General features: G+C 39.3%; 319 protein-coding genes, 7 tRNA genes and 1 other RNA gene. 169 read left to right on the forward strand and 158 right to left on the reverse strand.

Annotated elements, in window-relative coordinates; genetic code table 11:
* Window positions 1–231 precede the first annotated feature (231 nt).
* The 6 genes from V7S75_RS06320 to queA all read right to left on the reverse strand — a co-directional run bounded on the left by V7S75_RS06320 (window position 232) and on the right by queA (window position 7,467).
* A complete protein-coding gene (locus V7S75_RS06320) occupies window positions 232–1,854 on the reverse strand; it encodes an NADP-dependent glyceraldehyde-3-phosphate dehydrogenase (RefSeq protein ID WP_459512341.1) in 1,623 nt (540 codons plus the stop codon).
* A 119-nt stretch (window positions 1,855–1,973) separates the two neighbouring features.
* Window positions 1,974–2,159 (reverse strand): hypothetical protein, encoded by a 186-nt coding sequence (locus tag V7S75_RS06325; RefSeq protein WP_459512343.1) that lies wholly within the window; start codon window positions 2,157–2,159, stop codon window positions 1,974–1,976.
* Window positions 2,149–3,330, reverse strand: coding sequence for an MFS transporter (locus V7S75_RS06330; protein WP_459512345.1), 1,182 nt, complete (start codon window positions 3,328–3,330; stop codon window positions 2,149–2,151). Before V7S75_RS06330 ends, V7S75_RS06325 begins: the two co-directional genes overlap by 11 nt.
* On the reverse strand, window positions 3,330–5,699 hold the full coding sequence (locus tag V7S75_RS06335; protein WP_459512347.1) for an efflux RND transporter permease subunit: 2,370 nt from the start codon (window positions 5,697–5,699) through the stop codon (window positions 3,330–3,332). The genes V7S75_RS06330 and V7S75_RS06335 overlap by 1 nt, the downstream gene beginning before the upstream one ends.
* 3 nt (window positions 5,700–5,702) lie before the next feature.
* A complete protein-coding gene (locus V7S75_RS06340) occupies window positions 5,703–6,395 on the reverse strand; it encodes a 2-C-methyl-D-erythritol 4-phosphate cytidylyltransferase (protein WP_459512349.1) in 693 nt (230 codons plus the stop codon).
* Between the two features lie 19 nt (window positions 6,396–6,414).
* Window positions 6,415–7,467: a tRNA preQ1(34) S-adenosylmethionine ribosyltransferase-isomerase QueA gene (queA, locus tag V7S75_RS06345; RefSeq protein ID WP_377976317.1), complete on the reverse strand. Its 1,053-nt coding sequence runs from the start codon at window positions 7,465–7,467 to the stop codon at window positions 6,415–6,417.
* Window positions 7,468–7,619: 152 nt separating this feature from the next.
* Between queA and V7S75_RS06350 the strand changes: the two genes are divergently transcribed.
* Window positions 7,620–8,921 carry a cryptochrome/photolyase family protein gene (locus tag V7S75_RS06350; protein ID WP_459512352.1) on the forward strand — a complete coding sequence of 434 codons (1,302 nt, stop codon included), beginning with the start codon at window positions 7,620–7,622 and terminating at the stop codon, window positions 8,919–8,921.
* On the opposite strand, the gene V7S75_RS06355 is transcribed toward V7S75_RS06350, so the two are convergent.
* On the reverse strand, window positions 8,918–9,658 hold the full coding sequence (locus V7S75_RS06355) for a DUF3108 domain-containing protein (protein ID WP_459512354.1): 741 nt from the start codon (window positions 9,656–9,658) through the stop codon (window positions 8,918–8,920). The genes V7S75_RS06350 and V7S75_RS06355 overlap by 4 nt on opposite strands.
* Before the next feature lie 230 nt (window positions 9,659–9,888).
* Between V7S75_RS06355 and recA the strand changes: the two genes are divergently transcribed.
* Window positions 9,889–10,950: a recombinase RecA gene (gene recA / locus V7S75_RS06360; protein ID WP_459512356.1), complete on the forward strand. Its 1,062-nt coding sequence runs from the start codon at window positions 9,889–9,891 to the stop codon at window positions 10,948–10,950.
* A gap of 42 nt (window positions 10,951–10,992) precedes the next feature.
* On the opposite strand, the gene dnaA is transcribed toward recA, so the two are convergent.
* Window positions 10,993–12,435, reverse strand: coding sequence for a chromosomal replication initiator protein DnaA (gene dnaA / locus V7S75_RS06365; RefSeq protein ID WP_459512358.1), 1,443 nt, complete (start codon window positions 12,433–12,435; stop codon window positions 10,993–10,995).
* Between the two features lie 408 nt (window positions 12,436–12,843).
* Window positions 12,844–13,698 (reverse strand): diacylglycerol/lipid kinase family protein, encoded by an 855-nt coding sequence (locus tag V7S75_RS06370; RefSeq protein WP_459512360.1) that lies wholly within the window; start codon window positions 13,696–13,698, stop codon window positions 12,844–12,846.
* 46 nt (window positions 13,699–13,744) lie between these two features.
* Here V7S75_RS06370 and V7S75_RS06375 point away from each other — a divergent pair, with 46 nt between their 5' ends.
* Window positions 13,745–14,155, forward strand: coding sequence for a MaoC family dehydratase (locus tag V7S75_RS06375; RefSeq protein ID WP_459512362.1), 411 nt, complete (start codon window positions 13,745–13,747; stop codon window positions 14,153–14,155).
* 62 nt (window positions 14,156–14,217) lie between these two features.
* On the opposite strand, the gene V7S75_RS06380 is transcribed toward V7S75_RS06375, so the two are convergent.
* Both V7S75_RS06380 and V7S75_RS06385 read right to left on the reverse strand, forming a co-directional pair.
* Window positions 14,218–14,397 carry a histone H1 gene (locus tag V7S75_RS06380; RefSeq protein ID WP_459512364.1) on the reverse strand — a complete coding sequence of 60 codons (180 nt, stop codon included), beginning with the start codon at window positions 14,395–14,397 and terminating at the stop codon, window positions 14,218–14,220.
* A 174-nt stretch (window positions 14,398–14,571) separates the two neighbouring features.
* Complete coding sequence (locus tag V7S75_RS06385; RefSeq protein ID WP_459512366.1) at window positions 14,572–15,810, reverse strand: aminotransferase class I/II-fold pyridoxal phosphate-dependent enzyme; 1,239 nt, start codon at window positions 15,808–15,810, stop codon at window positions 14,572–14,574.
* A 160-nt stretch (window positions 15,811–15,970) separates the two neighbouring features.
* Between V7S75_RS06385 and ggt the strand changes: the two genes are divergently transcribed.
* Complete coding sequence (ggt, locus tag V7S75_RS06390; protein WP_459512368.1) at window positions 15,971–17,659, forward strand: gamma-glutamyltransferase; 1,689 nt, start codon at window positions 15,971–15,973, stop codon at window positions 17,657–17,659.
* On the opposite strand, the gene V7S75_RS06395 is transcribed toward ggt, so the two are convergent.
* Both V7S75_RS06395 and V7S75_RS06400 read right to left on the reverse strand, forming a co-directional pair.
* Window positions 17,653–18,354, reverse strand: a complete 702-nt coding sequence (locus V7S75_RS06395) for a VIT1/CCC1 transporter family protein (RefSeq protein WP_459512370.1) — start codon at window positions 18,352–18,354, stop codon at window positions 17,653–17,655. The two genes, ggt and V7S75_RS06395, sit on opposite strands and share 7 nt — an antisense overlap.
* Window positions 18,355–18,364: 10 nt before the next feature.
* On the reverse strand, window positions 18,365–19,948 hold the full coding sequence (locus V7S75_RS06400) for a peptide MFS transporter (protein WP_459512372.1): 1,584 nt from the start codon (window positions 19,946–19,948) through the stop codon (window positions 18,365–18,367).
* A gap of 171 nt (window positions 19,949–20,119) precedes the next feature.
* Here V7S75_RS06400 and V7S75_RS06405 point away from each other — a divergent pair, with 171 nt between their 5' ends.
* The 6 genes from V7S75_RS06405 to lepB are packed head-to-tail and all read left to right on the forward strand — an operon-like array spanning window position 20,120 to window position 25,106.
* Window positions 20,120–20,899 (forward strand): ParA family protein, encoded by a 780-nt coding sequence (locus V7S75_RS06405; RefSeq protein WP_459512373.1) that lies wholly within the window; start codon window positions 20,120–20,122, stop codon window positions 20,897–20,899.
* An 11-nt stretch (window positions 20,900–20,910) separates the two neighbouring features.
* Window positions 20,911–21,834 (forward strand): ParB/RepB/Spo0J family partition protein, encoded by a 924-nt coding sequence (locus tag V7S75_RS06410; protein WP_459512374.1) that lies wholly within the window; start codon window positions 20,911–20,913, stop codon window positions 21,832–21,834.
* Between the two features lie 3 nt (window positions 21,835–21,837).
* On the forward strand, window positions 21,838–22,455 hold the full coding sequence (locus V7S75_RS06415; RefSeq protein ID WP_459512376.1) for a DUF5683 domain-containing protein: 618 nt from the start codon (window positions 21,838–21,840) through the stop codon (window positions 22,453–22,455).
* 4 nt (window positions 22,456–22,459) lie between these two features.
* On the forward strand, window positions 22,460–23,173 hold the full coding sequence (gene dapB, locus V7S75_RS06420; RefSeq protein ID WP_459512377.1) for a 4-hydroxy-tetrahydrodipicolinate reductase: 714 nt from the start codon (window positions 22,460–22,462) through the stop codon (window positions 23,171–23,173).
* 5 nt (window positions 23,174–23,178) lie between these two features.
* Complete coding sequence (locus V7S75_RS06425; protein WP_459512378.1) at window positions 23,179–23,961, forward strand: phytanoyl-CoA dioxygenase family protein; 783 nt, start codon at window positions 23,179–23,181, stop codon at window positions 23,959–23,961.
* Window positions 23,958–25,106: a signal peptidase I gene (gene lepB, locus V7S75_RS06430; protein WP_459512380.1), complete on the forward strand. Its 1,149-nt coding sequence runs from the start codon at window positions 23,958–23,960 to the stop codon at window positions 25,104–25,106. The genes V7S75_RS06425 and lepB overlap by 4 nt, the downstream gene beginning before the upstream one ends.
* Window positions 25,107–25,142: 36 nt before the next feature.
* On the opposite strand, the gene V7S75_RS06435 is transcribed toward lepB, so the two are convergent.
* Together V7S75_RS06435 and V7S75_RS06440 are read right to left on the reverse strand one after the other, a co-directional pair.
* Window positions 25,143–26,324 (reverse strand): class I SAM-dependent rRNA methyltransferase, encoded by a 1,182-nt coding sequence (locus V7S75_RS06435; RefSeq protein ID WP_459512381.1) that lies wholly within the window; start codon window positions 26,322–26,324, stop codon window positions 25,143–25,145.
* Window positions 26,325–26,343: 19 nt separating this feature from the next.
* On the reverse strand, window positions 26,344–27,201 hold the full coding sequence (locus tag V7S75_RS06440; protein ID WP_459512382.1) for a zinc dependent phospholipase C family protein: 858 nt from the start codon (window positions 27,199–27,201) through the stop codon (window positions 26,344–26,346).
* A 90-nt stretch (window positions 27,202–27,291) separates the two neighbouring features.
* Between V7S75_RS06440 and rpsT the strand changes: the two genes are divergently transcribed.
* A complete protein-coding gene (gene rpsT / locus V7S75_RS06445; protein ID WP_315575331.1) occupies window positions 27,292–27,549 on the forward strand; it encodes a 30S ribosomal protein S20 in 258 nt (85 codons plus the stop codon).
* A gap of 73 nt (window positions 27,550–27,622) precedes the next feature.
* Window positions 27,623–28,312 (forward strand): RadC family protein, encoded by a 690-nt coding sequence (radC, locus tag V7S75_RS06450; RefSeq protein ID WP_459512384.1) that lies wholly within the window; start codon window positions 27,623–27,625, stop codon window positions 28,310–28,312.
* Window positions 28,313–28,461: 149 nt separating this feature from the next.
* On the opposite strand, the gene hisB is transcribed toward radC, so the two are convergent.
* Window positions 28,462–29,574: a bifunctional histidinol-phosphatase/imidazoleglycerol-phosphate dehydratase HisB gene (gene hisB / locus V7S75_RS06455; protein WP_459512386.1), complete on the reverse strand. Its 1,113-nt coding sequence runs from the start codon at window positions 29,572–29,574 to the stop codon at window positions 28,462–28,464.
* Window positions 29,575–29,666: 92 nt separating this feature from the next.
* Between hisB and V7S75_RS06460 the strand changes: the two genes are divergently transcribed.
* Both V7S75_RS06460 and V7S75_RS06465 read left to right on the forward strand, forming a co-directional pair.
* Complete coding sequence (locus V7S75_RS06460) at window positions 29,667–30,890, forward strand: hypothetical protein (protein WP_459512388.1); 1,224 nt, start codon at window positions 29,667–29,669, stop codon at window positions 30,888–30,890.
* Window positions 30,891–31,060: 170 nt separating this feature from the next.
* Window positions 31,061–32,854 carry a DEAD/DEAH box helicase gene (locus V7S75_RS06465; protein ID WP_459512390.1) on the forward strand — a complete coding sequence of 598 codons (1,794 nt, stop codon included), beginning with the start codon at window positions 31,061–31,063 and terminating at the stop codon, window positions 32,852–32,854.
* Between the two features lie 53 nt (window positions 32,855–32,907).
* Here V7S75_RS06465 and V7S75_RS06470 read toward each other — a convergent pair whose 3' ends face one another.
* Both V7S75_RS06470 and apaG read right to left on the reverse strand, forming a co-directional pair.
* Window positions 32,908–33,327 carry a hypothetical protein gene (locus V7S75_RS06470; protein ID WP_459512392.1) on the reverse strand — a complete coding sequence of 140 codons (420 nt, stop codon included), beginning with the start codon at window positions 33,325–33,327 and terminating at the stop codon, window positions 32,908–32,910.
* Window positions 33,327–33,713: a Co2+/Mg2+ efflux protein ApaG gene (gene apaG / locus V7S75_RS06475; protein WP_459512394.1), complete on the reverse strand. Its 387-nt coding sequence runs from the start codon at window positions 33,711–33,713 to the stop codon at window positions 33,327–33,329. The genes V7S75_RS06470 and apaG overlap by 1 nt, the downstream gene beginning before the upstream one ends.
* A 12-nt stretch (window positions 33,714–33,725) precedes the next feature.
* Here apaG and V7S75_RS06480 point away from each other — a divergent pair, with 12 nt between their 5' ends.
* On the forward strand, window positions 33,726–34,412 hold the full coding sequence (locus tag V7S75_RS06480) for a uracil-DNA glycosylase (protein ID WP_459512395.1): 687 nt from the start codon (window positions 33,726–33,728) through the stop codon (window positions 34,410–34,412).
* Here the strand turns inward: V7S75_RS06480 and V7S75_RS06485 are convergent.
* Together V7S75_RS06485 and V7S75_RS06490 are read right to left on the reverse strand one after the other, a co-directional pair.
* The gene (locus V7S75_RS06485) at window positions 34,409–34,705 is read right to left on the reverse strand and encodes a DUF4286 family protein (protein WP_459512396.1); all 297 of its coding nucleotides are present in this window, start codon (window positions 34,703–34,705) and stop codon (window positions 34,409–34,411) included. The genes V7S75_RS06480 and V7S75_RS06485 overlap by 4 nt on opposite strands.
* A complete protein-coding gene (locus tag V7S75_RS06490; protein ID WP_459512398.1) occupies window positions 34,702–37,659 on the reverse strand; it encodes an FAD-binding and (Fe-S)-binding domain-containing protein in 2,958 nt (985 codons plus the stop codon). Before V7S75_RS06490 ends, V7S75_RS06485 begins: the two co-directional genes overlap by 4 nt.
* A gap of 139 nt (window positions 37,660–37,798) precedes the next feature.
* Between V7S75_RS06490 and V7S75_RS06495 the strand changes: the two genes are divergently transcribed.
* Complete coding sequence (locus tag V7S75_RS06495) at window positions 37,799–39,043, forward strand: ABC transporter permease (RefSeq protein WP_459512399.1); 1,245 nt, start codon at window positions 37,799–37,801, stop codon at window positions 39,041–39,043.
* A gap of 55 nt (window positions 39,044–39,098) precedes the next feature.
* Here V7S75_RS06495 and mdh read toward each other — a convergent pair whose 3' ends face one another.
* Window positions 39,099–40,034, reverse strand: a complete 936-nt coding sequence (mdh, locus tag V7S75_RS06500; protein ID WP_459512401.1) for a malate dehydrogenase — start codon at window positions 40,032–40,034, stop codon at window positions 39,099–39,101.
* 155 nt (window positions 40,035–40,189) lie between these two features.
* Here mdh and V7S75_RS06505 point away from each other — a divergent pair, with 155 nt between their 5' ends.
* From V7S75_RS06505 to V7S75_RS06555, 11 genes are all read left to right on the forward strand, one after another.
* A complete protein-coding gene (locus V7S75_RS06505) occupies window positions 40,190–40,615 on the forward strand; it encodes a YkvA family protein (RefSeq protein ID WP_459512402.1) in 426 nt (141 codons plus the stop codon).
* Window positions 40,616–40,677: 62 nt separating this feature from the next.
* A complete protein-coding gene (locus V7S75_RS06510; RefSeq protein ID WP_315575355.1) occupies window positions 40,678–40,884 on the forward strand; it encodes a Sec-independent protein translocase subunit TatA/TatB in 207 nt (68 codons plus the stop codon).
* Between the two features lie 79 nt (window positions 40,885–40,963).
* Window positions 40,964–42,367, forward strand: a complete 1,404-nt coding sequence (gatA, locus tag V7S75_RS06515; RefSeq protein WP_459512404.1) for an Asp-tRNA(Asn)/Glu-tRNA(Gln) amidotransferase subunit GatA — start codon at window positions 40,964–40,966, stop codon at window positions 42,365–42,367.
* 3 nt (window positions 42,368–42,370) lie between these two features.
* Window positions 42,371–43,813: a lytic transglycosylase domain-containing protein gene (locus tag V7S75_RS06520; protein WP_459512406.1), complete on the forward strand. Its 1,443-nt coding sequence runs from the start codon at window positions 42,371–42,373 to the stop codon at window positions 43,811–43,813.
* A 1-nt stretch (window position 43,814) separates the two neighbouring features.
* On the forward strand, window positions 43,815–44,402 hold the full coding sequence (gene ruvA, locus V7S75_RS06525; RefSeq protein WP_377976256.1) for a Holliday junction branch migration protein RuvA: 588 nt from the start codon (window positions 43,815–43,817) through the stop codon (window positions 44,400–44,402).
* Window positions 44,403–44,423: 21 nt separating this feature from the next.
* Window positions 44,424–51,548, forward strand: a complete 7,125-nt coding sequence (gene sov, locus V7S75_RS06530) for a T9SS outer membrane translocon Sov/SprA (protein WP_459512409.1) — start codon at window positions 44,424–44,426, stop codon at window positions 51,546–51,548.
* 66 nt (window positions 51,549–51,614) lie between these two features.
* Window positions 51,615–51,995, forward strand: coding sequence for a glycine cleavage system protein GcvH (gcvH, locus tag V7S75_RS06535; RefSeq protein ID WP_459512411.1), 381 nt, complete (start codon window positions 51,615–51,617; stop codon window positions 51,993–51,995).
* A gap of 46 nt (window positions 51,996–52,041) precedes the next feature.
* Window positions 52,042–53,331, forward strand: a complete 1,290-nt coding sequence (locus V7S75_RS06540) for a dihydroorotase (RefSeq protein ID WP_459512412.1) — start codon at window positions 52,042–52,044, stop codon at window positions 53,329–53,331.
* Window positions 53,328–53,846: a hypothetical protein gene (locus V7S75_RS06545; RefSeq protein ID WP_459512414.1), complete on the forward strand. Its 519-nt coding sequence runs from the start codon at window positions 53,328–53,330 to the stop codon at window positions 53,844–53,846. Before V7S75_RS06540 ends, V7S75_RS06545 begins: the two co-directional genes overlap by 4 nt.
* 2 nt (window positions 53,847–53,848) lie before the next feature.
* Entirely contained in the window at window positions 53,849–54,388 is a 540-nt protein-coding gene (locus V7S75_RS06550; RefSeq protein WP_459512415.1) for a DUF4199 domain-containing protein, read from the forward strand.
* A 2-nt stretch (window positions 54,389–54,390) separates the two neighbouring features.
* Window positions 54,391–55,086: an ABC transporter permease gene (locus V7S75_RS06555; protein WP_459512417.1), complete on the forward strand. Its 696-nt coding sequence runs from the start codon at window positions 54,391–54,393 to the stop codon at window positions 55,084–55,086.
* Here V7S75_RS06555 and V7S75_RS06560 read toward each other — a convergent pair.
* From V7S75_RS06560 to V7S75_RS06580, 5 genes are read right to left on the reverse strand one after another with little or no spacing between them, the layout of a single operon-like run.
* A complete protein-coding gene (locus tag V7S75_RS06560) occupies window positions 55,083–55,685 on the reverse strand; it encodes an ABC transporter ATP-binding protein (RefSeq protein ID WP_459512419.1) in 603 nt (200 codons plus the stop codon). The genes V7S75_RS06555 and V7S75_RS06560 overlap by 4 nt on opposite strands.
* 9 nt (window positions 55,686–55,694) lie before the next feature.
* A complete protein-coding gene (lpxA, locus tag V7S75_RS06565) occupies window positions 55,695–56,465 on the reverse strand; it encodes an acyl-ACP--UDP-N-acetylglucosamine O-acyltransferase (RefSeq protein ID WP_459512421.1) in 771 nt (256 codons plus the stop codon).
* A gap of 10 nt (window positions 56,466–56,475) precedes the next feature.
* Window positions 56,476–57,870, reverse strand: a complete 1,395-nt coding sequence (locus tag V7S75_RS06570; RefSeq protein WP_459512423.1) for a bifunctional UDP-3-O-[3-hydroxymyristoyl] N-acetylglucosamine deacetylase/3-hydroxyacyl-ACP dehydratase — start codon at window positions 57,868–57,870, stop codon at window positions 56,476–56,478.
* A 14-nt stretch (window positions 57,871–57,884) separates the two neighbouring features.
* Window positions 57,885–58,898 (reverse strand): UDP-3-O-(3-hydroxymyristoyl)glucosamine N-acyltransferase, encoded by a 1,014-nt coding sequence (gene lpxD, locus V7S75_RS06575; protein WP_459512425.1) that lies wholly within the window; start codon window positions 58,896–58,898, stop codon window positions 57,885–57,887.
* 25 nt (window positions 58,899–58,923) lie between these two features.
* Window positions 58,924–60,171 (reverse strand): HD domain-containing protein, encoded by a 1,248-nt coding sequence (locus tag V7S75_RS06580; RefSeq protein WP_459512427.1) that lies wholly within the window; start codon window positions 60,169–60,171, stop codon window positions 58,924–58,926.
* A 109-nt stretch (window positions 60,172–60,280) separates the two neighbouring features.
* Between V7S75_RS06580 and V7S75_RS06585 the strand changes: the two genes are divergently transcribed.
* Window positions 60,281–60,354, forward strand: a tRNA-Ile gene (locus V7S75_RS06585).
* A 373-nt stretch (window positions 60,355–60,727) separates the two neighbouring features.
* Here the strand turns inward: V7S75_RS06585 and V7S75_RS06590 are convergent.
* Window positions 60,728–61,975: an NRAMP family divalent metal transporter gene (locus V7S75_RS06590; RefSeq protein WP_459512428.1), complete on the reverse strand. Its 1,248-nt coding sequence runs from the start codon at window positions 61,973–61,975 to the stop codon at window positions 60,728–60,730.
* 62 nt (window positions 61,976–62,037) lie between these two features.
* Between V7S75_RS06590 and serC the strand changes: the two genes are divergently transcribed.
* The 4 genes from serC to V7S75_RS06610 all read left to right on the forward strand — a co-directional run bounded on the left by serC (window position 62,038) and on the right by V7S75_RS06610 (window position 66,209).
* Complete coding sequence (gene serC / locus V7S75_RS06595; RefSeq protein WP_459512430.1) at window positions 62,038–63,108, forward strand: 3-phosphoserine/phosphohydroxythreonine transaminase; 1,071 nt, start codon at window positions 62,038–62,040, stop codon at window positions 63,106–63,108.
* Complete coding sequence (locus V7S75_RS06600; protein WP_459512432.1) at window positions 63,105–64,346, forward strand: flavin-dependent oxidoreductase; 1,242 nt, start codon at window positions 63,105–63,107, stop codon at window positions 64,344–64,346. Before serC ends, V7S75_RS06600 begins: the two co-directional genes overlap by 4 nt.
* Window positions 64,346–64,726 (forward strand): DUF3237 domain-containing protein, encoded by a 381-nt coding sequence (locus V7S75_RS06605; protein WP_459512433.1) that lies wholly within the window; start codon window positions 64,346–64,348, stop codon window positions 64,724–64,726. Before V7S75_RS06600 ends, V7S75_RS06605 begins: the two co-directional genes overlap by 1 nt.
* Window positions 64,727–64,880: 154 nt before the next feature.
* A complete protein-coding gene (locus V7S75_RS06610) occupies window positions 64,881–66,209 on the forward strand; it encodes an FAD-binding protein (RefSeq protein ID WP_459512434.1) in 1,329 nt (442 codons plus the stop codon).
* A gap of 394 nt (window positions 66,210–66,603) precedes the next feature.
* Here V7S75_RS06610 and V7S75_RS06615 read toward each other — a convergent pair whose 3' ends face one another.
* From V7S75_RS06615 to V7S75_RS06685, 15 genes are all read right to left on the reverse strand, one after another.
* Entirely contained in the window at window positions 66,604–67,647 is a 1,044-nt protein-coding gene (locus V7S75_RS06615; RefSeq protein WP_459512436.1) for a hypothetical protein, read from the reverse strand.
* Window positions 67,648–67,777: 130 nt separating this feature from the next.
* Entirely contained in the window at window positions 67,778–68,914 is a 1,137-nt protein-coding gene (locus V7S75_RS06620) for a hypothetical protein (RefSeq protein ID WP_459512437.1), read from the reverse strand.
* Window positions 68,915–69,207: 293 nt separating this feature from the next.
* Window positions 69,208–71,418, reverse strand: a complete 2,211-nt coding sequence (locus V7S75_RS06625) for a fibrinogen-like YCDxxxxGGGW domain-containing protein (protein WP_459512439.1) — start codon at window positions 71,416–71,418, stop codon at window positions 69,208–69,210.
* Window positions 71,418–72,005, reverse strand: coding sequence for a hypothetical protein (locus tag V7S75_RS06630; protein WP_459512440.1), 588 nt, complete (start codon window positions 72,003–72,005; stop codon window positions 71,418–71,420). The genes V7S75_RS06625 and V7S75_RS06630 overlap by 1 nt, the downstream gene beginning before the upstream one ends.
* 2 nt (window positions 72,006–72,007) lie before the next feature.
* On the reverse strand, window positions 72,008–73,615 hold the full coding sequence (locus V7S75_RS06635) for a tail fiber domain-containing protein (RefSeq protein WP_459512442.1): 1,608 nt from the start codon (window positions 73,613–73,615) through the stop codon (window positions 72,008–72,010).
* A gap of 270 nt (window positions 73,616–73,885) precedes the next feature.
* On the reverse strand, window positions 73,886–75,253 hold the full coding sequence (locus V7S75_RS06640) for a fibrinogen-like YCDxxxxGGGW domain-containing protein (RefSeq protein WP_459512444.1): 1,368 nt from the start codon (window positions 75,251–75,253) through the stop codon (window positions 73,886–73,888).
* Window positions 75,250–77,547, reverse strand: a complete 2,298-nt coding sequence (locus V7S75_RS06645; RefSeq protein ID WP_459512445.1) for a LamG-like jellyroll fold domain-containing protein — start codon at window positions 77,545–77,547, stop codon at window positions 75,250–75,252. The genes V7S75_RS06640 and V7S75_RS06645 overlap by 4 nt, the downstream gene beginning before the upstream one ends.
* Window position 77,548: 1 nt before the next feature.
* Window positions 77,549–78,517 carry a tail fiber domain-containing protein gene (locus V7S75_RS06650; RefSeq protein ID WP_459512447.1) on the reverse strand — a complete coding sequence of 323 codons (969 nt, stop codon included), beginning with the start codon at window positions 78,515–78,517 and terminating at the stop codon, window positions 77,549–77,551.
* Complete coding sequence (locus V7S75_RS06655) at window positions 78,507–79,937, reverse strand: LamG domain-containing protein (protein ID WP_459512449.1); 1,431 nt, start codon at window positions 79,935–79,937, stop codon at window positions 78,507–78,509. The genes V7S75_RS06650 and V7S75_RS06655 overlap by 11 nt, the downstream gene beginning before the upstream one ends.
* A gap of 2 nt (window positions 79,938–79,939) precedes the next feature.
* Complete coding sequence (locus tag V7S75_RS06660) at window positions 79,940–80,959, reverse strand: hypothetical protein (protein ID WP_459512451.1); 1,020 nt, start codon at window positions 80,957–80,959, stop codon at window positions 79,940–79,942.
* 1 nt (window position 80,960) lies between these two features.
* Window positions 80,961–82,406, reverse strand: coding sequence for a PA14 domain-containing protein (locus V7S75_RS06665; protein WP_459512453.1), 1,446 nt, complete (start codon window positions 82,404–82,406; stop codon window positions 80,961–80,963).
* 5 nt (window positions 82,407–82,411) lie between these two features.
* Window positions 82,412–83,392, reverse strand: a complete 981-nt coding sequence (locus V7S75_RS06670; RefSeq protein WP_459512455.1) for a hypothetical protein — start codon at window positions 83,390–83,392, stop codon at window positions 82,412–82,414.
* A 94-nt stretch (window positions 83,393–83,486) separates the two neighbouring features.
* Window positions 83,487–91,007: a hypothetical protein gene (locus V7S75_RS06675; RefSeq protein ID WP_459512457.1), complete on the reverse strand. Its 7,521-nt coding sequence runs from the start codon at window positions 91,005–91,007 to the stop codon at window positions 83,487–83,489.
* A gap of 53 nt (window positions 91,008–91,060) precedes the next feature.
* The gene (locus V7S75_RS06680) at window positions 91,061–91,765 is read right to left on the reverse strand and encodes a hypothetical protein (RefSeq protein ID WP_459512458.1); all 705 of its coding nucleotides are present in this window, start codon (window positions 91,763–91,765) and stop codon (window positions 91,061–91,063) included.
* Between the two features lie 662 nt (window positions 91,766–92,427).
* Window positions 92,428–94,506 (reverse strand): outer membrane protein assembly factor BamB family protein, encoded by a 2,079-nt coding sequence (locus V7S75_RS06685; protein ID WP_459512459.1) that lies wholly within the window; start codon window positions 94,504–94,506, stop codon window positions 92,428–92,430.
* A gap of 99 nt (window positions 94,507–94,605) precedes the next feature.
* Between V7S75_RS06685 and rhaT the strand changes: the two genes are divergently transcribed.
* The 7 genes from rhaT (at window position 94,606) to V7S75_RS06720 (ending at window position 103,594) form a co-directional block, all read left to right on the forward strand.
* Window positions 94,606–95,661 (forward strand): L-rhamnose/proton symporter RhaT, encoded by a 1,056-nt coding sequence (gene rhaT / locus V7S75_RS06690; RefSeq protein WP_459512461.1) that lies wholly within the window; start codon window positions 94,606–94,608, stop codon window positions 95,659–95,661.
* A 10-nt stretch (window positions 95,662–95,671) separates the two neighbouring features.
* Window positions 95,672–96,670: a GntR family transcriptional regulator gene (locus V7S75_RS06695; protein ID WP_459512462.1), complete on the forward strand. Its 999-nt coding sequence runs from the start codon at window positions 95,672–95,674 to the stop codon at window positions 96,668–96,670.
* 132 nt (window positions 96,671–96,802) lie between these two features.
* Window positions 96,803–98,206: a 3-isopropylmalate dehydratase large subunit gene (gene leuC, locus V7S75_RS06700; RefSeq protein WP_459512464.1), complete on the forward strand. Its 1,404-nt coding sequence runs from the start codon at window positions 96,803–96,805 to the stop codon at window positions 98,204–98,206.
* An 18-nt stretch (window positions 98,207–98,224) separates the two neighbouring features.
* On the forward strand, window positions 98,225–98,815 hold the full coding sequence (gene leuD / locus V7S75_RS06705; RefSeq protein ID WP_459512466.1) for a 3-isopropylmalate dehydratase small subunit: 591 nt from the start codon (window positions 98,225–98,227) through the stop codon (window positions 98,813–98,815).
* Window positions 98,816–98,820: 5 nt separating this feature from the next.
* Window positions 98,821–100,332, forward strand: coding sequence for an alpha-isopropylmalate synthase regulatory domain-containing protein (locus tag V7S75_RS06710; RefSeq protein WP_459512468.1), 1,512 nt, complete (start codon window positions 98,821–98,823; stop codon window positions 100,330–100,332).
* A gap of 10 nt (window positions 100,333–100,342) precedes the next feature.
* Window positions 100,343–101,416, forward strand: coding sequence for a 3-isopropylmalate dehydrogenase (gene leuB / locus V7S75_RS06715; RefSeq protein ID WP_459512470.1), 1,074 nt, complete (start codon window positions 100,343–100,345; stop codon window positions 101,414–101,416).
* A 63-nt stretch (window positions 101,417–101,479) separates the two neighbouring features.
* Window positions 101,480–103,594: a S9 family peptidase gene (locus tag V7S75_RS06720; RefSeq protein WP_459512472.1), complete on the forward strand. Its 2,115-nt coding sequence runs from the start codon at window positions 101,480–101,482 to the stop codon at window positions 103,592–103,594.
* Between the two features lie 309 nt (window positions 103,595–103,903).
* Here the strand turns inward: V7S75_RS06720 and V7S75_RS06725 are convergent, their stop codons facing one another.
* On the reverse strand, window positions 103,904–104,974 hold the full coding sequence (locus V7S75_RS06725; RefSeq protein WP_459512474.1) for a M42 family metallopeptidase: 1,071 nt from the start codon (window positions 104,972–104,974) through the stop codon (window positions 103,904–103,906).
* Window positions 104,975–105,126: 152 nt separating this feature from the next.
* On the opposite strand from V7S75_RS06725, the gene pfkA reads away from it, so the two are divergent.
* A complete protein-coding gene (pfkA, locus tag V7S75_RS06730; protein WP_459512476.1) occupies window positions 105,127–106,101 on the forward strand; it encodes a 6-phosphofructokinase in 975 nt (324 codons plus the stop codon).
* Here the strand turns inward: pfkA and V7S75_RS06735 are convergent.
* Entirely contained in the window at window positions 106,098–106,868 is a 771-nt protein-coding gene (locus V7S75_RS06735) for a YdcF family protein (RefSeq protein WP_459512478.1), read from the reverse strand. The genes pfkA and V7S75_RS06735 overlap by 4 nt on opposite strands.
* A 42-nt stretch (window positions 106,869–106,910) precedes the next feature.
* Between V7S75_RS06735 and V7S75_RS06740 the strand changes: the two genes are divergently transcribed.
* Window positions 106,911–108,296, forward strand: coding sequence for a DUF4369 domain-containing protein (locus tag V7S75_RS06740; protein ID WP_459512479.1), 1,386 nt, complete (start codon window positions 106,911–106,913; stop codon window positions 108,294–108,296).
* On the opposite strand, the gene V7S75_RS06745 is transcribed toward V7S75_RS06740, so the two are convergent.
* Window positions 108,297–108,851, reverse strand: coding sequence for a septal ring lytic transglycosylase RlpA family protein (locus V7S75_RS06745; RefSeq protein ID WP_459512481.1), 555 nt, complete (start codon window positions 108,849–108,851; stop codon window positions 108,297–108,299).
* 172 nt (window positions 108,852–109,023) lie between these two features.
* On the opposite strand from V7S75_RS06745, the gene V7S75_RS06750 reads away from it, so the two are divergent.
* Window positions 109,024–109,341, forward strand: coding sequence for a DUF3276 family protein (locus tag V7S75_RS06750; RefSeq protein WP_377976178.1), 318 nt, complete (start codon window positions 109,024–109,026; stop codon window positions 109,339–109,341).
* 87 nt (window positions 109,342–109,428) lie between these two features.
* Window positions 109,429–110,532: a redox-regulated ATPase YchF gene (gene ychF, locus V7S75_RS06755; RefSeq protein WP_459512483.1), complete on the forward strand. Its 1,104-nt coding sequence runs from the start codon at window positions 109,429–109,431 to the stop codon at window positions 110,530–110,532.
* On the opposite strand, the gene V7S75_RS06760 is transcribed toward ychF, so the two are convergent.
* From V7S75_RS06760 to V7S75_RS06770, 3 genes are read right to left on the reverse strand one after another with little or no spacing between them, the layout of a single operon-like run.
* The gene (locus tag V7S75_RS06760; RefSeq protein WP_459512484.1) at window positions 110,529–111,761 is read right to left on the reverse strand and encodes a type IX secretion system plug protein; all 1,233 of its coding nucleotides are present in this window, start codon (window positions 111,759–111,761) and stop codon (window positions 110,529–110,531) included. The two genes, ychF and V7S75_RS06760, sit on opposite strands and share 4 nt — an antisense overlap.
* A gap of 1 nt (window position 111,762) precedes the next feature.
* Window positions 111,763–113,637: an ABC-F family ATP-binding cassette domain-containing protein gene (locus V7S75_RS06765; RefSeq protein WP_459512486.1), complete on the reverse strand. Its 1,875-nt coding sequence runs from the start codon at window positions 113,635–113,637 to the stop codon at window positions 111,763–111,765.
* A gap of 40 nt (window positions 113,638–113,677) precedes the next feature.
* On the reverse strand, window positions 113,678–115,243 hold the full coding sequence (locus V7S75_RS06770; RefSeq protein WP_459512488.1) for an FMN-binding glutamate synthase family protein: 1,566 nt from the start codon (window positions 115,241–115,243) through the stop codon (window positions 113,678–113,680).
* A gap of 74 nt (window positions 115,244–115,317) precedes the next feature.
* On the opposite strand from V7S75_RS06770, the gene V7S75_RS06775 reads away from it, so the two are divergent.
* From V7S75_RS06775 to V7S75_RS06795, 5 genes are read left to right on the forward strand one after another with little or no spacing between them, the layout of a single operon-like run.
* Window positions 115,318–116,397, forward strand: coding sequence for an Ldh family oxidoreductase (locus V7S75_RS06775; RefSeq protein ID WP_459512490.1), 1,080 nt, complete (start codon window positions 115,318–115,320; stop codon window positions 116,395–116,397).
* Between the two features lies 1 nt (window position 116,398).
* Window positions 116,399–117,430, forward strand: coding sequence for an endolytic transglycosylase MltG (mltG, locus tag V7S75_RS06780; protein ID WP_459512492.1), 1,032 nt, complete (start codon window positions 116,399–116,401; stop codon window positions 117,428–117,430).
* A 1-nt stretch (window position 117,431) separates the two neighbouring features.
* Window positions 117,432–117,842 carry an acyl-CoA thioesterase gene (locus V7S75_RS06785; RefSeq protein ID WP_459512494.1) on the forward strand — a complete coding sequence of 137 codons (411 nt, stop codon included), beginning with the start codon at window positions 117,432–117,434 and terminating at the stop codon, window positions 117,840–117,842.
* Window positions 117,839–118,765, forward strand: coding sequence for a YihY/virulence factor BrkB family protein (locus V7S75_RS06790; protein ID WP_459512496.1), 927 nt, complete (start codon window positions 117,839–117,841; stop codon window positions 118,763–118,765). The genes V7S75_RS06785 and V7S75_RS06790 overlap by 4 nt, the downstream gene beginning before the upstream one ends.
* A gap of 1 nt (window position 118,766) precedes the next feature.
* Complete coding sequence (locus tag V7S75_RS06795; RefSeq protein WP_459512498.1) at window positions 118,767–119,393, forward strand: L-threonylcarbamoyladenylate synthase; 627 nt, start codon at window positions 118,767–118,769, stop codon at window positions 119,391–119,393.
* Here V7S75_RS06795 and V7S75_RS06800 read toward each other — a convergent pair whose 3' ends face one another.
* Window positions 119,394–120,263 (reverse strand): lysophospholipid acyltransferase family protein, encoded by an 870-nt coding sequence (locus V7S75_RS06800; RefSeq protein ID WP_459512500.1) that lies wholly within the window; start codon window positions 120,261–120,263, stop codon window positions 119,394–119,396.
* Between the two features lie 63 nt (window positions 120,264–120,326).
* On the opposite strand from V7S75_RS06800, the gene V7S75_RS06805 reads away from it, so the two are divergent.
* The 10 genes from V7S75_RS06805 to V7S75_RS06850 all read left to right on the forward strand — a co-directional run bounded on the left by V7S75_RS06805 (window position 120,327) and on the right by V7S75_RS06850 (window position 129,801).
* Window positions 120,327–120,938, forward strand: coding sequence for a WbqC family protein (locus V7S75_RS06805; RefSeq protein WP_459512503.1), 612 nt, complete (start codon window positions 120,327–120,329; stop codon window positions 120,936–120,938).
* A gap of 39 nt (window positions 120,939–120,977) precedes the next feature.
* Window positions 120,978–123,524 carry an ATP-dependent Clp protease ATP-binding subunit gene (locus V7S75_RS06810; RefSeq protein ID WP_459512505.1) on the forward strand — a complete coding sequence of 849 codons (2,547 nt, stop codon included), beginning with the start codon at window positions 120,978–120,980 and terminating at the stop codon, window positions 123,522–123,524.
* A gap of 21 nt (window positions 123,525–123,545) precedes the next feature.
* Window positions 123,546–124,292, forward strand: coding sequence for a 3-oxoacyl-[acyl-carrier-protein] reductase (fabG, locus tag V7S75_RS06815; RefSeq protein WP_377976152.1), 747 nt, complete (start codon window positions 123,546–123,548; stop codon window positions 124,290–124,292).
* A gap of 60 nt (window positions 124,293–124,352) precedes the next feature.
* On the forward strand, window positions 124,353–125,585 hold the full coding sequence (locus V7S75_RS06820) for a DUF4403 family protein (RefSeq protein ID WP_459512508.1): 1,233 nt from the start codon (window positions 124,353–124,355) through the stop codon (window positions 125,583–125,585).
* Between the two features lie 18 nt (window positions 125,586–125,603).
* An RNA gene (rnpB, locus tag V7S75_RS06825) (RNase P RNA component class A) lies at window positions 125,604–125,960 on the forward strand.
* A 90-nt stretch (window positions 125,961–126,050) separates the two neighbouring features.
* Window positions 126,051–126,719 (forward strand): 30S ribosomal protein S16, encoded by a 669-nt coding sequence (locus V7S75_RS06830; RefSeq protein ID WP_459512510.1) that lies wholly within the window; start codon window positions 126,051–126,053, stop codon window positions 126,717–126,719.
* A gap of 66 nt (window positions 126,720–126,785) precedes the next feature.
* Window positions 126,786–127,328, forward strand: coding sequence for a ribosome maturation factor RimM (rimM, locus tag V7S75_RS06835; RefSeq protein WP_459512512.1), 543 nt, complete (start codon window positions 126,786–126,788; stop codon window positions 127,326–127,328).
* Window positions 127,318–127,995: a tRNA (guanosine(37)-N1)-methyltransferase TrmD gene (gene trmD / locus V7S75_RS06840; protein ID WP_459512890.1), complete on the forward strand. Its 678-nt coding sequence runs from the start codon at window positions 127,318–127,320 to the stop codon at window positions 127,993–127,995. Before rimM ends, trmD begins: the two co-directional genes overlap by 11 nt.
* Window positions 127,988–128,902, forward strand: coding sequence for an EamA family transporter (locus tag V7S75_RS06845; RefSeq protein ID WP_459512514.1), 915 nt, complete (start codon window positions 127,988–127,990; stop codon window positions 128,900–128,902). Before trmD ends, V7S75_RS06845 begins: the two co-directional genes overlap by 8 nt.
* Window positions 128,903–128,904: 2 nt before the next feature.
* Complete coding sequence (locus tag V7S75_RS06850; protein ID WP_459512516.1) at window positions 128,905–129,801, forward strand: alpha/beta hydrolase; 897 nt, start codon at window positions 128,905–128,907, stop codon at window positions 129,799–129,801.
* Here V7S75_RS06850 and V7S75_RS06855 read toward each other — a convergent pair.
* A complete protein-coding gene (locus V7S75_RS06855) occupies window positions 129,798–131,195 on the reverse strand; it encodes an APC family permease (RefSeq protein WP_459512518.1) in 1,398 nt (465 codons plus the stop codon). The two genes, V7S75_RS06850 and V7S75_RS06855, sit on opposite strands and share 4 nt — an antisense overlap.
* Window positions 131,196–131,436: 241 nt before the next feature.
* On the opposite strand from V7S75_RS06855, the gene V7S75_RS06860 reads away from it, so the two are divergent.
* The 8 genes from V7S75_RS06860 (at window position 131,437) to V7S75_RS06895 (ending at window position 141,808) form a co-directional block, all read left to right on the forward strand.
* Window positions 131,437–132,018: an RNA polymerase sigma factor gene (locus V7S75_RS06860; protein WP_459512520.1), complete on the forward strand. Its 582-nt coding sequence runs from the start codon at window positions 131,437–131,439 to the stop codon at window positions 132,016–132,018.
* A gap of 328 nt (window positions 132,019–132,346) precedes the next feature.
* A complete protein-coding gene (locus V7S75_RS06865) occupies window positions 132,347–135,340 on the forward strand; it encodes a SusC/RagA family TonB-linked outer membrane protein (protein WP_459512891.1) in 2,994 nt (997 codons plus the stop codon).
* An 11-nt stretch (window positions 135,341–135,351) separates the two neighbouring features.
* Window positions 135,352–137,019, forward strand: a complete 1,668-nt coding sequence (locus V7S75_RS06870) for a RagB/SusD family nutrient uptake outer membrane protein (protein ID WP_459512522.1) — start codon at window positions 135,352–135,354, stop codon at window positions 137,017–137,019.
* A gap of 74 nt (window positions 137,020–137,093) precedes the next feature.
* Window positions 137,094–138,131, forward strand: coding sequence for a DUF6807 domain-containing protein (locus V7S75_RS06875; RefSeq protein WP_459512525.1), 1,038 nt, complete (start codon window positions 137,094–137,096; stop codon window positions 138,129–138,131).
* A 73-nt stretch (window positions 138,132–138,204) separates the two neighbouring features.
* Window positions 138,205–139,629, forward strand: a complete 1,425-nt coding sequence (locus V7S75_RS06880) for an MBL fold metallo-hydrolase RNA specificity domain-containing protein (RefSeq protein ID WP_459512527.1) — start codon at window positions 138,205–138,207, stop codon at window positions 139,627–139,629.
* A gap of 35 nt (window positions 139,630–139,664) precedes the next feature.
* Window positions 139,665–140,621 carry an acetyl-CoA carboxylase carboxyltransferase subunit alpha gene (locus tag V7S75_RS06885; RefSeq protein WP_459512530.1) on the forward strand — a complete coding sequence of 319 codons (957 nt, stop codon included), beginning with the start codon at window positions 139,665–139,667 and terminating at the stop codon, window positions 140,619–140,621.
* A 3-nt stretch (window positions 140,622–140,624) separates the two neighbouring features.
* Window positions 140,625–141,251 carry an HAD-IA family hydrolase gene (locus tag V7S75_RS06890; protein ID WP_459512532.1) on the forward strand — a complete coding sequence of 209 codons (627 nt, stop codon included), beginning with the start codon at window positions 140,625–140,627 and terminating at the stop codon, window positions 141,249–141,251.
* Window positions 141,245–141,808, forward strand: coding sequence for a 1-acyl-sn-glycerol-3-phosphate acyltransferase (locus V7S75_RS06895; RefSeq protein ID WP_459512534.1), 564 nt, complete (start codon window positions 141,245–141,247; stop codon window positions 141,806–141,808). The genes V7S75_RS06890 and V7S75_RS06895 overlap by 7 nt, the downstream gene beginning before the upstream one ends.
* Here the strand turns inward: V7S75_RS06895 and lpxB are convergent.
* Window positions 141,793–142,893 (reverse strand): lipid-A-disaccharide synthase, encoded by a 1,101-nt coding sequence (gene lpxB / locus V7S75_RS06900; RefSeq protein WP_459512536.1) that lies wholly within the window; start codon window positions 142,891–142,893, stop codon window positions 141,793–141,795. The two genes, V7S75_RS06895 and lpxB, sit on opposite strands and share 16 nt — an antisense overlap.
* The gene (locus V7S75_RS06905) at window positions 142,894–143,316 is read right to left on the reverse strand and encodes a 6-pyruvoyl trahydropterin synthase family protein (RefSeq protein WP_377976124.1); all 423 of its coding nucleotides are present in this window, start codon (window positions 143,314–143,316) and stop codon (window positions 142,894–142,896) included.
* Between the two features lie 117 nt (window positions 143,317–143,433).
* On the opposite strand from V7S75_RS06905, the gene rfaD reads away from it, so the two are divergent.
* A complete protein-coding gene (rfaD, locus tag V7S75_RS06910) occupies window positions 143,434–144,399 on the forward strand; it encodes an ADP-glyceromanno-heptose 6-epimerase (protein ID WP_459512539.1) in 966 nt (321 codons plus the stop codon).
* On the opposite strand, the gene V7S75_RS06915 is transcribed toward rfaD, so the two are convergent.
* From V7S75_RS06915 to V7S75_RS06930, 4 genes are read right to left on the reverse strand one after another with little or no spacing between them, the layout of a single operon-like run.
* On the reverse strand, window positions 144,386–145,351 hold the full coding sequence (locus V7S75_RS06915) for a glycosyltransferase family 2 protein (protein WP_459512541.1): 966 nt from the start codon (window positions 145,349–145,351) through the stop codon (window positions 144,386–144,388). The two genes, rfaD and V7S75_RS06915, sit on opposite strands and share 14 nt — an antisense overlap.
* A gap of 2 nt (window positions 145,352–145,353) precedes the next feature.
* Window positions 145,354–146,643: a glutamate-1-semialdehyde 2,1-aminomutase gene (gene hemL, locus V7S75_RS06920; RefSeq protein ID WP_459512543.1), complete on the reverse strand. Its 1,290-nt coding sequence runs from the start codon at window positions 146,641–146,643 to the stop codon at window positions 145,354–145,356.
* Entirely contained in the window at window positions 146,643–148,451 is a 1,809-nt protein-coding gene (yidC, locus tag V7S75_RS06925; RefSeq protein WP_459512545.1) for a membrane protein insertase YidC, read from the reverse strand. Before yidC ends, hemL begins: the two co-directional genes overlap by 1 nt.
* Window positions 148,452–148,465: 14 nt before the next feature.
* Window positions 148,466–150,112, reverse strand: a complete 1,647-nt coding sequence (locus tag V7S75_RS06930) for a CTP synthase (protein WP_459512893.1) — start codon at window positions 150,110–150,112, stop codon at window positions 148,466–148,468.
* A gap of 110 nt (window positions 150,113–150,222) precedes the next feature.
* Between V7S75_RS06930 and V7S75_RS06935 the strand changes: the two genes are divergently transcribed.
* The 4 genes from V7S75_RS06935 to nspC are packed head-to-tail and all read left to right on the forward strand — an operon-like array spanning window position 150,223 to window position 156,449.
* Window positions 150,223–153,534 carry a UvrD-helicase domain-containing protein gene (locus V7S75_RS06935; protein WP_459512547.1) on the forward strand — a complete coding sequence of 1,104 codons (3,312 nt, stop codon included), beginning with the start codon at window positions 150,223–150,225 and terminating at the stop codon, window positions 153,532–153,534.
* A 16-nt stretch (window positions 153,535–153,550) separates the two neighbouring features.
* Window positions 153,551–154,045, forward strand: a complete 495-nt coding sequence (locus V7S75_RS06940; protein ID WP_459512549.1) for a C40 family peptidase — start codon at window positions 153,551–153,553, stop codon at window positions 154,043–154,045.
* A 54-nt stretch (window positions 154,046–154,099) separates the two neighbouring features.
* Window positions 154,100–155,314, forward strand: coding sequence for a saccharopine dehydrogenase family protein (locus V7S75_RS06945; protein ID WP_459512551.1), 1,215 nt, complete (start codon window positions 154,100–154,102; stop codon window positions 155,312–155,314).
* A 1-nt stretch (window position 155,315) separates the two neighbouring features.
* On the forward strand, window positions 155,316–156,449 hold the full coding sequence (gene nspC, locus V7S75_RS06950; RefSeq protein WP_459512553.1) for a carboxynorspermidine decarboxylase: 1,134 nt from the start codon (window positions 155,316–155,318) through the stop codon (window positions 156,447–156,449).
* A 32-nt stretch (window positions 156,450–156,481) separates the two neighbouring features.
* Here nspC and V7S75_RS06955 read toward each other — a convergent pair.
* The 12 genes from V7S75_RS06955 to V7S75_RS07010 all read right to left on the reverse strand — a co-directional run bounded on the left by V7S75_RS06955 (window position 156,482) and on the right by V7S75_RS07010 (window position 168,117).
* Window positions 156,482–156,555 (reverse strand) — tRNA-Ala (locus tag V7S75_RS06955).
* Window positions 156,555–157,100: a hypothetical protein gene (locus tag V7S75_RS06960; protein WP_459512555.1), complete on the reverse strand. Its 546-nt coding sequence runs from the start codon at window positions 157,098–157,100 to the stop codon at window positions 156,555–156,557. Before V7S75_RS06960 ends, V7S75_RS06955 begins: the two co-directional genes overlap by 1 nt.
* Window positions 157,097–158,149: a histidinol-phosphate transaminase gene (hisC, locus tag V7S75_RS06965; protein ID WP_459512557.1), complete on the reverse strand. Its 1,053-nt coding sequence runs from the start codon at window positions 158,147–158,149 to the stop codon at window positions 157,097–157,099. Before hisC ends, V7S75_RS06960 begins: the two co-directional genes overlap by 4 nt.
* Window positions 158,149–159,411: a histidinol dehydrogenase gene (hisD, locus tag V7S75_RS06970; protein WP_459512559.1), complete on the reverse strand. Its 1,263-nt coding sequence runs from the start codon at window positions 159,409–159,411 to the stop codon at window positions 158,149–158,151. The genes hisC and hisD overlap by 1 nt, the downstream gene beginning before the upstream one ends.
* A 1-nt stretch (window position 159,412) precedes the next feature.
* Entirely contained in the window at window positions 159,413–160,276 is an 864-nt protein-coding gene (hisG, locus tag V7S75_RS06975; RefSeq protein WP_459512561.1) for an ATP phosphoribosyltransferase, read from the reverse strand.
* A gap of 61 nt (window positions 160,277–160,337) precedes the next feature.
* A complete protein-coding gene (locus tag V7S75_RS06980) occupies window positions 160,338–161,960 on the reverse strand; it encodes a 2-oxo acid dehydrogenase subunit E2 (RefSeq protein ID WP_459512563.1) in 1,623 nt (540 codons plus the stop codon).
* Window positions 161,961–162,032: 72 nt separating this feature from the next.
* Window positions 162,033–163,820, reverse strand: a complete 1,788-nt coding sequence (gene lepA, locus V7S75_RS06985) for a translation elongation factor 4 (protein ID WP_459512565.1) — start codon at window positions 163,818–163,820, stop codon at window positions 162,033–162,035.
* 15 nt (window positions 163,821–163,835) lie between these two features.
* On the reverse strand, window positions 163,836–165,029 hold the full coding sequence (locus tag V7S75_RS06990; protein ID WP_459512567.1) for a DUF819 family protein: 1,194 nt from the start codon (window positions 165,027–165,029) through the stop codon (window positions 163,836–163,838).
* Between the two features lie 2 nt (window positions 165,030–165,031).
* The gene (locus V7S75_RS06995; RefSeq protein WP_459512569.1) at window positions 165,032–166,318 is read right to left on the reverse strand and encodes an aminopeptidase P family protein; all 1,287 of its coding nucleotides are present in this window, start codon (window positions 166,316–166,318) and stop codon (window positions 165,032–165,034) included.
* Window position 166,319: 1 nt separating this feature from the next.
* Complete coding sequence (locus V7S75_RS07000; RefSeq protein WP_459512571.1) at window positions 166,320–167,084, reverse strand: class I SAM-dependent methyltransferase; 765 nt, start codon at window positions 167,082–167,084, stop codon at window positions 166,320–166,322.
* 61 nt (window positions 167,085–167,145) lie between these two features.
* Complete coding sequence (locus V7S75_RS07005; RefSeq protein ID WP_459512573.1) at window positions 167,146–167,901, reverse strand: 3-keto-disaccharide hydrolase; 756 nt, start codon at window positions 167,899–167,901, stop codon at window positions 167,146–167,148.
* 72 nt (window positions 167,902–167,973) lie between these two features.
* Window positions 167,974–168,117 (reverse strand): hypothetical protein, encoded by a 144-nt coding sequence (locus V7S75_RS07010; protein ID WP_377976088.1) that lies wholly within the window; start codon window positions 168,115–168,117, stop codon window positions 167,974–167,976.
* Between the two features lie 82 nt (window positions 168,118–168,199).
* Here V7S75_RS07010 and hisS point away from each other — a divergent pair, with 82 nt between their 5' ends.
* Complete coding sequence (hisS, locus tag V7S75_RS07015) at window positions 168,200–169,573, forward strand: histidine--tRNA ligase (protein ID WP_459512575.1); 1,374 nt, start codon at window positions 168,200–168,202, stop codon at window positions 169,571–169,573.
* Here hisS and pgi read toward each other — a convergent pair whose 3' ends face one another.
* Together pgi and V7S75_RS07025 are read right to left on the reverse strand one after the other, a co-directional pair.
* Window positions 169,574–171,223: a glucose-6-phosphate isomerase gene (pgi, locus tag V7S75_RS07020; protein ID WP_459512577.1), complete on the reverse strand. Its 1,650-nt coding sequence runs from the start codon at window positions 171,221–171,223 to the stop codon at window positions 169,574–169,576.
* 102 nt (window positions 171,224–171,325) lie between these two features.
* Window positions 171,326–171,961: a peroxiredoxin gene (locus V7S75_RS07025; protein WP_459512579.1), complete on the reverse strand. Its 636-nt coding sequence runs from the start codon at window positions 171,959–171,961 to the stop codon at window positions 171,326–171,328.
* A gap of 413 nt (window positions 171,962–172,374) precedes the next feature.
* Here V7S75_RS07025 and V7S75_RS07030 point away from each other — a divergent pair, with 413 nt between their 5' ends.
* A complete protein-coding gene (locus V7S75_RS07030) occupies window positions 172,375–172,839 on the forward strand; it encodes an Lrp/AsnC ligand binding domain-containing protein (RefSeq protein WP_459512581.1) in 465 nt (154 codons plus the stop codon).
* A gap of 79 nt (window positions 172,840–172,918) precedes the next feature.
* Window positions 172,919–174,373 (forward strand): Fe-S cluster assembly protein SufB, encoded by a 1,455-nt coding sequence (gene sufB / locus V7S75_RS07035; RefSeq protein WP_459512583.1) that lies wholly within the window; start codon window positions 172,919–172,921, stop codon window positions 174,371–174,373.
* On the opposite strand, the gene V7S75_RS07040 is transcribed toward sufB, so the two are convergent.
* Window positions 174,370–175,236: a 1-aminocyclopropane-1-carboxylate deaminase/D-cysteine desulfhydrase gene (locus V7S75_RS07040; RefSeq protein WP_459512585.1), complete on the reverse strand. Its 867-nt coding sequence runs from the start codon at window positions 175,234–175,236 to the stop codon at window positions 174,370–174,372. The genes sufB and V7S75_RS07040 overlap by 4 nt on opposite strands.
* Here V7S75_RS07040 and V7S75_RS07045 point away from each other — a divergent pair.
* Complete coding sequence (locus V7S75_RS07045; protein ID WP_459512587.1) at window positions 175,229–176,257, forward strand: RluA family pseudouridine synthase; 1,029 nt, start codon at window positions 175,229–175,231, stop codon at window positions 176,255–176,257. The two genes, V7S75_RS07040 and V7S75_RS07045, sit on opposite strands and share 8 nt — an antisense overlap.
* A 1-nt stretch (window position 176,258) precedes the next feature.
* The gene (locus tag V7S75_RS07050) at window positions 176,259–176,705 is read left to right on the forward strand and encodes an N-acetyltransferase family protein (protein WP_459512589.1); all 447 of its coding nucleotides are present in this window, start codon (window positions 176,259–176,261) and stop codon (window positions 176,703–176,705) included.
* On the opposite strand, the gene V7S75_RS07055 is transcribed toward V7S75_RS07050, so the two are convergent.
* The 13 genes from V7S75_RS07055 to V7S75_RS07115 all read right to left on the reverse strand — a co-directional run bounded on the left by V7S75_RS07055 (window position 176,700) and on the right by V7S75_RS07115 (window position 188,506).
* Complete coding sequence (locus V7S75_RS07055; RefSeq protein ID WP_459512591.1) at window positions 176,700–177,707, reverse strand: GntR family transcriptional regulator; 1,008 nt, start codon at window positions 177,705–177,707, stop codon at window positions 176,700–176,702. The two genes, V7S75_RS07050 and V7S75_RS07055, sit on opposite strands and share 6 nt — an antisense overlap.
* Window positions 177,708–177,720: 13 nt before the next feature.
* A complete protein-coding gene (locus V7S75_RS07060; protein WP_459512593.1) occupies window positions 177,721–179,031 on the reverse strand; it encodes a sugar porter family MFS transporter in 1,311 nt (436 codons plus the stop codon).
* Window positions 179,032–179,103: 72 nt separating this feature from the next.
* Window positions 179,104–179,961 carry a helix-turn-helix domain-containing protein gene (locus V7S75_RS07065; RefSeq protein WP_459512595.1) on the reverse strand — a complete coding sequence of 286 codons (858 nt, stop codon included), beginning with the start codon at window positions 179,959–179,961 and terminating at the stop codon, window positions 179,104–179,106.
* Between the two features lie 7 nt (window positions 179,962–179,968).
* Complete coding sequence (locus V7S75_RS07070; RefSeq protein WP_459512597.1) at window positions 179,969–181,108, reverse strand: MFS transporter; 1,140 nt, start codon at window positions 181,106–181,108, stop codon at window positions 179,969–179,971.
* A complete protein-coding gene (locus tag V7S75_RS07075; RefSeq protein ID WP_459512598.1) occupies window positions 181,105–181,635 on the reverse strand; it encodes a 5' nucleotidase, NT5C type in 531 nt (176 codons plus the stop codon). Before V7S75_RS07075 ends, V7S75_RS07070 begins: the two co-directional genes overlap by 4 nt.
* A gap of 63 nt (window positions 181,636–181,698) precedes the next feature.
* Window positions 181,699–183,327: a chaperonin GroEL gene (groL, locus tag V7S75_RS07080; protein ID WP_459512600.1), complete on the reverse strand. Its 1,629-nt coding sequence runs from the start codon at window positions 183,325–183,327 to the stop codon at window positions 181,699–181,701.
* A 31-nt stretch (window positions 183,328–183,358) separates the two neighbouring features.
* A complete protein-coding gene (locus V7S75_RS07085; protein WP_315575528.1) occupies window positions 183,359–183,637 on the reverse strand; it encodes a co-chaperone GroES in 279 nt (92 codons plus the stop codon).
* Window positions 183,638–183,749: 112 nt separating this feature from the next.
* Entirely contained in the window at window positions 183,750–184,079 is a 330-nt protein-coding gene (gene secG, locus V7S75_RS07090; RefSeq protein ID WP_459512602.1) for a preprotein translocase subunit SecG, read from the reverse strand.
* A 2-nt stretch (window positions 184,080–184,081) separates the two neighbouring features.
* Window positions 184,082–184,606 carry a hypothetical protein gene (locus V7S75_RS07095; RefSeq protein WP_459512604.1) on the reverse strand — a complete coding sequence of 175 codons (525 nt, stop codon included), beginning with the start codon at window positions 184,604–184,606 and terminating at the stop codon, window positions 184,082–184,084.
* Window positions 184,606–185,109 (reverse strand): LptE family protein, encoded by a 504-nt coding sequence (locus V7S75_RS07100; protein ID WP_459512606.1) that lies wholly within the window; start codon window positions 185,107–185,109, stop codon window positions 184,606–184,608. The genes V7S75_RS07095 and V7S75_RS07100 overlap by 1 nt, the downstream gene beginning before the upstream one ends.
* Window positions 185,087–186,376 (reverse strand): sigma 54-interacting transcriptional regulator, encoded by a 1,290-nt coding sequence (locus V7S75_RS07105; RefSeq protein WP_459512608.1) that lies wholly within the window; start codon window positions 186,374–186,376, stop codon window positions 185,087–185,089. The genes V7S75_RS07100 and V7S75_RS07105 overlap by 23 nt, the downstream gene beginning before the upstream one ends.
* Window positions 186,377–186,380: 4 nt before the next feature.
* On the reverse strand, window positions 186,381–187,802 hold the full coding sequence (gene miaB / locus V7S75_RS07110; RefSeq protein WP_459512610.1) for a tRNA (N6-isopentenyl adenosine(37)-C2)-methylthiotransferase MiaB: 1,422 nt from the start codon (window positions 187,800–187,802) through the stop codon (window positions 186,381–186,383).
* A 50-nt stretch (window positions 187,803–187,852) separates the two neighbouring features.
* On the reverse strand, window positions 187,853–188,506 hold the full coding sequence (locus V7S75_RS07115; protein WP_459512612.1) for an ABC transporter ATP-binding protein: 654 nt from the start codon (window positions 188,504–188,506) through the stop codon (window positions 187,853–187,855).
* 96 nt (window positions 188,507–188,602) lie between these two features.
* Between V7S75_RS07115 and sucC the strand changes: the two genes are divergently transcribed.
* Genes sucC through V7S75_RS07140 form a run of 5 tightly spaced genes read left to right on the forward strand, consistent with a single transcriptional unit; the run spans window position 188,603 to window position 192,687 of the window.
* A complete protein-coding gene (gene sucC, locus V7S75_RS07120; protein ID WP_459512614.1) occupies window positions 188,603–189,793 on the forward strand; it encodes an ADP-forming succinate--CoA ligase subunit beta in 1,191 nt (396 codons plus the stop codon).
* 6 nt (window positions 189,794–189,799) lie between these two features.
* Window positions 189,800–190,411 carry a fumarylacetoacetate hydrolase family protein gene (locus V7S75_RS07125; protein WP_459512616.1) on the forward strand — a complete coding sequence of 204 codons (612 nt, stop codon included), beginning with the start codon at window positions 189,800–189,802 and terminating at the stop codon, window positions 190,409–190,411.
* A 1-nt stretch (window position 190,412) separates the two neighbouring features.
* Window positions 190,413–190,850 carry a peroxiredoxin gene (locus V7S75_RS07130; RefSeq protein ID WP_459512618.1) on the forward strand — a complete coding sequence of 146 codons (438 nt, stop codon included), beginning with the start codon at window positions 190,413–190,415 and terminating at the stop codon, window positions 190,848–190,850.
* 10 nt (window positions 190,851–190,860) lie between these two features.
* A complete protein-coding gene (locus V7S75_RS07135) occupies window positions 190,861–191,718 on the forward strand; it encodes a transketolase (RefSeq protein WP_459512620.1) in 858 nt (285 codons plus the stop codon).
* A gap of 9 nt (window positions 191,719–191,727) precedes the next feature.
* Complete coding sequence (locus V7S75_RS07140; RefSeq protein ID WP_459512622.1) at window positions 191,728–192,687, forward strand: transketolase family protein; 960 nt, start codon at window positions 191,728–191,730, stop codon at window positions 192,685–192,687.
* On the opposite strand, the gene tamL is transcribed toward V7S75_RS07140, so the two are convergent.
* The gene (gene tamL / locus V7S75_RS07145) at window positions 192,688–194,976 is read right to left on the reverse strand and encodes a translocation and assembly module lipoprotein TamL (RefSeq protein ID WP_459512624.1); all 2,289 of its coding nucleotides are present in this window, start codon (window positions 194,974–194,976) and stop codon (window positions 192,688–192,690) included.
* A gap of 9 nt (window positions 194,977–194,985) precedes the next feature.
* On the opposite strand from tamL, the gene V7S75_RS07150 reads away from it, so the two are divergent.
* Window positions 194,986–195,723: a TrmH family RNA methyltransferase gene (locus V7S75_RS07150; protein ID WP_459512894.1), complete on the forward strand. Its 738-nt coding sequence runs from the start codon at window positions 194,986–194,988 to the stop codon at window positions 195,721–195,723.
* Here V7S75_RS07150 and V7S75_RS07155 read toward each other — a convergent pair.
* Window positions 195,720–196,457, reverse strand: coding sequence for a queuosine precursor transporter (locus tag V7S75_RS07155; RefSeq protein WP_459512626.1), 738 nt, complete (start codon window positions 196,455–196,457; stop codon window positions 195,720–195,722). The genes V7S75_RS07150 and V7S75_RS07155 overlap by 4 nt on opposite strands.
* Window positions 196,454–197,665, reverse strand: a complete 1,212-nt coding sequence (locus V7S75_RS07160) for a pyridoxal phosphate-dependent aminotransferase (protein ID WP_459512627.1) — start codon at window positions 197,663–197,665, stop codon at window positions 196,454–196,456. The genes V7S75_RS07155 and V7S75_RS07160 overlap by 4 nt, the downstream gene beginning before the upstream one ends.
* A gap of 60 nt (window positions 197,666–197,725) precedes the next feature.
* Between V7S75_RS07160 and V7S75_RS07165 the strand changes: the two genes are divergently transcribed.
* The 13 genes from V7S75_RS07165 (at window position 197,726) to pheA (ending at window position 211,099) form a co-directional block, all read left to right on the forward strand.
* Entirely contained in the window at window positions 197,726–198,403 is a 678-nt protein-coding gene (locus V7S75_RS07165; protein WP_459512629.1) for a hypothetical protein, read from the forward strand.
* Between the two features lie 89 nt (window positions 198,404–198,492).
* Window positions 198,493–198,927: a hypothetical protein gene (locus V7S75_RS07170; RefSeq protein WP_459512630.1), complete on the forward strand. Its 435-nt coding sequence runs from the start codon at window positions 198,493–198,495 to the stop codon at window positions 198,925–198,927.
* 10 nt (window positions 198,928–198,937) lie between these two features.
* A complete protein-coding gene (locus tag V7S75_RS07175; RefSeq protein ID WP_459512632.1) occupies window positions 198,938–199,864 on the forward strand; it encodes a phosphoribosylaminoimidazolesuccinocarboxamide synthase in 927 nt (308 codons plus the stop codon).
* Between the two features lies 1 nt (window position 199,865).
* Window positions 199,866–200,300, forward strand: a complete 435-nt coding sequence (locus V7S75_RS07180; protein ID WP_459512633.1) for an STAS domain-containing protein — start codon at window positions 199,866–199,868, stop codon at window positions 200,298–200,300.
* Window positions 200,301–200,506: 206 nt separating this feature from the next.
* Entirely contained in the window at window positions 200,507–205,078 is a 4,572-nt protein-coding gene (gene gltB, locus V7S75_RS07185) for a glutamate synthase large subunit (protein WP_459512635.1), read from the forward strand.
* Between the two features lie 4 nt (window positions 205,079–205,082).
* Window positions 205,083–206,573, forward strand: coding sequence for a glutamate synthase subunit beta (locus V7S75_RS07190; protein ID WP_459512636.1), 1,491 nt, complete (start codon window positions 205,083–205,085; stop codon window positions 206,571–206,573).
* A gap of 73 nt (window positions 206,574–206,646) precedes the next feature.
* Window positions 206,647–206,733: transfer RNA gene (locus tag V7S75_RS07195), tRNA-Ser, on the forward strand.
* Between the two features lie 10 nt (window positions 206,734–206,743).
* A tRNA-Pro gene (locus tag V7S75_RS07200) sits at window positions 206,744–206,817 on the forward strand.
* Between the two features lie 58 nt (window positions 206,818–206,875).
* A tRNA-Arg gene (locus V7S75_RS07205) sits at window positions 206,876–206,949 on the forward strand.
* 33 nt (window positions 206,950–206,982) lie between these two features.
* Complete coding sequence (locus V7S75_RS07210) at window positions 206,983–208,272, forward strand: hypothetical protein (protein WP_459512638.1); 1,290 nt, start codon at window positions 206,983–206,985, stop codon at window positions 208,270–208,272.
* A complete protein-coding gene (locus V7S75_RS07215) occupies window positions 208,265–208,822 on the forward strand; it encodes a WcaF family extracellular polysaccharide biosynthesis acetyltransferase (protein WP_459512640.1) in 558 nt (185 codons plus the stop codon). The genes V7S75_RS07210 and V7S75_RS07215 overlap by 8 nt, the downstream gene beginning before the upstream one ends.
* Before the next feature lie 4 nt (window positions 208,823–208,826).
* Window positions 208,827–209,999, forward strand: a complete 1,173-nt coding sequence (locus tag V7S75_RS07220; RefSeq protein WP_459512641.1) for a glycosyltransferase family 4 protein — start codon at window positions 208,827–208,829, stop codon at window positions 209,997–209,999.
* Between the two features lie 20 nt (window positions 210,000–210,019).
* Window positions 210,020–211,099 carry a chorismate mutase gene (pheA, locus tag V7S75_RS07225; protein WP_459512643.1) on the forward strand — a complete coding sequence of 360 codons (1,080 nt, stop codon included), beginning with the start codon at window positions 210,020–210,022 and terminating at the stop codon, window positions 211,097–211,099.
* On the opposite strand, the gene V7S75_RS07230 is transcribed toward pheA, so the two are convergent.
* The 8 genes from V7S75_RS07230 to V7S75_RS07265 are packed head-to-tail and all read right to left on the reverse strand — an operon-like array spanning window position 211,073 to window position 216,872.
* Window positions 211,073–212,050 carry a bifunctional riboflavin kinase/FAD synthetase gene (locus V7S75_RS07230; protein ID WP_459512645.1) on the reverse strand — a complete coding sequence of 326 codons (978 nt, stop codon included), beginning with the start codon at window positions 212,048–212,050 and terminating at the stop codon, window positions 211,073–211,075. The genes pheA and V7S75_RS07230 overlap by 27 nt on opposite strands.
* Window positions 211,998–212,696 (reverse strand): tRNA pseudouridine(55) synthase TruB, encoded by a 699-nt coding sequence (truB, locus tag V7S75_RS07235; protein ID WP_459512647.1) that lies wholly within the window; start codon window positions 212,694–212,696, stop codon window positions 211,998–212,000. Before truB ends, V7S75_RS07230 begins: the two co-directional genes overlap by 53 nt.
* Window positions 212,684–213,472 carry an undecaprenyl-diphosphate phosphatase gene (locus V7S75_RS07240; RefSeq protein ID WP_459512649.1) on the reverse strand — a complete coding sequence of 263 codons (789 nt, stop codon included), beginning with the start codon at window positions 213,470–213,472 and terminating at the stop codon, window positions 212,684–212,686. The genes truB and V7S75_RS07240 overlap by 13 nt, the downstream gene beginning before the upstream one ends.
* Window positions 213,472–213,687: a DUF3098 domain-containing protein gene (locus tag V7S75_RS07245; protein WP_459512651.1), complete on the reverse strand. Its 216-nt coding sequence runs from the start codon at window positions 213,685–213,687 to the stop codon at window positions 213,472–213,474. Before V7S75_RS07245 ends, V7S75_RS07240 begins: the two co-directional genes overlap by 1 nt.
* Window positions 213,688–213,689: 2 nt before the next feature.
* Window positions 213,690–214,562, reverse strand: a complete 873-nt coding sequence (locus V7S75_RS07250; protein ID WP_459512653.1) for a cell division protein FtsX — start codon at window positions 214,560–214,562, stop codon at window positions 213,690–213,692.
* A 1-nt stretch (window position 214,563) separates the two neighbouring features.
* Window positions 214,564–215,136: a bifunctional nuclease family protein gene (locus tag V7S75_RS07255; protein WP_459512655.1), complete on the reverse strand. Its 573-nt coding sequence runs from the start codon at window positions 215,134–215,136 to the stop codon at window positions 214,564–214,566.
* Between the two features lie 54 nt (window positions 215,137–215,190).
* Window positions 215,191–216,138, reverse strand: a complete 948-nt coding sequence (locus V7S75_RS07260) for an electron transfer flavoprotein subunit alpha/FixB family protein (protein ID WP_459512657.1) — start codon at window positions 216,136–216,138, stop codon at window positions 215,191–215,193.
* Window positions 216,135–216,872 carry an electron transfer flavoprotein subunit beta/FixA family protein gene (locus tag V7S75_RS07265; RefSeq protein WP_459512659.1) on the reverse strand — a complete coding sequence of 246 codons (738 nt, stop codon included), beginning with the start codon at window positions 216,870–216,872 and terminating at the stop codon, window positions 216,135–216,137. The genes V7S75_RS07260 and V7S75_RS07265 overlap by 4 nt, the downstream gene beginning before the upstream one ends.
* Window positions 216,873–216,920: 48 nt before the next feature.
* Between V7S75_RS07265 and V7S75_RS07270 the strand changes: the two genes are divergently transcribed.
* Entirely contained in the window at window positions 216,921–217,229 is a 309-nt protein-coding gene (locus V7S75_RS07270; protein ID WP_459512661.1) for a tetratricopeptide repeat protein, read from the forward strand.
* Here the strand turns inward: V7S75_RS07270 and V7S75_RS07275 are convergent.
* Window positions 217,226–219,094 (reverse strand): DNA topoisomerase IV subunit B, encoded by a 1,869-nt coding sequence (locus V7S75_RS07275; protein ID WP_459512663.1) that lies wholly within the window; start codon window positions 219,092–219,094, stop codon window positions 217,226–217,228. The two genes, V7S75_RS07270 and V7S75_RS07275, sit on opposite strands and share 4 nt — an antisense overlap.
* 125 nt (window positions 219,095–219,219) lie before the next feature.
* Between V7S75_RS07275 and V7S75_RS07280 the strand changes: the two genes are divergently transcribed.
* The 8 genes from V7S75_RS07280 to V7S75_RS07315 all read left to right on the forward strand — a co-directional run bounded on the left by V7S75_RS07280 (window position 219,220) and on the right by V7S75_RS07315 (window position 229,473).
* On the forward strand, window positions 219,220–221,787 hold the full coding sequence (locus V7S75_RS07280) for a polysaccharide biosynthesis/export family protein (RefSeq protein ID WP_459512665.1): 2,568 nt from the start codon (window positions 219,220–219,222) through the stop codon (window positions 221,785–221,787).
* An 8-nt stretch (window positions 221,788–221,795) separates the two neighbouring features.
* Window positions 221,796–222,854 (forward strand): hypothetical protein, encoded by a 1,059-nt coding sequence (locus V7S75_RS07285; RefSeq protein ID WP_459512666.1) that lies wholly within the window; start codon window positions 221,796–221,798, stop codon window positions 222,852–222,854.
* 4 nt (window positions 222,855–222,858) lie between these two features.
* Complete coding sequence (locus V7S75_RS07290; RefSeq protein WP_459512668.1) at window positions 222,859–223,662, forward strand: ABC transporter permease; 804 nt, start codon at window positions 222,859–222,861, stop codon at window positions 223,660–223,662.
* Window positions 223,663–223,669: 7 nt separating this feature from the next.
* Entirely contained in the window at window positions 223,670–224,893 is a 1,224-nt protein-coding gene (locus tag V7S75_RS07295) for an ABC transporter ATP-binding protein (protein WP_459512670.1), read from the forward strand.
* Between the two features lie 3 nt (window positions 224,894–224,896).
* Window positions 224,897–225,964: a DegT/DnrJ/EryC1/StrS family aminotransferase gene (locus V7S75_RS07300; protein ID WP_459512671.1), complete on the forward strand. Its 1,068-nt coding sequence runs from the start codon at window positions 224,897–224,899 to the stop codon at window positions 225,962–225,964.
* A gap of 9 nt (window positions 225,965–225,973) precedes the next feature.
* Complete coding sequence (locus V7S75_RS07305) at window positions 225,974–227,974, forward strand: hypothetical protein (protein ID WP_459512673.1); 2,001 nt, start codon at window positions 225,974–225,976, stop codon at window positions 227,972–227,974.
* An 89-nt stretch (window positions 227,975–228,063) separates the two neighbouring features.
* A complete protein-coding gene (locus V7S75_RS07310; protein WP_459512675.1) occupies window positions 228,064–229,302 on the forward strand; it encodes an ABC transporter permease in 1,239 nt (412 codons plus the stop codon).
* An 87-nt stretch (window positions 229,303–229,389) separates the two neighbouring features.
* Window positions 229,390–229,473, forward strand: a tRNA-Leu gene (locus tag V7S75_RS07315).
* A gap of 35 nt (window positions 229,474–229,508) precedes the next feature.
* Here V7S75_RS07315 and V7S75_RS07320 read toward each other — a convergent pair.
* Complete coding sequence (locus V7S75_RS07320; RefSeq protein WP_459512676.1) at window positions 229,509–230,987, reverse strand: xylulokinase; 1,479 nt, start codon at window positions 230,985–230,987, stop codon at window positions 229,509–229,511.
* A 14-nt stretch (window positions 230,988–231,001) separates the two neighbouring features.
* On the opposite strand from V7S75_RS07320, the gene V7S75_RS07325 reads away from it, so the two are divergent.
* Window positions 231,002–231,760: an ATP-binding cassette domain-containing protein gene (locus V7S75_RS07325; RefSeq protein ID WP_459512677.1), complete on the forward strand. Its 759-nt coding sequence runs from the start codon at window positions 231,002–231,004 to the stop codon at window positions 231,758–231,760.
* Here V7S75_RS07325 and V7S75_RS07330 read toward each other — a convergent pair.
* Both V7S75_RS07330 and V7S75_RS07335 read right to left on the reverse strand, forming a co-directional pair.
* Window positions 231,744–232,514 (reverse strand): TatD family hydrolase, encoded by a 771-nt coding sequence (locus V7S75_RS07330; RefSeq protein WP_459512678.1) that lies wholly within the window; start codon window positions 232,512–232,514, stop codon window positions 231,744–231,746. The two genes, V7S75_RS07325 and V7S75_RS07330, sit on opposite strands and share 17 nt — an antisense overlap.
* On the reverse strand, window positions 232,511–233,140 hold the full coding sequence (locus V7S75_RS07335) for a polysaccharide deacetylase family protein (RefSeq protein WP_459512680.1): 630 nt from the start codon (window positions 233,138–233,140) through the stop codon (window positions 232,511–232,513). Before V7S75_RS07335 ends, V7S75_RS07330 begins: the two co-directional genes overlap by 4 nt.
* A gap of 11 nt (window positions 233,141–233,151) precedes the next feature.
* On the opposite strand from V7S75_RS07335, the gene ruvC reads away from it, so the two are divergent.
* Window positions 233,152–233,727, forward strand: coding sequence for a crossover junction endodeoxyribonuclease RuvC (ruvC, locus tag V7S75_RS07340; RefSeq protein WP_459512681.1), 576 nt, complete (start codon window positions 233,152–233,154; stop codon window positions 233,725–233,727).
* On the opposite strand, the gene V7S75_RS07345 is transcribed toward ruvC, so the two are convergent.
* Window positions 233,720–235,636, reverse strand: coding sequence for a thioredoxin domain-containing protein (locus V7S75_RS07345; protein WP_459512683.1), 1,917 nt, complete (start codon window positions 235,634–235,636; stop codon window positions 233,720–233,722). The two genes, ruvC and V7S75_RS07345, sit on opposite strands and share 8 nt — an antisense overlap.
* Window positions 235,637–235,680: 44 nt before the next feature.
* Here V7S75_RS07345 and V7S75_RS07350 point away from each other — a divergent pair, with 44 nt between their 5' ends.
* From V7S75_RS07350 to V7S75_RS07365, 4 genes are read left to right on the forward strand one after another with little or no spacing between them, the layout of a single operon-like run.
* Window positions 235,681–237,252 (forward strand): NAD(P)/FAD-dependent oxidoreductase, encoded by a 1,572-nt coding sequence (locus tag V7S75_RS07350; RefSeq protein ID WP_459512685.1) that lies wholly within the window; start codon window positions 235,681–235,683, stop codon window positions 237,250–237,252.
* A 1-nt stretch (window position 237,253) separates the two neighbouring features.
* Entirely contained in the window at window positions 237,254–237,817 is a 564-nt protein-coding gene (locus V7S75_RS07355) for an NUDIX hydrolase (protein WP_459512687.1), read from the forward strand.
* 9 nt (window positions 237,818–237,826) lie between these two features.
* Window positions 237,827–240,598, forward strand: coding sequence for a DNA gyrase/topoisomerase IV subunit A (locus V7S75_RS07360; RefSeq protein WP_459512689.1), 2,772 nt, complete (start codon window positions 237,827–237,829; stop codon window positions 240,596–240,598).
* Between the two features lies 1 nt (window position 240,599).
* Window positions 240,600–241,907 carry an MFS transporter gene (locus tag V7S75_RS07365; protein ID WP_459512690.1) on the forward strand — a complete coding sequence of 436 codons (1,308 nt, stop codon included), beginning with the start codon at window positions 240,600–240,602 and terminating at the stop codon, window positions 241,905–241,907.
* Here the strand turns inward: V7S75_RS07365 and V7S75_RS07370 are convergent.
* Window positions 241,894–242,817, reverse strand: a complete 924-nt coding sequence (locus tag V7S75_RS07370; protein WP_459512691.1) for a LysR family transcriptional regulator — start codon at window positions 242,815–242,817, stop codon at window positions 241,894–241,896. The two genes, V7S75_RS07365 and V7S75_RS07370, sit on opposite strands and share 14 nt — an antisense overlap.
* Before the next feature lie 109 nt (window positions 242,818–242,926).
* Between V7S75_RS07370 and V7S75_RS07375 the strand changes: the two genes are divergently transcribed.
* Window positions 242,927–243,475 carry a peroxiredoxin gene (locus tag V7S75_RS07375; protein WP_459512693.1) on the forward strand — a complete coding sequence of 183 codons (549 nt, stop codon included), beginning with the start codon at window positions 242,927–242,929 and terminating at the stop codon, window positions 243,473–243,475.
* A 47-nt stretch (window positions 243,476–243,522) separates the two neighbouring features.
* Entirely contained in the window at window positions 243,523–244,095 is a 573-nt protein-coding gene (locus V7S75_RS07380) for a carboxymuconolactone decarboxylase family protein (RefSeq protein ID WP_459512695.1), read from the forward strand.
* A gap of 39 nt (window positions 244,096–244,134) precedes the next feature.
* Here V7S75_RS07380 and V7S75_RS07385 read toward each other — a convergent pair whose 3' ends face one another.
* The 4 genes from V7S75_RS07385 to rpe are packed head-to-tail and all read right to left on the reverse strand — an operon-like array spanning window position 244,135 to window position 248,687.
* Window positions 244,135–244,884 carry a glycosyltransferase family 2 protein gene (locus V7S75_RS07385; RefSeq protein ID WP_459512697.1) on the reverse strand — a complete coding sequence of 250 codons (750 nt, stop codon included), beginning with the start codon at window positions 244,882–244,884 and terminating at the stop codon, window positions 244,135–244,137.
* Window positions 244,884–246,008: an acyltransferase family protein gene (locus V7S75_RS07390; RefSeq protein ID WP_459512699.1), complete on the reverse strand. Its 1,125-nt coding sequence runs from the start codon at window positions 246,006–246,008 to the stop codon at window positions 244,884–244,886. The genes V7S75_RS07385 and V7S75_RS07390 overlap by 1 nt, the downstream gene beginning before the upstream one ends.
* Window positions 246,005–248,026, reverse strand: coding sequence for an OmpA family protein (locus tag V7S75_RS07395; protein WP_459512701.1), 2,022 nt, complete (start codon window positions 248,024–248,026; stop codon window positions 246,005–246,007). Before V7S75_RS07395 ends, V7S75_RS07390 begins: the two co-directional genes overlap by 4 nt.
* A 4-nt stretch (window positions 248,027–248,030) precedes the next feature.
* Entirely contained in the window at window positions 248,031–248,687 is a 657-nt protein-coding gene (rpe, locus tag V7S75_RS07400; RefSeq protein WP_459512703.1) for a ribulose-phosphate 3-epimerase, read from the reverse strand.
* Between the two features lie 79 nt (window positions 248,688–248,766).
* Here rpe and ligA point away from each other — a divergent pair, with 79 nt between their 5' ends.
* Genes ligA through V7S75_RS07420 form a run of 4 tightly spaced genes read left to right on the forward strand, consistent with a single transcriptional unit; the run spans window position 248,767 to window position 252,405 of the window.
* Entirely contained in the window at window positions 248,767–250,767 is a 2,001-nt protein-coding gene (gene ligA, locus V7S75_RS07405; RefSeq protein WP_459512704.1) for an NAD-dependent DNA ligase LigA, read from the forward strand.
* A gap of 3 nt (window positions 250,768–250,770) precedes the next feature.
* A complete protein-coding gene (dapA, locus tag V7S75_RS07410; RefSeq protein ID WP_459512706.1) occupies window positions 250,771–251,670 on the forward strand; it encodes a 4-hydroxy-tetrahydrodipicolinate synthase in 900 nt (299 codons plus the stop codon).
* Window positions 251,670–251,972: a Dabb family protein gene (locus V7S75_RS07415; RefSeq protein ID WP_459512708.1), complete on the forward strand. Its 303-nt coding sequence runs from the start codon at window positions 251,670–251,672 to the stop codon at window positions 251,970–251,972. The genes dapA and V7S75_RS07415 overlap by 1 nt, the downstream gene beginning before the upstream one ends.
* Window positions 251,953–252,405 (forward strand): hypothetical protein, encoded by a 453-nt coding sequence (locus tag V7S75_RS07420; RefSeq protein WP_459512710.1) that lies wholly within the window; start codon window positions 251,953–251,955, stop codon window positions 252,403–252,405. Before V7S75_RS07415 ends, V7S75_RS07420 begins: the two co-directional genes overlap by 20 nt.
* Here the strand turns inward: V7S75_RS07420 and V7S75_RS07425 are convergent.
* Both V7S75_RS07425 and V7S75_RS07430 read right to left on the reverse strand, forming a co-directional pair.
* Complete coding sequence (locus V7S75_RS07425) at window positions 252,371–253,816, reverse strand: alpha-L-fucosidase (protein ID WP_459512712.1); 1,446 nt, start codon at window positions 253,814–253,816, stop codon at window positions 252,371–252,373. The genes V7S75_RS07420 and V7S75_RS07425 overlap by 35 nt on opposite strands.
* Window positions 253,791–256,250 (reverse strand): M14 family zinc carboxypeptidase, encoded by a 2,460-nt coding sequence (locus tag V7S75_RS07430; RefSeq protein WP_459512714.1) that lies wholly within the window; start codon window positions 256,248–256,250, stop codon window positions 253,791–253,793. Before V7S75_RS07430 ends, V7S75_RS07425 begins: the two co-directional genes overlap by 26 nt.
* A 92-nt stretch (window positions 256,251–256,342) precedes the next feature.
* Here V7S75_RS07430 and fucP point away from each other — a divergent pair, with 92 nt between their 5' ends.
* The 10 genes from fucP (at window position 256,343) to V7S75_RS07480 (ending at window position 265,727) form a co-directional block, all read left to right on the forward strand.
* On the forward strand, window positions 256,343–257,680 hold the full coding sequence (gene fucP, locus V7S75_RS07435) for an L-fucose:H+ symporter permease (RefSeq protein WP_459512716.1): 1,338 nt from the start codon (window positions 256,343–256,345) through the stop codon (window positions 257,678–257,680).
* Window positions 257,670–258,008, forward strand: coding sequence for an L-rhamnose mutarotase (locus V7S75_RS07440; RefSeq protein ID WP_459512718.1), 339 nt, complete (start codon window positions 257,670–257,672; stop codon window positions 258,006–258,008). The genes fucP and V7S75_RS07440 overlap by 11 nt, the downstream gene beginning before the upstream one ends.
* A 1-nt stretch (window position 258,009) precedes the next feature.
* A complete protein-coding gene (locus V7S75_RS07445) occupies window positions 258,010–259,656 on the forward strand; it encodes a UxaA family hydrolase (RefSeq protein WP_459512720.1) in 1,647 nt (548 codons plus the stop codon).
* A 91-nt stretch (window positions 259,657–259,747) separates the two neighbouring features.
* Window positions 259,748–260,485 (forward strand): SDR family NAD(P)-dependent oxidoreductase, encoded by a 738-nt coding sequence (locus V7S75_RS07450; protein ID WP_459512896.1) that lies wholly within the window; start codon window positions 259,748–259,750, stop codon window positions 260,483–260,485.
* Between the two features lie 4 nt (window positions 260,486–260,489).
* Complete coding sequence (locus tag V7S75_RS07455; RefSeq protein ID WP_459512722.1) at window positions 260,490–261,167, forward strand: SGNH/GDSL hydrolase family protein; 678 nt, start codon at window positions 260,490–260,492, stop codon at window positions 261,165–261,167.
* A gap of 3 nt (window positions 261,168–261,170) precedes the next feature.
* Window positions 261,171–262,019 (forward strand): fumarylacetoacetate hydrolase family protein, encoded by an 849-nt coding sequence (locus tag V7S75_RS07460; RefSeq protein ID WP_459512724.1) that lies wholly within the window; start codon window positions 261,171–261,173, stop codon window positions 262,017–262,019.
* Window positions 262,016–262,834, forward strand: a complete 819-nt coding sequence (locus tag V7S75_RS07465) for an amidohydrolase family protein (RefSeq protein WP_459512726.1) — start codon at window positions 262,016–262,018, stop codon at window positions 262,832–262,834. Before V7S75_RS07460 ends, V7S75_RS07465 begins: the two co-directional genes overlap by 4 nt.
* Before the next feature lies 1 nt (window position 262,835).
* Window positions 262,836–263,615, forward strand: a complete 780-nt coding sequence (locus V7S75_RS07470; RefSeq protein ID WP_459512728.1) for an L-fucose dehydrogenase — start codon at window positions 262,836–262,838, stop codon at window positions 263,613–263,615.
* Window positions 263,612–264,667 carry an alanine racemase gene (locus V7S75_RS07475; RefSeq protein WP_459512730.1) on the forward strand — a complete coding sequence of 352 codons (1,056 nt, stop codon included), beginning with the start codon at window positions 263,612–263,614 and terminating at the stop codon, window positions 264,665–264,667. The genes V7S75_RS07470 and V7S75_RS07475 overlap by 4 nt, the downstream gene beginning before the upstream one ends.
* 1 nt (window position 264,668) lies before the next feature.
* On the forward strand, window positions 264,669–265,727 hold the full coding sequence (locus V7S75_RS07480) for a dipeptidase (protein ID WP_459512731.1): 1,059 nt from the start codon (window positions 264,669–264,671) through the stop codon (window positions 265,725–265,727).
* On the opposite strand, the gene V7S75_RS07485 is transcribed toward V7S75_RS07480, so the two are convergent.
* Genes V7S75_RS07485 through V7S75_RS07515 form a run of 7 tightly spaced genes read right to left on the reverse strand, consistent with a single transcriptional unit; the run spans window position 265,724 to window position 273,691 of the window.
* Window positions 265,724–266,476, reverse strand: coding sequence for an SDR family NAD(P)-dependent oxidoreductase (locus V7S75_RS07485; RefSeq protein ID WP_459512733.1), 753 nt, complete (start codon window positions 266,474–266,476; stop codon window positions 265,724–265,726). The two genes, V7S75_RS07480 and V7S75_RS07485, sit on opposite strands and share 4 nt — an antisense overlap.
* Window positions 266,476–268,188: an IlvD/Edd family dehydratase gene (locus V7S75_RS07490; RefSeq protein WP_459512735.1), complete on the reverse strand. Its 1,713-nt coding sequence runs from the start codon at window positions 268,186–268,188 to the stop codon at window positions 266,476–266,478. Before V7S75_RS07490 ends, V7S75_RS07485 begins: the two co-directional genes overlap by 1 nt.
* A 2-nt stretch (window positions 268,189–268,190) precedes the next feature.
* On the reverse strand, window positions 268,191–268,772 hold the full coding sequence (locus tag V7S75_RS07495; protein ID WP_459512737.1) for a hypothetical protein: 582 nt from the start codon (window positions 268,770–268,772) through the stop codon (window positions 268,191–268,193).
* A 31-nt stretch (window positions 268,773–268,803) separates the two neighbouring features.
* Window positions 268,804–269,934, reverse strand: a complete 1,131-nt coding sequence (locus V7S75_RS07500) for a MalY/PatB family protein (RefSeq protein WP_459512739.1) — start codon at window positions 269,932–269,934, stop codon at window positions 268,804–268,806.
* Entirely contained in the window at window positions 269,931–270,674 is a 744-nt protein-coding gene (locus tag V7S75_RS07505) for an N-acetylmuramoyl-L-alanine amidase-like domain-containing protein (protein WP_459512741.1), read from the reverse strand. Before V7S75_RS07505 ends, V7S75_RS07500 begins: the two co-directional genes overlap by 4 nt.
* On the reverse strand, window positions 270,656–271,978 hold the full coding sequence (locus V7S75_RS07510) for an MFS transporter (protein ID WP_459512743.1): 1,323 nt from the start codon (window positions 271,976–271,978) through the stop codon (window positions 270,656–270,658). The genes V7S75_RS07505 and V7S75_RS07510 overlap by 19 nt, the downstream gene beginning before the upstream one ends.
* 3 nt (window positions 271,979–271,981) lie before the next feature.
* A complete protein-coding gene (locus V7S75_RS07515) occupies window positions 271,982–273,691 on the reverse strand; it encodes an alpha-amylase family glycosyl hydrolase (RefSeq protein WP_459512745.1) in 1,710 nt (569 codons plus the stop codon).
* Window positions 273,692–273,875: 184 nt separating this feature from the next.
* Between V7S75_RS07515 and pgmB the strand changes: the two genes are divergently transcribed.
* Both pgmB and V7S75_RS07525 read left to right on the forward strand, forming a co-directional pair.
* Window positions 273,876–274,523: a beta-phosphoglucomutase gene (pgmB, locus tag V7S75_RS07520; RefSeq protein ID WP_459512747.1), complete on the forward strand. Its 648-nt coding sequence runs from the start codon at window positions 273,876–273,878 to the stop codon at window positions 274,521–274,523.
* An 80-nt stretch (window positions 274,524–274,603) separates the two neighbouring features.
* Complete coding sequence (locus V7S75_RS07525) at window positions 274,604–276,904, forward strand: family 65 glycosyl hydrolase domain-containing protein (RefSeq protein ID WP_459512749.1); 2,301 nt, start codon at window positions 274,604–274,606, stop codon at window positions 276,902–276,904.
* A gap of 34 nt (window positions 276,905–276,938) precedes the next feature.
* Here V7S75_RS07525 and V7S75_RS07530 read toward each other — a convergent pair whose 3' ends face one another.
* Window positions 276,939–277,934, reverse strand: coding sequence for a fatty acid desaturase (locus tag V7S75_RS07530; RefSeq protein WP_459512750.1), 996 nt, complete (start codon window positions 277,932–277,934; stop codon window positions 276,939–276,941).
* Between the two features lie 158 nt (window positions 277,935–278,092).
* On the opposite strand from V7S75_RS07530, the gene dnaK reads away from it, so the two are divergent.
* The gene (dnaK, locus tag V7S75_RS07535; RefSeq protein WP_459512752.1) at window positions 278,093–279,979 is read left to right on the forward strand and encodes a molecular chaperone DnaK; all 1,887 of its coding nucleotides are present in this window, start codon (window positions 278,093–278,095) and stop codon (window positions 279,977–279,979) included.
* Between the two features lie 173 nt (window positions 279,980–280,152).
* Here the strand turns inward: dnaK and V7S75_RS07540 are convergent, their stop codons facing one another.
* The 12 genes from V7S75_RS07540 to V7S75_RS07595 form a co-directional block, all read right to left on the reverse strand.
* Entirely contained in the window at window positions 280,153–280,914 is a 762-nt protein-coding gene (locus V7S75_RS07540; RefSeq protein WP_459512754.1) for a DUF3050 domain-containing protein, read from the reverse strand.
* Between the two features lies 1 nt (window position 280,915).
* Entirely contained in the window at window positions 280,916–281,878 is a 963-nt protein-coding gene (locus V7S75_RS07545) for an XdhC family protein (protein WP_459512756.1), read from the reverse strand.
* Window positions 281,875–282,990: a cysteine desulfurase family protein gene (locus V7S75_RS07550; protein ID WP_459512758.1), complete on the reverse strand. Its 1,116-nt coding sequence runs from the start codon at window positions 282,988–282,990 to the stop codon at window positions 281,875–281,877. Before V7S75_RS07550 ends, V7S75_RS07545 begins: the two co-directional genes overlap by 4 nt.
* Window positions 282,991–283,063: 73 nt before the next feature.
* Window positions 283,064–283,408 carry a 50S ribosomal protein L20 gene (gene rplT, locus V7S75_RS07555; RefSeq protein ID WP_377975893.1) on the reverse strand — a complete coding sequence of 115 codons (345 nt, stop codon included), beginning with the start codon at window positions 283,406–283,408 and terminating at the stop codon, window positions 283,064–283,066.
* Window positions 283,409–283,491: 83 nt separating this feature from the next.
* Window positions 283,492–283,686, reverse strand: coding sequence for a 50S ribosomal protein L35 (gene rpmI / locus V7S75_RS07560; RefSeq protein WP_315576202.1), 195 nt, complete (start codon window positions 283,684–283,686; stop codon window positions 283,492–283,494).
* A 76-nt stretch (window positions 283,687–283,762) separates the two neighbouring features.
* Entirely contained in the window at window positions 283,763–284,323 is a 561-nt protein-coding gene (infC, locus tag V7S75_RS07565) for a translation initiation factor IF-3 (RefSeq protein WP_315576203.1), read from the reverse strand.
* A 99-nt stretch (window positions 284,324–284,422) separates the two neighbouring features.
* Window positions 284,423–286,363 (reverse strand): threonine--tRNA ligase, encoded by a 1,941-nt coding sequence (gene thrS / locus V7S75_RS07570; RefSeq protein ID WP_377975890.1) that lies wholly within the window; start codon window positions 286,361–286,363, stop codon window positions 284,423–284,425.
* Window positions 286,364–286,424: 61 nt separating this feature from the next.
* Window positions 286,425–287,495: a tetratricopeptide repeat protein gene (locus V7S75_RS07575; protein WP_459512761.1), complete on the reverse strand. Its 1,071-nt coding sequence runs from the start codon at window positions 287,493–287,495 to the stop codon at window positions 286,425–286,427.
* Window positions 287,492–290,131, reverse strand: coding sequence for a hypothetical protein (locus V7S75_RS07580; protein ID WP_459512763.1), 2,640 nt, complete (start codon window positions 290,129–290,131; stop codon window positions 287,492–287,494). Before V7S75_RS07580 ends, V7S75_RS07575 begins: the two co-directional genes overlap by 4 nt.
* A gap of 104 nt (window positions 290,132–290,235) precedes the next feature.
* The gene (locus V7S75_RS07585) at window positions 290,236–291,651 is read right to left on the reverse strand and encodes an aldehyde dehydrogenase family protein (protein ID WP_459512765.1); all 1,416 of its coding nucleotides are present in this window, start codon (window positions 291,649–291,651) and stop codon (window positions 290,236–290,238) included.
* Between the two features lie 11 nt (window positions 291,652–291,662).
* Window positions 291,663–292,436: a hypothetical protein gene (locus tag V7S75_RS07590; RefSeq protein WP_459512767.1), complete on the reverse strand. Its 774-nt coding sequence runs from the start codon at window positions 292,434–292,436 to the stop codon at window positions 291,663–291,665.
* Window positions 292,437–293,477 carry an AMP-binding protein gene (locus tag V7S75_RS07595; protein ID WP_459512769.1) on the reverse strand — a complete coding sequence of 347 codons (1,041 nt, stop codon included), beginning with the start codon at window positions 293,475–293,477 and terminating at the stop codon, window positions 292,437–292,439.
* An 83-nt stretch (window positions 293,478–293,560) separates the two neighbouring features.
* Between V7S75_RS07595 and V7S75_RS07600 the strand changes: the two genes are divergently transcribed.
* The 5 genes from V7S75_RS07600 to V7S75_RS07620 are packed head-to-tail and all read left to right on the forward strand — an operon-like array spanning window position 293,561 to window position 297,777.
* Entirely contained in the window at window positions 293,561–294,010 is a 450-nt protein-coding gene (locus V7S75_RS07600) for a DUF2452 domain-containing protein (protein ID WP_459512771.1), read from the forward strand.
* Window positions 294,011–294,016: 6 nt separating this feature from the next.
* Window positions 294,017–294,841: a 1,4-dihydroxy-2-naphthoyl-CoA synthase gene (gene menB / locus V7S75_RS07605; protein ID WP_459512772.1), complete on the forward strand. Its 825-nt coding sequence runs from the start codon at window positions 294,017–294,019 to the stop codon at window positions 294,839–294,841.
* 2 nt (window positions 294,842–294,843) lie between these two features.
* Window positions 294,844–295,248, forward strand: coding sequence for an EVE domain-containing protein (locus V7S75_RS07610; RefSeq protein WP_459512774.1), 405 nt, complete (start codon window positions 294,844–294,846; stop codon window positions 295,246–295,248).
* Window position 295,249: 1 nt separating this feature from the next.
* Window positions 295,250–296,869 (forward strand): hypothetical protein, encoded by a 1,620-nt coding sequence (locus V7S75_RS07615; RefSeq protein ID WP_459512776.1) that lies wholly within the window; start codon window positions 295,250–295,252, stop codon window positions 296,867–296,869.
* A complete protein-coding gene (locus tag V7S75_RS07620; RefSeq protein WP_459512778.1) occupies window positions 296,869–297,777 on the forward strand; it encodes a class I SAM-dependent methyltransferase in 909 nt (302 codons plus the stop codon). The genes V7S75_RS07615 and V7S75_RS07620 overlap by 1 nt, the downstream gene beginning before the upstream one ends.
* Here the strand turns inward: V7S75_RS07620 and V7S75_RS07625 are convergent.
* The 3 genes from V7S75_RS07625 to V7S75_RS07635 all read right to left on the reverse strand — a co-directional run bounded on the left by V7S75_RS07625 (window position 297,774) and on the right by V7S75_RS07635 (window position 303,558).
* Window positions 297,774–298,664, reverse strand: coding sequence for a bifunctional 5,10-methylenetetrahydrofolate dehydrogenase/5,10-methenyltetrahydrofolate cyclohydrolase (locus tag V7S75_RS07625; protein WP_459512780.1), 891 nt, complete (start codon window positions 298,662–298,664; stop codon window positions 297,774–297,776). The two genes, V7S75_RS07620 and V7S75_RS07625, sit on opposite strands and share 4 nt — an antisense overlap.
* 3 nt (window positions 298,665–298,667) lie before the next feature.
* Window positions 298,668–301,160, reverse strand: a complete 2,493-nt coding sequence (gene topA, locus V7S75_RS07630; RefSeq protein WP_459512782.1) for a type I DNA topoisomerase — start codon at window positions 301,158–301,160, stop codon at window positions 298,668–298,670.
* Between the two features lie 109 nt (window positions 301,161–301,269).
* Window positions 301,270–303,558, reverse strand: coding sequence for a DUF5686 family protein (locus V7S75_RS07635; RefSeq protein WP_459512783.1), 2,289 nt, complete (start codon window positions 303,556–303,558; stop codon window positions 301,270–301,272).
* A gap of 171 nt (window positions 303,559–303,729) precedes the next feature.
* Here V7S75_RS07635 and V7S75_RS07640 point away from each other — a divergent pair, with 171 nt between their 5' ends.
* The 3 genes from V7S75_RS07640 to V7S75_RS07650 all read left to right on the forward strand — a co-directional run bounded on the left by V7S75_RS07640 (window position 303,730) and on the right by V7S75_RS07650 (window position 307,633).
* Complete coding sequence (locus tag V7S75_RS07640) at window positions 303,730–305,994, forward strand: aconitate hydratase (RefSeq protein ID WP_459512785.1); 2,265 nt, start codon at window positions 303,730–303,732, stop codon at window positions 305,992–305,994.
* 69 nt (window positions 305,995–306,063) lie between these two features.
* Window positions 306,064–307,005: a ribose-phosphate pyrophosphokinase gene (locus V7S75_RS07645; protein WP_377975862.1), complete on the forward strand. Its 942-nt coding sequence runs from the start codon at window positions 306,064–306,066 to the stop codon at window positions 307,003–307,005.
* 61 nt (window positions 307,006–307,066) lie between these two features.
* The gene (locus V7S75_RS07650) at window positions 307,067–307,633 is read left to right on the forward strand and encodes a 50S ribosomal protein L25/general stress protein Ctc (protein ID WP_459512787.1); all 567 of its coding nucleotides are present in this window, start codon (window positions 307,067–307,069) and stop codon (window positions 307,631–307,633) included.
* A gap of 104 nt (window positions 307,634–307,737) precedes the next feature.
* Here the strand turns inward: V7S75_RS07650 and V7S75_RS07655 are convergent, their stop codons facing one another.
* Both V7S75_RS07655 and V7S75_RS07660 read right to left on the reverse strand, forming a co-directional pair.
* Window positions 307,738–309,918, reverse strand: coding sequence for a sodium-translocating pyrophosphatase (locus V7S75_RS07655; protein WP_459512789.1), 2,181 nt, complete (start codon window positions 309,916–309,918; stop codon window positions 307,738–307,740).
* A 66-nt stretch (window positions 309,919–309,984) separates the two neighbouring features.
* Window positions 309,985–312,564: a DUF5686 and carboxypeptidase regulatory-like domain-containing protein gene (locus tag V7S75_RS07660; protein ID WP_459512791.1), complete on the reverse strand. Its 2,580-nt coding sequence runs from the start codon at window positions 312,562–312,564 to the stop codon at window positions 309,985–309,987.
* Window positions 312,565–312,643: 79 nt separating this feature from the next.
* Between V7S75_RS07660 and V7S75_RS07665 the strand changes: the two genes are divergently transcribed.
* The gene (locus V7S75_RS07665; RefSeq protein ID WP_459512793.1) at window positions 312,644–313,843 is read left to right on the forward strand and encodes an aspartate aminotransferase family protein; all 1,200 of its coding nucleotides are present in this window, start codon (window positions 312,644–312,646) and stop codon (window positions 313,841–313,843) included.
* On the opposite strand, the gene trxA is transcribed toward V7S75_RS07665, so the two are convergent.
* The 3 genes from trxA to V7S75_RS07680 all read right to left on the reverse strand — a co-directional run bounded on the left by trxA (window position 313,844) and on the right by V7S75_RS07680 (window position 318,484).
* Entirely contained in the window at window positions 313,844–314,167 is a 324-nt protein-coding gene (gene trxA, locus V7S75_RS07670) for a thioredoxin (RefSeq protein WP_315576240.1), read from the reverse strand.
* A gap of 68 nt (window positions 314,168–314,235) precedes the next feature.
* Complete coding sequence (dnaE, locus tag V7S75_RS07675; RefSeq protein WP_459512795.1) at window positions 314,236–317,796, reverse strand: DNA polymerase III subunit alpha; 3,561 nt, start codon at window positions 317,794–317,796, stop codon at window positions 314,236–314,238.
* Window positions 317,797–317,809: 13 nt separating this feature from the next.
* The gene (locus tag V7S75_RS07680) at window positions 317,810–318,484 is read right to left on the reverse strand and encodes a DUF2461 domain-containing protein (protein ID WP_459512797.1); all 675 of its coding nucleotides are present in this window, start codon (window positions 318,482–318,484) and stop codon (window positions 317,810–317,812) included.
* Window positions 318,485–318,626: 142 nt separating this feature from the next.
* Here V7S75_RS07680 and trpS point away from each other — a divergent pair, with 142 nt between their 5' ends.
* Together trpS and V7S75_RS07690 are read left to right on the forward strand one after the other, a co-directional pair.
* A complete protein-coding gene (gene trpS / locus V7S75_RS07685; RefSeq protein ID WP_459512799.1) occupies window positions 318,627–319,598 on the forward strand; it encodes a tryptophan--tRNA ligase in 972 nt (323 codons plus the stop codon).
* The gene (locus V7S75_RS07690; RefSeq protein WP_459512801.1) at window positions 319,599–320,150 is read left to right on the forward strand and encodes a phosphatase PAP2 family protein; all 552 of its coding nucleotides are present in this window, start codon (window positions 319,599–319,601) and stop codon (window positions 320,148–320,150) included.
* On the opposite strand, the gene V7S75_RS07695 is transcribed toward V7S75_RS07690, so the two are convergent.
* A complete protein-coding gene (locus V7S75_RS07695; RefSeq protein ID WP_459512802.1) occupies window positions 320,123–321,121 on the reverse strand; it encodes an aldehyde dehydrogenase family protein in 999 nt (332 codons plus the stop codon). The two genes, V7S75_RS07690 and V7S75_RS07695, sit on opposite strands and share 28 nt — an antisense overlap.
* 124 nt (window positions 321,122–321,245) lie before the next feature.
* On the opposite strand from V7S75_RS07695, the gene V7S75_RS07700 reads away from it, so the two are divergent.
* The 3 genes from V7S75_RS07700 (at window position 321,246) to V7S75_RS07710 (ending at window position 324,440) form a co-directional block, all read left to right on the forward strand.
* Window positions 321,246–321,596 carry a 4Fe-4S dicluster domain-containing protein gene (locus V7S75_RS07700; protein WP_377975844.1) on the forward strand — a complete coding sequence of 117 codons (351 nt, stop codon included), beginning with the start codon at window positions 321,246–321,248 and terminating at the stop codon, window positions 321,594–321,596.
* A 319-nt stretch (window positions 321,597–321,915) separates the two neighbouring features.
* Window positions 321,916–323,058: a porin gene (locus tag V7S75_RS07705; protein WP_459512805.1), complete on the forward strand. Its 1,143-nt coding sequence runs from the start codon at window positions 321,916–321,918 to the stop codon at window positions 323,056–323,058.
* 35 nt (window positions 323,059–323,093) lie between these two features.
* Window positions 323,094–324,440, forward strand: coding sequence for an ammonium transporter (locus V7S75_RS07710; protein WP_459512807.1), 1,347 nt, complete (start codon window positions 323,094–323,096; stop codon window positions 324,438–324,440).
* Between the two features lie 399 nt (window positions 324,441–324,839).
* On the opposite strand, the gene mtaB is transcribed toward V7S75_RS07710, so the two are convergent.
* Together mtaB and V7S75_RS07720 are read right to left on the reverse strand one after the other, a co-directional pair.
* On the reverse strand, window positions 324,840–326,162 hold the full coding sequence (mtaB, locus tag V7S75_RS07715; RefSeq protein ID WP_459512809.1) for a tRNA (N(6)-L-threonylcarbamoyladenosine(37)-C(2))-methylthiotransferase MtaB: 1,323 nt from the start codon (window positions 326,160–326,162) through the stop codon (window positions 324,840–324,842).
* A 91-nt stretch (window positions 326,163–326,253) separates the two neighbouring features.
* Complete coding sequence (locus V7S75_RS07720) at window positions 326,254–327,267, reverse strand: glutamine synthetase beta-grasp domain-containing protein (RefSeq protein ID WP_459512811.1); 1,014 nt, start codon at window positions 327,265–327,267, stop codon at window positions 326,254–326,256.
* A gap of 243 nt (window positions 327,268–327,510) precedes the next feature.
* Between V7S75_RS07720 and V7S75_RS07725 the strand changes: the two genes are divergently transcribed.
* From V7S75_RS07725 to V7S75_RS07740, 4 genes are all read left to right on the forward strand, one after another.
* A complete protein-coding gene (locus tag V7S75_RS07725) occupies window positions 327,511–329,718 on the forward strand; it encodes a glutamine synthetase III family protein (protein ID WP_459512813.1) in 2,208 nt (735 codons plus the stop codon).
* Between the two features lie 6 nt (window positions 329,719–329,724).
* The gene (locus V7S75_RS07730; protein WP_459512815.1) at window positions 329,725–330,285 is read left to right on the forward strand and encodes a hypothetical protein; all 561 of its coding nucleotides are present in this window, start codon (window positions 329,725–329,727) and stop codon (window positions 330,283–330,285) included.
* 3 nt (window positions 330,286–330,288) lie between these two features.
* Window positions 330,289–331,002, forward strand: coding sequence for an RsmE family RNA methyltransferase (locus tag V7S75_RS07735; protein ID WP_459512817.1), 714 nt, complete (start codon window positions 330,289–330,291; stop codon window positions 331,000–331,002).
* Between the two features lie 98 nt (window positions 331,003–331,100).
* Window positions 331,101–331,862, forward strand: coding sequence for an acyl-CoA desaturase (locus V7S75_RS07740; RefSeq protein ID WP_459512819.1), 762 nt, complete (start codon window positions 331,101–331,103; stop codon window positions 331,860–331,862).
* Between the two features lie 42 nt (window positions 331,863–331,904).
* On the opposite strand, the gene V7S75_RS07745 is transcribed toward V7S75_RS07740, so the two are convergent.
* Together V7S75_RS07745 and V7S75_RS07750 are read right to left on the reverse strand one after the other, a co-directional pair.
* Window positions 331,905–333,176, reverse strand: a complete 1,272-nt coding sequence (locus tag V7S75_RS07745; protein ID WP_459512821.1) for a dihydrolipoamide acetyltransferase family protein — start codon at window positions 333,174–333,176, stop codon at window positions 331,905–331,907.
* Between the two features lie 3 nt (window positions 333,177–333,179).
* A complete protein-coding gene (locus tag V7S75_RS07750) occupies window positions 333,180–334,433 on the reverse strand; it encodes a competence/damage-inducible protein A (RefSeq protein ID WP_459512823.1) in 1,254 nt (417 codons plus the stop codon).
* 80 nt (window positions 334,434–334,513) lie between these two features.
* Between V7S75_RS07750 and gldC the strand changes: the two genes are divergently transcribed.
* Window positions 334,514–334,864, forward strand: a complete 351-nt coding sequence (gene gldC, locus V7S75_RS07755) for a gliding motility protein GldC (protein ID WP_459512825.1) — start codon at window positions 334,514–334,516, stop codon at window positions 334,862–334,864.
* 9 nt (window positions 334,865–334,873) lie between these two features.
* Window positions 334,874–335,920 carry a thioredoxin family protein gene (locus tag V7S75_RS07760; protein WP_459512827.1) on the forward strand — a complete coding sequence of 349 codons (1,047 nt, stop codon included), beginning with the start codon at window positions 334,874–334,876 and terminating at the stop codon, window positions 335,918–335,920.
* On the opposite strand, the gene V7S75_RS07765 is transcribed toward V7S75_RS07760, so the two are convergent.
* From V7S75_RS07765 to V7S75_RS07780, 4 genes are all read right to left on the reverse strand, one after another.
* Complete coding sequence (locus V7S75_RS07765) at window positions 335,921–336,109, reverse strand: DUF6728 family protein (RefSeq protein WP_459512828.1); 189 nt, start codon at window positions 336,107–336,109, stop codon at window positions 335,921–335,923.
* A gap of 4 nt (window positions 336,110–336,113) precedes the next feature.
* Complete coding sequence (gene ispG, locus V7S75_RS07770; protein ID WP_459512830.1) at window positions 336,114–338,099, reverse strand: (E)-4-hydroxy-3-methylbut-2-enyl-diphosphate synthase; 1,986 nt, start codon at window positions 338,097–338,099, stop codon at window positions 336,114–336,116.
* Window positions 338,100–338,169: 70 nt separating this feature from the next.
* Entirely contained in the window at window positions 338,170–339,366 is a 1,197-nt protein-coding gene (locus V7S75_RS07775) for a sugar MFS transporter (RefSeq protein WP_459512831.1), read from the reverse strand.
* Window positions 339,367–339,370: 4 nt separating this feature from the next.
* A complete protein-coding gene (locus tag V7S75_RS07780) occupies window positions 339,371–340,723 on the reverse strand; it encodes a Gfo/Idh/MocA family protein (RefSeq protein WP_459512832.1) in 1,353 nt (450 codons plus the stop codon).
* Window positions 340,724–340,805: 82 nt separating this feature from the next.
* Between V7S75_RS07780 and V7S75_RS07785 the strand changes: the two genes are divergently transcribed.
* The 3 genes from V7S75_RS07785 to V7S75_RS07795 are packed head-to-tail and all read left to right on the forward strand — an operon-like array spanning window position 340,806 to window position 342,584.
* A complete protein-coding gene (locus V7S75_RS07785; protein WP_459512834.1) occupies window positions 340,806–341,228 on the forward strand; it encodes a 6-pyruvoyl trahydropterin synthase family protein in 423 nt (140 codons plus the stop codon).
* Entirely contained in the window at window positions 341,188–341,889 is a 702-nt protein-coding gene (folE, locus tag V7S75_RS07790; RefSeq protein ID WP_459512836.1) for a GTP cyclohydrolase I FolE, read from the forward strand. Before V7S75_RS07785 ends, folE begins: the two co-directional genes overlap by 41 nt.
* A 5-nt stretch (window positions 341,890–341,894) precedes the next feature.
* Window positions 341,895–342,584, forward strand: a complete 690-nt coding sequence (locus V7S75_RS07795) for an SDR family NAD(P)-dependent oxidoreductase (RefSeq protein WP_459512838.1) — start codon at window positions 341,895–341,897, stop codon at window positions 342,582–342,584.
* Here the strand turns inward: V7S75_RS07795 and V7S75_RS07800 are convergent.
* Entirely contained in the window at window positions 342,581–343,555 is a 975-nt protein-coding gene (locus tag V7S75_RS07800) for a cation diffusion facilitator family transporter (RefSeq protein WP_459512839.1), read from the reverse strand. The genes V7S75_RS07795 and V7S75_RS07800 overlap by 4 nt on opposite strands.
* A gap of 37 nt (window positions 343,556–343,592) precedes the next feature.
* Between V7S75_RS07800 and V7S75_RS07805 the strand changes: the two genes are divergently transcribed.
* Window positions 343,593–344,150: an NUDIX domain-containing protein gene (locus tag V7S75_RS07805; RefSeq protein ID WP_459512841.1), complete on the forward strand. Its 558-nt coding sequence runs from the start codon at window positions 343,593–343,595 to the stop codon at window positions 344,148–344,150.
* Here V7S75_RS07805 and surE read toward each other — a convergent pair.
* On the reverse strand, window positions 344,121–344,888 hold the full coding sequence (gene surE, locus V7S75_RS07810) for a 5'/3'-nucleotidase SurE (protein WP_459512843.1): 768 nt from the start codon (window positions 344,886–344,888) through the stop codon (window positions 344,121–344,123). The genes V7S75_RS07805 and surE overlap by 30 nt on opposite strands.
* A gap of 51 nt (window positions 344,889–344,939) precedes the next feature.
* On the opposite strand from surE, the gene V7S75_RS07815 reads away from it, so the two are divergent.
* The gene (locus V7S75_RS07815; RefSeq protein ID WP_459512844.1) at window positions 344,940–345,437 is read left to right on the forward strand and encodes a GNAT family N-acetyltransferase; all 498 of its coding nucleotides are present in this window, start codon (window positions 344,940–344,942) and stop codon (window positions 345,435–345,437) included.
* Here V7S75_RS07815 and V7S75_RS07820 read toward each other — a convergent pair.
* Window positions 345,406–346,269: a nucleoside phosphorylase gene (locus V7S75_RS07820; RefSeq protein ID WP_459512846.1), complete on the reverse strand. Its 864-nt coding sequence runs from the start codon at window positions 346,267–346,269 to the stop codon at window positions 345,406–345,408. The two genes, V7S75_RS07815 and V7S75_RS07820, sit on opposite strands and share 32 nt — an antisense overlap.
* A 40-nt stretch (window positions 346,270–346,309) precedes the next feature.
* Here V7S75_RS07820 and V7S75_RS07825 point away from each other — a divergent pair, with 40 nt between their 5' ends.
* From V7S75_RS07825 to V7S75_RS07835, 3 genes are read left to right on the forward strand one after another with little or no spacing between them, the layout of a single operon-like run.
* Window positions 346,310–346,762, forward strand: a complete 453-nt coding sequence (locus tag V7S75_RS07825) for a GreA/GreB family elongation factor (RefSeq protein WP_459512848.1) — start codon at window positions 346,310–346,312, stop codon at window positions 346,760–346,762.
* Window positions 346,759–347,085 carry a DUF2834 domain-containing protein gene (locus V7S75_RS07830; RefSeq protein WP_459512850.1) on the forward strand — a complete coding sequence of 109 codons (327 nt, stop codon included), beginning with the start codon at window positions 346,759–346,761 and terminating at the stop codon, window positions 347,083–347,085. Before V7S75_RS07825 ends, V7S75_RS07830 begins: the two co-directional genes overlap by 4 nt.
* Before the next feature lie 4 nt (window positions 347,086–347,089).
* Window positions 347,090–347,422, forward strand: a complete 333-nt coding sequence (locus tag V7S75_RS07835; RefSeq protein WP_459512851.1) for an iron chaperone — start codon at window positions 347,090–347,092, stop codon at window positions 347,420–347,422.
* 7 nt (window positions 347,423–347,429) lie between these two features.
* Here V7S75_RS07835 and trhO read toward each other — a convergent pair whose 3' ends face one another.
* Complete coding sequence (gene trhO, locus V7S75_RS07840) at window positions 347,430–348,419, reverse strand: oxygen-dependent tRNA uridine(34) hydroxylase TrhO (protein ID WP_459512898.1); 990 nt, start codon at window positions 348,417–348,419, stop codon at window positions 347,430–347,432.
* Window positions 348,420–348,455: 36 nt separating this feature from the next.
* Window positions 348,456–348,539 (reverse strand) — tRNA-Leu (locus tag V7S75_RS07845).
* 72 nt (window positions 348,540–348,611) lie between these two features.
* Between V7S75_RS07845 and V7S75_RS07850 the strand changes: the two genes are divergently transcribed.
* Entirely contained in the window at window positions 348,612–349,022 is a 411-nt protein-coding gene (locus V7S75_RS07850; RefSeq protein ID WP_459512853.1) for a DUF3127 domain-containing protein, read from the forward strand.
* A gap of 64 nt (window positions 349,023–349,086) precedes the next feature.
* Here the strand turns inward: V7S75_RS07850 and V7S75_RS07855 are convergent, their stop codons facing one another.
* Genes V7S75_RS07855 through V7S75_RS07865 form a run of 3 tightly spaced genes read right to left on the reverse strand, consistent with a single transcriptional unit; the run spans window position 349,087 to window position 351,352 of the window.
* Complete coding sequence (locus V7S75_RS07855) at window positions 349,087–349,959, reverse strand: pirin family protein (RefSeq protein WP_459512855.1); 873 nt, start codon at window positions 349,957–349,959, stop codon at window positions 349,087–349,089.
* A 6-nt stretch (window positions 349,960–349,965) separates the two neighbouring features.
* The gene (locus V7S75_RS07860; protein ID WP_459512857.1) at window positions 349,966–350,412 is read right to left on the reverse strand and encodes a GNAT family N-acetyltransferase; all 447 of its coding nucleotides are present in this window, start codon (window positions 350,410–350,412) and stop codon (window positions 349,966–349,968) included.
* A complete protein-coding gene (locus V7S75_RS07865) occupies window positions 350,393–351,352 on the reverse strand; it encodes a PhoH family protein (RefSeq protein WP_459512859.1) in 960 nt (319 codons plus the stop codon). Before V7S75_RS07865 ends, V7S75_RS07860 begins: the two co-directional genes overlap by 20 nt.
* A gap of 179 nt (window positions 351,353–351,531) precedes the next feature.
* Here V7S75_RS07865 and dnaB point away from each other — a divergent pair, with 179 nt between their 5' ends.
* Window positions 351,532–353,061 carry a replicative DNA helicase gene (gene dnaB, locus V7S75_RS07870; protein WP_459512860.1) on the forward strand — a complete coding sequence of 510 codons (1,530 nt, stop codon included), beginning with the start codon at window positions 351,532–351,534 and terminating at the stop codon, window positions 353,059–353,061.
* Between the two features lie 198 nt (window positions 353,062–353,259).
* Here the strand turns inward: dnaB and rlmD are convergent, their stop codons facing one another.
* Entirely contained in the window at window positions 353,260–354,678 is a 1,419-nt protein-coding gene (gene rlmD, locus V7S75_RS07875) for a 23S rRNA (uracil(1939)-C(5))-methyltransferase RlmD (protein ID WP_459512862.1), read from the reverse strand.
* 91 nt (window positions 354,679–354,769) lie between these two features.
* On the opposite strand from rlmD, the gene V7S75_RS07880 reads away from it, so the two are divergent.
* Complete coding sequence (locus tag V7S75_RS07880) at window positions 354,770–355,576, forward strand: SDR family oxidoreductase (RefSeq protein WP_459512864.1); 807 nt, start codon at window positions 354,770–354,772, stop codon at window positions 355,574–355,576.
* 60 nt (window positions 355,577–355,636) lie between these two features.
* Here V7S75_RS07880 and V7S75_RS07885 read toward each other — a convergent pair whose 3' ends face one another.
* Window positions 355,637–356,020, reverse strand: coding sequence for a cyclic nucleotide-binding domain-containing protein (locus V7S75_RS07885; protein WP_459512865.1), 384 nt, complete (start codon window positions 356,018–356,020; stop codon window positions 355,637–355,639).
* 139 nt (window positions 356,021–356,159) lie between these two features.
* Here V7S75_RS07885 and V7S75_RS07890 point away from each other — a divergent pair, with 139 nt between their 5' ends.
* Genes V7S75_RS07890 through V7S75_RS07930 form a run of 9 tightly spaced genes read left to right on the forward strand, consistent with a single transcriptional unit; the run spans window position 356,160 to window position 364,675 of the window.
* Entirely contained in the window at window positions 356,160–358,610 is a 2,451-nt protein-coding gene (locus V7S75_RS07890) for a heavy metal translocating P-type ATPase (RefSeq protein ID WP_459512866.1), read from the forward strand.
* Between the two features lie 56 nt (window positions 358,611–358,666).
* Window positions 358,667–358,825 (forward strand): cbb3-type cytochrome oxidase assembly protein CcoS, encoded by a 159-nt coding sequence (gene ccoS / locus V7S75_RS07895; RefSeq protein ID WP_459512867.1) that lies wholly within the window; start codon window positions 358,667–358,669, stop codon window positions 358,823–358,825.
* A gap of 6 nt (window positions 358,826–358,831) precedes the next feature.
* The gene (ccoN, locus tag V7S75_RS07900; RefSeq protein WP_459512869.1) at window positions 358,832–360,955 is read left to right on the forward strand and encodes a cytochrome-c oxidase, cbb3-type subunit I; all 2,124 of its coding nucleotides are present in this window, start codon (window positions 358,832–358,834) and stop codon (window positions 360,953–360,955) included.
* Between the two features lie 4 nt (window positions 360,956–360,959).
* Window positions 360,960–361,118, forward strand: a complete 159-nt coding sequence (locus V7S75_RS07905; protein ID WP_459512871.1) for a hypothetical protein — start codon at window positions 360,960–360,962, stop codon at window positions 361,116–361,118.
* 33 nt (window positions 361,119–361,151) lie between these two features.
* Complete coding sequence (locus V7S75_RS07910; RefSeq protein WP_459512873.1) at window positions 361,152–361,889, forward strand: cbb3-type cytochrome c oxidase N-terminal domain-containing protein; 738 nt, start codon at window positions 361,152–361,154, stop codon at window positions 361,887–361,889.
* Window positions 361,890–361,907: 18 nt separating this feature from the next.
* Entirely contained in the window at window positions 361,908–362,120 is a 213-nt protein-coding gene (locus V7S75_RS07915; protein WP_459512875.1) for a YgaP family membrane protein, read from the forward strand.
* 38 nt (window positions 362,121–362,158) lie between these two features.
* Window positions 362,159–363,553, forward strand: coding sequence for a cytochrome c oxidase accessory protein CcoG (gene ccoG / locus V7S75_RS07920; RefSeq protein WP_459512877.1), 1,395 nt, complete (start codon window positions 362,159–362,161; stop codon window positions 363,551–363,553).
* Window positions 363,546–364,010: a FixH family protein gene (locus V7S75_RS07925; RefSeq protein WP_459512879.1), complete on the forward strand. Its 465-nt coding sequence runs from the start codon at window positions 363,546–363,548 to the stop codon at window positions 364,008–364,010. Before ccoG ends, V7S75_RS07925 begins: the two co-directional genes overlap by 8 nt.
* Window positions 364,010–364,675, forward strand: coding sequence for a sulfite exporter TauE/SafE family protein (locus V7S75_RS07930; RefSeq protein ID WP_459512880.1), 666 nt, complete (start codon window positions 364,010–364,012; stop codon window positions 364,673–364,675). Before V7S75_RS07925 ends, V7S75_RS07930 begins: the two co-directional genes overlap by 1 nt.
* On the opposite strand, the gene V7S75_RS07935 is transcribed toward V7S75_RS07930, so the two are convergent.
* From V7S75_RS07935 to V7S75_RS07950, 4 genes are all read right to left on the reverse strand, one after another.
* Entirely contained in the window at window positions 364,672–365,733 is a 1,062-nt protein-coding gene (locus V7S75_RS07935) for a response regulator (protein WP_459512882.1), read from the reverse strand. The genes V7S75_RS07930 and V7S75_RS07935 overlap by 4 nt on opposite strands.
* The gene (locus V7S75_RS07940) at window positions 365,723–366,952 is read right to left on the reverse strand and encodes a PAS domain-containing sensor histidine kinase (protein WP_459512884.1); all 1,230 of its coding nucleotides are present in this window, start codon (window positions 366,950–366,952) and stop codon (window positions 365,723–365,725) included. The genes V7S75_RS07935 and V7S75_RS07940 overlap by 11 nt, the downstream gene beginning before the upstream one ends.
* Window positions 366,953–367,065: 113 nt before the next feature.
* Window positions 367,066–367,593 (reverse strand): T9SS type A sorting domain-containing protein, encoded by a 528-nt coding sequence (locus V7S75_RS07945; protein WP_459512886.1) that lies wholly within the window; start codon window positions 367,591–367,593, stop codon window positions 367,066–367,068.
* A gap of 1 nt (window position 367,594) precedes the next feature.
* On the reverse strand, window positions 367,595–374,418 hold a 6,824-nt coding region (locus V7S75_RS07950), incomplete at its 5' end, for a hypothetical protein (RefSeq protein ID WP_459512888.1).

Below are 374,418 nucleotides of genomic sequence, written 5' to 3' on the forward strand. Positions count from 1 at the left end.
GCGACTACCGATAATTTAAAGCCTAAATTGTAATCACGCTGATTGCGCTTTTGAGGTCTGACTTGATCCTCTGATGTATTCTTTTCCATAAGTCGATTTTATGTCAACTTATTTTAGGACGGGACATTGCATACAAAAAAGCCTCGATGAAAATCGAGGCTTTTTTGTTGATTAAAACATTGACTTTAGCAAATGTCTAACGTCCAACGTCCAACGTCTAAAGTCTAACGTCTAAAGGATAAACCTTGTCGAAAGGAAATTAGACTGTTGGTTTTCTACAATCTGATTCACCAAATCCTTGTTCAGTTGGTTAGCTTTTGTAGCAACCACCGTACGGATTGAGAATGAACGTAATGCGGCAGTTACCGACAAAGTTCCTTCAGCTGAATCTTTACGTCCTGTGAAGGGGAATGAATCCGGTCCTCGTTGGCATTGTGCATTAATATTCACACGCGAAACCTGGTTCACGGTTTCATCAATTAAAGCAGAGATTTGATTGACATCCGTTCCGAAAATGGCAACTTGTTGGCCATGTGACGATTCATGAATGTAATCAATCGGCGTTGCGATATCCTCAAACGGTACAACTGGAACCACAGGTCCAAATTGTTCTTCATGCCAAACCTTCATTTTATTGCTTACTGGGTACAATAATGCGGGGAAGAATAAGGACTTGAAGTTTTCGCCTCCATGCTTATTAATGACTTTGGCACCATGTAATTTGGCATCTTCAATTAATTCTTTCAAATAAGCTGGTTTATTCGGCTCTGGAAGTGGTGTGATTTGTACACCTGGTTCCCACATCATGCCAATTTTCAAGGCTTCGATTTTCTCAGCTAAGCCTTTGTTGAACGCTTCTGCCAACGATTTGTGAACGAAGATGATTTTAACCGCTGTACAACGTTGGCCGTTGAACGAAAGGGAACCTAATAAACATTCATTGATTGCCACATCCAATTGTGCGCTTTCTGTTACGATGGCAGCATTTTTGGCATCAAGACCTAAAATGGCACGTAAGCGATTCACTTTCGGGTGCATTTTTTTCAATTTATCGGCAACTTTGGAAGATCCGATCAATGTTAACACATCAATTTTACCTGACTCCATCAATTGTGGAATGATTGAATTTCCGCGCCCATACAAAGTATTAATAACACCCGCTGGGAACGAATCTTTGAATGCCTCCAATAATGGATAATGCAATAAAGTGCCGTGTTTCGGGGGTTTGAAAAGAACCGTATTACCCATGATTAACGCTGGAATCAAGGTAGTAAAGGTTTCATTCAACGGATAGTTGAAGGGTCCCATACATAACACGACTCCTAGTGGAGAACGACGTACTTGGCCGATAATTCCTTCTTCAATTAAAAATGTAGAGGAAGTACGATCTATGTCTTTTAATGCACCAATCGTATCATAAATGTATTGAACGGTACGATCAAATTCTTTTTGTGAATCTCCTAAAGACTTCCCGATTTCCCACATGAGAAGTTTGACAACTTCATCACGCTTTTGAATCATCTTTTGCGTGAATTTTTCCACGCACTCGATGCGTTGGCTTACCGACATCGATGGCCATTCGCCGCGACCATTGGAATATGCTTTTACACCTGCGTATAAAACTTCCATGGCATCTGTTGCATCTGTAATCGGGTAAGAACCAATGCGCTTTTGCTCAAAGCCATTCGCCGTTTGAACATAAATAGGGGACCAAACATCTTGTGTCTTACCAGCCCATTTACGCATTTCGCCATTGACTAAGTACTCACGTTGTTCAATGGGATGTGTTAAATCAAATTCTTTGGGGATATCTGCCGCCTTAGGAAACAGATTTTCTAAATCACTCGCTTGCATATCTTTTGTTAAAAAATTTCTGAATGCAAATTTCTGAGATTTGCATCTTTCAAATAAACCTATGTATTAATTATTTGAATATTACAGCGATAAATTAGAAAAGCACAATATTTAAACGCTTAAAATTCAGTTTTATAAGGGTATTTGCGGCGGATTTTATTCAGTTGGAATTTATATTGCTCAGTAAAACTATTCTCATGCATTTGCTTAAACGCGCTTTCCCAAGCAGTATATAAATTGCTTTCTGATGTATGAAAGGCAACAGGAGCTATGTTTTTACTGATTAAATATTGATCAAATTCCATTTTTTTGCCAGTTTTTGTGATAGTTCAATAATAGGAAAAAAGAGATAAGGGCGAATAGACCTGATATCGCAAAGGGAATAGGGATTCGTTCTTCCAGGCCTTTGTAGATCATTCCCGCAAAAAATGCGCCTAATCCAATACCCACTTCCAAGGCGATATACATGGTTGCCATGGCTCGACCCATATGGTTTTTGTTCGCCAAATCCGTTGTCCATGCCGCCAAGGTTGGGGTGTTAAATCCCCATGCAAAGCCAAATAATACGGCTGATAAGATTACTGTAAAGCTATTGAGCTGGATTAGCATCATGCCCATTGCAGCTGCTAAAACTGCCGATGATACTAACAAAACAGGAATTCGGCCATAGCGGTCAGATGTCTTCGAAAAGAAGATGCGAACAACGATGGATGAGATGGTGTAAATCGTGAAGTATAAGCCTTTGTTATGCCAACCAATGTTTTTGGATATATCTGGTAATAATGTGACCACTACACCTGAAGAAAAGGAAACCAATAACATAATCCAAAAAACAGGAAGGATATGCGGTTCGAATACATCCGACCAAGATATTTTAAATAGTTTGAGTGAGAATTTCGATTTCATGGCGGGAGCTAATGTCTCCTTCATGCGCATTAAAATCAAAATAGATAACAAGGCAAAGACCGAGGAAATCCAAAACATTTCCCGAAGTCCATAGGTTGCCGCTAAATAACTACCGATGGCAGGTCCCATCGACATACCTGTAGCTGTGAAGATTCCAAGCCCACCTTGTGCTTCGCCACGTCGGTTTTCAGGGATGATATCGGCTACATAGGCAGCAGTCGCCGTAGGTTTTGTGCCAGTCGACATGCCATGTAAAAATCGCAAAAATAGAAATCCTTGTACGGTATGAATTAAGGGGTAAAGTCCACCACAGATGAAACAAACAATCGATCCGAAGGCCATGACAGGCACTCGACCAATGTGGTCGGTGAGTTTCCCGGAAAACGGTCGGCTTAAGCCCGCTGTCAGCGTAAATAGTGCAATCGTATACCCGATGTATTCTTTCCCACCCATGCTTGCCAAATAATCCGGCAATTCTGGGATGATCATGGAGAAGCTAGCAGAGAACAAGAAATTACTGAGGCTTAAAAGCCAAAATTGAAGCGTGTATATGGATTTTTGTTCCTCCATTATACTTCTTCGATTAATTCCTCAACGGCTTTTTTATTCATTCCCATTAAAAAGGCTGGCAATAAAATCAAATTACAAATCATGGCCATGAGCAAGGTGATGGACACCAATACGCCCAGGGCTTGCGTTCCTTTGAAGGTAGATGCTGTGAAAATAAAGAAGCCAAAGAACAGAATCATCGCCGTGTAAAACATGGAGACTCCCGTTTTTTGAATGGTAATTTGAACAGCTAGCTTAACGTTTTTCGCATTCTTCAGCCATTCCTCTTTGTACCGTGTGAGGAAATAAATGGTTCCATCGCTCGAAATACCAAAGGCAATTGAGAAGATCAAAATCGTACTCGGTTTCAAGGCAATGTGGAAATAGCCCATTAATCCGGCTGTAATGATTAAAGGAATTAAGCTAGGTAGGGTGGAGATGATGATCATTTTCCAACTCCTAAATAGGAATCCCATCAATACGCAAATTAGGAAGATAGCTGTTAATGTACTCTCAATTAGATTCTTTTGCAGGTATTCCGTTTGGAAAGCATAAATTACCGAATTACCTGTCACTTTAGCGTCATAGACACGTTTGTCGGTTGCAGGTAATATTTCACCTGATTCTACATCTGTCCGGAAAATAGTATCAATCTTTGGTTGGATTTCATCAAATAGCTCTTTCGTTCGAACTGTTCCTACATCAGCCATTTGGAAGCTGATACGCGTATATCGTTTTTCAGCATCTAAAAAGCCATTGAATAGGTTGTTTTTGCCGTTTAAGCTACTGTTGAATTCTTTGAGTTTAGCTAATTCATCGATACCAGGCAAGGTGAAGTATTTCGAATCTCCGCCGCGATAAACTTGATATAAATACTTGGTTGCAGTAAGTAATGAGAGACCTTGTGTGAATTCAGGATATTTGGCAAGCAATTTCTCCGTACGTTTCATTTTAGCCAATATCTCAGGCGTTAAAGCTCTTCCGGGTTCATGGGCATCAATCGACACTTCAAACGGCATAACACCTTTGAAGTGCTTTTCAATAAACTTTAAGTCAGTATAGATGGCATTATCTTGCGGTAAATCATCTACGATGTAGCCCACGGCCTGTATTTTCGTTAGACCATATACCGAGATTCCCAAAATAATGAGAATAATACTGTAGATAAACTTACGGTGACCAAATACCCATGTTTCGATATTGGTTAAAAGTCGGTTTACCCTTTTGGATTCAAAATGGGCTAAATCCTTGGGTTTGGGAGGATTGAGGAAACTAAAGAAAATAGGGATTAGGAGCAATGAAAATAGAAATGTCAACATGACATTCAATGCTGCGACTATCCCAAATTCAACTAACAAGGCAGATCCCGTGAAAGCAAAAACACCGAAACCAATGGATGTAGTTAGGTTAGCCAAAAATAAGGTTCTCCCCACCGTACTCGCACTCTCAATTAATGAGGCCTCCTTATTATGCGTAATCAGGTAAGTCTCGTGGTATTTATTCAATAAAAAGATTGCGTTTGGTACTCCAATGACTACAATGAGCGGAGGAATCAAACCGGATAATAGTGTAATCTTAAATCCGAAAAGAACAATGGTAGCTATTGAGGCAACGATACCAATTAAGATAACGATGAGCGCAAAAAAGACAACTTGAATCGACCGGAAAAAATAGAAGAGAATCAATGAGGTGACCAAAATCGCTAAACCTAAAAACAAGACAAGTTCGTTCGTTACCTGTGCGGTTAATTCCGTTCGGATATAGGGCATCCCAGAAAAATGTAGGGGGTGTTTTGTTTTTTGAACATAGGCATCCCCTAATTTCTTGACATTTTTAACCAATTGAATCCGACCTTTATTGTTGATCGTTTTTTGGTCCAAGGTGATTAACATCATGTGAACCTTTAGGTCTTCCGTAAAAAGGAAATTGCGGTAAATAGGTAAATTCGATAAGGTCGATTTCAAGGAATCAAGCGCTATCTGAGTGCTTGTGGAATCCCCATCGTAAGCCTTTTTTGATTTGAATTGATGTGCTGCACTGTCTAAATATAGCACAGGAAGATTGGGTAAAGCTAAAATCGATTTTATTCCTGCTTGTTTTTTGACATCTCGGTAGAGTTTATTCCAAGCATCAAATTCTGCGGGTGTGAATAAATCGGGGTTTTTCAGGCCAATCACCATGATGTTACCATCTTCCCCATATTTCTTTTTGAACGATTCATACAATTGGAAACGTTCATCCGATTTGGGAAGAATTTTCGCTAGTTCATAGCTTAGTTGTATTTGGCTTGCTTCATAGGCTAAAACGACGGTCAAAGCACTTAAAGCAATTAAAATAGCAATTTTATAGGCCAAAATTTGATTCGCAATCCAATTCCAGGTCTTATTCATAGCTTACTTAGGTTGTTCTAATATCGATTCCGCCACCAGTAAATCTTCCGGTGTCGTAATTTTAATGTTGGTATATTCTCCTTCCATCAAATGAATGCTTTCGCCGTTCGACTCTACAACACTAGCGTCGTCAGTGAAATTGGGAGAATATGTTTGATTGAATGCCTTTTTGAGCGTATTCAATTCGAAAATCTGTGGTGTTTGGATGATTTTTACATCATCACGCAACACGGATTTGAATGCATTTTTCGACGCGTCCCACATCCGGATGGAATCCTTGCTTGACACAGAAACCACGCAATTACCTTTTTCTTGGGCTAATTGAAATGCCTGATTGATCGTTGAGGGAAGGATTAAGGGCCTTACTCCGTCGTGAATTGCGACCCAACAATCATCCTGATCGGCAATGGAATCTAAGCCGTTTTTACTGGAATGAAAACGCGTTTCTCCACCATTTTTTATTTCATGAGGAGTTACCTGATTTATTTCGGGGTATTTTTCACAGAGGGACTTCCAGTAATCAATTTGATTTTCAGGAAGAACGACGATTAGCTTTGTGCTTGGATCTGCAGCTTTGAAAGCCTGCAGCGTATGGAATAAAATGGGTTTGTTTTGAAGAAGCAAAAACTGTTTCGCGACGGCGCTGTTCATTCGCTGACCAGAACCTCCCGCTACAATGATTGCTATTTTTTTCAAAACAAACCCTTTAAAAATGTTAGATGATTAACATCACATCGCCATAACTAAAGAAACGGTATTTCTCTTTAATCGCTTGTTTATATGCCTCTTGAACTAATTCGTATCCGCCAAATGCCGAAGTCATCATCAATAAAATTGATTCTGGTAAATGGAAGTTCGTTAATAAGGCTGTAGGAATCTTGAATTCATACGGAGGGAAGATGAATTTATCTGTCCAGCTATTGATGGGCTTTAAGTGTCCACTCGCTGAAACGGATGATTCCAAGGCTTTCATTACCGTAGTACCAATCGCAAGGACTTGCTTTTTGTTATCGATGGCTGCATTGACAAAATCACATGTCTGTGGTTCAATCATGAAATGCTCCGAATCGGTTTTGTGTTTGGTTAAATCCTCCACGTCAACTTGGCGGAAGGTACCTAAACCTACGTGTAAAGTAATTGGAGAGAATTGTACCCCATTTAATTCCATGCGCTTCATCACAATTTTAGAAAAGTGAAGTCCCGCTGTAGGTGCCGCAACAGCTCCTACATGTTCTGCATATATGGTTTGGAAACGCTCACGGTCATCTTCCGTAGCTGCACGTTTGAAGCGAATTTCATCCGGTAGGGGAGTCTCGCCTAATTCGTGAATCGCTTGCATCAATGCATCATGATCTCCATCATAAAGGAAACGAATCGTCCGACCACGTGATGTGGTATTGTCGATAACCTCTGCAACAAGGTCAGAATCGCCAAAATATAATTTATTGCCCACACGAATTTTACGAGCTGGGTCAACTAAAACATCCCAAAGGCGGTGTTCGCGATTCAATTCACGAAGTAAGAATACTTCAATTTGAGCGCCTGTCTTCTCTTTATTTCCATAAAGACGCGCTGGAAATACTTTCGTATTGTTTGTAACTAATACATCACCATCGCCAAAATAATCGACGATATCAGTAAATTTCTTATGTTCAATGGTTTTTTCTTTACGATTCACAACCATCATTCGTGCATCTTCACGGTTTTCGGTTGGATTTAAAGCGATTAGGCTTTGAGGTAAATCAAATCTGAATTCAGATAATTTCATTCGGATGGGTTTATGTTAAAGGCTGCCAAAAGGTTTTTTGCCTAGGGCAGAAAAATTGGAATTACAAATATACACTTTTCAAGGGGGGCTTGTCAAGACATATTTTTTAAACAATTAAGTTTGTGGCTTGTTAGCATTTAAAAACAGGTAAAGTGAAGCAAAAAATATCAGTATTTTGGTTTAGAAGAGATTTGCGATTAGAAGATAATCATGGATTGCATGAGGCTTTAAAAGGTCCTTGGCCCGTTTTGCCTATTTTTATATTTGATCCTGCCATTTTAACGAAGTTAAATTCAAAGGCAGATGCACGCGTTGAATTTATTTTGAATGCTATTCAAGATTTACAAGTTAAATTCATTGCCAAAGGTTCTTCTATTCAAGTTTTTCATGCAAGTCCATCGGAGGCTTATGAGCAATTAGCCGACCAATATGACATACAAGCGATATTCTGCAACCATGATTATGAGAAATATGCAGGTCTACGCGATGGTTTGATTCAATCATGGGCTGTGCAAAAAGGTATTCAGTTTTCGGCATTTAAAGACCAGGTTATTTTTGAAAAGGATGAGGTTCTTAGTGGTCAAAATACCCCTTACACCGTTTTTACCCCTTATTCAAGGAAATGGAAAGAGAAGTTGGCTCAAAATCCCATTCAGGTTTATCCATCTGAAAGTTTGTCGAACTATCTTTCTATCGAAACACAATTACCTACTTTGGAAAGTATAGGTTTTCAAAAGGCAGGTTTATCGTTTCCGGGTAAAGAAGTTGCGAATCCATTAATTCAAGCCTATCAAGCACAGCGCGATTTTCCTGCTAAAAATGCGACTTCACGCTTGTCGGTGCATTTACGTTTCGGTACAATATCCATCCGATCCTTGGTTAATCAAGCTGTTGGGCTTTCGGAAACCTGGTTAAATGAATTGATTTGGCGTGATTTTTACTTTAATATTTTATTTCATTTTCCGCATGTTTCGGATGGTCATGCATTTCGCAAAGAATATGATCGTATGGAATGGCGAAATAATGAGGCAGAATTTGAAGCATGGTGTTCAGGCAAAACGGGCTATCCGATTGTGGATGCAGGCATGCGCGAATTAAACTCGACAGGTTTTATGCATAATCGGGTTCGGATGATTGTGGCGAGTTTTCTCGTGAAACATTTGTTGATCGATTGGCGCTGGGGGGAAGCTTATTTTGCTGCCAAATTGATGGATTTCGACTTTGCGGCCAATAATGGCGGTTGGCAATGGGCCGCAGGCTGTGGTTGTGATGCTGCGCCTTATTTTCGGGTTTTTAACCCCACTTTACAAACGCAAAAATTCGATAAGGAATTGGCCTACATCCGCAAATGGGTACCTGAATTTCAGGAATTGAACTACCCACAGCCGATTGTCAATCATGAATTTGCCCGTGCGAGAGTCTTGGAGGCCTATAAAAAGGCTTTGGATCGTTAATAAATCTTTTTACCCTGGATTTTGTACTCGGTCAAATCGATCGACAAAAATCCAATTTTGAGATTAACTTCCATTTTGAAGGGAATTTGGTATTTGTCTCTGCTGATCCAGAGGCGGATGGCATCTTCGTCCTTGAATAGATTGTTTTTAGGGAGAACAAGTGAGGTTCGGATACATTTGACAGGTCCCAAATCACTGTTGACCGTTTCAAATCCCTTAACTATAAACCAAATTTCATAAATACTTCCATCCACAAGTACTTTGGCGCTTAGTTTTTCGCCAATATTCATTGAAGCTAATTCTTTGTTACGCAAATAAAAATAGCCCCCGATAAGATCTAAGGTTGCGGGACTGATGGACATAATTTTGTCGACAGGCGTATTTTGGGGAGAATGTATTTTTGCTTGACCAGAATCTTGCGAAAAATATACCTGTTCTTGTTTGCGGTATCTGCCTTCTCTTTTGCGCATTTCGGTTTTAATAGGCATCAGGGTATTGATGTCTAAATATGCCGACCAATAATCTTCAACGGGCGCAAATAATTTTAGCCAAGTGACAGTTTGGCCTAAAATTTCCACTTTTCTACATGCGTGATTGTTAATGGTTGTAATTGAATTGCTTGTCTTGACACTGGCCATGGCAGCCTCAATAAAGCCCAAATGAATGCGATAGTTTAATTGCTCATTAGCTTGAAAGACGGGAATTTCCTGTGCTAGTATTTGAAAGTTCAGTGACAAAATTATCCCATAAAAAAACAAATTAATTGATAAGATTTTTTGATATGTTTTCAATGGGCTAGTAGACTAAGATTTTATAAATAAATGTATTAATTTTTAGTGTCAAATCTTATACGAGATTATCAACTAATTTGATTAAAGTTTAATGTCAATTAACTATTTTTGTTAGGATTTATCGAAGGGTAAATCTAGTGAAAATTAGATTATTCAAAATTATCAATAAATATAACATGGCAAAACAATCGGAAGGCGCTCAAGGCTTAGCAGCTGAGAAATTAAAAGCGCTTCAGACTACGTTGGAAAAATTAGATAAGGCATATGGTAAAGGTACTGTTATGCGCTTATCAGACAGTAAAGTGATGGATGTGCCGGTTATATCCACGGGTTCATTGGGATTGGATTTGGCGTTGGGAATTGGTGGTGTGCCACGTGGACGAGTCGTTGAGATTTATGGACCTGAATCTTCGGGTAAAACAACGTTGACGATGCATTGTATTGCGGAAGCACAAAAAGCAGGTGGAATTGCGGCATTTGTGGATGCGGAGCATGCGTTTGATCGTTCATATGCGGAGAAGTTAGGTATCGATACAGAGAATTTACTTATTTCTCAACCGGATAATGGTGAGCAAGCATTAGAAATTGCTGAGCATTTAATCAGTTCAGGTGCCATTGATATTATTGTTATTGACTCCGTTGCAGCCTTAGTTCCGAAAGCGGAGATTGAAGGTGAAATGGGGGATTCTAAAATGGGTTTACAAGCTCGTTTAATGTCACAGGCATTACGTAAATTGACAGGTACAATCAATAAAACGGGATGTTGCTGTATTTTCATCAACCAATTGCGTGATAAGATTGGGGTGATGTTTGGTAGCCCAGAAACAACTACGGGTGGTAATGCATTGAAGTTTTATGCGTCAGTTCGTTTAGATATTCGTAGAGCGGGTCAAATCAAAGAATCAGCTGATTCGATTACGGGTAACCGTACACGTGTTAAAGTGGTAAAAAACAAATTAGCACCTCCATTCAAGGTGGTAGAATTTGATATCATGTATGGTGAAGGAATCTCGAAGGCAGGCGAAATCTTGGATTTGGGTGTTGATTTAGGTGTGATTGATAAATCGGGTTCATGGTTCTCTTATAACGGCAATCGTTTAGGACAAGGCCGTGATGCGGTGAAAGATTTAATCAAGGATAATCCTGAATTGATGGAAGAGATTGAGGCAAAGATTAAAGAAAAGGTGAAAGGGGATGATTCTGCTTTATTGGATAAAGAAGCGATTGCTGCTGAATAATTATTTAGACTAGTAATAAAAAAAGAGGCTTCGGCCTCTTTTTTAGTTTAAAGCGATATTGAATCGATTAAATAATTTTCGAACTGTTTTTTCAACCGATTTGTCTGTCTCCATCGCTTCTGAGATGGATTGAACTGCGTGAATGACCGTACTATGATCACGTCCTCCAAAATGATAGCCTATCGATTTCAAGGGAAGGTTTGTGAGTTCTTTCAACATATACATGGCAACTTGGCGAGGGAATACCGTTTCTTTCTTGCGGCATTTACCCGTTAATAGTTCCATATCTACATCAAAGTGGGTTGTAATAGCCTCGAGGATATTGTCAACACTTAGTTCTTTCTCTTGATCATTTACGATGCTCTTCAGTGTCGATTTAGCAAGTTCTAAATCGATCTCTTTACGTGTTAGCGAGGCTTGGGCCATCAAAGAAATAATCACGCCTTCTAATTCACGCACATTGGTTTGAATCGAATGAGCTAAATACTCAAGGACATCAAAATTGATTTGAATGCCGTCGTCTTGTAACTTTTTCTGAATAATTGCAATCCGAGTTTCAAAATCCGGTTGTTGCAAATCTGCTGTTAAGCCCCATTTGAAACGGCTAAGCAGTCGATCTTCCATGCCTGCTAAATCCCGAGGAGCTCGGTCAGAAGACAAAATAATTTGTTTTCCAGATTGATGTAAATGATTGAAGATATTGAAAAACGTTTCTTGCGTTTTCTCTTTTCCAGAAAGGAATTGAACGTCATCAATGATTAATACGTCAACTTGCAAATAGAAATTTGTAAAAGTTTCAATCGAGTTATTGCGAATGGCATTTACAAATTGGTTGGTAAATTTCTCTGTAGATACATACAGGACAAATTTATCCGGGAATTGATTTTTAATCTCATTTCCAATGGCTTGAATTAAGTGTGTTTTACCTAATCCAACACCGCCATATATCATAAGCGGGTTAAATGAGGTTAAACCAGGCTTATTTGCGACTGCCATACCTGCAGCACGTCCAAGACGATTACAATCTCCTTCAATAAATTTATCAAAGGTATATTTGGGGATTAAATAGGAATCTAATTCCAATGAATCTAAATCCTTGAACTGAAATGGGCTATTGGGCGCTTGAGCTTGTTGTACAGTATCGTTCCTGTAAGGACTTGAGCTAGGACTAGCACTTTGTTGGTTAATAGTAGGTAGATTGAATGTCAAAGGTGGGTTTTTGCGATCACCTTTGTCTACGACAATCGAATACTCCAACATGCCTCGTTTCCCAACAGTCTGATCAATGGCTTTGCGTAATGTACTTACAAAGTTTTCTTCGAGCCATTCATAGAAGAATTGAGAAGGTACTTGAATCGTAAGGGTATTGTTGGCAAAACGAAGCGGTACAATCGGGCTAAACCAGGTCGAAAATTGTTGTTCAGAAATATCCCCCCGGATGATTTCTAAACATTTGTTCCACAATTCTTTTACCTCGTTATGCATCTAATTTGTACGCGTTATTATTTTTTTTGAGTCAACAGTTTCTTTTGGTTAAGCTATTCCATTATAGAATGGCTGGACCTTTTTTATAAATTTTCTTCGTAATGGTAGGGTACTACTAAAAACTAAAAAGTTTTTATTGAGCGGGGAGACAAAAATAGTAAAATTCAGGGGTGTTGCAAATTCGAAAAAATATATTTTTCTGAAAATAGGCAAGATAAAATTTGGACCTAAAAATTGTTCAACAATACTGCCGTTCTGAGGGCTTTGTGCTTGAAAAAATCAAATAAAAAAAAACGAAATATTTTTGAATAAAAATCGTATTTGAAAAAGCTAAAAATAGCTTTATATTTGATATTTTGATTGTAATCGATTGATATTGAGGTTTTTATGTTAATTGTTGTCTGTTTATTATGGATGGACGATCAATAATTTTTCTGGAAGTAGTTCAATGTTAATGACTTCCGACTCAGTTTGTAAACTTTCTCCATCTAAATGATAATAACTTCCAGGTTTACATGAAAATTGAAGTGATTTAGCTTGTAGAATCTCGACTAAAGCATGTCGATGAATTTGTTTAGAAAATAGGCTAATTCCAAGTTGGGCTTTTTGCCATAAATTGCCATTTTTTATTTTAACTATTTCAAAAAGAGCATCTTGTAAATTTGAAAGCGGTGAAATATATGCATTATTCCCAAACTGATTTGCATTAGCAATTGTAAATGAAAAGTAGTTTTGGGCAAGGTTTGAATCAAAGCGGATTTCGGTGGTATTGTAAGTGCTGATTGCTTTTAAGCTAGCTTTGATATAGTTAAATAGACCACGGCCATTGCCTTCGTGAAATATAGCTGCAACATAAGCATCAAAGCCTATGCCTGCCGTACAAAAAAATGCTCGATTGTTCCACCCTAATACATCTATAAAGTTTGCCTTCCCATGGAGAGCAATTTCTAATGCTTTTTCTGTATTCATGGGAATCTTGAGATGTCTCGCTATTCCATTGCCTGAGCCCAAAGGAATAATGCCCATGGGAATTTCTGTACCCTTTAATGCATTTCCTACTTCATTTACGGTCCCGTCGCCACCAATGGCAACGATTTTTTCAGGATGCTGGGGGATGAGTCGATTGATTAATTCTTCCGCATGATTAGGGTATTCTGTCAATAACAGGGTAGAATTCGGAATCTTTTGTAATGTATTTATCAACTTTTGTCGATATCTATTACTTTTGTTGCCGGCGTTCGGATTGTAAATAAAATAAATCATGCAGTGATTTTTATGCAATTTACCGCCATTTTAGCAAATAATGTATATGAATATGATCAAAGTAGGTGATAGTTATGAAATTGAATTTTCATTTACACAAGACCAAGTAAATGATTTCTGCAAAATATCAGGTGATTTCAATCCTTTACATTGGGATGAAGCTTTTGCGGCGACAACACCCTTCAAGAAGCCTATTATTCATGGAGCCTTGATCGCAAGTGTGTTTTCACGTGTCATGGGAATGGAATTCCCGGGTTCTGGGAGTGTTTACTTAAAACAAGTTTCTGAATTTAAACGCCCTTTGTACGTAGGGCAGACATATCAAGCAAAGTTCGAAGTGGAATCAGTAAATGAGATTAAGCACACGGCTGAGATAAAAACACAAGTTTTTGAAATGGAACGTGGCAAATTGATGGTCGATGGAATTGCTTCCGTCATGCATGCAGAACTTTTTTAATATGTATGGACATAAAAAAAAGCCCGATGTCGGGCTTTTTTTTATTGCTTAGAAATCTGCAATTATTTTGCTGCGTTCTTTTTGTTTTGAACTTCAGTACGGATTTCTTGAGCCAAAGTTTTCAATTGTTGAAGACCACCTCTAACGCGAGTACCAGCTGCTTGATTTCCTTTGTCGTAGAATTTTTCGAAATCACCTTCTAATGATAAAATTAGGTCTTTTACTTGTGCAAATCTGCTCATAATAATTTGAATTTTTAGGTTGTAAAAAAATTAGATTGTCTTTATTCGCTGTTTGAAGCGCTTATAAGACGAAATTTAGTAAAATTTGAATAGCCCGCAAATTATTTTGTATAAAAAAGCCAAAAAAAAGTTTAAAAAATGAAAAAAAAATCAAAATTGACCGTTTAATCAATATTAATCGCGATAATAGCCCGATTTTAAGCGTTTTTGAACTTCAGCAAAACAGTCACAAGTATATTCAATATCTGCAAGTGTATGTGAAGACGTTGGAATAATACGTAACATGATTTGCCCCTTCGGAACTACTGGGTAAACGACAATGCTGCAGAAGATTCCCATGTTCTCGCGTAAATCACGAACTAATTTAGTGACAGCATTGATATCATATTCTCCATGTAAGAAAACGGGAGTGACTGGTGATGTTGTTTCTCCAATATCAAATCCCTTCTCAATTAATCCTTTTTGTAAGGCACGGACATTTGACCACAATTGCTCACGTAATTCAGGATGTTTTTTGATTAATTCCAAACGCTTCATTCCTCCAATAACGAAAGGCATAGGCAATGCTTTTGCATACGTTTGTGAACGCATATTGTACTTCAAATACATGATGATGTCTTTCGGTGCCGCAACAAATGCGCCAATTGCTGCCATTGACTTCGCAAAAGTTGAGAAGTACAAATCAATTCCTTCTGTACAATTCAAGTGTTCTCCTACACCACGTCCATTAGCCCCCATCGTACCAAAACCGTGTGCATCGTCAACCAATAAGCGGAAATTGAAGTCTTTTTTCATTTCGACAATCTTGTCTAATGATCCAACTTTCCCCGACATGCCGAAGACACCTTCCGTAATGACTAAAATTCCTCCTCCTGTTTCTTGTGTTTTCTTCGTTGCGCGTTCTAGGTTCTTACGCAATGAGTCCATGTCATTGTGATTGAACTTATAATAATCACCCATTTTAGCTTTATGAAGACGAATACCGTCAATCAAACAAGCATGTGACTCTGCATCATATACGATAATGTCACGGTGATCTACCATACATTCGATGATAGACATGACACCTTGATACCCATAGTTTAATAAAAAGGCATCTTCCTTACCTACAAATTCAGCTAATTGTCTTTCAAATTCTTCGTGTTCGTCGGTATTACCCGACATCATTCGTGCTCCCATGGGATAAGCCAAGCCGTATTTAGCTGTTGCATCTGCGTCAGCTTTACGAACCTCTGGATGATTGGCTAATCCTAAATAGTTGTTCAATGACCAGTTTAACATTTCCTTACCCATGAAAGTCATGCGAGGGCCTAATTCGCCGGTCAACTTAGGAAATGAGAAATAATGGTGGGAATAATGTGCATGGGCTCCAATGGGTCCCATATTTTTGACAACTTTCTCGAAAATATCCACTTTAAATTGCGTTTTGGTTGGTAAATACTAAATACGTAAGACAAAGGTAATTTTAAATTTTTATTATCACAATGTAAATGAATTGAGGTTTTGAGGAAATAATTACTTTAATTCGCTTTGGCTTTCTTAAAATGCCTCTTCATCAATAATGCAATTTCTTATGAATCGAATATTCTCATTCTTTTTACTTGGCCTAACTATTTCAGCATTTGGACAGCAAACGATAAAACCGCTTGTTGAAGCAAAAAATGGAATGGTTGTTAGTACTCACCCCGCAGCTAGTCAAATTGGTCTTGATATATTGAAAAAAGGGGGGAATGCCATCGATGCAGCTGTGGCTGTGAATTTTGCATTAGCCGTTTGTCACCCAGCTGCAGGGAATATTGGTGGTGGAGGATTTTTGGTCTACCGATCTGCCAAAGGGAAAGCGTATACGTTAGATTATCGTGAAATGGCACCACTGGCTGGTTCACGCGACATGTATCTGGATTCTACGGGTCAAGTGATTCCTGGTAGAAGCTTTGTAGGAATTCATTCGGTTGGCGTGCCAGGAGCAGTAGCGGGAATGCAAGCGATGCATAAACGATTTGGAAAGCTTTCGTGGGCAGAATTAGTTCAACCTTCGATCGATTTAGCTCGAAATGGTGTTGTACTTACGGAGAAAGAAGCGCGCGGACTCAATCGCAATCGTGCTGATTTTATGCGTTATAATCCGGGTCGTGCCTACATGGTCAAAGCGGATAGTACGCAGTGGAATCCAGGTGAATTATTTATTCAAACAGATTTGGCGACAACTTTGGAACGGATTTTAGCTAAAAAGTCTCGCGGTTTTTATTCCGGTGAGACGGCTGATTTGATTGTCCAAGAAATGAAAAAACAAGGTGGTTTAATTACGCATAAGGATTTGAAATCTTATCGCGCCATTTGGCGTAAACCATTAATCAGTCAATACAAGCAATATTCGGTGATTGGCATGCCACCTCCATCGAGTGGGGGTGTCGCGATTAGTCAATTGTTATCATTGATTAACCCTTATCCATTTGCTCGATGGGGAGCCCAATCGGATTCGACGGTACAGGTGATGATTGAGGCAGAACGTCGTGTTTATGCAGATCGTGCCAAATGGCTAGGAGATCCTGATTTTGTTAAAGTACCACTCAAGGAGTTATTAGATGAAAAATATTTGTCTCAGCGTATGCAGTCAATGTCATTTGACCAAGCGACGAAAAGTTCAGCGATATCGGCTGGTGAATTTGCAGCTTATGAAAGTCCAGAGACAACACATTATTCAATCGTTGATCAAGAAGGGAATGCTGTTTCGATAACGACAACCTTAAATAATTCTTATGGAAGTAAAGTCTTTGTGGGTGGTGCTGGTTTCTTACTAAATGATGAAATGGATGATTTTAGTGCCAAAGCGGGTGTTCCTAATCTTTACGGTTTAGTGGGATCGAAGGCAAACGAAATACAACCACGGAAGCGCATGCTTTCGAGTATGACACCTACGATTGTGACAGAAAATGGACGCTTGAAATTGGTGGTTGGTACCCCAGGTGGATCTACGATTATTACGAGTGTATTCCAAGTGATGTTGAATAGCTTAGTCTTTGGGATGAATATGCAAGCGGCAGTAGAATATCCGCGTTTTCATCATCAATGGTTACCTGATTTGACACGTTATGAGGCAAAACGATTTGATGAGGCGCAAATAGGCCGATTGAAATCCAAAATGTATGAATTGACCCCTTCAGGGAATATTGGCTTGGTAGAAGGGATTTTAGTCCTCCCTGATGGGAAATACCAGGGAGGAGCAGATTCAAGGGGAGATGATACCGCCTTGGGTTATTGAAATAGTTTCGCAACTAAAAAGGCAGCGGTAGCCGCAGCAGCGCCAATGGAGGTAACCTTCAAGGATCCGATAATTGGATTTTGTCCGGTTACTTTGCTTTTGAAATATCCGAAAACTAACAGGGCTAAAATGGTAACTCCTGCGGAGTATTTCAAACCATCGACGGGATTCTCTACATAGAAGTAGGGTAGTAGAGGAATAAAACCGCCCACAACATAAGAAATACCGATTGTTAACGCGGAGTTTCTGGCACGATTCGGATTAGGTTTTTCAAGTCCTAATTCAAAACGCATCATAAAATCAACCCATTTGTCTTTGTCTTTGGCGATTGCTTCCACAACGATTTCTTGTGCCTCAGGGCTTAAGCCATAGTCTTCGAATACTTCACGGATCTCTTCTTTTTCTCTCTCAGGGACCCGTTCTACTTCATCGTATTCCCTTTTTAATTCAGCCTCATAATGTTCTTGTTCCGTTTGGCCTGCTAAATATCCGCCTAATCCCATCGCGATGGAACCGGCAACGATTTCAGCGATACCTGCTGTCGTAACGATGGCAGCTGATTCTACTGCACCCGATAAACCTGCAGCTAAAGCAAAGGGAACTGTTAAACCATCCGACATGCCTATTACCATGTCCGTGATAAAGTCTGAACTCTTTAAATGTTGTTCGTGTAAATGATAATCGGGACCGTGCATAGTTATCTATTTATTTGATGCCGTGCATCATGCGTTTTAAAGGGCCTGCTGCCAAAATATATAATAACACGGATGCTATTCCTGCTAAGGTAACAAAGACCATAAAGAATTCGTAAAGATTGTGAATTTCAAAACCTAAGAAACTTGGTAAAGCTGCGCCAGCAACAACTTCGGTGGGTGGTAATAAGGCTCCTAAAGTTCCCGCAAGTGCGTATCCAGCTGCATTGGCAATAAACCAAACGCCCATCAATAAAGATGAGAATCTTTTCGGAGCTAATTTTGAAACCAAAGATAGCCCAATCGGTGAGAGGCAAAGTTCCCCCATCGTATGAAATAAGTACATCACGAAAAACCATACCACACCTAATTTATTGGCGCCTAAATCCTTCACTTGATTAGCTATGATAAAATAACCAATGGCTAATAATAATAATCCGATCGCTTGTTTGGTTGGCGAATTAGGGTCAATACCTATTTTTTGTAGACGAACCCAAAGGAAACTGAAAGGTAGGGCTAGTAAAATAATAAATATGGAATTCGCGTTCTGAACTGAGCTTGGGGGTAATTCGATTCCCAAGAAATGTAAATCGGTTTGTTGGTCTGCAATGAATGTTAAAGACGAACCGGCTTGTTCGAAGGCCGACCAGAAAAACATGACAAAAAAAGCAATGATGTACATCACCCAGATCCGATCGCGTTCGATTTTGGTTAGGGTTTTATCGGTCATGATTAAGAATGCCAAACTGATGCCAGAGGAATATATAATTGGGTAAATCCAATCTTTGATGGGATTGGCTTCTTCAGTAACAATATAGAAATGAATACCCAGAACAAGGATAACGAATAGGGAAACCGCACTTAAAATAGACTGCGTGGTAAACACAGCTTTTTCCGATTCTTCATTCGCTTGAGTTTGATTATTAAACACAGGCTTTAATCCAACCGCCTCGCCAGTGGGGGAAACAATATATTTATCCTTAATGAAATAAAACAAAATCGTTCCAAAAAGCATCGCAGAACCTGCAGCGAAGAAGCCCCATTTAAATGCCTCCACATTGCGAATGCCGTCAACTTTTATGTCTCCAACCAACGGGCAAATCAACATGCCTAGGAATGCACCTGTGTTGATACCCATGTAAAAAATAGTGAATGCTGAGTCTAAACGATTATCCCCTTTAGGATACAGCGAACCGACCATCGATGAAATATTCGGTTTAAAGAATCCATTTCCTACGATAAGAAACAATAAACCAATCCACATGAGTGAATTGGCGAGCGAAAAGTTGTCAAGAAAAGTGCTTGCGGATCCAAAAAGGAACAATTGGCCTACAGACATGACCAATCCGCCTAAAATAATGCAATTACGGTTTCCCAAATAGCGGTCAGAAACATAGCCACCCAACATGGGCATTAAATAACTTAGTCCTAAGAAGCCCCCATAAAGAATGGATGCCTCATTTTGTTTGAATGCTAATGCATTAACTAAGAAAAGGGAAAGTATGGCGCGCATGCCATAGAAATTAAATCGTTCCCACATTTCCGTGGAGTAAAGTACATAAAGTCCTTTGGGATGTGCTGTAGAATTTTGTGTCATGAATAGGTTGTTGATAATCGGTGGGCAAGATAAAATATCTTTGTTTAAATCAAGCAAAACTTGATTGATAAAATTTCAGCTACCCTTGGTCAAATTTGAAAAAAGATGTGAAACCTTTTTCGTAATATTGTTGGTTCAATTCGTTAACGAAAAAATTAATTCAAATCATTCATGGGTAAGATTATCGCAATTGCAAATCAGAAGGGTGGTGTTGGAAAAACGACGACGGCTATTAATCTAGCTGCGAGTTTGGCTGCATTGGAATTTAAAACACTTTTGATTGATGCGGATCCTCAGGCGAATTCCACTTCTGGGCTTGGTTTTAATCCCAAAGAAGTTAGTCGGAGCATTTATGAGTGCATGGTTGGAATCGCTACGGTTGCAGAAAGTATATTAGCCACGGAAGTCCCATTTTTGGATATCATTCCATCGCATATTGATTTGGTTGGGGCGGAAATTGAGATGATTAATTTGACGAATCGGGAGGGGAAAATGAAGGAGGCTTTGTCAGGCATTAAAGATCAATATGATTTTATCATTATGGACTGCTCGCCTTCATTGGGATTGATTACAATCAACAGCTTAACAGCAGCCGATTCCGTGATTATCCCGGTACAATGTGAGTATTATGCCTTAGAAGGTTTGGGAAAACTATTGAATACGATTAAGATTATTCAATCGCGTTTGAACCCAGGTTTGGTGATTGAGGGTATCCTATTAACCATGTATGATCTGCGTTTACGTCTCTCGAATCAAGTGGTTAATGAAGTGAATTCCCATTTTAAAAACATGGTATTTGAGATAATCATTCCTAGGAATATTCGTTTGTCAGAATCCCCAAGTTATGGCATACCAGCCATTTTGCATGATGCAGATAGCAAAGGCGCGATAAGTTATTTGAATTTAGCCAAGGAGATAATCCTGAAAAATGGCCTATTACAAACCATTTGATTTAACATTACATGAGCAGCAAGCAAGAAGCAAATAAGAAGCGTATTGGTTTAGGTAGAGGTTTAGGCGCTTTGTTGGAGGATTCTGAGAATCTCCAAAGTTCTGCGCGTCAAGGGGCAGATAGCCTAGGTGGTTTGGATGGTGTCAATCTGATGGAAGAGATTCCCTTGGAATTTATTGAAACAAATCCATATCAGCCGCGGGAGCATTTTGAACAAGCTGCTTTACAAGATTTAGCGGAGTCAATTCGTGTTCAGGGTATCATTCAGCCGATTACCGTGCGGAAGATAGCACCACGTAAGTTTCAATTGATTTCTGGTGAGCGTCGTTTACAGGCTTCGAAAATAGCCGGTTTGACACGTATTCCGGCTTATGTTCGGACGGCGGATGATCAGCAAATGATTGAAATGGCGTTGATTGAAAACATTCAACGGGAAAATTTAAATGCGATTGAGATTGCACTTTCCTACAAGCGATTGATGGAAGAATGTGATTTGCGTCAAGAAGATTTAGGTGCACGTGTTGGAAAAAATCGTTCTACGGTTACCAATTACATGCGTTTGTTGAAATTGCCGCCTCACATTCAAGTGGCGATTCGTGATAATAAAATTTCGATGGGTCATGCGCGTTGTTTGATTTCCGTTGAGAATATTGAAGTCCAACAGCAATTATTTTTAAAGACGATTTCAGAAGAATGGTCGGTGCGCCGCTTAGAAGATGCGGTTCGTCAATCGGCTACCCCAGCGGCGGATGTTCCATCGTCAGGTACAACAAAAGTAGCTGTCAGTGAAATTACGCAATGGCAAAAGTCTTTGACGGATTTCTTTCATGCACCTGTTTCTTTGAAAATGAATGAGCAGGGAAAGGGTGAAATGAAAATTACATTTAAGTCGAAAGAAGAATTGTTGAAAGTGTTAGACGCTATTCGTTCGTAAGTTATGCATATTCGATTGATGTGCCTTTTGTGTTTGATTTTGTGCGCTAGAACAAGCTTGGGTGCATCACTGGATTCCTTAAAACAGGTTCAGAAAGATTCTGTGAAGGTGGTGAAAATGCCTTATAAAATTATTCCTAGACAAGCTACCTTGAAATCTTTGATGATTCCGGGATGGGGTCAGTTATACAATCGGCAATATTGGAAATTGCCTTTGGTGGCTGGTGCGTTTATTACGTTGGGGATGATCGCGAATTATAACCAAGTAAGGTATGCTAAATATCGGGAATACTATTATGTAGTGTCGGTTCATCCAGATGATCCGACATATACTCCGCCGGCAACTGTGGCTGTACCCTATGAAGATGGAGTTACGCGTGATTTGGATGTCAATCAGTTGAAACGGATCAATGACGGTTTTCGTCGGAATCGTGATTATACCTACATTGGGATGGCTCTGGCTTGGGCGTTAAATATTGTAGATGCAAATGTCAGTGCACATTTGAAAACTTTCGATGTGTCTGATGATTTAAGTATGCGCGTGAAGCCAATCATGGAAATCGACCCTTTATCACAAGGTATGGTGTCCGGATTGAGCTTATCGTTTAATTTTAAAAAATGATTTTATGAGAATAGTATTAATTGGTTACGGGAAAATGGGGAAGGAGATCGAACGTCTTGCAGTAGGACGAGGTCATCAAATCGTTGCACGCATCGATGTGGATAATCAAGCGGAATTGAGCCAATTAAGCAAACAAGATGTTGATGTAGCTATTGAGTTTTCAAATCCGGCCTCAGCGTTTGCTAATATCATGACTTGTATAGAAAAACAGATTCCAGTCGTTTGTGGCACTACGGGTTGGTTGGAACAAAAAGCAGCAGTGGAAGCTGCAACGGCCAAAAATCAATCGACTTTTTTCTATGCTTCAAATTATTCAATTGGTGTAAATCTATTCTTTAAATTGAATAAAACCTTGGCTGCATTGATGTCGGGGCATTCGGAATATGATATTTACACAAATGAAATCCACCATTTAGAGAAAAAGGATTCACCTTCCGGAACAGCTATCACGATTGCAGAAGGCATTATTGATGCTTATGCGTCGAAAACTAAATGGGTGAATAATGAAATTCCGGCTGCCAATGAAGTCGCGATTTGGTCGCAAAGGGAATCAATTATTCCAGGAACACATACGGTTAAGTATATCTCAAAAGTTGACCAAATTGAAATTACCCACGAAGCATTCAGTCGGGAAGGGTTTGCACTCGGAGCTGTGATTGCGGCTGAGTGGGTGAAGGATAAAAAGGGTGTGTTAGGTATGGATGATATGTTAAAATAAGGAATATGGATCGTATCGCATTAAAAAAACAATTGCAAGAGGAGGGATTAATCATTCTACCTGGTTTTTTTGATCCCTCGCTCATTGGTCAGATTCAAACAGCTGCCAAGGCTATTTTTGATATTCAGTTCAAACGTTTTGGGATCACTGGTGATTATTTGAGCCAAATGCAGAACTTATTCGAGAATCATTTGGAAGAGTTTATTTCCTGTGGAAAAATGATTCAAAGTGGTTTGATTGAACTCTATCAATTGGCTGTTAATCCGGACTTAATGAGCTTTTTGAAAGATGTAGGGCTGTCACATCCGTTGATGTGTACGCGTCCAGTATTATTCTTCAACCATCCATCCTTGGCTAAATCGGAACATTTTTACAAAACTCCTTTGCACCAAGATTGGACGTCTATGTTGGCCTCCGATGATTCCGTAGTTGTTTGGCTGCCCTTGATGGATTTAGATATCGCGCATGGGCCTGTTGTTTTTTATCCTGGATCACATAAGTTGGGACCATTAACCGATCGCATAGAAAACGGATTTGCAGAAGTAGATTTTGACCGAAATTCATATCCTCGTGTACAGAAAGCAATGAAATTAGGTGATGTTGCTATTTTTTCAACACTGCTAGTGCACGAATCGGGTGTTATAACAAATGAGGAAATTCGTTGGTCTTGCCATTTTCGCTATACCAATATGGAAGATCCTACGTTTATTGAAAATGGGTTTCCACATCCCTATATCTATAAACCTTCACAAGAATTAATTGATAAATATTTACATAAGAATTCATGAAACCAACCGAAAATCAAAAGCCTAAGCAAAAATCGCCATTTAGAGAATGGTTGGATTCCGTTGTATTCGCTGTCGTAGCTGCTACATTAATACGCTTTTTCTTATTTGAAGCTTATACCATTCCGACACCATCGATGGAGAGTTCTTTGATGGTAGGTGACTTTTTGTTTGTGAGCAAGATGCACTATGGTGTTCGTACGCCTAAAACACCTTTGCAATTGCCGTTGACTCACCAAAAGATTTGGTTTACGAATTTGCCTTCCTATTTATCTTGGTTGCAATTACCAACCTATCGTTTGCCAGGTTTTTCGAAAGTTAAGCAAGGTGATGCCGTTGTATTCAATGTGCCTAATTTTGAGGAAGATGGAGATGCACCGTTGGATTTACGAACATTTTACGTGAAGCGCTGTGTGGCGACTCCGGGGGATGTGTTGGAAGTAAGAGACCAACAAGTATTTGTCAATAATAAGGCGATGGAAAATCCGGAAAAGATGCAACATCCCGTATTTATGAAGACCAAAGAGAATTTAGATGAGGCATTTTTTGCGGAATATGGTATTCGTAATTCACCGGATGCGAGTTATGATTCAGCGGATTGGTTGCCTTTGGCAGATTCTACGAATCAATTAGCCGGTTATAAATTGAATACATCTAAAAAACATATGGATGAGATTAAGGCTTTGCCTTGGGCAAAATCATTCGATTTAGATGCATTCAAGGATCCGAAAGGATTGACATTCATTGATATGTTCCCGCATGATACGGTTGATTTTAAATGGAATCGTGATTTTTACGGACCGTTGAAAGTTCCAGCTAAAGGTTGGACCGTACAATTAGATCGTAAAAATGTGAAATTGTATCAAGAGGCTATTATCAACTATGAAGGTAATACAGATATTGTTTTGTCGGGTGATAAATTGTTGAAGAACGGTCAAGCCATGACTACATATACGTTTAAGCAAGATTATTTTTTCATGATGGGAGATAATCGCCATAATTCGGCGGATTCTCGTTTCTGGGGATTTGTTCCAGCCGATCACATTGTGGGTAAAGCTGTGTTTGTTTGGATGTCGATAGACCCGAATAAACCGTTATTCTCTTTAGATAAGATTCGTTGGAATCGAATCTTCCGATTCGTCGATTAATCGAAAAAGGCGCTGAATGTTTCAGCGCCTTTTTTGTTATAGAACCTTTAGTACAAACCCTTTCAAGTAATTGCTTTCTGGGTGGAATAGGTTAATCGGATGATCGGGTGATTGAGTCATTTGATGAATGACTTGAATCTCTCGGCCTACGGCTATTCCGGCAGCTACAAGCATGTTGTAGAATAGGTCTCTTGTAATGACTTGCGAACAAGAATAGGTGAAAAGAAGTCCGTTTTTCTTGATTTTGCGTAAAGCCAATTCGTTGATTTTTTGATAGCCTTGCAATGCTTTGTGTTTCGCATTCATCGATTTGGCAAATGCAGGCGGATCTAAAACAATGATGTCAAATTCGTCTTCATTGGCTTTCAAATAGGGGAGCGTTTCACCTACGATCGCCTGATGATTTAGTTCTTGCATCTTATTCAATTCAACATTAGCATTAACTAAGTCGATTGCTTTAGCTGAGGCATCCAAGGAAATGACGGTTGCAGCTCCAGCTTTCAAGGCATAAAGTGAGAATCCACCTGAATAACAGAACGTATTTAAAACTGATTTGCCTTGCGCATATTGTGCTAATAAAGCCCGGTTTTCTCTTTGGTCAATAAAGAAACCTGTTTTTTGTCCCGTAATCCAGTTGATCGAAAAGGAAATTCCATTTTCTTTTACCGTATAGGGAACTTTCACTTCACCAAAAACAAATGCGTTCGTGCACGTTTGGGCATATTCGGTAGGTAAGGTTTCTTTACTCTTGTCGTAAATCGCTTTGATTTTTTTACCTAATACATGTTTAACGGCCTCAACGATTTCATCTCGGTCGCGGTGCATACCGATGGTGTGTGCCTGAAATACGAGTACATCCTTGTATAAGTCCATGATCAGACCTGGGCATCCATCTCCCTCGCCATGAATCAAGCGAAAAGCATTTGTGTCCTTTAGCGGCAATAAACTGCGTAAGTCCCATGCATTTTGAATGCGCTTTTCCCAAAAAGTGGTTTTGGATTCGATTTCTTGAAACGAAAGTATTTTAACTGCGATACTTCCGTGATGAAAATGACCGGTACCTAGGAATTCTTCCCGACTGCTATATACATTAACCCAGTCCCCATCTTGCAGGTTAGGGCTTTGTTTTACAATAGCACCTGAGAATACCCAAGGGTGAAATCGTTTAACCGGGGCGTCCTTCCCGTGCTTTAATTGGACAAATTTTGATGCATTCATGTTGCAAAATTGCACAAATTTATTTGAAATCAGGCTCTCCCGCCTCAAGCCATGCAGAATACCATAAACTTCCGATGTGTTTGATGGACGCTAAGTAGCGTTTTTCTACCTGATTATCAAGTTGTTTGTGGTAAGCCTCGATGTAATGTTCTGTGTACATCTTTTCTAAACGCTTGCCTTTTTGGCTGAGCTTGTATTTATGGGAATCGGAAACTCGCGCGTTTATTATTTTTTCTCCTTTGAATAAATCTGTTAGCATGCCATGCGATTCTATCACCCAATCCCATGAGCTTCTCAATAGATTAGGTATATATTCTGCGGGACCTATCCAATCATCTAGTTTCTCTTGGAGTAGTTCAGGTATTTGGGATTCCCAAAAGCTATGAATGCCCACTTGGTTTGTTTGTTGGCCATCATAATTGGACGTTGTATGCAGCGGAACGTGGGCATCTGCCACATAATGTCCTAATTCAGCTGATATTTTGATGATTCGAATCGTGTCTCTTGCTATAAAAGCATATTTCAGTTGGCGGAAATAGGTTTGAATATTCCAAGGTACGATGCCATGTTTTTGAAGGGAATCTTCGGAATATTTTAATATGGCATTTTCCCAGCTCTCGTTTTGAATGTCCTTGATGTTGTAACGGTCTAGATCAATATAATGCCTCGCTGCTTCCTTATCAAGGCTATGGCGTCGCTGATCGGGTAAAACGGCATAGTTGATGATTTCATCTAGATGCCTCTTGTACAGATTTATGAGGGGTGGGGGTAACGTGAAAATAGCCAGTTTATTGATTTTTTTGTGTGCATAGAATCCCCAGTTGGCCATGAGTGAGGAATTTGCAAGTAGGAGAACTGCAAGGAACAAATATTTCATCAGGTATTTTTTTAGTGGTTGTATTGTAAATTCTAAACCTTTTGCTTACTTTTGCAATTCAATTTTACAGAAAAGAGAATTTTTTTAAAGATGGCAAATCATAAATCAGCACTAAAGCGTATTCGGGCAAATGAATCAAAGCGTTTGCGCAATCGTTACCAACACAAATCTACACGTACGTTAATCAAGAAATTGAGATTGACTACGGACAAGGCAATCGTTTCTGACTTGTTCAAGCAAGTGTCTTCTGCGTTGGATAAATTAGCAAAGAAAAACATCATTCATAAAAATAAGGCAGCTAATCAAAAATCAAAATTAGCGAAGTTGGCGAACAAAATCGCAGCTTAATCCCTTATTATCAGGTACTTGATAAACCTCGCTTCGTGCGGGGTTTTCTTGTTTATAGGCAGTACATTCGTACATGACCTATCAGAAAATTCAAGATTTATTGGAATCCGACCGACCGCGGGAGATATTATTTTCCAAAGGGCGCGAAACGCTTCGATTGGAAGAGATATTGGCTATATTGATTGGCTCAGGGATTCGAGATCATTCTGCCTTGGATGTAGCTCGGGAAATGTTGCGGCAAGTTGAAGGTGATTTAGCAATTCTCGGCCGCTGGGGTGTCCCTGAATTTAGCAAAATTAAAGGGATTGGTTCAGCCAAAGCGGCAGTTTTAGTTGCAGCGATGGAATTAGGGCGTAGGCGGATGGATTATACAGCTAATTCAACGGTTGATCGTGTTCGACAATCCGCTGATGCATATGATTTGCTTAAATCTCATTTAGCAGATTTAGTCCATGAAGAGTTTTGGGTGATTTACCTCAATCGTGCTGCTCGGATGATCAAGAAAGAATGTATCAGTCGGGGAGGAATTGCCGGAACGGTTGTCGATATTAAACTAATACTGAAGTCGGCAATTCATTTGCAAGCCAGTAGCTTAATCTTAGCTCACAATCATCCATCTGGGCATTTACAGCCTAGTGAAGCGGATAAACAATTAACGAATCGAATGATTGTTGCTGCAAAGAGTGTGGATATGCTCGTTGCTGACCATCTCATCATTAATACGAGTGCTTATCTAAGTTTCGCCGATGAGGGCTGGTTATAAAAAAAGAAAGAGGAATTATTTCCCTCTTTCTTTGTAGATCTTTTGAAGTTTTGCTCCAACAACGATTGAAATTGCGAACAAAATGATAAAGAATGCTGCTCCTGAATATCCCATAGTATTTAATTATTTATGCAAAATTAAGAATTTGTTTAGAGTAATCCTTTGGTACTCGGCAAAGAATTTAAATTTTTTATATCGCGTTCAACCGCCATACGAATTGTTTTAGCAAAGGCCTTGAAAATAGCTTCAATTTTGTGGTGCTCATTTTCGCCGCTTGCTTGAATGTTCAAGTTACATTTTGCAGCATCCGAGAATGACTTGAAGAAGTGAGAGAACATTTCGGTAGGCATTTCGCCGATCATCTCGCGTTTGAAACTTGCTTCCCATACCAACCAGTTACGTCCGGAAAAATCCAAGGCAACTTGTGCGAGGCATTCATCCATGGGTAATAAGAAACCATAGCGATTGATGCCGCGTTTGTCACCTAAAGCTAATGTGAATGCTTCTCCCAAAGCAATTCCCGTATCTTCGATCGTGTGGTGCTCATCGATATGTAAATCACCTTGTACAGTCACAGCTAAATCTACATTCGCGTGTTTGGCAATTTGATCTAACATGTGATCGAAAAAGCCTAATCCTGTTTGATTAGCTGCTTTTCCACTTCCATCGAGATTGAGTTCAATCTGGATTTGGGTTTCGTGAGTATTGCGTTGGTGACTTACTTTACGTGCAGGTAATTTTAGAAAGCGATAAATTTCATCCCAACCTGTGCAAGATAACGCAAGGCTGTCGCTAAGTTCAGTTGAAATAGTTTGTTCTCCAATGAAAATACCTTTGGCACCTAGGTTTTTGGCTAATTGTACATCCGTTTCACGGTCTCCTAGGACAAATGAATTTGCTAAATCGTACGATCCATTGAAATATTCCGAAAGCATCCCAATGCCCGGTTTGCGTGTGGGAAGATTATCTGCAGGGAAACTACGGTCAATATGAATAGCCGCGAATTCGATGCCCTCACTCGCTAGGATTTCAAGCATTTTATTGTGTGCAGGCCAAAAAGTATCCTCAGGAAATGATTGAGTACCCAATCCATCTTGGTTGGTCACCATCACCAATTCATAATCCAATTCTTGAGCAATTTTCTTCAAATTGGAAATGGCATTTGGGAGAAATGCTAATTTCTCGTAGCTGTCAACTTGTTGGTCTGTGATGGGTTCATGTATAATCGTCCCATCCCGGTCAATAAACAATACTTTTTTCATAAAACAAAGGTAATGAATGCATCGTTAATAATTAAAAAATAAGCCGATACTTATTGTATGAAATCCGTTCAGTCCTTGTAATTTTGTAGTCTATGAATCAATCGTTTTACGTAATTAGTGCAGAAGAAAAGTCGGTCATTTTAAATCGACTTTCTACCTACCTCAATGAGCCCGTTGAAAAAGTGGATGAGCTTTATCCTGTTTGGGAAGCCATTATTTTAGGCGGTTTGTTGAAGCTTGTTCGTAATCGTATTCGTTTCAATGCGCTCTACAACTTTATTTTGCAGAAGTCGGCGCCTATCACCGACATTGAAGCATTCCTATCCGCTGATAAGCAGAAATATGACGAAGATGTCATTTTGCGTTACGGTGAGGGGATGATGGGCATTTTAATTCCAGACAAAAAAAGTGCGATTGCGATGTTATTGTCCCGTGAGATGGGGGCGAAGAGTTCTGCTATCTTGAAGGGTTTAACCTTGTTTTTCGGTTTGTATGGCTATCGCTTAAAGCAAGAAGAATATGAGGCGCTGAAAGATTGGAAGGCTTATGGCGAGTATTTCCTGAGCTTGAAGCAGCAGTTTTACGTGTTATGTCCCGCTAGGATTCAATTAGGTGTTTCAGAGATTTTACTGCTTTCCGACATATTGCGAGTTGATACCGGGGCTTTATTAACTTACTCCGACGAGCAAGAGCCTTTGTCTGAAGGAGGAATGCTTCAGAATTTGACGATTAATACCTTTGTATACATGCTCATTATTTTGGTGTTGGGTGGAGGTGTTATTTGGTATACTGCATTCAGGTCAACTGATGAGGAGGAAACGATCGCAGAAACGGAGGAAATTATCCCAATAGATAGTTTAAGCAAATTGAATGATAGTTTAACTCGCGCTGTTTTGGATTCTACAAAATTGCGTGCCGATTCGTTAACAAGTTTAATTTGGCCTAAAGGGACCTCATTCGACGTGCCTAAAAATTCAGTCATTGTAGCCTTGCATCAATATTTATCGGATTCTACTCAAACGGAACCTGTTGAGCTATCTGCTAATGAGCTGGTTTTCAACGAGCAAACTGATTTGTTGGATAAACCTGTCGATTATGTCTTTAAGCGGATGGCGGAAGGGATGAATCGCTATAAAGAATCCTCTTTGAAAATTTTGGTGAATTCGGGCAAAGATGAGCGTGCCTCGTTAAAGCGTGGATTTGTGATCAAAAATCGATTGGTGGGAGAGGGTTTATCTCCAGCGCGGATTGAGGTCAAAGCATCCGAAGATAAGGTTGTTATCTTTTCGATTTCCAAGAAGCCTGTATTAAAATAATCCAATTCGTTTGCTTTCTGTTGTAAGTGTGCGTACTTTTGTGGCATATTAGTACAAATGCATCCGCATAAATCGATTACAAGTGATTGTAAATCCCTTCTGATTAACGACAAAGGGCTATTAGGTTTGATTACGGATGTGTTAGGGCATCATAATTAAACATAACAATCATGAGTGAAAAAATTCGCTTTGATAGTCTTCCTTTGTCGGAAGGTATCCAAGAAGCAGTAAAAGAAATGGGTTTTGAGTTTGCTTCCCCCATTCAATCAGAAGCAATTCCCTACGTTTTAGAGGGTCGCGATGTCATCGGACAAGCACAAACGGGTACCGGTAAAACGGCTGCGTTTGGTATTCCTATGATCGAACATATCGTTCCATTTGAGAAATTCGTACAAGCAATTATTTTATGTCCTACACGTGAGTTGGCCGTTCAAGTTTCGGAAGAAATGAAGAAGTTGGCTAAGTTCACGAAAGGTGTTTGGGTTACGACTGTTTACGGTGGTGATTCAATCGATCGTCAGATTAAGTCGTTGAAGGCAGGTGCCAACATTGTTGTGGGTACACCAGGTCGTGTCATCGATTTAATTGAGCGTCGTGCGTTGAAACTACAACAAGCATCTATGATCGTATTGGATGAGGCAGATGAGATGTTGGATATGGGATTCCGTGAGGATATCGAAAGTATCTTACAAGAAATGCCGAACGAGCGTCAAACCGTCTTGTTCTCGGCAACGATGTCGAAGCCGATTATGGCCTTGACAAGTCGTTATTTGACTGAGCCTAAATTGGTAAAAGTTGTTAAGAATGAAATCACAAACGTCAACATTGAGCAATTGTATTTCGATGTAAAAGGACGTGCGAAGATGGAAGTTACAACGCGTTTGATCGATTTTTATGCCTTGAAATTGATGTTGATCTTCTGTAATCAGAAGAAACGTGTGGATGAGGTGGTAGAAGAATTGGTTTCTCGTGGTTATGCCGCAGAAGGTTTGCATGGTGATTTGCGCCAAAGCCAACGTACACAAGTAATGAATCGTTTCCGTAATGGAAATGTGACAATCTTGGTTGCGACAGATGTGGCAGCACGTGGTTTGGACGTTGATAATGTAGACGCTGTTATTAATTACGATATTCCTTTAGATGAAGAATATTATGTACACCGTATTGGTCGTACAGGCCGTGCTGGTAAATTCGGTAAGGCATTTACCTTGGTTGTAGGTTCTGAGCGCAATCGTTTGCGTGAAATCATGAATTATACCAAAGTTAAAATTGACAAAGGTGTTATTCCATCGTTTACGGATGTTGTGGGTATTAAGAAAGGTATGTTCATTGAGCGTGTCGCTGCAACAATTAACGAAGGTGATTTAGAGGTATTCTCGGATTCATTAGAAAATTTACATCATGCTGGATTTACTACGGAGCAAATTGTTGCTGCCTTAGTGAAAATGAACATGGGTATTCAAAAGAATGAGTTTGGTGATGAAAATCTAGAAGGCGAGTTTGAGCGTCAATCGCGGAAGTATGGTCGGGAAGAGCGTGGCGGTGGGTATCGTGATCGTGATTCACGCGGTGGAGAGCGTCGCGGTGGCGGTCGCTTTGACCGTGATTCACGTGGTGGTGGAGATCGTGGTGGTCGTTTCGAAAGAGGTGGAGATCGTGACCGTGATCGGGGTCCTCGTGGACCGCGTATGGATCGTGAAGGAAAGCCTTACCGCAGTGATGAAAACATGGTTCGTATGTTTGTTAACATCGGATTTAATGAGAAAATTTCTCCATCCAATATCGTGGGTGCTTTTGCAGGTGAGACTGGAATTCCGGGTAATGTGTTAGGGCAAATTCAGATCGAAAACAAGCATACATATGTGGATGTACCGAAAGAATATGCCAAAGTTGTATTGGATAAAATGGCTGGAGCTGCCATCAAAGGCAAGCGGGTTTTAGTTGAAGTAGCTAAACCAGTTTAATCGTATTTTTTTTTTTTTTTTGAGGGAGATATCCGAAAGGTGTCTCCCTTTTTTTATGATTTCTTGAGAAAGAAATGCTGTTTGGGTGCAATGGGATTTAGCGAGATAATACCCATTTCAAACAATTCAATGCTGTGGATTGCTTGTGGCATTGCAGCTAACAATGACCATTTTTGCAAAGATTCATCTGAATCTCTAATATTTAAACAAAAAAGTAATTGGTCTTTTTCCTGCATGAATGCCTCTATACTAGGGATATCCTGTTCTCGTAATTTCTTAAAATCGATTACCTGAATTTTCCCAGCCGCTAATTTAAGATGTTTGCCGATGCCATGAATCATAGCCTCTTGAATATCGCTAGGATTTTGCTGATATACTGGATCAATCACCTGCGTGTATAGGTTAAAAACAAATGGAGAATGTAATCCATGTGCGGTTTGTGCTTTCCAGTTAAATGCGAATCGTTGGAACATTAGTTTTGAGCAAATATCGTTGTGAGTGAAAAGGCAGGGATTTCAACCTGAAATGTTTCCTGCGAATTTAAATTCAGAAAAGTGTAATAGCCGCTCATTTTACCAAATTCTGACATCAACGGACAGCCCGAAGTATAGGTAAATGAAGTATTTGGTTCCAAGATGGGTTGTTGACCTACCACTCCTAATCCTTTCACTGTTTCCTCGTGTAACCCCCCATCCATGATGAGCCAATAGCGACTTACGAGCTGTACAGGTTGTGTGGACCGATTTAAGATTGTAATTTGGTAGCTAAAGAAGTATTGATACGGTTTTTGGATTTCCATATCTGGGATGTGGTTTACAATGACCTCGATGGAAATTTCAGGTGTATTTAAGGGAGACATGGGTTTGATGCTATGGCAAATGAAGAGTTAAAATTACAGGATTTACTGCAGAATGATTGGAAATCGGTCTTGAAATCTACATTTCAATCCGAAAATTTTGAAAAGCTTTCAGCCAAAGTCCTGGATGCCTATCAAAATGAAACTGTTTACCCAACTGTATCTCACTTATTCGAAGCGTTTAATCTTAGTTCTTACCAAAATACGCGCGTGGTTATTTTGGGTCAAGATCCCTATCATGGGCCAGGGCAGGCACATGGCTTAAGTTTTTCGGTTCCGCGGGGTGTTTCACTTCCTCCATCGTTAAAGAATATATATAAGGAGTTGTTCCAAGATGTAGGCTTGATGCGTTCTTTCGGTGATTTGAGTGATTGGGCACGTCAGGGTGTATTACTTTTAAATACCTCATTAACCGTTCGAGCAGGAGAGGCTGGGTCACATGCAGTGTTGGGTTGGCCTATTTTCACAAAATCAGTGTTGAACGTGCTGAATGCGCATGAAAGTCCAATCGTCTTTTTGTTGTGGGGTAATCATGCCCAACAGTTTGCATCCTTGATTGATGAGCGGAAACACCATGTAATCAAGTCCGCGCATCCATCGCCTTTATCAGCCAATCGAGGCGGATGGTTTGGGTCAAAACCTTTTTCGCAAACGAATGAATTCTTGGTTTCGAAAGGAATAGAACCCATTATTTGGGCTTAAAGTCGATTTAATTGGCTAGGGAAATAGACAAATTGATTCGGGAATTCCGCTAAAAAGAAATTGGAAATTAAGTTTTCAATGGCCTCTTTTCTTCTTTCTTCCGATTGAGGAATCAAGCATTGTACCGAAAAGCCTTTCGAATCAGGCTCTTGATGGGAGCTAATTTCAAAAACATGCGCTTGTTCGATGAAATCCCAGGCATTTAATTCCGGTACGATATGTTTCGTTAGTGCCTTGATGGCTTGGTCTTCGATTTTGTTCTCAACAAATATGGAAATGTTGTATTGGATCATGGTTTTAGTGTCTTTTGAGCAAGTGCTTGGTACATAATTTCCGCTGTGTGGAAACCTTCTTTGTCGATGCCATCTTTGATTTGGTGCCGACAAGATGTCCCGTTCATGGCGATAATCGTTTTACTTTTAGTCGCTAATAGGCGAGGGTATAAGACTAATTTGGCAATTTGTTGGGATAATTTATAATGCTTTTTCTCATAGCCAAACGAGCCAGCCATACCACAGCAGCCCGTTGGCAAAAGTTCAACCTCATAATTGGCCGGAAAGTTCAAAACTTGTCGCGTACTGCTTATTCCCGCGATGGATTTCTGGTGACAATGCCCGTGTAGGATTACTTTTTCCGACTTATCAGTAAACTGTTCTTGCGTAATGCGTTTTGCTTTAATTTCTTGTAACAGAAATTCGTCGATCAAGAGGCAATTTGCCTTAAGTTTTAAGGATTTTTCGCGAAGCTCTTCATTAACCAATTTGGGTATTTCATCTCGAAAGCTCAAAATGGCGCTCGGTTCAATTCCGATGAAAGGATGTTCCGCCGAAACAATATCTGTTAATGCTTGGACATTGGTATTGGCTAATTGTTTGGCAAAGGCAAGCATTCCTTTGGAAATATAGGTTCTTCCGGAAATGATTTGATTAGGGATTTTGACACCGTAACCTAATTCATTTAGGAGTAAGACGGTCTTTTTGCCTAATTCAACCTCATTGTAATTGGTGAATTCATCTGCAAACAAATACACAAATCCGTTGTCGAATTGGTCTTGGTTAATCCGTTTGCTATATCGTTTATGCCATGTCTCTAAACTCGTGAAATGTACTTCAGGAAGGCTTCTGTTCCAAGAGAATCCCATCGCACTTTTTAATAGGATAGAACTGCCTGGGAAGTTGATCGCTAAGTTATAGAGGGGTGCAAAGTAACTAGCGATTTTTTGGAGACTTGGGAAGTGGCCGACCATTTTCGTTCTCCAAGGAATCCCTTGTTTGTCATAATGTTGTTGGAGTGTTTCAGCCTTTAATTTGGCCATATCCACTCCGGATGGACATTCGGTTTGACAACCTTTGCAGGAAAGGCATAGGTCTAATACCTCAAGTAATTCAGGATTTGAATAAGCCTCAGAACCGCTTTCTGTGATGAGTTGGCGTAAAACATTTGCTCTTCCTCGTGTACTATCTTTTTCTTTTTGGCTGGCCATGAAACTTGGACACATGGTTCCGCCGGTCAATGCTGTTTTTTTACAATCCCCTGAACCCGAACATTTTTCAGCGAGTCCTAATGGACTTTCTGTTTCTGGGTAATGGAAATAATAGTTTGCGGGTTCTTGTTTTTCCTTATTACGAAAAGCTTCGTCCATCGGAGGAGAATGAACAATTTTGCCCGGATTTAGGATGTTTTGTGGGTCAAACAATTGTTTGATCTCAACGAACAATTGGTAAATCTCATCGCCCATAATTTGCGGGATGAATTCGCCTCTTAGTCGGCCATCCCCATGTTCCCCACTAAGTGAACCTTTGTATTTTTTTAGAATCTCGACCGTTTCCGTAAGGAGTTTCCGGAACAATGTTTTCCCTTCCGGGCTATGAATATCTAAAAAGGGTTCAATGTGTAATTCTCCTGCACCCGCATGGGCATAATAGGCTGCCTGAACTTGGTTTTTCGCTAATAATGCTTGAATGTCTGCGACATACGCAGGTAGGTCGCTTGGCGCAACGGCGCAATCTTCAATGAGATTTACGGGTTGTTTGCTACCTGTTTGATTACGAATAAGCCCCAAACCTGCTTTTCGGATATCCCATCCTTTGCTGATTTCATCACCATACAAAACAGGGAAGGCATAAGCCAAATTAGCCTCTCGGATCGATGAGATGCAAGTGGCGATTTTCTTATCTAATTCATCCTGACTACCCGCCCGGAATTCTACCATTAAAATGGCGGCCGGTTTTCCTTCGATAAAGCTACGATCATCTTTGAAGTTGGGGTGATTCTCCGTAAACGACAGAATAAAATCATCCACTAATTCTGATGCGGTAGGATTGGATTGTAATGCTAAAATATTCGCGTGTAGCGAATCCTGTAGGCTGTTGCAGTGTAAACATAATAGCCCAACAAATGGCTCGGGTTTACTAAGGAGGTTTAATTTGGCTGAATGAACGACCGCTAAGGTACCTTCAGATCCCGCTAAAAGAGCGGAAAGATTGAATGGTTTACCTTCAGGGTTAAAGGGTTGCATCTCAATGAGTGCGTCGAGTGCATATCCTGTATTTCTCCGTTTGATTTCGGCTTTGGGAAATGCATTTCGGATCAAGGATTGAATCTCGGGATTATTGAGAATTCTGTGAAGCTCGCGGTAAATTGTGCCTTCTAAGTTGGTGAGTGTTGTTTTTTTATAAAACGCCTCTAAACTAAGTGGTTCTGTATGTATTTCAGTTCCATCGGATAACCAAGCTCTTATTTCCATTAAATGGTCACGGGTTGTACCCCAAACAATGGAATGCAAGCCACAGGAATTGTTTCCGATCATTCCGCCGATTAACGCGCGGTTTGCCGTGGACGTTTCAGGGCCAAAGAATAATTCCGCAGGAGCTAAATGTTTATTTAAATCGTCTCGAATGATGCCTGGTTCCACCCAAACACTCTTTTCTTTTTTATTCAATTGGATGATTTTAGCCATTTTGGCCGATATCTCCATGACAATACCATCGCCTACAACTTGTCCTGCAAGGGAAGTACCTGCGCCGCGTGGAATGATATTGGTTTTATGATTAGCTGCGAATTGTATGAGCCGTTTAATGTCTTTGGAATTGGACGGAATGGCAACGGCTGTTGGTTTTACTTCATAGACGGATGCGTCGGTCGCGTACAATCGTTTGGTCATCCGACTAGTTTGCGAGTCATTGATAAAGAGTTCTCCTTCAAAATGAATGCTTAATTGCTCGATGTCCCGCTTACTCCAATGCATGTATCTACGAATTGAATTTTAAAATTACGAAATCCAATCTTACCAACATATAACCACTCAAAGTTTCTGATGAGCAATTCATCCGAATGAACGAATTCCTTTCGTTATTAATTGTAAATTTGAATTCAAACTGAAATCTATGTTCTTTTTACGTCAAGTTTACGAGAGTTTTTTGTTTGCCTATCAGGCATTGCGGTCGAATGTGATGCGTACGACTTTGTCGCTTTTGGGCGTAAGTGTAGGTATTTTTGCTATTGTAGCGGTATTTACGGCGGTAGATTCTTTGAATAATAAGATTCGGAAAGAGATTGATTCCTTTGCGGGTTCTGGCGTTTTGTATGTAGGAAAATGGCCTTGGTTGATGCAGAATAATTATCCTTGGTGGAAATATTTGAATCGGCCGGAGATGAAATACACGGAATTTAAATACCTAAAAGAGCATTTAGAGAACGCGGAAGCTATCGCGATTATGGACGGCGGTCGGACGGCGAATGTCTCCCGAGGAAGTAATAGCATCGATGCCAATATGACTGGAGCTTCGTATGAATATAATCAAATCACGAGTACTCCGATTCAGGATGGGCGTTATTTTCTTCCAATAGAATCCGACAATGGTTTATTTGTTTGCATCATAGGAGCGCGTGTGGCAGAGACTTTGGTAGAAGGACGATCCGCAGTAGGAGAGATTATTAAGGTAAATGGAATTAAGTTTTTAGTGATTGGCGTGATTGAGAAGAAAGGGGAGGATATGTTGAATTTTGGTGGAACGCCGGATGAAAAGGTGATTATTCCATACACAACTTTTGCGGCTGTATTCCAAAAAGATAAACCCGCACCCGATATTGCGGTAAAAGCATTTAAGTCGGACGAGGGTCAAGCTGCTCTCGAAGGCGAGATTACAGGAATGATGCGTAGTCTACGATCTATTAAGCCGAAACAAGAAGATAATTTCTCTGTTAATCGCTTGGATGGATTGCAAGCCTTTTTTGATGGGATTTTTGTGGCATTGAATATCGCGGGAGCACTTATTGCCGGGTTTTCTTTGTTGGTAGGTGGCTTTGGAATCGCCAACATTATGTTTGTGTCCGTGAAGGAGCGAACCAATATCATTGGAATTCAAAAGTCCTTGGGTGCTAAGAATTACGTGATTTTGTATCAGTTCTTGTTTGAGGCGGTGTTTTTGAGTTTGATCGGTGGTGTCGTTGGGATAGGTTTGGTTGTACTTATTACGCTTATTCCACAGGAGGCCCTGCCTTTGACTTTATCCGCATCTAATATATTCAAAGGGCTGTTTATCTCGAGTTTTATTGGGGTGTTGTCGGGAATCATTCCCGCCTGGGTCGCCGCGAAGATGGATCCGGTAACGGCAATTCGATCGAAATAAAAAAAAGCCACCCGTTAGTTGACGGGTGGCTTTTTAAATGTTTGATAATCCGATATTAGATAGACAATGTCGCTAATACGGAATTCATATTACGAACAGCTTCCGCAGATTTGTTGAAAGCTGCTTGCTCGTCTTCTGTTAATTTGTAATCAACGATTTTCTCCCAACCATTCTTGCCTAAAACGACAGGAACGCCTAAGCAGATATCTGATTGACCGTATTCTCCGTCAAGTGATACACAGCAAGACATGATTTTTTTCTCGTCGCGAACGATTGCCTCAACTAAAGCAGCACCTGCAGCACCAGGAGCATACCAAGCAGAAGTACCTAATAAGCCTGTTAAAGTTGCACCACCCACCATCGTGTCAGCAGCTACCTTGTCTAATGTTTCAGCATCTAAGAATTGGCTAACAGGAACACCGTTATAAGTTGCCAAACGCTTCAAAGGAATCATTGTTGTATCTCCGTGACCACCGATTACCGTTCCGTGGATATCATTGATTGAAACATCCATCGCTTTTGCTAAATAGCATTTGAAACGAGCTGAATCCAATGTACCACCCATACCGATGATGCGGTGCTTATCTAAACCAGCTACTGATTTCGCTAAGTATGTCATTGTATCCATTGGGTTAGAAATGATTACAATGATTGGGTTTTTAGAGAATTTTAAGATGTTTTCTACAACACTCTTCACGATACCCGCATTGACACCGATTAACTCTTCGCGTGTCATACCTGGCTTACGAGGAAGACCTGAAGTAATAACTACGACGTCTGAATTGGCAGTTTTTGAATAGTCGTTTGTTGATCCTACTAATTTGGTATCAAAACCTAACAAAGAGGCCGTTTGAAACATATCAAGGGTTTTACCTTCAGCAATACCTTCTTTGATATCTAATAATACTAATTCATCAGCTAATTCTTTTCTAGCGATGTTGTCAGCACAAGTTGCACCTACGGCACCTGCTCCTACTACGGTGATTTTCATTGTTTTTATTTTTAGGAATGATTATACTAAAATCGCTGCAAAAATAAGACATAATCATCAAATTTCGACGTTCTTTTTAAAATCAATATTATTCAAGGATAGACCCGATTTGATTTTAGCAGCATTTTAGTATATTTAAGGATTAATTAGTGAATATGGGAACAGAGAAAAGTTTTATCGATCGGATTATTTCCTCGCATTATTTTCAGCAGGCCATGGAAAAAGCGGAAGCGGTTTTCATGAAGGATAAGTTAGGTTTATTGGGTTTACTCCAAAAAGCACTAGTAAAGGTTCAGGAAATAGCGGCAACAAGTAATATATCGGTTGTAAAGCTCCTTAATCATTATATTGTGTTGTTTAGTGAATTAATTAAAGCATATGTTGCAGGTACGTACAAGAAATTGCCTGCAATTACGTTAGTTAAAATAGTGGCAGTATTGATTTACTTTATATCGCCCTTTGATTTCATTCCCGACGTGTTGCCTTTTGTGGGATTTACAGATGATTTAGCCGTTGTTTTATGGGTAGGGAAGTCGATTAAAAATGAACTTGATGAATTTGAAAAACATGTGAATGTTTAACGCCTGAATAAGGATTATTAACGACTATTGAATATATTTACAAAATTAAAAATTAGACTACAATGAACATCTCAAGTATATTATTGTTTTTAAATGGTTTAGGTGGCGGTGAATTATTATTAATTGGCTTAGCGATCTTATTGTTTTTTGGAGGTAAGAAATTACCTGAATTGATGCGTGGACTTGGAAAAGGAATTCGTGAGTTCCAAGACGCGAAGAATGAAGTAAAAGATCAGATCAACAAAGAATTAGACGAAACGAAGAAATAGTCTTCCCGTTTATTGTTTTCAATGCATAGTTGGCATAAGCCAACTATGCTTTTGTGTTTAAAAAGAATCCCCTTATTTGATGAATTTAGTTCCTGTTGCCTACTCGGAAATACGTCGAGATTTATTGGCTGGCAAGCGTACATGCGTGGAAATTGTGCAAGGTCATTTAGATCGAATAGATGCTTATAATGCTAAATTGAACGCATTTTTGACGGTTTATGACCAAGAGGCATTAGCGCGTGCGGCAGAAATTGATGTTAAAATCAAACAGGGTACAGCAGGTTCTTTAGCGGGAATGGTTGTTGGGATTAAAGATTTACTCTGCTATGCAGATCACCCAAGTCAGGCGGGTAGTCAAATATTAAATGGCTTTCAATCTACATTTTCGGCTACAGCTGTTCAACGACTTTTAGATGCAGATGCGATTATTATTGGTCGGCAAAATTGTGATGAATTTGGGATGGGATCTACGAATGAGAATTCGTCATTTGGGCCCGTATTGAATTTTGCGAATACAGCTCACGTAGCAGGAGGTAGTTCTGGTGGTTCTGCTGTGGCAGTTCAAGCTGGAATGTGCCAGGTTTCCTTAGGGACTGATACAGGTGGTTCGATTCGTATGCCAGCTGCATTTTGTGGCGTAATGGGCTTAAAGCCGACTTATGGTCGCGTTTCTCGCTGGGGTTTAATTGCTTATGCCTCATCATTTGATACGATTGGACCCATGGCACATCATCTGGAAGATTTGGCCCTTGTGTTAAAGACCATTGAGGGGAAAGATGGATACGATAGTACCGTGGTGGATGATTTTGATACGTCATATGCATCCAAGAAAAAAGTTGCTTACATCAAAGAAATCGTTGAGCATCCAAGTTTGCAACCAGAGATCCGTGATGCATTTTTTGCGCATGTGGAGACATTGAAGTCGGCGGGTTATGAAGTTGTTTCGGTAGATTTTGCATATATCGAGCAATTATTGCCAACGTATTATGTATTGACGACTGCTGAAGCAAGTTCCAATTTGGCTCGATTTGATGGGGTCAAATTTGGTCATCGCACGGCAGATGCCAAAGATTTAATGGAGCTTTATAAAAAGACGCGGGATGAGGCATTTGGTGAGGAAGTGAAGCGAAGAATTATGTTAGGGACTTTTGTGTTGAGTGCCGACTATTACGATGCTTATTATACGAAAGCCCAACAAGTAAGACGCCTTATTCAGGAGCGTACGTTAGCGATTTTAGCAGATGTAGATTTTATTATTTCGCCGACTACTTCGTCTACAGCCTATAAAATGGGTGAAAAGACGTTGGATCCGCTTCAAATGTATTTAGGTGATTTGTTCACGGTTCAGGCAAATATTACGGGATTACCAGCTTTGTCCATTCCGATGGGTGAGGATACGCAAGGTTTGCCTATGGGATTTCAAGTTACGGGAAAGGCGTATGATGAGCAGGGCTTAATAGAATTTGCAAATTTATTTCAATAGAAGATGTACTATCGTTTGTGTTTTGTGCTAATGCTGCTTTTTGCTTTCCCTAGTTTGGGGCAGGTTACAGCTTCTATGCCGCCCACACAAGAAAATAGTGCTGGTAAGAATTACTTCCCTGCAGATGATTTAGCTGCGATTGATTCATTGGCTTTGGTCGAGCAAGGATTGCCTACGGCATTTATGATTGATCCTTCCATTGTTTCAAGCCGACTCAAAGAGCTTCAAAATCAAATCCCTTTAAATTATAATTTTCAAACACATCAGTTTGTTGAATATTTTGCTTTTCGGAAGGCAGAATTTACGCAACGGATGCTGGAGAAACGTGATTTGTATTTCCCATTATATGAGAAATATTTGAAGCAATATAATCTACCAGAAGAGCTTAAGTATTTATCATTAATTGAATCAGGTTTAGAACCTCGTGCCTTGAGTAATAAGGGAGCGGGAGGCTTATGGCAATTTATGCCCTACACGGCGAGAGGTGATTTTGGTCTACGTGTGGATGGAGTTGTGGATGAGCGATTTGATCCGGAAAAAGCAACTGAGGCTGCGTGTAAGTATTTGAAGCAATTATACCGTGTATTTGGCGATTGGCATTTAGCCTTAGCGGCTTATAATACAGGTCCTGGTAATGTGAAACGCGCGATTCGTAAATGTGGTAAGAGTGATTTCTGGGGTATTTATAATTGTTTACCCAAACAAACACGTGCTTATGTTCCGCAGTTTATTGCGATGGATTACATGATGAATTATCATTATGATCATGCCATTCATGCCGAAAAATGGGTTAAAAAGATTCCATTTGATACAATTCAAGTGAAAGGTTATTTGAATTTGAATCGATTGAAGCAATTTGCATCGATTCACGTAGATACCTTTCAATTTATAAATCCGCATCTAGTGGGAGCTACGATTCCTAATGATAATAAGACGGTTGTTGTACATATACCTCGTTCTCGTTTCACCTATTTCAATGCAAACCGACGTGCCATCTTAGATTCAGCTTCTTTTGTTAGTCAGAAGCAGTCGGATAGCTTGGCCGCATTATTTGTTGACAAATTAGTCAAGCGTCGGTATAAGGTTAAAAGAGGGCAATCACTTTATGATGTTGCTCGGATTTTGCAGGTAAGTGTTTTGGAATTAAAGCATCTGAATCGGCTAAAAACGAATCGAATCAAGCGAGGAAAACAATTGGTTTATTTTGCTCGAGTTCGAGAAAAGGTGATGCAAGCGGCTGTTGATTCAAGCGCAGATGTAGAAGAGCCCGTTGTTGTTAAAAAAGTAAAAAAGGCTAAAATACGTTACCATAAAGTACGGTCAGGAGATACGCTTTCGGACATTGCTGAACGCTATCAAGGTCTGACGGTTACGAAATTAAAGAAACTAAATCGAATGCGTGCCTCGACGACTTTACGTCCAGGTATGCGTTTACGAATATCATAACATGATCGCATATCTAAAAGGTAAATTAGCGCACAAAGATCGTACGCATGTCATCATCGATGTGCAAGGGGTAGGTTATGAGGTTAAAATCTCATTGCAAACCTACGATGCGCTGAAAGACGGCAACGAAAACGTCCAATTATTTACGCATCTTCAGATTAAAGAGGATTCACATACCTTGGTGGGTTTTCATTCCATGGATGAAAAATACCTGTTCTTGGATTTGGTGTCGGTATCGGGTGTCGGATTAAGTACGGCATTGGTTATGCTTTCTTCCTTTTCCTCGAGTGAGATTCGCTCGGCGATTATGAATGAAAACATCGGCTTGATTCAATCCATTAAAGGTATCGGATCTAAAACGGCCCAACGGGTTATCTTAGAATTAAAGGATAAATGTAAGAAAGATACCTTGTTTGTTGAGGCTGGTGCTGCATCGCATGATGCATCCTTTGGTGTTAAACAAGAAGCTTTAGCCGCATTAGTAACGCTAGGAATTCCGCGTGTTGCTGCGGAAAAGAATTTGGATCAATTGCTTAAAGCTAATCCTGATTCGAATGTTGAACAATTAATTAAACTCGCGTTACGTTAATTTATTTTTAACCCTTTTTGGATGTTTTTGCACCGTATTTTTCATAGAACCCTCCAGGTAGCTTTTACGAGCTTGATGGCGATTGGTGGTTCGTTGGAATTGTCGGCACAAGAAATAGATTCAACATTCAATGTTGAAAAAAGTGGTAGAAAACCACGTTATCAACTTAAGAAAACGAGTTCAATTACATCGAAGCAAAAATCACCTTTTGCGATTTATTCCATTCCGCAGGTTCAATCCACTACACGTATTTCCGGAGATAATGTTTTGCAGGAGCGTCGTTTAGGTGAATTTTCTTTGAGCCCTGTGCACAGCAAGAGTTTTGCGGATTATAGTCTCCAACAAAATAGTTTAGTGAATCGGAATTTTTGGAATGCTTATTCCAAAAGTTTGGATGGATCTAGCAGTGTTCAATCCCGTGGTTTATTCCCCAAAATAGAATTGCCCCCTGCCATCGATCGTATTTTTGGGGGTTCAGAAGTCACTTTTAAGCCGAATGGAAGTTTGTTATTGGATATTGGCTATCAAGGTCAATATGTGGATAATCCTGCAATACCGGTCCAATTGCGTTATGTGGGAAATTTGTTTTTCAATGAACAGGCGCAGATCAACTTTCAAGGAAAGATTGGGGATAAGTTGAATTTGAATGCCAACTTCGATACGAAGGCGAGTTTCAATTTCCAAAATCAATTAAAGTTGAATTGGAAGACGCAGGAAGAGGATATTTTACAAAATATTGAGGCGGGTAACACTTCATGGACCTTGAATTCGCAATTGATTCCCGGAGTTCAGAATTTATTTGGTTTAAAGACTTTATTGCGTTTTGGGAATTTGGATGTGACGGTTGTAGCAGCACAGCAGCGTTCTAAGCAAGATTGTATCACGATGAAAGGTGGTTCGCAAGGGCGTTCTTTCGAACTTCGGGCTGATCAATACGATGAAAACCGACATTTCTTTTTATCGACCTTTTTTCGAAACAATTACGAACGATCTTTACAAAATCTGCCTGTTATCACGAGTGGAATCACGATTACGCGTGTAGAGGTTTACGTAACGAATCGTACCCAAAGCACAGAAACTTTGCGTAATCTAGTTGCCTTGTCGGATTTAGGAGAATCCAACCCCTACAGTCGGGATAAGGCTGTAGTTCAACCTATTTTAGCAGGTCAAACGGTTGATAATAAAAACAATGGTTTGTACGCGAAATTAACAGCTGATGTGCAAATTCGTAAGTCGGATCAGGCCTCCTATCAATTGGAATCTGCTTATAATTTAGAACGCGGGACTGATTTTGATATGTTGAAAGGCGCCAAACGCCTGAACGAGCGTGAATTTAAATTCAATTCCCAGCTGGGTTATATATCCTTAGTTGCTCCACTTCGTAATGATGAGGTGCTAGCTGTTGCCTATGAATACACGTTTAACGGTCGGAAATATAAGGTAGGAGAGTTGACGGAAGATTACCAGGCCCGACAAGATAATGAGGTGTTGATTTTGAAGATGTTGAAGTCGTCCACGATTCGTAATCACCTGCAACATCCGATGTGGGATTTGATGATGAAGAACATCTATTCCTTGAATTCAAATGGATTGAATAAGCAGAATTTTCAATTGCGTTTGATCTACAAAGATGATGCGACGGGGATCGATAATTCGAATCTGATTGAAGGTGAGAAGGTAAAAGATATTCCTTTGGTGAAGGTTTTAGGATTAGATAAATTGAATTTTGCTGGGGATCCTCAGCCTGATGGAAATTTTGACTACATCGAGGATGTGACCATTGATTCAAAAAATGGTAAGATTATTTTTCCTGTCTTAGAGCCTTTTGGAGCGAGTTTAAAGAAACAATTTACGGCTTCGGAATCCAATTTAGTGGATAAGTATGTGTTTGATAAATTGTATCGTTTGACTCAGACAGATGCACTCCAACAAGCATCTAAGAATAAGTTTTTTATCAAGGGTAATTTTCAAGCGGGTGTAGGTGGGGACATTTCCTTGCCTTTTGGTGTTGAGCCGAAATCGGTGACAGTGTCAGCGGGTGGACAATCGTTGGTTGCTGGTTCAGATTACATTGTAGAGGGGCAATCAGGAAAAGTGAAGATTTTGAATGAGGGGGTATTCCAGTCGGGGAGAGAGCTCAAAGTTTGCTACGAAAAACCAGATTTGTTCACCAACCAGGTTCGTACCTTATTAGGTACGCGTTTGGATTATAATTTGGGTCAAGATGTGCATTTGGGGGCGACAATTCAAAGTATGAGCGAGACACCTCCTGCCTTTTTGCGTCGTGTGTCGATTGGGAATGAACCGGTCAATAATACCTTGATTGGTTTTGATGCCAGTGTTTTGAAGAAATCTAATGCATTGACTCGGATGATAGATGCATTGCCTATTATCTCGACGAAAGAAACTTCGGTGATTGATTTTCAGGGGGAGTTTGCCAAATTAATTCCGAATGTCAATGATCGTGTACAAGGGAATGCGTTTATCGATGATTTTGAGTCGGCACGTGTTGTATTTAACTTGAGTTCGCAACCCACTTTATGGCGTCCAGGCGCTACACCGAAAGATTATGTTGTTTCGAATCCTCGTGACTTAAGTTCAAACTTCCGTCGGGCGAAAATTTCTGCCTACAATGTAGATGCCAGTTTATATGGTACGGGAGGATTCGCCTTGGATGTTCCTGGATTAGATCCGGCGACAGTTAATACCTACGCTTATGAGCGTGTGGTTACCCCCAAGGGTTTATTTCCCAATAAGGATTTTGCGAATAACATAACCAATTTACCTGTGGGTGTTTTGGATGTGGCTTATTTTCCATCAGAACGTGGTATTTACAACTTTAATCCGAATCTGACGGCACAAGGATTATTACCTAATCCGAAAAATAATTTTGGTGCGATTACCCGAGCGATTACATCCGATACGGATTTTGATAATTCGAATGTAGAGCAAATTGAGTTTTGGTTGATGGATCCTTTTGTTTCGGGCGAATCAGGTAAAATTCGGGATGGGGTATTTAATAAGAACAATACAACGGGGGGTAAATTAATCTTTCATTTAGGGGATGTTTCGGAAGATTTTATTCCGGATGGCTTTTCTAATTTTGAAAATGGCATTCCAGCGGGTGAAAAAATTGTATCAGGCGTTTCACAAAACGTAGAGAAAACCCTTTGGGGTTTGGCACCCAAGCGTCAATTTGTCATCAATGCATTTGATAATCAGGGTGGTAGAAGCCAGCAAGATATTGGGTTGGATGGTTTGCCTAATCAGGTAAATGAAAATAGTTCGATTTCCGAATCGACCTATTTCGCTGAATATTTGGCTCAATCCAAGTCGCGTGTGACGGATGCGAAGGCGATTGCCTCGATTCAGGCTGACCCAGCCGCGGATGACTTTGTTCATTATTTGAGTAGTTCATTTAATTCAACGGGTAGTATCATCGAGCGATATAAGAATTACATGGGTATTGAAAATAATTCGCCTACGACGGATAATCCGAGTAATTCTAACGTCACCGAGGCCAATTCCATGATGCCGGATCGTGAGGATTTGAATAATGACAATACAGTGAATGAGGTGGAAGCCTATTTTCAATATGAGGTTGATTTGAAACCAGGAGGTTTAGCCGTAGGCCAAGGATTTGTGGTTGACAAGGTGAACGATGGGGGCGTGGATTGGTATTTATTCCGAATTCCGATTAAAGATAAACGTAATTATACGACTCCCGCGGGTGAAATTTCGAGTTTTAAATCCATACGTTTCTTCCGTATGTTGTTGAGTCAATTCCAAGATCCGGTTGTTTTGCGTTTTGCACAATTGCAGTTATCGGGATATTCATATCGGAAGTTTATTGGAAATTTAGATCAGCGAAATGGCCAAGAAATTCCGGAAACCTACGATGCGAAGTTCCGTATTTCATCGGTTAATATTGAGGAAAATGGACCTGCGAGCAAAGGAGCCAATACGATTCCGTATGTTGTGCCCCCTGGATTTGTCCGTGATCAGGATGTAACGACGATTAATAACGCACGTTTGAATGAGCAATCCATGAGTTTATGTGTGGATAATTTACGTCCAGGCGATGCGCGTGGGGTATTTAAGAATTCATCATTTGACTTTATCAATTACAAGCGTCTTCGCATGTTTGTTTCGATGCAAAGTCCTGATCAAGTAGATGGTCAGGTATCCGCATTCTTGAGAATCGGAACGGATTTAACGGATAATTATTACGAAGTAGAACAAACGGGTTTACGTCAAACGCAAAAAGGCCAAAGTCTAGATATCGAGATTTGGCCACAAGACAATGAATTTGATGTTGAATTCGAGTTATTGAAGCAGGCGAAAATTGAGCGTGACCGACAAGGGAAGTCATTGAATGAGCGATTTACGTTGAATATGGTTTCGTCAACGGGTAAGACTTATCGTGTGACGGTAATGGGCCGACCAGATCAAAGTGCTTCGATGGTCTTGATGATTGGTGTTCGGAATACAGCCAAAGATGGGCAAAACAAATCCTTCTGTGTTTGGGTAAATGAGTTAAGGGCGTCAGGTTTTGATCAAACTTCAGGTGCTGCAGCCTTAGGTAAGATGGGAATTAAGTTGGCCGATTTAGGTCAAATAACCATGAATGGTAGTTTCCGGAATTATGGATTTGGTGGTGTGCAATCCAAGATTTCCGATCGTTCGCGGGATAATACGAAGGAATATGGCATTACGGCCAACTTGAATTTAGATAAATTCTTACCTCAGAAATGGGGCTTTAAGATTCCGTTCTATGTGTCGTATGATCGTAGGAATGTGGCGCCGCAATTTGATCCATTGGATCCCGATATTTTCTTAGCGGATGCCATCAGTAAATTTTCGACCCAGGCGAAGCGTGCGGATTATTTAAAATTAGTGGAAGACAATACGGAGCGACAAGGCTTTAATTTTACCAATGTTCGTAAGATTCGTTCCTCTTTGGCAAAGCATGCCTATGTTTGGGACTTATCTAATTTTACGTTTAGTTATGCGTATTCGGAGATGATTCGGACGAATACGTTGACGGAGACATACCGACAATTAAGTCAGCGAGGAAGTATTTTGTATAGCTATACCTCCTCTGCGAGTTTCTGGGAGCCATTTGCGAAAATGTCCTCTACTACTCAGTGGCTTGCGCTTTTGCGTGATTTGAATTTGAATATTATTCCTTCTTCGATTACGGTTCGTGCGGAGATGGATCGGAGTTTTGTGAAGACTCAATTGCGGAATCAGCAATTGACAACGGAAGGTGTAGCACCACAATTTGAGAAATATTGGTTCTTTAATAGGCAGTATGCGTTGAACTGGAATCTGACGAAGAGCATGATTGTCAATTATTCAGCGAATGTGAAGTCGATTATCGATGAGCCTTTTGGTGATTTGGATACGCAAGCCAAACGTGATTCTGTCATGTTTAATATTCGAGCTTTGGGTAGGGCGAAGGAGTTCGACCAACAAGCCGGATTGGTTTGGCGATTGCCATTACAGAAATTGCCTTTAACGGATTGGATGAATGCGGATTATACGCATCGCATTGGGTATAATTATTTTGCTAATTCGTTTAATATCAAGGATTCCTTGGATATTCCTTTTGGTAACATTATTAAGAATACGCGGGAACGTTCAATCAATGGGAAGGTGGATTTTGTCTCTTTATATAATCGTATTCGTGCCTTGCGTTGGGTGAATTCAAGTAATCCAACAACGAAAGATGTGGCACGAAATCCTGGGGATGATGAGGATATTATTATTGCGCCAAAGAATGCGTTGAAGTCGGTCGCTCGTTTGTTGCTCACGCTTCGTGGTATTCAAGTGAATTATTCCATGAATGAATCAACGACTTTGCCAGGATTTAATCCTTCGCCAGGTCGATTGGGTATGAATGGAAATTGGGGGGCACCTGGATTGGATTTTGTGAGTGGTGGACAAAGTGATCAGATTCGTTTTACTGCCGCGGAGAATGGTTGGTTGTCTAAGAGTATCGTTCAAAATGTTCCATTTACGCAGTTGCGCCAACAAAAATTCAGTTATTCAACGCAGTTGGAGCCTACGAAAGATTTACGCATTCAGGTTGAGGGAAATTATAACAAAGGCGATAATTATCAAGAGTTTTTCCGTCCCACGGAAATAGGAGGGCCATTTAAGAGTCAGAGTCCATTGCGTTCGGGGAATTATTCGATGTCGTTTTTGTCCTTTATGACAGCGTTTAAGGATCCTGCGGTCGTATTTGAGGAATTCCGTTCGAATCGCGAGGTCTTGATGGCTAGATTAAATCGGACGAAGGTTGCGGAGGGGATGTATAATAAGAACTCGCAAGATGTGTTGATTCCTTCGTTCTTTGCCGCTTATTCAGGTGTTTCTGCGAATGATGTGAAGTATTCGCCTTTCTATGATATTCCGTTGCCCAACTGGAAAGTAGATTATAATGGCTTGAATTTATTCCCGGGTATTACGAAGAAATTCAGTTCGTTTACCATTACGCATATGTATTCGAGTACGTATAGTGTGGGGAATTTTGTGTCATCTTTGGAATATGGGCAGCTAGCGAATGACTTCCAAAACCTGACCTTGAATAGTCTTTTGTATCCTTTATCATCACGCTTTGATCCAGAAACACATACGTTGATACCGGTTTATGTGATGAGTACGATTTCGTTCACGGAGCGTTTCTCTCCGTTGATCGGTGTAAATGCGATTACGAAGAGTCGGGTTTCATTACGATTCGAATACAACCAGGATCGTTCGGTTGGTTTGAATTTAGCGAATTCGCAGGTAGCTGAGGTGGCCAATAAAGATTTAACCTTTGCGGTTGGGTTTACAAAAGCCAATATGTTGATTCCATTCAAGATCAATGGTCGGTCGGTACGTTTACCAAACGACTTACGCTTCAACATGAATTTAACGATTCGAGATACGCGAACATTACAGCGTAAATTAGATGCTGAGACCGTTGTGACGCAGGGCTTTGTGAATTTCCAATTTAGGCCACAGATTAGTTATTCGGTGAGTGATAAATTATCAGTTACCGCATATTTTGATAAAATGATGAATAACCCTTTGGTTTCCAATTCATTCTACCGTTCGACGGTGGCAGGTGGTTTTCAGATCCGATATAGTTTAGAATAATTCCGGTAAAATTTTTGCAATCAAGCCTGAATTTAATGACCTTTGCAAGCAAAAAAATACGAACATATGAATTTCCCAGCAGATTTAAAGTATACGAAAGAACACGAGTGGATTAAGATTGAGGGTGATGTAGCGATTGTAGGTATTACGGATTTCGCACAAAGTGAATTAGGTGATATTATCTTTGTTGAGGTGGAAACGGTAGGGAAGACCATCGCGCAAGATGCTGTGTTTGGAACAGTAGAGGCTGTGAAAACGGTATCGGATTTGTTCTTACCGGTAGCAGGAGAAATTATTGAATTTAATACGAATTTAAATAACAGCCCTGAGTTAGTTAACTCGGATCCATTTGGTGAAGGTTGGGTTGTGAAAATGAAACCAAGTGATTTGGGCGACATTGATCAATTGATGGATGTAACGACCTATCAAGCATTTGTTGGACATTGATTTTTAAAACCCTGATTTCAGGGTTTTTTTTTAGCTTATATCAAACATGCGGATTTTATTTAAATCAGTTTTAGTATCAGACTCTCGCTCAAGCTTTGCTGGGAAGACGATGGATTTGTTGGCAGAAAATGGTCTATGGATTCAGATCGCTTCATCCATTGAAGAAAATGCTGATGTCGTCATTGCGGGAAATCAATTGCATTTGAGTCCTTCTGTTGTCGATCTACGTGTACACAACACCTTACCTGGTGGTGAACATCGGGAAGATTGGGATAGTTTAGGAAAAGCGGCCCTGAAAGGAGGCGTGTTGGATATGTTGTTGTTGCCTACGGGTTCGCCGGTGCCCCAACAAGCTGATGCGATTCGGTTTATCAGCCAAAAATCAGATGCCATTTCTTTTTATCCCATGGCTCCTTTGAGTGTGGATAATAAAGGGGAGAATTTTACTGATTTATTTGATTTACATCGTGCTGGGGCGACATGGTTTGGCCATGGTGCGGGTTCTTTGCAAGCTGTGGATTTGATGTCTAAAAGCCTTCAATACATGCAAACCTTGCCTGTGACGATTGTTAGTCGGCCGGACACGGAGGCCTTATCCCTCTATGGTCAGATTCACGAAGGATTACAAAGCACCTTATTAGGCTTAAAAGGAATCCCCGTTTTAAGTGAAAGTATGAGCATCCAACGAGATTTGGATTTGTTACGTTATGTGCGTGCGAATGCCTTTGGTTTAGCGCATGCTGATTTTCGACTGCATTTTTCTTGTATCTCGACTGCTGCGGGAGTTGATTTGATTCAAGCCGCCAAGTCGGAAGGATTACCCGTAACGGCTGATGTGGCTGTACACCAACTGATTTATACAGAAGATGCCATAGCTGATTTTGATACGAATAAGAAGGTATTTCCTCCTTTCCGAGCGAACTCTGATTTGGAGGCTTTGTGGAAGGGCTTAGCTGCAGGTAGCATTGATGCGGTGGTTTCGGATCACCAGCCGGTAGAATTTGAATCAAAAGCCTTGGAATTTGATCATGCAGATTTTGGGACGATTGGACTTGAAACCTTGTTAGTCGCTTTTGTAGATGCAGCAGAAAAGCGTGGTTTGACGAATTACCTAGATTATGTTACACGTAAGCCGGCAACTTTATTAGGAATTCAATTGCCCGTTATCGAGGAGGGTTCTTCTGTGAAAGTAGTTCTGTTTGAGCGAGGAGTTCAGCATGTTTACCAAGAAAGCAATATTGTGGGAAAATCGAAGAATTCTTGTTTCCTTGGGGAGACATTTTCAACACAGATTAGCCATGTGATTAAAGGAGATCAAATTTTGTATCAACGATGAGTGAGTTAAAAGGTATTTGGCCCCGATTGATCGGTGTGAGTTTAGTATGCGTGTTATTGATGGGCGTTTATTGTTATGCATTAACTGTTAATGGCATTATTCCATTGGCTGGTAAAAAGGCGCCGTCTTTTGTTATCGTTTTATTGGCTCAAGTATATTTGGCTAAAAACTGGGTAGGGGCCAACCGTGGCGCTTCGGTTCACTTTTTGAAATTATTCCTGTATCAATATATTTTTGTAGTGATAACTGCATTGATTGGTGCCTTCGCTCTTTATTATTTTTATGAATCTGCGTCAGGTTTGGATGTACTTCAAGATTACATTCGAATTAGCGTGAATGAATTAGGTCAATATAAGGATGTGATCATTAAGCAGGAGGGGAAGGAGTATTATTTCCAACTGATGCAAGGTATTCAAGGTATCAATGCATTTAGCATTGCGCGTGATGAATTTAGCCAAAAGTTGTTTCTTGCATTTTTACCAAATTTGTTAATTTCACTTTATTACAAACAATAAATATGGAAACGAATACATCATCTAAAAGTTTGATTCTTATTAAATGGGGCATTATTGGTGGCTTGATTAGCTTTCTCGTATCCGTTGTTTCGCAGTATTCGGGTTTGGCAGAGGACTTTTCGGAAACATTAGGTTGGGTTTCTTTTTTGGTAACCTTTGTAGTGAATGTTACGGTGTTGTTTTTGGCTTTAAAAGAGGTAAGAGAGCAACAAGGCGGATATTTAACTTATGGAGAGGGCTTAGGAAGTTCAACTTTGTTGGGTGCTATCTGGGGACTTGTTGCAGGTGGATTTAACTACATTTACATCAATTTTATTGATAATGCTGTAATTCAAAAGCAAATGGATTTAGCGCGCCAGCGGCTGGAAGATCAAGGCATGTCGGAAAGTCAGATTCAAGATGCGGAAAAGATTACGAATATGATGCTAGGTCCAGGTGTTCAGTTTGTTATGGTTGTTGTAGCCACCACATTCTTTCTATTTGTTTTAGGTCTTATCGTTTCAGGAATTATGAAGCGTGAAAAACCGATGTTTGACGAATAAGCATGCTAGCAATCATCCGAAAAGAGTTAAGTCATTTCTTTAGTTCCTTTTTGGGATTAGGTATTATGACGGCTTTTTATGTCTTGATGGGGATTTATTTGTGGTGGTTGGATGGCAACATCCTCGATTATGGATTTGCTGAAATGCAGGTTTTCTTTGATTTAAGCCCCTGGTTTTTTCTGTTTTTTATTCCTACTATTTGCATGCGCTCTTTTGCGGAAGAGTTTGAAATGCGCACGTTTGATTTATTAAGAACCTTACCGGTTTCCATGAACTCTATCGTGTTCGGTAAATTATTGGGGACTTTTATGCTCGTAATGGTCATATTAATTCCCACAGGTATTTTCGTCTATTCGATTGGCCAACTCGGCAGTCCTGAGGGGAATTATGATGCTTCTTTGATAATTGGTGCTTACACGGCATTAATAATGCTTTGTGCGGTGTTTATCTGTTTGTCAACTTTAGCTTCTGTGCTAGTCTCTAAGCAATCCTTGGCCTTTGTCCTCGGTTTAGTCTTTAATTTCGCTTGTTGGCAAGGCCTACAGGAAATTCCTGCGATGGAAACCTGGTCGGTGTATGCACATTACCAACAAATGAGCAAGGGTGTCATCGATGGCAGTAGTGTCCTATATTTCGTGGGAATATGCTCTGTTTTAATCGGATTAATTCGCCTGCGATTGGATTTGAAATTCGCTTAAACCTTGTAGTCGGCAATGGCGAGTTGATCCGTACACAAATTAATTTCTGCTTGTTCATTGGAAGCGATAAGAATTAACTTATGCCTTTGGCTTTCTAAAGCCTTGTAAAACCAGTTTTTTGCTGTTTCATCCAAATTGGAAGTTGGCTCATCTAAACAAAGAATGGGACGATCAGCAGCTAAAGCAATTCCCAACTTAACTTTTTGGCGCATTCCGGACGAGAAGTTCTTAATGTATTTCGTTTCGGAGGGTTTGAGGTCGATGAAGGATGTGAAAGTATTAAAATCCCATCGAGTTGAAAGAAAATCAATTTGAATCAGGAAGTTTAATAATTCGGGAAGGGTAAATTCTTCGATTAGTTCGGAATAGGGGGCAGCAAAGCTGATTTGTTTGTTGACATCTTCCGTTATCCCTTCAAATTCAACCTTTCCTTTATTCGGTAGGCTATATTGGGCAAGGGTCTTTAGGAGGGTAGATTTCCCTGCACCATTTTGACCTATAATTGCATAGGATTTTCCGGATTCAAACGTGTAGTTTAACGCTTTGAAGACCCATTCTTGACGGAATTTCTTGTGAATACCTGTGGCAATGATCTTCATGGGAGCGTTTTATCCTTTCATGATTCCACGTTCCGAGTTGCGAATAAAATCAACGATTTCGTCGCGGTAAGCAGATTGAGGAATGTTGGATTCGATTTGATTCAAGGCCTCTTGGTTGTTCAAACCTTTTAGATATACGTAACGATAGATATCTTGAATTTCAGCAACTTGAGCATCATTAAATTCGCGACGGCGTAATCCTACAGAATTGATACCTGCATAGCTAAGCGGTTCCCGACCAGCCTTTGTGAAAGGAGGGACGTCCTTGCGAACTAATGAACCACCGGAAATCATGACGTGGCGGCCAATTGATGCAAATTGATGTATCGCAGATGAACCTCCGATAATCGCAAAATCGCCGACGGTCACGTGTCCAGCCATTTGAACGGAATTCGCTAAAATACAATTATCACCAATGATGCAATCGTGCGCCACATGGACATAAGCCATGATTAAGCAGTTTTTGCCAATAACCGTTTTTTGTTTGTCGGACGTACCCCGATTAATCGTAGCACATTCGCGAATGGTTGTGTTGTCACCAATTTCTGCAGTTGTGATTTCTCCACCGAATTTTAAATCTTGTGGAACAGCTGAGATAACTGCACCTGGGAAGATGCGTACATTTTTACCGATTCTTGCACCGGGAAAAATGGTTACATTGGAACCGATCCAGGTACCTTCGCCTATTTCTACATCTTCATGAATGACAGAGAAAGGGTCAATGCTGACATTGGCAGCAATTTTGGCATTAGGATGTATTACAGAAAGTGGTTGACTCATGATCAAATACCTAAGATTTTCTAACTAAACTAGCCGTCATTTCAGCTTCACAAACTACTTGTCCGGCTACATAGGCCTTTCCAATCATCTTGGCAATACCCCGACGAATTGGCGCAGTTAATTCACATTTAAAAATAACGGTATCCCCTGGAATGACACTTTTACGGAAGCGGCAGTTTTCGATGCCCACTAAGTACGGCCAATAATTCTCAGGATCAGGAACAGAACTTAAAACGAGAATACCACCCGTTTGAGCCATCGCTTCTACCTGCATAACGCCAGGCATAACGGGGTTGTTCGGGAAGTGGCCCATGAAATAATTCTCATTCATGGTTACGTTTTTAACCCCAACTACGCTGTTATCGTCCAGGTAAATGATTTTATCAATCATTTGGAACGGATAACGGTGTGGTAATAATTCGTAAATCCGTTCGTGTGAACAGATAGGAGGTTGTTTGGGGTCGTAAACTGGGACGTTATTTTTCTCTGTCTCCAACATCAATTTCTTGATTTTTTTAGCCAATTCCACATTCGAAGCATGACCTGGGCGAGATGCCAAAATCTGTGCTTTGATTGGTCGGCCAACTAATGCCAAATCCCCCATCACATCCAACAATTTATGGCGAGCCATTTCATTGTTGAAATGAAGATTCGTATTATTTAAGATACCTACTTCCTTGGAAATGGATACTTTCGGTTTACCTAATACTTCAGATAAATGTGCTAATTCCGTTTCAGAATAGTCTTTATCAGCAATCACGATGGCATTATTTAAATCACCCCCTTTGATCAATCCTGCTTTATATAAAGCTTCTAATTCATGTACGAAACAGAAAGTCCGACACATGGAGAAATCTTTCTCAAATTGAGACACATGACTTAAGTTGGCATGTTGGCTCGACAAGAATTTCGAGTTATAATCCACCATCACGGCGATACGGTAATCATTTAGCGGCAAAGCAGCTAATTCAATTCCTTTGTCTAAGTCCTTGAAACGAACCTCTTCGGTTAATTCAAAGAATTTACGATGCGCTTCTTGTTCGATAGGTTCAGCATCTTTCAAGGCTTCCACGAATTTGATAGAAGAACCATCCATGATAGGAGGCTCAGGTCCATCTAATTGGATAAGAATATTATCGATTTCAAGACCTACTAAAGCTGCTAAAACGTGTTCAACGGTATTGATTCGAGCCCCATTGTGCTCGATCGTTGTTCCGCGTGAGGTATCTACGACATAGTCAACGTCCGCATCTGCGATCGGTTGGCCCGGTAAATCTACACGCTGAAATTTAATTCCGTGATTGGCTGCAGCGGGTAAAAAAGTCATATTGGCTATAACGCCCGTGTGCAAACCGACTCCGGAAAGCGTGACAGATTTTGAAATCGTATGTTGCTTATTATTCATAAGAAAGGGTACGCTTATTTAATTTTATTAATTTTTTCAAATAGCTCCGGTAATTGTCGGATTAATGCGCTACGTTTTAAATTGTCAACATTATTTGTTGCAGGAAAACCACCCATGGTTTGGCCGGGAGTTTTGATTGATTTCGTGACGCCGGATTGTCCTGTAATGATGGTTTTGGGTGCAATGCTGAGGTGACCAGCAATGCCAACTTGTCCGCCGATGAGGCAGTTTTCACCTATTTTTGTAGAACCAGAAATCCCCGTTTGTGCTGCGATGGCGGTATTGGCGCCAATCTCTACATTGTGGGCAACTTGTACTAAATTATCTAATTTGACACCTTTGCGAATGAACGTAGAACCCATGGTTGCACGATCAATTGTGGCATTGGCACCAATACTTACATCATCTTCAATGACTACATTTCCTAGCTGAGGAATTGCTTTATAGGTTCCATCTGCTTGAGGAGCATGACCAAAACCATCTGCGCCAATGACCGCATTGGCATGAATAATCACATTGTTACCAATAATCGTGTCCTTATAAATGACTACACCTGGATAAATGATGCAATTGTCGCCAATATGTACATTTTTTCCGATGCTGACGTGGTTATGTATGCTCGTATAATTACCTATGCTTGATTGCGAGTCGATTAAGGATAAGTGGCCTACAAATGGCTCTTTTCCCATTTTAATTCCCCCAGCAATATGAGCTGTTAGGCGAATACCTGTTTCACGCTCCGACATCATTTCTTGGTACTTTTGTAACAAGATTGTAAAAGCCACATAAGGCTCTTTGACGCGGATAAGCGTTGATTTAACGGGGGATTTTAATACTAAATCAGCTGAAACGATGACAGCTGTAGCGTCAGTTTCGTATAAATAAGGTTCGTACTTTGGGTTGGATAGGAAAGAAATACTTCCTGATTTGCCTTCTTCGATTTTATCGAAACCCGTAATGAATTGTTTTCCGTCGCCTTCTACTGCTCCTTGAATCATGGTCGCTATTTGGTCAACGGTAAACTTCATATAGGGTATGTGGAATTAAGAATGATTATGCGTTCAATTCACCTTGCAAATATACGCTCTTTGGGCAACAAAAATAGTATTTTTTCACAATCTTGCTCAAGGCTTGTATCGTTGGGAGGTCAGATGCCTCAGTTAGCTCGACCACTTGACCTAGTTTATCGACGATTTTAATCGTGTTATCTCCTTGCACATAGGCTGAGTTACTGGTAGAACCTTCGATGACAAAGTAAGATAATTCTTCATCTGTAATTTGTAGCGTTGATTTGATCTCATCGGAGATCTCTGTGCGTTTTGACTTGGGAAGCGGTTGGCTCCCAAGTTTACAGGTAAACAATTTCCGACTCAAAAAGTGGGAGCATAATAGCGACAAGATTTTATCGTCAGAATCTTTCCAGGTTTTAATAGCAGCCCAAACGTCATGGTCATCTAAATCTGTGAAGGCGATTAATAGCTTAGGATCTGCGCTAAATTCTTCCCAGGTGTATTCTTTGCTTAGGAATTGCATCAAAGCTTTGGAGCAGCTCAAAGGTTTAGCTTGATTAATGAGGTATTTCGCCCGACGAAGAATTTGAATCAACATTGTTTCTGCGGCAATGGCAGTTTTGTGTAAATACACTTGCCAATACATCAAACGGCGCGCCATCAAAAAATTTTCAATGGAATAAATTCCTTTTTCCTCCATCACAAGATTCTCGTCTTGTAGGTCTAACATACTTAATAGACGTTCAGAGCCGATAAATCCTTCGCGCACACCTGTGTAAAACGAATCACGGGAAAGGTAATCTAAGCGGTCAACATCCAATTGACTTGAGATCAACTGATGAAAAAACTTTCGTGAATAGGAATCATCAAACATAGAGATTGCCAAACTTAATCGGCCATCAAAATGTTCGTTTAATTTCTCCATGATGAGATTTGAGATCTCCTCATGATGAACATGGTTTAGTAATGTATATTCCAATACATGGGAAAAGGGGCCATGTCCGATGTCATGTAATAAAATGGCAATTTCGGCCGCTTCCATTTCGGCGTCAGAGATGGCATAACCTTTGGCCTTTAAATTATTTAAAGCTTCGTCCATGAGGTGCATGGCACCTAAAGCATGGTGGAAACGTGTATGATGCGCACCTGGGTAAACAAATTCGGCTAGGCCTAATTGTTTGATTCGTTTCAAACGTTGAACGAAGGGATGATCGATCAGTTTGAGGATGAAAGGGTTATTGATTTTAATGAAGCCGTAAATCGGATCATTGATGATTTTAGTAGGAAACATGGTAACGAGCTAGCGTTTTTTCAAGCCTTAAATTTAGAAAATATTCGCTCCAAATTAGTTCGAAAGCAATAATTAATTAATTTTGCAGCACATTAGTTCAATCTAATGGGGACTTGTAGCTCAGTTGGTTAGAGCATCTGACTCATAATCAGGGGGTCCATGGTTCGAGCCCATGCTGGTCCACGAAGACACTCATCTGAAAAGGTGGGTGTTTTTTTTTGGACCTTAAACCTTAGACTTTAGACTGTAGAGACGCGAAACCTCGCGTCTAATCCCCAGGTTAAAACCTGGGGATATAAATATTGGTTATTAGACTTTGGACTGTAGAGATGCGATACGTCGCGTCTAATCTATAAAACTAATAACCCCAGACTTCAGTCTGGGGTCGTAGACGCGAAGTATCGCGTCTCTACAAATAAGGGATTCAGACGCGAAGTATCGCGTCTCTACAAAAAGGGATTCAGACGCGAGGTATAGCGGCTCTACAAAATGGGATTCAGACACGAGGTAATGCGTCTCTACAAATAGCCAACGTCCAACGTCCAACGTCTAATGTCTAATATAGTACCCCCAACGCCACCGCCGCCGCGGCCATCAAAAGCATCGCGATGGTCCCCATCACATTCAGGTAGCGGGTATTCGTATATTCACCCATGATGGATTTGTTATTGGAGATGTGTAGAATGATTCCGATCAACACAGGTGCCGTTACACCATATAAAATTGCTGTATAAATCAAGGCCTGAATAGGTGAGATGCCTATGTAATTCATCGACAAGCCCAATAAAAGGGAAATCATAATGATGACATAAAAGCCTTTGGCCTCATGAAATTTTTTATCGAGTCCTTGTTCCCATCCAAATGTCTCCGCATAAATATAAGAAAGCGCGCCACTCAGCACAGGAATTGCTATCAAACCAGTTCCAATCACGCCTGTTGCAAATAAGAAATAGGCCAAATCCCCAGCCAAGGGTTTTAAGGCCATCGCAGCTTCTTCCACCGTGTCGATTTGATGTATGCCAGCGCCGTATAAAACGGTTCCTGTTGTCAAAATGATGAAATACATCACAAATCCCGAAAAACCCATTCCGAAATCCACATCCTTTTCCATGGCATGAATCAATCGCTTATTCACCATCAAATGCTTCTTCTTATGTTGCATTTCTTCCACTTCCACGGATGCCTGCCAAAAGAATAAATAGGGGGAAATCGTCGTTCCCAATATCCCCACGATGATGGCCAAGTAGGCTTTGGAAAATTCAAATTTAGGGATAAACGTTGATGAAAGAATTTGGCCAAAATCTTGCTTGTAAAGAAAGGGGACCACAAAATAGACCAACATTACAATGCAAAGGTATTTGAGTGTTGAGGCAATTTTTTGGTAGGGTAAATAGATGATGAGTCCTAGCAAAATGATTGTGAACAATACACTAAAATAGGTCGCTTCAATTTGGGGAAATAACAAATTTCCCACAGCCCCCATTCCGGCAATATCCGCCCCAATATTCATGATGATTGCTGGTGTGCTAAACAACAACATGATGTATAATACAGGTTTCGAATAATGCTTTTTTAAAGTTCCTGTTAATCCTTGAGAAGTGACTAAGCCAATTCGCGCGCACATTTGCTGAATGGCCGCCATCAATGGAATTGTAATGATGGTCGTCCAAAGCGTCATAAGACCAAACTGCGCACCAGCTTGTGAATAGGTAGCAATGCCGGATGGATCATCATCACTTGCTCCCGTGACCAAACCGGGTCCCACTGATTTCCAAAACTGTTTAATTTTTACAAATTGGCTCATGCTTTTTTATTGATTTTTGTCAACTCCTACGCAGTTTAATGATATTTTCCTATTTTCGTGTTATGCGTAAACATAATTTTAGTCCGGGTCCCGCGACCTTACCTGCTGTCGTTTTCCAACAAGCCGCTGAGGCACTCGTCGATTACAATCAATCCGGTTTAAGTATCGCTGAAATTAGCCATCGGGCGCCTGAATTCATGCAAATTATCGAGGAAGCCAGCGCGCTTGTTCGTGAATTATATCAATTACCTGATTATTTTGAAGTGCTTTGGTTACCGGGCGGCGCGAGTTCGCAATTAGCTGTCGCACCCATGAATTTATTGGGACTAAACGATTCCATGGCCATCGTGGATACGGGTTTTTGGGCACTGCGGAGCATCGATGCCGCACGTGAATTAGCCCAGGTGCATGTATTGGCCTCTGCGTCAGAAACGCATTATGATCGTATTCCAAAGAATTGGTCATTACCTGCTGATGCCAAATACTTACATGTGGTCTCCAACGAAACCATCGAAGGAATTCAATACCATCAGTATCCGGATGTGGATATTCCCTTGGTGGCGGATATGACCTCCGACTTCCTGAGCAAACTTTTGGATGTAGATCGTTTTGGAATCATTTTTGCTTCCGCGCAGAAGAATTTTGGCATTGCTGGAATTACTTGTGTGTTGGTGAATACCAAAGTCCTCCCATCCATCAGAGATCGCAAAGTCCCTACGATTTTTGACTATCGTACACATATTCAAAATCAATCGCTTTATCATACGGTTCCTACTTTTCCTGTTTATGTTGCTTTATTGATGTTGCGCTGGATCAAAGCGGAAGGTGGATTACAGGAAATGCAACGCAGGTCGATTGCAAAATCAGCATTATTATATGCGGAAATTGATCGAAATCCTTTCTTTGAGGGAATTGCTGTCAAAGAAGACCGCTCGGTGTTGAACGCTTGTTTCCGTGCGATTAATCCGGAAATCGAAAGCCAATTTTTAGCACATTGTTCAAAAAATAATGTGGTGGGTATCAAAGGATTTCCGACAGTTGGGGGCTTTAGAGCCTCCATGTACAATGGCATGGACATCGAAAGTGTCGAATTGCTCGTTGATTTAATGAAAAATTTTAAACCTGAATTATGAAAATTATCATTGCTGGTGGAGGAATAGGTGGTTTGGTGACGGCAATGCGCTTGCACCAAGATGGCCATGATGTGCATGTGTTTGAATCGGTCAAAGAGGTGACTCCGCTCGGGGTGGGTATCAATTTATTACCGCATTGTGTTCGAGTTTTGACGAATTTGGGTTTGCAGGATAAGATTGCGCAGATTGCCGTCGGAACGGAGGAGTTGGTATATGCCAACCGACAAGGCCAATTTTTCTGGTCGGAGCCCCGCGGAAAGCATGCCGGTTATCGCTGGCCGCAGTTTTCGATACACCGTGGTAAGTTTCAGGTTTTGTTGTGGGAAGAAGCCATGTGTGTTTTGGGGCCAGATAAATTGCATGCCAATGCACATTTGCAAGATTATGAAGATTTGGGCGATCAGGTCAAAGTGACTTTCGTAGAGAAGGAATCAGGTGAACATTTAGCTGAGGTTGTTGGGGATATTTTAATCGGTGCCGATGGAATTCATTCCACGTTACGGAAGAAATTATATCCGGATGAAGGTGGTGTAGTATTTTTGGGGAATGTTTTGTACCGAGGAACGGCGCGTATGAAACCCTATTTGACGGGAGCTTCCATGGCGATGATTGGTTCGATGAAGCAGAAAATGGTAATTTATCCGATTTCAAAAGAATTGGATGAAGATGGAAACCAACTTATCAACTGGGTTGCCAATTTACGTCAGGCGTCTGGAAAGGAGATTACGGTGCGCGATTGGAATCGAACTGTAGGGAAGGAGCAATTATTGGAAATATATCAAGCTTGGCAATTTGATTGGATCAATGTGCCTAAAATGATTGAGAATACGAACGGAGGAATATTCGAATTTCCGATGTCGGACCGCGATCCATTGCCTCGTTGGTCTTTCGGTCGGGTGACTTTATTAGGTGATGCAGCGCATCCGATGTACCCGATAGGCTCAAATGGTGCTTCACAGGCGATTTTGGATGCGGATGCTTTGGCAATAGCCTTACAAAATCATGTTGATGCGATTGAAGCATTGAAGGCTTATGATGCGGAACGTGTGCCTGCGACGGCTCAGGTGGTGTTGCAGAACCGACAAAAGGGTCCCGATTTTATCATGGATTTGATGGAAGAACGTTTTCCAAAGGGATTTCAAGAAGGCGAGGTACCGCATGCCGAATTGGCCGAAGTGATGGCCCATTACAAGAAAGTTGCCGGATTTGATGTTGAAACCTTAAATGCCAAAGCCTGATGGAATTGAAATTATTTTTAGAAGCTGAGATTGTGTTAGGTGAAGTTCAAGACTTAGGAACTCGAAGAATCGTCCGTGTGATGGGTGGTAAGTTTTGGTCGGAGGACTTAAATGGAACTATCCTAGAAGGAGGCGGTGATTGGCAGCAGATTCGTGCAGATGGCGTGGTAGAAATTGATACGCGTTATACCTTGAAAACAGATGATGGAGCTTTGATCTACTTAACAAATCAAGGCTTGCGCGATGGGGGTTATATGCGGACTTTTTCGCGATTTGAAACCAATGATGAACGCTATACTTGGTTGAATAAGCGCCTATTTGTTTCCGATGGTGCCAAAGTGGTTGGGGTGGTGAAGCATAGCTTTTTTGAAGTCCTGTAGAGACGCGATACTTCGCGTCTTTTTCCCCAGGTTAAAACCTGGGGTTATAATAATTTTAAACTCAGGTTTTAGCTTGGGGATCCTTAAGCTAAAACCTTGGGGGGTACCTTTTAACTCTTAACTCTTACCTCTTAACTCTTAACTCTTTTTACCTATGAAACGAATTGAATTTATTAAATCCTCAGCCCTTTTGGCATTCAGCGGATCGCTATTGAGTTTTCAAAAGGCAGATACGGGTCTCACCAACTGGGCAGGCAATTTGCGCTACCATGCGAAGCAGGTAGTGTATCCAACAACCATTGAAGAATTGCGGAAAGCGGTGCTGGAAATTAAGCAAGGAAAGGCTTTGGGATCGAAGCACTCGTTTAATACGGTGGCGGATACGACGGAGACCTTGATTTCTACTTCCAAATTGAACAAGGTCATTTCATTGGATACTGCCAAAGGCCTTGTTTGGGCAGAAGGGGGGATTAAATACGGGGATTTAGGATTGTGGATTGACCAAAGAGGCTATGCCATTCATAATCTTGCATCTTTGCCCCATATTTCGGTGGCGGGTGCTTGTGCTACTGCAACGCACGGTTCGGGTGGTACGACAGGTAATTTATCTACGGCGGTTGAGGCCATCGAGATTATGAAGGCGGATGGGACTTTAGTTTTGTTTGATAAAACGAATCCCAAATTTTATGGCGCGGTGGTGAATATTGGCGCTTTGGGAATCGTGACCAAAGTTGCCCTGAAGGTATATCCTCGTTTTGAGGTGACACAGGAAGTATATGAAAACTTACCCATATCGGCATTGAAGGGAAATATTGATACGATTTTTGGCCTTGGTTATTCCGTTTCCATGTTCACGCATTGGTTGGACAATAACATCAACCAATTATGGGTCAAGAAAAAGGTAGAGGGTACTTTCAAACCAGGTCCGAAAACGATCTTGGGTGCGACGGCAGCTACGACCAATTTACACCCGATCAAAGTAAATTCTCCGATTAATTGTACGGACCAAATGGGCGTTCCCGGTCCATGGTATGAACGTTTACCGCATTTCAAGATGGGTTTCACGCCTAGTAATGGCGCTGAATTGCAGTCGGAGTTTTTTGTGCCGCGCAAACATGCCTATGATGCTTTGGTGGCTTTGGAAAAATTGCATCCAGAAGTCTCGCCCATCTTATTTGTGACAGAAATTCGCAGCATCGCGGCGGATGAATTATGGTTGAGCCCCGCCTATAAACAAGACGTCATCGCCTTCCACTTCACTTGGAAACCCGAAACGGAAAAGGTGATGGCTGTTTTACCTAAAGTGGAAGCGGCCTTAAAACCGTTCAATTACATGCCGCATTGGGGTAAAATCTTCACGATAGCGCCTGCAGATTTACATAGCCGATATCCGAAATTCAAAGATTTTGTGGCTTTAGCGAAGGAGATGGATCCGGCAGGGAAGTGGAAGAATGGGTTTTTGGAAAGGAATATATACTCCTAGACGTTGGACATTAGACGTTAGACTTTGGACTTTAGAGACACGATACCTCGCGTCTATTTCCCCAGGTTAAAACCTGGGGTTATAAAATATGGGTCGTTAGACATTATACTGTAGAGACGCGATACCTCGTGTCTATTCCTCAGGTTAAAACCTGGGGTTTTTTATTCTTAACCCCAGACTTTAGTCTGGGGAATCGATGCATTTTATGCGTCTCAAACTTTGGCAATCCTGAAAGGTTTGCCAAAGAGCAAACTTCCAACGTCTAATGTCTATAACGTCCAGTGTCTAAAGACGCGAAGTATCGCGTCTCTACAAAGGTTTGCGAAAGAGCAACCGTCCACTGACCAATGTCCAAAGTCCAACGTCTAAAGACGCGAAGTATCGCGTCTCTACATTAAATCAGTTTCTCAATCGAAATCATATTACTCGAATACCCCGGCCCAATCATCGCTGTTATTCGAAAAAACCGACCATTGGTATAATCTCGGATATAATAAATGGCAACATCACCTTCTTGTCCAAAACTCCAGGTCTGTCCTCCGGGATAGCTCCAAGTTGAATTCACTGTTTGGGATTTGTCTGAATAATAGGTAAATCCATTAGTCCCAGTGGCACCATTGTAGGTGGTATAGGCTGAAACTATGGCTGTAAAACTAGCTCCTGTGGTTCTAATGACAAGACTCCTAGAACCAGCTGTTGTAATCGTAGCTTGAAGATCTCCAAAGGAAACAGCGACTCCCGCATCCGCATATTTCGCTACCCGGTCAGGTTCAATGGGCAGATTGCCTGAAACCTGTTTCATGTATACACGATCATAATCTCCACCATCTCTACTTCCAATGATCGATACAAGTAAATTATACGTAGTTCCCGCCACGAGGTTCACTTCTACTTTTCCGTTATATTCGACATGCACATTGTTATTCGCACTGGTTTGTGAATCGGTTGCTAAATCTGTTGTGCCTTGCCTCACTTTGAACGTTATCGTGGCAGAGGCTTGATTATAATAAGCTGTACTTGAAAAATCAAACAAATATCTACCAGAAACGGGTACTGTAAAACTAAAGCCATTGGCATTACCGATGTCGCCAGCCGCTGTAGAATATGTTTTGCTATATAATTTGACCATATCTGATGCTTGTAGTCCTGCACCCGTTGCCGTAGCAATCGTCGCCCAGGCTGCACCATTCCAATAATAATATCCTGCTGGTACGTTTAAATTAGCCCCATTATTATACACTAATAAGCCTTCGGCTGGATTTGTGATGGGACTTGCCACCGTTAAACTGGTAAGCGTGACGCGAGGTGGTAAAAAACCTTTATTGGAGGCACTTACATCCAATTTTGCTGATGGATCTGGGCTCGTGGTGCCTATGCCCGTTTGAGCCATGGTTTTTATGGCTGAAAGAAGAGAAATTAAAATGAATAATTTTTTCATCGTTTTTGTTTTCGCGATTTCGCGTCTTTACAAAGGTTTTCCAAAGAGCAAACATTCCAACGTCCAACATCTACCGTCCAACGTCCAACGTCTAAAGTCCAACGTCTAAAGTCCAACGTCTAAAGTCTATTTATGTACTTAATCGTTCAATCGATATAAAGTTCTTCAAATAACCCGGCATAATAATCATCGTTACCCGATAAGTTCTACTGTTGGTCAAATCCGTAAAATGATAAATAACTGTATCTCCCCATGATCCAAAACTCCAGCCAAACATAGAGCCACTCATCGTTGTTGTATAAGTAACTGGCGTTGTCGTCCGATCGGTGTTAGCGGTCCCAGCTTGATTGGTATAAACACCTTGAACATATAAGCTCAAAGAGCCTGAAACTGTTCCTACACTTAATCCTCTGCTTCCACTCGTCGTTACTGTAACCTTTAAATTATCCAAAGAAACGGTTATACCGGCATCCACGAATTTTGAAACTTTATCAGGTTCAATGGCCTGATTCCCAGATATCACTTGAATATCAAACCAAGGGTATGATCCGGTTGTAAAATAGTCCGCACTTCCTCCCAGTTGGTTCGTATTGGATTGTTGGAGTACACGATAAGAAACAACTGTTGTTGCTGATGTGGTTATGATTGCTTCTGCCATTCCACCCGTCGCTCCATAGGATGCCCCACTGGTTGGTGGATATGCTGAGGTTGAACTTCCTATATACGAACTGGTTGATTCATTGTACCAACCAAGTTGTAATCTAGTTTCTGCCGATGACGTTTGAAAATTTGGAACCTGAGCCATTAGTCGATAAGTTCTACCGGCTGCCAAGGTAATTTGCCCCGTGGATGTATTTAAACTAATATCTTGTCCCGCCACATTATCTACTTGCGTAAAAACAACGTTATTACCTGAAGCTAGCCCCGTCGTTTGTGCTGCTGATCTTGACCCCCGCATGTAGGACGAATAAACCCCTGAACCGGTCGCCGTAGCGATGGTGGCCCAATTGCTCCCGTTCCAGTAGTAATAGCCCGCTACGAGGTTCGGATTATTGCCCGTATTATAGACCAAAAGACCCGTTGCTGGATTTGGAATCGTGCTATTATCTGTTTGAGAAGTCAGCGTGACGCGAGGAGGAAGGAAACCTTTGTTTGATGCATTTACCTCTAACTTCGCGGATGCATCTGGGCTCGTGGTGCCTATGCCCGTTTGGGCCATGGTTTTTATTGCTGAAAGGAGAAAAATGAGAAAGAATAAATGTTTCATCGTAATTAATTTTTTGAGGCGATTTCGCCTCGTTTTATGCTTGTAGAGACGCGATACCTCGCGTCTTTTTCCCCAGGTTAAAACCTGGGTTTTTATAATATGGGTCGTTAGACATTGGACTTTAGACTGTAGAGACGCGATACCTCGCGACTAATTCTTTAAAGTTATAAATTCTTCTAACGTCCAACGTCTAAGGTCTAATGTCTAATAGACGCGAAGTATCGCGTCTCTACAAAGATTTGCCAAAGAGCAAATGTCCAACGTCCAGCGTCTAAAGTCCACCGTCCAATTCCTTACCTCACCCAATACCATATAATCCCCGGATTCGCCGCATATCCCCCTAAAGTTCCAATCCACGGTGCCGGAGCATAGTATTGATTATTGGCAATCATAGTTCCCCACCAATTACCGGTACCACTGGCCAACGAATAAAAGCCGGTATTAGCACCCACATAACCATAATATGGCATGCGTTGGGAAATACCATCGTTATTTGTATTGTAAGCCCATCCACCCCAATTCGTATTATTAGTGATGTTCGTATTAGCATTGCTTGTACTGACAAAACTGTAGGCAGCGTTGGCAGTCCAAATGCCTCCGTAACTTCCCCGACTATAGGCATCGATCATGTATTGAAAGCCCGTTGAGCTTTTTTTAATGTAATCCGCCCACTTGATAATGGAATAATTGGATGTGGATGTACTGGTGATATCGGCATTTGTCTTGAAGGGCATCGAAGCATTTAAATCGATCGCATTGGCATAGGTCCAGCCGCCATACGACGAGTTTTTAAGAATCAAGGTCCATCCTCCGCCATCCGTCGTCATGTCGGCAAAAATTTCAATAGGCGTTCCCCCATTGATGTTGGCATTCTTAATCCAATAGAATCCATCCGGAGAGTTCGGATAATCCTGCTTGATTTGATAGGCACTCGATGAGGCCGTCTCCGGACTTAATCCCGAATTATCCGGGTAGAAGCGCTGTTTGGTTGAATTAAAATTGTTGGTAATCTCCGCCTGTGTCAATTCCCGGTTATAAACCTTGAAACTCGCGACGTTCATGTTCATGTACCAGTTGGCGTCAAAGGTCCAACTCGATATCCGACCGGCTCCGGAATTGAAGACGGAATTGACCGTACTAAACGTTCCAGCGATTTGACTCATCGTCTCACTCGTTCCGTTGATGTAGATTTTATTGCCAGCGTTTGAACCTGCATTCATCACACAAACAATATGTTTCCAGGCACCTTCTATTCCAAGTGTGGTAGCCCGCGCACTTGTTATTCCATATTGGTCACCTCCAGCCGTATTGTATCCGATATTTCCGCCGTAAGTCCAAAGGTCATATTTGCTGAAACCAAAATACATGGATCCTCCCGGTGCGTTCAAGGAATTCGTTTTCACCCACATTTCCACCGTCACGACATTGGTCGTTCCAATATTTGCGGTAAAATTCGCATAACTCGTTGTTCCATTAAAAACGATAGAACCGCCATTCGCCGCCTGGTATGTGGTATTTGCCAAGGTGACATTGGAACTAATGCCTGATAAATCAGTCCATGTCGTTCCTGAACCAGGATAACTACTTGGATTCGCCGCATCAAGATGCAAGACTAAACCCGAATTAGACAAACAGGTAATCGTCACGCTACCGTCGCCCGTCGTATTGGGAGTCCCAAAACTATTATGGCCATTCGTCGATTTGGAGGATCCGCCACCTCCACCGCCATTCGCCGCACCTCCTCCGGCACCCCCGCCGCCACCATAAAAACCGGCTCCACCACCACCTGCTCCTGACCAAACGGTACCTATTCCGCCTGCTCCTCCGTTTATATTGCTTCCATCGCCTCCGTTTTGTGCGGGTGCATTGTCATAGGCATAACCGCCTACGCCCACGGCTGCAGGCGTAGCTCCATAGCCATATTGGTAGCGGCTTGACGTTATATATCCCAAGTTACCAACCCCATTGGCCGCTGTCCCTGAAGTAGTATTTAAGGCAGCACCACCCGTATAGCCTGTCGTTCCGCCATTGCCTGCACCTCCTCCACCTCCGCCGGCTATGATGAGCGCATTGGTATTGCTGGGACTACTCGAAGTAAAAACACCTGATAATCCGCCACCTGCTGCTCCATTGGCGGTAGAGCTATTGGCTACACCACCAGCTCCCGCAAAGCCATATTTGGGTGTCGCGGATGTTCCCGGAAATCCACCTACCACAACATATAAAACCTGTCCAGGTGTTACATTTAACGTAGATGTAATATTAGCTCCTGCACCGCCTGTTTGGCCTCCGCCTCCCGTGCCTCCTTTAGCACCAACGGCATTGACTTGGATGGCGGTGACCCGATTAGGCACAACGAATTGTTGGATCGCTCCCGTGTATGGGAAGGTGTAGATATGCGTGATTTTAGGCTTGCGCATAGCCGCCTGCACGCCGGCGTGTTGGCCTAAAACCGCCATGCTCTGGAATAAAATCAGGGTCAATATGTAAGTGAAAACGCGCATTAATAAATCGTATCTCCAAAAACAAATCCGGTTGTGGTACTATTCATGACCAAACCCATGACACTATTTGTCGCTCTCGAAACCAAGCCATTCGCTGAATTGAGCGTTGTGCCGGATGCCGTCAAGGTTAAACTTCCTGTCCCTGTTTGAATGAATTGGCAGGTAAACCCAACGGGTAGGGTAGGTACCGTAATGGCGACATTTGAGGCTGAACTAATCGTGAAGATCTTATTATTATCGGACGAACTCAACGTAAATGCAGCTGTTTTGGAATTGTCGATGATCAATCCCCCAGCGATTTGTACCCATGCGGAACCATTGTAAAAATAATAACCCGGAACTACGTTGTTTGGGATGGAACCCGCTGTGGCCGTATTGTAAATCAATAATCCGGCTACAGGTGAGGCTATCGTTGAAACATCCGTCGCACCAGTTAAGGCCACACGAGGTGGGAGGAAACCTTTGTTGGTGGCATAGACCTCCAACTTCGCGGATGCGTTAGGCGTGGTGGTTCCGATGCCCGTTTGGCCTTTGACCCAAAATGTTCCCAAAAACAAAAGCAAGAAAAATACTTTTTTAAAGTTCATTTTTATTTCTTTTTCAAGCGTCTTAAGCGCTTCATTTGTAAACGTAATGCCTGAATATCTTTGGCCTGTTGGTCCACTTTTTCATTCAATACTTGCAATGCTTTTAAACTTAAGGCATGTAATGCTTGGTAATTTACAGATTTCGTTTGAAGGCTATCACTTCCCATGGAAACCATTTCAGGAAAAACTTTTTCAACATCCTGAGCAATAAGACCGTATTGTAAATGGCTTTCCGTTTTTCGGTTTTTCCAGTAATAGGAAACGGGATTTAAGGTGTATAAGCGCTTGATTTCTTCGTCGCTTATAGCCTTGATTTGTTCTTTTAATCTACGGTCAGAACGTTGTGTCAATACGTTGTAGTAGATTCCGCCTGCGGTTATGTCGTAGGTTGCTAATCCACCTCCCCAGCCCGTAGGAAAATCAGATAAATAACCGCCACTTGAATTAGGTATAATGACACGTGATGTACCTGTACGGTTCATGATCATTTGCTTGTTGGCTGCACTCGCATTAAAATCCCATGACGAGTTAATTACAAACTGAGTGTTCGCATTATCCAATCCCATGCTATATCCATATTTGCCAAATACATCCAACGCATAAAAGGGATTTCCCCCATTTGTCGTATTGGTTCGCACGGTAATCATGGCATTTGCATTCGCATTCGCACTGTTATTGTTGAATACGTAAATGGATGGGTGGGTGGTGGAAGCGGGGTTCCAACTGCTGGGCACATTTCCGTTTTCGATGTGAAGGCTTGTCCCTGGACTACTGGTTCCTATCCCTATGGCGCCAGCATTTTGAATTGTATTTCCATTCGCATTGATGGCTGTCGTAGCTGTATGATTCCCCAAATTATCCGCCGTGGTAGATGTAGTGATGGATGGGTTTAATTTGGTAATGATGAATGAAGCACCGTAGTATAAAACGCGATTTCCATCTGTATTAATTAATCGAAGCGTACGTGTAGAGGAACTGCAATCAATGATGTCAGTCATAAACGTGGTACCTCCCCAGTCGGTCCCACCACCATTGGCTACGACCGATAAATAATAATCACCGTTAAAATAATTCCATGCCCCACTAGTATATTCCTGCAAACTCATGGCGTTATAGGTATTTGCTTGTTGGTGTGGCAAACCCCATTGAATCTTGTAAATTCCATTCGATAGCGCAAAGGTGGTCCCTGCACTCACACTTAAATCTCCCGCAGCAATATTATTAAAACGCATGTTCCAGGTTGATACGGCTGCACCAGCATTCGTATTAGCAGTAGAGCGATAAATCGCCTGATTTTGCACATTACCTACCGTGGTCGATAAACTGACCCATTTAGCCCCAGTGCCATCCCAATAGTAATAGCCTGGAACGACTTGAAATGGACTAGAACCCGCTGTGACGGTATTAAATACCATAAGTCCATTGGCAGGATTGCTAATAGGGCTCGCGGAGTTTGTCGCCGTTAAAGCCACGCGCGGGGGTAGGAATCCTTTGTTAGAGGACGCAACTTCCAACTTAGCAGATGCATCCGGGCTTGTGGTGCCTATGCCTGTTTGAGCCATGGTTTTAATGGCTGAAAGGATAAAGATTAAAATGAATAAATTCTTCATCGAAATTAATTTATTGTCTCCGCGATTTCGCGAATTTCCCCAGGTTAAAACCTGGGGTTATAAAATATTGGTCTTTAGACTGTAGAGACGCGATACTTCGCGTCTTTTCCCCCAGGTTAAAACCTGGGGTTTCCTTATTTATATTAACCCCAGACTTTAGTCTAGGGAATCGACGCATTTCATGCGTCTCAAACTTTGGCAATCCTGAAAGGTTTGCCAAAGAGCAAACTTCCACCGTCCACCTTCTAACGTCCAATGTCTAACGTCCACTTATCTAATCCAAATTTGATGAAAAGTACTATTAGCTGAGTTAGCAGGATAATCGTCCACTTCCCAGCGGTTGGTAAGCCCACGTATTCCCCAATGGTATGCGGCCCCTTTGTAAAATGGGAATTCAGTCATGGCATTATTTCCTTGAGATGTAAAATAACCATCCAAATTCGCAGGAATATTAGCCGTATGGCCTGTCAGAGTAGTGAAATTTCCAGCCGTAGCTAATCCGGTCACACTGCCTGTTCCTGTGGTAAAATAGTTTATCGTACTCGCATGGGAAGTTTTAAAATGCACTATCCTTGAATGCGCGGAAGTTTTGCCATAGAAACGCAATTCACTGAAAGGAAAGACGCTCAGGTAGGCATTCGAAACATGCCCCCAAGTTGATGCTGAAGCAGATTCATCTGTCCCTAGGGTTGTTGAGTTTTGCAAGGGTAATGAATTGGTCTTAACAACCAAAGCTGGATTGGTATTGGCGGCATGTAAATAATTCAAGACCAAAGTCCATCCACCACCATCCGTGTCCATATCGCAATAACAAATCGCTGGGGCGGTAGCTCCTGCTGAACCATCCGGATCAATTTGGTAGTATCCCGTTGTGGCTTGAGGAAAATTCGTTTTAATCTCATTGCAAGTTTTGAAGAAATAGTCGCGCAACAAAATGCCCAAGCGCATGGATGGATGCCCATATACAGCCATGGGGGTTACACGTACATATCGCCCATACATGACATTGGGGAAATTGTTTGATACCTTCGTGTTTTGATCTGAGTTCATGGACATATTCGACGATACCAATACCCAATCATTGTTATTATTCATGCTTACTTCCACTTTGGCTGAAGTAACCCATTGGGCATAATCCCCCCGCCCTTGTGACATGATGCCTTGTATCCAGCGGGGACTTTTTAAATCATATTGTAGGTAATCGGTATAATTGAGGGCACTTCCAGCCGACCAGCTCGTACCCGAATCAATCCAGGGGATATTTAAACTTGTCCCAAATGCAGTGTTTCCCCAATTACTAGATGACGACCAGTTCGTCGAGAGATTAAAGGACTCCATGGAGGGAGACGCGTTCATAATTGTCGCTGCTATCCATTTACTGCTGGTTCCGGCTAAAGCTAACTTTCCAGTACCTGAAAAGATGATTTTATTGGAATAAACGGGATTGATATTATTCGGAATAGTTACGGTATGCCCATCCATAATGGTCGCCGTTCCCGTCAGGTTTTGCGGACTCGTCCATGTGCCCGTATTCGTAAACGTACCCGTCCCCACACTATTGGTTGTGCCTTGTGCAAACAATCCCCAAGGTAATAAACCACAAAGAAGACAATAGATATATCGTTTCCTATGCATCATAGACCATATTTTGCTTTTGTATTCAAATAATTTTGTAACACCTCTGCCGTACTTAATGCCCGATTATATATGAGGGTTGTCCCAATTTTTCCGTCCCAATAAAAGCCTTCAGGAGCAGTTGCGGTACCTGCCTCTACACCTATGAATATGCTATTCGTAGCATAGGTGATTGTGTATCCAGATGCCGCTAAATCGATGTTATCAACATTTTGCCCATCGACATACAAGCGTGCATAGCGGCCATCGAAAGTTGACACAAAATGATGCCAGCCGGTAAAGCCACTCACACTAGCTGATAAGATACGATATGCATTAGCCGCATAGATATAGCTCTTAAAGGTACTCGCCCAAATATTATGCGAATAGCCTCCTCCCGAGGTGCAGGATAGTGAACATTTGTAATTAGTACCACTAGTTCCTGCGGCCCAGTTGTTGGCGTTTAACCATTGCTCAAGCGTGATGGCCGCCGTTGGTTTTAAGGTATTGTTATGCGGAATACTCGCATATTGCGTCGTGCCATTAAAATTAAAAAATCCGGAAGCATCGTAGGTAGGGGAGTTCACGAGTGAAAAATTTTGCGTATTTCCACTGATGTCACTCCAGGTTGTTCCTGATCCACCATAGGAACTCGACTCGCTCGCATCCAATCGTAATTTAAGACCATCCGTGATGATATTGAAATCATAAGATTTGATGATTAATCCAAAGCGCATGGAGGTATGGTTATACCAATCCGTGGTCCGAGTTAATTTCACACGAACATATTTGGCATAAACTGGCAAATCAAATAAGAAATTGACTATCGTGGTTTGATCCGTATTTAATGTTGCGTTGATTTTCGCATTGGTCCAATTAGTCCCATCTAAACTTACATCAATATCAGCGTTCTTGACCCATTGGGCACTGTTTTGCCTGCCTTGGGTAGCTATACCAGCAATATAGGCTGGGATTGGGTAGATTAAGGTTAGGTATTGGGTGACATCATTAGCGCCGGCAGACCACCCTTGCGGAGAGCCTAACCAGGGAGTATAGTGGTTGGCATTAAGATTATTGTCAATGAAGGGGTCACTCACCCAAACGCTTTTTGCGTCCCAATTGACCGGATTGGAATTTTTCGCTGGGCTGTAAATAAGCGTATTATCTGTCGAGGCATTTTCAGGTGTCCATTTACTCGTTGAAGTATTTAAAAGAAGTTTGCCTGTTCCATTAAATGTGATCTTCTTGCTTTTGAAGGTATTGTTTGCATTGAGGGTTAAAGTATGTCCATCATTAATCGTTAAACCGCCCGATAAATTAACGACATTAGAGATTCCTGCGCTTGTAATACCGCTCGTTGAGGATTTGGTAAAGGCGACATCATTGTTATGTACGGCATAACTTGTATATACGCCCGTGTAAGCTGATCCCGCAGGGAAATCTTCACTAAATTCAATCAAATAACCACTTATTCCCGATGAATTTCCATCGGCTAAATCATTCCAACAAGTAGCCCCACCGGATTTAGCAACGGCACAATCTTCTCCATTTCGACTACCATCCGAGTTATTGGGTTCATTGGCACACCAATTAGCATATTGTCCCGAAACGGTATTCCCAGTAGCTGCATAGGAGGTGTACGTCGTATTCGTAATGCCAGCAACATTGGTATTCCAAATGTTCGTGTTAGCTTCCGGTCCCGCATCTAAGATCCATTGTCCTTCTGTGGCAGCATCGGATATGGCTACCCAAATGTTATTTTGTGATATGTTATTATTGATAAAGTCATTTTCAGCCTGCGAAGTAATGGTTGCTAAATAGGCTGATTTTCCTTTGAAAGCTGCCTGTCCTGTCGCTCCTGATTTGGCATTTGTATAAGTTACCGCTCCCGAAATAAATTTATAATAATGTTTATTGGTTGGATTGTAAATGTAAGATGCATCGTAGTTCGAGACTTCGATGTTAATTTTAACCGCTGTTTTGACACTTCCCATCGAGATGGTCATGGCCGCCAAGCCTGCATTGATGTTATCACGTGTACCGTAAAATACGATGCTGCTAACACTTGTCCAGGAGTTATAGCCATAGTTTTTCGTCAAGCCCGTCGTGGTAGGGAAACTCAAGGTAGCCCCGTTATGGTAGTCCAAACTTAAACTGACGAGTAGTTGATCCGTATTATTTGCCCAGTTAACCACAAAATCCCCCGCATCCACATTGCTGGCATTCGCCTCAATGGTCAAGGGCGCAGGCGCTGTGATCATTTGTCCCCAAACGCTCAGACTACAAAACCATAAACATATCCCAAAGAAATACTTCATCCTAGCGTGCTTGTTTCTTCAGTTTTTTGACTTCGCGTTTTAATTGTTGAATTTGTTTTTGTTGGGCCTTCACCGCCTCCACGAGTAAGGCAACTACCTTGTCGTATTGTACCGATTTATATCCCTCTGCTGTGTTTTCCGTCTGTATGATTTCCGGAACAACTTTTTCAACTTCTTGGGCTATGAATCCCATGGTGCGTTTTTCCGAGAACATGCGTTGTGGAAAGTCGGTCGTATTCCAGTTGAAGTTCACGCCGCGTAATTGCATCACTTTGGCCAACGGGTTTTCGATCGGAGCGATGTCTTTCTTGAAACGGATGTCGGAAGAACCTGCGATGGAATTCGCAATGATGTCACCAGCAACTTGTAAACGAACCGTAGGAGCCAATGTGCCCATCCCAACAAATCCATTTTCTTTGATCGTAATCCCATTCGTTTCACCTAATCCATTGAAAATACGTAGACGTGCGTCAGCTGAAGTTGTACCGTATTGATCCAAAGTCCAATCAACAGTTGACCCCGTTATGGATTTTTTGAAGGTGATTTGACCTCCTTCGTAATTTGCTGAAGATGGATTTAAGGTGATTTCTCCAGCGACTGAACCATCAGCTGCGCCTACGGTAAGCGTTGTCGCTGGGGTGCTTGTTCCTATACTCAATTTTCCATCCGCTGATAAAAACATCCGATTCGTGTTATTCGTACCCCAAGCAATATTCCCTGTTGTAAAATGGTTCATGAAGGTTAATTGCGTTGAACTCGCACCAGGAAAACCAAAATAGGCATAACGTGTCGTGGGCCCTTGTGGAAATAACTCCATGTACACATGATCCGTTCCTTCAATACGGAAGGTTTGTCCATTGGATTTTACATGTAGCTTCACGGCAGGGGACGTCGTGCCGATACCCGTTTGGGCTTTTGCTCCAAAGCTTAATCCTAAAATTGCGAAAATGAATATGCGTTTAAAGTCCATGTCTTGCTTTGTCTTTATTGAATTTTGCTGTTATTTCTGCTTGCGTTAATTCGCGATTGTACACTTTGAATTTGGTCATATACATCTGTTGGAGGTAAGAGGTATCCCATCGCCAACAACCTATACGCATAGAACCACTATTAAAAGTAGCATTACCTGGATAAATTGTTCCAAATTGTAACGCGAGTGATTGCTGTACTCCATTTACATAAATTTTATTAGAAGTGACTAATCCCGAATTCATCACGAATACATAATGTTTCCAGGTATTCGCAAAGCCACTTGTCTGCGTGGTGTTTAAACCATATGAGTCTCCTCCGGCGGTATTAAATCCCAATGTGCCATTTGCTGTGAATACATCGTAAAGATTAAAACCAAAAAACATACCTCCAGATAAACTAGTCGGATAAGCCCACATTTCAACCGTTAATGTCGTGGCTCCGTTTAAGTTGAAGGTAAAATCTGAATAACCATATCCATTAAAATACATACTCCCGCTCGCGGCAGCATTATACGCTACTGCCGTCGTTGTTCCATTATTGGATGCATTGGTAGCGGTGATTCCGGCACCCGAAATATCCTTCCAAGAGGTTCCCGTGCCGGGATACGAATTCGTGTTCCCTGCATCCAAAAAGAAAACAAGATTATAATTCGTTTTTTCTTGTTGGTATATGTTGTTGATTTCAGCTGAACCTAATGCCGAACTGTAAAATTTAAAATCGGCCAATAAAAAATGTCCCCAGCCGCCATGACCCATGTTGGTGACATTGTCATAGGCCCCTATGCCAAAATATTGTGGACTTGTTAAACTTCCCATCGCGGGTCCATCTCGTGTATAGCTTGCCGTTCCTACCAAAGCATTATCTAAATAGGCTTTGACTTGATTCCCCGTATATACGAGTACAACATGGTGCCATGCATTAAGTGTAACAGTGGATGCTGTGGATATCACGCTATTTTTAGGCCAAACTGAGAATTTCAAATAGCCAGCAACCATTTCTATGTCGGTGGTATGATAACCTCCGGCAACAACTGTCGAGTTTAAATCAGATACCACAACACCATTGGCAAGGGTTGGGTTAAACCAAAGGCTCATCGTAAATATACCTGATCTTGTGGTGGATGTAACTTGCGGATAATAGGTCCGTAAATCGCCTACCATCATGTAGTTCCCGTTGGCCGGTAAAAATTGAACATAACCCGGATCAGCAAAATAAGTAGGTGATCCAGCTAGTGTCGCTGGTATAGATTTGCCGGTTGTATTGTTGACGGTTGTACCAGTTCCTGGATAAGAACTAGAATTACTGAAATCATAAGCCGCAATGAGATTATTTCGCGTGACATTTCCCCCATAGCTCGGCGAATAGAATTGCGCCAGCATGACAGAAGGTATCAGTAAAAATAATATCAGTATCCGCATCTTTAATTTCCTAGTTCGCCTGAGATAACCACAATATTACTTCCCAAATGCAAGACCGTCGCAATCGCATATTGGCCTAATGTTTTCGTATACGAATTCCGATTGATAATCGTAACACCTACAGCACCCGTAAAGGTGATTTGTCCAGCACCATATTGCAAAACCATGCAGTTGAAACCCGTAGGCAAGCCCGTTGGTATCGTCACTGTGATGGCTGACGCCGCTGTGGATTGAATCACCTCCGCATTATCCGCAGCTGCAAGGGTATAGGATGCTGAAATAGAAGAAATATTAGCCCCAAAACCCGAAAGCGTATTCGTATTAGCTCCCGCCACATTCCCGCTAGCATCTATGCGCATACGTTCCGTGCCGGCGGTACGAAAGACGATGTTATTGCTCATTTCAGATACGGTAGAATAGCCAGATATATCGATGGATGCTTGCGTGTTTGTATTCGTACCTCCACCCGCCGATAAGCGCAGAAAGCCATCGTCCGCACCATCCGCTTGAACGGTGCCCGAGGAAGAACCCACCCCGCGTATTTCATAATTCCCGATACTACTCGTATTCAATGCGGGTCTAGTGCTAGCATTACTAAATCCATCGTGAATACGAATTCCACCACCCACCAAATTCAATTTCGCAGTAGGCGAGGAGGTACCTATCCCCACATTACCTCCCAATGGATTTAATACCAAATTGTAATTCGTTCCATAAGTCTTGTTCCGTGCCTGAATCCAAGCAAAGGTAGATGTGCTACTTAAACCAAAGTCCAGCACATGGGCGACCGACAAACCACTCAAGCGTAAGTTTCCATTCGCAGCAGAACCACTCGTGGCAGGATCTGCCGTAGCTGTTTCCACTTGGAATTTATTCACCGGCGCGGAGGTTCCTATACCTGTTTGTGCAAGTAATTTTCCATTTTGGAAAATAAGTAGTACAAAAAAGAAAATTACAGCCCATATGTTACAAGCTGGGCGATTAGCATACGATAACAATAAAAGCTTGAATATTTTTCTCATGTTATCTGACATATATTTCTACGCGTGCCGACCGATTTACCCCGGTTGTATTTTGACAACAGGAAATATAATCTCCTGCCGAATAATTGCCCCAGGCCATGCCTATGCCGCCTGAAACGTCATTGGATTGTTCGTCACCGGTAGGATATAATCCACCCCCGTTTTCATTCCAACCGAATCCCCAACGAACATTGGCACCTCCGCCGGCATTCGCATAATTGTATCCATAAAAGCGAACATCCGTTTGTGAGGAAAAAGCAGTCCCTTTTCCGGTAAAAGTGGATGCATCCTTAAAATAAAGTTTTGTCGAACTTGCGAAAAAGCCCACCGGTGTGATGCGAATTCCATTATTGAAATTGTTCTGTAACCAGCACCAGTTATTATACGAACTCAATAAATTCACAGACCCACCTGTTCCTGAATTATAAGTAGATCCTATGTCAGGAAAAAGGGCCATCATATCTTTAGCATAAAAATAATTCATGACATCAAATTTCGCATCGCCATCGTTCCGATTGTAAGCCGTGGGATTTAAGGTATTAATCGCCGTCCAATAGGTACTTCCATAATAAAAGGTTGTTCCTCGGGTCGCCTTCATCATCATCATCCAGCCACCACCATCAATGGTGTTACTCAATAAACAATATACTTGCGTAGGTCCCACAAAGGGTAGATTAATCCAATACACGTTGTCGGTATAATTACCAAAAGCCGATTGAAGATACTTCGCATTAGGCGCGGCCTTGGCAGCTGAACTACCGTCCAAATCCGGCGTGCTCACTAATTCCTGTAAGTTCTGCGTCCAGGATTGATAATAGGTATTGGCTGGTAATGAACTTTGATAGGCAGATGGGGCAGCGGCCTGGGTAGGCGATTTCCAATAAAATCGTAAGCCAAAGACACCGCCTCCTTGCTGCATTCGAATTTCATAGCTATACTTTTGGCCAGCGGTCAATGATATACTGCCTTGATGTGTTCCTAGGGCTCCAACGGCCTGACCAGCATAACTGGATATTATGGTAGATCCGTTGATTGTAAAATCATTCGCATCATCAGTCTCCAAAGTAAACGTGTACGTGCCAGTTTCTAAGGGAATAAACGTTCCCTGAATTTTGATAGCGAAATAGTTACCTGAATTGGGTAGCGTAATACCTAGGCCACTAAGTTCAGTACTTGTGGTCCAATCAAGTATTTTGGCGGAATTCGTCCGACCGGATTTTGTAAGGGTCGTATTGGAATTGTTCGTATTGAACATATTATCCATATCCGTTTTATTGGCAGGTGGAACCGGATATTGGGTCGTTGTCCCATTTCCCGCATTCGTACTATATACCCAATAATCAAACTGTAATTTTGGTTGGCGTTGCGTTCCCTGCAATGGCGCAAGCATCTGTGCGTTTCCGGAGAAATGCAGACAGGCCAAACAGAAAAATAACACCCTTTTCATATTCATTAATTATTCATGTCTCCAGAGGATACATAGACATTGGATGCGATGCAAACCAGTGTCAACATACTGTATTGTCCCGCGGTTTTGGTATATCCATAGCGGTTCGAGATGGTTACGGCCGAGGGAGACAAGGTCACCTGACCCGTTCCTTTTTGTAAAATCATGCAGTTGAATCCCACCGATATGGCTGGAACAGTCACCGTAATAGCACTCGCATTATTGAAGGTTATGATTTTTCCATTATCAGCCGCCGTTAAGGTATAGGTCGTTCCCGTTTGATCATTCATCACCGTGCCAAAGTTGGCCAATGTACTCGTCCCACTCGTCCCATTCAGATTGCCTGCCAAAGTCGTCGCACCCGCATTATCAATCCGCATACGCTCCGTACCCGCTGTCCGAAATATAATGTTATTACTCATCTCAGATACGGTAGAATAGCCGGATATATCGATGGAAGACTGGCTACTCGCCGTGGAACCACCACCTGCGGATAGACGAAGAAAACCATCATCGGTTGCATCATTCTGACTTGCGCCACCCACCCCGCGAATTTCATAGTTTCCAACGCTGCTGGTATTGACGGCTGGCCTCGTTCCCGTATTGCCAAAACCCGTAGCGATACGGATACCTCCACCCACTAAGTTTAATTTAGCCGTAGGAGCGGTGGTACCGATTCCGATATTTCCGCCGTTGGGATTTAAGATCAAATTGTAATTTGTTCCATAGCCACTTTCCGAGCGCGCTTGAATCCAACCATAAGTTGATGATGAGCTGACACCCATATCGATTACATGAATACCCGAGGTACCACTCAAACGTAAGATCCCATTCGCCGTAGCTCCGGATGTGGCAGGATCCGCGGAAACACCTTCTACTTGCAGTTTATTGACAGGGGAGGTGGTTCCTATGCCTGTTTGTGCAAATAATTTTCCATTTTGGAAAATTGCTAGTAAAATAAAGAAAATAGCAAATCGCTTTTTCATATAGATGCCTTCAGAAGACGATTAAATAGGGATTGTCGTATTTGGAAAATATTTCGATGTAAGAAAATGATTTTCCAAATACGACAATTTAGTTTTAGAACAATGCACGTAATATGATCCAGTTCGTACCATCCGAGATTGCCTTAATCCAGTTGTTGGATGGTTCAATACCGATATTCAAACTAGTTGCTGCAGTTGTCGTGCTATCGGAAATTAAGGTTCCCCCAGCCGATGCTACTCCCACTGAAACACTCGCGATGTTTTTAATGGTAATTTCCCGACCAGCTCCCACGGTAACCGCACTTGGTAAAGTAATGGTTTGTGATGCTGTAGAACCTGAGAAAACTAACACGTTGGCATTATCAGTCGTAGCAATGGTATAAGTAGCTGTTTTGCTTAGTACACCTGCTCCACCATTATTTGACCATGTAGCTAAACCATTGGCATCTGAAGTAAGGACTTTCCCTAAACCGGGTGTTCCACCAGTCACGGTTAAGGTCCCAGTTAATTTCGTGTCGCCTGTTACTTGTAATTTATATGCACCTCCATCGGTTGTACTTCCAACTAATACCTCACCCATGAGGGCGGTCATCGTTGTAGCTGAGTTACCGATTTTGGTTGTATTGCTACCCAAACCAATTGTTCCTGCAGACCCATCGTATCCTGAAATGACAATTTCATTGGTTTCTGCATCTGCCGCAGGTCGGGTGTCGTATCCTATGAAAATACTGTACTTACCAGCCGTGTTTGAACCACTTAATCCAGCTTGATATCCAGCACTTGCTCCAATCATAATATTGTTATCGTTTCCTGTTGTAGCTGCGGTACCTAAATTAGCTCCAGCACCATCCCCAATAGCCACATTATAATTACCTTTTACATATCTTAATGCTTGTTGGCCTATACCAACATTATAATTATATGTATTCATTCCATTCATTGCTGCATTACCAATTGAAATGTTATTACTTCCGGTAGTATTTGAATTTAAGCTACTGTATCCTAATGATACGTTTCCTGATCCTGTTGTATTTGAAACTCCACTATTTCCTCCCACCATGGTGTTGTAATTCCCCGTTGTATTTGCATTTAAAGTAGAAGTCCCCAAAGCTGTATTCCCAGTACCTGTTCCACTTCCTTTACCTACTTTTACTGTATTTACACTAATATCAGAACTAAAGGTTTTGCTACCTGCAAATGTTTGGTTTGTTGTATTAACCACCCCGCCATTGGTTGCATCGGCTGGTTGGAGCGTCAAGGTCGTTCCCGATATACTCGCACCATTTGCATTGGGTACAGAACCAATCGCCGCCATGGTTGTAACACCACCCGCTAAGGTTGTCCAAGACGGAGCTCCTGAAGCTAAGGTTAATACCTGACCATCGGTTCCTTTAGCTAAACGTGTACCCGTACCTGATGTTCCACCGTAGATGATATCACCAGCAGTTGTCATCGGAGATAAGGCATCAAATGCCGCTGCTTTGGTTGAGGCACCCGTACCACCGTTGGCTAATGGCAAAATACCTGTAACCCCCGTTGTCAACGGTAAGCCCGTAGCATTGGTCAAGGTTCCTGAGGCAGGTGTTCCCAATACCGGAGCTGTGAAGGTAGGTGAAGTTAAGGTCTTGTTTGTCAAGGTCTCTGTTCCTGCCAAGGTTGCCAAGGTTCCTGATGCAGCTGGTAAGGTAATCGCAGTACTTGTACCCGCTACTGCCGGAGCTGAAATCGTCGCCGTTCCTGAAGTGGATCCGGCAAAGGCAATCGATGTCGCCGAGGCAACTCCTAATACCGGCGTAACTAAAGTAGGAGAGGTCGCGAAAACTAAATCACCAGAACCTGTTTCACTTGTCATAGCAGCTGCTAGATTCGCACTGGATGGCGTTGCCAACCAAGTTGCAACCCCAGTTCCCAAACCTGTTACTTCCGTCACGGCTGGATTGGCATAAGTAAATGTACCCGTACCTGTGTTTTTCAAGAAACCAGCGCCATTGCTTAAGGAACCAATTGTCGTTAAGTTGGTATAAGCCGCTTGCTTACCATTGAATGTTGACCAATCAGCACTTGCTAAATAACCAGCTGCACTTGCACTCGCTGTAGGGATAGTTGACCATGAAGGTGCACCGGAAGCTAAGGTTAATATTTGCCCATCCGTTCCTTTGGCCAAACGTGTTCCTGTTCCAGATGTCCCTCCGTATATAATGTCACCTGCGGTGGTCATTGGTGATAAAGCATCAAATGCCGCGGCTTTGGTTGAAGAACCTGTTCCACCATTAGCTAAAGGTAAAATACCTGTTACACCCGTGGTTAAAGGCAAGCCCGTCGCATTGGTCAATGTACCCGATGCCGGTGTTCCCAATACCGGTGCAGTGAAAGTAGGAGAGGTCAAGGTTTTGTTGGTTAGCGTTTCTGTTCCTGCCAACGTTGCTAAAGTTCCAGATGCAGCTGGTAAAGTAATCGCAGTGCTTGTACCCGCTATTGCCGGAGCTGAAATCGTCGCCGTTCCTGACGTGGATCCAGCAAAGGCCACAGATGTCGCTGATGCTACACCTAATGTGGGTGTTACTAAAGTAGGAGAAGTCGCGAAAACCAAAGCACCTGAACCTGATTCATCTGAAATGACACCTGCTAATTCGGTTGATGTTGTCGCAGATAAAGCACTTAATTTATTTGTCGTATAAACACCATTCGTCACCGTTGCCGCATTTCCTGAAATAGAACCTACAATGGTTGATGAAAACGTTTTGGCACCGGCTATCGTTTGAGCGGTAGTTAAATCCACAAAGTTCTGGGTAGTCGAACCTGTACCCCCGGCACTAATTGGCAAAGTACCTGAAGTAATTGCCGTTGTGCTCGTCGTATATAATGCACCCCCACTTGTATAGCTTGTTAATCCCGTACCACCCGCACTCGTAGGTAAAGTACCTGTAGTTATAGCTGAGGTACTCGTTGCATACATGGCACCCCCACTATTAAAGGATGTCATACCCGTACCCCCTTGATCAGTTCCTAAAGTGCCTGTACTCGTCAAGCGCTTCGATGCATCGGTGAAGACTCCTTTGGAAGCCGTTAAAGCAGATAAGGTAGTAGCGCCTGTAATCGTAGCTGTACCACCAATGGTTGTATTTCCTGTTACAGCTAAGGTTGTACCAATGGTACCAGAACCACTGATATTGAAATCTGTGCTAGCTTGTTGTGTCGTTCCATTGATTACATAGTTCGTGGAACCAGAAGGTAAATCAGCTGCGACTAAACTTCGGAAACTTGGTGCAGAAGCGGTTGCACCAGAAGTAGGTCCGGCAAAGACTAGATTAGCAGCTACCGTTGTTACCCCCGTACCACCATTGGCAACGGGTAAAGTTCCTGTGATATCTGAAACGGCAACGCCTGACCAAACAGGAGCCGCAGCAGATGTTCCGTCACCCGTTTGGGTTAAGAATTTCTTTGTTGCGGATGAGTTACCAGCCAATAAAGTAGTTGTGTTCGCTGCGCTTTGGTAAGGCATTGAACCCACAGCACCGCCGTTTAGGTTGCTTGCTTTACTTGCTAAACCTGTTAGGTTGGCCGTAATAGTTCCAGCCGCAAAATTGCCACTTGCATCACGAGCAACAATGGCAGAGGCGGTATTCGCATCATCTGCAGTTGTTGCAGAATTACTTACCTTTCCTGCAGTTGAGATGGTTGCCAATTTCGTATCTGCAATCGCAGCAGAAGCGTTAATGTCGGCATTCACAATCGTTCCATCCGCAATCTTCGCAGAAGTAACGGCAGCGTCATTGATTTTGGCAGTTGTTACTGCACTAGCAGCAATGGCAGGGGAAGCAGCCGTTCCCGTTAGGTCGCCAGCTAATTGAATCTTACCTTTTGTTGTAGCATCAGCATCCGGTGCTCCGGCTGTTACACTAGCATCCACGTAATCTTTGATCGTTTTGACCGCGGGGTATTTCGTTAAGGAAGCCGCATCGGTTGTCATGTTTGTACTTAGGTTAGCCGTTGCTTGAGCGCCTAAGGCAGTCAAGGCATCCGCAGCCGTTGTTGAACCCGTACCACCATTCGCAATGGGCAAGGTTCCTGTTACCCCCGTTGTTAAAGGTAAACCTGTTGCATTCGTTAATACCCCGGAAGCAGGTGTTCCCAAGGCAGGTGCCGTGAATGTTTTATTTGATAATGTTTCTGTACCTGCTAAAGTGGCCAAAGTTCCTGAAGCGCTTGGTAATGTAATCGTAGTCGTTCCGGCTACCGCTGGTGCTGCTAAGGTTGCAGTACCCGAAGTAGAACCCGCGAAGCCTACGCTTGTTGCGGAAGCCACACCCAAAGTAGGTGTTACTAAGGTAGGAGAAGTCGCAAATACCAATGCACCAGAACCGGTTTCATTCGTTACGGCTGTGGCTAAGTTGGCACTTGTTGGCGTTCCTAAAAATCCACCTACGCCCGTTCCTAAATCCGATACATCCGCTATAACTACAGAACCCCAAGCGGGAGCGGCGGATACAGAACCTGTTCCGGTTTGGGTTAAGAATTGTTTGGTGGCTGAAGTGCTTCCTGTTAAAAGCGATGTGGTGTTGGCGGCTGATTGATAAGGAAGTGCTCCTAAGGTTCCGCCGTTAATATTACTTGCTTTACTTGCCAAACCTGTTAAGCTTGCGGTGATCGTACCCGCGGCAAAATCACCGTTGGCATCCCGCGCAACAATCGCAGATGCGGTGTTGGCATCGGTTGCTGTTGTCGCTGAATTGCTAACTTTTCCGGATGTAGAAATAGTTGCCAATTTCGTATCTGCGATCGCCGCGGATGCGTTGATGTCTGCATTGACAATCGTTCCATCGGCAATCTTCGCAGAAGTAACTGCTGCGTCGTTGATTTTGGCTGTTGTTACGGCACTCGCTGCAATGGCAGGAGATGCGGCAGTGCCGGTTAAATCGCCGGCTAATTGAATCTTACCTTTCGTGGTAGCATCCGCGTCTGGGGTTGCTGCCACCACGCTCGCGTCTACATAATCCTTCACCGTTTTCACGGCTGGGTATTTGGTTAATGATGCCGCATCCGTGGTCATGTTGGTGCTTAGGTTCGCTGTTGCTTGTGCACCTAAAGCGGTTAATGCAGCTGCTGCTGTCGTAGCACCCGTACCCCCGTTTGCAATACTAACCGCCTCACCAAATTTGGCATTTAAGATGGTTGCATCTGCAATTTTAGCATTTGTGATCGCTCCGTCAGCAACTTTAGCTGTTGTGATCGCATTAGGTGCTAATTTTGCTGTGGTTACATTGGCGTCAGTTATTTTAACCGTTGTCACTGCATCATCCGCTAATTTTGCTGTTGATACGTTCGCATCTGCAATTTTCGCTGTAGTTACATTTGCATCCGCAATTTTGGCAGTTGTTACATTGGCGTCTGTAATTTTTACCGTGGTGATTGCGTTGTCTGCTAATTTCGCTGTTGTTACATTGGCATCCGTAATTTTTGCAGTTGTTACGGCATTTGCAGCTAATTTCGCTGTAGTGACGTTGGCATCTGTAATTTTTACTGTGGTAATGGCATTGTCTGAAATCACCGGCGCAGCTGCTGTTGTTCCAGTGCCTGCCAAATCACCCCCTAATTGGATTTTACCTTTCAATGTTGTTGTGGCATCCGCGATGGTTGCTGCTGCTACCGTATTGTCCACGTAATCCTTGATGGTTTTAACGGCTGGATATTTTGTTGTTGAGGCGGCATCTGCAGAAACATCGGTACTCAAATTCGCTGTTGCTTGCGCGCCTAAATTCGTCAAGGCTGATGTTGCTGTTGTCGCCCCAGTACCTCCATTTAAGATGGCTACGATTCCAGTTACATTGGCCGCATTTCCTGTAATATTTCCAGTTATTTTTGATCCTGAAACTGTGGCAATTTTAGCATCCGTTACATTAGCATCTGTGATCTTAGCGGTTGTAATAGCATTATCGGCAATATCTGCCGTTGCGATGGTACCGTCAGCAATTTTAGTACTCGTCACCGCGCTTGTCGCGATGGCAGGCGCGGCTGCTGTACCCGTTAAATCACCGGCCAATTGAAGTTTACCTTTGATTAAGTTTGTTGCATCTGCAATGGTTGCTGCAGCAACTTGGTTGTCCACATATACCTTAACCGCATTTTGGGTTGGGTATAATTGGTCACTTGTTCCTAGGGCTGTGGCTGTAGATTTATTACTTACATTTTCTTTGTTCGCCAATGCGGGTACCGTAGGTGCACCTGCCGTTCCACCCAAATCACCCGCTAATTGAATCTTTCCTTTTGTTGTTGCATCCGCGTCAACGATGGTTGCCGAGGCAATGGCTCCCTGAACGAAAGCGGTTGTAGCTAAGGCCGTCGAGTTATTCGCCGGGCTTTGTGTTACCCCTGTTGTTCCGGATGGCAATGATGGCGTTCCGGTGAAGACAGGGGAATTTTTATCAGCTTTGGCATCTACTGCAGCTTGTAGGGCAATCCCTTGAGTCGCTTGGTCCACATAGGTTTTGATGGCGCGAACAGATGGGTATTTCGTATCTGAGCCCGCATCGGCTGATACGTTTGTAGATTTGTTTGAAAGGCTTTCTTTTGTCGCCAAACCGGGTACCGTTGGGTTCGTGGCCGTTCCGCCTAGATCACCTGATAATTGAATTTTACCCGAAGCTAAAGTCGTTGCATCAGGTGCACCAGTAGCTACTGCAATGTTAATCGCATTGTCCACGTAGCTTTTTGCTGCTCGTTGTGTTGGAAATAATACGTCCGATGGGTTACCACCCCCTAGATCAGTAGCCGTAGATTTATTGCCGGCTGATTCATAGGTAGTGCCCAAATTATTCACCGCATTGGCTGTTGCCTCCGTGATGTTTTGAACATATCCAATTTGAGAACTTAAAGTGTTTGCTGTGTTCGTTAATTGATTATTGGTGCTATTGATGCGATTATTGTGATCGTCTAATGTACTGTTGATGTTGGTAATATCTGCTTTTACTTTCTTATCTAAGGCCTCAATGGTTTGGTTGACAACGATGAATTTACCTTCATTGGTGGCTTGATTATCCGCAATTGCTTTAGAATTTAAGGCTATGTTGGTCTTTAATGGATCCAAATCTTTGGGTACCAAATAGCCTGTGTCATTGTTGAATTGACTCAAGTTTTTAGGCGTGTCACGCACGTTTTTGTAGTCCACGGATTCTGCATAAAGCGCGTATGGCGTGAAGTTCAGTTTTTGATTGCTGACAGTTGTGTATTTCGTACCACCGTCAAAGTTTACGGCTACGATGAGTGATTTCAATTCCGCATCCCAAACGATGGAATCAAAGGTGCTGTATTTGCTGATTCCCGTCGCATTACTGCTGTTGGAAGCCGTAGATGCACCCGTTCCCACGGTCAAGGAAATAAGACCGAATTCGTCCGTGGTCGTTTGTTGGATCTCTTCATAATCCACGCCGGCCGACGTTTTCAATGTGAATCGGACCCACACTTTTCCGTTGGAAAGGGGTTGACCTGTGACATTGACACCAGGAACCTCGATGGTTTTGGGGTCAAGGATGACGGCTTGGTAATTAAGGCCTTTCTTTTGTGCGAATGCGTTGAATAGGCTGACTGTGAGAACAATTAACAGGATTAATTTTTTCATCGTTTTAAAACCCTTTTTGGGGTGGTATTTAAAGAACTAATTGTTTAGTAACCTTAGAATTTGGAGATTTTAAGGCCGATACTTAAGCTTGTTGGTGCAAAATTTAAACTGGGTTTTCCTTCGGTCCATCCGTGTAGTGTACTATTTTTTTGGTAGGAAATGAACACGGATGTTTTGTCGGTGAGCAATTTGTGAATCTCCACGTTATAGCCGATCATCACGTGAATCGGGCTGAAATTTTCATTGTCGGCCAAATTGTAGGTGATGTTTTTGTTATTCATGATTTGTGTTTGAACACCGGTGAATAGTTTTTGTGCGCCTAGGTTTCCTTGTACGGCAATGGAAAAGCCTTTGTACAATTTTACCTCTGGGCCGAAGGCGGCATGGAGTCCAACGAAGTTGGTCTGATAGTTCAAAAGGATGTTTTGGAAATCTCCTGCTGCATTGAATTGGTTGATGTTGACGCCCAATTCATAGCGAAACATGCTGGCGATTTTGGCTAGTTTTTGGTGATTACCAAAGAAAATAGCCGTCTTAGAGAACTTGGAAATCAAGTCTGTGGTATCTACAAGTTCTTTGTTATATCGAAATGAAGCATGCATCCCACCCAACGGTTTAATGAAGTCGACAACGTCGCCCGTTGAGTTCTTGTATTGATAGTCGGTACTATTTAAACCCACCGTCCATTTCCAATGTTGTGCTTGAATTTGAATGCTTACACAGGCAAATATTGCAATGAAGTATAATTTTTTAACCATTTGATGTATTCTTAGAACTTGGGGAATTTCCCATCTTTCAAAATTAACATAGTATAGTCAAGCATTTGTGGAATTCAAGCGGTAGGTGTCCGACTTTTCGAAAATCGGACAACTTTATTAAGCGGTAAGTGCTATTAGACTTTAGACTTTAGACGTTGGACGTTAGTCGATGGATCGATTTTTTTGTAGAGACGCGATACTTCGCGTCTTCTAGATATTAGATTTTTGACGTTAGTCGTTGGAAGGCTTTCTCTTTGGCAAACCTAAAAGTATTGCGTCGATTGAAATCCCCAGACTGAAGTCTGGGGTTATAAATTTTCCTTTTAGAATGCGATTATCGCGTCTATTCCTTCAGGTTAATACCTGGGGTTTTTTATTCTTAACCCCAGACTTTAGTCTGGGGATCTCCCTAGGCTAAAGCCTAGGGTTCTAAAGCGCTTTAAGTCCAACGTCCAATGTCTAACGACCAATGTCTAACGTCTAACGTCCAATGTCCAACGTCCAATGTCTAACGTCCAACGACTAACGTCTAACGTCCAACGTCCAATGTCTAACGTCCAATGTCTAACGTCCAATGTCTAACGTCCAATGTCCAACGTCCAATGTCTAACGTCCAACGTCCAACGACTAACGTCTAACGTCTAACGTCCAATGTCCAATGTCTACAAACTAAACGCTAAAATGATATTCCCCTTCGGCGTCCCCAACTTCGTCCCACCACATGTCAAAACAATAAACTGTTTCCCATTGACCATGTAGGTGGTTGGTGTTGCAAAGGAGGCAAAAGGTAAGGGATAGCTTGCCAAAAGTTTTCCTGTTGCGGAAGCATATATACGAAGGGTGGCGTCTTTGGTAGCGGCGATGATGAGTAAACCACTTTTCGTAATGATCGGCCCTCCGTAATTTTCGCCGCCGGTATTATCATGTATTCCTTTGTTGGCGAGAGATGGTTCAGATCCGAATGGGATTTTCCATAAATAGTTACCTGTATTCATATCAATCGCATTCAAGGTTCCCCATGGGGTGCTTAAACCCGGTAAGCCATCGGAATCCAAGAATTTGTTGTAGCCACTCATTTGATAAGGAACGATTGCTGGTGAATTGGTGGATGCTACTTCTTTGGAAGCTAATCCTTGTATGTATGCGGCAATGGCGTTTTGCTTTTCTGGACTGATGTGGCCAAAACCTGGCATCATGCCTTTTCCATTTCGTATGATTTGTGCAATGTATTTGGCATCTTGCTTTTTTTCTATCCCTAATAAGCTCGGGTAGCCGGATGCTGGGTTTCCTTTGCGGTCCGTTCCATGGCAATTCGCGCAGCTTTGTTGGTATAAGCCTTCGCCACTCGTCGAGTTGCTTGCTTTGTTTTTAACCATTTTCTGTATCCAGCCCATTTCATTACTATTGATGTACAGAATTCCTTTTTCGGGATCAGCTCCCGCGCCGCCCCATTCGCCACCACCATCGAAGCCGGGAAGGATTAAGGTTCCTTGTTCGCTTGGGGTATCGTACCAACCTCTTTTTAATTTGCCCAACGTAGCGGAAAGTTCTTCCTTGTTTTTGGCATAAGGACTCAAATCACTCGGTTTGATCTCATTGGATAAGCGCGCATAGGGTTTGGGTAAAACTGGATAGGGTTGTGTTGGCCAAACATGTTCGCCCGGTAATCCTGTTCGTTCCACCGGGATTTCTTTAATATCAAATAAGGGTTTTCCCGACACGCGGTCGAAGAGAAATACAAATCCCTGTTTGGTGATTTGGGCTACAGCATCAATGCGTTTTCCATTGCGGGTCACGGTGATCAAATTCGGTGGCGCAGGTAAATCGCGATCCCATAAGTCATGGTGTGTCGTTTGAAAATGCCAAAGCCTTTTTCCTGTTTTTGCATCCAAAGCAAGCAGGCAATTGGCATATAAATTTTGGCCTTTCCGATTTCCTCCCCAAAAATCATATCCCGCGGATCCCGTTGGGACATAAATAATGCCGCGCTTACGGTCCACTGCCATGCCGGCCCAGTTGTTCGCCGCGCCTGTGTAGGTATTTTGGTAGGCATCTTTTGGAAAAGTTGCATAACCTTTCTCGCCCGGATAAGGGATGGTATGAAAGCTCCAAACTAATTTTCCAGTATAGATGTTGAATGCACGAATGTCGCCCGGAGCCGCATCAGCCCCCTCAGATAAGCGCAAAGGCATGACGATGACGTCGCCCACGATCGTTCCTGGCGTGTTTGAAATCATGAATTTATTTTGCGCAATCTTGGGTAAACCCGTATGCAAATCTACCTTCCCATGATCTCCAAAGGTTTCAATAGGCTTTCCCGTTTTGGCATCCAAGGCCCAAAGATTAGGTCCAGCCGTATATAATATGCGTCCATTCGCATAGCTCAAACCGCGGGATGTGCTAGCCCAATTTTTCAGCGGATCGCCAAAGCGCCAAATTTCCTTGCCCGTCGCCGCATCCAAGGCGAAGGCTTGCACGGATGCACTGACACTATAAAGTATACCATTCACCGTAATGGGATTCGCCTGCATTTGTCCCGAATCGGGTAGGGCGTATGTCCATGCGACTTGCAGGTCTTTGACATTGCTTTCGTTGATTTGTGTCAGCGGGGAATAATGGTTGCGGTCGGGGCCGCCTAAATACTCCGACCAGTCGACATCTTCATTTACTTGAAATCCGGTTATTCCATAGATTAGGGAAAAACCGAGGAATATTTTGACTTTCCTAGGGAGGCTAAGCATAGTTGGGCTATTTATTTAAACTACTTTCGATTCCAATTTATTACTATTTTGGGTAATATTGGAAACCTTTTGACTTTGAAAATTATAAACAATTAACACATGGGTGCTATTTTAGGCTTACTATTTCATTCGCTTGGGGGCTTTGCTTCGGGTTCATTTTACATTCCTTACCGTAAAATCCATGTGTGGTCTTGGGAAAGTGCTTGGTTAGTGGGAGGGGTATTTTCATGGTTGATCGTTCCGATTGTAGCGGCTTATTTGACGATTCCGGATTTCATGAGTATTATCCAACAAGTAGATTCAGATGTGTTTTTCTGGACTTTTACCTTTGGCGTTTTGTGGGGTATTGGTGGTTTGACTTTCGGATTAGCCATGCGTTTTTTGGGGATGTCTTTAGGGATGTCGATTGCACTAAGCTTGTGCAGTATTTTTGGTGCATTAGTTCCGCCGATTTACCGGGAATTCGCAGGAGTTTCGGGAGATACGATTTCGCATATTGCGGGTAGTACAGGAGGCCAAGTGGTATTGTTAGGGATTTTGGTCTGTGTTTTTGGTATTTATCTGTGTGGCAAGGCGGGGATGATGAAGGAAAATGAATTGTCGCAGGAGCAAAAACAAGAAACGATTAAGGAATTTAGTTTAACGAAAGGCTTGATCGTGGCAACCATTTCAGGTCTTTGCAGTGCTTGTTTTAATTTTGGTATTGAGGCCGGGAAAGATATGGCAGGGGCTGCGGTGGCCAAAGGCTGTGATCCTTTGTTTCAGAACAATGTTATTTTTATTGTGGTGCTTTGGGGTGGTTTTCTGACCAACTTCGTGTATTGCATGTATTTGAATTTCAAGAATAAGTCTTTTGGGGATTATGCAGATGCTGAAGCACCCTTGCGCATGAATTATACTTTTGCCGCTGTGGCAGGTACAACCTGGTTCTTGCAATTCTTCTTTTATGGGATGGGTGAGAGTAAATTAGGCAATGGGGCAAGTTCTTGGATTCTGCACATGGCTACGATTATTTTGACGTCTAATTTCTGGGGTATCTACTTCAAGGAATGGAAAGGGGTTTCAAAACAAACCATGCGGACGGTCATTACGGGTATTGTTGTAATTTTGGTTTCCGTATTAATCGTAGGTTTAGGTAATTCTATTAGCGAATAAGTTGATTTCATTGATTCATATAGACGAGTTTTCCTCCACGCCCAAATACCGGCAGTTGGCCAATTCCATTGTTGAGGGTATCCAAGCAGGTAAAATCAAGCAGGGAGATGTCTTGCCGTCGATCAATGAGTTAAGTTTTGAGCATTATATTTCGCGGATTACGGTTGAGAAGGGATATAATTATTTGAAGTCTTTGGGGATCGTGGAATCCGTGCGCGGGAAAGGATTTTTCATTAGCGCCGGCAGCGTCCCGGCTAATTTTCGGATATTCCTCTTATTCAATAAGTTATCGGTTCATAAAAAAATGATTTACGATTCCTTTGTGGCCTCTATGGGGCCTATGGCGGGTATCGACTTCTATATTTACAACAACGATTTTAACCTATTCAAGCGAATCATCACGAAACGCGAATTGGACTATTCGCATATCGTCATCATTCCGCATTTTATGGAGGGGGATTCCATCGCAGTTGATTTCATCAATTCGCTCCCGAAAGAAAAACTCATCCTCTTAGATAAATTATTGCCGGGTATCCAAGGATCCTATGGGGCCGTTTATGAGAATTTCGAAAAGGATATTTATCAAACATTGCTACAAGCGAAGGATGCCTTAGCGAAATATCATACGATTCAGTTGGTTTTTCCAGCATCCAGCTATTACCCTAAAGCCATCGTCAAAGGTTTCGAGCATTTTTGTCGGGACTATGCCTTCGATTTCAAAGTATCCGAAGAAGCCCAACCGGAAAAAGGGACGGCCTATATAACGGTCATGGAGGACGACCTGATTGATTTATTAGATCAGATTAAGCAGCAGGGTTTAAGCCTAGGAAAAGATATTGGCTTGATTTCATACAATGAAACCCCGATCAAGCGTTTGTTATTCGATGGGATTTCCACGATTTCAACGGATTTTGTCAAAATGGGGGAGTTGGCAGCAGATTTGGTCAAAACCAATGCACGCAATAAGATTGAAAACCCCTTTTCATTTATTCAGCGATCTTCCTTGTAATCTGTGGTATTTACCAAATTTTATTTGGTGTATTTCCAATTTGATGCCCTGAATCCTTTGCATTATTGCAAAAAAATCGGCATTTTTGTAGCTTAATTTTATTGAAAGCGCTTAAAAATTTAAATTATACGAATGAGCAATTCTCCAACAACCTTATTTGATAAAGTATGGGATTCCCACGTGGTTCGGAAAATCGAAGATGGTCCGGATGTTTTCTTTATCGATCGCCATTTTATCCATGAAGTAACGAGTCCAGTAGCCTTTTTAGGTTTGGAGCAACGTGGAATTGGGGTGATGTATCCAGAACGTACGTTTGCAACAGCGGATCATAACACGCCTACGATCAACCAACATTTACCGGTGGAAGATCCTTTGTCGGCCAATCAATTACAGCAATTAGCCACAAACTCTGCCAAATACGGTATTTCACACTGGGGATTAGGAGATCCTAAAAATGGTATCGTACACGTTGTAGGACCTGAAAATGGGATTACGTTGCCAGGTTTCACGATCGTTTGTGGTGATTCACATACGTCGACGCACGGGGCATTCGGTGCGATTGCTTTTGGTATCGGTACTTCAGAAGTGGAGATGGTTTTATCATCTCAATGCATCATGCAGCCGAAGCCTAAGAAAATGCGTATCAACGTAAATGGTCAATTAGGTAAAGGAGTTACGCCAAAAGACGTGGCTTTATATATCATTTCAAAGTTAACGACTTCAGGCGCAACGGGTTATTTCGTTGAGTATGCGGGTGATGTGTTTGTGAACATGAGCATGGAAGGCCGTATGACAGTTTGTAACTTGAGTATTGAGATGGGTGCTCGTGGAGGTATGATTGCTCCGGATCAAACGACATTTGATTATATTCAAGGCCGACCATTGGCTCCGAAAGGCGCTGATTGGGATACGCAATTAGCGTACTGGAAAACCTTAAAAACCGATGCAGGTGCTTCATTTGATGAAGAAATCAATTTCAATGCATCTGATATCGAGCCAATGATTACCTATGGAACAAATCCAGGTATGGGTATGGGTATCTCGAAACATATTCCAAAAGCGTCAGAAGTAGAAGGTGGTGTTGCAACTTATGAAAAGTCTTTAGACTACATGGGATTTGCTGAAAATGATTCGATGATTGGTAAGAAAGTAGACTACGTGTTTATCGGTTCTTGTACAAACGGTCGTATCGAAGATTTTAGAGCTTTTGCATCGATTGTGAAAGGACATAAAAAAGCGGATCATGTAACGGCTTGGGTAGTTCCAGGTTCTCATATCGTGGAAGCTCAAATTAAAGAAGAAGGTATTTTGGATATTTTGACGGAGGCGGGATTTGTGTTGCGCCAACCGGGATGTTCGGCATGTTTAGCGATGAACGATGATAAGATTCCTGCTGGTAAATATGCGGTGAGTACGTCGAATCGTAACTTTGAAGGACGTCAAGGTCCAGGTTCTCGTACTTTATTAGCGAGTCCATTAGTGGCTGCGGCTGCGGCAATTACCGGGGTTGTAACAGATCCAAGAGAGTTTTTATAAGATTTAAATTAGAGCAAGATGGCTTACGATAGTTTTAGTGTATTGAAAAGTTCAGCCGTTCCGATGCCTATCGAGAACGTAGATACAGACCAAATCATCCCAGCACGTTTCTTAAAAGCAACGGAGCGTAAGGGTTTTGGTGATAATTTATTTAGAGATTGGCGTTACGATAAGAACGACCAACCGAAACAAGATTTCGTATTAAATAACCCAACGTATTCAGGTAAGATTCTCGTAGGAGGAAAGAACTTTGGTTCAGGTTCTTCGCGTGAACACGCGGCTTGGGCGATTTATGATTACGGTTTCCGTTGTGTTGTTTCTTCCTTCTTTGCGGATATTTTCCGTGGGAATGCGATCAACGTAGGTATTTTACCGGTTCAGGTTTCTCCAGAATTCTTACATCAGATATTTACAGCGATTGAAAAAGATCCGAAAACGGAATTAGTTGTTGATTTGCCAGCGCAAACCATCACGATTTCAGCTACAGGTGCATCGGAATCTTTTGCGATCAATGGCTACAAGAAACACAATTTGTTAAACGGTTTCGACGACATCGATTACTTACAAGCGATGAAGTCGGAAATCGCGGATTTTGCCTCTAAGCGATAAGATTCATGCGCCACATTGAAATCATGGATACAACCCTCCGGGATGGTGAACAAACCAGCGGGGTATCTTTCTCGGCTTCTGAAAAGTTGACCATTGCTCAATTGCTATTAACTGAATTAAAGGTTGATCGCATTGAGATTGCGTCTGCGCGTGTTTCAGAGGGCGAATTTCAGGCTGTGAAGAAAATTACTTCTTGGGCTGCTCAGGCGGGCTTTTTAGACCGGGTGGAAGTCTTAACGTTTGTGGACGGTGGTACATCGGTGCAATGGATGTTGGATGCAGGGGCCAAAGTTATGAATTTGTTGACCAAAGGTTCCTTGAATCATTTGCAGCACCAACTGAAGAAAACGCCGGAACAACATTTTGCTGAAATTCAAGCCACGATTGAATTGGCGAATTCCAAAGGTTTATCGGTGAATGTCTACCTAGAAGATTGGAGTAATGGAATGCGTAATTCGAAAGAATACGTCTTACGTTACTTGGATTTTATTACGCTATTGCCTGTTAAGCGTGTGTTATTGCCAGATACCTTGGGCGTTTTGACGTATTGGGAAACGGGCGAATATATCAAAGAATTGGTTGCGCATTATCCGAATACACATTTCGATTTTCATGCGCACAATGATTATGATTTAGGTACAGCGAATGCGCTTGAGGCGGTTCGTAATGGTATTCATGGCTTACACTTGACGGTGAATGGAATGGGTGAACGAGCAGGGAATGCTCCTTTGGCATCTGTTATTGCCGTTTTGAACGACTACCAAAAAGATGTGAAAACATCCGTTTGCGAAAAGTCACTCTATTCGGTGAGTAAATTAGTGGAGACCTTCTCGGGTTTCCGTATTCCAGCAAATAAACCGGTTGTAGGGGAGAATGTATTTACCCAAACAGCAGGAATTCATGCGGATGGGGACAAGAAAAATAATCTGTATTTCAATGAGTTGATGCCGGAGCGTTTTGGCCGTGAGCGTAAATACGCCTTGGGTAAAACTTCGGGTAAAGCGAATATTGAGAATAATTTAGCGGCATTGGGCATTCAATTGTCGGATTCAGATTTGAAGAAAGTAACGCAACGTATCATTGAGTTGGGCGACCGCAAGGAGGTTGTTACGCAAAATGATTTGCCATACATCATTTCAGATGTCTTGGATTCAGATGCGATTGAGGAGCGTGTGCAGGTTTTGAATTATGTATTAACGCATTCCAAAGACTTACGTCCTTCAGTAACCCTGAAAATTTCGGTTGATGGGGAGATCTTCGAGGAACATGCGCAAGGCGATGGCCAATACGATGCATTCATGCATGCCTTGGCTATCATTTTTGAGAAAAACGGGCAGAAATTAGCTCAGTTGACGGATTATGCGGTGCGCATTCCGCCAGGAGGTGAGTCTGATGCACTTTGTGAGACCATTATTACGTGGAATCATGGTGGCAAAGAATTGATTACAAGAGGTTTGGATTGTGACCAAACGGTGTCTGCCATCAAGGCGACCCAAAAAATGTTGAATTTGATTTAATAAACATATCATGGCAAAAAAACATATCCTAATTGTTCCAGGTGATGGAATTGGACAAGAAGTAACCGAAGTAGGTAAAAAAGTATTGGAGAAAATTGCGGCGAAATTTGGCCATGATTTTACTTATGATGAGGCATTAATTGGCCACGTTGCGATTGAAGCGACAGGTGATGCGCTTCCTGAAGAGACTTTAGTAAAAATGAAAGCGTCTGACGCTGTGCTTTTCGGTGCAGTAGGACATCCTAAATATGACAATGATCCATCTGCGAAAGTTCGTCCAGAGCAAGGTTTGTTGAAAATGCGTAAGGAATTAGGTCTTTATGCGAATCTACGTCCAATCAAATTGTTCGATGAATTATTGTCGGCATCTAGCATCAAGCCTGAAATATTGAAAGGAGCAGACATTTTATTCTTCCGCGAATTAACGGGGGATATTTATTTTGGTGAAAAAGGCCGCAAAAACAATGGTGATACGGCTTATGACGTCGCTGAATACAGCCGTTATGAGGTTGAGCGTATCGGTCGCAAGGCTTTTGAAGCAGCTCGTACACGTAAGAAGCATTTAGTTTCCGTAGATAAGGCAAACGTATTGGAATCCTCACGTTTATGGCGTGAAGAAATTCAGAAATTGGCTTTGGAGTATCCAGATGTAACGGTTGAATACCAATTCGTAGATGCAACGGCGATGTTGTTAATCAAAGATCCAAAGCGTTTTGATGTGGTTGTTACGGCCAACTTATTTGGAGATATCTTAACGGATGAGGCTTCTCAAATTGCAGGTTCGATGGGGATGCTAGCTTCTGCTTCTATCGGTGATGGAACGGGTGTTTATGAGCCTATTCATGGGTCGGCGCATGATATTACGGGTAAAGGTTTAGCGAATCCGATGGCTTCTGTATTATCTGCAGCTTTATTGTTAGATATTTCATTTGGTATGAAAGCAGAGTCGGAAGCTGTGATTAATGCCGTAGATCAGGTGTTGAAGAAAGGATTCCGTACAGGGGATATTGCTGATGCGTCTACCGACAAATCGATGATTTTAGGAACAGATGCGATTGGTGAAGAAATTCTTAAATTGATTTAATCAATTCATCTTTTATTTTCTAATTTTAAGGCTTGCGACATATTTCGCAAGCCTTATTTTTTTATGATGCGGACACTATTATTCATTCTCTTTGTTTCTTTTGGCGCTTTAGCCCAAAATACCATTCAGGTTACAGATCTAATGAAGATCAAGTCGGTAGGTAAACCGAGTTTCTCCCCAGATGGACAAAAGTTTTTATATACGGTGACGTCCGTGGAAGATGATCCGGATACCAAAGGTGATTTTGTCTATCAAACGCATTTGTATGTAGGGGATGTCGCAACGAAAACTTCTCGTGCCATGACTTCGGGTCGCTATTCGATTAGCGGGGCCAATTGGTCGGCGGATGGCAAATCCATTCTGTTTACGCGGGATTTAGGGAATAAGTCGCAAGTATACCAACTGAGTTTAGCGGGAGGTGAGGCATTAGCGTTAACGAATTCAAAGGTTTCGGTACAAAATCCATCGATTTCAAAGCATGATGGTAAATTATATTATACATCGGGCATTTCATTGAAAGACTTCTATGTGGATTCGATTGCGAATCCTCGTCATTTGATTCCATCGTGGTCATTGGAAAAACCTCAAGTTTCGAATGCCGCATTTGTATCCAAAGCGAAAGCAAATCCGAATGGAAGCATCGAAGAAGTTCGTGCCTATTTAGCCCAAAATGAGAAAGATAAAAAGGCCAAAGTAATCAATCGACTACAATTTCAGGAGGAAATGACTACGTCGGGAGAGATTTCTTTGTCGACCATTTATGCGTTGAGTTTGGAAGCAGGAGCCAAACCCGTAGCAATTAATAATCCTTTGCATCGCTGGTCGGATTGGGAGCAATTGAACGCCAACAGCTTTTTGGTGATTTTGCCGGCGGATAGTTTGACGCATCCCGATAAGGTGCTTGAAAGTCAAATCGTTCGTTACGATGCTGTTTCTCGTGCCTACACGTCTTTATTAATCAAAGCTGGATATCGATATTCGAATTTAAGTATCAATAACAAAGGTGACCAAGTTGCTTTTTTTGAATCGAAATCAACAGGTGTTTCGAATCCTGTTTTAAAAGTGTTGAATTTGTCTTCGGGTTTGACTCAAGATGTGTCTTTAGATCGTGTGATTACACAAGTAAAATGGTCGGCGGATGATTCGAAATTATATTTAACGCCACAAGATCAAGGTGCTGTTCCCATGGTAGAATATACCTTGGCTACGAAGAAATTTAAAACCTTGACTTCGACGATGGAAGGTGTTTTGGGCTTCGATGTGGCAGGTGATCAATTTATTTATGCTAAGACGTCGATAGAAAACCCATCGGAATTGTATATGCTTTCTAATGGAAAAGAGTCACGTTTAACGGATTTCAATGCTGTTTGGTTAAAGGATAAGCAATTAGCTAAAGCGGTGAAACACCAGTTTATTAACAAATTAGGTCAAACGGTTGATTATTGGGTGATGAAGCCGATTGGATATCAGGAGGGGAAAAAGTATCCTTTGGTTGTGGAGATTCATGGAGGCCCTACTGCGATGTGGGGAACGGGCGAAGCAAGCATGTGGCATGAATTTCAATACTATGCTGCGAAAGGATATGGCATTGTTTATTGTAACCCACGCGGAAGCGGGGGATACGGAACACCTTTTATGGCTAGTAATGTAAAAGATTGGGGAGCAGGGCCGATGGCAGATGTGATGCGCGTAACAGATTTAGCGATCAAAGAAGGTTGGGCAGATACAACGAAATTAGGGGTTACGGGTGGTTCTTATGCGGGGTATTTGGTCGCATGGATTGTTGGCCATACAAACCGATTTAAAGTGGCTGCCGCCCAACGGGGAGTTTATGAATTGTCGACATTTTTTGGAGAAGGCAATGCTTGGCGTTTGGTTCCCAATTATTTTGGTGGTTATCCTTGGGAAAAAGCGACAAGAGCTGTGTTGGATCGTGAATCCCCATTAAGTTATGTAGCGAATATCAAGACACCATTGATTATTTTCCATGGCGAAAATGACCTTCGAACCGGTGTAATCCAAAGCGAAATGCTGTATAAGAGCTTGAAGCAATTGGGTCGTGAGGTAGAATACGTGCGTCATCCGGGTGCTTCACATGAGATTACACGTGCTGGTAACAATCGGCAGCGGATTGATCAGATGTTGAGGACGTGGGAGTTTTTTGCTAGATATCTGTAGAGACGCGATACCGCGCGTCTAGTAGACTTTAGACGTTAGACGTTGGATTTGGGACGTATTATTTATAACCCCAGGTTAATACCTGGGGTTATAAAGTTTCACTCCATTCTGGGGAATAGACACTATGTATCGCGTCTAGTAGACTTTGGACATTAGACTTTAGTCGTTGGATAGGGAACATTTTTTTATAACCCCAGACTTCAGTCTGGGGATTAGATGCGAAGTATCGCGTCTCTACAATGCAAACCATCGTCAAGCGTCCAACGACCAATGTCCAATGTCCATCGTCCAAAGTCTAACGTCTAACGTCTAACTAAAATACCTCCAATCTTCATTCCCCTTCACCTTCAACAACGATTGATAGATCAACTCAATCACTGCCTCCATGTCACTTTTGGCAATGGTTTCTACGGTTGTGTGCATGTATTTTAAAGGTAGTGATATCAAAGCAGACGCAACGCCTTCTGTTGCATAAGCGAATGAATCTGTATCCGTTCCTGTAGAACGTGAAACGGCTTGGCGCTGGAAATCGATGTTGTTTTCTTTGGCCACATCGATGATGAAATCACGCACATTGTTTTGCACGGCAGGGCCATAGCAAATAACAGGTCCTTTGCCACAAGACATATCACCTTGGGTTTTCTTGTTGTACATGGGCGATTGTGTATCATGGGTCACATCGGTAATGAATGCCAAATCCGGTTTTAATCGGCGAACAATCATTTCCGCACCACGTAATCCAATCTCTTCTTGAACTGAGTTTACCACATAAAGCGTAAAAGGTAATTGAATGTTATTCTCTTTCAATTTACGCGCCACTTGCGCGATCATATAACCTCCGATTCGGTTGTCTAAAGCACGACCCACTAAATACTTGTTATTTAATTCAGTAAGGCCATCTTCAAACGTAACAACCGTTCCCACGTGAATGCCCATTTCTTCTACTTCCTTCTTGTTCGCAGCACCGCAGTCGATGAAGATATCGTCAATCGAAGGAGCTTTGTCTTTGGCAAGATCACGCACGTGGATGGCTGGCCAACCGAAAATTCCCTTTACGACTTTTTCCTTGGTATGAATATTAGCTCGCATGGAAGGTGCGATTAAGGCATCTGATCCTCCGTTCCGACGAAGAAACAAATATCCATTGTCATCAATGTAATTGACGAACCAAGAAATTTCATCGGCATGCGCTTCAATGACTACTTTATAAGGCTGTCCAGGATTGATAACTCCCACGGCAGTACCATACGTATCGATAATTTTTTCTTCGATGTAAGGTTTAAGGTAGTCCAACCAAATTTGTTGGCCTGAAGATTCAAAGCCTGTAGGCGAAGCATTGTTTAAATAACTATATAAGAAATCGTTAGCTGTTTTAGACATAATCATCATTTTTTAATTCATGCAAATTACAAAACTTTATAGATGAATTTTATAAAAAATCGATTCAAAATCTAGGCTAATTTTGTGTATTAAACGATTAAAATCGTATTTTTGGTAGATATTCATGGTAACATGTATTTAAAAATAGATTGATGAAGAAAATAGCTGTATTTACCTCAGGTGGTGACGCTCCCGGAATGAATGCGTGTATTCGTGCGATTGTGCGGGGTGCTGCCTATCATGGAGTAGAAGTTTATGGAATTATTCGCGGATACAATGGTATGATCAAAGGGGATATTATCCCGTTAAATTCACAGTCCGTTAGCAATATTATTCAACGTGGTGGAACGATTTTAAAATCTGCTCGTTCAAAAGAATTTATGACAACAGAAGGCCGTCAAAAAGCCTATGATAAATTACAAGAGTTAGGAATTGAAGGCCTCGTAGCGATTGGGGGAAATGGAACTTTTACGGGTGCAGAGATCTTCTTTAATGAATTCAAAATACCTACGGTAGGAGCCCCAGGTACCATTGATAACGATTTATACGGAACTGATTATACGATCGGTTATGATACCGCGGTGAATACGGCTTTAGATGCGATCGATAAGATTCGTGATACGGCAGATTCGCATGATCGCGTATTTTTCATCGAGGTAATGGGCCGCGATTCAGGTTATATTGCCGTTCAGTGCGGTATTGCAGGTGGAGCGGAAGCCTTGATGATTCCTGAAAATTTAACTCCAGTAGATGAAATTGTTACGATTTTGAATAATGGTTTTGCGAAGCAAAAATCATCATCGATTGTCGTAGTTGCTGAAGGAGATGAAGAAGGGAATGCACAAATTGTTGCTAAAAAGATTCGTGAGAAAATGGGCAATAAAATTGATATTCGGGTGACAACTTTAGGGCACATCCAACGTGGAGGTATTCCTACTGCCTATGACCGTATTTTAGCGTCTCGATTAGGTTTAGGAGCTTTAGAAGGCTTGTTACGTGGCGAAAAAAATGTGATGGCGGGTGTAATTAATAACCAATTGGTATATACGCCTTTCCACGATACGATCACGAAGAAGAAACCTGTATCGGAAGATTTGATACGTATGGTTGAAATTTTGTCTACCTAGGCATATCCTACAATGCGGTAAATGATGAATCCAAACATTTCACGCAATAAATAAGATAGCTTATACAATTCTTTCTCGGAAGGAACGATACATTCAAGGACACCTAAATCGGTGTCCTTTTTTTTGCTGTCTACCACGTAAGGGATGCAATGTAATCCCTCTTTGGTAAAACATGCAGATGCTCTCCGCATGTGGAAGGCAGAGGTAACCAAAAGTATGGGGCCATGAATCTTTAATGAATGAACCATGCGTTTGCTAAACTTTGCATTTTCGTGTGTATTTCGAGCCTGGTTTTCTACCAAAATCTTTGCTTCGGGGATTCCTAATGCCATCAGAATCTTTTTCACCTGCATCGTTTCATTGCTTTGGTCTATTTTAAGGCTGCCGATGGACGTGTTGCCTCCCGTAATAAGAATTTGGTCCACTTTGCCTGCTTTGTAGAGTAGCGCAGGCTGCAGGAAACGATCCGCGCTCTCGCCTACATTAATCCGATTTTTATCTTCCTGATTGGCCCGAATCATCTCTCCGCCTAAAATAATGGCTAAGGAATAATGTCCTTTCGCTTCGCTTTGTGGTAATTCATAGGCTGAAAAGAGTCCGTTAACGACCCATGTATTGCTTCCCAATATCAAAATAACTAATAGACAAAATCCCGCCGTTCTTTTTAATTTGACCTTTTTGGCGAACAAACTGAGGCATGTCAACGCAATTAACCAAGATATTGGTAAAAGTATAAAATCAATAATTTTAGATAGCGTGAAAAACATTGTATTTTTGAAATTAAGAATATTAAAATTAGCCTAAAATTTATGAAAGTCCTCTCAATCTTATTGCTTCTTTTTACGGGATTTTATTGTATTCAAGCACAGGATTCTGCTTTTGAAATCAAAGGCAAAATCAAGGGTTTGCAAAATACAGAGGTGTATTTGGCGCATTACTTTGGCGCAAACCAACAAGTCATTAAAGATACGGCGCAAGTGGATCAGGATGGCAATTTTGTATTTCAAGGCAATGAGAAGTTGGATGAAGGATTATATTTGGTTTCGTTTAACAAGAATAAATATTTTGATTTAGTCATTGGCAATGCAAAATTTTCGTTTGAGACGGATACGGCTGATGTAGTGGGTCAAATGAAGGTGAATCAGAGTCCTGAGAATGAGGCTTTTTATGCCTTTCAACGAGATATGACGGCAGCTTATTTGAGTTTGCAATCGAAGCAAAAACCGGAGCAAATTCGGACAGAAATGGCTACGCTTCAAAAGAAGTGGATAAAGGATCACTCAAGTTTATTTGTATCTAAACTGATTAATGCAAGTTTAGAACCTGAAATCCCTGCTTACAACAAACCCGTGAAAAGTTCCAAGGATAGCAGTGACTTATTTAAATTTCAATTTACCTATTACAAAAAGCATTATTTCGACAATGTCGATTTGAATGACGAGCGATTTATCAGAACACCCTTCTTACAAAAGAAAATTGATAAGTATTTCGAAGATTTGGTTGTACAAGAATCGGATTCAATTGCTAAAGATGCAGATCGATTATTGCTTGGGATTAAGAATCCAGCCATGCGCAAATACGTGGTTTATAAAATTGCTAGTACTTATGAGAACCATAATGTGGTAGGGACGGATGGTGCCTTCGTTCATTTAGCTGAGAAATATTACATCGGGGAACCCCAATTGTGGGATACGACGACCATTCGAAAGATGAAAGAACGAATTGCGATTATCAAACCCTTGTTAATCGGTAAGCGTATTCCTGAAATGTTTTTAACAGATCCTTCGGGCAAATTGTTAACTACGTCATCGATACAGGCGAATTATACGATTCTTTTTATCTACGATCCCGATTGTAGCCATTGCAAAGAAGAAACGCCTAAGTTATTGAAACAAGACGCTTATTTCAAATCGAAAAATATTGCTGTATTAGCCGCTTGTTTGGTGCGTGATAAGGTTATGTGGAAAAAGTTTATCGAAGAGTTTAAGATTCAAAACTGGAAGAATGGTATCGATATACATATCAATGCGAAAACTGGCAAAGAAGAATATTACACGGATTTCCAAAAAACTTTTGATGCCTACGCAACTCCAGTGGTCTATATCTTAGATAAATCGAAAAACATCATTGGGAAAAGAATTCCTGTTGATAAGATTCAGGACTTCTTGAAGTTTTATGAAGGCAAGCGGAAATAATTAACGCTGAATACGCAGTTTGCTTTTCGGTTTTTTACCTTTTTTTAGGAAGCGCTTATGCTTGATTCGAGGTTTAATGCGATATTTCTTTTTGTATTTAAGGCGTGTTTTTTGATAGAATTTTTTACTGAATTTTGGTGTAGTTTCTAATTCCAATTGGTGGTAGGGGATGAGCATCAACTCATTTTCAAACCCAATGATTTTAATCTTCACCTTGGCTAAACCTACTTTCCGAAGATTGATTTTCTTAGCTGCCGCTTCTGTTAAATCAATAATACGTCCTCGTTTATAGGGGCCCCGATCATTAATACGAACAACCACACTTTTTTTATTGTAGATGTTGGTCACCTCGACTAGGGTATTAAACGGAAACAAGCGGTGAGCAGCCGTGTATTCTGTTTTACGTAATAATTCTTGGTTGGCCGTTCGCTTATTATAAAAGGATTTTGAATAGAAAGATGCGATGCCATAACTTTCATCACCGAGCTCCTGAGAATACCCGTCAAAGGGATTCAGGCAGCTGATTAAAAGGATTATGGGTACAAGGTAACGCATGTTTGAACTTCAATATTCCCTTCAAAGTTTGACTTTTATTGTGGGAATTAAAAATATTATCAAAATAATGCAAGAATTTCTTGAAGTAGGAATTGAAATTCCCTGCAATATTTTTGAGTGAATAAGAATTAATAGTAGATTTACACATTGTCAAACCTAATTTACTTTAACAGTGGAAGAAAGAGATAGAGAAGAATTGTTTTCCAAACGAATCCGAGCAGGTAAAAGAACTTATTTTTTTGATGTAAAATCTACACGTTCACAAGATTATTACATAACCATCACAGAAAGCCGTCGTCACCAAAAAGAAGATGGTTTTGTGTATGAAAAACATAAAATGTTCCTGTACAAAGAAGACTTTGACAAATTTGTAGAAGGCCTTAATGAAGCTGTTAATCATGTGAAAACCGAATTGATGCCCGATGTGGATTTTACTCAGTTTAATCGCGACGAAGACGAATTTGGTGGGACTGACCTGAAGTGGGAATAAGATATTCGATTATTTTTGAAAAGCCTCTGAGAAATCGGAGGCTTTTTTCATTTTTAGCCGTATTTTTGCAGCTTATTAAATTTATATATGGGATTAACTTGTGGAATTGTTGGCTTACCTAACGTAGGGAAATCAACTTTATTTAGTGCAATATCATCGAACAAAGCGGAAGCGGCCAATTACCCGTTCTGTACCATTGAACCTAATGTGGGTATCGTAACGGTTCCAGACGATCGGTTAAATGTATTAGCTGAATTCGTAAAGCCGAATCGTATTTTACCTACTGTGATTGAATTTACGGATATCGCTGGTTTGGTGAAAGGTGCTTCTCAAGGTGCAGGTCTTGGCAATAAATTCTTAGCGAATATTCGCGAAGTAGACGCAATCATTCACGTAGTTCGTTGTTTCGAGGATGAAAACATCATTCACGTGGAAGGCCGTGTGAATCCGATCTCCGATAAGGAGATTATCGACATGGAATTGCAATTAAAAGATTTGGAATCTGTCGATAAGAAAATACAAAAAACAGAACGTGCTGCGAAAAATGGAGATGCTAAAGCAAAACAAGAGTTTGCTGCTTTGCAACAGTTTAAAGCAACGTTGGAAGAAGGAAAATCGGCACGTACCGTTGTGATGGATGCAGATTTACGTGAGGTTGCTGTAGGCGATCTATGTTTGTTGACAGACAAGCCCGTAATCTACGTGGCCAATGTAGATGAAGCTTCTTTGACGAAAGGAGGTAATGAATTTGTAGATGCTTTACGTGCGAATGTCGCAGCGGAGCAAGCAGAAGTTATCGTTGTTTGTGCTGCATTAGAAGCTCAAATTTCTGAAATTGAAGATTTAGAGGAACGTCAAATGTTCCTAGATGAATATGGTTTAGCCGAATCAGGTTTAAGTAAATTGATTCGTAGCTCTTACGCCTTGCTTAATTTGATTACCTACTTTACGGCTGGTGTTCAAGAAGTTCGTGCTTGGACGATTCAAAAGGGCTGGAAAGCTCCACAAGCCGCTGGGGTAATTCATACCGACTTTGAGCGTGGTTTTATTCGTGCGGAGGTGATTAAATTTGCCGACTACCAAACCTATAAAAGTGAAGCGGCTTGTAAAGAAGCAGGTAAGCTAAGTGTAGAAGGAAAAGATTACATCGTTCATGATGGTGACATCATGCACTTCAGATTCAATGTTTAATTGATCGAACTGACTTTTTGGTAACCGATCAATTCATCGTATCGCTTGCCAGGTTTGCGTAGATATACAAAGATTTCATAACTATTTTCGGTTTGAGCATAATTCCCTTCTAAGTAATTGGAAGGGTTTTTTGTTTCAAATCGGTAATTATAGATTCCTTGTTTTAATTGAATACTAGTTTCATATATCCCTGCACTTTCATTGTAATGCATTTCATTTTCAGTTGTTTTTTGAAAATGATTAAATGCCCCGCAGACATAGATTTGCTCCGATTGTTTAGGTGCTTTTAAGCGAAAAGTACATGTGACATAATCCGCAAAAAGCTGATTACTTGAATTTTCATAGTTCTCAATCACATAAGCGCCATTGTTATCATTTCGCTGCACATAGGCATAATTCCCCTGTGGCGTTTCGAGAAGCGTAAACAATCGAGTTTCATTTTCTCTCACATCCCAATGATCGATATAACTTAATTTTTGTTGCGTACTTCGAAGGTCAACTAATCGATATTCGTTTCCTCCAGCGATGGCTTGCTCGTTTTCGTAGGTAGGAAAACTAATGCTTTGTTCCATCGGATTAATGATTCCCGTAGGCATTTTCGGCAGTTGATTTTGAATGATTTCATTCTGCTTTACGTAAATTTTTAGATCCTCGGCCGCATTGAGCATGAGTCCGCTTGGGTACTTTAATTTTATGTCTAGGTTTTGATGGGTGTTGCGTAAGGAATTGCTCCGACCAAATCGAACTTGGGTCGCAACGGTCAACTCCTGTGAAAATACACAATAGCGCTGCGTGAGGATTGTATCCCTTTTGGCTCTATTGTACAACATGACAACATAATTGCCTGCAAGCTTTACGCGTGGTATAGCGATTTGATAATGCCGATAAGGTACTTTGGTACCCATGGAGGCCTGCGAATCACGTACGGGGATATCATTGAAATCCTGAAGAAACTCGATGTCGGAAAGGGGGGAAGCCGTCCAGTCCGACTGGCAATGAATCACACGCAAATAGAGCGAATTACGATTCTGCAGGGATAAGTCATCAAAGGTTAGATAATTCCCTTGAGCGCTAATGTCAAAAGTCGGCTGTGCCTGAATGAGCTCATGCGGAACTAACTGACTTAGATAAACACTCTTAATTTGCGGATCAATAATTTGATTTTGTATTTGCCCTATTGCAGTTAATTGGAATGAAATTAATAAAACGATAAATAGGGCGCTTCGCATATTAGCCGATTAATAACTCCCATTCGGCAGTTGTTTCCTCTAATTTAACTTGTACAGCATGGCGTTTTGTTTCTAAGGCTTTTAGCTCATCAAATTTTGATTCTGCAGCTACGCTGGCCATCTCGTTTTCGATCTGCTCAATTTCCTGTTCCAATTCCATGATTAGATTCTCCAACTTCTCAATGGCCTTTGCTGTATTTTGATTAACTGGTTTATGCTCAACGGGAGCTAATTCAGGCTTTGGCTTAGTAACAACCGCTTTGACAGTCGTTTGATTCGTAGGTCTGCTCGCCATCCAAGTTTCATATTCATCAAATGAACCAGGATATTCTTTAATCTCATGATCCTCAATGTACCAAATCTTGTTGGCTATATTTGAAACGAAATAACGATCGTGGGAAACGACTACGTAAGTTCCTTCGTATTGTTGTAAGGCTTGGATTAAGATATTCACCGACTGCATGTCCAAGTGGTTGGTCGGCTCATCGAGTAAAAGGAAGTTGGCCTCTGAAATCAATACCTTCGCCAATGCCACACGGGATTTTTCACCTCCCGATAATACCTTGATTTTTTTGAAAACTTCTTCCCCAGAGAACAAGAAACAGCCCAAGACACTACGCAATTCCATTTCGGTTTTCGTGGTACCTGTCGCTTTTAGTTCATCGATTAAGGTATTTTCTACGTTCAAACTCTCTAATTGATGTTGTGCAAAGAAGGATTCAATCACATTGTGACCTGTTCTACGCTCTCCTTCTATTTCTTCCGTACCGGAAATGACACGTAATAAGGTCGATTTACCTTTTCCATTCGCACCAATCAAGGCAATTTTATCTCCTCGGTTAATTGTAGCGGAGGTTTTTTTCAAGATAACCTTCTCGCCATAAGCTTTTGAGATATCCTCTAAAAATAAGATAAAACGGCCAGGTTCAGTCCCAAAATTGAATTTGAAATTCACCTTTGCTTTTTCATCGATCACATCATCAATGATATCAATCTTCTCCAATGCCTTGACACGGGATTGTACTTGACGCGATTTGGAAGCCTTCGCTTTAAAACGCTCAATAAATCGCTCTGTTTGACGAATTTGAGCTTGTTGGTTTTCAAACGCTCCCTTTTGAATTTCGTTCCGCAAGGATTTTTCCTCCGTGTAATACGAATAATTTCCAGGATATAATGTGATTTTCGCACCGGAAACCTCGGCAATATGATCAATTGTACGATCTAAGAAATAACGGTCGTGGGAAACAACCACAATCGCACCTTCGTAATCATGTATGTAATTTTCTACCCATTCAATTGACGGTAAGTCCAAGTGGTTGGTAGGCTCATCAAGCAATAAAAGGGAAGGTTTTTGTAGAAGCAATTTGGCCAACATCACCCGCATACGCCATCCTCCAGAGAATAGTCGCAATGGCCGATTTAAATCATCCGTATTGAAACCCAATCCTTCCAGAATTTCTTCGGTTTTGGATTGAATCGTATAGCCATCTAATCGTTCGAATTCCTCTTGTAATTTGGCAAGTAAATCCACATCCTTGTCCTCATAATTTGTTTCCATCTTATGTAAGACTTGGTCAATCTCCTTCTGAAGTTCTAGTTGGCGGCCAAACGCCTGCATCGCCACCTCCAAAATACTATCATCCGTTTGATAGGAGAGTAGATCTTGATTTAAAAATCCGATGGTGCAATCGCCCGACTTCGAGATATTCCCTCCATCTGGCGTGTATTCACCTGAAATTAAGCGAAGCAAGGTTGATTTACCTGTACCATTCGCCCCAATGAGGCCAATTTTCGCTTTAGGTTTGATGTGAAGATTGGCTCCTTCGTATAGGGCCCGACTACCGAAATAGAAATTTAGATTGGATATTGATAACATGGGTGCAAAGATAATCGTTTATCTTCAATCCATAGGTCTATCAGGCCAAACGATTTCGTGCATTTGCTCCTCCTAAATGCGGGCAGGCAAGTAAGTCATTGAAATTATCATAAGCAATCGGAGTTTTGTGATATCCGTAAGCTTTGGATAAGGTCATTGTTCGGTTGTTGTCGCCCATCGAAAGTTCGATGTCATCCATGGTCATTTGGCAAGGATGTTCATAACCACAGGCATGTGTGATTTCAGCTATTTCTTTCACTAAGGTGTAATGATAGCGGTAATAGCGCTCACTTTTTAGTGTGATGTCGATTCCTGCTTGTAACCATTTATTCGATGTTGCAATCCCCGTAGGACAATGATTGGTATGGCATTTTTGAGCCTGAATACAACCGATGGACATCATGGCTTCGCGGGCGATATTGATGGAATCTGCACCCATGGCGAAGGCCAACAAGGCTTTTTCAGGGAAACCTAATTTTCCGGAAGCAATGAAATAGATCTTGTCGGTCAAATCATGGCGTTGAAAGATTTGATATACTTTAGCAAATGCAAATGTAAAAGGCATTGATACGTGATCCGCAAATGCATGAGGTGCGGCGCCTGTTCCTCCTTCGCCACCATCAATCGTGATGAAATCGGGTCCTTTGCCTGTTTTAGCCATATATGCGGCTAGTTCTTCCCATTGTTCTAATTTTCCAATGGCTGATTTTACACCTACAGGCAAGCCAGTTTCATTGGCCATGGATTCGATGAAATCCACCATTTCTGGGACATTGCTGAATTGCGCATGGAAAGCAGGAGAGATTGCGTCTTTGCCCATGGGAATATGGCGAATGTCCGCAATTTCTTGGTTGATTTTCGAAGCTGGCAGCATACCCCCTTTACCAGGTTTAGCCCCTTGAGACAATTTTAATTCGATGGCGCGAAGCTGTGGATTCTCCTCTACTTTTTGCTTCAATTTATCCATCGAGAAAGTTCCATCTAATTCTCTTACGCCAAAATAGGCCGTTCCGATATTCAATACTACATCAGCGCCAAACTGGTGATAAGGTGATAATGATCCTTCTCCCGTATTGTGGTAGCAACCAGCTAATTGGGCTCCTTTGTTTAAAGCTTCAACAGCTTTGGCCGAAAGGGAACCATAGCTCATTCCTGATATATTGACAACCGAGTAGGGGCGAAAAGGTCTTTTACGGTTGTGATACTGGCCGATTACCTTGGTAGCAGGCAAAACGCCAGGGTTTTTCTTGCTTGGATGATCCGCCGGAGGATTATAACCCATCATGGCATTCTTGATGAAGATATAGCCCGGTGAATTAAAGTCTTGATCGGTTCCAAATCCCTGTAAGTTATTCTCGTTTTTGGAAGATGCATAGATCCAAGAACGTTCTTGTCGGTTGAAAGGTAATTCTTCCCGGTTATTAGCAACGATATATTGTCGCAACTCAGGACCTATTTGCTCGAGCCAATAACGTATGTGCCCAACGATAGGAAAATTATGTGTGATGGTGTGACTCTTTTGAACGAATACGTCACGGATGATAACGGCTACTAAAACAATTCCGACCCAGAACCAAGCTGAGTTTACCCATTGATTGATTTCCATTTGTTGATGATTTTAGAACAAATTTGATAAATTTTTCCCAATTCTTATTTTTATCTTTGTTGTTAAATTTTGTTATGCAAGTAGACTACAAACAACTCAAGCAATTTGTCAGTTCCGTTTTTGAATCCATCGGTTGCCCCGAGCAGGATGCGGATTTAGCGGCGCATGTTTTGGTGTCAGCGGATGCCCGAGGAATTGATTCGCATGGCGTAGCGCGTTTGGCAGGATATGTGCGTTTATATGACAATGGACGCTTAAATCCGAAGCCACATATTCAAATCTTACACGAGAGTCCTTCCACTGCTTTAGTTGATGGAGATCGAGGTTTAGGACTTGTTGTAGCTCCAAAGGCGATGGAAATTGCCACGGAAAAAGCAGCGATTGCAGGAACGGGTTGGGTTGCGGTACAGAATTCCAATCACTTTGGCATTGCGGGTTATCATGCGATGAAGGCTGTGGAGAAAGATATGATCGGCTGGGCCATGACGCATGCGGCTCCTTTAGTGACGCCAACGTTTTCTCGGGAAAAATTATTGGGTACAAACCCGATTGCTGTAGGGATTCCTGCCAACGAAGAACCTGCTTTTTTAGCTGATTTTGCGTCTACGGCTGTGGCTTATGGAAAATTAGAGATATTGCAACGCAAAGGTTTAGATACCCCTTCAGGTTGGGTACAAGATAAAGACGGTAATCCCTGCCATGATGCTTTTGCGATAAAAAATGGAGGGGCTTTATTGCCTTTGGGCGGTGATCGAGAGCATGGATCTCACAAAGGATATGCCTTAGGTGCAATTGTGGATATTTTATCCGGAGTTCTTTCTGGGGCTAATTTTGGTCCTTGGGTTCCGCCATTTGCGACGGCTGGTTTTATGCAAGCAGGTGAAACGGTGGGAAATGGAACAGGTCATTTTTTAGGTGCAATGCGAATTGACGCATTTCGACCGGCAGAAGCGTTTAAAGACGATATGGATAAATGGATCAAACGTTTCCGTGCTGCTGATGCGGTTGAAGGACAAAAGGTTATTATTCCGGGTGACCCTGAACGCGAATTAGAAAAGATACGTCTGCAAGAAGGGATACTTTTATTGGATCCGGTAGTTGCCGACTTAAAAGGCTTAGCAAGCCGTTTTGCATTAGATTTTAATATAGCTTAAGATGGTATCAAATAAAAAAATCAAGATTTTTATCCTTGTGTTTTCGTTGGTGACAGCGATGTTTTCATATTACGTTTGGCAAATTTTCAAAACGCCTAATTTTAATGTGAAAGGGGATTCTTATGCCATTTTAATCCCCAAAGGAGCTGATTTTAAACAAGTCTTGGATAGCTTAGATAAACATGATGTTGTACGGGATAAATTAAGTTTCCGATTTTTGGCGAAGGTTTTGGGTGTTGCTGAAAAAGTGAAGCCAGGTCGCTATGTGGTAGGTCCAGAATCAGGTAACTGGGAATTGTTGCGTAAGATGCGTAATGGCCGACAAGATGCCTTACGAATTACCATTAATAACTTTCGTTTAAAGGAAGACATCGCGGGCAAGTTGGGGAAGCAATTACCTTATGATTCTACCTACATCATGAAAATGTTGGACTCAAGTGCCATTACTGAGCAATACGGTTACAGCCCTGAAACCATCGCATGTTTATTCATACCGGATACCTATGAGGTGTTTTGGACATCTTCTTTTGATGAATTCATGAAGAAAATGGAGAAGGCTAACAAACGTTTCTGGAATCAAAAGCGTGTTAACCAAGCGTCGGCTTTAGGTATGACGCCAATTCAAGTGGGTATTTTGGCATCGATTGTTTATGGAGAAAGTAAAGAATCGGCTGAGCAAGCTCGGATTGCGGGTGTTTATTGGAATCGTTTCCGAACAGGAATGCCACTTCAAGCGGACCCAACGATCGTTTTCGCATGGAAAGACTTCACGATTAAGCGTGTGACAGGGAAGTATACAGCTATTAATTCGCCGTATAATACGTATCGGAATGTAGGATTGCCTCCGGGACCCATTTCGATTCCTCCGGTGGATGTGATTGATAAAGTATTGAATTTAGAGAAACACGAGTATTTGTATTTCTGCGCGAAGGAGGATTTTTCAGGTTTCCATAATTTCGCCAAAACCTATCCAGAACACATGCAAAATGCGGCTAAATATCAGGCTGCCTTAGACGCTCGTAAAATTAAATAAGATGTATTCACACGCTGTTAAATACCGAGTTTGTTATGCGGATACCGACCAAATGGGCTATGTCTATTATGGGAATTATGCGCGTTTATATGAAATTGCTCGTGTGGAAACGCTGCGAAGTTTAGGCGTTAGTTATAAATCCTTGGAGGATAATGGCATAGGTCTTCCAGTGGCAGAACATTATACCAAATTTATTGCTCCAGGTTTATACGACGATGAGTTGACTGTTATTTGTCAGGTTGATATGTTGCCAACGGCTAAAATTGTGTTCTCATATCGGATCAAAAATGAGGCCGGTGATTTGATTAATGAAGGGAAGACAACCTTGGTTTTTATGGATTTAAAGACCAAAAAGGTCATTAAAGCACCTGATTTTATTATGAATGCATTAATGCCCTATTATTCAGTATGAGGAAAAATTTACTAAATGAAATAAAGCAGATTTGGCGTGAATACGAGGAGCATTATGTGCTTGTTCGCATCATCTCTATTTTATATCAAAAGGTTTTTCAATTTGATATTGATGTGCGTGCGGCTGCCGTAGCCTATAATTTTACCTTAGCGGTATTCCCTACGATTATCTTTCTATTTTCTTTATTGCCTTATTTGCCCGTAGAGCATCTGGATTATAAAATTATCAGTTTTATTAAGGCAACTGTGCCCAAAAACCTTCAAAGCGATTTGACTGAATTGATCACCGAAATCGTCAATAAGAAAAGGGGAGGAGTTCTTTCTTTTGGTTTCTTTTTTGCGCTTTATGCGAGTACTAGTGGTATTATGGCCTTAATGCGCTCATTTAATTTGACGTATAAAACCAGTGAGAACAGAGGCTTTATTAAGGAACGCCTTGTTGCGGTAGGCTTAAACTTCTTGTTGACCTTTGTGTTGATTACTTCCTTTATGGTCTTTATTCTAGGGAATTTTGTTGTTAAATATTTGGCCAAAGAAGGTATTCTAGAATACAATTTTACGTTTTACCTGACGAAGGTTTTGACCTATTTTGTTATTTTCTCGGTCTTCTTTTTTACGATATCATTGATTTATTATTATGCCCCAGCGATACATAAACGTTGGAAGTTTTTTAATGCTGGTTGCATCACGGCCTCTATTTTAACGATTTCTATTTCGAATTTATTCTCATATTATTTAGTGAATTTCGCGAGCTACCATAAAGTTTATGGTTCCATCGGTTCACTAATTGCCTTAATGGTTTGGTTGTATTTTGTTGCCTTGATTTTGATTGTCGGTTTTGAGATTAATGCGAGTATTGACCAGGTTAAAATTGAGGAGTTGGAGGACGAGCAACAAGGCTCTGATTTCTTTTTAAACTTTTAAGATGGCAGTGGAAATCAAAAAAATATACGACCGAAATAATTCACAAGAATTGATTGACCAGGTGGTCAAAGTGCTTGAAAAAGGCGGGGTCATAATTTACCCGACGGATACCATGTATGCGATGGGTTGTTCGATTCAGAGCCAACAAGCCGTTAATCGGATTTGTGAGATCAAGCAGATTAAACCGGCTAAAAATCGTTTTAGTTTTATTTGTGCTGATTTGAGTTCGATTGCGAATTTTGCCAAAGTAAGTGACTATGCTTTCAAATTGCTGAAACGCTATTTGCCAGGGCCATATACTTTTGTGTTGCCGGCAAGTTCGAAGGTTCCAGCCGTACTTGTACAGGGTAAGAAAACAGTGGGTATCCGTATTCCAGATTATCAACCCATATTAGACATCGTGAAACAATTGGGTCATCCCTTGTTGACGACGACATTGCCACAGGACGGTTTGGAAGTAGAAGAATATACAGATCCTAGTCTCATCTTTGAACGTTACGAAAATCAGGTGGATTTAGTCTTAGATGGTGGTTATGGTGGACACTTTCCTTCATCAGTCATCGAAATCTCTGAAGATACTGTCGAAATTATTCGAGAAGGTGCAGGTGATGTAATTGATTTTGACTAATTACCATTTAATTAGTGAGGCAGCTGGCTTTGTGTGTTTCCAGCGGCGATGCGACCATAAATATTGTTCTGGATATTGAACAATCGATTTCTCCAATCTACGCGCAAAGCGTTCAATAATTTCTCCTTTAGGTAAATCGGTGTAATCGGGATTTGCGATAGGTTCAAAACTCATAATATATTTACCACGCTCTTTGCGGATTAATTCCACAAAAACGACCGGGTAATTATAGTCCCTGGCAAAGCGTTCCATACCGGTAAAAAAGGCGGTATCTTGATTTAAAAAATTGGTCCAATACGCTGATTCAGGCTTTTGAGGAGCTTGATCTGCCGCTAAACAAATGCCTCTAGCGATGTCTTTTCGTTCACGCGTAGCCAAAATGGATTCGCGTTTTTCTAATAAAGTAACGCCTGGAAACCGACTCCGCACGTCCATCGTAAATTGATTGAAGGCCGGATTATTTAATTTTTGATAAACAACATCATACAGATTTTTCGATAAGGCGAGTCGGTGAATCGCCCATTCCCAGTTGCCTTGATGTCCAGCTACGAGTACCACTGGCGTTCCTGCTTGGAGGTAATCGGAAATATAGTGTTCGTTAACCATTTGAACGCGGTCTAGCATCTCTACTTGGCTGATGGAAACACCATAAAAGAATTCTACTAATTGGTCGGTTAGGTATGCATAAAAACGATAGCTTAATGCCTTGATTTCCTTGGGATTAAGGTTTGGAAATGCGTTTGAAATATTTTTAGTTATAACCTCTTTTCGATATCCGATGATGTAATAAAAGACCCATTTGACACCAGTAGCGAGTGTGTATAAAATGAAAAGCGGCATGCGGCCTAAAAGCTTGTAAAAAAACATCATGGCTAGTTTGTCGAGTTAATCGCTGATATCTGCTATTTTTGCAAATATCCACTTATTTTTTGAATGCACATTGATATTCAGTATTTACCTTCTTTAGAATATTGCGCAGTAATTTTTGCGGAACCTCAAATTGAATTTGAGGTTTATGAGCATTTTCCTAAGCAAACCTATCGGAATAGAAGTTATATTTTAGGGGCTAATGGGGTGGAATTGTTGAGCATTCCCATTATTCAAAGCGCTTCTGGCAAGCAACTAACGAAGGATGTTCAAATTGACTATTCACAAGATTGGATTCGAAAACATAAAGGTGCCATTCAAGCTGCTTATGGTAAGGCTCCATTTTTTGAACATGTTGAACCATTTATCGATCAGATATTTGCAAAAAAAAGTAAATTTTTAGTAGATTTAAATATTCAATTTTTAAATACAATTGCACGTTTTTTACAGAAAAAACCTCAGTTTAGCTTCACTGAAACATTTCATGAGGCACCTGTGAATTCTTTGTGGAATGTAATTGATTCAAAAAAGGAATATTCCACGCGAAATATTTATAATCCAGTAGCGTATAGACAGTGTTTTGGCACGGAATTTGTAGCGAATCTGTCCGTTCTAGATTTAATTATGAATTACGGAATTGAATCGCGTGAAATTTTACAAAAGAGTTTGAACAAATAAAGGCTTAGGTGCGTTTTGAATATTATTAATTAGGGAAATATGGAGGCTAAGTTTTCAAATAAGGTAAAAGAAGTAATTGCATTAGCACGTGAAGAGGCTTTGCGATTAGGGCATGATTACATTGGTACCGAACATTTGATGTTGGGAATCATTCGTGATGGTGAAGGACCAGGCATTGAATTATTACATAAATCTGGCGTCTCTTTAGATCAATTGCGCCAAAGCATTGAACATTCTACAGCATCGACAAGTCGTTCTAGTTTCGATAAACAAAGTTTGTTGAACATTCCTCTGACGAAGCAAGCAGAGAAAGTATTGCGTTTGACATATCTAGAAGCGAAATATTTCAAGACGAATTTAGTAGGAACCGAACATTTATTGATGGCGATTTTGCGCGATGAAGATAATGTGGCGACTCAGATTTTGGAGAAATACCAGGTCCACTATGATTTGATTAAAGAAATGGTAGAATTCCAATCGAGCAATTCGCAAGAAAATTCTCCGAAGGCAAGTTCAGATACAGATGATTCTGATGACGATAGTCGTTTGTTTGGTGGTTCAGGCTCAAGTTCTCAAGGTGGTTCGAGTAGCTCATCAACAGCCAAAGCAGGAGAAAAAAGTAAAACACCTGTGCTCGATAATTTCGGTCGTGATTTGACCAAAATTGCGGAGCAAGGAAAATTAGATGCCATTGTTGGACGTGAGAAAGAAATAGAGCGTGTTGCACAGATTCTTTCGCGTCGCAAAAAGAATAATCCTATATTAATCGGTGAGCCCGGCGTAGGTAAAACTGCCATCGCAGAGGGTTTGGCGCTCCGCATTATTCAAAAGAAAGTATCACGTGTGCTTTTCGGCAAGCGTGTTGTAACCTTGGATATCGCCTCTTTGGTTGCGGGTACAAAATACCGTGGTCAATTTGAGGAGCGTATGAAAGCCGTTATGAATGAGTTGGAGAAGTCAACGGATGTTATCTTGTTCATCGATGAATTACATACGATTGTGGGTGCGGGTGGTGCTTCCGGTTCTTTGGATGCTTCCAATATGTTCAAGCCTGCCTTAGCGCGTGGCGATATACAAGTTATTGGTGCAACGACTTTGGATGAATACCGTCAATACATCGAAAAAGATGGTGCTTTAGCACGTCGTTTTCAAACGGTGATGGTAGACGCCACAACGGTGGACGAGACGATTGAAATATTGAATAATATTAAAGACAAATACGAAGAGCATCATCATGTGATTTATACGCAAGATTCGATCGAATCAGCTGTTAAATTATCAGATCGCTATATTTCAGATCGTTTTTTGCCAGATAAGGCCATTGATGTGATGGATGAAGTAGGTGCTCGTGTACATATTTCTAATATTCAGGTTCCAGCTGATATTGTTGCCTTGGAGAATCAAATCGAGGTAGTGAAGAAGGAGAAGAACCAAGTGGTTAAGTCTCAGAAGTATGAAGAGGCTGCACAATTACGTGATCGCGAAAAGAAATTGATTGATCAATTGGAATTAGCGAAGACCAACTGGGAAGAGGAGTCGAAAAAACAGAAGTTTACCGTTACGGAAGAGCATGTTGCGGAAGTTATCGCACAAATGACAGGTATTCCTGTGAATCGTGTCGCTGCCAAAGAAGGGGAGAAGTTGCTCCAAATGGAGCAAGAATTGACCAAACATGTGATAGGTCAAGGCGATGCGGTGAAGAAATTGGTGAAAGCGATCCAACGTACTCGTGTAGGCTTGAAAGATCCGAATAAGCCAATTGGCTCATTTATTTTCTTGGGTCCTACAGGTGTGGGTAAAACGGAAATGGCGAAGGTTTTAGCGACTTATTTATTTGATAAAGAAGATTCATTGGTTCGTATCGATATGAGTGAGTACATGGAGAAATTTAGTGTATCTCGCTTAGTAGGAGCGCCTCCCGGCTACGTGGGTTACGAAGAAGGTGGCCAATTGACGGAAAAAGTTCGTCGGAAGCCTTATTCAGTAGTCCTATTAGATGAGATAGAAAAAGCACATCCAGATGTATTCAATTTATTGTTACAGGTTTTGGATGATGGAATTTTGACGGATGGTTTAGGCCGTCGTGTTGATTTCCGCAATACGATCATCATTATGACTTCGAATATCGGAGCTCGTGATTTGAAGGATTTTGGATCAGGAATTGGTTTTTCTACGAAGTCACGTGTGGACAACATGGAAGAACAGGCAAAATCAACAATTCAAAATGCCTTGAAGAAAGCTTTTGCTCCAGAATTTATCAACCGTTTGGATGATATCATCGTGTTCAATTCATTAGAGCGCGCAGATTTACACCAGATTATCGATTTGCTTTTGGTGAAATTGATGACGCGTTTGGCCAATTTAGGGTTTGCTGTGGAATTGACAGAAAAAGCGAAGGATTTTATTGCTGATAAAGGATATGACCCTCAGTATGGTGCGCGACCATTAAATCGAGCAATTCAGAAGTATTTGGAAGACCCATTAGCAGAGGAAATTTTAAAAGGTGAATTAGCGGAAGGTGAAGTAATAGAAGCTGATTTTATTGCCGAGAGTGAAACATTAACATTAGTAAGAAAGAAGAAATAATACACAATAACCATTTATTACATGCAATTAGTACAAGGAAAAGTCGTTTTAGTAACCGGAGCTTCACGGGGAATTGGTCGGGCAATCGCGAATCAATTTGCACAAGCTGGCGCAAATGTTGCGTTTACTTATCTTTCCTCTGTTGAGAAAGGAGAAGCTTTAGTTAAAGAATTAGAGGCTTACGGAATTAAAGCGAAAGGATATCGTTCAGACGCATCGTTGTTTGATGCGGCAGAAGAATTAGTTAACTCTGTTGTGGCTGATTTTGGACAAATTGATGTACTGATTAATAATGCTGGGATTACGCGTGATGGTTTATTGATGCGTATGACAGAAGAGCAATGGGATGAAGTGATTCGTGTTAATTTGAAATCTGTTTTTAATTTAACGAAGGCGGTTATTAAGCCGATGATGAAAGCTAAATCAGGTTCGATTGTGAACATGACTTCCATTGTAGGAGTAAAAGGAAATGCTGGTCAAGCGAATTATGCTGCGTCTAAGGCGGGTATTATCGGTTTTACGAAATCGGTGGCTTTGGAATTAGGATCGCGTAATATTCGTTGCAATGCGATCGCACCAGGTTTTATTGAAACGGAAATGACGGGTGAATTAAATGAGGCAACCGTAGAAGAATGGAAGAAATCAATTCCATTGAAGCGCGGAGGAGAAGCCTCTGAAGTAGCGAATGTTTGTTTGTTCTTAGGTTCTGATTTGTCATCTTATGTGACAGGACAGACAATTCAAGTTGACGGAGGACTTTTAACTTAGTAGTTTATCATTTTTTAGCGAGCCTCAATTTTGCTTTGGCATGATTGAGGCTTTTTATTTATGCGGAATTTTCTCTTTTTATTGCTTCTTACATTTTTTACAGCCTGTAAGCGTCAAGTGCTCGTTCAGGGTACACCTGCTCAATTTCAGTTGGCAACTCCCGCTGTCCGTTCTCAAACAGTGGCAATTAATTTCTCGATGCGCTATGATAGTTTGTTTCGTTATTTTCAATTAACACCTGGGAAGCTATTGTTTGATTCACAGAAGCAAAAAGGAATAGATTTTCCTTTACAAATTGCACTTTTACAGCCACCCCGATTACAAGTGGGTTCGCAGGGGAATGCAACTTTGGAGCTTCCTGTTAAAATAGATGCCCGCCCGAATATTGCGGGAATCAATACGGGACTAATTCAAGCGAAGAGTAATATTTCTTTGGCTTTCCAATGGAATTGGCAAGACATCAATCATCATCAACTTGATTTACGTAGCTTGAATTATCAATGGATTTCAAAGCCTGAAATGCGTGTGTTAGGCTTCCCTGTACAGGTTCAGGGAATTGTTGATCCTATGATTCAAAGGCAAATACCTGCGATGCAAGAAAAGGTTGCCGAGCGTTTGAATCAAGCATTAAGTCCGAGTGCACTGCGTAATCTGTTGAATCGCGTGGAGATGAATTTTGCAAGTCCTTTGGGCCAAGTTTCCTTGCGTTCTGCTGATGTGGATGTGCATGATTTAACCTTTAATTCATCAGGAATTGCTGGTAAGTTATTGGTACGGACTGCCTTGATACTCGGAGAATCTGTTGATAATCAGCCTAATCGTTGGCTTGAGATGAAAGACTTAAATCAGTCGCTACCTTTTCAGGTATCGTTAGGTTATGATAAAATATTGGGGCTTATCAGTCAAGCGCTGCATGCAAAACCTACGAATTTACAATTAAGTGCTGATTCAGTAGGGATTCATGTGCAAGTTAAAGGGTTAGCAACATCGAGAGCAATGGCCAATATAATTGTTGTTCCTGCGCTATTAGATTCGAGTAAAATAGGTTTGAATGTAAAAGGGTTTCAGGTGGAAGGGGTTCCTTTTTTCTTGCGTGGACATGTTAGGCGTAAGGTTTTAAAGGCGTTGATGGCTTATTCTTGGTCTTCTTCGGAAGCTTTAAGTCTACTCAAGCAAAATACCTGGGGCTTGGCTGTGTCAAATGGTGAGCTTCGAATTCAGCAGTTGACTTATTCGATTAAAGGTTTGGGAGTAGTGGGTGAAATACGAGGAAATTGGGAGCTAAGAAAATAGTCGTACTTTTGTGTTGAGAAAATAAACCATCTTATCGCTTTTTAAAGAGGAAAGTCCGAACAACATAGAGCGCCGTGCTTCTTAACAGGAAGGGGAATCGCAAGGTTCTACAGCTAGTGCCACAGAAAATTACCGCCTTTCGGGGTAAGGGTGAAAAGGAGGGGTAAGAGCCCACCGCTAATTTGGTGACAAATTAGGCATAGGTAAACCTCACGGGTTGCAAGATCAAATAGGCTGACTGTCGAAAGACAAAAGGGTTGCTCGTCCGATGTCAGTGGGTAGATTGCTCGAGCGAATGCGTGAGTATTCGTCAAGATAAATGATAAGAGGGCATGCAAATGCTTACAGAATTCGGCTTATCGGTTTATTTTCTCATTTTTCTTTTTTGTATTCTAGGTTTAAATCCTTATTTTTACAAACATTTTTATTAACCGAGGGACGAGATCCTTCACAAACCCATATATAATGGCCGTTAAAATTAGATTAGCGCGTCGTGGACGCAAGAAGTTAGCAATGTTCGATGTTGTTGTTGCAGATGCTCGTGCACCTCGTGACGGTAAATTCGTAGAGAAAATCGGAACATACAATCCTAACACCAATCCAGCAACAATCGTTTTGAATGAAAAACAAGCGATCCAATGGGTATTAAATGGTGCTCAACCAACTGATACAGCGCGTGCAGTACTTTCTTCAAAAGGTATTTTGTATGCAAAACACTTACAAGTAGGTGTGTTGAAAGGTGCGTTGACACAAGAGCAAGCTGATGCGAAATTTGAGGCTTGGAAAGTAGAAAAAGCGAAGCAAGTAGAAGCAAGCAACGCGAAATTAGCTCAATCAAAAGCTAAGTCGAAAGCGTCTCGTTTAGAGGCTGAAGCGAAAGTTTCATCTGCTCGTGCAGAGGTAATTGCTGCTAAAAACAAAGTAGCTGACGAGGCAATCGTTGCTAGCGTTGTGGAAGCAATCAATGCTGCTGACGAAGAGGCTACAGGTGTAGAAGTTGACGAAGTAGTAGCAGAAGCTCCTGCAGTTGAGGAAACTCCTGCGGTAGAAGAAGCGCCAGCTGCTGAGGAAGCTGCACCAGCTGCAGAAGAGGCTCCGGCTGCTGAAGCAAGCGAAGAAGCTGCTGCTGAATAATTTTTATTAATTTTAAAGAATCATACAGATTTGTTTATCAAGTTTGTATGATTTTTTTTTGTATCTATGGCAAAGACAGAATATTTTGAATTAGGCTATCTCGCGAAGCCACACGGATTAAAAGGCGCATTTCATGTGTTTATGGATGTTGACGATCCTTATGAATACGAAGATTTAGATGCAGTGTTTGTCCAACAAGGAAATGAGATGGTTCCTTATTTTATTGAAGATTTACAGATTCGCGATAATTTAAATTTGATGAATTTGGAAGGGATTGAATCCTTAGATGCTGCGAAAGAATTAGTAGGTTCTAAGTTATTTCTTCCCGTTGCCATGTTGCCCAAACTGAAAGATGATCAATTTTATTATCATGAAATTGTCGATTACCAAGTAAATGATCAGGTACTAGGTTCTTTAGGAACTGTCAAGGAAGTCTATTCAACTGGGGCGCAAGATGTGATTATTATGATTTATCAAGGGGTTGAAGTTCTCATTCCGCTTACTGATGAAATCGTACCTAAAGTGGATAAAAAAAATAAAGTGATTATCACCCATTTGCCTGATGGGCTTTTGGATGTTTATATGAATGAGTCTTATGATGCGGATTGATATCATTTCGGTGGTTCCCAACTTAATGTCGAGTTTCTTCGAATACTCAATTTGTAAACGCGCCGCAAATGCAGGGCTTGTGGAAGTTGTATTACATGATTTACATGATTTCTCAACCAAAAAGCATAAGCAAATTGATGATTATCCGTTTGGGGGTGGTGCAGGAATGGTAATTGCCATTGAACCATTAACGCGTTGCTTAGACCAATTGATGTCGGAGAGAACTTACGACGAAATTATTTTCTTTTCACCAGATGGTCTTGTGCTCAAGCAGGGCTTGGCGAATCAATTGAGCCTCTGCCAAAATATGATTTTCATCTGTGGACACTACAAAGGAATTGACGAACGGGTTCGAGAAAAATATGTAACCAAAGAAATCTCTATTGGGGATTATGTTTTATCTGGAGGTGAATTAGCGGCTGCTGTTACGGCCGATGCTATTATCCGATTGATACCGGGTGCGATAGGGGATGAGAGTTCAGCTTTGACGGATTCGTTTCAGGACGGATTATTGGCACCGCCCGTTTATACGCGTCCTGCTTCTTTTGAGGGTATGGATGTTCCCGAAATACTTCGTTCAGGTAATGATAAATTAATTGAAGCTTGGCGACATGAGCAAGCTGTAAAACGCACCATGGAACGCCGACCAGATTTGTTACATGACTAAGCAAGCGTCCATAACTCCACGCGTGATGATCGCCCTAGGGCTTTTGTACCTCATTTGGGGGTCCACTTTTTTGAGCGTGCGTATTTTATTGGATTATTTACCTCCTTTGGTCATTACCTTTTCTCGAAATTTTACAGCGGGATTTCTGCTATTATTTTGGTCCGTGCTCGGTGGACATTGGAAAAAGATGTCGGCCAAACATTGGCGCGTGCATTTACAAGCCGGTATTTTATTAATATCACTTGGCAATGGCTTTATGTCCTTAGCAGGTGGCATTGTTCCCTCGGGTTTTTCCTCGGTTTTTATGGCCTTAGGACCTTCGCTTTTAGTTCTATTTTTTTGGTTCGATGGTCGTAAGCCAAGTGTTCGAAAAGCGTTAGCAACAGGCTTAGGTCTCTTCGGTATTGTCGCATTGGCCTCACAGAAGTCATTAGCCATTCAGGGCAAAGAACAAGAATTTTTGTTGGGAATCGCCTATTTATCCGTAGCGGTGCTCGCTTGGAATATCGGTGTATTTCGAACCCAAGTGACGGGTGCAAATACCTATCATTTTACACAAGTTTGTGCGATTCAAATGCTTTTTGGAGCCTTCGTCGTTTCCATCATCAGTTATGCACATGGCGACTTTCAGGCAGTTAGCCTAACAGCATTGCCATGGAAAGCTTGGTCGGTATTTTTTTATTTAGCTTTGATTGGTAGTATGCTAGGCTTCTCCTTATTTGGTTATTTATCCAAAGCCTGCGATGCGACTTTGGTTGCAACATATACTTATGTAAATCCAGTCATCGCTTTAATTTTGGGTAATTTAATTCTAGATGAGTCTTTAAGTATTGGATTGCTTTTAGCTAGTTTCCTGATTCTATCTGCAGTTGTGTTAATTACGACTGAAAAAACCAAAACGAATTAAGTATGAAATACCTTTTGACTATTGGACTTATGATGACATTGATTTCTGCGCAAGCCCAAGTTCCTCAGCCTTTATATCCTGGAGAAATTCCGAATTATATTGCGGGACCCAATATGGAAAGTTCTGCGATTACGGGTGGAATTTTACGTATTTCCAATGTCACTGATCCTGTATATACACTCTACCTTGCTCCTGAAAATCAACAAGCCAAGAAACCCTTAGTGATTATTTTTCCTGGGGGTGGTTATCGGATTCTGGCAGCATCTCACGAAGGAAGTGATATCGCGCGAAAATTAAACGAAATTGGTGTGCATGCCATGGTAGTTCATTACCGATTACCTGATAGCACTCGGCAGGTGGAAAAACAATTTGCACCTTTGCAAGATGCCCAACAAGCGATTCGGGTAGCTCGACAATCAGCAAATTTATGGAATGTTGATTCTACTAAAATTGGAGTCATGGGCTTTTCTGCTGGTGGTCATTTAGCAGCGAGTGCAGCGACACATTACCAGACGGACTATACGAAAATTAATGATGGTCAAAACTTGCGGCCTGATTTCCAATTATTGATTTATCCAGTGGTAACATTCCGTTCTTATAGTCATCAAGGATCTGTGAATAGTTTATTAGGGAAAAACAAATCAGAGGAAATGCTTCATTTGTTCTCCAACGAGGAACAGGTTAATGCCACTACACCACGTGCATTTATTGTTCATGCGGCTGATGATGGAGCTGTTCCGGTAGCAAATGCACTTAATTATGCTGCAGCTTTGTCAAACTATAAGGTTCCTGTTGATTTACACATTATGGCCAAAGGCGGTCACGGGTTTGGATTAACTAATAAGACAACGGAAGAATATTGGTTTGACCGCTTGGCCACATGGTTTAAAACATTTTAGTTGATTTCTCTTTTTTTCATTAAGTAATAGAAAGGAATACCGGCTAATACAATTCCCAAACCAATAGAAGAAGGCACTGTTTTGGTGTAAAGTAGATTTACGGAGATGAAAAGCAGTAACCCTAAATAAACCGCAAACAATATCTGGTCTTTTAGTTTTAATTTTTCCTGCATGATTCGTTGGTTGAATACGGCTAATACCGTCAAAAAGTAGAACAGCAGAATCGCGAAGACTGTAAAATCTAGTAAGCTATTATACGAACCTGAAAAGCAGAGTAAAATGGCCCAAATACCTTGGATGATCAAGGAATAGGCTGGGGCATTATTCTTATTAACTTCAGCAGCTTTTTTGAAGAACAATTTGTCATGTGCCATTGCCTCGAACAGACGACCACCCGCTAAGATAATTCCATTGTTACATCCGAACGTGGAAATCATAATTAAGATAGCCATGACAAGCGCCCCCACATTCCCTAAAACAGTTTGAAGCGCAGCGGAACCTAAACGGTCCTGGCTTGCAAACATAATACCTCTTAAATAGCTTGTAGATCCATGTGGATCACCTTGCAAGGGTAATATGGCTAGATAGGCAATATTGGTCAATAAATACAAACCACACACCAATGCTGAACCATAAACAAGTCCTTTTGCGATTGTTTTTTTCGGATCCTCAAAGTCAGCACTAGCGAACGTAACATTATTCCAAGCTGAAGAAGAAAACAATGGCCCGATCATTGCTGCGCCAAATATGCTGATTAGCGTAGTCGTTGACACATATTCCACTTGATTCGTAACGGGATTCAGCGTATTTCCCTCGGCAAAGAAGTTGGAGAAATGTATCCATTCATTTTGTATCCCAACAAAAAGTCCGATAATGATAATGAGGATGATGGCTCCAATTTTGGTGATGGTAAATACATTTTGAATAATGGCTGCAAATGAAATCCCTTTGAGGTTAGCTCCTGTTAAGATAACAATAAGCAATGCGGCTAAAATTTGTTGGGTCGTGATAAATGAACCTACCAAAGGAATATCGTTGATGTAATCTGGCCAGATGAAACCGGTGTATTTGGCGAATGCAACCGCAACTGCGGCAATTGTTCCTGTTTGAATCACTAAAAAGGTAGTCCATCCAAACAGAAATCCGGTTAATGGATTGTAGGCTTCTTTTAAATAGATGTATTGTCCGCCCGTGGCAGGGAATTTACTTGAAAGTTTACCGTAAGCATAAGCACCGGTAACGGTTAGAAAGCTTGTTAGAATCCATGTGCCAATCCACCAAATAGGTGAGATTAGGGAACGGCCAACTTCCGAACTAACTAAAAATATACCAGATCCTATCATGGAACCCATTACGAGAAGGGTTGCGTCGGTCGTGTTTAATTTCTTACTCATATTGGGATAGTTCTAATAATACAATTGCTTGAATTCTTTTAATTTTTCAAAGTTGCACAAATTTTATCCGGATTTTAACCCACTTTTTAAATAATTATAAAATGTAATCGTTTCCGTAATCGTTTACGGAAAAAAATTAAATAAAATCATTGAATTTTAATATCTCGCTTGTTTATATTAGAGCATGTATGATTGTAGCAAATGAGCTCACTTTCATTAATTAAAAGAAAAGTACAAATCCATGATGATGAGTAAAAAAGTGATTATTGATGAAGTAGCTGTTTGGGATCAATTCCGTGCTGGAGACCAGCGTGCTTTCACTGAATTGTATCAACATTTTGTTCAGCCTTTATATTCTTATTCCATGGGCGTTACAGCTGACAAGGAATTGATTAAGGATTGCTTGCATGATTTGTTTGTAGAGCTTTGGAGAAATCATGCTACAATAGGGCCCACAACGAGTGTCAAATATTATTTGATGGCTTCTATTAAGCGGAAACTTATTCGTCACATGGAAACTCAGATGAAGAATCATGTTCACCATAGTAATTATATGATGGATTATATGGAGTCTGATCAATCGCAAGAGGCTATATTAATCAAATATGAAGAGGAAATTAAAAGTAACAAGCAATTAGCGCTTTGTTTAAATATGTTAAGTAAACGTCAAAGAGAAGCTATTTCGTTACGTTTTTTCCAGAATATGGACACGGATCAAATTTCTGTTTCGATGAAAATTAATCCGCAGTCTGTATATAATTTGATATTTGGCGCCCTTCGAGTGATGAAAGAAGGTTTGACTCGGGCCCGCGCTGTTGCATAAAAAATTGTACAATGTTTATTTAAATTTGAGTATATCGGAGTTGTGTGCTGCTTTATAGGGTTAACGAAAGCACAGCATTGATGTCAAAAAATATAAAAGACAGTTTATTACGACGGAATTACTACCGTAAACGTTTATGGAGGCTGTTTTTAAAGAAATTCGCTCAAAAGAACTGGTTGCTTAGGAGCGAAAAGATTACAAATGAAAACCAGCTTAGCCACAATGAATGCGAAGCGTTGTGGGCTAAGATTAACTTTACTTTGCAAACCATAAACTAAAATTTTTCTAACCTATGAGAAAACAATTACTTTCCAAGGTTCTTTTTAGCATGTTTTTTGTGCTAATGGGAATTCAAATGCTTGCTCAGGACCGAACGGTTACTGGACGAGTGACTGCCTCTGATGATGGATCAGGAATTCCAGGGGCTAGTATTTCGATTAAAGGTACTTCAAAAGGTACATCTTCAGACGCTGATGGTAATTACAAAATTACTGTTTCCGGTTCGTCTGTTTTGACTTTTTCATCTGTGGGTTTTAATTCACAAGATGTAAGTGTTGGGAATAAATCTCAAATCAATGTTGCATTGGCTGCTGATACAAAAGCGTTGACTGAGGTTGTTGTTGTAGGTTACGGTACGCAAAAGAAAAGCCAATTGACAGGTGCGATTTCTTCGGTAACATCTAAACAAATTACGGAGATGCCTATTACCAACTTAGGTCAAGCGATGCAAGGTCGTGTTGCGGGTGTTGACGTTGCGCAATCAGGTTCTAAGCCGGGTACTGTGCCTAAGGTTTTGATTCGTGGTCGTCGTTCTTTCAATGCGGGTAATGATCCTTTATATGTTGTGGATGGTATTCCATTATCAAGTGGTTATGAAGATATGAACCCGAATGATGTTGCTTCGATGGAAATCTTGAAAGATGCAACGGCAACAGCTATCTATGGTGCTCGTGGTGCGAATGGTGTTGTGTTAATCACAACAAAACGTGGTTCTAAAGACGGAAAGACAGTTATTTCCTACGATACTTATGTAGGTTCTACTCAAACATTGGATAAAATTAACTTGTTCAGTGGTGCGGAATATGCGGAAATGAAGCGTGAGTCTCGTCGTACAATTGGTACTTATAAAGATGCGAATGGTAATCTTGTTCCAACAGGTGTGATGGATGCTTATGCGGATTCGAAATTGTTTACTGCGATTGAATTAGATGGTATTGCAAAAGGTCGTACGACAGATTACCAAGATTTAATGGTTAAGAAAGGTTTTCAACAAAATCATGCTATCGGTGTACAAGGTGGAAATGAGAAAACACAATTCTCTATCAATGCAGGTTATTTCCAAGACAAAGGTATTATCGAAGGTTTAGATTTTACTCGTTATTCATTGCGTGTGAATGTTGATCACCAAGTAAATAAAGCTTTGAAAGTGGGTATTTCTTCTTATGGAATGTATGGTCTAACCAATGGTGCTAACTTAAATCCTTATGGTTTCTTGCTATCTCAAAACCCATTAGCTCGTGCATTTGATGATTCAGGAAATTTAATTTTCCAACAAACTGATGATGCTTTATTAACAAACCCATTGAATGAAATTGTTAAAGGTGCTAAAATTGATGAGACGAACAAATACCGTATTTTCAACTCGATATATGCAGAGTTGCAATTAGCGAAAGGTTTGAAATATCGTGTGAACTTTGGACCAGACTTTACCATTTCTCGTAATGGTCAATTTAATGGTGCATTGACAAATGCAATTAAAGGAGGTAATCCTACTGCAACAACGGATAATCGTTTTGGATTTAACTATACGTTGGAAAATATCTTAACGTATAACAAGCAAATCAAAGATCACAACTTTGCAATTACAGCTTTGCAGTCCATGCAACGTGATAATTTTGAACAATATACGCAAAGTGTAATGGGGGTTCCAGTTGAGACTCAAGCATTCTACAACTTAGCGAATGCTTCTTCTATTCAAGGGGTAGGTTCTAACTTGATTCAGTGGACAATTGCATCTTACATGGCTCGTGTGAACTATGACTACAAAGGTAAATACCTTTTGACAGTGACAGCTCGTCGTGATGGTTCTTCTCGTTTCGGTGAAAACACGAAATGGGGTAACTTCCCAGGGGTTGCAGTTGGTTGGAATTTACATCAAGAAAACTTCATGAAAGGTTTAACTTGGATTGATGAATTGAAACTTCGTGCTTCGATGGCGCAAGTAGGAAACCAAGGTCTTTCTCCTTATCAAACGCAAGGTTTAGAAGGTAGAACTTCTTATGCATGGAATAACAATGCAGCTTATGGTTACCGTCCAAACACTATTGGAAATGCAGATTTGAAGTGGGAAACTTCTACTTCGAAGAATATTGGTGCTGACTTTAGCTTATGGAGAGGTAAAGTTTCAGGTTCAATCGAATACTATCAAACAAATACAACGGATTTGTTATTGTCTGATCAATTACCTACATCAACTGGTTTTGCTGCCGTTACACGTAACGTAGGTGAGACAAAGAATACAGGTATTGAAATGTCTTTATCGACTGTAAACATTGATGCTGAAAATGGTTTCAAATGGAACACAGACTTCACTTTCTATAAAAATACAGAGGAAATTGTTTCTCTTTACAATGGAGCGAAGGATGACGTAGGTAACCGTTGGTTTATTGGCCAACCGTTGAACTCATACTATGATTATAAATATGCTGGAATCTGGCAATCAGCTGAAGCAGCTCAAGCGAAAGCGATGGGATTCTCAGTAGGTCAAATCAAAGTAGCTGATTCAAATGGTGATGGTAAAATTACTGCGGATGACCGTGTATTATTAGGATCTGATGTTCCAGCTTGGACAGGTGGTATGACAAACCGTTTCTCTTACAAAGGATTTGATTTATCATTCTTCATCTTTACTCGTCAAGGTCAAACAATCGTATCTAAGTTCCACCAAAATTCGAACTACTTACAAGGTCGTTATAACCAAATCAAAGTGGATTACTGGACTCCAAACAATCCAAATGCATACTATCCACGTCCTAACTTTAACCAAGAGTTCCCAGCATACAATACAGCTATTATGTATTTTGATGGTTCTTTCATTAAGGTTCGTAATATCAACGTGGGTTACACATTCCCAGCAAAAACAGCAAATAAATTAGGTTTGTCTTCGCTACGTGTATATGCAAGTATTCAACAACCATTCATCTTCTCGAAATACCGCAGCAAGGAAAATGGTGTTGACCCTGAAACGTCTAATGGTAACGTTAATAATGACGTGACTCCGGCAACACAGGTGACGACATTTGGTTTAAATCTTAAATTTTAATCTCCGAAATAATGAAAAGTTTATATATCAAAAATTCACTTAAAACGTTAGGTCTTGCCTCTGCGATTATGCTGGGTACTGCCTCTTGTAGTGATTTATTAAAGGAGACTGTAGTATCTTCCATTAGTAATGACTACATCGCTACGACTCCTGGCTTCATTGCTGCGACGAATGCGGCTTATACTCCATTACGTTCATTTTATGCAACGGAACGTGGGTTAACTATGTCTGAATACGGTACAGATATTTATTCTGCTGGAGCGGATGGTTCTTATAAAGGTTTTCATTTTTATGATTCACAATTAACTTCTTCGGTAGTTATATTAGCTGAATTATGGGATGAGACTTACAAAGGAATCAATACCATTAATGCGGTTATTGATCGTGCTCCTTCGGTAACAGGTATGTCAGATGCTGTAAAAGCTCAACGTGTAGCTGAAATGAAATATTTGCGTGCGCATTATTATTTCATCTTAGTTCAACAGTTTGGTCCTTTGGATTTACGTTTGAAAGAAACGACTGGCCCAACTAAGACAGCAACTCGTGCCACAGAGCAAGCTGTTTACAAGCAAATCGAAGCGGATTTATTAGCTGCGATTCCAGCTTTGGAAAACAAAAAAGCGTCGTCTGATTTCGGTCGTGCTACGAAGGCTGCCGCTGAAAACTTGTTAGCTAAAGTTTATTTGACGCGTGCGTCATCTAAATTTGCTGAATCGACAGATTATGCGAATGCAGCTACCTTGTGTAACAACGTGATAAACAACTACGGATTTAAATTGTTGGCTGATTTTGACCAAGTATTTGATCAAGCGAATCAAGTGAACGATGAGGTTATTTTCTCTGTTCAATACACGAATGATCCGTTGACAAATGGTTTTGTTGATAATCAGGGAAACAAGTTGCACTTGTATTTCGGTATGCAATATGATGTTCAACCGGGTATGATGCGTGATGTAGTGAACGGACGTCCATTTAAGCGTTTGAAGCCAACACCTTATTTGTTGAATACGGTATTTGCAGATCGTGTAAATGATACACGTTACAAGAAAACGTTCAAAGATACTTGGTTGTCTAACAAGCCTGGTACTTACAATACAACGTTTGATGGTTCTAAAGCTACGGTTACTTACAAAGCAGGGGATACGACTATTTATATCCCAGGTTATGAAATGACTTTAGCTGAGCGTGCTGCGAAGAAATATCAAGTATTAGTTCCAAGTTTGTACAATTATGCATTGTTCCCAACTTTGAAGAAATTCTTTGATCCACTTCGTCCGGATATGACATACGAAAATGGTAGCCGTGATTATTTTGTTCACCGTTTAGCAGATACGTATTTAATGTTAGCTGAAGCCTCTGTTAAATTAGGTAAACAAGCAGATGCGGTAGCAGCAATCAATGCGGTTCGTGTTCGTGCGGCGGCAGCTGGTAAAGCAGAAAACATGAAAGTAACTGCTGTGGACATGGATTTAATTATGGAAGAACGTGCTCGTGAGCTTGCTGGTGAGCAAACACGTTGGATGGATTTAAAACGTTGGGGTAATTTAGTTGAGCGTGTGAAGTTATATAACTCAGATGCCGCAGCTAACGTTGCTGACAAACATTATGTTCGCCCAATTCCACAAAAACAAGTAGATTTATCTGAAAATGGTGGTTTCCCACAAAACGCAGGTTACTAGTTTAAATTTGATTTCTTTATTTTGTAATAATTCCGGAGAATATTTCTCCGGAATTTTACTTTAAACCAAATTGTATGTTACGTATATTGTCGGTTTTTTGCCTATTCATTTCCTTAAGCGCTTTTTCGCAAGATCGCGTGTCTTTTGTTAAAAAAGCAGATAAAGTTGATGTTCTTGTAGGAGGGAAGTATTTTACATCCTATTGTTTTCCCGGTGAAAGCCAATTGAAAAAAGCGGTTCTGTTTCCTATCTTATCTGCACAAGGAACGACAATCACCCGTGGATTTCCGATGAGTCCACGAGCTGGTGAACGCGTAGATCATCCACATCATGTAGGTATGTGGTTAAATTATGAGGATGTGAATGGCTACGATTATTGGAACAATTCCAATAACATTGTTGAGTCGTTAAAATCGCATAAAATGGGTACTATTCGTCATGAAAGCATTACTAAAATGACCGAGGGTAATAAGGGGTCACTTCAAGTGACTGCAGCTTGGATTGACGAAGATGGTAAAGGAAAGCGTGTCTTAGATGAATCAACAACTTATGTATTTTCAGGTTCAGGTGATTTACGTATTATTGACCGTATCACGACGTTAAAAGCTGTTAGCGATGTTGTTACCTTTAAAGATGTGAAAGATGGCATGTTTGCGCTTCGTGTAGCTCGCCAATTAGAAATTCCATCTAATAAACCGGACGTATTTACGGATGCACATGGCGTTGAAACAAAAGTTCCTGTAATGGACAATACTGGCGTTACCGGAAATTACCATAGTAGCGAAGGCGTAGAAGGCGAAGCTGTTTGGAGTACCCGGGCTAAGTGGATGAATTTGACTGGCAAAATGGATAATCATAGTATCAATGTGGCTATTTTAGATCATCCATCTAATGTGACATATCCTAGTTACTGGCATGCCCGTGGTTATGGCTTGTTTGCCGTTAACCCATTGGGCCTTAGTGTTTTCAGTAATGGTAAAGCTACGTTGAATTATACTTTGACAAAAGGGGAGTCGATTACCTTCCGGTATCGGACTATTATTGCCGACCGTGATTTAACAAAATCAGAGTTAGACGCCGCGCAGGCTAAATTTGCACGGGAGGTTAAATAATTCGTAATTCAAGAAAATACTTGTATTTTTGTAATGCATTGGGGCCATTCGTGGCCCTATTTTCTTTTAAATTATGAAGTTACAATTTCTCGGAGCTGCCAAACAAGTTACAGGTTCAATGTATCTATTGGAGCTCGAAGATGGCTATAAAATTCTGATTGATTGTGGAACCGATATGGAGCGATCCATTGATTTCGAAGTTCCTTATGAACCCGCACCTTTTTTTCCGTTCGATCCGTCATTAATTAATTTGGTGGTGTTGACACATGCCCACATTGATCATTCTGGTAATATTCCGATGCTTTACCGGGAAGGATATGAAGGCCAAGTGCTTTGCACTCCTCCAACGGCTGAATTAGCCGCACTTTTGTTGATGGATTCTGCTAATCTTCATCTTCGCAAATTACGCGCAGCGCAAGGGGAGAGCAGAAAAAAGCATAAACAAATGGACCGTTTATTACGTCGAGGAGATTTGTATTTGCAAAAGGATGTGGAGGATTCGATGAGTAATTTTGTTACCCTTCAATTCAATAAAAAGTTTGTTATTAAGTCAGGTTTGGAATTGACTTTCATTCCAGCAGGGCATTTACTAGGTGCTGCACATTTGTATTTCTCCGTTACGGAAGGCGACCAAACTAAAACACTTGGATTTAGTGGTGATATAGGTCGCTATGATTATCCTTTGCACATTGATCCATTCCCAATGCCGGCATGTGATTATTTGGTATGTGAAAGTACCTATGGTAATCGTGTGCATGAAGACAAGGTTGAGCCGATTGATGCTTTGGCTAAAATCATCAAAGAAACTTGCTTAGATAAACCGGGTCGTTTAATTATTCCTGCTTTTTCAGTGGGTAGGACTCAGGCGGTACTCTACACGTTGAATCGCTTAATTGAAGAGCGAGGATTTCCCGCGATTCGTGTTTTTACGGATAGTCCTATGGGAAAAAGTTCTACACGCATCTATTCTAAATATTTAGCGTATCTGAACCCGGAAGCTCGTGCTTTTCAAAAGGAGTACGATGACTTATTCGATGTTGAAAACTTAGTATTTCTACAAAGCGAAAAAGAATCCCGTGCAATTCGTAATTACCATGAGCCTTGTATTATCATTTCATCTTCTGGAATGATTTCGGGTGGCCGTGTCGAACAGCATATTGCGGATAATATCTCCAATAGTTATGCGACGATTTTATTAATTGGATATGCGGCTGAGGGTACTTTAGGCCGACAATTAATGGAAGGTACGGATGTGATTCGGGTCAAAGATCGTGAATATCGCGTAAATGCGCAGATACGTAAAATTGATGTGTTTTCGGGGCATGCCGACCAAAAAGGATTATTGAAGTTTGTTGCTAATCAAAAACCAGAACACTTAAAAACGGTATTTTTATCGCATGGTGAAGAGGAAAGTATGCTAGAATTTAGAGATGAAATTAGACGTTTAGGATTTTCAGACGTTATTTTACCCGAGAAGTCTGAGACTTTCACACTTTAATCTTTAATTTTGCATTTGTAATTTGACATATCAGCATGAGAACATTATTAGAATTTGAAAAGCCTATCGCAGAGTTAGAGGATAAATTGATTGAAATGCGCAAATTGGCATTAGAAAATAATGTAGACGTTTCCGGTGCTGTTGCTTCCTTAACAGATAAAATTTTAGAATTGAAACAGGAAACTTTTGCTAATTTGACTCGTTGGCAACGTGTTCAATTATCACGTCATCCCGATCGCCCCTATACATTTGATTACATCGAGAAGATGTGTACGGAGTTCATTGAAATTCACGGTGACCGAAATGTGGCTGATGATAAAGCGATGGTTGGTGGATTTGGGAATATCGACGATGAATTTTCGGTGATGTTTATTGGCCAACAAAAAGGACGAAATACCAAACAGCGTCAATTACGTAATTTTGGTATGCCAAATCCCGAAGGTTATCGGAAGGCCTTACGCTTGATGAAAATGGCTGAGAAATTCAATAAGCCTATCGTTTGTTTAATTGATACGCCTGGTGCGTTTCCTGGTTTAGAAGCTGAAGAGCGTGGTCAAGGGGAAGCAATCGCTCGTAATATCCGTGACATGTTTATGTTAAAGGTTCCTGTGGTTTGTGTCATCATCGGTGAAGGTGCATCTGGGGGAGCTTTAGGTATTGCCGTAGGTGATAAGGTTCTCATGATGGAAAATACATGGTATTCCGTTATTTCTCCAGAATCTTGTTCTTCTATCTTATGGCGCAGTTGGAATTATAAAGAGCAAGCAGCCGAAGCCTTGAAATTAACGGCCGAAGATATGTTATCCAATGGTTTAATAGATGGAATCATTCCTGAACCTTTAGGAGGCGCTCACTTAGATCCTGATGCTGCTGCTGCTAAATTAAAAGCGGTAGTTAAAGAAGAGCTTGCTAAATTATCAAAAATGGATCCGCAAGAACGCATCATGGCTCGAATTGAAAAATTCGGACAAATGGGGGTTGTTGTAGAATAAGGTATGAAAAAGCCTCATGCGCTCGTCTTTGATTTAGGTAACGTCTTGTTGCCCATTGATTTAGATAAGACTTATGAGGCTTTTGCTTTACTTTCCTCTCAGTATTCAACTGCTGAAATAAAACACATTACGCAAGAAGAAGAACTTTGGTCTTCTTACGAATCAGGTCTACAAAGCGATGAAGAGTTTGAAGCGTTCTTAGTCGACCGACTACAATTAGTCTGTACCTCTCAGCAATTTCAAGAGGCCTTCAATGCGTTATTGTTGCAGTTTGATGCCTCTGTTTGTCAATATATTTCCAGTCTGAATACCTCATTTCCTATCTATTTATTAAGTAACACGAGCAGCATTCATTCTCGTTTGTTTCTAGATCGAGATTTTCCTAATTATAATTTATTTGATTCATTCACCCGCATTCATCTTTCGTTTGAGATGGGTATGGTTAAACCCAATGTTGGTATTTACGAGCAGCTGGTTACTCACAATAATTTACAAGACCATCAAATCGTTTTTTTTGACGACAATGTGCGAAATGTCGAATCAGCGCGCAATTATGGTTGGGATGCTATTTTGATTAATCCCATTACTTCATTACACCAAATTCAAGAACATATCAAAACCTTATGTTAGTTTCAAGTCCCATTTTTGATTTTTTATTTAAGGCTTCCGGATGGAAACTCGTAGGAAATATTCCAAGAGATTTAAAGAAAACAGTCGTTATTGTTTGTCCGCATGCTACTTGGAAGGATTTCCCCATTGGCTTAGGTGCTAGATCATTGTTGAAATTGCCTATTTTGTATTGGGGTAAGAAAGAGTTGTTTGAAGGACCCTTTGGTGGAATCTTTTCTTGGTTAGGTGGCTATCCGGTGGATCGATCGAAGAATACGAATTTAGTAGGTTCAATTGTTGATATCTACAATAGCAAAGAAACCTTTCATGCTGTATTGGCTCCCGAAGGTACTCGTAAAGATGTGGACAAATTAAAGACGGGTTTTTATCACATTGCGGTTCAAGCAAATGTTCCCATCATGATGATTGGATTCGATTATGTAAATAAGGAGATTAAGATTCGAGATCCTTTTTACCCAACGGGTGATTTTGAAGTAGATAAAATAGAAATCGCCAAGTATTATGCTACAATACCGGGTGTGCAAAAATCGTGGATCAAGAACTATTTAGCTGATTGAGCAGCCTGAACAATCAATTTAGCTGTTTTTTGTGAAGCCCCTGCAGGGCCAATTAACTGGGCTAATTCTTCGTATGCCGCGGATTGTGCCTTTCGCTCTATTGAATCATTTTTCATCAGCTTCTTCATGATTAGCTGTATATGTTGGCTAGTAAATTGAACTTGAATTAGTTCGGGTACCGCTAATTTATCAAGAATGATATTAACAAGCGAAATGAATTTGATTTTTACGAGCAATTTGGCTAGTGAGTAAAACAACCAATCAGTCTTATAAACAACAATTTGTGGTATCTTAAACAAAGCCGTTTCTAACGTAGCTGTTCCTGAAGTTACCACAGCAACCTGTGCATGGCCTAAAATGTCATAAGTTTGGTCGTATAATACGCGGATAGGGTAGTGGGCATACAATTCTTTCCACTCCGAAATTCCCGCAACAATAAAATTAGTTTCAGGATTTTCTTTCGCTAATTGAGCAAAAACGGGCAAAGCACTCTTAATTTCTTGTTTCCTACTGCCAGCTAGAAGCGCAACATAAGGTTGTATGATATCCTGCTCAGTAAGAAAACATGGAGATGGAGTGAATTCAGTAACAGCATCTTGCAATGGATTCCCAACATAATGGGTTCGAATTCCTTTTTCTTGAAACAAGGGTAATTCAAAGGGAAAGATTACATATAATTCATCAATCCATTTTTTGATATCTTCAATACGCCCTTTGTTCCAAGCCCATACCTTGGGAGCAATGTAAAATTGTGTGTGAAATCCTTTTAATTTAGCAATTCTAGCCGCTTTTAGATTAAAGCCCCCATAATCGATGAATATGATTGTATCGGGTTGGAATTCAGTGACTTGATTCCCAAATTTTGTAAATAAACCTTTGAGTCGTTGGATGTTTTGTAAAACACCTAATAGACCCATGATGGCTAATTCCTTGTGATGAATGAGGATTTCGGCTCCTTCAGCTCGCATGCCATCTCCTCCCCAAGCCTTTATTTCTGCTTTGGGGTCTATCTTCACGATTTCACGAATCAAATTAGATCCATGTAAGTCGCCTGATTTTTCCCCTGCTAGAATAAAGTATTTCATCTATTGTTCTCCGAAATATTCGACTGAATTCTTATTCGTTTCGATTAAATGCAATTTGTGTAAGGTAGCCGTTTTGGAATTCGCCAAAATTTGAGGAGCTAATATCTTCCAAAATTCCATGATGAGGATTTCGCAACTCGCTAATTTTCCTTCCATAAAATCAACATCCAAATTAAGGTTTTTGTGGTCAACTTTGTCAATAATTTCTCGTTTGATTAAATCACCTAATGTTTTTAAATCAAATACAAATCCTGTATCTGGATCTGGAATACCTTTTACAGTGACGATTAATTCAAAATTGTGCCCATGCCAATTGTTGTTTGCGCATAAGCCAAATACTTCTTGATTTTTTTCTTCTGACCAAGCTGGATTGAAGAGCCGGTGAGCGGCATTAAAATGTTCCTTGCGGATTACGTAGACCATTGTTTTCAGTTTGCGTGAAGGATGCCTGGGAAAACAGTAGCAGACTATCCAAATATTTAACAAAGGTACAAAAGCTATTCAGAATATGCGTAAATTTGTTGCCTAAATAGCTTTATTATGATTATTGTTACGGGTGCCGCGGGTTTTATTGGTAGTTGTTTGATCGCTCGATTGAATGAATTGAATTTTAATTATATCATTGCCGTGGATGATTTTTCTTTTCCGGAAAAGAATAAGAATTTAGAAGGTAAAAAAATCATGGAATGCGTAGAGCGTACCGCGCTTGATGTATGGCTTGATAAAAATTATCGTGAAGTTGAATTTTGTTTCCATATTGGTGCTCGAACAGATACAACAGAATTTAATAAAGTAATTTTTGATGAATTGAATGTTGAATATTCCAAAATGCTTTGGAATAAATGCATTGACTATCAAATTCCTTTGGTGTATGCTTCATCAGCTGCTACGTATGGTTTAGGTGAGTTGGGTTATGATGATAATGAGGCTCTGATTCCCCAATTAAAACCTTTGAATCCTTATGGTGATTCCAAAAATGATTTTGACATTTGGGCACTGTCGCAAAAGAAAAAGCCGTTCTTCTGGGCGGGATTAAAGTTCTTTAATGTTTATGGGCCAAATGAATACCATAAAAGTCGGATGGCATCCGTGATTTGGCATGCATTCCGACAAATTAACGAAACCGGGATTTTGCGATTGTTTAAATCACACCGTGCTGATTATGCGGATGGGCAACAAATGCGCGATTTTATCTATGTTAAAGATTTGGTGTCCGTTTGTATATTCTTGATGGAGCATCGTAAAAATTCGGGTATTTATAACCTAGGGACGGGAATTGCTCGTTCGTTTAATGATTTAGGGAAATCTACCTTCGTTGCAATGGGTAAAGAGGTGAACATCAATTACATCGATACGCCAGTTGATATTCGGGATAAATACCAATATTTCACGGAAGCGAATATGAATAAATTGAGATCCATCGGTTATGATAAACCGTTTTATACGTTAGAGGAAGGCGTGAAGGATTACGTTCAAAATTACCTTATTCCTGTTAAGTACTGGTAATTTTCTTAATGCCTTCTTCAATGAATCCTTGCCCATAAGCTAATAATTGAATATTAGCAGCTATAAGGCCTAAAAGACTCACTTTTAGGCTTTTTGTTTTTAATAGGGCATCCAAGAAAATGGCCATCCAATACATGAAAAGTCCCGCAAATAAAATATTCCCAATTGGGGGTATAAGAATGTTTAATAGAACGGTATTCCAAAAATAGATGAAATAGCAGGCTGGGAAGAAATGTACCCACTTTAGTTCAGCAGGGAAGAAGCGCGAAATGTTGATGCGTGCCCGACCGAAAAAATGAATTTGCTTATAAAATTGGCTAAAGCTTGTTCTACGCTTATGATAAATAAAGGCTTCCGGAATTAAGCCGGATTTAAATCCTAAGGAGATACACCGAATGCTGAATTCGATATCTTCGCCCATGCGGGTAATCTTAAAACCTTGTGTGGATTCCCATACTTTACGTGAGATCCCCATGTTAAAGCTACGTGGGTGAAATTGGCCCCCTACATTCTTTGCCTTTCCGCGTATACCTCCTGTAGTAAATAAGCTGGTCATGGCAAAGCTTATCGCCTTTTGAACTGGGGTAAAACTCGGGTGGTCTTGGTCAGGTCCGCCAAATAAATCGAGTTGGTCCTGATGAATACCATCATAAACAGCCTGTAAATAATTGGGTTCAATCAGTGCATCGGAATCTAATATCACAAAAAAGTCTCCCTTAGCTCGCTCAAATGCATAGTTGCGCGCAAATCCTTGACCTCCATTTTCTTTGACGAAATAGGAAATTGTTAAAGTCGATTGATATTTTTCTACGATGGATTTTGAATCTACTACTGAGCCATCTTCAATGATAACTATTTCGAAATTCAAATAATTTTGTAGAGTCAAACATGCCAATAATTCATCCAATTCTTGGGGACGATTGTAGACTGGAATGATGACGCTGAAAAACATACTTAGGAAAACATTTCAGTTAAAGTTGCTTCACTCGCAGCTAAAATTTTGTCAATTTCTTCATCACGGATGGCGTCAGAAATAAACCAAGATTCGAATTGAGAAGGAGGTAGGTATATTCCCCTACGGAGCATCCCTTGAAAATATTGACCAAATAAATTCAAATCCGCTGTTTTCGCATCATTAAAATTGTTTACCGCATTTTCAGTAAAGAAAAGTGTAAACATAGATCCTAATTGGTTGATCGTAAAACGCTTTCCTACTTTTTCCAATTGCGATTTAATTCCAGATGCCAATGCATTTCCCTTCTCAGCAAGTCGAATATATACATCAGGATCTGTTGTAATTAAGTTTAACATGGCTAAACCTGCTGTGGTAGCCAATGGATTTCCGCTCAATGTTCCTGCTTGATAAACCGGTCCGGCTGGAGCAATCATATCCATGATTTCAGCCTTGCCTCCATAAGCTCCTACAGGTAATCCTCCACCAATGATTTTACCTAATGTGGTTAAATCGGGCTGAACTCCACAAACGCCTTGATAGCCACTTGCCGACTGGCGGAATCCCGTCATAACTTCATCAAAGATTAACAAAGCGCCATGTTGGTCGCATAATGCACGTAAACCCGCTAAGTATCCTTCAGCAGGAATAACTAATCCCATATTACCAACAACCGGTTCTACAATGACTGCAGCGACAGCAGCAGGATTCGAATCAAAGAGATTACGTAGGGAATCTAAATCGTTATAAACAGCTGTTAAAGTATCACGCGCAGTAGATACCGTGACACCTGGACTATCGGGAGTGCCTAAGGTAGCAACGCCAGAACCTGCTGCAATTAAAAAGGAATCGCCATGGCCATGGTAACAGCCTTCAAACTTGATAATTTTATCTCTTTTGGTATAAGCACGTGCCAAGCGAATCGCTGCCATCGTTGCCTCTGTACCCGAATTAACTAATCGTACTTTTTCGATGGAAGGAATCATCGAAACGATCTTCTCCGCAATCAATACTTCTTTTAAACTAGGTGCACCAAAGGAAAAACCATCTGATAAAGCCTCGCGAACAGCAGATTCAATTGCTGGATGAGCTTGTCCAAATAACATGGGTCCCCAAGAACCAATTAAATCAATGTATTCGTTACCGTCAACATCTTTTAAATAGGCTCCATTGGCGGATTGAATAAATACAGGGTTTCCACCAACAGATTTGAATGCCCGAACAGGGGAATTAACTCCCCCCGGGATTAAAGTTTTAGCCTTCTCAAAATAAGTATTACTTAATGTACCCATTATTTTTTCTTACCTTTTTTTTGATCTGCAGCTGCTTTTTGTTGCTCTTCCATGGTCTTCAATTGTGTTTGAAGGTAAGTTGAGAAACGAGATTTCTTAGCTCCACCACCTGCTTTGATTTTCGCACGATTAGCTTCTAGTAATGCTTTGATTTTATCTTCATTCACAAATTTGCGAATCGCTAATTGTTGGCCAATAGTCACCAAATTTGAAATGAAATAATAGAAACTCAAACCAGCAGGGAAGGAGTTCATGACGAACATAAAAATGACTGGCGTTACATAAGCCATCATCTTCATGTTGATCGGTTGGCCTGGTTGATCTGGTGTAATTTGATTATTGTAATAGCCGTAGGCTAATTGAGATACAGTCATCAACAAACAGAATAAACTGATATGAGAACCATAGAATGGTATCTTAAATGGTAAATTCAAAATAGAATCATAGGTTGACAAATCTTCTGCCCAAAGGAATGATTCTTGACGAAGATTAATCAAATTTGGGAACAACATAAATACCGCCATAAGGACTGGCATCGTTGCTAATACGGGAATACAGCCACTTAATGGATTAACGCCAACTTCCCCATATAATTTCATGGTTTCTTGTTGGACGCGTGCAGGATCATCACCGATTTTTTCTTTGATTGCTGCGATTTCTGGAGCTAAAATTCGCGTTTTCGCCATGGAAACATAGGACTTGTAAGTCAGTGGCAAAAGTGCTGTCTTGATGATTAGGACTAATACAATGATTAATAGCCCATAATTGAAAATAATACTCTCTAAAAAACCGAATAAGGGAACGAAGATGTACTTTGTGATAGGCAATAAGAAATCGTAACTTAATTTGACATTCTTCCCAAATGCTGGGGCGATGTTTTTTACAATCGAGTAATCATTTGGCCCAAAATAAAACTTAAAAGCTGATTTTCCTGCGCTTAAATCACCCATAGGTGCTACGAGTTGTGCATCCAAGGTTTTAATCGCGACAGTATCCGTTGGGTTAGGTGTCGCAGTTAAATTCGCCTTGGTAAATAAGGTTCCTTGTGGAACTAATCCAGCTAAGAAATACTTCTTTTTAAAGGAAACCCATTGAACGGATTGTGTAAGGTTTTCATTGCTAACTGATGTAGGATTCTCACTTAAATAGTCAAATTCTTCATCCTCCGTCAATAAATAATTAATCGTAGCCTTACGCTCTTCTTGTGCATCCTTCTCCGTTTGAGTAACGTTTTCTTTCCAATGAATGAAGTATTCATTGCCTGTTAACTCGGGAGCAATTGCTTTAGCATCTATCGAATAAGCTAATTCATAACCTGATTCAGGTAATTGATAGGTCTGAATAATATTTTTCCCATTCGGAAGTGTACTTGTAAAACTTACTTGATTTTTTGATTCAACCGCTTGGTAAACCAATTTACCTAAAGATAATTTTTTACCATTTGTAGGGATTTCTACATCAAATAAGTCCTTTTGAGCATCAAATAAAATAATGCCATCTTTTTTGCCAAGCGTATAATTCTTGTAACTCTTGTAATTTTTCAATTGGACTGAAACCAATTTTCCGCCAAAGTTGGAAAGTGTAACACGTAAGTTTTCATTTTCCAATGTATACAACTGCTCTTTTACTTGAACACTCGAATCAGCAACAACAGCTAGGGCTGAGTCTGATTTAGGGGTAGCTGTCGCTGGTTTAGCTGCTACAACTTCTTTTTTTGTTTGTACAGGTTCTTTAGGTGCAAAGAAATATTGATAGCCAAGTAACATGGCCATAATAAGTACTATCCCTGAGATTGAATTTTTATCCATAATGAATTATAAGACTACTTTGAGTTTTTGATGAATGGTACAGCATGTTGGTATGCTGCTTTGATAAACTGAACAAATAGGGGCGAAGGTGCCTCTACGGTTGATTTGTATTCTGGGTGAAATTGAACACCCACAAAGAATGGATGATTCGGTAATTCAACGATTTCAACCAAATTCGTATCCGGGTTGATTCCCGAAGTAATCATACCTGCTTGGTGAAATTGATCTAAATAATCGTTGTTAAATTCATAACGATGTCTGTGACGCTCTTGAATCAATGATTTACCATAAATTTTAAAGGCATTGGTTCCTTTTTCAATTTTACAAGGATAAGCTCCTAATCGCATGGTGCCTCCTTTTTCGGAGACATCTTTTTGCGAATGCATTAGGTCAATTACTGGGAATGGCGTTTCTGGATTCATCTCAAATGAATGTGCGTCTTCTAAGCCAACTACATTACGAGCAAATTCAATAACCGCGCATTGCATCCCTAGGCAAATTCCCAAGAAAGGGATATTGTTTTCGCGGGCATATTTAACGGCATTAATTTTACCTTGAATTCCACGCTCTCCAAATCCAGGAGCAACGAGTATTCCATCTAAACCGGATAAGGATTCTTCAATATTTTCCTCAGCAGTTTCAGATGAAATCCATTTAACATTGACTTTGATTTCATTGGCAACCCCAGCATGGATAAATGCCTCGGCGATAGATTTGTACGAATCTTTTAATTCAACATATTTTCCTACTAACCCTACGGTGATTTCAAATTTTGGATTCTTTAATTTTCCCAAAAATTTAGTCCAGGCAGCTAAGTTAGAATCCTTATCGTTGTAAATATCTAATTTGTAGAGCACTCGGCTGTCTAAACGTTCCTCTTTCATTAACATAGGAACATCATAAATCGTCTCTGCATCGCGTGCTTCGATAACATCTTGCTCGGATACGTTACAAAATAAACCGATCTTACGTTTCATCTCCTGTGGAATCGGATGTTCTGTCCGACAAACCAATATATCGGGTTGAATTCCTGATTCAGATAATTGTTTCACAGAGTGCTGAGTCGGTTTTGTTTTTAACTCACCCGCTGATGCCAAATAAGGAATAAGTGTTAAATGAATAAATAAGGTGTTCTTTTCACCTAAATCCCATTTTAATTGTCGTGCTGCCTCAATAAAAGGTAATGACTCAATGTCACCTACGCAACCACCAATTTCAGTGATAACAATATCAAATTTCCCGGTTTCACCTAAGATTAAAATATTACGCTTGATTTCATCCGTAATATGAGGTACAACTTGAACAGTCTTACCTAAATAATCACCTTTTCGTTCTTTGGTAATGACATTATGATAAACTCGACCTGTCGTAATGTTATTTGCTTGACTTGTAGGGGTATTTAAGAAACGCTCATAATGGCCTAAGTCCAAATCAGTTTCAGCACCATCATTTGTCACATAACACTCTCCGTGCTCATATGGATTCAATGTGCCTGGGTCAATATTAATGTAAGGGTCAAATTTTTGTATGGTGCAAGTTAGCCCTCTTGCTTGTAATAATTTGGCTAATGAAGAGGCTATGATACCTTTTCCTAATGAACTTGTTACTCCGCCCGTAACAAAAATGTACTTCGCTTTTTTATTATTCCCCTTGCCAGACATTCTTTTGTTTTGTTTATTGGTTACGGGAAACAAAGATACGAATAATAACCACATCGAATTAATCCTATTTTTATTTTATCTTGCATTGTAGATAGTTTTTTTAAGTTTTTATGTCCCTCCAACTTTATTCTGCCTCTGCTGGTTCTGGCAAAACCTATACGCTGACCATTGAGTATATCAAGTTGGCTTTGCACGCTTACGAAAGTAGGGGCTATTTCCGTCGAATTTTGGCGGTAACTTTTACAACTAAAGCAGCAGAGGAGATGCGTTCACGCATCATCGAGTTTTTGTCTGGAATTGCTGCGGTAGAGACTTTGCCAACGGACGAACAGGCAAATTACCGAGATATCATCCGACGTATTCAGCAGGACTTCCGAAATGATCATATCAGTATTTCGGATGAAGAACTGATTAAGCGAGCGAAACAAACGCAACAACAAATTTTACAAGATTATGGTCTTTTTTCAGTTATGACCATTGATGCATTCGTGCAACGATTGAGTTCAAGTTTTATTGAAGAACTTAATTTGCCTAGTCAATTTGAAGTGCTTTTGGATTCTAATCAATTAATGGATCAATTGATTGATCAGTTATTAGATAAAGTCAATCAATCGGGGGATCCTATTATTACGAATTTAATTGTTGATTTTGCACGCTCAGAGGTAAGTGATGGCAGAAGCTGGAATTTATTGCGTAAAAATCTGCATGATTTTCTAAAGATTTGTTTGAATGAAGATTATTATAAAATCAAAAAGGACATGGATCCTTTGAGGATTTCTGATTTTCTTCAAATCGAAGAGCAAATTGTCGCTTCAATGGCTGAAATTAATCAAGCCTTGATTCAATTGGCGAAGCAATTCTTATATGTACTTGCGAATGCCCATGTAGATGGGGATATGTTGTTAAATGGTAAACGTTCATGTGCGTTTTATTTTATTAAAATTGTTCAAAATGAGAAATTTGAAAAGAATGATTTATCCTCATTAAGAAAATGCGTGGAGACAGGAGTTTGGACTGCAAAGTCTCAAAATGATGAAATTAAATTACGTGTTGAAGCCATTGCTGATGAATTAACTTTCATTGGTCAGCAATTTATCGATTTCTATGAAGTTGAAGCCCCACGTTTTTTCTTATTTAGGCTTATAAATAAAGATTTAAAGAAAATAGCATTATTGGCTTCGATTACCGAAGAATTACATCAATATCAGTCAGATAATTCGGCTGTTTCTATCTCTGAATTTTCGAAAAGACTTTATGATGTCATTGCGAATGATCCTGTTCCATTTATTTATGAAAAATTAGGGGATCGTTACAATCATATTTTGATTGATGAATTTCAAGATACCTCGATGTTACAATGGCAAAACTTTATGCCTTTAGTGGAACATGCTGTTGCTCAGGGTAAAAAGAACCTGATTGTAGGCGATGCTAAACAATCTATTTACAAATTTCGTGGTGGGGAAGTTGGCTTAATTTCGTCCTTTAAATCAGATGATAATACCTTTATTGAACAGAAGCTAGAAGAAAACTCTTTTGATCTTGAACGGTTTTATTACTTAAAAGAAAACCGAGAAACTAAAAACTTAGAATCAAACTACCGAAGTGCGCTTGAAATCGTCAATTTCAATAATGATTTTTTTGCTTGGATTGCCTCAAATCCTGCATTACAAGAATTATCTGGTCTAGTAAGTCCAACCTATGGGATTGATTTAGCGCAAATCCCTCAAGTAAGTTCGCAGAAGTTTTCTGGAAAGGTGGATGTGCAGGTTTATAACAAACCACTAGCTGAAAATCATACGGAATTAGAGTCTGAATGGATGTTAAATCGGATTTTGGAATTGATTGATCATGAATTGGAATTGGGATTTCAATACAAGGATATAGCTATTTTGACCCGGAAAAATAAACAGGCAAAATTTCTCGCTCTACAACTGAAGGAAAGAAATATTCCAGTTATTTCATCGGATTCTTTATTGGTTCATTATGCCAAAGTCGTTGGTTTTTTGATATCATTTATGCGCCTCAAGACGCAATCCAATGATGAGTTTAGGTATAAGGAATTACTATTTCAATTTACTGATTTATGTCAAGAACCCATGAATACCGAATTATTGGGTGTTAGACATTCCTTAAATACCAATTATTACAAGTTGGCTATTCAACATTTCACACATTTGGGTTATTCATTTCAGTCGGATGAATCACATGTAGTCGCATGGGTATATGGACTTGTATCAAGTTTTAATCTAACTCGTTTTACGGATGAAATTGAGTATTTGTTCAAATTGCTTGATATTTTGAATGACTATGTTTTACAAAAATCGGATGACTTTACTGCTTTTTTAACTTATTATGATGCGAATAAGTCAAGCATTAGTATCGCCAGTCCTGAAAGTGAAAATGCGATTACGATTACGAGTATTCACCGCTCCAAAGGTTTGGAATATCCAGTGGTCATTTGTCCTTTTGTCAGTTGGACGCATCAGCCGCAATCGGAGCAAATATGGTTCGATTTAAAGCCATTTGACTTTCCTTCTTTACGTTTAGCAGAGAATCAAGCATTAAATTATTATTATGGGAGAGTGACTCCATCCGAACTTCGGCCTTTTGATTCTTTGGCTCAACAACAGCATTCAGAATATGATGCTGTATTTTTAGATGCATTGAATATGTTATATGTGGCATTTACGCGCCCTAAACAACATTTGCATATTCTTACGGCTGTTCCTAATCCAGGATCTCATGCGATGACTAAAGGGATGTTTCAGAAATCCTTGGGCCAAATTCTGTTAGATTACTGTCAATCGAATCCTGAATTTAGTTCAGATATTCCCGCGTTTATTCAAGAAAAAGATTCGGTAGATTATTATGTACTCCAACAAGCAAATCAGTTCCGCAAGTTTGCTGATTCTGTCAATTCATTGAATACGAAATCTTTTGTTTTAGAAACTCAAATACGAAATGAAGTTGATTTTCGTATCCAAACGAGCAAGGATGACCTTTATACGAGTGCGCAATCAAAACGTGAGCGTGGAGATAGAGTTCATCAAATTCTCTCTAAGATTAAAGATTACGAATATTATACCCATAATAAACTGCATTTATTTCAACAACTTGATGATGAAACTCGAGATTTATTAGAAGGTTGTATGTCGAATGAGGATATAAGATCATATTTTGAGCCCAATGAATTATTATTTGCTGAGCGTGATATTCTTTGTCCGGATGGTACTATCATACGTCCTGACCGTGTGGTAAAAAAGCAAGAGGATGTTATTATTGTTGATTTCAAGACAGGAAAGGAAGAAGAAAAGCACAAGGCACAGTTAGAGAATTATAAAAAGTATTTGTTCGACCTAGGCTATCAATCTGTTAAAGCAGTTTTAATTTACATTGAATCCCAATCCATTGAGACTGTTTAAATTATTTTTTTTCTTAGTGAGCTTGTCGACATTCATGGTGTCGTGCCAATTGACGCGTCGGGTAAGTCACCTATTTTCAAATAATTCATCAAGCATCTCGAATTACTCTAATAAAGAAATTGATAATCTTATCGAAACCGCATTTGATTATCAAGGTGTTCCTTATCGAAACGGAGGAACAGATGAAAAGGGGATGGATTGTTCGGGTTTTTTATTTCGGGTTTATGCTGATAATAATTTGTTGATCCCAAGGCCTACGGTCCAACAGGTATTGTTTGGGATGCCAGTTACGCTGCAAGATACGCAAGTGGGTGATTGGGTATTTTTCAAAACGAATGGTGCTACTTCGATTAATCATGTTGGATTAGTTACAAAAATAAAATCAGCAGACGCCATCTATTTTATTCATGCAAGTACGAGTAAAGGAGTCAGGGAAGACTTATTGCAATCAAAGTATTGGATGAAGGCTTATGAAAAATCATTGAGGCCTTATAAAAATAATTCAAATTGAACGATTGTTTCTCCGTAGACTTAGCGTATTTTTGCATGCATTTTTAAATACATCATGGGAAAAAAAGTAATCATTATTGGAGCAGGTGGAGTTGGTAATGTCGTTGCGAAAAAGTGTGCAATGAATCCTGCCTTCTTTTCAGAAGTTGTTTTAGCATCGAGAACATTGAAAAAATGTGATGCCATTGCTGAAGAAGCTAAGAAAATTGGCCTGCCTACACAGATTCAAACGCGTCAAGTAGATGCGGATGATGTTCCTGCTTTGATCGCATTATTTAATGCTGAAAAACCTTTCATGGTGATTAATGTGGCTTTGCCGTATCAAGATTTAACCATTATGGATGCTTGTTTAGCTACGGGTGTTCATTATATGGATACGGCGAATTATGAGCCTAAAGATGAAGCGAAATTTGAATATTCATGGCAATGGGCTTATCAAGAACGCTTTAAGGAAGCAGGCTTGATGGCTTTGTTGGGCTGTGGTTTTGATCCAGGTGTGACGGGTGTTTATACGGCATATGCCAATAAGCATTATTTTGATGAAATGCATTATTTGGATATCATTGATTGCAATGCAGGAGATCATGGAAAAGCATTTGCGACCAATTTTAATCCGGAAATTAACATTCGTGAGATTACGCAGAAAGGGAAATATTGGGAAAATGGTCAGTGGGTTGAGATAGATGCGATGTCTATTCATAAGCCAATTAGCTATCCAAATATTGGACCGAAAGAATCTTATCTATTATACCATGAGGAATTAGAGTCCTTGACTAAAAACTTTCCTTCCATTAAGCGTGCGCGTTTTTGGATGACGTTTGGTCAAGCGTATTTGACTCACTTAGAAGTCTTGCAAAATGTAGGAATGACTTCCATTCAGCCAATTAAATTCAATGGAATGGATATCGTTCCATTAGAATTCTTGAAAGCTGTATTGCCAGAGCCGGGAACTTTGGGAGAAAATTATTCAGGTCAAACATCAATTGGTTGTCAAATCAAAGGTGTTAAAGACGGTAAAGAGGCGACATATTATGTATACAATAACTGTCATCACGCAGATTGTTATAAAGAAGTTCAAGCACAAGGTGTTTCTTATACCACAGGTGTACCTGCGATGATCGGTGCTGCATTGATGTGTGAGGGAACTTGGTTCCAAGCTGGAGTTTATAATGTGGAGGAATTCAATCCAGATCCATTTATGGAATTATTGAATGTGCATGGCTTACCTTGGAACGAGGAAGTTAATGGCGAATTACCACACGAATACTAGGATGCTGTTATACCCAGAAATTTCTTCGCCAGCTTATGTGTTGGAAGAAAGCTTATTAATCAACAATCTAAAGCTATTGCAACGCGTTCAGCAAGAAGCAGGCGTGGAGATTATTTGTGCATTGAAGGGTTTTTCGTTCTACCACGTTTTTCCAACAGTTAAACAGTATTTAGGTGGCGCTACGGCAAGTTCGCTACATGAAGCACGTTTAGCATTTGAAGAAATGGGTAAAAAGTGTCACGCGTATACTCCTGCCTATTTGCCTGCTGAATTCGTTGAATTTATGTCGTATGCAAGTCATATGACATTCAATTCCTTGAATCAGGTGAATCAGTTTGCTGCTCAAGCCAATCAAAAGGGTATTTCTTGCGGTATCCGGATTAATCCAGAATATGCTGAGGTGGAAACCGATATGTATAATCCTTGTATTGCGGGTTCTCGTTTAGGAATTAGAAGAAGTGATTTAGGTGATCTATTGCCTGAAGGAATCGAAGGATTACATTCACATACACTATGTGAGAATGACTCTTATGTATTAGAACGTACATTAGCTGTTATTGATGCCAAATTTGGTGATTTATTACTACAAGCCAAATGGTTGAATCTAGGTGGCGGACATTTAATTACTCGAGCGGATTACCAAGTGGATCATTTGATTCAGGTTTTAAAGAATTTTAAAACGAAATATCCGCATCTGCATATTATTTTAGAACCAGGTTCAGCTGTTGGTTGGCAAACTGGTTTCTTGAAGTCTACCGTATTAGATATTGTGCACTCGGCTGGAATAGATGTGGCCATCTTAGATGTTTCTTTTGCTGCTCACATGCCAGATACGCTAGAAATGCCTTATAAGCCTCGTATTCGCAATGCTTCATCGGATCCGGTAGCAGGGAAACCAACATACCGCTTTGGTGGTATGACATGCTTAGCCGGTGATTACTATGGGGATTATTCGTTTGATCAGCCTTTAGCAATAGGGGATAGCATCATTTTTGAAGATATGATTCATTATACGATGGTCAAAACGACGACGTTTAATGGCGTTAATTTGCCTGATATTGGCATGTTAAAATCGAATGGTGAATATCACCGATTTAAACATTTTGGTTACGAATCGTTTAAAGATCGTTTATAAAAAAAGGACTTCATTTCGAAGTCCTTTTTTTGTGGAGAAGATCGGGCTCGAACCGACGACCTCTTGCATGCCATGCAAGCGCTCTAGCCAACTGAGCTACATCCCCTAGAAATTTACGCGAACACCAATTCCCCCTTGCAAATTCATGAAAAATGGATTGGGGAAAATTTCGGAATAAAAACCAATTTCAGAGAAGAAACTTAAGTTGGGCGCATCAATTGGGAAATATTCTAAACCTCCAATGGCCGCAGCTCCCATGCCTGATACGCGGTTACGACCATCTGCTTGATTGATACTTGCCTTGTTGGGATACCAGTCTCTCGAATTAATTTGTGGACCAAATCCATAATAGGTATGTAGATCCGCATTGACCAAGGTAGGGTGATGCCACAAATACAAAACGTTAATTGAATAACCTATATTTTTAAAAGTACCATCTTGATAGGTGCGATCTGTACCCCAAAGTCCTCCGTACGTGCCGATATTCACTTCAATGGCATTTACTCCGTTTTCAGAATACTTTCTAGCCATAAAACCACCAGGTTCGCCAATTCTGAATCCTGCCGCCCAGTCCTTTAATTGACCGTATGTCAATTGACTCGAAAGCAATAAAACGAAACTCAGTGTAATTCGTATGATAAGGCTTTTCATAGGTAAAACGATTTAATCTTTTCCAAAAGGATCGAGTTTTCGGTAGGTAAACCAACCGTTATTCGAATGCTATCTTTACATAATGGTACACTTGAACGATTACGCGTGATTACTTTTTCACCGATAAGGCAATCAAATAATGCTTGAGCCGACTGCAATTTAACTAATAAAAAATTGGCATGACTCGGATATACTTGCTGAACTTGAGGTATTTTTTCCAATTCACTAATCAACCTTTTCTTTTCAGACAAGATGAGTTCAATGCCATTTTTGACAAATTCAGTATCTGCTAATGCTTGAGAAACAATTTGTTGGGTAGCCCCACCAATATTATAGGGTGGTTTGATTTTATTCAACAACGCAATAATTGTTGGGTTTGCATAAGCCATTCCCAAGCGTAATGAAGCTAAGCCATAAGCCTTGGATAAGGTTTGCATGACGATTAAATGCGGATATTGTGCCAACTCACCAATAAAACTAGGCTCATCCGAAAAGTCGATATAGGCTTCATCGATAACCACAAATCCTGTTTTAAAGCTGTTTAGTAATTGATAAATATCAGCTCGATTCAGTTTGTTACCCGTTGGATTATTGGGCGAACAGATAAATAGTAATCGTGTTTCTGAATTAATTGCAGACAAAATTGCAGGAACATCTAATTGATATTCAGCAGTTAAATTTATTCGTTGAATAGCGATATTATTAATCGAAGCACTGACCTCATACATGCCATACGTAGGAGGGCAAATAATGATGTTATGTTTATCTGATGCGCAGGTCATACGCATTAATAAATCAATGGCTTCATCGGAGCCATTACCTAAGAATATTTGATTCTCTTCGCAACCTTTAATCTTTGCTAATTGAGCCTTGATTTTGTTTTGCATGGGATCCGGATAGCGATTCCATGCAGCAATTTCAGTGCCCGAACCAATCGGATTTTCGTTCGCATCTAAGAATACGCCTTCATTCCCTTTAAACTCATCACGAGCTGAGGAATAGGGTTTTAAATTCCAAATATGAGGTAATATGTACGATTGGTAATCCATTAACTTAATCGAATTTTAACAGCATTCGCATGAGCTTGTAAAGATTCCGCCTCTGCCATTTGAATAATACTCGGTCCAATGTTCGCTAAGCCTGCTTGGCTGATTGCTTGCAAAGTAATCTTTTTAACAAAACTATCCAGATTAACGCCCGAATAAGCTTTTGCGAAACCATTGGTAGGTAAGGTGTGATTTGTGCCAGAGGCATAATCTCCCGCTGATTCAGGTGTGAAATGCCCCAAAAAGATAGACCCTGCATTGCTTATTGAATTTGCAAAATCTTCTGGATTTTCACATGCCAAGATCAAATGCTCTGCACCATATTCATTTAATAATTCAATGGCCTCTTCATTTGATTTTAGCAAAATGAACTTCGAATTATTTAATGCACTGGCCGCAAATTCTTTACGTGGTAATTCCGCTAATTGCTTTTCAATTTCAGCAATTGATTCATTTAAAATTTGTTCTGAGGTGCTGATGAGGACAACTTGAGAGTCATGGCCATGTTCCGCTTGTGAGAGTAAATCGGAAGCTATATAGGCAGGTTTAGCAGTTTCATCCGCAAATACCGCTACTTCCGAAGGACCCGCAGGCATATCAATGGCAATTCCCATTCGATTGGCATACATTTTCGCCGCAGTCACATATTGGTTACCTGGTCCAAAAATCTTAAAAACAGCCGGAACACTTTCCGTTCCTTGGGCCATCGCTGCTATGGCTTGAGAACCGCCTATCTTAAATATTTGGGTAACCCCACATAATTGAGCCGCGTAAAATAAGGCTGGATGGTCTCCAGGTGTACAAAGGACAATTTCTTTACATCCAGCAATCTTCGCTGGGATTGCCAACATCAATATCGTGGAAAATAACGGAGCCGTACCACCTGGAATATAGATTCCTACGCGTTCGATGGGAGAGGATTTCTGCCAACAAACCACACCCGGACTTGTTTCGATTCTTTTCTCAACGAGCTTTTGTGAGTCATGAAAGGCATAAATGTTTTTATATGCTACCTGAATGGCATCTTGAAGTTCTTGAGGAACTAAAGCTGCTTTTTCGGAAATCTCTTCTGACGTATAGGCAAGATCTGTAATGTTCTTCTTTTCAAATTTCAATGTAAAATCTCGTAGTGCTTGATCACCGCCCGATTTCACTTGCTCAAATACATCTTTAATTAAAGCATCTAAGGATTGACTATCTAAGGATGGTCGGGTCCCGATTTGCTTAAATGATGATTGAGCAGGAAATTTTAAAATAGAAAACATCTTATAAAATCATTTTTTCGATTGGCAATACTAAAATACCTTGAGCACCCGCTTCACGCAATGCTTCGATGATATCCCAAAAATCATTTTCCGAAATGACCGAATGAATTGAAACCCAACCCGTTTCTGCCAATGGCATAATAGATGGAGCTTTCATACCAGGAAGTAATGACTTGATTTTTTCTAAATCAGATTCTTTCGCATTCAAAACAACATATTTAGCATTTTGTCCACGTTGAACCGAATCAATTCGAAATAGTAGTTTGGCGAGTATCGCTTGCTTCTCTGTACTTAATTGTTGGTTAGCAATTAAGACCGCCTGACTTTGAAATACCGTAGCCACTTCTTTCAATCCATTGCTTAACAAGGTTCCACCCGTAGAGACGATATCGCAAATAGCTTCAGCTAATCCAATACTTGGGGCAATTTCTACAGAACCCGAAATCTCATGCGTTGTCACCTGAATTCCCTGTTTCGCTAAAAATGCATTCGTCAAATTAGGGTAGGAAGTAGCTATGTTTTTTCCCTGAAAATATTCAATTCCAGAATATTCTTCATTGCGCGGGATTGCTAGCGATAAACGACATTTCGAAAATCCTAATTCCTTCACGACGTCTACTTGACGAATATGTTCCATCAAAACATTTTCACCGATTACACCTAAGTCGGCAACACCATCTTCCACATACCCCGGAATATCATCATCACGAAGGAAGAGGAATTCAATAGGGAAATTGCTGGAAACTGTTTTTAATTTGGAGCCACCCGACTCAAATTTAATTCCACAGGCCTTGAATAACTTAAGCGATTCTTCACTTAGGCGACCTGATTTTTGTACTGCGATTCTAATATTTTGTGACTCCATCTGAATTATATGCTTAAAATAATCAAGCCCCGAACGAATTCGAGGCTTGACAAAATAAATGTTACAAGAACATTTTAAGTGGATCCTCGAGGTATTGCTTTAAGGTTAACAAGAATGCTGCTCCTGCTGCCCCATCTGCCACGCGATGGTCACATGTTAATGTTAATTTCATGATGTTGGTTGCATAAAACTGACCGTTTTTCACACCAACCGTTTCTTTAATACCACCCACTGCCAAAATACATGACTCAGGTGAATTAATGATCGAAGTGAATTGGTCAATACCAAACATACCTAAATTACTTACGGTAAATGTATTTCCTTCCCAATCCTTCGGCTGTAATTGTTTGCTTTTCGCTTTTCCACCTAATTCTTTCGCCTCAGATGAAATTTGAGCAATGGATTTTTCATTTGCAAAACGAATAACAGGGACTAATAATCCATCTTCAACAGCTACTGCCATACCGATGTGAACGTGTTTGTTCACACGAATACGATCTTCCATCCAATACGAATTGATCTTTGGATGCTTCGTTAAAGCCAAAGCAGTTGCTTTGATTACCATGTCGTTGAATGAAATCTTAACAGGTAAAACCTCATTCATGCTTACACGAGCCTCGATCGCTTTGTCCATATTGATTTCCATCGTTAGATAGAATTCAGGAGCACTGAATTTAGATTCAGATAAACGACGCGCAATTGTTTTACGCATTTGGCTGTTTGGAATATCTTCAAAGCTTTCAACACCTGATACAAATGTCGACATTGCGCCACCTGCACTTGGGTTGTAATCTTCAATATCATTCTTCGTAATACGACCACCTTCGCCTGTTCCTTGAATCCAGTTCAAATTATAGCCTTTTTCTTTTGCTAACGCACGAGCTAAAGGTGATGCTTTAATCGAATCTTCTGAAATGCGAGCTTTCGTTGGGGCAGGAGCTGCCGCTGCTTTAGGTTCAGCAGCCTTAGGTGCTTCTGCAACTTGTACAGGTGCTGGTGCTGCTACAGCAGCAACTGGAGCCGCTGCAGGTGCAGCTGATTCAGCTGCTAAAATTGGTTGGAAGTCTGTACCAGGCTCACCAACAATGGCAATAATGCCATCAACAATAACACCTTCGCCTTCTTTTGCACCAATGTATAATAATGTACCATCTTCGTAGTTTTCCAACTCCATGGTAGCCTTGTCAGTCTCAACTTCAGCAATAATATCGCCACTCTTGACAACATCACCTGTTTTCTTTAACCATTTAGCAATGACGCCTTCCACCATCGTATCGCTCATTTTAGGCATACGAACAGCTTTCGCTTTAATTCCACTTAAATCAATGGCAGTAGCTGCCGCAACAGGTGCAGGTGCTGCCGCTTGTGGGGCTGCTTCAACAGCAGCAGGCGCCGTAGCTGTGGCTGTAGCTACAGGAGCTTGCAATAAAGCTGAATAATCTTCACCAGGGGTTCCAACTACCGCAATAATGCCATCTACCGGTACAGCTTCACCGGCCTTAATGCCAATGTATAACAATGTACCATCTTCGTAATTCTCTAATTCCATCGTCGCCTTGTCAGTTTCCACTTCCGCGATGATATCTCCAGACTTGATTACGTCTCCTTCTTTTTTAAGCCAATTTGCAATAACACCTTCTACCATGGTGTCACTCATCTTGGGCATTCTTATTACTTCAGCCATGCTTTTATATTTGAATTTCAAAAATACGCTTTATACGCTTATTTTAAAAGATTTTATTGAAAATTATTTGTTTTAATCTAGTTTTAAAACGGCCATAAATGCTTCTTGTGGGATTTCTACATTACCTACTTGACGCATACGTTTCTTACCTTTCTTTTGTTTCTCTAATAATTTACGCTTTCTCGAAATATCCCCCCCATAACATTTTGCCAATACATCTTTACGTAATGCCTTTACTGTCTCTCTCGCGATAATTTTTTGGCCAATTGCCGCCTGAATCGCAATTTCAAACTGTTGGCGCGGCAATAACTCACGTAATTTCTCACACAAACGTTTACCCCAATCGTAAGCTTTATCTCGGTGAACAATCGCCGACAAGGCATCTACTTTTTCACCATTTAACATGATATCAAGTTTAACCATGTAGCCTGGTTCGTAACCTTTGTATTCGTAATCCAGTGACGCATATCCTCTCGAAATAGTCTTCAATCGGTCAAAGAAATCAAATACAACTTCAGATAATGGCATATCAAAGGTAAGCTCAACACGATCCGTTGTTAAATAGATTTGATTAACTAAAATTCCACGCTTATCCATACATAAGCTCATAATCACACCTGTGTATTCAGATTTAGTAATGATTTGCGCTTTGATATAAGGCTCTTCAATGATGTTAATCAAATTAGGTTCAGGCAACTCACTTGGAGCAGAAACCCATTGCGTTTCTCCTGCCGTCGTTAATACTTTGAACTTTACTGAAGGAACTGTGGTAATAACAGTCATGTCAAATTCACGTTCCAAACGCTCTTGCACAATTTCCATGTGCAACATCCCTAAGAATCCACATCGGAAACCAAAACCTAAGGCTGCTGAAGTTTCAGGCTCCCAAACTAAAGATGCATCATTCAATTGTAACTTCTCCATGGCATCCCGCAAGTCCTCAAACTCAGACGTTTCTACTGGATAAATACCCGCAAATACCATCGGTTTAACTTCTTCAAATCCTTGGATAGCTGCTTTACATGGATTCGCCACATGGGAAATAGTATCCCCAACCTTAACTTCTTTGGCTTCTTTGATACCCGAAATTAAGTAACCTACATCACCTGTTTTGATGATAGATTTAGGTTCCTGTTCTAATCCGAGGGTTCCAATTTCATCGGCAAAATATTCCTTGCCTGTATTCATGAACTTGACACGGTCTCCTTTTTTGATTTCTCCATTATAGACACGGAATATTACTTCAATCCCACGATATGAATTAAATGTCGAGTCAAAGATTAAAGCTTGTAAAGGTTCTGAAGGATTACCTTTTGGAGCTGGTACACGTGTTACCACGGCATCAAGAATATCTTGAATACCAATTCCCTCTTTTCCTGAGGCATGGATGATATCTTCTTTTTTACATCCGATTAGGTCAATGATTTGATCAGAAACCTCATCAGGCATAGCGCCAGGTAAATCGATTTTATTTAATACAGGAATGATTTCTAAATCGTGGTTGATCGCTAAATATAGATTAGAAATCGTTTGCGCTTCAATTCCTTGAGAGGCATCCACGATTAATAAAGCTCCTTCACAAGCTGCAATGGAACGCGAAACTTCGTAACTAAAATCGACGTGACCTGGAGTATCAATCAAATTGAAAGTATATACTTCGCTGTCTTTCGGATATTGCATTTGAATCGCATGTGATTTGATTGTGATACCACGCTCACGTTCTAAGTCCATGTCATCTAATAATTGATTCATCATATCGCGCTTCTGCACGGTATTGGTGAATTCAATTAATCGATCGGCCAAAGTACTCTTACCATGATCAATGTGTGCGATAATGCAAAAATTACGAATGTTTTTCATGTATGTTTTTTACTACTAATATGTTTGACTAACCCATTGCATGAGTATTGCCGATAAATATCCTCCATAGGTACCTATGGCATAACCTAATAATGCCAATATGACGCCCAATGGAGCTAAAATGGGACTAAACGCCGTTGCGATTACGGATGTAGAAGCAATCCCGCCTACATTAGCCTGCGATGCAATGGCCATGTAGTGGTATGGGGCTTTAATCCATTTTCCAACTACAAATATAACTAAGCCATGAATGCTTATCCATATAAATCCGGTAAATAGTAGGAGAGGAGTTGAAAATAAATGACTTAATGATATTTTTAATCCGATGGATGCAATGATAAAATAGAGAAATAGCGTTGCAATAACATCTCCTCCTGCTTCGTACAGGCGTTTCATAGGACTTAATCCTAATCCAATTCCCAAAACAGTGCAGATAAAGAATGTCCAAAAACTTTGATTAAGAAATGTTATGGCAATTAATTCACTCAAATACTTACCAGCATAATTGCTTAATACCGTTATGAAAAATCCTAAACCCAAAATATAAATGAGATTATTGAACGTAAATTTCTTGACGGATAAATCTTCCTCCCAATCAACTGAAATATCTTGATGATTAAATGACGCTTTTAAGTATTGATTTATCTTGTGTTGCAAGGGAATCATAAACAATAAGATGGCCAACCACGTTTCCCCGAAAAATACGTCAACGGTTACTGCTTTGGCTAATTCATCCGCATTAGGCAGAAATATTGCATTTAATGCCATTTGATTTGCAGTTCCACCTATCCACGACCCAGCAATCGTCGCTAAGCCTTTAAATGATTCAGCATTAAATTCAGTAGGGAAAAAGTAGTGACTAATCATTAAGGAAATAGGTCCACCAATGATGACACCCAATGCTCCAACGAGGAATAAGATAATCGGTTTCCGACCGATGGCTTTTAGTTTAGCTAATGGAAGTCCTAAGGTAAAATAAAAGATACAAAAAGGTAATAGCGTTTTAGCTAAGGTTCCATTTAGATCTGTGTTTCCTATTACAATGATTCCTTGTTCGACTAATAAAGAAGGTAGAAAATAGCAAAATAATAAAGGAGGTATGACACTAAATACGAGTTTGACGATTTGCGATTTTAATTTTGACAGGTAGAAAATACCTGCCAACATGATAATCAAACTGATAAATATGGAAAGCTCTCCCTGAATCATGCCTATGACATTAACGATTCAATCTCCTCGATATCGATAGGTATATTCGCCATTAAATTAATGGCAGGTCCATCGGTAATCAATAAATTATTCTCTAGTCGAATCCCAATGCCTTCTTCTCGAATGTATATTCCTGGTTCACAAGTCAATACCATGCCTGCTTCAAATGGCTTGTACTTATCCCACACATCATGAACATCTAATCCTAAATGATGCGCAACCCCATGCATAAAGTATTTTTTGAACAAAGGCTGGCTATGGTCTTGATTATCAACATCTTGTCTTGTGAATAATCCTAAGCCGATTAATTGCTCTTCCATGAACTTTTCAACTGATTTTTGATAATCTACCCAGTAAATACCTGGACGCATTAAATCAGTTGCATAGTTTAATACAGCTTGAACAGCCTTGTAGACTTCTTTTTGGCGTGGACTAAATTTTCCATTAACTGGAATAGTTCGAGTCATATCAGCATTATAATTGCCATAACAAGCGCCTACGTCTAATAAAAGTAAGTCCCCATCTTGACAAACCCGCTCGTTCTCGATGTAATGCAATACGCAAGCATTAGCGCCTGAAGCGATGATTGGTGTATAGGCAAAACCACCACTACGAGATTTAATGAATTCATGAATGAACTCTGCTTCGATCTCGTTTTCCCAAACACCTGGTTTTGTAAACCCTAAAACACGTCTAAATCCACTTTCTGTAATATCAATGGCTTTTTGCAATGCTGCTAATTCTGCAGGCTCTTTCTTCATACGTAAGGTATTCAGAATAGGGGCTAGTCGGCCAATACGATGAAGCGGATATTTATCTTTAATTTCTTGAACAAGTCGAGCGTTTTGTGTTTCAACTAACGAACTATTGCGCATATGTTCATTGTCGATCATGTAAACCGTATCAGCTGAATAGATCAAGGTTTTTAAAATTGCCTCGAAATTGCTTGTCCACTGAATGTTCTTAATTCCACTAATAGCCGTTGCTTCTTCTTTGGTGTATTTATGACCTTCCCAAATGGCAATTAATTCAGAGGTCTCTCGCACAAATGCAATTTCTCTCAAATGCGCCTCGGGTGCATCAGGGTAGATTAATAGGAGTGTTTCTTCTTGGTCTAGTCCCGACAAATAGAATAAATCAGTTTGTTGCTTAAATCCCATAGTTCCATCAGCATTGGTTGGCATGATGTCATTTGAACTAATTAACACCATGGATTTAGGCGGTAATTCAGCAATTAACTTATTGCGGTTCTTGATAAATAGTTCCGAAGGAAAAGGTTGATAGCGCATCTTATTTTTTACACTGATAAATGATTTCTTCTAACGGCAATGCCATTCTAATACTTTCGCTGGTTCCTAGTTTTTCAATCATATTAACAGGAATTACCGTAAAACCGGAATTCTCTAGTTGTTTACCAAAATCCCGACCATATATTCTTAGATGATCATCTTGTAAGAAATGAATCTCTCGTTCTTTTGGATCTGTAATACTAGCATCCTCATAGGTTGTTTCGAGATCATAACGCTGCGGACTTTGGCACAAAGCAAATCCTTCAGGTTTTAATACTCGACGAATTTCTTGCATACAACGTACATCATCTTTTACGTGCTCCAAAACATGGTTACAAAATACCACATCGAAAGAATTATCTGGAAATGGAATATCATGTAAATCCATTTTCACTTTCGCCAAAGGGGATTCGATATCAGCAGTTATATAATTGTCTCCCAAATAGTTTTCGAACCTTTCAATGAAGCAATATTCTGGTGCTACATGCAGAACGCGCGGTTTTGATGTGTAGAAATTGGTTTCATTTTTAAGAAACATATGCATTAATCGATGTCTTTCTAAACTTAAACAGGAAGGACAAAGTGCATTTTCCCTCGGCTGCAAACGCCCGTAAGGTAAAAATTTCGAAAAAGAATGATCGCATACAGGGCAATAAACCTTAGAGCCTTTTAAAAATAGGCTGTAAAATTTTAATAATCGATGAGCAAATAATTGGATAATTTTTCTTGGAATGTGACGAAGTACCCAGCTGATAATATGTTTCATAGAACAAAAAAAAGGAAGGTTCTTCAGATAAAAAACCTTCCTAATGAAAATTTTAATTGGATTACATTTCGCGCAACCAAATGTTGCGGAAACTTACAGCGTTACCATGGTCTTGTAAACTGATTGGACCAGCGCCATGTACCGGATTTAGCGGTTGGCCAATGTATTCCGTTGTTCCTTGAATCTTAGTGTGATTCTGAACAACAACTCCATTATGTATAACAGTAACGTATGCAGGTGTTTCAATTCCGCCATTTACCGTAAATACAGGTGCTGTATAAATGATATCATAAACATTCCATTCGCCCATCGGTGAAGTTGCATTAACCAATGGAGCAGTTTGTTTGTAGATACTTCCAGCTTGGCCGTTGCGATACGTACGATTCTTGTATGAGTTTAGTACCTGTACCTCATACATTCCTTGCATGAAAACACCACTATTCCCTTTCCCTTGACTTTTTAGGGTTTCTGGCTCGATAGGGGACTGCCATTCAATATGCAACTGATAATTTGTGAATTTTTGTTTTGTAGAAATATGACCTGCTCCGCGTACGACAGTCATTTTGCCATCTTCAACTTTCCATTGCGCTGGACCACCATCTTTAATGGATTCCCATTTATCTAAATTCTTACCATCAAATAGCACGATTGCATCCGAAGGAATAGCTCCCGGTGTTACAACACGTACTTCTGGATCCCAAAACTCAGTGGCATCAGGTTTGGTTGGATTTGTTACTACGTGTCGGTGATCTTGCGCTTGAGATGCGAAGCTAATGCTCAAGCCGAAAAGCATAGCGGCTAGTATGGATTGTTTCATAGTGTTTTGTATTGAATTTTGAACAAAAAAAAACCGGTATCAAATACCGGTTCTAATTTCAAGAAATATTTATTATTTAGCAAATGAAGCTTTGATAGCCTCAATGTCTACTAATTTAATAATAGGTCTTTGTTTTAAGATTTTGATAGCTTCAACTTTATTGTTAGCTACTGCTTTATTTCTTCTGTCTTTTCTTTTTAGTCTAGTTACGGCCATGTCGATAATAATTTTGGTCTGCAAAAATAGGAATTATTGGTTATATATCAAATAATATCCCTCGAATAATTAAATTTGTTTCATGAAAGTAATACAAAAGCCTACTAACGCTCGAGGCACGAGAGATTTTGGTCCCAAAGAAATGGCTATTCGTAGCTATGTGTTCTCAACCATTAAAAGACATTTTGAGGCATTTGGCTTTCAATCAATTGAAACTCCAGCGATGGAAAATCTTTCTGTTTTGACTGGAAAATATGGTGAGGAGGGCGATCAATTACTATTTAAAATTATCAATTCTGGTGATTATTTAAGTAAAGTTAATGGTGATCCGATGACATTAGGTTCCAAAGCTTTGCTTCCTCAAATTTCTGAAAAGGGCTTACGTTATGATTTAACGGTTCCTTTTGCGCGATTTGTAGCTATGAATCGCAATGATATCGCTTTCCCTTTTAGACGCTCACAAATCCAACCCGTTTGGCGTGCAGACCGACCGCAAAAGGGTAGATATCGTGAATTTTATCAATGTGATGCAGACATTATCGGTTCAGATTCATTAGTTAACGAAGCTGAATTAATTGCCCTGTTTCAAGCGATTTTCAAATCCTTGAATTTAAGAACGAATCTAATTATCAATTCGCGAAAAATTTTAGCTGGAATTGTGGATAAGCTTGGTGCAACAGACCTTTTTGTAGCCTTTGCTGTAGCAATCGATAAATTAGATAAAATTGGTTGGGATGCTGTTGCCTTAGAATTAGGTTCAAATGGTTTTCAAACGAATCAAATTGAGGCACTTCAAAAACTCTTCAATTTTGAAGGAACTAATTTAGATAAGATAGAATTGTTGAAGGTATTCTTTGCCGACAATGCTTTAGGAAATGAAGGTCTTTCAGAGATAGAATCGGTCTTACGTTTATCCGATTTAAATGGATACGATAATGCTAATTTAATCTTTGATTTTAAATTAGCTCGTGGTTTAAGCTATTACACGGGGCTAATCTACGAAGGTAAATCTATTGATGTGCCCTTTGGTTCTATTGTTGGCGGTGGACGTTATGATAACCTAACTGCTGCGTTTGGATTACCTAATATGAGTGGTGTAGGGATATCTTTTGGAATTGAAAGAATCATCGATGTTATGCGCGAATTAGATTTGTTTCCAGATATTCAGATCAGTGCAAGTCAAATATTATTTACTTATTTCGATGAAGCAGGTCAAGCATTAGCCATTAATATATCGAACCAATTGCGTAAAGCGAATATCCCAAGCGAAGTTTACCCCGATATTGTCAAAATTAAGAAGTCATTTGAATTTGCCGATAAGAAAGGCATTCCTTTTGTAGGTGTTATTGGTGAACAGGAGATAAAAGACCAAACAGTGTCAGTAAAAGATATGAAAAATGGAGAACAACGTGTGCTCTCCATCTCGCAATTAATTGAATACATGGCTACTATTTAATTAGCGCCAAGCTTTAAATTGATTAATTAATCCATTCGTAGAACTATCATGCGAATGGATTTTTTCATTATGTTCTAATTCAGGTAGGATGGAATTAGCTAGTTGTTTACCTAATTCTACTCCCCACTGATCGTAAGAGAATACATTCCAAATCACTCCTTGAACAAAAATTTTGTGCTCATACATGGCAATTAATGCCCCTAATGTCTTGGGATTAATTTCCTTAACAAGGATCGAGTTCGTAGGCTTATTGCCTTCAAATACTTTGAATGGGCTTAATCGAGCTATTTCAGCTTCAGGCATTCCCGCTTTGACTAATTCAGCTTCCACAACCTCCTTTGTCTTACCATTCATCAATGCTTCCGTTTGTGCAAAGAAATTTGACATTAATAAGGTATGGTGATTGCCGATTTTATTATGTGTAATTGCAGGTGCAATAAAATCTGCAGGAATCAATTGAGTTCCTTGGTGGATTAATTGATAAAATGCATGTTGGCCATTCGTCCCAGGCTCTCCCCAGATCACAGGCCCTGTTGCGTAAGTAACTCGGTTTCCATTGCGATCTACGGATTTACCATTCGATTCCATATCTCCCTGTTGGAAATACGCCGCAAATCGATGCATATATTGATCATAAGGTAAAATGGCATGTGTTGCTGCGTCAAAGAAATTTACATACCAAATACCTAGTAAGGCTAAAATAACGGGCATGTTTTTATCAAATGATGCTGATGCAAAATGCTCATCCATTTCGTTGGCGCCGGCAAGCAATAATTCGAAATTATCAAAGCCTATAGATAAAGAGATGGATAATCCGATTGCCGACCATAACGAGTAACGACCTCCAACCCAGTCCCAAAATTCAAACATGTTAGCGACATCAATGCCAAATTCGCCAACAGCTTTTGCATTTGTTGATAAAGCGACAAAGTGTTTTGAAACGGCCGCTTCATCTTTGGCGCTAGCTAAAAACCAATTACGTGCCGAAAATGCATTCGCCATGGTCTCTTGCGTCGTGAATGTTTTAGATGCAATTAAGAATAAGGTTGTTTCTGGATTAACCTTTTTTAGTGTTTCAGCGATATGTGTTCCATCTACGTTGCTGACAAAGTGGATGTTTAAATGATTCTTGTAAGGCTTTAATGCTTCTGTAACCATGACAGGACCCAAGTCAGATCCACCAATACCAATGTTTACTACATCTGTAATCGCCTTCCCAGTATAACCTTTCCAAGCACCCGATATGACTTGGTTAGAAAAATCTTTCATGTGAGCTTTTACAGCTTGAATGCCAGGAATAATATCAGCACCGTCTACGATGATTGATTTAGACGCTTTTGCACGTAAAGCTGTATGCAAAACAGCACGATTCTCATTTTGATTGATCTTTTGTCCAGAAAATTGAGCCTTGATAGCTTCCACTAATCCACATTCTTCCGCAAGCTTTAATAGATTTGCAAACGAAGCTTCATCGATGATATTTTTTGAATAATCTAGTAAGATATCTTGTTCAAGTAGACTGAATTTTTCCTGCCGACTAGCATCTTTTTCGAATAAACTTTTTAAGTGAATGGAAGATAAACGCTTGCGATCTTCAACTAATAATTGGAAGGCCTGCGTTTTAGAAAAATCAATGTTGGATAAGGTCATGTGTTATACTTTTGGCTTATTAATTTTCAAAAATACGATTTTATCAGGTATTAAAAAAGGGGCATAAGTTAGACCTATACCCCTTTAAATGAATTTCAACCCTTATAAATTAGGTTGAGGTGTTTTGCGTAAATAAGGTTTAATGGTTGTAAAACCTTTCGGGAATTTAGTTACCGCATCCTCGTTTGATACAGCAGGTGTTATAATGACATCCTCGCCATTTTTCCAATCTGCAGGCGTTGCAACTTGATAGTTAGCCGTTAATTGTAATGAATCAATGACACGTAATAATTCGGTGAAATTACGACCAGTTGACGCTGGATAAGTTAGCGTAAGTTTAATTTTCTTATCGGGTCCAATAATGAAAACAGAACGAACAGTTGCTTTTTCTGAAGCATTAGGGTGGATCATGTCATATAACAATGCTATTTTTTTCTCAGGATCAGCAATGATAGGGAAGTTTACTTTTACATTATTTACCTCTTCTATATCGGGTACCCATTGATTGTGAGAATCTAAATCGTCTACGGAAATAGCTATTGCTTTTACGCCACGTTTTGCAAAATCGCCCGCTAACAAAGCCGTTTTTCCAAGTTCTGTTGTGCAAACAGGAGTGAAATCTGCAGGGTGGCTAAATAACATAACCCATGAATTATTTATCCATTCATGGAAATTGATTGGACCTTGTGTTGTTTCAGCACTAAAATCCGGTGCGATATCGCCTAGATGTAATGACATAATAATAGGGGTTTAGGTTAATACAAATTCTACTAAATTTATAGACTATTTTCAAATAAAAAAAGCAATCCTAAAATAAGATTGCTTTTAACATTACACTTCATCAACAAACTAAAAACCAAATAATTAAAATGCTGTAGGAGAAGGATTCGAACCTCCAAGGTGCAGTTAGCCGCGACACAGAACTGATTTAGTGGTCAACCCATTATGCCGTGTTTATCCTGAACTCACCACCCCCGAGACAGGAGGGCACGTCTGCCAATTTCATCACCCTACAGTGAAAAAATAACTACCTTTGTAATTATCTTGAGACAAATATAAAAGATGTTTTTATATATTTCAAAATATTTAAAGAAAAATATCAATTTGTTGGATATTTTTTAAAAATTTGACCTAATTATTGAAAATTTCGAATGGACAAGAAATCAGATTTAGATCCTTTAGATTATAAAATCTTAGAAATACTCGTTGAGGACGCCAATTTACCCTATACTGAAATAGGTCAACGTTTAGATGTGTCGGGTGGAACAGTGCATGTTCGCATGAAAAAAATGGAATCCTTAGGAATTGTTAAAGGGGCCCAATTATTGATTGATTACTCAAAAATTGGCTGGGATATTACAGCTTTCTTAGGAATTTATTTAGATAAAAGTTCCTTGTATGAGGATGTAGCCAAGCAATTAGAAGCAATACCGGAAGTAGTTAACATTCATTACACGACGGGTATTTACAGCATATTTGCCAAAATAATTTGTCGGGATACGCAGCACCTACGTGAAGTTCTTCACGATAAAATTCAACGCGTTACGGGAATACAACGGACAGAAACTTTTATCTCTTTGGAAGAAAGTTTAATTCGAAATACACCATTATTTTAATTTATTTAGATTCGTTCTTAATAAATGCTTCTATTTTATAATTTGATTCGTAATTTTGTAATTCAAATTATTAAAAGAGATGGCAGAGCACCCAGATGATATTTTATTGGAGGTAACAAATTCAGATTATAAATATGGATTTGAGTCAAATTTTGAGACGGATGAAGCCCCTATGGGTTTGGACGAATCCATTATACGTTTCATATCAGATAAAAAGAATGAGCCTGAATGGATGTTTGAATGGCGTTTAGCTGCTTTTAATCATTGGAAGACGTTAAAAGAACCTGAGTGGGCTAATTTAACTTATACGCCAGCAGATTACCAAGCATTAAAATATTATTCAGCCCCTAAGCCAAAGAAAACGATTAATTCATTGGATGAAATTGATCCTGAATTGCGTCGTACTTTTGAAAAATTAGGGATTTCACTCGACGAACAAAAACGTATTTCTGGCGTAGCAGTAGCAGTTGATGCGGTTATTGACTCGGTTTCAGTAGCTACAACATATAAAGAAACCTTGGCAGAAAAGGGGATTATTTTTTGTTCCATCTCCGAGGCTATTAAAGAGCACCCAGAATTAGTAAAGAAATATTTGGGTAGCGTTGTTCCTGTGAAAGACAATTTCTTTTCCGCATTGAATGCAGCTGTTTTCTCGGATGGTTCTTTCTGTTACATTCCCAAAGGTGTTCGTTGTCCCATGGAACTTTCTACTTACTTCCGTATAAACGCGGCAGGTACGGGCCAATTCGAGCGAACATTAATTATAGCCGATGAAGATTCTTACGTGAGTTATTTAGAAGGATGTACAGCACCTCAGCGTGATGAAAACCAATTGCATGCTGCGGTAGTAGAGATATTTGTGCACAAAGGAGCTGAGGTTAAATATAGCACGGTTCAAAACTGGTATCCAGGTGATAAAGAAGGGAAAGGTGGTATCTTTAATTTCGTAACGAAACGTGGGATTTGTGATGGTGCTCATTCTAAATTATCTTGGACGCAGGTCGAAACGGGTTCAGCGGTAACTTGGAAATATCCTTCAGTTGTATTAAAAGGTGATTATTCGATTGGAGAGTTTTATTCGGTGGCTGTTACGAATAATTACCAACAAGCCGATACGGGAACCAAAATGATTCACTTAGGTAAACATTCTAAATCTCGAATTGTTTCCAAAGGTATTTCGGCTGGTTTTTCTCAAAACTCTTACCGTGGCTTAGTTCAAGTAGCACGCAAAGCAGATAAATCTAAGAATTTTTCGCAATGTGACTCTTTGTTATTAGGTGATAAGTGTGGTGCTCATACCTTCCCGTATTTAGAAGTAAAGAACAGTTCTTCTTCTGTGGAACACGAGGCAACTACTTCAAAAATAGGGGAGGATCAAATTTTTTATTGTAACCAACGTGGTTTGTCTTCTGAAACTGCCGTAGCATTAATTGTTAATGGGTATGCGAAAGAGGTATTGAATCAACTTCCTATGGAGTTTGCCGTTGAAGCCCAAAAATTATTAGCAATATCCCTAGAAGGATCTGTGGGTTAAGATTTAATCCCACCTGTATGCAGCGCTAATAGGTTGCTGCCAGGCTTGAATTTATCCTTTTGTATTAAATCATAGAGTCCATAAAACATCCTTCCGGTGTAAATGGGCTCTATTTTTATTTGATGTTTTTGTTCAAACAAATGGCAAAAATTGACTAATTCTTCGGGCTGCCTCGCATATTTACCAAAAACATAGGCATCATATATCTGTTGGGTTGGAATTCTCAATTCGATAGCGTTTGATTCAATTTCTTTTAAATTGTTTAAGGTAAGTATGCCATGAACCTCAATAGTATTAGTTGATTCACAAAGCCCAAGATAAGTTGTTCCTGTGCCAATTGGACATATTATATGTTCAAAATTACCTTGATTAATCTCTTTTTTAATGTACGAGACACCCTTTATTGCCATTTTCCCATAACCACCTTCGGCAATCACCATGGAATTGGTGGTATCAATTTCCTTAGGAATTAATTTTTGTTGGTAATTCGCTCTAGAAATAAATTTCAGGCTCATTCCCCAAGCTTCCATTTGGCTTAAATATACATTGCTCTGACTAGTTAATTCATCACCTCTTATGATCCCTGTTGATGCTATGCCCATTTCTTTTGCTGCAAAAGCAAGCGCATACAAATGATTTGAATAGGCGCCACCAAAACTAATCAGATGCTTATACCCTTTTAATTGCGCTATTTGAATATATTCCCGTAATTTGCGCCACTTATTCCCGCTGATGATGGGATGAATCAAATCATCTCGTTTGACAAAAACACGTATTCCTTTTTGATCAAAGAGTTCATCATGGATTTCATCGATTGCCGATGGTAAACGTAAGAATTGTTTTTCAAATTGTAAGATGTCCATAGATCCAGAAATAGACCCAATTGAATCAGAAGATGATTTATTTGAGCATTATAACTTTGTTGTTGACAAAGGTCAACAATTGTTAAGAATAGATAAATATTTATTACTTAAAATTGCGAATTCCAGTCGGTCTAAAATTCAAACAGGTATAGAAGCAGGAGCTGTCAAAGTAAATAAACAGCTGATAAAATCGAATTACAAGGTTAAGCCGTTTGATGAAATTTCAGTTTCGTTCTCCACACCGCCACGAGATAATGAAGTAATCCCGGAAAATATCCCTATAAACATTGTTTTTGAGGATGATGATTTAATGATTATCAATAAAGAACCCGGGATGGTTGTTCACCCTGCACATGGTAATTGGACCGGTACTTTGGTTAATGGATTATTATATTATTGCCAAAATTTACCTGGAAATAATAATATCAGACCAGGTTTAGTGCATCGAATCGATAAAGATACTTCGGGTTTATTGGTCATTGCAAAATCTGAATTTGCCATGACTTATTTGGCAAAGCAATTTTTCGATCATACAATCGAACGTACATATTATGCCATACTTTGGGGAGTTCCGAAAGAATCAAAAGGTACCTTGCGTGGTAATATAACGCGACATCCCAAAGATCGAAAGATTATGTTCATGCTTCCAGAAGATAGTGAGGAGGGTAAATTAGCCATTACGCATTATGAAGTTATTGAATCTTTTGGATTCTGCTCTTTTGTGAAATTTAATTTAGAAACAGGTCGGACGCACCAAATTCGGGCTCATGCACAATCAATGGGTCATCCATTGGTTTCAGATTCATCCTATGGGGGAGATAAGATTCGTTTCATGAGTACACGCACGAACTTTAAACAATTTGTTGATAATATGTTTAAGGTGTGTCCCCGACAAGCTTTGCACGCCTATTCTCTTGGATTTGAACATCCTACAACACATAAATGGATGCAATTTGAAAGTCAATTTCCTGAAGATTTTGATAACTTATTAACGAAACTTAGAAAATTCACCAACGATTAAAATGATTGAATTACGTAGAGCCAAGCAAGAGGATATTCCAAGCATATTAGAGCTTGTGAATTCCTTGGCACTTTTTGAGAAAGCACCGGATGAAGTTACCGCGACGGCTAAAGACTATATTGAGAATGGGTTTGGTGACAATCCGATATTCTTTTCCTTTTTGGCTTACGATGGAGGTCAATTAGCTGGATTTGCACTATGGTATTTTCGTTTCTCTACTTGGAAAGGAAAGCGCTTTTACTTAGAAGATCTCTACGTTAAAGATGAATTTCGAGGTAAAGGTATTGGTCAAAAATTAATTGAGGCGTGTATTGAAGAAGCCAAATTGACTAAATGCACAGGTATGATGTGGCAAGTATTGGATTGGAATACACCCGCCATTGAATTTTACAAAAAGTATAATGCACAATTCGATGGCGAGTGGATTAATGTTAATCTACAGTTATAAAGAATTTCGGTCGATAAAGTAATAGTCATTGGGGTAACGCCCCTTTGACTTTTCTAAGATCATTTGCGCAGCACGTTTGCCCATGAGTGCAAAATCATTTGAAATAACGGAAATCCCTTCTGAGATAATTTCTTTTAATGGAGTATCGTCATAGGAAATGACTCCGATATCAGTCCCAAATTTCCAGTTCCTTTTCGTACACCAATTGATCATTTTAATTAAATCAAATTCCCGAAAAACGATATATGCTTGTTTTTCAACAATATCGACATCTTCCTCTAAATCGGGAATTATGTCATGGCTTATGGAATGATCCGTGCAAAAACGAGTAAATCCATTAATTATACCATTGGGGGTATATTGAAAGCTTTTGCTACTTAAAACTAGATTCAGGGAATCATATTTTTTTAACTTCGTCAAGCATTCTGTCAAGCCTTGGTAAATATTGGATTCAAAATCTTGAAACAAGATGGCAGCGTCAGGACCGAATTCCTTCACATCAATATCTAAGATCAATAATTTGTCTTTCGGAATTTTTGAAAGAATTCCTGATACACTTTTATTAAAATGAGGGAGGATGATATAATGATTGTATTTCCCAACATTATCATTGATCAAGTTTTCAAATAATTGAATGTCATGATAATGAAAAAATAAGGTATGTGATACGCCTTCTCCAAGATTTTCTAGTATATTCTCTAGCAATATCTCCTTGTAAGGAGTTAAAGCATCCATCAAAATAAATACATTCAACGCACTTCGTGTGTCAGTTGAAGCTACATAAAAACCTTTTCCATGATGTGAGGTAATTAAACCTCTTTCTCGTAATTCATCATAAGCTTTGGTAACAGTCATTCTAGCCATACCAAATTCACTGGCAACGACATTGATAGAAGGTAATTGTTTCCCCCGGTCAAATTTACCACTATCAATAGCATCAACAATGCTATCGATTAGTTGTTGGTATTTAGGTTTATTGTTACTTGGATCAAATGTAATCATACGTTTTAGGAAATTAGTGCATAACAATATGACTTTCGATATCTTCCAAAGTTGCACCCTTCGTTTCAGGCATTAAAAATCTTACATAGGCTAATTGTGCCACCATCATCAAGGCAAAGAATGTGAAAATGGTAGATTCACCTAATATATTCGTAAAGATGGGGAAAAAGTTTGTTATCAGGGCCGCTAAAATCCAGTGGGTTAATGAACCCCAGGCCATGCCACTTGCGCGGACTGAATTAGGGAATATCTCGGATATGAACACCCAAATTACGGACCCTTGACCAATTGCATGCGCTGCAATAAATGCAAAGATGTACATCGGTACAAATTCAAAGGAATCCGATGAGAATGAATATGCAATCAAGGAAAGCGAAGCAATATAGCCAATACTTCCTATGTACATTAATACTTTTCTTCCTACCCGATCTATTAAATACCAGCCTAACAATGTGAATATTAGGTTTGCCACACCAATACCTGCGGACTGAAGCAATGCACTGGATTTATCTAAATGTGCCTTTTCAAATATTCGTGGAGCGTAATACAATACCGCATTGATTCCCGATAGCTGATTGAAAAAAGAGAACAAGAAAGCCAATAACAAAGGTTTAAAATACTTGCTCGTAAAGATTCGTTCTGTTGTCGTAATTTTTGCTTGGTTTGATAATATGCGATTAATTGTTCCCTTAGGATCTGGGTCCACAAGGTCTAGGACCTTTTTAGCTCCATCTTGATCCTTGCGATGAAGTAATAAAAACGTAGGGCTTTCTGGCGTAAATAAGATGAGAATTGAAAACAAGAGACTAGGTAAGCCCACGATTCCTAACATCCATCGCCAATCATTTTCACCTAAACCACTAATGAAATAATTCGATACATAGGCGATTAAAATACCTAATACAATGTTTAATTGAAAGGATATAACCAATTTTCCGCGATGTTTTGCTGGAGCTATTTCTGAAATATAAATCGGTGCCACAACAGATGATGCTCCAATTCCTAATCCACCTAAAAAGCGGAATACCATGAAACTATTCACATCGTTGGCTAAGGCTGCTCCAATCGAAGAAATTAGGAAACTTAAACCAATCCAAAATAAGGTTTTCTTCCGACCAAATTTATCCGCAGGAATTCCGCCAAATGCAGCGCCTAACACGGTTCCATAAAGCGCCGTTGCCATGGCAAAACCATGTGTCCAGTCATCCAATTGCCATAATTCTTTAATTGTTTTTTCTACGCCTGAAATAACTGTCATGTCCATACCGAAAAGCATTCCGCCTAGACCTACAGTGATAGACCAAAATATTACGTGTTTATTCATACAAAGCTAATTTGATAAACAAATTAGTAAATATTTAATGAAAACGAATTGTAATTATTGGACGATTCGAAATTATTGATGCTTTTTTGAAGAATAATAAAGTAAATGTTCCGGAGAAATATATTGTCTGAATTCTTCGATGAATTCATTGGGTTGCATTTGCTCAATTTCATTCACAAAACTTTGAGGTGTTTTACCTGTGAATTTTTTGAATGTGTGGTTAAAATGAGCTGTATCGTAGAAGCCTAACAACTCAGCCAATTCTTGATTTTTTGATGATTTGTTTTGGGCAAAATAGGCCAATGATTGATTAATTCGTTTAATCTGTAAATATTCTTTGGGTGTGATTCCCGCTAATTCGATAAACGAACGCGTTATCGTTTTATACAACGCGGCATTAATTTCTTGTTGGGATTCAAGTACCCCTACGAATTCTTGTAACCTTAACCATTTCTTTCCTCTAGCAGGAATAAATAATGGCTCTAAAAATTGGATAAACAAATCGATTCTTTCTTCAAAAGTAGCTAAACTTTGCAATGCAGGTAATAAATAATTTGATGCTAAACCAAAGTAATTTTCTAATGGGGCATTTATATTATTGAAATTTTTGAAGCTTTCTGAACTAAAGCAAGCTAATCCTCCTAGTTTAAATTTTATGCCAAATATATGATTCCCTACTTGATGTTTATAATAAGTCGTTTGCGTATGTAATGCCTCAATGATTGCGCCATGTATAGGAGTGAAGTCTTCTGGCTTCTGGACGGCACGGTAATATGGATTCCCCAGCGAAAATGTTATTACTAGCTGGTCTTCTGGAAATATCGTTTCTACCTCATAGGGAATATCATCTTGATCTTCCATCTTCTTTTCCCAAAAGTGGTCGATATATTCCGCTAATAAGCCCTCAGGTTTCTTATAATGAATTAACATTCTCTACCTATTTAATGAATTTATTAGCAACAAAGCTTGCTAATAAGCCAAGTAAAATCAATAATACCAATGCGTATTGCAAGTTTAAAAAATCTGCGAGATATCCAATTAATACGGGACCAATTAAAAAACCGATGTATGCAATTGTTGACACACCTGCAATGGCAATGGCGGGTTCTATATTTTTCTGGTTTCCTGCCTGTGAATAGATTAGGGGAACTATCGTAGAAATACCTAATCCAGTTAAAAAACACCCTAGTATTTTCACTTCAACTGTAGGAACAAATAAGGTAAGTAACATTCCTGTAGATATCAATAATCCATTGAGCGTTAAAATATTACGTACCCCAAAGTTTTGAGAAATATAATCTCCTGTGAATCTGCCTAATACCATGGCTAATGCAAATGAAGAAAATCCGATGGTTGTGGCATAGTTTGATATATCAACATCCTCTTTGAAATATAAAGTAATCCAATCTGCCATGGCACCTTCACACAGCATACCGCAAAAAGCTACTAGTGCTAAGATGGTTAAATAACGACCTAGATTTAATATGGAAGATTTTGGCTTTTCATCATCTTCTTTCTTCGTCTCGTCTTTTAATAAATTTGGATAAAATACGGGAATTGAGAGGAAGTTTATACCAGCTATCAGGTAGAAATGCGTTTGGAAGTCATAACCCTTCCTGGATAAATATCCCCCCAACAAAGCCCCTAGCATGAGCCCAATGGAAAATATAGCATGGAAGGAGGACATGATTATTTTATTCATTTTAGCTTCCAATGCCACCACCTGCGTATTCATCGCTATATTCAAAATATCCCCTGCCATTCCAAAAAAGAATAAACAGGCGAAAAGCATATATGAATTAATACTAAAACCGATGATGAGTATGATAAGTATATAAAGCAGTACTGCTACAATACAAATCATTCTAGAATTAAATTTAGACAATAACCATCCAGCCAAAGGTAATGACACGAGAGAACCAAAGGGAAGTCCCATGAGAACAGTGCCTAATTCAGCATCTGTTAAGTGTAATTGGTATTTGAAATCCGGAATACGAGTCGCCCAAGTGGCAAAGTTTAATCCACAAAGTAAAAATAATATGCCAATACTAAAGCGATTTTTAACTAGTTGGCTCATCCTAATAATCTCGTTTTTACGTCTAACCATGTATTTACGCGCTCGTAATCTTGAATGTGTAAATTATGAGGCGCAGTGAATAGGAGCGGGGTACCCGTGAAGGTCTTTAAGTTCTTTTCGTGATCGTCAATTAAGTAATCAGCTAATATCATGTGTTTGTGACCACAAAAAACAGTATGTTGCCAACCGATAAAAGGGAAATGTTTGGCCATCCAATTTAATTTTTCCTTCATGGAGTTTGGAAATTCGGTGGCCGCTGAAACGATGAATACCTCATATTTTTCCTGTAAGGCTTGAATTACCTCTACAGCGTCTGGTTTTACGGGAATGTCTTCAAAAAAGCCAGGCTCCCAAAGGAAATCGTTGTTAGCTATATAGCTTTCGTAAAAAGCTTTTTTTTCGTGGTCATTAGCTGTCATTAAGCCTTCATATGTGTAATCGCTCGAAATTCTTTCGTTGATATATTGTATAATTTTAAACGTGGTGTCGGCCATCACGTCGTCCATATCTATGGCTATTCTTTTCATAAGGCTATATAAATAAAAAACTCCCCAAAGATGGGGAGTTTTTAGAAGATATTCTAATTTGGATTACATCATGCCACCCATGCCACCACCTGGTGCATGTGCATGAGGGGCTTCATTAGCTGGTTTGTCTGCGATAACACATTCTGTTGTTAACAACAAGCCTGCAATCGATGCAGCATTTTCTAAAGCTAAACGAGTAACCTTAGTAGGGTCAATAATACCCGCTGCGATCATATTTTCATATTTATCTTCACGTGCATTGTAACCGAAGTCATCTTTTCCACCTTTAACGGCATTGATAACTACTGAACCTTCGCCGCCAGCATTGGCAACGATTGTGCGTAAAGGCGCCTCAACTGCTTGACGAATGATGTTAATTCCTGTTGTTTGATCTTCATTTTCACCTTTAAGGCCATCTAAAGAACTAATCGCACGAATTAAAGCAACACCACCACCTGCGATGATTCCTTCTTCTACTGCAGCACGCGTTGCGTGTAATGCATCGTCAACACGGTCTTTCTTTTCTTTCATTTCAACTTCCGTTGCAGCACCAATGTAAAGAATTGCAACACCACCTGATAATTTAGCCAAACGCTCTTGCAATTTCTCGCGATCGTAATCCGAAGTTGTATTCTCGATTTGAGCTTTAATTTGATTCACACGGTTTGTGATATCATCTGCTGAACCCGCACCGTTTACAACAGTGGTGTTGTCCTTGTCGATGATGATTTTTTCTGCTTGACCTAAGTATTCAATCGTAGCATTTTCTAATTTGAAACCACGCTCTTCAGAAATAACAGTTCCGCCAGTTAAAATTGCGATGTCTTCCAACATAGCCTTACGACGATCTCCAAAACCTGGAGCTTTTACAGCAGCTACTTTCAGCGCACCACGAATTTTGTTAACAACTAATGTCGCTAAAGCTTCACCGTCAACATCTTCAGAAATAATTAATAATGGACGGCCAGTTTGTGCTACACCTTCCAATACTGGCAATAATTCTTTCATAGAAGATACTTTCTTCTCTGAAATTAAAATGAATGGCTTTTCTAATTCAACCTCCATCTTTTCTGTGTTTGTCACAAAATAGGGAGATAAATATCCACGGTCAAATTGCATACCCTCTACTGTTTTTACTTCAGTTTCAGTACCACGAGCTTCTTCAACAGTGATTACACCCTCACGACCCACTTTATCCATGGCAGATGAAATCATCGTACCAATTTCAAAATCATTATTAGCAGAGATTGTCGCTACTTGTGCAATTTCATTGGAGGTTGTAATAGGACGAGATTGACCTTTTAAATTAGCAACGATCGCTTCAACAGCTTTTTCGATACCTTTTTTAAGATCCATTGGGTTTGCGCCAGCAGCCACGTTCTTAGAACCAATCGTATAGATGGCTTGCGTTAGTACAGTAGCAGTTGTTGTACCATCACCCGCTTGATCAGCTGTTTTAGAGGCAACTTCTTTAACTAATTGAGCACCCATGTTTTCAACAGCGTCCTCTAATTCAATTTCTTTTGCAACAGAAACACCATCTTTTGTAATAGAAGGTGAACCGAATTTTTTATCAATAATTACATTACGACCTTTGGGGCCTAACGTTACTTTAACAGCATTTGCAAGGGTATCGACCCCTCTTTTCATCTTTTCGCGCGCTTCGCTATCGAAATATAATTCCTTTGCCATGATATATTAATTGATTTTAGGTTTAAATAAATTACAATACTGCAAAAATGTCAGACTCACGCATGATTAAATAATCCTTTCCTTCAATTGTAATTTCAGTTCCAGAATATTTACCATACAATACTTCATCTCCGACCTTAACGGTGATAGGCTCATCTTTCTTGCCATTTCCTACAGCTACGATGATTCCTTTTTGTGGTTTTTCTTTTGCTGTGTCTGGAATAATGATTCCAAAAGCTGTTTTCTCTTCCGCAGCAGCAGGCTCTACGATAACGCGATCTGCTAAGGGTTTGATCGTTAATTTTGACATGTTATAATAAATTTAAGATTTGTAAATTTTTAATTTCCATTTAAAATAGAAATGCGTGACTACATACTCAATATGTATGCCACGCATTCAAAACTGAAAAAATGTCAGTTAATTATTTTGTTGCTGGTGCAGGAGCTAATGGAGCAGGTGCCGCAGGAACTGTTTTCGTTGCAGCCTTTTCTACGTTAACTGATTGTGACGCATCCGCAGTTCCATTCGAAATTGCGAAGTTAGTAACTAAGACTAACACTAAAATGGCAATAGAAAAGCCCCAAGTTAATTGCTCAACTAAATCACCTGTTTTTTGTACTCCAAACATCTGAGTTGCGCCTGATGTTCCGAATTCTCCACTAATTCCACCGCCTTTTGGATTTTGAACCAAAATAAGGATAATCAATAGTACTGAGAATAGAACAATAAGAGAGATTAATAGCGTAAACATATTTATTCGTTTATATTTTGTTTTAATTCTGAAATTCGAGTTGCAAAGTAAAGCCTTTTTTCAGGTTTTGCCAAGATTAATTGTTCATATATCTCAATTGCCTGTTGATATTTCTCTTGTCTGACCAAAATGATCGCAAATGTTTCTGAGATAGGTGGTGACCAGTTTGTAGCTGATAAATCTACTTCTATTTCCAATTCATCAAGAGAGCCTTGTTTTTTTTGTTTCGTTAAACTGGGCATATTTTGTAAAAACTCATCAATAATATCTTGTTGATTATTGACTTCAATAAGCGTTTGTCTAGAAACTGTAGGAGCGTCTACATGTGCCTGATAGAATTGTGACCGAATAGGAGATTGTAATGCTGTTTTTCTTAATACTTGTTTTCCTTGATCGAAATTCCAGTTTAATAAATAAAAGAATGGGAATTGGTCAAGATCTTTCAATAGGCTACTCGATGTTTCTGATTCCTCCCGGTCGAAACGATTTAATAAGTACCACAATTGTTGAGATTTATTGATTTTCATTACCAATCACCAGCTATTTTATTGAATAAGTCAAGAATGATTTGATCCGTTAATTTTGGAAGAAGTGATTTCTCAACTTGTGTTAATGTCTGATTTTGAGGGAAATCTTGATAAAAAGAAAATTCTTGTTCAAAGTTTTTTTCTTCATCAAGTCGATTCGTTACAATAAAATTAACCCGCAAGGTTAAACGATTTAAACCTGCTTTGTCATCTGTTGTGGGTGCTTGTGGAGTTAATTCATATCCAACTATCGTACCTTCTACTAACAAATCAGGGTTTTGGTTGGTTAATTTTAAGGTAGTATTTCGTTGGAAATACTCCTTCAATTTTTCATTAACGGTCAAACCTAAGTTTGTGGGTCCCCCTGCAGTTTCCATACGAATATTGTTGATTTGAATAGTTTTCAAATCAGCCGATAAACTAGCTCCCTTAAAGCTGTAGCAACCTTGTAGACCTAAAATGGCTGCAACAAGGATGAAATTATGCCAAATCTTCCAAATCATATTGCTTGATTTTTCGGTACAACGTTCGTTCAGAAATCCCTAAGTCTTTCGCGGCGTGTTTCCGTTTGTTTTTGTTTTTCTTAAGTGCACGAATGATGATTTCTTTTTCCTGTTTTTCGAGGGAAAGTGTGACATCTTGACTTGGACTGATTACCTCTTCATAATTTAAATCGATCGGTTCCTCATTGACATATTCCATTTGTTCATGCGTTTCTTCTGCACGTTGAACGGGTAATGCTAAACCTTTATGTAAATCTTCATTCGGTCTTAAGTCGGCAAACAGGGTTGGATTTTCGTGTAAGATATCATATCCTGCACTGTTTCCTGATTCGATGACCTTTAATAATATCTTTTTTAATTCAGTTACGTCTCTTTTTAAATCAAATAAGATTTTATACAAGATTTCCCGTTCATTCATCCCTTCAGGACTTTGGAAAAAATCCGTTTTAACCACACTTGATTTGAGCTTAGGTTCATTGAATGTCAAGTACTCTTGCAATTTTTCATCGTCAACGATCCTGTCTCCCATTTCCAACACAGATATCTGCTCAGCGAGGTTTTTCAATTGACGAATGTTACCAGGAAAATGTTGCTTTTGAAGCAATAATTTTGCCTCATTCGTTAATGTAATTGGTTTTACTCGGTGAAGTTCCGAAAAGTCCGTTGTGAATTTTCTGAACAACAATTCAATATCTTGTCCTCGTTCGCGAAGGGGTGGAACATAGATGGGTACAGTACATAAACGGTAGTATAAATCTTCTCTAAATTTACCTTTACTTATTGCATCTTGTAAATTAAGGTTGGTTGCCGCCACAACGCGGGTATTCGTTTTTTGTACTTTTGAAGAACCAACTCGATAGAACTCGCCATTTTCTAAAACGCGCAATAAACGAGCCTGCGTACCTAGAGGCATTTCGGCAATTTCATCCAAGAAGATGGTACCACCATCTGTTACTTCAAAATATCCTTTTCGTGCTTCAATAGCTCCGGTAAATGATCCTTTTTCATGACCAAATAATTCAGAATCAATGGTTCCCTCTGGAATTGCGCCACAGTTTACTGCAATAAATTGGCCGTGCTTCCGCTTGGATAAACTATGGATAATTTTAGAGAAGGATTCTTTTCCAGAACCACTTTCTCCAGTAATCAATACCGTCATATCTGTAGGTGCAACCTGTTCAGCTATAGAAATGGCATGTAATAGGGAAGGAGAATTTCCTATGATCCCAAATCTAGCTTTTAAGGCTGTTAAATGACTTGTTTCCATATTATTAAGCATTTACAAGTTCTCCAATTAAAGTTCCTGTTGTGCATGAAAGTATTTTGACATGCACATATTCACCTATTTTCTCAGATCCTTTAGGAAATACGACCACTTTGTTTGAATCCGTTTTCCCAAAGTGATGCTGATCCGATTTCTTTGAGTTCCCCTCTACAAGTATTTTTTCGATTCGGCCAATTAATCGTTCATTTCGGTAACCTGAATGCTTCCTTTGTAAGTCGATGATTTCACTTAAGCGTCTTGATTTAACTTCATCCGGAATATCGTCGGCATATTTTTTTGCCGCAGGAGTCCCAGGCCGCTCAGAATATGTAAACATATAGCCAAAATCATATTTTACTACTTCCAATAAGGAAAGTGTATCTTGATGTTCTTCTTCAGTCTCTGAGCAAAATCCCGCGATAATATCATGGGAAATTCCGCAATCTTCACCTAAGATAGTTCTAATCGATTTGATTCTATCCAAATACCATTCCCGCGTATAAGTGCGATTCATGAGCTCAAGGATTCGATTATTCCCACTTTGGGCAGGTAAATGAATGTTTTTACAGATGTTGTCATATTTAGCCATCGTGTAAAGCACTTCATCTGTAATATCTTTGGGATGAGAAGTAGAAAAGCGTATTCTCAGATCTGGATGGATTTGAGCGGTATGTTCCAGAAGGTTTGCAAAATTTACGGATTCATTAGTATCTGGGTTTTTCCAATGGTAGGAATCCACATTTTGACCTAATAAATTGATTTCTCGATAACCTTGATTGAACAAATTTGTGCACTCTTGTAATATTGAGGTTAAATCTCTAGAACGCTCACGGCCTCGTGTAAAGGGTACAACACAAAAAGAACACATGTTGTCGCAACCACGCATGATGCTGACAAATGCTCCTACGCCATTGGTGTGTAAACGAACGGGTTCAATATCTCCATAAGTTTCTTCTTTGGAGAGAAAGACATTGATTGCTTTTTGACCATTTTCGATTTGGTCTAATAAGTTAGGTAAATCCCGGTAGGAGTCAGGTCCTGCAACTAAATCCACTAACTTTTCTTCTTCAATTAATTTAGTTTTCAAGCGCTCTGCCATGCAACCTAAAATCCCAATTGTTACATCGGGCTTTTTTGCCTTGATGGCTTTAAATGCTTGTAATCGATGTCTTATTTTGTTTTCAGCATTGTCCCGAATGGCACAAGTATTGAGTAAAATCGTATCCGCTTCCGATATATTGGATGTTGTTCCGTATCCTTTGTCAATTAGAATTGATGTTACGACCTCTGAATCTGCGAAATTCATTTGACATCCGTAACTTTCAATATATACTTTCCCCAAAAAATCTGATTGTATGTAATCAGATGAAATTCGTGGAGAATCCAATGCTTCTTTTTCCTCTGTTGATAAAACCTTTAACGCTTGCATAGACGATAAACTAAATTGACCTGCAATTTATGACATTATGTCAGAGAAAACTATTGAATGACCCCGGAATTTAAATAGATAACCTGATCAGATTGTTTTGTTAATGTCTCATTATGTGTCACCATGATGATTTGCTGACCATAGGTTTCTTTTAATTTCAAAAACATATCATATAGAGATTCTGCATTTTTGTTGTCAAGATTTCCTGTAGGCTCATCAGCTAATAGCACAGACGGTTTGTTGATTAATGCTCGTGCAACTGCAACTCGTTGTTGTTCTCCACCCGATAATTGACTTGGATACTTATTCATTAGGTGAGTAATTCCTAAGTGCTTTATGATTTCTTCATAATAGTTTTCTTGCTCATCGGTCAATTTTGTTTCTCGAATAAACAAAGGCATTTTCACATTTTCAGCACAAGTGAATTCTCCTAGAAGATTATGAAATTGAAATACAAAGCCTAATTGCTTATTTCTAAATTGGGCCAATTCTTTTTCTTTTAGGCTACTATATAGTTGCCCATTTAATTCTATGCTACCCGAATCAGGGGTAAGGAGGAGTCCAATAATTTGCAACAAGGTACTTTTTCCCGAACCAGAAGGGCCTAAAATTGAGACTAATTGATTGTCTTGAACTTGTAGGTTGATGTTGTTTAGAATCAATTGAGCTCCGTAGGATTTGGAAATATTTTTTAATTCTAACATTTTATTGGCTTTTTCTGAGAATTTTAAAGAGATACTCGAAGTATTTAAAAGTTTGGCAAATAAATAGTAATTTCACGAAATTAAAATTTTTACTAAATGAATATTCACGAATACCAAGCAAAAGAAATTCTAAAAAGCTACGGGGTAAGAATTCAAGAAGGAATTGTTATCGACAAAATCGAGGATTCGATTTCGGCAGCTGAAGCATTAAAAGCACAAACAGGTACTGGTTGGTTTGTAGTAAAAGCACAAATTCACGCTGGTGGTCGCGGAAAAGGAGGAGGAGTGAAGTTGGCAAAGAATTTAGATGAAGTAAAAGAACGGGTATCCCAGATTCTTGGTATGCAGTTAATTACGCACCAAACGGGTCCTGAAGGAAAGAAGGTTAATAAGGTGTTAATTAGCGAGGATGTTTACTATCCTGGTGATTCAGAGCCGAAAGAATATTATATCTCTATTTTATTGGATCGTGGACGCGCATGCAATGTTATCATGGCTTCTACGGAAGGTGGTATGGACATTGAAGAAGTTGCGGAGCATTCTCCAGAGAAAATCATCAAGGAATGGATTGATCCACGTGTGGGATTACAAGATTTCCAAGCGCGTAAAGTTGCATTTTTACTTGGTTTGAGCGGTCAAGCGTTCAAAGAGATGGTTAAGTTTATTCAATCACTTTACCGTGCATATGTTGAAACAGATTCTTCGATGTTTGAAATCAACCCTGTGTTGAAAACATCTGATGATAAAATTTTGGCAGTAGATGCGAAGGTTAATTTAGATGATAACGCTTTATACCGTCATAAGGATTTAGCTGTGTTACGTGATATTGAGGAAGAAGATCCTTTAGAAGTAGAAGCATCTGAAAACGACTTAAATTATGTAAAACTTGACGGTAACGTAGGTTGCATGGTTAACGGTGCGGGATTGGCGATGGCAACGATGGATATCATTAAGTTATCTGGTGGAGATCCCGCTAACTTCTTAGACGTAGGGGGTGGAGCTAATGCAAAAACAGTTGAGGCTGGTTTCCGTATCATTCTTCAAGATCCCAATGTAAAAGCAATTTTAATTAACATTTTTGGTGGTATCGTTCGTTGTGATCGTGTTGCTAATGGTGTTGTTGAAGCTTACAAAAATATCGGTGAGATTAACATCCCGATTATCGTTCGTTTACAAGGAACAAACGCTGAAGAAGGAGCTGCAATTATTAATAACTCAGGTTTGAAAGTATTCTCAGCTGTGTTATTAAAGGATGCTGCGAAATTAGTTTCTGAAGTATTAAAATAAGTCCGGATGAAAATCATTTGTGTTGGTAGAAATTACGTGGATCATATAAAGGAACTGTCAAATGACAGGCCTACTGATCCTGTAATTTTTATCAAACCGGATACTGCCTTGCTCGATTCGTCTCAAGCTTTCTACTATCCTTCGTTTTCGAAAGATGTTCATTATGAGTTAGAGCTTGTTTATCGAATTGGAAAAGTAGGTAAGAACATCGAAGCTAAATTTGCGCATAAATACATTGATGCGATTGGTTTGGGTATTGACTTTACAGCTCGTGATGTACAAAGCCGTTTAAAAGAAAAAGGATTACCTTGGGAAAAGGCTAAAGCCTTTAATGGTTCTGCTTTTGTCTCAAGTATGCGCCCTATTACTGAAGCTGATTTTTCATCTTCAATTGATTTTGAGCTTCAAAAAAATGGAGCATCAGTCCAACAAGGAAATTCTGAGTTGATGATTTGGAATATTGAGGCATTAATAGCCGATATATCGCAATATTTTACGCTGAAAACTGGCGATTATATATTTACGGGTACACCTGCTGGTGTAGGTCCTTTAGCAATAGGGGATGTGTTAAGCGGCTTTTTACAAGGTGAAAAACTATTCGATTTAGCTATCAAATAATATGGAATTAACGATCGGGCAAGAATCACCCATTAAAAATTTTATAGATTCAACTGGTAACGGGTTCAATCTTATTGGTAAAAAGACAGTTTTGTATTTTTATCCAAAAGATAACACGCCAGGTTGTACTGCACAAGCATGTAATTTGAATGAAAATTTAGATTATCTAGCTTCGAAAGGATTTCAAGTTGCTGGAGTTAGTACTGACTCTGCTAAATCACACGATAAGTTTATTGCAAAGTATCAATTAAAATTTCCACTTATTGCCGATGAATCACATGAAATTGTGGAAGCATTTGGCGTATGGGTAGAAAAATCCATGTATGGAAAATCCTATATGGGTATAGCTCGAACAACTTTTGTGTTTGACGAAAAAGGAATAATTACTGACATTATCACGAAGGTGGACACCAAAAATCATACTGAGCAAATCCACTGATCGAATTATTATGCAAACAATAGAATTACAAAAAGTCGCTTCCCAGGTTCGCCGGGATATTTTACGTCAAGTTCATGGCTGCCAGTCGGGTCACCCAGGTGGATCATTAGGTTGTACAGATTTATTGGTTGAGTTATATTTTAACTCAATGAATCTTAAATCGGATGCTTCTGGCCAGGTTGAATTCCATATGGACGGATTGAATGAAGATGTATTCTTTTTATCCAATGGGCATATATCTCCTTTATTGTATAGTGTGTTAGCTCGTCGGGGATACTTCCCTGTGACTGAATTAGCTACCTTCCGTAAGTTAAATACCCGTTTACAAGGTCACCCTACTCCACATGAGCATTTAGAAGGTATTCGTATTGCTTCTGGTTCATTAGGACAAGGACTAAGTGTTGCTATTGGAGTTGCACAAGCAAAGAAATTAAATGGTGATCCTTCAACTGTCTATTGCCTAATGGGTGATGGAGAACAAAATGAAGGCCAAGTATGGGAAGCAGCTATGTATGCACCGCACCATAACGTGAATAATTTAATTGCGTTTATCGATGAGAACGGCCAACAAATTGATGGTCCTACAGAGAAGGTAATGAATAACCTTGACCTAGAAGCTAAATATAAGGCTTTCGGTTGGCAAGTACTTCGTGTTGATGGGAACGATATGGCTGCCATTACAGCAGTTATCCAACAAGCTAAAAGTCTATTTGTTAATAATAAACCTGTCATGGTTATTATGAAAACGGAGATGGGAGCTGGAGTGGATTTTATGATGCATAGTCACAAATGGCATGGTGTCGCACCTAATGATGAGCAATTAGCTTTAGCATTAGGTCAATTAGAAGAAACATTGGGAGATTATTAATACAGAGAAATGGCATTATTTACCTACGAGACAAAAAAAGATACACGTTCAGGCTTTGGAGCAGGAATGGAATATTTGAGTGTTAACAACCCCAAAGTTGTTGCTTTATGTGCAGACCTAATTGGATCTTTGAAATTAGAAGCATTTATTAAGAATTCACCTGAGCGTTTTTTCCAAACGGGTATTGCTGAGGCAAACATGATTGGTTTAGCTGCAGGTTTATCGATTGGAGGATATGTTCCCTTCGCAACGACATTTGCCAATTTTGGTACAGGTCGTGTATATGATCAAATTCGTCAATCAGTTGCTTATTCAGGAAAGAATGTGAAAATCGCATGTTCTCATGCTGGATTAACGTTAGGAGAGGATGGAGCGACGCATCAGATTTTGGAGGATATTGGTTTGATGAAGATGCTTCCAGGAATGGTTGTTATTAATCCATGTGATTATAATCAAACTAAAGCGGCTACCATTGCAGCTGCGGAATATGATGGTCCGGTTTATTTGCGTTTTGGACGTCCAGTTGTCCCTGTATTTACACCAGAGAATCAAAAATTTGAAATTGGAAAAGCCTTACATTTAATCGAAGGATCTGATGTAAGTATTTTTGCAACGGGTCATTTAGTATGGGAAGCAATTATTGCTGCTGAAATCTTATTAGAAAAAGGAATTCATGCGGAAGTAATTAACATTCACACGATAAAACCATTAGATACGCAAGCGATTCATGCATCTGTAGTTAAATCGGGTTGTGTCGTTTCAGCGGAAGAGCACCAAATCAATGGTGGTCTAGGAGATTCCATCGCACAATATTTAGCTTTAAATTTACCAACTCCACAAGAGTTTGTTGGTGTAAACGATTCATTCGGTGAATCAGGAAAACCAGCCGATTTGATGGAAAAATACGGTCTTAATGCGCAAGCAATTGTTGATAAAGCAATTAAAGCCATTGCTCGTAAAAAAGCTTAATTAGAAAGGATAACCAATTCCTATATTGAATTCAATTGGGTTCTCTCCACTACTCCAAGTAGTTTTGGAAAGAACCCATTTTTCGTTCTCCATGTTACCTGGATTTACTGCTTTGGTTGCTAAATCAAGTCTTAATAAGAAGTAGTCAAAGTTCCAACGAACACCAAAGCCGGTTCCCACGGCAATTTCATTTAAAAAGGTATTCGCGCTAAAGTTACCTACTGCATTATTTTGTCCATGGTCAATATTCCATATATTTCCAGCATCAATAAATACAGCGCCATTGATTTTGCCTAAAAACTGTACAATGGGAAATCTGTATTCCAAAGATGATTCTAAAATCATACTTCCCGGTTGTTCTATGAGATTATTCGTTGCATTATAAGCACCTGGACCTAATCTACGAGGTTTCCATGCACGAATGCTACTCGGTCCACCGATAAAGAAATTTTTCTCATAAGGAAGTTGATATCCATTTTCCGCCCCATAGGCATAAGCTAAACCTGCATTGATTTTAAAGGCTATTTGACTTTTATTTCGCTTACCCACTAATAAGTATTTACGATAATCTACATTCATACGTAAATAGCGATAAAACTGAATGCCTTGATTACTTTTTAAGATATCTTCAATAAAAGTTAACTTATTGTTAGCAATTAAATTTAGCGTTGTACCACCTGATTCTAAATTGATCAGTAATGATTTTCCATTGACTAAGGCATTAGAAGGCAGGAAAGAACGATAATTGTATTGAAAATTTATGCTCGATACAAAGCTTGGATTAAAGCTTCGGTATAAATTATTTCCCTTCAGTCTAAGTTCTTCTAAATAGGCAATAAATGCATCTGATGTAGGTGTTTGAGGATAATTGGTATTTAATAAATTAAGATCTACTAATGATAATTGGAAATATTGATTTGTCGATTTCTTCCAGTTATATCGTTGGAATAATTTAATATTTGTTCTCACATATTCAGGACGGTCAATGTAATCATAGCCTATCCCAATTTGAGTTTGTGATGCTGTGAGTGATTGCTTCCACGAATCAAACCTTTTAGGTATAAAAAGAGAAGGTAAATTCAACGTTGTACTAAGATTTAACTCTAAATTTTTTCGTGTAGTTTCTGTATTTATAAAACCTGTTTGCGCCTCAAATCCAATTCGACCTGAAAAGTCTAAGTAATCTAAATAAGAAAATACTTGCCGTACTTTAAATGTATTTGTAAGAAAGGGCCCTGGAATACCCCTGAAAATACTACCACCAAGTTCTGATGAAAATGTATACTTATTATTTTTTACTAATTCGATTTTAGGATAAACCTTATTGGCAGTTGTGTCAAATGTTAAATTGACCGTCTTAAATTGGTCTGTAGCATAGATATTTAATAAACTTTGATTTACTTTTTCCAAAGAATAAATATCACCCTCTTTGAAATTTATTATTCGTTTTAATTGAGATGAATTAATTGATCGTTTAACCCAAGTTTGTGATTCATCCATAGGATTCAATGTGGTCTCTTCAATTTTAAATGTTCCAAAACGGAAAATTCGATCATAACTTCTTGCTGAATTATTAATATACCCTGTAGCAGGAATTTTATAAATCAAGCCCACACGCTGTAAACTCGTATCTTTTAAATCATTCAGATATATTCCTATGGCGTCATTATTAAAATAGAAATAGCCTCGATTTTTTAAAAAAGTGGTTAATGCCAATTTTTGTTCGTTAATCGCTTCAATTGATAGAGCTTTACCGTTTGAAATGGCGCTCGTTTTTCCAAAGAAATTGCTTACCGTTTGTCCTAACTGAGGGTTATCTACAAGCAAGGAATCTTGCAAAGAAAATTGACTTTGAGGGCCTTCAATTATCGTGTAGGTAACGATAGATGAATTACCGTTACTTGTTGTAGTAGCGACTACACGATTCTTTAAAAATCCATTTTTTCTATAATAAGCTTGAAGCGAAGTTTTGTTGGCTTGTATAATAGCGGTATCCAATAAGGCTGGTGCGCGCTTGAAAAATTGAATACTAGCTTGTTTAATACCTAATGAATCTTTTTTATATCGCTTTTTTGCTAGGAAAGAATTTATCCGAATAAAAGTAAAAGACTTATTACTTTCTTTTAATCCCGCTATATTTGTCTTTATTTCTTCATTTGAGATAATTTTGTTCCCTTTTACTACAATGTTTTTTATTGTACTTGGAGGTAATTGATATGTTGCCAAGGATTGACAAGATTGGCAAATAAACCAAAGAAGAACAATAAAAACAGCAGATACCTTTTTCACAATTTCTTGATGCTAACGAATAGACAAATAAAGTTAATTAATTCCCTACATTCTAAAAAAGGTAGGATAGATAATCAATTATTTTTAGTGGAAGGGGAGAAGGCGGTATTGGAATTAATTCATTCCAACATTGCAATTGAATTTATCGTAACATCAGATGAATTTGCTACTCGTTATGCCAAGGAATTTCAGCATACAGAGCTCTATATTGAAGAAGAAACTTTGCTTCATAAATTATCTACACTCGTCAGTAATTCGTTTGGTTTTGCGATGGTATCTATGCAACAGTTTACTTATCAATTGAATTATCAGAATAATATTTCTGTTGTTCTTGATGGTATTCGCGATCCAGGTAATTTAGGTACTATAATTCGAATTTGTGATTGGTATGGAATTAAACAAATTGCCTTGTCAAAAGATTGTACAGATTTTTTTAACCCCAAGGTCATAGCAGCATCGATGGGCTCATTTAGTCGAATACATTTTGAATACGTTGACTTAAATGAATTGTTTACAAGGCATAAAAATGTACCTGTTTATGGCGCCTTGCTTAATGGAGAAGATATCCATGGGATACAATTTCCTGAAAATTGCTTTATACTTTTTGGTAATGAATCAAACGGGATAAGGCCAGAAAATCTCAATTTCATTACTAAGAAAGTAACGATACCTCGCTATGGGGCAGCTGAATCTTTAAATGTAGGTGTATCAACAGCTGTATTTTTGGATAATCTTAGAAGAAACTAATTTTCCTTCTTTAAATATTCTTCAATGTAATGATGCGCAACGTATAACAATGGAGTAAATAATATCGCTACAATAAATTTGTATAGATAATTATTCAGAGAAACATTAAACCATTGACCTATTGTCCAATTACCAAATAGATAGAAAGCTACTCCAATTACAAGGAAGCTATCAATCAATTGAGAAATTAATGTTGATCCTGTTGCTCGTAACCAAATCATCTTAGATCCCGTTTTCGCCTTTATTCGTTCGAATATTAATGCGTCAACAATTTGAGAAACTAAAAAGGCTAACAACGAACCAGTGATTATCCCTAAACCCTGTCTAAAAATTCGACTAAATGCTTCGTTGATATTAAAATTTGTTGTCCCACGATTTGTTGCTAACCAAAAGTCGGCCGGAACAAGTAAGGTTGCTATATAGATGATTATAAATGAATAGGCAATAAACCCTGCCGTTGTAAAAGAAATGAATCGGACCCCTTTTTTGCCAAAATAATCATTAATAATATCAGAAACGATGAATACGATTGGCCAATTTAATGCGCCTGCCGTTTGATTTAGATCCCAAAATGTTCCCCAAGATGTAGGAAAGTGTAAGGGATTAAACCCTAAACTTTTTTCTATACTGACGATCTTAACACCAATTATTTCAGCGATAATGGCATTAGTTAAGAATATCCCGAAAAGGAAAATAAATAACTTTTGTCTCCTGGAGAATTGTTGGAATATCATAAGCGATGATTATCAAAATGCAAAGCAATTTTATCCAATGCAACAGCAAGTTGTTCTACATGAGGTAAAAAAACGATTCTAAAATGATCTTTTTGTTTATAGTTAAACCCTTGTCCGCCAACAACAAGTATTTTTTGTTCTTCTAATAAGGACATAACAAAATGATTATCGTCCTTAAAATCAAACTGAGCTAGATCAAACTTAGGAAATAAGTACATTGCCCCCTTGGGTTTAACACAACTCACGCCTTTAATTGCATTTAATTTATCAGAAGCTAAATTCATTTGGCGTGCTAGTCGGCCTGTTGGCAATACAAGGTCATTTATTGATTGATAACCTCCTAATGCAGTTTGAATTCCTAATTGAGTAATCACATTGGCACATAACCGTGTACTAAAAAGAAAATTTAACCCTTCTATGTAACTTTTAGCTTTGTGTTTTGCACCTGTTAGGATCATCCAGCCACCACGAAAACCTGCAGCTCGGTAATTTTTTGATAATCCACCCATCGTGCAAATCAATATGTCCTCGCTTAAACCAGCAGCGGAATGATGAATTGCTCCATCATAGAGAATCTTATCGTAAATTTCATCAGCAAATAATAGCAGTTTATATTTCTCCGCGAGTTTAACGATATTATTTATCGTCTCTTTGGTGTAAACCGCACCCGTAGGATTATTGGGATTGATGATTACTAATGCTTTTGTTTTGCTCGTAATTTTTGATTCAATATCTTCTATGGAAGGATTCCAATCCGATTCTTCATCACAAGTATAGTGAACAGCTTTACCACCAGCTAAACCAACTACAGTCGTCCATAAAGGATAATCTGGCGAAGGAATAAGAACTTCATCATCAGCATTTAATAAGGCAGTTAAAACCAATGAAATTAACTCACTTACACCATTTCCGATGTAAATATCTTCGATCATAATGTTTTTAACCCCTTGATTCTGATAATATTGCATTACTGCTTTACGGGCAGCAAATAAGCCACGAGAATCAACATATCCTTGGGCTTGTCGGATATTCACAATGATATCGTGCACTATTTCATCGGGTGTTTCAAAACCAAATGCTGCAGGATTTCCTATGTTTAATGAGGTGATTTTATAGCCTTGATTTTGAAGAGCTATTGCTTTTTCGTAAACGGGACCTCTAATCTCATATTTAAGATTATCTAATCGAGAACTTTTGTATATATCCATCTATTTTTAATCGAAATGTAAAAATAGTAATTTACTTTTGATAGTTAATTTGCCTTTCAAATGATTTTTAGCAATTATCCTTTCTTGTTATCTGGGATTTTCATCGCACTTATTGCGCTGCAATATGTTCGTTACAGAAGAATCGGAGCTAAATATCTTAGTATTTCTGGCATGTTGCTAATTAAACTAATTGTTAGAATTTTGGCTTTTGCCCTCTTTTTAGTGGCTTCAAAATCATTTTTTATTAATTCGTTATCTGAGAAATCATCTTCAAAGCAAGCTTTATTGGTTATTAAAACAAGTAATCCGAAAGGCTTTACGCTTTCCGAAGATGATCAAATAAACATCATAACTAGGATTCCTTCGGCGAAATATGAATCGATTCAAATTTGTTTGTTTAACCCAAATACTAACCAATATTATCAATTTATTCCTCCAACATCTGAAAAGTCGTTTTTTCATTTAATTAGTATTGAAAGGCCATTAAACCGGACCTTACAATTAGTTAATAGCATTTACTTCAATACCCTAAAACCAGTTAATCGTGTTGAATATTATGAAAACGCGAATAATGTTTGGCAAATAAATGAATCGAATCAAGATAATTTTAACTTATTTGAATTTTTAAGTGAGGAAAATAGTTCGATGAGACCATTTTTGCTCCAATATTTATTAATTTTGATTATAGCTTTACTCTCGATAGACATTGGGATAAAGTATCGTATTCTTAAAGTTTAGGCGTGTTTTCAACTTTTTTTTATATCATAATACTTTTTATTCAGTCATTTTATGCTGAAAGTAATTACAGGTATAATCAACAAATTGAATTGGTCAACAAACTCGTTTCTGAGAAAAAATTTAAAGTAGCATACAAGCAAATTAAATCGATTGAAAGCCGTAGTATCTTTACTAATAACGATTTAAACCGGATGAAAAGGAATTTGGCTTTGAAAGTAGGGGTCAAAAATGAGGAGTTAGCTAGTAGATCAAAAGTTTTGAATGAGCATGTTATCAATATGTTGTCCTATTTTAAAAAAAAGGAGTTCAAACGATCTTTATCATTCTGTATGGATATTATTGTTCAAGATCCCATTTTGTCTGATACGATGATCAAAATGTATGAGATTGTTACTGTTCATGTTCCTGTTGATAAAAAGCAATCATCCATTATTAATCAAGCAAGAGCTAGTAGTAATCTGCGATTAAATGAAGCAATTAATTTGCTAGATTTAATGAAACGCAAAGAAAAAACTTTATTTTAACAAGTAGTCTATGTCAAATTCACCCATTAATTTTCCAGGCCAACAATCTTTTTACAAAGGAAAAGTTCGAGATGTATATTCTTTTGGAAAATATCTGCTTATGATAACATCGAATCGTATTTCTGCATTTGATGTTGTACTTCCAAGGGAAATTCCTTACAAAGGTCAGGTTTTGAATCAAATTGCAGCACATTTTTTGAAAGCTACTTTAGATATTGTTCCTAATTGGTTAATTAATTCTCCGGCTCCTAATGCTGCATTTGGACTGGCTTGTAATCCGATCCCAATTGAAATGGTTGTTCGTGGCTATTTAGTTGGCCACTTGTGGCGTGAATATAAATCGGGTAAACGCGAGGTTTGCGGTGTCACATTGCCTGATGGTCTAAAAGAAAATCAAAAACTACCACAACCCATTATAACCCCTACAACAAAAGCGAGCGAGGGTCATGATGAAGATATTTCGATTAAGGAAATTTTAAACCAGGGTATTGTCAGTCCTTCAGTGATGGCTGAACTTGAAGAGAAAACATTTGCATTGTTTAATAGGGGGCAACAAATGGCAAATGATAAGCATTTAATACTGGTAGATACAAAGTATGAGTTTGGTTTTTATGAAGGAAAAATCATGTTGATGGATGAAATTCATACGCCGGATTCATCGAGATACTTTTATAAAGACACATATCAAGAGTTATTTGAGTCAGGAGAGCCGCAAAAGCAGCTTTCAAAGGAATTTGTAAGAGAATGGTTGATATCAAATGGTTTTCAAGGTAAAGAGGGGCAAAGCGTACCTGAAATAAATGATGACTTTGTTAATCAAATTTCCGAACGATACATCCTACTTTATGAAGAGATTACGGGGAATAAGTTTATAAAAGAAGACTTGTCTGATAATTACGTACAAGATATTTACAATCAAATTTCATCTTTTCTTTAACATGTCAACAAAGGTTTATCAACTAGAACAAAACGAGAGTTATGCATTAATTGAGTGGTTAAGTGAAGGCTTAATTCAAGATAATTATGAAGAATTAGAATTAGCCGTTCGATTATTGTTTAAAAAAGAATATTCCAATATGATTTTAAACCTTTCAAAGGTTCAAATGATTGATGGTTTTGGCGTTTCAGCTATCAGAAAGGCTACTAAAATTTGTACGAATGAATTGGGTTTATTCGTGGTTGTATCTAAAAATGATGAAATAGTCGATCGGCTTGATCAAGCTAAAATTGAAAATTTAACGATCATGAACTCCAACCAAGAAGGAGTAGATGCGATTTATTTAAATGACTTAGAAAATGATTTTGAAGATGAATCAGATGCAAATACTGATGAATATGGTATCGACGGAAGTGATTATGGCGACGATTATTAATTAAATATAGGATTATTTTAAGAATAACTATATCGTAAAATTGATATTCATTGATTCAGTATATTATTTTGTAATTTTTGATTTTAGCCAAATATATTTTTAGTTAAATTTGAAATATGTGCTTATTCTATTGAATATTCATTTAGATTAAGATAATTCTCAATTACATTTATTTTATTTTTTTGTTAGAATAATTATATATTATTATGAATAACATATCCGGAGAGGGTCTTTACAGAAAAGAATTTGAACACGATGCATGTGGAATCGGTTTTGTGGCGAGTATGAAGGGCATAAAATCCCATCGTATCGTGCAAGATTCGATTACGATGCTGATTCGTATGGACCATCGAGGCGCTTGTGGCTGTGATCCAAATTCAGGTGATGGAGCAGGTGTATTATTGCAAATACCCCATGAATTCTTTTTGGAAGAGTCAAGAAAACTTGGGTTTTCGCTTCCAGCACCAGGCCAATACGGCGTAGGGATGATTTTTTTTCCTAATCAGGAGAATTTAATCAAAGAATGTAAAGAGGTTATCGAACGTAAGGCAAAAAAATTAGGACTGCGTTTAATTGGATATCGAATTGTTCCGGTTGATAATGGTGATATCCAGGGAGCTGATTCTGGAAAAGCAGAACCTTCCATTCAACAATTATTTATCGAGCGCCCTGAAACTTGCGCTACTGAAATCGATTTTGAACGCAAACTTTATGTTTTCCGTCAATATGTTACTCGTTTATTGAATGAAACAATTCCCGCTTTAGAGAGTAAGTTTTATTTCACATCGTTGTCATGTCGTACTATTATTTATAAAGGTATGTTAACGACGATGCAAGTACCTGGATATTTTAAGGATTTGCACGAAGAGAATTTTACTTCAGCGTTAGCAATTGTTCACTCTCGTTTTTCCACGAATACATTCCCTGAATGGAAATTAGCTCAGCCTTTCCGTTTTATCGCTCATAATGGAGAAATCAATACTGTTAAAGGTAATTCATCTTGGATGCAGGCGCAATCTGCCTTATTCTCAAGTAAATTCTTCACGCAAGAAGAACTAGATATGATTTTGCCTGTATGTAGCTTAGGGCAATCCGATTCTGCGATACTAGATAATGCGATTGAACTTCTTTATTTAAGTGGTCGTTCTTTGCCACATGTCATGATGATGTTAATTCCAGAAGCTTGGGATGGCAACGATAGTATGGCTGAATATAAGCGTGATTTTTATGAATATCATGCGGCAATGATGGAACCATGGGATGGTCCAGCTAGTATCTCATTTACTGATGGTAAAATGATTGGTGCAACGCTTGATCGTAACGGTTTGCGTCCGTCTCGTTATTGGGTAACCGAGGATGATCATGTTATTATGGCATCTGAAGCTGGTGTATTGGATTTAGATCCAGCTACCATTGTTTCGAAAGGTCGTTTACAGCCAGGAAAAATGTTCGTTGTAGACATGGAGCAAGGTCGTATTATTCCAGATGAGGAATTAAAGGAAAAAATATGCCAGCAACAACCCTATGGTCAATGGTTGCGTGAAAATAAAATTCGTGTCGAGGATTTACCTGAAGCAGGAAGTGAGTATCGTCAGCCTAAGGCTACGGAATTAATTTCACGCCAACAAATATTCGGGTTCTCAACAGAAGACATCCGCGTTGTTTTGACGCAAATGGCGGAGACAGGAAAAGAGGCTTTGGGTTCAATGGGTATTGATACTCCATTGGCAGTACTTTCTGATAAAGCCCAGCATTTATCATCCTATTTCAAACAATTATTTGCTCAGGTAACTAACCCGCCGATCGATCCAATTCGTGAGCGCATGGTTATGTCTTTGTTGACAGATATTGGAGGTTTATCTAATTTATTAGAGGAAAGTCCAAATCATTGCAAGCAAATTGAAATACAACAACCCGTTCTTCGTAACAAGGAAGTTGAAAAAATACGTTGGATTGATCACGAAAACTTTCAAACGAAATCAATTCACATGACCTTCCGTGCTTCAGAAGAGGCAGGTGTTTTAAAGAAAGCATTGGAACGAATCTGCCAATATGCAGAAGATGCAGTTGATGATGGGTATTCGATTATTTTATTAACTGATCGTGGTGTAGATTCATCGCACGCGCCTATTCCATCTTTATTAGCCTTAGGAGCAGTACATAATCACTTGATTCGTACGAAAAAACGGGCTAAGGTGGGTATCATTGTTGAAGCAGGAGATGTTTGGGAAACACATCATTTCGCAACCTTAATTGGTTACGGAGCATCAGCTGTTAATCCATACATGGCATTTGAAACCATTCGTGCCATGAAGGAAACGAATCTTGTGGATCAGTCACTTTCCTATGAAAAATTAGAATACAATTACATTAAGGCGGTTAATGGTGAGTTATTGAAGATATTCTCTAAAATGGGAATCTCGACTTTACAATCTTACCAAGGCGCACAAATTTTCGAAATTCTTGGTATAGGCAAAGAAGTTGTTGATCTGTATTTTACGGGTTCAATTAGTCGAATAAATGGTATTGATTTAGATACGATTGCCAAAGAAGCTTTAGTTAAGCATCATGCAGGTTATGAGTTGTTAAAATCAGAATATCCCAAATTAGAAGTTGGTGGTATTTATCAATGGAAGCAAAGAGGAGAGGAGCATTTATTTAATCCTGCGACCATTCACTTATTACAACAGGCAACAAAGTCGAATGACTATTCTGTTTACAAAAAGTATGCTAAAATCATAGATGATCAAACGAAGAAAGCGATTACACTTCGTGGATTATTGCGATTTAAATCTTCAAAATCAATTTCGATTGATGAAGTTGAACCTATAGAGAATATTTTGAAGCGTTTTGCTACAGGAGCGATGTCATTTGGATCAATTTCTTACGAAGCGCACACGACATTAGCAATCGCTATGAATCGTATAGGAGGAAAATCCAATACCGGTGAGGGAGGAGAAGATCCTATCCGTTTTGAGGCCATGGCTAATGGCGACTCAATGAATTCAGCTATTAAGCAAGTAGCTTCTGGACGTTTTGGGGTAACTGCGAATTACTTGACGAATGCCAAAGAGTTGCAGATTAAGATGGCCCAAGGTGCAAAACCAGGAGAAGGTGGCCAATTACCAGGTCATAAAGTGGATGATTGGATTGGAAAAACAAGACACTCGACTCCGGGTGTAGGTCTAATTTCACCTCCTCCACATCATGATATCTATTCAATTGAAGATTTAGCACAATTAATTTTTGACTTAAAAAATGCGAATCGTGCAGCACGTATTTCAGTAAAATTAGTTTCTGAAGCTGGTGTTGGTACTATTGCAGCCGGTGTTGCCAAAGCGCACGCAGATCATATTCTAATAGCGGGTTATGATGGAGGAACGGGTGCTTCACCACTTTCTTCGATACGTCATGCAGGTTTGCCATGGGAACTTGGTTTAGCTGAGACACATCAAACTTTAGTTAAAAATAAATTACGTGGCCGAGTAACTGTTCAGACAGATGGTCAAATTAAAACGGGTCGTGATATTGCAATTGCTGCTTTATTAGGTGCAGAAGAATTTGGAGTTGCAACTGCTGCCTTAGTTACTGCGGGTTGTATTATGATGCGCAAGTGTCATTTAAATACATGTCCAGTAGGTGTTGCAACACAAAATCCTGAATTACGTGCCTTGTATACCGGTAAACCTGAGGATGTAGTTAATTTATTCCATTTCCTAGCGCAAGATATGCGTGAAATTATGGCAGAGTTAGGATTCCGTACCTTGGAAGAAATGGTAGGTCGTGTAGATTTGTTGGAAATGACTGACTTGTCTAATCACTGGAAGTTTAAGCATGTAGATTTATCTCCAATTTTATCACCAGCACTACGTGAAGATGGTGTTGCTGTAGTTAAGTCTGAGGAACAAGATCATGGTTTAGAAGAACAACTGGATTGGAAAATCTTAGAAATCGCTCAAAAGGCAATTGATACAAAAGAATCTGTGTATGGTGAGTTACCAATTATAAATGTCAATCGTTCCGTAGGTACCATAATTTCGAATGAAATAACCAAGAAGTATGGGGAAAAGGCATTACCTGCCGATACGATTCATATTAAGTTTAATGGTACAGCTGGCCAGTCATTTGGTGCTTTCTCGGTAAAAGGATTAAAGCTTGAAATCGAAGGTGATGCCAATGATTATATTGGTAAAGGAATGTGTGGATCTACCATTATAGCTTATCCTTCACGTGTAGCTAAATTCAATGCTTCCGATAATAGTATTGTCGGTAACGTTAGTTTTTACGGAGCTACTTCTGGAGAAGCCTATTTAGCTGGTATGGCAGGTGAACGATTCTGTGTTCGTAACTCAGGTGCAAAAGTTGTCGTTGAGGGAATTGGAGATCATGGTTGTGAATACATGACTGGAGGTTTAGTGCTAATCTTAGGTGCTACTGGTCGTAATTTTGGAGCTGGAATGTCAGGTGGAGTAGCCTACATATTGGATGAAAAAAATGATTTCGAAGGGAAAGTTAATCGTGAAATGGTTGAGATTACGGATTTAACGCAAGAAGATCGTTCAATTGTTCGAATGTACATTGAGAGGCATGTTGAACTTACTAATTCAATTAAAGGTAAATCTATTCTTGATGCATTTGAAGCTTCAGTGAGTTTGTTTAAAAAAGTATTACCTATCGATTATCGCAATGCTTTAGCATCTAGACATTTGAGTATTTCAGATGTTTTAAATGACAAGGATCGTGTTTATCAAGATATTCAAATTGATTTAAAAAAATAGTAAAATGGGGAAGCCAACTGGATTTTTAGAAGTTGATCGGAAAACAGCCTTAAAACGTCCTGTTTCAGAACGTGTTCAGGATTATAAAGAAATTGAAATTTTAGCATCTCCTCAGGATACAGAATCTCAGGCAAGTCGTTGCATGGATTGTGGTACTCCGTTCTGCCATAATGGATGTCCGTTAGGAAATATTATCCCTGAGTTCAACGATGCAGTCTATGAGCAAAACTGGAAATATGCATTTGAGATATTAGTTTCAACGAATAATTTCCCAGAATTTACAGGTCGAATTTGTCCAGCACCTTGTGAATCTGCTTGTGTTTTAGGAATCAATAAACCACCTGTGGCTATAGAAATGATTGAAAAATCAATCATTGAAAAAGCATATGCTGAAGGTTGGGTTATTCCGCAAATACCTGCTAAACGTAGTGGGAAAAAAGTGGCGGTTGTAGGTTCTGGGCCTGCAGGTTTAGCTGCAGCAAGTCAATTGAATAAAGCGGGTCACTTAGTGACAGTATTTGAACGGGCTGATCGCATCGGCGGACTATTGCGTTTTGGTATACCCGATTTTAAATTAGATAAAACAACAATTGACCGTCGTGTTGCCGTAATGGAGCAGGAAGGTATTGTATTTCAAACGAATACAACCATTGGTCAAGATATCAAGTTAGGTAAACTTCAACAAGAATTTGATGCCATTGTATTAACGACGGGATCTACTACTCCACGCTTAATTCAAGCAAAAGGGAATGATGCTATCGGGATTTTCCCAGCGATGGAGTTTTTATCTCAACAAAATAAACGTGTTTCTGGAATTGAAGTAATTAAGAATCACAAAGGCGAAAGTTATAGCCAAGGTGAGATACTTGCAACCGGGAAGCATGTTGTGGTAATTGGTGGGGGAGATACAGGTTCTGACTGTGTTGGAACTTCTAATCGTCACAAGGCGAAGTCTATTACGCAGATTGAAGTTATGCCAAAACCTCCAGTTGACCGTGCACAAAATACACCATGGCCTAATTGGCCTAATATGTTGCGCACTTCAACGTCACATGAGGAGGGTGCAGATCGTCTTTGGTCAATTTCATTACAAGAATTTGTGAAAAATGAAAAAGGGGAATTGAAAGCCCTCGTAATTGGAGATATTTCTTACAAAAATGTCAATGGTAAGTTGGAACAAGAAATTTTGAACATTCGAGAAATTCCTTGTGATTTAGCTTTAATTGCTGCAGGATTTTTACATACTGATCATGCTAATTTAATCGATGAGTTAAAGAATCAAGGAGGAAGTTTAGATGAACGAGGTAACATCGCTGCTGATCCGAATTATAAAACATTGGTAGACAAGGTGTTCACTGCGGGTGATGCTAGAAGAGGCCAATCACTTGTTGTCTGGGCTATTTCGGAAGGAAGAGAGGCAGCAAGACAAGTGGATCTTAGTTTAATGGGTAAAACGAATTTGCCTGGGAAAACAATTTCTTCTTTTGACTTATAATTTTAAGTTTTTTTTAGCTGTTTGTTTGGCATCTTAAATAAATAATCTTATTTTTGTACTCTCTTAAATGCTAGGAGAGATGCCTGAGAGGCCGAAAGGACATGTTTGCTAAACATGCGAACTGGAAACGGTTCCGAGGGTTCGAATCCCTCTCTCTCCGCAGTGTTTTTCGGGGTGTAGCGTAGCCCGGTATCGCGCTTGGTTTGGGACCAAGAGGTCGTAGGTTCGAATCCTGCCACCCCGACACAGTCAATTTAGTTAAGAGTGCTTGCACATTTAGCTAAATTGACTTTTTAATTTTGGGTTCCGTAGCTCAGCTGGATAGAGCAACTGCCTTCTAAGCAGTAGGTCTTTGGTTCGAATCCAAACGGAATCACAAATCTTTTTCCATTATAATTCTATTTTTATTTTGCACGAGAATAAATTATTTAATTGGAAAGTATCTTTGGGCTTAATACTCATCTGGATTGCCCCTCCATTTATCTATTTTTTAAAGGAGTTACTAGGTATAGGACAGACATCGTTGTTTACCGGTGTCGTGTATAGCACGGGTTTAATTTTAATGATTAACCATATCCCATTAAAGTATTTCTACCGAGGAAATGAGACTTTAGCGTTTACCGGATTAAGCTTCTTCTTTCTGGGGTTTTTCTATTTTATTTTTTATAATAGTCAACGTTCCTCTATTGTTGTTGATGCGATCAATTTTACCATTCTTATAGGCTTTATTTACTGCATTTTTCGTGTAGATAATGATATACAATATTATTTACCGGTCATAATTTTGATTGTCACCTTAATAAATAATATAGCCTTAATTTATTCCATATCAACAAACCCAAATTATGTTTTGGGTGCACGTGCTACTGTTCAATATAATAAGGGCACAGGAGAGGATTTTTCAGGTAATCCGATTGTTTTTGGACGTAATGCTGTTGCTGGTTTGTTAATTTCCTTCTTAATCATTCAAAAAAAAGCCCATTATTTTATTGGCAATAAAAGTGCCACGCTTAATTTAATTGCGCACATCAACCTGTTAATTAGTTTTGTGGTTCTGATTTTAACTCAAACGCGAGGAAATTTCATTTCCGTCGGATTGTGTGTTGTATTCTATTTAATTTTCGGCAATTATAATTTTATAAAGGGTTTCCGGAGTCGGAAAATTACTATGCTCTATTATATCGTATTGATAGGCATTCTACAATATTTCAACAAAGCTTTTAAAATATTAGAAACTTTTAATCGATATTCAGATCAAGCCTATGAATTTCTTTTGAGAGCATTGAATACAGGCTTAGGAATTAATAGTGCAGGAACAACACAAGATGCATCTGCGTTAAATCGTGTGCAAAATATAAACTTTATAAAGAAAATTATTGCCCGAGATTGGTTTGACTTTGTGTTCGGAAAAGGATATAAGTTTTGGTACGTTGACATTCCAGCTTTAGAGGCTTTCGTGAATTTTGGTGTTCTTGGCGTACTATTATTTTGTGTTTTTAACTTATTTATTCTGTATTATATAATCTTAGGCATAAAGACTAATAATCTATTTCAGAACTTCATAAGCCTATTTTATATCAATTTATTCGTTTCCGTATTTACAGGAGGCAGGCCATTGGATTTTTCCTATTGGGTATTTTACATTATATTAATACGATTTTTGTTAATACTTCCTCAAAAAAGAGTTTCAAGTGAATAAAGCGGTTAGCGATTTGGCATCATTTAGACACCAACTACACGTATCCTTAGTTGATAAATTGAAGTATGCTTTTTGGCTATTCCTATCGAATATTTTCTTTTTAACTAATATTCCATATCCTAATAGCTTAAAGGTATTTATTCTACGAATTTTTGGAGCAAAAATTGGTAGGGACGTTGTCATCAAGCCATGGGTGAAAATCAAGTTACCTTGGAAACTTCGTATTGGAAATCATGTTTGGTTGGGAGAATCAAGTTGGATAGATAATATATCAGAGATTACTATAGATAATCATGTATGTATTTCGCAAGGAGCTTTACTTTTAACAGGAAACCATGATTATTCAAAAAGCAGCTTTGACCTAATGAGTAAACCCATTCATATCGAAGATGGTGTATGGATAGGAGCTAAGTCTACAATTGTAGGTGGAATTACAATAAAATCTCATTGTGTTATAGGGATTGGGGTAACTATATTACGAGACACAGAAGCATATCAAGTTTATCGCTTAAACAATGCACTTGAGATTAAAGAACGTGTGATAAAGTAGAAATATGAATAACATTGATATTTTAGAAAATAAAGATTTCCAACTACTCATTTCCTTTGTAGTGGCTTTATTTATAACGGTTACAGCTATTCCGGTAATCATAAATATTTCACGATTAAAAGATTTAATGGCTGAAATTAAATCTAGGAGTTCCCATAAAAAACTGACACCTACTTTGGGTGGGGTTGCTATTTTTGCTGCGACATTAATTACCTATTTCATTTGGGATAATCCAAAAGAAGGACATGATTTACATTTGACGATATCAGCCATCATCATTCTGTTTTTTTTGGGTATCAAAGATGACATTTTAATCCTCTCACCTAAAAAGAAACTATTAATTCAAATTGCTGCCTCAATACTTGTAATCAGCTTAGGTAATCTTCAAATTTCGAACTTATTTGGCCTCTTAGGACTCACACACTTATCCTATAACGTAGGTTTATTTATTACCATATTTATTTTTATATCGCTGATTAATGCGATTAATCTAATCGATGGAATAGATGGCTTAGCCGGTTCAGTTGGACTATTTGCTAGCATCATGTTTGCCTTCTTATTTTACTCATTAGGAATGTATGCCCAAGCTACATTAGCAATGGCATTATCAGGATCTTTGCTTGGTTTCTTACGTTATAATTGGTCCACAAAGAATAAGATATTTATGGGAGATACGGGATCGTTAATCGTAGGTTTCTTATTGTCTTATTTTGCCATTAAGTACGTAGTGGTTAATAATAATTACCTGGTAAATCCTTCTTTAACTAAAGACGCACCACTTTTTGCTTTATCCATCTTGATTTTACCTGTATTCGATACATTACGCATGTTTTTTATTCGAATTATCGAGGGGAAATCACCTTTCGAAGGAGACCGAAAGCATCTTCATCATGTATTAATTGATATAGGGTTTTCGCACAAGTCAGCAACTGCCGTTTTGCTATCTTTTAACATAAGCATCGTTTGTGTTTTTATTTATTTGAGTTCATATAGAAAAGAAAGTAACAATCAATTATTGTTGTATTTAGTAATTGTATTTGCCCTATATTGTATCATCAGTTATTTGTTGTCCAAAAAAATAGATAAAGCACTCGTCGATCGAGTTAAATTTCGTGATGTCAATAAAGTAGAAAGACTGCGAATTAATGAGACACATGAGTCTACCAATGAGCAATAAGAAATTTATAATGTATAAGAATGAAGAATTTAAGTGACCTACGTAAAGAAATTGATCTGATTGATGATGCTATTTTAAAGCTTCTTATCGAACGTATGGATGTCGTAGATCAAGTAGGGAATTTAAAACGTGCGAATAATAGCATCATTTATCACCCAGACCGTGAGAAGGAGATCATAGATCGTTTAGCTAATCAACCAACAGGTCGATTGGGTAAATCAGCTATTGAAGCAATTTTTCTTGAAATTTTTGGTGTATCTCGTAATTTGGAATTGCCTGAAATTATTAGTTTTTTAGGTCCCGAAGGTAGTTTTACACATCAAGCTGCTGAGTCTAGATTTGGAGCGGTAGCAGATTATATTTCTTTACCATCCATCAAGTCAATCTTTGACTCTGTAGATTCTGGAAGAGCCAAGTATGGTATTGTACCTATTGAGAATAATCAAGAAGGTATGGTCAAAGAAACTTTGGACTTATTAAATGAGCGTTCCTTATTTATTATTTCGGAAATCATTATTCCTGTGAATTTTTGTTTAGCTACAAAAGAACATGATCTTAATGCAATAACAAGAATATATTCAAAAGACATTGCTTTCAATCAATGCCAAGGTTTCACGCAAGACTATTTTGCTTCGAAATCAAGTGATTTCTTTATCCAAGTAGACTCTACTTCCAAAGCGGCAAAGTTAGCTTCTGAGAATCTAGGAACGGCTGCTCTTTGCTCTCATATTGCAGCAAAAATTTATCAAGTGCCTATTTTGTTTGACAATATCCAAGATAATGATAGCAATCAAACCCGTTTTATCATAATTTCTAAAGTTGAGAACCTTAAAAAAACGAACCGCGATAAAACAACTTTAGCAGTTAAATTAAAAGATGATGACAAGCCAGGTACTTTATTGAAGCTTCTGAAGGAGTTTGAAGAAAAGAATATAAATTTATTAAAAATTGAATCTCGCCCTCAAAAGGATACCAACGAATTTAAATTTTGGTTTTTTATTGATGTAGAGGGAAATAAATTAGATGAAGCGATTAATTCCTTGCTGATATCAAAAGCAGATGAAATAAAGTTTTTAGGAAGCTATATGAATTTGTGCTAATCTAACTTTCGCATTAATTCTGTCTACATTTAATTGATTTACGAGGGCAGGGAAGGAGTCAAACTTCTTTTCGTCTCGTAATCGGTCAATAAATTCCACGCAAATTTCTTCACCATAAATTTCCATATCAAAATCAAATAGGTGAGTTTCAATGCGTAACTCCTGGCTGTTTGTTACAGTAGGTCTTACACCTATATTCGTCATTCCATAATATTCATTTCCTAAAACTATTGTTTTAGTTAAATAGACTCCATGACTGGGAATTACTTTATCACGCGTTCCTGTATCCAAATTTGCCGTGGGGAAACCAATCGTTCTTCCAAGCTGATCTCCTTTAATTACACACCCCCTTATCGAATAGCCATATCCCAAAAGTAATGCTGCCGGCTTTACTTGGCCCGCTTGAATTTTACTCTTAATGAGCGAACTACTAACTACTTCTCCGTTAATTGTAGATTCAGTGATTCGATGCGTATGAATTTGTGGAAATTCAGTATCTATAAATGACTTAGAACCTTCACGATTGTGCCCAAAATGATTGTCATAACCAAAAACGATATGCTTCGCATGTAATTTTGTAATCAGTATATTCTTTGCGAAATCATATGCGCTTAAACTCGAAATGTATTCATCAAATGGAAGTGCAATTACGATATCAACACCCAATTGTTTTAAACGTAAAACTTTGTCAGGCATACTTGATAGTACATAATTTGCTACCTCAGGTCTGAAAAAAGTTTGAGGATGATTAGAAAAAGTTAACACAACAGATGGAATGTTATCGTTCTTACTAATATCAACTAACTTTTGTAATACACTTTTATGCCCAAGGTGTAAACCATCAAACATACCCACAGTTACCACACTGGCATCCAAGCTGAAATCGATTTCGTTTAAACTATGAAAGAGTCGCATAATTTTCTTTATTAAAAAAATCAATCGACTGCGCATTGTCTAAGGCAAAGTCACCAATTTTTGTTCTTACCAATTTTTTAAGATATGCCCCAGAATCAAGGAATTCCCCTAAATCCCGAACGATAGATCGAATATATGTACCTTTCGAACATTCAATTTCAAAATCTATTGATGGGAAATTTGAAGCATCGATATCGAAGCGATAAATTTCAGCTTCTCTAATTTTGATTTGCAATTCATCAGCTGTTATTCCTTGTCTTGCATGCGTATACAAGCGTTTTCCATCTAGTTTAATCGCTGAATATATGGGAGGAATTTGTTTAATGCTACCCAATAATCTTGCTTGAATAATATCCTTAATTTGATTAATGGAAATGTGTTCGATAGGGTAGGATTGATCGAATTCAGTTTCCAAATCAATCGAAGGGGTCGTTTTACCTAGAACTAAGGTACCCGTATAAGTCTTTCGAAGACTTTGAAAATAGTCAATCTTTTTCGTGTGTTTTCCTACACAGATAATTAATAAACCTGTAGCTAATGGATCTAGCGTACCAGCATGCCCGATTTTCTTAAATTTACCTAAGTTTTTAAGTTTTCGGACTACATCAAACGAAGTCCAAGTAATGGGCTTGTCAATTAAATAAAATTGATTTTCAATGCGTTCTTCTACTATTTCATCCATAATGTAATCACAAGTAGAATGCCAGCTAAAATACGGTAATAACCAAAATATTTAAATCCATATTTAGCGACAATTGAAACCATAAATCTAATAGTTAGAAGCGCTATGATAAAACTAACAAAAAACGAAATAAGTAAAATTGGCAAATGATCAGCATCAATAAATGTAGGTATATCTGTTTTATAATCTAATATTTTCTTCGCACAGGCTCCTAATATAGTAGGAATACCTAAGAGAAATGAATATTCGATTGCTGCTTGATGACTTAAGCCTGTTAATCGGCCACCAACTATCGTTGCGCCAGAACGAGATACACCAGGTATCATAGCAATACACTGATAGAATCCTATTTTTACAGATTGTACATATGTTAATTGCGATATGTCGGAACAAGTATCTGATTTATTTCGCAACCAATAATCAATATTGATCAATATGATACCTCCCAAAATCCATGAACAAGCAATGAAGTAATATCCTTGAAATAAAGCTTCTAATAAATCATCAAAAGCAAGCCCTAAAAATACGGCAGGAATAAATGAAATTGTAACAAATCGATAAATTTGAAATGAACTAGTTAATCGATTGAAATAAAGCAGTGGAACTGCCGAAATAGCCCCTAATTGAATAAATATTGTTAAAAAATTCAAAAAATTACTAGCTGGTATTTTCAATAAATATTCACCTATAATTAAGTGAGCCGTGGAAGAAACAGGTAAAAATTCAGTTAACCCTTCTATAATACCTAAAATCAAGGCGTCTAAATATTCTATCATTACTTACGAAGGCTAAATAATGCAAAGATTGGAATAATAACACCAAGCAATACAAGAATAGGTCCTAATGTTAAGCCAAGAAAACCAAAACCAAAAGGTTCTTTATCTAAAGTCATGACGAAAAAACCAATGATCATAATGATTATACCTAAAAGCAAGGTAGTAATACGTTTACTGTTTAATGGAAATGGCGATTTGTCAAATGATTTATGCATGATTAGTAGAGATTTGACGCTGAAATTTTCAAATACTTATTTAATGTTAATAGCGTACTTACGAAGCTGAATAACACGGCAATTATAAGCGTACCAATTAATATCGTTAGTTGATTTGAAACGTTAAATAAATAAACTGTTAATTCAGGAATTTGATTATTGATATAAAAGTAAAACAGGTTAGTGATTAAATAACCAAGTAAAGTACCGAACAAACCAAGAATAACAGATTTTAACAAATAGGGCTTCATAATAAAACCATTTGTAGAGCCCAATAATTGCATTGATTTAATGATTGTTCTATTTGCATGAATATGCAACTTCGTATTATTACTAATTTGAAAATATACAATTAGCCCAATAAGCGCCATAAAAATTAAAGCGGCACTTGAGATTAATTTAATCTTTGGAACAATTAGTTCCAAGTAGTTTACTGGATAAGAAACATCATAAATCCCACTAGAATTACGTAATTCTGTTGTGATTTTTTGAAAATTCACCTTATCTCGATACTCAGGTTTAATTTGTAGTACAAGTAAGTTTTTAAATGGATTCACATCACCTAAGAGTTCATCAAAATTTTCATGTGTGGTTGCAAGAAAATCTTTGGCAATCGATTGTTTATCAACTAATACAAGGGAAGAAGGAATTATCTCTTTTCTATTTTTCAACACTAAAATTGTTGAATCAATTTGACTAGTTTGAAGCGTATCGTCCAAATAAACATAAACCTTCATTTGTTCTTGTAAACTTTGCCCCCAAGAATATGCACCACTTAGCAACTGAAACAGTAATGAAACCACAACTGTAAGACATGCAATAGATAATACAATAAGTTGATTGGTAGTTTGAGCTTTCCCTTTCGAGTAACGCATATTATTTAGTTAATTGATTTAATTGATCTCTAAGTCGTGCTGCCTCTTCATAATTTTCATCTGCTAAGGCTTTTTCTAATGATAATTCCAATTCTGCAATAACCTCAGGAATAGATGCCTGAACAATTTCTATTTCATCATCCGAATCAGCATGAAATGTATCCATCGGAATGGCAATTTCCTCTAATAATGATTCTGATATTTGTATATCTATGTTTAGTCGAAGACCTAATGCAATTGAATCGGAGGGTCTAGCATCCAAAGTGAATTCACCATGCTGTCCACTTGCATGTATTTTTGCAAAAAATACACCATCTTGAAATGCAGAAATCTCAATTGATGAAATTTTCACTTCTGTTTTATTAATAAAACTTGCAAATAAATCATGCGTAAGCGGCCTAGCTGGCTTAATATCTTCCATATACATAGAAATGGCTTGAGCTTCAGTCAAGCCTATAACCATGGGAAAACCTAACTGACTTCGGTTAGCCGCCTGTAAAAATAAGATATAAGAAGTTGCTCCAGCTGCACTTGGGCTTAATGAAATAACTTGCAATTTTATAAGCTTCTCCAATTGAATTCTAATAAAATGCAAAGATAAACATTCTAATACCTATTAAAGCGCATTTTATATATTTTTTACGATTTCTGGGACAATGTCAAATACATCACCTACAATACCATAGTCAGCATATTTAAAAAATGGAGCCTCAGGATCGTTATTAATTACAATAATAGTTTTTGAGCCATTTACTCCCGCTAAATGCTGAATAGCCCCTGATATTCCACATGCTATATATAATTTAGGGGCAATTTTAATACCTGTTTGGCCAACATGTTCACTATGTGGTCTCCAATTTATGTCAGATACAGGTTTTGAGCATGCAGTTGCTGCACCTATTTTACTTGCCAATGCTTCAATCATGCCCCAATTAGAAGGATCCTTTAATCCACGTCCAGCCCCAACTACAAAACTAGCATCTGATAAATTCCCACCTTGTGTTAGCTTATCAACCGAAGTAACTGTAAAATTTGAACCGGCAATTAAATTGATCTTTTCGGCTTGAAGTTCAATTAAATCTCCTGGAATGGATGAAAATTCAAAAGCAGGGTTTAATTGTAAAACACTAGCATGACTAACATGCAAATGGGTGAGGGCCTTACCACTAAAAATACTTTGGTGAATGGTAAACTTATCTGATTCAACTTCAATGGAAAGAACTTGTGGCACTACTGCAAGATTATACTGTATGGCTGCGGCAGAAAGTAAAGCATCATTTAAATTAGATTTGGTACCTAAAATACAAACATCTGAACTGTCAGAGAGCTTAGTAATAATTTGATTAATTTGATCATCTGACAAAACCCCTGTTTCATTAATCCCACAAATTTGATACAATTTGACTTGTTTCATTTGAGGTACTATCGCATGCGCTACATCATCAAAAGTGAAAAGATTAATATTAACAGAAGTATAATGAATCTGTTGAATAACTTGTATAAAATGAAGCATCTGTAAAGAACGAGTACTTAGCTTCCCATTTTTTACGTCAATAAAAGCTGCAATATTTTTCATGATTTAACCTCTTTAATAATGATGTCAATTAACTCATTTAAATTTTCACGTTGGAATAGTTTACCCTTACGGTTTTGTTCCTTCACTTCATCCTTCTCATAAACGAGCGAAACAGGTATACTAGCTTGTCTAGTAACAATCGTTTTAGCCCTTGCAGCCATAATCCCTCTCATCGATGGAATTTTCCATTCAGCGATTGGTTCTTGACATCCAAGTACTAAGGGAAGTTGACTAGTTAACTGCACTGTTCCCATTGAACTCTCAACTTTTAATCTACAAATTGATTGATTATCAATATCCAATTGCATGACCGGACTAAAATGTGACCATGCTAATAATTTAGCTGTATAGTGGTGTACGAGACCAGCATTGTAATCGATGGACTCTTTACCCATTAATATTAGATCGACGGGATTTTCGTTTACATATTGAGCTATTTCTTTAGCTACTTGTAGTGAATCATTTGCCTTTACGTTAACACGCACAGCTGAATCTGCTCCTAAGGCTAAACATTTTCTTAATATCGGTTCAGAATCCTCCAAACCTACATGAAAGATGATAATTTCAACAGAATCCGGATTAGGTTCCTTGAGTTCAATGGCACGAGAGAGAGCGTAATCTTCATAAGGACCTGTGATAAACGTCAATCCTTCCTTATTGACGAAATTATTAGAACTTAAACTTATCTTTGAAGTCGTGTCTGGTACAGCAGAAATACAAACTAATATTTTCATAGGCGTTAAATTGTTATGCAAGCATACTAAATTCTTTTAATTAAGACAATGAATAGGCGAGAATTTATTTTAATAGAAATTGAACAAAATCCAAGTAACCCCTTGAACTACTATTTATTAGCCGTAGAAGAGCGGTCTACGGGAAATATTTCGGAAGCAATTAACATCTTAAAAAATCTTACAATTAACTTTCCGGACTACCATCCGACTTATTACACGTTGGCTGAACTATTATATCAAACTGATCGTGTAGATGAAGCCACAAGAATAGCAGAAGCAGGTATAATAAAAGCAAAAGACCTTCAATTACTGAAGGTCTCAAGGGAATTAGAACAACTTATTCTACTAAATGATTAGGTTAAAAGTACCTCTTCTAAATCCTTTTCAATGACTAAATTTTCAATGATGAATTTTTGTCTTTCTGGAGTATTTTTACCCATATAATAAGTCAAAAGTTGAGGAATTGTAAAATCTTTCTCTAAGATTACAGGCTCTATTTTGATATTCTCACCAATAAATTCACCGAATTCTTCAGGAGAAATTTCGCCAAGTCCCTTGAATCGAGTGATTTCTGGTTTGGGACCTAATTTTTCAATGGCATTTCTTCTTTCTTCATCTGAGTAACAATAAATAGTTTCCTTTTTATTTCTTACTCTAAATAGGGGAGTTTCCAAAATGTACAAATGACCATTTCGGACTAAATCAGGAAAAAATTGCAGAAAGAACGTTAAAATTAATAATCGAATATGCATACCATCCACATCAGCATCCGTTGCAATAACAATTTTATTATAACGCAAATTGTCTAAACTATCTTCAATATCTAATGCATGTTGTAATAGATTAAATTCCTCGTTTTCATAAACGATTTTTTTAGTTAAACCAAAACTGTTTAACGGTTTACCCCGAAGACTAAAGACAGCCTGTGTCTGCACATCCCGAGATTTAGTAATACTTCCACTCGCTGAGTCCCCTTCAGTAATAAATAAAATAGTCTCTTGGCGTACTTCCGACTTATCATCAGTTAAATGAACGCGACAATCACGCAATTTTTTATTGTGCAAGTTTGCTTTTTTAGCACGTTCATTAGCCAACTTTTTAATACCAGCAATATCTTTTCTCTCGCGTTCCGATTGAAGAATTCGCTTGAGCATGGCATCAGCAGCCGCAGGATTTTGATGAAGGTAATTATCTAATTCAGTTTTGATAAAATCTCCAACAAATGTTCGTATCGAAGGAGAAGACGAATCAGGTGAAATATTTGTTGATCCTAATTTCGTTTTTGTTTGCGATTCAAAAACGGGTTCTTGAACTCGAATGGCTATTGCGCCTACTATGCTGGCTCGAACATCTGATGGATCAAAATCTTTTTTAAAGAACTCACGTACCGTACGTACAATTGCCTCACGGAAAGCTGCTAAATGCGTACCCCCTTGCGTTGTATTTTGCCCATTTACGAAAGAGTAATATTCTTCACCATATTGATTGTTGTGCGTAATGGCTAATTCAATATCACTACCTTTAAGATGAATAATCGGGTATCGATTTTCTTCTGCATTCGTTTTTTTGGATAATAAATCCAATAATCCATTTTGCGAGAAATACTTCTCTCCGTTAAAATTAATTGTTAAACCAGCATTTAGAAAGGCATAATTCCAAAATAGATTATCTAAGAATTGCGGAATAAAATGATAGTTCTTAAAAATGGTGTTATCGGGTTCAAAACAAATAAACGTACCACTTTTACTCGAAGAGGCTTCTAAGCCTTTAGACTCATTAATAAGTTCACCTTTGCTAAATTCAGCCCATTTTGTTTGACTATCCCGATAGGATTGTACCTTAAAATAATTTGATAAAGCATTCGTAGCCTTTGTACCCACTCCATTTAAGCCAACTGATTTTTGGAAAGCACCAGAGTCGTATTTTCCACCGGTATTAATTTTGGATACACAATCTATGACTTTTCCTAAAGGTATACCCCGGCCATAATCACGTACCTCAACTTTTTGGTCAGAAATTTTAACATCAATTTGTTTACCATTTCCCATCATGTGCTCATCAATCGAGTTATCCATGATTTCTTTTACCAATACATAGATACCATCGTCGACAGATGAACCATCGCCTAATTTACCAATGTACATACCGGGACGCAAGCGAATGTGCTCTTTCCAGTCAAGGGACCGAATACTATCGTCGTTATAAATGGGTTCTGATGTCATATTGATTAATTTACTAACAAAATTACCAAAGAATTGATAAATTACCTTGATTTATCAAAATATAATAAAATAAGGAAATATGAGCTTTTTTAACTTATTTTGTATCCCTTAAAATGAATTTCTGTATGATCAAGAAAATTAATTTTGCTACGGTGTTAATGTTAATAGTTAATGCTAACATCGCATTGGCACAATTTCAGGTTCCGACAAATTACTTGCCTAATGCATCTATGAATCAGCCTAATGCTATCAATAAGCCGATAGGTAATGCTAAGGTAACTAAACGAGAGATCATCAATACACCAAGTCAAAAAAACGAGTTAGACAGCCTCGTAAATCAACGGAAATCGGAATCATTATCTAATCAAACACAAGAAGAAGATTCATTAAAAAAGGCTAAGATTGCTTTTCAAAATAAAATATTTGGTTTTTCAATATTCAATAAAAAGGCTGGCGTATTTGAAACTAATTTAAAAATGGCAACGCCTAAAAACTATATTTTAGGTCCTGATGATGAGCTAATTGTTGATATCAATGGATATTCGGAGGAACATTATAATTTAACAGTCAATGCAGATGGATATGTTAAAATAAACAAAATAGGGAATGTTTATGTAGCTGGATTAACAATCGATGAAGCGCGTAGTCGTTTAATCTATAAATTATCAAGTATTTATATTGGTTTAAAGAAATTCGCAGGTCATTCGGATATAAATGGTCTTTATGCTACCGTATCGTTAGGTAATATTCGGACCATACAAGTAGCAGTCGTAGGGGAGGTTCAATATCCAGGCACCTATTCAGTACCATCTTTAGCACGTGTCATGAATGTGTTATATCTAGCAGGTGGTCCTACAGAAAATGGTACTTTCCGTGATGTTCAATTAATCAGACATAACAAAGTAATCGCTCACCTCGACTTATATGATTTTATTACACAAGGTTTTACGAAAGGAGATATTAGCGTTCAAGATCAAGATATCATTAAAGTAGGTTTATATAAATCTAGAATTGAAGTAAAAGGTAGGGTTAAGCGTAGTGCCTATTTTGAGCCGTTACCGACAGAAAACTTAGCTTTTATTTTCGAAAATTTTGTTGGAGGGTTTACTGAAAATGCCTACAAAGACTTATTAAAAGTAGAACGTATTACGAAAACGGAGCGCAAACTTATTGATATCAATTATGCAATTGCTAATTCATTTTATCCAGCAGATGGAGATATTATTACTGCGGAATCCATCACAGAAAATCGTTATGAAAATCGAGTTACCCTAACAGGTGAAGTGTTTCGTCCAGGAACATTTTCGTTGGATAGCAAATTAACATTATCAAATTTAATTAAGCGTGCTGGTGGAGTAAAAGAGAATGCTTTTTTATCTCGTGTCAATATAAATCGGTTGAATAAAGATTTCACACCCGGAATTATTTCTGTAAACCTAGCTGATATTCTTGCAGGAAAGGCTGAAGATATCATGTTAGAAAGAGAAGATAAAATTACGGTATTTTCTATTCAAGATTTACGAGAAAGTTACACGGTAACGATTCACGGAGAAGTTAATGGTGTTAAAGAAAGTGCTATCAAAAAATCAGCTATCACAGAAGGAAACGCCAAGCAAAAAGGCGATACAGAAACTTCTCAAAATGAATCTTCAAGTGAAATTTCAGATAAATTAAAATCAGATAACATCAGTAACGTGTTATTAAACCGTCAAGTGAAAATTACGATTCCTTTCCAAACAAATATGACTGTTGAAGATCTAATTATTAAAGCTGGAGGATTAAGGGAATCTGCTTCAACTGGATTTGTGGAGGTTGTAAGACGTAAGAAAAATGAATTTATTGAAAACAGAGATTATTCAAGTTCCCAAATTGCTGAAGTTTTCAAATTTACTATTTCAAAAGATTTGATAGTTGATAATAGCGCTTCAACTTTTGTACTTAATCCATTTGATGAGGTTTTTGTACGTTCTTCTCCGAATTATGAATTACAGCAGTTTATCACCTTACAAGGTCAAGTATTATTCCCTGGTGTATATGGATTAGAGAAAAAGGATGACCGCTTATCAGATTTAATAAAACGTGCTGGAGGTTTGAATAAACAAGCTTATCCTGAAGGTGCTAAATTAATCCGTAAGACTGAATTATCAGAATCTGAATCGGAATTCAAAAAGAATCAAATTAAAGATTTCAATGATAACTATTCAGGTATTGAAATCAATAACAATACTACGGCTAGTATTTCAAGTCATGAAACAATTGGCATTAATTTAGTAGCTGCATTAGAAAATCCAGGTGGTCCTGATGACATTCAGATAATCAATGGTGATGTTATCAACATTCCACGTGAGCCTCAAACTGTTAAAATAACGGGAGAAGTTCTATATCCAAACAATGTAAAATTTACTGAATCGAAGTCATTAGGAAGTTATATTTCTAGTGCTGGTGGATTTACATCAAGCTCAGCTAGAAAAAGAGTGTATGTTATCTATTCAAACGGTTCAGTAAAACGTGCAAAGAACTTTTTGTTTATGCGATTCTATCCAAGAGTTGAAAGAGGTTCTGAAATTATAGTACCGAAAAAGTTAAAGTCAGTTAATACAAGCCAACAAATTGTATCGTTAGTTTCCGTGTTAACAGGAACAGTAACGAGTATTATCGGTATTATAACATTAATCAAAGCGACAGCTCAATAATTAGTACAATGAAAGAAGAAAGAAGCGATCAATTTTCGTTAGAAAATGTTTTAATAAGTCTGATTAGTTTTATTCCATTTGTTAAAAGGAATAAACGGGTAATAATAATATTTACTGCGCTAGGTTTATTAACGGGATTAGGCGTCGAGATTTACAAAAGTTCAAATAATTTCAAAAAGACTAAAATTGTTTTTGTCTTAGAAAATGAAAGTGCTGACAATGGCTTAGCAGGATTAGCTTCTTCGCTTGGATTGGGTGGAATGAGTTCTGGAAATTCAATATTTAGTGGGGAAAATTTCAAGGAACTTTTAAAGACCAAAAATATTTACAGAAAAGCAATTTTGACTAAAGTTAAAGTAGGAAACCGAGTTGACTTTTTTGGTAATTTCTTTTTGGAAAGATCAGATTTGCAAAATCATGAATGGAGCGATTTACCTGTGGATTTTGTTAAACACAAATTTAAAACTGGCAATTTAGATTCCATAAATGTTCAAGACAAAAATATTATCAATTCTATATCGGGATATTTAAATGATAATACTGACATTTTCTTAGATAATCCAAAGTCCACATTTCAAACATTAACTGTTGAAACGCGCAATGATACCTTAACCCACGTTTGGGCACAATTGTATTTGAAAACAATTACGGATTATTACATTGATACCAAAACCAAAAAATCAAAAGAGCTATTGATTATTATGGATAAACGTGTTGATTCGCTCCGTTCGGCTTTGTATTATACACAAGGTAAATTAGCGAATTATAACGATCAAAATCAGCAAATAATTTTTCAACGTGCTCGTGTAATTGCCGAAAGATTACAAATGAATTCAACTCAATTACAGTCGCTATATTTTGAAGCTTTACGTAATTATGATAATTTGAAATTCTCATTGGTTAAAGAAGCACCTTTGTTAACAATCATCGAAGATTCAGAATTACCAATAATTACTTTACCCTATAAATGGGGTAAAATCATTAGCATTGGCACTTTATTGGGCTTTCTAATAGGATGCTTTGCAGCCTATCTACATTTCTTGTATAAGGTGAATTATAACGAATAATTAAATGACATTCTATACAAAGTTGTTTTCTGAAATATATCAAGAAAGAGAGCTTTTATTCATTTTAGCAAAAAGGGATGTTTCTATACGTTATAAACAAACGTACTTAGGAATCATTTGGGCAATCATTCGCCCAGTGTTGACCATGTTGGTATTCTTATTTGCATTTAAAAATGTAGCCAAAATAAGTGATATATCTGGCTTCCCAATTCAGCTTATTATATTTTCAGGTGTAATTTTCTGGAATTTATTTTCGAATACTTTTCAAGCTGTTAGTAATTCCATTTTAGCCAATAACAATTTAGTTTCAAAGGTATACTTTCCCCGATTAATCATAGCATTTTCGTCCATCGCCGTTTCTTTGTTCGATTTTCTTATTGGTCTAATAGTGTACATTATTTTAAGCTTATATTTAGTTCATACGCTCCCAATTTTAATGTTATTATTACCTTTGGCGGTCATTTTAACGTTACTTTTTAGCATTGGATTAGGTTTAATCTTTTGTTCGTTTTCAGTAAAATATCGAGATTTTTTACAAATGATTCCGTTAATCGTTCAGTACGGTTTTTTCGTTAGTCCTATCGTATATACTGCTAAATCTCTTCAGATATCAAACTGGTTTAATTTGTACGCGACGGTAAATCCACTAGTAGGAATCGTTGAATATGCTCGAATATTACTAATTCCAGATTATCAAGTTGTGAACATGGATTTCATATACCTATCCATAATTACCTGTTTTGTCACTTTTTTATTTGGAATTTATGTGTTCACTAAAAAAGAGAGTTCATTTGTAGATTATTTATAAGAAAGACATGGCAATTGTAGAGGTAAATAATATTACAAAGAAATACAACCTAAATCGGTTATCTGAACCTATTTCAATTCGGAATGGACTTAAAACTTTATTCACTAAAAAAGAAAAATCAAAGGATTATTATGCATTAAATGATGTTTCGTTTAGTATCAATAAAGGAGATAAATTAGGTATCATTGGGAACAATGGTGCAGGCAAATCGACTTTGCTCAAAATATTAAGCAGGATTACAAATCCAAGCTCAGGAAATATAAGTGTAAAAGGAAAAGTAGCTAGTTTATTAGAAGTAGGAACAGGTTTTCATCCAGAATTATCGGGTCGTGAAAATATATATCTGAATGGGGCTATTTTGGGCATGAGTAAAAAAGAAATTACCGCTCAATTTGATGAAATTGTAGATTTTGCGGGACCTCAAATTTCGAATTTTCTAGACACCCCCGTTAAACGTTATTCATCAGGCATGTATGTTCGTTTGGGTTTTGCCATTTCTGCGCACTTGAATCCTGAAATACTTATTGTAGATGAAGTTCTAGCAGTAGGGGATGCCGACTTTCAAAAAAAATCCCTTGGAAAAATGAAAGAGGTGGCTGCTAATGAAAAAACCATATTATTCGTAAGTCATAATTTAACTGCTGTTTCAAATCTATGTAACAAAACATTGCATTTAGAAAAAGGAACAGTGAAACAGATGGGGGAAACGGCTATCGTTTTGAAGAACTATATGTCGGAGGTCCAATCTAAAAAAATGTACTATTCTGCTGATTCATTTAACGCAGGGTTAGGGAATGAATTAATCCGATTAAAATACGCTGAAATAAAGCCAGAGTTATCGAAAGATTTGGATTATTGGACGATTAACGATCCATTTAATTTGCATTTCGAATTTTGGAATACATTAGCTGATGTAGATTTAAACGTTAGTGTTCATCTATATGCAAGTACGGGTGAATGCATATTTAATATCGGTAATCAGCCTAGTCGATTTAATGTAGGAGTAGTTTCTACTGATATTTCAATTCCGGGTAATTTCTTAAATGATGGTTCTTATTTTTTATCCATTATGGTCGTAAAAAATTCGAGCATCGTATTAGTGAATTTTGAGGAGTTATTTGAGTTTGAAATTGCCGATTATCGTGAAAATACTACGTGGTATGGAAAATGGCCGGGATATGTTCGACCTAATTTTCCGATTCATATGAAACAGGTGTCAAGCGAAATATAAGATATGCTGCATGTAACGAAGTCGTTTTTGCCGGAATTGAAAGAATATGTTTCTTTATTGGAAGAAATATGGTCGAAAGGTCAATTAACTAATGATGGACCTTTGGTTCTAGAATTAGAACGAAAACTCGCGGAATACTTAGAAGTAGAACATTTTTTATATGTATCGAATGGTACAATTGCCCTACAATTAGCCATAAAGGCATTAGGTTTAACAGGCAATGTAATAACGACTCCGTTTTCATATTGCGCAACAACAACTTCATTAATTTGGGAAAAATGCAACCCGATTTTTGCTGATATTTCCCCTGATAGTTTAACCTGTGAACGAGCACAAATTGAACGTGTCATAGATTCCAATACACAAGGTATATTGACGACACATGTATATGGTAATTGCGCCGACTTATCAGATCAGGAATCATTAGCAGAATCACATCAGATTCCAATTATCTACGATGGGGCACACGCATTTGGTGTAAAACATAAAGGAAAGTCCATATTTAATTATGGGACGATTTCTACTTGCAGTTTTCATGCAACAAAAATATTTCATACCATTGAGGGGGGAGCTATCATTACAAAAGATGCCAAATTAGCTGAAGAATTAAGAGGTATCAGAAGTTTTGGCCATAAAGGTGATGATTATTTTGCAGCTGGAATTAATGGCAAGAATTCAGAATTTCATGCAGCAATGGGTTTAGTGAATCTTAATCACTTTGCTGAAATTAGAAGCCACCGAAGAGAATCATCGGAATTATATGAACAAAAATTACCGACTTCCGTTCAATTATTGAGTTGGAATCCAGATAATACAAGAAACTACAGTTATTTCCCCGTATTATTCTCATCAGAAGAAGTTCTCCTGAAAGTTCTTAAATCATTGAATTCAGCTGACATTTATCCTCGCAGGTATTTTTATCCTGCATTGAATGAATTGCCATATTTGAACTACCAATCGTGTCCGATTGCAGAGGATGTGGCACGTAGAATTGTATGTTTACCACTTTCGGCAGAAATTAGCAGTGAAGATATCGAACAGATTTGTTCTATTATCAGTTCAACATTATAGATCAATTATATGTTGCTCATCGTATTTCTTTCTTTTACATTATTTAATTATCGTATAGCGTCTAAAATTTCGAACAAAAATTTTGATGAAATACTAATTACTGGATTTACGATTCAATGTTTAAGTATAATTATAAGTGGCTATTTATTATCAGCTTTAAAATTATGGCATAATGCTTACTGTTGGTCTATTCTGCCATTTATTTTATCCTACCTTGTCTTTGGGTTCTTTAGAAATGTTATTCATTTACCTGCCAAATTACATTCTTCATCCTTTAAGTTAATCGGATCGAGTATACAGCAGTTGCATGAGTTATATAAACAGCAAAGAAAAACGGAGAAGTTATTATTCGCTTGTATTTTCCTAGGGGTGTTCTATATAGCGCTTAGTCAGATTTTTTTAATGTTCTACTTACCGCCCAATGAATGGGACAGTATGACGGGACATTTAAATCGTATATTATATTTTGTGCAAAACCACAGCACGGAACATTTTATTGGAACGAATTGGAATATAGATACTTATCCCAAGAGCTTTTCATCCATTCAATTCTATCCATTTTTAATGACTGGGTTCAATGAACATTTTTTCAAATTACCCAATTTAATAGCTTATTGGATGTTGTTTATTGGAAGTTATGCCATATTAAAACAACTATTGATACCCTTTAAAGTCCGTTTACTAAGTGCCACGCTAATTTTATTTATCCCCATCATATTGATTCAATCTACCACAACAGATACCGATATCGTATTAGGCGCGTATTTGGTTTGCGGAATTTACTTTCTTATTCGCTTCGCTCTGGTTAAGGAAATGTATTACCTGTATTTTACAAGTTTAACATTTGCCCTAGCATTAAGTCATAAAATTACGTTTGTTTTTGCGCTACCAAGTATTAGTGTATTGCTTATTTACATTTGGAAAAGCACTCCTAAGCCATTGTTTTTTCAATATGTAAAGCACTTAATATTTAATGCTTTACTATTTCTGGCTATTGCCTTGCCTACGGGTTATGTAGCTAATATTATTCACTACGGCCATCCCATAGGACCCGAAACGGCTACAAAGCATCAGTCCGTGGAAAGAGCTGGAAATTTTTCAAATCTAGTATTACATGGGTCAAAAAATGTAGCAAGATATTTCTTTGATTTATTGAATTTTGATGGCTTAAGAAATATTCAATGGGTAGAAAATTTCCAAGAACATCTAAATCAACAAGTACGAAATTTAGACCAATTGCTTAATTGGGGATTAGAAACTTCTAAGACATTTACAATCGTTCCATTTAATTACACGCGGAAATTTGAATTTTATAACGGAACACCCATTTTTGGTTCCATCTTTATTCTAATCATACTACCTTCCATAATCTTATTGTTAACAAAAAAGAGACCTATTATTTATTATCTCTTCTTCATTGCTTTCATCTTGCATTTTATGGCTCTGTCCTACACGGCTGCTTATGATCCATGGAAAGGGAGGTATATGATTAGTTCATTGGTGTTTCTTTTGCCCGTTTCTAGCCTGTTTTTTAATGCATTCGTTTCGAAAAATAAATTTAGCCTCGTATTAGTATTTTATCTTGTCATCATCGCCTCAGGTATTTCAACCCTGCTTTATCATGGCCGCAGTGCGTTTCTATCAACACATAATTTACCTACAATTTGGGGCAAATCAAGAATAGAATTATTAACTGTATCTAGACCCGATATAACAAAAGCCTACCTGAATTTTGACAAATTAGTTCCCCCTAACGCTACAGTTGCCTTAGGAACGATTAATGATGATTATGAATATCCATTATGGGGAAATAAATTCACGCGTAAATTAGTTCCCATAAATCCTTTTGAACAGGGTTTGCAAGCTATACCTGCAGAAGCCAACTATTTATTTTTCAGTAAAAATGTGATTAAGCCTTTACCTGGAGATATACACTTAGGAACCGATACAACGATTAAAGAACATATTATCGTTCGAGGGGAAGATTATTACTTGCGTAAATTGAAGTAACCAAATAATGACTAGTGGAAGAAATTCGAATACCACTGGTTTTATATCCTTACGATTTCATGATACCTTGCATCTAGCAATTACAGCATATGAATATCAAAGAAAACATCGCAGAAGGTTTACGTTCAATCAAAGGAAACCTATTGCGTACCATACTGACTGCACTAATAATTTCATTAGGAATTACCTCACTCGTGGGTATTTTAACAGCTATTGATGGAATTCAAAGCTCAGTTGATAACAGTTTCTCCGGTTTAGGGGCGAATTCATTTGATATTCGAAATAGGCCGGCCATGCAAATCAGAAGAGAGGGTCAACGAGAAAAACGATTTAAAAACATTGACTATCGACAAGCATCTCGTTATAAAAGCATGTTTAGTGTAAAAGGTAAAGTCTCCTTAAAAACGAATGTTACGAATAATGCGATTGCAAAATATGAAAGTAACAAGACCAATCCCAATGTTCGACTTTTAGGAATCGATGATAACTTTCTTGAATTAAAAGGATATAAAATTGCTGAAGGAAGAAACTTCTCCACCAACGAATTTACGAATGCCATTAATGTATGTTTTTTAGGGGTTGATGTTATCGATCAACTATTTCAAAAATCGAGTCCATTGAATCATGAAATCATTGTAAGTGGCATCAAATTGAAGGTGATAGGTGTTCTAGCTAAAAAAGGGAATATGATGGGAGGGGGAGATGACCGTGTCATCATGGTTCCGCTTGAAACGGGTAGAAAAATGGCCATAGGTAAAAATTTAACTTTTGATATCACGACATCATCTACTAAAGTTAACAATATCGATGATTTCATGGAAGAAGCCCGTGGAGTGATGAGAAAAGTTCGAATGGATCCTATTGGAATTGAAGATTCATTTTCAATAGATCGTTCCGATTCAATCGCAAAAAGCTTTGAAAGTATAACATCAAGCTTACAACTAGGTGGATTTGTCATTGGCTTTATTACTTTATTAGGAGCCGCCATTGCCTTGATGAATATCATGATGGTTTCGGTAACAGAAAGAACACGTGAAATTGGAATAAGAAAATCGTTAGGAGCTACACCTGCACGTATTCTCCAACAATTCTTAATTGAAGCCATCGTCATTTGTCTGTTAGGAGGAATAGGAGGGATTATGCTAGCTATACCTATTGGAAATTTAATCGCGCAAGGAATAAGTTCAGGAAATGCTAGTTTTATTATCCCCTGGTTATGGATGATGGTAGGGATAATAATATGTGTGCTAGTAGGCTTATTTTCAGGAATTTACCCTGCTTTCAAGGCTTCAAAAATGGATCCCGTTGAAGCATTACGCTACGAATAATCAATAAAATATTTTTTGATTACTTGCTAAATCATGAATAAAGGCCTACTTTTGCATTGCAATTGAGCCAATTGGTTTGATTCAATTGCCCAGATGGCGGAATTGGTAGACGCGCTGGTCTCAAACACCCGTGGGTGCAAGCCCGTGCCGGTTCGACTCCGGCTCTGGGTACAAGCCTCTCAAGCAATTGAGAGGCTTTACCTTTTTTAGAGCTTTTGGTTTACTAATTCTTTCCAACTTTCATAAGCCGTTTTCGTTTGTGACAATTCAGCTAAATTCGGGTTGATTGTTTTAATATGTTTAATATTGGCAACAGCTTCTTCTTCAGATTTATAATACGTTAGACCTAATCCTGCTCCCAAGGCCGCCCCAAATGCTCCATCTGAATCTAATAAATCTACCGAAACATTCGCGGCATTCACAATAGTTTGGGCAAAGACTTCACTCAGATACATATTAGCATATCCAGCTTTTAATTTTGAGGGTTTAATGCCTGCATCTGCCAACATTTCTATGCCATATGCCATAGAAAATGCAATTCCTTCTTGTGCAGAACGAATCATTTCTGCACGCTCATGCCGATTTAAATCTAAGTGTTCAAAACTGGCGCCAACCAATTTATTCTGGAAAATACGCTCAGCACCATTTCCAAATGGCACACATAATAATCCCTTAGAGCCAATCGTTGTAGTCGCAGCCAATTCATTCATTTGGACGTAAGTAAGATCAGAACATACCGTTTGTTTAACCCAACGATTTAATATCCCCGTACCATTGATGCACATTAATACACCAATACGTTTAGCAAGCGCTGTATAATTCACATGCGCAAATGAATTGACTCGATTATGCTTATCGTATTTAAGTTCTCCGCTAATTCCATACACGACACCTGAAGTTCCGGCTGTCGTCGCAATGTCTCCGGGTTGTAACACACCTAAAGAAAAAGCATTATTTGGCTGATCACCTGACTTGTAGGTCACCTGAACCTGTTTGTTTAAACCTAAAGCATCTGCTACTTCTGAAACTATCGTTCCATGACTAGAAAATACATCTTGAATATTCGGGAACAGTGATTTGTCAAACTTAAAGTAGTCCAATACGGCTGAAGATATCGTATCAGTTTGAAAATCATAAAAAATCCCTTCAGAAAGGGCAGAGGCCGTCGTGGTGAAATGTTTGGTTAATCGACCTGCTATGAAATCACCTGGCAACATAACTTGTTTTATCTGAGCATAAATTTCAGGTTGATTTTCTTTAACCCAAGCTAATTTTGATGCGGTGAAGTTTCCAGGAGAATTCAATAAATTTGTTTCACAATATGAACCTAAGCTTTCATACGCTTTTTGCCCAATAGAAACGGCTCTTGAATCACACCAAATGATAGAAGGCCTTACTACTCGTTCTTCTGCATCTAAGACCACTAATCCATGCATTTGATAGGAAATACCAATGGCTGAAATATCAAGTGGATTATAGGTGTTACTTGCATTCGCTTTTAATATAGCCTGTTGTACGCAATACCACCAATGTTCTGGATCCTGTTCAGCAAAACCCGGAGCAGGACTAGAAATTTCGTTTTCAATTTCGGGAAACGAGGTTGAGTAAATTAATTGTTGGTTTGCAGCGTCAACTACACTAACTTTAATCGACGATGTACCAACATCGACTCCACACAAAAGCATATTGATAGATTTAGATGTTAAAAATTTTCATACCAAGTTACCAAGTTAATCCTCATTTTAGTCTATCAAAAGTAAAAATTGAGATAAAAGCTGGTGAAATATATACGCTCGTTGGCAAAAGTGGTTCAGGAAAAAGTACGGTTGCTCATATTGTTGTAGGACTATCAAAAGCAGAAGGTTCATCCATATTAATAAATACTAAAGAACTGAATGAGGGAGCTTTGGATCGATTAATTCCCCAATTTAAGCAAGCTGGATATGTACCTCAAAACTTACATTTAAAACCGCATCATACGGTTGCAGCATATTTGGATATGTTATTCCAACGATTGACTGAAAAAGATAGAAAAAAAACGATTTCACACTATTTGCGTCTTTTTCATATCCAGCATTTGTTACATGCCAAAATTATTCAATTATCTGGAGGTGAGCGTCAGAAAATCGCATTGTTAGAAGCTGTCAGCCAACCTATCGAATATTTAGTATTAGATGAACCCTTTAGTCAATTAGATACGGAGCAAAAAATTGAATTTATTCAAATCATTCAAGATCTAGTTGCCTACAAACAAATACCCTGTTTGTTAATAAGCCATGATTTAGTTGACATAATTAAAATGAGCAACAAATTAGGCATCATTGAGAAAGGAAAAATTGCCTTTCAAGGTAACTGGGATAAATTTTGGGGATCTACAAATAAAATCGCTCTCCGACTAAAACAAGCCATGTTAAATTGGAAAAGAGAAACAGATTCGCTGCTTAATAACCTGAAATAAGCTTCAATTTATTTGCATTTGCATCAGTTATTTGAATAAGCTCATCCAATGTTACTTGATATAAATCAGCTAATTTTTGAGCAATTAACGGGATATATTTGGGTGAATTCGATTGACCTCGAAAAGGAACTGGAGTTAAATAAGGAGCATCTGTTTCCAAGACAATATTTGAAAGCGGGATATCTTTAATATCATCGAATAAAGTCGTGTTTTTATAGGTAATTACGCCACCAATTCCCAAAGTAAAGCCTAAATCCACTAAGGTTTTTGCTTCACGCGCATCACCTGAAAAACAATGGATAATTCCTTGAAGCGAATTATATTCTGATTTTTTTAGTATTCGAAGTAAGTCGGCATAAGCCTTTCTGCAATGCACATCAATCCATAAACCTTTCTCCATTGCCCAATGGCACTGCGTTTCAAAAGCATCAATTTGCTCTTGCTTAAAAGTGATATCCCAATAATAGTCCAATCCAATTTCACCAATCGCCAATACTTTTCTTGATGCAAGTATTTTAGCTAATGCATTTAATTCTCCCAAATAATTTTCTTTAACATAGGTTGGGTGTAAGCCTAACATTGGAAAAGTAAAATCAGGAAATTCATCGGCTAATTCAATTAATTGCCCCCAAGACGCTAAATCACAATTTGGCAACCATACTTCTGAAACTCCAGCAGCTTTGATATCTACCACATGTTGCGCGATATCAGCTTTAAAGATCGGATCATACAAGTGGGCATGGGTATCAATCATAGTACTTCAGGCTTATAATTTTGTTGAATACAATAATCTAATAAAGCAGGTAGGACAATTTTCAATCGCGGAAAGGCTTTAACACTATCATGAAATACCAAAATTGAACCTGGTTTAATATGTTTAATTCCCGCTTGAATAATAGAAGATGCAGATAAATCTTGGTTATAATCGCCACTTAGAAACGACCACATATAAATAGAGGTGTTCAGTGTCATATTTTGATAAATAAATGAATTAACGCGTCCATAAGGAGGTCTAAAACCAACCGACTTAACATTCATTTGATCAAATACCTCTTCACAAGCGAAGTAGTTTTTCTGATAATCTTCTCTGTTATATTTCCACGCATTTGCATGATTCATCGTGTGGTTACCCATTCGATGACCATTCGCTTGGATTTGGTACGCTATCTCAGGATTTGAAACTACATTCTTACCAATGCAAAAAAATGTTGCTTTCGCTTCATACTGAGCTAAACAATCCAACACAAAATTGGTAATTTCAGGAGTTGGTCCATCATCAAATGTAAAATAGACCGCATTATTTGTTTCCCCCTCAGGATTTGACCAGATAAGTTTGGGTAGCAGTTTGGGGACTATACGCGGGATTTGATGAATGAACATAATTGAATAATATGACGCAAATTACAAACCTTGGTGCAGAAAAAATAATTCTTGGGATTGATCCTGGAACACGATATTTGGGATATGGATTAATTCGAATTAATAGAGATAAAGTTCACGTTCTTCAATATGGGGTATTAAACCTGACAAAATACACGACTCAAGGTGCCAAATTCCTAAAAATTCATGAACGTGTTATGGGCATTGTGGAAGAATTTATGCCCGATGAAATTGCCATCGAATCACCTTTTTTTGGAAAAAACGTTCAATCGATGTTGAAACTTGGCCGCGTTCAAGGGATGGTGATGTCGATTTCTTTTTCCAAGGAAATACCCATTACTGAATATGAACCGAAGAAGGTAAAGCAATCTGTCACCGGAAATGGCAATGCATCCAAAGAACAAGTCGCCAAAATGGTTGAAATCATTAGTGGCATTAAACTTGATGCGAAACTACATGATGCGACAGATGCCCTAGGAATTGCCATCTGCCACCATTTTCATAATAAAAATATCACATCGTCAGTTAAAGGAACTCAAAAGGGGTGGGGCGCTTTTGTCAATGAAAATCCTGACCGAATTAAATAGAGGCCAATTGGCCTATTAATTCAGTTAAATCATCGCAAGGAGCGAGGCATCGATCACCGATACAAACCATAAACGTATATACCTGGCCTTTAACGGGAATACATAGCCCATCAATCGATTTTGCCACCTTCGAATCAATAAGTTCGGGATTGTATTTAATAATTGCACGCGGATTTTCCATCCATTCCGAATAAATGCGTAACCAATTCGCAAAATAAATAGGGTTGGCTTGCGCTTGTTCTAAAACTCCTGATAACATTTGTTTAGCTAGAATGGTCTTTGATGCATCATTCGTTAAGAAACCTAACCAAAAAAGAAATTCACATACCATCGAATTGGAAGAAGGACAAACTGAATCTATAATCTCAAATTTGGGGGCAATCAACGCATCATTTAAATCCGAATGGAAATTATACAAACTGTATTGCTGCTTGTGATTTTGCTCTATATACTGAAACAATTCCTCCGCCTTCACCAAATAAAACGTTTGACCAGTTACTTGATAAGCTTTCATATAGGCAAGTCCCAATGCCGCTAAATCGTCTAAAAATGCCATAATAGGTTTATTGGCAAAAAAAGACTGATGATAAATATTTCCATCTTGCGTGTAAACCTGAATAATCGAGTCCAATAGGGAGAGAGCCTCATGCTGTAAAGAAATATCAGGAAGCACTTGCGACGCATCGATTAAACCCACTGCCAACAATGCATTCCACGCTAATAACTGTTTGGTATCCGTTGCAGGTCGAATTCGATTTTTCCTTACATTTTTCAAAATTTGAATTTCATCAGCAAAATCATTATTCAGAAACCGATCTTTTTTGAAAAGAATATTAAATCCATGTTCCCAATTTCCCAGTTTGCTAATGCTGAATGCCTCATAAAAAGTTTGATGCTTCGCAAAGGGTAATAATTGATTAAGTTCTTCAAACGTCCAAACATAAAATAAACCCTCAACACCTTCGGAATCCGCATCCAATGCCGTGTAAAACAAACCATTGTCTGCTTTCAACTCGGATTTTAAAAAATCAATTGTTTGAAGCAAAACCTCTTTATATAAAGGAAATTGACTACGCTGATAGGCTAAAGCATATACCCTGATCAATTGGGCATTGTCATAAAGCATCTTTTCAAAATGTGGACAAAACCACTCAGAATCAACAGAATAACGAGAAAATCCACCTCCAATTTGATCAAAAATTCCTCCTTGCGCCATCTTGGCTAATTGTAAATCGGCCAATTCACCTATATTACCTAGTTCCCATAAATTGGCTGGAATCGATTCCAAAAGAAGCGAAAGTGATGGAATAGGGAATTTAGGAGCTTTATTGGTTCCACCAAAAATGGGATCTAAACCTTTAGTAATCAATTGAATAGCTTTGGGTATAATTGGCGTCAACGATTCTAAATTAATCGGATACATTCCAGTATTGGAATCGCGTAAATTCGAGGCAAAGCCATCGGCCGATTTTTGTAATTCAGGTTTATGTGAACGAAAAGCATTTTGAATAGAATTCAATAATGAGATCCAATTTGCCTTCGGGAAATAAGTACCCCCGTAAAAAGGCTTTTGGTCTGGCATCAGAAATACATTGAGCGGCCAACCTCCATGCAAGCCCATGGCATGTATGGCATCCATGTAGATTAAATCAATATCGGGTCTTTCTTCTCGATCCACTTTGATGCAAACAAAATGTGCATTCATCAAGTCTGCAACCTCTTGATTTTCAAAAGATTCATGCTCCATCACATGGCACCAATGGCATGCCGCATATCCAATACTCAAGATGATAGGCTTATCTTCCTCTTGAGCTTTATTTAATGCCATTTCGCCCCAAGGGTACCAGTTTACAGGATTGTTCTTGTGTTGTAATAAATAAGGACTTACCTGGTTTTGAAGATGATTCATCGAATAGTTAAAAATAGATTAGTAAATTTGTACAAATTATCGATATGCCCGAATTTAAATCCTTTGTACTTGATCCAGCCGTTGCGAATTCTCCAGAATTGCTACATGAATTTCTGACAGCAGAATTAGGTGCAAAGCTATTAAATTCATGTCAGTATCGCATCGAAAAAAAATCGATCGACGCGCGAAGTAGACAAATCAAAGCTAATTTAAAAATTGGCTTTTATCCGACAGAACATGATTTTCATGTTGACCTAACGGAGCGTATACGCTTACCTAAACTTGCATCGAAGGCTAAACATGCCATTATAATTGGTAGTGGGCCAGCTGGATTGTTTGCTGCTCTCAAGTTAATCCGAGAGGGAATTAAACCGATTGTTTTGGAACGAGGTAATAATGTGCGTGACCGAAGAAGGGATTTAGCAGCCATTAACCGGCACAATATTGTCAATCCCAATAGCAATTATTGTTTTGGCGAAGGAGGAGCGGGTACTTATTCTGATGGTAAATTATACACACGAAGCACAAAAAGAGGTGATATTGATTCCGTGTTAGAAACCTTTGTTGCTTTTGGAGCGAATGCTAATATCTTATTTGAGGCGCATCCGCATATAGGGACGAATAAACTACCCGGAATAATTGAGGGTATACGCCAAGCCATTATTGAAGCTGGTGGAGAAGTCCATTTCAATGCACTAGTAACGGATTTTATAATCGAAAACAAGCAAATTCAAGGAGTAGTCCTACACAATGGGGAAAGCTATTTAGCCAAGCATATTCTACTAGCTACGGGACATTCTGCACGCGACATATTTGAATTATTACAAGCAAAAAATATTGACATTGAAGCTAAACCCTTTGCCATAGGTGTGCGTATAGAACATACTCAAAAGATGATTGATTCTTGTCAATATAAAATGCCTCAAAGGCCTGATTACCTGCCTCCAGCTTCTTTCAGTTTAGTTACACAAACAAAATATAAAGGGATTCAGCGCGGAGTTTTCTCCTTTTGCATGTGCCCAGGTGGATTTATTGTTCCATCAGCCACCGAACAAAACCAAGTTGTCGTCAATGGAATGTCTCCATCACGTCGAGATTCTAAATATGCAAACTCCGGTATCGTGGTTAGTATATTACCGGAAGATTTAGCTCAATACAAAGAATATGGAGCGCTTGCGGGAATGCATTTACAAGAGCAATTGGAACAAAAAGCGCATGAATTAGCCGGAGGGACCCAACAAGCCATTTCGCAACTAACAGGCGATTTCATCAAACGTAGAGCTAGCCATACACATCACGATACTTCCTATGTACCAGGTTTGCAACCAGGTGAAATGCGAGATTTCTTACCTGATTTCATTGCAGAACCTTTGGCATTAGGGCTTCAAGATTTTGACCGAAAGATTCGAAATTTCAGTAGTAATGTAGGGCAATTGATAGGACTAGAAAGTCGGACATCATCTCCCGTTAAAATTCCTAGAGATCGGGACACGCTCGAGCATCCTAACATCAAGGGCTTATATCCTTGTGGAGAAGGTGCGGGATATGCAGGAGGGATTATGTCAGCAGCCCTAGATGGAATAAGATGTGCCGAAGCAATTGTTTCAGCTATGTAATATGAAGAATCCATTTGAGCGATTATTTGAACTGCAATCGAGTATAAAACAAAATAATCATTTGTTGAATACAGCTCGACATGCGGCGGTGGTTGCTATTGTAAACGTTGTACCAGAACAAGACGCTAAAATCATATTAATCAAGCGGAATACATATAATGGTCATCACAGTGCTCAAATGGCATTTCCAGGTGGCAAAGTTGACGAAGCAGATCAAAGTCTCCGACAAACTGCTATCCGTGAAGTAGAGGAGGAGATTGGAATCCAATTAGCAGAAGAGGATTTAATCGAACTAGAACCTCATTGGGTACATGTCTCAAATTTTTTGATACAACCTTATTACGTATTGATTAATAAAAACCTAGAGTACAGCGTAAATAAAAGAGAAATAAATCGTATTTTTGAAATACCTGTAGCTTTCTTAAAACAAGCAGATTCTTTGGACTACCATGAGCTTGAATTCATGGAAGAAAAAATAATAGCTCCACGCTATTATTATGAATCTGAAGAAATATGGGGCGCAACAGCAGTTATGTTGTACCAATTAATTCAACTTTTAGATTAATAAATACCAATGAGTGAAACGACAGAAGGGGCATTACAGAATCAAATTGCCGTAGCCGGCATGTATGAAAATTGGTTCCTTGAGTATGCTTCATACGTTATTTTAGAGCGTGCCGTACCTGCCGTAGAAGATGGACTTAAACCCGTTCAGCGACGTATTTTACATGCGTTAAAAGAAATGGATGATGGTCGATTTAATAAAGTTGCCAACGTAATTGGTCAGACGATGCAATATCACCCACACGGGGATGCATCCATTAATGATGCCTTAGTTAATCTAGGTCAAAAAGATTTACTTTTTGATTGTCAAGGAAACTGGGGAGATAATCGTACAGGAGATAGTGCTGCTGCCGCCCGTTACATCGAGGTTCGATTATCGAAATTTGCCAATGATGTTGTTTTCAATAACCAAACGACTCGCTGGCAATTATCTTATGATGGCCGTAAAAAAGAGCCAATCACATTACCCATTAAATTTCCATTACTATTAGCACAGGGAGTTGAGGGTATTGCAGTAGGTTTAGCCACAAAAATTATGCCTCACAATTTCTGTGAGATTATTCAAGCGTCCATTGATTTATTAAATAACAAGAAAGTTATTTTATATCCTGACTTCCAATTAGGTGGAATGATTGATGTATCAAACTATAACGACGGATTACGAGGCGGAAGAATTCGCGTTCGAGCAAAGATTGAAGAATTCGACAAGAAAACCCTGTTAATCAAGGAGATACCTTTCGGAACTACAACAACTTCATTGATTGATTCGATCATCAAAGCGAATGATACAGGAAAAATTAAGATTAAAAAAGTTATTGATAACACGGCTAAGGATGTTGAAATTCAAATTCAATTAGCCCCTGGAATATCGCCCGACGTAACAATCGATGCCTTGTATGCATTTACCGATTGTGAGGTATCTATATCACCCAATGCCTGCGTTATTGTAGACGAAAAACCACAATTCATTGGAATTGCAGAGATATTACGTGTCAGTACAGATCAGACGGTAGATTTACTGAAACAAGAATTAGAAATTCGACGAAATGAATTAATGGAGCGTTTATTATTTAGCTCTTTAGAAAAGATATTCATTGAGAACCGAATTTATCGCGATATCGAAGAATGTGAAACCTTCGAATCTGTGATCGAGATGGTCGACAAAGGTTTAGAACCTTACAAGAAAGACTTTTATCGTGAAATCGTAGAAGAAGACATCTTGCGCTTATTAGAAATTCGAATTAAGCGTATCTCTAAGTTTGATAGCTTTAAGGCTGATGAAGCGATGAAGCGTTTGCAAGATGAATTAGCTGAGGTAGAAGATAATTTAGCTAACCTCATTCGCTATGCAATCGACTACTTCAAGCATTTGTTGCAAAAATATGGCAAGGGAAGAGAACGCAAAACGGAAATTAAGAGTTTCAATACCATTACGGCAACTGTTGTAGCACAAGCAAACCAAAAACTCTATGTAAATAGGGAAGATGGTTTCATCGGTTATGGCTTGAAGAAGGATGAGTTCGTGATGGATTGTTCCGACATCGATGATATTATCGTATTCCGTCAAAATGGTACTTGCGTCGTGACAAAAGTGCAGGAAAAAGTATTCGTAGGGAAAGACATTTTATACGTTAGCGTATTCAAAAAGAATGATGATCGCAAAGTATATAACGTAGTTTACTTTGATGGGAAGTCTGGCGTTTCGTACGTGAAGCGCTTTAAAGTAACATCCGTGACACGTGATCGCGAGTACCGTATCGTTAGTCAAGACAATAAATCAAAAATTACCTATTTTTCTGCCAATGAAAATGGGGAAGCTGAGGTAATTAGCATCAATTTAACAGCCAATTGTACGGCCAAGAACAAACAATTCGATTATGATTTTGCGAAACTTGCAATTAAAGGACGTGAATCCCTTGGGAATGTTTTGACAAAATATCCAGTCAGAAAGATTGTTCAGAAAAGTGCGGGTGTTTCTACTTTAGGAGGAGTTGATATTTGGTATGATCCGACCATTGGCCGACTAAATAGAGACCAACATGGAGACCATGTAGGGAATTTTGAGCCAAATGATAATATTTTGGCCATCTATAATTCAGGTAATTATGAGTTGACCAATTTTGAACTCACAAATCGTTATCCTGCAGAAGAAATAGCTTTATTGGCTAAATTCAATCCGAATGGCATTATTTCGGCCATTTATTTTGATGGGGCTAACAAAACCTATTTTATTAAGCGCTTCAAAATAGAGACCTCGACAATCGACAAGAAGTTCTTATTTATCTCGGACCACAAGGCCTCAAAATTAGTTGCTTCAAGCATTAATTACTCACCTAATGTTCAAATCAAGCATAAACCAGATGGTAAAACTTCTGAAATAGAATTAATTCCGATTGATGAATTGGTTGATGTAAGAGGTTGGAAGGCGATTGGAAGTAAATTAAACTACCCCAAGTTAACAGATGCTCAGTTTATTGATACGGAAGCTGTTATGCCTGAATCAGAGGAAATTGAAAAATCTGCTGCGATTGAAGTAGAAGAGGACGAGACAGCTGATAAAGAAACCTTGCCAACAGAAGAAGTTGAATCCATCCCAGTTGTAGAAGTACAGCCAGCAGTCGTAAAAGAAGAAACGGAAACTATTGTAGTAGGTCAAACCATTACATTGGAGGAAGAACCAACAGCATCAAAAAGTGAAGATATTCCCTTAGAAATCAAGAATTACCCAACGGAGCAAATTCCAAAGGATTCTTCAAAAGGTGAGCAACTTGGCTTATTCTAGCATGAAAAACGAACTAAATAACCCTAAAGTATTGAATGCATGGGCATTTTATGATTGGGCGAATTCAGTTCATTCATTGACGATAACAAGTGCCATATTCCCGATTTATTATCCATTCGCTGCTGTCAGTGCATCAGGGAATAAGGAGATTGATTTTCTTGGAATGCATTTAAGTAATACGGTAATATTTTCCTATACGGTTTCTTGTGCGTTTTTATTATTAGCAGTCCTCATGCCCTTGCTTTCGGGCATAGCCGATTACAAAGGAAACAAGAAATCGTTTATGCGGTTCTTTTGTTATCTGGGCTCTTTTAGTTGCATGAGTCTCTTCTTTTTTGAAAAAGGAAATTATTACATCGGCACATTCGGTTTTCTTTTTTCTATTATTGGATGGGGGGGAAGCATGGTGTTTTACAACTCTTTTTTACCCGAAATTGCTAGTCCTGATCGATTTGACCAATTAAGTGCCAAAGGGTTTACGATGGGCTATGTGGGAAGTGTCATTCTACTCATACAAAACTTATCCATGGTCATGATGCCTCAATGGTATGGCAATCTTGCTGGTGATTTGGCGTCCAGAATATCTTTTTTAAGTGTAGGGCTATGGTGGTTATTATTCGCCCAAATACCATTTCATTATCTTCCCGATGGGAATAAACGTACGCATCAAGGTGAAAACATTTGGTTGGGCGGATGGAAAGAATTAAAAAAAGTATACAAAGAGGTTAAGAATATTGGCGCACTAAAACGATTCTTGGCTAGTTTTTTTCTTTTCAATATGGGAGCTCAAACTGTCATGTATTTAGGCGCTTTGTTTGGAAGTGAAGAATTGCATTTGCCTACGGATGCATTGATAATAACCATTTTATTAATTCAATTAGTCGCAATTCCTGGCGCATATTTTTGTGCTAAGCTGTCTCAAAAGTTTGGTAACATTCAAGCATTACTCGCCATTGTTATCGTCTGGGTTGCCATTTGTGGATTTGCCTATACAGTAAATGATCAGTTTAATTTTTACTTATTGGCCACAGGCATAGGCTTTGTGATGGGAGGAATTCAATCAAATAGTCGGGCGACATTCGCCAAAATGTGCCCACCCAATGAACAAGACACAAGTTCATATTTTAGCTTTTATGATGCTTGTGATCGTTTATCTACGGTATTAGGAACCTTTATTTTTGGTTTAATTATCCAATTGACAGGCAACATGCGCTTAGGAATCCTAATTTTAGGACTCGTATTTATCGCAAGTATCTATTTTCTTCTGAAAATAAGAAAAACCCAACAGCTCCAAGCTATATTGGGATAATTGCTCGGTCGGCAATTGTCTGCCATGGCAAAGGTATATGTGCCAAAATCTCTAATTTCAAAGCATTTATAATAGCTTTTCGCGAATAGGACTTCGCATGAACAAGTGAAACTTCACGAATGGGCGTAGGCTTGGGCAATGGGTGAACCTTCTCTTTTGATTTGTTATCTAAATAATCGACGAACATTTGTGGAATAATGGTTTGTCCAAATCCTAGATCTGCCATTCGAACAATTGTTTCCAGACTACCCGTTTGATAGGTAAGTGAATTCGATATACGCGCACCAGCGTTTAAATTACAAATTGAATTAATCTGATTACTCAAGCAGTGTCCCTCTTCCAATAACCACAATTTGGATGGATCCAGCGTTGAACTTAATTTCGATCCATCATCCTCCCAAACATTAGAATACAAGAATAATTCCTCGTAATAAAGGGGAATCTCGATCAAATTAGCATTTAAAGGAGTAACTAAAATCCCTATATCAATTCTTCCTTCAGCAATCTCATGCTTAATATTTTCAGTAGTAGTTTCCGAAACGCTAATCGTCAAGGTTGGATATTTCAATTGAAAATCAGCTAGAAATCGTGGCATTAAATAGGGGGCGATTGTCGGGATGACACCAATAGCTAGATTACCACTAACTTGTGTAGACCAACCTTTTGTAAGGGAAAGAATGGATTTACTTTCCGAAAGAATAATTCGAGCTTTAGCTAAAATCTCTCTAGCTTCGGGTGTCGGTTCAAGAGGCTTCGCTTTTCGATTAAACAAAGTCATGTTCAATTCATCTTCCAATTTTTGTACTTGCATACTCAAACTAGGTTGAGAAACGCAACAATAATCAGCAGCTTTAGAAAAACTTTGCAGGTCTGCTAAAGCGACAATGTACTCTAGTTGGGTTATAGTCATGTTATAATCAAAATCTATACAAATATAAAAAATATAGATTTGATTGATAGTATTTAACCTGCCATATTTGCAACATCATTTTAAACGAACAAACAAAACACTTATACAAATGGCAAATTACATGTTAGGTTTAGGAAGCCAATTTCCTACATTTTCAAAAACTGCAGTTGTTTCTTTAGAGCAAGGAAAAGAATTCGCAACGATTACTTCAGAAGATCACAAGAAAGATGGAAAGTGGTTAGTAATGTTCTGGTGGCCAAAAGATTTTACATTCGTTTGCCCTACGGAAATTGCAGAATTCAACCGTCGTGCTGGTGATTTCGCTGACCGTGACGCTTCTTTAATTGGAGCTTCTACAGATTCAGAATTCGTACACGCAGCATGGAGAAGAGATCACGATGATTTACGTGGTTTGAAATTCCCAATGTTAGCAGATACTTCTAAAAGCTTAGCAGAAGAATTAGGAATTTTAACAGAAGGAGAGAAGGTAGCATACCGTGTTACTTACATCGCCGACCAAAACGGTATCATCCGTTGGGCTTCAGCCAATGATCTTTCAGTAGGTCGTAACGTAGACGAAGTATTGCGTGTATTAGATGCTTTACAAACAGATGAGCTTTGCCCTTGCAACTGGAAAGCAGGAGAAGCAACATTATAATTTTCTTTTAGCCCCAGGATTCCCTGGGGCTTTTAAAATCAACGAACATGAGTGAGACTAAAGATAATTTATTAGCAGAGATTAATATCCCTGCTACAGAATCCTTCGCCCTTTTAGATACTTTAGATGCGGCGGATCACCGTTACATCAAAGATTTAAAAATCAATGTTTCGAATGCTTTACGAGCACAAACATTGAACGAGAAAGAAGCTGTTCTATTAGCGTTAGCGGTTTCTGTAAATCAGAAACACGAAAGAACGATTACTTCGTTAACGGAATTAGCTCAAACGAAAGGTGCAACTGAAGCTGAAATCAACGAAATTCATGCCTTGGTTTCTTTGTTGAATGCTAACAATATTTTTTATCGTTTCAAGCACTTTGTAGACAAGGAATATTACAATACCGCACCTGCAGGAATTCGCATGTCTATCATGATGAATCCAGTATTAGGCAAAGAATTTTTCGAACTTGCTAGTTTAACCGTATCTGCGATCAATGGCTGTGAAATGTGTGTCACATCACATGAGCAATCGGTTAAGAACCATGGAGCCACAGAAGCTCGCATTTTAGATGCCATTCGATTAACGGCCATTATTAAGAGCTTAATCGTTTTACTTTAACATAAAAAAGGCTAATTCGATTTGAATTAGCCTTTTTTATTATTTTTTAATCTCCTTCACCATACGATTCAACGCGAATCGGAATGTGCTGAGTTCTTTAAAACTTTGCCAACAAACCTTCAGAAGTTTCATGTGACGAATGGAAACTTCCCCTGTTTCACGCTCTTTATGCAATACAGGAATATCAAATAAGGTTTGACCAGATTTTTTAGCCAATACGGAAAGGAAAATATTGGGAGCAAAAGGAACTTGCTTAGGTAATGCCGCAATTAATTTCTTTAAAAAGCTTGTACGAATTAAACGGAATGGAATATTCGCATCATGAATATAAGTACCGTAAATGAATAACAAAGAGAATTTCAAAATACGCGTAATCAATAAACGGAATGGATCATCGTGACGAACTTCACGGAAGCCTAAAACAAAATCAGATTCATTTCTTTTCTCCCAAAATTTATGAAAATCACGTGGATCAAACTGATCATCAGAATCTGTTTGAAATACGAATGCTGGATTCATATCCACTGCCATTTGGTAGCCATTATAAATAGCATTACCATGACCACCGTTCAACTGATGCTTCGCTATTAGATTAGGGTATGAACCCGTTAATTCATCCAATATAGCACCTGTATTATCGCGTGAACCATCGTTAATAATTAATAATTTGAACCGATCTGGTGCAATGGTTTTTGAGATCCCCTCAATCCAATTGGGCACTACGTCACGTATACAAGCTTCCTCATTATATGCAGGAATCACAACGACTAAATCTAACTCATTTTGCATTATATACGATTTTTATATTTGTTGATAGGTTTTTCTATCAGGAACCAGGATAAACTTGACAAGCCAATCACCAGAACCGCACTGATGAAAAATTTATAAAGTGTAAAATTAACTAATTCTAAATGAAAATCAGGTAGATGAGAATTTAAATAATACCAAATCGTATTTCCTTTATCATGGTAATAATTCATGACCAAATTATGATAAAGATAAATTCCATATGAGATTTGACCCAAATAGGAAACCCATTTTACCTGCAAAAATGACCTCAAAAACCAAGGTTCTTTTCGGATGGATAAAGCAATTAAAAAGAAGGCCAACAATGCTCCAGCAAAGCGCTCAAATACTATGGAATAAATATTCGCATGAGACAAAGGAGAAAACTTAGCTAAATTCAAAATGATTATATAGGTTAGAACACTAACGAATAATCCCACTTGTAAGTACTTAAACGAATGAAAATAACTCGACTTATAATGAAAAAGATATGCCAATACTCCTCCTAAGCCAAAGCAATCCAATGCAGCAAATGGATTAACATACCACCACATCCAATTTTGCTCTTGAATCGCTGGATTCGCTAATGCATAAAAACCTAATCGCGTTCCCAGTCCTATCAAAAGCATCAAAATAAACAATAGCGAATACCTGCGCGGAGCTAGTAATAAGATAAAATAGGGAAAAATGAGGTAATACTGCTCTTCCACGGCTAATGACCAAAGATGATCCCAAATACCTAGCCATGTTCCCTTAGACATAATGTAAAAATTAGGCAAATAAAATACAAGGTAGGGCCACAAGTTGCGGAAATTAGACAAAGAAAACAGCGCGCCAATCAGTAATAATAGAAAGTAGATAGGGAAAATACGCAAAGACCTCCGATACATGAATCGGACAATTTTCACGAAAACAGAAGAATGATTTAAACGGCAGTCATCAGCATTCTGAAACAATATTCGTGTGATTAAAAAACCACTCAAGACAAAGAAAATAACAACTCCTAAATGACCCAAAAAGGAAAACGGATTAATTGGAATTAGCCAATGATCAAATAACACCAACAACACCGCGATGAAGCGAATGCCATTCAATTGTTCAAAATAGACTGATTTATGCTCCGTCATTGTACTACATAAAAACTAAATTCAACACGCCGGTTTAATCGACGCTTCTCTTCTAAAGTGCTTGTATTCAAAGGTTTTGTGCCACCCCATCCTTTTGTATCGATTCGATTCGCGGAGATTCCATGGGAAGTTAAATAAGTTTTGACTTGGTTGGCTCGTTCCAATGAAAGCTTTAAATTTTCATCCCAATCCCCTTGATTATCCGTATGTCCTTCCACTAAAACATGTAATCCTTCATTATCCTGCAAAATCATAACTATTTCATCTAAAGCAGGGAAGGATTCTTTCGATATTTCAGACTTACTTTGAATAAATGCCAGGTTAGGTACCTTATATTGCTTATTCATTTCAATAGGTACTAAACCAAGTAATTGAACAGATTCCGTGTATTTATTTTGATCTCTAAAATCAAAATTCTCCCGACGAGGAACAAATCCTTTCGCCTTTATTTCCATAAAGAATGGCTTTTTAGTTGGCCACATGAAACTGAAATCTCCTAAATAAGGATCATAATCAATTTGCATGGTATCAGCTGAAACCCTAGACTTTACGAGTATTTTGGCTGGAATAGCTAATTTACTTAACTGATTAATCACTTGACCTGAGACCTGTACGAGTGTTTGGGGTTTTACTTTTTCAGGAATTTTAATCCGATAAATATCCTCGGCACCCATGGAATTTTCAACTGAACTAAAATAAGCATAATCCCCTTGCGCTGAAACAGTAAAATATCCATCCCATTGATTCGTATTGACTACAGGACCCACATTTTCTGGAACAGACCAATTTAGCCAAGTATCATCTAATCTACGCGTAAGAAATATATCATTGTTACCATATCCCACGTGTCCACTGGATGAAAAATACATGGTTTGACCGTCTGGCGCAATAAAAGGTGTACTTTCAGATTCTCCTGTATTAACTGTCGATCCAATATTTTTAGGTTCAGTCCACGTATCGTCAGATTTTAGAAATGAAACATAAATATCCTTACCACCATAAGAATCTTTCATTTCAGTCGTCATTAATAGTATTTTACCATTGGGAGCTAAGGTATATTCTGAATATTCTGACTTGTTTTTAAAATTCTGAATTCGAATGGGTTTAGGAAAACTCCACTCGCCGATACGCAATAAAAAGGAAAGTGAAACTCCTTTTTCCATTTGTCCATCCTTCCCATAGACATTATTCAATAACATCGTTTTGCCATTGGGAGAAATTCCACAAACGGCATTATTTTCATCGTTGTTGATTGGGGCAGGGAAGAGGGTCGCTTTTTCCCATTGTTTCTTATCATTTAAGTTAGAAACCCAGATGTCTTGATTTTTATTTGGTCCTAAATTATCGGGATGCTTCCAACGTGTAAAATAGAGCTTTTTACCGTCAGGACTAACCACAGGGCAAATTTCATTGAATTTAGAATTAATAGCCGTACCCAAATTTTCTTTGACTAAATAGGCATTGGGATCTACTTCCAATTTAATCCGATCTTCAATAGGTGAATCACCATCCGAAATGGCCACGGCATCTAATTGCGAATAACCTTGCACACGTAAAGAATTCAACGATATTTTAATCGACTTCACTTTAAATGATGTTGGACTAGACAAACGAATCCTTGTTATCTGTCCATTCGCTTGAGCATAACCCGCGGAAAATTCTTTCAGCAAAAACAGTTTATTGTTTTCATCCAACGCATCAACGCGTGTAATCGAACCTGCTCCAAAATTTTCAAAAATCGCTACTTGTTTGACTACTTTAGCTGTATCAAAAGAAACAATAATAAACTCTCCTGAAGGATTGTCAGGTGTTAACGATTGCCAAGCACTCGGAGTCGCTGCAAATTTTGGATATTTACTCGGCCTACCTAAAATATGTAAAGCACGATATTCCTTACCTAATAAGGGATCTGTATATTCACTTGAAAAAGACATTACTTTGGAAGCCCATTGCACAGATTGCGCTGTTACTTGAAACAGCGTCAATAGCAATAAACCAACTAAAGTAAATTGACGCATAGGATTAGGCCAAAGAAACTAGGTCTTGAATCGTTGCTTTAGGATCAGCAGAAGCAAAGACAAAGCTACCTGCTACCAAAACATTGGCACCCGCATGAATCAACGCACCTGCATTGATTTGGTTAACACCACCATCAATTTCCAAATAAATTTCTTTACCTGTAGAATCAATGAGCGCTTTTAATTTGGTAGTTTTTTGAATCGCATTCGAAATAAACTTCTGGCCACCAAATCCCGGATTAACCGACATAATTAATGCCAAATCTAAATCACCAATCACATCTTCCAAAACTGAAACTGGAGTACCTGGATTAATGGCAACACCAGCTAGACAACCTTCCGACTTAATCTGTTGAATTGTACGATGCAAATGTGGACATGCTTCAGCGTGTACCGTAATCATATTTGCCCCACTGGCAGCAAACTGACCGATATAACGTTCCGGCTTTTCAATCATCAAATGACAATCCAAGAATTTCGTTGTATGCTTACGAATAGCCTCCAAAACAGGAAAACCAAAAGAAATATTAGGAACAAATACACCATCCATCACATCAATATGAATCCATGCCGCAGCAGAATCATTTAACATACTTGTTTCTTGAGCTAAGTTGGCAAAATCAGCTGCCAAAATTGAGGGTGCGATGATTAATTTTTCCATTCGACAAAGGTATAAAAATATTTGCTAAGGTTTATTTCTGATGAGATAAGGATTAACTTTGTAAGATAATTTATTGAACATGGATATTCAACAAAAGATGCAGGATTTGGTGGATCAAATCAGTCACTATAATCATGCATATTATCAATTAAATGAGAGTTTAATTACAGATGAAGCCTTCGACAAACTACTTGCCGAACTTCAGAGGCTTGAATTTGAAAATCCATTATTCGCGTTACCTAACAGTCCTACGCAACATGTGGGAGGAACAATCACAAAGACATTCCAATCCGTAACGCATCAGTTTCCCATGCTTTCGCTCGGAAATACGTATAATGAACAAGATTTAAAGGACTTTGACGAGCGCATACAAAAAGTATTAGCAGATGAAAAATACGAATATGTGTGTGAGTTAAAGTTTGATGGGGTAGCGCTATCTTTTTGGTATGAAAATGGCAAATTAATCAAAGGCGTAACCAGGGGAGACGGAACTCGTGGAGATGATATTACAAACAATGTGAAGACCATCCGCAGTATACCTCAACATATCACTTCAAACGATTTTCCAAAAACATTTGAAGTACGAGGAGAGGGATATATGCCGATCAGTTCGTTTGAAAAAATCAATGCAGAAAAAATAGCCAAAGGAGAAGCCCCCCTTGCCAATCCTCGAAATGCAGCATCTGGAACTTTCAAAATGCAAGATTCGAGCATTGTGGCCCAACGAAACATGGATTGTTTTGTGTATGCCTATTTAGGGAATGAAATTCCATTTCAAACGCATGAAGAAGGATTGCAGTTAATGGAAAAAAACGGATTTCCTGTTTCCAATACCTATCGAAAATGTGGAAACATAGACGAGGTTATCCAATACATTGAAGATTGGGAGGAAAAACGTCATGATTTACCCTTGAATACGGATGGTATTGTCATAAAAATCAATGATTTAGGCCAACAAGAACGTTTGGGATATACGGCAAAATCACCAAGGTGGGCAATCGCATACAAATATCCTTCTGAAATTGCGCATACAAAAATAGAGAGTGTATCCTACCAAGTAGGAAGGACAGGGAATGTGACTCCTGTAGCTAATTTACACCCTGTTTATTTAGCAGGCACTGTCATCAAGCGTGCATCCATTCACAATGCGAATGAAATGGAACGCTTAGATCTACACGAAAACGATACGGTTTTCATAGAAAAAGGAGGGGAGATTATCCCTAAAATCACAGGGGTAGATGCAAGCAAACGATTACCCAATGCGACCAAATTCGAATTCCCTACACTTTGCCCAGCTTGTAATCAAGCATTAATCCGCGAAGAAGGTGAAGCGAATCATTATTGCATAAATGACGCGCATTGCCCTCCTCAAATTAAAGGGAGAATCGAACATTTTATTCAGCGAAAAGCCTTGAATATTGAAAATTTAGGGACGGAAACCATCGATTTATTAGTTGAAAAAGGGATTATCCACAACGCTGCCGATCTATATGACTTGAACGAAGCAAGTTTCTTTGGATTAGAGGGTTTTCAACAAAAATCCATTTCCAACATCCTTACCTCCATCGAAAAATCGAAACAAGTACCTTTCCGACAAGTACTATTCGGAATAGGAATAAGACATGTGGGAGCAACCATTGCAGAAAAACTTGTATTTGCCTTTCCACGCATTGAATATTTGCAAAATGCGACTTATGAGGAACTAATTGCCGTACCTGAAATAGGGGATCGAATTGCCTTGAGTATTCGAGCTTTCTTTGAAGATGACGAGAATTTGCAGTTCATCGAAAAATTACGGACCTCAAACATTCAATTATCCGAGGAAATCCAAGAAATAGTCTTAGAAGGGCAGGCCTTAGTCGGAAAAAGTTTCGTAATTTCGGGAGTCTTTGAAAACTTCGAACGGGATGAGCTAAAGGCTAAAATTATAGCCAATGGTGGAAAGGTAGTTTCCAGTATCTCATCCAAACTCGATTATTTAGTGGCTGGCAACAACATGGGGCCTGCTAAATTGGAAAAGGCAAATCAATTAAATATCAAAATTCTAAGCGAAGAAGACTTTTTAGCACTTCTTTCATAATGTATGCAATCACAACCATTACCTAAATTTCATGGCGTTGCTCCAGCATTAGTAACTCCGATGTTGGTAGATCGTTCCATCGATTGGAAAGGATTAGAAAAACTTATTGCGCATGTCAGCCAAGGTGGAGTAGATTATCTTGTTGTTCAAGGAACCACTGGCGAATCTGCAACGACTACAGCAGATGAGAAGAAACAAATTGTTTCAACGATTCAAACGAGCAATTCTCGTAATCTGCCGATTGTTTATGGCTTGGGTGGAAACAATACCGAGAATCTTTTAAAGCAAATTAAAGAGACTGATTTTTCAGGCATCGATGCAATCTTGTCGGTTTGTCCCTATTACAATAAACCAAGTGCGCGTGGCGTCATTGCACATTATCAAGCTATTGCAGATGCTTGTCCAGTTCCTGTCATTATGTATAATATTCCTGGAAGAACTGGAATTAATATGTCGGCAGAAACCGTATTAACTTTAGCCGAGCATCAAAACATCATTGGTATTAAAGAAGCTTCATGCATCATTGAACAATGCATGGAAATCGCTTTTCATAAGCCGGAAGACTTCTTATTGATTTCGGGTGATGATGTACAAGCAGTGCCAATTATTTCGATTGGTGGAGTAGGTGTTATGTCTGTGATTGCAAATGCATTTCCGCGTCAATTCACCGATATGATTCATGCGGCTTTGGCAGGTGACTACAAAACAGCTCAAAAAGCATTGGCTGCTTTCTTAACCATTGATCCTTACTTATATGAAGAAGGCAATCCAGTAGGAGTTAAGAAAATCCTTGCGTTACATGGTATGATTCAAGGTCAGGTTCGTATGCCATTAGCAGAAGGATCTGATGCACTTGGCAACAAGTTAAAAGAAATTATTACTCAAGTTAAATTATCCAACTAATGTTCGTACACGTAGTAAACTTTTGGTTAAAAAAGGGATTATCCGAAGCAGATATCCAAAAATTCGAAGCAGGTGTTAGTTCACTTGCAGAAGTAGAAACAGTTGATGTATTCAGCGTAGGAAAACCTGCTAAAACAGATCGTCCTGTCATTGATCGTTCATACGATTATTGTTTATTAACCACTTTCGAAGAAGAAGCTGGACACGATGTTTACCAAACGCATCCTATTCACTTAAAATTCATTGATGATTGCAAAGAACTTTGGGATAAAGTATTGATTTATGATTCAGAAAGCATCTAAATACGCAGTAGGAGTCCTACTGATGAGTACAGCACTCAGTTGTTCTAAACATGTGCAACCGAGTACGTACTATAGCCCCAACTACAAAGATGGAGGAACGGAGCGTCATGATGGTTTGGGATTTGAAATTCCTGTTAAGTATGCGATTGATATCTTTTATTTCAATGAGCAGCCTAAACAAAGTTATGCCGTGATCGAACCTATTTCTTTTTCAGATGAAGTTCCATTATCGCTTGACCAAACACAAAATGGTAAAATGCTCAACAGAGGCATTCACCAAAACAAGAAAAAAGAAATCCTTGATAAAATGGTAGCCAAAGCTGAAGAGCTAGGTGCCTCAGCTTTAATGGATATCAAATATCAAGTTTACACAACAAAAGACGCAAATGGCTATACATTTAGTGGTACAGCGATTCGTTATGTGTTGAAATAAGATATAGCAAATCAAAATTTGACAAGAGCACTTGTCCTCGAGCATCCAAGAAATCCACTTGGATGCTTTTTAGTTTACGCGCTTTAAAAGTCAAGATGCGCTTATTGCCAATCGTATGACCCAGTAAAACCTCAGTTTTCCCATCTTGATCAACCAATTTAACTTCAAAACGCTTGACGCGCTGACCTAAAGCAATGGGTTCCTGCATTTGAATAGCGTTAACTAATCGAGAATCAGCTAAAGACCATGTAAGGCGAGGAGACGTATCCGAAACATTAGCCGCCCAAAAAGTACGGAGACTTACATCGCATAATTTGTCAGCCCCATAACCCTTCAAAGCACTAGAAACCTGAATGCCGTCCGCCTCTTTACGCAGACTTTTCAAGCCAGTATTCATTAGCGATTTTAAACCCATCAAAGCGGCTGAATCATTGGGATGAATTAATCCACGGGTATCAACTGGAATATTAATTAATAAATTGGCATTGCGACCAACGGAGGCCACGTAAATTCGCATAAGGGAATCTGGACTTTTAACTTGTTTATCTTGTTCAGGATGATAATACCAGCCTGGTCTAAGACTCACATCCACTTCAGGAGCAACCCAATGGCTTCCATTTTCTTGCCCTTGTCGGTAGTCGTCAAACTTAGGGTAACCCGGATAAATCTCATCCTTATTAATAGGGGACCACATCGTTTCGTAAGAATAACCGCGTTCATTCCCAACCCAACGAATATCGGGACCATTATCTGAAAACTGGACAGCATTTGGTTGGTATTTATTGACCATCGAATGAAACAATTTCCAATCATATACCTGCTTTTTCCCATTAGGGCCCTCACCATTCGCACCATCATACCAAAACTCAAAAATGGGACCATATTGAGTCAAGAGCTCTTTTTGCATATTGGCATATACCTGATTGTAATTATCTGTTCCATAGGCTGGATGAAAACGATCCCAAGGTGACAAATAAATCCCTAATTTTAACCCATAGCGTTTACATGCATTGGATAATTCGCGAACCACATCACCTTTCCCATTTTTCCATGGTGATTTCACAACGGAGTGGTCTGTATATTTTGACGGATAAAGTGCAAAACCATCATGATGCTTAGCAGTCAATATCAAACCTTTCATGCCTGCAGCCTTTGCAATGCGAACCCATTGATTACAATCCAATGCAGTTGGGTTGAATAATTTAGGATCTTCTTTTCCTTCGCCCCATTCTACATTCGTAAACGTGTTCATGTTAAAATGAACAAATCCATAATAGGACAATTCTTGCCAAGCCAACTGCTTTGCACTCGGGATAGGGTAGACGGGCTTAATTGTTTGACTAAATGAATATTGGAATCCACAAGCCAACAAAATCAGGATAAGTTTAATTCGCATGGTATAGGAGTGCATTTTCAAAAAGTTTAATGGATTGCGTTGGAATCGCACGGAATAATGGGTTAAATCCAAACCAAATATAATTTCCAGCACCTAAACCGTAATTAGCCATCCAAAGACTATTATTCACTTGTTTCATCACCTGATTACCTACAAATCCGTAAATCTGAGTGGAATTATTGGTTTTGACAATCGATTTCCATTGAGTATGTGGCTTTATCAATCGTTCAGCTTGATTCAAAATAATTATTTGGTCCTGATTGATACCAAAGGCCAAAGGATGTGATTTTTCAACTTGGCCTATCAATAAATTACCCGTCAATGTTTTAGAGATTTCATGTCTCTCTGAATCTTCATAAGGTGTTTGATTCACTAAACTATCCTTCAGATCTTTCTCTACAAGCGTAATTTCCTTATCAGAAATGAAACTAGTAGCCTTTTCAAAAAGGATAACTTGTCCACCTTTCTTTACATAATCATCCAATAAGGTTTGTTGGTTTTTTGCAAGTTCTGCCGACTTCCCATTAGGGAATATGATATGGCTATAATCATTTAAATTCGCACGAAATAGCTGTGCTAACGGAACAAAGCTAGGATTCAACAACATATTCTTCGTCAAATGATAGGCTAATTCTCCTTGTTGGTTTACATCAAAATTAGGATCGACCACAACAGCAATGCGTGAATTTTTCACTTGAACAAAATGCGTTGAGCCTAAATCTGCTCCCGATTCAGAACGATACGAGCGAATACCCTTCAACGAAATATGCGCCAAATTTGCTGCTTCAGCTAGCGATTCCCAATTACCTTTTTTCTTTAAGACCCAAAGGGAACCTGGTGCATAATCAGCCCCTTCAAAGCGAACTTGCTTATCATTAAATACGACTAAATAACCTTTGGAAATCAAGGTATTGACAAATTGAACTGATTTTGCATCTGATTGAAACACATAGGCGACATGCGCTTCATCGACCGTTTGATTCGATACTTTGCTTTCCTGGTAATCAACTCCAGTCAGCCGCTCCTTGATCCCATAAGCACGGATTCCGTGCAGTTGGAATAAATTCCACGCAGTAATATCATACGTCAAAGAATCTTCCAAAACAGGAGTAGGGTCCAATAAAGCCTGAACCATTGGTGCCGCAGATTGATATGCTGAAATGAGCAAATCACCTGCACTTGCTTTATAAACTTGATTTTTTTGATCTTGATAAGAGAAAGCATTAAACGAAGCATCCTTATCTAATTGGTTTACTTGAATGCGGTTGGATTTTAGTAAACGAATCAATTCTGCTGATTTACCTATTTCAGCTTGAGGTATTACATAAGATTTGTAAAGATTAGTTGGTGTATTTCGTGCATTCGCATGATTTTGATAGAAACTTGCCTTTACCTGTTCATTATTACTTAGCGACCATTCCACCAAATTGACAGCTAAAGCACGATGATGGCGCACACGATCAACAAAACGTATCGTATCCCCATTCGATTTTTGAGCCTGCAATCCCCCGCGAATACCACCTTGTTCCAAAGTCATTCCTAAAGCTCCATTTAATACGGGATAAGTATCGCCATAACCTGGATAAAATAAATCATAAATTTCTGAGGTAAAATAAGGCCATTTGTTTTGATCAAACAATTTAGCAAATGACTGACCTACAGATGATTGCAATACCAAAGTTGAATTAGAAATAAACTTCAAATAAGGTTTAGCTGCCGGTGGAAAATAGTAGGAATGCTGAAAGCTTTGTTCATGAAAATCGGCATGTAACATAGGCAACCAAGACTGAAAAAAGGTTAAACGTTGTTTCGTCTCTACTTGTGTCTGCCAAACCCAATCCCGGTTCAAATCAAAAGAAAAGTGATTATATCTACCCGATGTAGCACCTTCAAAATGCTCTTGGTCATTTGGATCTGCATTTCCGCCCGCTGTAAAATTCCGACGATTATATTGAGTTACATAAGCATCCCGACCATCCGGATTAATGCAAGGGTCCATTAAGACAACAAAATCTTTGGTTGAATTCATTAAAAGACCACCTTCTTTCACCAAATCATAAATCGCACCCAAGGCCGCTTCTGAACCTGCCGCTTCGTTTCCATGAACATTGAATGACAAATTAATGATAACAGGCAAATCATTGCTCGGCTGCTTTTTGCCCTCAATAACTTGTTGGTGAATAGATTTTACCTCATTTAAATTGGCCAATAAATGTGGATTTGTTAAAGTCAAAATACCCAATTCCCGGCCTTCGTTTGTTTTTCCGTACGATTGCCAACGTGCCATAGAAGGACGCTGTGAGGCCACATGTTTGCAATAATCAACTAATTGGTAATGGTAGGTAAATCGGGTTCCCAACGGATATCCTAAGAATTCGTCAGGACTTTTTAGTTGGGCCATACCCATGAAAGAAAAAAGACAAGCGAATACGGAAAGAAGAAATTTCATGAAATAGATTTAGTTTGTTAAGTGTTTTAAAATTAAGGAAAAAAGAAGGTAAATTGAAAGGACTTTTGACTTTACCTATTAAACTAATTCACATGGCATTACCATCATCAGATCAGAACTCCGTTCATGTTAAGGCTGACAGCAAAACCAATTATACCATTCCTTTAATACTTGTAACAAGTTTGTTTTTCCTTTGGGGCCTTGCGAATAGTTTAAATGGGACATTAGTCAAACAATTTCAAACGGCGCTGGATTTACAACGCTGGCAAGCCAATATCGTTGAAACAGCATTCTATTTGGGCTATTTTGTTATGGCTTTACCTGCGGGAATCGTGATGCGAAAATATGGCTATAAAATGGGAATACTACTTGGCTTAGTCTTGTATGCTGCGGGAGCCTTCCTTTTTTATCCTGCGGCTGATGTAAGATCATATTCATTTTTCCTGATTGCTTTATTTATGATTGCGAGTGGCATAGCCTTTTTGGAAACAGCTGCCAATTTATATGTAACCGTATTGGGTGATCCTGCAAAAGGAGATTTTCGCCTAAATTTTGCCCAATCTTTTAATGGAATGAGTATCATTTTAGGCCCCGTTATAGGAGGATTTTTTATTTTCTCTGATAAAGAATATAGTAAGGAAGTATTAGCAGCCATGCCAGTAGCTGAATCTGAAGCCATTCGTTCAGCCCATGCAGCATCCGTTCAAAGTCCTTATTTGATCATTGGTTGTGTCGTAACTTTTGTAGCTATTTTGTTTGCACTAACAAAAATGCCTGAGTTAAAATCCGCCAAAGAACAGACCTCAAATGTGCAAATTAAAGACCTTCTCAAGCATAAGCATTTAGTATTGGGAATCCTTGCCCAATTTTTAAATATTGGTGCTCAGGTTACTCTGTGGGGCAATTTTGTTGATTTGAAACTTGATTATGCGCCAGATACCAACCTATGGATTGTTGAAAAAATATATCATATTTCATCAGGGATGTCGGCTACCCAAATGGCCAGTTTTCATGCCTCATTCGCATTTATTCTATTTTTATTAGGTCGGTTCTTAGGTACATTCCTGATGGGACGATATAAGTCCAATCAAATATTAGGCTTATATGCCATAGGAGCCGTTATTTCATTAATTATCGCCATGTTGGGTGGTGGAATAACCGCAGTTGTGGCCATAATGTTGGTATATTTTTGTCAATCGATTATGTTCCCAACCATCTTTGCATTATCCTGCAAAAATTTAGGCGAAGGATCAAAATTGGCCTCTTCCTTAATCATTATGTCGATTGTAGGAGGAGCAATTATTCCTCCATTCACCGCTTCTTTGTTTAAAATCAATACCAATGTTGCTTTAACAATACCTTTGCTATGCTTCGCATACATTGTTTTTTATGCATACAAAGGTTCAAGTGTAAGATCCGATGAAGCATAAGTATATCTTAATTTTAGATTTAGTGGACGAAGAGGCTTCCATCCAGCAGTATGAAGCTTACCACGAGCAAATACCCGATGAAATAACCAAAAGCATCACAGATTCAGGTATCGAATCCATGGAAATTTATCGCTTTGGTAATCGTTTGGTCATGGAAATTATAGCGAATGAAACTTTTTCATTTGATACCAAATCGAAAGCAGATCATAACAATGAAGCGGTGCAAGCATGGGAAAGCCTAATGAATAATTACCAACAGCGCATACCAGGATCCCAACCTCATGAGAAATGGGTATTAACAAAACGGATTTTTAGCTTAATTAATTAATATGTCAAGTACTTTTTTACAAATCAACCCTACAGATAATTTACTCGTAGCACTACAGGACCTCAAAAAAGGAACTGTTATTCAGCACGCTGGTGATGAAATCATCTTACAAGATGACATTGCTGCCAAACATAAATTCACTACGGAAGCCATTCCCAAAGATGGTAATGCGTATATGTATGGCGTTTTAGTGGGACACGCGAGTCAAGATATTCCTAAAGGGGGCTTAATCCATACCTTTAATTTACACCATGCTTCGCAAGATTTTGTGGGTAAACAAAAGGAATATACATGGTCAAGTCCCGATGTGAGTAAATTCCAAAATAAAACATTTAATGGCTATCATCGTGCAGATGGTCAAGTGGGTACCCAAAACTATTGGTTAGTAATTCCGCTCGTTTTTTGTGAAAATAGAAACATTGAATTATTAAAGAATGCGTTCATCCAAGGCCTTGGCTTTCAAAAAAACGATTCGGTGACCAATCAGGTTATTACCTTGCGCAAACAGTTTGAAGCTGGAGAGAAGCTACAATTAGGGGATAGCTCATCAGACGCCATTATTTCCAAAAGCCCTTTGTTCCCTAATGTAGATGGCATCAAATTTTTAACACACGAAAGTGGATGTGGAGAAAATAAAGATGATTCCATGAATCTCTGTGCATTATTGGCTGGATATTGCGTAAATCCAAACGTAGGTGGAATCACGATATTAAGTTTAGGCTGCCAACATTCTCAAATCGAGGTTTTCAAACAGAAATTATCCGAAAAAGATCCGAATTTCAATAAACCCATACATTTCTTTGAGCAACAGCAAGACGAAGGAAGTGGCGTGGAGAAAATCATAAATGAGGTTGTCTTAAAAACCTTCGAAGGTTTGATTGAAATCAACAAATTATTTAGAAAACCAGCACCTTTATCTGCTTTGCGTTTAGGTGTTAAATGTGGAGGATCGGATGGTTTTTCAGGCATTTCCGCCAATCCAGCCATCGGTCATACCGCTGATTTATTAGTGGGTTTAGGTGGAACGGTCATGATCGCTGAATTCCCAGAACTTTGTGGCGTTGAGCAAGAATTACAGAACCGTTCTGTGAATGCAGAGGTAGCCAATAATTTCGGTCTCATGATGCGCGAATATGCAAAACGTGCCGCTGCAGTTGGCGCCGGTTTTGATATGAACCCATCTCCTGGAAATATCAAAGATGGATTAATTACCGATGCGATTAAATCGGCAGGTGCAGCGAAGAAAGCTGGATCCTCACCCATTGTTGATGCATTAGGTTATGGTCAATATGCAACAAAAACAGGCTTAAATTTAGTTTGTACGCCCGGAAATGATGTTCTGGCAACAACAGGAATGGCCGGGGCAGGAGCAACGATCCAATTGTTTACGACAGGATTAGGAACTCCAACAGGTAATCCCATTAGTCCGATGGTAAAATTATCAACTAATACTCGGCTAGCTGAAAAACTTCCCGAAATCATTGATATCGATTGTGGTCCCATCATTCGCGGAGAAAAGTCTGTAGAAGAAATGGGAGAGGAGGTTTTGGAATACATAATCCAATTAGCTTCTGGAGAAATCACGACAAAAGCGATGGATTTAGGTCAGGACGATTTTATGTTCTGGAGAAGAGGGGTATCACTATAGACGTTAGTCGTTAGACTTTAGTCATTAGACGTTGGATTAAATAAAATGTAGAGACGCGATACTTCGCGTCTATTAAATTGATTAAACAATGATATTCTCATTAAAAGGAAAAAAAGTAGTGGTAACGGGAGGCTGCTCCGGAATAGGGGAGTCTATCGCTACCTTGTTCCAACAACAAGGCGCTGAGGTACATGTCATAGACTTATCTTTACCAAAGGACGCAAAGCCAAAAATCAATTACCACCAAGCAGATATTACTGATTTCGAAGTGGTGGAACAAATTGCTACGCGTATTTCACCGATCGATATTTTGGTCAACAATGCCGGAATACCCCAAATCGGAAGCCTGGAGAAAACTAGTCCTGCTGATTTTCAAAAAATTTTTGACGTGAATGTAAAAGGAGCCTATCATTGTATGTTGGCCTTCATTCCCTCCATGGTCACAAAGCAATCAGGTGTCATTCTAAACATGGCTTCCGTGGCTGCATCCGTAGGAATCCCGGATCGTTTTGGCTATTCAATGACAAAAGGTGCTATCAAATCCATGACGCAATCGGTTGCAAAAGATTACATTGACAAAGGAATACGGTGTAATTGCATTTCACCTGGTCGCGTACATACACCCTTTGTGGATGGATTTATTGCCAAAAATTATCCTGACAATCAAGCCGAAATGTTTGAAAGGTTATCCAAAACGCAGCCCTTAGGCCGTATGGCACAGCCTTCTGAAATTGCTAATTTAGCCTTATATTTATGTTCGGATGAAGCCTCCTTTATTACAGGTTGCGATTATCCTATTGACGGTGGATTCATTTACTTAAACAACTAAACCTATGAAATCGAAAATTTTAAGCATTATCCTTTTACTAAGCTTGAGCCTAAGTGCATTCAAAACAGCAGAAAACCCAACGCGTATCGTATTTTTTGGCGATTCCATCACACAAGCTGGTGTAGGTAAAACCGGATATATCACTAAGATGGCTGAAATGTTAGGCACATTAGGATTAGCGAGTAAATATGAATTAATCGGTGCCGGCATTGGGGGAAATAAAATCTATGATTTATACCTTCGCCATGAAGATGATGTAATTGCGAAGAAACCCAATATCGTGATCATTTATGTGGGAATTAACGATGTTTGGCATAAAACGACTTCGAGAACTGGAACGGATGCCGACAAGTTTGAACGCTTCTATAACGCTTTAATTAAACGCCTACAAAAAGCTAATATTCAAGTAGTTATCTGCACACCTACAGTGATCGGAGAAAAGTATGATGCAACCAACGAAAACGATGGAGACTTAAATGCTTACTCAAATATCATTCGCAAAATTGCTTCGGATAATCAATGCAAATTGATCGATTTACGCAAAGCATTTTTGACTTACGAAGAGAAAAACAACATCGAAAACAAGGCTTCAGGTATTTTAACAACTGATCGTGTTCACTTAACAGAGGCAGGAAATCAATTCTTAGCTGAAACGATGTGGGAAACCATTAAATCTTTATAATCCATGCAATTAGTTAGAATAGGTGCTTTTGAACAAGAAAAACCGGCCGTATTAATCGATGGCCGCTATTTGGATGTTTCAGAACACATCAGTGATTATAATGAAGCATTTTTTGCTGCAGATGGTTTAGGAAAATTGGCCCATATCCTTGCAACCAAAGATTTACCTGAAATCAAAAATCCTTCACGAATTGGTTCATGTGTAGCTCGTCCTTCCAAAATCATTTGCGTAGGACTTAATTATGCTGATCATGCCCGCGAAACAGGAGCTGAGATCCCTCAAGAACCTATCCTTTTCTTCAAAAGTACAACGGCTCTTTGTGGACCAAATGATAACGTAATCATACCCAAAGGTTCCGAAAAGACGGATTGGGAAGTGGAATTAGCCATTGTCATTGGTAAAAAAGCACAATATGTTTCAGAAGCTGAAGCCTATGATTACGTAGCAGGATATTGCTTACACAATGATTATTCTGAACGAGAATACCAATTAGAACGTGGGGGTAACTGGTCAAAAGGTAAAGGTTGTGATACTTTTGCTCCTTTAGGGCCTGTATTAGTTACAAAGGATGAAATTGCCGATGTGCATAATCTTTCCATGTGGTTAGATGTAAACGGAAAACGCTTTCAAACATCGAATACCGACCAATTGATTTTCAATGTCCCACAAGTCGTATCCTATATTTCTCAGTTCATGACCTTGTTACCAGGCGATGTCATATCAACAGGTACGCCTCATGGCGTGGGATTAGGCTTTAAACCTCCTATTTACTTGAAAGCAGGTGATGTGGTAACTTTAGGAATGAAGGGTTTGGGTGAACAAAAACAAACAGCAGTTGCCTATTCATCATGATTGATTCACACCAACACTTTTGGAATTATGATGCGGAAAGGGATACTTGGATAACTGCTGATATGGCGGTGATTCAAAACGATTATTATCCCAATGAAACGCTATTTAAATCCAAGGGAATTGAAAGTTGTATTGCGGTACAAGCATCATCCTCCGAAGAAGAAACCTTGTTTTTGTTGGCATTAGCCGAACAATCCGACTTCATTCAAGGCGTGGTGGGTTGGGTAGATCTCCAACAAGCAAACATAGAAGACCGTTTAAGTTACTTTTCGCAATTCGAATCGCTGAAAGGCTTTAGACATATTGTTCAAGGGGAAAAAGATCCGGAATTTCTACAAGGTGCAGCATTTAAGCGTGGCGTTCGAGCATTAGAAGCCTTCGATTATACCTATGACTTGCTGATTTTGCCCCATCAATTAGCAGCAGGAATAACATTTTGCCAAGGATTGGAACAAAAAATCGTCTTGGACCATTTAGCTAAACCACCGATTAAGTCGGGAAACATTCAACAATGGTTGCAAGATATTCAGGCTTTCAAAGAGTTTGAACATGTTTCAGCGAAAATATCGGGTTTAATTACGGAGGCTGATTGGAAATCGTGGAAACCCGCGCAAATCAAAGAAGTGATTGATGTGGCTTTAGAGGTATTTGGAACTGACCGCCTACTATTTGGAACGGACTATCCCGTAGTAAAAGTAGCTGGCGAATTAGACGAATGGATAGAAGTTTATCAAACCAGTATTGCCGCATTAAGTAACAATGAACGAGCAAAAATCAATGAACATAATTGTAAAAACTTCTACGCATTAGACTAATATGAATTTAGGACTCAAAGAAAAGGTTATTATTGTTACAGGGGGAGCCAAAGGTATCGGTGCTGGAATTAGTCAAGCACTTGGTTTAGAATCAGCCATGGTAGCGATAGTTGGTCGGAACGCGGCTGATAATCAAGCATGCATCGATATCATTCAAGCCACGGGTGGACAAGCCTTTTCATTTGTTGCAGAACTTACCCAACCCGAAGAGTGTACGCGTGTCGTTGCAGAAATCGTGAATATGTTTGGCCGAATCGACGGATTAGTCAATAATGCAGGGGTAAATGATGGGGTAGGTCTTGCCAATGGAAGCTATGAAAAGTTTATGCAGTCCTTGCATGCCAACTTGATTCATTATTATTTATTGGCACAAGCATGTTTGCCGCATTTGATTAAAACCAAAGGAGCGATTGTTAACATCGGATCAAAAACAGCTGAAACGGGACAAGGCGGAACTTCTGCTTATGCGGCGGCTAACGGCGGTCGGAATGCGCTTACTCGTGAATGGGCCGTGGAATTATTGCCCCACAACATTCGAGTTAATGCTGTTATTGTAGCAGAGTGCTACACGCCACTTTATGAGAAATGGATTCAAACACTTGAAAATCCAGAAGCAAAACTAAAAGAAATTGAGGCAAAAATTCCTTTGGGAAATCGCATGACTACGGCTGACGAAATAGGAGCGATGGTTGCCTTTTTATTATCACCCAAATCAAGTCATACAACTGGCCAACTCATCCACGTAGATGGCGGTTATGTTCATCTAGACCGAGCATTATGATCAACTTCACCAACATCGAAAGTCCTGGACTACTCGTGAATCCTGAGATTGTCAAGAAAAACATTCAATGGGTTCTTAATCAAGTAGATAATAATCCTTCAAGATTAAGACCTCATATCAAAACGCATAAAACGCGTGAGGTAAATCAATTACTTTTGGCAGCTGGAATCACCAAATTTAAAGCTGCGACCATTGCAGAATGTGAATTACTTGCCTTAGATGAAGCACCTGATGTGCTTTTGTCCATGCAACCCACAGGTACCACATTGCCTCGTTTTATTGAACTTCAGAATAAATACCCCAAAACATCCTTTGCTTGTTTACTCGATGATGCCCAAGCGGCACACGCTTTAAACAAAGTTTCAAACAAGCAACGTGTATTTGTCGACTTGAACATGGGTATGAATCGCACAGGAATTAAATCGGAAGATTCTTTACCCTTGATTGAACTCATCGAGGAATTACCAAATTTGATTTTGTCAGGATTACATGCCTATGATGGCCATATTCGTGATGTGCAAATCGAAGAACGTCAAAAACATGTCGAGCAGGATTTTCAATCATTTTATTCTCTATTGCCTCAAGTCCGGAAAGATTTAGAACTTGTAGTAGGTGGAACGCCAAGCTTCTTAGTGCATCATTCCAATCCTAACTATGTCTGCAGTCCTGGTACTTTTGTGTTTTTTGATACGGGATATGCAAAATTATATCCTTCCAATAGCCTTGAATTAGCCGTTCAGGTGATTGGACGTGTTATTTCAATCCCAACAGACCATACAATCTCAATAGATGTTGGCCATAAATCAGTAGCCCCTGAAAACGGCATCGATAATCGATTACAATTTATCGATCACCCGGAATGGAAACTGTTGAGCCAAAGCGAAGAACATGGCATTGTGGAAGTAGGCGATAGTTCATCAATAAGCATTGGCGACGTCATTCGAATGTATCCCTACCACATTTGTCCTACGGTTGCATTACATCAGTATTTACAAGTGGGAGATGGAAGCATTTGGAAAGTAGTGGCACGTGACCGAAAAATAACGATATAAGATGTTTATTGTAGACGCCCATTTAGATTTAAGCATGAATGCGCTCGAGTGGAATCGTGATTTACGTTCTTCCATTCAAGAAATAAATGCGCGCGAGCAACATTTGACAGATAAACCAGACCGAGGACTTGCCACGGTATCCTTAGAAGAATTACGAAAAGGAAACATCGGATTAGTTGTGGCAACCCAGATAGCGCGGTATGTAGCCAAAGGAAATTCACTACCTGGTTGGCATTCTCCCGAACAAGCCTGGGCCCAAACCCAAGGCCAATTAGCTTATTACAAAGCATTGGAAAAGAGTGGAGATCTACGTCCCATTCGGAATCTTCCTGAATTATATGACCATCTAGCCGTTTGGCCAACAGACCAACAAACCATCGGTTATATCCTAAGTCTAGAAGGGGCAGATTCCATTGTATCCATCGAATATTTAGAAATTGCGCATGAATCAGGTCTGCGCGCTTTGGGACCCGCTCATTATGGACCAGGTCGATATGCACAAGGAACGAATGCAACGGGAGGATTGGGACCTATGGGACGCGATTTATTGCGTAAAATGGAGGAATTGAATATCATTTTAGACGCCACACATCTCTGTGATGATAGCTTTGAGGAAGCCATGGAACATTTCCATGGACATGTCTGGGCAAGTCATCATAACTGCAGAGCCCTTGTAGATCACAATCGGCAATTCACCGACGAGCAATTTAAATTACTCATTTCACGTGGCGCGGTCATCGGCATGCCCATGGACGCCTGGATGATGGTGCCAAATTGGGAGCGTGGAAAATCAACACCACAATCTATGGGAGTTACCTTGAATACCATGATCGATCATTTGACCCATATTTGTGAGTTAGCAGGAAATACAGATCATGTGGGATTAGGAACCGATTTAGATGGAGGATTTGGAAAGGAACAATGTCCGTCGGATATTGAGACCATTGCTGACTTACAAAAAATCCCGGATATATTGCTGAAACGCGGATTTAGCTCAGATGATATCAAAAAAATCTGCCACCAAAACTGGTTGAATTTCTTAGAAAAAGCTTGGGCCTAGTGCCTAGGAGCAGGACTAACGGAAGTCCATCCACCATCCACAACAAGTGTTTGGCCAGTAATGTGTTTGGCTTGATCGGATAAAAAGAATAAGGTAGAAGCAGCAATATCGGAAACATCAGCCGCCTTACCTAAAGGCGTAATTTCAGCCCAATCGGATTGATATTCTTCGTTTTGCAAGGTTCGTTCCGTAATCGTGGCGCCCGGTGAAATAGCATTAATCCGAATCTGAAAAGGTGACAAATCAATGACTAAATTCTGAACCAATTGATTTAGTGCGGCTTTTGTCATGCCATATGCCGCTAAATCGGGATGAGCCTGATGGCCCGTAACCGACGACATTACAACAATTGATCCGGGAAATTGATGCTCCTTTAAATAACGAGCCACTAATTGAATCAAAAAGAAAGTACCCGAAATATTCACATGTAAAATCTGGTCCATCGATTCTTTGGAATAGCTCCAAAAATCACCAAAGGTCGTAATTCCCGCATTACAAACGACACCCGCTAAATCACCCGGACTGGAATCCAAAACCTTCACTAATTCAGCTCTGAATTGCTCAGAAGCAGCATCCGCATGGATTCCGATAAACTGACGCAATCCATGTTTATTCAATTCCTGAGAAGCTTGCTCAAAAACGACTGAATCTATCTCGTTCCATATCACAAAATGCCCTTGGCCCAACAATTGTTTGACCAGTTCAAAACCAATTCCTTGGCCAGCACCTGTGACTATATACTTTTTCATTAGTGAGAATCTCGAGTTACTACAGAACCAGAACCACCTTTTAAGAAATCAAAATCAGCACCCTGATCCGCTTGCTCCACATGATCAATAAATAAACCTACATAACCACGCGGCATAGAAGGGGGAACAAACGGATGCGCTAATTTACGAGCAGCTAATTCCACTTCGCTTACTTCCCAATTAATGGAACGATTTTCCACGTCCAACGCGATGTAATCACCATTCTGAACCCAATTCAAGGGGCCTCCTGCAGCTGATTCTGGAGAAATATGCAATATGACCGTACCAAAACCGGTTCCACTCATCCGACCATCCGAAATACGAACCATGTCCTTCACCCCCTTTTCCAATAGTTTCTTAGGGATTCCCATATTTCCAACTTCCGCCATACCCGGGTATCCTTTAGGACCTACATTTTTCAATACCATCACAGAGGTCTCATCGATATCTAATTCTGGCGAATCAATGCGTGCATGATAATCTTCTATATTTTCAAACACGACAGCTTTACCACGGTGCTTAAATAACTCCGGAGAAGCAGCAGAAGGTTTCAATACGGCGCCTTGAGGTGCTAAATTTCCACGAACAACAGCTATTCCCGAATCCGGTTTGAAAGGCTCATCAAAACTTGAGATAATGCTCGGATCATAGATAGGTGTATCTGCGATATTTTCACCCACCGTTTTGCCATTGACGGTAATACTCGATGTATGCAAATGCGCTTTCATTTGATTCATCAATGCCGGCAAACCTCCTGCATAATATAAATCCTCCATGAAATGAGCCCCAGAAGGCTGAATATTCGCTAATAAAGGAATATTCAAAGAGAACTTATCAAAATCATCTAAATGCAAATCAACACCAATCCGACCCGCAATCGCTAATAAGTGTATAACAAAATTGGTCGAACCTCCCGTTGCCGCATTCACACGAATCGCATTCTCAAAAGCCTGTCGGGTCAATACTTTCGACATTTTCAAATCCTCATTGACCATCTCGACAATACGCCGACCGGAATGTTGAGCTAACACTTTTCGCCGAACATCAGCAGCAGGAATGGCTGCATTTTGAGGTAAACTTAAGCCCAAAGCTTCAACCATGGTAGCCATAGTAGATGCAGTTCCCATCACGGCACAATGTCCTGGCGTACGCGCCATACAAGCTTCCGCTTCTATAAATTCCTTTTGAGATAGTTCCCCTAATTTATATGCTTCTGCGAAACGCCAAACATCCGAAGTCCCAATTTCTTTACCTTTGAATTTACCCTTCATCATAGGTCCTCCCGATATAACCAAAGTAGGTAAATCCACACTGCAAGCGCCCATCACAAGGGAAGGTGTCGTCTTGTCACAACCACACATTAATACCACACCATCAATCGGATTGGCACGAATGGATTCCTCCACATCCATACTCGCCAAATTTCGATATAACATCGCCGTGGGTTTAATCAAAGTTTCACCCAAGGACATCACAGGAAATTCTACAGGGAAACCACCAGCTTCAATAATTCCCTTTTTAACAAATTCAGCTAATTCACGAAAATGCGCATTACAAGGAGTTAATTCTGACCATGTATTACAGATCCCAATGACAGGTTTCCCTTGAAAATAATCATCAGGAATACCTTGATTTTTCATCCAAGCACGGTAAATAAAGCCATCCTTGCCAGTTTTTCCAAACCATTGTTGGGAGCGTAAATTCGGTTTCATCGTTATTCTAGGTCTATTGTTTTCTTTAATACAAAACTTTGGTCTTTACCGTATTGATAAAAACACACGCGCTTTCCACTTTCCACATCGGCATAGGGATCATGCGCAAAATTAAATTGACGGGCAATCGTCGTCTTCTCCAAATACAAAGAATCTCCCCCCATATATCCGAAGGCCTGACTTCCTTTCAAGGTAGGAAAATTTATTCGTTTGCTATGTCCCGACTTGAATTCTAAAGCAAAAATTTCTACTTGTTTACTTGGCTTATGGCCTAATATCCAACATTCTGGCAAGTCATCTCCATTCATATCAGCAAGCAATAATTGATCTACTTCAATTTTATTCAACTGATACTGATTTACTAATCGATTACTTTTCGAAAACAAAAGCACGTGATTTTCAACATGTGCCTCATAATCTTCCAACAATGCAAATATGGCTGTTGCTTGTTGAATTTGCAGGGTATCAACTGCAGCATCCGAAGCTAATGAGTCGGCAGAAGAAGAAAAATGTAATTGATCTTCCAAGCTAACCTGCATAGGTTCACCCTCCCATTGTTGAACAAAATAGAAGAGTCCAACCATTGAAGTCACTAAAACGATAAAAAGAATGAACTTAAGAAGTCGCATGAACAACGCTTTCAATAATTTCAATGGCTTTAAGCAATTGTGATTTTGGACAAGCAAAATTCAAACGAACAAAATCACCGCCCATAAATTGATCACCGCGCAAAACATGTAATCCCGCTTCAAACAAGCGTTTCTGTAAATCACCATGCAGATTGGAATCAAATCCAATCCATGCTAAATAAGTAGCTTCTAAGGGAAGCATTTTGATTCCTGGCAATTGATTCATCCGAGACAATAATAAGTCATGATTTGACCGTAAATAGGGTAGAAGCGTATCAATCCAATCCGAAGGCATGGCATAGGTTGCAAGCATTACTTCAATGCTATGTCTTGAAAGCATCGGAAAAAAGCCAAAAGTCTTCTTTTGAAATGCCAACCGAATGGCAGGATCCGGAATAATAGCTACAGCTCCACCCAAACCCGCTGTATTATATGCTTTCGAAGTAGCAAAAAATGAAATTTCGCTTTGTATACAGGTATGTTGTACTGACGGAACTATTTTCAAGTCGGCATGAATTTCATCCGATATGATCTTACAATCATATTGTTGGCATAAATCTTTAATTCGCTTTATTTCCGCTTTTGTAAAAACTGTCCCACCCGGATTATGCGGATTGCAAAACAAAAAAACTTTGGGTCCTTTCTTCAAGGCCTCTTCAAAAGCGATGAAATCATACGTCCACCGACCGGCTTCCTCAATCATCGGAAAAGTAAATAGAGGATGATCTAACCAGCCCGCAACCAAATGAAAGGGATGATAAACGGGAACAGCTGTTAAAATACCATCTTGTTGAGAGGAGAAGGCAGCGCAAGCCGCAGTAATCCCAGGAACGATTCCCGGAATCCAAACTTGCCATTCCAACTTTGTTTCCCATGCATAATCTCTAGCAATCTTCTTTTGAGCGGCTATTTGAAGTGATTCAGGCACGATGGAATAACCTAAAATCTTGTGTTCGGTGATTTTATCAATCGCAGCTAAAATTTCATCTGCAACAGGAAACTCCATATCAGCTACCGGCATAGGCAAGATATCCCGATCTCCGTAGCTTACATTGTCCCACTTAAAACTGAAGGTATTTTTTCGGTCGATGACCTGATCAAAGTCGTATTTTTTCATTCATTAAAAATAGGCCTAAAAACACAAATTCCAATGAATTTCGGATGTGATTTCAAGTATTCTCCTAAATTTTCTGAACTTAACACGACTTGCTTCTTGTCTTGCGAAGCATGTAATAAATGAATGGAATTTCCTTCCCGAACCAGCATGCCCGTATGCAAGAAGTCTAAATGTGGATTTTTCGTAACAAATGCGACCAAATCGCCTGATTGAATGCGAGGTAATAAAAAGGCAATTTTGTCAATAGCGGTAAATTGAAAAGGATGTTTCGCTAATGATTTTTCACGATCTTCAAGAAGTCCTAAATTTATAGAAGAGAGCTTTTTCGAACGTAAATATGACGAAAGAAATGAAAAGTCCTTAGAAACAATACTTACATGGGCTTCGTCGAGAATTTGAGGATACCCCATTGCATTCATGGCATCCGAAAAATAATGAAAGCGATTTTCATATTGGACAGAATCTCCGGCGTAACGAACATGTTTTAGCGCCTTCAAATAAAGGGAATCCACACCTTTTGAATTTCGAATGGCTAAACAATTTTCCAAAAAAGTGACACAATCAAAAGCTTCTTTCGAAGTTATGAATTGCTCCGGATTACCTACGGAAAGCATATTCGCTCGATACGGCTTTCCTAAAAAATTCTTACCTATATCGACTAATGAAGAGGATGTTTTTTGGCCAAATGCTGCCGAAAAACTAAACAGCAATCCAATAAGAACTACTTTTCTTTGATCCATAATACGCTGACAGCACCCATCAAGAAAAACACCCCAGCCATGACAATGGCGTAAATAGCCTCACCACCGTACAAATACTTCACAATCGAGCCACCAATAATCCCATTAACTATTTGAGGAATCGTAATGAAAAAATTGAAAATACCCATGTATACCCCCATTTTAGCCAATGGGATTGACCCCGCTAAAATGGCATAAGGCATCGCTAGAATACTGGCCCAAGCCATGCCTACACCCACCATGCTAAATATCAACATCGTAGGATCGGAAATAAAATAAATTGAAATCAAGCCTAAGCCACCGGCTACAAGAGATACCGCATGGGTTGCTCTATTACCAATTTTACGTGCAATCTGTGGTAAAAAAGCTGCATAGATTGCCGAAACACCACTATAGACACCAAATATAATCCCAACCCAATTAGCCGCATCTTGGAAAGCGGTTGAACTATGATCATCTGAAGCCACACCATACACATGATGTGCAATGGCAGGCGTCGAAAATACCCACATCGAAAATAAACCAAACCAAGAGAAAAATTGAACCAATCCCAATTGGCGCATCGTATTCGGCATTTCTTTGATGTAACGGAAAACTGAAAACAAGGTATCTTCCTTACCTTCTTCTTGAAATCCCATGGATTCCCGTTCAGATGGTGAATATTCCTTGGTCGTGAAAATAGTCCACAAAATCGCTAACATGAATACGGTGCCACCTACATAAAAAGAATACACGACATTATCAGGAATTTGGCCAGGAGCTGCATCTTTCGCTATGCCGACCCATTCACCAAAAATATAGGGCAACCAAGATCCTACAACGGCACCAATTCCAATTAAAAAAGTTTGAACCGAGAATCCCAAGGTACTCTGTTCATCCGGCAAATTATCCGCTACTAACGCCCGGAAGGGTTCCATGGAAACATTAAATGAGGCATCCATCATCATCAATATACCTGCACCAACAATCATAGGAGGTAAAAAACCGGCTAAAGCTCCCGCATGCGGAAAAAAGAAAAGGGCAGAGGCTGCTAAAATAGCACCCGTTAAAAAGAAAGGCTTCCGCCGACCTAAGAAATTCCAAGTGCGGTCAGAATAAAAGCCAATGATGGGCTGAATGATCATACCAGTTAATGGTGCAGCCAACCAGAACCATGACAATTGTTCAACATCCGCACCAAAGCTTTGTAAGATTCGAGAGGCATTTCCATTTTGCAGGGCAAAACCAAATTGAATTCCTAAGAATCCAACACTCATGTTGATGATTTGGGTAATGGATAATTTAGGTTTTGTAAAGCTTTTCATGGTTTAGAGTTTAATGAATAATGCACTATTGGCTGGAATATAAATAGCATTTGATGAAACCTTAGCTGTTTCAGTAACATAAGGAGGTATATAGGCGTGTTCCAATTTAAAATTCACTTGCTTGACAGCCATCATTTCTTTTGCCAAGTCTGGAATAACAACATCAAGGGTATGTCCTTGTTGTGCATCAAAATTACAAATGATTAATAAACGTTCTTTGGCTGTATATCGAAGGAACGAATAAACCTTATTGTTTGAATAAGTTTCATTTTGAGCATATTGTAAATCAAAAAATGCGCCTTTAGCAATGGCATCCGATTTTGCAGCACGCTTGAACAAATCTTGATAAAAAGCATCAATTTCCTTTTCTTCATTAGACAAAGCTCCTCCATCAAATTTACCCCCATTCATCCAGCGCTGATGCGTTTCCACTCGCCAAAAATCAAACATAGAGCTACGATCGTCGGCCTCATTGTAACCTTCAATTTCATTCGCCTTTTCCCCAAATTCCTGCCCCATATAAAACATCGTAGGACCATCATGTAAACAGGTTGTAATGACCATGCCCGGAATTGTCGACCAAAAATTATTAGCCGCAAACGCTGGCGTATTCAAGCGATGTTCATCATGATTTTCCAAGAAGCGCAACATATGATTTGCAAAGTCGCCAGATTCATGCTGCCAAACTCGTGTAATATCACCTACATTTGCTTCAGGTTTTTGTTCCATCAGTCGGCGAACGGCATCATACAAACCCACTTTATCATATAAGTAATCAAAGCCACCCTTAAATATATAGTCTCGGTAACGATCCGGTTGGTATATCTCCGCAATGAAAATAATCTTCGGATTTTGCTGTTTAATCTTTCCAATGGCATAGGTCCAGAATTCGACAGGAACCATTTCGGCCATATCACAACGAAAACCATCGACACCTAATGCGGTCCAATAGGAGAGTACCTCATGCATTTTTACCCATGTATTGGGAATAGGATCGAAATGCGTTTGATTGCCATGCTGGTAATCAATTCCGTAATTCAATTTCACTGTTTCAAACCAATCATGGATAGAAGGTTGAGGAGAGAAGACATTATTACCACTAACTTTCGCAGGAATTTCAATATATGGAATATTCACAGGTACCGGGGGATGAACACCCTCTGGAACAGTAAATTGAGTACCTGGTAAATAATAAAAATTATTGTTGACGTCAAATGCGACATGTTTATTATCGTCAACACCGAAATCAATGACTCCTTTGGGCTTTTGATCAGAATAATATTGCCTAGCTAAATGATTGGGCACAAAATCGATAATTAGTTTCAACCCATTAGCATGAAATCTTTTTAACATTGATTTAAACTCATCCATCCGTTTAGCTGGATCATCAGCTAAAAAGGGATTCACGTCATAATAATCCTTGATTGCAAATGGAGAACCTGCTCTACCTTTAACAACCGATGGATGGTCAATAGGCGAACCATATGCGCCAAAGTTCTCCATCGTTGCATGTTCAATCAAACCCGTAGCATATACATGAGTAATTCCTTTATTTTTAAGCGCTTTCAACGCAACATTTGACACATCTTTAAACTTGGTTACGCCATTTTGTGTATAGGACCCGTTACGTACTAATTCGGTCTGTTTGTTTCCCCATAAGTGAAACATCATTTGGTATACGACAAATTTTTCTGAAACTGTTTTAGACGACATAGGTAATTGGGAATATATAGGAGCCGAAACACCGAACAGTGTAAGGACACAAAATACAAAAGAGGATAAAATGCGCATATATTAAAATAAACACCCTAGCACAGCAAAAAAGGCTTTCTTGGCATCTGTAAATGTAATAATTTTGATACTTCAATTTATACAGAAAAGTTAAAATTTAAAACAAATGATGTACAAGGCATGCCTCTTTGATCTGGATGGAGTTCTCGTGGATACGGCTATTTATCACTTTCAAGCATGGAAAAACCTAGGTAAACAGTTCGGATATGAATTAACAGAAGAACAAAACGAACAATTAAAAGGAGTCTCGCGTGTAGAATCATTAAATAAAATATTGGATTGGGCGAACTATTCAGCCACGCAAGAGCAAAAATCAGCTTGGTTAATTGAGAAAAATGAAGATTATCTGCGCTTGATTTCCAACATGAATCCCAGTGAAATTCTACCTGGAGTATTGGATTTCTTACAACAAATTAAAGATTTAGGATATAAAATTGCTTTAGGTTCCGCGAGTAAAAATGCTGAGATTATCTTAGAAAAAACGGGTCTAATGCCATGGTTTGATTTAATTATCGACGGAAATAAAGTTTCCAAAAGCAAACCGGATCCAGAAGTATTCTTAAAAGGAGCAGAGGGTTTAGGCTTAGCAGCTGAAACATGCATCGTATTTGAAGATGCGCAAGCAGGTGTGGAAGCTGCAAAAGCAGGTAATATGAAAGCAATTGGAATAGGAGAGGCTGAAACTTTATCATTAGCTGATAAAATCATCCCAAATTTCGTAGGAGTAAAAGCAGCTGAATTATTACAATTTTAAGAAACAGCGTAGCACAGAAATTACAAAAACCGACAAAATTCTATTTTTGTAATTGATTCAAATTATCACCTAATAGTCCCATGAAACAATACTTAAAATTAGATGAATGGAAAATCATTGAAGATCAATTCCATCCTGAATTTAACGAAATCACCGAGTCCATCTTCTCCTTAGGAAATGGTCGAATGGGACAACGAGGTTCATTTGAAGAAACTTATACAGGCAAATCCCTACAAGGAAACTACGTAGCAGGCGTATATTATCCAGATAAAACTCGCGTAGGCTGGTGGAAAAATGGATATCCAGAATATTTCGCGAAAGTATTAAATGCTGCTAACTGGAATGGCTTAGAAATCAAAATTGGCGATGAAATCGTTGATTTAAACCAAAGTACGATAAATGCATTTTACCGTGAATTGAATATGAAAGAGGGGTATATCCTTCGTACAAGTTCCATTACGTTAAAATCAGGCAAATCCATTGAAATCAAATCAATTCGCTTGAATAGTATGGCGGATGATGAGTCAGGTGCTATTTCATTTAGCATCAAAGCCTTGAATTTTTCAAACACCGTTCAAGTTAAAGCTTTCGTGGATGGAGATATCAAAAACAAAGATTCCAACTACGATGAAAAATTCTGGGATGAAGTTCAAGTAGGTGCCCTAGAAAATACTTCTTACGTTTGGTCTAAAACAAAGAAAACAGGATTTGAGGTGGTAACAAGCCAACAAGTTCAATTGCAGTTAAATGGAAATTTAATTCAAGCAAATGCTCAAACAGGTACACGTGAAAAATACAGTGAACTGAACTATCAAGTACCTGTTAATGAAGGTGATACACTTACGATCTTCAAGTATGCAGTGAATTTAAGTTCAGAAAATCACCCGAGAAAAGAGTTGTTAACAAGAGCACAAAACTATTTGGCGAAAATAAGCCAAAAGGGATTTGATCAAATGTTAGCCGAGCAAGCTGCTGCTTGGGCTGCCAAATGGGCAATTAATGACATTATTATTAAGGGAGATGTTTCGGCCCAACAAGGTATCCGATTTAATATATTCCAATTGAATCAAACCTATACAGGAGCAGATGATCGCTTGAACATTGGTCCAAAAGGATTCACAGGCGAAAAATATGGCGGATCTACCTATTGGGATACGGAAGCCTATTGTATTCCTTTCTATCTATCAACAGCTCCACAGGAAGTTTCTAAAAATCTATTGATTTACCGCTGGAAACAACTTGATCGTGCCATTGAAAATGCGGGTAAACTTGGATTCAACCAAGGAGCAGCCCTATATCCGATGGTTACGATGAACGGGGAAGAATGTCACAATGAGTGGGAAATCACTTTTGAAGAGATTCACCGAAATGGTGCCATCGCTTATGCCATTAAGGATTATGTAGATTATACAAATGACCGTAAACATTTAGTGGAATACGGTTGGGAAGTATTAATCGGTATTTCACGATTCTGGGCACAACGCGTCAACTGGTCAGAGAACCTACAAAAATACGTTATGCTAGGCGTAACAGGGCCTAACGAATACGAAAACAACGTCAATAACAATTTCTATACGAATTACTTTGCAGTTTGGTGTTTGAAATATACGCTTGAAGTATTAACAGAGATTCAAGCTAATTATCCAGAGGAAGCCAAAGAAAAATTGGCGAAGACGAATTTTGTAACGACTGAAATCGAACAATTCAATCACATCATTCAAAATATGTATTTCCCTCGCGATGAAAAACGTGGGATTTACTTACAGCAGGATGGATTTTTAGATAAAGTGATTGCCCCGGTGGATTCAATTCCAGCAGGTCAAAGACCAATAAATCAAAATTGGTCTTGGGATCGCATTTTACGTTCTTGCTACATCAAGCAAGCTGATGTATTGCAAGGCATGTATTTCTTTGAAAATGATTTTACGAAAGAAGAAATTGAGCGTAACTATGATTTCTACGAACCATTAACGGTTCACGAATCATCGTTGAGCCCTTGTGTTCACAACATCTTAGCTGCCAAATTAGGTAAGGAAGATAAATCCTATGAATTCTACACCCGTGCAGCTCGTTTAGATCTTGATGATTACAATAACGATACAGAAGATGGATGCCACATCACGAGTATGGCTGGAACATGGATGTCGATTGTTAAAGGATTTGGCGGAATGACAATTCAAGATCACCAATTAAACTTTGAGCCATTCTTACCGAAGCAATGGGATGAATATGCGTTCAAGATTAATTTTCGCGCTAATCAATTAGCCATCAAGATTCATAAGCAAGGCATTGAAATTGATAATTTATCAAATATGCCAATAACGCTAAAAGTAAAAGGAAAACCTTACACGATTGCTGCGAATAGCAAACAAGCCATCTAATAAAAAAGGTCAGCCTCACAGCTGACCTTTTCTTTTATACCATATCTATGTCCGGTGTAGACCGATCAGTTAACGGGACACCGGCTCTTTCTTTCCGAGCAATTCGGGAGTACAATCCAATTTCTTGCGAAAAGATAAATGTGAACAATAGCTTCACAAAAGAAGTATGGTATTTTAAGTTCTCGTAAAACTCAGGCGCTGCCGATTTCAATTTGGGTAAATTATTCCATGGAATAGAAGGCATATCATGGTGCTCATTATGAAAACCTACATTCATGTTGATGCCGTTCAATGGTCCATAATAACTATAGGTTTCTTGATTTTTATCCAACACTAAATAATGCTCTTGAATCCAACGAGCTCCTAAAGGGTGTAAACCTACCGAAAACAAGAAACTTAAACCTAAATAGGCGAGGGCAGGCCATCCCCAGAAATAAACAATGGCAAAATCAAAAGCCAACTGTGCAATAATATTGAGAATAACCCCGCGGTCGAAAACAGCTAATTCAATGCAGCGAATGGTACGAAAACCTTGAAAGAAAGGGTAAAGCATCAACCAAAGTACTTTTCCAATGAAATAATTATTAATCAATTTAGCTTCCCAATAATCAGGTAAATCCGCATCCAATTCATGTACACCTTGGAAAGCATGATGCTTTAAGTGATAATTTTTAAATGAAATTGCTGTAGGTGCCAAAGATGGAAAATTCGCAATAATGCCCGCTGCGACGTTCATCCAATTCTTTTTGAAAATCAAATTGTGCGCAGATTCGTGAATGCAAACAAATAAGGTGTGGGTTGGGAATGCTCCTACTAACCAGGCAATTCCAATAATCCAAGCCCAAGATGCATCTTTTAAATAATAGGCGATCGCGATTTGCATTCCTACACAAACGAGAATCCATAAAAAAGTCATCGGATTCTTTCCAATCAGTTTTTTAACTTCAGGATGCTTTTTGATAATTTCGCGCGTTCGTTGGCGATGTGGCTCTGAACCTTCTACCCAAGTAAAATCGTTTGCTGTTGACATTTTGTTCGCTTTTAGATTCGCAAAGATACATCAAAGCCGTATTTACTGACGAAATTAATCGAATTATATTTAAAAGTGACAATATGTCATAAACTGTCAGTTGACCATTCCATGGCATTATCCTTGTAGAAAAGGGAGAAAAAATAATTAAAAATATCATGGGAAAAATTATTGGAATTGACTTAGGTACCACCAACTCATGTGTGGCGGTAATGGAAGGAAATGAGGCAGTGGTTATCGCTAACTCAGAAGGAAGAAGAACGACTCCATCCATTGTAGCATTTTTGGAAAATGGCGAGCGTAAAGTGGGGGATCCTGCCAAAAGACAAGCCATTACAAATCCTCAAAATACGATTTCGTCTGTAAAGCGTTTTATGGGGAAAAAGTTTTCTGAAGTAAGTTCAGAATTAAAGACCATTTCATATCAAGTAGAACAAGGGAATAACGACACCCCACGTGTACGCATCGGTGATCGTTTATATACACCTCAAGAAATCTCTGCGCAAATTTTAACGAAAATGAAGCAGACGGCTGAAGATTATATCGGCCAAACAGTTACTGAAGCCGTTATTACGGTACCTGCTTACTTCAATGATGCAGAGCGTCAAGCGACCAAAGAAGCGGGTCAAATCGCAGGTTTGGAAGTTAAGCGTATCATCAACGAACCTACCGCTGCAGCATTAGCTTATGGCGTAGACAAAGGTGGTAAGGATATGAAAATCGCGGTATTCGACTTAGGTGGTGGTACGTTTGACGTATCGATCCTTGAATTAGGCGATGGCGTGTTTGAAGTAAAATCGACAGATGGAGATACGCACTTAGGAGGTGATGACTTTGACCAAGTAATCATCAACTGGTTGGCAGAAGAATTCATCGCTGATGAAAACATCGATTTGCGTAAAGACCCAATGGCTTTACAACGTTTGAAGGAAGCTGCCGAGAAAGCGAAAATCGAATTGAGTTCTGGAGCATCTACTGAAATCAACTTGCCATACATCATGCCTGTTGACGGTATTCCAAAACACTTAGTTCGTTCATTAACACGTGCTAAATTCGAGCAATTAGCTGATAGCTTGATCCAACGTACCTTGGAACCTTGCAAGCGTGCGATGAAGAATGCAGGTTATACGAATTCTGATATTGATGAAGTAATCTTGGTAGGTGGATCCACTCGTATCCCACGTATTCAAGAAGAAGTGGAGAAATTCTTTGGCAAAAAACCTTCAAAAGGAGTTAATCCAGATGAGGTAGTTGCGATTGGTGCAGCGATTCAAGGTGGAGTATTGACAGGTGAGGTGAAAGACGTTTTGTTACTTGATGTAACACCACTCTCATTAGGTATCGAAACAATGGGTGGCGTATTTACTAAATTGATTGAAGCAAATACAACAATTCCAACCAAAAAGTCTGAGACATTCTCGACAGCGGCGGATAACCAACCATCTGTAGAACTTAACGTTTTACAAGGTGAGCGCCCAATGGCGAAGGATAACCGTTCATTAGGACGTTTCCACTTAGATGGTTTACCACCAGCACAACGTGGTGTACCTCAAATCGAAGTTACATTTGATATTGATGCAAATGGTATCTTGAACGTTTCAGCGAAAGATAAAGGAACAGGAAAAGAGCAAAAAATTCGTATCGAGGCTTCGAGTGGCTTAACAGATGAGGACATTGAAAAAATGCGTAATGAAGCGAAAGCAAATGAAGCATCTGATAAATTAGAAAAAGAGCGCGTAGAGAAAATCAACCAAGCAGATGCTTTGATTTTCCAATCTGACAAGCAATTGAAAGAATATGGCGAGAAATTATCAGAAGGCAACAAAACAGCAATCGAAACTGCATTAACAGAATTGAAAGCTGCACATGCATCACAAGATGTAGCTGCGATCGATGCAGGATTAGAGAAATTGAACGCTGCATGGACAGCTGCTTCTCAAGAAATGTATGCGGCAGGAGCTACGGAAGGTGGCGAAGGAGCTCAACCAACAGATTCTGCGGCAGATGGTGGAGCTGAAGATGTTTCTTTCGAAGAAGTAAAATAAGCTGATTAACAAATTAAAAGCCCGATCCTCTCAGATCGGGCTTTTTTATGCTAAAACTAAAATTGAATATCAGAAACTAAAATAGCTTTGAGATGCTCAGAATAAAGTATGTGGCTACATAATCAATTAATACACCGTAAGCCCAATAACTCTTCACTCTTCACTCTTACTTCTTAACTCTCCCCAACAATCCCATCCCACAAAACTTTACGAACTTTCAAGGACTCAATCGCCGCTTGGGTCGCCCTCTGCCATTTATCCGTATCATTTCCACATAACTCCTCCATCATGCGGTAAGCCAATTGGCTATGATGATCACCGTCAACTTCGATGTGGCGCTCTAAATAATAAACGAGCGTTCCAACTTGCTCGGGGGCATCTTGCTTTAATTGATCAACGATCAACTGAAACATACCTGGTATTAAGTCTTCCCGACCAAACGTAAAAATAGCCGCTATCTCCTCAATAGGTCGATTGGCAATGGATTCGAACGTGAAACGCAAAAATTGCTTAACCGATGGAGCTAAATTTGCATTGGCTACTTTTTGAAGAATCTCAACCAACGATTGAGCCTGCAATAAATGAGTTAAAATAGGAGAGGGCTCAATCGAAAGCTCTTGCATGGCACGCAAATACAATTCAAAATGACTGATGACCACGCCATGTTGATCCACATCAGATTCCTCACCTAAAACAATTTCGTTAATTAAAAATCGAGTCTCTGCAGAACCTTTGGGTACCCAAGGCTGCGAAACGCAAGTCAATTCAGCTTGAAGCTTTTTGACAAGTGACATAAAATCCCAAACCGCAAATACATGATGCTGCATAAAAACAGCTAATTCTGCAGGAGATTGAATAAACGAATTAATGGGGTGATCGTAAAGTGCTTGTTGGTAGGGTTTTATTTGTACTCTTAGGCTGTTGATTTGACTCATGTTAATGTATTGTTGTTGATCTAAATTTTAACCGTTGGCCATCCCGCTTGTTTTGTTGGGCCAAAATTTCAGCTACGACAGCTATGGCTATCTCATCTGGACCTTCAGCACCAATATCTAAACCAACCGGCGTGGATATATCCGAAACCAAATTGTGTTGCAATTGTTTTTTCAAACGATCAAACCGTTTGCTGGGACCAAGAATTCCGATGTACTGAAAAGATTGATCAGCGATAAATTGATTCATGAAGGACACATCACGATCAAAATCATGCGTCATCAAAACAAGGCAATCACTAGGCTGTAATCCATGCACTTGATCCCAATCATAAAAAGCTCGAACTCGTTGCTGTACATCCTTGCGCATTTTGTTCGTATTACCCACCCAATGAACTTCCCAAGCCAAGGTCAAACATAGTTCAATCAAGCTACAGGCATCAAATTGATTACCAACAACCCAAATACGCATTCGAGCAGGTAAATATTCTGTAAAGGTCAGTGAAGCTTCGTCCCAACCAGCAATAGCATCATTCAAAGCTTGAATCGAGAATTCCGTATCGTTCCAGACAGTTTGAATAAATTGAGGTTTCCCAGATTCAACAATGGACTTAAACAAAGTAAACGTTCGTTCTATATTAGCTCGAATAGGATCAATAACAATTTCAATCAATCCTTGGCAACCTAAGCCAATTCCTAATTGAAATGGATCATCTTCGCGTGTATCGTATGTAATTCGTTTGATGGCTTGTTGGTGCATTGCCAATTGCGCCTTCTTTAGCAAATCACCTTCTAAACAACCGCCACTAATGCCACCCCACCAATTTCCATTGGAATCAATCAACATACGCGCACCGGGTCTACGATAGGCTGAGCCATCCACATAAACGACAGTTGCTAAGGCGATTGATTCACCTGATTTCAAAAGAGCCTCTAATTGCGCTAAAATGACTAATAATTCCTTCATCGATCAAACAATTGTTTGTTTAAATAATCAATTAAAAAATCTATCTCGGACTCTGAGGTTATATAACTCAACGAAATCCGAAGTGTTGACAAAGCTAATGCATCTGAATGACCTACGGCCTTCATGACGTGGGAAGGTAATTGCGATTTAGCATTGCAAGCTGATCCATTCGAAACCGCTATCGCAGGGATTCTGCGGTATAGGTCCTCCCAGTCTATATTGGGAATTGATATACTTATAATATGAGGTACAGATTGATTTTCTGAAGAATTGAGGACATACTCACCAATCAATCTTTTGAGTATTTTGTGCTTAAAAGTCGAAATCTTATGTACGCTATCAATCAATAATGGCATTAAATCGAAACAGGCAGCCAAAGCAACGATTTGTTGGACAGGTAAAGTCCCAGGTCTTAAACCGCGTTCTTGTCCTCCACCATACGTTAAAGGTATTAATGCTACATTTGAATTGAATATTATTCCACCAATTCCTTTGGGCCCATAAATCTTATGTCCTGAAAAACTAAGTAAATCTGGCAAATGCTTATATTGCATTAAATCCAATTTCCCTATTGCTTGTGTCGCATCTGAATGAAATATAATGTTGGCTTGCTTACAAAGTAGAGATATTCCCTGAAAATCCGTCACATTCCCCGTTTCGTTATTGACCATCATGAAAGATACCAAGGTGGTATCTGAACGAATAGCCTGTTCTAAATCTAAAACCTCTATACAACCCAATGCATTCGGTTGGAGATAAGTAACAGACCAACCCTGATGCGCTAATTCCTGAAATACCTGTAGAACTGCTTTGTGTTCAATCGACGAAGTAATCAGATGACCTTTAGGCCGATCCTTTAGATAGCCAAGTATACATAGATTATTGGACTCCGTCGCACCCGAAGTAAAAACAACTTGTCGAGCTTGAACACCAAAATAGGAACTGATTTTCTTTCTTGCCGATTCGATGGCTTCTTCAGCTGCCCAACCAAAATAATGTTGGCTAGAGCCTGCATTACCAAATTCCTCCGAAAAATAGGGCAACATCGCCTTTAACACATCCGCATGAACGGGTGTGGTGGCAGCGTAATCGAAATAAATTGGTTTTTTCAATGTTATACGAATTGATAACAAAGATAGGGGATAAAAAAAAAGTCCCGAATAAATCGGGACTTTCATTTGCTAACTAAGCAAGTTTTTTGATAACTGCTTTAAAAGCCTCTGGGTGATTCATTGCTAAATCAGCTAAAACCTTACGGTTTAAAGCCATACCAGACTTGTTATATTTACCCATGAAAGCTGAATAAGACATACCTTCTTGGCGAGCTGCAGCATTGATACGTTGAATCCAAAGTCCGCGAAAATCTCTTTTCTTAACCTTACGATCGCGGTATGCATATTGCAAACCTTTCTCTACTTTGTTTTTTGCTACAGTCCAAACGTTTTTTCCGCGACCGTAAAATCCTTTCGCTAACTTAAGGATTTTCTTTCTTCTAGCTCTTGAGGCTACGTGATTGACACTTCTTGGCATAATTTTTTGTTTTTTGAAATGAGGCGAATCTTACGATTACTTTTTTTGCCTTCTTTCTGGTTTAACAATAACAAAACTGATAATTAAAGACCTAACATTAAGTTAACGCGATCCATATCAGCTGGTGAAACTAAAGTAGCGTGAACTAAATTACGCTTTTGTTTCGTTGTTTTTTTAGTAAGGATATGGCTGTGAAAAGCATGTTTACGCTTAATCTTACCAGTTCCCGTTACTTTGAAGCGTTTCTTAGCTCCAGAGTTGGTTTTAATTTTCGGCATTCTTAAAATTATTAAATGTAAAAATTGGAACGCAAAAGTAACAATATTACCTCAAAATTCCACTTAAAATGTAAAATTATTTCTTAGCCACTTTAGGGGAGAAGATAATGCTCATACGCTTGCCTTCTAATTTTGGCATATCGTCTGGCTTACCTACATCTTCTAATCCCTTGGCAAAGTTAAGCAATAGCATTTCGCCACGCTCTTTGAATACAATAGTACGACCTACAAAGTGTACATAAGCTTTCACTTTTGCACCTTCTTTCAGGAAGTTGACAGCATGTTTTAATTTAAAGTTGAAATCGTGCTCATCCGTATTAGGACCGAAACGGATTTCCTTGATGACTGTCTTGGTAGCATTGGCTTTGATTTCCTTTTGCTTTTTCTTTTGATCATACTTAAACTTCGCATAATCAATTACCTTACAAACAGGAGGGACAGCTTTGGGGGAAATTTCCACCAAATCCAAGTTTTGAGACTCCGCAATTGCCAAAGCTTTCGCAAAAGGATATACACCAATTTCAATGTTTTCTCCCACTAATCGAACTTCTTCGACACCACGAATCAGCTGATTAATTCGATACGGTTCTTCTTCGCGCTTATTTCCTCGGTAATTGTTGTTGGGGCGTAAAGCCATAAATTATAATTTGGTTTAAATAAAAATCAATCGAAGCTAATTTAAAATGCGCGTATTTGCAAACAAATAATGCCTAAGCGCTTAAATTATCAGTATTTTCTAATTTGAATACGAATGTTGGTTAATTTCCTCACCAGCCAATGCCATAAAGGCATCCAAGCTCATCATCCCTAAGTCTCCTTCACCTTTCTTACGTATACTCACCATGCCTTCTGCTTGCTCTTTTTCACCTACAATGATCATAAAAGGCACTTTACCCACTTCCGCATCCCGAATCTTACGTCCCATTTTCTCATTCCGATGATCCACATATCCACGTAAATCACGCTCCTGCAAGCGCAAATAAACTTCGTTTGCGTAATCTTCAAATTTCTCTGAAATAGGTAAAACAGCTAATTGATCTGGCGAAAGCCACAATGGGAAATTCCCAGCCGTGTTCTCAATCAAAATAGCCACAAAACGCTCCAGTGAACCAAATGGCGCACGGTGAATCATCACCGGACGGTGTTTTTGGTTATCAGAACCCGTATATTCCAACTCAAAACGTTGAGGTAATTGATAATCCACCTGAATCGTACCTAATTGCCATTTACGACCCAGTGCATCGCGCACCATGAAGTCTAATTTAGGGCCATAAAATGCTGCCTCTCCATATTCAACTACTGTGGGCAAACCCTTCAATTCAGCGGTTTTAATAATGGCTTGCTCTGCACGATCCCAATCTTCATCGTTACCGATGTATTTTTCATGGTTCTCACGATCACGCAAAGAAACTTGAGCTGAATATTCATTGAATCCCAATGCCTTAAAGACATAAAGAACCAAATCAATTACTTTCATGAATTCTTCTTCTACTTGATCCGGCCGACAGAATATATGGGCATCATCTTGTGTAAATCCACGAACACGTGTTAGCCCGTGTAATTCACCCGATTGCTCATAACGATACACGGTACCAAATTCCGCCAAACGTAAAGGCAAATCCTTGTATGAACGAGGTTTTGTCTTATAAATCTCGCAGTGATGCGGGCAGTTCATTGGTTTCAATAAATACTCTTCACCTTCATCCGGCGTATGAATCGGCTGAAATGAATCCTTACCATATTTCGCATAGTGACCTGAAGTCACATATAATTCTTTACTGGCAATATGTGGTGTCACAACAGGGGAGTAGCCTGCACGAACTTGCGCACGCTTTAAGAAATTCTCCAATCGCTCACGTAAAATTGTACCTTTCGGCAACCACAAAGGAAGTCCCATGCCCACTTTTTCAGAGAATGCAAAAAGCTCTAATTCCTTACCTAATTTTCGGTGATCACGACGTTTCGCTTCCTCTAATAAGAATAAATACTCTTCCAATTCCTTCGCTTTCGGGAAGGTAATGGCATAAATACGCGTCATTTGCTTGCGCTTCTCATCTCCACGCCAATACGCTCCTGCCACGCTTAATAATTTAACCGACTTAATAAATCCAGTGGATGGAATATGAGGTCCCCGACATAAATCTGTAAAGTTTCCTTGTGTATAAAAGGTAATCGAGCCATCAGATAATCCTTCTAACAACTCTAATTTATACTCGTCGTTTTTTTCCTGAAAGTAAGCGATTGCATCTGCTTTGGAAACAGATTTACGTAGATATTCGCTCTTTTGACGAGCCAATTCCACCATTTTATCTTCGATTTCTTTGAATTGATCCGAACCAAATTCCTTTCCTCCTAGATCAATATCATAATAAAATCCATGCTCAATCGCTGGTCCAATACCAAATTTAGTTCCTGGATATAAAGCCTCAATCGCTTCAGCCATTAAGTGAGCAGATGAATGCCAAAATGTCTTTTTCCCTTCCTCGTCATTCCAAGTCAACAATTGCAAACTCGCATCTGAATCAATAGGTGTAGAAGCATCAACTACTGCATCGTTCAATTTAGCAGCCAACACATTACGCGCCAAACCCTCTGAAATTGACAATGCAACATCCATCGGTGTTACACCTTTTTCAAACTCACGAACCTGACCGTCAGGAAAAGATATCTTAATCATATAAAAAATTTTTGCAAAGGTACGAATTTAGCTTCATTTTAAATCTGAATAGCAAGGAAAATTATGGCACTATTTGCTGAAGAGAATCTTGTTTCAAATTCAGAGAATCTGTTTTTTTACCGACCAATCGTTCATGCAATTGGGTAAATCGAACATCACCAGCATAAATCTTCCGAATAGAATCTAACAATGAAATACTTTTCGTTTTTTCACCCCGATTAATTGCTAATAGAACTTTCATATACAAAATATCACGAGCAAAAAGGGTATTTGATAGAATAGGAGCTAGTGTACGTTCAGCTAAATCATAACGCTTTTGATCTATGTAAAAACGTGCTACCTGTAAACGCATGCTGGCATGCTGGGGCATCCAAGTTATACTTTGTAAAAATACTTTCTCTGCTTGAGTAAAATGGCCCATATGCACCAAAAACTGGCCCCAAGAAAACATTAAATAAGGATCCAAAGGGAATTTTTTCAATTCGCCTAAAATTTGCTTTTGGTAGGTTAAATTAGAATTACGACCAATTTGGTATGAAAAATAAGCATGCGCTAAATCCGGATGCGGAATATTTCCAACCGTAATTCTTTGATAGGCACCTAAACTATCTGAACGGAATTGTTGCTTCAAAAACTCGACATAAGCAAGCTCAGATTTTGGCACTCCCGCTTTCTCCAATTTACGGATGTACATTAATCCAACCTTTTTTTCATGGGTAGCAAAAAATAGCTCGGCTAGGGTTTGATATAATTTGGCCGAAGTAATTCCACTTGACTCAACTAATTTAGCGTCTTCTAAACCTTCAGTATATAAGCCTAATTGCTTTTTAATTTGGGCAGATAAAAGTAAATAATCGACATCGCCTGGAACTTGATCCAATGCTTTCTCAATGTCGACTTGAGCTTTTTGATATGCTCGTAAATCAAAATAAGCCTTTGAACGCAAATAATAGAGATTAGCCCCATCTTGACTTTCTAATAAGTTTGTCAAATAAGCTACGATCAATTCGGGGCGTTGTGATTTCAGAAATACAGCATTGGGAGGAATCGTTTCTCCCTTTGTATCCTGTGCTTTTTCACAAGCAATAAGTACAAACAAAACAGTAACAAGAATGAGAATCTTATTAATCAAAATCCAATATCAATTACCAATGGAACAAATGCCCAAGATTTATTCTCAGATACGTACATCGCTCGGATGCCTAATTCGAAACCTTGCGAAAACCTCAAAACATGAAATTGAGCAGACAAATCTACGCCGAATGAGTGAAAGGATTGTGAAGTTTGCTCTAAATTATCTTTTCCAATTCCTAAATCACCAAAAATGTTCCCTTTTAATCGGCTAATGTATACTAAACGCCCAACATTCCAATCCGTATTCAGTAAAGGAAAACGATAATCTAAACCCATGGTCGTCAATTGATTAAACGATGTATATAAATACCCTCTAGGAAAATTTATGGAACTTGAAAAACGATAATTCCCCTCAGATTCCTGTTGGTATGCATACCGCATCATAATCCCATCATGCTTAAAGAAACCAGGAATAAACAATTGAGCCTGCAAATTCCACAACTCATTTTGAAGGGCTTGTTTGAAAGGGATTCCATTCCAATTTGCTTGAAATACAAATCCTTTTCGCGCTTGCACATCCCACAAGCTTTTAGTCAATAATTTGCTATAATAAACTTGGTGTTTAACAAAGCTGTAATTACCGTTAAAAGGTTCCGAATAATACCGTTTGGGTAAATCATAATCCCGAACCTGTAAAAAACCGATGTTGGAGCCAACTTGTAAATACTCTTGATAAGCGCTATGCGTAAGATTAAAAGGAATCCGAACTCCAATATCCCAAGTTTGTTGTTTCCATTGATCCGTCCTTAAACTATCCAATGGCCTTTTATTATCAATGTATAATTGGGTTTGCCTTTCTCCCATTTGATAATTAACATCTACAATAGGGTACCATGCTTGATAGGAGAGTCTAGCGAATTGATTCAATACTTTCTCATTCATTCCATACCGAATTCCTGCTGAGGCCTGCAAGGAATTAAAAATATCTCGCGAAATAACGGAATATTCTAATTGGTTTCCCGAAGAACTCAAGACTGGACCCCAGGTAAAAGGATTGAAAATATCCCATTTCGATACGCTTGTTACAGGTGCAGGCAATAGTTCCGTTTCCTCTCTATTGGCTTTCGGATTTATCGTTAATGCTACACGTTGAGGATTTAATGCCTTCTGAATTAGTTGATGCCCAGATGCTGTATAGGCCGAATATATCAAAGAGTCAGATTTTACCGTAGCAAAATAAGCTCCAAAGCGCTCGGTCGACATTAAATCAAAACGCTGATCATGTATATTTATTCGCGCAATTTGATCCACTTCACCAGTCGGAAAGTTAACATATACCCATTCACCATCTTGATAAGGGTGTGCAATGTTGTGCTGTCCAAAATCCTTTTGGAATAATTCTTTTTGTTTGACAAAATCCCAAATACGTACTGATTTATTACCCTTATATTTAGCGATATAAACCAATGTTCCATCAGCATTTATGCGAGGTTGGAGAAATTGTTCTCCACTTTTGGCTTGCAGGCTAAAAATAAATTTCCCCTTAACTCGATCATAAACTTTCAATACTGTTTGCCCATTTTCTTTTACGTGAATGAATGAAACATATTTTGAATCAGACGAAATACTCGGGCTAATCCACTTTTCATAACCACCCATAAAAGTCTTTTTCCCTGTTTTAAGTGCATAGAATACTAAACGAGATTGCTGCTTCTGACCCCATCGAGGATGAAAAACAAGTTCCGACCAAAGTACATAGTCATTCGATGCACTCAACATCGATGCATCAATCATAGGACCGAAATAACTAAGTCGACGTTCCTTCCCGCCGTTTATCTCAACGAGCTGTCGGATATCAGAAAATCCCGTTTTCAAAGCCACAATTCGACCATCAGCCAATTTAGTCGGATATAAATATTGGGTAAATCCTTGCTTGCTAGAATCCGGTACAGCGTTTTCATCAATTAATTTCGTAAAAACATCCTTAGCATATTGATCAATGGACTTTCCTGCCTGTTTTTTAAATTGCCGAGAAAAACCAAAAATTGTCGGGTGATTCAACGTAGCCTGCCATAGATTTGGAATAAAAGATTCCCCAAAATCCTGATTCATTTGCTGACTTAAATACTGTCCAAAAACATAATGATTTGGGACCAACTCTCGATAAGACTTTCCCATCATTTTTGCATAAGAGGGAAACCCATAAGTATTCAAATAAGCTTTTAGTGGCAATTTAAATTGAGGTATATAGGACCTTCCAGAGGCATTCACTCGTGACTCAGTTTCTACTGCATCACCCTCCCAAAGCCAATTGGGAATCATCAAATTGCTGTAAACACTTTGACCATATGCTCCAAATAAACGATGAACCCAACGCGCCAATCCCTGCCTTCCCGCATTATTTTGATAGACATGGCGCATTTCGTGGCTTGCCAACAAAGTCAACCAATCATTATTTCCTAGTAAGGATGCATCTTGCGAGGGTGTAGTCAAAAATTCAGCACGTGGTGAAATCAGGCTAACAAAACCATTCGAAACGAGTCCTTGATTTTGAAGGATAATGGGAAAACGATGCGAGATTTTAGGGTAATTAGAACCAATTTCCTTCCACGTAGCCTCAAGATTACTTGCAGTAACAAGAGCCACAGAATCATAACCCGCTGGAAAATAAAGATCCAAAGGAGCTTCTTTCAAAGAAATCTTGTTGAATTTCAGTGAAAAGGGATTTTGGTCTAATAAAATAGCCTGCCCAAGGCTAACAAAAGAAAAGCAAACAAATAGTAGACAAAGAAGTTTTCTTAAAACCACTTTAACACTTGCTCGATTAACCATTTGGTCCGTAACGTATAAGGAGGATAAAAGAATCGTAAAGCATTAGTCTTTTGTACAATGACCGCTTTAGCATGCGAAAACTCTTCAAAACCAAATTTACCACCTGATCTTCCGATGCCTGAATTATTAACTCCTCCAAATGGCAAAGAAGAATGACCAAACTGAATTAAACAATCATTAACGACGCTTGACCCAGCAGATGTATGATGTAAAATATAATCCGTGAAAACCTTGTCCTCTGAAAAAATGTAAAGCGCTAAGGGCTTTTCTTCCTGACTTAAATAATCGACAATTTCTTCCTCGGATCGATAGGTTAAAACAGGTAATATCGGGCCAAAGATTTCTTCTTGCATAATAGCCATATCCATCGTGCAATTACTCAACACAGTAGGGCTGATGTAATTCGTTTCCGGATTTAGTTCACCTCCAAAAATAACCTTAGCCCCTTTAGCTTTCGCATCTTCTAATATGCGAACAATTCGATCAAAATGCTTTCTATTTACAATACGAGCATAGTCATTGCTTTTTTCAATTCCTTTCGATTCAGCATTATAAAATGCTTGAATCGAATTTTCCAGACCAGCTAAAAACTGAAAATGCACCTTCTCATGAACAAATACATAATCAGGTGCTATGCATGTTTGGCCATTATTCAAAAATTTACCCCAAGCAATTTTTGGGACACTAGAAGCAATATCGGCTGTGGGACCAACAATTGCAGGTGACTTACCACCCAATTCTAGGGTTACTGAGGTTAAATGTTTGGCAGCAGCTGCCATGACAACTTTACCTATCGCCGGACTTCCGGTGAAAAAGATATGATCAAATTTCTGAGCTAATAAATAAGTGGATACTTGCGCATCTCCCTCAACACAAAATACATCGGATGGATCATATAACGCATTTATCATCTTATTAATAAATGTCGAAGTATGTTCACTCATTTCAGATGGCTTCAGAATAATCGCGTTACCGGCTGCAATCGCATGAACTAAGGGATTAATCGCCAAATTAAACGGATAATTCCAAGGTGCAATAATCAAGCATAAACCTTTGGGTTCATATTGAATGTGACCTTGGGTCCCCATCAAAAGTAGTGGTGTAGATACTTTTTGAGGCTTCATCCATGATTTAATGTGCTTAATCATGTGATTTATTTCTCGCTTTACACCCAATAGCTCGGCGATAATTACTTCTGAACTCGGCTTACGAAAATCCTGAAATAAGGCATCAAAAAGTTCTTGTTGGTGATCCAACATGTATCTCTGTAATTTCCTTAGTTTCTCTATGCGCTCATCAGCACTCGAATTTTTCAGTCGGAGTAACGATGATTTTTGCAAATAGAGAACCTCTTGGATCTTGTCTTCTAGCGATTGATTCATGCGATTAAAGCTTAAATAGTAAACAAATCACGTAATTTATCTTCAATTAAATCAAAATAACCTTTATTTCCCGAAGGTCTAAACCAGGTATCACCAGCTACATACCATTTACCATCACCGGGATAAACTGCGAATTGAGTTTTAGGTTTCAATTCTTCGACTCCTTTTTCAAAAACAAACTCTCCAATGAAAAGCACTTGCATTAATTCCTGCAAACTTTGCCACTGATCCGTAAAGCGAATGGAACTTTCTGAGCTATCTGTCCGGTAGGTAAATTTTAAATCAAAAAATGACATTTCGCCTTCGATACGCACCCATTCTTCGTCCGCATCCATAAATTGAAAACCCAAGTATAGCGGCATTTCATTCCCCGCAACCTCTAAAATTGCCTGCATGAACTCCTGCATCAAGGTATCCTCAATTTCTAAACTGATAGGTACCGCTGTCGTTGTATCTGCAGCTTCCAAAGTAATAAATGGCTCTTCATCGCGAGGATTGCAAGAACCCGACTGAAACAACAAAAAAGCAGTTTCTAAACGGTTTCGCCAAGCAAGCGATAAATCGCCCGACCATTCAAAATGATCTTCTACATTTAAGCCTTCTGCTAATAATTCTTCACGTGAAAAATCATCTCGGTCAATATATTGGATGGAAACTTCAACGCGAGGTTTGTCTGACAAAAAATCTTCAAACGTAAATGCGGCCTCTAAATGATAGGGAGCAGGAACATTATTCGGACTTTCATAAAACAATTGAAATTTCTTTTCTAAACGCGTTGGTTTCATCTATTCGGATTTAAGATACAAAGCTACGGATTTCAATCTATCTATTTTGCCTGATGATGTAAATTGAAATTTTTCTAAAGGAATATATTGTTTGGGCAATTGCCACGATTCAAAATACGACCGTAATAAACCCTGAACAGCTAGCTGACTTGACATAACCCAATCTCCGGTATAAAATAAAGTTACCTGCTGGCCATAAATCGCATCCGGAATCCCTTCAATAAAAAACGATGCGGGTTGGTTATCACTCGAACTAATAATTTTTTCCAATTCCTCAGGGTGTATTTTCCGACCTGCAGAATTGATGACACGATCAAATCGCCCTTTTATTTCAAAATGGGATTCATCTTCGATGGTTACGATATCATTCGTTTGAACCCAGGTATTATCTGTCATCAAACCCTTTATTTTCAAACAATTACGTTCATCTACACCAATTTCGACTTTACCTAAAGTTCTAAAAAACGGATCTTTAATTGTTCGATAAGCAATATGTGAAACCGTCTCAGTCATTCCATAGGTTTCAAAAATGGGAAAAGGCAATGTCCCAGAACGGGATTTCAACGAGTCAGATATGGCCGCTCCGCCCAATAATATCCCTTTGGAACCAGCAAAGAATACAGACAAATCAATACCGGATTCCAAAATGGCATACCACTGATTGGGTACAAAAGAAGCCAATTGAATTGAAATGGGAGCAAGCCCCTCTAGAGGATTAACGGAAGGAGATACCAAACATACTTTTAAATCCAGCACCATTGCTCTTATAAGAAGCATAGCACCGGCAATATATTGTACAGGTAAACCTACTAAAACGACGTCATTCGGCTTTAATTGCAACCAATTTCCTGTTGAAACGGCGGAAGCAATCATTGCTTCCCGACTCACCCAAATCGGCTTGGGCGTACCCGTGGAACCCGAAGTATGAAACAAAAAAGAGGGTTGACCACTTTTCCATAATTCGCAAAATGCGAGCACCTCACGCTCGTAATCCGAGGAGGGCACAAACAATTGATCAGAAAGAGGGGAAAATACCTGCATAAATCAACAAATCATTCCAAAATTAACCAAACATTCTCTAATTTCGTGAGTTAATAGAAGGTTAATCAAATAACCTTGCTTAGATGAAAGAAGATCCATTTTTAAATCCGATCAATCCTGACAAAGTAGCCCAAAATCCGGGTTTACTTCCTTATGCCCATACGGCAGGAGGAGCTGTCATTAAACCGGAAGATACGGGTAAAACAAGGGGGAGAAGTATTTTAGCGATGCGCCAACAAACGGACCGCCAAATGAACCAACTCTATGAACAAATGGAAGTTCTAGCAAAGCAAGCTAAGCTTTTAGCCGACCGAAAAGAGATTTCTGAGCGTATATATGATGCGGCCATGGGATTTGAGCCCATTATTTCTGAAACCTATTACATGTATGAAAAAGAAGATGGCTCCGACTTGCTTTCGCTCGTTGCACCGCACGAATGGGGCCGTTCATTTAAATATAGCCGCTATTTGGCTAAAGTAATTTTACTAGCAGACCACACCTGGGATGTTACCTATAACGAAGAATCAAATTAACCCATTATGACTTCAAATTTGCCTTGGAAAACCATTAAGGAATATAAAGACATTTTATTCCAACAGTACAAAGGGATTGCTAAAATCTCGATAAATCGACCGCATAAACACAATGCATTTACGCCATTGACAGTTCAGGAAATGTCGGAGGCCATGGAACTCGCTCGGCAAGACACCTCGGTAGGTGTAATCATTTTAACCGGTGAGGGGGGAAAAGCATTCTGTTCGGGTGGTGACCAGAGCGTTCGTGGAGACGGTGGATATGTAGGAGAAGATTATGTACCGCGTTTGAATGTATTGGATTTACAACGTCAAATTAGAACCATTCCTAAACCCGTTGTTGCCATGGTCGCAGGTTGGGCTATCGGAGGTGGACACGTATTACATGTGATTTGCGATTTATCCATTGCGGCGGAAAATGCACGTTTTGGCCAAACCGGACCTAATGTAGGATCTTTTGACGGTGGTTTTGGTGCCTCTTATTTAGCTCGTGTAGTCGGCCAAAAGAAAGCGCGTGAGATTTGGTTTTTGTGTGATCAGTACGATGCACAAGATGCACTTCAAATGGGATTAGTGAATAAAGTAGTTCCTTTAGAAGAATTAGAAGCAACAACAGTAGCCTGGTGTGAAAAAATCCTAGAAAAAAGTCCTTTGGCATTGCGCATGTTGAAATCAGCATTCAATGCTGAACTTGACGGCCAAGCCGGAATTCAAGAATTAGCAGGAAATGCGACGTTACTATATTACCTATCAGACGAAGCAAAAGAAGGTAAAAATGCATTCTTAGAAAAGCGTAAACCAGACTTTTCTAAATTCCCTAAATTCCCATAAGTATGAATTATTGGCTCGTAAAATCTGAACCTTTCAAATATTCTTGGGATGATTTCGTTAAAGAAGGGAAATCTGTTTGGGATGGCGTACGCAACTACCAGGCGCGGAATAATATGAAAGCCATGCAAAAAGGAGATTGGGTGTTTTTTTATCACTCAAACGAAGGCATGGAGGTTGTTGGCCTTGCGGAAGTAAGCAAAGAATTTTACCAAGATCCCACCACTGAAGATCCTAGATGGGTTGTCGTGGAATTGGTTCCGATAAAGAAATTTAATAAGACGGTCACATTGAAATCGATGAAGGCCGACGAAAGACTTAGTTCACTTGCGTTAATTAAGCAATCGCGCTTATCTGTAACACCCGTTCAAAAAGCAGAATTTGACATCATTCTAACTTTAACTGAATAATATGAAAAAGGCTCTTTTGATTCTGATAGTTATTTCAATGTCCATTTTCCAAGGAAATGCACAAACGAATAAACGTGTTGAATTTCCGCAAGAATCAAATCAAGTGGAGACTTTTACGATTCCCATTGGGAATAAAGGTGTCATTCTACTTAGCCAATTAAACAAACAAGCATTCAACCTTCGTAAGTTTTCAACCCATTTAGAACAAGAATGGTCTACGAATGCTACCATCGACTCCAATCAAGATTATGTGACGCATAGTTACGATGGAGATGATTTATATCTTTTATTTAGTCGATTCAAGAGCAATTCCTATGTCATATTTCGCGTGAATACCGAAAAAGGGAAGGTTGATAAATACCAAATCATCTCAGTGGACCGAATTGAAATATCTAATTTCAAAGCCTTAAATGCTTCGCTTTTCATCGCAGGAATGGTTAATTCACAACCGGTCATTCTGTATACGAATCTGAACGAAAAAAAGACCCGCATTTTACCAGCTATCGTAAAAGGGCAAGCTGAAATTCAATCGATGGATTTAGATACGGCATACGAACAAATAAATGTCACTTATTCGGTTGGTAAAAAGGCGAAAGATTACCAATTAATCCTCAAATCATTTGATGAAGATGGAAATCAAGTCAGCCAAGTTTTAATGAAACCCAATGATGAATATGCGATGATGAATGCCAAATCGGCACAAATCAATGATTCTCTACAAGTTGTGGTAGGTACCTATGGGCACAAAAACACGATTGGTTCATCTAAGGGGCCAAGTTCACAAGGACTTTATTTTCAATCATTTCTAGATGGTGAATTAACCAATTCAAGCTATACGAGCTTTACCAAATTCAGTAATTTTTTCAATTTCTTAAGCCCGAAACAAATTGAAAGACAAGCTAAAAAAATTAAAGATAAAGAGGAAAAAGGGGAGGATTTACGCTTGGATTACCGACTACTAATGCATGATATTATCCGCAAAGGAGATCATTACATAATTGTGGCAGAAGCATTTTATCCTGATTATAAATATGCCAACTTTGGCCCTTACGGGGGAGGTTATTTTCCAGGGATGACAACGATGAGTGGCTTTTATTCTCCTTGGAGTATGATGTATAATCCTTATCGCTGGGGATATGGAAATTACGGTTTGTATTCACCTTTTTCAAGCTATTACAGCCCATGGGGATATCGAGGTTATAATTATTATGGAAACCAGCAACAATTTGACGGATGGGTTTATACGCATGCTGTGATTGCCGAATTAGATGCACAGGGTAATTTATTGTGGGATCATTGTATTTCGCTGCATGATTTAAAAGAACCGAAGCTTATTCAAAAATTAAAAACATCCGTTCAGGATGATCAGATTATTTTAAGTTACAGCAAGGATAACCAAATAATCTCCAAAATCATTCGCGATCATGGAGCTACTGAAACGGAAAATACCTTGGACATCGAAACCAATTTAGAAGGTGATCGAGTTAAAAAATCAGCTGATTCCGATTTAACCTATTGGTATAACACCTATTTTTTAGCTTACGGAACACAAAATATTGTTAACCAAACAGAAGGGAAACGTCAAGTTTTCTATTTAAACAAAATTCAATTTAAGCCTTAATGTCAAACAATCACCAATCTATCGCCATTGAAACACCTCAAAACTGGGGAAAAAGCTATGAATTAATTGATTCAGGCGGATTTGAAAAATTAGAGCAGTTTGGTGAATTTGTCGTTCGCAGACCTGAACCACAGGCCCTTTGGTCAAAGTCCTTGTCTGAAGAGTTTTGGTCCATTAAAGCTAATGCTCATTTCAAAAAAGAGAAGGGCAGTACAGAACGTGGCGTATGGGATATAAAAAAAGGGGTGCCCGACAAATGGTTCATTCCATATCAATCCGAACGCTTAGATTTAAAATTAAAGATTAGTCTTTCGTCATTCAAACACGTAGGCTTATTTCCAGAACAAGCTTCTAATTGGGAGTTTTTAGCGAAAAACATCCCTTTGTTAAGTAATCCGAAACCTAAGATATTAAACCTATTCGCATACACGGGTGGGGCAAGTTTAGTGTGCCGACAAATGGGTGCCGATGTCACGCACGTAGACTCGGTAAAACCCGTATTATCCTGGGCGCGCGAAAACATGGAAGTATCTCAATTGGATTCGATCCGTTGGATGGCCGAAGATGCCCTAAAATTCGTTAAACGCGAGGCTAGGAGAGGTAATTTCTACCAAGGTGTCTTGCTAGACCCACCGGCTTATGGTCGTGGACCAGACGGAGAAAAATGGGTGTTGGAAGAACAGATAGACGATATGTTGCGCTCTGTGAAAGAAATTCTAGATCCCAAGGAACATATTTTATTGACTAACGTCTATTCATTAGGCTTTTCTACCTTGGTCGTAGAGAATTTAGTGAATGGAATTTTCAATGTGCCAGAAACGGCAGAATCTGGTGAATTATACCTAAATGACCAATACGACAAAAAACTCCCATTGGGAGTTTTCCATCGCTATTTGTATAAGGCTTAGTTCTTAGGATAAATCACGCCTTTGGCAGCCAAAAGGGTGTTTTTCATCAAGGAAACAATCGTCATGGGACCTACGCCCTTAGGAACAGGTGTGATGTAAGAACAGATTGGGAATACGGAGTCAAAATCAACATCACCTTTTAAAGCAAAGCCTGATTTTTTGCTCGCATCTTCCACGCGTGTCAAACCAACGTCAATTACCACGGCGCCTGGTTTCACGTGAGCAGCAGTGATAAACTCGGGCTTTCCTAATGCCGCAATAATAATATCGGCTTGTTGGCACATCTCCTCCAAATTAGCCGTCCGTGAATGTGTCAACGTAACCGTGCAGTTTCCTTGTGGATGATTGCGTTGCATTAAAATAGACATGGGCAAACCTACAATTTGACTACGACCTACCACCACACAATGCTTTCCAGCCGTTTCAATTTTGTAGTAAGCTAATAAATCCAAAACACCTTGAGGGGTAGCGGAAATATAAGCGGGCAATCCTTTCGCCATCCGACCGATATTAATTGGGTGGAAACCGTCAACATCTTTTGAAGGATGAATCGTTTCCATCACGCGGTCAGGATTGATGTGATTAGGAAGGGGTAATTGCACGATTAAACCATCCATTTCGGGATTGTTATTCACATCTATTACAGCCTGCAATAATTCTGCTTCGCTAATCGATGGATCAAAACGCAAAAGGGTTGAGGCAAAACCTAATTCTTCACAAGATTTTACTTTATTCGCTACATAAGTCTCAGATGCGCCATTGTTACCTACAAGAATGGCAACTAAATGGGGGGCACGCTTACCTGAAGCAACTAATTCTTGAACCTCTTTTGCAATGGACGCTTTCATGGATTCAGCGACCATTTTTCCATCAATAATCTGACTCATATCTTATTTTTTTCTTGTTGTCTTTTTCGGAGCTGGAGCTGCATCACCTAATGCGATACAATCTTCCAATGTTAAACTAGCTGGATCTTGATCCTTCGGAATCTTTACATTTCGTTTACCGATTTGAATGTACGGACCATACATGCCATTCACGACCTTAATGGCTGCATTCTCAGGGAATTCCTTAATGATCTTATTGGCTTCTGAATTTCGTTTCGCTAAAATAAGTTCAATGGCGCGTTCTTGCGTCAACGTAGCTAAATTATCCGTCTTACTTAAGGAAATATATTTACCATTATGCTTGACATAAGGGCCAAAACGGCCTTTTCCCGTTTCAATTAATTGATCTTCAAAATAACCTAAACCCGCTGATTCAGCCGCTTTTTGAGCTGCTTGCATCACTAAAACGGCTTGATCTAATTCGATCGTAAAAGGATCATTCGGTTCAGGCAAACTGGTGAATTTACCATCGTATTTTATGTATGGTCCTAATTTACCAGCACCAATTACCACAGGCTTATCATCTAAAATACCAATCTCACGAGGTAATTTTGGTCGAGCAAGCAAAGCGATAGCCTCATCCAAACTTAGCGTAGCAATCGATTGATTTTTACCCAAATTGGCAAATAGAGGTTTATCCTCTTCTCCCGATTCACCCAATTGTACAAATGGGCCAAATTTCCCTAAACGAACAGATATTTTCTTGCCAGTTTCTGGATCTACACCTAATTCACGGCCACCACCCACAGAACTGCGAGCAATGCCTTTACTATCTTCGATCGTTTTATGAAAAGAACCATAAAAGTCCTTCATCAGCTTAACCCAAGGTAATTTACCTTGCGCAATATGGTCAAACTCATTCTCCATTTCCGCGGTGAATGTATAATCGACCACTTCTTGGAAATTCTCAACTAAGAAATCTGTAACTAAAGTACCTATGTGGGTTGGGAATAACTTCGATTTCTCGGCACCAACGATTTCAGTGGCTTTTACTCCAGCTATTTCGTCTTCTTTTAATGTCCATGTTTGAAAAGTTCTTTCCTTTCCAGCACGATCTTCTTTCTCTACATAAGCACGCTTAATAATCGTGGAAATGGTAGGAGCATAGGTAGAAGGCCGACCGATACCCTTTTCTTCCAAAGCCTTTACTAAACTGGCTTCTGTATAACGCGGAGCTGGACGAGAAAAACGCTCCTGAGCCTTTAATTCATCTAATTGCAGGACTTGACCAACAGACAAAGGAGGTAACATATCTTTGTTTTCATCCTCCTCTTCATCGTCCTTTCCTTCTAAATATGCTTTCAAGAATCCTTCAAAAGCAATAACCTCACCTTGAACAACTAATACCTCTGTCGTAGTAGATATCTCTATTTGAGCCGTTGTTCTTTCGAGTAAAGCATCCGACATCTGTGAAGCAATCGAACGCTTCCAGATCAACTCATATAATTTTCGTTCACGCGAATCCCCAGATAGGGTCGACATGCCAAAATCCGTTGGACGGATGGCTTCGTGAGCTTCTTGTGCGCTATCAGACTTCGTTTTAAACTGACGGGCATGATGAAATTTCTCACCATAATTCGATTCGATTGCCGCTTTGGCCTTGTCGCGCGCTTCCTGCGAAAGCATCGTTGAGTCGGTACGCATATAAGAAATACGACCTGATTCATACAATTTCTGGGCAATCGACATGGTTGTGGCTACCGCATAGCCTAGCTTACGCGACGCTTCTTGTTGGAGCGTAGATGTCGTAAACGGAGGCGCTGGCGTTTTTTTAGCCGGCTTCGTTTCTAGACTTTTAATTGAAAACGTTGCTCCCACACATTTTTTCAAAAATTCCAAAGCATCACCTTCTTTGGCAAAATTCTTAGCCAATTCAGCCTTCAATACCTTTTTACCAGGAAGATCAAATAACGCACTAACTTTGAATGTAGCGATGCTAGCATGATGTTCAATTTCTCGCTCACGTTCTACGATTAAGCGAACCGCAACGGATTGCACACGACCGGCAGATAAACCTTTTTGAACTTTAGACCAAAGAACGGGAGAAAGCTCAAAACCGATCAAACGATCCATGATTCGGCGGGCTTGTTGCGCATTCACCAAATCCATATCAATCGCGCGAGGTTGCTCAATCGCCTTTAAAATGGCTGATTTCGTAATCTCACGAAACACGATTCGCTTTGTATTATCTTTTAAATTTAAGGCCTCTTTTAAATGCCAAGAAATCGCTTCTCCCTCACGGTCGTCGTCAGTCGCTAACCAAACTTCCTCGCATGATTTAGCTAATTTCTTTAATTCCGAAATGACCTGTGTCTTATCTGAGGAAACAACATAAGTAGGTGTAAAATCATTTTCTACATCAATGACCTTATCACCTTTGGTAGGTAAATCCCGCACATGACCGAAAGAAGATTTTACAATAAAATCCTTGCCCAAATAACCTTCTATCGTTTTTGCTTTTGCGGGGGACTCAACTATGACCAAATTTTTTGCCATCAGATAAATGTTTCAGGTTAAATTTTCGAAATGACCTCAAATATAGGTGCTTAAAATGTATTTGTTTACAATTACCGCGAAAGCACCAAAAAAAATCTAAAAAATCATATTATTCAGGAATATTCCCTATTCGAATTCGCGAATTAATGTTGACACGGAATCCAATGTAATTAAAAGACCCATTTGAAAAATTGGCAATCGCCTCCAAACGCAAGACTTTAATGACACCATCCAAACCATATCCTAACTCCTGATAAAACAAATTTTGCTTAGGCAGATAAACTGCATTCGCAATTAATAATTCTTTGACATAAGCCTTCTTGGTACCCAATAAAGGTTTCAACCACAAATTTGAAAATTGAAATTGTGAAAGTCCTTCCATGTAATTTCCTGAGGTACTGTATGCGTAGTGGTTAACATTCAAACGCTGATTGGCACCGGTTGTAAAATTCTGATAGTAACCAATAAGTCGTTGGGAGGCCAACATATCACCCGTTTGAATAAGATTAAGTCCACCATTAAAGTGTTTATAGTCTAGAAAATATTCAGGGGAATGGCCAAAAAATGTTCCAGCGTTTAATACAAATCCTGACTTCGCCCAAGGAGATAGAGTTAAGTTTTGAACATATGAGAATTCAAGCATTTGAAAATCAACCGTAGAACCAAAGACCTCAGGCCATCCCGCTCGATATTTCAGTTGAATCAGGGGAGAAGAACCCCAATCACTTTGTCGGGTTGAATTAAGATACGACTGGGTTAAAAAAGGCCTAAAACCGACGGAAAACTGCGTAATAAAGGCGTGATTACTCTCAAAACCTTCTTTCAGGTTTTCTACGTTGGTTGGGTTATTACTGCTAAACGTCCGATTCAAATAATTAATCCAATAATAGCCCGTCGTATTATCCATTTGAGAACGATTTGCTGATTCCGCATAGGCCTTAATGAAAAGGCGCGAGGAGAATCGCTTGATTAAGGAAACATTCCAATATTGCTTCCGATAAATTTTCATTTGATTGTTTTTCAACAACAAAGTAGAAAGCGAATTCATTTCGGGTGAAATCGTATTGTCAGGATTGTATTGCGCTACAAAATCACCATGAGAGGCGGATAAATCAAAATTCTCTGTTTTATATCGCAATTTAAGATAACCCGTATTCCGATTTAAGCCAAAAGATCGTCGGCCTAAAACCTCGGCTTCCAACATCCGATAACGAGCCCAACGTTTCCGAAATACCAAAGCAGAGTTTGCCACAAAACCTTCGACGGTGTTGAAATTGGAATCAAAGACAGGGGATTTATAATAGATTTCAAACGGATAAAAATCACCCTTTCGTTTCCCAAAATAAAACGACTTACTAAAAATCAATTGGTCGATGCGAAAAGGACTTCTCCTTAATGTATCAAAATAGGCAATACTCGATGAGTCAATAGGAGCAGGGAATAAAGCCGAACTTGTAAGTTGCACAACTTCTTTGGGTACAATTTTTACTGAATCGACAGTTGTAAGCGCAGATTGCGGTCTTTGTTTCCATTTTCGGATCAAGCCCTGATGAAAATTAGCTAATAATTGACTAGCGAAAGTTTCGTCAAATGCGCGTTCAGAAATATTAAGCACTTCTTTAATTTCTGCAGGTTTTTCAAAATCATGTACACTCGGTTGCCAAAATTGAATATCACCTTTTACTTTCTCTTGAATCTCATATTCACCTGTAATACCCAAAACACCGCCTTGCACATTAAAATTAGCTTCTAAGGGCAACCAAGTTTCATACTTATATTGATTTTGAATATGAATACGATAATCTATCGCATCTGATTCCACATTACCTTCAAATCCCACAAACATTCCTTCCTGGCTCAAGGTGATAATTCCAGAAAACAATCGGTCGGCTTTCATTTTTGGACTAAGGGTAAATTGGTAAACCGCTTGACCTTGTAAGATAAAAGTCTGTTTAAAAGTAAACTGATAATAACTTCGGGCGTGATAATTTAATGGAGAGACACATTGGGTACCTACAAAATCTTGGTAAAAATCAGACCAGAAAAATAGGGTAGGCCGTGGGAACTTAATCTGATTCCCGCGAACAGAATGAACTTCATGAATCATTTGATTCATTGCTCCCATATAAACATGAGAATTTGTTTGTTTCCCGTACCATTGACCTATTTTGATACCTTCTAGTTTTTGAAGCCGCTGCTTTCCTAAGTAAGGAAAATGATCAAAGCGGCCCTTCTCAGCAATCTCTACATCAAATTGTAGGTGTCTTATTTGAGCCGCGTGATTAGGAGCTTTCGCAATTGCTAGATCAACAACCGCCTGAAAATCATTCATTTGTGCCCACAAGTACTGTGGTATACAAATCAGTAAAATGAAAAACAAACGATAAATAACTTTCAAATTGAATAGGCTTAATCGGCTATCAAAGCAGCCAAAAACATTATTTAACAGGGAAACGATTGCCAAATTTCAATAAAATATAATTGAAAGGAAATCATAGCCTTCAAAATTGGCAATTTTCAAGCGAATCTATTAATTTTGCGAGCAATTTCTTATATAAAAATTATTAACATGGCCTTTGACATTGAAATGATCAAAGCTGTTTACGAAAGAATGCCGGCTCGCATCGCAGCAGCACGTGCATTAACTGGTAAGCCGCTTACGTTAACTGAAAAAATCCTTTATAGCCATTTATGGGAAGGAACACCGTCTACTGCTTATGCACGTGGAAACTCATATGTAGATTTCGCACCAGATCGCGTAGCTATGCAAGATGCAACGGCTCAAATGGCCTTATTGCAATTTATGCAAGCGGGTCGCCCTCAAGTAGCCGTACCTTCTACAGTACACTGTGACCACTTAATTGAGGCAAAAGTTGCATCAACGACTGACTTAGCTGTAGCGGTAGATAAAAATAAAGAGGTTTACGATTTCTTGTCATCGGTTTCTGATAAATACGGTATCGGTTTCTGGAAACCAGGCGCTGGTATTATTCACCAAGTAGTATTGGAAAATTATGCCTTCCCAGGAGGAATGATGATTGGTACCGACTCACACACAGTTAATGCAGGTGGATTAGGTATGATCGCGATCGGAGTAGGTGGCGCTGATGCATGTGATGTTATGGCAGGCCTAGCTTGGGAATTGAAATTCCCTAAGTTGATCGGTGTTAAATTAACAGGTAAACTAAATGGTTGGACTGCTCCAAAAGACGTCATCTTAAAGGTAGCTGGTATTTTAACAGTAAAAGGTGGTACAGGATGTGTAGTAGAATACTTCGGTGAAGGAGCCACTTCGATGTCATGTACAGGTAAAGGAACCATTTGTAACATGGGTGCGGAAATTGGTGCAACGACATCAACATTTGGTTACGATGATTCTATGGCGCGTTACTTACAATCTACAGGTCGTGCAGATGTTGCAGCGATGGCAGATCAAGTACGTGAGCACTTAACGGCTGACCCTGAGGTTTACGCTAATCCAGAGAAATATTTTGATCAAGTAATCGAAATCGACTTAGATACATTAGAACCACATTTAAATGGACCTTTCACGCCGGATTTGGCAACGCCGATTTCAAAAATGAAAGAATTAGCCGAGAAAAACGGTTGGCCTACAAAAGTGGAGGTAGGTTTGATTGGTTCATGTACTAACTCATCCTATGAAGATATTGCGCGCGCGGCATCGTTAGCAAAACAAGTTGCTGCCAAAGGGTTAAAAACCAAAGCACAATTCACAATCACTCCAGGTTCTGAACTAGTTCGTTATACAATTGAGCGTGACGGATTTATTGATACGTTCAATACAATTGGTGCAACAGTATTCTCAAATGCATGTGGACCTTGTATCGGTCAATGGGCACGTCCAGGAGCTGAAAAAGGAGAGAAGAACACCATTGTTCACTCTTTCAACAGAAACTTTGCAAAACGCGCGGATGGTAATCCAAACACATTTGCATTTGTTGCTTCTCCAGAAATGGTAACTGCTTTAGCTATTGCGGGAGACTTAACATTCAATCCGTTAACGGATACGTTGACCAACGAAAAAGGGGAACAAGTTAAATTGGATGCTCCTACAGGAGATGAATTGCCACAAAAAGGTTTTGCTGCAGAAGATGCAGGATACCAAGCTCCAGCAGCGGATGGTTCAGGTGTTCAAGTAAAAGTTTCAGCAACATCTGACCGTTTACAATTATTAGATCCATTTACGGCGTGGGAAGGTACTGACTTAACGGGCTTGAAATTATTGATCAAAGCAAAAGGTAAGTGTACAACCGATCATATCTCCATGGCTGGTCCTTGGTTGAAATACCGTGGTCACTTAGATAACATCTCGAACAACATGTTGATCGGTGCTGTTAACTTCTTCAATGAGAAAACAGACAACGTTAAAAATCAATTAACAGGTGAGTATGGACCTGTACCTGCAACGCAACGTGCTTACAAAGCTGCGGGAATCGGGACAATTGTAGTAGGGGATACCAACTACGGTGAAGGTTCATCACGTGAGCATGCAGCAATGGAACCACGTCATTTGGGTGTACGTGCGGTATTGGTTAAATCATTTGCACGTATTCACGAAACCAACTTGAAAAAACAAGGTATGCTAGCGTTAACATTCGCTAATGAAGCAGACTATGACAAGATTCAAGAAAACGACAGCATTAATATTGTTGGCCTAGGTTCATTCGCTCCAGAGAAATCCTTGACGATTGAATTGGTTCATGCAGATGGTTCGAAAGATAGTTTTGCCGTGAATCATACCTACAATGCACAACAAATTGAATGGTTCAAATCAGGTGGTGCCTTGAACATTATTCGTGCATCAGTAAAATAGATTTGATTTAAGGCGTAAAATGTCTAATTTTGCGCCTTAATTTTTATAATTAAGCTCTTAACAAATAACATGGCAGCGATTAACGCAGTTAAAATTTTCTCCGGTTCGGCTTCTAATTATTTGGCAAAAGAAATCGCCAAATATTATGGGAAGGATTTAGGAGCTGTTACCACTTTACGATTCTCAGATGGTGAAATGTCACCTAGTTTTGATGAATCTGTTCGCGGCTGTGATGTATTCATTATTCAATCAACATTTCCTACAGCTGATAACTTGATGGAATTGTTATTGATGATTGATGCGGCAAGAAGAGCTTCAGCACACTATGTGACTGCAGTTATTCCTTATTTTGGTTACTCTCGTCAAGATCGTAAAGATCGACCACGTGTAGGAATTGGTGCAAAATTGATTGGCAATTTATTGACAGCTGCAGGAGCGGATCGTTTAATGACGATTGACTTACATGCAGGTCAGATTCAAGGATTTATGGATTTTCCAGTAGATCACTTGGAAGGAAACGCCATTTTTGTTCCTTATTTGAAATCATTGAATTTACAAAACATCGTATTCGCTTCTCCAGATGTGGGAGGTGTAGTACGTACGCGCAACATGGCTAAATTCTTCAATGCGGAGATGGTTATTTGCGATAAGCACCGGAAACGTGCGAATGAAATTGCATCGATGCAATTAATTGGTGATGTGAAAGGTGCAGATGTAGTCTTAGTCGATGACTTAATTGACACCGGTGGTACCTTGTGTAAAGCCGCTCAATTATTAATGGACAAGGGTGCAAATTCTGTTCGTGCGGTGGTAACTCACCCTGTTTTATCTGGCAAGGCGTATGAGAACATTTCTAATTCAGTTTTGACTGAGTTATTGGTGACTGATACGATCCCTCAAAAACAAGCATGCGACAAAATTAAGGTATTATCAGTTGCTGAGTTATTTGCGAAGGCAATCGGTCGTATCCGTGATCACGAGTCTATCAGTTCATTATTTATTAAATATTAATTTCAACCGTTTTCAGGGGATAGCCTTCGAGCGAAAGACTGGAAACACTAACAAAAACAAAATGAAAAAGTTAGAAATCGTAGGGTATAAACGCGCTACACTAGGTACAAAAGGTTCAAAAGATTTACGTGCAGAAGCATTAGCTCCATGTGTATTATATGGTGGTAAAGAGCAATTGCATTTCGCTGTTCCAATGATCTTGTTCCGCGAATTATTATATTCTTCAGATGTTTACGAAGTAGAATTGAACATTGAAGGTGATATTCACCGTGCTATCTTGCAAGATGCTCAGTTTCACCCAGTAAATGAAATGATTCTTCACGTTGATTTCTTAGAAATCACTGCTGATAAGCCTATCAAAATTGACGTTCCGGTTAAAATCATTGGAAACTCTCCAGGCGTTATCAAAGGGGGTAAAATGGTGCAAAAATTACGTAAAGTATCTTTGCGTGGTTTAGTAGCTAACATTCCTGATTTTGTTACTGCTGATATCTCTGGTCTTGATTTAGGTCAAACAGTAAAAGTTAACAAGTTGAAAGTTGAAGGTTGCGAAATCTTAAACCCAGCTTCTAACCCAGTTGCAACAATCGATATCCCAAGAGCATTAAGAGGTAAATTAACCGCTTAATTCCCTCCGGAATTTCTGATAGAACTAAAAAAGCCCTTCGTCAATCGACGAAGGGCTTTTTTTATAATTAGCGATTCCCTAATACGAGAATCGCTTTTAATCAATTAACGCTTAGCTACCATCTTAACGATGGGAGCAGGCGATTTTACACTTGAATGTGCAGGACTATTTCCTACGTGAATGTAAGGTGCGATAACCAAGGATACAATGGACATCAATTTAATCAAGATGTTCATCGATGGACCTGAGGTGTCTTTAAATGGATCACCAACCGTGTCTCCCGTTACAGCTGCTTTATGAGGCTCTGAACCTTTCTTGAATGTTTGACCATCAATCAAAACACCTTTCTCAAACGATTTCTTCGCATTATCCCAAGCACCACCTGCGTTTGATTGGAAAATTCCCATCAATACGCCCGATACCGTTACACCGGCTAATAAACCACCTAATACTTCAGGTCCCATAGTAAAACCAACGATTACGGGAACTGTTAATGCAATCGCACCAGGAAGGATCATTTGACGAATAGAGGCTTCTGTCGAGATAGCTACACATTTTTCATATTCCGGTTTTGCTTTGTATTCCATGATGCCTGGAATCTCACGGAATTGACGACGAACCTCGTTCACCATTTCCATCGCTGCCTTACCTACAGCAGAAATACATAATGCAGAGAAAATAAATGGAATCATACCTCCTACAAATAAACCTGCCAAAACATCAGCTTTATAGATATCAATCGCATCAATACCAGCAATACCAACAAACGCAGCAAATAAAGCTAAAGACGTCAACGCTGCTGAAGCAATAGCAAATCCTTTACCTGTTGCAGCCGTCGTATTACCTACAGCATCCAAATTATCTGTACGGTCACGCACCTCAGAAGGCAATTGAGACATCTCTGCGATACCACCTGCGTTATCCGCAATTGGACCAAAGGCATCAATCGCTAATTGCATGGCAGTTGTTGCCATCATACCTGCCGCAGCGATAGAAACACCATAGATACCTGCAAAGTGATAAGATGCAATGATACCCGCTGCTAATACCAAGATTGGCAATACCGTTGATTCCATTCCTACCGCTAAGCCACCGATGATATTTGTCGCATGACCTGTACCTGATTTTTGTACGATCGAATCTACCGGACGCTTACCCATTGCTGTGTAATATTCTGTGATGATCGACATCAAAGTCCCCACAACTAAACCTACGATAATGGCATAAAACACATCCATCGCGGTAAATGTTGTACCACGAAGGCTTAGACTTTCAGGTAAAATATTTGTCACCAAGAAATATGAGGTAACAAAAGTGATTGCAATCGAAGTATAGTTACCTAAATTCAAAGCATTCTGTACTGAATCTGTTTCTTTCGAAATTCGAACGAAGAATGTAGATACCAAGGAAGCGATTAATCCTACTCCAGCAATCAACATAGGCAATAGGACAGGAGAGAAACCTCCATAGTTATCTGAAACTTCAATTTCTTGGCCTAATACCATCGTTGCAAGGATCGTTGCCACATATGAACCAAATAAATCGGCACCCATACCTGCCACGTCTCCCACGTTATCTCCTACGTTATCTGCAATCGTTGCAGGGTTACGAACATCATCTTCTGGAATTCCAGCTTCAACTTTACCTACTAAATCAGCTCCCACGTCAGCGGCTTTTGTGTAGATACCACCACCCACACGTGCAAATAAGGCAATCGATTCAGCTCCTAAAGAAAAACCAGCCAAAACTTCGATCGCCGTTTTCATTTCAACAGAAGTCAACGCTTGACCTTCAGCAAATAATTGATAAAACGCAATAAACAAGCCACCAAGACCTAAAATTGCCAAACCAGCAACACCCATACCCATCACTGAACCTCCCGTAAAAGATACGTTCAAGGCCTTAGCTAATGAAGTACGAGCGGCTTCCGCCGTACGAACATTGGCCTTCGTTGCTACAATCATACCGATATACCCAGCTGTTGCAGAAAAAATCGCCCCAATGATAAAAGCTACCGCAATTAAAGGAGAAGAATGAATAGGATTATCAATTGAACCTGTTTGCGTCCCCAACCAAGCTAACAAAATAGCGGTTGGGATAGCAAAATAAGCTAAGATTTTCCACTCTGCTTTCAAGAAGGCAATGGCTCCATCGGCAATGTAACCGGATAGCTCCTGCATCTTGTCATTTCCTGCATCTTGTTTAGATACCCAACTAAATTTCCATGCTGTATACAGCAAACCTACAATTCCAAACGCAGGCACTAAGTAAACAATTTGATTCATAAATAAAGATTTAGATTATTTCAAAAAAATTTAGCACAATTAATGGAATTTGGAGCACATTTCCAACTAGAATGGCAAGGTTAATGAAACTTTCCATTGTGAGGGCACCCAATTTCCAATTGGTTTCGCTAGTTCCAATCCAAAGCTTCTAAAAATCCCTTGAGTAGAATAGGCTAGCTCATAAAATCCGTCTTTACCCATTCGATTTTGAGTATAAAGGGCACTAAATCGTAAAGACTCGCGTATTCCATATAAATAAATTGAGTTTTGTTGCGTCAATAAAAACTTACGAGGTGACCACTTCATATGAAAAATGAGCGATTGTCCACTTGTGCTAAATGTATACATAGGTAATGTACTAAAAACATAGCCTTGACTAGAAATGACATTAATATCACTACCATTAAAGTGGGTAAAATCTAGGTAGATACTAGGCTTTTTTAAATAATCTAGGTAACGAACTTGATAAGCTAATCTACCTAATCGACCTAAATTGAAGGATTGATCCGCTTGAATGGAGACATTCGAAAAAGGATAATCCCCCAAAACAACTTGAGTATTAAATTTTAAGGTGAAATTATTCTCAGAGCGATCTTCTCTTCGAACATGATTGATTAAGCGCCAAGTCGACCCGGGCTTCCAAGTAAGGAATGCACCCAAACTCCATTGCTTATGAGTCTGAAAACGAGTATCGCTCAATTCATCTGAAATAGGCACATTTTCCCTAAATTCATTCTCCAGTCCAAACCAACCATGCTTAACAACATTTGATAACATACTTCTATTTCTGTATTCAATTTGTGCAGACAAAATCAATGAAGCTCGCACTTGATATTCATAAAAAATACGGACAAAATCTTTTTGATACCAATATAAATAGCTTTTAGAAGTTAATAAGGAGGTACTCGAATTATAGGCGCTCGTAATAGTTTTTGCATCACTCTGGTTCGCTAACTGGGATCCCGTAGTCACATTAAATAACGCACGGCCCTCATGAGATTTTCGATCGAAATAAACATCCCCATTCAATGCTTTCCGCTGAAATCCAACATGAATGTTGGCGCCTATCTTCCAATAATCAGTTGTATTCAACTGGCGATTAAAGTTCAAGTTCCTGTCAAGATAATACCCATCTACTGGCGACAAACCAAAACCAAGCATATTCATCATAAAGGAATTACCAATTCCTGCTTTCTCAAAATTATATTTCTTAGCATAAAAAAGGTGCTGTAACTTAAACTTGGGTAAAGCATTAATAGAGTCAACAACCATTTTCGCGCGCTCAATAATATATAAACTATCGGCTTCTTTAAAACCACTTAATTCAGCTTCAGTTAAAGGCACTTCTCTTGCTTCATTCCAAAATTCTATGGACTTCTTATTAGCAAGCGAATCCACTTGCATATCATATACAGCACTAATCCCCTTCATAGCCAATGTATCTGATTTCTTCTCCTCTTTAGCAATTTTCTGTAATACACGTTTCAATTTTCTACGTGTAATATCTCCAGAGAGCGCCTGCTTTACATCTTTTATAGGTGTTTTATCAATCTCCTTGGCTAATGTTTTATCCAAGCGCTCCTCAATAATCTGAGGTTTGACCACAAAGCCTGGATTCACCTGAATTTGGTATGATTTAACTTGTGTCACATAATTGACCGAGAATCCTAAACCGAGCGCTTGCATATTGGCCCGCATTTCATAATTAATAGGCATCCAAACTCCCTGAAATTCAGCATTTTGTTGGCTTAGCGTAAAATTACCATTTCCATTCTTGAAATTCAGCCGCAAGGAATATAAACTCCAAGTATCCTCTACAACGAGTAATTCCCCATCAAAAAGATCAACTGAAAATGACTTAGGTCGAACTTGTATCTTACTTATCGTCTTTCCTCCTTGCGAAAAACTACCTAAATAACTAAATGTATAAAATTGAAAAGCTGCCGGTGATACAGGTGAAATTAATGTTCCCCAAACTTTTGGCATATAAAAATTAGTCTGTGTTGCCCGCAAATTTGGAGCATCAGCTGTTTTCATCGCTAAGGGTAAATTATTCCGATTTGAAATAACACGCTCTTTAATCTGATTAGGTCGTTTATAATCTACTTGATTAATCGCTTCTAAGACATAGGTTCTTCCTACTTTGATTCCAGCATCTTTTTCCAATTGCTTTCCAAAAGCAAAATTGGCCAACTTCGAAATGGAATTAATCTTCCCGTTACCTTTAATATAGGCTTTTGCCTGATAAGCATTAAGTTCTTTTAAGTGAAATGGAGCCATCGAAATCATCCTACGCATAATTCCAATTGCCGGATCTTCCTTCAAAGCACGAATATTAACTTCTTCAAGAGAAACTGCCTGCTCTTGCATCTGAACAACATAGTCCCGCTTGGATTCAGAGGCAGATAATTCCACTTCTATGGACCGAGGGGCAAAGCCAACATGACGAAAAACCAATCGGTTTTTGCCCGACTTTAAATGAATTTCAAATTGGCCATCTTCATTTGCCAAAGTACCTTGATTGGTATTTTCCAACCAAATGGAAGTAAATGCCAATGCATCTTGATGTGAATCAACGACTCTACCTTGCAACGATTGCGCTAAAATGGCATATGGGAAAAATATGAAGAGTATCAGTAGTTTCATGACGCAAGATTCGAAGATTCTTGGAATAGACCATGTTAAAAACTGATAATTTGATAAAAGGCTGTAAATTTGAAATGATATGGGATTTACACACCGACAACTCTTTCAGAAACACATGGCGCCTACCTCTGATGCCCCTTTAGCATTGGAAATTAAATCGGCGGAACACATCTATTTAACAGATACAGCAGGGAAAAAATACATCGATTTAATTTCGGGTATCGCCGTTTCGAACGTTGGACATCGTAATCCTGAAGTTGTACAAGCCATCAAGGACCAATTGGATCAATACATGCATCTCATGGTTTATGGCGAATACATTCAAAGTCCTCAAGTGCTGCTTGCAGAAGCCTTGGCTAAATCAACGAATACAGATAGCCTAAATCAGGTTTACTTCACCAATTCAGGAACTGAAGCGGTAGAAGGAGCCATGAAATTGGCCAAAAGATATACCAAACGGCGAGAAATTATTTCATGCCACAATGCCTATCATGGGGCAACACAAGGGGCTTTATCGCTAGCTGGAGACGAACATTTCAAAAATAGTTTCCGACCGCTATTACCCGATATTCGGCACATCCAACATGGAAATTTGGATGATTTAAATCAAATCACCACAAAAACCGCAGCGATATTCATTGAAATCGTAGGAGGGGAGGCTGGCATAAAAACAGCTCCTAAGGCCTATTTTAAAGCCCTAAGAGCAAGATGCACGGAAGTTGGCTGCCTATTAATACTCGATGAAATTCAAACAGGTTTTGGAAGAACGGGTACATTTTGGGCATTTCAAGCCATGGACATCGTACCGGATGTTCTATTAAGTGCGAAAGGAATGGGAGGGGGCATGCCGATTGGCGCTTTTATTGCCAATGAATCCATGATGCAAACCTTATCTTATGCGCCCGTTTTAGGACATATTACGACCTTCGGAGGACATCCCGTTTCCTGCGCAGCATCCCTCGCGACATTAAACTTCATTCAAAAAAATCAACTACTTGATAAAATTGTAGAAAAGCATCAATTATTTAAGGAATTATTGATCCACCCAATCATGAAAGAATTTAGAGGGGTAGGATTGATGATTGCTGTAGAAATGCAAGATTTCAAAACGGTGAAAGCGGTAATCGATGAATGCATTTTAAATGGCCTAATCACCGACTGGTTCCTATTTTGCGATAACTCCTTACGCATTGCACCGCCTTTGGTCATCACAAATGAGGAAATAAAAATGGCTTGCAACATATTGTTACAAGCCATGGATAAAGTCTATAAAAGCTAATTAAGCGTGCTTTAACAAGGTTTCAGCTAAAACTGATTTTGGAATATTTCCACCTACTAAACGCTCAACCATTTCGCCATTCTTAAATACCATCAAAGTAGGAATTGAACGAATTCCCAACGATGCAGGTACTGCTGAATTCGCATCTACATTCATTTTAGCTACAACCGCTTGCCCTTCTACATCTCCCGCTAACTCTTCTACGATTGGTCCAATCATTTTACAAGGTCCACACCATTCAGCCCAAAAATCGACTAATACGGGTGTCGGTCCACTAATTAATTCTTGAAAGTTGGCATCTGTTGCCTCTACGTATTTTCCCATTTTCTAGTTTATTTTAAAATTCAAAATTATAACATTTCAACTATAAGAATTAGTTCCCAACAAATTATTTATGAAATTAATCGGAAACCTACTTTTTCTAAGTCGATTAAATCAGCGATTAACGTTTTTCCAATTCGAATTTGCATCTTACGAGACAAGAAGTCCATTTGCAATTTCTCTTCTTCATCAAACACTTCTATAACGAGTTTCTTGTTTCCTTTGTTTCGATCCAAGACATCATATAGATTATCCATGAGCGCAGGAGTCAAATGTTTCAAGTGCAAAGAAAGCTTCATTTCTTTCGTCCGCTCCTCCAAAACCTCGGATAATAATTCAATGGATTGAATCTTAAAGACCATTTGTTCCATATATCGGTTCTTTTGCTGATAAGAACCTTGTAAAAACAACATTCGATCTTGGCCAATAAATCGTTCAAACTCAATGTAATCTTTGCCAAATAAAGCAAACTCATAATTACCTGAATAATCCTCCAAGGTAAAAATCATAAACTGATTCCCATTCGCAGATGTCCGTACATTGACTTTCGTTACAATCCCTGCAACGGATTGAACCACACCAGGTTTTGAATCCAATTGCGATACGGTCGAATTAGTGAAATTTTGAATCTCCACTTTATATTCATCCAAGGGATGACCTGAAATATAGACCCCAACCACTTCTTTCTCATTCTTCAATTGCTCCATCACAGACCAAGTCTCAGAAACAGGTAATCGAGGTTTGGCTATATCATTTCCCGTACCAGCACCCAAATCTCCAAACAAAGATTGCGTGGCTTCCGCCTTTAATTCGGCCATGCGTGACGCATAACGAACAATTTTATCAATAAAGGTCGTGCCGTCATCCATCGCAAAATAATGTGATCGCTGTACTTCTGTAAAACAATCAAAAGCACCGGCCAAAGCCAATGATTCCATACTCCGTTTATTTACCTGCCGAACATTGACACGGGAAACAAAATCATAGATATCCTTATATTCACCATAATTTGTTCGCTCTTCCACAATAGCGTCTACCGCAGCGTCTCCTACACCTTTGATAGCTCCTAAACCAAATCTGATGTGCCCTTTTTTATTCACAGCAAAAGAACGAGAGGATTCGTTCACATCAGGAACCAACAAAGGAATTCCCATGCGTTTACACTCATCCATGAAGAAGGTAATCTTTTCGATATTTCCCAAAGAATTGGAAAGTACCGCCGCCATGAACTCAGATGGGTAGTTCGCCTTTAGATATCCTGTTTGGTATGCAACTAATCCGTAACAAGTTGAGTGGGATTTATTGAAGGCATATTGCGCAAAAGCTTCCCAGTCGGTCCAAATCTTTTCCAATTTCGGCGCAGGATGATTATTAGCTTGTCCACCTTCCATGAACTTACCTTTCATCTTATCAATCGTCGCTTTATCTTTCTTTCCCATCGCTTTACGCAACACATCGGCATCCCCTTTGGAAAAATTGGCCAATTTCTGCGAAAGCAACATCACTTGCTCTTGATAAACCGTAATCCCATATGTATCATTCAGATACTCTTCCATCACTGGCAGATCATATTCAATCGCCTCCCGACCGTGCTTACGGGCAATGTAATTCGGGATGTAGACCATCGGACCTGGACGGAACAAGGCATTCATCGCAATTAAATCCGAAAATTGATCGGGCTTTAAGTCACGTAAATGCTTTTGCATACCCGGAGATTCAAATTGGAACGTACCATTTGTCTCTGCGCGTTGGTATAATTCAAAAGTAGCTTTATCATCTAAAGGCAAATCATCCAACACGATCGTTACGCCATGATTTTGCTTAATTAAGCGAACAGCCTCCTTTAATATAGATAAGGTTTTTAACCCCAAAAAGTCCATCTTAATGACCCCCGCATTCTCAATCACTGAACCGTCGTATTGCGTAATCAACAAGGCAACGTCCTTAGAAGCTGCAACAGGTAAAATATCTGTTAAATCAGAAGGCGCAATGATAATACCCGCAGCATGAATACCTGTTCCGCGAACAGAACCCTCTAAAACCAATGCATTTTCAATCACCGTGGCAGGTAATCCGCCTGATTCTTTGATTTGACGCAATTGCTTCACTTGCTCTATCTCCTCTGGATTCAAGCCTTCCTTATCCGCTAAACTTTTATCCCCATTCAAAGGCGCATTAAAAATACGCTCCAAAGTGATTTTCGGTTTTTCCGGGACTAATTTGGCTAATGCATTTGATTCCGATAACGGTAAATCCAATACACGAGCAACGTCTTTAATGGACATTTTAGCAGCCATCGTGCCATAAGTCGCAATATGTGCCACCTGATTCTTGCCGTATTTGTCCACGACGTAATCAATGACTTTTTGTCGGCCTTCATCATCAAAGTCCGTATCAATATCGGGCAATGACTTCCGATCGGGATTTAAAAAACGCTCAAAAAGGAGATTGTATTTAATGGGATCAATATTGGTAATCCCTAAACAATAAGCTACCACAGAACCTGCGGCAGATCCCCGTCCAGGCCCTACATAAACACCAAGATCACGGCCCGCTTGAATAAAATCGGCTACAATCAAAAAGTAACCTGCAAAACCCATGGTCCGAATGGTATACAATTCAAAGCGAAGACGTTCCTCAACCACCTGATCAATATCCACATAGCGCTTTTTCGCGCCCTCCATGGTCAAATGCTCCAAATAATCATCCTGCGTTTGAAAATTCGTAGGAATCTGGAAATTGGGCAACATGACATCCTTGGTTAATTTCAAGGTTTCTACTTTGCCAACTATCTCATTGGTATTATCAATGGCCTCAGGAACATGCGACCACAATTTGGTCATTTCTTCCGTTGTCTTGAAATAGAACTGGTCATTGTAAAAAGCAAAACGCTTACCTTTCATCTCAGATCCATCATCGATATCCTTATAAGTAGGAGTGGCCTGCTTTTCGCCTGTGTTGATACACAAAAGAATATCGTGGGCATTGGCATCTTTCTGATCCAAATAATGACTGTCATTGGAGGCAATCACTTTCACATTATACTTCTTAGCAAACTTTAACAATACCTCGTTAACCGTCTGTTGCTCAGGGATATGGTGATTTTGAACCTCGATGTAATAATCCTCACCAAAGAGATCCAACCACCATTTAAATTCCTTTTCGGCTTCTTCTTCGCCAGATCGAAGAATTGCTTGTGGGACTGATGCGCCTAAGCAACAGGTAGTAGCAATCAGACCTTTATGGTATTTTAAGACAAGCTCTTTATCAATTCGAGGGTATTTGGAATACATCCCTTCCATAAAACCCAATGAACAAAGCTTGACTAAGTTCTGGTACCCTTCTGGATTCTTGGCAAGAAATAATTGGTGGTAACGCTTATCCCTTTGCTCCTTCGTAAAGCTCTGCTTGTGTCGGTCGGCTACTAAATAAAATTCACAGCCCACAATCGGTTTAACACCTTGTTTTCCTGCTTCAGCAACAAATTGAAATACACCAAACATATTACCGTGATCGGTAATTGCAACTGCTGGCATATTATCTGCTTTGGCTTTTTTAAACATCGAGGATATCTTCGATGCACCATCCAATAATGAAAACTGCGAGTGATTATGTAAATGCGAGAATTGCATGTATTAAATGGTATTAAAAAGGTTCTTTATCAAAAAATGTTGCATTCAAAAAATCAAGGAAAGGTTTAATTACCTTGGAATCCTCCATGAGTTGGGAAATAAAATCAGGTGATTGTATTTCTATGTCGGTATAATGCTTCCAATAAAACAATTGCTTCCTGCGCAAATATGGAGCATCTTCCGGACTAGGATCAAATCCCTTGGGAACCTTTTGGAGCATTTCACCCTCAGCTTTTCCAAAAGTCGAAACAAATTGAGGAGACTCGACAATCTTTCGTAAAGCAGCTCCATTATAGTCAACTTCCTGACGGTATTTAGCCATTTGATCGGGCGTAGGGCTATACATTCCACCACCCAAAAAGGACTTACCTCCGGGTTCAATGTGCAAATAATAATCCATCAATCCGGAACGTCTTCCTCCTTCTGAAAAACTGGCTGAAAACCAAGTCTTGTAGGGTTCCTTGTTTTTAGAAAACCGAACATCCCGATAAATTCGATAGGAGCAATGCTTTCTTTCTACGCCCACCATGTTTTCAAACTCACTGTAAGACAAAATTAAAGCGTCAATGAGCTTATCGAATTTCCCTTTTTCAAGATCATACAATGCTTTATTCGCAGCAAACCATTCGCGTGAATTGTTTACTTTTAAATCAGCCAAAAAGCGTAAGAGACCAGGGGAGATGGGCATGAAAAAACACTAAAATTTACGTAAACGAAATTAGCGAAAAATTAGCAGAAAGCACACGGAAGATGAACACATTTTGGTGACAAAAAATATATTGGGAGAATTGAATGAATTTCGTGAATTTTGTAAAATTTTTAACAAGTATATGCGCATTTTAACTGGTATTCAATCATCTGGAAAACCCCACTTAGGCAATATTTTAGGAGCTATTATGCCTGCCATTGAACTTTCTAAAAAGGCAGGAAATGAATCTTTTTTGTTTATTGCCGATTTACATACGTTAACTAGCCTACGTGATGGGGAGCAAATTCGCGCAAATACGCTGTCCATCGCGGCCGCATGGTTAGCATTTGGATTTGATACAGAAAAGAATTTTTTCTATCGTCAGTCTAAGTTAGCCAGCTACCATACCGAAATTATGTGGTATCTAAACTGCGTTACGCCGTACCCAATGCTAGCAAACGCGCACAGTTTTAAAGACAAATCTACACAAATGGCAAATGTCAATGCCGGACTATTTACTTACCCAGTATTACAAGCAGCCGATATCGTATTATATGATGCCCAGTTAATTCCAGTTGGAAAAGATCAGCGCCAACACATCGAAATGACGCGTGATATGGCAGGAGCGTTTAATCGGATGGCTGATAAAGATATTTTTGTTATCCCAGAAGCGTACATCAATGAATCTGTAATGACGATTCCGGGCATTGATGGGAATAAAATGAGTAAATCACTCAATAATTACATTGATATATTTTTACCAGAAAAGGATTTATTAAAGCAGATCAAAAAAATCGAATCGGATTCAACGCCCTTGGAAGATCCGAAAGATCCAGATAACGATATTACGTTCAAATTATACCAACTCATCGCGACGCCAGAGCAAAGGGCAGAAATGCGCCAAAATTACTTAGCCGGTGGATATGGTTATGGACATGCTAAACAAGCTTTACACAGCTTGATGCTTGAATATTTCAAAGAGGCACGTGAAAAATTCGATTATTACATCAATAATCCGGCATTAATTGAGGAAAAATTAGAAATTGGTGAACGTAAAGTTGAGCCTATTGCAGCCGCTACACTTTCACGCGTTCGCGAGGTATTTAAATTTTAAATGATGTTTCCAGCTTGGGATGAAAGCTTATTTAAATTGATCAATGAATGGCACAGCGATTCTCGTGATACGTTTATGATTTTTTTGTCCGACAAATATGTCTGGATTCCCTTATATGCCATTTTGATTTGGAAAATATATCAACACAATCAAAAGGCGATTAAAGCTGCATTACTCTATATTGTCTTATCGATACTTTGGGCAGACCAAATTTCTTCTAGTTTACTAAAACCTTGGATTAAACGCTTAAGACCAAGTCATGTTGAAGCTTTTCAATCTTGGATTCACACACCCAATGGGGCAGGGGGACTTTACGGTTTCTGCTCCTCACATGCAGCCAATGCATTTGCCATTGCAATGTGTTTCTATTTATTAACTCAGAACAAACGAAACAGTATTCCTTTATTTATTTGGGCGACACTGGTATCCTTCAGTCGGATCTATTTAGGCGTTCATTATCCCATCGATGTACTTACAGGTGCCATGGTTGGAGTATCTGGAGCTATCTTCTTGAAAAAACTCGTTTATAACAAATTAACGAGAAACTCATAGGTATTAATTCCATCTGCCCAATCATCCAAAGCAGGCATCTGCGCCTGACCGAACGGAATTGCCTTTTGACCCACCACACATTGAATCTTTTCTGCATGTTGTTTAAGCCAAGATTCCAAAGCTTCAGGTGAATCATAACGATGCACATGCAATACACCCACAGGAGAAACGAGATCTTCGCTTTCTGTGACAATAACATTCCCTAAATCAAAATGAGGAATTTGATTCAACAACATCAACGTCTTGTGATATTGATAGTTATTCGAATATTTGGTATGATCCAATACCCAACCGACTTGCGTTAATACATCAAATACAGGAATTAAATCGAAGGTTTCGGGCACGGCGATTGTTGATACATTCCGACAGCCCAACCCGTAATAGGTAAAGATATCCGCAGCAAGACCTTCATAATCTAATTTTGTTTCATTTCCTGTCAAAACAGCCACAGAACTACGATTCTTACGAATGATGTGAGGAATCTTAGCAAAGTAATTTGAAAAATAAGAAGAAGAGAAGTCGGAACCCGTCGCTATCACAGCATCTACCGAAGGTAATCGATCTACCACTTCAATGACAATAGTAGAATCAATTGACCGAATTGCATCAATATACATCAACATCAGGGCCTTATCTTGAGAACTAAGTTTAAGCACTGGTAGATGACCTGCTGCGATAAGCATTAATAAATCATGCATTCCAACAGCAGGCAGATTCCCTGAAAGAATTAAGCCAACGCGTTTAGGTGTTTGAGAAGAAGCATGCTGCTTTTCAAAGAAAATTTCCCAACTAGATACCTCAAAAAACTGTTGATTGATTGCATCCATGGCCTTACGAATTAAATAATCCGAAAACCAAGCATTCTCATTTTTAGCCTTTTCTACAAATAGTTCAATTTTTTCTTTGTTGGATGAATCCTTAAAATAGGTTTGCAAACCAACAATCAGCGACAAAAACCGTTCATTATTCATATACTAAGGGCTAATATTTAAAATTTAACAAACACAAAGTTCTTAAAATTTTAGAATACTCTGCATAAATTATATACTATTCAAAACTTCTTGTGTAAATTGCACAAAATTTTTAATACTTGTTATGGCAATTATCATTACAGACGAATGTATTAACTGTGGGGCTTGCGAACCAGAATGCCCAAATACAGCTATTTATGAAGGTGGGGTAGAATGGACTTGGGCTGGAGGAACAGCTTTAACTGAAGTTGAATTAGAAGATGGATCTAGTATGGATGCCAAAGCTCCCATTGAACCTATCTCTGAAGAGTTCTATTATATTGTTCCCGATAAGTGTACGGAATGTACAGGTTTCCATGAAGAACCTCAATGTGCGGCGGTTTGTCCTGTAGACTGTTGTGTACCAGATCCTGATCACGTAGAAGACAAAGAAACATTAGAAGCTAAAAAAGCATGGTTACACGCTGAAGCGTAATTAAACCAAACTAATATATTATATGAGCTCATCATTCGATGGGCTCTTTTTTTTGTCCAAAATATTCATAACAGTTCTATTTTAGAAACATTGTACTTTTCTCATTCGACAATACATCTAGTTTGATTTTATATTCACTTTTATGTAATTTTTGCAAAATCAATAAAAACAGGTTTAATTTTTATCTATATTTTTGATATTTTTTGAAATATTTTAAAAAATAGGTTTAAAAATATACCAAAACACTTGCATCGTAATATTATTTCATCAATCTTTGAATTGTAATCAAGCATTTATAAACTTTTAAACAATTCCGCACATGAAGAAATCTATCCTAACAGCGCTTTTTGCAGCAACCGCATTTTGTGGATTTTCCCAAGAAAAGGAAGCAGATGCTCCAAAATTTTCTTTCTCCGGTTACATTGATTCGTACTATATGTTGAACTTCAACAACCCAACAAGCCGAAGCAACTTGGGTGTATCTGGATACGAAAGAGCATTTGACCAAAAATCAAATCAATTCTCATTAGGACTAGTTCAAACGAAATTTGGCTACGCAACAAAGAATTCAGATGTCGTCGTTGACTTAACTTTCGGACCCAACGCAGACTTAGGTCAATATGGTAACGTAATTGGCCCATTGGGTGCAGGTAAAGCTTCCACATCATTGGCGATTAAGCAGGCATATTTTAATTGGAAAGCCTCTGACAAATTAACCTTAACTGTAGGTCAATTTGGTACACATATCGGTTACGAAGTAATTGATGCCCCTGTTAATTACAACTACTCACTATCAAATCTTTTTAACAATGGTCCATTTTATCACATCGGAGCTAAAGCGAATTATGCATTTAGCGACAAATTTTCTGCCATGGTTGGATTGGTCAACAATGTGGATAATTTAAATGATAACAATTCATCTAAAGGATTTATATACCAAGTATTCACCTCACCAGCAGCAGGTTGGAATGTTTACGTAAACGGAATTTCATCTAATGAATCAGCACCATTGGCATCCGGCAAGGATGATTCAGGAAGTTACAACTTATTGGATTTAACAACATCTTACCAAGTAACACCTAAATACCTAGTAGGTTTAAACGCTGCTTACGGATCACAAACAGGTGATTATCAAGGTGGTGGTAGCGTTGGCAATAGCAAAACTTGGGGAGGCGTTGCACTTTACTCTAACTACGCATTCACAGATAAATTTAGCTTAGGCGGTCGCTACGAAGTATTTGATAATACTGCTGGAGCGCGTGCTCTTCGTGCAGCAGATGGTTCAGGAACAGATGTAAGCTCATTAACATTAACAGCAACATTTACAGCAGCTGATGGACACTTGTTAATTAAGCCTGAATTACGCTCTGATTCGTATAAAACTGCTCAATTCGTTGACGGAGATGGCAAAGATCAAAAGTCACAAACAACATTAGGTTTACACTTCATCTATAAGTTTTAATATTCCCCTTTTATTCACTTTTAACCAGTACGAACATGACTTCACAAAAACCAACATGGATTCCGCTACTTGTATTAGTAGCCATTGCAGTACTTGCATTATTTACGACTTCTGTTCCGGGCGCAATGCCTACAGAAGGTTTAGACACGGGTGATACAGCCTGGATGATTGTAGCCTCTGGCTTAGTTTTATTAATGACACCAGGGTTAGCTTATTTCTACGGAGGAATGGTTAATCACAAAAATGTGATCTCAACGATGTTACAATCGTTTATTGCAATGGGTGTAATTTCCGTTATTTGGATTGTTTTCGGATTCTCTTTGGCATTCGGCGATTCATTAGGCGGTTGGATTGGTGACCCTAGAACATTTTTCATGTTCAACGGCGTGTTTGACCATAAACTTTCATTGGGATCATCTGACCAATTAAAATTCACTATTCCATTTGCCCTATTTGCATTCTTCCAAATGAAGTTTGCCGTAATCACTCCAGCTTTGATCTCAGGTGCATTAGCAGAACGCATCAACTTCCGTGCTTTTGTTCTATTCATGGTGTTATTCTGTGTAGTTGTTTATGCACCTTTAGCACACTGGACTTGGCATCCAGATGGTTTCTTATTTAATTTAGGCGTTTTGGATTTTGCAGGTGGTACAGTCGTTCACATGTCAGCTGGCTGGGCTGCCTTAGCAGGCGCTTTATACTTACGTCGTCGTAAGTCACACATTGAGTCAAACATTTTGCCTCCAGCTAACATTCCATATGTATTATTAGGTACCGGATTATTGTGGTTCGGATGGTTTGGATTTAACGCAGGTTCTGCCGTAGGAGCCAACGGATTAGCCGTAACAGCTTTCGCAACAACACACGTAGCTGCAGCTGCAGCGGGTTTATCATGGATTTTATTCGATGTAACTCGTGGTAAAAAAGTATCTGCGTTAGGTTTTTGTATTGGTGCTGTGGTTGGTTTAGTAGCTATCACACCTGCATCTGGATTCGTAACAGTTCCAGTAGCTATTTTCATTGGAGTGATTGCGGCAATTGTTTCGAACATTGCGGCACACTGGAGAGCATCTTCTAACCTAGATGATACATTAGACGTATTCCCTTGCCACGGTTTAGGTGGTATGGTAGGTATGTTAATGACAGGTATCTTCGCTACGTCAGCAGTAAATGCAGCTGTTGCTGAACAAGGTTTATTCTACGGAGAAACTGCATTATTCTTAAAACACTTATTAGCCTTGGCTATTGTTTCAGCTTTTGCTTTTGGTTTATCTTATGTTTTATTAATTATCACGGACAAGATCATTCCATTGCGCGTTACAGAAGAAGAAGAAAGATTAGGATTGGACATCTCGCAACACGACGAATCGATTGCAGAATAGTTCACACAGCAGGACCGCAAGTAATGGTTCTTGTGGTTTTGTTTCAATCAGAAAGCCGGCGACTTATAGTTGCTGGCTTTTTTGTTTGATGGACGTTAGACTTTGGACGTTAGACTTTGGACGTTAGACTTTGGACGTTAGACTTTGGACTTTGGACGTTGGACTGTAGAGACTCGATACTTCGCGTCTTTGAGTGAAGAGCGAAGAATGAAGAGTAAGTTGTGAAGCAATAACTTCATCAACGAGTCTTTAAGGAATATTATTTATGCGAACAACTTCAAAGAAATAACAATTCTTACCTAATTAACATAATGCCTAATTTGCAGATAGAAACAAGGAATAAAGTTGACATAAAAGTCCTAGCGAAACTTGCATAACCTTCGGACTAATGACTGACGACTAGCGACTAGCGACTAACATCACTTCCCCCTTCACATCACCAGTTTCAGCAAATGACTTATAACGTACAGGTTGAATTGTATTAATCAACAAAGGATCATAAGGAACAGAGACACGCACATAATTCTCAGAGAAACCTTCCATTTGGCCATTTTCGGATGACTCTTCAAACAATACAAGACCTGTTTTCCCCAACTGTCCTTCATAAAAAGCATGACGCTTCTTATCTGACAAAATGTGGAGCATCTTAGAGCGTTCGGCCTTTTGCATACCATCAACTTTTGGTTTGATGTCAACGGCATAGGTATTTGCCCGTTCTGAATAAGGAAATACGTGCAGATAGGAGATTTCAAGTTCATTTAGAAATTGATAGGTTTCCAAAAACAACTCAGGCGTTTCACCTGGATGCCCTACAATAACATCTACACCTATACAAGCATTGGGCATTACCGAACGAATCAAAGCAACCCGATCTTGGTATAATTCTCGTTGATATCTACGCTTCATCAAACGCAAAACTGCATTTGAACCTGATTGCAGTGGAATATGAAAATGAGGCACAAAGCGTTTAGAAGTAGCCAAAAATGCTATAATTTCTGGCGTCAATAAATTGGGTTCAATACTCGAGATACGAAAACGTTCAATCGCCGATTTTTCTTCGATTGCTTTTACCATATCAAAAAATGTTTCCACCCGTTTACCTTGTTGGATTCCAAAATCTCCAATATTAACACCTGTTAATACAATTTCCTTAACACCATTTGCCGCAATTTCTTCAATCAGCCCTAATACTTTTTCAATTGAATCCGAACGTGATTGTCCGCGAGCTAAAGGAATGGTACAATAGGAGCAAGGGTAATCACAGCCGTCTTGCACTTTCAAGAATGTCCGCGTTCGATCATTCACGCTGTAAGATGCATGATAATCTAAATCATAACGAATTTCAGAAGCGATTAATTTGGGTAAATCTTGAACAGTACGGTCGAGATAGGGGATTATCAATTCAGGCAACTGGAATTTTTCATTTGCCCCAAGTACTAAATCCACCCCTGGAATTGCCGCAATTTCTTCTGGCTTCAATTGGGCATAACAACCGATGATGACTACAGCAGCCGCTGGGTTGATTTTTTTTGCCTCTCGTACTACTTTTTTGCATTTCTTATCGGCCTGTTCTGTCACACTACATGTATTAACAACGAACAAATCCGGATTATCTTGAAATTCAGCTCGCACAAAACCCAATGGTTCTAAAGAGCGGGCAATCGAGCTTGATTCCGCAAAATTCAATTTACAACCGAGTGTATAAAAGGCGACCTTTTTCATTTATCCAATTCAGGACACAAAATAAAACAAAAATGGCGGGAAAACCCGCCATTTTCAATCATAAAGTATATAAATGCAAGATTAAAACAACTTAAACTTTCGCAGTTTTCACCGTTTTGATGATACGAGCTGCTACTTTGTAAGGATCTGCCGCTGAATTTGGACGACGATCTTCTAACCAACCTTTCCATCCTTTTTCAACAGCTGCGATAGGAATACGAATTGAAGCACCACGATCTGAGATTCCATAAGAGAAATCATGAATCGAAGCTGTTTCATGTTTACCTGTTAAACGCATGTGGTTGTCAGCACCGTAAACTTCAATGTGTTCTTTCACAAATGGAGCAAACGATTGACAAATTTTATCATATGCTTCTTTATTTCCAGCTGTACGTAAAGTTGTATTTGAGAAGTTCGCGTGCATGCCTGAACCATTCCAATCCAACTCACCTAAAGGCTTACAGTGCCAGTTAATCGCAACACCATATTTCTCGCCTAAACGCTCCAACAAATAACGACCTAACCAGATTTCGTCACCCGCTTGTTTAGCACCTTTGGCAAACATTTGGAATTCCCACTGACCAGCAGCAACCTCTGCGTTAATACCTTCAATATTCAAACCTGCGTCAATACACAAGTCCATGTGCTCTTCAATAATTTCACGTCCATAGGCATTCTTAGCACCTACTGAACAGTAGTAAGGTCCTTGAGGAGCCGGATAACCGTTTGCTGGAAATCCTAATGGTTTATTAGTTTCTGGATCCCACAAGAAATATTCTTGCTCAAATCCAAACCAGAAATCATTATCATCATCATCAATTGTTGCACGACCATTGGTCTCATGTGGTGTACCATCAGCGTTCAACACTTCACACATAACTAAATAACCATCACGGCGTGCTGGATCTGGACAAACATAAACGGGCTTCAACAAACAATCAGAAGAACCACCTTCAGCTTGCTGTGTAGAAGAACCATCAAAAGACCACATATCTAAGTCCTCTAATTTTCCACTGAAATTGTTCTCGATTTTCGTCTTAGAACGTAAACTCTGTGTTGGCTTGTAGCCATCCAACCAAATGTACTCTAATTTTGATTTAGCCATGATTTTATACTTAAAATGATAATAAAAATACTTTTATGCGAAAACATGATACAAATTTAAACGAGATTTCTAGAAAAACAACAGAAAATTTCACAAAAACGAAGAAATACAAACGAGTATTTGCAAAATCCGCAAAAAATCAAATTAATACCTAAGCAAATACAATTTTAAAAACAGCATAAAACGACTATGTAAATTCAGACATTTTGGTTAGCTTTAATGTTCAATACATCTAGAAAAATTATGGCTATAACTCGATTTAAAGCACTTGAATTAGCTCAAATGCGTGCAGGAACACCTGTAAAATTACCCACAGAGAAAGTTAGTGATTACTATGGCAGTATGACATTCAGCGATGAGGTAATGCGCTCATTATTATCACCTGAAGCCTATTTGAAGATAAATACTGCTATCCAAACAGGATCTAAAATTGATCGTGATGCGGCAGATGAGGTTGCTGCTGCTATGAAATCTTGGGCTATATCGAAAGGAGCTACGCACTATACGCACTGGTTTCAACCCTTAACGGGTACCACCGCAGAGAAACATGATTCGTTTTTCGATATTGATTTAAGCAATGGTAAGGCTGTTGAGAAATTCAAAGGATCAGCATTAGTCCAACAAGAACCTGATGCATCGTCATTCCCGAACGGAGGTATTCGTTCTACATTCGAGGCACGTGGGTATACCGGTTGGGACCCATCTTCTCCAGCATTTATTATGGAGAATGCTGCTGGCACAGCTACTCTTTGTATTCCATCGGTATTTGTGTCGTATACTGGAGAAGCACTTGATTATAAAACACCCTTATTGAAATCCATTGAATTAATTGACAAAGCAGCTACAGCTGTTGTCAAAGAATTCTTTAATCGCGATGTAAGTAAAGTTATTCCTACACTGGGAGCAGAGCAAGAATATTTCTTGGTTGACGAAGCATTATTCAATGCACGTCCTGATTTGGTGATGTCAGGAAGAACAGTGTTTGGTCACGCTCCAGCTAAAGGCCAACAATTAGAAGATCACTATTTTGGATCAATTCCAAATCGTGCGAATGCATTCATGGTAGATTTCGAAATTGAAGCCTTGAAATTGGGTATGCCGGTTCGTACGCGTCATAATGAAGTAGCACCTGCGCAATTTGAGGTGGCGCCAACATTTGAAGAGGCCAACTTAGCTTGCGATCACAACGCGCTGTTGATGGACTTAATGAATAAGGTTGCATCAAAGCATAAATTAAAGGTATTATTTCACGAGAAGCCTTTCGCTGGCATCAATGGATCTGGAAAGCACAATAACTGGGCATTAGCCACAGATACGGGAGTTAACTTATTAGGCCCATCATCAAAGCCAAAAGAAAACTTACGTTTCCTTACGTTCTTTGTAAATACGTTGAAAGCAGTACATGATCGTGCTGATTTATTACGTGCATCGATTGCATCCGCAGGTAATGAACACCGCTTAGGAGCCAATGAAGCTCCACCTGCGATTGTTTCTGCATTCTTGGGTTCGACAATGAGCCAAGTTTTGGATGACTTAGAGAATATGAGTGATATCGATGATATTACCTTAGAAAAAGGAGATAATGTATACCTTAAATTAGGTATCAATAAAATCCCTTCATTGATTCTTGATAATACCGACCGAAATAGAACGTCTCCATTTGCTTTTACAGGAAACAAATTTGAATTCCGTGCTGTTGGATCTTCTGCGAACTCGGCAGCACCTATGACAGTATTGAATACCATCGTTGCGGATCAATTAATCAAATTCCGTAAGGAAGTTGAGGTTATCCTCGAAAAAGGAGTGAAGAAGGAGCTTGCTATCATGGAGGTCTTGAAGCAATATGTGAAAGAATCGAAGAAAATTCGTTTTGAAGGAAATGGATATTCTGATGAATGGGTTGTTGAAGCAGAGAAAAGAGGTTTATCTAATTTAAAAACAACGCCTGAAGCTTTGGCTGTTTACGCAAGACCAGAATCAATCGAATTATTCACAAAACACGGGATTTATTCCAAAGAAGAGATGCACGCGCGTCACGAAATTGAATTAGAAAACTATGTAAAGAAAATTCAGATTGAATCACGTGTCATTGGAGATATGGCAATTAATCACATAGTTTCTACTTCACTAAAATATCAAACGCAATTAGTAGAGAATGTAAAAGGTCAAAAGGAAATCGGTATCGACCCTCAATACTTTGCACCTACCATTGAAATGATTAAGAAAATCTCTGAATACACTTCGACAATCGTTCGTTTACAAAATGAAATGACTGAGGCTCGTAAAGAAGCAAATAATGTAGAGGAGTTGGAAGCTAGAGCAACACTTTATGGAACAAAGGTTAAAGGTTATTTCGAGGAAATTCGCTACGCTGTCGATAAACTTGAATTAATCGTTGACGATGATGAATGGCCATTACCCAAATACCGCGAATTACTATTAATCAAATAATCCTACATGACAACGAACGCAAACCCTGGTTTTTCGAAGGAGGAAATCCAACAATTAAAAGACCAGTGCAAACAGGCTAATAAGCCATTTATCGTTATTGAGGATGACGATTTACCAACAGGGAATGAGAAAGAAATGGTCCACATACAGTTTGTGGGCCAATTCAATAAACAAGAAGTAATTTACGATGCAATCCTTTGCACCTTGCAACTACATTACGCGAGTGCGATTTATGAAGCGGCAGAACAAGAAGCGATTCACCATTTTCCATTGTACGTTCCTATTGAAAATAGAGATGAAACATACGTTGAAAATGAATCGTTGGACGAAGAGGTTGAAGTAATGATTCTTGAAATCATTGATGAATTAGAGGAAAATGATGAAATCAAAGTAAATGAATACATCGAAATCGATGAGGATTTCGAATATGGAATCGGTCTCGAGGTAGCGCTTTATGTACCATCTTTAGAAGATGATGTTATTGAAAAATTCATTTCTGATTTTAATGGCGGAACACTCTCGTTAGATCCGTCTCGTTTTTCATTTCGTTCTGAAGATCCCGAGTAATACATGAGCAAATATGTATTTTTTGCGCCCAACCCGACTAGCATAGGTTTCTTAAATGAAGAAGAATCCTTTCATGCTTGTCGGGTTTTGCGTTTACGAAGTGGTGATGCTATTCGCATTTTGGATGGAGTAGGAGGGCTTTATGAAGCAGTTATTGATTCAATCGATTCAAAAAAAACAAGCTTTGTAAAACTCCAATTAATTGAAAAACAAGAAAAACCAGCTTTTCAGATTCATTTGTATGTAGCCCCAACCAAGCAAATGGAACGCATGGAGTGGATGGTTGAGAAATGTTGTGAATTTGGCATTCATACAATCGGTTTTTTCGTTTCCAAAAACTCTGAGCGCAAAGAAATGAAATTGAATCGCTTAGAGAAAATTGCCATCGCTGCATTAAAGCAATCGAAAAACTTGTTTTTACCCAAAATTCAGGCTTTAGCACCTCTAAAGCAAGTCATGGATACGATTAAATTAGGCGCTGATGATCAAGCATTATTTGCACATATTAGCGATCCTCCTGTACCAACTTTAGGAAAACAAATTGGTTTAAATAAGTCTTACTATCTGTTCATCGGCCCAGAAGGGGATTTTTCAAGCGAGGAAACTACCAACATGTTGAAGAATAATTTTACTCCATTTAGTCTTGGCAAAGCTATCCTTCGAACGGAGACAGCTTGTATTGCAACGACTCATGCCATTCACCTTGCACACGAGTAATTTAGAAACTGATTAAAATCAGAAAAGTATTCGGTTGAATTGCGCAAAGTGGAGATTTTCATGTGTAAATTTGTGGCTTGAAACTTTAATTAAAATTTATGCAATTAGTACTTCCCGCATTTGTTATTCACTGGTACGTATCATTATTTAGTCAGACCTTCTTTTTACATCGATATTCAGCTCATAAAATGTTTTTGATGAGTAAGTTTTGGGAGAAATTCTTTTATTTCTTAACCTATTTATCGCAAGGTTCATCTTTCTTAAGCCCACGTGCCTATGCGATTTTACACCGTATGCACCATGCATTTTCAGATACTCCGAAAGATCCGCATTCTCCCATGTTTTCAAGCAATGTTTTCACAATGATGTGGAAAACAAAAGACATTTATAATGCAGTATTAAATCGTAAGCAAAAAGTAGAAGAGCGCTTCGAGCATGATTACCCAGTATCTAAAACCATTGAACGCATTGGCGATTCTTGGATTTCACGTATTGGTTGGGGTGTTGCCTATGCATCTTTATACATTGTAGCTTTTGTTTACTTTGACATGCATTGGGCATTTTTCTTTCTATTACCAGTTCATTTCTTAATGGGACCAGTACATGGAGCGATTGTCAATTGGTCAGGCCACAAATATGGTTATCAAAATTATGACAACCACGATCACTCAAGAAATTCATTGGTATTTGATGTAGTTATGATGGGTGAGTTGTTCCAAAACAATCACCATAAATTACCCAATCGCGTGAATTTTGCGACTAAATGGTTTGAATTTGACCCTACGTATCCATTAATCAAATTATTAACTTGGTTACGTATTATTCGTCCAAACGTAAAAGATCCCAATGCTAAATTCTAGCATTCAGCAAAAAAGGCTTTCGAAATGATAGCCTTTTTTCGTTTATAGATCTAATTCAATTTGAAAACGCTCCAAGTAATCAGAAACACGTTTGACAAAACCACCACCTAATGATCCATCAACGACACGGTGATCATAGGAATGCGAGATGAACATCTTTTGACGAATAGCAATTTGATCTTCGCCATTCGGCCCTGTGATGACTGCAGGTTTCTTTTCAATCACCCCAAATGCCATAATCGCAACTTGTGGCTGAACGATGATGGGAGTGCCCATCAAATTACCAAAACCGCCGATATTCGAGATTGTATAAGTTCCTCCCTCTAAATCGGCAGGTGTCAACTTGTTTTTTCGTGCACGATTCGATAAATCATTAACCTTTTTCGTCAATTCCACTAAAGACAATTCGTCTACATTATGAATAACAGGCACGATTAAATTACCATTGGGTAGAGCAACTGCCATACCTATATTAATTTGCTTATGCTGCACGATGTAATTCCCCTCCACAGAAATATTAATCCCAGGAAAATCCTTAATCGCCTGCGCAGTGGCCATAAATAAGAGCGGTGTATAAGTAATGGGCTCTTTATATTTCTCCAAAAACTTCGCCTTATTTTGCTCACGCCATTGTACCAAAGCGGTAATATCAGCTTCTAAAAAAGATGTAACATGGGGAGAAATACGTTTTGAATCCGACATACGTTCAGAAATCATCTTCCGCATGCGATCCATTTCAATTACCTCGTCACCAGGCAAACGCAATCCTGGACCCTGACTCAAGGTTCCCGAGGCAACCATACGTTTAGAATTACGTACAGCAATGTAATTCAAGACGTCTTTCTTGGTCACTCGACCATCCATACCTGAACCACGAATTTCACTTAATTCCCGTTGAGACACTTTCTCTTGTTGGCATATCTGCTTAATCAACGGCGAAACCCACGGATTAGACTTATCAGTGCTCGTGTCGATGTTTTGACCTAAACTTAAGTCGGTCAATGCCGCCAACTCAGGTTCGGGGTGAAAAACATCGGATGCTTCAAATGACTTTTTCTCAACAGGCACATCATCGTTGGCATCAATGATGCAGATGGCTTTTCCAATAGTAGCCACTTGACCTACAGGAATGAGAATCTGTTTCAAATATCCTGCCACTGGCGATGGAACTTCTGTATCGATTTTATCAGTCGCAACCTCTAGAATAAATTCATCTGCTTCCACGTAATCCCCTGGTTGTTTCAACCAGTTTAATACGGTAGCTTCCATGATACTTTCCCCCATTTTGGGCATGATGATTTCTGTGATTGCCATATTTTATTCTGCCAAATCGTTTAATAAATATCTACGCAGCAAATTAATTGCTGTTAAAGAACTCAAATGTATGTTTTGAATGCGTGTACCTCCCTGCGTTAATTTGCGGGCAATTACACCATTCGGATGAGCCAACGCAATCCATATCGTACCCACAGGTTTTTCTTCTGTGCCTCCATCAGGTCCTGCAATCCCCGAAGTTGCTAGCGCATAGGTCGTACCTAAATGCTTCCGCGCGCCAGCTGCCATGGCCATTACACAAGTATCGCTAACGGCTCCAACAGAATCCAATATTGCTTGAGAAACACCCAATTGCTTCACTTTTACATCATTCGCATAACTGATAATCCCCCCTTGAAAATAAGCGGAACTTCCTGCATGCTGAGTGAATTGATGCGCTAAATAGCCTCCTGTACAACTCTCAGCAACAGCCAATGTAGCTTGTTGGTCTACGAGCAACTGACCTACAACACTCGCAAACTCATCTTTTTCTCGGCCAAAAATATAGCTTTTGATTAGGGGCATCACCTTTTCAAACTCAACATCGATATCAGCATGTAATTGAGCTTTATCTTGCCCAAAGCCAGTAAGACGAAGTTTGACTATTCCCAAAGAAGGCAAATAAGCTAATTTCAAATGGGAGGGTAATTGTAACTCCCAAACCTGAATTAAATCAGATAGATAGGATTCACCAATCCCAACTACTTTTCTAATTTGATGAACAATGACAGGAAGTTTAAAATGCGTGGTTATGCGCGGTAAAACCTCCGTTTCCATGATGGCTTTCATTTCGAAAGGAACGCCCGGCATAGAAACCCATATCGTATCTTGTTCGTTGAACCACATTGCTGGCGCAGTTCCTTGTTTATTGGGAATGAAGGTGCATTTTGTGGGTAAAAGCGCTTGATCGCGATTAATATCACTTAGTTCACGCCCTCTTTTGGCAAAGAAATCCGTCACATCTTGCAAAGCCTCAGGATGATAGGCGAGGGGGCAATTGAAAAAATCAGCTAAGATTTTTTTCGTTAAATCATCTTTCGTGGGTCCAAGACCACCCGTAATAAATACAATATCGGCACGCTTTTGCGCTTCTTGTAGAATTTGAACAATCGCGTCTCGTTGGTCACCTACGGAAGACTTCCGCACGGTTTTGATACCTATTTTATCGAGTTCCAAGCTGATCCATTGGGTATTCGTATCAAGGATTTGACCGTAGAGAATCTCATCGCCAATGGTAATTATTTCTGCTCGAACCATTTAGTTTTCTTACTTTTGTACGAAAATACGATTTAATTCGTTTGGAAACACACGGATGAATCGAAAAACAAATAGCCCCCATGAAACATTCTGAAATCAATTTCAAAATACAATTAGACGCCAATAGCATTCCTGAACAAATTTCTTGGTCAGCAACGGATAATCCCAACGAAGGAATCGAGGAAACGAAGGCAATTTTAGTAGCTACATGGGATCCTTACCACAAGGGTACGTTAACCTTACCTTTATGGACAAAAGACATGGAGGTTTTAGATATGAAACGATTCTTCATTGAAATTATGGGAACAGTAGGCGATGCCGCATTACAAGCGACAGGAGATTCTGAATTTGCACTCGAAGTGGAACAAGTGTGTAAAAAACTATCCCAAAACTTAAAGAAAGAAATTACAGCGGCCTCAAAAGGCCAATAATCCAAGCGCATGCGTTCAATCAAATTCATTGTATTCTTATCCTTTCTTGCTTCAAGCGGATTTGCACAAAAAGGAATTAACTTCCTGAAATCAAGCAATTTAAATACAGCCATTGCAACTGCAAAACAACAAAATAAATTATTGTTTGTGGAAGTTTATGCGCCTGATTGCCACATTTGCAATTCGTTTAAAGGTACGTTTGCCCAACCGCAAGTAGGGACATTTTACAACACGAATTTTGTCAATTACCAGTTAGATATTCGTAAACCTGAAAGCCAACGAATTCTCCAACAGTTGAAGGTAATCATCAATGCTACGCCGACATTCTTATTTTTTGAACCTAAAACGATGAAACTCGTTCAGGCAAAAGCCTTTGGGGAACGTGAAAATTCGATATTGAATGTGAATAGTATTGCTCAGAAAGCTGCAAACCCGGCAGAACAAGCCAGTAATTTTGCCACAAAATTCAAGTCGGGCGACCGAGGATTTGCATTTCTATTAAACTATGCACAATATGCTCGTTTGACAGCTGATACGGCAACGAACATCAAGGTTGTGAATGAGTTAGTTAAAGTAATGCCTACGAATCAATATGTCAGTCAGAGCGCTTTGAACATCATTCAAATGGTGATGATGAACAATAACAATGCCTTATTTGATTATTTCGTCGGGCATTTAGCACAGTATAATCGTATCGCAGATCCGGGTTTGGTTAAAATGATTTATGAAAATGTGTTTCAAATTGTAATGACAAGCTCACAGATCAATAAACTATCTAGTGCAGATCTCAAACGCATGAAAGACCAAATGGCTAAATGCGAGATCGATAAAGGATCCATTATTAGAAGAACGTGGATGGCGGAGAGCACACTCTTATTTAAGCAAAAGAAGGCGATGGCGGCGATTAAGGTTATCGAAAACCTAATCAATGAATTACCAAGCGCTCCAGGCCCAAAAGAATATCAGTATCTCTGTGATTTTGTCAAATCAAAGACGAAAGATAAGGCAGCACTCAAATTCGCACAGACGAATTGGTGTAAATTTGGCCTAAAATAATTAGCGAAGGAAAGCGCGATACAGCATAACCAAAACACAAAACAAAAACATCAAGATCGAGATTTTGTTAATCGTGTGCATCGTACGAATGTTGAAGTTGGTAGGTGCACCAGGTTTAGGCTTTTGAAACACACGAATAAAGTATGTGAAAACTTCGCCAACTTTGAATTGTTCTTTTAATCTGCTCATAATTTTATTCGTTTATAGACGGTTCACGCCAGTCTCCGTTTTCTTTAATCAAGGAAATTAATTCATCCACAGCTGAATCCGCTGGGACTGACTTTTTAACAACTTCTTGCCCTTTGTACAGGGCAATCTTATCTTTTCCAATTCCTACATAACCATAATCAGCATCAGCCATTTCACCGGGTCCATTCACAATACAACCCATGATACCAATTTTTATACCTTTCAGGTGATCTGTTACTTGGCGTATCTTTGCTGTCGTTTCTTGTAAATCAAATAAAGTACGACCGCAAGATGGGCAGGAGATGTATTCTGTTTTGGAAATTCGAACCCGACTCGCTTGTAATATGCCAAAGGCTGTTGCATTTAATAAGGCATTTTTATCTTGCATGTAAGGCATAGATAACATAATTCCATCACCGAATCCATCTATCAACAATCCCCCTGCATCCGTAGGAGCAAACAATTGTAATTGATTATCATCTACGTTGGGATAAGCGATTTTAATAACAACAGGAACCTGTATATTTCGTTGAACAAGTTCAAAAAATCCACGCCGCATGGCTGCCATTTGATGCGGGTTACTGCTATGTAAGACCAACACAACATTAGTCAATCCATCAAATTGGACATTAGCTAATTCCTCTGCTTCGATTGAGACGAAATTTAATTCGGAATGACGTGCAATCGCTGAATTCCATTCCTCCATCGTAAATAAGGGATAAACTTGCGGATTCCCATTCCACGATTCAGAATTAACGATTTGCTTTAATCCATTCGGCAACATAAAATCAACCGAATGTTTACCCGTGTAGATGTAGTCTGCACCCAAATCATTCATTGCCCATTTGTCGGGCTCAGGAAGATAAAAATGACCTATAGCCTTCAAATCATCCATTTGGATGCGAGTCATTTGAGAAAAATCTGCAATGACGCGAGGAACTTGATGCCCCCCAAAATTCACTAATTCATTTGACTTTCTGCGCTCATGTGCAAATGGATTAATCGGAGATGCAAAAGGTTTCTCCACAACAACTGGCTCAATAGGTGAACTTTGTGAAGCTCTGAATTCATAGCGACGAACCAACTCTTGGGCAACTGGAATTTCAAATTCAGGATCTTCCGTCAAGGATACACGAATCGTATCACCTAAGCCATCTTCCAATAAGGTTCCAATACCGACCGCCGATTTTATACGGCCATCTTCGCCTTCACCCGCTTCCGTCACACCTAAATGCATGGGATAGGACTTAAAACCACCATCCCCTAATTTTTTACTCAGCAAACGATAGGCTTCTACCATGACTTGCGTATTCGATGATTTCATCGAAAGAACAATGTTCGAATACTTTTCATCCTCACAAATACGCAAAAATTCCAAAGCCGATTCGACCATCCCGAGCGGAGTATCGCCATAGCGACTTAAAATACGATCCGATAATGATCCATGATTAGTTCCGATACGCATTGCCGTTCCATATTCTTTGCAAATTTTCACCAAAGGCAAAAATTTATCACGAATCCGGTCTAACTCCGCCTGATAAGAAACATCCGTATAATCAATGGTTTCAAAGCGTTTTTTGTCCGCGTAGTTTCCTGGGTTAATCCGTACTTTTTCCACAATCCTAGCCGCTAATTCGGCTGCATTGGGTGTAAAATGTATATCTGCAACCAGGGGAGTTGTATAACCTCTTTCACGTAGACCTTTACGAATATTCTCTAAATTTTGTGCCTCTTTAACGGATGGAGCCGTAATTCGAACTAACTCACAACCTGCATCGATCATACGAATGGATTGATCGATGGAACCTTGGGTGTCCATTGTGTCAACCGTAGTCATGGATTGAATCCGAATGGGGAAATCTGATCCCATGTACAAATCACCAATTTGAACAGGTATTGTTTCCCGCCGTTGATAAGACCAAAGGGAGGGAGCATACTGATTGCCATCGGCAATTAAATGAGCATTCGGAGAATCAATGAGTCGAGTCATAAAACAAAATTACAAAGAAAAGCCCCATCTACCAATGGAAAGATGGGGCTGCTTCCAACTTATCTTTCTATTACCAAGAACTCTTTTTATGCCCAATTGTTGCATAAAAAAGGATAAATAAATAGCAAGGAATCATAATCACATAAGCTAACTGTGTATCACCTAAACGATCAGCAATCGAACCGTAAACCAATGGAACTAAAGCTCCACCTGAAATCATCATAATAATGAGCGCAGAACCTATTTTCGTGAATTTACCTAAGCCCTGAATGGCTAATGGCCATAATGCTGGCCACATCAAAGCATTCGCAATTCCCAACAAAGCGATCGATAAAACCGATAAATAACCATCTAAGACAACGGCACCGATAGAAAACAATATTCCCAAAATAGCCGAGTAATTCAAGGCTTTTTGTTGGCTTAAATACTTGGGAATAAACAAGATACCTACGACGTATCCAGCCAACATGCCATATAGCGTGTAGCTTGTGAATGATTTGGCAACATCCATACTAAATCCCTTGGAAACACCATAATTGATAATGGTATCACCCGCCATCACTTCCACTCCCACATAAAGGAAAAAGGCGATAAGACCCAGCACTAAATTCGGATAAGCCCAAACACTCGATTTAGAAGCTAAGGCTTCCTCTGCCGACTCCTCTGCCTCTACCTCGGGCAAACTGGATAAGCGAACCCATAAAGCTAAGGCAACCAGAATAACCGTCATGATTCCGTAAGGCATAATAACCGTTGCTAGGTTAGCCGGTCCGGCAGCGGAGGATAATAATAATCCTCCAAAAATTACTTGGCTTAATATCCCAGCCACTTTATTACAAATACCCATCACGGAAATCCGTTGCGCGGCTGATTCTGATGGCCCCAAAATGGTTACATAAGGATTCGATGCTGTTTGTAGAAGTGCCAAACCCGTACCAATCACAAAAAGTCCTAATAAAAACAAAGGATAGTTTTCAGCTTTCGCTGCTGGAATGAATAATAAGGTACCCACTGCCATGGCCAAAAGACCGAATGACATTCCATTTTTAAAACCCGTTTTAGCTAAAACCCAAGAAGATGGGATTGCCATAACGAAATAGGAAATAAAGAATGCCGATGTAACGAGTAAAGATTGAAAGTTATTCAATTGAAATGCCTCCTTAAAAAAAGCAATTAAAACGGAATTGACCCAAGTCACAAAACCGAATACAAAAAAGAGTATTCCGATCATGATTAAAGGGCCATTGGATTGTTTCGTGTTAGTCATAGGTTTAGTATTGATCGTTTAAAGCAAAAATTGGTTTGTTTGTTTTCCATTTTCCACGAGTGAAATCTGGTATTTGAATAGGAGCGGAGCCCTTCGCAATCGACTCTTCGGAGAGTGGAGATATCGCCGACCAGGCAGCGGCATCATACACATCGATCGGTGGTGCAACTTTTGCCTTCACAGACTCGATAAAAGCTCTTAACACAAAATAGTCAATTCCTCCATGTCCCGCATTTTCTGCGTCGGCAGCGTGCGCTTTCCATAATGGGTGGTCGTATTTTTCTTGGTAAGGTTTGAAATCCTTCCAGCGATGTGGTTTTGCGGAAACTCCTTCCAAGTAAATGGATTTATTATCATCCATCCAAATACCTTTGGTTCCTTGCACGCGGAAACCTAAGGAATAAGGTCGAGGTAAATTCGTATCATGCGTAATTAAAATGGTTTCTCCATTATGACACTTAATCATGGTTTGGACCACATCTCCACATTTGAAGTTGACCTTCGCATTCGGATGATCTTTACCCCCTTTTTCCTCGATATATTGATGTAATCCCATCGCTGGAGAAGCCATCGACGTCAAATAGGCAAATTGATTTCCTCGGTTAATGTTTAACATTTCTGCAACAGGTCCTAAGCCATGCGTAGGATATAAATCTCCATTTCGATCGATGGAATGTTGGGTACGCCATTTGGCCTCAGAAAAACCTTTCTCCCCAAATTCCACACCACCACCATAGGCTTGTTTGCCATCATTAAATTTCACTTCACGTAAATCGTGCTGATATCCACATTGTACATGAGAAAGAGATCCAAACATACCTTGACGAACCATATTGAGGGTTGCCATTACATCCCGACGGTAACATACGTTTTCCAGAATCATACAATGTGACCCTGTTTTTTCGTACATATTGACTAAATCCCAAGATTCTTGCAAGGTTACCGTTGCAGAAACCTCCACACCCGCATATTTACCTTGTTTCATAACTTCCAAAGCCATAGGCACATGCCATTCCCATGGCGTTGCAATCACAACACCATCGATATCAGCACGTTTTGCTAGGTTTTCAAAATCATGATCTCCTTTCTGATAAGCAACAGCAGGTTTACGCCCATTGTCGGCAATCATCTTTTGCGCTATTTGAATCGCCTGAGGATCAATATCACAAATAGCAACCACTTCAACATCGTCACGATACAAGGCCATTTCTAAATGATTTCTTCCACGCAGCCCGACGCCGATGAAACCTAATCGTACTTTCGTTTGTTCTACATCTTGTGAATGACCTAAATGGGGCAAGATTGCTGCTCCGGAGGAATAGATGAGTGATTTAGCGATAAAATTTCTTCGCTTCATAAGTCTGATTAAATAGGTTATTAGTTGTTGAAATTGAAATTTAATGAAATTACTCTTGTAAATTTACACGTTTAAGAAAAAAATGAGCGAGCAACCTAAAGTAAGTATATTCCGGAAAGAACATTTCAACGCTGCCCATCGGTTACATAATGCCGCTTGGAGTGATGAAAAAAACAAAGAAATATTCGGTTTATGCAACAATCCGAACTATCACGGACATAATTATGAATTAATTATTCAAGTTACTGGAACAATTAATCCAGAAACGGGTTATGTCATTGATACGAAGGTTTTGTCAGATTTAGTACAACGTGAAGTTTGTAAGAAATTTGATCATCGAAATTTAAATTTAGATGTACCTGAGTTCGCTAATTTAAATCCAACAGCAGAAAACATTGCTATTGTAATTTATAATAAGTTAAGACCCAATATTGCCACTGAATTAGATATTAAAATCAAATTGTATGAAACAGAAAGAAATTTCGTTGAATTCCCTGCTAATTGATACAGACCGTTTCTTGTTGACCGACGAAGAAATAGGAGACAATCACGTAGCCACCTCGATCGAAACACCGATGAGGGAGGATGCCTTTGTTCTTTCTGATGCAGAAAAGATTGCTAAAATTGAATCCCACTTCCGTGAGATCATGTTGACCTTAGGCTTAGACTTAACGGATGATTCTCTTCGCGGTACGCCTAAGCGTGTTGCCAAAATGTACGTGGAAGAAATATTTAGTGGATTAAATCCTGCCAATGAGCCTCAGATTGCCTTGTTTGAAAATAAATTTGGCTACAATGAAATGCTAATCGAGAAAAACATCAGTTTTTATTCGAATTGCGAACATCACTTCGTACCTATCGTGGGACGTACGCACATTGCATACATTTCTTCGGGGCAGGTGATTGGCTTATCTAAATTAAATCGGATCGTACAATATTTTGCTAAACGACCTCAAGTTCAAGAGCGTTTAACAATGCAAATTGCAAAATACTTGCAAAAGGTATTGAAGACCGAGCACGTTGCGGTATTCATCGACGCAAAACACTTATGTGTTTCTTCGCGCGGTGTTAAAGATGATGCAACATCTACAATTACTTCCTACTACGGTGGAAAGTTCCAGGAAGAAACAACCAAGCGTGAGTTTTTAGATTCACTTCATAGCTAATAAACGTGGGAAAATATATCATTGTAGGCGCAAGCCATGGAATTGGTGAAGCTACTGCAGCGAAACTTATCAGTGAAGGACATCAAGTTATCAACATCGCTCGGACTGCAAATTCAGCCTGTGAGGAGAATTACACGTGGGATGCTAGATCCGACGATGCTTTACCAACTATAGAGGGCAGCGTTTCGGGTATCGTTTATAGCCCAGGGAGCATTGTATTAAAACCCTTTCACCGTTTAAGTCAAGAGGATTTCAAAGCTGATTTCCAACTCAATGTTTTGGGCGCCATCAAAACCATTCAAACCTATTTACCCAATCTTAAACTGAATGGAGGCGGATCAATCGTCATGTACAGTACAGTTGCTGTTCAGACAGGTATGGGCTTTCATGCGTCCATTGCAAGTTCGAAAGGAGCAATTGAAGGATTAACACGCTCATTGGCTGCTGAATTAGCAAGCCAACAAATTCGTGTGAATGCAATCGCACCATCCTTAACGAACACACCCTTGGCTTCAGGCTTATTAAATAGTCCAGAAAAGATTGAAGCGGGAGGAAAACGTCATCCATTAGGTCGGGTAGGAGAGTCGAGCGACGTCGCAAACTTAACAGCCTTTTTATTAGCCCCTGAAAACACTTGGATTACAGGTCAAATTATCGGCGTTGATGGAGGAATGGGTAGCTTAAAACCAGCTTAAAGCTCGTTGAAGTGCTTTTGATTCATGGCCATGTTTTTGGCAGTCCATTCAATTTTCTTAGAAAATTCCATTGTACGAATCGGGCAATCTGCTATTTCACAATGTGAACAACAGGCATCTAGACATGGGTCTACATGTACGAAAATCTCTATTTCTGTAGGTAAGACACGCCCCATGGTCACTTCGAAGTCATGGATTTCATCATGCACTCGGCTCAAATCCCAATAGCGCGGCAGGGTCAAATGGCAATCAATGTGTAAATCACCACCATATTGTTGAATTCGTAAATTGTGTAGATCAATCCAAGTGGCTTTTTGATGTTGGGTAATCCAATCAATCACCTTATTAAACACGGCTGGATTTGTCTCGTCCATCAAGGCCGCAACCGATTCTCGAATCAGTCGGATACCTTGCCAACACATCAACAGGGCAAATACAATGGAAGCCACCGCATCTACCCAAATCCATTGGGTAAAAAAAGTAATACCTAAAGCAAGAACGATTAAAAGGCCATTGTAAGCGTCTAAAGTCAAATGTTTCCCATCAGCAATAAGCGCTGGTGAATGAGAAGATTTACCTACACGCACTAAATAAAAACCTATTAGGCCATTCATTAAAGCAGACCCTAAGGAAACATACATGCCTAGATCTAAGCGCGTTAATGCGGGTGTGGAAATTAAATGTTGGGATGCATGTAAAAATATGTAAGCAGATGCCAATAAAATAAGTACACCTTCTAAACCAGAGGCAAAAAATTCAATTTTACCATGTCCATAAGGGTGGTTTAAATCGCGGGGTAAGGAAGCTAGATAGACGGAATAATAGGCAAAGGCTGCTGCCACCACATTGATGATGGATTCTAAAGCATCTGTTAATATAGCTGTGGATCCACTCAAGTAATAGGCATAAAACTTCGCTGCCATGATGAGCAAACTCAATACAAACGAAAAAATAATAAGCCTTTGTTTCATGCGCGTAAAATCTTAACAAAGATAGTATTTTTGTTGGATGGAACAGGAAGCAAACCCTTGGAAAACAATACAAATCAGTACGCCATACGAAAACGATTGGATCCGTGTAGAGCATCATGATGTCATTAAACCGAATGGCGAACCTGGAATTTATGGTAAAGTACATTTCAAAAATCAAGCGATTGCCATTTTACCTATCGACGACGAAGGAAACACATATTTAGTTGGCCAATATCGCTACACCATCAATGCCTATTCCTGGGAGTTACCGGAAGGTGGGTGCCAAAATGAATCACCCTTAAATGCGGCGAAACGTGAACTCAAAGAAGAAACGGGGTTAATGGCGTCACAATGGACTCTATTAGGAGAAAATTATTTGTCGAATTCGGTAACGGATGAAAAAGCGATCATGTTTTTGGCGACCAACTTACAATTCACTGAATCAGAACCAGAAGACACGGAACAATTGCAAATAAAAAAAATCCCCGTTCAAGATGCCATCCGAATGGCACTCAACGGGGAAATAAAGGATGTATTATCGATTTCGACTTTATTAACCTATGCTTTAAAGGTCCCAGGATTGCATCTCCTTTAATTCATCGTAGTCGGTTAGATCGTATTTGATTGGAACGATACTGACATAATTTTCCTCCAAAGCGTCTAAGTCAGTATTATTGCCTTTATCAAAATGCTCGATATCACCGTCCATCCAATAGTAAGATTGGCCATAAGGGTCTTTGCGTTCAGCAAAACGTTCTCGATATACCGCATCGGCTTGCTTTACTACTTTAATTCCTTTAGGTGCGACATTTGATTTAGCAGGGAAGTTTACATTTAATGTCAATCCTTTGGGTAAACCATGCACTAACACTTGTTGGCTTATCTTAATAATATAATCATGGCAATGGCTAAAATCTGCATCCGATTTGAAATCGCATAATGAAAAACCAATTGCCGGAATGCCCTCCATGGCTGCTTCAATGGCAGCCGACATCGTTCCAGAATACAAAACAGATATAGAAGCATTAGAACCATGGTTGATTCCAGATACAACTAAATCGATGTTTCGATCTTTTAAAATCAAGTGCTTTCCTATTTTCACGCAATCTGCTGGGGTGCCTGAACATTTATAAGACTTGACGTTCGGTCCAAAATCATGCGTTTCAGTCACACGCAAAGGAACACCCATGGTGATGGCGTGGCCCATGCCCGACTGATGTGTATCGGGTGCGATTACGACTACTTCACCCATTTCTGACATAATTTCGGTTAAGACCCGAATTCCTTTGGAAGAAATAGAATCATCGTTGGCAATTAAAATAAGTGGCTTCATAGATTGTATATTTGTAAGCAATTTACAAATTTGAACGCACAAATTTAGCCTATGCAATTCCGAAAAGCCGACATTTCCGATATTCCTGTGATCCAACAAATCGCTGAAAAAGCTTGGCGCCCAACCTACGGTCATATTTTATCTGAGGAACAGACCTTGTACATGTTGGACATGATGTATTCGAGTGAAGTGCTAAAGAAACAAATGAATTCTTCGATAGCCTTTTATTTGGTAGTTGATGCACAGCAACCTCTCGGTTATTTTTCATTTGAAATAACGGAACCCGATCGAATGAAATTGCATAAAATCTATTTGGATCCTGACCAAAAATCAAAAGGTACAGGCAGGCAAATCATTGAGTTTGTAAAACAGCATGCCGTACAGGCAGGAGTGAAGCATGTTGAATTAAATGTAAACAAATACAATTCAGCGGTTCAATTTTATGAAAAACTAGGTTTCATTCGGGCCAAAGAAATGGTTTTAGACATCGGGAATGGCTATGTGATGGATGATTATGTTATGCAATTGAATTTAGCGCCAACTCAATAAGCGCTTGAATTTGAGCTTCTGGATTGCTTGAAAATTCATGTGTAATTCGGTTAGCTAAAATCGCATTCAATGAAATCATGTCATGTCCCATGGATGAAGCAAATGCATAATAAGCTGCCGTTTCCATTTCGATATTGGTTATTAAATTTCCCTGAAATGGCTGTGCGGAAACATCCTGCAAGAAATTGGGTAACAAAGATTTCATTCGAACAGTTCTGCCTTGTGGAGCATAAAAACCTGGTGCTGTGAGCGTATAGCCATGAAATGGGATAGTAGCGAATTTATTCAGAAGTTTTGAACTCGCTTTGGCGCCATAAAGTGGGATTGGATAATGAATTAAATTTCCCCATTGGGTTAATACATCAGCTTCCAACATATTTTCACCCGTAAAGCCATAAAACTGTGCTAAATTATCAAATCCAATCGCAGCATCGGAAACCAAGAACGAATCAACGGGTATACTTGCTTGAATACTTCCTGAAGTACCAATCCGAATAAATTCTAAGGTTTTTTTTGTCGCTTTTTCAAGACGCGTTTCAAAATCGATGTTGACGAGTGCATCTAATTCATTCAAAACAATTTCAACATTATCCGCACCAATACCAGAAGAAATGACACCGATTCGTTTGCCTTTTAATTCTCCAAAATGACTCACAAACTCCCTCTTATGTATTTTCGCATCGATTCGATCAAAATACTGGGATACTTTAGGTACACGATCTGGATCTCCAACTAATATAATTTGATCAGTCACTTGATCTGGCCGAATAGCCAAATGATAAGAACTCCCGTCGGGATTAATAATTAAGTCGGTGGGTGAGAAATAGGTCATTCGCGAAATTATCGATAATTTTCGATTTCATATCCTTCACATGAATTGTAACAAAAAAGAAATACACAAAAAGCTCATGGAGCAATTGGAAGTCCAGATTCAACAAGCCAAACACGATTGGGGTCTTGCAAAAGAATCACGGGACTCAGATACGAAAAGTAGTGCAGGAGATAAGTATGAAACGGGACGTGAAATGATGCAACGCGAAATGGATAAATTGAGCGCGAGCGTGGATATGTCCCAACAACAACTATTGAAATTAAAAGTCTTGGATCCACTTAAATCCACTGATTTTGTTACACAAGGCTCCTTAATCGAGACAAATTTTGAAATCTATTACATGGCCATTGGGATGGGGTCGATGCAGATCGCTTCAGAAACCATCTATGTTATTTCACCCGAATCACCCCTAGGAGCCTTATTGATGGGAAAAAGGGTAGGAGATACTGTCGAATTACGAGGTCGTCAAATAAACATTAAACTACTATCATGAAAAATGCACATTACCTTTATTTAGTCCTTTCAATCATAGGTGGATCAATCACGGCCTATTATGTATTTATCGGCATGCAAGCGAACCATGGTCAATTTGATGTAATGAATTTCATCCAAAGTACATGGACATCAAATCCATATGCCAAAAGTTTGACCTTCGATTTTTGGACAGGTGCCATCGCAGGGACTTTATTTATGTTGGTGGAAGGTATTCGAATTAAAATGAAATACCTTTACCTATATTTAGCCGCTACCGTTTTAATTGGGTTTGCATTTGCTTTTCCCTTTTTTCTATTCGTTAGACATCGACAATTAGCTTAAAATTATGGAAGAATACATCAATACATTTCCTGAAGCCACACAGAAAATCTTGCGCGAGGTGCGTGATGCAATTCGTTCAGTCGTACCGGAAGGTACCGAGGAAACGATGGCCTATGGGATGCCTACGTTTAAATACAAGAAGAATTTAGTTCACTTTGCTGCGTGGAATAATCACTTGGGATTTTATCCGACACCAAAACCATTAGTCGTTTTTCAAGAACGATTAAATGCCTATGAGGGATCCAAAGGGGCAGTTAAGTTCCCTTATCATTTACCCATGCCAATTGAATTAATCAAGGATATCACACGTTTTCGTGTGGAAGAAGTCAGTAAATAAAAATGGCTCAAGATTGAGCCATTTTTTTCTTTTCGATTTTTTCATTTCTACCAAAGGATTTAAAACCTAGTTCCGGCGAGTAACCCACCGAGTTTTTAGAATAATATCCCTTTTCGTTGTAAGGACGTTTGCGAGGATGTTTTTTGCATTCCTTAGAACAAGCTCCTTCCATTTCCTTTAGGCAAGTTGGACAAATTGCTAAATGCTCATTGCATTCCGGATTTGCACAATTGACCATGTGATCAGAGCGTTCATTACACACATGGCATTTGGAAATCACCTCTGGATTCACTGAATTAACCGGAGTTGCCACGCGATTATCGAATACATAACATGATCCATCAAAATCCTCTCCGCCTTCTTCTAGGCCATATTTGATGATTCCACCGTGTAATTGATAGACATTTTCAAATCCTTGATCCAATAAATAGGCTGAGGCCTTTTCACACTTGATACCACCCGTACAATAGGTAATGACCTTTTTACCTTTTAGGTGTTCGATTTCTTGCACGTGATTCGGCAAATCGCGCAGGTTTTCCATGTCAAAGGTGTAAGCACCTTTAAAACGACCTAATTCATGTTCATAATTGGAACGCATGTCTACCAAAACGACATCGGGATCGTTTTTCAACATTTCCTTGAATTCTTTAGGTTTGAGGTGTTTACCTGTTTTCACTCGAGGGTCAACAGGAAGGTCTGAGTGCACGATTTCTGCTTTCACGCGAACATGAAGTTTATTGAACGTGTGAGTTTCGGAAGATTCAACTTTGAAATCAAAATCGGTACCTGCAAAAATGGGATCCTGTTCTAACCAAGACATGTAAGCATCACAGTCGGCTTTCAATCCCGAAACAGTACCATTTAAACCTTCGGCAGCCACGATGACACGGCCAAGCAGATTGTTTTCGATGCAAAAAAGGTGATGTTTGACACGATACTCCTCAGGATTAGGAATAGGAGTATAGTTATAGTAAAGTAATACACTGTAAGGCTTCATCTTCAACATGATTTACAGATTAAACAAAAAATTTCGTGACGATGGGGAGATTCGAACTCCCATACCTAAAGCGGCACTACCACCTCAAAGTAGCGTGTCTACCAATTTCACCACATCGCCAAAAACGGTTAGTAAAATTACCAAATATTTACTTACTTGCCAACAATTCAATCATATCAAAATTATCAAGTAATGGCTTTAGAACTAAGCGGAAAACTTATTAAGAAAATGTCTGAGGTTACGGGAACAGGCAGAAACGGAACAAACTGGATCAAACAAGAGTTTGTTTTAGAGACACAAGATCAATATCCTAAAAAAGTTTGCATGTCGGTATGGGGCGATAAGACCCAAGATTTAGCACCTATCCAAGAAGGTGAAATCGTGAAAGTGCAATTCAATGTGGAATCAAGAGAATATAATGAGCGCTGGTACACGGAAATCCGTGCTTACCGTTTAGATCGTTCTGGCGCTGCAGCACCAGCTCCAGCACAAGACAATGCAGGTTGGGCTCCTTCAGCTCCAGCAGCAGCACCTACGAGCGCGGCTCCAGCTAACAACTTTCCTCCATTAGCGGCGGAGAGTGGGGATGATTTGCCATTCTAGTCCTTGGTCTTTAGACTTTAGACGTTGGAAATTAAGAAAGCTGCAAAATGCAGCTTTCTTAATTTTAATCTAATTCTCCAAATTTCCCAGCCTCAAAATCATGAAAAGCTTGCATGATTTCTTGACGGGTATTCATCACAAAAGGACCATGTGAAGCAATCGGTTCACGGATAGGTTCGCCGCTCAGGATTAAAATTTTGGAATGCTCAGTTGCTTCGATGTGAAAGGTTTCGCCTTCATTTTCGAAGAGCACAAAATGATCGACAGGCACATGCTCATCAGCATCATTGATTTGAATTTCTCCTTCAACAACGATTATACAAGTATTATAGTCCGCAGGGAAAGAGAATTCCGCTTTACCTCCGGATTGCAAATGTGCATTAAATAGATGCACAGGGGTGAAAGTTGAAGCCTTGCCTTTCGTACCTTGAAATTCACCCGCAATAACTTCCACATAACCATTTTCAATAGGTACTTTAGGAATACTCGCATTTTCAATCGCCTGGTATTTGGGGGCCGACATTTTATCTTTGGCAGGTAAATTCACCCACAGTTGCACCATTTGAAAATCACCACCCGTTTTACTGAAGGACTCTTCGTGGTATTCTTTGTGTAATACACCTGAAGCCGCCGTCATCCATTGTACATCACCTTCACCTATGATACCGCCACCTCCGGCACTATCATGATGCGCCACGCGGCCTTTATAGGCAATCGTGACTGTCTCAAATCCTCTATGCGGATGTACACCTACACCTTTCAATGAATCAGATGGAGGAAAATGAAATTTGGCTCCATAATCCATCATGATAAATGGAGTCATGCGATGCATGTCTAAACCATGCCGACTCGGTATAAAATTATGTACTCGGAAACCATCCCCAACAAAATGTGCGGGGCCAGGAGGATATACTGCCTCAATTGCTTTGATAGCCATTTGAATTTAGTTTAAATGAAGTTCCATGGCTTGATGAACAATATCGGCTTCGATAAAAGTTCCCCCATAAGGTTCAAAGCCTAATGAACGATACAAGGGCATCACATCCACCTGAGCATGTAAATAGAAATATGTTTGCTCCGGATAGCGTTGCTGAGCTTCTTGAATTAAATGTCGGATCATTTCACTCGCAAAACCTTTTCCTCGAGAGTCCTTCAAGGTAGCTATGCGTTCAATTTTGATTCCTTTATTCGTTTTACGTATACGTCCGGTGGAAACAGGACGCTGATTGTCAAACAATAAAAAATGAATTGCTTGCGCATCCAATTCATCAAACTCTTCGGAAGGCAAGCATTTTTGTTCATGAACAAATACTTCTGTTCGTATACCAAATACAGCTGCGATGAGCGCATCTGAATCAGCCTGAATGATTTTACTTGTCTTGCTTTCCATAAGCTTCAATGATTTTACGAACCAAACGGTGACGAACGACATCTGAACCGTCCAACTCAACAAAAGCGATTCCGTTAATTCCTCCTAAAATACGTTCAGCTTCACCCAAACCAGAGGTTTGATTTTTGGGTAAGTCGACTTGCGATTTATCGCCCGTAATAATCGTTTTCGATTGGATGCCCATCCGAGTTAAAAACATCTTCATTTGCATAGAAGTTGTATTTTGCGCCTCATCCAATAGTATAAATGCCTTATTCAACGTTCTTCCTCGCATATACGCCAAAGGAGCAATTTCAATCGTCCGATTTTCTAAATAGAATTTCAATTTCTCCGCTGGAATCATATCGTCCAAAGCATCATAAATCGGTCTTAAATAAGGGTCAATTTTTTCTTTTAGATCCCCAGGTAGAAAGCCTAAATTTTCACCAGCCTCTACTGCCGGTCTAGTAATTATAATCTTCTTTACTTCTTTATTTTTTAAGGCTTTAACTGCTAGCGCAACAGCTGTATACGTTTTTCCTGTTCCCGCTGGTCCAATTGCAAAAACGATGTCATTGCTAGCTGCAGCGTCAACCAGCTTGCGTTGGTTAGGCGTTTTGGCCTTGATCACAATCCCCTTATTTCCGAACAAAAGCACATCTTTATCTTCCACCCATGGAGTCTCTATTTCTTCCCCTGTAGGATTCAAAATAGACTCAATGTAAGCCTTCATGTGAACAGCCGTAAAAGCATTGTGCTTATTCAAATGGTTAATACATTGATTTACGATCGCCTCGACCAAGGCCATTTGATCATCAGAACCACGAATGATTAATTGGTCACCGCGTGAAATGATTTTAGTTTGCGGAAAAGCTTCAGTCAAAAGCTGAAAATTGGAATTCGAAACCCCTAAAAATTCAATTAGGGAGATGTCCGACAAGGAAATAATTTTCTCTAACAAGTAGGCAAGATTTTAATGTGGAATGAAAGTACTAAAATAGAGAAAGATTGAAATTTTATCTCACCAACAAGGTGATATTTTTGATAAAAAATTGTAAAATTGTACTTATGGATTCGAATAACACATCGCAAACTTTCAACAAGGGCAAACAGGGGATAAATAGCTCAAATCGGTCAAATATGCCACAGCGGCTAAGTGATTTAGGTTTAGGTAAATTACCTCCTCAGGCTGTTGATTTGGAAGAAGCTTTATTAGGCGCATTGATGCTTGAAAAAGAGCCTTTGGCGAATGTGATCGAATTACTTAAACCGGATAGTTTTTACAAGGAAGCGCATACCAAAATTTTCGCAGCCATTCAGGCGCTATTTCAGCAATCCCAACCGGTTGATTTATTAACGGTTAACAACCATTTAAAGTCCACTGGAGATTTAGAAAAGGCAGGAGGAACTGCCTATTTAGCTCAATTAACTTCTCGAGTTAGTTCGACCTCAAACGTTGAATTCCATGCACGTATCATCATTGAGCAATACATCAAGCGCCAATTAATCCATGTTTCCTCGGAAATCCAACGTTTATCGTATGAAGATACGACGGACGTGTTCCAAATTTTGGACCGCATGGAACAGGAGTTATTTACGATCGCTGAATCCAATATTCGTAAGAACTACGAAAGTATGTCGGACATCCTCTTAAAAGCCGTTGCGGAATTAGAGGAGAAGCAACAACAAAAAAGTGGTATGACTGGAGTTCCGTCTGGTTTCACAGATTTGGATCGTTTGACATCCGGTTGGCAAAAACAAGAATTAATCATCATCGCAGCACGTCCCGGTATGGGTAAAACGGCCTTTGTCGTTTCGGCTTGTCGGAACGCTGCCGTTGAGTGGGGCCATGCTGTTGCCTTATTCTCGCTGGAGATGAGTGCTGTGCAATTGGTCAATCGTATCATTTCAGCAGAAGCTGAAATTGAGGCAGAAAAGATTCGTAAAGGAAAATTAGAACCACATGAGTGGCAACAATTACATACGAAAATCAAGCGTTTATATGAGGCTCCAATCTTCGTTGATGATACGCCTGCCTTATCAATTCTTGAACTTCGTGCGAAATGCCGTCGTTTAAAGGCCCAAAAAGACATTAAATTAATTGTCATTGACTACTTGCAGTTGATGACTGGAGATAATGGTGGCAAGGGAGCAAGCGGTAATCGTGAACAAGAAATCGCACAAATCTCGCGAGCCTTGAAGCAATTAGCCAAAGAACTTGATGTACCGGTCATTGCACTTTCGCAGTTGAACCGTTCGACGGAAACACGTGGTGGAAATAAGAAACCGCAGTTATCTGACCTTCGTGAATCGGGAGCCATTGAGCAAGATGCCGATCAGGTTATGTTCATTTACCGTCCGGAATACTATCAAATTACTGCCGATGAAAACGGAAATTCATTAGCGGGCATGGGAGAGATTATTATGGCCAAAAACCGTTCCGGTTCTTTGGACAGCGTTTGGTTGAAGTTCATTGGTAAATTCACGAAATATTGCGATTTGGATTTCCAACCGTTTGGTGGTGCTGAGGGAGGCGAAAGCTTTAACTTAAGTAATCTAGGTGACCAAACATCCAATTTTGAACAGGGTGGAGGAGATGCTGTATTCAAAGGAAGTAAGATGAATTTACCTCCGGAGCAGGATTTTGATCCATTGAATAGCCCTTTTTAAATTAGACATTAGACGTTGGACTTTAGACTTTAGACGTTAGACGTTGGACGTTAGACTTTAGACGTTAGTCCTTGTGATTTTGTAGAGACGCGATACTTCGCGTCTATTTATTTAAATATAACGCCATTTAATATTAGCTAAAGTCTAAAGTCCAATGTCTAACGTCCAATAGTAGCCAAGTATCGCGTCTCTACAAAACTACCTCAATTTAAGTCTAACAATATTCTCCACATGATGCGTCTGTGGGAACATATCTACCGGGTGAACGACATCCACCTCATAGGCTACATCCAATAAAGCTAAATCGCGGGCTTGCGTAGCTGGATTACAACTTACATAAACGATTTTCTTCGGTTTTACGGCAAGGATTTGATTGACTACATCCAAATCCATTCCCGCACGTGGTGGGTCAGTGATGATAACATCCGGTGCACCATGAATCGCGATGAACGCTTCTGTTAACACCTTTTTCATATCGCCAGCAAAGAAAGTTGCATTTGTAATCCCATTTAATTCGGCATTAATTTTTGCATCTTCTACGGCCATCTCCACATATTCTAATCCCACAACTTTAGTTGCATGTTTGGCAAGAAAAAGACCAATGGTTCCCGTTCCTGTGTATAAGTCATATACAACCTCATTGCCTTGGAGGTCGGCGTATTCGCGCACCAACTGGTATAATTTCAAGGCTTGTTTGGCATTTGTTTGGAAGAAGGATTTAGGGCCAATTTGAAATTTCAAATCTTCCATCGTTTCAACCATGAATGGTTTGCCATGGTAGCAGACAACTTCTAAATCGTGGAAAGTATCGTTCCCTTTTTGGTTAATGACATAGTTTAGCGATGTAATCATAGGAAATGACGATTTCAAATATTCCATGACCAATTTAATTTCTTCCTCTGTTGCATAGGCGAATTGAACAGTGACCATCCATTCGTCGGTAACGGTATTCCGAATAATCAAATTACGCAAAGCGCCCTCTTGTTGGTTTTTCAATTCATAATATGAGATACCATTCGCATTGGCAAAATCACGCATACCATTTCGAATCGAATTCGATGGATCTGGTTGTAGGAAACAATGATCCACGGGTAAAATCTTATCAAAACGACCGGGAACATGAAATCCCAAGGCATTCATGTTGCCTAAATCTTCTTTACCAATTTCATCTTCTGTGAGCCAACGCGCGCAAGAAAATGTAAATTCTAATTTATTTCTGTAATAATATGTCTCTTCTGAACCAAGAATGGGTTGAAATTCAGGCAATTTCACCTTCGCGATACGCGTCAAATTATCTTTAACCTGTTGGGCCTTAAATGCCGTTTGAGCTTCATAAGAAACATGCTGCCATTTACAGCCTCCGCAAATCCCAAAATGACTACATGCAACCTCGGTACGATGTTTAGAAAGTGGTTGAATATTGATTGCTTGCGCTTGTTTAAAGCTTTTCTTCGACTTTAAAATACGCAAGTCGGCGATATCACCCGGAGCCACCGCACCTTGCACAAAAATTACTTCATCGTTCACTTTGGCTATACATTTCGCCTCCGCGGCAAAATCCAAAATGGCGATTTGTTCCAACACCACTGGGGCTTTCTTTTCTTTCTTCTTACTCATGCTGCTAAAAATGTGCACAAAAATACGGCTTTATGTGGGCAAGCCAACCAATTCAAGATAAAACCTTAACTTCGTAAGCAAATTAATTTACATGAAGAATCAAGTTGTTATCATCACAGGAGCTAGTTCGGGTATTGGCAAAGCATTAGCGTTTGAATATGGAAGACAAGGTGCCATCATTGTTATTACTGGCCGAAATCAATCAAAGTTGAACGAAGCTGCGGCAGAATTACAAGCGGCTAACATCCAAGAACATGCTATTGTTTGTGATAGTAGCTCTGAGGAACAAACTCGAAAGATGATAAAAGAGGTGGTCGATCGATTTGGCAGAATCGACCTATTAATTAATAATGCGGGCATATCGATGCGATCGATGTTTGAGACCGTCGACCTTCAAGTTCTGAAACAGGTCATGGACATAAATTTCTGGGGAACAGTTTATGCGACACACGCAGCTTTGCCTTATTTAAAACAGCGTAAAGGTGGCATTATTGGTATCTCATCGATTGCGGGGTATCGAGGTTTACCCGTTCGTACGGGGTATTCCGCTTCAAAATTCGCAATGAATGGATTTTTAGAGGCTTTGCGCACTGAATTGATTGGTACGGGCGTTCATGTGTTAACGGCTTGTCCAGGATTTACGGCATCTAATATTCGAAATGCATCTTTAACGGGTGATGGAAGTATTACTGGGGAAACAATGAGGGAGGAGGACAAAATGATGTCGGCAGAAGAAGTCGCTTTCGAAATTCGAAAAGCTTATGAGGCTAAAAAGAAAACTTTAGTATTAACCTTTCAGGGCAAATTGACCGTATTTTTAAACAAATGGGTTAATAATTTGATGGATAAATTGGTCTATAATACACTTAAAAAGGAAAAAGATAGTCCTTTAACATAAAAAGCCCTGCCAGACAATATCCAGCAGGTGCTTAAACCCATTTAACTTACCACTCTATATTTATACTTTGACGGTCTGCAAATCGAGTTGGCTAGTAAACTCCAACATCATCGAATCGAAATAATCGATTGCATGGTCAAATTCAGTAATCAATTGATTGAAATAGGCTCTTTCAAACACGAGAAATTTTGATTCTTGGGTAGTCAACGCCGTGCATCCATATTTACTCCCATGAATTGCTTCATCAATTCCGATGAAAATAGGCTTGTTATTTAATTCTAAGCGCTTATTTTCATGCGGCCATTCTAGTAAAACAGAACCACATTGTAAGTAAAATACAAACTCAGCTTTTTGACCTTGCCGGAACAAAAACTCATTAGCGAGATACTTTATCTCGATACCACTCGCCAATATCTTTTTTTCAGTTTCCAACAATTGTTTCATGCCTTGTCATTTTGACTCCTCAAAAGTAGGGGCTTATATCAACAAGAATTATGACAATCATCATGTTATCAGGTGTATTTTGTCACCTTAATTGAGCAATAATTAGTACACCTTTGTCTTGTTAACACATTGGAATTATATGATTGAGTTAGAAAGTCCTTCGGTAGCATCTATAGCATCCTGCTTTCATTGTGGAGAAACCTGTGAGGACGAAATCATTCAATACGACGAAAAGTCCTTTTGTTGTCATGGATGTGAGCAGGTTTATAAGTTACTTTCCGAAAATGCATTAGGTGATTACTATACATGCGACATTAATCCTGGCAAAGCTCCATCGGCCCAAAATTTCGATTTCCTAAATCATCCCCATTTCCGAGATCAATTAATTAGTTTTTCGAATAAAGGGATTTCCAAAGTACATTTTCATTTACCTGCAATCCATTGCCGCTCTTGCCTATATCTATTAGAAAATTTAGCAAGAATAGAGCCAGCCGTGGTGAAATCAAATCTAAATTTTGGCAAGAAGGAATTAACGGTTTGGTTTACAGAGGACCAAATTGACCTAGGTAGTTTAGCTAGCTTATTGGCCCGTCTGGGATATGAGCCTTTGATTGATTCAGGAGAGGAGCAGGCCCAACAAAAGAAGCTCTCAAGCCAACAAAATCAATTGTTTTTAAAATTGGGCATTGCTGGATTTTGTGCTGGTAATGCGATGTTATTTAGTTTTCCAGAGTATTTAGGAATTGAGTCAGGAAGTTTAAAAAGCTTGTTTGGATATATCAATATCGCCTTAGGTAGCATCGCTGTATTTTATTCGGGTTCGGATTATTTTAAAAATGTTTGGTCACATTTGAAATTAAAAAAGTTGACAATCGAGCTACCGATCTTATTGGGTATACTCGTAGGTTATTTAAGGAGTGTTTATGAGGTTTTCTCCCATACAGGCGCGGGGTATATTGATTCGGTTTCGGGCCTATTATTTTTCCTTTTAATTGGAAAGTGGTTCCAACAAAAATCCTTTGATTTTCTTTCTTTCGAACGGAATTACAAAGCCTACTTTCCTTTAGTAATCAGCAAACTAATCCAAGGCAAGGAGCAAACATGCCCTTTGGAGGAAATTCAAGTAGGCGATCACCTCATTATTCGAAATCAAGAAATTATACCGGCAGATGCTATATTAATTAAGGGTAAAAGTCAAATGGATTATAGTTTTGTCACTGGTGAAAGTGAATATATTACCTTAGAACCTGGCAACTCGATGTATGCGGGGGGAAGACATCAAGGGGAATTGATTGAGATTGAAATCAAAAAAGCATTAAACCAAAGTCATCTCACCCAATTATGGGAACAACAGGCTTTTAAAGACCCCAACCATAAAACAGAGAATTGGGAAAATTTTGCCAATACCGTCGGGGCCTATTTTACCGTTATTTTATTGAGTCTTGCGGCAGCAGTTGGAGTGTATTGGTTCCAACATGACCCTAGCAAATGGCAAAATGCTGTTGTCAGTGTATTGGTCATAGCTTGTCCATGTGCTTTGGCTATTTCTTATCCATTCGCATTAGGACATGGTATTCGATGGATGGCGAAATTCAATTTCTTTGTTAAGGATATTCAAGCTTTCGAACGGATGTCCCAAATAGATGCCATCGTCTTTGATAAAACGGGAACCTTAACTTTACATCAAGACGAAAAACCTAAATTCCGCTTATTAAGAGATTTAAATCCTTGGGAGACGCGTATCCTATTCTCCATGGTTAACCAGTCAACGCATCCTTTATCAAGACAATTGACCCAACATTTCTGTGCTGAAAATATGATCAGCACAGAGCCTTTAGATTCCATGGTAGAAATTCCGGGAAAGGGGATCGAAGCATTAAGTCAAGGCATAAAATATCAAGTGGGACATGCACGGTTCACGGGACATGCACTTGAGCAACAGCAAGATTTCATTCGGTCGGAAAGTCAATTATTCATTCGAATCGGGGATGAGCCTATCGGATATATCGAATTTCCTTGGCAAAACCGCGAGGGGGTTGAATATATGCTTCATGCTTTGCAGGCTAATTATGAGGTTTATTTATTATCTGGCGATAAAAAAAATCATGCTGGTACATTACTAGATTGGTTTCCTGAGGAAACACAATACCAATTTGAATGCAGCCCATTAGATAAGATGAATTTCATACAGAAATTACAAGCACAGGGGAAGAAAGTAGCCATGGTAGGAGATGGCTTGAATGATGCCGGGGCATTAAAACAAGCTCATGTGGGGATCGCTATTTCAGAAGATCACCTGCATTTTACCCCATCCAGTGATGCCATCCTTCAAGGAAAACAGTTAATTCATTTACCCGTATTTCTGAAATTTGCCAAATTCGGATTAACCCTCATTAAAGCCAGCTTTATCCTCTCATTGGTATACAACATGTTTGGATTAAGTTATGCTATCCAAGGAACCTTATCCCCCTTAATTGCAGCGATACTTATGCCCGTAAACTCATTAAGTATGTTGCTCATTGCCAATATAGGCATGAATCTGAAAGGGAAAAGATTAAAATCATATTTAGCAAAACGAAAAGGTGACTAAGGTCATTATTTAATTCAGCAGATTAGTTGAATTTTGACACGATAAATAAGGTAAACATGGAAATAATGTATGTCATGATTGGATTGAGTTTACTGATGGCCATTGGATTTTTAGTTGCCTTTATTTGGTCGATACGCACGGGCCAACAAGATGATTTAGTGACACCGAGTATGCGTATTTTATTGGAAGATAAAGAGTACAAAAACAACAAATAAACGCTTATGAGCACAAATACTACCACGTTAGAACAGTTTTCTTATGACAATAAGATCGTTCGAAACTTTGCCATTGCTACGATCATTTGGGGTATCGTAGGTATGTTGGTCGGCGTAATCATCGCCACCCAACTCTTTGAACCTGCGGCTAACATTACACAATATGGCTCATTCGGTCGCATTCGTCCATTACATACGAATGCGGTTATTTTTGCTTTTGTAGGGAATGCCATTTTTGCGGGTGTCTACTATTCATTGCAGCGATTATTAAAAGCACGCATGTTCAGTGATTTCTTATCAAATCTCCATTTCTGGGGTTGGCAATTAATCATTGTATCTGCGGCGATAACATTGCCTTTAGGTATTACGACATCACATGAGTATGCTGAATTAGAATGGCCTATTGATATTGCGATTACGCTGATTTGGGTGACTTTTGGTGTAAATATGTTTGGAACCATTTTCAAAAGAAGAGAGCGTCATTTATATGTTGCCATTTGGTTCTATATCGCAACCTTTATTACGGTTGCCGTTTTGCATTTGACGAATTCGATGCAATTGCCTATTTCGACATTTAAGTCATATTATGTTTATGCGGGTGTGCAGGATGCTTTGATTCAGTGGTGGTATGGCCACAATGCAGTTGCCTTTTTCTTAACCACACCATTCTTGGGCTTGATGTATTATTTCTTACCCAAAATGGCGAATCGTCCTGTGTATTCTTATCGCTTATCAATTCTTCACTTCTGGGCTTTGATCTTTATCTACATCTGGGCGGGACCTCACCATTTATTGTATTCGAGCTTACCGGATTGGGCCCAATCATTAGGTGTAGTTTTCTCGATTATGTTGATCGCTCCATCATGGGGAGGTATGATTAATGGCTTGTTAACATTACGTGGTGCATGGGATCAAGTACGTGAAAATACGATCTTGAAATTCATGGTTGTGGGAATTACCTGCTACGGTATGGCTACTTTCGAGGGGCCGATGTTGAGCTTAAAAAACATTAATGCGATTGCGCACTTTACCGACTGGATTGTAGCACACGTTCACGTGGGAGCTTTGGGTTGGAATGGATTCTTAACTTTTGCGATGTTATACTGGTTGGTTCCTCGCATTTTCCAAACGACACTATTCTCTGAAAAATTAGTGAAGACGCACTTCTGGATTGGTACGATTGGTATCGCATTGTATGCCATTCCGATGTATATCTCAGGATTTACGCAAGGGATGATGTGGAAGCAATTTACTGCGGAGGGAACATTGCAATACGGTAACTTCTTGGATACTACCTTACAAATCTTGCCGATGCATATGATGCGTGCTGTTGGGGGAACCTTATATTTGGTTGGAGCTATTATCATGGCTTACAACTTATTCAAAACCATGGCACAGGGATCATTATTAGCTGATGAAGCGGCGGAAGCGGCACCCTTAGCGATTGATGAACAACCGGAAGCAGGAGCACACTGGCACCGTTGGATTGAGCGCAAACCGATTCAATTATTGGTTGCGTCTTTGATCATGATTTTAATTGGATCCTTGGTCGAATTAATCCCAACATTCATGGTAAAATCAAATGTCCCAACGATTGAGGCTGTACAACCTTACACTTCTTTAGAATTAGAGGGGCGTGATATTTACATCCGAGAGGGTTGTGTGGGTTGCCACTCACAATTGGTCAGACCCTTCCGTTCGGAAACGGAACGCTATGGGGAATTCTCTAAATCAGGTGAATTCGTATATGATCATCCGTTTTTGTGGGGATCGAAGCGTACGGGGCCCGATTTGCATCGTGAAGGTGGTAAATATCCAGATTCTTGGCATTATCACCACATGCGTGAACCTCAGTCGATGTCGCCAGGTTCCATCATGCCGGCCTATGGTGCTTTGTATGAGCAAAGCTTAAATACATCTCAGACACAGGACAAATTGAATGCCATGAAAAAATTGGGTGTTCCCTATTCAGAGGCTCAAATTCAACATGCTGTGGCAGATTTGAATAAGCAGGCGAAGGAAATTCAAGCACGTTTGGCAGGAGAAAAGATTAAAGTGGGGGCCGACAAAGAAATTATTGCTTTGATCGCTTATTTACAACGATTAGGAACTGACATCGCTAAAAAATAAAGATATGTTTAAGCAATTTATATCTAATATCCCAGGGGCAGACTCCTATATGATATTCTCCTTATTGACCTTTATGGTTTTTTTCACAGCGGTGGGTATCTACATGTTTTGGATGGACCGCAAGCATGTGGATCGGATGAAGAACCTTCCATTTGAAAAATAAAGAAATCGGACAACAGAATTAAAATCGAATAATATGGCTTTTACATTTATGGAAATATGGCTGATCAGTTTGATCTTTTTGACGGGGATCATCATTTTGGTTGTGACATTGCAACTTCATGCAGCATTGAAAAAATTATCCAAAAATCCTCAAGCAGCAGCAGAGGAAGAATTGTCTTGGTGGGAAAAGTTCAAGGGATTAAAGCCACTGGAACAGGAGCGTGACTTAATCATGGAGCATACCTATGATGGCATTGCGGAATTGGATAACCCGACGCCCCCTTGGTTTATGTATTTGTTTTATATGACAATTATCTCTGGAGTAATTTATGGTGTTTATTACCATGTTTATCTAGACGGTAATATTCAAGAAACGGAATACAAGACGGAAGTTGCAGCAGCTGAGAAAGTTCGGGAAGCTTATATGAAACAATTTGCCAATTCTGTGAATGAGGACAATGTGGTCGTGGTTAAGGAAGCCAAAGATTTAACAGAAGGTTCACAAATTTATTCGACAAATTGCGTAGCTTGTCATGGTGATAAGGGACAAGGGGGCGTAGGTCCGAACTTGACTGATAAATTTTGGATTCACGGTGGCGGAATCAAGGATTTGTTTAAAACGATCACGCACGGCGTTCCAGAGAAGGGGATGATTGCTTGGGAGAAGACTTTAAATCCTTTGCAAATTCAAAAAGTAGCCTCGTATATTTTAACATTACAAGGTACAAATCCTCCTGGAGCCAAAGAACCACAAGGAGAAGAAGTAAAATAAACCTAAATCAATAGCATTATGAAAAAGAACGTAGGAAAAATGGATCGTATTGTCAGATTTGCGCTAGCGATCAGCCTTGCTATTCTTGCTTATGCAAAGATCATTCCAGCTAATTTGAGCTTGGCAACCTATGTCGTTGCGTTGGTTATTGCCGCGACAGGTATTTTTCGTTTTTGCTTGCTATACAAGCCATTTGGTATTAGCACCTGTCGAGAGAAATCTCCGTTTTAAAATTTTAAAAAGGTCCGATTTCTCGGACCTTCTTTTTTATGTCAAATTTCAATATCGATAATGATGATTTTCGCAATCATCTCTATAATCAAACCAAAGACGGTAAACGTCTATGGATCTATCCTGGACGCATAATAGGTCAATTCTATAAATTAAGAAGCTATTTTTCCTATTTATTATTAACGCTATTATTTGGCTTACCCTGGCTTGAACATAATGGGCAGCCTATATTTCTATTCAATGTATTAGAGCGCAAATTCATCTTTTGGGGAGTGCCATTCTTTCCCCAGGACTTTCATTTAGTAGCACTTGGTTTAGTTTGTTTTCTGATCTTCATCAGTCTATTTACCGTTTTATTCGGTCGGATCTGGTGTGGATGGGCATGCCCACAAACCATTTTCATGGAAATGTTATTTCGTAAAATTGAATATTGGATCGAAGGGGATGATAAGGCACAAAGGCGCTTGAACGAGTCGCCTTGGACGAATGAAAAAATACTCAAAAAAGGCAGCAAACATAGCTTGTTTCTACTTTTAGCTTTTGCGATATCCAATACCTTTTTAATGTACATCATAGGTAAGCAGGCCTGGTTACAAATCGTATTGGGTAATCCCATCGAACATATCAAAGGATTGCTCGCAATGCTCATCTTTACGGCAGTTTTCTATTTTGTATTCGCACGCTTCAGAGAAATGGTTTGTATGGTAGTATGTCCTTACGGACGTTTACAAGGCGTATTGTTAGATAATAATTCCATACTTGTTCAATATGACCATGCACGAGGGGAACCAAGAGGAAAAGTTTCCAAAACAGAAAGCAAAGGGGATTGCATCGATTGCCACTGGTGTGTGCGAGTTTGTCCAACGGGGATAGATATACGAAATGGAAGTAACCAACTCGAATGTATCGGATGTACTGCTTGTATAGACGCCTGCGATGCAGTGATGGAGAAGATAGATAAACCACAAGGTCTCATCCGATACGATTCATTGAATGGGGTAAACACAGGCAAAAAGCTAAAATTCACAACTCGAATAGGTGCCTATACGGGCGTTTTAGTGCTAATTATAGGTATTTTGGTATTCATGTTGGCCACCCGAAAAAACTGGGAATCCACCTTATTGCGCACCCCGGGCATGACATTCCAAGTGGATGAAAAATTGCATACCGTGAGCAATATTTATAATTTAGAGATTCTGAATAAGTCAATGGAGGACCAGGTTTTTCAGGTGCAGGTTGACAAGCCCCTCGAAATAATTTGGATAGGCAAGGGGATAGGTAAGATTGAAAAAGGGAAACAAGTTAAAACCGAGTTTTTCATTAAGGCCAAAATAGGCTCATGGAAACAAGGCGAAAAAATACCCATTCATATCCGAAATAATGAGGGACAGGAAGAAACATTAAAAACAAGCTTTATTCAACCAGATGAGTAATAATCAACAAAAGAAGGGGTTTCATTGGGGACATGGAATCATTATCACATTCGTCCTATTCGGTGCATTCATGGCCTATTTTTACATCAATATGTCACATGAGAAGATCGAATTGGTAGGAGAAAACTATTATGCAGATGGGCAGGCGTATCAAGAAAAGATTAACCTTCAGAACCAAGCGATACCTGCGGCCCAACAAATTAAGGTGAAATCCATTGCGAATGATCAATTTATCTTGATTCAATTACCTGATAGGTGTGATTCTGCGAATGTACAGTTTTTCAGACCCTCCAATGCAGCGAAGGACAAAACGATAACATGGAATTCAAAAGACGGGTTGAACTGGACTTTCCCAACGGATTTTTTAGTTGCTGGACCTTGGAAACGTAGTGTCCTTTGGTCCGTTGCTGGAAAATCCTACTTACAAGAAGATCGCATTTTCATCTCAAAAAAGTAATGAATTCCTGGTATTATGCTTTTTTTATTGGATTAGCGGGCAGTTGGCATTGCGCCATCATGTGTGGCCCACTAATGCAACAAATTGAGCAAAGGAGTAATCAAAAGGGACGCATGTTGATATATACCCTAGGCAGACTATTCATATATGGAATATTGGGTTTTTCCGTGGCTAAACTCGGTTCTATATGGCTATTCCCTGCATGGTGGCATATTTATTATGTATTTGCGGGACTTGTGCTCGTCTTATTACTAAGTAAAAAATTAAGTGACAATCTATTTATACTATTGCATAAGTCTGTGGGTCAAAAGCTTATTCATCTAGGCAAAAAACTAGGTGCAATGGGTTACTTTTTCTTGGGAATGAGCAATGGATTATTACCCTGTGGGCTTGTAATTGGAGGACTGAGTATTGCATTGTTGCAATCAAATGCGTGGTATGGAGCCTTGAGTATGATCTCCTTTGGAATTGCAACCTTACCTGCCTTAAAATTGAGTCTTTGGGGTATTCAAAAAATCACTCGTTTTAGCGCTGCATTTCAATATTTAGGTTGGGGCATCGCATTTCTATTGCTGTTTCGAGGAGCCTGGGGCATTGCCATGACGCAATCGGCCTATTTACAGCATTCGCCTTTAAGCCCAATCATTTGCCATCCTTTTTCTTAGAATTTCAAATTCGCGAGAAGTTCAGGTTTAAGGATAGTCATTTCGGCACCCTTGACGTCGATTAAACCTTCCTTTTTGAAATCACTTAACGTACGGATAACCGATTCAGTAGCTGTTCCTACGCGGGAGGCTAAGTCTTCGCGGGAAAGCCGCATGGTAACGGGACCATCCGTTGAATAACCATAGGTTTTGACTAATTCAACTAAAGCTTGTGCTACACGTTTGCGAAGTGACTGATAAGCCATGGAGAATAAGATGGATTCATTTTTCAATAAATAACCAGTCAATGCTTTCCGGAAATGAATCTCGATATGAATATTTTCGCTTAATTTTTGTTTGAAATCACGTTCAGGAATACTTAGTATTTGAACTTCCTCAAGTGCCTCAGCAGATTCGCGGTACAACTGATTTTCAAGAATATCAACAAAACCGAAAAACTCGCCTGGTTTGACGAAGGATGTGATAAAATATTTACCTTCCCGATTCGTATGATAGGTTTTCACTTTGCCTTTGACTAAATAATACAGTCGATTGGGAGAATCTCCTTCCGAATAAATGATTGCTTTCTTGGCTAAATTTTGTTGTTTCTTATCTGCAGCAGCATGTTCAAAATCTAAAAAAGTTAGCGCATCCTCAGCAAAGGTTAAATCAGCTTGATTTATTTGCACTTCTGGATTAATCGAAGGACGCTGTTTTTTAAGTCGAGATTCAATCGCTTTAAGTAACTCAACTTCTTGAAAAGGTTTGGTTAAATAGTCATCTGCTCCCATTTCCATGCCTTTACGCATGTCAGCACGATCTGTTTTGGCAGTAAGGAAAATGAAAGGGATACGAGCTAATTCCGGTTGATTGGAAAAGACTTGTAAAACCCCGAAACCATCTAAATTGGGCATCATGATATCACAAATCACGACATCGGGTAAAATGCTTTTGGCCAAACGCACCCCTTCGATGCCGTCGGAGGCTGTTTCAACCTGATAACCGGATAATTCCAATAATTCAGCTGTATTCTCGCGAATATCGACATTATCTTCAATGATGAGAATTTTAGTTGGCATAGCTTAATCGGGGTAATGTAATGGTCAATGTGGTTCCTAATCCAAGTTCACTTCGTAATTTCAGTTCTCCACCGAGCAGTCGCATATAGCGATCCATCAGGTGAAGACCAAGTCCGGTTCCGGGAATAACATTTGCGTTTCCACCGCGGAAGAAGCGTTCAAATAAATGTTTCTGATCGGCTTCGCTGATGCCTATTCCTTGGTCAATGATTTCCAGGAAAAGCGATTGATTTTTCATGGAAACTCTCAAAAATACGTCTTTTTGCGAGAATTTAAGTGCGTTTGATAATCCGTTCAACAGAACTTTACGCAACATCGAAGTATCCGAAACAAAATTAGTTAAATCGTCTTGAAGGCTCAGTGAAATTTGTTGGCCCGGCCTACGCATCCCATCTACTTCGGTGACTAAATCGCTTAAAAATTCGCTAACGACAAATGTATCTGGTCGAACTTCGACTTTACCCGCTTCCAATTTGCCTACGGACAAAAATTCTTCGAGAATTTCGGTCAAATGAGCGACGGATGATTTAATCCGTTGGATATGTTGGCTTCTTTTAGGCTGATCCGAAGCCTCCATGTATTTTTCAATGAGGGAAGCGGAAGAAAGAATTGAAGTCAGCGGCGTTCTAAATTCGTGTGAGGCCATGGAAACGAATCGCGTTTTGAGATCCCCTAACTCAATTTCTTTTTGAAGAGACGTTTCCAATTCTTTGGTTTGAAGCTCTAATTTTTCGAGCGTATTTTGTAGCGCTTGGGTGCGGGATTCAACTTCAGCTTCAAGCGATTCGTTCAATTGGTTAATTTCTTGATTACGCAGAATCAATTCCATTTCTACTTTTCGCTTGAGTGTCACATCGCTGACGAAGGCGATGTAATACATTTGGTCTTCCGACTTAAAGTGACTCAACGAAATCTCAATCGGGAAGAGGGATTCGTCTTTGCGTTTGGCTTTTAAATCGAGTCCTACGCCCATGGGGCGGGAGACAGGACTGTGATTTATTTTGCTTAGATGCCCCTCGTGTTTCCCTTTTAGGTGATTGGGAATTAAAATGGAGATATTTTGACCTTGTAATTCCGCCTCAGAATAGCCAAACAAACGGTGTGCATATTCATTGGAAAGGATCATTTCAAACGAAGCATTCGTTACGATAATACCGATCGCAGCCTCATGAAATATGGCTTCAAAATGCGCAGGAAGAGGGAATAAAGCTGATGACATATAACGCGATTAGCCTTCAATTTACAAAATTTAATAGCATGGGGCAAAAAAAAGCTAACTCTCAAAGAGAATTAGCTTTCGGGGATTCCTAGTTCTAAAAATAACTTAAAATATTAAAGTTCTTTAATTAAAATCATGGTGGTCGGTTTCCCTTTTTGGGTAATGTGTAAAATATATTGTCCAGATCGCAGTGTTCCTAGGTTTGCTATATCAATCTGTTTTGTGAGGTTAGGAAATGATTTTTCATAGATAGGGTTCCCGACGAGATCAAAAATGGAAATTTGCGTCGGGTAATCTACCTCCTCAGATAACGAGATGGTCACATGGTCAAGGAACGGATTAGGATAAGCGGTAAAAGTGATCATCGCGTCCGGATCTTTATTCGTGTTAGTCACCGAAGCAATGGGTTGTGTTTTATAACTTACACCAAATCCGGGTTGTTTAAAACCTTGTCTTATGGCTAATTTCCCATTCGAATAGGTCCCAGCAACGCTGGTTTGCCCAACCACTTGCGAAAAATACCTTCCATTTACCATTTTGGTAGCGCCCCCGCCGCTAAAAGTTGAGTTCATCAACTTTTGAGCGTGGGCGCTTAAACCAATTATTAAACAGAGAGCACAGAGTATTAAGAGCTTTTTCATGTTATTGATAATAAAAACTTATGGCTTGACTACCACTAGTAACATTTGTAATTCTAAAATAAATGATCAAAGACCTTCCAGCTGATACCGTTCTTGAAGTATTTCCATTGACGTTTGTAATTCCAGTACCAAATGCTAAGGTGTAAGAGTTACTACCATTTCCATTTAAAAACACTACGCTGAATATATCTCCAACTTCAGCTGTTCCTAGTCCCGCACTAGCTATTCCAGCAATTAATTCTGCCGCGGTAGGTGTAGTCAAAGTTTTACTCGAAGCTGTTGGATTATAGTTATACATACCATCAATTAACATTTGATTTACGTTAATTGTAACATTGCCATTAGAGGTATTAAATATTACACCCTTAGTGATATTAGATCTCTTAATCGAACCCTTAACAAATGCCGTTGTTGCTACTTTCGTTGTACTATCCGTAGCCGTTGCAGTTGGAGCCTCTACAGTTCCAGAGAAAGTAGGCGAAGCCAAGTTTGCTTTCAATGCATCTGCACGATCCACATAGGCTGTTGTCGCTATTTGCGTCGAATTAGCACTAGCAGAAGCCGTTGGTGCAGTAGGAGTTCCAGTTAAATCAGGGGAAGCTAATGGCGCTTTTGATGTTACAGCTGCATCTACAAAAGCTGTAGTGGCAATCTGTGTCGTTTTAGTTCCCGCAGTTGCTGTTGGCGCCGTAGGAGTTCCAGTCAAATCAGGAGAAGCTAAAGGCGCTTTTGATGTTAACAAGTTATCCACATAAACCTTATTCGCTTTGTAAGATAAACCACGAGTTACGAACAACGTATTTGCAATGTTGGTCGTTGAATCACCTACTGCTTGATTAGCTGCAGCAATTGCCGTGGCAGCAGACCCAGTCGTATTTTGGTTCAAGATAGGGAAGTCGGACGCAACTGCGATCGATGGAACACCTGTACCCGATGTGTTTTTCAAAATACCTGTTGCTAAACTTGACAACGCTACGCCATTGATTTTACTTACAATTGTAGCCCCTTGAGTTCCATTAACATCACCAACCAAATTCCCTGTAAATCCAGCTGAATTACCTGTAGCATAGTTTGGAATATTCAATGTACCACCTGAGAACGTAGCAGCACCCGATGTCCCAGTCGTTGTCAAAGTGATGACATTTTGTTTACCATTGAATGTAGTCCAATCTGCAGAAGATAATAATCCCGCAGCAGTTGTACTGGCCGTTCCTATTTTAGTACTTAAATCAGCTGGTAAATTAGCTAAAGGAAGGATACCTGTGACTTTCGAAGTTAAATCGATTCCTCCGGCTAACATGCTGTTGGTTACTTTTCCGGCACCAATGGCTGCTACCCCTGTTACATCACCAGATCCATCAAATCCAGCACTTGTCCAAGTAACGTCACCCGTCATACCGATAGTTTTGGTTGCAGCTAATTTGGTTGCAGAACTCGCATTTCCAGTCAAACTTCCGTTAAATGTAGTTGCAGAGACAGAAGTTAATCCAGCTAATGTGGTCGTTGATCCACCTAAATCAACTTGGTTTGTACCAATGGTTACAGACTTATTGACTAAATCTTCATTGGCAATTGTTCCATTCACAATTTTAGCAGAAGTAACGCTGTTGGCTGCGATGCTCGTTAATCCAGCATTACTGATTTGAACATCTCCTGTCATAGATACAGCAGAGGCAACATTGCTCGCGTTTCCTACAATGATTTTTCCAGCGGATAAGGTAGAACCAACAGCTGAAACTCCAGCATTCAATTGAGATTGAATGCTAGCAATAGCAGAAGCAACATAAGCTGTATTGACTTTTGAAGCTAAACCACGAGCAACAAATTCCGTTGTTGCAATATTAACTGTTGAGTCTCCTAAAGCCTTCGTTATGGAAGTGTTCGCACTACTTGCATTGCCCGTTAAATTACCCGTGAATGTAGTAGCTGAAACCGAGCTTAAGCCAGCAAGAGTAGTCGTGGAACCTCCCAAATCAACCTGGTTTGTACCAATTGTAACTGATTTATTAACCAAATCTTCATTTGCGACTGTACCATTCGCGATTTTAACAGAATTAATACTATTGGAAGCGATGCTTGTTGTACCCGATTCGTTTATCGTTACATCACCTGACATAGCTACAGAAGCAGCGATATTATTTACATCGCCTACGATGATTTGGCCTTTAGTTAAAGCTGAACCGACCGTTGATACTCCAGCAGATAAGGCACTTTGAATACCAGCAATATTCGTATTCAAAGTAGAATTCATCGCTAAGCGAGCTGATCTTTCAGACGCAATAGCAGTCTCACGCGCTGTTCGCTCAGCAGTAATTGCAGCCTCACGATCAGATTTCTCAGATGCTAAATCAGCACTATGGCTTGATAACTTGCCATCGATTTCTAAGTTCTTAGAATCTTGTGAAGATTTAATTGCAGCAATCGCAGTCTCACGATCTGATTTTTCAGCTGCCAATGCAGCAATTCGAGCAGTACTTTCTGATGAAATAGCAATCTCACGTGCCGTACGTTCACTGGTAATCGCAGCCTCACGATCTGATTTCTCAGTTGAAATGGCATTATCCTGGCTCGTAAACTTACCATCAATTACTGTGTTCTTAGCATCTTGGGTTAATTTATAGGCAGCAATTGCTGCTTCTCGGTCTGATTTCTCCAAAGCTAACGCAGCAGTTCGCGCAGCACTTTCTGATGAAATCGCAGACTCTCGTGCAGCACGTTCTGCTAAAATAGCTGTCTCACGGTCTGATTTCTCTGTCGAAAGGGCACTAGCTTGACTAATAAACTTCCCATCGATTTCTGTGTTCTTCGCATCTTGGGTTGATTTATATACAGCCATTGCCGCCTCACGGTCCGATTTCTCAGAAGCCAATGCTGCGATACGAGCAGAACTTTCAGAAGAAATAGCAGACTCTCGTGCAGTACGTTCAGCATCAACAGCCGACTTAACGTTTACATTTGACAAAGATAAATTGTTAATAGCAGCTTCTCTTTCTGATTTCTCTGATGCCAAAGCAAGATTACGCGCAGCGCTTTCTGAAGCAATAGCAGACTCTCGGGCAGTACGCTCAGCTACAATAGCAGCTTCGCGATCCGATTTCTCTTTTGATAAACCAGCTACGCGAGCTTCGCTTTCTGATGTGATAGCAGCTTCACGCAATCCACGCTCTGTTGCAATCGCAGCATTGCGATCTGATTTCTCCGCATCAATTGCAGCTGTACGCGCACTTCTTTCCGTTACAAAATCAGCAGCACGAGCAGCGCTTTCTGTTGAAATGGCAGCCTCACGATCCGATTTCTCTTTTGTTAAACCAGCTACGCGAGCTTCGCTTTCTGATGTGATAGCAGCTTCACGCAATCCACGCTCTGTTGCAATTGCAGCCGTACGAGCACTTCGCTCCGTTACAAAATCAGCAGCACGAGCAGCGCTTTCTGTTGAAATGGCAGCTTCACGCAATCCACGCTCTGTTGCAATCGCAGCATTGCGATCTGATTTCTCCGCATCAATTGCAGCTGTACGAGCACTTCTTTCCGTTACAAAATCAGCAGCACGAGCAGCGCTTTCTGTTGAAATGGCAGCTTCACGATCCGATTTCTCTTTTGATAAACCCGCAACACGAGCTTCACTTTCAGTTGTGATAGCAGCTTCACGCAATCCACGCTCTGTTGCAATCGCTGCATTGCGATCTGTTTTCTCTGCATCAATTGCAGCTGTACGCGCACTTCTTTCCGTTACAAAATCAGCAGCACGAGCAGCGCTTTCTGTTGAAATGGCAGCCTCACGATCCGATTTCTCTTTTGATAAACCAGCTACGCGAGCTTCGCTTTCAGTTGAAATGGCAGCCTCACGATCCGATTTCTCTTTAGATAAACCAGCAACACGAGCTTCGCTTTCAGATGTGATTGCAGCTTCACGTAATCCACGCTCTGTTGCAATCGCTGCATTGCGATCTGTTTTCTCTGAATCAACTGCAGCCGTACGAGCAGTTCTTTCTGTTACGAAATCAGCAGCACGAGCAGCACTCTCTGTTGAAATAGCAGCTTCGCGATCCAATTTCTCTTTTGTTAAACCAGCTACGCGAGCTTCGCTTTCTGATGTGATAGCAGCTTCACGCAATCCACGCTCCGCAGCAATTGCAGCGTTGCGATCTGTTTTCTCTGCATCAATTGCAGCCGTACGAGCACTTCGCTCTGTTACAAAATCAGCAGCACGAGCAGCACTCTCTGTTAAAATAGCAGCCTCACGATCCGATTTCTCTTTTGTTAAACCAGCTACGCGAGCTTCACTTTCTGATGTGATAGCAGCTTCACGCAATCCACGCTCCGAAGCAATCGCAGCATTGCGATCTGTTTTCTCTGCGTCAATTGCAGCTGTACGCGCACTTCGCTCTGTTACAAAATCAGCAGCACGTGCAGCACTCTCTGTTAAAATAGCAGCCTCACGATCCGATTTCTCTTTTGTTAAACCAGCTACGCGAGCTTCGCTTTCTGATGTGATAGCAGCTTCACGCAATCCACGCTCTGTTGCAATTGCAGCTGTACGAGCACTTCTTTCCGTTACAAAATCAGCAGCACGCGCAGCGCTTTCTGTTGAAATGGCAGCCTCACGGTCTGATTTCTCTTTTGATAAACCAGCTACGCGAGCTTCGCTTTCAGTTGTGATTGCAGCTTCACGTAATCCACGCTCTGCAGCAATCGCAGCATTGCGATCTGATTTCTCCGCATCAATTGCAGCTGTGCGAGCACTTCTTTCCGTTACAAAATCAGCAGCACGAGCAGCGCTTTCTGATGAAATGGCAGCCTCGCGATCTGATTTCTCAGTAGCTAAAGCAGAAGCATGGCTCGTAAATTTGCCATCGATTTCTGTGTTTTTAGTGTCTTGAGCTAATTTGTTTGAATTGATTGTAGATTCATGTGTTGCAATTTTTGAATCCAAATCTGCATTCTTATTGTCTTGAGCTAATTTGTTATCTGCAATCGATTTCTCATGCGCAACATCCTTGTCTTCTGAACGTTTCTTTTCTGCCGCCAATTCAGACTCCCTAGCACTTTTCTCAGCTAAAATTGCAGCCTCACGATCAACACGTTCAGCATCAACAGCAGCCTTTACATCACCATTGGCTTTGGTAATTTTTGTAATAGCAATATCACGAGCTGTTGCTTCGTCAGCAATCGCTGCATCACGATCTGACTTTTCTTTTTCTAAACCAGCAATTCGAGCTGCGCGTTCTGTAGAAATCGCCGTTTCACGATCTGTTTTCTCAGTTGCTAGGGCAGAAGCCTGGCTTGTAAACTTGCCATCAATTTCTGTATTCTTAGCATCTTGAGCTAATTTGTTATCTGCAATCGATTTCTCATGGGCAGCATCCTTGTCGTCTGATGCCTTCTTGTTGTCAGCAATTACACGATCATGCTCTGCGTCTTTGTCATCACTAACTTTCTTGTTATCTGCAATCAATTTCTCATGCGCAGCATCCTTGTCGTCTGATGCCTTCTTGTTGTCGGCAATTACACGATCATGCTCTGCATCCTTGTCATCTCCAGCTTTCTTGTTATCTGCAATCGATTTCTCATGCGCAGCATCCTTGTCGTCTGATGCCTTCTTGTTGTCGGCAATCACACGATCATGCTCAGCGTCTTTGTCGTCACTAGCTTTCTTGTTATCTGCAATCGATTTCTCATGGGCAGCATCCTTGTCGTCTGATGCCTTCTTGTTGTCAGCAATTACACGATCATGCTCTGCATCTTTGTCATCTCCAGCTTTCTTGTTATCGGCAATCGATTTCTCATGAGCAGCATCCTTATCGTCTGATGCCTTCTTGTTGTCGGCAATAACACGATCATGCTCTGCATCCTTGTCATCTCCAGCTTTCTTGTTGTCTGCAATCGATTTCTCATGCGCAGCATCCTTATCTTCAGAACGTTTCTTTTCAGCAGCCAATTCAGACTCCCTAGCACTTTTCTCAGCTAAAATTGCAGCCTCACGATCAACACGTTCAGCATCAACAGCAGCCTTTACATCACCATTTGCTTTTGTGATTTTTGTAATTGCGATGTCACGAGCTGTTGCTTCGTCAGCAATCGCTACGTCACGATCTGACTTTTCTTTTTCTAAACCAGCAATTCGAGCTGCGCGTTCTGTAGAAATCGCCGTTTCACGATCTGTTTTCTCAGTTGCTAGGGCAGAAGCCTGGCTTGTAAACTTGCCATCAATTTCTGTATTCTTAGCATCTTGAGCTAATTTGTTATCTGCAATCGATTTCTCATGCGCAGCATCCTTATCGTCTGATGCCTTCTTGTTGTCGGCAATTACACGATCATGTTCTGCATCCTTGTCATCTCCAGCTTTCTTGTTATCTGCAATCGATTTCTCATGCGCAGCATCCTTATCGTCTGATGCCTTCTTGTTGTCGGCAATTACACGATCATGTTCTGCGTCTTTGTCATCACTAGCTTTCTTGTTATCGGCAATCGATTTCTCATGCGCAGCATCCTTGTCGTCTGATGCCTTCTTGTTGTCAGCAATCACACGATCATGTTCAGCGTCTTTGTCGTCACTAGCTTTCTTGTTATCGGCAATCGATTTCTCATGCGCAGCATCCTTATCGTCTGATGCCTTCTTGTTGTCGGCAATTACACGATCATGTTCTGCGTCTTTGTCATCTCCAGCTTTCTTGTTATCTGCAATCGATTTCTCATGGGCAGCATCCTTATCGTCTGATGCCTTCTTGTTGTCGGCAATTACACGATCATGTTCTGCATCCTTGTCATCTCCAGCTTTCTTGTTATCTGCAATCGATTTCTCATGCGCAGCATCCTTATCGTCTG

It is taken from the genome of Aquirufa sp. TARAVU-A1A, from assembly GCF_054558675.1.

Coding starts and splice junctions, on each gene's coding strand:
- V7S75_RS06320 (WP_459512341.1), bottom strand. CDS start 1,854: ATGCAAGCGAGTGATTTAGAAAATCTGTTTCCTAAGGCGGCAGATATC.
- V7S75_RS06325 (WP_459512343.1), bottom strand. CDS start 2,159: ATGGAATTTGATCAATATTTAATCAGTAAAAACATAGCTCCTGTTGCC.
- V7S75_RS06330 (WP_459512345.1), bottom strand. CDS start 3,330: ATGGAGGAACAAAAATCCATATACACGCTTCAATTTTGGCTTTTAAGC.
- V7S75_RS06335 (WP_459512347.1), bottom strand. CDS start 5,699: ATGAATAAGACCTGGAATTGGATTGCGAATCAAATTTTGGCCTATAAA.
- queA (WP_377976317.1), bottom strand. CDS start 7,467: ATGAAATTATCTGAATTCAGATTTGATTTACCTCAAAGCCTAATCGCT.
- recA (WP_459512356.1), top strand. CDS start 9,889: ATGGCAAAACAATCGGAAGGCGCTCAAGGCTTAGCAGCTGAGAAATTA.
- dnaA (WP_459512358.1), bottom strand. CDS start 12,435: ATGCATAACGAGGTAAAAGAATTGTGGAACAAATGTTTAGAAATCATC.
- V7S75_RS06370 (WP_459512360.1), bottom strand. CDS start 13,698: ATGATTTATTTTATTTACAATCCGAACGCCGGCAACAAAAGTAATAGA.
- V7S75_RS06375 (WP_459512362.1), top strand. CDS start 13,745: ATGAATATGATCAAAGTAGGTGATAGTTATGAAATTGAATTTTCATTT.
- V7S75_RS06380 (WP_459512364.1), bottom strand. CDS start 14,397: ATGAGCAGATTTGCACAAGTAAAAGACCTAATTTTATCATTAGAAGGT.
- ggt (WP_459512368.1), top strand. CDS start 15,971: ATGAATCGAATATTCTCATTCTTTTTACTTGGCCTAACTATTTCAGCA.
- V7S75_RS06395 (WP_459512370.1), bottom strand. CDS start 18,354: ATGCACGGTCCCGATTATCATTTACACGAACAACATTTAAAGAGTTCA.
- V7S75_RS06400 (WP_459512372.1), bottom strand. CDS start 19,948: ATGACACAAAATTCTACAGCACATCCCAAAGGACTTTATGTACTTTAC.
- V7S75_RS06405 (WP_459512373.1), top strand. CDS start 20,120: ATGGGTAAGATTATCGCAATTGCAAATCAGAAGGGTGGTGTTGGAAAA.
- V7S75_RS06410 (WP_459512374.1), top strand. CDS start 20,911: ATGAGCAGCAAGCAAGAAGCAAATAAGAAGCGTATTGGTTTAGGTAGA.
- V7S75_RS06415 (WP_459512376.1), top strand. CDS start 21,838: ATGCATATTCGATTGATGTGCCTTTTGTGTTTGATTTTGTGCGCTAGA.
- dapB (WP_459512377.1), top strand. CDS start 22,460: ATGAGAATAGTATTAATTGGTTACGGGAAAATGGGGAAGGAGATCGAA.
- V7S75_RS06425 (WP_459512378.1), top strand. CDS start 23,179: ATGGATCGTATCGCATTAAAAAAACAATTGCAAGAGGAGGGATTAATC.
- lepB (WP_459512380.1), top strand. CDS start 23,958: ATGAAACCAACCGAAAATCAAAAGCCTAAGCAAAAATCGCCATTTAGA.
- V7S75_RS06435 (WP_459512381.1), bottom strand. CDS start 26,324: ATGAATGCATCAAAATTTGTCCAATTAAAGCACGGGAAGGACGCCCCG.
- V7S75_RS06440 (WP_459512382.1), bottom strand. CDS start 27,201: ATGAAATATTTGTTCCTTGCAGTTCTCCTACTTGCAAATTCCTCACTC.
- rpsT (WP_315575331.1), top strand. CDS start 27,292: ATGGCAAATCATAAATCAGCACTAAAGCGTATTCGGGCAAATGAATCA.
- radC (WP_459512384.1), top strand. CDS start 27,623: ATGACCTATCAGAAAATTCAAGATTTATTGGAATCCGACCGACCGCGG.
- hisB (WP_459512386.1), bottom strand. CDS start 29,574: ATGAAAAAAGTATTGTTTATTGACCGGGATGGGACGATTATACATGAA.
- V7S75_RS06460 (WP_459512388.1), top strand. CDS start 29,667: ATGAATCAATCGTTTTACGTAATTAGTGCAGAAGAAAAGTCGGTCATT.
- V7S75_RS06465 (WP_459512390.1), top strand. CDS start 31,061: ATGAGTGAAAAAATTCGCTTTGATAGTCTTCCTTTGTCGGAAGGTATC.
- V7S75_RS06470 (WP_459512392.1), bottom strand. CDS start 33,327: ATGTTCCAACGATTCGCATTTAACTGGAAAGCACAAACCGCACATGGA.
- apaG (WP_459512394.1), bottom strand. CDS start 33,713: ATGTCTCCCTTAAATACACCTGAAATTTCCATCGAGGTCATTGTAAAC.
- V7S75_RS06480 (WP_459512395.1), top strand. CDS start 33,726: ATGGCAAATGAAGAGTTAAAATTACAGGATTTACTGCAGAATGATTGG.
- V7S75_RS06485 (WP_459512396.1), bottom strand. CDS start 34,705: ATGATCCAATACAACATTTCCATATTTGTTGAGAACAAAATCGAAGAC.
- V7S75_RS06490 (WP_459512398.1), bottom strand. CDS start 37,659: ATGCATTGGAGTAAGCGGGACATCGAGCAATTAAGCATTCATTTTGAA.
- V7S75_RS06495 (WP_459512399.1), top strand. CDS start 37,799: ATGTTCTTTTTACGTCAAGTTTACGAGAGTTTTTTGTTTGCCTATCAG.
- mdh (WP_459512401.1), bottom strand. CDS start 40,034: ATGAAAATCACCGTAGTAGGAGCAGGTGCCGTAGGTGCAACTTGTGCT.
- V7S75_RS06505 (WP_459512402.1), top strand. CDS start 40,190: ATGGGAACAGAGAAAAGTTTTATCGATCGGATTATTTCCTCGCATTAT.
- V7S75_RS06510 (WP_315575355.1), top strand. CDS start 40,678: ATGAACATCTCAAGTATATTATTGTTTTTAAATGGTTTAGGTGGCGGT.
- gatA (WP_459512404.1), top strand. CDS start 40,964: ATGAATTTAGTTCCTGTTGCCTACTCGGAAATACGTCGAGATTTATTG.
- V7S75_RS06520 (WP_459512406.1), top strand. CDS start 42,371: ATGTACTATCGTTTGTGTTTTGTGCTAATGCTGCTTTTTGCTTTCCCT.
- ruvA (WP_377976256.1), top strand. CDS start 43,815: ATGATCGCATATCTAAAAGGTAAATTAGCGCACAAAGATCGTACGCAT.
- sov (WP_459512409.1), top strand. CDS start 44,424: ATGTTTTTGCACCGTATTTTTCATAGAACCCTCCAGGTAGCTTTTACG.
- gcvH (WP_459512411.1), top strand. CDS start 51,615: ATGAATTTCCCAGCAGATTTAAAGTATACGAAAGAACACGAGTGGATT.
- V7S75_RS06540 (WP_459512412.1), top strand. CDS start 52,042: ATGCGGATTTTATTTAAATCAGTTTTAGTATCAGACTCTCGCTCAAGC.
- V7S75_RS06545 (WP_459512414.1), top strand. CDS start 53,328: ATGAGTGAGTTAAAAGGTATTTGGCCCCGATTGATCGGTGTGAGTTTA.
- V7S75_RS06550 (WP_459512415.1), top strand. CDS start 53,849: ATGGAAACGAATACATCATCTAAAAGTTTGATTCTTATTAAATGGGGC.
- V7S75_RS06555 (WP_459512417.1), top strand. CDS start 54,391: ATGCTAGCAATCATCCGAAAAGAGTTAAGTCATTTCTTTAGTTCCTTT.
- V7S75_RS06560 (WP_459512419.1), bottom strand. CDS start 55,685: ATGAAGATCATTGCCACAGGTATTCACAAGAAATTCCGTCAAGAATGG.
- lpxA (WP_459512421.1), bottom strand. CDS start 56,465: ATGAGTCAACCACTTTCTGTAATACATCCTAATGCCAAAATTGCTGCC.
- V7S75_RS06570 (WP_459512423.1), bottom strand. CDS start 57,870: ATGAATAATAAGCAACATACGATTTCAAAATCTGTCACGCTTTCCGGA.
- lpxD (WP_459512425.1), bottom strand. CDS start 58,898: ATGAAGTTTACCGTTGACCAAATAGCGACCATGATTCAAGGAGCAGTA.
- V7S75_RS06580 (WP_459512427.1), bottom strand. CDS start 60,171: ATGTTTCCTACTAAAATCATCAATGATCCGATTTACGGCTTCATTAAA.
- V7S75_RS06590 (WP_459512428.1), bottom strand. CDS start 61,975: ATGAGCCAATTTGTAAAAATTAAACAGTTTTGGAAATCAGTGGGACCC.
- serC (WP_459512430.1), top strand. CDS start 62,038: ATGCGTAAACATAATTTTAGTCCGGGTCCCGCGACCTTACCTGCTGTC.
- V7S75_RS06600 (WP_459512432.1), top strand. CDS start 63,105: ATGAAAATTATCATTGCTGGTGGAGGAATAGGTGGTTTGGTGACGGCA.
- V7S75_RS06605 (WP_459512433.1), top strand. CDS start 64,346: ATGGAATTGAAATTATTTTTAGAAGCTGAGATTGTGTTAGGTGAAGTT.
- V7S75_RS06610 (WP_459512434.1), top strand. CDS start 64,881: ATGAAACGAATTGAATTTATTAAATCCTCAGCCCTTTTGGCATTCAGC.
- V7S75_RS06615 (WP_459512436.1), bottom strand. CDS start 67,647: ATGAAAAAATTATTCATTTTAATTTCTCTTCTTTCAGCCATAAAAACC.
- V7S75_RS06620 (WP_459512437.1), bottom strand. CDS start 68,914: ATGAAACATTTATTCTTTCTCATTTTTCTCCTTTCAGCAATAAAAACC.
- V7S75_RS06625 (WP_459512439.1), bottom strand. CDS start 71,418: ATGCGCGTTTTCACTTACATATTGACCCTGATTTTATTCCAGAGCATG.
- V7S75_RS06630 (WP_459512440.1), bottom strand. CDS start 72,005: ATGAACTTTAAAAAAGTATTTTTCTTGCTTTTGTTTTTGGGAACATTT.
- V7S75_RS06635 (WP_459512442.1), bottom strand. CDS start 73,615: ATGAAGAATTTATTCATTTTAATCTTTATCCTTTCAGCCATTAAAACC.
- V7S75_RS06640 (WP_459512444.1), bottom strand. CDS start 75,253: ATGATGCATAGGAAACGATATATCTATTGTCTTCTTTGTGGTTTATTA.
- V7S75_RS06645 (WP_459512445.1), bottom strand. CDS start 77,547: ATGAAGTATTTCTTTGGGATATGTTTATGGTTTTGTAGTCTGAGCGTT.
- V7S75_RS06650 (WP_459512447.1), bottom strand. CDS start 78,517: ATGGACTTTAAACGCATATTCATTTTCGCAATTTTAGGATTAAGCTTT.
- V7S75_RS06655 (WP_459512449.1), bottom strand. CDS start 79,937: ATGCGGATACTGATATTATTTTTACTGATACCTTCTGTCATGCTGGCG.
- V7S75_RS06660 (WP_459512451.1), bottom strand. CDS start 80,959: ATGAGAAAAATATTCAAGCTTTTATTGTTATCGTATGCTAATCGCCCA.
- V7S75_RS06665 (WP_459512453.1), bottom strand. CDS start 82,406: ATGAAAAGGGTGTTATTTTTCTGTTTGGCCTGTCTGCATTTCTCCGGA.
- V7S75_RS06670 (WP_459512455.1), bottom strand. CDS start 83,392: ATGAAAAAGCGATTTGCTATTTTCTTTATTTTACTAGCAATTTTCCAA.
- V7S75_RS06675 (WP_459512457.1), bottom strand. CDS start 91,007: ATGAAAAAATTAATCCTGTTAATTGTTCTCACAGTCAGCCTATTCAAC.
- V7S75_RS06680 (WP_459512458.1), bottom strand. CDS start 91,765: ATGGTTAAAAAATTATACTTCATTGCAATATTTGCCTGTGTAAGCATT.
- V7S75_RS06685 (WP_459512459.1), bottom strand. CDS start 94,506: ATGCTTAGCCTCCCTAGGAAAGTCAAAATATTCCTCGGTTTTTCCCTA.
- rhaT (WP_459512461.1), top strand. CDS start 94,606: ATGGGTGCTATTTTAGGCTTACTATTTCATTCGCTTGGGGGCTTTGCT.
- leuC (WP_459512464.1), top strand. CDS start 96,803: ATGAGCAATTCTCCAACAACCTTATTTGATAAAGTATGGGATTCCCAC.
- leuD (WP_459512466.1), top strand. CDS start 98,225: ATGGCTTACGATAGTTTTAGTGTATTGAAAAGTTCAGCCGTTCCGATG.
- V7S75_RS06710 (WP_459512468.1), top strand. CDS start 98,821: ATGCGCCACATTGAAATCATGGATACAACCCTCCGGGATGGTGAACAA.
- leuB (WP_459512470.1), top strand. CDS start 100,343: ATGGCAAAAAAACATATCCTAATTGTTCCAGGTGATGGAATTGGACAA.
- V7S75_RS06720 (WP_459512472.1), top strand. CDS start 101,480: ATGATGCGGACACTATTATTCATTCTCTTTGTTTCTTTTGGCGCTTTA.
- V7S75_RS06725 (WP_459512474.1), bottom strand. CDS start 104,974: ATGTCTAAAACAGCTAACGATTTCTTATATAGTTATTTAAACAATGCT.
- pfkA (WP_459512476.1), top strand. CDS start 105,127: ATGAAGAAAATAGCTGTATTTACCTCAGGTGGTGACGCTCCCGGAATG.
- V7S75_RS06735 (WP_459512478.1), bottom strand. CDS start 106,868: ATGTTTTTCACGCTATCTAAAATTATTGATTTTATACTTTTACCAATA.
- V7S75_RS06740 (WP_459512479.1), top strand. CDS start 106,911: ATGAAAGTCCTCTCAATCTTATTGCTTCTTTTTACGGGATTTTATTGT.
- V7S75_RS06745 (WP_459512481.1), bottom strand. CDS start 108,851: ATGCGTTACCTTGTACCCATAATCCTTTTAATCAGCTGCCTGAATCCC.
- ychF (WP_459512483.1), top strand. CDS start 109,429: ATGGGATTAACTTGTGGAATTGTTGGCTTACCTAACGTAGGGAAATCA.
- V7S75_RS06760 (WP_459512484.1), bottom strand. CDS start 111,761: ATGCGAAGCGCCCTATTTATCGTTTTATTAATTTCATTCCAATTAACT.
- V7S75_RS06765 (WP_459512486.1), bottom strand. CDS start 113,637: ATGTTATCAATATCCAATCTAAATTTCTATTTCGGTAGTCGGGCCCTA.
- V7S75_RS06770 (WP_459512488.1), bottom strand. CDS start 115,243: ATGGAAATCAATCAATGGGTAAACTCAGCTTGGTTCTGGGTCGGAATT.
- V7S75_RS06775 (WP_459512490.1), top strand. CDS start 115,318: ATGCAAGTAGACTACAAACAACTCAAGCAATTTGTCAGTTCCGTTTTT.
- mltG (WP_459512492.1), top strand. CDS start 116,399: ATGGTATCAAATAAAAAAATCAAGATTTTTATCCTTGTGTTTTCGTTG.
- V7S75_RS06785 (WP_459512494.1), top strand. CDS start 117,432: ATGTATTCACACGCTGTTAAATACCGAGTTTGTTATGCGGATACCGAC.
- V7S75_RS06790 (WP_459512496.1), top strand. CDS start 117,839: ATGAGGAAAAATTTACTAAATGAAATAAAGCAGATTTGGCGTGAATAC.
- V7S75_RS06795 (WP_459512498.1), top strand. CDS start 118,767: ATGGCAGTGGAAATCAAAAAAATATACGACCGAAATAATTCACAAGAA.
- V7S75_RS06800 (WP_459512500.1), bottom strand. CDS start 120,263: ATGATGTTTTTTTACAAGCTTTTAGGCCGCATGCCGCTTTTCATTTTA.
- V7S75_RS06805 (WP_459512503.1), top strand. CDS start 120,327: ATGCACATTGATATTCAGTATTTACCTTCTTTAGAATATTGCGCAGTA.
- V7S75_RS06810 (WP_459512505.1), top strand. CDS start 120,978: ATGGAGGCTAAGTTTTCAAATAAGGTAAAAGAAGTAATTGCATTAGCA.
- fabG (WP_377976152.1), top strand. CDS start 123,546: ATGCAATTAGTACAAGGAAAAGTCGTTTTAGTAACCGGAGCTTCACGG.
- V7S75_RS06820 (WP_459512508.1), top strand. CDS start 124,353: ATGCGGAATTTTCTCTTTTTATTGCTTCTTACATTTTTTACAGCCTGT.
- V7S75_RS06830 (WP_459512510.1), top strand. CDS start 126,051: ATGGCCGTTAAAATTAGATTAGCGCGTCGTGGACGCAAGAAGTTAGCA.
- rimM (WP_459512512.1), top strand. CDS start 126,786: ATGGCAAAGACAGAATATTTTGAATTAGGCTATCTCGCGAAGCCACAC.
- trmD (WP_459512890.1), top strand. CDS start 127,318: ATGCGGATTGATATCATTTCGGTGGTTCCCAACTTAATGTCGAGTTTC.
- V7S75_RS06845 (WP_459512514.1), top strand. CDS start 127,988: ATGACTAAGCAAGCGTCCATAACTCCACGCGTGATGATCGCCCTAGGG.
- V7S75_RS06850 (WP_459512516.1), top strand. CDS start 128,905: ATGAAATACCTTTTGACTATTGGACTTATGATGACATTGATTTCTGCG.
- V7S75_RS06855 (WP_459512518.1), bottom strand. CDS start 131,195: ATGAGTAAGAAATTAAACACGACCGACGCAACCCTTCTCGTAATGGGT.
- V7S75_RS06860 (WP_459512520.1), top strand. CDS start 131,437: ATGATGATGAGTAAAAAAGTGATTATTGATGAAGTAGCTGTTTGGGAT.
- V7S75_RS06865 (WP_459512891.1), top strand. CDS start 132,347: ATGTTTTTTGTGCTAATGGGAATTCAAATGCTTGCTCAGGACCGAACG.
- V7S75_RS06870 (WP_459512522.1), top strand. CDS start 135,352: ATGAAAAGTTTATATATCAAAAATTCACTTAAAACGTTAGGTCTTGCC.
- V7S75_RS06875 (WP_459512525.1), top strand. CDS start 137,094: ATGTTACGTATATTGTCGGTTTTTTGCCTATTCATTTCCTTAAGCGCT.
- V7S75_RS06880 (WP_459512527.1), top strand. CDS start 138,205: ATGAAGTTACAATTTCTCGGAGCTGCCAAACAAGTTACAGGTTCAATG.
- V7S75_RS06885 (WP_459512530.1), top strand. CDS start 139,665: ATGAGAACATTATTAGAATTTGAAAAGCCTATCGCAGAGTTAGAGGAT.
- V7S75_RS06890 (WP_459512532.1), top strand. CDS start 140,625: ATGAAAAAGCCTCATGCGCTCGTCTTTGATTTAGGTAACGTCTTGTTG.
- V7S75_RS06895 (WP_459512534.1), top strand. CDS start 141,245: ATGTTAGTTTCAAGTCCCATTTTTGATTTTTTATTTAAGGCTTCCGGA.
- lpxB (WP_459512536.1), bottom strand. CDS start 142,893: ATGAAATACTTTATTCTAGCAGGGGAAAAATCAGGCGACTTACATGGA.
- V7S75_RS06905 (WP_377976124.1), bottom strand. CDS start 143,316: ATGGTCTACGTAATCCGCAAGGAACATTTTAATGCCGCTCACCGGCTC.
- rfaD (WP_459512539.1), top strand. CDS start 143,434: ATGATTATTGTTACGGGTGCCGCGGGTTTTATTGGTAGTTGTTTGATC.
- V7S75_RS06915 (WP_459512541.1), bottom strand. CDS start 145,351: ATGTTTTTCAGCGTCATCATTCCAGTCTACAATCGTCCCCAAGAATTG.
- hemL (WP_459512543.1), bottom strand. CDS start 146,643: ATGGGTACATTAAGTAATACTTATTTTGAGAAGGCTAAAACTTTAATC.
- yidC (WP_459512545.1), bottom strand. CDS start 148,451: ATGGATAAAAATTCAATCTCAGGGATAGTACTTATTATGGCCATGTTA.
- V7S75_RS06930 (WP_459512893.1), bottom strand. CDS start 150,112: ATGTCTGGCAAGGGGAATAATAAAAAAGCGAAGTACATTTTTGTTACG.
- V7S75_RS06935 (WP_459512547.1), top strand. CDS start 150,223: ATGTCCCTCCAACTTTATTCTGCCTCTGCTGGTTCTGGCAAAACCTAT.
- V7S75_RS06945 (WP_459512551.1), top strand. CDS start 154,100: ATGGGAAAAAAAGTAATCATTATTGGAGCAGGTGGAGTTGGTAATGTC.
- nspC (WP_459512553.1), top strand. CDS start 155,316: ATGCTGTTATACCCAGAAATTTCTTCGCCAGCTTATGTGTTGGAAGAA.
- V7S75_RS06960 (WP_459512555.1), bottom strand. CDS start 157,100: ATGAAAAGCCTTATCATACGAATTACACTGAGTTTCGTTTTATTGCTT.
- hisC (WP_459512557.1), bottom strand. CDS start 158,149: ATGGATTACCAATCGTACATATTACCTCATATTTGGAATTTAAAACCC.
- hisD (WP_459512559.1), bottom strand. CDS start 159,411: ATGTTTTCTATTTTAAAATTTCCTGCTCAATCATCATTTAAGCAAATC.
- hisG (WP_459512561.1), bottom strand. CDS start 160,276: ATGGAGTCACAAAATATTAGAATCGCAGTACAAAAATCAGGTCGCCTA.
- V7S75_RS06980 (WP_459512563.1), bottom strand. CDS start 161,960: ATGGCTGAAGTAATAAGAATGCCCAAGATGAGTGACACCATGGTAGAA.
- lepA (WP_459512565.1), bottom strand. CDS start 163,820: ATGAAAAACATTCGTAATTTTTGCATTATCGCACACATTGATCATGGT.
- V7S75_RS06990 (WP_459512567.1), bottom strand. CDS start 165,029: ATGATTCAGGGAGAGCTTTCCATATTTATCAGTTTGATTATCATGTTG.
- V7S75_RS06995 (WP_459512569.1), bottom strand. CDS start 166,318: ATGCGCTATCAACCTTTTCCTTCGGAACTATTTATCAAGAACCGCAAT.
- V7S75_RS07000 (WP_459512571.1), bottom strand. CDS start 167,084: ATGAAACATATTATCAGCTGGGTACTTCGTCACATTCCAAGAAAAATT.
- V7S75_RS07005 (WP_459512573.1), bottom strand. CDS start 167,901: ATGAAACAATCCATACTAGCCGCTATGCTTTTCGGCTTGAGCATTAGC.
- V7S75_RS07010 (WP_377976088.1), bottom strand. CDS start 168,117: ATGGCCGTAACTAGACTAAAAAGAAAAGACAGAAGAAATAAAGCAGTA.
- hisS (WP_459512575.1), top strand. CDS start 168,200: ATGAAAGTAATACAAAAGCCTACTAACGCTCGAGGCACGAGAGATTTT.
- pgi (WP_459512577.1), bottom strand. CDS start 171,223: ATGACCTTATCCAACATTGATTTTTCTAAAACGCAGGCCTTCCAATTA.
- V7S75_RS07025 (WP_459512579.1), bottom strand. CDS start 171,961: ATGTCATTACATCTAGGCGATATCGCACCGGATTTTAGTGCTGAAACA.
- V7S75_RS07030 (WP_459512581.1), top strand. CDS start 172,375: ATGGACAAGAAATCAGATTTAGATCCTTTAGATTATAAAATCTTAGAA.
- sufB (WP_459512583.1), top strand. CDS start 172,919: ATGGCAGAGCACCCAGATGATATTTTATTGGAGGTAACAAATTCAGAT.
- V7S75_RS07045 (WP_459512587.1), top strand. CDS start 175,229: ATGTCCATAGATCCAGAAATAGACCCAATTGAATCAGAAGATGATTTA.
- V7S75_RS07040 (WP_459512585.1), bottom strand. CDS start 175,236: ATGGACATCTTACAATTTGAAAAACAATTCTTACGTTTACCATCGGCA.
- V7S75_RS07050 (WP_459512589.1), top strand. CDS start 176,259: ATGATTGAATTACGTAGAGCCAAGCAAGAGGATATTCCAAGCATATTA.
- V7S75_RS07055 (WP_459512591.1), bottom strand. CDS start 177,707: ATGATTACATTTGATCCAAGTAACAATAAACCTAAATACCAACAACTA.
- V7S75_RS07060 (WP_459512593.1), bottom strand. CDS start 179,031: ATGAATAAACACGTAATATTTTGGTCTATCACTGTAGGTCTAGGCGGA.
- V7S75_RS07065 (WP_459512595.1), bottom strand. CDS start 179,961: ATGTTAATTCATTATAAGAAACCTGAGGGCTTATTAGCGGAATATATC.
- V7S75_RS07070 (WP_459512597.1), bottom strand. CDS start 181,108: ATGAGCCAACTAGTTAAAAATCGCTTTAGTATTGGCATATTATTTTTA.
- V7S75_RS07075 (WP_459512598.1), bottom strand. CDS start 181,635: ATGAAAAGAATAGCCATAGATATGGACGACGTGATGGCCGACACCACG.
- groL (WP_459512600.1), bottom strand. CDS start 183,327: ATGGCAAAGGAATTATATTTCGATAGCGAAGCGCGCGAAAAGATGAAA.
- V7S75_RS07085 (WP_315575528.1), bottom strand. CDS start 183,637: ATGTCAAAATTAACGATCAAACCCTTAGCAGATCGCGTTATCGTAGAG.
- secG (WP_459512602.1), bottom strand. CDS start 184,079: ATGTTTACGCTATTAATCTCTCTTATTGTTCTATTCTCAGTACTATTG.
- V7S75_RS07095 (WP_459512604.1), bottom strand. CDS start 184,606: ATGAAAATCAATAAATCTCAACAATTGTGGTACTTATTAAATCGTTTC.
- V7S75_RS07100 (WP_459512606.1), bottom strand. CDS start 185,109: ATGATTTGGAAGATTTGGCATAATTTCATCCTTGTTGCAGCCATTTTA.
- V7S75_RS07105 (WP_459512608.1), bottom strand. CDS start 186,376: ATGGAAACAAGTCATTTAACAGCCTTAAAAGCTAGATTTGGGATCATA.
- miaB (WP_459512610.1), bottom strand. CDS start 187,802: ATGCAAGCGTTAAAGGTTTTATCAACAGAGGAAAAAGAAGCATTGGAT.
- V7S75_RS07115 (WP_459512612.1), bottom strand. CDS start 188,506: ATGTTAGAATTAAAAAATATTTCCAAATCCTACGGAGCTCAATTGATT.
- sucC (WP_459512614.1), top strand. CDS start 188,603: ATGAATATTCACGAATACCAAGCAAAAGAAATTCTAAAAAGCTACGGG.
- V7S75_RS07125 (WP_459512616.1), top strand. CDS start 189,800: ATGAAAATCATTTGTGTTGGTAGAAATTACGTGGATCATATAAAGGAA.
- V7S75_RS07130 (WP_459512618.1), top strand. CDS start 190,413: ATGGAATTAACGATCGGGCAAGAATCACCCATTAAAAATTTTATAGAT.
- V7S75_RS07135 (WP_459512620.1), top strand. CDS start 190,861: ATGCAAACAATAGAATTACAAAAAGTCGCTTCCCAGGTTCGCCGGGAT.
- V7S75_RS07140 (WP_459512622.1), top strand. CDS start 191,728: ATGGCATTATTTACCTACGAGACAAAAAAAGATACACGTTCAGGCTTT.
- V7S75_RS07150 (WP_459512894.1), top strand. CDS start 194,986: ATGCTAACGAATAGACAAATAAAGTTAATTAATTCCCTACATTCTAAA.
- V7S75_RS07155 (WP_459512626.1), bottom strand. CDS start 196,457: ATGATATTCCAACAATTCTCCAGGAGACAAAAGTTATTTATTTTCCTT.
- V7S75_RS07160 (WP_459512627.1), bottom strand. CDS start 197,665: ATGGATATATACAAAAGTTCTCGATTAGATAATCTTAAATATGAGATT.
- V7S75_RS07165 (WP_459512629.1), top strand. CDS start 197,726: ATGATTTTTAGCAATTATCCTTTCTTGTTATCTGGGATTTTCATCGCA.
- V7S75_RS07175 (WP_459512632.1), top strand. CDS start 198,938: ATGTCAAATTCACCCATTAATTTTCCAGGCCAACAATCTTTTTACAAA.
- V7S75_RS07180 (WP_459512633.1), top strand. CDS start 199,866: ATGTCAACAAAGGTTTATCAACTAGAACAAAACGAGAGTTATGCATTA.
- gltB (WP_459512635.1), top strand. CDS start 200,507: ATGAATAACATATCCGGAGAGGGTCTTTACAGAAAAGAATTTGAACAC.
- V7S75_RS07190 (WP_459512636.1), top strand. CDS start 205,083: ATGGGGAAGCCAACTGGATTTTTAGAAGTTGATCGGAAAACAGCCTTA.
- V7S75_RS07220 (WP_459512641.1), top strand. CDS start 208,827: ATGAATAACATTGATATTTTAGAAAATAAAGATTTCCAACTACTCATT.
- pheA (WP_459512643.1), top strand. CDS start 210,020: ATGAAGAATTTAAGTGACCTACGTAAAGAAATTGATCTGATTGATGAT.
- V7S75_RS07230 (WP_459512645.1), bottom strand. CDS start 212,050: ATGCGCAGTCGATTGATTTTTTTAATAAAGAAAATTATGCGACTCTTT.
- truB (WP_459512647.1), bottom strand. CDS start 212,696: ATGGATGAAATAGTAGAAGAACGCATTGAAAATCAATTTTATTTAATT.
- V7S75_RS07240 (WP_459512649.1), bottom strand. CDS start 213,472: ATGATAGAATATTTAGACGCCTTGATTTTAGGTATTATAGAAGGGTTA.
- V7S75_RS07245 (WP_459512651.1), bottom strand. CDS start 213,687: ATGCATAAATCATTTGACAAATCGCCATTTCCATTAAACAGTAAACGT.
- V7S75_RS07250 (WP_459512653.1), bottom strand. CDS start 214,562: ATGCGTTACTCGAAAGGGAAAGCTCAAACTACCAATCAACTTATTGTA.
- V7S75_RS07260 (WP_459512657.1), bottom strand. CDS start 216,138: ATGAAAAATATTGCAGCTTTTATTGACGTAAAAAATGGGAAGCTAAGT.
- V7S75_RS07265 (WP_459512659.1), bottom strand. CDS start 216,872: ATGAAAATATTAGTTTGTATTTCTGCTGTACCAGACACGACTTCAAAG.
- V7S75_RS07270 (WP_459512661.1), top strand. CDS start 216,921: ATGAATAGGCGAGAATTTATTTTAATAGAAATTGAACAAAATCCAAGT.
- V7S75_RS07275 (WP_459512663.1), bottom strand. CDS start 219,094: ATGACATCAGAACCCATTTATAACGACGATAGTATTCGGTCCCTTGAC.
- V7S75_RS07280 (WP_459512665.1), top strand. CDS start 219,220: ATGATCAAGAAAATTAATTTTGCTACGGTGTTAATGTTAATAGTTAAT.
- V7S75_RS07285 (WP_459512666.1), top strand. CDS start 221,796: ATGAAAGAAGAAAGAAGCGATCAATTTTCGTTAGAAAATGTTTTAATA.
- V7S75_RS07290 (WP_459512668.1), top strand. CDS start 222,859: ATGACATTCTATACAAAGTTGTTTTCTGAAATATATCAAGAAAGAGAG.
- V7S75_RS07295 (WP_459512670.1), top strand. CDS start 223,670: ATGGCAATTGTAGAGGTAAATAATATTACAAAGAAATACAACCTAAAT.
- V7S75_RS07300 (WP_459512671.1), top strand. CDS start 224,897: ATGCTGCATGTAACGAAGTCGTTTTTGCCGGAATTGAAAGAATATGTT.
- V7S75_RS07305 (WP_459512673.1), top strand. CDS start 225,974: ATGTTGCTCATCGTATTTCTTTCTTTTACATTATTTAATTATCGTATA.
- V7S75_RS07310 (WP_459512675.1), top strand. CDS start 228,064: ATGAATATCAAAGAAAACATCGCAGAAGGTTTACGTTCAATCAAAGGA.
- V7S75_RS07320 (WP_459512676.1), bottom strand. CDS start 230,987: ATGCTTTTGTGTGGAGTCGATGTTGGTACATCGTCGATTAAAGTTAGT.
- V7S75_RS07325 (WP_459512677.1), top strand. CDS start 231,002: ATGTTAAAAATTTTCATACCAAGTTACCAAGTTAATCCTCATTTTAGT.
- V7S75_RS07330 (WP_459512678.1), bottom strand. CDS start 232,514: ATGATTGATACCCATGCCCACTTGTATGATCCGATCTTTAAAGCTGAT.
- V7S75_RS07335 (WP_459512680.1), bottom strand. CDS start 233,140: ATGTTCATTCATCAAATCCCGCGTATAGTCCCCAAACTGCTACCCAAA.
- ruvC (WP_459512681.1), top strand. CDS start 233,152: ATGACGCAAATTACAAACCTTGGTGCAGAAAAAATAATTCTTGGGATT.
- V7S75_RS07345 (WP_459512683.1), bottom strand. CDS start 235,636: ATGAATCATCTTCAAAACCAGGTAAGTCCTTATTTATTACAACACAAG.
- V7S75_RS07350 (WP_459512685.1), top strand. CDS start 235,681: ATGCCCGAATTTAAATCCTTTGTACTTGATCCAGCCGTTGCGAATTCT.
- V7S75_RS07355 (WP_459512687.1), top strand. CDS start 237,254: ATGAAGAATCCATTTGAGCGATTATTTGAACTGCAATCGAGTATAAAA.
- V7S75_RS07360 (WP_459512689.1), top strand. CDS start 237,827: ATGAGTGAAACGACAGAAGGGGCATTACAGAATCAAATTGCCGTAGCC.
- V7S75_RS07365 (WP_459512690.1), top strand. CDS start 240,600: ATGAAAAACGAACTAAATAACCCTAAAGTATTGAATGCATGGGCATTT.
- V7S75_RS07370 (WP_459512691.1), bottom strand. CDS start 242,817: ATGACTATAACCCAACTAGAGTACATTGTCGCTTTAGCAGACCTGCAA.
- V7S75_RS07375 (WP_459512693.1), top strand. CDS start 242,927: ATGGCAAATTACATGTTAGGTTTAGGAAGCCAATTTCCTACATTTTCA.
- V7S75_RS07380 (WP_459512695.1), top strand. CDS start 243,523: ATGAGTGAGACTAAAGATAATTTATTAGCAGAGATTAATATCCCTGCT.
- V7S75_RS07385 (WP_459512697.1), bottom strand. CDS start 244,884: ATGCAAAATGAGTTAGATTTAGTCGTTGTGATTCCTGCATATAATGAG.
- V7S75_RS07390 (WP_459512699.1), bottom strand. CDS start 246,008: ATGACGGAGCATAAATCAGTCTATTTTGAACAATTGAATGGCATTCGC.
- V7S75_RS07395 (WP_459512701.1), bottom strand. CDS start 248,026: ATGCGTCAATTTACTTTAGTTGGTTTATTGCTATTGACGCTGTTTCAA.
- rpe (WP_459512703.1), bottom strand. CDS start 248,687: ATGGAAAAATTAATCATCGCACCCTCAATTTTGGCAGCTGATTTTGCC.
- ligA (WP_459512704.1), top strand. CDS start 248,767: ATGGATATTCAACAAAAGATGCAGGATTTGGTGGATCAAATCAGTCAC.
- dapA (WP_459512706.1), top strand. CDS start 250,771: ATGCAATCACAACCATTACCTAAATTTCATGGCGTTGCTCCAGCATTA.
- V7S75_RS07415 (WP_459512708.1), top strand. CDS start 251,670: ATGTTCGTACACGTAGTAAACTTTTGGTTAAAAAAGGGATTATCCGAA.
- V7S75_RS07420 (WP_459512710.1), top strand. CDS start 251,953: ATGATTCAGAAAGCATCTAAATACGCAGTAGGAGTCCTACTGATGAGT.
- V7S75_RS07425 (WP_459512712.1), bottom strand. CDS start 253,816: ATGCACTCCTATACCATGCGAATTAAACTTATCCTGATTTTGTTGGCT.
- V7S75_RS07430 (WP_459512714.1), bottom strand. CDS start 256,250: ATGAAATTTCTTCTTTCCGTATTCGCTTGTCTTTTTTCTTTCATGGGT.
- fucP (WP_459512716.1), top strand. CDS start 256,343: ATGGCATTACCATCATCAGATCAGAACTCCGTTCATGTTAAGGCTGAC.
- V7S75_RS07440 (WP_459512718.1), top strand. CDS start 257,670: ATGAAGCATAAGTATATCTTAATTTTAGATTTAGTGGACGAAGAGGCT.
- V7S75_RS07445 (WP_459512720.1), top strand. CDS start 258,010: ATGTCAAGTACTTTTTTACAAATCAACCCTACAGATAATTTACTCGTA.
- V7S75_RS07455 (WP_459512722.1), top strand. CDS start 260,490: ATGAAATCGAAAATTTTAAGCATTATCCTTTTACTAAGCTTGAGCCTA.
- V7S75_RS07460 (WP_459512724.1), top strand. CDS start 261,171: ATGCAATTAGTTAGAATAGGTGCTTTTGAACAAGAAAAACCGGCCGTA.
- V7S75_RS07465 (WP_459512726.1), top strand. CDS start 262,016: ATGATTGATTCACACCAACACTTTTGGAATTATGATGCGGAAAGGGAT.
- V7S75_RS07470 (WP_459512728.1), top strand. CDS start 262,836: ATGAATTTAGGACTCAAAGAAAAGGTTATTATTGTTACAGGGGGAGCC.
- V7S75_RS07475 (WP_459512730.1), top strand. CDS start 263,612: ATGATCAACTTCACCAACATCGAAAGTCCTGGACTACTCGTGAATCCT.
- V7S75_RS07480 (WP_459512731.1), top strand. CDS start 264,669: ATGTTTATTGTAGACGCCCATTTAGATTTAAGCATGAATGCGCTCGAG.
- V7S75_RS07485 (WP_459512733.1), bottom strand. CDS start 266,476: ATGAAAAAGTATATAGTCACAGGTGCTGGCCAAGGAATTGGTTTTGAA.
- V7S75_RS07490 (WP_459512735.1), bottom strand. CDS start 268,188: ATGAAACCGAATTTACGCTCCCAACAATGGTTTGGAAAAACTGGCAAG.
- V7S75_RS07495 (WP_459512737.1), bottom strand. CDS start 268,772: ATGGTTGGACTCTTCTATTTTGTTCAACAATGGGAGGGTGAACCTATG.
- V7S75_RS07500 (WP_459512739.1), bottom strand. CDS start 269,934: ATGAAAAAATACGACTTTGATCAGGTCATCGACCGAAAAAATACCTTC.
- V7S75_RS07505 (WP_459512741.1), bottom strand. CDS start 270,674: ATGGATCAAAGAAAAGTAGTTCTTATTGGATTGCTGTTTAGTTTTTCG.
- V7S75_RS07510 (WP_459512743.1), bottom strand. CDS start 271,978: ATGAAAAGCTTTACAAAACCTAAATTATCCATTACCCAAATCATCAAC.
- V7S75_RS07515 (WP_459512745.1), bottom strand. CDS start 273,691: ATGTCGTCTAAAACAGTTTCAGAAAAATTTGTCGTATACCAAATGATG.
- pgmB (WP_459512747.1), top strand. CDS start 273,876: ATGATGTACAAGGCATGCCTCTTTGATCTGGATGGAGTTCTCGTGGAT.
- V7S75_RS07525 (WP_459512749.1), top strand. CDS start 274,604: ATGAAACAATACTTAAAATTAGATGAATGGAAAATCATTGAAGATCAA.
- V7S75_RS07530 (WP_459512750.1), bottom strand. CDS start 277,934: ATGTCAACAGCAAACGATTTTACTTGGGTAGAAGGTTCAGAGCCACAT.
- dnaK (WP_459512752.1), top strand. CDS start 278,093: ATGGGAAAAATTATTGGAATTGACTTAGGTACCACCAACTCATGTGTG.
- V7S75_RS07540 (WP_459512754.1), bottom strand. CDS start 280,914: ATGAGTCAAATCAACAGCCTAAGAGTACAAATAAAACCCTACCAACAA.
- V7S75_RS07545 (WP_459512756.1), bottom strand. CDS start 281,878: ATGAAGGAATTATTAGTCATTTTAGCGCAATTAGAGGCTCTTTTGAAA.
- rplT (WP_377975893.1), bottom strand. CDS start 283,408: ATGCCAAGAAGTGTCAATCACGTAGCCTCAAGAGCTAGAAGAAAGAAA.
- rpmI (WP_315576202.1), bottom strand. CDS start 283,686: ATGCCGAAAATTAAAACCAACTCTGGAGCTAAGAAACGCTTCAAAGTA.
- infC (WP_315576203.1), bottom strand. CDS start 284,323: ATGGCTTTACGCCCCAACAACAATTACCGAGGAAATAAGCGCGAAGAA.
- thrS (WP_377975890.1), bottom strand. CDS start 286,363: ATGATTAAGATATCTTTTCCTGACGGTCAGGTTCGTGAGTTTGAAAAA.
- V7S75_RS07585 (WP_459512765.1), bottom strand. CDS start 291,651: ATGAATCAATCGCTAGAAGACAAGATCCAAGAGGTTCTCTATTTGCAA.
- V7S75_RS07590 (WP_459512767.1), bottom strand. CDS start 292,436: ATGAAACCAACGCGTTTAGAAAAGAAATTTCAATTGTTTTATGAAAGT.
- V7S75_RS07595 (WP_459512769.1), bottom strand. CDS start 293,477: ATGCAGGTATTTTCCCCTCTTTCTGATCAATTGTTTGTGCCCTCCTCG.
- V7S75_RS07600 (WP_459512771.1), top strand. CDS start 293,561: ATGAAAGAAGATCCATTTTTAAATCCGATCAATCCTGACAAAGTAGCC.
- menB (WP_459512772.1), top strand. CDS start 294,017: ATGACTTCAAATTTGCCTTGGAAAACCATTAAGGAATATAAAGACATT.
- V7S75_RS07610 (WP_459512774.1), top strand. CDS start 294,844: ATGAATTATTGGCTCGTAAAATCTGAACCTTTCAAATATTCTTGGGAT.
- V7S75_RS07615 (WP_459512776.1), top strand. CDS start 295,250: ATGAAAAAGGCTCTTTTGATTCTGATAGTTATTTCAATGTCCATTTTC.
- V7S75_RS07620 (WP_459512778.1), top strand. CDS start 296,869: ATGTCAAACAATCACCAATCTATCGCCATTGAAACACCTCAAAACTGG.
- V7S75_RS07625 (WP_459512780.1), bottom strand. CDS start 298,664: ATGAGTCAGATTATTGATGGAAAAATGGTCGCTGAATCCATGAAAGCG.
- topA (WP_459512782.1), bottom strand. CDS start 301,160: ATGGCAAAAAATTTGGTCATAGTTGAGTCCCCCGCAAAAGCAAAAACG.
- V7S75_RS07640 (WP_459512785.1), top strand. CDS start 303,730: ATGGCCTTTGACATTGAAATGATCAAAGCTGTTTACGAAAGAATGCCG.
- V7S75_RS07645 (WP_377975862.1), top strand. CDS start 306,064: ATGGCAGCGATTAACGCAGTTAAAATTTTCTCCGGTTCGGCTTCTAAT.
- V7S75_RS07650 (WP_459512787.1), top strand. CDS start 307,067: ATGAAAAAGTTAGAAATCGTAGGGTATAAACGCGCTACACTAGGTACA.
- V7S75_RS07655 (WP_459512789.1), bottom strand. CDS start 309,918: ATGAATCAAATTGTTTACTTAGTGCCTGCGTTTGGAATTGTAGGTTTG.
- V7S75_RS07660 (WP_459512791.1), bottom strand. CDS start 312,564: ATGAAACTACTGATACTCTTCATATTTTTCCCATATGCCATTTTAGCG.
- V7S75_RS07665 (WP_459512793.1), top strand. CDS start 312,644: ATGGGATTTACACACCGACAACTCTTTCAGAAACACATGGCGCCTACC.
- trxA (WP_315576240.1), bottom strand. CDS start 314,167: ATGGGAAAATACGTAGAGGCAACAGATGCCAACTTTCAAGAATTAATT.
- dnaE (WP_459512795.1), bottom strand. CDS start 317,796: ATGCAATTCTCGCATTTACATAATCACTCGCAGTTTTCATTATTGGAT.
- V7S75_RS07680 (WP_459512797.1), bottom strand. CDS start 318,484: ATGCCCATCTCCCCTGGTCTCTTACGCTTTTTGGCTGATTTAAAAGTA.
- trpS (WP_459512799.1), top strand. CDS start 318,627: ATGCGCATTTTAACTGGTATTCAATCATCTGGAAAACCCCACTTAGGC.
- V7S75_RS07690 (WP_459512801.1), top strand. CDS start 319,599: ATGATGTTTCCAGCTTGGGATGAAAGCTTATTTAAATTGATCAATGAA.
- V7S75_RS07695 (WP_459512802.1), bottom strand. CDS start 321,121: ATGAATAATGAACGGTTTTTGTCGCTGATTGTTGGTTTGCAAACCTAT.
- V7S75_RS07700 (WP_377975844.1), top strand. CDS start 321,246: ATGGCAATTATCATTACAGACGAATGTATTAACTGTGGGGCTTGCGAA.
- V7S75_RS07705 (WP_459512805.1), top strand. CDS start 321,916: ATGAAGAAATCTATCCTAACAGCGCTTTTTGCAGCAACCGCATTTTGT.
- V7S75_RS07710 (WP_459512807.1), top strand. CDS start 323,094: ATGACTTCACAAAAACCAACATGGATTCCGCTACTTGTATTAGTAGCC.
- mtaB (WP_459512809.1), bottom strand. CDS start 326,162: ATGAAAAAGGTCGCCTTTTATACACTCGGTTGTAAATTGAATTTTGCG.
- V7S75_RS07720 (WP_459512811.1), bottom strand. CDS start 327,267: ATGGCTAAATCAAAATTAGAGTACATTTGGTTGGATGGCTACAAGCCA.
- V7S75_RS07725 (WP_459512813.1), top strand. CDS start 327,511: ATGGCTATAACTCGATTTAAAGCACTTGAATTAGCTCAAATGCGTGCA.
- V7S75_RS07730 (WP_459512815.1), top strand. CDS start 329,725: ATGACAACGAACGCAAACCCTGGTTTTTCGAAGGAGGAAATCCAACAA.
- V7S75_RS07735 (WP_459512817.1), top strand. CDS start 330,289: ATGAGCAAATATGTATTTTTTGCGCCCAACCCGACTAGCATAGGTTTC.
- V7S75_RS07740 (WP_459512819.1), top strand. CDS start 331,101: ATGCAATTAGTACTTCCCGCATTTGTTATTCACTGGTACGTATCATTA.
- V7S75_RS07745 (WP_459512821.1), bottom strand. CDS start 333,176: ATGGCAATCACAGAAATCATCATGCCCAAAATGGGGGAAAGTATCATG.
- V7S75_RS07750 (WP_459512823.1), bottom strand. CDS start 334,433: ATGGTTCGAGCAGAAATAATTACCATTGGCGATGAGATTCTCTACGGT.
- gldC (WP_459512825.1), top strand. CDS start 334,514: ATGAAACATTCTGAAATCAATTTCAAAATACAATTAGACGCCAATAGC.
- V7S75_RS07760 (WP_459512827.1), top strand. CDS start 334,874: ATGCGTTCAATCAAATTCATTGTATTCTTATCCTTTCTTGCTTCAAGC.
- V7S75_RS07765 (WP_459512828.1), bottom strand. CDS start 336,109: ATGAGCAGATTAAAAGAACAATTCAAAGTTGGCGAAGTTTTCACATAC.
- ispG (WP_459512830.1), bottom strand. CDS start 338,099: ATGACTCGACTCATTGATTCTCCGAATGCTCATTTAATTGCCGATGGC.
- V7S75_RS07775 (WP_459512831.1), bottom strand. CDS start 339,366: ATGACTAACACGAAACAATCCAATGGCCCTTTAATCATGATCGGAATA.
- V7S75_RS07780 (WP_459512832.1), bottom strand. CDS start 340,723: ATGAAGCGAAGAAATTTTATCGCTAAATCACTCATCTATTCCTCCGGA.
- V7S75_RS07785 (WP_459512834.1), top strand. CDS start 340,806: ATGAGCGAGCAACCTAAAGTAAGTATATTCCGGAAAGAACATTTCAAC.
- folE (WP_459512836.1), top strand. CDS start 341,188: ATGAAACAGAAAGAAATTTCGTTGAATTCCCTGCTAATTGATACAGAC.
- V7S75_RS07800 (WP_459512839.1), bottom strand. CDS start 343,555: ATGAAACAAAGGCTTATTATTTTTTCGTTTGTATTGAGTTTGCTCATC.
- V7S75_RS07805 (WP_459512841.1), top strand. CDS start 343,593: ATGGAACAGGAAGCAAACCCTTGGAAAACAATACAAATCAGTACGCCA.
- surE (WP_459512843.1), bottom strand. CDS start 344,888: ATGAAGCCACTTATTTTAATTGCCAACGATGATTCTATTTCTTCCAAA.
- V7S75_RS07815 (WP_459512844.1), top strand. CDS start 344,940: ATGCAATTCCGAAAAGCCGACATTTCCGATATTCCTGTGATCCAACAA.
- V7S75_RS07820 (WP_459512846.1), bottom strand. CDS start 346,269: ATGACCTATTTCTCACCCACCGACTTAATTATTAATCCCGACGGGAGT.
- V7S75_RS07825 (WP_459512848.1), top strand. CDS start 346,310: ATGAATTGTAACAAAAAAGAAATACACAAAAAGCTCATGGAGCAATTG.
- V7S75_RS07830 (WP_459512850.1), top strand. CDS start 346,759: ATGAAAAATGCACATTACCTTTATTTAGTCCTTTCAATCATAGGTGGA.
- V7S75_RS07835 (WP_459512851.1), top strand. CDS start 347,090: ATGGAAGAATACATCAATACATTTCCTGAAGCCACACAGAAAATCTTG.
- trhO (WP_459512898.1), bottom strand. CDS start 348,419: ATGAAGCCTTACAGTGTATTACTTTACTATAACTATACTCCTATTCCT.
- V7S75_RS07850 (WP_459512853.1), top strand. CDS start 348,612: ATGGCTTTAGAACTAAGCGGAAAACTTATTAAGAAAATGTCTGAGGTT.
- V7S75_RS07855 (WP_459512855.1), bottom strand. CDS start 349,959: ATGGCTATCAAAGCAATTGAGGCAGTATATCCTCCTGGCCCCGCACAT.
- V7S75_RS07860 (WP_459512857.1), bottom strand. CDS start 350,412: ATGGAAAGCAAGACAAGTAAAATCATTCAGGCTGATTCAGATGCGCTC.
- dnaB (WP_459512860.1), top strand. CDS start 351,532: ATGCCACAGCGGCTAAGTGATTTAGGTTTAGGTAAATTACCTCCTCAG.
- rlmD (WP_459512862.1), bottom strand. CDS start 354,678: ATGAGTAAGAAGAAAGAAAAGAAAGCCCCAGTGGTGTTGGAACAAATC.
- V7S75_RS07880 (WP_459512864.1), top strand. CDS start 354,770: ATGAAGAATCAAGTTGTTATCATCACAGGAGCTAGTTCGGGTATTGGC.
- V7S75_RS07885 (WP_459512865.1), bottom strand. CDS start 356,020: ATGAAACAATTGTTGGAAACTGAAAAAAAGATATTGGCGAGTGGTATC.
- V7S75_RS07890 (WP_459512866.1), top strand. CDS start 356,160: ATGATTGAGTTAGAAAGTCCTTCGGTAGCATCTATAGCATCCTGCTTT.
- ccoS (WP_459512867.1), top strand. CDS start 358,667: ATGGAAATAATGTATGTCATGATTGGATTGAGTTTACTGATGGCCATT.
- ccoN (WP_459512869.1), top strand. CDS start 358,832: ATGAGCACAAATACTACCACGTTAGAACAGTTTTCTTATGACAATAAG.
- V7S75_RS07905 (WP_459512871.1), top strand. CDS start 360,960: ATGTTTAAGCAATTTATATCTAATATCCCAGGGGCAGACTCCTATATG.
- V7S75_RS07910 (WP_459512873.1), top strand. CDS start 361,152: ATGGCTTTTACATTTATGGAAATATGGCTGATCAGTTTGATCTTTTTG.
- V7S75_RS07915 (WP_459512875.1), top strand. CDS start 361,908: ATGAAAAAGAACGTAGGAAAAATGGATCGTATTGTCAGATTTGCGCTA.
- ccoG (WP_459512877.1), top strand. CDS start 362,159: ATGTCAAATTTCAATATCGATAATGATGATTTTCGCAATCATCTCTAT.
- V7S75_RS07925 (WP_459512879.1), top strand. CDS start 363,546: ATGAGTAATAATCAACAAAAGAAGGGGTTTCATTGGGGACATGGAATC.
- V7S75_RS07930 (WP_459512880.1), top strand. CDS start 364,010: ATGAATTCCTGGTATTATGCTTTTTTTATTGGATTAGCGGGCAGTTGG.
- V7S75_RS07935 (WP_459512882.1), bottom strand. CDS start 365,733: ATGCCAACTAAAATTCTCATCATTGAAGATAATGTCGATATTCGCGAG.
- V7S75_RS07940 (WP_459512884.1), bottom strand. CDS start 366,952: ATGTCATCAGCTTTATTCCCTCTTCCTGCGCATTTTGAAGCCATATTT.
- V7S75_RS07945 (WP_459512886.1), bottom strand. CDS start 367,593: ATGAAAAAGCTCTTAATACTCTGTGCTCTCTGTTTAATAATTGGTTTA.